Consider the following 441,249-nt stretch of genomic DNA (forward strand, 5'->3'; position numbering starts at 1 on the left):
CGATCGTCCGGGTTCCGCAGCCAACGAAGCACGTTCATAGTCCGCGCTGGTCGCGTCCCGGTATTTCAAATCCCGCCCCGCGACCGGCGGACGATCACGGTCGGCGCGCCGTTGCGCCGTTCGAGCGTCATCCGCAGCCGGTGGACGCCGGGTTCGCGCAGGCTGATGGCCCCTCCGGGCGTCCGGAGGGCGACTCCGTCTACCCGCCTCCGCTCGACAGATCCGCCGGAGAGCCTGTAGGTCACGGTCGCGCTTCGACACCGCGGTCGGGGGCAGCCGATCCGCACCGCTTCGACCGGTTCCGCGGTCCACGATCGGCCCGGCAGTCTGATCTCGACGGTCCGACGCGCACCCGGCGTCCCCGGCTCGACGGGATCCTCTCGGGCCGCGAGGTCGCGGGCGGTGCGCTCGAAGCGGTCGAGATCGGCGTCGAGCCGCGCCGCGGTCCGATCGGCCCGGGCGTCGTCGACCGCGGGAAGCGAGGCGGCGAAAAGCGCGACGGTCAGCGCGGCCGCCAGCACGATCCGTATCACAGCACCGCGCGCAGACGATCGGCGAGGTTCGTCGGGCGCCCGTCCCCGTCGGCGTCGGTCGCCGCCTCGACCGAGTCGGCGTCGGTCGACGCGTCCCCGCCCTCGGTCGCATGCGATCGGTCGACGTCCAGGGAGGCGTCCGAACCGGCCGATCCCTCGGCCGAAGCACCACTCGATCCCCGGATCCCCGCGACGACCTCGTCGAACTCGTCGACCTCGTCCCCGCGCGTCGGGCCTCGACGCGCCGCTTCGAGCGCTTCGACTCCGGCGAGCGCCGCGTCCGCGCGTCGTTCGACGTCGCGGTTGACCGCGCGGACGTTTCCGACGTAGCCGCGGAGCGCCATCGTCGCCGCCTCGAGCTCGGCGACGCGGTCGTCGAGGCGTTCGACCGCTTCCGTCAGCTCTTCGAGCCGTGCGTCCCGCTCCGCGGCGTCGGCGATCCCGTCGACGCTCCTCTCGTCGCCGATCAGCGCGCGCTCTACGGCCGCAAGCCGCTCTGCGAGTGCCGTCTCGTCCATAGGTGCGGGTTCTCCGGTCTTCGTATTTGAAATTGTCAGGGTAGCGTTGAGTAGCGGAAGAGACACGTGTTCGGTATGAGGGTCGTGCTGATCGGGGTGGGTCAGGCGGGGGAAAGTGCGCGACCGCGTTGGCGGAGTTTCTGGAGCGCGCGGCGCGGGCGCAGGAGAGCGCGACGGAAGAGCGACCGGATTCGGCGAGCGTCCTCGAAGACGACCGGCTCGACCCGCTGCTCTGACCGTCCCGTCGGTTCGTCGGCGCGCCGTTCGCGGCACCCCGACCGCTCTCCACCCCGGTTCCCCGTCCGCGCGGACGGGTGAGGGAGTTATCTCTACCTGACACCTACTCAACACGTGCGTCTGGTTCAGATCATGATCCCGTCGGGGCGACGCGAGGCCGCTCTGACGGTTCTCGACGGCGAGGGCATCGACTACGCGGTCTGGGAGGAGACGGGGCGCGGCGACTTCGAGGCGGTCGTCTCGTTTCCGGTACCGCCGGCCGGCGTCGAGTCCGCGCTCGAACGCCTCCGAAACGTGGGAATCAGGGACGACTCGTACGCGATCGTCCTGCCGACGGAGACGGTCGTCTCGGCCCGAATCGACGCGCTTCGGGGTCGGTACCGCGGGAACCGCATCTCCCGCGAGGAGTTGCTCGCGCGGACGGAAGACCTCGCCCCCGAGACGTCGACCTACGTCGCCTTTCTCCTCTTGAGCACGCTCATCGCGGCCGCGGGGCTGCTCTCGGACTCCGAGGCGACGATCGTCGGCGCGATGGTCATCGCCCCGTTGATGGGGCCGGCGCTCTCGGCGAGCATCGGGACGGTTCTCGGCGATCGCGACCTCGCCTCCCGCGGCGTCGCGCTCCAGACGGCCGGGTTACTGCTCGTCGTCGCGACCGCGGCGCTCCTGGGGTGGGCCCTCAGGGAGACCATGATCGTTCCGCCGGCCACCGACCTCGAAGCCATCCCGCAGGTCCGGGAACGGCTCACGCCGAACTTCCTGTCGCTCTTTCTCGCGCTGGGGTCGGGAACGGCCGGCGCCCTAAGCCTCGTTCGGAACGCGGGGACGACTCTCGTCGGCGTGGCCATCGCCGTCGCGCTCGTTCCGCCGGCCGCGACGGCGGGACTCGCGGTCGCGTGGGGGCTTCCGCTCGCCGCGGCGGAGGCGAGCGTGCTCGTGCTCGTGAACCTCCTCGCCATCAACCTCTCGGCGCTGGTCCTGCTGTGGGCCGCCGGGTACCGTCCGGAGCGCTCCTCGGAAACCGCGGCGGTCAGGCGGACGCTGCTGTCGCGGCTCGCGACCATCGCGGCGGTTCTCGCCGTGCTCTCCGTGGTCCTCGCCGGCGTGACCTACGCGTCGTTCGGGACCCCCGCCGAGGTGACCGTCGTCGTCGGCCACCCCGACGGCGCATCGGTGCCGGGATTGGCAGATCGGATCGACGAGCGCCTGACGGGCGAGACGGGCAGGGACACCTCCGTCGAGGTCGTCTACGTCACCTCGCAGGAGTCGGCGTGAGAAGCGGTCGGCGGATCGAGCGCGCTCAGACGAGGCTCGCGCCGTCGAACTCGGTCCGCGAGTAGTCGACCTCCATCAGGTCGAGGATGGTCGGCGCGATGTCGAACAGGTCGGCCTCGCCGATGGTCGCCTCGGGGTCGTCGACGTACAGCGTCGCGTTCTCGAAGCTGTGCATCCCGTTGCGCGGCCCGCTTCCGAACACGTCGTCGTGACCCTTGAAGCCGGCCTTCAGGTCGAAGCCGTGGTTCGGGATGGCGACGAGGTCGGGCGCGATGTCGTCGTGGTCGCCGCGGAACGCCTCCTCCTTCTCGACGACGCGGGCGCACACCTTCTTCCCGTCGGGGCCTTCGAGCGATTCGAGCGCCTCCTTGAGTTCGGCGCGCGTCGACTCGTACTCGCTCTGCGGGACGGTCCCGCGCGGTTCGCGCCCTTCGAGGTTGATGTAGAACCGGCCGGGGATGAGCGAGTAGGCGACGGCGTCGTCGCTGATGTCGTCGAGTTCCGAGTGGTCGTCCGTCCGGTAGCTGAGCCAGCCTTCCTGTTCGAGCCAGGTGTTGAAGTGAACCTCGTAGTCGAGCGAGGTGAACCCGTGGTCGCTGGCGACGACGAGCGTCACGTCGTCGGGGAGCATGGCGCGGATGCGCCCGATGTAGTCGTCCAGCTTCCGGTAGAAGTCCATGAACGCGTCCTTGTTCTCGCCGTCGCGCTCGTAGTCCTTGAAGAGAAAGTGGTTCACGCGGTCGGTGGTCATGAAGACGCCGAAAAAGAGGTCCCAGTCGTCCTGTTCGATGTAGTGTTCGAACGCCTCGAACCGCCTGTCGAGCGTCTCGTGGGCGTCCTCCATGAACTCGCTCTTGTCCTCTTTGTGCCCGAGCTTGGCGTTCACGTCGATCTTGTAGCCGATCGACTGGAGGTAGTCGCGCAGTTCGTCGGGGCGGGCGGCCTTGTCGATGCCGGGCGAGAGAAAGCCCGACACCATCCGCTGGACGTTCCGCTGCGGGGGGAACGTGACGGGAACGTTCAGGACGGTCGCGTCCCTCCCGGTCTCGGAGACGCGGTCCCAGAGGCGGGTCGCCTGCACGTCGCGGCCCATGGGGACGTAGGTGTCGTACGAGCCGACTTCTCGGTCCTGAAACCCGTAGACGCCGGTTTCACCGGGATTGACGCCGGTCGTGAGCGCCGGCCAGCAGGCGCTGGACTCGGGGGGGACGATGCTGTCGATCGCGCCGGCGCTCCCCTCGTCGGCGAAAGCGGCGAAGTTGGGAAACTCGTCGCGGTGCTCTTCGAGCAGGCTGAACGGCACACCGTCGATACCGATGAAAGCGACGCGCGGGTCGTCGTTGCCGCGCAATCGATCGAACAGTCCCATATCTTTCGCATAGCCCGGAGGAGCATAAAGAACCTTCCCTTACCGCGATACGGGCCGAGCCACTCGTTCGCACGCCGTGGCCGGTCGAGATGGTCGATCGAGCGTCGCGACGCGGGATCGTCGCCGAAGGAGCAAAGTGCGAACCGCGGCAACTACCACCAGTGACCGAGTCGTGAAAGAGTTCGAGCGAAAGCAACTGCTGGAGCGCGTCAACCGGGAGGGCGCGACCGTCGGGGCGGACATCCCGGAGACGATCACCGTCCAGGGCGAGGAGATCAACCTGCGCCGGTTCGTCTTCGAGATCAAGCGCCGTGACACCATCCCGTCCGGCGAGCGCGAGCGCGTCGATCGAGCGAAGAAGAACCTGCGCAGAGAGCGCCTCCAGCGCCTCCGGCGCATCGAGAACAACGAGGTGAGTTACGAGGAGGGGCGCGCGCTCGTCGAGAGCATCATCGGCATCGACCGGGCGCTGAACGCCCTCGATCAGCTTCGCCCCGTCGACCTCGAACAGGAGGCTAAGGTGCAGCAGGCGGCCGATCAGAAGCGCTGGATGAAGTTTCTCAAGCAGGCGCTCGGCAACGAGAGCGACAACAAGGGTATCCGCCGATGAGCCGGAACGAGGAGGTCGCCGCGCTGCTCGACGAGTACGCGGACCTGCTCGACGCGAAGGGCGTCGAGTACAAGCCGCGGAGCTACCGCCGGGCGGCCGACAACGTCCGCGAGTACCCACGCCCGATCGAGGAACTCGCCGCCGAGGGCACGGACGCGGTTCGACGCGTCGACGGCGTCGGCGACGCCATCGCGGACAAGATCGTCGAGTACTTCGACGACGGGCGGATCGAGGAGCTGGAGGAGCTCCGCGAGGAACTCCCCGTGGACATGCGGGCGCTGACGAGCGTCGAGGGCGTCGGACCGCGGACCGTCGGCGACCTCTACGAGGCGCTCGGGATCACGAACCTCGACGAGCTGGAGCGGGCCGCCGAGGAGGGGGAGATCCGAGCGGTCGAGGGGTTCGGCGAGAAGACGGAGCGGAACATCCTCGACAACATCCCGTTCGCCCGGCAGGCCCAGGAGCGCCAGCTGCTCGGCAGGGCGCGCCCGCTCGCGGACGGCGTGCTCGACTACCTCAGGGAGGCCGAGGGCGTCGAGCGCGCGGAGGTCGCGGGGTCGATCCGGCGCTGGCGCGAGACCATCGGCGACGTGGACGTGCTCGTCGCGAGCACCGCGGGCGAAGACGTGGTCGACGCCTTCACCGACTGGCCCGTGGCCGAGACGGTCATCGAGGCGGGTCCGAGCAAGGCGAGCGTCCGCGCCAACGGCATCCGCGTCGACCTCCGGGTGGCGACGCCCGCGGAGTTCGGCAGCGCGCTCCAGTATTTCACCGGCAGCCGCGAGCACAACATCCACCTCCGGAACGTCGCCATCGCGCGCGACCTGAAGATAAACGAGTACGGGATCTTCGACGTCTCCGAGGTTGACGACCCCGACACGGGCCAGCGGGTCGGCACCCGGATCGGCGGGGAGACGGAGGAGGAGATCTACGACGCGCTGGACATGCCGACGATGCCGCCCGAACTCCGCGAGGACGCGGGCGAGATCGAGGCCGCGCTGGAGGGCTCGCTCCCGGACCTCGTCGGGGAGGAGGAGATCCGCGGCGACCTCCACACCCACACCGACTGGTCCGACGGAAACCGCACCATCGAGGAGATGGTCGAGGCGGCCGCGGACCGCGGCTACGAGTACCACTGCGTCTCCGATCACGCTGCCGGCCCCGGCATCGTCGCGGGCGTCGGCCTCTCCGAGGAGGAGGTCGAAGAGCAGGCGGCGGCCGTCGCGGCCGTCGCGGACGACGCGCCCGTCGAAGTGCTCCACGGCATCGAGACGAACATCGACGCCGAGGGCGGTCTCTCGCTCGACGACGACGTCCTCTCCGGACTGGACGTCGTGATCGCTTCCCCGCACACCGCCCTCGACCAGGGCCGCGAGGCCGCCACCGAACGGCTGTTGCGGGCGATCGAGCACCCCTCGGTCGACATTATCGGTCACCCCACCGGCCGACTCCTGAATCAGCGACCGGGCCTCGACCTCGACCTGGAGCGGATCGCCGAGGCGGCGGCCGAACACGGCACCGCGCTCGAACTCAACGCCAACCCGCACCGGCTGGACCTCCGCGCCGAGGCGATCCGCATCGCCGTCGAGGCGGGGGCCGCGATCGCGATTGACACCGACGCCCACGGCCCCGCGGAACTCGACAACGTCCGGTACGGCGTCTACACCGCCCGCCGGGGGTGGGCCGAAACCGCGGACGTGCTCAACGCGCGCGACGTCGACGGGCTCCGGGAGTTCCTCCACTGAGCGATGGACGCAAACGAGGACGGGGTCGCGAACGAGGACGGGGTCGCGAACGAGGACGGGGTCGCGAACAAGGGCGGAGACGCGAACGAGAACGACGGGCGGGCGCGGGGCCGCGATCGGCTCCTCCTCGACGTGATGCTCGGGAAGCTCTCGACGTACCTCCGGATGTGCGGCTACGACGCGGCGTACGCACTGGATCGCGGTCTGGAGGACGACGACCGCCTCCTCGAACTGGCCGCCGCGGAGGATCGCCGGCTGGTCACCCGAGACGCCGGCCTCGCCGCCCGCGCGGCGGACGCCGTCCTCCTCGAATCGAGGGGGACCGAGGACCAACTCCGGGAACTGCGCGAAGCCGGGTACAGCCTCGAACTGGACGATCGCCCCTCGCGGTGCGGCCGGTGCAACGGCCCCGTGGTCCGGGCGGACGGCGACGCGCGCCCGGACTACGTGCCCGACGGGGTTCGGGCGTGGCGCTGCCGCCGCTGCGGCCAGTGGTTCTGGAAGGGGACGCACTGGGCGGACGTGGCGGAGCGGCTGGGTGAACTCTGACGCGCCGACCGCGTCGTCTCACCGTGGATCACCTCTCGCCGCAAGCTCCGCCTCACCGCAGGTCCCGCGGCGTCCACTCCTCGCAGGCGTCCATGTCCGACATGAGCTCCCTGTGGCGCTCGCAGTACGGCTTCATCCCTTCCTCGGTCCGAACGTAGCGGAAGCGAGCGCAGCTCCCGCAGTAGCTGTCGCCGGCCGTCGCCCGCGGCGCGTCGTCCAGTATCTCCGCGTCGCCCGCCGATCCGGACGCGGACGGTCGCAGGGTGCCGTCGCCCGGGGTTCGGACGTCGTTCGCGGCCGCGCCGCCGTCGCTGACGGTCGCCCCCGGTGCTCCCGCCCGCGGTCCCGTCGCCGTCGTCCGGGAACCCGTCCCCCGCGACCCGGTCGACCGGTTCGTCTGCGTTTCGACCTCGCCGTCGGGCGCTTCTCCGAGAAGTCCGACGCCGCCGAGGCCGCCCCGCCGGGAGCGGTCGACCTCGACGATCCTCGTTTCGCCCCGACGGGTCACTTCCATCTTGACCGTCCCGACCGGGTCGTTTCGCGTCTTGAAGTTCGCGACGCCGACGAGCAGGCACCACAGGACGGCGATGAGGCCGAAAAAGTAGACGCCGACGGTCGGGAGGGTGAGATCGATCGCCCCTTCCGGGATCGTCGCGCCGGTCCACCGGTACGGGTAGGCGTGCGAGAACAGGGCGACACCCATCATCGAGACGCTCGCGCCGATCACCGACGCCGCGCGCGTCGTCCGCCCGGCCGGCAACGCGGTGACGACGCCGAGGAGGACCGCCGGAACGCCGACGCCGGCGAGCAGACCGCCGTACTTCCTGGCGACGAATAGATCCCCGCTGGTCAGCCCCGCCGGTACCGTCGTCGCGACGACGATTCCGGCGACGACGAGAAGCGACCCGAGGGCGAACAGTCCCACGCCGAAGTACAGCCGTCGGAGGTCCGGTCCCACCCCCGATCCGCCGCCGTAAACCTCCCCCAGACTGGTCATGTCCGCACTTACACGACAGGTACACAAAACGATACGTCAGACACTCGCCAGACTGTCGGCGGGCCGACGACGCGGAGGGTCGGAGGCGGCGGAACCGTTCCGAAGGGATTAATGTCGGCCGTGGCGAACCGGGGAGCATGGCTGACGACGAAGCGGAAGACGAGGGCCCCGCGGTCGAACTCGGCGAGGGGAAGCCGGTCGAGGGCGCCCCGATCGCGCGAGTCGCCTCCCGGCTCACGTGGCCACAGGAAAAGAGCAGCATCCTTCGCAAGGAGGGCGACGCCGTCATCCGGACGCCGAGCGGCCCGCAGACGCTCTCGGACGTGCTCGACCGTGTCGACGAAACCTACTTCGACTCGCGGCAGACGTTCGTGACCTCGGTTCACGACGTCATCGGCACCGGGCCGGTTCGAACGAGCGAGTGAGTCGGGGCCCGCGCGTCCGCGTCGCCCCAATTGCTTTTTCGGCCTCGAAATCCAAGCGGCGAGCATGGCGCTCCCAATCGATCCGACGGCGCTCGGAGCGGCGGACATCGGCGAGGAACGAGCGACGCTGCGGATGCCCCACGAGGAGGCGATCGAGCACGTCCGCGAGACGTTTCTCGACGCCGGCTTCGGCGTCGCGACCGAGTTCTCCCCGTCGGACCTGCTCAACGAGAAGATCGACGCCGACCGCGAGCCGTACTACGTTCTCGGCGCGTGTAACCCGCGGATGGCGGACCGGGTGCTCACGTCCTCCGACAACCGTCTCGGGGCGCTGTTTCCCTGTAACGTGGTGATCTGGGAGGAAGAGCCGGGCGTCCAGACGGTCTACCACGTCAGCATCATGCGGATCGGTCGGCTCGGCGGCCTCGCGCCGAACGACGAGGAGATGCGCGACATCATCGCGGAGACGGGGGAGATGGTCGACGAGGCGTTCTCGAACCTCGACGCGGCCTGAGCCCGAACCGCGACCCGCGTTTTCCCGCCGACGCCTACCGGTTGACGGTTCCGCCGGCGTTCGTGAAGTCCGCGAGGCTCGTCTGGAGGCCGGCGACCATCTCGGACTTTCGCCGGAGGTCCGACGTCGAGACGGGAAGCCGGTCTGCGACCTCCCGGACGGCCGTTCCGAACGTTTCGGCCTCGCCGTGTGCGCCCTCGAAGGCGTGGCGAACGGCTTCGCGGACCTGCCAGACGCCGACGGGGCCCCAGTAGTCGTCGGAGACGTGCCGGAGGACGAGACACTTCGCCTGCCGTCCGACCTCCGAGAGGTGCTCTAACACGGCCAGGCGGGACGCGTAGTACGCGCCGGCCGTCTCCTCGACGTACCCCGTCCTCCCCTCGTACCCCTCGCGGTCGCTCGCGATCCACATCCCCGCGGCGGGGTCGGGATTCCAGATGCTCCCCGGCGCCTTCATCTCGACGAGTTCGAACTCCCACCGGCCGGGCGCGAGTATCACCCAGAAGGCGTTCCCGAGGTACTCGTTGCGCCACACCTGTACCGCGTCGACGCTCGGCGCGTCGCGGAGCGTTCCGCGGAGGAACTGCCCGACGGTGTCGTCGACGGCGGTGATCGACCAGCGCGTCGGGACGAGGCGTCGGTTTCGCCCCTGTCCGAGCGCGCCGGCGGAGAGAATGCGCGTGATGTCGTACACGTCGAAGCCCCGCCGGTAGAGGTAGTTCATCGCGCCCTGCGCCTGCCAGTCGTCGTCTTCGAGCGTCTTCTTCACCGGCCGCGGCACGTGCGGATTCTCGGCCAGGTCGGCCGACCGGGCGCGGGCGCGCGGTCCGGTCGGCGTCGCGATGTCGTCGCGCGTCACGTCGAAATCGAGCTTCGGTCGCCCGTCGAGGCCGATCTCGACGCTCACCGGACGATCGGCGATGGCGACCTCGCGCTGCGCGCCGAGAAATCCGTCCCAGGCGTCGTGGACGTTGAGGCCGTCGCCCCGCCGGGCGCCGACCCTGACGTCGACCGGCCGGTTCGAGTTGAGCAGGCTCGTCCGGCGCTCGAACACGTCCCCGATACTGACCCCCTCGTCGTACCACGACGCGCTCGTCTCGAACTTGTCGGCGTCGCCCTCGTGGCCGACGGGCGAGAGGATGCCGGTCGAGACGTTCGGGTAGTTCGAGCGACCGACGAAGATGGAGGGGGAGACGCTCCCGAAGAGCGAATCGCCCTGCACCGCGTCGTCGAACCGGTGCCGGAAGTCTTCCAGGTGGTCGACGATCGCGTAGGACTTCTCCATCGCCAGGCGGCGTCGCTCGGCGCGTTCGTTCACCTCCATCTCGATGTAGTCGTCCAGCCGCATTCGAACGAGGTAGGGGTCGGACGGGTATGAAGGTTCGGCGAGCGACGCTCGACACGAATCATCGCGCCGGTAGTGGCGAACAGGCGACACTGCGGACGGTCCCGAAACGACGTGTCGCGCTCCCGCGGCCCGTTCCGGGGCGTGATTCAGCTCACGGCCGTCGCTGGTTCCGTCATCCGACTTGAACCTTCGGCCCCGGAGGACCTCAATCCCGGTGATCGAGGCGGCGGCGTTCGACGGCGTGGGCGGTGCTGTTCGGCGGCGCGTGCGACGCGATTCGGCGGCGGTCAGCCGTGAATGCCCATCGCTTCGATCTGTTCTTGATACCTGTTGCGGATGGTGACTTCGGTGACTTGCGCGACGTCGGCGACCTCTCGCTGGGTCTTTTTTTCGTTGCAGAGGAGCGACGCCGCGTAGATCGCCGCGGCCGCGAACCCCGTCGGCGACTTCCCCGATAACAACCCCTTCTCGGCGGTCGTTTCGATGATGTCGTTCGCCTTGCTCTGTACCTCCCCGCTCAGCTCCAGTTCGGAGCAGAAGCGCGGGACGTACTTCTTCGGGTCGACGGGCTTGAGTTCGAGGCCGAGCTCCTGGGAGATGTACCGGTACGTCCGTCCGATCTCCTTGCGGTCGACGCGCGAAACCTCGGAAATCTCTTCGAGGCTGCGCGGGATGCCCTCCTGGCGGCAGGCGGCATAGAGGGCGCTCGTGGCGACGCCCTCGATCGAGCGCCCGCGGATCAGGTCCTCGTTGAGCGCGCGGCGGTAGATCACGGACGCGACCTCCCGAACCGATCGCGGCACGCCGAGCGCGGAGGCCATGCGGTCGACCTCGGAGAGCGCGAACTGGAGGTTGCGCTCGCCCGCGTCCTTCGTGCGGATGCGCTCCTGCCACTTGCGGAGGCGGTGCATCTGGCTGCGCTTTTCCGAGGAGAGCGACCGTCCGTAGGCGTCCTTGTCCTTCCAGTCGATCGTCGTCGTGAGCCCCTTGTCGTGCATCGTCTGAGTGGTCGGCGCGCCGACGCGGGACTTCTTTTGCCGTTCGGAGTGGTTGAACGCGCGCCACTCCGGGCCGGGGTCGATCTGCTCCTCCTCGATGATGAGACCGGTTTCCTCGTGAATGAGTTCCCCGTCCGCGGTCCTGACGAGATCCTCCTCGTCGATGTCGTCGAGGTCGATCTCGTCGCCGTCGACCTGCTCGTCCGCGCCCTGCCACGTTCGCTCCGATGCGGTATCGCGCTCCCGCTGGCGGGTGGGCCGTGTCATCGCATTTTTATAATAGAAAGCGCGCGCAACTTAAATCCCCGTGATGTTTCACCGAGAAAATGAGCGAAATCAGCCGGCGCGATCCTTCTCGCACGCTCGGAACGAACGCCCTTTATCCGACGGCGCGGATGGTCGACCCATGCCGACGATCGAATGCGACCCCGACGACGCCCGAGACGTCCTCCGGGAGGCCGGCGCGGAGATTCGGCCGGGGAACACGGAACACGAACGCTGGCGCGCCGAGCGGGGCGACGCCCTCGCCGTGGCGTACGACGGCAAGGTCGTCGTGCAGGGGTCGAACCCGAACGACATCGTGCTCCCGCTTCGCCGCGCGGGCGACGGAACGGCCCGGCGGGGTCACGTCTACTTCGACGGCGCGAGCCGCGGGAACCCTGGCCCGGCGGCGATCGGGTGGGCTATCGTCACGAGCGACGGCATCGTCGCGGAGGGCTCCGAGCGCATCGGCCGCACGACGAACAACCGGGCGGAGTACGAGGCGCTGATCCGGGCGCTGGAGGCCGCCTGGGACTACGGCCTTCGGGAGATAGACGTCCGCGGCGATTCGGAACTGGTGGTAAAACAGGTGCGCGGCGAGTGGCGGACGAACGATCCGGGCCTGCGCGAGCGACGCGTGCGCGTGCGAGAACTCCTGGAACCGTTCGATCGCTGGTCGCTGGCGCACGTACCGCGAGAGATAAACGAACGCGCCGACACCCTAGCAAACGAGGCGCTCGACGATGGCTGAACTCCCCCCCGACGTCATCGAGGAAGCGGAACGGCTGACGCGGCTCGCTCGCTCCGCGGTCGACGGGAACGAGCGCGACGCGTACGAGTCGCGCCGGTCCGATCTCCTCGAAGAACACGGGTACGCGGCGCGGATCCGGCCCGAAGACGACGTGCTCGTCCTCCACCCGTCGGAGTGGGTCGTCGACGGGACGATCCGGGTGGATCGCATCGACGACACCGACCGGGCGGTCGAACGGCCGCTGTCGGCTTCCGGGGACGAAGACGACTGGGAGGCGGTCGAGGCGCACAACGCGGCGATCGTCGCGGAGATCGCGGCGGCGCACGGCGACGTCCACGGCGCCAACGCCCGCGCGTTCGCCGACTTCATGGGCAACCACTACGTGCGGCGGGTGGAGGACGCGACCGCGGAGGAGATCGCGGTGTTCCTCGAAGAGTACTACCCGCGGAACGCGTGGCCGACGGCCGAAGAAAAATCGGTGATCGCGGAGTCGCTCGAACTCCTGTTCGCCGCCGCCGACGCGGACGTGCCCGGGTTCGCCGCGCGGCGGTAGTTCCGACCGCGCTACAGCTGCGAGTCGACGAGGTCGCGCACCTCGTCCGCGCGCTCGTCGCCGGTGACGAACTTCGAGAGCATCCAGTTGAGCCGATCGACGACGGCGTCGTGGCCCTTCTCGGTCAGTTCGTACTGGTTCGTCCGCTTGTCGAGCTCGCTCTTCTCGACGAGACCCAGGTCGACGAGATCGTCGAGGTTCGGGTAGAGCCGCCCGTGGTTGACCTCCGTCCCGTAGTAGTCCTCGAGGCTCCGCTTGATTGCGAGCCCGTACATCGGTTCCTCGGCCAGGATGACGAGGATGTTCTGCTGGAACGCCGTGAGGTCCCGTGCGATGCTTGCAACGTCGTTGATTGTTTGTGCCTCTGACATGCGTGTTGAAATGTCACCGTGCTATTTAACGTTTCTCAACTCCCTTCGCGTTTCGGTCTTCCCCGCCGGAATTCGGTGTTTCCGGCCGCAAACCCGGTGCGAACGCCTGCGAGTGCGATCGCCCGGATGCACCGGGCCGTGTCAGACCGTTATGAGATCCGTTCTTCTCTATGTACCCGAGTGGGATGGTGTAGGGATTCCCACAGGAATATTGGAACCGCGAGTGAAAGTACTTTATGGCGTCCGGTCGATCCGACGCGCCGCGATGCCGAAAGGACTTTCCCGAGTTTCGCGGAAGTACGAACGCATGCCGAACCTCTGGGAAGACCTGGAAACGGGCCCGAACGCGCCCGAGACGATCTACGCCGTCGTCGAGTGTTTGAAAGGCGAGCGGAACAAGTACGAGTACGACAAGGACGTCCCCGGCGTCGTTCTCGACCGCGTCCTCCACAGCAACGTTCACTACCCCAGCGACTACGGCTTCATCCCGCGGTCGTACTACGACGACGAGGACCCCTTCGACGTCCTCGTGCTCGTCGAGGACGCGACGTTCCCCGGCTGCGTCATCGAGGCGCGCCCCGTCGCGCTCATGCGGATGGACGACGACGGCGAGCAGGACGACAAGGTGATCGCCGTCCCGACCGAGGATCCCCGCTTCGACCACATCCAGGATCTCGAAGACATCCCCCAGCAGACGCAGGACGAGATCGACGAGTTCTTCTCGACCTACAAGAACCTCGAAGCCGGCAAGGAGGTCGAGACGCTCGGCTGGGAGGACAAGCGGGCGGCCCACGACGCGATCGAGCACGCGCAGGACCTCTACGAGGAGCACTTCGGCTGACCGCGCGGTCGCCGGGTTTCTTTCTCGCGCCCGAGAGGACGCACAGCAGCGACGCCTTCGGCCACTCTCTCGCGCTACGAACCCCGCCCGTTCCTCGAATCCCATCCGTTTCTCGGCCCGACCTCGTTCCCTCGCGAACCGATCTCATGTCCGCCGGTCATGAGAGCCCTCCCCGGAATGAATTATGCGCATGGGTAATTTTTTGTGCCGGAAGGCGCTATCTCCTCCCGTCATGGCAGTCAAGCAACCCAGACTCGGGCTGAACCACGTCACGGTCGTCCCGACGAACTTCGAGCCCGACCGTCCGATCCCGTCCGAAGCCGACCGTCGCCCGGACGCGGATCGGACCGACGACGGGTCGGACGCCCGGTAATCCGAGTCGCCTCCGCCGCCCCGCTCCGCTCCGGTCCGTCTCGATCGGCTTTGCACCGGTCCGTTCGAATCCGGTCCCTTTCCCCGCGGCAGCGCGAACCGCGCGCGCGATAGCCAAACCCCTTTTAGTACCAAGCATCTATCGTGTGGTAATGGCCGAATGTGACGCGTGCGGCAAGTACGAGAACTTGCCGTACCAGTGCCGGCGCTGCGGGCGGACGTTTTGCGCCGAACATCGGTTGCCGGAGAACCACGACTGTCCGGGCCTCCAGAACTGGGACGATCCGAGCGGGGTTTTCGACAGCGGCTTCGACGACAGCGTGAACGATCGGGGTCGGACCGGAAGCGCCGTCGATCGACTGACGAGCACCGGCGGACCGCTGGGGTACTTCCGGGGGAACCTCGCGTACACGTTTCTCGCGATCATCTGGGTGGTGTTTCTCTTGGAGTACGTCGTCGGGCTCCTCGTCGCCGGCACGCTCGACCCCGGCGTGTTCGTCGCCAACGAGGCGTGGCAGTCCATCTTCACGCTGTCGACGGCGCACCCGCTGTACGTGTGGACGTGGATCACGTCGATCTTCTCCCACAGCCCCGGCTTCTTCTTCCACATCGCCGGCAACAGCATCGCGCTGTACTTCTTCGGCCCCCTCGTCGAGCGGCAGATCGGCTCCCGGAAGTTCGCCCTCCTGTTCCTGGCGAGCGGCGTCGCCGCGGGCCTCGCGCAGGTCGGGACCGCGCTGGCGTTCGGCAATCCGACGGTCGTCCTCGGGGCCAGCGGCGCGATCATGGCGATCCTGGGCGTGATCACGATCCTCAACCCCGACCTCCGCGTCATGCTCATCATCCCGCCGATCCCGCTGCCGATCTGGGTGCTCACCGCGTTCTACGCCGGCGCGTCCGTGCTCGGTATCCTCGCGCCGGTTTCGGGCGGCATCGCACACTGGGCGCACCTCGTCGGGCTCGTCATCGGCCTCGCGTACGGGCAGCGCGTGAAAGCGAGCCGCAGCATTCCGAACCGGATCACACTCGGCCGCGGGGGTCCGGGCGGTCCGGGCGGCCGGGGTCCGTTCTGATGCGGCCCGCTCGCCCGGACCTCGTGCCGGACTCCGCGCTCTCCCGCGAGGAGATGGAGGGGCTTCAGCGCGAGGTCGCCGACGCCGCCGTCTTCGCCGACGGACTCGGCTTCGATCCCGCGGCCGTCTCCCTCGCCGGGTCGACGCTCCTCGACGACGGGGAGCGCCCGACCGTCGCCGGCGTCGACCAGGCGTTCCTCGACGACCGGGCGGTGAGCGCGATCGTCGTGCTCCGCGGCGGCGAGGTGATAGAGCGCGCGCACGCCGTCTCGGAGCTTTCGATCCCGTACGTACCGGGGCTGCTCTCGTTCCGCGAGGGCGGCCCGATCCTCGACGCGTTCGAGTCGCTCTCGGCGACGCCCGACCTCGTCGTCTTCGACGGGAGCGGCCGCATCCACTTCCGGGAGGCCGGGATCGCGACGCACATGGGGGTCGTGCTCGACGTGCCGAGCGTCGGCGTGGCGAAGAGCCTGCTCTGCGGGCGACCGCGGGAATCGGTCGACGGCCGTCCGGAGGGCTGGCGGACGCCGATCGAGGCGACCGATCGCGTCTCGGCCCCGAACGGCACCGTCATCGGCTACGCCTACCAGTCGCGGCAGTACGACTCGAACCGGACGATCAACCCGCTGTACGTCAGCCCCGGTCACCGCGTCTCGGCCGAGACGGCCGTCGACGTGATCGCCCGCCTCGGCGGCGGGTACAAGCTGCCGGAGCCGACCCGGCTGGCGGACGCGTACGCCGCCGAGGTCAAACGGTCCGCGGGCAACTGAACTGTTAACTGGCCCCGCTCCGACGTGGGGATGTGAAACCCGAGACTGTCCTGATCACTGGCTGTTCTTCCGGCATCGGTCGGGCGACCGCGCGCGCCTTTCTCGACGAGGACTGGATCGTCTACGCCACCGCGCGCAACCCCGCGGACGTCGAGACGCTCGGCGAGGAGGGCTGTGCGATCGCGACGCTCGACGTGACCGACGACGGGGACGTAGAGCGCGTCGTCTCGCGGATGATCGACGAGGAGGGCAAGATCGACTGTCTCGTGAACAACGCCGGGTACGGCCAGCTCGGCCCGATCGAGGACGTGCCCGTCGATCAGGTCCACCGGCAGTTCGACGTGAACGTGTACGGTCCGCACCGACTCACCAGGGCCGTCCTCCCCCATATGCGGGAACGGGAGTCCGGGACGATTGTCAACGTCTCCAGCGTCGCGGGGCGGGTCTCCTTCCCCTTCGGCGGCGTCTACAGCGGATCGAAGTTCGCCCTCGAAGCGATGACGGACGCGCTGCGGGCCGAGGTCGCGGAGTACGGCATCGACGCGGTTCTGATCGAACCGGGGCCGGTCGAGACGAGCTTCGCCGAACGGACGGCCGCCGAAGTCACGGACGAGGGCGACGTTCCGGGCGTCGAGCGGTCGGGCGCGTACGAGAAGTTCTACGAGCTGTTCGAGGACCGACGCGCGATCGGCGGGGGCGGTCCCGGGGCCGTCCCGCCCGAGCGGGTCGCCGAAGACGTACTGAACGCCGCCAGCGCGACGAAGCCGGCGTCCCGGTACCCCGTGGGGATCGTCGGACGGGCGGGTGTGCTCGGCCGGCTGCTCCCCGACTCGGTGCGCGACGACCTCTTCAGACTCGCGCGGAAACTGACCTAGTCGAGGCAGGCGGCGACGACGCGGAGCGCCTTCTCGCCCTGCACTTCGTCCGCGAGCAGCGGGACGCGTTTGACGGACCGACCCCGGAAAAGTTCCGTCGCCCGCCCGAGCGCCTTCTGCTGGACCTGCCACCGCCGCTGGCAGAACTCGCAGGACTCCAGGTCCGGCGCGACGATCCACTCCGGATCCACGTCGGCGACGGCCGAGACGTCCTCCATGACCCGATTCACCACGACCGTCTGCACCGGAATCCCGAACTCCCCGAGCCGCCGGACGAGCCGCTCGGACTCCACGACGCTCATCTCCTCCGGGATCATCACCACCCGGAAGTCCGTCTTCTCGGGGTCTCTGAGCACGGCCCGGAGCCGCTCGATCCGATCGCTCAGTTCGTCGAGATCCGGCACTCCGGCGTCCGCGGAACCGGCCGCGCCGAACATCCCCTTGATTCCCTCCATCATTCCGCCGAACCGCTGCCGGAGTTTGACGAGCCGTCCGACCATCGAATCCAGCATCTCCGGTAGCTGGAGCAGCCTGAGCGTGTGTCCCGTCGGGGCGGTGTCGACGATCACCCGCTCGAACCGCGGATCGTCGAGGTGTTCGAGGAGCTGTCGCATCGCCGCGGCCTCGTCCGCGCCCGGCATCGTCCCGCCGAGCAGCGGTCCGAACTCCTCGTCTTCGAACACCCCGCCGATTCCGCCGATTCCGCCCACCTCGCCCGTGGCTCCCGTTTCGCCCAGTTCGCCTATCCCGCCGAGGGGTTCGTCGCCCTCGCCGAACAGGCCCTCCTCCATCGCGGCGTCGGGGTCGATCTCGGCCGCGTACAGGGGCACGTCCTCGCGGATCTGCGTCGGCGTCGGCGGGATGTCGGTCTCGAGCGTGTCGGACAGCGAGTGGGCGGGATCGGTCGAGACGACGAGCGTCGAGGTTCCGCCGGCGGCGCTCGCGAGCGCCGTCGCCGCCGCGCACGTCGTCTTCCCGACGCCGCCCTTTCCGCCGTAGAGCACGTACTCCGGGGCGTCGACGCCGCTCGGCAGGCCGTCCCGGTCGTCCACCGCCTGCACCGGGATCTCCGCGGGACCCTCCCGTCCGTCGTCCGCCGGCCGCTCGTCGTCCTCGACGGCGTCGACGGGTTCGACATCGAGTTCTGCCATACGTGTCGTCTCTCCCGCGGGCTTGTGTACTCGTCGGTCCGAGAGTTCAAATACTTGAACGGAGCCATCTCCGGACGGACGCACAGGGTCGCGCTCCGAACCCCCCGCAGGAACGCGGACGGACCCGCAGTCCGACTACTCCGGACAGGTCGGAGACGGATCAGAAGAACGCGGCCAGCCGCGCCGCCGCCTCCTCGACCTCGGGCGTGACGAGCGCGAAGCGGATCCAGTCGGCGCGGGACTCGCCGAACGCCTCGCCCGGCATGCCGGCGACGCCGGCCTCGTCGATGAGCCGCTCGACGTTCGAGAGGGTTCCCGGGAACCCCTCGAACCGCGCGAGCACGTAGAACGCCCCGTCCGGACGAGTGTACTCGGCCCCCGCCTCGTCGAGCGCGTCGGTGAACGTGGCGATGCGGTCCGCGAGCGCGTCGCGGGCCTCCTCGTAGTACTCCGGTCCCGTCGCCCGGAGCGCATCCAGCACGGCCTGCTGAGCCGGACGGCTGCCCGCGACGTTCACGAGCATGTGTCGCGTTTTCGCCGCGTCGACGAGTTGGCGCGGGAACACCGCGTACCCGACGCGGAATCCGGTTATCGCCATCGACTTCGAGAAGCCGCTGGTGACGATCCTGCGATCCGATTCGAGCGTCAGCGCGCTCTCGAACCGACCGGAGAAGTCGAAGTGGTCGTACACCTCGTCGCTCACGAGCAGCGCGTCGTTCTCCTCCGCGATCTCGGCGAGTTCGCGCATCGTCTCGCGCTCGTAAACGGCCCCCGTCGGGTTGTTCGGCGTGTTGACGAGGATTAGCGCCGTCTCCTGCCCCGCGGCCTCCCGGACGCGGTCGGGGTCGAGCGATCCGTCGCGGTCGACCGGAACGTACCTCGCCTCCCCGCCGAGCATCGTCGTCTTCCCGGGGTAGTAGGGGTAGACCGGATCCGTGAGGATCACCTCGCTCCCGGCGTCTCGTTCGAGCGCCCGCGCCATCGCGAGGTAGTTCGCCTCGCCGGTCCCGTTCGTGACGACGACCCGCTCCTCGTCGACGTTCCGGCGGTCGGCGATCTCCGCTCTGAGCCCGCGCAGTCCCTCGCTCGGCGGGTACTGGAACTCGCTGGAATCGGCGTCGGCGTACTCGCGGAGGCCGGCGCGGATCGCCGCCGGCGGCTCCCAGTCGGGGTTGCCGCTCACCATGTCGATCACGTCGCGGTCGGCTCGCGCCGCGTACCGCATGACGCGGAAGAAAAGCGGCGTCTCGTACTCCATATCCGAGCGTCGGCGGGCGGGGTGTTCGCTCTTTCGCCATCGGACGCACCGCTTTTCGGGGCCCGCCGCGTAGCGACGGCCATGCGCGAATTCGCCGCCGACCCCCCGGTCGAAGAACGCCTCGGGGAGGCGCTCCGCCGGACCCACGCGACGCTCGCGGTCGCCGAATCGTGTACGGGCGGGCTCATCGGCTCGCTGCTCACGGACGTCCCCGGCGCGAGCGACTACTTCGACCGCTCGCTCGTCGCGTACTCTTACGACTCGAAGCGGACGGTCCTGGCGGTCAGCCGCGAGGCGCTCGACGAGCACGGCGCGGTCTCCGGAGCCGTCGCGACGGAGATGGCGCGGGGGGCGCGGGACACGGCCGACGCCACGTGGGGCCTCGCCACCACGGGGGTCGCCGGCCCCGGCGGCGGCACGGAGGACAAGCCGGTCGGAACCGTGTACGTCGGCGTCGCGTACGCCGGCGAGTGGGGAACCGGGGACTCGTACGCGCGGGCGACACGCTACGAGTTCGACGGCACCCGCCGGCAGATCAAAGAACGGATCGCCAGGCGGGCGCTTTCCGACCTCCTCGAAGCCGTCGAATCCTGACCGTCGACGTGTCGCCGCCGACCCTCGTCGGATCGTCGGCCCGCCTTCGCTCGAACCGTTCGTTCGTCCGCCGCCCGCCCACCGTCCGATCGCTGCCCCCGATCACCGCCCTCGAACGCCGTCCGTCAGCCGCGCGTCGGACGACGGTGAGAAACGTTTGTACCGCCGGCGGCAAAACAGCGCCGCGAATGAACAAGAAAGGGCACGTGTTGAACGCGGTGCTTCTGAGCGTCGGGCTGGGATACGTCCTCGAACCGTCGGGCGACGTCCCGACGTTCGTCAAGATCGCGCAGCTGTCCGTTCCGATCACGCTCGGGGCGCTCTTTCCCGACGTGGACACGGCGTTCGGAAGGCACCGGAAGACGCTGCACAACCTTCCCGTTCTCGCGGTGTTTCTCGCGTATCCCTACTACTTCAACAACCTCCACTACGTCTGGGTGGGCGTCCTCACCCACTACGTCCTCGACTACTTCGGGAGCAAACGCGGCCTCGCGCTGTTTTACCCGTGGTCCCGGGAGTTCAGCTTCCCGTCGGGCGTCGCGACCAGCAGCCGGTGGGCGGGCGTCGTGATGGTGATGATCACCGCCGTCGAGCTCGCGCTCTTCGCGAGCGTTCACTACTACGTGCGGTCGCTCGATGTCGATCTCGGGACGGCCGCCGCGTTCCTCCTCCCCTGAGCGGCGCTTCCGGTCAGTACACGCTCACGTCGTCGAATCGACCCTCGTACGCGACGTGGTGCGGGTGCGTCGGCTCCATCCCCGACAGGAACAGCCGATCGACCTTCCCCCAGGTGTTCTCGTACCCCAGGTGAGCGAACTCCGCGAGGCTCCTGAGTCGGTGTTCCAGACCCGAACGGCGGAAGACGCGGCGCGGCTCCCCCTCGACGAGCGCCGACGCGAGGTCGGCCTCCGAGTCTATGACGCGGTCGAACCGCGTCCACGCCTCTCCCACCGTCGATCGGAGGTGGGCGTAGGACGAGCCGAACCCGGGGAGGCCGAGATCGCGCGCGACCCGCCGACAGCGGCGGTTCTGCGGCGGCAGGCACTTCGCGTTGTACGTCTCCACCCCGTGGATCCGGTCGGCGTAGGATGCGACGTCCTCCCGGCCCATGCTGACGTTCAGGAGCGACGGATGCGGCACGAGCACCGCGGCCCCCTGGCGCTCGAACTCCGCCATCGCGCCTTCGAGCGTGATGAAGTCGGGGACGGGATCCGTCAGTCCGACGGCGAGCAGGTGCCGCCGATCGCGCCACGACCCGGTGAACACCTCCCGGGCGGGGACGACGAGGAGTTCGTCGTCAGAAAAGCGCTCCGCCGCCGCCCGGATCCGGGGGAGGCGCGTGAAGTGCGGCGCGTACACCACCGCGTCGAGTCCGCGCGCCTTCGCCCGTTCGACCACGCGTTCGTCGAGTACCTTCACGTGCATGTCGACCCGAGTCGTCGCGGACGCGCTCACGACGAACCGTGCTCACAGCCGTCAGTTAGTGGTTACTATTCCGCCGCTTCGGGAGGGAAAACGGTTTTGTCCCCCGCACGTCTGAGGGGGGACATGTCCCTCTGGACGTGCGGTATCGACGGCTGCGACGCGCGGTTCGGCGACGTCGAGTCCGCAATCCTCCACCAGACGACGGAGCACGAGCGCCACGAGTGCCGGGTCTGCGGCGCGGTCGTCCCGGAGGGGTACTTCGCGATCCGCCACGCCTTCGACGAACACACCCGCGCGGAGTACGTCCGCGCCTACGAGGCCGACTCGTCGGCGGTCCGCGAGCGCGAGCGGATCAAAGCCGAGATCGAGGCGAAGGCGGACGTCGAGCGGATCGTCGCGCGGCTGAACGAAGACGGAGACGACTGAGCGACCCGTCCTCCGCCCCGGCGTCGCCGCCAAAATCGGGACCGCCCGTCCGGGCGAAAGAGAGCCGAATCGAAGAGAGCCGAAAAACCGCTACCGCTCTTCGCTGTCGAGCACGCGGATCTGGTCACCGCGGACGGTGACCGGGATCGGCACCGTCGCCTCGTACAGTTCGACCGTCACCTGGTCCTTGCCCTCGTCGATGCGCTGGACGCGGGCCTTCTCGCCCTTGAACGGGCCGGCGATGAGCTCGACGATGTCGCCCTCGGCGATCCCTTCGACGTCCGGCGTCGGCGAGAGGAAGTGCTCCACCTCGGCGAGGCTCGACGTGCCGGGGACGATACTCCGCGCGTGCGGAATCTCGTCGAGGACGCGCTCTATGACGGCGTCGTTGTCCGCCTCCACCATCACGTAGCTGGTCAGCGAGTCCGGCGCGAGCACCGCGTGGATCTCCGACTCCTCCTTGTTGGCGATCATGTCGGCGACGGTCCGCTCCTGGCTCGCGGTGGTCTTGACGGCGAATATCGGCATTTCACACGCCCCCGGGGAGCAGGCTCATGATCGCGAAGATGACGAACCCGAGCAGCCCGACGAGGAAAATCCCGGCGCCCGCGATCTTCGCGATCTGTGAGAACTCCTGCCACGACGGCGTGCTCGCCATCTTCAACACCCGCACGTAGCTCGTGAGATCGTATTTGACGTCCATCGTTACTCGGAGGTAGCACGCCCCTCCTTTTCTATCTATTGAATGGCATTCAAACGCGGTACGGCGCGTGCACCGATCGAAGAGGGCGTCCGTCGGCTGTTCGACGTGAGTCGACGTTCCTTCGTCTCTACTCGACGTAGTCGATGTCTTCGAGCCTACGGGCCGCCTGCGCCTGGGTCGCCTCGCTGCGGCCGTAGATCTGCGGCGACTCGACCCCCGTGACGACGATCATCGTCCGCATCATGCCGTCGAGCTCCTCGTCGATCGACGTCCCCCAGATGATGCGGGCGTCGGGGTCGATCCGGTCGTAGATCTCCTCGACGACGCCCTCGGCCTCTTCGATGCTCATGTCGCTGCCGCCGGTGACGTTGACGAGCGCGGAGTTCGCGCCGGAGATGTCCACGTCGAGAAGCGGCGAGCGGAGCGCCGACTTGACCGAGTCCTGCGCCTTGGACTCCGAATCGCTCTCGCCGAGACCGATCATGGCGACGCCGCCCTTCTCCATCACCGTGCGCACGTCGGCGAAGTCGAGGTTGACGAGGCCGGGCTTGGTGATCAGCTCGGTGATGCCCTTCACGGAGCGCATCAGCACTTCGTCGGACACCTTGAACGCCTGCCGGACGGGGAGCTTCCCGACGGCGTCGAGCAGCCGGTCGTTCGGGACGACGATGACCGTATCGGCGACGTCGCGGAGGCGTTCGAGGCCGGCCTCGGCGTTCGTCCGACGGACCTCGCCCTCGGCGGTGAACGGCGTCGTGACGATGGCGATGGTGAGCGCGCCGATGTCGCGGGCGGCCTTGGCGACGACGGGCGCGGACCCCGTGCCGGTTCCGCCGCCGAGGCCCGCCGTGACGAACACCATGTCGGACCCTTCGAGGGCGTCGTAGATCTCCTCCTGGCTCTCGAGGGCGGCCTCCTCGCCGACCTGCGGGAGCGATCCCGCGCCGCGGCCCTGCGTCTTCTGCTGGCCCATCAGGATCTTCGTGTCGGCCTCGATGTTGACGAGGTGCTGGACGTCCGTGTTCGCCGCGACGAGCGAGGCACCGTGGATGCCCTCCTCGGCCATCCGGTTGACGGTGTTCCCGCCGGCCCCGCCGCAGCCGACGACGGTGATGTCGGTCTGGAGGTCCTGGAGGATGTCGTGTAGTTCTTCGTCGGTCATCTTCCCCGACGATCGGGGGGTGGCCTCCGCCTCCGACGACCCGTCTCCGTTCCTGTCGAAGCCGTCGTCCGGGTTCTCGGCCTCTTCGATCGCGTCCTCGACGATAGAGTCCATTTATGGCCAACGCTTGCAGACCAAGCGTAATTATCTTTCCCCCTTCCGTCAGACGGATGTCTGACGATTGTCCCGGAGAAAAACATGCACGGATATCTGGATAGATATATGGAAAACCGCCTCACGCCGGGAATTTCCGCGTCCGCTCGCGCCGCACCGACTCCGGTTCGACGACCGCTCCGTCGACCTCGACGGACTCGCCGGCCGCGAGTCGCCCGAACGCCGGTCCCTCGGGAACGCCTAGCTCGCGCGCCGCGGCCGGGTCGAACGCCGTCTCCCGCGCGATCACGACCCCGTCCTCCCGATCGACGGCGTCGTATTTCCGCTCCAGGACGGCCGCGAGGTCGTCGACCAGCGCGTCCCGGTCGGCCGGCTCGGCGACGGCCGCGCGGCCGACGGCGCGCGTCCCGCCCTGTTCTGTCTCGAAGGCGACCGCGTTCGCCTCGACGGCCCCGCGCGCCGCGTCGGCGTCAACGCCCTGCGCCTCGGCGAGCAACTCGTCGGGAAGGGGGACGACCGCGAACGCCCCGTCGTCGGGAACGCGGTCGCCGAACCGCAGCCCCTCGTCGACCGTCGCGAGGTCGGCCTCCAGCCGGTCGACGAGATCGAGCGGTCGCTCGCCGACCTCGCGGACCCACGTCTCGCTCGCGACGCGGTAGCCGAGATCCTCGATCGTCGCTTCGAGCTCCGGGTAGTCGCCGTCGATCACGGCGTGCGCCGCGTCGCTCGCCTCGAACGCCCGGCGGATCACGTCGCGGCGCTCGCTCGGGTCCCCCATCGCCTCCAGCTGCCAGTCGGAGCCGACGTGACCCACGGCCCACGGCGTCTCGCGGAGGATCCGGTGGAAACGAGGGGCGTAGTGGCCGCCGCCGAAGCCGACGAGCTGCCGCTCGCGGTCCGGGCTCGTCCCGCGGAGATCCAGCACGGCCCGGGCGACCGCCCGTGCGCCCTCGGGGTCTTCCCACTCGGGCTCGGCGCTCCCGAGTTCGACGAACATCGACGGCACCTCGACCTCGCTCGGGCCGTGGTGGGTGCACTCGACGCCGACTTCGTATCTCCCGGGCGCGTAGTCCTCGAACGCGTCTACCAGGGCGGCGAGCGCGTTCGGGCACGCTCGGGCGAAGCGCCCGGGCTCGCCGCCGTACTCCGCGGGGCCGAAGTTCCCGGTGAAGTGCGCCGTCAGAAGCGGCCCCGTGTCGCCGGAGTGGCGGGAGACGAAGAGCAGGAGGTCGGGATCGGCCTCGAACGCGGGGACGGGATCGGCCGCGTAGATGTGGAGCTCGTCGAAGGTGCGCAGTTCGAAGCCCGCTGTCCGGTAGTACGTCCCGCCGCCGTCGGCGTCCGGCCGGGCGTCGTCCCCGTGTTCCTCCCAGTCGGCGAGGTCGAGCAGGTGCTCGCCGATGTGCTCCGATGCGCGGTCGGCGCGGCTGACGACTATCGCGATCACGCCCGACGGTAGGCGAGCGGGCGCAAAAACCGGTCGGTGTCTCCCGGCGCGTCGGCGCGATAGCGATAGCGCCTCGCCGCCGCACGCTGTGCCCGGTGCTCAGTCGGCGCGCTCCGGCTGCGTCGTCCCGGTGCCCATGGCGTCCTGCGCGGTCGTGGCGGTGAGGCCCACCAGCTTCCGGAAGTCCTCGCGCCGCTGGATGAACATCACGAGGCCGAGGACGATGTAGACGACGGTGTAGCCGATCAGGACGTCGTACGCGGTGAACGGGAGGACGACGAGCTCGCGGACGATGAGGAACTCGATGAACACCTGCGAGACGAACAGCACGAGCAGCGCGACGGCCTCGCGGATGCTGATGGAGAAGTTCACGAGCACCGCGATGGCGAAGAAGCTCTGGGCGGCGGTGATCCAGATCTCCGCCGACTGCTTCGAGTCGAACTGCAGCGTCCCGATCTGGCCCAGCGCGATGCTGTAGACGACTGCCAGCGTCCCGATGAGCAGCGTCCACTGGTTGAGCTTCGAGGAGATCAAGGCGTTGAACCCCGCGGTCGAGCGCGCCTTGTTCACCAGGTACGCGACGACGATGAGTTCGGGGCTCTCGCTCGCCAGCGGCGCGATCCACTGGATCATGAAGAAGGGGGGGACGCCGATGGACTCCCCGAGCACTTCGAGCCCGTGGGCGAACGGGTGGACCGCGGTGTAGATCATCGTACCGGAGTAGGCGAACAGGAACAGCACGACGGCGACGCGGGCGGGACGGGGGTAGCCGTGGAAGTACGCCGGCACGCCGACCTGCTCTTCGATCTCCTCGACGTCGCCCTGGATGATGATCGAGATGTAGAGGACGTAGAGGCCGACGAGCACGAGCGTGTCGAACATGCCGATGCCGCCGCTGAGCGGCACGAAGAAGGCGTAGGCCGTGGCGGCGAGCAGGAAGGCGATCTCCAGGGCGATGTCCCGGTCGAGGCGGACCGCGTCCGCGAGAAAGCCCGAGCGCCGCTGGACCGCGGGGTCGTGCGTCTGCTTCGCCCGGTAGATCGTGAACAGCGCGATCCCGGACCAGCCCAGGCCGATGAGAATCCGGTTCGCGCCGGTCATGTTGGCGACCGCGAGGTTCGCGGCTTCCGTGCCGCGCGGAGTTCCGAAGTTCGCCCCCGCGGTCCACGCGTACAGCGCGTCGACGGCGTACTCCGGTGCCACGGCGAGCACGGCGAGCACGGCGATGGCGAACGCCCGGGGCACGTCCTTCTCCGCCGTCTCCGCGCCCCACGCGAGCAGGAAGGACGAGCCGAGCACGGCGAACCCGCTGACGGCGACGACCGTCAACGTCGAGAGCGATTCGGCGGAGCCGGTCGCCCAGAAGAGCAGCCACGGAAACGTCATGAGGCTCGCGCCGCCGACGGCGGCGAGCGGATGACGAAGTAACGAGGGCATAATTATCTGGTGTGGGAGAGGAAAGGTAGCTTTTCTGTTTCTGTACGCCCGGGGAACTCGCCACTCGGAGGATCGTTCATGGCGTGCACACCGCCGTCGGACGTACTCGCTCGATCCGTTTCCGTCCGTCGGCCCATCGGGGCGAGTGTCTTCCCCCGCAGGTGGCGATTCCGCCGCGAGCGACGCCTTTTATTGACCTCCGACCGGTGTCCGAGTATGCACGTCTTCGGCCTCATCGGCAACCCCGTCGGCCACTCGCTCTCGCCGCCGATGCACGAGGCCGCCTACGAGGCGCTCGGGATGGACGCCCGGTACGTCACGTTCGAGCCGGATCCCGGCGACCTCGACGCGGCCCTCCGGGGCGCGGCGGCGCTCGGCATCGAGGGACTGAACGTCACGATCCCCTTCAAGCGCGACGCGCTCGACCTCGTCGAACCCGACGACCTCGCCGCCCGGATCGGGGCGGTGAACACGATCGACTTCTCCGGCGGTTCGGCGGGCGACCGCGGCGGCGACGCCCGGAGCGGACTGCCGGGCGCTTCCGAGACCGACGCCCGCGGCGGTTCGCCGCGGGGTTACAACACTGACGCCCGCGGTGACCGACCGCGGGGCTACAACACCGACGCCGCCGGGGTGCGGCGGGCCTTCGAGCGCCACGACGTTCCCCTCGACGACGCCGAGGCAGTCGTCGTCGGCGCGGGCGGCGCGGGGCGGGCGACCGCCTTCGCGCTGGCCGACGCCGGCGCGTCCGTCCACGTGGCGAACCGGACCGAGGAGACCGCCCGGGAACTGGCGTCGGCGGTGCCGGGCGCGACCGGCGGCGGCCTCGACTCGCTCGCGTCGACCGTCCCGGCGGCCGAGGTGCTCGTGAACGCGACGAGCGTCGGTATGGAAGAGGAACGAACCCCCGTCCCGGCCGATCTCCTGCACGCGGACCTCTCGGTGCTCGACGCGGTGTACGCGCCGCTCGACACGCGGCTCCTCCGCGACGCGAGGCGCGCGGGCGCGTCGACGATCGACGGCGCGTGGATGTTGTTGTATCAGGGCGTCGAAGCGTTCGAACGCTGGACGGGTGTCGACGCGCCGGTCGAGGAGATGAACGCGGCGTTGCGGTCCGAGCTGTGACGTGGCGGCGGTTTTTAAATATCGGGCACACATAGTGTCGATCAATGGCACTACTGGACAAGCTGAAATCGTTGCTCGGTCTAGACGGCTCGTCCGGCGACCGGGAGCGCCGCGAACCCGGCGTGACGGTCGAGCGCGACAGGCGAGCCCAGCCGAAGACGGACGCCGAGGCGGCCGTCAAAGGCACCGAGGAGCCCGAAGAGCCGGCCGCCGAGGAGACGGACGCCGCGGCGTCGACCGACTCGATGGTCGACGAGGACCGCGAGCCCGCGGAGGCGGCCGAGCCGGGGGAGGCGACCGAGGGTTCCACCGTCGAACCGGGGGAGCCGGAGGTCGACGCGGACGAGCAAGCGACCCCCGCCCGGGTGGAGGAGGCCGAATCCGACACCGGGGAGGTACCGGAGGTGGAGGACGCGGCCGCCGGGGAGACGGACGCCGCGGCGTCGACGGACGCGATCGTCGACGAGGAAGCGGAGGGAGCCGAGGCGGCCGAACCGGCCGAAGCGACGGGTCCCGAAACCGAGGACGTCGACGCCTCGATCGAGGAGGCCGAGCCCGAGCGGGCGGCGGACGAGGTCGAACCGGAGGACGAACCGGACGCGTCCGTGGACGAGATCCGGGGCATCGGCCCGGCGTACGCGGAGCGCCTCGCGGACGCGGGAGTCGAATCGGTGGACGACCTCGCGGACGCGGACGCGGAGGAGGTCGCGGATCAGATCGGCGTGTCGGAAAAGCGGGTCCGGCGCTGGATCGACCGCGCGAGGGACCGATAGGCGGAGTCGGCGGTCGCGTCCGTCTTTCCGCCGCTCCGGACGCGTCGCGAAACCGTTACCTCCGTCGACGATCACCGGGTACGCATGGTTGAACCGACCGTCGCCACCGACCCCGCGGATTTTCGCGCCACCGCGGCCGCCGCGCCGCGAGGAGCGCGGGTTCCGGTCGAGGTGCGCGCGACGGTCGCGGACCCGTTCGACGCGTACCGGCGGGCGCGCGACGGCCCGAGCGGCGTCTTCCTCGAAACCACCGGCGGACAGCGCGGCTGGGGGTACTTCGCGGTCGACCCGGTCGAGCGGTTGCGGGTCTCCGCCGCCGCCGTCCGCGTCGATCCCGGCTCCGATTCCGATCCCGCCTCGGACCGCGCGCTCGCGGACCGTTCGCCCACCCTCTCGGCGCTCGACGGACTTCTCGCCGGAGAGGCGCTCGTCCGCGGCGGCTGCGACGTGCCGTACCCGTGCGGCGCGTTCGGCTGGCTCTCCTACGACGTCGCCCGGGAGCTCGAATCGCTCCCCGGCGACGCGCGCGACGATCGGGGCCTTCCGCGGCTCCAGCTCGGCGTGTACGACCGCGTCGCCGCCTGGCGCGAGCCGCGGGAGGGGGAGACGACGCTCCGGATCACCGCCTGTCCGCGGGTCGACCCGGACGACCCCGGCGCGGCGTACGAGGCCGGCCTCGACCGCGCGCGGGAACTCGTCCGGGCGATCGAGACCGGCGACCCCTCGGTCGGACCGCCGCCGGTCGAGGCACCCGCCGCCAGGTTCGAGAGCGCCTGCGGGCGCGACCGGTTCGCCGAACGCGTCCGTCGGGTGAAAGCGCACGTCCGCGCCGGCGAGACGTTCCAGGCGAACGTCTCCCAGCGGCTGGTCGCGCCCGCCGCGGTCCACCCGGTCGAGGCGTACGCCGCGCTGCGGCGGGTGAACCCGGCCCCGTACTCCGGCCTCCTCGAACTGCCCGGCGTCGACCTCGTGAGCGCGAGCCCGGAGCTTTTGCTCCGCCGCGAGGGCGACCGACTCGTCACCGAGCCGATCGCCGGGACGCGACCCCGCGGGACGACGCCGGGGGAGGACACGGACCTGGAGGCGGATCTCCTGAGCGACGAGAAGGAGCGAGCCGAGCACGCGATGCTCGTCGACCTCGAACGGAACGACCTCGGGAAGGTCTGCGAGTACGGCACCGTCGAGGTGAGCGAGTACCGGCGGGTCGACCGCTACGCCGAGGTGATGCACCTCGTCTCGGTCGTCGAGGGCCGCCTCCGCGAGGGCGCGCGGCTGGTGGACGCGATCGCGGCGACGTTCCCCGGCGGCACCATCACCGGCGCGCCGAAGCCGCGGACCATGGAGATCATCGACGAGCTCGAATCGACCCGCCGGGGGCCGTACACCGGGAGCGTCGGCGTCTTCGGCTTCGACGGCCGGGCGACGCTGAACATCGTCATCCGGACGCTCGTCCGCTTCGGCGACGAGTACCACCTCCGCGTCGGCGCGGGGATCGTCCACGACTCCGTCCCGGACCGCGAGTACGAGGAGACGCTGGCGAAGGGCAGAGCGCTCGTGAACGCCGTCGACGAGGCGCTCGGCGAGCGGGCGGAACTGACCGTCGAGGGGTCGGAGACGTGATCCTCGTCGTCGACAACTACGACTCGTTCGCGTACAACCTCGTCCAGTACGTCGGCGAGTGCGCCCGGGAGATCGGCGGGACGAGGCGGCACGTCGCCGCAGAGATCGGCGGGACGAGGCGGTCCGACACCGCCGAGGTCGTCGTCCGCCGCAACGACGCGATCGACGCCGACGGGATCCGCGACCTCGACCCGGACGGGATCGTCGTCTCGCCCGGTCCCGGAACGCCGGCGGACGCCGGCGTCTCGATCCCGGTCTTCGCCGACCTCGACTATCCGACGCTCGGCGTCTGCCTCGGCCACCAGGCGCTCTGTGCGGCCCACGGCGCGCCGATCGGGCGCGCCCCCGAAGTCGTCCACGGGAAGCCCTCGCGGATCACCCACGACGGGCGCGGAATCTTCGCCGGCCTCCCCGAACGGCTGTCGGTCGGGCGGTACCACTCGCTGGCCGTCGAGCGCGCGGACCTGCCCGACGACCTCGTCGAGACGGCGTGGACCGACGACGAACGCCGCGTCGTCATGGGCGTCCGCCACCGGACGAAGCCGCACGCCGGCGTGCAGTTCCACCCGGAAAGCATACTGACCGAGGGCGGCAAACGGATGGTGCGAAACTTCGTCGCCGGTTGCTACGACCGCGATTCCGACTCCGCCCCCGACCGAACCTGATCTCCGTCACCAACGCGATCGCCACGTTTCCCGACCATGCCAGACTCCGACGCGCACCTGTACCACGTCGACGGCGAACTCGTCCCGGCCGAGGAGGCGACCGTGAACGTCCGCGACCGCGGGTTCCTGTACGGCGACGCCGCCTTCGAGACGATCCGCGCCTACGGCGGGACGCCGTTCGAGTGGCGGGCGCACGCGGACCGCCTCCGCGAGACCTGCGAGGCGCTCGCGCTCGACCACGGGCTCTCCGACGCCGACCTCCGCGAGCGCGTCGCCGAGACGCTCGACGCGAACGACCTCGAAGACGCCTACGTCCGCCTCTCGATCACCCGCGGCGTCCAGCCGGGGAAGCTCACGCCCGCGCCCGAGGTCGACCCGACGGTCGTCGTGATCGTCGACGATCTCCCCCGCGGCGGGCGCGCGGGGGCGCCGGTCTGGGACGGTCCGGCGTCGCTCCGGACGGCGAAGACGCGGCGCGTCCCCGACCAGTCGATGCCCGCGCGCGCGAAGACGCACAACTACCTGAACGGCATTCTGGCCAGGATCGAACTCCGGGACGCCGACGCGGACGAGGCGCTGCTCCTGGACGCCGACGGCCGGGTCACGGAGGGGGCGACGAGCAACGTCTTCTTCGTCGCCGACGACGCGCTCCGGACGCCGAGCCTCGACGGCCCCGTCCTCCCCGGCGTCACTCGGTCGGTGGTGCTCGACCTGGCGCGCGCCGAGGGGATCCCGGTCGAGGAGGGGTCGTACGCGCCGGCCGACCTGCGACGGGCGGACGAGGTGTTCCTCACGAACACGACGTGGGAGATCCGTCCGGTCGCGGCCGTCGACGGGGTCGAAGTCGGCCGAACCGGCGGCGACGGTGACCTCGCGGACGCCCCCGACGACGCGCCGGCCGGCGGGCCGGTGACGCGGCTGCTCGCGCGGCTGTTCGACGAACGGGTCGAGGCGCTCTACTGACTCGGGTCGGGCCCGCCCTCCGAGCGGCGGCGGTCCGGCGCGTACGTCGCCGCGAGGTACCCGTCGACGCTCTCGACGAGGTACGGCTTCAGCGTCCAGAACCCGTAGTACCCGTCCTCGCGCTCCTCGGCGACGAGCGCCGCCATCCGCGTCCGCCGTCCGCCGCCGTCGTAGACGACGAACCACGTCCGCGCGATCTCGTCGCTGTCCGCGCCGTGGATCGAAACCCCCGGCACGTCCGGGTAGGCGTCGGGGAGACCGTAGGCGTGGACCTCCACGCCGCGCTCGGCGGCGCGCTCGTACACCCCGCGCGTTTCGGGGTCGTCGTCCAGTCGGGACAGGCGCTGAAACCCGGCTCGAAGGACGCCGTCGCCGGTCCGGACGGCCAGCTCTTCGATGTCGCGGGCGATCCGCAGCAGGAGCGGCCTGTCCTCGCCGGCGACCGTGAACAGCGTGTCGTCGAGCTTCGAGAGCACCGCGGGAAAGCCGGCGTCGGTGGGGTAGTCGCGCTTTGCGACGGGGAGCCGGTCGCCCAGCCGGACGTGCTCGCGGAGTTCGTCGACCGTCGAGGTGGCGATGACGCCGTCGTCGTCGTACAGGACGACGAAGTTCCGGGGCTTGTCCGGATCCGTGTGTCCGTACTCGACTTCGACGTTGTGAAACGAGAAGAACCGATCCAGGCGCCGTCGGACCCGCTCCGACCCGTCGTAGTTGAACACCGTCAACCGCTTTTGCCGGGATGCGACACCGGCGATCGTCTCTCCGAGCACGGACCTTCCTGCGGTCCTTCTCGCGACCCCTTGAAAAGTGTACCGTCGGGGCGGATTCGGCCCCGAACCGCGAAATCGACCGCGAGCGGCCGTCCGCGAATGCCAAACGTTGATGCGCGCGCGGACGCGAAGCCCCGGTATGGACGACAGCCGCCGCATCGTCGCGGTCGAGGAGGTCCCGTCCGACGGGACCCTCCTGTTCACGGTCCGCTCGGGCTTCGACAAGGAGGAGGCGATCCTGACGCGGCTCGACGACGGGAGCGTCGTCGCGTTCAAGAACTACTGCCAGCACTGGACCGACGTCCGCCTCGACAAGGGCTCCGGCGCTCTGGTCCGGAACGACGAGATCGTCTGTCAGAAACACGGCGCGACGTTCGAACGGGACACCGGCTACTGCAACTTCGGCCCCTGCGAGGGGGCCGTGCTGGACGCCCTGGAAGTCGCCGTCGAGGGCGACGCCGTCTACCTCGCCGACGAGGAGTACGAGTTCGAACACCTCGGCCCTTCCGGCGAACACGACCTCTCTACGGGGAGCCGGATCGACTTCACCGGTTCGTAGCGGTCCGATGCCCCCTGTTCCGGCGGGAAGGCGATTACCGGATTCCGGACCGGCGTCGAGCCGAACCGCTACGATCGGCTCTTCGGTTCGTGTCCGTTCGCTTCGCTCACTCCGTTGAGGAAGGGGCCTCCGCCTCGCAATTTAGGCGAAGACGGCGCTCCCTACGGGAACCACGGCGGTTCCCGCAACGCGCGTTCGCCAGATTCCGCGGACCCCGGCGGGCTGTCGGACGCTTCGAGTCTGACAACGTCGCGGAGGCAGGAAGCCCCCCCTTCGAGGAACGAGCCGCGTCAGCGGCGAGTGAGTAGGTGAGGGTAGTTCACCGGGAACTGTTCCGTACCCACTCCAGAACCTCGCCCGCGTGTTCGTCCGGCGGGAAAATCGGGTAGAAGACGTGTTCGATGCGCCCATCTGAGACGACCAGCGTCAATCGCTTCAGATAATCGTCGCCCTCGATGGTGAACGTCGGCAAGTCGAGTTCGTTCGTCAACTCCCGCTCGGCATCGCTGAGCATCTCGAAGGGGAGGTGCAGACGATCGCGGGCCTCGCGTTGGTACTCGCTTGACTGGGTAGATAGTCCGAATACCTCCCCGACTCCCTCATCTCGGAGTTCGTCGTAATGGCTGCGAAAGCCGCGCGACTCGGGAGTACAACCGCGGGCACCCGGGACGTCTTCCCACCCTTCCGGGATCACGTCCTCGTCCGGCCGCCCCGTCAGCGGATAGACGTAGATAACCGTTCGAGGGGGGAGCTCTCGGAGGTTGATCGTCGCGCCGTCGGTCGCCGGGAGTGAGACGGCGGGCATCTCCGTCCCTCGGAGATGGTCGGCCGCTCCATCGTCTTCCGGTACTGGCAGGTCGTCTGGGAGTGGAAAGTCCTCGGACATGTACCGGAGAACCACCGATTGATAGATAAAATCTTCCGATATCAGAAATAGTCGGATGAGGTTCGATAATCACCCTTAAAACTAGATTCAACCTAAATAAACGGCTTCAGCCGAATCGAGGCGCTGTCTCCCCTCCCTACTCGTGCTTTTTCTTCGGTCGGCGCTCGCCGAGGAAGGGGGCGTAGCGCATCAATTCAGCTACCGATCGGAGCGTTTAGTCGAGGTTGTGAGCGGGATAACCCTTCCCTCCGCCGCTCACTCGCTCACGAAGGGCGCGGAGTGTTCTCTCCGCGCAATGTTCGCTCGAAAATAGCGGGAGGTAGATTTGAACTACCGATCTCCGGGTTATGAGCCCGGCGGAATCTCCTGGCTATCCCATCCCGCTACATCACTCAAATCGACACTGACTGTTAAGGGTTGTGATTCCGTCGCCGTATGTGTGTTTTCGTCCCGCACGCCGGGGTGAGAAACGCCGATCCGGCGGCGTCGCTTTCGAGAGGCAGTCATCCCCGCTTTCGAGAGACGCTCCACCGGACGGCGGAATCCGATGCGACCGACGGCGTCACTCGGCGGTCGCCGCGATCCGCCAGGTGAACAGGCTTTCGGCCACGTAGTTGACGAGCGTCCCGGAGGCGATGCCGACGCCGTTGGCGACGACCAGCCACAGCTCCTCGCCGCCGACGGGAAGGCGCACGTCGAGCCCGGAGACGTGGACGAAGACGACCGTCGCGACGAGCACGCCCCCCGCCCGGACGGCGTTCGACTTCGCGAACCGCCACAGGACGCTCCGCCGCCCGCCGTCGGCCTCGTCGGCGAACGTCCAGTTCTCGTTGAGCAGGAACATCAGCACGATGGCGAGCTCCGCGCCCGCGAGCTTCGCGCTGCCGCGGTAGACGCCCAGCCCCGCCGTGAGCGCGACGACGGTGGCGGTGTCGACCACCGCGCCGACGGCCCCGACGGAGACGAATCGCCCGATCCGCATCCCCGAAGCGAGTTCCCCGAGGCGGCTACTCGTCGACCGCCCCCGGCTACTCATCGACCGCCTCCCCCGCGAGCCGGTCGATGAGGGACGACCGGGTCCCCCGCCGAGCGTCGAGCGCGGCGTGTAGCCCGTCCTGACGGAGGAGCTTCGCCCGGTGACGCGCGGTCAACAGCCCGCGGCCGAGGCGGATCGACGCGCGGATCGGCGAGACGGTCGACCCCGGCTGGTCCTCCCACGTCACCGGCACCTCGACGAGGCGCGCGTCGAGCGCGGCCGCGACCGCGACGAGCTCGACGTCCCAGGCGAATCCCGGCTCGTACAGGTGCTCTCTCACCCGATTCCACGTCTCCCGCGCGAGCGCCTTCGCACCGCACTGGTAGTCGTACAGCTCCGCGTCGAGCAGCAGCCGACCGAGGCGCGCGAAGCAGTCTCCGAGGTGCCGCCGGGCGAACGTCTGGTGGGCCGCGACCCGCGCCGCCGGGTGCCGCCGGGAGCCGACGGACAGGTCCGCGTCCCCGGCGCGGACCGGCGCGAGCACGTCGGCGACCGAGTCGGGGGGCGTGCTGCCGTCGGCGTCGGCGAACGCGAGCACGTCCGTGTCGAGCGCCTCGAACCCGGCCGTGATCGCCGCGCCCTTCCCGCGGCGAACGGGACTGGTCGAAACGGTCGCGGGGAGGGCGGAGAGGTCGGCGACCGTCCCGCGCCTCGGGGCGTCGAGTTCGACGCGGATGGCGTCGGGAGCGAGCCGCTCGTCGAGCGTCCGCACGTACGCGCCGAGCGCGGCCGCGTCGGGGCGGTAGGCGGGAACGACGATCCCGACGGAGCGATCCATGTGTCGGCGTTTCACGCAGGGGATTAAAAAGCGTTTGACTCTCGATCGTTGATGTGTCCGAATCGCGTCACCTCTCCCGGGCGGTGCGCGCCGGCGCTTCCGTCCCGCGGAGGGCGCCGCCCGTCGACCGCCGAACCCAAAAAACGTATGCCAGCGGCGTCACGTTCCCCCGATAGATGGAATACGCCCTGGTCGTCGGCTGGCTGATCGCGTACGCGGCGCTAGCCGCCGCCGGCCTGCCCCTCGCACTCCGCCTGTTCCCCCGCCTCCCGGGGCGCGGGGCCGGCTTCGCGCTCCCGATCTCGCTCGTCGTGGTGACGACCGTCGTCTACTGGGTCGGCCGCGTCTCATTTGGCCCGGTCGCCGTCGGCGTCGGCGTCGCGGCGCTCCTCGTCGCCTCGCTCGCCGCGGGGCTGGACCTGTCTGCACTCCGGGATGGCCGGATCGAACTCGCCCGCGGTCTCCTCGAAGGCGAGAGCGGCCCGTCCACCCGGTTCGACGACGGGGACGGTCGATCCGCCCGACTGGACACCGACGGCGGGGCGCGCGCGGACGCGTCGACCGAGCGAGGGGCCCGGTCGCCGTCGGAGCGGGCCGGCTCCGGAGGCGACGCCGTCCGCCTCCGGATCGCCCTCGGCGAGGTGGCCGCCGTGTTCGTCCTCGGGTTCCTGTTCGTGCTCGCCTTCCGCGCGGTCGATCCCGCCGTCCACGCGGGCGGCGGCGAGAAGTTCCTCGACTTCGGGCTCCTGAAGTCGCTCTCCCGCGCGGACGCGCTCCCGCCGGAGGACGTGTGGTTCGCGGGCGAGCCGGTCCGGTACTACTACGGCGGTCACCTGATGGCGAGCGTCCTCTCGACGCTCACGGGCACCGCGCCCGCGTACGCGTACAACCTCGCCCTCGCGGGCTTCTACGGGATGCTCGTCGCGGCGGCCTACGACCTCGCCGGGGCGATCGCGGCCGCCCGCGGAGCGTCCCGGCGGCTGGCGGGCGGCCTCGCGGCGTTCTTCGTCGGCTTTGCGGGGAACCTCGTCACCGTCGGTTGGCTGGCGCTCTTTTTCCTGCCGCGGTCGCTCAGGCGGGCGGTCGCAGAGCGCATCGCCGGGCACACGTCGGAATACACCGCGGAGGCGGTGCTCGCCGAATTTGCCGATTTCAACTACTGGCACGCGAGCCGGGTCATCCCCGACACGATAAACGAGTTCCCCCTCTTCTCCTGGCTCAACGGCGACCTCCACGCGCACATGATGGGCACGCCCTTCCTCCTGCTCGGGGCGGCCCTCGCGTACAGCTACTACCGGACACCCGCGGCGGAGACGCGGCGCCGGTGGGCGGTGGTGTTCGTCGCCGGGCCCGTCCTCGCGGGGTTGCAGGTGGTCGTCGACACGTGGAGCTTCCCCTCCATCTTCGGGCTCCTCTGGCTGTCGCTCGTGTTCGCCCCCGCGAACCCGCTCACGCTCCTCCCGGGCCGGCTCGCCGATCGGTTCGCCCCGCTCGCCGGCGAATCGTGGCTCGCCGCCGAGGCGATCAGGGCCGCCGGCGCGCTCGTCGTCGCCGCGAGCGCCGGCGGCCTCGCGCTGCTGCTCGGGCTCCCGTTCCTCCTCGGCGCGGGGGCGGGCCGGGAGATCGCCGTCCTCGCGCCCGACGCGCGGAGCGCGTTCGGCCCGCTGGTGTTCGTCCACGGCGCGTTTCTCGTCGCCTTCTTCGTCTACCTGCTCGGCCGACTCCGCGTCGAGCGGCCGTGGCTGCTCGTCGGTTCGCTTCTCGCGCTCGGGGTCGTCGCCCTGCTCCAGAACGCGGCGGTCCTGCTCCTCGTGGCTCCGCTTCTCGTGTTCGGCTGGCTCGCGCTGCGGCTGGACCGGAACGTCGGCTACGAGACGGCGCTCGTCGTCGCCGGCGCCGGCCTGGTGCTCCTGGTCGAGTTCGTCTACGTCAAGGAGCAGGCCGGTCCGCTCCGGATGAACACCGTCTTCAAGACGTACATGCAGGTGTGGGTGCTCTGGGGGACCGCCGCGGGGGCGGCGCTCGCCCTCCTCGTTCGGGGTCGCGCGACCGAGACGGCGGCGACGGAGCGGACGGTCGGCGATCGAATCGCCCCGGCCGCCGGCGGACTCCGTCGGATGGCGGCGCCGGCCTTCGTCGCGCTCCTCGTCCTGTCCACGGTCCCGTACGGCGCGCTGGCGCTCTACGATCACTTCGACTCCCACGCCGGCGACGAGCCGACCCTGTCGGCGACCGCGTTCGTCGAGCGCGACCACCCGGAGGAGGCGCCGGCGATACGGTGGCTCGACGCGAGGGGGGGACAGCCGGCGATCCTCTCCGCGCCCGCGACGAGCGCCTATCCGGGGACTGAGCGCGGGAGCTACCCGTACCCGCCGGGGATGTACTCCTGGGATTCGAGTCCGGCCGCGAGCCTCACCGGCGTCCCGACCGTCGCCGGCTGGGCGCACGAAGTGGGGTACCGCGGGTCGGACGCGTACTACGGGCGCGTCGTCGATGTCGACGCGGCCTACACCGGGCCGACCGAGAAGCGGGTCGCGATCCTCAAGAAGTACGAGGTTCGGTATATCTGGGTCGGCCCGGCCGAGCGCGCCCGCTACGCGGAGATCACGGTCGACGAGACGCCGGGCGTCGAAGTCGCGTTCGAGAGCCCCGCGGTGACCGTGTACGAGGTCGATCGGGAGCGGCTTCCGGCGGGCGGTGCGGACGCGGAGCGAGAGAACTGACCCGGAGGTGGAGGTATCCCGCCGATCGTGCGGCGGGATCGACGGGATCGCGGGGCTCAGAGAGGGAGTATCGGAGCCCGCCGGCGGTTCCGAAGCCCGTCCCTGGGCGGTGTCTCTCGGTTCTTCGCCGGGAATCTATGAACTCCTCCGATACTCCCGATGAGCTCTCGGAGGGGTTGAACGCCGGAGAAATCGAAGAAACCCGAAAAGCGAGGGGAGACGGCGGTACGACTCGTCGCGGCGGCGCGGTCAGACCGCCATCTTGCCGCGCGCCTTGATCACGTCGAGTGCCTCGGCGTCGATGGCGTCCACGTCGAGGAAGTGGGGAACGTACTCGCGCTTCTCGTACGCTTCGCGCTCGTCCTCGGTGCCGATCGTGCACCACAGCTGGACCTCGTCGGGGCCGTGGTAGTCGCCCTGCCGCTGGATGGCGAAGCAGATCTGTTCCTCGCCGTCGTACTCGATGATGGCGCCCTTTCGGATGCCGGGGTCCCCACGAACGATGAGGTGCTGCATGGGCGGAGGTTTGCCCACTCCGGGCTTAACGGCTTCGGTCACTCTCTCCGCCGCTCCCGGCGTCGAATCGGACGGACGGGCCGGACGCCGCGGAGCGGCCCAACAGCCAAGCCGGTCGCGTCCGCAGTACCGCCCGTGAGACGGGTTCCCGAGCGGACGGTGATCGACCACTGGCTGGCGCACGAACCCCTCGCGGACGGGATCGATCCGACGGCGCTCGACGACGCGGCGGCGCTGGACAGCCTCCTCCGGGCGAAACCCGGCGCGGCGGCGTTCCTCTGGCGGGAGGCCCCGATCGACTGGTACCGCGTGCGGCCGACGCCGGGACAGCTGGGTCGGCTCCGCGTCGGGGAGGGGCCGCCCGACATGCTCTGGCGCGCGCTGTCGCCCGACGGCACCGTCGACGGGGCCGCCCGACGCGTCACCGCCGGGGACCCCGACCGACTGACGGAGCGGACCGGCGTCGACGTTCGTCGGGTGCTGCGGCTCGCTGCCGAAATCGAACGCCGGACGGAGACGGAGATGGCGACGAAAATCGAAGGCGGAAACGGGGTCCGGAACGGACTCCCCGCTCTCGTCTGCTTCGCCCGCCGGCCGTGGGCCCGGCCGTTCGTCGCCGACGGGAACCACCGCGCCGTCGCCGCCGCGGTCGCCCTCCGCGGGGGCGCGTCGGTTCGCCCGCCCGGCGCGTACCTGGGCGTCGGTCGGAACCGCCCACTGGCGGAGGCGAAAACGGCCCTCCGGTCGCTCCTGTGGTCGGTTCGCGCGCGTCTCGCGGGCCGTGACGAACCAAACGGGTTTTAACGGACGGGGGCCAAACCCGCACAAGGTAGATATCTATGCAGATGCCACGCCGATTCAACACGTACTGCCCGTTCTGCAGGGAACACCAGGAACACGAGGTCGAGAAGGTCCGAACCGGCCGCTCGACCGGGATGAAGAAGGTCCAGCACCGCCAGCGGCGGCGCCAGATGGCGCACATCGGGAACGCCGGCAAGTTCTCGAAGGTGCCCGGCGGCGACAAGCCGACCAAGAAGACGAACCTGAAGTACCGGTGCAGCGAGTGCGGCAAGGCGCACATGCGCGAGGGCTGGCGCGCCGGCCGGCTGGAGTTCCAGGAGTGAGATCATGGCCGGGAGCTTCCACAAGGTGACGTGCTCGGACTGCGGGAACGAACAGGTCGTCTTCGACCGCGTCGCGACCGTCGTCAACTGCGCGGTCTGCGGGACGACGCTCGCCCGACCGACGGGCGGGAAAGCGGCCTTCGAGGGCGAGGTAAGCGAAACCGTCGAGGCGCGGTAACCTCTCCGAGGTGACCTACGAATGAAGTACAGTGGTTGGCCCGACAAGGGCGATCTCGTGGTCGGAAAGGTCGACGAAATCGCCGACTTCGGCGTGTTCATCGACCTCGAGGAGTACGAGGACAAGCGCGGACTCGTCCACATCAGCGAGGTCGCGAGCGGCTGGATCAAGAACGTCCGCGACCACGTCCGCGAGGGGCAGACGGTGGTCGCGAAGGTGCTCGGAGTCGACGAGGGGTCACAGCAGATCGACCTCTCGCTGAAAGACGTCAACGAGCACCAGCGCAAGGAGAAGATCCAGGAGTGGAAGAACGAGCAGAAGGCCGACAAGTGGATGGGCCTCGCGTTCGGCGACGACGTCACCGACGAGCAGTACGGCGCGGTCGCCAACGCCCTGCTCGCCGAGTTCGGCAGCCTCTACGACGGGTTCGAGCAGGCGGCAATCCACGGCACCGAGGCGCTCTCCGACGTCGACCTCGACGAGGAGGAAAAGCGCGCAATCGTCGAGACGGCCCGCGAGAACGTGTCGGTCCCCTACGTCAACGTGACCGGCTACGTCGACCTGCGGTGCCCCTCGTCGGACGGCGTCGACGCCATCCGCGAGGCGCTCCGGGCCGCCGAGGGCGACGGCGACCTCCCCGACGAAGTCGAGCTGACGGTCTCGTACGTCGGCTCGCCGGAGTACCGGATCAAGGTCAAGGCCCCCGACTACAAGATGGCCGAGGCCCAGCTGGAGGCCAGCGCGGACCGCGCCCGCGAGGCGATCGAGGCCGCGGGCGGCACCGCGAGCTACCACCGCGAGCGCAACGAGGAAGACGAGTAGCGGATGAAATCGGACATCCGGGTGTGTTCCGCGTGGCGCGACCGCCACGACCGCCCGGTGTACACCCTGTCTACCACCTGCCCCGAGTGCGGCGCGGAGGCGGTGAACAGCGCCCCCGCGCCGTTCAATCCCGAGGATCCCCACGGCGAGTACCGACGCGCCCAGAAGCGCCGGGCGCGCGACTGAAGAGAGGGGCCCGCTTTTCGAGCGCGCGATCCGGTTCCGAGCGGCGGTCGGCGGGGCCGCTCGCCGCCGAGCGGCGACGCTTCCCCGGATGGTGACTTACTTAAGACGCGCCGCCCCGAGTATGGGCATGGACGACATCGAGGTCGACGCGCTCGCGGACCCGACGCTCGACGAGCCGGTGCTGATCGAGGGCCTGCCGGGCGTCGGTCACGTCGGGAAGTTGGCCGCCGAGCACCTGCTGGAGGAGTTCGAAAGCGAGCTCGTCCGGCGCGTCTACGCCGACGAGTTCCCCCCGCAGGTGAACATCGAAGACGGCGTCGCGTCGCTCACCTGCGCCGAGTTCCACGCCGTCGACGCGGACGGCGCGGACCTGCTCGTGCTCACCGGCGACCACCAGGCGCAGAGCAACGCGGGCCACTACCACCTCGCGGACGCCTTCCTCGACATCGCCGAGGAGTTCGGCGCGGCGCGGGCGTTCGCGCTCGGCGGCGTTCCGACCGGGGAACTCATCGAGGAGTACACCGTCCTCGGGGCGGTGACCGACTCCGACCTGATCGAACCGCTGGAGGAGGCGGGCGTCGAGTTCCGCGAGGACGAACCCGCCGGCGGCATCGTCGGCGTCAGCGGCCTGCTGCTCGGGCTCGGTTCCAGGCGCGGCCTCGAGGTCGCCTGCCTGATGGGCGAGACGAGCGGGTACCTCGTCGACCCGAAGAGCGCCAGGGCCGTGCTCGAAGTGCTCCAGGGGCTCCTCGACTTCGACGTCGACTACGCCTCCCTGGAGGAGCGCGCAGAGGAGATGGAGGAGGTCGTCGGCAAGATCCAGGAGATGCAGCAACAGCAGGCCGGCGGCATCTCCGGCGAGGATCTGCGGTACATCGGCTGACCGTCGCGGCCGTCGGCGCATCCCTCTGCGGCGGGTTCCCGCCCCCGCCTCGTCGGCGTTGCGGTATTCTTCCTTTCCTTTCTTTTCTTCCCATCTTTTCCTTTCCCTTCCCTTTCTCCTTCCGCGGGCGAGTATCAAACGCGGCGGAGCGACCGCTCTTCGGCGCGACGGTCTGGTTCGAACGTTCGAAAAGCGAGGTCGAGTTCGAAACGCGGGATCGGCGTCGAGTTCGATCGGATCCGACCGCGATCGGCGGTCAGTCCTGCTCGCTCGGCGAGTCGTCCAGCCCGGCGTTCGCCGCGTCGTTCCCGCGGGACTTCCTGTGCCACCGGAACTCCAGCCCGCCCCAGGCGAGGAGCGTGACGACGCCGAGCGCGAGCGCCATCACTTCGGCGAGCCCCATCCAGACCGGCGTGATGTACATCAGCCCGTTCAGGTACCGGCCGGGGAGGAGGTTCTTGACCGAGATCCAGAACCAGTCGCCGACGGAGCCGCTCCGGGAGGCGACGTCGGCGGAGGCCGCGCTCGGGCCGCCGGTGGACTCGTCGCCCGTGCCGAGCCGCTCGGCCTCGTAGGGGAACGCGATGTCGAGGCTCCAGACGATCTCGCCCTCGGGGTTCACCTCGAAGACGCGGTTGCCGTTCGAGTCGGCGATCAGGGTGTTGCCGTTCGGCAGGCGGTCGGCGTCGCGGGGCCACTGCATCCGGGCGTCCCGCCAGGTCCACGTCCGCTCCCAGTCGCCGTCGTCCGTGCGCTGGTACTCGACGACGCGGTTGTTCTCGCTGTCGGCGACGATGGCTGCCGGGCCGCCGTTGCTCTCGTTGATGAAGTCCGGGTTGTGCTGCTCGTAGATGATCTCGTAGTTGTCCTCCTCGCCCAGCGTCCAGTCCTTGTCGACGCCGCCGAGGTCGGGTTCGAGGAAGATCACGCGGTCGAGGTTCCGCGCGCTCACCATGATGCGCCCGTCCTCCAGCACCTCCACGTCGTTGATGTGCGACCAGTCCTTCGGGTGCTCGTCGCCGGTCCCGTCGACGGGGAACGAGTCGGAGGCGTTCCAGCGCTTTTCGACCTCGTCGGTCTCGGTGTTCACGACGAACACGCCGTCGAAGTAGATGTCCGCGACCGCGATGTGGGTCTCGTTGATGCGGTCGACGTCGTGGTACCGGCTGGCTTCCTTGCCTGGCGTCGGGTGGCCCCAGACGTGCTCGACCTCGCCGGTCGTGAGGTTCACCCGCTCGACGCCGTTGTACGTGCAGGCGTCGACGTCGCCGTGCTCCTCGTAGTAGGTGTCCCACGTCTCCCGGCTCACGCCGTACTCGCTCGCGTTCCACTCGTCGGCGGCGGGACACTCCGCGGCGTCGAGGTGGTCCGCGTAGGAGTACTCGACCGTGGTTTCCGTGCCGGGGACGGGATCGACGTCCCAGTACCGGGTGTGACTGTCGTTGTAGTAGAGGACCGTGCCGTCGGGGTTGAACGCGACTAGCTCGGAGAGCGCGCGCGGCCCCTCGCTGCGCTCGCCCCGCCAGGAGTTCGAATCCGTCGCGACGACGGTGATGCCGTCGGTCTCCGGCGCGATCTGCGCCTCGCGGTCGACGTCGCCGTTCCCGTCGAGGAACTGCTCGAACCGCGTGTCCGTCGCCGACATCGCGAACGCGAGGCCAACCGTCACGAGCGAGAGCGCGAGGAGGGCCGCGAGGACGATCCGAAGACGGCTCTTCGAGAGCGGTAACATTACTGCCCCAGTTACCCTCCGTGCGTTTAGCCATTCTGGTATCGAGGGGCGGTTCGCCCGGCGTACCAGTGCCGTCGGTCGACAAGTCCGAAAGCGCCGCGCGCGGACTCGTCGGTCGCGTCCGTCTCCGTCGATTCGGTCGGCCGTCCGGGAAACGTTCTTTGCGACGCCGGTCGTCCAATCACGTCGATGCACGCCGCCGCGTCCGGTTCGATCGAGGACGGTGGTCCCGGACTGAGACGGGGCGCTCCCCGGGTGCCGCGGAGGGGCCGCCGGTAATGGTCGAGGCGTCGACGGACGGGACGACGCGTGCGTACCGCGGAGACGCCACGTCGGCGAAGCTGGTCGAGGTCGCGCTGTTCTTCCTGAAGATCGGCGTCGTCGGATTCGGCGGTCCGCTCGTCCACATCGCGATGATGGAGGACGAACTCGTCGGCGAGGGGAGCGCGGAGTGGACCGACGAGGGCGTGTTCATGGAGGGCCTCGCCATCTGTAACACGCTCCCGGGGCCGGCCTCCACGCAGCTCGGGATCTTCATGGGGTGGGTCTACGCGGGCGTTCCGGGCGCGCTTGTCGCGGGCCTCTGTTTCATGCTCCCGACGTTCGTGATCGTCGTCGCGTTCTCGTACCTGTACTTCGCGTACCGGGCGCTGCCCTCGCTCGAAGCGTTCTTCTACGGGATCAACCCCGTCGTCATCGGACTCATCGTCGGCGCGTCGTACTCGATGGCGCAGAGCGCGCTGAAGGAGGAGAACGACGACCTCCGGTTCGAAATCGGCGGCGACGAGTGGGTCGTCGACTACAAGCTCCTCGCGCTGCTCATCGGCGCGCTCGGCGCGACCGTCGCGTTCAATCCCAATCCCGTCCTCGAGTTCGTCGTCGCGGGCGTCGTCGCGGTCGCGGTGTACCGTCCCGACTGGGTGCGGGCGAACGCCCTGAAGGCCTCCGCCGTCGGCGTCGCGGTCGCGGCGCTCGGCCTCGGTTCGCTGCTGTGGGACCGGCTCTCCGCCGCGCTCGGCGCGTCGTTCGTCGGCGGGATCGAGCGGAGCCCGTTCGCCGCGCCCGCGTTCGCGCTGTGGGCGAACCCGTGGGTCAAGCTCTTTTTGTTCATGGTGTACACGGGGTCGTTCATCTACGGCGGCGGACTGGTGCTCATCCCCTTCATCGAGAAGTACGTCGTCGGCGAGTTCGGGTGGATGAACGCGAAGGTGTTCGTCGACGGGATCGCCATCGGTCAGTTCACGCCCGGCCCGGTCGTGATGACGACGGCGTTCATCGGCTACGAGCTCATGCTCGACACCTACGGCAGCGTCCCGCTGGCCGTCCTCGGGGCGTTCGTCGCGGCCGTCGGCGCGTTCGGCCCGTCGTTCGTCTTCATCGTGGCCTTCTTCCCGTACTTCGCGCGCGTCAGGGAGAACGAGATCGTCCAGACCGCGCTCTCGGGGGTCAACGCCGCGGTCGTCGTCGCGATCCTCGGCGCGACCGCGACGCTCGCCCGGGAGGGGATCGTCGACCCGCTCACCGCCGGGCTGGCCGTCGCCACGTTCGCGCTCTTCGTGCGCGGCGCGGGGGCCGTCTACCTCATCCTGGGGGGCGGCGGGATCGGCGTGCTCGTCGGGCACTTCCTCGCGTGAGTCTCAGAGCGCGGGGACCGAGATCACCGCCTCGACGAACTCCCACTCGTAGACGTGGTTCAAAAGCAGGTACGTCACGACGCCGAGCGCGAGCGACAGGATCCACGACCCGGCGGCGATCCGGCCGATCCGCCTGTGCGGGGTGTCCCGGCGGAGTTCCTCTGGCGTGTGCGTCAACCCGAGGACGAGCGCGTACAGCACCACGGGCACGGCCACGATGGAGAGGACGATGTGGACCGCGAGCATCAGCAGGTAGGCGTAGTACACCGCCTCCGGGCCGACGAACTCCTTCGTCCCGCCGCCGCCGATCTTCGTCAGGTAGAGGACGAGAAACAGGAGGATCAGCGCGAACGACGAGGTCATCGCCGCGGCGTGCTTGCGCACCTCCCCCGTCCGGATCCAGTACCACCCGGCGACGAGCAGGACCGTCGTGACCGTGTTGACGACGGCGATGGCGTCCGCGAGGAGGTTCACCTGCGCGAGCGTGAGCTCCGGGAACACCGACTCGGGGACGAAGCCGAGGAACGTGCCGACGACGATGCCGTACCCCAGAACCGACAGGAGGGCGGTCACGGCCCGCGGGTGCTCCTTGACGGGGCCGCGGACGCTGGCGGTTGCCATGGCCGACCGTTGGAACAGGGAGGATATGCGCTTTCGGGTTTCCGACGGGCCTTCGAGCCCCGTACCACGCGGGGGCCGTACGTTCGAGGCGTCTCCGTCGGAACTCGCCGACGATCGCTCTCAGCCCTCGATGACGCCGGTCACCGTCGCGACCTCCCAGGCGGCGGCCTCGCTGACCCCGTTTCCGAGGATGGTGTACCGGTCGCGGATCTCGTGGGCGGTCGTCAGCGCCTCGATCACCTCCTCGTCGGTGACGCCGAGGTCGGCCGCCGTCGTCGGCGCGTCGATGCTGGCGAGCGCGTCGCGGATGTCGCGCCACTCGCCCTTCGCGCCGCTGTGGAGGTACTCGGTCATGATCGACCCCACGCCGACCTGGTGGCCGTGCAGCGCCTTCCCCGGCGCGATGCGGTCGAGCTGGTGCGAAAAGAGGTGCTCGGCCCCGCTGGCCGGCCGCGAGGTGCCCGCGATCGACATCGCCACGCCCGAGGAGACGAGCGCCTTCACGACGAGCCACGCCGACTCCTCCAGCCCCGGCCTGATCGAGTCCGCGCTTTCGACGAGCATCTCCGCGGTCATCTGCGAGAGCGCCCCGGCGTACTCCGAGTACTCGACGTTCTTCAGCCGGTGGGCCAGCTGCCAGTCCTTGACCGCGGTGTAGTTCGAGATGATGTCCGCGCAGCCGGCGGTCGTCAGCTCCCACGGGGCCCGCGCCAGGATCTCCGTGTCGGCGACGACCGCGAGCGGCGGGTCGGCGGCGACGCTGTGTCGGGTGTCCCCCTCGGGGATGGACGACCGGCCGGAGACGATGCCGTCGTGGCTCGCCGCCGTCGGCACCGAGACGAACCCGACGCCGAGGTCCTCGCTCGCCATCTTGGCGATGTCGACCGCTTTCCCGCCGCCGAGTCCGACGAGGAAGCCGATCTCCTCGCCGCGCGCGGCCTCGACGACCCGCTCCACGGACGCGAAGCTGGCCTCCTCGACGACGAGCGTCCTCGGCTCCGCGTCGAACTGCGCGGCGATCCGCTCGCCGGCGAGTTGGTGCGGCGTGGGGCTCGTGACGACGAACGGCGGCCCGGAGAGGTAGAGCTCGGCCACCGCCTCGCCCAGCTCGTCGAGGACGCCGTGACCGACGAGGACGTTCCGCGGCAGTTTGATCCACGTCGACTTGTCGAACATACGCGGAACTCACGCGCCCCGGATGAAACTGTTTTGTGTCCGATCGATCGGGACGCCGACGCCGTCCGCCACTGATCACCACCCCACCGCCTTCGTCCGCCCTGTACCGTTATTTACAATATATAAAACAAATTTATTATAGGATGGGGGACGCGTATAACCAGTCCGCGCGACTGTCGCGCGAAAGGACACGACACGCGCGCGCCAACCGACGACGGTTCATCAAGGTCGCGGGCGGAGTTACGGCGTAGACGGAGTTACGCCGCGAACGCGCTCGCGGCGTCGTAGAGGAACGCGACGCCGAACCCGGCCAGCACGGCGGCGCTGGTCCCCGCGACGACGGGGGCGAACGAGTCGACCCGCCGGCCGGCGGTGACGAGCGCCGCCGGAAAGCCGGTCACCCACAGGCCGATCCCGACGAAGAAGCCGAACAGGAGCGCCGGGCTCCCGGTCTCGACGATCAGCAGCCCGGCGAGCTCGGGGCCGACGTACGGCGCCTGCCCGAGCACGTCGACGCGGCCGGGCCTGAGCAGGCCGACGCCGATCGTCAGCCAGAAAAGGAGCTGGTAGGGGTTCGTCAGCGCGAGGACGAACGCCTTTCTGAACCCCGTCGAGACGCCCGCACGCTCGTCGGCGTCGGCCGCGGCGGGTTCCCCGTTTCCGAGGAACGCCCCCGTCTCCCGAACGGCTCCCCAGGCGAAGTACAGCATGAGCAGGCCGCCGCCGCCGACCATGACCGTCCGCACCGTGGGGAACCGCTCGACGAACCCGACGACGCCGAGGAAGGCGAGGACGAAGAAGGCGGCGTCGGCGCTCATCGCTCCCAGCCCGGCCCGGACGCCCGACGCCCAGCCGCGGACGACGCTCTCCTCGGCGATGACGGCGTTCATCGGCCCCGGAGGCGCCGCCAGCGCGAGGCCGAAGACGACGCCGGAGAGCAGTGATCCCGCGAATCCGACCATGGCTTCCAAAGGCACCGGAGCGGTGAAAAGTAGTGCGAGTTCCGAGCGGGCTTCAGGCCGCCTCTTCGACGGCCGCGCTGACGCGGATCGATCCCGCGACCGACTCGGGGAGGCTCTGCTCCCGCCCGTCGGCGAGCCGGACGGTCACCATGCCGAACGGGGCCACGTCGACGATTTCGAGCTCGGTTCCGGGCGTGATCCCCGCCGCTTCGAGGTACTCCAGCTCCTCCTCGTCGCGGTCGCTGACCCGGACGACGGCCACCCGCGTCCCCTCTCCGTGGTCGCTGAGGCGGGTCGAGTCGTCCTCCCCGAGCGGTTCGAGGTCCGCCCCCGGGATGGGATCGCCGTGGGGGTCGACCGTCGGGTTGCCGAGCGCGTCGGCCATCCGGCGCTCGAACTCCTCGCTGATGTGGTGTTCGAGCGCGTCGGCCTCGTCGTGGACCTCCGACCACGAGTAGTCGAGGTGCTCCGTCAGGTACGCCTCCAGGAGCCGGTGGTGGCGGAGCACCTCCAGCGCGACCGTCTCGCCCTCCTCGGTGAGTTCCGCGCCCTTGTACTTCTCGCGCGCCACGAGCCCGCGCTCTTCGAGCTTGCCGAGCATGCTCGTCACCGTCGGCGGGGTCTTGCCGAGGTAGTCGGCGATGGCGGAGGTGGAGACCGGCGGCCCGTCCTCCGCCTGGAGGACGTATATCGCCTTCAGGTAGTCCTCCATCACGTCGCTGAGCATACCCGATCTAGACGCGTCGAACGCAAATAGTTGATGGGACGAATCGACGGTTCGACGCCCGGAGCCGGGTCAGATTCCCTGTCCCATCAGGTGGCTGCGGAGGATGTCCGGGGTCTTGCCGCCGGCCTCCGTGTTGACGAGCGCGAGCGTGTCGTCCGGGCCGAACTCCTCGGCGAGTTCCCACGCGCCCGCGGCGGCCGCGCCGCCGGCGACGCCCATCTCGATCCCCTCGCGGCGGGCCGCGGCGACAGCGCTTTCGAGGATCGCGGGGTCGTCGACTGTCGCCGCGCCGCCGTCCGTCTCCGCGAGCGCCCGGATCGCCAGCTCCCCGCCGGCCGGGTCCGCCACCTCCAGCTCGCCGCAGATCGTGTCCGGCGTCGCCCACGGTTCGGGGTCGTCGAGCCCGCGCTCCCACGCGGCCGCGATCGGCGCGCAGCCGCTCGGCTGGACGGCGTACAGCGGCGGCACGCCGTCGACGAACCCCAGGTCGCGGAGCTCGCGCAGCCCCTTCGCGACGCCGACGAGCACCTCGCCGGTGCCGGTCGGCACGAACACGGCGTCGGGGACGTCCCAGTCGAGCCCCGCGAGGAGCTCGTAGGCGAGCGTCTTGATCCCCTCGTGGCGGTAGGGCGTGGCGAACTCCCGAACCGAGCGCCACTCCTCTTCCCCCTCGCGTTCCTCCTCGAACGCCTCGACGGCGTCGGGGTAGCGCCCGCCGACGACGTGCATGTCGCCGCCGTGGACGTTCACCATCGCCTTGTTCGAGAAGGCGGACCGGGCGGGCACGAACGCGTGGCACTCGATCCCCACGCGCCCGGCGTAGGCGGCGGCGGACTGCGCGCCGTTGCCGGGCGATGCGAGCGCGACGTGCGCCGCGCCGCTCGCCCGCGCCGCCGTCACCGCGACCGACAGCCCCCGGTCGAGGACGGTCCCCGTCGGATTCCTCCCCTCGTCCTTGATCGCCACGCGTCCGACGCCGAGTTCCCCGGCGATCGCCGGGGCGTCGACGAGCGGGGTCGCCCCCTCGGGGATCGAGACCGCGTCGTCGGCCGGAAACGGGAGCAGATCGGCGTATCCCCACAGCGACTCCCGGCCATCCCCTCCGAACGCCGATCGGTCCGCCGAAACCGCGTCGTAATCGTAGACTGGGTCGAGCGGGCCGCCGCACTCCGGGCAGCGACCGGGTTCGCTCCGGTCGAACGGCTCCCCGCACGCCGCGCACTCCAGCCCGCGGAACGCCTCCGTCGTCTCCATACGGCGAGGTTCGGCGCGACCGACTAAGGCCTTCCCGTCCGCCGTCGGGGGAACGCGGGTCGGGAGCGCGGGCCGGCGGATCGGCTACCCGGCTCGGACCGCACCCCCGCGGTGACCGGTGCGTGCCCTCGCGGTGGGACTTAATAGCCCCCGGAAGAAGTGTGCAACATGGACGAGGACGCTTCCGTCGCCGTCGTCGGCGCGGGTCTGGCCGGCCTCGTCGCGGCCCGCCGGCTCGCCGCCGCCGGCGCGGACGTGACGGTGTACGAGCGCCGCGAGGAAGTGGGCGGGCGGGTCCGGACCCGCCGGAAGGACGGATTCACGCTCGATCGGGGGTTTCAGGTGCTCTTCACCGCCTACCCGATGGTCCGCCGCGAGCTGGACCTCGACGCGCTCGACCTCCGGCACTTCGCGCCGGGGGCGTGCATCGCCCGACCCGGCGGGCGGTCGATCGTCGCGGACCCGCTCCGGGACCCCGCCGCGCTCTTCGAGACGCTCGCCTGCGGCGAAGTGACGACGACCGACAAGCTCCGGACGCTCGCGCTCCGCCAGCACGTGCGGAGCCGGGAGGAGCGCGAGTTCTTCCGCGGCCGGGACGCCTCGATCCGCGAGTACCTCCGCGACTGGGGGTTCTCTGAGAAGTACCTCAGGAACTTCGTCGCCCCCTTCTACGGCGGGATCACGCTCGACCGCTCGCTTTCGACCTCGAAGCACGTCTTCGAGTACACGTTCCGCGCGCTCAGCGAGGGCGCGACGGCCCTCCCGGCGGACGGGATGGGCGCGATCCCCGGACAGCTCGCCGAGAACGCCCGGGACGCGGGCGCCGAGATCCGGCTGGGCGAGGAAGTGACGGCGATCGACGACGACGGCTCGGCGGTCGAGGTGGAGACCGCCGGGGGGACCGTCCGGGCCGACGCGGCGGTCGTCGCCGCCGACCCGTCCAGCGCGCGAGAGCTGACGGGCGTCGACGCGATTCCGACCGACGCGCGGGGCTGCGTCACGCAGTACTACCGCCTCCCGCGGGGGACGCAGCTCGGCGCCGGCAAGCGGCTCATCCTCAACGCGACGGACGCCTCCCCCAACACCGTCGTCCCGCTCTCGGCGGTCGCCCCGGAGTACGCCCCGCCGGACTACGAGCTCCTCAACGCGACCTTCCTGGGGTCCGACGCGCAGGACGCGACCGAGGGGGAACTCGCGACCGAGACGAAGGCGGCGCTCGCGTCCTGGTTCCCCGAGCGGAGCTTCGAGTTGCTCGAACCCGTCCACACGGAGCGCGTTCCGTTCGCGCAGTTCGCCCAGCCGCCCGGCGTGTACGACCGGCTGCCCGACGCCCGCGCGGCCGGCGGCCGGACGTACCTCGCCGGCGAGTACACCAAGTGGTCCTCGATCCAGGGTGCGATGCAGAGCGCCCACGAGGCCGTCGACGCGATCGTCTCCGACCTCTGAGCGCGGTCCGTCGGACGACCCGGAGCGCCGCCGGCGCTCGGGCCGGGCGGGATCGAGACCGACGCGGCGGCGCTCCGACCCCGGCGCGGCCGACCGAGCGACCGGCTACGGGGTGGTGACCGATTACGGGGTGGTGATCGATTACGGGGTGATGACCGCCCGCCCCTCGATCTCGCCGTGTTCGAGCCGCTCGGCGACGGTGTTCACGTCGTCGAGGTCGTACCGCGAGGTCCGAAGCTCCACGTCGCCGCGCTCGACAAGCGCGACGAGCTCCTGAAGTTCGGTGTACTCGCCGACGAGCGTCCCCCGGTAGGCGAACTCGCCGTTGACGAGCGTCTGCGACGGCTGGTGGACGTGGCCGCCGTAACCGACGATGTGGTGGTCTCCCCCGGCGGCGGTGATGTCCGGCCCGTACGCGGTCGTCTCGTCCCGGCCGACGAAGTCGATCACCTGCTGGGCGCCGACGCCGTCCGTGATCTCGTCGATCGCGTCCGCCACGCTCTCCGACGTCGGATCGACCGTGTGGTGCGCGCCGAGTTCCTCGGCGAGCTCGCGGGCCTCCTCCTTGAGGTCGATCGCGGTGATCGTCACGGGGCTCATCGCCTCCAGGCACTGCAGGCCGATGTGGCCGAGGCCGCCGACGCCGATGACGACCGCGTGGTCGCCCGGGTTGAGCTCCCGGTCGGCCTTCTTGACCGCGTGGTACGCCGTGATCCCGGCGTCGGCGTGGGGCGCGATGTCCGTTGTGTCGACTCCCTCGGGGAGCGGGATGACCGACCGCTCCGAGGTGAACAGGTACTCCGCGAACCCGCCGTCGGTCGTCAGCCCGGGGAATTCGAGGTTCTCGCAGTACATGTCCTGGCCGAGCCGGCAGGGGCGGCACTTCCCGCAGGTCATCACCGGGTGGCAGATCACCTTGTCGCCCTCCCCGACGAGGTCGACCTCCTCGCCCACCTCGACGACCTCGCCCGCGTTCTCGTGGCCGAGCGTCATCGGCAGGTCCTGCTCGACGTAGTCGGTCCACATCCCCTCGATGATGTGGTTGTCCGTCTGGCACCACCCCGCCCCCTCCACCTCGATGACGACGCCGTCGGAGCGCGTGATCTCCGGGCGGTCGATCTCCTCGACGGTGAGCGCCTGGCTCATGTCCTCCGTGTACTCGTGCAGTCTCGCTGCTTGCATGACGGTATCCTATGCCACGCTGAGGGGCAAAGGTCTTGCGCGCGCTCTCCCCGACGAGGGGGTACTCGCCGCCCGATTCTCCTGTCGCGCGACGAGAACAAACTATAATGTTCTTTGATGTTCAACCGTGCCACGCTATGTACCGACACGAAGGGGAGGACGTGTTCGTCATCGACTCGCACGTCCACTTCTGGGACGCGAGCGAGGAGAACATCACGCACGACGGCGGAGAGCAGTTCATCCAGTGCTTCTACGACTACCACACCGGGTTCACCCCGGAGGACAGGCAGTGGACGCTGGAGGAGTACCGCAAGTACTCGCCGGAGCGGATGGTGCGCGACGTGTTCGGGAAGGGGTACGTCGACATGGCGATCTTCCAGCCGACGTACCTCTCGGACTTCTACGCCGACGGGTTCAACACCGTCGAGCGGAACGCCGAGCTCGCCGAGGAGTACCCCGAACGGTTCGTCCTGAACGGCCGGTTCGACCCCCGCGACGGCGAGGCGGGCCTGCGCGAGCTCGAACGGCAGAAGGAGGAGTACGACATCGACGGGGTGAAGCTCTACACCGCCGAGTGGAACGGCGATTCGAAGGGGTGGCGGCTCGACTCCGAGGAGTGCTTCGAGTACCTGGAGAAGTGCCGGGAGCTCGGCATCACGAACATCCACCCGCACAAGGGGCCGACGATCCGCCCGCTGAACCGCGACGCGTTCGACGTGAGCGATGTCGACGACGCGGCCACGTCGTTCCCCGAGCTGAACTTCGTCGTCGAGCACGTCGGCCTCCCGCGGCTGGACGACTTCTGCTGGATCGCCGCGCAGGAGCCGAACGTCTACGGCGGCCTCGCGGTCGCCGCGCCCTTTGCGGCGGTGCGGCCGAGGAAGTTCGGCGAGATACTTGGCGAACTCCTCTTCTGGCTGGGCGAGGACCGGATCCTCTTCGGCAGCGACTACGCCATCTGGGAGCCGGAGTGGCTGATCGAGGCCGTGATGGAGTTCGAGCTCGCGCCCGATCAGCGCGACGAGTACGGCGTCGAGTTCGACCTCGACGCGAAGCGGAAGATCATGGGGGAGAACGCCGCCGACCTCTACGACATCGACCTCGACGAGAAGAAGCAGGAGCTGCGCGACGACTCGGTCAGCGCCGAGTTCGGGCTCGGCGACGGGGAGGCCGCGGCCGACTGAACCATGGCCGGATCCAATCCCGCGGACGCCGGCGGGGACGCGACGCCGGCGGACGCGGACGAGACTGCGACGCCGGCGGACGCCGCGCCACCCACCCGCGAGGCGGTCCTGGGACGGCTCGATCGCGTGACCGACCCCGAACTCGATCGGTCGCTGGTCGAACTCGGGTACGTCGACGAGATCGAGATCGATCCGCCGCGCGTGTCGGTCGCGTTCAGACTTCCGACGGCCTGGTGTTCGCCCGCGTTCGCCTGGATGATGGCGACGGACGCCCGCGAGGAGATCGAGGCGCTCGACGGCGTCGCGTCCGCGACCGTCGAACTCCGCGATCACGTGCACGAGACGGAGATCAACGACGGCGTGAACCGGGGACTGCCGTTCGAGGAGGTCTTTCCGGACGCCGACGGCGGGGTCGAGGCGGTCCGCCGCGAACTCGACGAGAAGGCCCGCCTCGCCCGGCAGTACCGCGCGGTGTCGACGCTCCTGGAGGCGGGGCTCTCCCCCGAGCAGATCGTCCGGCTCGCGCCCGCGGACGTCGAGTTCGACGGCGCTCCCGACTCCCCGCCGCCGATCACGGGCGACGAGGCGGGAGTCGGACGCGACGACGGAGCGAGCACCGAACGCGACGGCGAGACGGAGGCCGGACGCGACGACGGAACGACGGACGACCGCGACGGCGGGACGGCGACGGTGTACGTCCGCGGCGGGACCGTCGGCGTCGCGTTCTCGGCGTCGTCGATCCGCGAGTACCTGGAGAAGGCCGAGGCGCTCGGGCTCGTCTCGGGGGCGGACGACGACCGCCCGCTGTTCAGGACGCCGGACGGGAATCCGATCCCCGCGGACGAGTTCGACATGGTCCGTCGGCGGGCGCGGCTGGCGCACGTGAACATGGACGGCCAGGGCGGCGTCTGCGCGTACCTGCACGAGGCCCGGTACGGCGACCGGGGAGTCGACGCCTCGAACGCGCCGGAGTCCGCCTGACCGGCGCGTCAGAGCATCCGCCGGAACGCTCCCAGGGGCGGGAACCAGAGCGTTTCGTGGCTCTCCCGGTCGTAGACGATCGGGCGCAGCGCGTCCGCGTCGGTCACGAGCGGGCACTGGAAGTCCGCGGTTCGCATGCCGTTTACCGTCGCGCCCGCCGCCAGCCGGTTGAACGCGGGGAGCATCAGCACGTCCGCGCCGCGGTACGTCCCCTCGCCGTAGAGGTAGCAGGGGCGCTTTCGCCCCTCGATGGCGATCGCGGGGTGGTCGTGGCCGACGACGTACAGGTCGGCCTCCCGGTCCGGCGCCTCGTGGCCGTGGCAGACGACGGTCCCGCCGTCCAGGGGGTACTCGTCGTGGACGGTCCCGTCCCAGACGCGTTCGAGCGCGGCGTCGTGGTTGCCGGCGACGAGCACCGGCCGCGCCCCCGCGGCGCGACACGCGTCCGCGACGGCGCGCAGGCCCTCCCTCGCGTCGGCGGACGGACCCGAAAAGCTGTGGAGGACGTCGCCCGCGACCACGACCTCCGCGGGGTCGAAGTGCGCGAGAAGCGCCGTCAGGCGGTCTTCGAGGTCCGACCGCTCGCCGAGCGGGAACTCGACGCTCGACGCCTCGTCGCGGCCGACGTGGAGATCGGCGAGCACCAGCGCCGCCGCGTCGGGGACGAACACCGCGCGGTCGCGGAACGCGAGGTCGCTCACGTTCCGAAGATGGGTGCAGACCCATAAATCGCTGCCGTCTACGGTCGCGCCGTCCGGACTGACCGGTTCGGCGGAGGTTCGCGTCAGCGGGACGCTCCCTCCGAGCGGTCGATCCTCCGGCCTCGGCCGCGCGTCCGACCGCCTCGGCCGTCCACATCGCTTTTAACGGACCCGCGCTACCTCGGAGTATGAACGGGGCCCTGGAGGACAAGCGCACCGCCACCCGGTTCCGCATTCTCGTCCAGATCGCGGACCGCCAACCCGCGGTGAGTCAGGGCGAGATCGCGGACGCCGTCGGCATCACCAGTCAGGCGGTCAGCGAGTACATCCGCGCACTCGTCGAGGACGGGCTCGTCGACAAGGAGGGTCGATCGCGGTACCGCGTGACGAAGGAGGGCGTGGACTGGCTGTTTCAGGAGGCGAAGTCCATCAGGCGGTACGCCGACCACGTCACCGAGGACGTGCTCGGCAGCGTCCAGGAGGACGCCGCCGTCGCGACCGAGGACGTCTCGGCGGGCGAAACCGTCACGCTGACGCTGCGGGAGGGGCTGCTCCACGCGACTCCGGGGGCTGACGGCCCGGCGACGGGGGTCGCGACGACCGACGCCGAGGCGGGGACCGACGTGAGCGTCACCGGCTTCGAGGGCGTCATCGAGATGGAACCGGGCAACGTGGCCGTCGTGCAGGTGCCGTCGATCCGAGCGGGCGGCAGCCGAGCGGTCGACCCGGACGTCCTCCGGGCGGCCTGCGAGGGCGCCGACGTGGTCGTCGCCGCCGGCGTCGAGGCCATCGTCGCGCTCCGGTCGACCGGGATCGAGCCGGCGGTGACGGTCGCCGCGGGATCGGTCGCGGCGGAGGCGGCCGCCCGCGGCCAGTCCGTCGCCGTGGTCGCGACGACGGACGTCGTCGGGCGGGTGACGGACGCCCTCCGCGACGGGGAGGTCACGTACGAGGTCGTCGAGGCGTAGCGCGGGCGAGCGCCGACCGCCCGGGCCGATCAGTCGGCGTGGTTCCTCGCGGTCGCGTACGCCTCGCGGAGCCGCCGGAACTCCTCCCTGTCGCCCCCGTGGTCGGGGTGCGCGTCCTTCACCCGCGACCGGTAGGCGGCCTTGACCTCGTCGGCGCTCGCGCTCGACGGGAGTCCGAGCCGTTCGAACGCCGCCCGGACCGGATCGGGGAGGTTCTCGATCCGGGATTCGACCTCGGGCACGTCGAAGGGGAGCCGCCGCCCGATCGCCGCGCCCGGCAGCTCGTGTTCGCAGAGGACGGCGTACGTGCCGTGGCGCTCGATGTGGAAGTACGCCATCGCGTCGAAGGTGATTGCCACGTCCCGGAGCGGCAGGTAGAAGGCGACCGTCCGGCCGTGGATCTGGTAGTCCTCGACGAAGCGCTCGTCGATCGCCGAGAGGTAGTCCCGAATCTCCGCGCGTCGACGGGCCGTCCCGTCGATCCGCTCGGACTCGCGGATCGGCGCGGTGGGGTAGAGGCGATCCCCGACGACGAAAATGCCGGCGAACAGGAGGGTGGCGACCGCGCCGAGGCCGAGGCCGGCGAGGAGCCACGTCGGGATGAGAGAGAGCCACTCCGGCAGCACACTCCGAATTGGGGGCGAGAGCTAAAGAATGGCTCGCCAGCGTTTATGCCCGCGGCGACCCGAGAACCGGTATGCGGCCGATCCGATTCGAGGCGGCGGACTCCCGCGAGCGAACCCAGATCGGCGAGGGGCTGACCCGACCGGCGGTGAAGGCCGGCCGGCTGGAGACCGGCCGAAAGGAGGGCAAATACTTCCTCAGGCACGACGACGGCTGCGCCGCCTGCGGCGCGCCGGTCGAACCGGGCGAGCCGTTCTACCTCGACCCCGAAACGGGCGAGATCCTTTGCGAGGAACACGGGCGCGAACGCCGCGGCGAGAGCGAGAGCGGGGAGAACGCGGAGGTCGGGGAGAACGCGGAGGGCGGGCCCGACTCCGGCGTCGCGGAGGGGACGGACGGATCCGACGAGGAGCCGAACGGGTCCGAACGCGGGTGACCGCGAGGGAACCGGCGATCTCCGCGACCGGAATCGACCGCGCCGCTCGCCGCGGGAGCGTTCGAAGCGAAGCCCGACGGAGTGACCGCGAGTAGGGGTTTCGAGCCGCCGCGCTCAGATCATCCCTTCTTCGCGGAGGCCGTCCATCACGTCGTCGACGAGCTCCTCCGCGGAGTCGTAGGGGAACTCCTGGTGGCTGCCGAGTTTGGCGGCCATCTCCATCGCCGTGAAGCTCACCTCGCCGTCGCCGGCCTTGAACCGGGTACCCGGTCCGTTCGGCAGGGCGGGGACGAGGTCCATCTGGTTTTGCACGGGGTAGTCGGCACCTTCGAACGCCGCGAGGAGCTGCTCGCGCAGTTCCGCTTCGACCGCTTCGTCAGCCATGGCTACCAGTGCTCACAACGGGCGCAAAAGCGTTCCGGAACCACGCAAAACCGGTTTGACGTTTACGCGCCGCTGACCGGTGGAATTTTCGCGGGCGGCGGCTAGCGCTCCGCATGGATTTCGACTTCGACCTCCTGCGGGAGCTGACGGAGGCGAGCGGCGTTCCGGGGTACGAGGACCGGGTCCGGGACGTCGTCCGCCGCGAGCTGACCGCCGCCGTCGACGACGTTCGCTCGGACGCGATGGGGAACGTCGTCGGGACGCTGCGCGGCGAGCGCGACTACGAGGTCGTCGTCGCCGCGCACATGGACGAGGTCGGCTTTATGATCAGACACGTCGACGACGACGGCTTCCTCCGGGTCGACGCCCTCGGCGGCTGGGACCCGGCAGTCCCGAAGGCCCAGCGCGTCCGCGTCCACGCGGCCGACGGCGACCTCACCGGCGTCGTCGGCGCAGCGCCGCCGCACGCGCTCGACGAGGGGGACGAGGGGGAGAAACCGACGGTCGAGAAGCTGTACGTCGACGTCGGGCTGCCCGCCGACGAGGTCGAGGCCCGGGTGTCGGTCGGCGATCTGATCACGCTGGACCAGACGACCGTCGAGATGGGCGATCTCGTCACGGGGAAGGCGCTCGACGACCGGGTCTGCCTCCTGGCGATGCTCGAAGCCGCCCGACGCGTCGAGGACCCCGAGGCGACGATCCACTTCGCCGCGACCGTCCAAGAGGAGGTCGGCCTGCGCGGCGCGAGCGCCCTCGGCGCGGATCTCGACCCCGACCTCGCCGTCGCGCTCGACGTGACCGTCGCCAACGACGTTCCGCACTTCGAGGACGACGAGCGCGTCACGCGGCTCGGCGACGGCGCGGCGATCAAGCTCAAGGATTCGAGCGTCATCACGAACCCGAAGGTCAATCGCCGCCTCCGGGCGGTCGCGGCGGACGAAGGCGTCCCCTACCAACTCGAAGTGCTGCCACGGGGCGGCACCGACACCGCGGGGTTCCAGAAGGCGCACGGCGCGAAGCCGGTCGGCGCGATCTCGATCCCGACGCGGTACCTCCACACGCCGGTCGAAAGCGCCCACCGGGACGACGTCGCGGCCGCGATCGACCTCCTGACGGCGCTCCTCGCCAGCGAAACCGGCCACCACGACTACACGCTGTAACTCCCGTCGCGCCGTCCTTCGACCTCCGCCGCGCCGCCCTCCGAGTCCCGCCGCGCCGCCGTCTCCGAGAAATCGCGTCATCCGGCGCGCGCACCGGCCCGCCGCCTCGCGGATCGCGGAAGGCGGAAACCAAAGTATTCACTACGGCGCGTCTCCAAGCGCCGTTCATGACCGACGGCAACGAGGGTCTCTCCCGGCGGGCGTTCCTCCGGTCTGCGACGGCGGGTACCGTCGCGGCGGGGGCGACGACGAACGCGGCCGCACAGGAGGGCAACGAATCGTCCGGCAACGAGTCGGGCGGCGGGAACGAATCGGCCGGCGGCAACCAGTCCGCTGGTGGCAACGAGTCGGGCGGCAACGAATCCGGCGGCAACCAGTCGGGGGGCGGCGGTGGCGGCGGCACCGAGGAGGTCATCGTCGGTCCCGGCGGCGAACTCGTCTTCGAACCGGTCGATCTCCAGATCACCCCGGGGACGACGGTGAAGTTCGTCTGGGAGTCGGACGGGCACAACGTCGTCCCGGACGAGGGCGACTGGGGTCACGAGCCCATCGAGGACACGGGGTTCGAGTTCTCGCACACGTTCGAGGAGGAGGCCTCCTACCACTACGTGTGCGAACCGCACGCGAGCGCCGGCATGGAGGGCAACATCGAGGTCACCCAGGACGCCGGCGGCGGTGGCGGCGGTGGAGGCGGCGGCTCGTCCGTCCCGACCGTCCCGGACAGCGCGAAGTCGCTCGGCGTGGCGACGACGTTCGCCATGATCACGACGCTCGGCCTGGCGTACTTCTTCATCAAGTACGGCGGCGATTACGACTACGAGGTCGAGTAGGCCGTAGCCGCGCTTCCTTCCTTCTTTTTCTCCGTAGCTTTTCCCCGCCGTATCACTCTCTGCGTCCTGAACGAACGATACCTCATTGAAAGATCGCTCGTTCTTGGCTACGCGAACGAACTCGGAAGAGATAATCACGCGCACTTCTGGCCTTTATACATGTATATCGTATTACTGTGTTCAGAGTGTAACAACAGATTTAACAAAAACCGTGCTGATCGAGGATTGTAGCGTACGACACGTGGCGGACAGGTGTCGACGCGTTCGGCGCGTCGCGCCGGAAGCCGCACTCGGCACGACGGACGATCAGCATTACCATGATTCACAGAGAGGCATCCCTCCGATACGATTCCGGGCACCGCGCGCATCGAACGGCTCATCTCCCGTCCGCTCCGACGGGATTCGACTCCGAGAGGAGGCGATCGGCGTGAGCAAAGCGTCGGCGGGAGGGCGGCGAGCCGCGCACGAACTGGCCGACGATGCGGACGACGTCCTGTCGGAGTTCGATCCCCAGCGAGCGATCGTCGAGGCGCTCCGGGAGAGCGGCGGCGAGCTGGAGGTGTCGGAGCTCGTAGACGAGGTCGTGCGACGGGAGCGGGACGCGCGACCGACTCCGCGAACGGTCGAGAAAGCGCGCGCCGCCGTCCCGGACTGGGTGTTCTGCCTCGTGAGCCTCGGCGGCCTCGTCAGCGTCGTCGGGTCGTACTTCGGCGTGCTCTTTTTCTCCCTGCTGTCGGTCCTGAGCTGGGCGACCCTCGCGTTCGGGACCCTCGCGCTCCTCCAGCTCGTCTCGCTGCGCCGCGAGTGAACGACCCCGAGCGGCCCCGATAGCCTTCGGCGGTTCAGAAGACGCCGTATCCATCGATCACGTCCCGGTAGCAGTCGAGATACCGCTCCAGCACGGGTCGTCGGTCGAACGCCGCGAACGCCTCGTTCTCCGTCGCGCGCTCGACGTCGGCCGCGGCGACGAGTTCGTCGGCGAGTTCCTGCGGGTTCGTCACGAGCCGTCCGCGGTCTCGCCCCTCGACGAGTTCGTGCGCGCTCGACCCCGCCTGGTACTCGACGATCCCGACGCAGCCGCATGCGAGCGCCCAGAGGAGGTTCGTCGCGAACGGCTCACGGGTCGCGGTCTGTGCGAACACGTGGGCGCCCTTCAGGATCGGCACGCGCTCTTCGAGGGGGAGGTCGCCGAGGAACTCCAGGCGGTCGTCGATCGGCAGGTCGCGGGCGGTCCGCTCGGCCCGTCCGCGCTCGGGGCCGTCGCCGATGACCGTCGCGCGCCACGCGCTGTCACGGAGTTCGGCCAACGCGAGGAGGAAGCTCTCGACGTTGGCGTCCCCGTCGAGGCGGCGGGCGTACACCACGTCGGCGCGGTCGTCGACCGCGCTCTCGCGGACGAGCGACAGGTCGACGCTCTCGGGGACGACGCGCACGTCCCCCTCGCGCGCGCCGTACTCTCTGACCCGCGTTCTGACGGTCTCGGAGGGGACGACGACCGCGTCCGCCCGGCGCGCGACCCGCCGGTAGCCGCGGCGGGAGTCGCCCGAGACGTCGTCCCACCAGTCGACGACGACGGGGGTCCTGAGGAGCCGCCCCGCCGTTTTCGCCGCTGCGACGTGCGACGGCGGGCTGTTGACCGCCTGAATCACGTCCGGACGGACCTTACGGAGCGCGAACGGGAGCTTCGAGGCGAACGACCGCTCCGCGGGGGCGTCCGTCACCGCGCGGTAGACGACCCCGTCCCGCTTGAAGCGCCGGGGCTCGCCGTCCCACCACCGCGAGCACAGCACCGTGACCTCGTGACCCCGCGCCGCCAGACCAGCGGCGACGCGTCCCGTCCGCCGAGTCGCCGGCGTCTCCCGCGAGCTCGCCGTGACCATCGTGACGAACGCGACGTGCATGCGGTTCGGGTCGGAGTCGTCCGATAAAAAACCCTCGTCTTTCGGACATGAACGCCGAACGCGGCCCGTCGAGACTGCCGGGGACGACCGGACGTGCTGCTCGCCGTAGTCGGTGCGGGTCGAGACCGCCGGAGACGACCGCCCCGACGCGAAACGTTTTGTCGCGGGCGCCGGAGTCCGAAGCATGGCGACCTACGACATCGAGCGCTACCTCAACATCCGCAGCGCCTACGGGGCCTCGTTCGCCCCCGGCGGCGAGCGGCTGTCGTTCCTCATGGACACGACCGGCACGCCGCAGGTGTGGACCGTCGACGGGCCGGGGCGCTGGCCCGAACAGCGCACCTTCTACGACGAGCGGGTCACTTTCGCCTCGTGGTCCCCGGAGCGGCCGGAACTCGTCTTCGGCATGGACGAGGGCGGCAACGAGCGGGCGCAGCTGTTCCGCCTCGACGCAGTCTCGGGCGGGATCACGAACCTGACGCGGGCGCCCGAGGCGAAGCACCGCTGGGGCGGGTGGAGCCACGACGGCGAGCGCTTCGCGTTCACGTCGAACCGCCGGGACAACGCCGTGTTCGACGTGTACGTCCAGGGCCGGGACGAAGTCGGCGACGACGCCCGACTCGTCCACGAGGGCGACGGCTGGCTCACGCTCGGGGGCTGGAGCCCCGACGACTCGCGGCTCGTCGTCAACGAGGCGTACTCCAACTTCGATCAGGACGTGTACGTCCTCGACGTCGAGTCGGGGGAGCTCGACCACGTCACGCCACACGAGGGGACCGTCCGCCACCTGAGCGCCGAGTGGGGGCCCGACGGCGAGAGCCTCTACCTCGCTACCGACCGCGACGGCGACACCCTCCGGCTGGTCAGGGTCGACCTCGACACCGGCGAGTTCACGACGGTCGAAGAGGGGGGCGACTGGGAGCTCGACGGCGTCGCGATCGACCAGGAGAGCCGGCGGATCGTCTACTCGCGGAACGTCGAGGGGTACACGGAGCTCTCGGCCGGTGAACTCGTCGAACCGGACCGCATCGACCCGCTCCCGGACCCCGAACTCCCCGATGGCGTCGCGGGCGGGGTGAGCTTCGGCCCGGACGGGAACCGCTTTGCGATCACCGTCACCGGGAGCGCCGACAACACGAACGTCTACGTCGTCGACGCGCGGACCGGCGAGGCCGAGCGCTGGACGCGCGCGGCCACCGCGGGCATCCCCCGCGAGACGTTCGTCGAGCCGGAGCTCGTGCACTATCCGACGTTCGACGGCCGGGAGATCCCCGCGTTCTTCACGCTCCCGGAGGAAACGGACGCCGGGGCGGCCGGAAGCGCCGACGGGGTGCCGGTCATCGTCGACATCCACGGCGGTCCCGAGTCCCAGCGCCGGCCCTCCTTCAGCCCCGTCAAGCAGTACCTCCTCCGGCACGGTTACGCGGTGTTCGAGCCAAACGTCCGCGGGTCGGCGGGCTACGGCAAGGCGTACGGCCACCTCGACGACGTGGAAAACCGGATGGACTCGGTCGCCGACGTCGAGGCCGGCGTCGAGTGGCTCCACGACCACCCCGTCGTCGACCCTGACCGAATCGTCGCCATGGGCGGCTCCTACGGCGGCTTCATGGTGCTCGCGTCGCTGACGGAGTACCCGGATCTCTGGGCCGCCGGGATCGACATCGTCGGCATCGCCAACTTCGTCACGTTCCTGGAGAACACCGGCGACTGGCGGCGCGAGCTCCGGGAGGCCGAGTACGGCTCGCTCTCGGAGGATCGGGAGTTCCTCGAATCGATCAGCCCGATCAACAACATCGAGAAGATACGCGCGCCGCTTTTCGTCCTCCACGGCGCGAACGACCCGCGCGTCCCCGTCGGCGAGGCCGAGCAGATCGTCGAGAAGGCGCGCGAGCGGGGCGTCCCGGTCAGGAAGCTGATCTTCGAGGACGAGGGCCACGGCTTCACGAAGCTCGAAAACAGGATCGAGGCGTACTCGGCGATCGTCGACTTCCTCGACGAGCACGTGTGACCGGCGATCGCCCGCACCGAACCCGCTCAGCGCTCTCTCGGCTTCGCTTCCCCCTCGACCTCCCGGATGACCCTCGCGGGGTTTCCGCCGACGACGACCCCGTCGGGAACGTCTCGGGTCACAACCGCCCCCGAGGCGACGACCGAGCCGTCGCCGATCGAGACGCCGGGGTTGATCACGGCCCTCCCGCCGAGCCACACGTCGTCGCCGACCGTGACGGGTTCGCCGTACTCCGGCCCCTCGATACGCCGTGCGGCGTCGACGGGGTGGGTGGCCGCGTAGATGTGCACGCCCGGTCCGAGGAGGCAGTTGTCGCCGATCTCCACCCGGCGCACGTCGAGGATCACGCAGTCGAAGTTCGCGTAGAAGCCGTCGCCGACGTGGACGTTGTACCCGTAGTCGCAGCGGAACGGCGGGTCGACGTAGGCGTCCTCCCCCGCCGACCCGAACAGCTCGCTCACCAGCGATCGGCGGGCCTCGTGCTCCGTCTCAGTCGTCCGGTTGAGCCGCCGGGTGAGCTCCCTCGCCGCCTCGCGCTCTCTCACGAGCGTCGGGTCGCTCGCGTCGTACAGGTCCCCGCTCAGCATCTTCTCTTTCTCCGATCTCACGGCTGGTCACTCCGTTCGGGGTCCGGACACAAGTAGGTGGGCCGCCCGACGACCGCCGATCCCTCAGGAACATCCGTTAGAGTCAAACCGGCGGACGGCGAACCAATGGCGTATGAGTGCAGACCAGGAGCAGAGAGCGATCCGGTGCCTCGTCGCGAAGGTCGGGCTGGACGGACACGACCGGGGGGCGCACGTCATCGCCCGCGCTTTTCGCGACGCGGGGTTCGAGGTCATCTACTCGGGGTTGCACCGCTCGCCCGACGAGATCGTCCAGGCGACGGTGCAGGAGGACGCCGACGTGCTCGGCATCTCCATCCTCTCGGGGGCGCACAACACGCTGGTTCCGAAGATCGTGGACGGACTGAAGGAGTACGACGCCTTCGACGACACGCTCATCATCGTCGGCGGGATCATCCCGGACGACGACCGGGAGAAGCTGAAGGAGATGGGCGTCGCCGAGGTGTTCGGCCCCGGGACGCCGATGAAGGAGACCATCGAGTTCGTCCGCGACAACGCCCCCGCGCGACGATGAGCCGGGCGGAAGAGACCGACCCGGAGCTCGTCGAGGAACTCCTCGGCGGGAAGCACCGCGCGCTCGCCCGCGCCATCACGAAGATCGAGAACCGGTCGCCGGGCTACCGCGAGATCGTCTCCGCGCTCCACCGCCACACCGGAAACGCGGAGGTGATCGGGATCACGGGCAGCCCCGGCGCGGGGAAGTCGACGCTCGTCGACAAGCTGGCGAGGGCGTACCGGGACGCCGGACACACCGTGGGCGTCATCGCGGTCGATCCCTCCTCACCGTTCACCGGCGGGGCGGTCCTGGGCGACCGCATCCGGATGGCCTCGAACATCGGCGACATGGACGTGTTCTTCCGGTCGATGAGCGCCCGGGGCACCCTCGGCGGGCTCTCGACCGCGACCGCCGACGCGGTGAAGGCGCTCGACGCGTTCGGCAAGGACAAGATCATCATCGAGACGGTCGGGGCCGGCCAGAACGAGGTGGACATCGTGCGCACGGCGGACACCGTGACGGTGCTCGTCCAGCCGGGGAGCGGCGACGACGTCCAGATGCTCAAGGCCGGCATCCTGGAGATCGGCGACGTGTTCGTCGTCAACAAGGCCGACATGGACGGCGCCGCGCGAACCGTGAGCGAGCTGGAGGAGATGATCCACATGCGCGAGGACCCGAGGGCGAACCTGAACGTCGGACACCACGGCGCCGACGCGTTCTCCGGGGACGACCGCGGGGGCGAACCGCACGGGTCGGTCGGCGATTCGGATTCGATCGGCGGTTCCGACGCGGACGACGAGGAACGCGGCGACGGCGGCTGGACCCCGAAGGTCGTCGAGACGGTCGCGACGTCGGGCGAGGGGATCGACGACCTCGTCGGCGTTCTCGCGGAACACCGGGCGTACCTGGAGCGCTCGGGGCGGCTCGAAGCGAAGGCGCGGACCCGGTACGCGGAGGAGATCCGCCAGCTCGTGCGGAGCGACGCGGCGGCGCTGTTGGAGCGCGAACTCGACCGCCGGGGCGGCGTCGAAGCGCTCGCGGAGGCCGTGCGCGAGCGCGAGACGGACCCCTACGCGGTCGCCGCGGAGATCGTCGGCCCGCTCGAAGCGTGCGTCGAAGGGGATCGGTAGGGCCGGGAACCCCCGGGTATCGGCCGGCGACCGATCGCCGGCTGCAAATCTTATAAGTCCGTGGCAGACGTGCTATTCGCCATGAGAGTTCGACGAGCCCTCGGCGCCGCCGTGGCCGGAATCGGGCTGACCGCGCTGGCGAACCGTACGCTCCGACAGCGGGCGGGCGCGCTCGAACCGGCCCTCGTCGGCGAGCAGAAGACGTTCCGGTGGCGCGGCATGGACGTCGCCTACACCGAAGCGGGCGACCCGGAGAACCCGACCCTGGTGCTGCTCCACGGCATCAACGCCGCCGGTTCGAGCGGCGAGTTCCGCGAGGTGTTCGACGGGCTCGCCGCGGAGTGCCACGTCGTCGCGCCCGACCTCCCCGGCTTCGGCCGCTCGGATCGTCCGCCGCTCCGCTACTCCGCCGCGCTGTACGAGGACTTCGTCGCGGACTTCCTCGGGGAGTTCGATTCGCCCGCGGTCGTCGCGTCGTCGCTGACGGGCGCCTACGTCGCCGCGGCCGTCCGGGGCGGCGGCGTCGACGTGTCGGGGCTCGTGCTCGTCTGCCCGACGACGAAGGCGGGCCCGCAGCCGAAGCGGTGGCTCCGCGAGCTGCTCCGCGCGCCGCTTGTCGGCCCCGCGGTCTTCAACGCCCTCACCTCGAAGCCGGCCATCCGGTACTTCAACGCCGACCACGGCTACTACGACACCGACAACGTCTCGGAGGAGTGGACGGTCTACGAGTGGCGGACGAGCCACCAGCCGAACGCCCGGTTCGCCCCCGCGTCGTTCGTCAGCGGCTACCTGAACTCCGACGTCGATCTCGGGGAGGCGCTCCGCGAGGCCGACGTTCCGATCACGCTGGTCTGGGGGCGGGAAGCCGACATCACGCCGCTTTCGGACGGCCGCGACCTCGCCGAGGAGGCGGACGCGCGGCTCGTCGTCTTCGACGACGCGATGTTGCTCCCACACGTCGAACACCCCGATCGGTTCCTCGACGCCATCCGCGAGGAACTGCCGCCGGCGCAGGAACAGCAGGGGTAGGGGAGCGCCCCTCGATCGGTCAGCGGGGCCGGAACGCGAGCAGCCGCTCGCCGGCCGTTTCGCTCTTTTCGACGCTCGCCTCGACCGGCATCCCCGCCTGGACCGCGTCCGGGTCGACGCCGCGGAGGACCCCGGTCAGGCGAACCGTCCCGAACGCGCACACGGCGGACACGTACGGCACGTCGTCGGCGAAGTTGGGGGCGGCGACGCGGATCACCGTGAACGTCTCGACCGTTCCGGACTCGGGCAGATTCGCCTCTCGGAGTTCCGCGGAGCCGCAGTGCGGGCACGTCCGCCGCGGCGGGAGCGATCCGTGACCCCGGTCGCATTCGAGGTAGTAGCCGCGGCCGTCGGCCAGGCCGTCGAGCCACTCGTCGTAGCCGGTGTCCGTCACGCCGCCACCTCCAGCACGTGGACGACGGCGCTCGCCACCGTCCCGCCCGCGTTGTGGGTGAGCCCCACCCGAGCGTCGGAGACGACGTCGCTGTTGGGATGGTCGCCCCGGAGCAGCCGCGTCATCTCGACGAGCTGGCTGCCGCCGGTCGCGCCGACGGGGTGACCCTTCGCCTTCAGCCCGCCGGAGAGGTTGATCGGGAGGTCGCCGCCGACGGTCGTCTCCCCCCGCCGAGCCGCGCCGATCCCCTCGCCCGGTTCGTAGAACCCGAGCGACTCGATCGCCATCACCTCCGCGACGGTGAAGCAGTCGTGCACCTCGGCGACCTCGATCTCGTCCGGCCCGCGGCCCGCGTCCGCGTACGCCTCCTCGGCCGCCTTCGTCGCCGCCGGGGTCCGCGCGAGGTACTCGCGGTCCTGCAGCGCCATCTTGTCCCCGCCCTGCCCCGTTCCGGTGATCGCGACCGGCGCGTCGAGGTCTCGCTCCTCGGCGTACTCGTCGCTCACGAGGACCAGCGCGCTCGCGCCGTCGGTGATGGGGCAGGCGTCGAACAGGTGCAGCGGGTCGGCGACGGGCGGGCTGTCGAGCGCCTCCTCGACGTCGATCTCCCGCTGGTACTGGGCGTACTCGTTGTCCACCGCGTGCCGGTGGTTCTTGGCGGCGACGTGCGCGAGGTCCTCGCGGGAGCCGCCGTACCGCTCGAAGTACGCCCGGGCCATGAGTGCGTACGCCCCGGGGAAGGTGATCCCGGCGCGCACCTCGTACAGTTCGTCGGCGGCGACGGCGAGCGCCTCGGTCGCGCCCGCGGTGTCGAGGTTCGTCATCCGCTCCATCCCGCCGACGAGCATCACGTCGCGCTCGCCCGACCGGATGGACTTCACCGCCTCGCGGGCGGCGACGCCCGACGACGCGCAGGCCTCCTCGTAGCGCGTCGCGGGGCAGGACAGCCCCGCCGCCTCGGCCATCAGCGGCCCCTGGTGCCCCTGTCGCTCGGCGAACGCGCCCATGAAGTTCCCGTAGTTGAGGTGCTCTATCTCCTCGCGCGGGACGCCCGCGTCCTCGCGGGCAGCCAGGGCGGCCTCGGCGAAGAGATCCCGCCCGGTGCGCCCGGGATAGCTGCCGAAGCGGGTCAGTCCGACCCCGGCCACTCGTACGCCGTTCATACACGAACGTAGATGAGGGACGGCGTAAAGTACTGCCGAAACCGGCTTTCGTCGGGCGATTTTTTTCGTACAACGATAGTAAAACGATAGAGCCAGTCGCCGCCGACTACCCCTCGCCGACCATCCGCCCCTCTTCCTCCCACTCTCGCTCTCTCAGCTCGTACTTCTGGATCTTCCCGGTCGCCGTCTTCGGCAGCTCGGCCACGAACTCGATCTCGCCGGGCACCTTGTACGTGGCGATGCGCTCGCGGCAGAACTGGACGAGGTCGTCGCTCGTCACGCCCGGGCTCTCCGGGTCGCCGCTCGTCGGCACGACGAACGCCTTCGGCGTCTCGCCCCACTTCTCGCTCGGCGCGGGGATCACGGCGACGTCGGCGACGGTCTCGTGGTCGAACAGCGTGTCCTCCAGCTCGATGCTGGAGATGTTCTCGCCGCCGGAGATGATGATGTCCTTCTTCCTGTCCTGGATGTTGATCATCCCGTTCTCGTCGACGGTGGCGAGATCGCCCGTGTGGTAGTACCCCTCGACGCGGTCGTTGAACGCCTCGTCCGTCTCCTCGGGCTTCTCCCAGTAGCCGTCCATCACCTGGTTGCCGCGGACGACGATCTCGCCGATCGTCTCGCCGTCGTGCGGCACGTCCTCGCCGTCCTCGTCGACGACCCGGACCTCGGTGCCGATGTAGCCGATGCCCTGGCGCTTCTTGACGGCGAAGCGCGCGGGGTCGTCCTGGTCGAAGAAGCGCCGGGCGTCGGATGTCGTGATGAGCGGCCCCGTCTCCGTCGCGCCGTAGACGTGCTTCAGGTACCACCCGAACTCGTCTTCGACGGTCCGGATCGTCGCCTCCGGCGGGGCGGCCCCGGCGGTCGCCACGCGAACCGGGTTGTCGCCGACCGTCTCCGGGTCGTGCTCGCGGTGGTAGTCGAGCAGCATGTTCAGCACCGTCGGCGCGGCGCAGAGGTAGGAGACGCCCTCCTCGCGGATCGCCTCGAAGATCGACGCGGCGTCGACGCCGCGGGTACAGACGTGGCGCGCTCCGGCGCCCGTGACCGCGAAGACGTGCCCCCAGCCGTTGACGTGGAACATCGGCAGCGTCCAGAGGTACACGTCGTCGTCGCGGATCTCCTGGTGCGCCGTGACGAGGTACGCGTGGAGCGTCTCCGTCCGGTGGGTCCGGCAGACGCCCTTCGGGTCGCCCGTCGTCCCGGAGGTGTAGTTGATGGTGATTATCTCGTCCTCGTCCATCTCGGGTCGGTCGTACTCGGTCGACTCGGCGATCACCTCGTCGAAGGACTCCCACTCGCCGTCGCTCTCGACGGCGTCCGGATCGTTCGTGACGAACGTCTCCGTCGGCACGTCGTCCCTGATCGCGTCGATCTTCTCCGCGTACTCGTAGTCGGCGTAGATCGCCTTCACGCCCGCGTCGTCGAGGATGTACTCGAAGTCCGACGGCACCAGCCGGTAGTTCAGCGGCGTGTGGATCGCGCCGATCTGCATCGCGCCGTACGCCGCTTCGAGGTGGTAGTGCGTGTTCGGGTCCAGCACCGCGACGCGGTCGCCCTTCTCCACGCCCCGCGCCCGCAGCGCCGCCGAGAAGCCGTCGGCCCGCTCGCCGAGTTCGTCGTACGTGTACCGTTCGCCCGTCGTCGCCAGCACGGCCTCCTTGTCGCCGTAGTGGCGCCGCGCCCTGTCCAGAAACTCCGTCGCGAGGAGCGGTTTCTTCATGCGCTTTCACGTTCAGGAACGTTCGTGATATACGTTGCGGGGGAACGGCGTCGTCCGGCCGCCCGGCCGGTGTGGGAACGATATCCCTCCGGAGGGCTCAGTACCGGTCTCTTGGAGGGATTGACACTATATTGCTACGTACAACTACCAACAGAAATATCATATTTTCCCGACCCGTACGGTCCCGCATGGCGCTCTCGGATTACGCCGGTCGGACGCCGCGGGGCTACGACGGGGACACGACCATCGGGCGGGTCGCCCGACACCACAGGTGGGGCATCGGTGGCGAGACGCGCGGCGACTGCGTCAACTGCGGGACGGAGCTTCGCCTGCACGAGCGGCACCTCCTCGTCACGCTCGTGACCGGCGCGTCGGGCGAGACCGACCCCGGAGATCGGCACCACCTCTGCGACGAGCGGTGTCTCCGCGAGTGGCTCGGCGAATCGGAGCCCGGATGAGACGAGGGCGAAAACCGGAGAATACCACAAGGTATTAACGCCGTCGTCGGCGAGTCGGTCACATGGATTCGAGAGCGAGAGGTGGGCGCGGATGGTGAGCGCGGCCGTCGCGCTGGGGCTGAGTGCGGTTCTCCTCGTCGGCTTCGGGGCCGTCGGCGCGTGGTACGCCCGCGGCCGACTCGGCTCCGTCGAGGACTTCATCACCGCCCGGAACTCCGTCGGCGGCGGGGCGCTGACCGCGACGATCGTCGCCTCCAGCATGGGCGCGTGGATCCTGTTCAGCCCCGCCGAGGCCGGTGCGGCCTTCGGCGGGATCACCGCCGTGTTCGGTTACGCCGCCGGATCCGCGCTCGCGCTTGCCGCGTACGCTCTCGTGGGCCCGCGGATCCGACGCCTCCTCCCCGAGGGTCACTCGCTCACCGAGTACGCGCACGCCCGGTACGGCGGCGCGATGTACGCCTACGTGCTCGTCGTCACCGTCTCGTACATGTTCGTCTTCCTCGCGGCGGAGTTCACCGGCGTCGCGCTCGCGCTGTCGCTTCTGGCCGGCGTGCCGCCGTGGCAGACGGCGGCGCTCGTCGGCGGGACCGTGTTCGCCTACACCGCCTACGGCGGCCTCCGGGCGAGCGTGACGACCGACGTGCTCCAGGCGCTTTTCATCCTCCCGCTCTTCGTCGTCGCCGTCGTCGCGACGTTCGTCGCCGTCGGCGGTCCGGTCGAGGCGCACGCCGCCGTGGCGGCGTCCCGACCCGATCTGCTCGCGCTCGGATCGCTCTCCGGGCTGCGGTTCGGCGTGTACGTCGTCGTGGCCATCGTGGGCGCGGAGATGCTCAACCAGGCGTGGTGGCAGCGCGTCTACGCCGCGCGGGACGAGCGGACGCTGCGGCGATCGTTCGGCCTCTCCGCGCTCGCCGTGCTCCCGGTGATCGTCCTCGTCGGGCTGTTCGGTCCCCTCGCGGCGGGACTCGGTCTCGTCTCCGCCCCGGCGGACGCGAGCGTCGCGCTCTTTCTCGTCGCAGAGGAGGCGCTCCCGTCGTGGGCCGTCCTCGCGTTCGTCCTGCTCGCGGTGCTCCTCGTCGCGAGCAGCGCCGACACGCTGTTCAACGCCATCGCCAGCGTGATCACGGCCGACGTGCCGCGCCTCCTCGACGTGGACGAACGCCGACTGACGGCCGTCGCCCGCCTCTTCACCGCCGTCGTGGCGCTGGCCGCGACGATCGTCGGCGCGCAGGGGTACAGCGTCCTCACGCTGTTCCTGCTTGCCGACCTCCTCGCGTCGGCGACGTTCGTCCCCCTGCTCCTCGGACTCTACGCGCCGAAAGCGTCGTCCGCGGGCGCGCTCGGCGGGAGCGCGCTCGGCCTGGCGGCGGGGCTCGCGTTCTTCCCGCCCGCCCGCGGCGTGCTCTCGATCCCGGCGCTCCCCGACCCGTCGTTCCTCGCGTCCTTCCTGGCGGCCGCGGGCGTCTCGGCGCTCGTCTCCCTCGCGGCCGCGCGGGCGAACGACGAGGAGTACGACCTCTCGCGGCTCGCGCGCGACGTCCGACGCTTCGACGACTCGGCGGACGGCGCGCTCGCCGACGGCGGTCCGTCTCGCTCCGCGGATTCCGAAAAATAGTTGGTCCGCTCGCCGTCCGCCCCCGCCTTAGTCGCCCTGGACCTTCGCCTGGATGTCCTCGACGACCTCGGGGTTCCGGAGGGTCGTCGTGTCGCCGAGCTCCTCGCCGTTGGCGATCTCCTCTAAGAGGCGGCGCATGATCTTCCCGGAGCGGGTCTTCGGCAGCTCGGGCGTGAAGACGACCTGCTCGGGGCGGGCGATCGGTCCGATGGCGTCCTCGACGCCCTCGACGATGCGCCCGCGCATCTCGTCGCTCTCGTCGTACCCCTCCTCGAGGATCACGTAGGCGTAGACCGCCTCGCCCTTCACGTCGTGCGTGCCGCCGACGACCGCCGCCTCCGCGACGCCCTCGACGCCGACGATGGCGCTCTCGATCTCCATCGTGCCGAGGCGGTGCCCGGAGACGTTGATCACGTCGTCGACGCGGCCCAGGATGGTGATGTAGCCGTCCTCGTCGATCTTCGCCCCGTCCTCGGGGAAGTACACCCACTCGTCGGCGTCGGGGTCGGAGTACTCCTGCCAGTACTCGTTGATGAACCGCTCGTCGTTGTTGTACAGCGTCCGGAGCATCCCCGGCCACGGCCTGTTGACGGTCAGGTAGCCGGCGTTACCGGCCTCGACCTCCTCGCCCGCGGCGTTCACGACGCGGGCGTCGATGCCGGGCAGCGGCGGGCCGGCGGAGCCGGGCTTCATCGTGTTGATCGCGGGCAGCGTCGTCACCATCATGCCGCCCGTCTCGGTCTGCCACCACGTGTCGACGATGGGGCACTCCTCGCCGCCGATGTACTTGTAGTACCACTTCCAGGCGCGGGGGTTGATCGGCTCGCCGACGGTGCCGAGCAGGCGGAGGCTGGAGAGGTCGCGCTTCTCCGGGAACTGGCTCCCCCACTTCATGAACGCCCTGATCGCCGTCGGGGCCGTGTAGAAGACGTCCACCCCGTAGTCCTCGACGATCTCCCAGAGGCGGTCGCGCTCGGGATAGTCGGGCGTGCCCTCGTACATGAGCGAGGTCGTGCCGAGCGCGAGCGGCCCGTAGACGATGTACGAATGGCCCGTGATCCACCCGATGTCGGCGGCGCACCAGTAGGTGTCCTCCGGCTTGACGTCGAGCACGGCGTGCGAGGTCCACGCCGTGTAGGCGAGATAGCCCGCCGTCGTGTGCTTCACGCCCTTCGGCTGACCGGTGGTGCCCGAGGTGTACATGAGAAACAGCATATCCTCGGCGTCCCGTTCGACCGGTTCGACCGTCGCGCCCTCCTGCTCGGAGACGAGTTCGGCGTAGTCGTGCTGGTTCTCGCCGAGGTCGTGGCCGAAGCCCTCCTCGCCGAGGCGGTCGACGACCACCGTCGTCACGTCGCGGTCGACGTCGTCCAGCCCCTCGTTGGCCTTCGAGAGGTGGTCGAGCGCGTCGCCGCGGCGGTAGTAGCCGTCGCAGGTGACGAGGTACGACGAGTCGGCGGACTTCATCCGCGTCGCCAGCGCCTCCGCGGAGAACCCGGCGAAGACGACGCTGTGGGGCGCGCCGATCCGCGCGCACGCCAGCATCGCGATCGGCAGCTCCGGGATCATGGGCAGGTACATCGTGACCACGTCGTCCTCCTCGACGCCGAGCTCCCTGAGCGCCGCGGCGAACTCGTTCACCTCGGTCCTGAGGTCCTCGAACGTGTACGTCCGCGTGTCGCCGAGTTCGCCGACCCACTCGATCGCCACCTCGTCGCCGCGACCGTCCTCGATGTGGCGGTCGACGCAGTTGTACGACGCGTTGAGCGTCCCGCCCGTGAACCACTCGTAGAACGGCGCGTCGCCGTCGTCCAGCACCTGATCGTACTCCTCGTACCAGTCCAGGAGGTCGGCCGCGCGCTCCCAGCAGTCGGGCCAGTTCTCCTCGAACTCCTCGTAGATGCCCTCGTCGGTGACGTTCGCCTGGGCGACGAACTCCTCGGGGGGCTCGAAGGCTTCCTGCTCTGCCAGCCGTGCTTCCAGTTCCGCGTCACCTTCTGACATAACTCGTGTTAACCATCCAAATCGTGCATGATAAACCTATTCCAACCGCCGACGAATTGTCTGCCGGGTAGCGTTTTTCCGGTTCGTCGGTCGAGGTCGGACGGCCCCCTCTAGAACTCGTCGACCACCGGGATCCCGACGGTTCCGAAGTCGTCCATCGCGGCGAGCCGATCGGGCACGTCGTCGAGCGACACCGTCTCGGACACCACCGCGCCGGGGTCGAGTTTCCCCCGCTCGACCATCCGGAAGATCTCGTCGTACCGGGTCGGCTGCATGCCGAACGAGCCGACGAACTCGATCTCCTGCATCACCATCGCGTCGGTGGGGAGCGCGACGGTTCCCTCCTCCTCCTGGGTCGTCAGCCCGATCTGGACGTGCTGGCCGCGGCGGCCGAGGCTCAGAATCGAGTTCCGGCACGTCTCCGCGATCCCGAGCGCGTCGACCGACACGTCCGCGCCGCCGTCGGCGAGCGCCCGAACCGCCCCCGGAACGTCGTCCGCTTCCGCCGCGTTGATCGTCTCGTCGGCCCCCAGCTCGACCGCCTCGTCGAGCTTCTCGTCGGTCAGGTCGACGGCGACGACGTTCGCCCCGAGCGCGTCGGCGATGTGGACGGCCGAGAGCCCCACCCCGCCGCAGCCGTGGACGGCGATCCAGTCGCCGGGGTCGAGGTCCGCCCGGTGCGCCAGCGCGTGGAAGGCGGTCATGAACCGACATCCCAGGCCGGCCATGTCGACCGAGTCCACGCCGTCGGGGAGCGCGACCGCGTTCTGGTCGGCGACGGGGACGTGGACCTCCCCGGCGAAGGCGCCGGGCGCGGCCTCGGCGAACCCCAGCGGAACGACGTTCTCGCACACGTTCGAGTGACCGGTGCGACACTCCGGACACGTTCCGTCGCTCAGGTTGAACGGGACGGCGACCCGGTCGCCCTCGCTCACGCGCGTCACCTCGTCGCCGACGGCGACCACTTTGCCGGCGGGCTCGTGGCCGAGGATCTGCCCGAGCGGGGGTTTCGCCCCGACCCAGTCCCAGTCGCCCCGCCACCCGTGCCAGTCGCTCCGACAGATGCCGCACGCCTCCACCTCGACGACGGCCCCGTCGGGACTCGGCTCCGGCGCGTCGACCTCTTCGATTTCGAGCGGTTCGCCGTACGCTTTCAGTATCGCGGCCCGCATGTTACGATAACTCATTCCACGGGCACATGATTCCACCGGGGTTTAACGAAGGTAGAGAACGAGCGAACTTATTTTACAGTGGAAAACAGAACTCGAACATGGGATTCCAGCTATCGGACGAACGGCGGGCGATCCGCGACGCGGTCCGCAAGTTCGGACGAAACGAGATCGAACCGGTCGCCCGCGAGCACGACGAGGCGAAGCGGTACCCCCACGACCTCGTTCGAAAGGCGGCGCGGTACGACCTGGTCGCGCCGACCATCCCCGAGGAGTACGGCGGCGCGGGGATGGATCTGCTGTCCGGCATCGTCGTCACGGAGGAGCTGTGGCGGGCCGACTCCGGCATCGGGAGCGCGATCGGGAGCCGCGGGTTCGGCACGAGCATGATCCGGAAGTTCGGCGACGAGTGGATGAAGGAGGAGTGGCTGCCGAAGGTCGCCTCGGGCGAGGCGGCGACGTGCTCGTGCATCTCCGAGCCGGCCCACGGGTCGAACGTCGCCGGCATCGAGACGCGCGCCGAACGCGACGGCGACGAGTGGATCCTGGACGGCACCAAGATGTGGATCACGAACGGCACCGTGGCCGACGTGGCGGTCGTGATGGCGAAGACCGACCCCGGGGCCGGCCACCGGGGGATCACCGCCTTCCTCGTCCCGACCGACGCCGAGGGGTTCGAAGCGACGAAGATCGACAACAAGCTCGGCATCCGCGCGTCGGACCTCGCCGAGATCGTCCTCGACGGCGTGCGCGTCGAGGACGAGAACGTCATCGGGGAGGTCGACAGGGGCTTCTACCAGCTGATGAACTTCTTCGCCGACGGGCGCGTCAGCGTGGCGGCGCAGGCGGTCGGCGCGGCGCAGGGCGCACTCGACGCCGCCGTCGAGTACGCGAACGAGCGCGAGCAGGGGGGACAGCTCATCAAGGAGTACCAGGCGATCGGCCACAAGATCGCCGAGATGGCGACGAACGTCGAGGCCGCGCGGTCTTTGACATACCGGGCGGCGACCCACGTCGAGGACGGCGACGAACGGGAGGCGGCGAAGTACGCCAGCATGGCGAAGCTGTTCGCCAGCGAGCGGTCGGTCGAGGTCGCCGACGAGGCGATCCAGGTCCACGGCGGCGCGGGGTACGTCACGGACCACCCCGTCGAGCGGTTTTTCCGCGACGCCCGCATCACGAAGATCTACGAGGGGACGAGCGAGATCCAGAAGAACATCATCGCCGACCGGGTCCTCTGAGGGTCCGTGCTTCGCCGTCCGTCTCGTCGGCCACGCGGGCTCCGTCGGTGCGGTCCGTTCCGGTCCTCCCGCACGCGGCCCTCCCGCCGCCCGCGGAGCCACCACCGCCGGTCCCGGAGCCGCCTCCCCCGCTCGCAGGTCGCCTCGCTTCCGGCCGCGGGAACCGGTTCCCCCGACCGAAAAGCACTCGGCTGCGGAGGGAGCAGCCACCGCCATGACGGGTGACGACGCGCCGGAGTGGTCGTTCAAGCAGCGCGACGCGATCATCCTCCGCGAGCTGGCGGCGAACCCCCAGGTCACCTCGCGGGAGCTGGCCTCGATCCTCGCCGAGAAGTACGACATCGACGTCTCCCACGTCACCGTCAGCGAGACGATCCGGAAGATGCGCGATCGGGGGGTCTTCCGCGAGGCGATCATCCCGAACGAGGAGTACTACATCTTCGGCCTGTTCGAGTTCAAGTTCAACCCCGAGCACTTCGAGGAGGGGTGGCGCGCGGCCATGGAGCACATCCGCGACGACGAGCACACCCTCTTTTACTTCCTCTCCTCGGGCGACTACCAGTGGAAGTCGGTGATGATGTTCCGCGACCGCGAGCAGGAGTCGCGGTGGATCCACGAGTTCTACAAGGAGCACGGGAGGGTCGTCTCGAACATCCGCAACTCGGTCATCCACAACGTGCTGAAGTTCCGGACGGACCCGGCGATGTTCGAGCGGCTGTACGAGGAGTCGTAGGCGCGCCCCGGAGGGGACCCCCCGTCACCCGTCCGGGCCGTCGGTTTCGGTTTCGAAGTACAGGTGGGCGTGCGCGTCGCACCCCGGGTTGAACGCCACCGAGCACCGGGGGCAGCGGTGATCCGCCGTCAGGTACTCCCGCACGCTGAGCGTCGCGCCGCACGCCCCGCACAGCACGGCCCGGCGGTCGCGCTCGTCGAGTCGCCACCGCTCGGGCTCGTGGTCCGCGAGCGCCTCGTGGCACTCGAAGCAGGGGTAGTAGACGCCGCAGCAGGGGAACCGGACGGCGACGACGTCCCGCTCCGTGCGGTAGTGGGCGCACCGAGTCCGGGGGTCGACGTCGACCCCGCGGAGGGGGACGTCGAATCGGGGATCGGTCGACATCGCGTCACCGGACGGTCGCGGGCGACCCACATACCGGTTGCGGGCGCGGCGTGGTGATCGACGGACGACGCTTCCGGGCGGCCGCCATTCCGATCGCTCACCGGAGGAGCGAGAGCAGTTCGCAGGAGCGGACGGCCGTCCCGTCCGCCCGCGTCAGCTCCGCCTCGTACCGAACGACGCCGCTCGCGGTCGGGTGGTCCCGCGGCGTCTTCTCGGTCGCGGTCAGCTCGGCCGGCAGCGTGTCGCCGACGAAGACCGGCGCGCGGAAGCGCAGGCGGTCGACGCCGTAGAACGCGACGACGTCGTCGCTGGTCCCCCGGGCCCGCCACGCGAGTCCCGTCAGGGTCGAGAACGCGAGCGCGCCGTGGGCGATCCGCCCGCCGGGCCGACGCTCGCCGGGAACCGCCGAACCCGCCCGATTCCCCGTTCGCCGGGGGCTCGACCGCGGACAGGTTTAATATCGGCGGCGCCGAGCCCCGAAGGGAATCACCAATGGACCCCACCTCGCGCCGACCGACCGGCCGCCCCGACCGTCGACCCACGACCGGTTCCCGGAGCCTCGATCGATGACCGGCGCCGCGACCGACGTCTCCCTCCCGGTGGCGGCCCAGTCGAGCGTCGAGACGCTCGTCGAGCAGGCGCGGCGCGCCGAGCGGCTCGGGTACGACCGCGCGTGGCTCCCCGAGACGTGGGGGCGGGACGCCGTGACGACGCTGTCGAGCATCGCCCGCGAGACCGACCGAATCGGGATCGGCGCGAGCATCCTCCCCGTCTACTCGCGATCGCCGGCGCTCCTCGGCCAGACGGCGGCGACGCTGCAGGAGGTCTCCGCCGGTCGGTTCCGGCTGGGGCTCGGGCCGAGCGGCCCGGCCGTTATCGAGCGCTGGCACGGCGCGTCGTTCGACCGACCGCTGCGGCGGACCCGGGAGACGGTCGAGATCGTGCGCCGGGTGCTGTCGGGCGAGGTCGTGGAGTACGACGGCGAGCTGTTCGACCTCTCGGGGTTCAGGCTCCGCTGCGACCCGCCGGCCGAGCGGCCGCCGATCGACGTCGCGGGCATGGGGCCGAAGGCGGTCGAACTCGCCGGCCGCTTCGCCGACGGCTGGCACGCGCTGCTCCTCGACCGCGACGGGCTGGGCGAGCGCCTCGGCGACCTCCGGCGCGGAGCCGAACTCGGCGGCCGCGATCCGGCGGAGCTGCGAACGACGCTCTCGGTGACGTGCTGTGCGCTCGACGACGGCGAGCGCGCCCGCGACCTCGTCCGGGGGCACCTCGCGTTCTACATCGGCGGGATGGGGACGTTCTACCGCGATTCGCTCGCCCGGCAGGGGCACGGGGACGCGGCCCGCGAGATCCACGACCGGTGGGCGGGCGGCGAGCGCGACGCCGCGACGGCCGCGGTCGACGACGCGCTCCTCGACGCGTTCGCGGCGGCCGGGACGCCCGAGGACGTCCGCGACGCGCTCGACCGGTTCGCCGCCGTCGACGGCGTCGACGCCGTCTCCGTGTCGTTTCCCCGGGCGGCGACGCCGGACGAGGTCGACGCGACCATTTCGGCACTCGCGCCCGGTACCCTCCCGTCCGGGTAGACTCGTCCGTCCGAGCGGATCCGTCGGCCGAGATGCTCTGACCAACGTTTCCAATTTGATCTGTAGAATTACCGGTGTTAGGGGGAAAGGTATTATTGCTACTGGCGGTAAACGACGATGCATGCGTGAGAACGACAGTCACGTTGGGCGACGCGCGCTCCTTCGGTCGACGGGCGCGGGGCTCGGCGCGCTGGCGGTGACAGGATGTCTCGGAGAGGGGACGGGCGGAAGCGGGTCGAACGGCTCCGGCGGCTCGACCGACGTGGTGATGAAGACGGCTTCGGAGACGACCGCCGCGTACGCCATGAGCCAGGGCATCGCCGCCGTGGTCAACGAGAACGCCGACGAGGTCCGCGTCGACGCGCGCCCGAGCGAGGGGACGAACGTCAACGTCGGCGAGCTCGACCGGGGTGAGATCCAGATCGCGTACATCCAGAACTGGACCGCGAACAAGCTCCGCGAGAAGGAGGCCCCCTTCGAGAACCTCTCGTTCGCGCCGAACCAGGTGTTCCACCTCTACGACCTCGGGTGGTTCCTCTGCACGGCGAACGAGGGGTGGGAGACCGTCACGGACATCGGCGGCGACAGCCGGGTCTCGCCGACGCCCCGCGGCTCGGGGACGGCCGAGATGCTGGAACACGCCCTCGGGTACGTCACCGAGGACTACCGGCGGATCAGCATCGACTACGGCGCGCAGGCCAGCGCGATGAACGAGGGCCGCCTGGACGTCGGGGCCGGCACCTTCGTCAACTTCTCCGTCGAGCCCGGCTGGCTCCAGGAGATGAAGGGGACCGTCGACCTGCGGCTCCTCGACTTCCCCGACGACGCCGTCGGAGAGCTGAGAGACGATCCGGCGCTCCTCATCACCGACGTCGACACGTCGGCGTTCGACGGGTACGCGTACGCGCCGGAGACGCTCCGGTCGCCCTCGCTCGCGTACAACTTCGTCGTCCGGAACGACCTCGACTACGACGCCGTCTACGCGCTCCTCTCGACGATGTACGAGCATCGCGAGGCGCTCGGCGAGAACCACGCGCTGTTGAAGAACCTCGCGGACGTCGAGTTCTGGCTGCAGAACGCCTACGAGGGGATCCCGTTCCACCCGGCCGCGGCCGACTTCTACGAGGAGCAGGGCGCGTGGTCGGACGAGTTCACGCGGGGGAAGGAGTAACCGGCGCGGAGCCCGCCATGAGCGACTCCCACCACCCGGGCGAGCGCCTCCTGCGCTGGACGATCTCCGCCGTCGCCGTCGCCCTCACCGCGTACACGCTCTACTACGCGTACGGCCGCCCGTTCGTCCGGCTCCGACACTCGAACCTCTTTCTCGGCGCGGGGCTCGCGCTGTTTTACCTCGTCGAGGCGTCGAACCTGCGGTACGGCGACGGTTTGGGGGGATCGACCGCGCCGCCCCCCGACACTGTCCAGGAACGGTTGGGGACGCGACTCGGATCGGCGTTCGGATCGGCGAACGCCGCGGTCTGCCTCCTGTCGGCCGCCGCGGCCGTCGGGGCGGCGGCCTACGTCGAGTTCGAATTCCAGCGGCTCCAGTACGACGCCCCGGTGATGGGGTTCACCGACCTCGACTTCCTCGTCGGCGCGGTCGTCGTCGCGCTGGTGACCGACGCGACCCGGCGGGCCTACGGCGCGTCGATCGCCGGCGTCGTGCTCCTCGCTGTCCTCTACGCCGTCGCCGGGCCGTGGCTCCCCGGCTTCCTCGGACACACGGGGATGGAGTGGACCGAGGTCGCCCGGTACGGCGCGATCGGCCTCACCGGGGCGTACGGCTTCATCCTCGGCGTGGGGACGACCTGGGTCGCCGTGTTCATCATGTTCGCCGGGATCGCGAAGACCTACGGCGCGCTGGATTACGTCCTCGACGTGGGCGGGGAGGTCGGCAACAAGCTCCGGTCGGGGGTGGTGCAGGTGGCGGTGATCGCCAGCATGGCCATGGGGTCGATCACCGGCAGCGCGGCCGCGAACACCGCCACCACCGGCAGCTTCACCATCCCGATGATGAAGCGGCAGGGCGTCCGCGACGACTTCGCGGCCGCCATCGAGTCGGTCGCCTCCAGCGGCGGGCAGATGATGCCCCCCGTCATGGGCGTCGCGGCGTTCCTCATGGCGGACATCCTGCAGGTCCCCTACGTGCGGATCATCCAGGCGGGGCTCCTCCCGGCCCTGCTGTTTTATTTCAGCGTCGGCCTCGCGGTGCAGTTCGTCGTGCTCAAGTTCGGCTGGACCTCGGAGCGGACGGGATCGTTCGACTCGTCGGTCCTGCTGGGCGGGATCCACTTCGCCGTCCCCCTCGCGGTCCTCGTGTACGCCCTCGTCGCGCTCCGGCTGACGCCGCTCAGCGCCGGCCTGTACGCGACGGCGACGATGGTGGCGACGGCGTACGTCAGGGACCTGTACGCCGAGGGCGCGTCCCCGTCGACGCTCCGGAACACCACGGAGCGGACGCTCGCCGGCTTCAGGGAGGGCGCGGTGGACATGGCCCCGCTCGTCGGCGTGCTGGCGGCGATGGGCGTCATCATCAGCATGCTCACCCAGACGGGGCTCGCACAGAAAGTCAGCTTCCGCATGGTGGGGCTCGCGGGCGGCGTCCTCCTCGCGGTGCTCCTCATGGCGATGCTCCTGAGCATCCTGTTCGGGCTCGGGATGCCGACCCCGGCGGCGTACATCCTCGTCGTCGTCCTCGTCGCGCCGGGCCTGATCGAGATCGGGGTGTCCGACCTCGTCGCGCACCTGTTCGTCTTCTACTTCGCGATGCTGTCGGCGATCACGCCGCCCGTCGCCGTCGCCGTGGCCGTCGGAGCCCGCATCGCCGACGCCGACTTCCTGCGGACGGGCAAGCAGGCGCTCCGGGTCGGCGCGCCCGGCTTCTTCATCCCCTTCGCGCTCGTCGCCAACCCCGCGCTCGTCACCTGGACGCTCCCCGGAACGCTCCTCTCGCTCGCCGTCGTCTCCGTCGGCGTCGTCGCGCTCGTCGTCGCCGCGACCGGCTACGACGGCCGGGCCGACGTCGCCGCGCCGCACCGTCTCGGATACCTGGCGCTCGCCCTGGCCGCGCTCTACGCGCCGGCGCTGGCGGTGCAGTTCGCCGCCGCGGCGCTCGCGCTGGCGGCGCTCGGCGTCGCCCACGCCTCACGCCTCCAGCGGGGAGTCAGCCCGACGAAGGGGCAGTAACCCGGGCCTGCCCGACCTTCACGGCGGCGGTATGCCGCTCAGACCAGTCCGACCTTCACGGCGGCGGGCCGTTCAGGCCAATCCGATCTTCTCCTGGTACGCCCCGTACTTCTCCTCGAACACGCGCATGATCTCGCCCATCGTCGCGTACACCTTCACGGCGTCGACGAGGTAGGGCATGACGTTCTCGCCCGCCTCGATCGCCCCCCGGAGGTCTTCGAGCGCCGCCTCGACGGCGTCGTCGTCGCGCTCTTCCTTGACCGATTCGAGCCGCGCGAGCTGGCGCTCCTGGACCTCGTCGTCGACGTGGAGGGTCTCGGGTCGGGTGTCCTCGTCCATCTCGTACTTGTTGACGCCGACGACGACCTCCTCGCCCTCCTCGACGCGCTCCTGGTACTCGTAGGAGGCCTCCTGGATCTCGCGGTGGAAGTAGCCCTCGTCGATGCCGCGGAGGACGCCGTCGCGGACCGAGCCGTCGCCCATCTCCCTGATCTCCTCGATGTAGGCCATCGTCTCCTCTTCGACCTCGTCCGTCAGCGCCTCGATCATGAAGCTCCCCGCGAGCGGGTCGATGCTGTCGGCCGCGCCGGACTCCTCGGCGATGATCTGCTGCGTCCGGAGGGCGACCCGGACCGCCTCCTCCGAGGGGAGCGCCAGCGCCTCGTCGAAGCTGTTCGTGTGGAGGCTCTGCGTCCCGCCGAGGACGCCCGCCAGCGCCTGGATCGTCACGCGGACGATGTTGTTGAGCGGCTGCTGGGCCGTGAGGGACTGACCGGCGGTCTGGGTGTGGAACTTCAGCTGCTTCGAGCGGTCGTCCTCCGCGCCGTACCAGTCGCGCATGACGCGGGCGTAGATCCGCCGGCCCGCCCGGAACTTCGCCACCTCCTCGAAGATGGAGTTGTGCGAGTTGAAGAAAAAGGACAGCTGGGGGGCGAACTCGTCAACGTCGAGTCCGCGCTCCACGGCGTCCTCGACGTAGGCGAAGCCGTCGGCGAGGGTGAACGCCAGCTCCTGCACCGCCGTCGAGCCGGCCTCGCGGATGTGGTACCCGGAGATCGAGATGGGTCGGAACCGCGGCGTCTCCTCGGCGGCGAACTCGACCGTGTCGGTGACGAGGTGCAGGGACGGCTCGGGCGGGATCACCCACTCCTTCTGCGCGATGAACTCCTTGAGCATGTCGTTCTGGAGGGTGCCGCCGATCCGCTCGCGCGGGACGCCGCGCCGGTCCGCGAGCGCGACGTACATCGCGTAGATCACGGGCGCGCTCGGGTTGATCGTGAAGCTCGTCGTCACCTCCCCGATGTCGATGCCGTCGAAGAGGATCTCCATGTCGCGCAGGGTGTCGACCGCGACGCCCTCCGTGCCGACCTCCCCGTCCGACAGCGGGTCGTCCGAGTCCTTGCCCATCAGGCTCGGCATGTCGAACGCCGTCGACAGGCCGGTCTGGCCGTTCTCGATGAGGTACTTGAAGCGCTCGTTCGTCTCCTCGGCCGTGCCGAAGCCCGCGAACTGCCGCATCGTCCACGTGCGCCCCCGGTACATCGTGGGGTACACCCCGCGCGTGTAGGGCTCCTCGCCGGGGAACCCGATGTCGGCCGCGTAATCGAGGTCCGCCACGTCCTCCGGGGTGTAGAGGTCCTTCACTTCGAGGTTCGAGACGGTGGCGAAGCGCTCCTTTCGCTCGCCGTAGCGGTCCCGTACGGGGTCGCGGGTCTCCGCCTCCCACTCCTCCCGGGCGCTCCGGATCTCGGCGAGATCGTCCTCGTCGTACATGTCCGGATTTTTGCCGGACTATTCATTAAGGATTCGGGTTCCGGGACGGGTGCTCGGAGCGCCCGTCCAACGACCGGTGGCGGTGCGCTCCGGTCCCGCGCTCACCGGTCGACGGATCCGAGCACGATGTCGAGACTTCCGAGCGCCGCGATGAGGTCCGGAACGTACTCGCCGTTGGCCATCTCTCCGAGCGAATGGAGGTTGTTGAAGCACGCCGCGCGGATCTTGAACCGCCGGGGGCTGGGCGACCCATCGGCGCGGATGTAGATCCCGAGTTCGCCCTTCGCCGACTCCACCGCCCGGTAGATCTCTTTGTCGTCGTCGGGCCGGAGCGTCCGGGGCACGTTCGACTGGATGGTGCGCTCGTCCTCGGGCCAGTCTTCGAGCAGGTCGACGCACTGGTCGATGATCTTCGCCGACTCCTCGACCTCGCGGAGGCGGACGAGCAGCCGCGCGAAGTTGTCGCAGCCGTCCTCGACGGCCACGTCCCAGTCGAGCTCGTCGTAGTACCCGTACGGATCGTCCCGCCGCAGGTCGTAGTCGATCCCCGACGCTCTCGCGACCGGGCCGGTGCAGCCGTACTGCTTGGCGACGTCCGGCGGGAGCACGCCCGTGTCGACGGTGCGCGCCTGGAGGATCTCGTTGCCGGTGATGAGGTCGTGGTACTCCTCGAGCGCCTCCGGCAGGTCGTCGAGGAAGCCGCGGACCTTCTCGAAGAACTCCTCCCTGGGTTCGGGGACGTCCCAGACGACGCCACCGAGCCGGAAGTAGTAGAACATCATCCGCTGACCGGTGAGATCCTCGAGGATGTTCTGGACCTTCTCGCGGTCGCGTATCGCGTACATGAAGATCGCGGTGAAGTCGCCGTACACGTCCAGCGCGAACGTCCCCACGGCGAGGAAGTGGCCGAGCATCCGGCCGAGTTCGACCGACATCGTCCGGAGGACGTCCGCGTACTCGGGCACGTCGATGTCCGTGAGGTCCTCGATGGCGCGGGCGACCGCCCACTCGTTCGGGAGGTTGGCCGTGTAGTCCCAGCGGTTGGAGTACGGGATGATCTGGTAGCGGTAGGTGCCCTGCTGGGCCATCTGCTCTTCGCACCGGTGCAGGTAGCCGATGTCGGGGTTGACGTTGACGACCTGCTCGCCGTCGAGCGTCACTTCCAGGTGGAGCACGCCGTGGGTCGCGGGGTGGTGCGGGCCGATGTTGATGAACATCGTGTCGGCGTCGGGGTCGCCGTATCCCTCCCGCGGCCCGGGAGCCATGTCCTCGACCGGGTTCTTGTGCTCCGTGAGCGTGACGACCTGGGGGCGGCCCTGATCGTAGTCGAGCGAGAGCGGATGGCCCTGCCAGGTTTCGGGCAGGAGGATCCGCCGGAGGTCCGGGTGGCCCTCGTATTTGATTCCCACCAGATCGTACGCCTCGCGCTCGTGCCAGTCGGCCGTGCGATACACGGGTTCGGCCGACTGGCTCACGGGGTTTTCCTTGTCGGTCGGGACGACGACGCTCACTTCCTGGGTCGGGTCGGCGTACTTCTTGAGGTGGTAGATCGACTCGTAGTGCGTCTCGTACTCCTGGGCGGTCACGCAGGAGAGGAAGTCGAAGCCGGCCTCGTCGCGCAGGCGGAACAGCGCGTCCTGGACGTCGCTGGGACGAATCACGAACCCCGGCGCGTTCACGTGCTCTTCGCGACCGATCACGAGATCGCCGAGCAGCGCCGCGATGCGATCGGCGTCGACGCCCGCTCGCCGCTGTTCGACCTCCGGCTGTTCCGCCGCTGGGTCCGTCCTCTGGGGTGTTTCGCTCATTGCATTCAGGTGGTTGGGTCGTGGGGGTCGGTTTCGCCTCGATCGGCTCGTTCGGCGCGAAGAACCGGCGACGCGGCCTGCGGTCTTTCGTCCGGAGTTGCGTTCGAGCGTGGAAAACGGTGTCGATACTCGTAATTAATTTAGAATTTAATAAACTAGAAACTATCTGGCGGACGCGCCGATCCTCAGCCGAAGTTCTCCACTTTCGCCTCGTCCGCGTCCGCGCCCGCCGCCTCCAGCGCGTCGGTCGCCTCGTCGACGAAGTCGGCGAACCCGTAGACGAACACCTGCTCTCCGTCCGCCCCGGTGAGCGCGTCCTCGACGGCCTCGGCGACGGGGCCGTCGGTGACGACGACCGTCGCGCCCGCCTCCGAGAGCGCGTCGAGCCTCCCCTCGTGAGCCGGCGCGTCGTCCTTGTAGACGACCGCGACCTCCCGGCCGTCGGCGACCGCCCGCTCGCCGATGCCGACCGCCGGCCCGATCCCCGGCCCGCCGGCGAGCACGACGACGCGCGCTTCGCCCTCGTAGTAGTCGGACCCGTACGGGCCGGCCATCGACAGCTCGTCCCCCGCCGAGAGGTTCACGAGGTGCTCGCTGAACGGCCCAGCCTCCTCGGGGTCGATCCCGACGGTGACTTCGAACGTCCCGGAGGCGTCGGGCGAAGAGATCGTGTAGAAGCGCGAGTACTCCTCGCCCTCCACGGTCGCGGAGAGCTTGACGAACTGTCCGGGCCGCGCGTCGAATCCCTCCGGCGACTCCAGGTCGATGGCGACGGTGTCCGGTCCGACGGACCGAACCGCGGTGACGGTGACGGTAGCTTCCATGTCGTTCGGCTCCGAGGGCCGGGACGACCCTTTCCTTTTCGGCTCGACGGCCGGGTCAGACGACGTCGACCGACCGATCCCCGCCGACGGATTCCTCGCGGTCGTCCGTCGGCGTTCCGGCTCCGCCGCCGCTCCGCTCCTCGCGGTCGTCCCCCGCGTCGACCCGGCGAAGCTCCCCGGCGTCGAGTTCGCCGGCGAGGTACGCCCGTCCCGCGTCGGTGATCTCGTAGTTACCGTCGGGTCGCCTGTCGAGCAGACCGTGGCCCGTCAGCCGCTCCAGCCGCGCTTCGAGGTAGACGCGCGGGTAGTCCATTTCGGTCGCCACCTCGGCGAGTTCCCGGTGGAGCGGAAAGAGCCGGCGCGGCCCCCGCAGGCAGAGGTACTCGAGGATCCGGTCGTCCGGGTGGGCCATCCACCGCGCGTGCTTTCTGACGTCGGCGAGCCGGGGCGGCCGCCCGGTCATACCGGGTCCTCCGCGGCCGCGCGGCGGCGGGCGTCCTCCGTCCCGGATCTGATCCGGTGGAGGTGCTCGTCGCACAGCGTCAGCGTCCTGTCGGTGATGTGGTACTCGACGGAGCCGACCACGTCGTCGCCGCGGTACGTCGCCGTCGCCTCCCACCGCGGCAGCGCGAAGTGACCGTCGCGGCCGCAGAGGGCGCACCCCTCGTTCAGCGACCAGTGCCCCCGTTCGAGGCTCCGTCCGAACTCGGCGATCTCACAGGAGCGGCAGAACCCTCCCAGTTCCACCCCGCTCGTGAGCTCGACGACGACGCGGTTGTACCCCGCCTCCAGCCCGCAGCTGATACATAACATGCACTTTCCCTCCCTGGTTCCCCTCTCCGGTGCTCCCCCCAATTCGAGAGTTCCACTTAAATCTATCTCCCGACATGTTTCGGGCCAGTCATTATCCGCGGTTCTACGCCGCGACTCGACCGGTTCCGGAGCCCCGCGACCGCGCCCCCGTCGGGCGGGCGATCGAGGGACGATCACTCCTTTCAGAAGGCTTTTGACCGGGCCACGGGTACCTCCAAGTCAGCATGCCTGCGGACTTCAACTGGGCCATCGGCGGCGAAGCCGGCGATGGTATCGACTCCACAGGGAAAATTTTCGCTCAGGCGCTTTCCAGGGCTGGACGCCACGTGTTTACCTCGAAGGACTTCGCGTCGCGCATCCGCGGCGGGTACACCGCGTACAAGGTCCGCACGTCAGTCGACCCCGTCCAAAGCGTCGTGGACCGCCTCGACGTTCTCATCGCGCTCACGCAGCGCACCATCGACGAGAACCTGGACGAACTGCACGAGGGCAGCGTCATCATCTACGACGGTGAGCGCACCACGATGCAGGACGTCGAGATCCCCGAGGGGATGATCGGGCTGGACGTTCCCCTCAAGAGCCTCGCCGAGGAGGCCGGCGGGGCCATCATGCGCAACGTCGTCGCGCTCGGGGCCGCCTGCGAAGTGTCGAACTTCCCCATCGAGAACCTCGACAGCGCGCTGGAGAAGCGCTTCGGCAGCAAGGGGCAGAAGCTCGTCGACAACAACAAGGAGGCGGCGCGAAAGGGCCGCGACTACGTCGCCGAGAACTACGACCACGACTACGACTACGACCTCGAAACCACCGACAACGACTACGTCCTCCTCAACGGCGACGAGGCGATCGGCATGGGTGCGCTCGCCGCGGGCTGCCGCTTCTACGCGGGCTATCCGATCACGCCCGCGACGAACGTCATGGAGTACCTGACCGGCCGCATCGAGCGGTACGGGGGCCACGTCGTCCAGGCCGAGGACGAACTCGCCGCGATCAACCTCGCGCTCGGAGCCGCCCGCGCGGGCGCGCGCTCGATGACGGCCACGTCGGGGCCGGGCATCGACCTCATGACCGAGACGTTCGGCCTGGTGGCGACGAGCGAGACGCCGCTCGTCATCGTCGACGTGATGCGCTCGGGTCCCTCCACGGGGATGCCGACCAAGCAGGAGCAGGGCGACCTGAACCAGCTGCTGTACGGCGGCCACGGCGAGGTGCCGCGGTTCGTCGTCGCGCCGACGACCGTCTCCGAGTGCTTCTGGAAGACGGTCGAGGCGTTCAACCTCGCAGAGAAGTACCAGCTGCCGGTGTACGTTGCTGCCGACCTCGCGCTCGCCGTCACGGAGCAGACGTTCCCGCCGGAGGCGTTCGACATGGAGCGGGTCGAGATCGACCGCGGGCTGGTCGTCGACGGCGACTCCATCGGCGAGTGGCAGAACGAGAAGGGGCAGTTCAAGCCGCACGCGCTGACCGAGGACGGCATCAGCCCCCGCGCGTTCCCCGGCGTCGACGGCGGCGCGCACATGTCCACCGGCCTCGAACACGACGAACTCGGCCGGCGGACGGAGGACACAGACATGCGCGTCGAGCAGGTCGACAAGCGCAACCGGAAGGTGCAGACCGCACAGGAGCGCGAGGACTGGGACTACCGCGAGTTCGGGAACTCCGAATCCGGGAACCTCGTCATCTCCTGGGGGTCCAACGAGGGCGCGATGGTCGAGGCGATGGAGTACCTCGACGAGGAGGGCGTCGACGTGCGGTTCATCTCCGTCCCGTACATCTTCCCGCGGCCGGACCTCTCCGAGGAGATCAACGACGCGGACCAGGTGATCGTCGTCGAGTGCAACAACACGGGGCAGTTCGCCGACCTGCTCGAACGCGACGCGCTGCGGCGCGTCAAGCGGGTGAACAAGTACGATGGCGTGCGGTTTAAGGCCGACGAACTCGCATCTCAGATCGAGAAAACCCTCCGCCAGGAGGAGGTCACAGCATGAGTTCTCAGGTTCGATTCACCGACTTCAAATCCGACAAGCAGCCGACGTGGTGCCCGGGGTGCGGCGACTTCGGCACGATGAACGGCATGATGAAAGCGCTCGCCGAGACGGGCAACGACCCGGACAACACGTTCGTCGTCGCCGGGATCGGCTGTTCCGGCAAGATCGGGACGTACATGCACTCGTACGCCCTGCACGGCGTCCACGGCCGCGCGCTCCCGGTCGGCGCGGGCGTGAAGATGGCCCGCCCCGACCTCGAAGTGATGGTCGCGGGCGGCGACGGCGACGGCTACTCGATCGGCGCGGGCCACTTCGTCCACGCCGTCCGCCGGAACGTCGACATGACGTACGTCGTCATGGACAACCGCATCTACGGCCTCACGAAGGGGCAGGCCTCGCCGACGAGCCGCGAGGACTTCCAGACCTCGACGACGCCCGAGGGGCCGAAGCAGCCGCCGGTCAACCCGATGGCGCTCGCGCTCGCGGCGGGCGCGACGTTCATCGCCCAGTCGTTCTCCTCGGACGCGCTGCGCCACCAGGAGATCGTCCAGCAGGCCATCGAGCACGACGGCTTCGGCTTCGTCAACGTGTTCAGCCCCTGCGTGACGTTCAACGACGTTGACACGTACGACTACTTCCGCGACAGCCTGGTCGACCTCGCGGACACCGACCACGACCCGACGGACTTCGACGCCGCCAAGGAGAAGATCCTCGACGCCTCGAAGGAGTACATGGGGGTCATCTACCAGGACGAGGAGTCCGTGTCGTACGAACAGCAGCACGGCCTCACGGAGAACATGGCCGAGATCCCCGACGGCGCGCCCGAGGACGCCATGGATCTCGTCCGCGAGTTCTACTGAACGACCGTTTTCCGCCTCGGGTGCGCTTCGCGCACCGCTCGGCGCAAAACGCTCGACCAAAAAGGCCGCTCGCTCGTCCCTGCGGGACTCGCTCGCGGTCGGAAACGAGCTGATTGCTTCCACCACCTTCGTAACGGTATCCCAGAATATCGACGCACCCGGTCGTGTTTGCGCTGGTCGTCGCGCCGGTTCGTCGACTCTGAATCTGTTCCGCGCCCGCGGACCTGATGGCTCGCAATCCGATCAGGCGTCTGGGTTCGAACTGCGTCAGTGTTTTAAAATGTGCTCGTAGTAACAGGTGGTACTGTGATCCGGCGCGTGTTTCTCACCGCGGGTATTGGTGGTTGCTTGTTACCCGGATGTTTGTCTCGGAACGGCGGTTCACGCGTCGGACGGATCGCGATAGCGAATTTCACCGCGGCGGTCTCGTTCGCCGTTACATTGCTGGAGAGCGAAACGGTCGTTTACGAGAAGGTGCACAGAATCGGGTGAGACGACCAGTTAAAAGAGCACGAACGGATATAAGACAAACGAACTGACGGGAGACTACTGTGACTCAGACGGGGAATTCCGAACGGGACGTCCCGCGACGGGCGGCGTTGAAACTCCTCGTTCCCGGGGTGGTAGCCTGTTCTGGCTGTACCCAGGTGTTCGGGGAAAAAGTCTCGTTGTGGGTGCTGAATAGGTCTGACAAAGATCACTCGGTCAGGGTCGTCGTTCGCGGAACTGATGATGCGGGAGCCTTCGAAAAGCGATACCGGCTTCGGTCGGGAGAGACCGCGTTGGAGACCCACGTTCTCGAACGGGGAACGTACGACGCGGAGCTTTTCATCGATGGGCGATCGAGCGGGCTGACAACCCACGAGTTCGAAACTCCTAGTTGTCGTGAACCGGTTTTTATTTTATCCGTCGAAGGGGCCGATCGGGCTGATTTCCATACACAGTGCGGCGGCGTCAAAGACGTTTGACGTTCGGTTTCCCCGCTGCGAGGGCACGCTCGCGCGGCGTCGAGTATTTCGGCGCTGAGTACGGCGTTTCCGGCGTCCGACCCTTCACACCTCCTCGACGTAGAGGTGGTACCGCGTCCCGCAGTCCGGACACCGCGCGTCCGGCGCTTCGATGAGATCCGTGAGGAGCACTTCCCCGTACTCGCAGTTCGGGCACTCGTACACGAGCGAGTCCCCGGCGACGCGGTGGGCGAGGGCGTTCGTGTTCTCGGGCGTGAGCAGCGCCATCGTGTCCTCCGCTCCCCGATACGGCATCGGCCGGTAAAACGCTGTCCGCCGGAGGATCTGTGCGCCGACGGATACAGTCCTTTTTTATGACGGCGATGACAATCTGGGATAACATGGCAGCGGATCCGTCCGACAGCGGTAGGCCGGGTGCAGGCGGCCGACGGACGCACTCGTACGACATCGTCGTCGTCGGCGGGGGGACGGCCGGCGCGTTCGCGGCCGCCACGGCGGCGCGGGAGGGCGCGGAGACGGTCCTCCTGGAGCGCAAGAGCCGCGACGAGGCCGGCCACATCGCCTGCGGCGACGCGATCAAGGGAAAGAGCACCTTCCCCGACGTGATCGACCTCGACTACCTGAAAGACGAGTCGTTCACGAACAGAAACATCCGCCGCGCGGTGTTCGAGAACCCGCGGGGCGAGACGCTCGAAATCCCCTTCGGCGGCGCCACGGGCGCGGTGATCGACCGCAAGCGCTACGGCGAGGTGATCCTCGAGGAGGCCGAGCGGCTGGGCGCGGAGATCCACTACGACACGGTGGTCCAGGACGTGACGCAGGACGACGACGGTCGGGTGACGGGCGTCCGCGGCAAGCGCAGGGGCGAGGTCGTCGAGTACGACGCCGCGGTCACCATCGACGGCGCGGGCGCGCTCTCCATCCTCCAGGACCGGATCGACTTCTCCGGATCGACGTTCGACACGAACGTCTCGTACTCGCAGTTCTGCTCCGCCTACCGCGAGATCGTCGAGGTGGACGATCCCGTCGAGTGGGACGACGCCATCGTGTTCAAGCCGACCGAGGAGCTCGGCTACCTGTGGTACTTCCCCCGCTCTCCGACCGAGATCAACGTGGGGCTCGGCTTCCAGATGAACAAGGAGCCGATGAAGCTCGTCGAGGTGCTCAAGCGCGACATCCGCGACCGCGCGGAGTTCGCGGGGGCGAAGGTGACGGACAAGCTGGGGGCGGCGCTGCCGACGCGGCGGCCGTACGATTCCGCGGTCGCGCCGGGCTTTCTGGCCGCGGGCGACGCCGCCGGCCACGTCAACCCCACCACCGGCGGCGGGATCCCCGGCGCCGCGAAGTCGGCCCACTGGGCGGCCAAGCGGGCGGTGGAGGCGATAAGCGACGGCGACGTGAGCGAGGAGTCGCTGTGGGAGTACAACCGGCGGGTGATGACCTCCTTCGGCAAGAGCTTCGCCGCGATCGACCTGTACAACATCTGGGGCGGCGCCCACGAGGTCGACGAACTCGTCGACATCGTCTCGTCGATCCCCGGCCAACAGCTCGTCGACGCGATCGGCCGGACCGGCACCTCCTCGATGAGCCTCGGGCTGAAGCTGAAGACGCTCGTGAAGACGTTCGGCCACTGGGACGAGCTGTACGAGCTCTATCGGGTCCAAAAGAAGGCGGGCGAGATCCGCGACCAGTACAACGCCTACCCCGCCTCGCCGAGGGGGTTCGACGCCTGGCGGGAGGGCCGCGACGCGATCATGGACGAGGTGTACGCCATCTCCGGCGCGGACCCGAAGTACTGAGAACCGCGGCCGGCCGGGGTCGACCGCCCTCCCCTCGCGCCTCCCGGCAGCCCGTTCCCCGGGCGCAACCCCTTTTCGTCTCCCGCCCGAACGTCCGTGCAATGTCTCAGCAGCAGCCGCCGACCAGCGACGACTGTCCGGTCGCGAACGGCATGCCGATGCTCGGCCTCGGCACGTGGCAGAACGACGACCCGGACGCGTGTTCGACGGCGGTGGCGACCGCCCTGGAGACCGGCTACCGACACGTCGACACGGCGCAGGCCTACGGCAACGAGGAGGCCGTGGGCGACGGCATCGAACGGGCCGACGTGCCCCGCGAGGACGTGTTCCTCGCGACGAAGGTCTGGATCGACAACCTGGCGCACGACGACGTGATCGAGACGACGAAAGCGAGCCTCGACAGGCTCGGCGTCGACTCCGTCGACCTGCTGTACGTCCACTGGCCGTCGCGGACGTACGACCCCGAGGGGACGCTCGCGGCGTTCGACGAGCTGTACGACGAGGGGCTGATAGAGCGCGTCGGCGTCAGCAACTTCCAACCGGAGCACGTCGAGGAGGCGGTCGAGATCGCCGACGCGCCGATCTTCGCCAACCAGGTCGAGCTCCACCCGCTGCTCCCGCAGGAGGGGATCCGGTCGGCCTGCGCCGAGCACGGCGTCGAGGTCGTCGCGTACTCGCCGCTCGCCCGCGGGGAGGTGTTCGACGTGCCCGAACTCTCCGAGGTGGCGGAGAAGCACGGCGCGAGCGAGGCGCAGGTGAGCCTCGCGTGGCTCCGCGAGAAGGGCGTCACGGCGATCCCGAAGGCCTCCGGCGAGGAGCACATCCGCGACAACTGGGAGTCGCTCGCGCTCGACCTCGACGAGGAGGACGTGGCGAAGATCGACGCGATCGGCCGGACCGACCGCCGCGTCGACCCGGGTTTCGCGCCGTGGTGAGGCCGTAACCCCGCACCGAACGGCGAGCCGACCGGTCGGCGACTCCCGGCGATCCTCGGGACGTCCCGTCAGCGAGCCGAGTGTACCGTCCGCGAACGGTCGGAACCGTCGGCGACGGTACGCATCCGGACGCTTTTCCCGCGAGAACCACACATTTACATCAGGTAACGTAACATTCACGTTAGATGGGAATACCGACTCGACCGGGATTTCTCGGCGCGATCAGGATCGATCTCGCGCGGTTACACGACGCGTGGATGGAACTCGCCTTCCCGCGGCAGCTCGACGCCGGGCGGATCCTCGGCAAGTGGCGGCCGACGACGGCGACTCAGCGGATCTCCTACGCGGGCTGGGCGGCGCTGGGCGTCCCGCTCGTGGCGGCGGGCTACCCGCTGCTTCTGTTCGGCTTCGCGGCGCGGTTTCACGCCCGGCGGCTCGGAACCGCCGGAGCGCGCCTCGGCGTCGCCGGCGCGGTCCTCCTGTCGCTCCTGCTCTGGGGCGCGCTCACCGCCGTCGCGCACCTGCGACTCTCCTTCGACGGGTTCGTCGCCGTGCTCGCCGCGAGCCTGGCGGCGACCGCCGCCGCGGCGCTGACCGTCTTTTTCGACCGCGTCGGCGGCCGCGCCACGAGCGTCCTCCTGGCGTACCCCGCCGGGGTCACGGCGCTGTTTCTCCCGCCGGTCGTCGCCGCGCTCTACTCGCCCGCCGTCGCGGCCGTCGTCCTCCCCGGAAGCTACACGCTCGCCGTCTGGCTGCTCGACAACGTGCTCGCCGTCGCCGGGGTGAGCGCGTTCCTGCGCGGGCGCTTCACGCTGGAGGGGGTCGCGTACGTCGCGATGTGGTTCGGCATCGCGGTCCCGTCGGGGTGGTTGCTCGGGACGGCGGTCGCGCTGGCCGACGTCGTCAGGCCGCGCCGCGGCGACTGAGAGCCGAGCGGCCGCGTTCCCGTTGAGTAAGGCTTAATCGGCGTCCGTCCTACGCTTCGGTATGGAGTTCGACCTCCCGAAGACGGCGCTGCTCTTCGCGATACCGCTTCTCGTCATCGTCGCCGGGACGGTGACGAGTCCGATGCCGCCGGCGCTGAGCATCGGAATCAGCGTCGGCATCGCGCTGTTCGGCGTGTTCACGCTCGTCGTCGGCATCAAGCACGGCGAGTACCGGGCGACGAACTGACGCCGCCGGCCGGGCCGGTCGGACGCGGCACCCGCGCCCCGGCGCTCGATCCCGTTCCGTCCTACGGCTCGATGACCTCCTCCAGCGTCTCGTCGCTCATGCTGGCGGCGACTTTGACGCCGACGGCGCTGACCACGATTCCGGTGATCACGAACAGCGCGAGCCGGTGGGCCGGCCGGAGCGCGTGATCGAACAGGACGAGGGGCCGGAGGTGGCCCTCCTGTTCGAGGATGTAACCGGAAAAGCCCCTGATCACGAGCCCGAGCGCGACGACGCCGAACGGGAGGTTCAGGTAGGGCCGCCTCGCGCCCTCGGCGCGGATGAGCTCGTCGAGCAGCCTGCCGGTGCTCGCGGTGAGCGCCGCCAGGGCGAGCCACGGGACGCTGCTGTACGCGAACTGCGTCGCGCGGACGAGCGCCGTTCCGCCGTCCGGCAGGTCGGACACCGCGAGCGCCCCCAGGAAGACGCCGACGAGCGCGAGCCCGGCCGCGACGACGTACGTGACGACCGACACCTGTCCCGAGTACAGCGCGTCGCGGACCCGATCCGAGGCGCGCGCGAGGCGCTCGCTGACGGCGAGCCCCTTGTAGAGGAGCACCGCGCCGAGCAGCGACGCGACCCCAGCGAGCGCGACCGCGGGGGAGAAGCGAAGCAGGAGGAGCGGCAGCAGGAGCAGGCCGATTCCGACGGGAACGAGCACGGTCGACCGGAGCTCCTCGTCGCCCAGGAACTGTTTCAGGAGGTAGTACGTCGACTCGATGTCGCGGGCCTGCCGGACGACGACCCGGTCGACGGCGTCGACGGGGAGTCTGCTCTCGATGATCGGGATCACGCGCTCGTCCTGCGCGCTGTCGATGACGACGACGGCCGAATCGGGTCCGTAGCGCTCGACCAGTTCGTCGAGCTGTTCTGCGACCGAGAGGTCCGCGCCGACGAGCGATTCGCCCGCCCCCGAGACGACGGCGACGACGGCGTCCTCGCGCTCGTCGCGGAGGGATCGTGCGATCCGGAGCGTTTCGAGCAGGCAGTTGACGCTCGAATCCTCGGGGTCGGAGAGCCCGACCTCGATCACGAGCGAGCGCACGGCCTCCCACCCCGAGACGGGCGTTTCCAGCCCCGTCTTCCGGCCGATGTCGTTCGAGCGATCGATACACAGCACCAGCGTCGTCACAAGAGGGGCGAGTACGCCCCGGGCTAAAAACCCCCCTGTCGCCCTCGTCGAGCGATTTACGCCCGCGTTAGGCCGTCGCCGGCTCGGTTCGAGGAGCGCTCGACGGCTCAAAAGCGGAAGTCGAACCCGTCGTCGGGCGCGAACCGTCCGGCGACTCCCGCGCCGAACGCGTACGCGACCGACTGCGACGCGCCGCGGAGCCGGGCGAGCGGTCCCCGCGAGGGCTCGAACTCCCGGACGGTCACGTCCGTTCCGACGAGTTCTTCGACGCGCGCCCGGGCGTCCTCGCGCGTTCCGAGCTCGTCGACCAGCCCCAGTTCGAGGGCGTTCTCGCCGAGGTAGACGCGGGCTTCGGTGTCTCGGACGACCGCCGGATCCATCCCCCGCCCCTCGGCGACGCGCTCGACGAAGTCCTCGTAGAAGTCGTCGATAATGCCCTGGAGGTAGGCCCGCTCGTCGTCCGAGATCTCCTTCAGCGCGAGCCCGGCGTCCTTGTACTTGCCGGCGGCGAACCGCTCGTAGGAAACCCCCAGCCGGTCCGCGAGCTCGGAGACGTTGACGGACGAGCCGATGACGCCGATGCTCCCGACGAGCGTCGCGTCGCGCGCCCACAGCTCGTCGCACCCGCTCGCGATCCAGTACCCGCCGCTCGCGCAGACGTCGGTCGCGTACGCGATCGTCGGCCCGTCGAACGCCGCCGCCGCCCGGCGGATGTCGTCGCTTGGAACGACCTGCCCGCCGGGGGTGTTGAGTTTCAACAGGAGCGCCTCGGCGTGCGGGTCTTCGTCGGCGGCCTCGATCTGGTCGACGATCTCGTCCGCGCTCGCGCCGACCGCCCTGGCCAGCGGGCCGCGACGCCCCCCGTCGCGCGTGATCGGCCCCTCGACGGCTACCTCCGCCGCGTTGTACTCGGGGAACTTCGCGGCCGCGACTCTGGCCGCCAGCCTGACGCCGAACAGGGTCACCCCGACCGCGAGAAGGACGCCGAGCAGGTCGGCGAGGTCGGCCGGCGCCTCGACGAACAGCACCCACCCGACGACGGCGGCCGCGGCCGCGCCGACCGCGACGACGATGAGACGAGCGACTCTCGCCATCGGCCCGTTCATTGCGTTTCACCCGACATGGATGTCACTCCGCGGGGAGCGCCCATAAAACTGCGACGAAAACGCGGAAGAAAACGCCGAACTCAGAGCAGCCCCGTCTTCTGGAGCTTCATCAGGTCCTCGGTGTCGAGGGTCTCGCCTTCCTTGAACTTCTGGTAGATCTCCTCGGCCTCCTTCTTGGCGGCCTCGCGCTGCTCGGCGCGGGAGTCCTTGCGCTGCTTTTCTTCTTTCTTGTCCAGCTCGCGCAGGCGCTTCTGGACGCGCACGAAGTCCTCGTGGTGCCGGTCTGCGGCCTCCTGCGCCTCGACGAACAGCTCGTGCATCTCGTCGGCGCGGTCGCGGATGTCGTCGGCCTCGCGGTAGGCCTCGATCATCTTGTTGTGGTGCTCCTGGGCCTTGTCGGCGAGTTCCGTCACCTTCTGGTGGTGCTTCGACGCCTCGGAGCGGACCGCCTCGGCCTCCTCGACGAGCTCCTCGAGTTCGCCGCTGTCCTCGACCTTCTCCTTCTTCTCGCGGTACTGCTCGCGCTTCTTCTCGATCTTCTCGATGAGTTCGCGCTCGTCCTCGGTCGAGAGGACCTCGGTCTGCTGGCGGAACTCGAGCTGCTCGATCTCCTCTTTGAGCTCCTCCAGGTCCTTCCCGTCGTCCAGCTCGAGGTCCTGCTTCATCTGTTCGACCTTGTCGAACAGCTCGTTGGCCTCGGCGTTGAGCTCGTTGCGCTTCTGCTTGTGCTCCTGGACCTGCTCGTTGAGCTCGTCGCGCTTCTCGCGGTGTTCCTGGGCCTCGTCGACCTTCTCCCGCGTTTTGGCGTTGAGCTCGTCGCGGCGCGACGCCCGCTCGGACGCCATCTGGTTCAGCTCGTTCCGTCGGTCGCGGAGCTGTCCGGCGAGCTTGATGAGCTGTCCCTTAGAACCGTTTTCGAGCTTGTCGTCCGTCAGTTCGACGTTCTTCGATACGTCGAGTTCCTTGATGTCGAATTTCTCTACTGCCATGCGTGATTAAACCTCGATACCATCACCGCTCCGGCCGTAGCGGCTGCTCGTCGGAATGCGACCGGCCGTGTATAAGAATTCCCGATCATTCTACGTGCGATGCCGCCGGAACGCCGGAGGCGTTCTGGTATCCTGTCCTACAGCCGTGCGACATATAAATACTTCGGTGGTAGGAGTGAGTGAAACTGGCTACCACACCGCTCAATCCGCTCCTGCGCGGACGCTCGCGAACTTTCGACGTGGGGTACATCGTACATAAGCGACTCCGCACTTTCACTTCCGCCCTGCCCTTGGCTCGATTTAATGACGGTACGGTTCCGATACCCGTCCATGCTCAACGACCTCGCGTGCGCCTGTGAAGCGCCCGAATGCGGCCGCCCGCTCTCGGAGGAGTCGCTCATGCTCGTGATGCGGAACGCCGCGGGCGAGCGCCGGGCGTACGAGTGCGACTGCGGCGCTGTCACGATCACCGTCGTCCGGGAGTGACCGCCGATCGAGTCGGCCTCGGCCGACCGCCGGGCGGCCGACCGTCGACCGGGACGATCTCGGGCGGGAAGCGCCAGCCATTTGCGCCGCCGCCGTCGCCGTTCCACCATGGAGGAGATCATCCGCGCCCGCGGCCACGAGCACGTCTCCGCGGCGCACGCGAGCACGTTCGAGGTGACGAGCGACGACTGGCTCACCCCCGCCGGCGATTGCATCCTCGCCGTCGAGGCGGATCGGACGCCCGCGGACTTCGATCGCGCGTTCGTCGAGGCGTGCCGCGACCCCGACGCCCGGATCGTCGCCGCCTTCGAGGCGGGGGAGCGGACCGAAACCGTCGTCGGCCGCGGACACCCGGAGCTCTCGTTCGAGGACGACCGGAGCATGGTCGGCCGGACGAGCGACTACGTCGACGACCGGACGATCATGGTCGCCGCGGAGAAGGCCGCGGCGGGGTTCGACCGCGAACTCGTCGCGGCGCTGTCGGACGGGGCCGAGGTGACGGTGACGCTCTCCGTGGAACCGGCGGACGGAAACGGGGAAAGGAACCGGTAGCGCCGTCTCGTCCCGTTCCGTCGCGTCTCTCCCCGTCGCATACCGCTCTGTCTCGTCTTCATCTCGGTTCGTCGGCGACGGCGCACCCGAGAACGCGGAATGTGCGTCGACCCGGCGCTGCGCTACTCGGCCTCGATCATCACGTCCGTCGCCTTCACGACGGCGTTCACCCCGTCGCCCTCGTCGATCCCGAGGCGGTCGACCGAGTCGCGGGTGATGACCGCCGCGACGGTCTCTCCCCCCTCCGTTTCCACGACGACCTCCGCGAGAGGGCCGTCCGCGTCGATCGATCGCACCGTTCCGGCGAGCCTGTTTCGCGCGCTGAGAGGCATGTGCGATCGTTGTCGCCGAGCGGGCATGAACGTGTCCGCCCTTCCCGGTGCGCTCTCCGCCGACGCACCCCCGACCGGAACGCCGAGCGAGGCGCGACGCGCTCTGCGGTCGGACGGAGACCGCCGATTCCGGGTCGCTTTTGTCGCCGGCGCACCTCCCGTCGCGCATGCCCGAAGAGCCGGCCGAGAACATAAGCGGCGGCAGCGCCGGCGGCGGCGTCGAGGTCGACTTCGACCCCGCGGACGCCGGGACGCGCGCGGAGGCCGTCGTCGACGAACTCGGAGAGCTGTACTGGCGGAAGGCCTACGGCGGCCAGGACGCCTTCACGTGTCTCGTCCGGACGATCCTCAGCCAGAACACGAGCGACGTGGCGAGCCAGCCGGCGCACGACAGCCTGATGGCGCGGTACGGCAGGGACGGCGGCGACGATCCGGGTGACGACCTCGCCGCCGCGCTCGCCGACGCCGAGCAGTCCGAACTCGCCGAGACGATCCAGTCCGCGGGGCTGTACAACCAGAAGTCGGAGATGATCATCGGCGCGGCCGAGGAGATCGTCGAGGAGTTCGGCGGCGCGGACGGGTTCGACGCGTTCGTCCGCGACGAGGGGCCGGAGGCGGTCCGCGACCGCCTGCTGGAGATCCGCGGCGTCGGGCCGAAGACCGCCGACTGCGTGCTGCTCTTCGCCGGCGGCCGCGGCGGCGTGTTCCCGGTCGACACTCACGTCCACCGGATCGCGCGCCGGATGGGGCTCGCCCCGCCGGACGCGGACCACGAGACGGTGCGCGAGCACCTGGAGCGGGACGTCCCGGCCGAAAAGTGCGGTTTCGGGCATACGGCCATGATTCAATTCGGACGCGAGTACTGCAAGGCGCGGAAGCCCGCCTGCCTCGACGGTCCCGAGGCGTGCCCGCTCTACGACCTCTGTGACCGCGTGGGCGTCGACGAGATCGACGAGACGGTGGTCGATCCGGCCGAGGCCGCCGGGACGGAGTAACAGTCCGCGGCCCCGACCGGCCCGACGACGGGGAGTTCGTCGAGTTCGTAGTGGAGGCCGGGGACCATCGGCACTCGGAACTCGTAGCGGAAGGCGATCGAAAAGCGGGCGAGGGGATCCCGGAGGAACCGCGCGGGGTCCCCGACGCCCGCGAACAGGACGCCCGCTTCGAGGGCGACGATCCGGTGCCGTCCCGTCGAACCGGCGGCCTCGACGCCGAACGCGCCCGGTCCGCCGAGGTTCGTGACCAGCGACGTGTGCACGAGGAGGTCGATTCGGGGCCCCTCCGTCCCGACGACGAACTCGTGGCCGTTCGGGGGGAAACACGGGGCCGGGATCGGCCCGCCCGCGGTCGAGTCGGTCGCGTCCCGATCGGCCCCGTCGGCCGGCCCGACGCTCGCGGCGCCGGCCGATCCGGGAGCGACGGCGACCGCCAGGAGACCCAGGAGGACGAGCGCGACCGCGGCGAGACGCATGCCGGCCGTAGGCGGGCCCGCGACATAACGTTCTCGGGCGCTGACCTATCTGAGTTCTTCCAGTCCGGCGAGCAGCGCGTCCGCCGTGGCGAGGTTCGTCGCCAGCGGCACGTCGTGCACGTCGCAGATACGCATCAGCGCGGAGATGTCGGGCTCGTGCGGTTGCGCCGTGAGCGGGTCCCGGAGGAAGATGATCCCGTCGCAGTCGTCGGAGGCCACCTCCGCGCCGATCATGAGATCGCCCCCGATCGGGCCGGACGCCTTCCGCTCGATGTCGAGGCCGGTCTCCTCGATGAGCCGCTTTCCGGTCGTGCCCGTGGCGATGAGTTCGCACGTTTCGAGCGTCTCCTTGTGCTCCCTGGCGAACTCGATGAGCGCCGGCTTCTTCTCGTCGTGGGCGATGAGCGCGAGTCTCATACCTCCTTTCGTTCCGACGGGCTATTCAATCCTACCGGGTCGCTTCGAGCCCACCGTCGGTCCGAGTCGGTTTCGGCTCCTCGGGTCCGGCTCTGCTCTGGCACCGCCCTGGCTCCGAGACCGCTCCGACCCGGGGTCGGCCCGCAGACTGAAACGCCAGTCGCCCGAACCGGCGAACGCATGCCGATGAAAACGTACACGGTCGAAATCGCCGAGCGATCGCGGAGCGGCGGCCCGCCGTCGCGCGACGACGCTGACGGCAACGCGGAGGCCGAGTCCCCCGAGGGGATCGCCGCCGACGTGTACAACGAGGACGGGACGATCGAGGCGTCGGCCCGGACGAGCTACGACGACTACGGCCTCGAAGCCGACAGCGACGGCGGGCGGCCCGACCCGATCAGGCGGGAGGTGACCGCCGACGTGACGACGCTCGACGTGCAGTTCGAGCGCGGCGACGGCGGGTTCGAGTTCCGGGTGCTCGGCGACCGCGAGGAGCTCCTGAGAGAGCGCGTCTCCGACGAGGAATGGGGCCTGGGCGCGCGAGCGGAGCGCGAGTGATCGTCCGGTTCGACTCGCCGATCGCCCGGACCGGCCGGTCGATCGTTCGCGTCGGTCAGTCGATCGTTCGGGCCGGCCGGTAGGGCGGCGGGCTCGGTCGGCGGTTCGGGCGACCGGCGGCCGTCACCTGCATCAGAACGCCTCGACCGTCACTTGAACCGGAACGTCTCGAGGTTCTTCGGCGCGAACGTCCGCATGTTGAATTCGTGGTACAGCGCCGACGAGAGGTCCTGCACGGAGCGCTCGTCGCCGTGGACGCAGAGCACCTTCTCCGGCCGGGGGTTCATCGTCCGGACGAAGTTCATCAGGCCGTTGCGGTCGGCGTGCCCGGAGAAGCCGTCGACCGTCTCGACGTCCATCTTCAGCTTGAGCGTGTTGCTCCGACCGGAGCCGTTGCGGTCGTTGATCGGGACCTCGTCCCACCCGTTCTGGATGCGGCGGCCGAGCGTCCCCTGCGCCTGGTACCCGACGAAGACGAGCGTCGAGTCCGGATCCGGACCGACGTGGCGGAGCCAGGACATGATGGGTCCGCCGGTGACCATGCCTGAGGTCGAGAGGATGATGGCCGGGCCGGAGTCGGCGACCTCCTGCCGCTCGTCCTCGCCGCCGTCGATGTGGTTGAACTCGTCGGCGAGGAACGGGTTCTCGTTCTCGTGGAAGATGCGGTCGCGCAGTTCGTCGCGGAGGTACTCGGGGTAGGTCGTGTGGATCGCCGTCGCCTCCCAGATCATCCCGTCGAGGTGGACGGGCATGCTCGGGATCTTCCCCTTGCGCATCGCCTCCTCCAGGACGAGCATGATCTCCTGGGACCGTCCGACGGCGAACGCCGGGATGAGCACCTTCCCGCCCTCGTCGTGGGTTCGGTTGATGACGTCGATGAGGTTCCGCTCGGAGTCCTCCTGGTCGGTCTGGTAGTCGTTGCGACCGCCGTAGGTCGACTCCATCACGAGCGTCTCGACGCGCGGGAAGTCGTTGACCGCGCCGTTGAAGAGGCGCGTGTCCTTGTAGTGGATGTCGCCGGAGAAGGCGACGTTGTAGAGCCCGTCGCCGATGTGGAAGTGGCTCACGGCGGAGCCGAGGATGTGGCCCGCGTTGTGGAAGGTGAGCTTCACGTCCGGCGCGATGTCGGTCACGTCGCCGTACTCCAGGGGGATGGTGTGCTTGATCGCCTCGCGGACCATCTCGGACTCGTAGGGCGGCGTCCGGCCCTCCTTGGCCGCCACGTCCAGGTAGTCGAGCGTGAGGAGGCCCATCAGGTCGCGGGTCGGCTCGGTGCAGTAGATCGGGCCGTCGTAGCCGTACTTGAACAGAAGCGGGATCAGCGCGCTGTGGTCGAGGTGCGCGTGCGTGAGCACGACCGCGTCGATGGAGTTCGCCCCGGATCCGAGCGCCTCGGGGACCTGGAGGTAGGGGACCTCGCCCTCCGCGCCCGGCTTGTCGCCGCAGTCGATGAGGATCCGCGTCTCGGCGGTCGAGAGGATGAAGCTCGCGCGGCCGACCTCCCGACAGCAGCCGAGCGTGGAGATGCGCACCCACTGTTCGCGGCCCATCTCCTCGCGGTGGATCTGCCGGCCGACCCGTTCGAGAATGTCGCGGCGCTCGTCGCGCTCCTGCTTGAGGAAGTTCCGGACGTTGGACACCGTCGACGACTCGATCGGCGGTGTCCGGACGACTTCGGGCGTCCAGCCGACCTCCTGGGTGATCTCGCGCAGCGTCGAGCCGTGCCGGCCGATGACCATTCCGGGCTTTTCGGCCTCGATGACGACCTCGCCGGTGTCGACGTGGAAGTCGAGGTCCGTCACGCCCGCCTCGTCGGGGATCACCTTCAGGATCCTGTCCTCCGCCTCCCGGGAGTCGGAGAGGACGTCCGGGTCCGGCCGGACGGTGATTCGCTTGCGGAGCTTCGACGCCAGCTTCCGAATCAGGTCGCCGTTCCGGGCGAACTGCTTCGGATGTCTGGTGTACACGACGAGTTCGGGGCCCTCGTACTTGACGTCGGACACCGTGATCCCGCTCGGAAGCTCGTTTTCGATCTCTGCTTTCAGTTCTTCCAGTTGCCTGTCTACTGAACTCATGTGTCGAAGATACCCGTCCGTTTTGCGTCGGTTCGGGCTTCGCGCACTGCCGTCTCGACACGCGTCGGGCCCTGCGCGGACCCGCCGCCGGTCGATGCCACCTCGTGACCGTTCGTGTCGGAGAGCATAGTCGATGGTAGTACTGTCTGCTCGTGCCAGGTGCTCAACTGCGGGAAGAGGCAGTGAAAACCCGCTTAATCGCCAGTATTATCCCCCGATTATAAAAGCCTTCGCAAAAACGAAGCGTCGGCGACCCGTCCAGTGGCCATGGAACTCACTCCGGACGCCGTCGCGGACGAGCACAGGTGGGTCAGAGAGCGCGCAGACGTCGTCGTTCCCCTCGTGAACGCCGTCCGCGCGGAGCTCGGCGAGCGGTTCGCGACCGACGTGCGACCGATCACCCGCGAGCAGTACCGCGCCGCCGTCGACGAGGCGTTCGCCGACGGAGATCTCGCGGTCAACGCGGCCGCGCTCGTCGGCCTGCTCCGCGAACTCGACGTCGAGGGTGACTACCCGGGCTTCGTCGTCGACGAACTCCTGGGGCGCGAACTCGCCGCGATGATCGCGGGCAACCAGCCGCTCCGCCTGCTCGCCGAGGCGACCTTCCACTACGCGGACGTGATGCACCACCTCGACGACGACGCGGCCGGCGTCGACGACCTCGACGCCGCGCTCGCCGCGGGGATCCAGACCCGCCTGCCGGGGTGGGGCTGGACGGAAGGCGAGAGCCCCTTCGCGGTCCGCGGTCCAGACTCCGACTGATCCGTCCGCGTCGCCCCGCCTCCCCCGCGCGACTGCGGCTCTCTCCGCCCCGTTTCGACCCGATACCGTCGCGGCCGGGCGACATACTCGCGGACGCGAATTTTGTTTCCAATGTCGTGTGAAGAATAATTAAATACGACGTAAGTCCATGCAGTACGGTGTGATAACGTATGTCCTCCGACGCGCTTAAAACTGCCCGCGGACAGTGGGGGAGCCGGTTCGGGTTCCTCATGGCCATGATCGGCGCGATGGTCGGCGTCGGCAACATCTGGCGGTTCCCGTACGTCGCGGGCGAGAACGGGGGCGGCGCGTTCATCCTGGCGTACCTCCTGATCCTGTTCGTGATCGCCGCGCCGGGGCTGATCGCCGAAGTCGCCCTCGGGCGGTACACGGAGAAGGGGGTGATCGGCGCGTTCCGCGACGTCGTCGGCCCCGGCGGACTCGTCGGCCTCGGCGTCGTCGTCCTCCTGGTCAACGTCGCGCTGATGTCGTACTACTCGCCGCTCGTCGGGTGGACGCTCTACTACGCGGCCCACTCGTTCCTCTTCACCTTCACGAGCGCCGCGTTCCGACCCGAGCCGTTCCTCGACGGGTTCCTCGCGAACCCCGCCCTCACGATCGCGATGCACACGATCGTGATGGCGCTCGTCGCGGGCGTCCTGCTCTTCGGCATCCGCGAAGGGGTCGAGCGCGTGGTCGTCGTCGCCGTCCCGGCGCTCGTCCTCTCGCTGGCCGCCATCACGGTGCGGGCGGTCACCCTCCCGGGGGCCGACGAGGGGCTCGCGTTCACCTTCGGCGTCCGGTGGGAGTTTCTCACGTTCAGCAGCACCTGGATCGCCGCGCTCGGGCAGGCGCTCTTCTCCACCGGCCTCGGCTGGGGGATCGCGCTCACGGTCGGCAGCTACCTCCGGAAGTACGACGACGTCCCGCTCGGCGGCGGCATCTTCACGGCGATCGGCGAGTCGAGCGTCGCCGTCCTCGCGGCCTTCGCGATCTTCCCGATCGTCTTCGCGTACGGCCTGGCCCCGGACACGGGGGCGACGCTGGCGTTCGTCACCCTCCCGCAGGTGTTCTCGGAGATGGCCGCCGGCTGGATCTGGGCGATCCTCTTTTTCGTCGGCTTCTTCCTCGCGGCGTTCACCTCGGCCATCGTGATCACCGAGGTCGCCGTCACGACGGTCAGCGAGGAGACGCGGTTGAGCCGCAGGCAAACCGTCCTGGCGGTCTGCGGGCTGATCTGGCTCCTCGGCCTGCCGAGCGCACTCTCCGCGGACGTCCTCGACTTCGCGGACTTCGTCTTCGGCAACTGGGGGCTGCCGCTGGCCACGCTCTGCATCATCGGCGTCATCGGCTGGAAGCTCGGCCCGGAGCGGCTCCGCGTGCTCTCGGTCAACCAGAACGCGGGCGTCTACGTCGGCCGGTGGTGGAACGGCGTCGTGAAGTACGTCGTCCCGGCGATCATGCTGTTCATCATGGCGTACTTCGCCTACGACAGCTTCGGCGACCCGCGGATGATCGCCGGCATGGTCGTGCTCGTCTCGTTCCCGCTCGCCGGCTACGCGGTCATGCGCTACCTGGAAGGCGGCGAGGAGCCGGGGCCGTCCGGCAAGGCGGCGGGGGGCGACGACTGATGCCGCTCTCGGCCGACGTCTGGGCGATGATGCTGTTCGTCGTCGTCTCCTTCTGGGGAGTGGCGGGCTGGGCGCTCGTCCGGACGATGCGGCAGGAGGATCGGAAGGTCGAACTGCTCGAATCGCAGCGCGAACTCGACACGTACTCGCCGAAGGCGCTCGACGACCTCCGCGAGTGGATCGAGGCGCACCCCGACGATCCCTACGCGGCGGACGCGCGCGAGAAGTACAACGAGTGCGTCGAGACGCTCCGGACGACTGACCGGCACTTCTACGGCTGGAGCGACGAGCGGATCGCCCGCCTGGAGAAACTGTAGGGGCGGCGCGTCCGCCGCTCGACGAACACACCGAGTTTAATACCCTCGTCGGCCAGTTCCAGGTATGAGCGACGCACAGGAGCTCGGCATCACCGAGTCCAAGGAGCACAGCACCGGCGAGTGGTACGCCGAGGTCGTCCAGAAGGCCGGCCTCGCGAACTACGCGCCCGAGGGGATGAGCGGATTCATCATCACCCGCCCCCGCGGCTACGCCCTCTGGGAGCGGATCCAGTCGGACCTGGACGCGAAGTTCAAGGCCACCGGCGTGCGGAACGCCTACTTCCCCCTCTTCATCCCCGAGAGCTACCTCGAACGCGAGAAGGACATCGTCGAGGGCTTCGATCCCGAGGTCGCCTGGGTCACCCACGGCGGCCGCGAGGAACTGGAAGAGCGCCTCGCCGTCCGCCCCACGAGCGAGAGCATCATCGCGCCCTACATGAGCCAGTGGGTCCGCAGCCACCGCGACCTGCCCCTCCGCGTCAACCAGTGGTGCAGCGTCGTCCGCTGGGAGGCGACCGACACCAAGCCGTTCTTCCGCACGAAGGAGTTCCTCTGGCAGGAGGGCCACACCGCCCACGAGACCCGCGAGGAGGCGTGGGACGAGACGATGACCCGCCTCGACCAGTACGAGTCGGTGTACGAGGACACCCTCGCCATCCCCGTCCTCCGAGGGCGAAAGCCCGAACACGACAAGTTCCCCGGCGCGGACACCACGACGACCGTCGAGGCGCTGATGCCGGACGGGAAGTCCGTCCAGGGCGCGACGAGCCACTACCTCGGGACGAGCTTCGCCGAGGCGTTCGACATCACGTTCTCCGACCCCGACGAGGAGGAGCGGGTGGCGCACACCACCTCGTGGGGGCTGTCGTGGCGCGCGCTCGGCGCGCTCATCATGACCCACAGCGACGATCAGGGGCTCGTCGTCCCCCCCGCGATCGCGCCCGAGCAGGTTGTCGTCGTCCCCATCTGGCAGGAGGACACGAGGGACGCCGTCCTCGAGTACGCCGAGGGGATCGCGGCGGACCTCCGGGAGGCCGGCGTCCGCGTCGAACTCGACGACCGCGACGAGCGCAACCCCGGGTTCAAGTTCAACGAGTGGGAGCTGAAGGGCGTCCCCGTCCGGTTCGAGATCGGCCCCAACGAGGTCGACGACGGCGAGGTGACGGTCGTCCACCGCCCCGACGGCGAGCAGGTCGTCGAGGCCCGCGACGGGATCGTCGACGCCGTCGAGGACCACTTCGACGAGGTGTACGGCAAGTTGTACGCGCGCGCGGAGGAGAACCTCGCCGAGAACGTCCGCGACGCCGACAGCCGGGAGGAGATCCTGGGCACGATCGGCCGCTACGGCGGCTACGTCCGCGCCCCCTGGTGCGGGGACGAGGCCTGCGAGGCCGAGATCAAAGAGCAGATCGCCGCCGAGATCGTGATGGTTCCCTTCGAGGACGACGCCGCGTCGGAGACGCGACGCGGAGACGACACGGCCTTCGCCGGTGAGGATCTGCGGCTCGACCTCGAAGGCCGCGACTGCGCGGTCTGCGGCGACGAAGCCGTCGAAACCGCGTACTTCGCCAAGTCGTACTGAACGGCGCTCCAGTCGACCGCCCCGTCTCCGCTCACGCTCGTTCGCCTCCGAGCCCGCGGCGGGCGCTCGCTCGTCCGAACCCGCCGCAGCCACTCGACCCGAGGGCGCACGCGGACGCGACCTCGCATCCGAGGGCGTCGGCAGGCGCGCCCTCGCTTCGAAGGCGCGCACAAGCACGCCCTTGCTTCGAATGCGTGCTTGTGCACGCCCTCGCTTTGCAGAACCGTGAACGACATGTATTCCTTATATTCCCTTATGTGGTGTTAGTACGCACTTATTCTTTCAGGGGTAGGCTGATAAGCCGGAAGTTCTTTTGAGGTCTCATGACCAAGCCACAGAGTGACGAACACCCCGTAGGGTTGGCCGATCCGACCGACGAACGGTCCAACTGCGGGGTCGGCGCCGTGATCGACCTCGACGGCGGCCGCTCCCACGAGACGGTCGCCGACAGCCTGGCGCTCCTCGAGAACCTCGAACACCGCGGCACCACCGGCGCGGAGGAGAACACCGGCGACGGCGCCGGCATCCTCGTCCAGCGCCCAGACGAGTTCTTCGAGGCGACGCTCGACGTCGCCCTGCCGGAGACGTACGCGGTCGGATCGCTCTTCATGCCCCGCGACGACGCGGCCCGCGAGGCCGTGACGGAACTGTTCGAGGAGGCGCTCGCCGGGTACGGTCTCGACGTGTTCCACTGGCGCGACGTGCCGACCGACAACGCGGACCTCGGCGAGACCGCGCTCGAATCCGAACCGGACGTGTGGCAGGCGTTCGTCCGGCCCGCCGAGAACGGGGTGACGGTCCGCGGCGACGACGCGGTATCGGCGTTCGACCGCGCGCTCTACGTCGGCCGACGCGCCGCCGAGAACGCGATCGAAGCGGCCGAAATCGACGGCTCCGGCCGCTTCTACGTCTGCTCGCTGCACCGCAAGACGCTCGTGTACAAGGGCCTCCTGAAGGCCGAACAGCTCCCGACGTACTACCCGGACCTCGCCGACGAGCGGATGCAGACGACGCTCGCGCTCGTCCACGCGCGCTTCTCGACGAACACCCTCGGGGCGTGGCACCTCGCGCACCCGTACCGGAACATCATCCACAACGGCGAGATCAACACCATCCGGGGCAACGTCAACTGGATGCGCGCCCGCGAGACGGACCTCGAACACCCGGACCTCGGCGACGAGATAGACACGCTCAAGCCGGTGACGGTCGCAGACCAGAGCGACACGGCGTGCGTCGACAACGTGGTCGAGCTCCTGCTCCAGTCGGGGCGGGAGCTCCCCCACGTCCTGCGGATGCTCATCCCCGAGGCGTACCGCAACGACGACGCCATGGACGCCGACCGGCGCGACTGGTACGACTTCCACGCCAGTCTCGTCGAGCCGTGGGACGGCCCGGCGCTCGTCGCGGCGACCGACGGCGACCGCGTCGCCGCCGTGCTCGACCGCAACGGGCTGCGCCCGTGCCGGTACGACGTCACCGCCGACAACCGCCTGATCATGGCCAGCGAGGTCGGCGCGCTCGACGCGGAACCGAGCGAGATCGTAGAGCGCGGCCGCCTCAAGCCCGGTCAGCTGTTCATGGCCGACCCCGAGGAGGGCCGCGTCATCCCCGACGAGGAGGTGTTCGAGTCGCTCACGGACCGCAAGTACGGCGAGTGGATCCGGGAGGAGCAGCGCCGCCTCGCTGACCTCGCCGACGACGGGGACCACGCGACCCGCGGGGAGGTGGACGCGCTCCGCGCCCACCAGGCGGCGTTCGGGTACACCCACGACCAGCTGAACCACCTCATCGAGCCGATGGCGAAGCAGGGGAAGGACCCGGTCGGCTCGATGGGCGACGACACCCCGCTTTCGGTCCTCTCGGAGATCAACCGGCCGCTTTTCACCTACTTCAAGCAGCTGTTCGCGCAGGTGTCGAACCCGCCGATCGACTACATCCGCGAGGAGCTGGTGACGAGCCTCGAGAGCCGGCTCGGCCCCCAGCGGAACCTCCTCGACGAGTCGCCCGAGCACGCCCGACAGCTCGTCCTCGACTCGCCCGTCCTGACCGACGCCCAGACGGAGGCGATCAAGGACCTCGGCGGCGACGGTGCCGCCTCGGCTTCCGACCTCGGCGGCGGCGACGCTTCGGACGGCCTCCGCTCGGCCGTCGTCGACATGACCTACGAGCGCGGCGACGGCGACGGGGGGGCGGCGCTGGAGGCGGCCGTCGAACGCCTCCGCGAGGACGCCCGCGAGGCGATCGAGGGCGGCGCGGACATCGTCGTGCTCTCCGACCGGAACGTTGGCCCCGACCGCGTGCCGATCCCGAGCCTGCTGGCGACGGGTGCGGTCCACCACTCGCTCGTCCGCAACGGCCTGCGCAACCACGTCGGCCTCGTCGTCGAGTCCGGCGACCCCCGCGAGGTTCACCACCTCGCCACGCTCGTCGGCTACGGCGCGGGCGCGGTCAACCCCTACCTCGCCTACCAGACGATCGAGGACATCGTCGCCGGTCCCGACGGGGCCGACGAGTCGGCCGCCATCGCGGCGTACAAGAAGGCGCTGGAGGACGGCCTCCTGAAGACGATGGCGAAGATGGGCATCTCGACGGTCGCCTCCTACCAGGGCGCGCAGATCTTCGAGGCGGTCGGGCTCGACTCCGACCTCGTCGGCGAGTACTTCGAGGGGACGGAGATCCGGACCGAGGGCATCGGGCTGCCCCAGATCGAGGAGGACCTGCTCACGCGCCACGTGGTCGCCTTCGGGAGCGAGGACGAGCCGAAGCTCGACCGCCAGGGCGAGTACGAGAACCGCTCGGGCGGTCTGCACCACCAGTGGAACCCGAAGACGGTCGGGACGCTCCAGCAGGCGGTCCGCTCGGGCAGCTACGAGAAGTACGGCGAGTTCGCCGAACTCGTCAACGACCAGTCCGAGGAGCTGCAGACGCTGCGCGGCCTCCTGGAGTTCGAGAGCGACCGCGACCCCGTCCCGATCGAGGAGGTCGAACCCGTCGAGGAGATCGTCACGCGCTTTTCCACGGCGGCGATGTCGCTCGGTTCCCTGTCGCCCGAGGCCCACGAGAACAACTCCATCGCGATGAACCGCATCGGCGGGAAGTCGAACTCCGGCGAGGGCGGCGAGCCGCCGGAGCGGTTCGGCACGGAGAAGGAGTGCAACGTCAAGCAGGTCGCCTCCGGCCGCTTCGGCGTGACGAGCCACTACCTGACCTCGGCCGACGAGCTCCAGATCAAGATGGCCCAGGGCTCGAAGCCCGGCGAGGGCGGCCACCTGCCCGGCAAGAAGGTCAACGAGATGATCGCCCACGTCCGCTACTCGACGCCCGGCGTCGGCCTCATCTCCCCGCCGCCGCTGCACGACATCTACTCCATCGAGGACTTAAAGCAGCTCATCCACGACCTGAAGGTGGCGAACCCGGAGGCCGACATCAACGTGAAGCTCGTCTCCGAGGCGGGCATCGGCACCATCGCCGCCGGCGTCGCCAAGGCCAACGCCGACGTGGTCCACATCTCGGGCCACTCCGGCGGCACCGGCGCGTCGCCGAAGACGTCGATCAAGAACGCGGGCCTCCCGTGGGAGCTCGGCCTCGCCGAGGCGAACCAGATGCTCCGCGCGACGGGCCTGCGAGACCGCATCCGCGTGTCGACCGACGGCGGGCTGATGACCGGCCGCGACGTGGCCGTCGCGGCGCTCCTCGGGGCCGAGGAGTACGTCTTCGGGACGGCGTCGCTCGTCACCTCCGGCTGCGTGATGGCCCGGCAGTGCCACGAGAACACCTGTCCGGTCGGCGTCGCCACCCAGGACGAGAACCTCAGACAGCGCTTCCCCGGCCAGCCAGACCACGTCATCAACTACATGTCGTTCATGGCCCAGGAGCTCCGCGAGATCATGGCGGAGCTCGGCTTCCGAACGCTCGACGAGATGATCGGCCGGCCGGAGCTCCTGCGCCAGCGCGAGACCGACCACCCCAAGGCGAAGCACCTGGACCTCTCGGCGGTCATCGCGAAGCCCGCGGGCGACCAGCGGATCAAGACGAGAGAGCAGAGCCACTCCGACCTCGACGCGCAGCTGGACCGCGAACTCATCGCCGAGGCCGAGCCGGCGCTTGCGTACGGCGAGTCCGTCCGCGTCGGAAAGCCGATCTCGAACGTCGACCGCGCCGTCGGCGCGATGCTGTCGAACCGCGTCTCGAAGCGCTACGGCGGCGAGGGGCTCGCGAGCGACACGATCACCTGCGAGTTCGACGGGATCGCGGGCCAGAGCTTCGGCGCGTTCCTCGCCCGCGGCGTGACGATGGGGCTCACGGGCGCGGCGAACGACTACGTCGGCAAGGGGCTCTCCGGCGGGAAGCTCGTCGTCCGCACCCCCGAGGACGCCGCCTACGAGGCCGACGAGAACGTCCTCGTCGGCAACGTCGCGCTCTACGGCGCGACCGAGGGAGAGGCGTACATCAACGGCGTCGCGGGCGAGCGCTTCGCCGTCCGCAACTCCGGGGTGAAGGCCGTCGTCGAGGGCGTCGGCGACCACGGCTGCGAGTACATGACGGGCGGCGTCGTCGCCGTGCTCGGCGAGACGGGCCGGAATTTCGCGGCCGGCATGTCCGGCGGCGTCGCGTACGTGTACGACCCCGACGAGGCGTTCGCGGAGCGCGTCAACTCCGGGATGGTGTCGCTCTCGCCCGACCTCGCGGAGCGCGACGAGGCGATGCTCCGCCGACTCGTGGAGAACCACGCCGAGTACGCGGACAGCGAGCGCGCGCGGGAGCTGCTCGACGACTGGGCGACCGCGGTCAAGAACTTCGTGAAGGTGATGCCCGATGCCTACGCCGAGGTCATAGAACGGGACGGCCGCGAGGACGTGCGCGACGCGCTCCCCCGGCCGGCGAGCGCGGCCGTCGAGGGCGCGCTCGACTCCGAAAGCGAGGCGGTGTCGAGCGGCGACTGAGGCGGGGCGGCGACGGGTCGCCGACGGGTCGCCGACGGTCGACAGCGGATCGGCGGCGGCCTCCCGCTCAGGCGTCCTCGCCCTTCAGCCCGCTCACTGATTCGGCGCGCAGCCCCCAGATCCTGAGCTTCTGCATCGGATCCGCCTCCGAGAACAGGCTCGGATACCATGCGTTGTCCTCGAACGCCTCCATCGCGGCCGGCCGATCGGACCGCTCGACCTCCGCGATCGGCCCTTCGACGATCACGCTCCGCCAGTCGTCGGGCGTGTTCGCCTCGTAGACGACGAAGCTCGCCCGCTCCGTGCGCTCGCTCAGCTCCGACTTTTTGCTCCGCTCGCCGAATCCGACGAAGGCGAAGTACAGGCGCGAATCGCCGTCGTACCCGAAGGAGATGGGAACCCCGTACGCCACGCCGTCGTCGGCGAGCGAGAGCACGCCCGTCCCCCGTTCTCGGAGGAACGCTTTCGCCTCCCGTTCGTTCATTCGATTCCCCGCTAATCGATCGACGTCGCTCGCTGTCATGGTGGTCGTCCTTCGGAGAACACAAGGCGTCCCAGCGACATATGTGTGCGCTCCGTTCGCACGTCGCTCGCATTGCGCCGCCGCCGCGTCTCGACGCTCGTGACGGACCGGGGGGCGTGAAGAGAGCTTCTGGCGGACGCGTAGCCGCGTTCGCGCCGTCCGAGACCGCCCGTACGAAGCTTTTTATCGGAAAGGGGGACCAGACCGGCCCATGAACCGACGTCGACTCCTCGCCGCCGCGGGAACGGCCTTCGCGTCGCTCGCCGGCTGCGCGTCCGTTCCCGGGACGCCCCCCGTCTTCGTCGACTGCCCCGATCTCTCCCCGGAGGGCGAGAGCGTCTGTGCGCACCGCGCGATCGACCCGCCAGTCGTCCTGAAGCCGTCGAAGTGGACGGTCGCGGCCGGGGAACCGGACGAGATCCGGTTCACGCTGCGAAACCGGAGCGAGCGGACGTACCGATTCCGGGTGGACGCGAGAGTGATGGAGCGGACGGACGAGGGGTGGGACTGGATCGCCCCGCCGCTGATCGTCGGCGGCCGCGGGCAGACGCTCGGCCCCGACGACAGCGCGGAGTGGCTCATGAACGTCGGCGAGGCGCGCCGGCCGGAATCCGACGACGTGTGGTGGATTCCGCCCCTCGACCTCGACCCCGGGCTGTACGGACTGCTCTCGTCGCCCGTCTCCGAGGGCGGAACGCGATACGACTGTCTCGCGCCGTTTCGGGTGGAGTCGCCGTGACGCCCCCGTCTCGGATCCGATCGTCCCTGGCGCTCCTTCCGGAAGGCGACCGCCCCTATCGAAATCGTTACCGTTCGGCCGGCACCAGGGAGTGTCATGACGGACACAAAGTGGATCGGCGAGGCGTTCACGAGCGACGTCGGCTGGCGTCACCTCGAAGCGCTCGTCGACATCGGAAACCGGATGACCGGGAGCCCCGGCGAGCGCGAGGCGATGGAACTGACGCGCGACGCGCTGTCCGACGTCGGCGCGCGAGACGCCCGGATCGACCAGTTCGAGGTGCAGGGCTGGACTCGCGGGTCCAGCGCGATCCGCGCCGGCGACGCCGAACAGGACTGCATCGCTCTCCCCCGAAGCCCGAGCGGGAGCGTCACCGGCGACCTCGTCGACCTCGGGTACGGCCTGCCGGAGGACTTCGACGGGGAGGTCGAGGGCAAGATCGTCATGGTCTCCTCGACCGTCCCGGACCACTACGACCGGTTCATCCACCGCCGCGAGAAGTACTACTACGCCGTCGAACGCGGCGCGGCGGGGTTCGTCTTCGCGAACCACGTCGAGGGCTGTCTCCCGCCGACCGGGAGCGTCGGAACCGGGGACGCGCCGATCGGCGAGATTCCGGCCGTCGGCGTGAGCAAGGAGGTCGGCGCGCGGCTCGCTCGACGGTGGGAGGGCGACGAGGTGACGATCGAGGTCGACTGCGACGTTCACGACGCGACCAGCGGCAACGTCCACGCCGAGCTGGGCCCGGAGACCGACGAGGAGGTGCTCGTGACGAGTCACCTCGACGCCCACGACATCGCCGAGGGGGCGATGGACAACGGCGCGGGCACGGCGACGGTCGTCGAGGTCGCCCGGGCGCTGGCGACGCGCGAGGACGAACTCGACACGCGCGTTCACTTCGTCTGCTACGGCGCGGAGGAAGTCGGCCTCGTCGGCTCCGAGCGCGAGGCGGCGAAGCGCCGCGGGTCCGACGGCGGCAGCCTCGACCGGATCAGGGCGATCGTCAACGTCGACAGCAACGTCCACGGCCGGACGCTGAAGCTGTACACTCACGGGTTCGGCGGCCTCCGGGACGCCGCGGAGGCCGTCGCGGATCGGTTCGATCACCCGATCAGCACGAACCCCGAACTCGTCCCGCACAGCGATCACTGGCCGTTCGTCAGGTGGGGCGTCCCGGGCTCCATGGTCGCCGCGGAGTCCGACACCCGCGGCCGCGGCTGGGGGCACACCTTCGCGGACACGCTCGACAAGCTCGAACCGCGAACGCTCCGCGAGCAGGCGATCCTCCTCGCGGAACTCGTCGCCGAACTCGCGGACGCCGACGCGGAGATCGAGCGCAAGGAGCCGGCGGAGATCGCCGCGGCGCTCGAAGCGGAGGATCTGGCCGCGGGGATGAAGATCACCGGGGACTGGCCCTACTGATCGCGCCGGGGGCGACGGCGACGCCTCGATCGAATCACGCAGCCTTTTACCCCCGGACCGGCAACGTCCGGGTGATGATCGACGCGTGGGCACGGGAGGAGTCCGGATGAGGGTCGCGCTCCGGGGCGACGGCGGCGGCGTCCGGCGGGCCCTCGCCGACGCCGCCCCCGACGTCGAGTTCGTCGCTCCCGACGGGGCCGACGCGGTCGTCGCGGTCGGCGAACGGGCGCTCGTCGACGCCGCGCTCGCCCGGCCGTCGGCGCCGATCGTCCCGATCGGCGTCGGCGGTCGTTACTCCCTCCCGGCGGAGGAGTTCGACCGCCGGGTCGACTCGTTTTTGGCCGGCGAGTGGTCGCCGTCGGAGCACCCCCTGCTGTCGGTCGAGGTCGACGGCGCGGCGGTGGCGGAGGCGTTCCTGGACGTGACGCTCATCACGAGCGAACCCGCCCGGATATCCGAGTACTCGGTCTCCGTCGACGACGAGCGCGTCGACGCGTTCCGCTCCGACGGCGTCGTGGTCGCGACGCCCGCGGGCAGCACGGGGTACGCCCGCGCGGCCCGCGGGCCGATCCTCCTGCCGGGGACGGGCCTGGTCGTCGTCCCGGTGTCGCCGTTCGCAACCCGGTCCGAGCGGTGGGTCGTCCCGGCCGAGGTGACGCTCTCCGTCGAGCGCGACGACGGCGCGGTTTCGCTCGTCGTGGACGGGCGCGAGCGCGGGGAAGTCGGTCCGCACGAACCGGTTCGGGTCGTCCGGTCCGACGCGGTTTCGTTGCTTCGGCCCCCCGCTCGTCCCTGATGGCGCGGGCGGATTGGAAAAACTCTAATGAGTTACGGTCCCAGGGTCGAGTATGCAACCGCTGCAGTTCCTGATCCCCATCGAGCAGGTCGAGGCGATCGGGCCGATCCTGCCGTTCGCGACGCTCGTGTTCGCGCTCGCGAACGTCGCGACCCGGTACCTCGGCCACCGGAAGAACCGCCGGCAGGCCGAGGAGGACGAGCCCATCACGCGGTACGCGCCGCACACGGTCACCACGCTGCTCTTGATCTTCACGTCGCTCGCGTACATTCTCGTCGAACCCCACGGCGGCATCGTCCTCTCGATGCTCGTGATCGGGATGTTCCTCGCGGACTTCTTCGAGTTCGAAGCGCGGCAGGTGGAGGCCCGAAACGCCCTCTCGTTCGAGGCCCCGAAGAGCGCCGTCGCGGCGTCCGTGCTGGTGATCCTGTACGCGGCGTACCAGAGCCTCTTCTTCCTCGTCGCGGACCTCTGGAACGCGGTGGTCTGAGAACCGCCGCGCGCCCGGTTTCCCTCGATCCGTTTTCGATCTCGATCCGGCTCGATTCGAGCGACGAGGACTGTTCTCATCGACTGTCCGACCCGTTTACGACGATCCGCTCCGAAGAGACGGTAAAGACATGGCCGCGACCGCTCCGCCGACGAGCGTCATCCTCCCTACCGTCACGTGGACCGCGGCGTGCGCGGAAGTCGCCGACCAACTCGGTCCGAGGGACGAACTGCTGATCGTCTGTGATTGCGAGGCGGATCCCGTCGCGAAGCGTTCGGACGACCTCCCCGAACGAGTTAGGATCGTCTACGCCGGCGAACCGAGGGGGTGTTCGGGGAAAGCGAACGCCGTCGCGGCCGGGATGGAGGCTGCTCGTCACGATCGGATCGCGTGGACGGACGACGATTTTTACCACCCGCCCGACTGGCTCGACCGACTCCGGGCTGATTACGTGAAGCGCGGTCCCGTTTCGGAGGTTCCGTTCTTCGTCGGACGGGATCCGCTGTCGCTGCTGCTCGAACCGATCTACGCCGTCGGCGGGACGCTCGGCGTCTACGCGGGGAACAAGGCGTGGGGCGGCGCGGTGATGTTCGAACGGGGCGACCTCCGCTGGGACGATTTTCTGCGGGACCTTCGCCGCACCGTGAGCGACGACGGGCTGCTGTCCGAGTACCTCGACGTGACGCCCGTTAGACGGACTCGGTTCGTGGAGGTCGGCGGGACGATCCGCGGAACGATCGAGCGGCACGTCCGGTTCTCGCAGATCGTCCGGCGGCACAAACCGCGGGACACCGCGATCGCGGGCGTCGTCGCCCTCCTGCTCTCCCTCGGCTGCATTCTGTTTCCGATTCCGGGGCTCGCGGCCGTGACGCTGCTTCACTTGGCTGTGTACGAGGCGTTCGGCGTCCGTCGGCGGACTGTCCTGCTCGCGTATCCGGCGACGCTGCTACAGGTGCCGCTGTTCGCGTACGGACTCGCCCGCCGGACGTTCGTCTGGGGCGACCGTCGGTACCGCTGGCGCTCGAAGTTCGACGTGACGGTCGTCGATCGACGCTCCCGGGAAGCGCGCGGCGCGAACTAGTCGGGGTTCGACGGAGACGACGAGGGGACGCGAAAAGGGGAAGGGGGTTCGAATCCGGATTAGCTCGACTCGCGCCGCTCGTTGTACGCCCGCCGCGCCTGCCGCCCGGCGGGGATGAGAACCCAGAAGGTGAGCGCGCCGAGTATCGCGAACCACGCGAACACGTCGATGAGGGCGATCGCGATCGTATCGAAGAGGTTCGCGGCCTCCGGCGCGGGGTCGAAGAACTGCGACGTACTCTCGAAGGATTCGGTCTGGTACCACCCGGCGAGCACCATCCACGCGAGACCGGCGCCCGTGAGTATACCGAGCCCTTTGATGAACTCGTCAGCCATTGTTTGATCCTTCGCCGGAGTCCTCTTGAGACTTTCCCATTCCCCGGGCGCGGAACCGGGTGCCGATCGTGTAGACGCCGGCGCCGAATCCGATCGTCGCGAGCCCGACGACGGCCAGCAGCGCGCTCAGGACGCCCCGGTCGACCGGGACGCCGACCGCGGTCAGAAGCGCCGTAACCAGGCTGCGGAGCGCGCTCACCTGCAGCGTCGCCGCGTCCAAGAGGACGAACCCGAACACGACGCAGACGACCGCGATGAGCGTCGAGAAGACGGTGATCGTCTTGTACAGGCGCATCGGGACGACGACGTCGCGCCGCCCGCCGTCGGACGCGGTCGAGTCCGCCCGCTCGCGATCGGCTGGTCGGCTGTCGGGATCGGTCATGGGAATGAAGAGAGCGGCGAGCCGCGTTACTTCGGCGGTCGGAGCCGGTAGTAGCGGCGGTTGAGGTCGTACATGTACCCCTCGCGCATCGTCTTCAGCACCGCGTAGGTGACGAAGCCGGCGACGACGGGCAGCAGGAACGTCAGGTCGAACAGCAGCGGGACCGCGATCGGAACGAGGTTCTGGACCGCCAGCACGCTGATCGTGAAGGCGAAGACGACCCCGCCGACGCCCACGGCCGCCCAGAACGGCTCCTCGACCGGCCGCCGCGCGCTCCCCTTGTTGAGGAACGGCACGATGGCGATGGCGCCGACGACGACGATGTTCGCCAGCACCCCGTAGGTCCGGTCCGCCATGATCTTCTGCCCGTCGAGGATCGCCAGTTCGGGGTTGATCGGGGTGAGCTTCAGGAGGCCGAAGGACCAGTACAGGTACCAGTCGGGCAGGATGATCGCCGGCGTCGAGCTCGGGTTCGCCGGCGGGCCGATGTGCGGAGGCATCGTCGCCGAGAGGAACAGGATCATCCCGACGAAGAAGCTCGCGATCGAGAGGTTTCTGATCGTCTCGTGCGGCCACGTCGGGAAGCCGAGCACGTCGCGCTCGACGTAGGTCGACTCCTGCCGGAGGTCCTGATCCTCGCGTCGGGCGCGCTCGAAGTACTCGTACGTCAGCCGCGAGAGGCCGGTCGTCCGCTCCTTGCGCTCGCGCCAGGTCGGCGTCTCGTCGTCGGGGGCGACGATGCCGGTGCCGTCGGCCCTGACCTCCTCGCCGCCGTCCGTTTCCGGGGTCTTGTCGTTGGTGTCGGTCATGGTCGTACCTCGATTAGTGGGGTTCGGCGATGCCCTGCACCCAGACGATGCCGATGTGGATGGCGATGAGCGTCGTCACCACGAACGGGAGCAGGAACACGTGGATGATGTACATTCGTTGCAGCGTCGCCTGCGAGAGGGTGAAGCCGCCGAACAGCAGCTGGGCGACCCACTCGCCGGCGAGCGGGATCGAGAGGCTCATCTCGACGCCGATCTGCCCGGCCCAGAACGCCAGCTGGTCCCACGGGAGCAGGTATCCGGTGTACCCGAACACCATCGTCAGGCTGATGAGGACGATGCCGATGAGCCAGTTGAGCTCGCGGGGCTCCTTGTACGCGCCAGTGAAGTACACGCGCAGCATGTGGAGGAACACCGCCGCGACCATCACCTGGGCGGACCACCGGTGGACGCTCCGGAGCATGAAGCCGAACTGGAGTTCGGTCATGATGAACTCGATCTGGCTGTACGCCGTCGTCGGGTCGCCGCTCGTCGCCGGCGAGTAGTAGAAGCCGAGCAACGCGCCGCTTATCGCCGCGACGATGTACGCCAGGGTCGAAAAGAGCCCGAGGGTGTACAGGGGGTACCAGTACCAGAACTTGTTGTCGAGGTTGTACTGCTCGGTGTGGCTCTTCGGCATCTGGAGATTGACCCGGTAGTAGAGCGTCTCGAGGATCTCCAGGTAGTCGACGATGCGGAGCCGCGTGTCGAGCCAGATGAGCGCCGTGAGGTACGTCGTCTCGACGGGCGTCAGATCCTTCTCCTTCATCCAGCCCTTGTGGTCGAATTCGTCTTTCTTTTCCAGGCTCATTTGTCACCTCTTGTAGTAGGGGTAGATCGCGCGCTTGACGTGGTCCCACGGGCTGCCGTCGCCGAGTCCGACGCCGTCGACCTCGTCTTCGCGGACGTAGAGGTCCTCCCACTTCCGGCGGCGCTTCTTCACGATCATCACGTCCGGGAGGAACTCCTTGCGGTACAGCGCGAGGATGAACGCCAGGTCGATGAACACGACGGCGAGGATGCCGCCGAGGAACATGTTCCCGATGTCGGTCAGTCCCCAGCCGGACATCAGCCCGTAGGCGAACAGGAACACGAAGACGACCTCGATCACCGTCAGGAGGACGATGGCGATCGCGGCCGCCGTGCTCTCCCGCGCCGGTTCGTACCGGTGGATGTCGCCGTAGGAACTTCCGGACGACGACATTACTTCTCACCCCCGGCGGTGTTCCCCGTGTTCGCGGACTCGCCGTACTTCAGAATGTAGAACGTGTAGATGATCGTCACGACGATCCCGAGGATGGTCGACACGCCGACCCAGTGGGCCTGGATCGGGACGCCCAGTTCCTCGAGTTCCTTCTCGCCCGCACCGCCGCCCTGCTGCGGGTTTTCGGTGACGATGATCGTCCCGACCATGCCGGCCGACTCGTGGGGCTCGCAGACGTACTCGTACTCCGCCACCTCCTCGAAGGTGTGTTCGAACTCGAATCCCGTGTCTTCGAGCGGCTGGTGGCCCCAGTCTCCTTGGTTCGGGACGACGTTGTGGCCGTCCGACTCCCAGACGAACTTCACCGTCGTCCCGGGCGCGATCTGGAGTTCCTCGGGCTCGAACACCAGCGAACCGCCGGGGCCGACGATGACCTCCTGGGTTCCGCCACCGCCGCCGCCACCGCCTTCCTGTGCGGCGGCTGTTCCGGCCGTCGCCGCGACAGCGGCAGACCCTCCGGCCGTCCGTAAAAAGTCCCGCCTATTCATACAGGTGACACTGAGGAAGGGACGCGCTTAAACCCACCGACTCCTCCGCGATCGGACGTCCGGCTCAGGGGCTCTCCGTCTCGCGTTCGGGGCCGTCGGGGCGGGCCGCGCCGGACGTCTCCGAGAGGGGGAGGAAGTCCGGACGCTCGCCGTCCTCGACGCCGACGGCGCGGAGTCGGTTGCGGTACTCCTCGGCCCGGAACCGGTCGGACAGCCGGGCGTTGGCGACGACGAGAAAGAGGAAAAAGCCGATCGCGACGAAGACGAGGCCGATCACCGGCGCCACGATGTCCAGGTTCGCGATCGGCCAGGCCACGAGGAGGCCGACGCCGGCCAGCAGCTGGATGGCGGCGACGATCTGCAGCATCGTGTTGCCGAGCTCGCCGCTCCCCTCCGCGATCTCGTCCGGCGACGGGAGCGCGGCGTCCGCGGGCGGTTCGGGCACCTCGTACTCCTCCATGGAACAGAGCGCGACCGTCGGTTTCACGTCGCGGAGCACCGTGCCGATCCCCTCGACGCTCCCGTCGGGGAACACCACGGCGTACCCCTCGTCCGAGTACGCGATGAGCCGCTGTTCGCCGCCCTCCTCGATCCGCTCGACCACGGCGAACACGTCCCGGTCGGCGATGCGCGCCGCGAGATCGCTCTCGACGCGGTCCAGGAGCTCCCCGCCGACGATCCAGGAGTCGGGATCGAACACCGCCTCCCACTCCTCCAGCGTCATCTCGGCCATGTCCTCCGGGCCGAAGTCGTCGAAGTCGTACTTCTCCTCGACCTGCCGGCGGAGTGCGTCGAGCTCCGCGTCCGCGTCGTCCGCCCTCGAGGACGCCCCGTCGGCCTCTTTCGGCCCGTCGTCCGGCGTCTCGGCCGGCGTCGATGACGGGTCTGTCATTACCCCGAATCTACTTGCCACACGCGTATACGCTTTCCGACCCGCGTCGCGGCCGATTCGGTCCCTTTACGCCGGCCGGCGACTTAGGCCGACCGATGGTAAGCGAGACGGTCGTCGCCACGCTCGCCGCGCTGATGGTCACCGCGAGTTTCCCCTTCTACCTCTACGGCGCGTGGATCATGATCGACGCCGAGACCGTGACCTGGGACGTGCTCACGTACCACCTCAAGTTCATCGTCGTCGGCTTGACGCTGAACACGATCCCCGTCGTCGCCTGGATGATCCCCCGGCTGTTCAAACAGTTCGGCGGGCTGGCGGCGCTGCACGCCATCCTGGGACTGCAGGCGTACGCGATGCTCGTGTTCGCGCTCACCGGGATCGTGCGGATCTTCCAGGCCAAACACCGGGCGAACCTCTACCGCGACCCGGATCAGGACGTCGACCTCGACGACCTCCACGAGAACATGAGCGCCTGGCGCGGACGCCTCCGGATCGGGGTCTTCGGCTACGTGCTGTTCTGGATCGGCGCGTACCTGCTCGGGATCTACCGGTACCTCACCGGGTACATCTTCTGAAAAGCGGCGGGGACGGCGGAGAACCGAACGCCTCAGCTCTGGTAGGGCTCTTCGTCCCGGTGACGGTCGGGGTTCTCCTGCTCTGCGGCCTCCTCCTCTCGGACCTCCGAGAGCTGTTCGACCTCGCGCTCGCGCTGTTCCTCCTCGGCCTCCGCTTCGGCCTCGCGCCGCTCCTTTTCCGCTTTCTCCTCTTTTTCCTCCTCCTCCTCGTTCTCCTCTTGAACGGGGAGCTCGGTATCCTCCTCCAGGTCGATCCCGTGTTCGTCTTTCGTCATGGGCGGCAGTTGGGTCGTCAGCCCGTTATGCGTTCCGGCCGGTCCGACCGCCCGACGGCGCCGCCGTGGAGGCCGGGTCCGGTCAATCCCAGGGTTCGCCGCTCGCCAGGTCGATCTCGTGGTCGAGTTTCGACGACGGGCAGAGGTCTTCCACGACGCAGTCCGAACACTCCGGGTTGATCGCCGTGCAGGTCGCCCGTCCGTGGCTGATCATGAGGTGGGTGTACTGCTGCCAGTCCTCCTCGGGGACGATCGACATGAGGTCGCGCTCGATGCGCTCCGGGTACTCCTCCTCCGTGATCCCCAGCCGCCGGGAGAGCCGGCGGACGTGCGTGTCGACGACGATCCCCTCGACCACGTCGTGGCCGTGCTGGAGGACGACGTTCGCGGTCTTCCGCCCGACGCCCTTCAGCTCCGTCAGCTCCTCCATCGTGTCCGGGACCTCGCCGCCGTGCTCCTCGACGATGGTGTTCGCGGCGCTCTTGATCCACTTCGTCTTGTTGTTGTGGTAGGTGATGGAGCTGATGTCCTCGTCCAGCTCGTCCACGTCGGCGTTCGCGTAGTCCTCGGGGGTCCGGTACTTCTCGAAGAGGTCCGCCGTGACCTCGTTCACGCGCTCGTCCGTGCACTGCGCGGAGAGCACGACGGCCACGAGGAGTTCGAGCCGGTTCGAGAAGTTCAGGGAGATCGTCGAGTCGGGGTAGGCGTCGTACAGGCGGTCGAGGACTTCGAGCACCTGCTCCTGGCGGGTTTCGAGTGGCGTGCCCATGGTCGGAAGTGTCGCCGCGTCGGTTTGAGTGGTTCGGAGTCGAGGTCGGCGGAGCCGGTCCTCGCTGCCCGCGCCGACGGCGAAGAGTTAAGCCCGCCCGTTTCGACCGACCCGGTATGAACCTCCCGGGTGAATTCGACCACGACGCGTGGCTCGCGGCGGCCGGAACCGGCGCCGGCTACGTCCTGATCCTGCTCGTCATGTTCGCGCTGCTGTTTTTCGTCCCGTACCTGGTGTTCGCGCTGCTCTGATCGCACGTCCGATTGCGCCGCTTCGCCGGCGAAGGAACTGCCGACCGTGCGAGCGCGCCGCTCTCGCTCTCGGCGAGCGACTGAAACTCCGCGATCCGATAGGAACGAGAGAAGAGCTTTGCGCCCGAGCGCGAACGCCGCGCGACTCTCAGGCGAACGCGCGGGAGACGTCCGCGTCCTCGTCGGACTCGGCCTGGATCTTCTCCCAGGCGTCGAGGAAGTCACGCATGTAGATCTCTGTCCGGTCGTCGCGGATGGCGAGCATGCCGGCTTCGGTGCAGATCGCCTTGATGTCGGCGCCGGAGGCGTCCTCGGCGAGCTCCGCCAGCTCGGCGAAGTCGACCTCGTCGTCGACGTTCATCTTCCGGGTGTGGATGCGGAAGATGATCTCGCGGCCCTCCTCGGTCGGCTTGGGCACCTCGATGAGGCGATCGAACCGACCCGGCCGGAGGATGGCGGGATCGAGCATGTCGAAGCGGTTCGTCGCGGCGATGATGCGGATCTCGCCGCGCTCCGAGAACCCGTCCATCTCCGAGAGCAGCTGCATCATCGTCCGCTGGACCTCGGCGTCCCCGGAGGTCTTCGAGTCCGTCCGCTTCGAGGCGATGGCGTCGATCTCGTCGATGAAGAGGACCGCCGGCTCGTTCTCGCGGGCGACCTCGAACAGGTCGCGGACGAGCTTCGCCCCCTCGCCGATGAACTTGTGGACGAGCTCGGAGCCGGCCATCTTGATGAACGTCGCGTCCGTCTGGTTCGCGACGGCCTTCGCCAGCATCGTCTTGCCGGTGCCCGGCGGCCCGTACAGGAGCACGCCCGACGGCGGCTCGATCCCGACCTTCTCGAACATGTCGGGGCGATCGAGCGGCATCTCGACGGTCTCGCGGACCTCCTGCATCTGTTCTTCGAGCCCGCCGATGTCCTCGTAGGTCACGTCGGGGCTGTGCTCGACCTGCATCACCCGGGCCCGGACGTCGGTCTCGTTGTCGAGGCGCTTGACGATCGAGAGGGAGTTGTTGACCGCGACGCGCGCGTCGGGTTCGAGTTCGCCGCGCATCTCGTTCGTGACCTCGGTGAGGGCCTCCTGGTTGTTCCCGTGCTGTTTGATGATGACGCCCTCGTCGGTCATCTCCTGGACCGTCGCGACGAAGAGCGGGGACTGCTTCAGCTTCTTGTTCTCGTGAGTCAGGCGCTCGAGTTTCTGCTGGTACTTGTTGTTCTCGGCGTTCGCGTCGAGGAGCTTGTCCCGCATCTCCTCGTTCTGTGACTCGAGTATCTCGAGGCGCTCCTGCAGGGCCTCAATCTTCTCGTGTTGCGACGTCGACTCCTCGTCGTACGGCAGATCGACGTCGTCCACAGTGTCGGTCATCACTCGCCTTAGGTCGGTCGCCAATAAGAGGCTTCGGGTAACGTAACCCTCCGTCGAACACTCACCGAAGAATAACCGAAGGTAATCATTACACATGGTAAATATTATTAACCTGTATTCCCCAGGTCGAGGTAGTATGAGCACCTCAGAGGCGGTCAGGGGAGACGCGGCGTCCGATCGCTGGGCGTCGGTCCGGGACCTCCCGCCGAGCGCGAAGCTAGTCGCCAAAGTCCTCGACTACAACGACACGCTGACGCAGAGCCAACTGGCAGAGGAAACGCTGTTGCCGCCGCGGACGGTCAGGTACGCCCTCGCCCGGCTGGAAGACGAGGGGGTCGTCACGTCGCGCTTTTCCTTCTCGGACGCCCGCAAGCGCCTCTACACGCTGAACATTTAAATACGATCGCGGCACCAGACGTCCCGTGGCGAATCCGAGAACGGTCAAGCGCGCGCTTCGTCGGCTCGCGCTGGGAGCCGAACCGCCGACCCCCGCCGACCACCGGCGGACGATCCGAGCGGGAGCGGACGCGCTCGCCAGCGTCGAGGACGCGGCGGCTTTCTTCGAGCGGTCGGGAGAGTCGGACCTCCGGGCCGCGGTCGCGACCGCGGAGCGTCGGGCCGACGACGACGCCGCGCGGGCCGGGCGACGCGTCCTCGCTCGCGTCGAGCGGTACCGGCGCGCCGCGGCCGACGCGGTTCTGAACCCCCCCGCGGACGCGGACGATCACTTCCGACCCGGTCGCACAACGCCTTTACCGAGCGGTTGCCAAGGAGGGAGCAGATGACGCGGGTGATCCACACCGGCGACACCCACATCGGGTACCAGCAGTACCACTCGCCGGAGCGACGACGGGACTTCCTCGAGGCCTTCGAACAGGTGGTGGACGACGCGGTCGACGCGCGGGTCGACGCCGTGGTCCACGCCGGAGATCTCTTTCACGACAGGCGACCCGACCTGGAGGATCTCCTCGGCGCGCTCTCCGCGCTGCGGAAGCTCGACGACGCCGGCATCCCCTTCCTCGCGATCGTCGGAAACCACGAGTCGGTCAGGGGGGACCAGTGGCTCGACCTGTTCGAGCGGCTCGACCTCGCGACCCGCCTCGGGCGCGAACCGCACGTGATCGGCGACACGGCGTTCTACGGGCTCGATCACGTCCCCCAGTCGCGGCGGAGCGAACTCGAGTACCGGTTCGAACCGCACGACGCCGCGCACGCCGCCCTCGTCGGCCACGGGTTGTTCACGCCGTTCGCCCACGCGAACTGGGAGACTGAGACGGTGCTGCGCGAGTCGAACGTCGACTTCGACGCCGTCCTGCTCGGCGACAACCACGCGGCCGACACGGCGACCGTCGACGGGACGTGGGTCACCTACTGCGGTTCGACCGAGCGCGCGAGCGCGAGCGAGAAACCCGGGAGGGGGTACAACCTCGTCGAGTTCGACGGGGACGTCGACATCCGCCGGCGGGCGCTCGACACCCGGCCGTTCGCGTTCGTCTCGGTCGAGCTGGCGGACGGCGAGGGCGTCGAGCGCGTCCGCGAGCAGATCGGTCAGCACGACCTCGACGGCGCGGTCGTCATCGTCGAGATCACCGGGGCGGGCGAGCCGCTGACGCCCGCGAGCGTCGAGGCGTTCGCGACCGAGAAGGGGGCGCTCGTCGCCCGCGTCACGGACAGGCGCGAGATCGACGCCGAGACGGAGCTGTCGGTGAGCTTCGCCGACCCCGACGACGCGGTCCGCGACCGGATCGTCGACCTCGGCCTCTCGGCGGCGGCCATCGACATCGACGAGACGGTCCGGGCGAGCAAGGTGGCCGATTCCAACGTCCGCGAGGAGGTGCGGACCCGCGTCGAGCGGCTCGCCGCCGACGATCCGGGCGCCTTCGAGCGCGCCCCGGACGCAGCGGACGACGCCGAACGCCCGGATGCCCCCGAGCGCCCGGACGCCGCGAACGGAACCGGCGGAGACGGAGTCAGCGACGACGGGGACGCGGCCGAGCGGCCGAGCGAAGGCGCGGCTTCGGACGCGGATCCGGAGACGGCCGACGCCGACGCCGACGCCGAAGCCGAGGCCGACGCCGAAGGCGATGGTACGGTCGCGTCCGCCGCGGACGCGTCGGGTCCCCCGGCCGAACCCGAGCGCGAACCGGAGCCGGACGGATCGGCTCGAAACGGCGACCAGGTGTCGATGGAGGACTACCTGTGAGATTCGACCGCGTCCGGCTCGCGAACTTCAAGCCGTACGAGGACACCGACCTCCTGCTGCGAGACGGGGTGACGGTCATCCACGGGCTGAACGGCAGCGGAAAGTCCTCGCTGCTCGAAGCGTGCTTCTTCGCCCTCTACGGGTCGAAGGCGCTCGACGGGACGCTCGACGACGTCATCACGACCGGGGAGGAGGACGCAGAAATCGAGCTGTGGTTCACGCACGACGACGACGAGTACCACCTCGAACGCCGGCTGCGACGGTCGGACGACCGAACGCTGACGGCGAAGTGCGTCCTCTCGGGCCCCGACGCGACGATCGAGGGGGCCCGCGACGTCCGGCAGTTCGTCACGGACACGCTCCGGATGGACGCCGAGGCGTTCGTCAACTGCGCGTACGTCCGCCAGGGCGAGGTGAACAAACTCATCAACGCCACGCCCGGCCAGCGCCAGGACATGATCGACGATCTCCTCCAGCTCGGAAAGCTGGAGGCGTACCGCGAGCGGGCGTCCGACGCCCGCCTCGGGGTGAACGACGTCCTCGCGGACAAGCGCGGGCGGCTCTCCGAACTCGACTCCCAGATCGAGGCGAAGGAGGACGCGGGCCTGCACGACCGCCTCAACGCCCTCCGGACCGACCTGAAGGAGGTCGACGCCGACATCGACCGCTACGAGGAGCAGCGGCGGAAGGCCGAGAACAGCCGAGACGCGGCCCGGGAGGTCCTCGACGGGCACGAGGAGAAGCGCGCGGAGCTCGCCGACCTCTCCGAGGAAATCGAGGCGCTCGAGGGCGACATCGCCGAGACGGAGCGGGAGCGGGAACGCCTCCGCGACGAGCTCCGCGACGTCCGCGAGCGCCTCGCTGACCTCGACGGCGCGATCGCCGAGCGGCTGTCGGAGACGCCGCTGGAAGCGGCCGAGGCGGCCGCCATCGAGACGCGACGCGAGACGCTGGACGAGCGGGAGTCGGATCTCGACGCCGGGCTGGCCGACCTGCGGACGCGGGTCACGATGCTCTCGAACCAGGCCGAGAAACTCGGCGAGCGGGCCGACGAGTTCGAAAAACGCGCGGCGAGCAAGCGCGACCGGGCGGCCGAACTCGCTGACGCCGTCGAAGCGGCCGAGGCCGAACTCGAACGGCGTCGGGAGGCGCTCGACGACCTCGACGCGGAGCTGGACGACCTCGAAGCGACGTTCGACGACGCGCCGGTCGACCTCGGCGGGGCGGCCGAGCGCGAGACCGAACTCCGGGAAACTCTGTCGACGGTCCGCGACGAGGAGACGGAGACGAAGGCGGCGCTCGAAAGCGCGCGCGACCGCGTCGAGGAGGCCGAGGCGCTGCTCGCCGAGGGCAAGTGCCCCGAGTGCGGCCAGCCCGTCGACGGCTCGCCGCACGTCGATTCCGTCGACGAGGACAGAGAACGGGTCGCCTCCCTCGAAGCCGACCTCGAAGCCGTCCGGGAGCGCCGGGCGGATCTGGAGGCGGCCATCGAGGAGACGGTCGCCCTCGTCGACGCCGAAGACCGGGTTCGCGAACTCCGGAACGGCCGCGAGATGTTCGAAGAACGCGTCGAGGAGAAGGCACGCGAGATCAGCGAAAAGCGGGAGCAGATCGACGAACTCCGCGAGGACGCCGAGGAGCTGACAGTCGAGGCCGAGTCGAAGCGGGAGGTCGCCGCCGAAAAGGCGGCGGAGGCCGAGGACGCGCGCGAGGAAGTCGCGGAGCTCGAAGCCGACCTGGAGGCGGTTTCCGACGCCCGCGACCGGCTCGACCGTCTCTCGGAGCTCCTCTCGGAGCGCGACGACGCCGAGGATCGCGCCGAGCGCCTCGGCGAGAGGCGCGAGAGCCTCGCCGACCTCAACGACGAGCGCCGCGAGCGACTCGCCGAGAAGCGCTCTCGTCGGGCGGAGCTCCGCGAGGCCGTCGACGAGGAGCAGATCCGACGGGCCCGCGAGCAGAAGGAAAAGGCCGAGGAGTACCTCGAACGGGTCGAAGACGAGCTGGATCGCCTGACCGAAACGCGGGACGAGCTTCAGAGCGCCGTCGGCGGGGTCAAACAGGACCTCGCGCAGCTGGAGGAACTGCGGGCGCAGCGCGAGGAGCTCTCGGAGCGCGTCGACGCGCTCGAATCGCTTCACGACGAGACGGAGGAGCTGGAGCGTATGTACGGCGACCTCCGCGCGGAGCTCCGGCGGCGGAACGTCGAGAGCCTCGAACGGATGCTGAACGAGACGTTCGATCTGGTCTACGGCAACGACGCCTACTCGCGCATCCGGCTCGACGGGGAGTACGAGCTCACCGTCTTCCAGAAGGACAGGACCGCGCTCGACCCCGAGCAGCTCTCGGGCGGCGAGCGCGCGCTGTTCAACCTCAGCCTCCGCTGTGCGATCTACCGGCTGCTCGCGGAGGGGATCGACGGGGCCGCGCCCATGCCCCCGCTGATCCTCGACGAGCCGACGGTCTTCCTCGACTCCGGGCACGTCTCCCGACTCGTCGGCCTGGTGGAGGAGATGCGCGGACTCGGCGTCCGACAGATCGTCATCGTCAGCCACGACGAGGAACTCGTCGGGGCCGCGGACGACCTCGTCACGGTCGAGAAGGACGCGACGACGAACCGCTCGTCCGTCCGACGCGAGGACGCCGCGGCGCTCGTCGGGCTCGAATCCCCCGCCGACGACTGAACTACCGCCGGATCGCCGCGACCGCGTCGGTCGCGAGAGCGGTCGCGTCGTACCCGCGCTCGCCGTACACCCGGGTCTCCTCGACCAGCCCGGCCGCGCGGAACTCCGCGATGACGCCGTGGAGGTCGCTCTCGCAGAGGTCGTACGCGTCGAGCAGTTCGACCGCCGACAGGGGACCGCGGTCCACGAGTTCGACGAGCAGCCCGAGCGCGCGGTCGTTCGGCGCCGCGGTGATCAGCCGTCTGACGGCCGCGGGCACTCCCGCGGCGGCGGTGGCGAGCGGCGATTCGCCGTCGACCGCTTCGAGGTCCTCGTTGCCGACGTACCGTTCGGCCCCCGTCTCGGGGTCGCGCACGAGACTCGACGAGCCGGACCGCTTGAGGAGGAGATACCGCTTCCCCGACGAATCCCGTACCGTTCGCATGTGGACGGACAGGCCCCGCGGGGGGTTAGGAGTTCCGCTCGTCCGCCGCCGATCGGTCGTCCGAAGCCGGCGCGTCGTCGGCCCGACGGGCGGCGTCCGAGACGCCCTCGTTCCCGTCCGGGTCGTCCCCATCCGCGTCTGTCCCGTCCGCGCCGTCCCGGCTCCGTCTGAACTCGCGGTAGATCTGATAGGTCCGTACCAGGGCGAGCGTCCCCCCGACCACCAGTCCGCCCCCGATGGTCCACTGGTCGCGGAAGTAGACGAGCATCAGTCCGAGGCAGAGCGCAAACAGCCCCAGGTTGACGAAGACGACGCTGGCCCAGAACGGTCCGGCGATCTCCCGGACGGCCTCCGGCCGCGGCTTCGGCTCGGAGACGCGGGGATCAGGTACCGACGGGACCGTCGGAAGCTCCCGCTCCGGATCGCTCCACCGGGCTTCGGGGTCGGGCTCGTCCGGCTCGTCCGGCCAGGGATCGTCCCCGTCCCCGGGCTCGTCGGACCACGGGTCGGCGGTCACGGTCGAACCGTCGATCGGCAGCGGGGAAAAGCGTTCGACTTCAGGCGCACTCCTTCAGCGGGACGGTTCGCGCCGCCTGCATCCACGCCAGCGGGTTGTCGGCGTCGTAGAACACCACGCCGCCGTCCGTCTCGTAGGACTCGATCGTCTCGACGCCGTCGGGCACCTTCGGCGGTTCGTCGGACGCGTCGATCCCCCTCTCCTCGTCTATCGCACGGTCGGACATTTCACAGATCCAACCTGATTCTTCGAATAAATGTTTTCTGGAAGATATCAATCGATAGTTTTGTACGCGTCGGCGTCGGATTGAACCGACGCGACCCCGTCCTCGAGTCCGTCCCGACGACCGGAATTCGGTCGAGCCGCCATCGTCCGCGACGGCACCGCCCGAGAGCGGCCGGGGCCGGCGGGTCGTCCGCCGGAAGGCCTCTCGCCGAGGTAGCCCCCGCTCGCGGCCGAGCGCTGCGGCCACACCGCGGGGGTTTTTATCGGCGGGGACGAACCATCGACAACATGAAACAGAGCGGATTCGACGACTTCGCCGGGGGAGGAGGTGGCGCCCGGCCGGACGAGGAGGCCGCGGCCGTCGCGGGCAACGGCGGCCAGGAGGTCGCGGAGGTCATCGACGCGTCGGAGCTTCGGTTCCCGGAGGCCGACGGAACGATCGAGATCGCCGTGACGCAGGTCGATTACACCGTCGAAGGGCAGGGTTCGAACGAGCATCCCGTCGTCCACGTCTTCGGTCGCACGGCGGACAACGAACCCCAGCACGTCCGCGTTCTCGGATTCCGCCCGTACTTCTACGCCCCGACCGACTCGCTGACCGACGGAGCGCTCGACCGCGACGCCATCACGGGCGCCGAGGAGGGGTACCGGAGCATCCGGGGGAAGGCGCTCACGAAGATCTTCGGCCGCACCCCGCGGGACGTCGGCCAGATGCGCGACGAGTTCGAGCACTACGAGGCCGACATCCTGTTTCCGAACCGGTTTCTCATCGACAAGGACATCGGCGGCGGCGTCCGAGTGCCGGCGCGTCGGCTCGACGACGGCACTATCCAGGTTCCGCACGACGAGGTCGAACCGGTCGAGGTCGACGCCGAACTCCGCGTCAACACGTTCGACATCGAGGTGGACGATCGGTCCGGCTTCCCCGAGGACGGCGAGGAGCCGATCGTCTGCCTGACGAGCCACGACTCCTACCGCGACGAGTACGTCGCCTGGCTGTACGAGGCCCCCGACGGCGACGGGGACGCGCCCGACGCGCTCGTCGGGTACGACCCGTACCAGGACAGCACCGACATCGAGGTCCGGTCGTTCGAGGCCGAGGACGAGATGCTCGACGCGTTCGTGTCGTACGTCGAGGAGACGGACCCGGACGTGCTCACCGGCTGGAACTTCGAGGACTTCGACGCGCCGTACTTCCTCGACCGGCTGGAGGTGCTCGACCCGACGAGCGAGTACGACCTCAGCGTCGAACGCCTCTCGCGCGTCGACGAGGTCTGGCGCAGCGGCTGGGGCGGCCCCGACATCAAGGGTCGGGTCGTCTTCGACCTGCTGTACGCCTACAAACGGACCCAGTTCTCCGAACTGGAGTCGTACCGCCTCGACGCCGTGGGCGAACTGGAACTCGACGTGGGCAAGGAGCGGTACTCCGGAGACATCGGCGACCTCTGGGAGCGGGACCCCGAGCGCCTCCTCGAGTACAACGTTCGCGACGTCGAGCTCTGCGTCGAGATCGACCGCAAGCAGGAGGTCATCGCCTTCTGGGACGAGGTGCGGACCTTCGTCGGCTGCCTCCTGGAGGACGCGCCGACGCCCGGCGACGCGGTGGACATCTACGTGCTCCACAAGGCGCACGGGCGGTTCGTGCTCCCGACGAAGGGACAGCAGGAGACCGAGGAGTTCGAAGGCGGCGCGGTCTTCGACCCGATCACGGGCATCAGGGAGAACGTGACCGTGCTCGACCTGAAGTCGCTGTACCCGATGTGCATGGTGACGATCAACGCCTCGCCGGAGACGAAGGTCGGTCCGGAGTACGAGGGGGAGACCTACCGCGCGCCGAACGGGACCCGCTTCCGGAAGGAACCGAACGGGATGATGCGCGACATGGTCGACGAACTCCTCACCGAGCGCGAGGAGAAGAAGGCGCTCCGCAACGAGCACGCGCCGGGGACGCCCGAGTACGAGCAGTTCGATCGGCAGCAGGCGGCGGTGAAGGTCATCATGAACTCGCTGTACGGCGTCTCGGGCTGGGACCGGTTCCGCCTCTACGACAAGGAGAACGCCGCCGCCATCACGGCCACCGGCCGCGAGGTCATCGCGTTCACCGAGACGGCGGCGAAGGAGATCGGCTACGAGGTGGCGTACGGCGACAGCGTGACCGGGGATCGTCCCGTGGTCGTACGCGACCCGACCGGTTCGGTTCGGCTCCTCCCGATCGAGGAGCTATTCGAGCAGGGCCGACCGGAGGCGACTTCGGAAGTACTCATCACCGCAGACGGCGGTCCGGTCGCCGCGACGTCCCTCGGCAAGGAGCGTCGAGCGGTCGACGGATGGGAAGCGCTCTCCGTGAACGAGAACGGCGAGCCGGAGTGGCAACCAATCAGACAGGCGATCAGGCACGAAACGGACAAACCGGTCGTCAAACTTCAGCACAAGTTCGGAGAGTCGACGACGACTTACGACCATTCGTACGTCGTCGAGGCGGACGGCGAACTGACGGAAGCCAGTCCGGACGACGTGGACGAACCGCTTCGGGTCGACGGATTCCCGGACGTCGACGCGGTCGAGACGATCGACGTGTACGAGATCCTCAGCGGGTACGAACGCGAATACGAGGACGGACGGAGCGTCGGTGGTGACAACTCCCGAACGAAGGTGAAACGCGTCCACGCCGACGACGAGTACGTCTGGTTCGGGCACGAACACCACCGTGACCAACCGAAGACCGTCCGCGTCCAGCGCTACATCGATGTCGACAGCGAGGACGGGTACGCGCTCGTCAGACTCCTCGCGGCGTACGTTGCCGAAGGAAGCTCTTCGACGGCCGAAACGACGGAGAGTCGCTACGGCGCGAGCATCGCGGAGTCGCGGCGGGAGTGGCTCGAACAACTCCAGCGTGACTACTACCGACTGTTCGACAATACGACCGCAAGCATCGTCGAGAGTGACGTGCGCGACGAACGTCGTCTGCCGTCCGAACCCGGCTCCGACGGAACGGTGCTGACGGACAACGATCGGACGCTCAAGCTCCAGATGATGAACGAACTTGCGGCGGTGTTCTTCCGGGAATTCGCGGGGCAAACGTGCCGGGGAAAGCGGGTTCCATCGTTCATCTTTCACCTCCCCGACGAACTCCAGACGCTGTTCATCCGGACTGCGGTCGAGGGTGACGGGTCGAAGGAGTTCCCGCGGTACTCCGACGCGTACGCCGACCGAAACTTCGACTTCGAGACGGTGAGCCGAGAGCTCGCCGCCGGGTTGTCGATGTTACTCACCCAGCGCGGGCAGAAACACGCGCTGAAATACCGAGCCTCGAAGGGCTCGTACACGATTCGCACCTGCGATTACTACCGCGAGGGTCGCAAGCCGGTTCTCACCGAAGTCGATTACGACGGCTACGTGTACGACCTCAGCGTCGAAAAGAACGAGAACTTCGTCGACGGCGTCGGCGGGATCGTTCTCCACAACACCGACAGCGTCATGCTCGAACTCGGCCCCGACGTCACGAAGGACGAGGCCGTAGAGCAGTCCTTTGAGATCGAGGCGCACATCAACAGCAGGTACGACGACTTCGCGCGCGAGGAACTCGGCGCGGAGGAGCACCGCTTCCAGATCGAGTTCGAGAAACTCTACCGCCGGTTCTTCCAGGCCGGCCGAAAGAAGCGGTACGCGGGCAACATCATCTGGAAGGAGGGCAAGGACGTCGACGACATCGACATCACGGGCTTCGAGTACAAGCGCTCCGACATCGCGCCGATCACCAAGGAAGTCCAGAAGAACGTCATCGAGATGATCGTCACCGGCGGCGACCTGGCGGCGGTGAAATCGTACGTCCACGAGGTCATCACCGACTTCCAGGCCGGGAACGTCGACCCGGACGAGGTAGGTATTCCCGGCGGCATCGGCAAGCGCCTCGACAGCTACGACACCGACACGGCGCAGGTCAGGGGGGCGAAGTACGCGAACCTGCTCCTCGGCACCAACTTCCAGCGCGGGAGCAAGCCGAAGCGGCTCTACCTCGATCGCGTCAAACCCGAGTTCTTCGAGCGCTTCGAGTCCCGCCACCCCGAGCTGTTCCCCGAGAAGAACGGCGGGACCCGCGGGGAACTCACGGCCGAACAGCGCCGAAAGCGCGACCTGTACGACGAGTTCCGGAAGAACCAGGACGTCATCTGCTTCGAGTACGCCGACCAGGTGCCCGAGGAGTTCGAGATCGACTGGGAGAAGATGCTCGACAAGACGCTGAAGGGCCCCATCGCCCGGGTCATCGAGGCGCTCGACGTCTCGTGGGACGAGGTCAAATCCGGCCAGCAGCAGACCGGCCTCGGGAGCTTCGTCTGATTACCCGGGAGGGGCCTTCGTCTGATCGCCCAGGAAAACCGATCGGCGCGCGCAGCGCGCTCTCACCGCGCTGATTACGGCCCGTCGCGCCCGTTGCGCCCGCCGCGACGCTTTCACAAACGGCAAATTAATTTTCCCAGGTCAAAAATCGCAGGGGGTAAATGCGTAAGCATTATGGGTCGGACTCGCCACCCTTCGAGTACGAGGAAACGAGATAACGATGGCAGTACTCGAAATCAAGAACCTCCACGCAGAGGTAGCGACCGAGGACGGTGAGAAGATCCTTCGGGGCGTCGATCTCGAGGTCAACTCGGGGGAGATCCACGCGCTGATGGGACCGAACGGGTCCGGAAAGTCGACGACCGCAAAGGTCATCGCCGGCCATCCCGCCTACGAAGTGACCGAGGGGGAGGTGCTGCTCCACCTCGACGAGGACGACTTCGGCGCGGATTTCGAGATCCCCGAGGACAAGCGCACGTGGGACCTCCTCGACCTCGAACCGAACGAGCGGGCCGCGCTCGGCGTCTTCCTCGGCTTCCAGTACCCCGCCGAGATCGAGGGCGTCACGATGACGAACTTCCTCCGGACGGCGCTCAACGCCAAGCTCGAAGAGCGCGAGGAGCTCTTCGAGGACGAGGACGAGGCCGAAGACGAGGAGGAGGACGTCGGCTACGACACCTCGCCGATGGAGGGCCCCGTCGACGAGGGCGAGGTCGGCGTCGCCGAGTTCCAGCAGCTGCTGAAGGAGAAGATGGAGCTCCTCGACATGGACGAGAAGTTCGCCCAGCGGTACCTCAACGCCGGCTTCTCCGGCGGCGAGAAGAAGCAGAACGAGGTGCTCCAGGCCGCGATCCTGGAGCCGTCGATCGCCGTGCTCGACGAGATCGACTCGGGGCTCGACATCGACCGCCTGCAGGACGTCTCGAAGGGCATCAACGCCCTCCGCGACGAGCAGGGCACCGGCATCCTCCAGATCACCCACTACCAGCGCATCCTCGACTACGTCGAGCCCGACATGGTCCACATCATGCTCGACGGCGAGGTCGTCATGGAGGGCGACGCCTCGCTCGCCCAGGAACTCGAAGCGAAGGGGTACGACTGGGTCCGCGAGGAAGTGTACGGCACGGCGTAACCGAATTCGCCTAGCAGAGGCTACATAAGTTAGCGAACGTAAACACGAGACAATGAGCTCCGAACAAGATCACCTCAAGGAAACAGACACCGAGGCCCGCTTCGAATTCAAGAAGGAGCAGAAGGCCGCGTTCAAGGCCGACAAGGGTCTCACCGAGGAGACGATCCGTCTCATCTCGGAGGACAAGGACGAACCGGAGTGGATGCTGCAGCGCCGCCTCCGCGCGCTGAAGCAGTTCCAGAAGATGCCGATGCCGACCGACTGGCCGGGGCAGCCGGACCTGTCGGAGGTCGACGTGAACGAGATCGTCCCGTACATCCGCCCGGACATCGAGACCCGCGGCGGCGCGGAGTCGTGGGACGACCTGCCCGAGGACATCAAGGACACGTTCGACAAGCTGGGGATTCCGGAGGCCGAGCGCAACGCCCTCTCGGGCGTCGGCGCCCAGTACGAGTCCGAGATCGTCTACCAGAACATGCAGGAACAGTGGCAGGAGAAGGGCGTCGTCTTCATGGACATGGACAAGGCTGTCCAGGAGCACCCCGACATCGTCAAGGAGTACTTCATGACGAAGTGCGTGCCGCCGTCGGACAACAAGTTCGCGGCGCTGCACGGCGCTATCTGGTCCGGCGGCTCCTTCGTCTACGTCCCCGAGGACGTGACGGTCGAGATGCCGGTGCAGGCGTACTTCCGGATGAATTCGGAGGGGATGGGCCAGTTCGAACACACGCTCATCGTCGCCGAGAAGGGCAGCGAGGTCCACTACATCGAGGGTTGCTCCGCGCCCAAGTACTCCGCCTTCAACCTGCACTCCGGCGGCGTCGAAGTGTTCGTGGGCGAGGACGCGCACGTGCAGTACTCGACGGTGCAGAACTGGTCGAAGAACACCTACAACCTCAACACCAAGCGCGCCATCGTCGAGAAGGGCGGCCGCATGGAGTGGATCTCCGGCTCCATGGGCTCGAAGGCCACCATGCTCTACCCGGCCTCGATTCTGAAGGGCCGCGGCGCGAGCGACAACCACATCACCATCGCGTTCGCGGGCGAGGGGCAGAACATCGACACTGGCGCGAAGGTGTACCACAACGCCCCCGAAACCAAGTCGACCATCGAGTCCAAGTCGATCTCGAAGGACGGCGGCCGCACCAACTACCGCGGCCTCGTCCACATCGCCGACGGCGCGGCGAACTCGTCGACCTCGGTGGAGTGCGACGCGCTGATGTTCGACAACGAGTCCACCTCGGACACCATGCCGTACATGGAGATCAACGAGTCGACGGTGGACGTGGCCCACGAGGCGACGGTGGGGAAGATCGGCGACGAGGACGTGTTCTACCTCCAGTCGCGCGGCCTCGACGACGACGACGCAAAGCAGATGATCGTCTCGGGATTCATCGAGCCGATCACGGAGGAACTGCCGATCGAGTACGCGGTCGAACTCAACCGCCTGGTCGAACTCGAAATGGAGGGTAGCCTCGGGTAACCGCCCGGGACGACACACGACACATGAGCACGCAACTGCCAGCCAACCTCTCCGAGGAGACGGTACGACAGATTTCGGAGGACCGCGACGAGCCGGAGTGGCTCCTGGAGACGCGCCTCGACGCGCTCTCGGCGCTCGAAGAACTGGAGCTGCCGGACGTCATCCAGACGCCCGGCCGCCGGTGGACGAACCTCGAACAGCTCGACTTCGAGGCGCTCGTCGATCCGCTCAACGCCGCCGACCGGACTGAGCGCGTCACTGCCGAGGGCGTCGAAGTGCTCCCGCTGGTCGAGGCGCTCGACGAGTACGAGTCGATCGTCCGCGAGCGCTTCGGCTCCGTGGTCGACTTCAAGACCAACTACCTGACGGCGCTCTCGGCCGCGCTGTTCACGACCGGGACGTTCATCTACGTCCCCGAGGACGTGAACGCCGAGGACGTGAAGATCCGCGCCGAGATGAACTCCCGGTCGCTGTTCAGTCACACCCTCGTCGTCACCGAGAAGTCCAGCTCGGTGACGATCTTAGAGCGCGTCTCGACCGGAGACGCGGTGGAGGGAGAGCGCTACTTCAGCAACCTCGTCGAGATCGACGCGGGCGAGAACAGCTACGTCCAGTACGGCTCGCTCCAGAACGTCGACGAGAACACCTACGCGTACACGCTGAAGCGCGCCGACGCCGGCACGTACGCGACGGTGAACTGGATCGAGGGCAACCTCGGATCCCGGCTCACCCGCAGCGACGTGGAGACTGAGCTCAACGGCGACGCGAGCGAGACGAAGATCGTCGGGGCCTTCTTCGGCCACGGCGACCAGCACTTCGACGTGAACGCCCGCGTGTGGCACAACGCCGAGCACACGACGGCGGACCTCGTCACCCGCGGCGTGCTCGACGACACCGCCCGATCCGTCTACGAGGGCGTCCAGCACGTCGGGCGCGAGGCGTGGGACACCAACTCCTACCAGCGCGAGAACACGCTGATGCTGTCGGACGAGAGCGAGGCCGACGCGTCCCCGAAGCTCATCATCAACAACCACGACACCGAGGCGAGCCACGCCGCGACGGTCGGGCAGGTCGACAAGGAGGACATGTTCTACATGACCTCACGGTCGATCCCCGATCAGGTCGCTCGCAACATGCTCGTGGAGGGCTTCTTCGTGCCGGTTCTCGAAGAGATCGACGTCGACGAGTTCCGCGAGGACCTCGCGGAGCTCATCTCGTCCCGCCTGCGCGCCTGAACGCGCTCCTCAGCACCCGATTCGGTTTTCTACGGTTTCGCTCGTTCCCGCAGGAAACACTGTCGAGGCACAAGCCGGGATTACGACGCCGTTCACGACGAGAACGATCGGACGCCTTCGCGCGCGTCGGCGGCTCTTCGACCTCCGTGTGAACTGGTATTTCCCGAACGCGCGTCACTTCCGGCAAGCGTCTATTAAATACTCTACTTTTCTTATCTCAAACACCAATGAAATTTACGGGTTCGAGGCCGTTCGTGAGAACGGGCTGTAGCCGGCACATAACAATGCCGACACGACACGCTACGTTCGTTCGCAATGCTTGCACAGCAACTCACATCCGGGCTCGCGCTCCAGGCGCAGAGCGTCCCCCAGTTCTTGCAGAACACGATTTCGAACATCGTCGCGTTCCTGCCGCGGCTGCTCGGCGCACTCGTCATCCTCCTCATCGGGTGGATCATCGGGCGCGTCCTCGGCGGGGTCGTCCGAAGCCTGGCCGATCGGATCGGAATCGACAGACGGCTCCGAGACACGCCGCTGGGCAGGCTCGGTCAGAGCGAAGACGCGATGGCGCGAGTGCTCGGCAAGATCACGGCGTACTACATCTACCTGCTGGCGATCCTCGCGGCCGCGAACGCGCTCGCGATCCCGGTGCTCTCGCAGTGGGTCCAGCGGGCGGTCGCGTACCTCCCCGCGCTCATCGCCGGCGTGCTCATCATCATCTTCGGCTTCGTCCTGGCCGACTTCGTCGCCGACGTGGTCAGGCGGACCGAAGCCGTCACGAGCTCGCGGATGACCACGATCTTCGCGGACGGGGTCCGGTTCTTCCTGTACTTCGCGGTGCTCGTCATCGGTCTCGACACCATGGGCGTGCAGGTGCAGATCCTGTACCTGTTCGCGCGCGCGCTGGCGTTCGGGCTGGCGATCGGCCTCGCGCTCGCGGTCGGCATCGCCTTCGGGCTCGGCGGCCGCGACTACGTCTCGCAGAACATGGACAACTGGGCGGGCCGCGCCCAGTCCGCGGCGGGCCAGGGGCAGAGCCAACCCGACGGCGGTACCCGATCGGACGACTGATCGCAGCGCGTCGACAGCGGTTCGCGGTGCGAACCGGGTGGCGGGGCGCGGCCGCGTCACCGCGCGTCGCGAACGCAGGTGGCCGAGACGCGCCGGTCGATCGGCGGCACGACCGGATCCGCCCCGCTTTCGATCGCGGCTCACCGTTTCCGAGGCTGTAACGGGACGTTTCCCCGTTCCGGGGGGTCGGGTTCGTCCGCGTCGAACGGGGAGGGAACCGCTTAAGTCCTCGACTCCCTCAACGTGAGGTATGAACGCGAACGGGGGAGTATCGCCTTCGGGCCGGAGGTGTCCGCGGTGAGCCTGGGACAGCGGGTCGCCTCGGACCACCAGCTCGCGCGGCTGCTCCAGATCGGCGTCGTGCTGGAGGAGGTCGTCGAGGCTCGCGCGTACCACCACTACCAGTCGCTGACCGGCGAGGAGCGCGAACTCGACGCCGAGATCGAAACCCTGCTCGAACACGCCGCCGAGGAGTCGGCCGAGCACCGCGAGCGGCTGGCGGACCTGATCGACGAGCTGGACGCCGAGAGCGTTCCGTTCGAGGAGATCGAGACGCTCGTCGAGGCGAAGTACGGCAAGACGAAGCCCGACGACTTCGACGGCATCCTCTACGATCAACTCTGCAACGAGGAGACGGCGTACAAGTTCTACGACGATCTCATCGCCGCCGTCGAGGCGAGCGACGAACAGTTCTCCGTCGACCGCGAGCGACTCCTCTCCACCCTCCGCGACATTCGAGAGGAGGAGGCCGCCGGCGTCGAGGAAGTGACCAGAGTCATGGAGACTCGAGATTGAGCGGGGCGAAGGAATGAACACGGCAGACCAATACGTCAAGGCGATCTACCTCCTCCAGCAGATGGAGGACGGACCGGCGGCGACGGGCGCGCTCGCGGACATGCTGGACGTGAGCCCGGCGAGCGCGAACGAGATGATCGGCAAGCTCGAACAGCGCGGCCTCGCCGAACACGAGAAGTACAAGGGCGTCCAGCTCACTGACGAGGGGATCGTCCGCGCGCGCGACGCCCTCCGGACGTACTGCATCATCGAGCGGTTCCTCGCGAACGTGCTCGACGTCGAGGAGTTTCGGGCGGAGGCCCGCGAACTCGAGAGCGTCATCGACGACACCGTCGCCGAGCGGCTGGACACCATCATCGACCGTCACGCCGAATGCCCGGACTGTTTCGACCCGGAAACGGACGCCTGCCGGTACCTCGAAGTCGAGAGCGAGAGCCCGGCGGACTGATCGGCGCGACCGCCTCGCCGCGACCGCGGATCGTGTACCTGTGTCGGTGGATCGTGCGTCACGAGCGACGCCCCGGCGTCGATCCGGAACGGCTTAGTGGATCTGCCCGGTAGGTGGAACCGGCAGTCCCGTGGTGTAGTGGCCAATCATAACGGCCTTTGGAGCCGTTGACGGCGGTTCGAATCCGCCCGGGACTATTCTGTGCGAACGACAGTGAGCGCGAATAGCCGACGGTGGATTCGAAGCAGGGAACGGAGCGCAGCGGAGTGACCGCGGTTCGAATCCGCCCGGGACTATTTTCGCGCGAACAATATCGTGAGCGTGAAATATCCTCGGCGGTTCGAATCCGTCCGTCCGAGTTCACCCGAAACTCGCCGAGAAGGGCAACCGCACCCCCGATCCGCGCTACGAGTCGCTCGCGATCAGCTCCAGCTGCTCCTGGTACCGGTTTCGAACGGTGACTTCGGTGATGTCCGCGGCGGCCGCGACCTCCGACTGCGTCCGCTTCGCGTTCAAAAGCAGGCCGGCGAGGTAGATCGACGCCGCGGCGACGCCCGTCGGGGCTTTGCCGCTGTGGAGGCCTGACTCGGTCACGTTTCGGAGGATCTCCGCCGCCCGCCGCTCGACGCGATCGTCGACGTCAAGTTCTGAGCAGAGCCGCGGAAGGAACTCCCGCGGATCGGCCGGCGGGAGGCCGAGGCTCAGCTCGCTCGCGACGTAGCGGTACGTGCGGGCGATCTCTTTGCGGTCGACGCGCGCGACCGCCGTGACCTCGTCGAGACTGCGTGGGACGCTCTCCTGGCGACAGGCGGCGTACAGCGCCGCGGAGGCGACGCCCTCGATCGAGCGCCCGCGGATCAGATCCTCGTTGAGCGCGCGGCGGTAGATCACGGACGCGACCTCCCGAACCGACCGCGGCACGCCGAGCGCGGAGGCCATGCGGTCGATCTCCGAGAGCGCGAACTGGAGGTTGCGCTCGCCCGCGTCCTGCGTGCGGATGCGCTGTTGCCACGTCCGCAGCCGGTGTAACTGGTTCCGCTTTTCGGCCGAGAGCGGGCGGCCCTTCGCGTCCCGGTTCCCCCACCCGATCTCGGTCGTCAGTCCCCGGTCGTGCATCGACTCGGTCAGCGGCGCGCCGGTCCGCGACTTCTCCTCGCGCTCCCGGGAGTCGAACGCCCGCCACTCCGGCCCGTAGTCGATGTTGTCCTCTTCGACGATCAACCCCGTCTCGGGATCGATGAGTTCGCCGTCCTCGGTCCGAACCAGCGACTCCCTGTCGATCGCCTCTTCGCTCGGTTCGTCGCGCATCTCGCCCGTCTCGCCCGTCTCGTCGCGCGAGTCCGCCGTCTCCGCCCGCTGCTGCCGGTGGGTGGTGAATCGAGTGCTCATCCGTCGTCGCCTCTCGATCGCCGGATCTCGGCCAGGCGGCGCTCGCACGTCACTCGACGACCCGCGCGCCCGAAGACGCTGCCCGCCCGTCGCTCCGCGTCGCCCCGCCGGTGCGTGTCGCATCCCGACATGGATTGATCATGCGACGGGATTCGGATAATCGCTCTCCCTAAAGAGATTGGATTTTCTGCGACCGCGTATCGATCCGGATTCCGTCGGGCGATCAGGCTACGGCGGCGATGCGTGCGACGTACAGCAGGCTGCGTCGGTGGTCGTCGGGGCCGAGCGCCGAGTCGGCGTCGGACTCCGCGGGGAAGTCCGTCAGGTAGTCCCGCAGGTCGGCTTCGACCTCCTCGGAGATCCACTCGACGCGCCGGTAGTATTCGAGCGCCTCGCGCACCCGCTCCGTACCGGCCTTCGCCACGAGAAATTCGAGCCAGTCGAAAACTACCCGCTCCGCCACCCTGCGCTCCGGCAGCGACCGAAGGAACGGCTTCGAGGGGCCGCCCTCGTCCATCGCCGCCTGGAGGAAGAACAGCCGGTCGAGTTCGTCTCCGGGGGAGTCGATCCTCGCTCGGGAGCGGTGCTCCGGCCGGGAGTCGCTCTCGGTCGCGTCGGCCGCTTCCCCCTCGCCCGGATCGTCCAGTCCGCCCGCCTCCTCGGTCTCGCTCGCGTTCCCCGCCTCGTCCGCGTTCCCGGCCTCGATCGCGTCGGTCGCTTCGATCGTTCCACCCGCCTCGTGCGCGCCGTCGGCATCGCGTTCCGGCCGCGACGCCTCCCGGTCGGCGGACGGCCACCGATCGGACGGGTCGTAGTCGCTCAGGTTCACACCGACAATCATAAACTACTATAGATAATAGTTTTGTCTAGTCGGGGCGGCGGCTCTCTGCGTTCGAGGCTCGGGCCGCGACGCCAACGCTAACACCCGGGCGGCCGAAGTGAGGGCATGTCGATCGCGTCCGCGGTCTCGCGGCTCCCCGTCGCCGCTTTCCGGGCGTACCGGTACGCGGCGTTTTCGCTCTACTACGCCGCGACCGACCTCAACCACCGCCACGAACTGTACGCGCCGGAAAAACGCGCCGGCCCCGCGACCTTCCGCAGCTACGAACTGGCGGACAAGCACTGCGGCGACGTGCTGCTGCACCGACTCCTCGCCGCCTGCGATCCCGGCGACGTCGTCGTCGACGCGGGCGCGAACACCGGCGTCTACTCGCTGGCGGTCGCGGCCGCGGAGCCTGCGGCGACGGTGATCGCCTTCGAGCCGAACCCGCGCGTGTGCGACCACCTCCTGACCAACGTCGAGCGGAACGGGTTCGGCGACCGCGTCGAGGTGCGAAACGAGGGACTCGGCGACGAGTCGGGAACGGCGACCTTCTACCGGTCGAACTACGGCGAACTCGGCTCCTTCAACGAGTACAACGCGGGCGCGTGGGAGGCGCGCGTCGAGGACGCCGTTCCCGTCGCGGTGCGCCGGCTGGACGAGCTTGTGGCGTCTGGAGCGGTCCCGCCGCCGGATCACCTGAAGATCGACGTCGAAGGGTTCGGCTACGAGGTGCTCTCGGGCGCGCGCGAGACGCTCCGGGAAGACCGCCCGGTCGTCTACTTCGAGCCCCACCGGATCGCCGAGGGCGTCGATCGCGACGACGCCCTCGCGGCGCTGTTCGACGAACTCGGCTATCGGGTCCGGGTGCGGGGCGACGCGTGGCTCTGCACCCCTCGGTAGCGCCGCGGGCGTCGGGGGAGCGCGGTCCGTCGCGGATCGCGGGGTTCCCGATCGAATCGCTACCGCTCGCCGTCGGCGCTGAGCCCGTAGAAGGCGTCGGGACCGTGATCGTCCTGCCAGGCGAAGGCGAACAGCCGGCGGGCGGGCAGCCGCGACAGCGCCCGGCCGTCGTCGCTTTCGCCCGTCGCGCCGTCCCAGAGCGCCCCGTCGGCCCGGAACAGCCCGCCGTCCGCCGGCTCGAACGAGAGACCGGGATTCTCGAACGCGTGGACGCCGTCGGCCACGAAGACGACGACGTCGGCGTCTCCGACGGTCGCCGCGACGACGCCCCCCGTTCGCTCCACCGCCGGCAAGGGGAATCCGACCGCGTCCCTGTCGCGCTCGATCCCGAGGACGACCGCTTTGGCCGCCACGTCCTCGCGGTCCCAGGTCCGGCCGCCGTCGACGCCGCGGTGGGCCGCCAGCCCGAAGCCGTCGCGCTCGAAGTACGCCTCGTACGGGTCGGCGTCGTAGTCGATCGGCTCGGGGTCGTCACCGGGGCCGCTCGCCTCGCTCTCGCCGCCGGGGGGCGCCTCGCGGAACCGCTGCCAGGTCGTCACCGCCGCGGGCAGGACCCGGAGCGTCCGCCCCTCGCACTCCCCGGCGAAGCAGACGCCGCTCGACTGCTTCCACTCCGACTCCGTCTCTCGGTCGTACATCACGAGATCGTCGTCGGCGAGCTTTCCCGAGACGCCGAAGGTCAGCCGCCGGGCGTCGGACTCGTCGGATTCGTCGGAGTTCCCCTCGACGCGCCCTCCCCCGACGCACCTGTCGTACGCGATCGCGCTCCCGCAGAGCGGACACCACGTCACGGCGATCGCCGTTTCGCCGATCCGGTCGTTGACGATCTCGTGGTAGTGGAGGTAGCGGACGGGGTACGCCCGCGCTTCCCCCTCCAGGTCGACCGCGACGACCTCGTCGTCCGCCGGCCCGTCGTACGCCGCCTCGAAGCGGGGATCGTCGACGCTCGGGATCGCGTCTCTCGGAACGACGCGGCGGACGTTCATTCGATGACGAAGTGGATCCGCTCGCGGTCGCTGCCCTGGGTCTGCCGTCCGGTCTCCTCGACGCTCCCGATCTCCTCGGTGTTCGAGACGTGGGTTCCGGCGCAGGCCGTCCGATCGTACGGCGCTTCCTCGGGAGCTACTTCGCCGGCGCCCAGACCGTCTCGCTCTCCGATCTCGCCGGCGTCCGCGTCGACTCGTCCTCCTACCTCGTCGGCGTCCGCGCCGACTCGTCCCCCTATCTCCACGATCCGGACGCGCGTGATCGAATTCGGGAGGAGGTGGATCCGCGTCCGCTCCGGGTCCAGCGTCGCCTCCGCCTCCTCGCGGTCGAGTTCGTACCACCGGACCGGGAGCGCGTCGGCGACGAGGTCGTTCAGCTGCGACTCGATGTCGTCGAGGTCGTCCGCCGAGAAGCGCGGGTACGCGCAGTCGAGGTGCGCGTGGTCGTGGTACAGCTGGTTGCCCGTGGTCTCCGCGTCGTACTCCTCGAGGAGCAGCGCCGAGAGGAGGTGCTGGGCGGTGTGATAGCGCATGTGGGCGTACCGCCGATCCCAGTCGAGGCGACCCGTGACGGCCGTCCCCGCGGTCGGCGGATCGCCGTCGACCGCGAGCGAGTGGTACACGGTGTCCTTCTTCCGAACGTCCGTCACGTCCCAGACGGCGCCGTCGGCTTCGAGGGTCCCGGTGTCGTGCGGCTGGCCGCCGCCGGTCGGGTAGAAGTGCGTCCGGTCGAGCACGACCCGGTCGCCGGCGACCCGCTCGACCGTCGCGTCGAACTCGCGGACGGTCGCGTCGTCGAGGTACCGTTCCTCCGTCATGGGCGTGGAGACCCGTTCGACCCACTTACCCCTTCGCCTTCCAGCGAGTTCACGCCGCAAACTGAGTCCGGAGAGCGGGAGGGCGAATTCCGAGACGGGACGGGGGAGTCGCCGCGAAACGGACGCGGGTCGTCCGGGGTAATCCCCCGTTACTCCGGAGCCGCCGGGCGATTCTACCCCGATCGGAGCGGACGGCGACTCACGCTGTCGTAACGCCTAAGAGCGGAACGGCCCTCTTTTTGAACAACAATGACAAACGAAGGGATCCTCCGGGGGGTGTACCGTGGGCGTTGAAATAAAGGAATCCACGGTCTCCGAGGAGGAGTTCGAGGCGATGAAGCGGTTCGTCTACGACTACCTCGCCGCGAGCGTCGAAAACGAGGACGACGGCGGACGGATGCGGTGGTACCCCTGGCACAGCGCCGAGTACCGGTACAACCACATCCTGAACGTCGTCGAGCTCGCGGCGCACATCGCGGAGCGCGAGGGGGCGGACGTGGACGTGGTCCGCGTCGCGGCGCTGTTTCACGACATCGCCAAGCTCGACGCGGACCAGGAGGTCCACGCCGAGGAGGGCGCCCGCGTCGCCCGCGAGTACCTCGCGTCCCACGGCGACTACCCGCGGTCGTTCGTCGAGCAGGTGTGCCAGTGCATCGAGGACCACTCCTATCAGGGGCCGCTCTCCGACGTCTCGCTCGAGACGCGGTGTCTCATCGAGGCCGACATCCTCGACAAGGTGGGCGCGAACGGAACCGCGCTGATGCTCCTGCGGATGGGGTACGAGGCCCGGACGCACATGGACGCCGCCGAGATGATAGAGCGGGTGCTCCAGCGCGGCAGGGACCACGCCCAGCGCATCGAGAGCGACACCGCAGAAAGCGTCGCCCACCGCCGGCTCAAGCGCGTCAAGTGGTTCCGCGAGTGGCTCGAAGAGGAAGTGTCGGACATGGACCACGACCGTCCGGACCGATGAGGCGGCTCGAACCGTCGTTCGCGCCTGACCGTTCGTTCCGTTCTCGCGGTTCACCCGGGTTCAGAGCGTGTCGAGCACGCCGAGCACGCGCTCTTCGGCCCCGCGGCCGGGATCGTGTTCGCTGCCGTCGCGGCCGCTCTCGCGGTGCTCGGCGACCGTCCGCGACATCGCCTCCTCGATCGGCGTCGACTCCCACCCGAGCGCGGAGAGCTTCTCGGTCGCGAGGACGTGCGGGTACTCCCGGTAGAAGACGAAGTCCGTCGGCTCCAGCCCGCCCGCGGAGAGCTCGCGCTCGCCCGCGTGGACGACCTCCACCTCGGCGTCCATCGCCTCGGCGACGAGGTCGACCATCTCCTCCAGGGTCACGAGTCGCCGGTCGCCGACGTTGTACGCCTCGCCGGGCGTCCCCTCCTCCGCGACGATCCGCAGGGCGCTCGCCACGTCCTCGACGTACGCCCGGTGCCAGATGTTCGTCCCGTCGCCGGGAACGACGATGCGGTCGTACTCCTCGACCCGGTTCAGCCAGTAGTCCATGCGCTCCGTGTAATCGTGCGGCCCGTAGACGATGCACGGGCGCACGCTCGCGGCGTTGACCCCGCGCTCCGCCGCCTCGGAGACGACGCGGTCGCCCTCCGCCTTCCGCGGCCCGTAGCTCTCCGGGGAGTCGTCGACGGCCTGCTCGGGCGTGCAGTCGCACAGCTCGGTTTCGCCCTCGCGCTTCGGGATCTCCTCAGCGCCGTAGGCGCTCCCGCTGGAGACGAAGACGTATGCGTCGGCGTCGGCGAAGACGTCGACGGCCGCCTCGACCTCGCCCGGTTCGTAGGCGACGCAGTCGATTACGACGTCGGGGTCGACCGACAGCGCGGCGGCTCGCAGGTCGGTGTCGTCGGTGCGGTCGCCGCGGACGTGCCTCACGCGGTCGTCTCCCGCGAACGGATTGTCGCGGTTCCCGCGGTTGAAGATGGCGACGTCGTAGCCGTGATCGAGGAACTCCTCGACCGCGTGGCGGCCGATGAAGCGCGTGCCGCCGATGATGAGGGCCGTACTCATGACTCGCCGGTGGGCTGCCGCGACAAAAAGTGTGGCAGTTGTCGTTCCGGGGCGGCGCACCTCCGAGCCGTCGGGGCGTCGGCGACGCGAACGGCGTTCGGCCGTCGGTTACAGGTACGCCGCGTCCCAGCGCGTCGCCTTCCGCCGGTTGCCGCACGCGTTGCACTCGACGCGGCCCATCGAATCCATCGCGGCGTCGAAGCTACCGCAGTTGCCGCAGAGGTAGCCGTACCGCTCGCCGCGGTCGGCGTCGAGATACGCCGCGTACATCGGCGCGAGCGAGGCGCGGTCGCTCTCGTCGTAGGCGACGTACACCGTCGTCCCGTCGTCCAGGCTCCGCTCGTCCACGAGATCCGCCTCCGGATCGACCTCTCCGCCGGGCCACTTCTCGAAGACGCGCTCGGTGAACGTCTCGCCGCCGATCTCGATCTCCCGCTCGCCCGCGTCCTCGTAGCCGTGCGACTCGTAGAAGGTCGCGCCCTCCTCGTTGGCCGCGAGCACCATTCCCCGGAGGTGCGTCGCGCCGCCGTCGACGAGTTCCTCCTCGGTCCGTTCGAGGAGTCGGACGCCGACCCCCCGCTCGCGGTGTTCGGGGTCGACGTGCAGCCAGTTGATCTCGCCGATCGACCCCTCTCGGCCGGTGATGTAACTCTGGGAGAACGCCACTATCTCGCCGCCGTCCTCGACGACGACGAACGCCGCGTCCTCGTCGTCGAGTTCGTCTGCGAGGCCGTCGCCGTACCACCTGTCGACCGCGTCGTCGATCACGCCCTCGTCCAGCGCGTGGCTGTACGATTCGAACAGGGATCCGCGCGCCACCCTTCTGATTCCCTCGATGTCCGACGCTGTTGCCTCACGAACGTCCATACCACGGATGGGTCGTGTTAACATAAAATTCCCTCGGCCCGGACGGCCGGCCCCGGGGTCCGACGCGCAGGTTCGGACCGCCGATGCGTCGTTCGAGCGAAACCGACGAATCCCGCGACGCCGGGACGGTTCGAAGGCTACTCGCGCGCGACCTTCTCGTCGTCGAACCGCCGGGAGACGTACACCACGAGCGCCAGCGGGACGCCGAGCACGATCGCGATGGTCAGCGCGCCGTAGGCGGCGAGGCCGAGCTGCGTCGGCGGAAACTCGACGAGAAAGAGGAACGCCGGCGGTCGCAGGTCGTCGACGACCGTCGCGATCAGAAAGCCGGCGGTCCCGGCGACGGCGACGAGCAGCGCGTACAGGAGCAGCACGAACCGCGGTCCCCGAAGTCCACTCTGGCTCACGAGTGCCCCTGCGGGTTGCGGACGATTAGGGTTTTCGAGACCGCCTCGAAAGGGGTGCCGCCGACCGCGACCTCCGCGGACCGCACACCGACGGACCTTTTTCGCTCGGGCACGTTGTCCGAGTATGGCCGACAAAGACCTCCTCGGGCTTGTCCTCGCCGGCATCGCGCTCATGATGTTCGCGACGGGCCTCATTCTCGCCGTCTGACGCCGTCGCCGTCTCGCGCCCCCGACGCGCGGACCGGTTCGTTCCGAGGGGCCCCGACCGCGTTCGCTCCGCCGAGTCGGCCGTCTCTTCCCCCCGCGAGAGCGCGGGCTCGACGCTCGGCGAGTATCCGGGTCGAACGGGAAACCCGCGGGTCAAGAACTGTCGAGGGGAGACAGAACCGATCGAAAGCGACGCGGCCGGGTCAGTTCTCGGCGGCGTCCGATTCCTCGCCGCCGGGCAGCGCTTCGCCGCCGTCGGCGACGGCGGTCTTGAGCTTGCGGTCGAACCACTCCCACTCGGTCGTGTAGAGGCTGTCCTCCTTGAGGTCCCACGGGTCGCCGTCCCGGACGACCGGTCCCTCGTACCACGAGACGACGAAGTTCCACAGGAAGATCAGCGCGCCGAGCGTCATGATGAACGCGCCGATGCTCGCGACCTGGTGGAGGTCAGTGAACTGCGGGAGGTAGGTGGCGTACCGGCGGGGCATGCCGCCGTACCCGAGCAGGATCATCGCGAAGAACGTCACGTTCGAGCCGATCATCCACAGCCAGAAGTGCCACTTCGCGAGGCTCCGCTGGTACATCCGGCCGGTGTAGATCGGGTACCAGTAGTACAGCCCCGCGAACCCGGCGAAGGCGATCGCGCCCATGACGATGTAGTGGAAGTGGCCGACCACGTAGTAGGTGTCGTGCAGCACGAGGTCGACCGGGATCGACGCGAGGAACACGCCGGTGACGCCGCCGACGATGAAGTTCGAGACGAAGCCGATGCAGAACAGCATCGGCGCGGTCAGCCGGATGCTCCCGTTCCACATCGTCGTGATCCAGTTGAACGTCTTGACGGCGCTCGGAATCGCGATGGCCATCGACACCGCCATGAAGCTGGCGCGGAGCCGCGGATCCATTCCGGTGGCGAACATGTGGTGAGCCCACACGCCGAACGAGAGCACGCCGATCGCGAGCGTCGAGTAGACGACGAACTTGAACCCGAACAGCCGCCGCCCCGAAAACCGCGGGAGGATGTAGCTGACCAGCCCCATCGGCGGCAGGACGAGAATGTACACCTCGGGGTGGCCGAAGAACCAGAACAGGTGCTGCCACAGCATCGGCCCGCCGCCGTCGACCGCGAAGAACGTCGTGCCGAGGTTGCGATCCGCGAGGAGCATCAGGAGCGCGCTGCCGAGGAGGGGGAACGAAAAGAGGATGAGCCCCGACTGGGTGAGGATCGTCCACGAGAAGATGTCGAGGTTGGCCCAGGTGACCTCCTCGGCGCGCTCCGTGAAGATGGTGACGATGAAGTTGATCGCGCCCATCGTCGCGCTGATCCCCGACAGGTGCAACCCCAGAAGCATCAGATCGACGCCGGCGTTGGCCTGATTACCCTGCCCGACGCCCGCCGAAAGCGGGGTGTACATCGTCCACGACGTCTGGGCGGGGATGACGTCCGGAACGGGGAAGAAGCCGGCCCAGATGAGCAGCGCGGCGGGCGGGAGGAGCCAGAAGGCGATGGCGTTGATCCGCGGGAACGCCATGTCGTCCGCGCCGATGACGAGCGGGATGAAGTAGTTGGAGAAGGCGGCGATGATGGGGGTGCCGAACAGGAACAGCATCGTGATCCCGTGGCTGGTCATCAGCGAGTTGTAGAACTGGTTCGAGATCAGCGTCATCTCGGGGACCGTCAGTTCCGCCCGCATCAGCATCACCATCGCGCCGCCGACGAGGAACGCGGTGACGCCGAAGGCGCCGTAGAGCATTCCGATGTCCTTGTGGTCGACCGTGGTCAGCCACCGGATGAATCCGGACGGCTTCTCCTGAGAGACGTATCCCGACTCCTGTCCGTATCCGCCGCCACCGCTCCCCAGCGGCGTGTACGAGCGCCAGTTCTCCACCCGGGCGAGCCAGGCGGCGACGGCGACGAGGAACAGCCCCATCAGGACCGTCAGCGCCAACTGTCCGTTTAACTCCATGCGAGTCCCTCCGGAGTGCAGGGTAAAGAAAGATTCGGGATGACCGTGATGTCGGCGCGGTCTCGCCGTTTCCGCGTGCGATCTGCCGACGGCGACCGCGCCGATACCAGGCCTCGAAGCGACGCGGGTGAAAGAACCCGACCGGACGCAAGAAGCGACCCCGCGGCGACCGGGGGTCGCAGCGCGCGGCCGTCGCGCGGGCCGCCGCGGCCGCGGGCTACTCGGCCGCGCGCGTCTCTTCGGTCCCGCTCTCTTCGTCCTCGTCCTCGTCGCCCGCTTCGGCGATCGCCGGTTCCGCCTCGGCTCCGCCGTGTTCCTTCTCGCTCGCGCCGGGGACCAGCGCCTGTCCCTGGTGGAAGACGTCTCCCGTCTTCTCGGACCCGGCGATGGCCTTGCCCGAGAGGTACGTCAGGAGCGCGAGCGTGACGAGCGGCACGACGTGCAGTCCGATCATGAGGACTGACGGAAGCGTGTCCCAGCCCCACGCCTGGTAGAGGAGAAACAGCCCGAGGAAGAAGCCGATGATGAAAAGCGGGATGATGTTCACCGTCAGGTCGAGGATGGTCTCCCTGTCGAAGATCTTGACTGCCATGTGTGGACGTTACGGACGCCGGTCAAATAGATTGTTGGTTCGCCTCTCGGTCGATGGTCTCGAACTCCGCCCCGACTCGTATCCCGGTCGGAGCGGTCCGTGTGATGAGAGCGAATGGCGGATCGGATCGATCAGACCGATCAGACCGGTTCTGGTTCGTCGACGAGCAGCGATCCGACGACGCTGCCGAACAGGAGGACGCCGCCGGCGACGACGATCGCCCACCCGCGCGCGACGAACCTGATCCCTTCCGCGCCGAACTGCGCGTCGGCGTAGAAGAACAGTCCGCCGAGGGCGAACAGGAGCACCGCGCAGGCCGCGAGCGCGCGCCACGGGGTCCGCGCGTACCCGGCCTCCTGCACCATTCCGGCGACGCTCCCGCAAAAGAGGATCAGACCGCCGATCGACAGCGCCGGAATGTCGAACAGAATCCCGATTTCGGCGATGGGCAGTCCGAGCGCGACGAACAGCGGCCACGGGCTGGCCATCCGGTACTGCTCGCTCAGTCCGGGGTTTTCGTCCATGCTCTCACTTTCCCCCGGAGACTAAGAAGCGCTTCGGATGGGACGCCGCGCCCGCCGACTCACGGTAAGCTGACGCCGTGGCGGGCGAGGTAATCGCTCACGGCTTTGATCTCGACCGGGCTCCCGATGATGCGACAGTACGCCTCCCCGGCGTCGAAAACGGTGATCGTGAACTCCGCCTCCAGTTCGTCGTGTAACCCGTCGAGGGCGTCGCAGGGGAGAACGATCTCCGTGCTGTCACGGAGTCTCGCGGGATCCGGCATGCTATATTTCCTTGCTAAGTTGCCTGACGTATAATCGTATCGAAGTGGCCGAACTACTGTCGTGTGCGCGCGTCGCGCACGTTTCACGGTGTTTCCGGGCTCGTTCGACGTGTCGTAATTTCCGGGTGTCGCCGGACTCGATCGCCGGTTCGGGCGGACGATTCGGGCGGGGGCGTTCGGCCCGAACGAAAGGGTTTTTCGAGATAGGCGGCCGAAAGGAGCACAATGGGACTGGAGGAGGAGATCGAAGAGATCCGCGAGGAGATCGCCGAGACGCCCTACAACAAGTCCACCGAGGCGCACATCGGGCGGCTGAAGGCGAAGCTCGCGGAGAAAAAGGAGAAACTCGAAAACCAGTCCTCCGCCGGCGGCGGCCAGGGGTACGCCGTCGAGAAGACCGGCGACGCCACCGTCGCCCTCGTCGGGTTCCCCAGCGTCGGCAAGTCGACGCTCATCAACGCGCTCACCAACGCGGAGAGCGAGACCGGCTCGTACGAGTTCACGACGCTGAACGTCAACCCCGGAATGCTGCGGTACAAGGGGGCGAACGTTCAGATCCTCGACGTGCCCGGATTGATCGAGGGCGCGGCGGGCGGCCGCGGCGGGGGCAAGGAGGTCCTATCGGTCGTCCGGACGGCGGACCTCGTCGTGTTCGTGCTCTCCGTGTTCGAGGTCGAACAGTACGAGCGCCTCCGCCGGGAGCTGTACGACAACAAGATCCGCCTCGACGCCGAACCGCCGAGTCTGACGATCAGCAAGAAGGCCAAGGGGGGGATCAGCGTCACGAAGAGCGACGACGTCGCCCTCGACGAGGGGACGATCAAGGACGTGCTCCGCGAGTACGGCTACGTCAACGCCGAGGTGACCGTCCGCGGCGACCCCTCCATCGACGAACTCATCGACGGCGTCATGGACAACCGGGTCTACCTCCCGTCGATCGTCACCGTGAACAAGGCCGACCTCATCGACCGCGACTACCTCCCGACCGTCTACGAGAACCTCCGCGAGATCGGCCTGGATCCCGAGGCGGTGACGTTCATCAGCGCCGAGAAGGAGAAGGGCCTGGAGGGGCTGAAAGAGCGCATCTGGGACGCGCTCGGGCTGATCCGGATCTACATGGACAAGCCGGGGCGCGGCGTCGACTACGAGGAGCCGCTCATCCTCACCGAGGGCGACACCGTCGGCGACGCCTGCGAGAAGCTGGGCGCGAAGCTCGACGAGCGGTTTCGATTCGCCCGCGTGTCGGGCCCGAGCGCGAAGCACGACGAACAGCAGGTCGGCAAGGACCACGTCCTCCGGGACGAGGACGTCCTGCGCATCGTCTCGCAGCGCTGACCCCCTCCCCTTCCCCTCCGAAACACCGCCACCGCCGCGAAGCGGCGGGTTGAAACCGGGGCAGGCCTCACGGTATCCCGATGAGCGCGACCACCGATAGCGAGTCGACGGCCCCCCACAGCGGACCGGCGGCGGTGCTCTCGATCCTCGCGCTCGCGCTCCTCCCCTGGACGGTCGTCGTCGAGAACGGGACCACGTTCGTGATGGCCTGGGGGCTCGTCACCCCCGCGCCGTTTCACGCCTTCTCGATCGTCGAGTACTTCGGCCAGCCGGGCGTCCGGTACGGGTCGCTCCCGCCGTCGCTGCGGGCGTGGCCGCTCGCGAGCGGCGTGTACGCACTCGCACTCGCGAGCGCGGGAGTCGGGTTCGCGACGGGCCGGGAGGATCGCCGCGTGACGGCCGGGCTGCTGGTGCTCGCAGGGGTCGCGTCGCTGTCGGTGACGGTCGGGTTCCTCCGCCGCGGCGTCCCGCTCGCCGTCCCGCTGGGCACGGGGGCGCTGTGGCTCACGGCGTGGTGGTTCTACCGCTCCGCGCTCCGCCGGGCGCTCCCCGCCTCGGGGTAGTCCCGCCGTAGCCCCGCGACCCCGCGTCGACCGACGACGGCTCCGTCTCCGGCGCTCCCGCCTTCAGCAGCGACTCCGTCTCCGGCGGCGGATCGGCCCGTTCGGCGGCGGTTCGCGCTTCCGCCTCCGGTACCCTTTTCGACGCGGCGGTCCATGCTTCGGCCATGTCCGGAACGCTCGACCACGTGATGATGCGCGTCGAAGACCTCGACGAGGCGCTCGACTGGTACCGGGGGCACCTCGACTACGAGGAGAAGGACCGCTGGGAGGCGGACACCTTCACGAACGTCTACCTCGGCCCCGAGGACATGCACGAGGACGGCGCCATGCTCGAACTCACGTACAACCACGGGGACAACACCTACGAGATGGGCGACGCGTGGGGTCACATCGCCGTCCGCGTCGAGGACGTGTACGACGCCTACGAGGAGCTGATGGACGCGAGCGTGGAGGACTACCGCGACCCCGACTCCTGCGGCGGGCGCTACGCGTTCGTGAAGGACCCCGACGGCCACGAGGTCGAGATCGTCCAGCGCGACCACGGCGCGCGGTGGAGCCTGGACCACACGATGATGCGCGTCGAGGACGCGGACCGCGCGCTCGGCTTCTGGACCCGGAAGTTCGAGTACGAGCACACCGGCCGCTGGGAGTCCGACACCTTCGCCAACTACTTCGTGAAGCCCGAGGGCGCGGCCGAGGAGGCGATGGCGGTCGAGCTCACGTACAACTACGACGGTCGGTCCTACGACCTCGGCGACGCGTGGGGTCACCTGGCCGTGCGCGCCGACGAGCTCGGCGAGTACTGGGGGACGCTGATGGAGCGCGAGGCCGAGGACTACCGAGATCCGGAGTCCTGCGACGACCTGTACGCGTTCACGAAGGACCCCGAGGGGCACGAGATCGAGGTGCTGGAGCGCGATTGGGACGCCGAGTCGCTGTTCCCGGCGTAGTCAGTTCCCATCGACTCGCTCGACGAGCCTCGCCCCGCTTCGGTTTGACGTTTTTGCGACCGAACGCGTCCGACTCGTCCGACGCGAGCGGAAGCGCTCTCCTCGGTTACACAAAGTACTTATCGACGTGATCCGGAACAGAGACATTCCCAATCGGGAATTTCTCCGTATCGGTAATTACCCGATTTAATTACTTACCACAAAACATTTATAACGGGCGTCTTAGGTATCGGTTGTACCCCTACCCAAGGTGGCATTGGCAAGTATCCCGGTTCGAGTCCGGCGCTGCGCCGGGCGGTCAGGACGGGGCGAACGGTAGTGTCGCCGTGCAGTACAATCAAAACCATGACAGCAAAAACGAACGACAAGATCCGCGGCCTGTTCCTGGCTGCGATGATGGTGCTCTCCGCGTTCGCGGGGGCCGTCGCATTCGCTGGTACCGCCGCAGCGGCGAATTCCAGCCAATACGACGCGGAACTGAGTCAATCGGGGACGACCACAATTTACCAGGGACAGATTGCAGTCGCTGGAAATTTACAGTCGGGAGAAACGTACGAAATTCGTGAGTATGATGGCGAAAATGTTGGTTCGCTAGAGGCTCAGGCTGATGCTGACACCGATGGCGACATCCTCATCGACACCACTAAACTCGAAAATGGGTTCTTCGCAGTCGAAGCCCCTGATGATTCGACTACTCACAAGTTCGAAGTCGTTGAGCAAGCCTTCTCTGCCGAGTTTGCAAATGAAGAAGTTGCAAACGACGAAAGCACGACGCTGACCATCGAATCTCGAAATCGTGCAGACGCCTTCGACGTGGTTGTCACGTCCGAGGACGCGAAATCGAGCTCGATTAAAAACATCTTCCCAGTCACCGAGACTGACATCGACGGAGATGGAGAGAACGAACTTGTTCTCGAAGATGTTGAAGACGGAGCCGAGTTCACCGCTAACTTTGATGGTCGAAATATCGGCAACTACACCTTCGACTTCGAAGTTGCGGACACCACGGCGTCTGACAGCGCTTCTGTCGAGGTTGTCAAGCCTGGTGATGAGAAGGTCAATCTTGTCGACCGCACGATACAGGTCGATCGCGGCGACTCTGTGACCTTCGAAGTTGAGCTTAAGAACACCCAAAGTGGTTACATCATCATCGGTGACGCTGAAGACGATGGCTTCGAGGTCAGGGCTGATCTCGTCGAAGGTGAGGAAGACGGTGTCGCCAACGTCACCCTGAACACGTACAAGTCGGGTGACACTGGGACCGCAGGACTCTCCGGCGACGTTGAGAACGTCAACGCCGTCGAAACAACCTCCGGCGTCCTCGCCGCGGGCAACTACGACATCGAAGTCCGTACGTCTGAGAGCACGAGCGCGGACGACGTCGGCACGCTGTCCGTCATGGAGCGGTCGACCACCGGTGCTGGTACGTGGGTCACCTACGCAGATGTTGCCGATGACCTCGAAGACAGCGACGATGTCATCGAGGCTATCGAAAACAACCAGCTGACGCAGACGAGTGACGTGGCTCAGAAGGATTACGCGGTCATCGCGGTTGAAGCCTCCGGGATCTACGGCTCGCTTGGCGACACGACTGGCGACAGCTACAATATCGACACCGCCAGCGATGACGTGAGCGTCACCATCGAACAGACCAATCCGGCGAAGAACCGCGAAGCCAAGGTGTACCAGAACGAAAACCTTGAAATCATCACGGACGACGAGCGTAACCTGCTCTTCTTCGTCATCGAGCTCGACGGTAACGTGCTTGACCGCAACGGTGCTGTCGGCTTCGAAGACGGCGACCGCTATGAGGTCAACTTCACGGTCCTCGGTGACGGCAAGCTCGCTGAGGAAGACGAAACGGTGAAGACGTCCTTCACGGTTGACGACCGCAGCGTCTCTCTCGATCTGAATGACGACGACAAGGTCGAGGTCGAGGCTTCCGAGAACGCGACCATCAGCGGAGACACCAACGTTGCGCCCGGCACGGACATCACGTTCCGTCTCCAGAGTGAGTCCGGCGCGGACAACCCGTTCTTCATGACGGAGACGATGAACGTCACCCAGGATGGTTCGTTCGAAGGCACCTTCGACTTCTCTGAAGTCGAGGCTGGTGCGTACTTCTCCGTGGCTGTCAGCGCGACTCCAGACCTGAGCGGTGAAACCTCGTTCGACGGCGTTGTCGTCGAGGCGCAGCCGGACGAGACGACCACGGAGGAGAACGAGACGACGACGGAGACGCCGACGCCGACGGAGACGACCACGGAGACTCCGGAGCCGACGGACACCGACACCGCGACGCCCGAGCCGACCGACAGCAACGAGGGCGGCAACGGTGGCGGTGAGGACACCACGACGCCCGAGGAAGGTCCCGGCTTCGGTGTCGTCGTCGCGCTCGTCGCGCTCGTCGCCGCCGCGCTCCTCGCGGTCCGCCGAGAGAACTAACGTTCTCTCGAACTCCCGTTCACTGCGTTCACGGGAACGCCGCGAAAACTAACGTTTTCGCGAGCCCCCACTTCCGTGGGGACGCCGCGAAAACTGAGCGCTGAACCACCGGCGTCACGCCGGCCCCTTGCGATCCATTCTTTCGACGCTCGATCGACGAGCGGGCGCTATTTCTCGCCGGTCGAGTACCGTTCGGTCCTCCGAGAGCGACGCGTTGACGGCGGAAACGCAGCCGCGGACGGCGAATCCCGGAGCTCCGCCGACCTACCAACGACAAGGCATTTATCGGCGCACGCCCACCTCGTCGGTATGCCCGGACCGCTCACCGACGCCTTCGCGTGGCTCGTGGTCGCCGCCTTCGGCGCGGGCGTCATCCTGGGGGGCCGGAACCGCGACGCCGGGCGGGTCGCGACCGCCGGGGCGTGGGGGCTGTTCGGGGCGTTCTGGCTGTCGCTGTTTCCGCACTTCGCGTTCGTCCAGAAGAGCTACGTCGAGGGAGTCCTCTCGCTCGCCGCGGTTCCGGCCTGCCTGTACGCCGGGGCGCTGCTCTACCGCGGCCGCGACACCCTGTTCGTCCTCTCGCGCGCCGTCGCCGTCATGGGGCTCGTCTACCTGCCGTTCGAGACGATCCCCGCGCTCGTCGTCGCCGGGGTTCACCTGCCCGCGCCGCGGCAGGTGCTCATCCAAACCGTCGCGGCGCAGACGGAGGCGCTGATGAACCTCCTCGGCTACCACCCGGAGACGATCCCCGGCCCGCAGACCGGGTACGAGGACACCACGTTCCTGTTCGTCACCGAGTCCGGCCACCGGCTGACCTTCGAGATCGTCCTCGCCTGCACCGGGCTCGGAAGCGTGGCGATATTCGCCGGGCTCATCGGGGCCGTGCGCGCCCCGTTGCGGCGCAAACTCCGCGCGCTCGCAATCGCCGTTCCGACGATCTGGGGACTCAACCTGCTCCGGACGACGTTCATCGGCGTCGTCTTCGGCAAGCAGTACCTCCACGTCTACCCGGAGCTGGTGCTGTTTCTCTTCGGGGCCGAAGATCCCTACCGCGTGTCCTTCTTCCTCTCCGATCGCGTGATCAGCCAGGTGCTCGCCGTCTTCGCCCTCGTGGGGATCACCTACGCGGTCGTTCGGGTCCTGCCGGAGCTCCTGACCGTCGTCGAGGACGTGCTCTACCTGCTGACCAGGGAGGAGTACGACCTCCGCGACGCGCTCGGCGTCTCGGTTCCGCGCGCGGACGGCGGCGAGCGAGCGGAGTAGCGCGGCTTCCGACGCCTCAGATCGGCTCCAGCAACTCCGGCGGCGCGCCCGCGAGCTCCCGGAGGGCGTCGGCCTCGATGTGGTGGAGGTCGCCCGGAATCACGAGTAGGTGGAGCGGATCGCCGAAGTCGCGCTCGGCCAGCGCGGAGAGCCGGTCGGCGGCGACGACAGGGTCCGGGCTGCCGGCGCGCGCGACGACGACGCCGAGCGCGTCGTTCCAGTCGGTCGCGAGCGTCGACGCGGCCGCGTCCGCGGTCATGTACTCGTCGCGCTCGGCTTTTATGTCCAGATACACGAGCGTGTGCAGGCCGCGCTCGCGGTTCGCCTCGACGCTCTCGGTGACGCTCTTCGGCACCCCGTCGGCCCCGTGCGCGTACGGAAACGGGAGCGTCACCGCCTTGCCGAACCGGTAGTTCTGCAGGCCGGTCAGCCCGCTCGCGGCGGACTCGGCCGTGACGCCGTGGATCACGCGCGCGTCGACGCCGCGCTCGATCGCCCGGAGCCGGAGGTCCGCGTGCGTCGTCGAGATCATCGTGTCCCCGGCGGTGAGAAAGACCACGTCCTCGGTCTCCGCGGCGTCGAGGATCGGGTCGGGGCGCTGTTCGACGCCCGCGCGGTCGCGGACCTCGATCTCGACGCCGTGGTGCGCTTCGAGGTCGGCGACGGTGGCCCCGAGGAGTTTGCTCGTGTAGAACTCGGCGAAAACGCGGTCCGCGCCGCGGAGAGCGTCGCGGCCCTCGACGGTGATCGACCGCTCGTCGTAGAGCCCGAGGCCGACGAACGTGAGCATGTCGAGCACTCTGCGACCCGCGGGCATAAGCGGCCCGTTCGCCGTCGACGCTCGGGAGGCGACCTCGGCGGCGGTGGCCTACGAGTCCGACCGGAGGCGTCAGAGGTGTTCGATCCCCTGCTTGGAGACGTTCGCCCTGGTGACGACGTCGGGCATCCAGTCGGGCGTGTCGTCGGGCGACTCCTCCTTCCAGGCCCAGCCGTGGTAGACGTGGACCTTGTCCGTCCCCTTCTCGCGCAGCCGGAGCACGGCGTGGTCGTCGACCTCCTCACGGCTCGGCGCGGGGTGGAGCCGACGGGCGGCTTTCAGCGCGGCCTGCCTCGGGGAGTTACCGCTGAAGACGCTCTCTTCGGTGCCGTCCTCCTCTCGGAGCGCGAAGTTTCGCTTGCCGTCTTCTCGTGGCATCTCTGTGGTCCTCGGCTGTTCCTCTCGCCCCTCCGTAATTAATTTACATGCGGACCGGAGTGTTCGAACCCCGCCGCGACGGAGTCGGCCACCGATTTCCTCCCCGCGCCGTTCGCCAGAGTCGAACAATCATCCGTCTCTCTCGAAACTATAAGCTCCCTGAGTGTGCCGGCAACAGTGTCATGTCGGCTCTCTTCTAAACTCGGTCGCCAGCAGGGGTGGGATCGCGTGCCCGAGTCCCGTTCGTACCCGAATTACTTCGTACCTCAAGGTGCCTCTGCTGGCGTTTCTTTGTGATGTGTTATCCTGGCCACTAACCCGGTGCTGCGTGCCGATGAGACTCGAACGTTCGTGTCCGGTCCGCCACGTCAATGATCTGCGTGAGACGACGTGGTAAAATCGGGGCGTCCCCCGACGAAGCGCTCTGAGAACGGAACACAGCTGCGGCGATGGTCGTTGGAATACGGTGGGAGGAAAGAGCCGGTGGAGGGATTTGAACCCTCGACCTAATCCTTACGAAGGATTCGCTCTGCCAGCTGAGCTACACCGGCGCCGGGGTCGGTCGGCGTCTCCGACGCACTATCACCTACCGCGATAACCTCAATAAGGGTTCCGAATTCGGCCGACGGCCCGCCCGCTCGGCGTGCGTCCGCGCCGAGCGAGCGAAGGTGGACGCTCGCGGAGGCGGCGGGCGCGTCCGCGCCGCTCACCGGCGGGAGAGCCGGACGTCCAGACAGACGTTCAGCTCGTGGGGGGCGTACGAGCGGACGACGCGTCGCGTGAGCACGTCGACCTCGTAGGTCGGCTCCGCCGCGGCTCCGATCGCCGCCTCACCCGGACCGAACGGGTCGTCCTCGTGCTGGATGTCGTAGTAGTGGACGACGCAGTCGTCGCCGGCGGCCTCGACCGCCGCGTCGAGGAACTCGTCGGCGCTGTGCGGGAGGTTCATCACGATGCGGTCGGCCCAGTCGGCGTAGTCGGACGCGACCTCGCGGGCGTCGCCGCGGATCGCCGTCACCCGCTCTTCGACGCCGTTCCGGCGCGCGTTCTCCCGCAGGTACTCGACGGCGGCCGCGTTCAGGTCCACCCCGACGACCTCCGCCCCGCGGGCGGCGAACGGGACGACGAACGGTCCGACCCCCGCGAACATGTCGAAGGCCCGCTCCCCGGCTTCGACCTGCTCGGCCACGCGGTGCCGTTCGGTCGCCAGACGGGGCGAGAAGTAGACCGTCGCGATGTCGAGCAGGTACTCGAAGCCGTACTCGCGGTGGACCGTCTCGGTTCCGTTCCCCGCCAGCACGTCCCACTCGCGCACCCGCAGTTCGCCCTTGACCTTCGACGCGCGGTTGACGACCGTCTCCGCGCGCAGGTCGGACGCCGCGATCGCGTCGGCGATCTCCCGCGCCCGCTCGGGGTCGTCCTCGTCGAGGATCACGACGTCGCCGAGCCGCTCGTACGTCGGCTCGAAGCCGAGGAGGTCCGCCGGCATCCGCTGCGGTTCGCGGGCCGGCACCTCGCGCCGGACGACCTCGAACCCGTCGGGGACGGCCGCCGGATCGACGACCGGGATGTAGAGTTCGCCCTCCGAGACGACGATTTCGAACTCGCGGTCGACGAGGTCGTCCTCGGCGAGCGCCCGACGGGCCGACTCGCCCTCCTCCCGGCGGACGTGCACGCAGGGCACTTCCATACCCGACCCACGCCCCTCCCGGGAGTAAGCCTGACGTTTCGCCTCAGCGCCCGCCGGGCCGCGCTCGACGCGCGTAGCGGCGGTGGACCGCCGCGGACGCGGCCAGGACGGCGGCCAGGAGAGCGGCGTACGCGAGGTCGGGAAGCAGCGTGAACGGGTGGACGTCCGCCCAGACGGCGGTGACGAGCGCGACGGAGACGCCGGCGAGTCCGAGGTAGTAGTCGCACCACGGGGGGTCGGTTCCGTCGACGACTTCGAGGTGCGCCTCGAAGTCGGGGGTGCGGTCGGTCGGCCTGATTCCGTCCCACGACCGCTCGCTCGTGATCGCGCCCGCCTCGGACAGCTTCGGGAGGTGCGTCTGGTGGAGCGACGTGTAGACGCGCTTTCGCTGCCTGTACGTCACCTCCTCGGGGGCGACGCCGTTCTCCCAGGCCGCGATCTGCTCGGTGAGTTCGCGGATGGTGAGCGGGGCCTCCCGTTCGTGCAAGATCTGGAGCACGTAGCGACGTCGCTCGTTGGCCAGCGTCGAAAACACCGCGTCGCGCGAGCACGCCACCCTCGGGTCCTCCCCCGCCGGCGCGTCCTGTATCGCCAGACTCATGCCGTCGTGTCAGTTCGGCCATCTATATTTATGAGCTGATTTATCAGTCGAACCGCCGATTAACCGCGGGCGTCGCCGGGGGTAACGTCTCCAGAGGCCGCCCGCTCCGACCGGGGCGGCCGCCGCGACGTCGGCGAAACGCGCGCTTTCGAAGCGGCGTTCGGCGGGAGCGTCACTTCCCCAGCGAGCGGCCGTCGGGGCCGTCGACGCCCGACCGGCGGTCGGCCGCCACCGCGTCGGCCACGGCGCCCACCACGCCGTTCGTCCGGACGACCGTCGCGCGGTCCCGCAGGCGCGCGTACGCCGTCTCCCCGGCGGTTCCGGCGTAGTTCCGCTCCGCGAACGGCCGCTCCTCGACGAGCACGAGCGCGTCGCTCGCGGCGGCCGCCTCGAGGTTCGCGAGGTTTCCGTCCCCGACTTCGACGTCGGCGACGAGCGTCACGTCCGCCGCGTCGACGCGCTCGCGAACCGCCGCTCGGGCCGTCGGATCGACCGGGGCGAACGGGGGTACGGTGACCGCGTCGATCCCCAGTTGGCGGGCCGTCTCGGTGTCGGAGTCGCCCTCGTTGAGCGCGCCGACGGACACGTCGTACCCGGCCGCGGAGAGCAGATACAGGTACCGCGCGGCGCTCCCGCCGCCGCCGATCACGTGGACGCGCCCCTCGGCCCCGCCGGTCCGCTCGGGGAGCGCGGTGACGTACACGGCCCCCGTCACCGGGTGGCGCGAGACGACGGCGTTCGCGTCGAATGCGCGCTTCAGCGCCGTCTCGGTGAGCACGTCCTCCGGCGGTCCGGATGCGAGCGCCGCCCCGTCGCTCAGGAGGAGGAGCTCGTCGCAGTAGTGCGCCGCCAGGTTCAGGTCGTGGATCGCCGCGAGCACCGTCTTCCCGTCGGCGACGAGCTCCCGGACCAGCTCGAACGTCCGGATCTGGTGGTTGATGTCGAGGCTGGCCGTCGGCTCGTCGAGCAGGAGCACCGGCGCGTCCTGCGCGAGCGCCCGCGCGAGGAGCACCCGCTGTCGCTCCCCGCCGCTGATCTCGGTGATGGCGCGGTCGGCGAGTTCGGCCACCTCCGTCCGCGCCATCGCCGCCTCGACGGCGGTCTCGTCCCCCTCGGTCCACCGACCGAACCGCGAGAGGTACGGCGTCCGCCCCATGGCGACCGTCTCGCGCACGTCGAACGCGAACGAGAGGTTCGTGTCCTGCGGCACCGTCGCCACCAGCCGACTCGCCTCCTTCGACGGGAGCGCGTATATCCGCTCGCCCGCGACCGTCACGGTCCCGCGGTCGGGCGTCAGCGCGCCGGTGATCGTCCTGAGCAGCGTGGTCTTGCCCGCCCCGTTCGGGCCGATGAGCCCGACGAACCAGCCGCGGTCGACGCTCGCGTTCACGTCGCGGAGCGCCTCGACGCCGCCGAGGTCGACGGTCACGCCGTCGACGACGAGCGTCGGGTCGTCCCCCGCGCCCTCCGCGCTCCCCGTCCGCCCCTCGGCCGACCCGACGGCGGGACGGCGTCCCGCCCCGATCCGCCGCCGGAACGCGCCTCGCCGTCCGGTCACAGGGCGTGCACCTCCCGCCGGCGGAGCAGGTACAGGAAGAAGGGCGCGCCGAGCGCGGCCGTGACGATGCCGACGGGGACCTCCGCGGCCCCCGACCGAGCGATCGTGTCCGTCGCCACGAGGAACGACGCGCCGGCGAGCGCGCTCGTCGGCAGGAGTACCCGGTGGTCCGGGCCGACGAGCAGGCGCATGATGTGGGGGACGACGAGGCCGACGAAGCCGATGACGCCCGAGACGGCGACCGCGGCCGCGGTGATGACGCTCGCGGTCGCGAGCAGGATCCGCTTGGTCCGCTCGACCTCGATGCCGAGGCTGTGGGCGTCCTCCTCGCCGAGCAGGAGGACGTTCAGGTCGCGGGCGTAAAACAGCAGCACGAAAAAGAGCGGCGGGACGAGAATGCCCGCCGTCGTCACCTCGTCCCACGACGCCGCGCTCAGGTGGCCCATCAGCCAGTGGACCACCGTCCGGATGCTCTCGCCGCTGCGCAGGAGCATGAACGAGATGACCGCGCCGAGGAACGTCTGCACCGCGACCCCCGCGAGAAGCAGCGTCGCCACGGGCGTCCGCCCGTTCTCGGTGGCGATTAGGTACACGCCGAAGGCGGCGACGAGCGCGCCGACGAACGCCGCCCCGTGGAGCCCGAGCCCGAACGGGATCGCGACGGGCGCGACGATGGCCGCGACGGCCCCGACGGCCGCGCCGGAGGAGACGCCGATGATCGAGGGGTCCGCCATCGGGTTCCTGAAGAAGCCCTGCATCACGACGCCCGCGGCGGCGAGCGAAAAGCCGACGATCGCCCCGAGGGCGATGCGCGGCAGCCGGATTCGCGCGACGATCGTCGCGTGGGTGTCCTCGACCGCGAAGGAGAACGGGTGAACGAAGCCCACGGTCGGGACGGGTACCCGGAGCCCGCCGGCCAGGGGGACGCCCCGGGGCGCGACGCCGACGGACGCGGGGACCGCGACGCCGTTCAGGAGCACCTTCGCGACCGTGTCGGGCGCGATGCTGACCGGGCCGACGCCGGCGCTCACGAGGACGACGAGCGCCAGCGCGCCCGTCAAGCCGACCGACCACGTCGCCGTCCGGGCGGCCGTTCGCATGGTGAGAAACCCGACTTGCATTAGGTAAATACTTATTGGGTTAGTGCGCTCTCCTCAAGCGATGCGAACGAAGTTCACCGTACTGACGGTGCTCCTGGTCGCGCTGTCCGCGGTCGCCGCGACCCCCCTCGCGGCGGGCGCGACACAGCAGAGCGGGGCGCAGTGTTCGTTCCCCGTCAGCGTCACCGACGCGACGGGGACCGAGGTGACGCTGGACGAAAAGCCCCAGCGGGTGACGACGCTCATGCCGAGCGCGACCCAGATCATGTGGGAGATCGGCGGAAAGGAGCAGGTCGTCGGCGTCGGCCTCCCCGAGTACAGCACCTACCTCGACGGCGTCGAGTCGCGGACGAACGTCTCCGCCGAGGGGATGGGCGTCAGCGTCGAGAAGATCGTCGGCACCGACCCCGACCTCGTGCTCGCGCCGAGCGGCACCCCCCAGGAAACCGTCGAGGCGCTCCGGGAGGCCGGCCTGACGGTCTACGTGTACAGCGACACGACCTCCGTCGAGGACGTGAAGCGCGACACGACCGTCACCGGGAAGCTCACGGGCAACTGTGAGGGGGCCGCGGAGGCGAACGCCTGGATGGTGGCGAACGTCGACGCCGCGGCGAACGCGACCGCCGACGCCGAGCGTCCGCGCGTGATCTACCCGCTCGGCGGCGGCTACGTCGCCGGCGGCGAGACGTTCATCGACAGCGTGATCTCGGCGTCCGGCGGCACCAACGTCGTCGCCGAGGCCGGCCTCACGGGCTACCCGCAGTTGAACGACGAGAAGGTGATCGAACTCGAACCCGAGGTGATCGTCGTCTCCGACTACCCCGGCCCGTCGGTCGTCCGGTCGGAACCGTACGCCAGCACGCCCGCGGGCGAGAACAACCGGACCGTGACGGTCGACAGGAACTGGATTAACCAGCCGGCCCCCCGGAGCGTCGTCTACGCCACGCGGAACCTGACCGCCGGGCTGCACCCCGAAGCGGCCGAGAGCGCCGACTTCGTCGCCAAGTCAGAGATCCGAGCCGAGGCGAACGCCTCGGCGGACGGCGGAACCGGGAGCGACGGCGGACAGTCGGCCACGGACGCCTCCGGCGACGCGAACGCCGACGCTGACGCCGACGCCGAGGGCGAGACAGGCGCACAGCTCCCCGGGTTCGGCGTTCCCGCCGCGGTCGCCGCGCTCCTCGCCAGCGCGCTCCTCGCCCGCCGCCGTCGGTAACGACGACCGGATCGAAGCGAGTCGAGCGGTTTCCGTTTTCCGCCGCTCCGCCGCCGGAGGATCACAACCGTATTACGGGCGGCCCGCGCCGTTTCGGACATGGTCGAGAACGTGATCTACCCCGCGTACATCGACGCGGCGAAGACCCGGTCGGAGGGGCGACGGGTGCCCATGAAGGACGCCGTCGAGGACCCGACGGTCGACGAGATCGCGCGGGCGGTCCAGCAGGTCGGCTACGACGCGGTCGTCGAGCGGGACAAGGCCTACTCCCGGGAGTGGGGGGCGCGCGGGCGCGTCCTCGTGCGGGGGGCGGACGACGCGAGCAAGAACGACCTCGTGCAGGCCGTGGCCGCCTACGTCCGGATCCTCCGCGACTGATGCGCCGCGTCGGAACGGTCTCGAAGACCGCCCAGGGGCTGGCCGTCGTCCGCGCCGCCGACGGTTCGCACCCCGACATCGGGACGCCCGTCGTCGACGAGTCGCTCTCCCGCGTCGGCCGCGTGGTCGACGTGTTCGGCCCGGTCGAGCGCCCGTACCTCGCCGTCTCCCCCGACGACGGCGTCCGACCGATCGACCTCCTCGGTTCGAAGCTGTACGCGCGGTAGCGCGATCGGTCAGTTTCGCTCGGTTCCCGTCCCACCCGATCCCCGTTTCGCTCGGGTCTCGTTTCGCTCGCACCCCGTCTCGCCGCGCCGAGCGCCGCACAACACAAGTGCAAAGCCGCCCCCGCCGGTACGGCCGGTATGGACGCTCGCGCGTACCGCGGCGGCGCGTTCGCCGCGTTGATCTTCCTTCTCGTGCAGCTGGGCGCGCTCGCGCTCGTGCCGACGTTCTTCGACCAGGGGTACCAGACGGTCGAGGACCCGTCGGACCCGACGAACAGCCTCCTCTACGTCGGCGCGATACTCGTCGCGACGGCGGTCATGCTCGCGGCGTTCAAATACGAACTCGACCGCGCGATCCGCGGGTTCATCGTCTTCACGAGCGGTCTGCTCTCGTGGTACGTCTTCGGCGCGATCGTCCCCGACCCCTTCCTCGCGCTGGCGCTGGCCGCAGGCGTCGCGCTCGCGCTCCTCGCGTACCCCGAGTGGTACGTCATCGACACCGCCGGGGTGCTCATGGGGGCGGGAGCGGCGGGGCTTTTCGGCATCAGCTTCGGGCTCCTCCCCGCGGTGCTCCTGCTCGCGGTGCTCGCCGCGTACGACGCGATCAGCGTCTACGGGACGAAACACATGCTCAGCCTCGCCTCCGGCGTGATGGACCTCCGGGTCCCGGTCGTGCTCGTCATCCCGCTTTCGCTCTCGTACTCGCTCCTCGACGACGACTTCTCCGCGGTCGGAGGCCTCGACGGGGGGAACGGGAAGGACGGGGAAGACGGAAACGGGGGGGAGAGCGAACCCGGACGGGGCGACCGCACGGAGGGGGCCGAGGCGCCTCCGGTCGAGCGCGACGCGTTCTTCATCGGCCTCGGGGACGCCGTGATGCCCGCCGTGATGGTGGCGAGCGCGGCCTTCTTCTCGCCGGCCGAGCCGCTCGGCGTCCCGGCGCTCGCGGCGCTTAACCTCCCGGCGCTGCTGTCGATGGTCGGCACGTTCGTCGGCCTCGCGGTCCTCCTCCGGATGGTGATGGAGGGGCGCGCCCACGCCGGCCTCCCGCTTTTGAACGGCGGCGCCATCGCCGGCTACCTCCTCGGCTCCGCGCTCGCCGGCGTGCCGATCGCGCGGGCGCTCGGCCTCGCGCCGTACCTCTAGTTCACGTCCCCGTTCCCGCGCCGCACCGCTAGTCCCCGCCCGCGCCCTCGCGGACCATCACGGCCATCCCCGCCTGAAAGTCGCACATGGCGTCGGCGGAGAGTTCGGCCCGGCCGACGCCGAGGAGGTCGCCGCGCTCGTGGACGACGGCCACCTCGTCGCCCGGGCGGATCTCGGGGTCGACGCCGCCGACGAACTTCGCGAAGACGTTCTTCCCGTCGCGGACGAACGGCTCGCTCTCGTCGCCGACGACGACCCGGTTCGCGGGCGCCGCGAGGGCGTCGACGAGCCGGCGCCCGCCCGCCAGCCCGAGGGTGAACCGCCCGTCGACGGCGTACGTGACGAGCCGGTCGTCGCCCGCGCGGACCTGCCGCGGTCGGCCGCTCGTCGATCGCGTCACCGTCAGGGAATCGGACTCCGTCGGCGGGAACAGCGCCGCCCCGGCGCCGGCGCCGAACTGGTAGTCAGCGACCGTCCGGAGGTCGCCGAGGGCTTCCGCGTCGCTCATACCGCGGCATCGCCGGCGGTGCGGGAAAGCGCTTCGATGGCGGCCGGCGCGCGAGGCCGCCTCCGTGAGGAGCTCCCACAGCGCCGGCCGGAACAACTCGGCGCGCGTCGCGTACCGTTTCGAAACCGCTTATCAGTGAGGCGTTCGACGTGTCGATATGTCCGCGATCGGGTCCCTGCGAACCGCCGTCGGAGCGCTCCTCGGAAGCCCCGTCCTGTTTCTCGCCGCGCTCGTCTACGGGCTGGTCGTGCTCCCGCAGAACGCCCTCTCGCTGGTCGGCGTCCCCCTCCTTCCGCAGCTGATCCAGGTCCTGACGTTCTTCGTCACGCCCTTCCTCCTGGCGGGGATCGTCGGCATGGCCGCTGAGGCGATCGAGGACGGCGACACCCGCCTCGGAACGCTCGTCGGCGTCGGGAAGTCGCGGTACCTCACGATGCTCCTGGGGAAGCTCGCGGAGACGGCTATCTTCGTGGTCTTCTTCATCCTGGCCTTCTTCGGCGTCCTCTTCGCCGTCATCGGCGCGGGCGTCGGAGGGGGCTTCGCCGCCGGTAACGCCGGCCCGGCGGCCCTGCTGCCGCTCCTGGCCGTCGTCGCGCTCGTCGTGATCCCGTTCCTCCTCGTGACGTTCTTCATCCAGTTTTTCCCGGTCGCCATCGTCGTCGAGGAGGCGGGCGCGGTCGAGAGCTTCAAGCGGAGCTACGCGGTCGTCCGGAACAACCTCCTGAGCGCGCTCGGCTACTCCGTCGTCTCCCTGGCCGTCTCGCTCCTGCTCGGCGCGCCGCTCGGCGGGTACGTCCTGTTCCGGTCGCTGGGAGCGTCCGGTCCGGGGATGGACGCGACCACCGGCGCGCCGGGCGCGGCACCGGTTCCGGATCCGACGTCCGTAGCGACGCCCTTCTCGCCGCCGGAGATCGCCGGCGTCGCGGCGCTCTCGCTGGCGCTGACGACGGTGCTGTTCGCGTTCCGGAACGCCTACGCGGTCGCCTTTTTCGCTGAGCACCGAACGGCGAGGGCGGCGACGCCGACGGAACCGGCGGCGGACGCCGACGCCGATCGGAGCGGCGTCGATCCGCGGTAGAACGGCCCTCCCGCGGTGGTGCCGCTTTCCCGGGGTCGAGCCGCCCTCCGTCCTAGAGGAGGAACGTGTCCTCCCGTTCGGACATGTCGACGAACGAGTCGGCCGCCTCGATGAGCTCCTCGGCGGTCGAGCTCCTGAACGCGACGACCTCGACCCTGACGCCCTCGTGGCGGAGGTGCGAGCACAGCCGGGAGAAGTCCCCGTCGCCCGTACAGAGGACGATCGTGTCCACGTGGTTCGCGAGGGTGACCGCGTCGAGGCTCATCCCGACGTCCCAGTCGGCCTTCTTCGAGCCGTCGTTGAACGTCTTTATGTCCTTTATCTTCGTCTCGAAGCCGATGTCGACGAGCGCCTCGAAGAAGCGCTCCTCGTCGGGCGCGTCCGCGCGGATGACGTAGGCGATGGCGCGGGTGAGTTCGCGGTTCTGGACGCTCTTTTCGAGGAGGGACGAGTAGTCGATGTTCCGCGAGTAGACGCTCTGTGCCGTGTGATAGAGGTTCTGCGCGTCGGCGAGCACCGCGACGCGCTGGTTCGGGTGAATATCGGTCATTCGCTTGTCTCTCCCAGACCGCCCGACACGTATAGATTCTTCGTCCGGGCGTCCGAATCCGATCGCCTTGGGTCCCGCCGAGACCGATCGGCGTCAGCTGGCAGAGGTGTGACCGGAAGGGGACGCACGCTCCGGGACCCGGCGGCTCACGAGAGCGAAGCTTCCCTAACACCACGAGAACAGGTCGCCGAAGCACTTCTCAGGAGTGCCGCTGGGGCGGGACATCCGCGATCGCCGTAATCCGAACGCCGTCCGCGAACGGGTAACTCTTTTACCGCCCGACCGAACCCGTCGCACATGGTTTCACTGGGACTCGTGGTGTCGCGCTTCAACGCGTCCGTCACGGAGGAGATGGAGGAGGCTGCCCGGGAGGCGGCCGCCGACCGGGGGGCGGAGATCGTCGAGGCGATCCGCGTCCCCGGGTCGTACGACGCGCCCCTCGCGGCGGACCGCCTCGCGCGCCGGCGCGACGTCGAGGCCGTCGCCGTCGTCGGCGCGATCGTCACCGGCGACACCGACCACGACCGCGTCATCGCCGACGCGGCGGCGCGGGCGCTCACGCGGGTCAGCCTGGAGCGCGACAAGCCCGTCACGTTCGGCGTGAGCGGGCCGGGGATGAGCGGCGCGGAGGCCCGAGAGCGCGTCGGCAAAGGAGCGGAAGCGGTAAACGCCGCGATCGAGATGGTGGAGGTACTGGCATGAGCGACGAGTTTGCGTTTGACTTCGCGGCGCGCGTCGGCCGGGTCGAGCCGAGCGCGACGCTGGCGATCAGCAACCTGGCGAGCGAACTGGAGGCCGAAGGCGAGGACGTCGTCGACCTCTCGGTCGGCGAACCGGACTTCCCGACGCCCGAGAACGTGATCGACGCGGCGAAGGCGTCGATGGACGCGGGCGACACCGGCTACGCGCCGTCGAACGGCGTCCCCGAACTCAGGGAGGCCATCGTCGAGAAGCTGGCGGCCGACGGCATCGACTGCGGGCCCGAGAACGTCATCGTCACGCCGGGCGCGAAGCAGGCGCTCTACGAGACGGTGCAGACCCTCATCGACGAGGGCGACGAGGTCGTCCTCCTCGACCCGGCGTGGGTCTCCTACGAGGCGATGGCGAAGCTCGCGGGCGGCAGCCTGAACCGGGTCGACCTCGCGCCGCGCGACTTCCAGCTGGAGCCCGCCCTCGACGACCTCGCCGAGGCGGTTTCGGACGAGACCGAGCTGCTGATCGTCAACTCCCCGAGTAACCCGACCGGCGCGGTCTACTCGGAGGCGGCGATGGAGGGCGTCCGCGACCTCGCGGTCGAGCACGACTTCACGGTCATCTCGGACGAGATCTACGACGAGATCACCTACGGGACCGAGCAGACCAGCCTCGCGTCGCTCGACGGCATGGGCGACAGGACCGTGACGATAAACGGGTTCTCGAAGGCGTACTCGATGACCGGCTGGCGGCTCGGCTACCTCTGCGCCCCGGAGGAGCTCGTCTCGCAGGCGGGCAAGCTCCACTCGCACTCGGTCTCCTGTGCGGTCAACTTCGTCCAGCACGCGGGCGTCGAGGCCCTCCGGAACACCGACACCGCGGTCGACCAGATGGTCGAGGCCTTCCGCGAGCGCCGCGACATGCTGGTCGACCGGCTCGGCGAGCGCGGCGTCGACGTGGCGGTCCCCGACGGCGCGTTCTACATGATGCTCCCCGTCGGCGAGGGCGGCGCGAGCGACGGCGGATCGCGGGGCGACGACCAGGCGTGGTGCGAGGGCGCGCTCCAGGACGCGAAGGTCGCGACCGTCCCCGGCAGCGCCTTCGGCGCGCCCGGCTACGCCCGCGTCTCCTACGCGGCGAGCAAGGAGCGCCTGGAGGAGGCCGTCGACCGCCTCGCCGAGCACGGCTACCTGTAGCCCTCGCCGCACCGTCCGCGTAGCTTTACGTCCACGGACCGAGTACGGCGTCGCATGCCGACCCGCGACGACGTGCGTTTTCTCGCCGACTCGCCCGACCGGTTCCGCCTGCTCGCCCGCCTCCGCGAGCGGCCGGGGTCGCCGCGGGACCTCGCCGAGGACCTGTCCGTCTCCCGGCGGACCGTCCAGCGAAACCTCTCGGAACTCGGCGAGCGCGGCTGGGCCGAGCGCGGCGACGGCGGGTACTCCCTCACGACGACCGGCCGGCTCGTCGCGGAGGAGCACGCGTCGTACGTCGAGGCGCTCGACCTCCTCGCCGAGTTCGACCCGCTCTACCGACACCTGCCCGACCGTGACCACGCGCCCGACCCGCAGTGGCTCCGCGACGCGACGCTCGTCGTCGCGGAGCCCGACAACCCGCAGGCGCCGGTCCACCACTACGTCACGGCGCTGCGGTCGTTCGAGACGCGGACGATCCGGATGATCTCCCCGGTGTTGAGCCGGCTGTTTCACGACGCCCACGCCGACCTGGCGCTGCGAGGGGTGCACACCGAACTCGTGATGTCAGCGACCACAATCGAGCGCGCCCGCTCTCTCAACCCGGCGGAGTTCGACGCGGTGGTGAGCGCGGGCGTGCTCGACCTGTACCGGTATCCCGACGGCGTCGACTTCGGGCTCACGCTCGGGGACCGACGGGCGCTCGTCGGCGCCTACGACCGCGACGGTCAGCTCCGGGCGTGTCTCGACGCGACGGCCGACGAGGTGCTGTCGTGGGCGGAAACGCTGTTCGAGCGGTACCGGTCCGGCGCCGCGCGGGTCGACCCGCCGATCCCGCTGCCGTTCGGGCGCAGCCGCGACTAATCGGCCGCCGCCTTTCGGCGCTCTCGGCTCCCCCGCCGACGCTTCTGAACTCCCTCGCCGACGCTCCCGAACGCCTTCCGACGCCCCCGGACGCTTTCCGACACCCCCGGACGCTTTCCGACACCCCCGGACAGTTCCCGTCGCCCGCGTCACGGCCTGTCGCGGCCGCCACGGGGTGGCGTAAAGCGCCCCGCCGACGTTTCTCCGTCCATGAACGTGCTGATCGTCGGCGGGACCGGTTTCGTCGGAACGGCGTTGACCGAGGCGCTGGTCGCCCGCGGCCACGACGCGGCCGTCCTCTCGCGCGATCCGGCCGACGCCGACCTGCCCGCTGACGTCGAGCGGGTCGCGGGCGACGTCACCGACTACGACTCGATCGCGGGCGCGTTCGACGGCCGGGACGCCGTCGTCAACCTCGTCGCGCTCTCGCCGCTTTTCACTCCCCCCGGCGGTGAGGCGACGCACCGCCGCGTCCACGTCGGCGGCACCGAGAACGTCGCGCGCGCGGCCGAGGCGCACGGCGTTCGGAAACTCGTTCAACTGAGCGCGCTCGGGGCCGACCCCGACGGCCCGACGGCGTACATTCGGGCCAAGGGCGAGGCCGAGCGGGTGGTGCGCGACTCCGACCTCGACTGGGTGGTCGTCAGGCCGTCGGTGGTCTTCGGCGACGGCGGCGAGTTCCTCTCGTTCGCGCGGACGCTCACCACGCCGTACTTGACGGCGTTGCCCGGCGGCGGGAAGACCCGCTTTCAACCGATCTGGATCGGCGACCTCGCGCCGATCCTGGCGGACGCGGCGGAGGACGACCGGCACGTCGGTCGGACGTACGAGATCGGCGGCCCGGAGGTGCTGACTCTCGCCGACGTCGCCCGCCAGATCTATCGGGCGGAGGGGAAACCCCTCGTCGTGCTCCCGGTTCCGATGGCCCTCGCCCGCGTCGGGCTGACAGTGGGCGGTTCCCTCCCCGGCTTCCCGATGGGACCCGACCAGTACCGCTCGCTCCGCTTCGACAACACCGTCGCGGACAACGGCGCGGAGGCGTTCGGCCGAGAGCCGGCCGACCTGCGAACGCTGTCGGCGTACCTCTCGGAGGTGCGAGAGCGGTGAGTCGCGGCGGGTCCGCGTCGGCCTGGACGTCGCGGTCGACGCTCGTCGCGTTCGGGTACCTCGCGCTCGCCTGGCGGCTCCCGGAGGTCGTCGACATCTACGCCTCGTTCGCGTACCGGCTCCTGTTCCTGCCGCCGTACCTGGTGGCGTCGCTGGTCTACGACAGCGCGTGGGGCCTGGAGAACGTCGCCTACGCGGTCGGCGGGCTCGTCCCGATCGACGGCGGGGTGCTGTGGGAGATCGGACTCCTCGCCGCGTACTACCTCTTCGCCGTGACCGCGACGTGGCTCGGTCGTCGCCTGGAGTCGGCGGTTCGCCCGCTGAAACGCCGGCCGAAGCGGATCGACCAGAGGTCCGAACGGTGACGCTCCGATACACGGTCGCCGCGGCGTTCCTGCTCGCGGGCGCGCTGCTCGCGCTCTCCGCCGCCGCGACGGAGCCGACCGTCACGACGGTCACCTGCGAGGACGGAGACGCGAAGGACCCGCGGGCCGCGCCCATCGCGTCCTCTTCGGGAGACTGTACGAGGACGGTGACGCCCGACGCCGAGCAGCGTCGGCACGTCGCCGGCCTCGGCGTCGGGTGCGCGCTGATCGGCGTCGCAATCGTTCTCCTTGACGCGTACCGGGGCCGAATGCGAGGCTAGAGTCGGGGCCGGCGGCGCTTCGATCCAGCAGTTATCCCGCTGGGCGACGTACGTCCCGGCGTGGACGGCAGCTCAGACCTCACCGAACTGGCGCTCGAGTACGTCCGCCGGTTCGGGTACCTCGCGATCTTCGTCTTCTCCTTCCTCGAAACGTCGATGCTGTTTCCGTTTCTGCCGAGCGAGGTCGTCGTCCCCTTCGCCGCCGCGGTGCTCGTCGACGGCCCCGCCTCGTTCGCCGCGTTCGTGCTCGCCGCGTCGCTCGGCGCGACCGCCGGCAGCCTGTTCGCGTACTACGTCGTCGGCCGGGGCGGATACCGGGCGATCGACGACTACGGGGGGGTGCTCCAGGTGTCGGCGCGGGACCTCGACAGGGGGCGTCGGTGGTTCCGGCGGTGGGGCGAAAGCTCGGTCCTCTGGGGTCGGCTGCTGCCCGTGCTCCGCTCCGTCATCTCCATCCCCGCGGGGTTCGCGGGGATGTCCCCCCGAAAGTTCGCTGCGTACTCGTTCGTCGGGAGCGCGCTGTTCAACGCGACCGTCGCCGCCGCCGTCTACTACGGCAAACGACAGCCCGCGTACGACGTCGCCGTCTCGTTGGCGGTCGACGCGCTCCGGCGGGGTGCGGACTACGCCGCGGCCCGCCCGCTGCTGATCGCGGCGGGGGTCGTCGCGGTCGCGGGGGTCGCCGCCCTCCTGATCGTCCGCCGCCGGAACGACCCGCGGGGCGAGACTGACTGATCCGCACGCGCGACCCACCGGGGCGCGGCCGCGTGGTGGCCCGCTCGTTCGACCACGCCGACCGTCACTCCCGGATCTCCCCGTCGACGATGTCGACTGTCCGGTCGGCGAACTCGCTCACCCGGGGGTCGTGCGTCACCGCGACGACCGCGACGTCGTCCTCGGCCCTGATTCGGGAAAACTCCTCCAGCACCCGCCGCCCCGTCTCCCGGTCGAGGTTCCCCGTCGGCTCGTCCGCGAGGAGGAGCCGGGGGGCGTTGATCAGCGCGCGCGCGACGGCGACCCGCTGTTTCTGCCCGCCGGAGAGCTGATCCGGGCGGTGGTCGAGGCGGTCCCCGAGCCCGACCCTGCGGAGGAGGGCGCAGGCGCGCTCGCCCGCGCCGGGGTCGTCGCCGAACAGCGTCGGCACCTCGACGTTCTCGACGGCGGTGAGCGTCGGGATGAGGGAGAAGTCCTGGAAGACGAAGCCGATGGAGCGCTTCCGCTCGCGGGTCTGCTCCGCGTCGGTGAGCCCGGTCACGTCCCGCCCGTCGAGGAGGACGGCCCCCTCGCTCGGGGCGTCGAGCAGGCCGAGGACGTGCAGCATCGTCGACTTGCCGCTCCCGCTCGGCCCCATGACGGCGACGAACTCACCGGGCTCGACGGCGAAGTCCACGCCCCGTAGGGCTTCGAGCACCTCGCTTCCGGTTTCGTAGCGCTTCGTCACCCCCCGGAGTTCGGCGATGGCCATTGCGACGCGCCGCGTAGGCGCCTCGCGGGAATATACCTGCCGTCGGGGCGGGTACGACGGTCGATCGTTCGGAAGATTCGCGGCGACGTTCAGGCTCGACCCACATTCGTCCCGCGGCGAGATTTTTTAACCGATGACGACGACAGAACGGGACAATGCACGTCCGGGACCTCCCGCTGTCCGGCGAGGTCGTCGCCCACTACGAGGCGAAAGGGATCGGGGAGCTGTACCCGCCGCAGGTCGCGGCCGTCGAGGCCGGCGTCGCCGACGGCGGCCGGCTCGTCGCGGCCGTCCCGACCGCCAGCGGGAAGACGTTCGTCGCCGAGCTCGCCATGCTCACCGCCGACGGACCCGGGCTGTACATCGTTCCGCTCCGCGCGCTCGCCCGCGAGAAGTACGAGACGTTCTCGGCGCTCCCGGGGGTGAGCGTCGGCATCTCGGCGGGCGATTACGACTCGCCCGCCGAGGAGCTGGGCGACCACGACATCGTCGTCGCCACGAGCGAGAAGGTCGACTCGGCGATCAGAAACGGTGCCGAGTGGGTGTCGGACCTCGCCTGCGTCGTCGTCGACGAGGTCCACCTCCTCGGCGCGGAGGGCCGCGGGCCGACGCTCGAAGTGACGCTCGCCAACCTCCAGCGGCGCGCGCCGGGCGTCCAGATCGTCGCGCTCTCGGCCACCGTCGACAACCCGGAGGACATCGCCGACTGGCTGGACGCAGAACTCGTGCGAACGCGGTGGCGCCCGGTCGACCTCCGGACCGGGGTCTACGCCGACGGGTCGGTCGAGTTCGACGACGGGACGACGCTGGCCGTCGACGTCGACGAGAGGGAGATCCCGCCGAGCGCCGACGCGGACACCGAGGCGACGGCCGCGCTCGTCGCCGGCGCGGTGGAGGCGGGCGGACAGTGCCTCGCGTTCGTCCGCTCGCGCCGCGAGGCGGAGTCGCTCGCCGAGCGACTCGCCCGGGACGACCTCGGATCCGCCGAGGCGGTCGCGGACGACATCGAGAGCGTGGACGGGACGGAGACCGGGCGGCGACTGGCCGACTGCGCCCGCTCCGGCGTGGCGTTCCACCACGCGGGCCTCCGGAGCGAGCACCGCGCGACCGTCGAGGCGGCGTTCCGCGGGCGCGGCCTCGCGGTCATCTGCGCGACGCCGACGCTCGCCGCGGGCGTGAACGTCCCGGCCCGCCGCGTCGTCATCCGCGACCAGAAGCGCTACACCGGATCGGAGATGGAGTTCCTCCCCGTCCTCGAGGTCCACCAGATGTGCGGCCGCGCCGGACGCCCGCACCTCGATCCGTACGGGGAGGCGGTGCTCGTGGGCGACGAACGGACGAGGGACGAACTCGTCGAACGCTACGTGCGCGCCGACCCGGAGGCGGTCGAGTCGAAACTCGCGGACGAGTCGGCGCTGCGGACGCACGTCCTCTCCATCGTCGCCACCGGCTTCGCCGACTCGTTCGAGGGCGTCCTCGACGTGCTCTCCGCGACGTTCTACGCCCACCAGACGCCCGAGGGGGACCTCTCGGGCATCGTCGACTCCGTCGTCGACGAGCTCGTCGACATGGGGATGATCACGACCGAACACAGCCTCGCGGCGACGGAGCTGGGCGCGCAGGTGTCGAAGCAGTACGTGACGCCCGAGTCGGGGGCGCACATCGTCGACGGGCTCCTGGCCGCCGACGCGATGGAGCGCGCGACGGAGCTCACGGTGCTCGAAGTCGTCTGCGGCGCCCCGGACATGCAGGACACGTACCTCGGAAACCGCGAGCGGGCGGCGATCTACCGCTTCGCACGGTCGCACGCCGGAGAGTTCACGACCGCGATGGGCGAAGCGGAGGACTTCGAGCGGTGGCTCGAGACGGTGAAGACGGCTCGCATCCTCCACGAGTGGTGCGAGGGGGCGGACATCGAGCGCATCGTGGAGCGGTACCGGATCGGCCCGGGCGATCTCGAATCGCGCGTCGAGCGGGCGGAGTGGCTGCTCGGGGCGGCGGACGCGCTCGCGGAGCTACTCGACCTGTCGCTCCCGGAGATCGGGTCGGTCCGGGCGCGGCTGTGATCTCATCTCTAATTCGTGAGAAAAAGATATTTTATCCAACAGTCTATTACTGAAAACGAAACGGGGGTGAACGCCGCCGGGTCGATCTCTCGGACCCGCGACCGGTACGCGTCGCACCGGCACCTACGTAGGACACGAACGATGGCACACCAACTGACGGACGCGATCGGCGAGACAGCGCACGTCGAACAGCCCTCCCTGGCGCCGGGAGACGCTTTCGACGCGTTGGGCAACGACAGGCGGCGGTGCGCGGTCTCCGTCCTGGCCGACGAGCGAGGAACGCTCGCCGTCTCCGAGCTGGCGACCGCCGTCGCGGCCGCGGAGGCCGACGCCGTGCCCCCGCCGAACCAGACGTACAAGAGCGTCTACGCGTCCCTCCGCCAGACGCACCTGCCGAAGCTCGAGAGCCTCTCCGTCATCGAGTACGACCCGGACGCCGGAACCGTCGCCCCCGGACCGCAGCTCGACGGTATCGCCTCGTACTTTCCGGACTCTGCCGACCGGTCGAGCGACCGGAACTGGTTTTCGCTCTTCGTCGCCGCGCTCTCTCTCGCCGCCATCACGAGCGGGTACCTGGGCCCCAGTTCGCTCCGCCTCGTCTCGGATCTCTTCGTCGCGATCGGACTGCTCTTCATCATCGGATACGCCGCCTCGGGCCGCCGCTGACGCCCGACCGACTCTCGCGGAGGGGGGACCGGAATTGGGATATCTCGGGCGACGAGCCGTCTGTTCACCCGTAGAGGTGAAAGGCGATGACCGCTACCGTCCTCGAAAGTAGAATCGGAGGTGTGACCGTCACCGGACGGGCGCACGACCTGAGCGCGTGGTTCGCCCTCGCGCTGCGGCTGATGTGATCTTCGGCGTGCTAACCCGCCTCGCGGCGTTCTGGGGCGCGTTCGTGATGCTCCTGTTCTACTTCGGAAACTGGAGCGTCGAACACGGGCCGATCAACGGCGATTTCGCCTACATGCTGGTGTTCCTCACGGTCGCCGCCCTGGGCGCGGGTCGCATCCTCGGCCTCGACGCGCTCGTAGGGCGGTACGAGATCGACGGCGAGCCGCTCGTCGAAAAGCACCCGCTCCTGGACTACGTTCTCGGTTGAGCCGAACCGGGGGGAGTCCGACTCCTCCCGGTCACTCGCTCCGGTAACGCTCGACGAGTTCCGCAAGTACGTGCTTTTCCCGCACGCCGACGATCCGCTCGACGGGGTCGCCGTCGGCGAACAGCACGAGCGTCGGCACGCTCCGCACCCCGTACTGCGCGGCCAGGTCTCGCCGCGCGTCGATGTTCACCTTCGCGACCGCCGCGGGGGTGTCCCGCGCGATCTCCGCGACGATCGGTTCGAGCATCTTGCACGGGCCGCACCAGTCGGCGTAGAAGTCCGCGAGCACGACATCGTGATCGTCGAGTAGTTCGGTCAGGTGATCGGCGCTCCGGACGGGGATCGGCTCGCGGGTCGCCTCGTGCTCGGTTCGCTCCCGCAGGCGAGCCTCCAGCTCCTCGCGCTTGCGACGTCGGATCTCATCCAGTTCGTCCGCGTCGGTCATGGGATCGGATACGGACGAGCGCCTCTTAGCCCCGCCGATTCGATCGATTCGGTCGATCAGTCCGCGTACAGCGAGTAGGTGATGACGGCGAAGCCGAGGAGCGTCAACACGGCGTCGACGAGGACGCTCGCGTCCAGCGGAATGTGCAACACCTGGTGGGTGAGGCCGCCGACGAACGCGCCGAGAGTGACGATGCCGAATCCGATCGCGAGCGCGCGCAGCGCCCTCGCGCCGGTTCGTCGGTAGGCCTTCCAGCTGAAGTACGTGATGAGCCCCCCGAGCACCAGGATGCCGGTCTTCACGGCGATGATGGCCGTGGTGACGAGGGTCGCGGACTCGTGGACCATCTACGTCTCCCTCCTGACTTCGGACCAGAGCTCGGCCAGCCGCTCGTCCGGGCCACGCTCGCGCGGTTCGACGGTCACTTCGAGGTCCCGCTCGTCCGTCAGCGCCACCACGACCGACTGGAAGCCGAGTTCGTACCGCGTCGTGTGGTGACCGTCGCTTCGGATCTCCGTCCGCTCGGCGAGCAGCGACGCGTCCGTCAGCAGGTCGAGTTTCCGGTAGGTCGTCGACAGAGGGATGTCGCATTGCTCCGAGAGTTCGCTTGCCGTCATTGGTTCCGAGAGGCTCTTTATTATCGTTCGGGCGGCCGGATCGTCGAGCGCACTGACGACGGTTTCCAGATCCACCCCGTCGCGTGCGTGCCGGTCGCGCACCATCATCCGATACCAGTCGGTCCCCCGATATAAGTTCACGCGATACGCCGCTCAGTCGCGGTCGTACGCGCCCCGCTTTCGGAGTTCGCCCGCCCGCCGGAGCACCGACGGCGTCCGACAGACCCCCGGCGCGCCCGTCACCTGCGGGACCGTGCAGTTGTTGCAGCTCTCGCAGACGGCGCTCGCCCCCGCCGACGACGCGGCGAGCAGGCGCGCGGGGAGCCGCGGCTCGGCGTAGAACGGACGGGCCATGCCGACCATGTCGCAGGCGGCGTCCGCCTCCCCGCCCGCGCCGAGCAGGCGGTCGATCCGGCGGCGCGTCCTGATGCCCCCCTCCGCGAGAACCGGTACGTCGACCGCTCGCCGGACCGCTCGGCAGAGGTCGGCGTTCCAGGCGGGTTCGAACCCGTACCGGAACGACTCGATCCAGTTGCCGAACGCGACGAGCCGCGCGCGCCACCGGCTTCCGAACGCCTCGGCGTACCCGGCGCGGAACCCCTCGTCGCGCCACGCCCGCGCCGGGTAGGCCCCGCGGACGACGCTCATGTCCCAGAACACCGACGTCCGCACGGGAACCAGCGCGTCGTAGCCGATCTCGTCGAGCCGCCGGCAGATCCGGACGGCGTCGGCCGCGGAGAGCCGCCGTCGGACGAACGGCGGGGCCTCCGTCTCGGCGGGCACCTTCGTCGTCAGCGGCGCGTCGCCGGCGCGGTCGTGGACCTCGTCGCGGACGACCTCCAGAAAGCGGACGCCGTCGGCGAACTCGTCCGTCCGGCGGTTGTAGAACGGCGAGAGGAACTGCTGGACGACGCCCATGTTCGCGCCGGCCAGGTGGACGACGTCGTACCCGGCGTCGACGGCGCGCGCCGCGGCGCGGCCGAAGTCGGCGGCGAGGCCGTACACCTCCTCGGTCGACAGGACGCGCGGGCGGTACGAGAGGAACCCCGCGCGGTCGAGGAGGCGAAGGAACGCGGGCGGCCGCGACACGGCGAGCTGTTCGAGCGCCGGGTGCGCGGCGCGGTAGCCCGCGTGCCACGTCTCCATGCTCCGGAGGCCGCCGTGCTCCAGCTGGACGGCGATGGTCGACCCGTGCTCGTGGATCCGGTCGGTCAGCCGCGAGAGCCGGGCCACGAAATCGGGGTCGTGGACGCGCGTCATGTTCGGCGCGGCGCAGCCCCCCTCGCCGCGGACGATCGTCGCCCCCTGGCAGACGAGCCCCGCGCCGGCCGCCGCGGCGGGTTCGAGGTCGGCGATCAGCGCGTCGACCGCGCCCTCGCCGTTGCCGGCGCACTCGAGCAGCGGCGCGCGGTAGAGCCGGTTCGGGATCCGCACCCCGCCGATCTCGATCGGGTCCGCGAGTCGCGTCATGGGCGACCATGGCGGCCGAGGGACAAAGGTTCTCGTGCGTCGACGGTCCGCTTGGGAGGGTGTGCGGGCGGTGGTGGACGAGCGCCATATTCGATGAACTACATTTTGATATACCGAATCTGAGTCGATCGAGAAACTCTCAAACTTCCTCTGCGCACAGTGAACGCCGCCCCGCGGCAGACAACGAGAGCGGACGCGTGTTCGAGTGCCGAAACGATATGTGGATTCGAATCCAACAGCGAGTCACGTGCGAAGTGACGCTACGACCTCCCGTGGCGGTTACGTGACCCGGCGGGTCCTGATAGAGAATATCGGTTTCGGGGCTCTCGGGTTGCTCTACGCCCGACTAGTTCTCAGCGGTACGTCCGCGTCTCTGGCCGCGGTCAGAGACGAACTATCGTCGGTCCTGCTCGGAGCTCTTTTCGCCGCCCTCCTTTTTTCGGTTCTCGAACTGTCCGAATTCGGTACGAACGTCCAGAATATCCTCCGGAACTCGGCGCTCGTCACCGCGTCAGTTATCGTAGGGTTGCTCGTCGTCGTTGTCGTCCCCCTCGTGACGCACCTCGCGGACGGTATCCACGTCGAGGCGGCAGTCGCGTGGTTGATCGGCTTCTCGTCGGCGATGCCCGTCGTCTCTACCCTCTTTTATTTACGGTAAAGGGGTACACGAATCCCCGTCGTCCGCTCACCGGAATCTCGCGCGCCGCATTCGAACCGCGCAGGAGCTGACCCTGTCCCGAACTCGGCGTTTCGCTCCTCTCGATACCGCACTGGGTCGGCTCACGCCGGTCCACTCGACGATCGAACCCGTTCGAGACCGTCGAACACCGTCCGCAGGCGCGATTCGAGCGGCCCGGCCTTGTCGAGCTGCGCGCGGATCGTCGCGGCGTTCTGCACGTACCGACCCTCCGAGAGGTCCTCGTCTGCGTTTCGGAGGAGCTCCTCGACGGTCTCGGGCGAGGATTCGAGGTGGAACTGGAGGCCGACGACCCGGTCGTCGAAGACGAACGCCTGGTTCGGACAGGCGTCGGTTCCGGCCGCGCGCGTCGCGCCCGCCGGCAGGTCGAACGTCTCGCCGTGCCAGTGGAACGCGTCGTACTCGTCGCCCAGGGGGGCAAACGGCGGCAGGTCGGCCGCTTCCGGCGTTGCCTCGACCGGGAGCCAGCCGATCTCGCGGCGCTCGGCCTCGTACACCTCGGCCCCGAGAACCTCGGCGATCAGCTGCGATCCGAGACAGATCCCCACGACCGTCTTCCCGGCGTCGATCGCGTCCCGCACGAGCGCCTTCTCGTCGGCGAGCCAGGGGTACTCGGCCTCGTCGCGGACGCTCATCGGCCCGCCCAGGACGATCAGCCAGTCGAAGTCGGCAACCGATGGGAGGGAGTCGCCGTCGAACAGGCGCGTCCGGGTCAGTTCGTGACCGCGGTCGACCGCCCAGCGCTCGATCGTCCCCGGCCCTTCGAACGAGACGTGCTGGACGCAGCGGACCCGGAGCGTCACCAGTCCCCCTCTTTCATGTAGGGATAGCTCCAGAGGGCGACCTGGAGCGTGACCGACTTGAACCACGCGTGGTACATCTCGTCGACCTCCCCGGGCGAGTGATCCCCCGCTTCGAGGAACTCGCGGATCGTCGCCGTGATCGGATAGACGAACGCGATCACGTACCGGAGGTCGATGTTCGGCACGGAGTCGACCCGGTCGGTTTGGTTCTTTTTCGTCCGGCGGTGCCTGCGGCCGATCTCGAACTGGTAGTTCAGCCAGTCCTGATCGTACGGGGCGTCACACGTGTCGCGGATCCACTGGCCGAAGCGCTCGCGCACCCGGTCGAGGTACTCCTCGTCGGGCTCGCCGGCGGGCCCGGCGAAGTAGCGGAGAAGGAATTCGTGGTCGGCGACGAAGCCGTACCAGAGGTCGAGGATCTCGTCGATCTGCGGTTCGAGGACTTCGCCCGCCCGCCGGAGCGCGCGCTCGTCGGCCTCCGTGAACATGACCGTCCGCTTCAGCCGCTCGAACTCGTCCGCGTCGATCGGCGCTTCGGGGACGGACTCGTCGCCGTACGTGTATCCCGGCAGTTGTTGGTCCGCCATGGCGTATCACCTACCTCACCGTACGCGGGTCGGCGCGGTAAAGCTGGTAGTAATGTTGAACTTAGTAGCTCCACTACGGTGAACCAACTACGCGCATGGGAACGACAGACGCGGAGTGGGGTGGGATCTGGGAGGTGCTCGGCTGTAAGTGGACGTTCCACATCCTGCGGTTCCTCTCGACGCGCCCCGCCCAGTTCAATCAGATCAAAAACGCGATCGAGGGGCTGCCGGCGAGCACGCTCTCGACCCGGCTGAAGAGCTTACGGGAGGAAAACCTCGTCTCGCGGTCGGTGGCGGACTCGACGCCGCCGACCGTCACCTACGCGCTCACCGAGAAGGGCGAAGAGCTTGCCGAGATAATCGCCCGGATCGAGGAGCTCGAACGGCGGTACGAGTGATCGACTACCGACGCGCCCGCTCGTGTTCGAGAAGCCGCCGCTTCAGCGCCACCCCCTCCTCGCCGCCCGCCGAGTACCCGCCGAGCGAGTTCGCCCCGACGATCCGGTGGCACGGGACGACGATCGGAACGGGGTTCCGCCCGCACGCCTGCCCCACCGCGACCGGCGCCGTGTCCAGTTCCGCGGCCACCTCGCCGTAGGTGCGAGTCTCACCGTACGGAATGCGGCGCATGCGCGCCATCACCCGTCCGGTCAGCCCGCCGGGGGCCGCGACGGCGAGATCGAAGTCCGTCCGTTCGCCCCGCTCGTACGCGGTAATCTGCCGACGGATCGCCTCCGGCGGTTCCTCGACGACCGATTCGTCGATCTCCACCTCGGTTCCGAGTATCTCGACGAGCATCGTATCACGCCGACTTTTTCGCGGAGTCGCGCGCCCGCGCGTCGTCGTACGCGTGCCAGACGTAGAGGCAGGCGACGCTCCGGTAGGGCCGCCACGCCTTCGCGCGTTCGACCATCTCCTCGCGGCTCATCCCCTCCCCGTAGAGGTGCCGCATCCCGTTCCGGATGCCGAGGTCCTCGACCGGGAACACGTCCTCACGGCCGAGTCCGAACATGAGGAACGTCTTCGCGGTCCACGCGCCCACGCCGCGGATCGCGGTCAGTTCGTCGACGACCTCCTCGTCGGTCATCCCTTCGAACGTCGCGCGCGTCAGCCCCCGATCGCGGAAGGCGCGGGCCGCGTTCCGCACGTACTCAATCTTCTGTCCGGACAGCCCGGCCTCCCGGAGCGATTCGTCGTCCGCCCGGATGAGGGACTCGGGGGTGATCTCGTGGCGGGCGAACAGCCGCTCGCGGATCGAGCTCGCGGCGGCGGTCGACAGCTGCTGGTTGACGATCGAGACGACGAGCCGTTCGAACGGCTCGTCGGCCGCCGAGAGTTCGAGCGGACCGTGAGCCTCGACGATCTCGGCGAGCACCGGATCGTTTCGGAGAGGTTGCATTGATCGGGGATAGAGAGGCCCGACGGCGTCAAAAACGTGCGCCAAGCGGGGCGGAAGTGAACTAGCGACGAACGTCGGAGGCCTCGTTCGTCCCACCCCTGACCGACGGTGACGGTGGGAAGGGAGTTCCCGACCAGCGCTGGGAATGGACAGTGCCGGGAATGGATGTCCCCGACCTCGACGGTTGGTTCAGGCGGTTTCCTCCGCAACTCGCCCGATAATCTCGTACTCCTCGCCGCTGTACGCGATGAACCGGACGTCTTCGAGCGAGCGCGGCTCGAAGTCGCGGATCTCCTCGCAGATGAGGCGCGCGCCCTCTTCCAGCGGGAACCCGGCGACCCCGCAGCCGAGCGCCGGGAGGACGAGCGACCGGCAGCCGCGCTCGTCGGCGGCCGCGAGCGCGCTGCGGGTCGCCTCGCGGATGCTCTCCTCGGTCGCCTGCCCGTCGCCGTAGTGCGGCATGGCCGCGGCGTGGACGACGTATTCCGCGTCGAGCTCGTAGGCGTCCGTGACGGCCGCCTCGCCGAGATCGACCGGACCCTTCTCCATCGCCTCCTCGTTTATCGGCCCGCCCGCCGCGCGGCGGAGCGCGCCCGCGACCCCCGAGCCCATCCGGAGGCTCGTTCCCGCGGCGTTGACGAGCGCGTCGGCCTCCTGTTCGGCGATGTCTCCCTGGATCACCGTGAATTTCATATCGCGGTATTCGCTTTCAAAGCAAAAAAGCGTGGATGATCGATACGCCGCGGCGGCGGAAAACGGTCGGCGAATCGGCTGTCGGGCTCAGGCGTCCGCGCGGCGCTTCACCGGGCGTCGTCGTCCTCGCTCGCCGGGTCGTGGCGCTCGTACCACGCCGTGATCTGTTCAAGCCGGTGGATCGCCCGCTCCGGCGTCCCGATGTCGTGGTGCTCGTCCGGGTAGACGACGAGCTTCGCGTCCACCCCCTGCTTTCTGGCGCTGACGTACAGCTGCTCGGACTGCGACGGCGGGCAGCGCCAGTCGCGCCCGCCGGCCATCACCAGAAGCGGCGTCCGGACGTTCCCGACGTCGGTGATGCTGGAGGACGCGTCGAACGCTCCCTGGTTCTCCCACGGCAGGCCGTACTCGTTTTCGGTCCAGACGTGGCTGTCGTCGGTGCCGAACGCCGAGCGGAGGTCGTAGATCCCGTGCTCCGGCGCGGCCGCCGCGAGCGCGTCCGTCTGCGTGACCAGATACCCCTGCGCGATGCCGCCGTAGGAGAAGCCGTAGCCGAACACCCGATCGGGATCGGCCCACCCGCGATCGACCGCGCTTTCGATCCCCGCGACGACGTCCTCGACCTCGACCGTCCCCCAGCGGCCGCGGAGCGTCTCCGCGAACTCGCGGCCGTACGACGAGCCGCCCCGGTAGTTCGGCCGAAAGATCACGTACCCCCGGCTGACCAGGGCGGCGTGCGAGAAGTCGAACACGGGCTCGTCGTAGGATATCGGCCCGCCGTGGATGGCGACGACGAGCGGACGGGGTACGGGATCGTCCGGGTCGAACTCCGGCGGGTGATAGAGGAGGCCGTCGATCTCCCAGCCCGAACTCTCGTAGCTGAACCGCCGGCACGCGGGCATCGCGCACTCGTTGGTAAAATCGTCGTTGACGGCCGTGAGCCGCCGGAGCGACGGCGGTTCCGCCTCGGCGTCGAGGTCCGCGGCGTCGACCGCGAAGGCGTCGTGGCCGTCGGTCGGGTGCGAGAACGTCGTCGCGGCCGTCCCGCCGCGGAGGTCGAACCCCTGCATCGCGCGGTCGTCCCCCTGCGCCTCGAAGACGCGGTCGACCGAGCCGTCGACCCCGACGCGGATCAGCCGCGTCCGACCCTCGTCGGCGGCGAGCGCGTACAGGGTCTCGTCGTCTTCCCACACCGGCCGCGCGCTCCAGGCGAGCGTCCGATCGAGGTCCGCCGTCAGCGACTCGTACCCGGCCCCGTCGTGGAGGTACACCTGCGCGGGGATGCACCAGTTCTCGGGGTCGCGCCCGACGAACGCGAGGCGGGTGCCGTCGGGCGACCACCGGGGGAAGCCGACGGCCAGGTCCGAATCGGTCAGCTTCGTCAGGTCGCTCCCGTCGGGGCGGATCGCGTACAGGTCCCGGACGAGCGTGTCGTCCGGATTCTCGGTCCGACAGGACGTGAAGGCGATCCGCCCGTCCGCTCCCCACGAGGGGTCCATCCCCGAGAGGGGTTCGAACGCGCCGCCGCCGTACGCGTCGTCGAGGCGCGTCTCCTCCCCGGAGTCGAGGTCGACGACGAACAGGTACGCCGTGACCGCGTCGAGCCACCCCGCGCCGTCGAGCTTGTGCTGCAGGCGCTCCGTCTCGATCGGGCCGCCGTCGCGGCGCTCCTTCAGGTACTCGCGCTCCTCGTCGGTCGGGTCGCGGGCCGCGATCGCGATCCGCTCGCCGTCCGGACCCCAGTCGAACTCGCTCACGCCCTCCTCGCGGTCCGTCACCTGGCGGGCGTCGCCGCCCAGATCGAGGTCGAACAGCCAGACCTGCGCCTTCGGCTCGTCGCCGTCGCCGCCGTCGCCTCCGTTTTCGCTCCCGTTCTCGTCCTCTTCACCGTTCCGGTCCTCGTCGCCGTTCTCGCCCTCCTTTCGGTCGCTTCGGTCCTCGTCGTCCCCCGCCTCCGCCTCGTCCGTCTCCCGACCGACCCGCCGCTCCGTGTCCTCCTCGCGGGCGGCGAGGAAGGCGAGGCGGTCCCCGTCGGGGCTCCACCTGGGGCTGCTCGCGCCCGGAAGCCGGGTCAGCCGGTGCGGCTCGCGCCCCCCGTCGGTCGGGACGACGAACAGCGACGGGACGAACTCGTCCTCGTCGGGGTCGGCCTCGGCGGCGCAGAAGGCGAGGCGCCCGCCGTCCGGCGAGAGGGCGATCTCGGTGATGCGAGTGAGGTCGCAGAGGGCGTCGAGCGGAATCGGCTCCGTCATGCGTCGTACCTGTCCACGCCGCGTGATATACGTTGTCGGTCCGAACGGCTCATGTGGTCGGACCGACTGGCGTCCGTATGGACGATCGGATCCCCGCGGGGCGGCTGGCCGACGTCGCCGTCGCGGCCGCCCGGACCGGGGGGACGTTCCTCGCCGGGGAGTTCAGAAACGGCGAGGTCGACGCCGAGTACGGCACCGACGACGTGAAGGCCGCGGTCGACCGGGAGGCGGAGCGGCGCGTCGTGGCGGCGATCCGCGACGCGTTCCCGGAGCACGCGTTTCACGGCGAGGAGTCCGGGCGAAACGGCGACCACGAGTACACCTGGGTCATCGACCCACTCGACGGGACGAACAACTTCGCCAGCGGGCTCCCCTCTTTCGCGACCGCCGTGGCCGCGCTCCGGGACGGCGAACCGGCGGCGAGCGCGATCTACGAGCCGCTGCCGGACACGACGTACCGCGCCGAGGCCGGCGGCGGCGCGACCGCGAACGGATCTCCGATCTCGGCGGCCAACGACCTGCCGCTCGACCGCGGGACGGTGTCGCTCGTCGTCGGCCTCCGGGCGGTGCGCGATCCCGACCGTCGAACCGAGGCGGAACGCATCGAGGCGGCGCTCTCGGCGCGGTGCAAGCGGGTGATCCAGACCTGGTCGCCCTGCGTCGACTGGGGGCTCGTCGCCCGCGGCTCGCTGGAGGGGATCGTCTGTTTCCACCCGGACGTCTACGAGCAGTACGCGGGCGAACTCCTCGCCGCCGAAGCGGGGATCGAATCCGAGTCGCGGGACGGGCTCTACGTCGGGGCCGGCAACCCCGAAACGCTCGCGGTGCTCCGGGACGCGGTCGATTCCGCCGCCGCGGGAGCGACCGAGTCGGCCGAACCGACCTGAGCGGCGCGTTCAGCGCCGCCGCCGCCAGAGCACGATCGCCCCGGCCGCCGGCAGCCCGAACGCCAGCGCGTAGGGCGCGGCGTAGGCCGCGGCGACGACCGCCGCCCGGAGGACGACGCCGACACCCTCGACGGACGCGAGGAACGCCTCGACGACGCCCGTGTCGTACCACCGCGCCCCCGCCGCGAACGTCTCGGGATCCGGGGCCGATTCGGCCAGACGGACCGTTATCGTCGAGTAGGCGACGCGATCCGCCAGCGACCGCCGTTGCGCCTCCAGCCGCTCGATCTCGGACTGCACGTCCGAGAGCTCGCGCCCCACCGCGAGCACGTCCTCGGTCTCGTTCGCCCGCTCGTACAGGTCCCGCAGGCGGTCGCGTTCGGCCCGCAGGTTCGAGAGCCTGGCCTCCAGGTCGACGACGCGATCGGTCACGTCCTCGGTCGCCGTCCGCGACGACTCGACCTCGCCCTCTGCGGCGACGCCCTCGACGGTCGCGGTGAAGTTCGCCTTCGGCACCCTGAGAACGATCGTCCCCGTGGTCCAGGTGGCGTTCTCGCGCTCGTGGACCCGGCGCGTCGAGTTGTTCACGTACCCCCCGCGATCGCGGACGAGGGCGGTCAGGTTCGCCCGGGACGACTCGTAGTTCTCGACCCGAAGCCGGATTTCGCCGGTTCGGATCCGCTCCTGTCGGGCGACCTGGGCGGCGAGGTTCCGGTCGCCGTCGGACGCGTCGCCGCTCTCGGCTCCGTCCGCGCCGGTCGCTGCGTCGCCGCTCTGCGTCGATCCGGACGATCCGAAGCCGCCCCCGTCGTCGACGCCGCCCATCCCCGAACACCCCGCCAGCACCGCGAGGAGCGAGAGCGCCAGGGCGGCCGCCGCGCTCGTTTTCGGACGCATGCCGTCGTATCCCGCGGGACCGGGATAACGGCTCGCTAATGTCAAAGAGCGATTTGAGCCTTCTCGGGGCACCCGCGGAAATGCTCAGGCCGACCGCCGGGAGCGGTCCGGGCAACAGCGGAAAGTGCGTCCCGCGCGTACCGGGGCGTATGCTCGACCGCCCCCTGCTGTCCGTGACCTGGCGGGACAACCTCTTCGCCCACTGGCGGGTCGATCCGGAGCGAGTCCGGCAGCGCCTCCCGGCCGGCCTCGACGCGGCGACGCACGACGGGAGCGCCTGGCTCAGCGTCGTGGCCCTCGTCATGGCCGACCTGCGCCCGTACGGCCTCCCGGCGTCCGTCGGCCGGTCGTTCGCGCAGGTCAACCTCCGGACGTACGTCGAACCGCGCGCCGGCGGCGAGCGGGGGCTGTACTTCTTCAGCCTCGACGCGAGCGATCCGATCGGCGTCCCCGCCGCCCGGGCGCTGCTCTCCCTCCCGTACCGCCGCGCGAAAACCCGCGCGGTCCGGCGCGGACAAACGGTTCGGTTCGAGAGCCGACGGACTCGGTCCGACCCGCCGCCGGCGCGCTTCGCCGCCGCCTACCGGCCGACGGGCGAGGCGTTCGAGGCCGACGCCGACCCGGACGAGGCGTTCCTCGCGGAGAACTACGCGTCGTACGTCGACCGCGGGGACCGACTGTACCGGTTTTCGGTCCGCCACGACCCCTGGCGGCTTCGGCCGGTGGAGCTCGACGTGCGCGCGAACACCCTCTTCGAGGCGAGCGGGTTCGAACCGCCGTCCGACGAACCGATCGCCCACTACGGCACTCGGAGAAGCGTGGACGCCGGATGGTTCGCCCGAGTCGACTGACCCGAGACTGACTTCGACCGACTCGGTACCGCTCCCGAGAGTACGGAGCGTTCCCCCCGCGGAACGTATATTACATCGGATATTTTTATCCGTGAACCCGTCGTACCGACGCCCGATGACAGCCGACGACCGCCCCGCCGACCGTCGACGCGGTGACGGATCGCGGCGGGACGCGCCGCTGACGATCGAACTCGGATTGGAATCCGGCCGCATCAGGATCCGCCGGACGACGCCGCTCGGGGCGTACACCGAATCGATCGATCGCTGATCGGATCGCGCCGCTCACCGGAGGGTTTCTTCCGCCGCAATCGCCCCAACCGACCGCGCTCCCCGCCCCCGATTTCGGGCGACCGCGGTTGCGGGATACTTATACCGCCGCGCGGAAACGGACACGTATGAATCGGTATCGGCGCGGGGCCGACGGTCGGCCGCGGCGGTTCCAGAGGGGCCGATGAACCGATTGCACCCGCGCATTCGGGTGCTCTGGGCGCTCAGGGCGGTTCTCACGGCGGCGATACTCGGCGGGGCCTCCTGGCTCGGCAGCCGGTTCGCCGTCGACGCGCCCCGGTGGATCCCCGCCGCGGTCTTCGCCGTCGCCCTCCTCGCGGGCGTCGCCCTGGCCCTCCTCCGGTACCGGCTGTGGGGGTACGAGGTGCGCGAAGACTCGCTCTACCTCGAACGGGGCGTGTTCACGCGCGTCCGGACCGTCGTCCCGTTCGTCCGCATCCAGCACGTCGACTCCGCCCGCGGCCCGGTCGAACGGCTCGTCGGCCTCGCGAGCACGGTCGTCTACACGGCCGGCTCCCGCGGCGCCGACGTGAAGATCCCGGGGCTGACCCCCGAGGGATCCGACGAGCTACAGGAGCGGCTGAAGCGACTGGCCATCCGAGCCGAGGGCGACGACGCCGTATGAGGCTCTCGCCGCTGTCGGTCCCGTACCGGGTCGTCGAGAAGGGCGCGAGCGTCGTCTTCACCGCCGCGTTCCTCCTCTTTTCCGGCGCGGCGTCGTTCACCGGGGGAATCGTCGGGCCGCTCGTCGTGGCCGGACTCCTCGGGGCGTTCCTGCTCGCGCTCGTCGGCTACGAGGTCGCCTACTACCGGCGGTACGAGTACGAACTCACGGCGGACAGCCTCGACATCCGCTCGGGCGTCCTCTCCCGTCGGAACCGCGAGATCCCGCTCCGGCGGATCCAGAACGTGGACATCGAGCGCAACGTCGTCCAGCGGGTCCTCGGGATCGCGGCCGTCAGCCTCGAAACGGCCGGGGGGAGCGAGACCGAGGCGGTCATCCGGTTCGTGCCGTTCGCCGAGGCGAAGCGACTCCAGCGGGAGATCAGCCGGCTGAAGCGGGGCGTCTCGGCGGAGGACGCGGACGAAGGGGGGCCGCCGGCGGAGGAGCTCTTCGCGCTCTCCCCCCGCGAACTCGCGCTGGTCGGGCTGCTGTCGTTCGACCTCCGGATCCCCGGGGCCCTGTTCTTCCTCGCGTCGGGGTCCGTTCCGGTCGTCTCGTCGTTCGTCGAGTTCGGCTCGCAGCTGGCGCTCGTCGCCGTCGGCGGGGTCGCGTTCCTCCTCGCCGTCGCCCTCGTCTCGTGGTTCGTCGGCGCGGCGGTCGCGGTCGCCAACTACTACGACTTCCGGCTGACGCGGACGTCCGACGAGCTGCAGTACGAGCGCGGCCTCCTCCGGCGGTACGACGGATCGATCCCGCTGGACAAGCTGCAGACGCTCGCGATCGAGGACAACCCGCTCAAGCGCCGGTTCGACTACGCGACGCTCGCGATCGAGACCGCGGGCTACGGGCCGGGGCAGGGCGGCGAGTACGGCTCGCAGGCGGCGGTTCCGCTCGCCCGGCGCGGGCGGGTCGTCCGCCTCGCGAACGCGCTCGAACCGTTCGGCGAGCCGTCGTTCGAGCGCCCGCCGAAGCGCGTCCGCCGGCGGTACGCCGTCCGCTACCTCATCGTTCTCGGAGTCGCGACCGGGGCGTTCTACGCGATCGACGCCGCGCTCGGCGCCGGCTTCCCCTGGTACCTCGTCGCGGTCGCCCTCCCGCTCGTCCCCGTCGCCGCCCACTACAAGTGGAAACACCGCGGCTACTGGCTCGGCGAGAACCACCTCGTCACGCGTAACGGCTTCTGGAGGCGCGAGACGAAGATCGTCCCGTACTACCGGATCCAGACGGTGATCGACGCCCGGACGCTCTTCCAGCGCCGCTGGCGCGTGGCGACCGTCACCGCTGACACGGCGGGGTCGCTCTCCCTCGGGGACAAAGACGCCGCGGCGGTCGACGTCGACGAGGCGCTGGCCGACGAACTGCGCGCGGAACTGGAACGGCGGCTGCACGCCGCGCTCGCCCGGAAGCGGCGCGGGGGTTTCGCCTTCGGGAACGTCGAGTCGGTCGAAAAATAGCGGTCGCCGCGGTCCTCGTTCGACGGTCGTCGGGCCGAGGACCCGCGATCCGCCACTACTCCCGCGCGCCCTCGACCGCTTCGGTGAACCGCCGCGCCGTCTCGGTGATCTCGTCGAACGCGCCGGACTCGGCCGCCTCGTCGTCGACGAGCGCGCTGCCCGCGCCGACGACGTCCGCGCCGGCCTCGATGAAGTCGGCGGCGTTGTCGAGGCCCACGCCGCCGGTCGGCATGATCGGCACCTGCGGGAGCGGCCCCTTGATGCTCTTGACGTGGCCCGGCCCGCCGGTCGACGCCGGGAACACTTTCACCATGTCCGCGCCGGCCTCGTACCCGCGGAGCGCCTCCGTCGGCGTGAACACGCCGGGGGCGACGACCGTCCCGTACCGGTTACACGTCTCGACGACGCCCTCGTCCAGCGTGGGCGAGACGACGAACTCGGCCCCGGCGAGGAGCGCGCTCCGCGCGGTCGCGCCGTCGAGGACGGTCCCCGCGCCGACGATCACCTCCTCGCCGAACGACCCCGCCACCTCCCCGATCATGTCCATCGCGCCCGGCGTGTCGGCGGTGATCTCGATGGCGGTGACGCCGCCGTCCCGCAGGGCCTCCGCGACCTCGATGACGAGGTCCGCGTCCGCGCCGCGGAGCACGGCGACGACGCCGCTGTCGACGATTCGCTGCACGTCCCGGTGTCTGTCTACCGCCGGCATTCTACCCGAACGTGCACGCGGGACGCTAATAAATGCCCGCGACCCGCCGCTCGAATCCGGCCGCGGCCGACGCGCGAGTCGCGCATCGGGTCGTGTGAACGTCCCGTACCGCACGGCGGCGTGCGCTTCGCACGGCGGCGCGCCGTGCGAACTGGGCCCGTGGTTCGGTGCGACAGGGTCAAATACGGTCCGGAACCTAACCTCGGGTAAGCGACCCTGGTAGCTATCCGGAAATCTATCTGGATATCTCTCTAGATGTCCGAGGGGTCCCGGAAGCGAGGGGCCGCGTGCCATGAACTCCGAACTCGATTACGAACGACTGTACGAAGACGTGAGCCCGTCCGTCGTCTCGATCTACGTCGGTCAGCGGGGCCCCGGCGTCGGCTCGGGGTCCGGGTTCGTCTACGACGCCGAGCACGTCGTGACGAACAGCCACGTGGTCGGTCCCGCGACGGAGGTGGAGATCCGCTTCAGCGACGGCCAGTGGCGGCTCGGAACCGTCGTCGGCACCGACGTGTACACGGACCTCGCGGCCGTCCGCGTCGACGACCTGCCGGCGGACGCGGCCCCGCTCCCCGTCGCGAGCGAGAGCCCGCGGCCCGGTCGCCGGGTCGCCGCGCTCGGCAACCCGCTCGGCCTCGACGGCTCTATCACCGCCGGCATCGTCTCCGGGTCGAACCGCTCGATGCCGACCTCGAACGGCTTCGCCATCCCGGACGTGGTCCAGACGGACGCGCCGATCAACCCGGGCAACAGCGGCGGGCCGCTCGTCGCGCTCCGAGAGCCGCCGGCGGCCCACGAGGCCCCGGAGACCCCGGAGGACGCGGACGGTGAACGACGGACCGACGAACGCCGGGACGGCGAGCGGGCTCCCGATCCGGACCCGGAGCACCCGGTTTACGAGGTCGTGGGCGTCAACCGCGCCCGCCAGGGCGACAACATCGGCTTCGCCGTCTCGCCGGCGATCGTCTCGCGGGTCGTCCCGGCGCTGATCTCCGAGGGTCGGTACCGCCACTCGTACCTCCGGGCGCGCACGCTCGACGTGACCCCCACGATCGCCGAAGCCAACGGTCTCGACGAGCCGCGGGGCGTGCTCGTCGTCGACGTGCGAGCGGGCCCGGCGGGGGGCGACGTCCTCCGCGGGTCGACCCACGCGCGGACGGTCCGCGGCCGGGAGATCCCGGTCGGCGGCGACGTGATCGTCGGCATCAACGGCCAGGAGCTGCACTCCCACGAGGAGCTGATGGGCTTTCTGATCACCGAGACGCGGCCCGGCGAGCCCGTCGAGATCGACGTGATCCGCGACTCGCGACCGCGGACGCTCCGGGTCGTCCTCGGCGAGCGGCCCGCCCCGGACGGTCAGCGCCCCGCCCCGGACGGTCGCGGCCGTCAGCCCGGCGGCCGGGGCGGCGGCGACCGCATCCCCATCGACTGAGCGGCGGCCGCGACGCCGGACGGCGAGGGCATCGATACCGTCTGAGCGTCACCGTCGGCAGCGTTCGGATGAGCGTGATTCGGTTGCGCGAGCCGCTGAGACGGTCTCGAAAGTCCTTCCCGCGGCTGGGCCGCTTGCAACCGCGTATCCGAACACTGCCGCCACCGTCGGGGCGAACGTTTTTAACCGAAGACGGGACCATCGCGTTCCGTGCCCGTCGCTCCCCCCGCGCTCCGGTTTGACCCACCCGCAGTCGTTCCGCTCGCCGTCGCCGCCGCTCTCTGCGCGGTCGCTCTCCTCGCCGTCGCTCGCGGAGTGCGGTTCGCGTTCGAACCGCGCCACCGGGGTCCCGCGGGGCGATGGGCCGCCGGCGGACGGCGTCGCCGGAAGCGGCTAGTCCGTCCGCGGGATCGCGAACGCCCCGGCGAGGAAGAGCAGCGCGGCGAGGGCGGCGAGGACGGCCAGGTTGAACGCGGCGGCATCGCCCCCGGCCGCCGGCGGGTACGTCACCGCCCGGACGCCCCGCGCGAAGTAAGTCAGGGGCGAGAGCGAAAGCGCCGGCCGGAACCACGCCGGCAGCAGGTCGGGCGTGACGAACGTCTCCGAGAGGAAGAGCAGCGGCAGCGCGATCGCGTTGCTCGCGGCGATCACCCCGTCCTGGGAGTCGGCGACGCGGCCGATCACCGCGCCGAGGCCGCAGAACAGCGCCACGGCCAGCGCGACGAAGGGGACGAGCAGCAGCAGGTCTGGGGACGCCGGTACCGACGCGCCGGTGACGAGGACGATGAGCCCGAGCAGCAGCAGGCCGGCCAGGCCGATGACGACCGCGTTGACGAGCGTCTGTCCGAGGAGCCACTCCCAGCGCCGCAGCGGCGTCGTCGCCAGCTTCTCGAAGCGGTTTCCGTCGCGGTGGCGGGCGATCTCGCTGCCCACGCGCGACAGCGGGGTGAAGAGCACCACGACCGCGAGGTAGCCGGCGATGTAGTACCCCGGCGGCTCGGCGAACAGCCCGCCGCCGGTCGGCTGTGTCTCGACGAGCACGCCGAAGATGACGACGAGAATCGCCGGGAAGAAGAACGTGAAGAAGACCGCGGTCCGCCGCCGGAGGAAGGAGAACCACGCGGCGCGGAACTCGGCCGCGATTCGGCGCGTCGCGGTCATCGGGCGCCCCCCGCCGGCGCGGCCCGGCGACGCGGCCCGTCTTCGAACGTTTCGCCCGTCAGGGAGAGGTAGACGTCCTCCAGGCTCGGCTGGGTCCACGCGAGCGAGTCGTACCCGACGCCCGCCGCGTCGAGCGCGGCCACCGCCTCGCCGATGTCGGTCGGGCTGACCCCGCGGAGCACGAGTTCGTCCGCGCTCGCTTCGGCCGCGAAGCCGGCGTCGACGGCCGCCCGGGCCGCCTCCTCCCCGGCCGGGGTCCGGACGACGAGCCTGCTCTTCCCGCCGTGCTCTGCGATCAATCCGTTCGGCGTCCCGACGGCGACGAGGCGGCCGTCGGCGAGGAGGCCGACCCGGTCGGAGAGCCGCTCGACCTCGTCCATCGAGTGGCTCGTCAGGAAGACGGTCGTCCCGCCCGCCGCGAGGTCGGAGAGCAGCGACCAGAGCGACCGCCGCCCCGCCGGGTCGATGCCGGTCGTCGGCTCGTCGAGGAAGAGCACCTCCGGGTCGTTCACGAGCGCGATCCCGACGCAGGTGCGGCGCTGTTGCCCGCCCGAGAGCTTCTCGTACCACGTGTCCGCCGCCCCCGCGAGGCCGACGTCGGCGAGCACCTCGTCGGGGTCGCGCGCCTCGTCGTACAATCCGGCGTAGTAGGAGACGAGTTCGCGGGCGGTGAGTCGCCCGGGCGGCGAAAACGACTGCGGGAGCAGCCCGATCCGCGCCGGGTCGACCGCGGTCGGCTCGCTCCCGAGCACGCGGACCGACCCCCCGTCGATCGTCGTCGTCCCGGTGAGCGCGCGGACGAGCGTCGTCTTGCCCGCGCCGTTCGGACCGATGAGCCCGAACACCTCCCCCGCGGCGACGGACAGCGAGACGCCGTCGAGCGCGACCGTGCCGCCGGAACGGGACGCGTCGTCCCCGGTGCGAGCGGCGCGCCGCGCCTTGCGACCCCCGTACGTCTTGCGGACCTCGTCGGCGACGAGTGCCTCGTCCATACTCGACCCTCGCCGCGTTCGGGAGGTAAGACTTCCCTTCCGCGCCGGCGATCGACGCCCGTCTCGCCTCGCATCCGCCGCCGCGGCGGCGACGTCCGGCGACGGCTCGAAAACCCTACGTCGGGGTCAAAAGCTCCCGCACGTTCACCGTGACGCCGCGCTCCGCGGCCTCGTAAGCCGCCTCGGTCAACGCCGTCACGCGGAGGCCGTCCTCCGCCGAGATTTCGAGTTCGGCCTCGCCCCGGACCGCGTCGACGAAGTTCGCGAGCTTCCGGCGGGTCAGCGCCTCGAAGCTGGGGATCTCGGGCGTCGAGGTGTAGGTGATCCCGTCCGACGCGACCTCGATCGTCTCGCCGTCGAAGCTCACGCTCCCTTCCGTTCCCCATATCTGGAAGCCCTCGCCCGGCTCGGGCGTGCTCTGCCCGTCGCCGCTCACGCCGACGCTCGCGGTGATTTTCGCCCCGCCGCCGGGGCCGCGCCCGTCGCCCTCGCGTTCGAGCGTCACGGCGAGCGCGCTGTTCACGTCCACCGCGTTCCCGAGGCGGTCGACGGTCGCCGCCACCGAGACCGGGACGCTCCGCGTCGTCCAGAGGAGCGAGTCGAGGAGGTGCGAGCCGGAGTCGTACAGCTGGCCGCCGCCGGAGAGGGCGGGGTCGGTGCGCCACCGCCCCCTCGTCACCTCGATCCAGGCCTGTTCGAGGAAACACGAGACCATGTGCGGCTCGCCGATGCGGCCCTCGTCCACGACGCGGCGTATCTCGCGGAACCGGGGGTCGAGGTGGCGCTGGTACCCCACGGCGAGAACGAGTTCGCGCGAGTCGGCCCGGTCGATCAGATCGTGCGCGTGATCGACGTCCGTCACCATCGGCTTTTCGAGGTGGACGTGTACCCCGCGGTCGAGACACTCGCGCGCCTGTTCGTAGTGGCGGGTGTGGGGCGTGACGACGCAGGCCGCGTCGACGGGCTCCGAGTCGAGGAGATCGCGGTAGTTCTCGTACGCGGGCACGTCGAGTTCGGCGGTGACGGCCTCGCGCGCCTCCGGGGAGGGATCCGCGGCGCCCACGACGTCGACGCCGTCCATCTCCGAGAGGAGCCGGAGTTCGAACCGCCCGAGGGCGCCGACGCCGACGCCCGCTACGTTGAGCATGAGAAACGACAGGGCGGGGAGAGTATAAGATCTGCGAACCTGTCCCACGATCCGGGATCGGGGGGCTCGGTTTCCGCGACTGCCACGCTTTTGCCCCGGGCGCCCGAGAGAGCGGACATGGACTACAGACGACTCGGTTCCACGGGCACGAAGGTCTCGGAGCTGTGTTTCGGAACGTGGCGGTTCGGGCGGAAGACGGCGGGAGACGAGTACGAGACGACCCGAGGCGAGGCCCACGATCTCCTCGACGCGTTCGCTGAGCGCGGCGGCAACTTCGTCGACACGGCGAACGTCTACGGCGACCCCAACGGCACGAGCGAGGAGTGGATCGGCGACTGGCTCGCGGGGCGCGACCGCGAGGACTTCGTGCTCGCCTCGAAGGTGTACTTCCCGTTCGACGAGGACAACCCGAACGGGCGCGGCCTCTCGCGAACGCACATCCGGAATCAGATCGACGGCACCCTCGAACGCCTCGGCACGGACTACCTCGACCTCTACTACATCCACCGCTGGGACGAGGAAACCCCGATCGAGGAGACGCTGTCGGCGCTGAACGGGCTGGTCGAGGAGGGGAAGGTGAACTACCTCGGCGCGAGCACGATGGCCGCCTGGCAGCTGACGAAGGCGCTCTGGAAGAGCGAGGTTCACGACTGGGCCCGGTTCGACGTGACCCAGCCGCTGTTTCACGCCGGCTACTACGAGGACGTGAGAGACTACCTCGACGTGTGCGCCGACCAGGAGCTCGCGGTCTGCCCGTACTCGCCGCTCGCGGGCGGGTTCCTGACGGGTAAGTACGAGCGCGCCGACCCGGACGATCCACAGAAGGTGGAAGCGCCGGACGGCTCGCGGGCGAGCTTCGACGAGCGCTTCGGCGACTACTACGTCTCCGAGCGCGGCTGGCGCGTCCTCGACGCGATCCGCGAGGTGGCGGACGAGGTCGACGCCTCGCCGGCGCAGGTCGCGCTCCGCTGGCTCGTGGACCAGCCGGAGTTCACCTGCGTCCCCATCGTCGGCGCGCGGACGGTCGACCAGCTCGACGAGAACGTCGCCGCCTGCGACGTGGACCTCTCCGGGGAGCAGTTCGAGCGCATCCTGAACGCGCGGTACGACGAGGAGGGGAACGTCGTCGGTCACTGACCGCCCGAGCGACCGCAGCGCGTGACCGCCGCGGGATTTTACCGTCCGGGCGCGGTAGTGATACGCGATGGCCCGCTCCGCTCCCGAAGACGACCCGTGTCCCGTCTGCGGCGAACCCTACGACCGACGCGTCCGCATCGAACGCGGCGCCCGGTGGAACGACCTGTACCCCGGCTCGCCGCTCGACTACTTCGAGGAGTACCCGCGTCGGTGCGCGGCCGACTACGACGTCGAAGCCGACGCGGAACTCCCCGGCCGGGAGCGCGCGATCTACCTCCACGCCGGTCGGCGGGGCGCGTCCTTCTTCTGAGCCCCCGGCGGTTCCTCGGTACCTCGGCCGCACAGGCCCGGAACACGTTTCACGCGGTCGTCCCTCGACCCGGTGTGACCCGCCAGCGACGCCGCGTCCGCCGGGCGTACGACTCGATGGCCGCCCGCTACCGGGACGCCCGCTCGGAGAACTTCCGGGAGGTCGACCTGCTGGACGACCTCGGCGTCCGGCTTCGGCCGGGCGCTCGAATCCTCGACGCGGGGTGCGGCTCCGGAACCCCCGGTCTGCGCCGAGCCGACGGCGGGCGCGGGGTCGTCGGCCTCGACTTCTCGCGCGAACAGCTTCGGCTCGCGCGGGACGCCGCGCCCGGGGCGGCGCTCGCGCAGGGCGACGTGACCGCGCTACCCTTCGGTGACGGCGCGTTCGACGCGGTCTGCGCCTTTCACTCGGTCATCCACGTCCCGACCGACGAGCACCCGGCCGTCCTCCGGGAGTTCGCCCGCGCGCTCCGATCCGGCGGCTGGCTCCTCTTTTCGACCGGCGAGGGCGCGTGGGAGGGGTCGAACCCCGACTGGCTCGGAGGCGGCGTCGAGATGCGGTGGAGCTTTCCGGGGCTCGACGCGACGCTCGACGCCCTGTCGGAGGCCGGATTCGCGGTCGAAACGCGGCGGATCGTCGAAGACGAACTCGGGGACGACGGCGGGGCGTTCACGTTCGTGCTCGCGCGACCGGAGTGACCCGCGCGCCGCTATTCCTTCCGACCGCGACGGCCGAACCGGAACGGTCGCCAGTACAGCAGCGCGACCGTGAGGAGGAACACCGCGGTCGAGAGGTCGTACGAGAGCGCCGTCGCGGACGCCGCAAGCGCCGTCCCGCCCCCGAAGACGCCGGTTGCGATCGAGGCGACGATCGGCCACGAACAGGAGACGCAGGAGAGGAGGCCGAGGATCCCCGACACCGCGGCGCCGGCCGCGTCCACGACCGTCGCGTACACGAGGTACGTCAGCGCGGCGTAGCCGATCACCCGCGCCGGCATGAGCACGACGTTCGCCGCGTCGCCCGCGTAGACGAGCGCCGGCCCCCAGCCCGGCGGCAGCCACGCGATCCGAAAGCCCGCCGTTCCGGGCGTCGGTCCGGTCACCAGGCCGCCGGCGACCGCGAGCGCGACGAAGTACAGCGCGGCGACCGCCGCGGCCTTCCGCCGGGTCGACCGACCGGCGGGCGCGACCTCCGTGCGAACGACCGCCCAGATCCCGACCACGATCCACAGCAGGCCGTAGACGGAGTACCGTATCGGGAGCAGCGTCCCCGCCGTGAACAGCACGTACGCGAGCGCGGAGAGGAGCACGGAGTTCAAGAGCAGCCCCCCGTAGAGGAGCGTTTCGCGCGCGGGTCGGAGCCGGCTGGAACTGACGGTACTCATGGTTTCGGATTCCGCGTCGGTCAGATCGCGAGCGCGTCGACGACGATGGCGAGCAGCAGGAAGCCGAGGTAGGCGTTCGAGGCGTGGAACGACCGGAACGCCGCGGCCTCCGTCTGCTCGTAGTGGAGCCGGATGACGGTCCAGAGGAAGACGCCGCCGAACGCGACGCCCGTGACGACGTACAGCGGGCCGAGCGATTCGGCGGCCGCGAGCGCGCCCGCGGCGACGAGCGTCGCGCCGAGGTACCAGAGGATGTGCCGCCTGGTCGCCGTCTCGCCGCGGACGACCGGCATCATGGGGAAGCCGCCGCGCGCGTAGTCGTCCTTGTACGCCAGCGCGAGGTTGTAGAAGTGGGCCGGCGTCCACAGGAAGATGACGACCGCGAGCGCGATCCCCCCGAGGCCGATCTCGCCCGTCACCGCAGCCCAGCCGATCACGGCCGGGAGCGCCCCCGCCAACCCGCCGATGACGGTGTTCTGGACGGTGTTCGGCTTCAGGATCAGCGTGTAGACGACGCTGTAGAACAGGATCGCCGCGAGCCCCAGCGCCGCCGTGAGCGCGTTCACGCTGGCGAACAGCGCGAGCGAGGCTGCCGTCAGCGCCAGGCCGAACGCGACCGCGTTCCGCACCGGCACCAGGTCCGTCGCCAGCGGGCGGTCGCTCGTCCGCGCCATCCGGCGGTCCACGTCGCGTTCGAGAACGTGGTTGAACGTCCCGCTCGCGCCGATGGCGAGCGCCCCGCCCCCGAGCGTCGCGAGGACGGTGGCCGGCGAGAGCCCCGGGCCGCCCGCGAGCGCCATGCCCGCCGAGGCGACGAGACAGAGCAGCCACATCAGCCGGGGCTTCGTCAGCCTGACGTACGCCGCGGCGGTCGCCTTCGCCCGGGCGACCGGGTCGGTCGGGAGGTCCGGGGAGCGATTCGACGCCGGCGGGAGGTCCCGCGCGGGCGGCCGCCCCGGCGCGTCGTCCGGATCGCCCGTCTGCGCTTCCAGGGTCCACGCGAGCGCGGCGACGAGGCCGCCGAAGATTATCATCGCGACGACCAGGTGCACCGCCGACAGGGCGACGCCGCCGCCGGTCGTCGCCACGAGCGCGCCGAGGCCGGCCTGGACGGGGTACAGCGCGAGCGACACGCCGAGGGCGGCGCGGACGCGCGTCGAGGCGCCGCGCCGCCAGCCGGCGACCGTCGTCGCGAGCACGAGCAGGCCGACGAGCGCCGCGACGACTCGGTGTCCGAGCGCGACGTAGCCGTCGGCCGTCGAGGGAAGGGACCAGCCGTCGCCGCACGCCGGCCACGCGGTGCAGGCCGCGCTCGCATCGGTGATGGCCGTCGCCGCCCCGACGGCGAGCAGGAGATAGACGCCCATCGCCGCGGCGCCGAGGAGGCCGGGGAATCGATCTCGTCTCTCTGTTGCTACCACGACTGGGTCACTTGTCGTCGGTTGGAAACGGCGGTACTTAGGCGCGCCGTTTTCCTCGACGGCGTTCGAGAATCGCTCGCGGGGAGGGGTCCGAAACCGCACGCGAGCGGGAAAGTCAGCAGCTATTTACGTCGGGTATCCTAACCCCCGAGTAGCATGAAGCGTACGCGTTTCGCGCTCGTCTCGTTGCTCTCGGCGGTGGCGCTGGCGCTCGCCGTCGAGTCGGTGGCGGCGCAGCCATCGACCACGGCGGAGCTCATAAACGAGCTGAATCTGAAGCTCCTGTACGTCGCGGTGCCGATCACGCTCCTGGTCGAGGTCATCCTTCTCTACACGGTACTGAAGTTCAGAAACAACGACTCCCCGAAGCCGACGCGGGAGAACCGGCGGCTGGAGATCACGTGGACGATCGCGACGGCCATCATCCTCCTCTTCGTCGGCGTCGCCTCCTACGGCGTGCTGGCTAACCCCGACGTCACGTACCTGGAAGAGCCCGGCGCCGAGGCCGGCCCGAGCGAGGGCGACGTGGTCGTCCGGGCGGAGGCGTTCCAGTGGGGCTGGGAGATGAGCTACCCCCGGGAGAACGTGACCAGCGGCACCAACATCGTGCTGCCGCAGGGACAGGACGTGTACATTCAGGTCACCTCCAGGGACGTGATCCACGCGTTCCACGTCCCCGAGATGGGGTTGAAGATGGACGCGTTCCCGGGTAAGGTCCAGACGATCAAGACCACGCCGCTCGAAACCGGCGAGTACCAGGGCTACTGCGCCGAGTACTGCGGCGTCGCCCACTCGCAGATGTACTTCACGGTCGAGGTGGTCCCGCAGGACCAGTACCAGCAGTGGCTGCAGGAGCAGCGACAGTCCCAGCAGGGCGGCGGTGACGGCGGCAACGAGTCCGCCGGCGGCAATGGCAACCAGAGCGCGGACGGCAACGAGTCGGGCGGTAACGCCTCGGCCAGCGTGAACGCGCCGCCCGCGCTGCTCGCGCTCGCGAACTGATCGCCGGTCGCGCTTCTTCTACTCGATCCGACCGACGGTAGACGATACGCCGCCGAGGGCCACGGCTCCGATCCGTTTCTCTCAGTCGCGGTCCTCGCACTCGCGAGACGACGGCCGCGCTCCGCTCCGGGCGTTCCGCCGCCGTCGGCCGACTGGGCCGACCTCAGCCGCGCTCTTCGAGGATGCGCCGGATGATCCGTCCGGTGGACAGCAGCTCGCCGTCGTACCGCGGTTCGCGCGCGGACGCCCGGCGGACCTCGCAGGCGATGCCGCGCTCTTCGAGCGCCGCCTCGATGGCCGCCTCGTCGTGGTGCTGATCGTACCCGAGCGCGATGACGTCGGGGTCGATCCGCTCGATGGGGACGAAGATGTCCTCGGGGTGGCCGAGGTGCGCCTCGTCGACGACTTCGAGCGCGGCGACCATGTCCCGACGCTGGCGGTCGGGGAGGATCGGCTTCCGCTTGTGCGTGACGTTCGAGCGGCGGGCGATGATGACGTGGAGTTCGTCGCCCATCGCCGCCGCGTCTTCGAGGTAGTGGAGATGTCCGGGGTGGAGGATGTCGAACGTCCCCTGTGCGATAACGGTCGTCATAGGTCGTCTGCGAGTTCCTCGTCGATGTCCGCCTGGTCGAAGTCGAAGAACGATTCGGCGTCCGGGAGCTCTACGTCGAGCACGTCGAGCGTTCGCGGCTCGCCCTCCCGGTCGAACGCGCGCCAGTCGGACCGCCGGTAGGGCGCGCCGATGATGACGTGAACCTGCCCCCGCGTGAACGTCGCCAGGTCGGCGTCGCTCGGCCGCAAGACGCCGTTCGGGTGCGAGTGGACGGACCCGACGGCGCGCACGTCGTTCGGGACGAGGCTCGTCCGAACGGTCGCGCTCACCGGGTTGGATTCCGTCGCCGGGATGACCAGCACGTCGGTGATCACCGTCCCGTCGCGGTCCAGGCCCAACCGCCGGGCGTCCTCGCCGCGCAGGAGCCCCATGTACTCGTTCGGGTGAGACTCCTCCGACGCTTCGAGCGCGAACTCGAGCGTCTCCTCGGCGATGCCGAGGAGATCGCCCGACCGGAAGAGGCGCATGTCCTATCTCGGGTGCGTCGCCTTCTAAGGGTTCCGAAAGGTCGCGCGGCGATGATGTAAAGCTTAACTCCCGGCCCCCACTTACCTCGCCCATGACCGATGTGACCGCCGGGGATTCCGGCACCGGGTCGAATTCGCGGCCCGTCGTTTACGATCTCGCACCCGCCTGCACGGTCTCCGACGTGGAGATCGGCGCCTTCTATCACGCCGTGGTCAACGGCGTCGTCGACTACGGCGTCTTCGTCGACGTTTCGGACGCGGTCTCCGGGCTCGTCCACGAGTCGAACCTCGACCGGAAGTACGGCGTCGGCGACCGGCTCATCGTCGAACTGACGGAGATCAAGGAGAACGGCGACATCGCGTTCGACGTCGCCGACCCCGAGAACTACCGCACCGTCGCCGTCGACTGCGCGCCCGAGACGACCGCCGTCGACTCGCTCGTCGCGGGCGAGGAGGCGATCGTCGAGGGGACGGTCGTGCAGATCAAACAGACGGGCGGCCCCACGATCTTCCACGTCAACGACGGAACGGGTATCGTCGCGTGCGCCGCCTTCGAGGAGGCGGGCGTCCGCGCGCACCCGGACGTCGAGGTCGACGACGCGGTTCGGGTCCGAGGGGACGTCGAGCGGCACGACGGAGCGAAGCAGGTCGAGGCCGAGTCGCTCGAACGGCTCGACGGCGAGACGGCCGAGTCCGTCCGGGAGGACATCGACGCCGCGCTGACAGAGCGGGCTGAGCCGCACGACGTCGACCCGCTCGTGGAGTGGCCCGAGTTCGAGAAGCTGCGCGACGATCTCGAAGGGGTCGCGCGCCTGCTCCGGCGCACGGTGCTCGAAGGCCGGCCGATCCGCGTCCGACACCACGCCGACGGCGACGGGATGTGCGCGTCGATCCCCGTCCAGCTCGCGCTGGAGCGGTTCATCGCCGAGGTCCACGAGGACCCCTCGGCCCCCCAGCACCTCTTCAAGCGGCTGCCGAGCAAGGCCCCCTTCTACGAGATGGAGGACGTGACCCGCGACCTGAACTTCGCGCTCGAAGGGCGGGCCCGCCACGGGCAGAAGCTCCCGTTCCTCCTGATGCTCGACAACGGGAGCACCGAGGAGGACGTCCCGGCTTACGAGAACCTCGCGCACTACGACATCCCGATCGCGGTCATCGACCACCACCACCCGGACCCGGATGCGGTGAACCCGCTCCTGAGCGCGCACGTGAATCCCTACCTCTACGACGAGGACTACCGCATCACGACGGGGATGATGTGCGTCGAACTCGCGCGGATGATCGACCCCGATCTGACGGCCGGCCTCCGGCACGTGCCCGCCGTCGCCGGGCTCTCGGACCGCTCGAAGGCCGAGGCCATGGGCGAGTACGTCGCCCTCGCCGAGTCGGAGGGGTACAGCCGCGAGGACCTCGAAAACATCGGCGAGGCGCTCGACTACGCGGCTCACTGGCTCCGCTACGACGCCGGCGAGACGCTCGTCAACGACGTGCTCAACGTCGGCTGCGAGGACGAGGCGCGCCACCGCGAGCTCGTCGCGTTCCTCTCCGAGCGCGCGGAGCGCGACGTCGAGCGCCAGCTCGAAGCCGTCGAACCGCACGTCGACCACGAGCGGCTTTCGAGCGGCGCGCACCTCTACACCGTCGACCTCGACCGCTTCGCCCACCGCTTCACGTACCCCGCGCCCGGCAAGACGACGGGGCAGCTCCACGACCGGAAGGTGACAGAGACGGGCGAGTCGGTCATCACGGTCGGCTACGGCCCCGACTTCGCCGTCCTCCGATCCGACGGCGTCCGGCTCGACATCCCGCAGATGGTCGCCGAACTGAACGAGGAGGTCACCGGGGGCGGCGTCAACGGCGGCGGCCACCTCGTCGTCGGCTCCATCAAGTTCGTCAAGGGCATGCGGGAGGCGGTCATCGACAGCCTGGTCGACAAGATGGCCGACGCCGACCTCGACGAGAACCTCTCGAGCACCGCGACGATCGACACCTGAGCGCCGCCCGCGGTCAGCTTCTTCCCTCCCGTGTCCGACCGACGTCGACCGTGAGCCTCCGGCGGGCGAACGCGAGCGCGACCGCCGCCGCGACGGCGACGGCGGCGAGGAGACCGACGGGCAGCCGGGGCGTCCCGGCGTTCCAGTCCGACTCGAACACGCCCCGGTAGTACGCCGCCGCGTCCCGGCTTTCGAGCACCAGCGCGACCTCGCGGTTCTCGCGCACCGAGTGGTTGTTCCAGTTCGCGCTGCCGACCACGACCGTCCGGTCGTCGACGACGACGCCCTTCGCGTGGATCTTCTCGTACCGCCCCCGGGGCTCGGCGACGCGCGCGGACAGCGGCAGGTCGCGCCGCTCCGCGTGGGCGTTCAGGCCGTCGACGAGCGCGCGGTTCTCCTCGGCGACGTACCACGCCCCCGAGAGGAGGATCCGAACGCGGACGCCCCGCTCAGCGGCCCGAACGCACGCCCGGAGGAAGGGGTGCGTGGGACTTCCGACGGTCGGCTGGATCACGTCGATCCGGTCGGTCGCCCCGTCGAGTTCGCGGACGATCCCCGCCTCCGCGTTTCCGGGCGCCGTCAGGATTCGCACGCGATCCACGCCCACGGGCTCGGGGTCGACCCGCGCGGGGTAACTCCCGTCGGCCGGCTCCGACGGGTGAAACGTTCGCCCCCGCCTGAACCCCTCCCACGGCGTCGAATCCCGCCACCCGGTGTCGGTTTCGAACACGCGAGCGAGTTCGGCGGCGACCTCGGGCGATCGGACGACTACGCCCCACCCGCGACTGCCGTTGCCGCCGGTGCCGGACGGCTTCCAGTTCTCGGTCAGCACGATCGCCCGGTCGTCGACGACCGCGTACTTCGCGTGGTGGAAGGCGTACCGCGCCCGCTCGCCCCCGACGACCTCGACCTCGACGCCAGCCGCGACGAGCCGGTCGAGCGCCGCCGCTTCCCGATCCGTCATCCCGCCGACGGGGGCGTCGTCGACGAGCACCCGGACGGCGACGCCGCGCCCCGCGGCCGCGGCGAGCTCGTCGGCGATCCGACGCGAGGTGAAGGTGTAGCCCGCGAGCAGGATCCGCCGGTCGGCGCGCCGAAGCGCCGTCGCCGGGACCGAAGGGGCGTCCGGGAGGACGAACGCGCGGGCGGTCGCGGGGCCGGCGTCGAACACCGGCCGCGGACGGTACCCCAGCGGCCGCCACCGCGGCTCGCCGCCCCTGATCCATCGTTCGCCCTCCGGCGCGCGGGCGTAGGACACCGCGTCGACGACCTCCCCGTCGCGCAGGAGGCGCAGGTCGTCCCCGTCGTTCGCGAGGGCGACGCCGCCCGAAACTTCCACGACGCGGTGCGGCCCGGTGGCCGACGCCGCGTCCGGGTCCGGGCTGAGCGCGACGCGGCCCGCGGTCCCGTTCGGGATCCGCGCGGTCGTCCCGTCGTCGACGAGCGACCAGTTTCCGGCCGTCGGAAGGTCGACGACGACGAACTCGCCGCGGTCGCCGTCCGCGACGGGATTCGGGTAGAGCGCGACGATACGTCCCCCCCGCGGATCGGCCGGATCGGTCTCGTTTCCGACGGGATCGGCCGAAACCGTCGCCGTCAGCACGAGCAGGCAGGCGACGCAGGCGACGATGCGGGACACGGGACGCGTTGGTCCCCTTCTCGGGGATAAACGTTCGGCTCGAAAATCACAACGATACGCCAACTCTCGAACAGGTGCGGTAAGTATAGGAGTGTCCGGGTGCCAGTGAGGTTGATGAACGTTGCCCTCTTCGGTCCGTGCGGTCGGACGGGCCGCCGGGTTCTCTCGGAGCTCCTCGACGGCGGCCACGAGGTCACGGCGCTCACCCGGTCCCCGTCCGACTTGCCGGATCGCTCGCGCCTTCGAACGGTGCGCGGAGACGTTCGCGACGCGGCGCTGGTACGGGAGGCGGTTCGGGGTAATCAGGCCGTCGTGAGTGCCCTCGACGACTCGCAGGCGGAATCCGACGGCGTTTCGGTTCTCTCGACCGGGACGGCGAACGTCGTCGACGGGATGCGGGCGACCGCCGTCGGCCGGCTCGTCGTCGTCGCCGGCGCGGAGATCCTCCAGTCGACCCCGGACGCCCTCCGAATCGACGATCCATACGCGCGGAGCTTTCACCCGGAGCTCGCGGACGAGTACCGCGCCATCTACCACACGCTCCGCCAGTCGGGGCTCGCCTGGACCGCGGTCTGCGTCCCGTCGGTCACCGACGAGGACGCGAGAGGCGGCTACAGAACGGCGGTCGAGACGCTCCCCGCCGACGGGGCGCGCATCTCGACGGGCGATCTCGCGGCGTTCGTCGCCGACATCCTGGACGACGGGTACGTCGGAAAACGGGTCGGAATTTCGTACTGAACGGGCGCTTCGGGCGCTCCGTGGCGGATCCGTCGCTTTTCCCCGCCTCTCCCGTCACGCGGTCTGTTCGACGCGCAGCGCCTCGGCGGCCTTCTCCGCCTCGGTCTGCACGAGGAACGTCCGGTCGTCGGCGTGCTCTGCGGCGGCCTCCAGCGCCTCCCTCGTGCCGATCTGCCGGAGCGCCCACGCAGCGCTGGCGCGGACGTTGGCGTTCTCGTCGTCCGAGAGCGCGTCCGAGAGGGGTTCGATCGCCCGCGTGTCGCCGATGAGTCCGAGCGCGCGGGCCGCGTGCGGGCGGACGTTGTCGTTCTCCATCACCAGCTTGTTCGCGAGCGCCTGGGTCGCCTCCTCGCTGCCGATCTCGCCGAGCGCCTTGAACGTCACCTTCTGGAGCGCGGGGTCCTTGTCGGTGTCCACGTATCCGAGGAGCGTTTCGACGGCGTCCTCGGCGGCCATCTTGCCGAGCGCCGTGATGGCAGCCTTGTCGCGCTTCTGCGCGCGCTGGTGCATCGCGTCGAACGCCCGCTGGTCGTTCATCCGGGTGATCGCTTCGAGGCAGTGTTCCTCCATGAACTCGGAGCCGAGCAGGTCGAGCGCGAGGAGGATCATCTCCACGTTCCCGCGCTTTTCGTGCTCCTTGAGCGCGCTCCACTCCGGCGGGAAGTCCTTGTAGTGGCCGAGCACGTCGTAGAAGCCCTCCGCCGCCAGCTTCTCCCGCACTTCGAGGTCGTCCCACTCCTGGGCGTCTTCGAGGTCGGCTTCGAGCCCCTCCGCGGCTTCGAGCAGTTCGGCGATCGTCTCGTCGTCCTCGTCGGGGTCGAGCGAGCTGTTCTCGACGGCCGCGGCGGCGTCGTCGAGAGTGTCCGTCAGCTCCTCTTCGTCGCGACCGTCGACGGAGAGGCTCGACCCGAGAATCCCGTTGACCGAGTCGGCGAACGCCTCGACGGCTTCGGCGATCTCCGTTTCGCCCCGCTCGGTCCAGCGCGTGTCTTCGATCTTCGACCGCGCGCCCTCGATCTTCTCGACCACGTCCGACGCGTACGGGCCGCGCTGTTCCTCCAGTCGGTCGCGGAGGTCCGAGAGCCGCGATTCGAGCTCCTCGCGCGGGTCCTCGGCGTCCTCCTCCTCGTCCTCGTCCGGTTCGGGGAGGTCGGCGGCTTCGAGGTCAGCCTCGACGAGATCCAGGCCCGCTTCGACCTCGTCGAGGTCGGCCTCGGTCTCGGCGGCTTCGAGGTCGGACTCGGCCTCGTCGAGCCGTTCGTCGAGGCTCTCGGCCGTGATCTCGGTCTCCGCTTCGGCCTCGGACTCAGACTCGGACTCCTCCGCCTCGGCGGCCGACTCCTCGCTCTCGCCTTCGACGTCCGACTCCTCTGTCGTCTCCTCGGGCTCCCCCGCGGGCGCGTCGTCGTCCCCGTTGCTCATGTGGCGGAACTCCGTCCGTGAGCGAAAAGAGCGTTTCCATTCACCCTCTCGGGGCGAGCAACGCGCGCGGGGCTCCGCGGTCCTCCGGCGACCCCGCCGCGCACCGACTCGACGCGCCCGGACGGGCGTTCGTCGACGCCTCCGGCGCGTCCGCCACCGGGCGTCGCTCCCCGTTGTAGCACCGTCCGCGTACACTCCGGGCCGTCCCCAGTTCGTCCCGCAGGTTAGTCGTGCTGGACCCGCCGCTGGCGGGTTTCGGACCCGCACGCGAGACAGACGGTGATCCGACTCGGCGAGCGGGCGTACTTCTCGTTCTGCGGGGCGACGTCCTCCCCGTCGGTCGTTCGCTCTATCGAGATCCGAACCTCGTGTCTGGTCTCCGTTTCGCACCTCTCACAGCGGCGCACTACCTCGTTCCTGCTCAGATCACGCTCCGACGTCATGGTGGATCGTTCTGCGTGGTCGCTTCCCGTTGTCGGCTCGGCCCCGGCGGATCGCCGAAGAAACCCGCTCCGGCGTCCCTCGGGGGCCGTGCGTTACGCATTCGAAGGTCCCTTCGGCGGATGAAGATACGGACTTGATGGGACAAGCTATTCATGTGCGATCCAGCTCGTTTCCAGAGAGACTAACGCCGCCGATCGCGATAAGCGCGCTACGAGTGCGGGAGGAACACCACGCGTTTTCGGCGGGTTTTCGTCACCGACCGGACCGCCCGTCGCCGCACGGCGGAAGGTGAACACTTTTGCCGGCGCCGTGAAAGTTCAGCCCATGACGACGGTCGCCGTTCCGCAGCTTTCGGTCCGAGACCTGGAGCCGGAGGCGAACCTCGCGGCCATCGCCGACCGGACGAACGCCCTCCCCGGCCGGGTCGACGTCGCCCTGTTTCCCGAGTACGCCTTCACGGGATTCGTCGCCGACGAGCGCGTCGAGAACGCGGCGCTGGACCGCGACGGTCCGGAGGTGGAGCGGCTGCGGGAGATCGCGGCGAGGAACGGCCTGGACGTGCTCGCCGGGTACGTCGAGCGGGGACGGGACGGCCTCTACAACGCCGCCGCGTACGTCCGCTCCGACGGGGCCGCGACGGTGTACCGGAAGCGCCACCTCTGGGGCGGCGAGCGCGAGGTGCTCCAACCGGGCGACGAGCGGGTGACGATCGAGACGCCGGTCGGCCGGACGGGGCTTCTCACCTGTTACGATCTGAACTTCGTCGGCGACAGCGCGTCGTTCGCCCGCGAGCGGATCGACGCGCTGTTCGTCCTCGGCGCGTGGCCCGCGACCCACGCGGAGAACTGGCGGCTGTTGCTCCGCGCGCGGGCCCTCGACGGCGTGCGCTGGGTCGTCGGCGCGGGTCGAACCGGACGGCGGACCGTTCCCGACGCGCCCCGGACGGAGTACGCTGGTCGCTCGGCGGTCGTCCGGCCCGACGGGACGGTGTACGCGGCGCTGAACCGCGGCGAGCGGGACCTCGTCGTCGACGTCGATCGCGCGACGCTCGCCGAACACCGGTCCTTCATTCCCGTTCTCGACGGCTGACTCCCCGTCGGCGGTTCGCGACCGCGCTCTCCGCACCGATCCGCTTCCCGCACGCACCGACCGCGGCCCCTCGTCCGACGGTCCGGATAAACTTCGGCTGGGGTTATTATTCTCTGCGCGGTGTGTTAACACCCCGTAACCGGCCGAACGGATCCGGGCGGCCGATGAGGAAAGAAATTTTTAGGAAAACCAAAAAAGGGTTTTTGTCGTGTGAATCTTTAAGTGGGTGGCGCGCGTACGTGTAGCCGTCATGAGCACGCAGAAGACCGTCCGGCAGCCGGCCGACGAGATCGAAGAGAACTCCCTCCGGATCGGCAAGGACAAGGCGGAGCAGATCATCGACGCGCTGAACACGGACCTGGCGAACTCGTACGTCCTGTACCACCAGCTCAAGAAGCACCACTGGACCGTCGAGGGCTCCGAGTTCCTCGACCTCCACGAGTTCCTCGAGGAGGCGTACGAGCACGCCGAGGAGGGCGCCGACGTGATCGCCGAGCGCGCTCAGGCGCTCGGCGGCGTCCCGGTTTCGGGCCCGTCGAACCTCGAAGAGCGCGCCACGGTCGAGTTCGAGGGCGAGGACGTCTACGACATCCGCACGGCGTTCGAGAACGACCTCGAGATGTACGGCGAGATCATCGAGGGGATGCGCGAGCACATCCAGCTCGCCAACAACCTCGGCGACTACGCCACCGAGGAGATCCTGCGCGAGATCCTCGTTCACGTCGAAGAGGACGCCCACCACATCGAGCACTACCTCGAGGACGACACCCTCGTGCTCGAATCGGCGACGAAGTAAGCCGGACCCGCTCCGCTTTTCGCTTTTTTCGGACGCGCCCGCGCCGCGATACCCCGGGGAGCCGACGCCGTTCCGCGAGCGACCGGGGCGAGAAACTGATCGGCAACGGGGCCCCGTGAGACCCCTCTCGACGACGGCGGACCGGCCGGTCGCGCGTCCTCGGCGGAAGGGGGAGAGCGCGGAGAACTGTCCGTTACTGCACGAGGTCTACCGTGAGGTCGGTCGCGATCCACCCGTCGCTGTTCCCTTCTTCGGTGAAAACGGTCCGGTTCGGAGAGGTGCGACACGCTGAAACGCAGAATTCGGGTTCTCCCGGTTCGTCCGCGGAGTCCGCGTCGCGGGCGTCGGTGACTGCCATGGACGGAGTTAGGCGAGCCTAAAGGTAAATATGTTTTGGTTGGCCTAAATCTCCGATCGCCGAACGGTTCGATCCGGGGGCGCCGTCACAGCGGCAGCCACCCGCTGCCGCAGTCGCGCTCCGGCAGGTACCACCGCTGCACCGGCGCGCCGTCCCGGACGCGGAGCTCGATGAGGGCGTCGAACGCCCGGCCGAGTCGGACGACGGCGGGATCGTCCGCCCTCGCGGGGAGGTGGTAGTGCGCCATGCCCGAGACGGCCTTGACGCGGTTCGTCACGGCGGCGACGAGCCGGCGAACCGCCGGCTCCTCGTAGGTCGAAAGCAGCGGCGAGAGCGAGTCCAGACAGAGGCGGAGTTCGCCGGGACGCAGCGCTCCGGCTTCGGACTCGAAGCTCCCTATCTCGTCGGAGACGATCGAGGCGAGGCGGCTGAGGCGCTCCGAGCGGACGGTTCGTCGGGGAACGGGTTCCGGGGCGCTCGGCGCGCTCGCGGCGTCCGGTCGGCGGGTCGCGGTCGCTCTCGACACCACGCGGACGGTCGAGGGCCCGATCGGTCCGTTACCGAGCCGCTCGTCGGTGGCCGCGTCGCCGGTGAACACGAACAGCCGCCGCCGCGGTCCGACCGTCGCGTCGCCGAGCAGCCGTCGCGCCGCCGCGCGCCGCGCCTCCGACGACGGCGTGCCCACGACCAGGATGCCGCAGCCCCGGCGCTTCAGTTCGGCGAGCGACCGGGCGAACTCGTCCTCTTCGCTGCGCCTCATTTCCCTTCGTTCAAAGTATTCGAAGCATTACATAATAAGTTTACCGGGCGGAATTCAGGGTGGGTAGAGGCAAGGGACGGCCCGAGTCAACAGCGGTTTCACGGGCGCTTTCGTATCGACGCCGATGACAGACTCGCTGTTCAGTCGCTTCTCGCTCCGCGGAACGACGATCGCGAACCGGGTGATGGTCTCGCCGATGTGTCAGTACTCGGCGCCCGACGGCGTCGCCACCGACTGGCACCTGGTCCACCTCGGGAGCCGCGCGGTCGGGGGCGCGGGGATCGTCATGACCGAGGCGACGGCGGTCGAACCCCGCGGACGGATTTCGCCGCAGGACCTCGGGATCTGGAACCACGAGCTGGCCGACGCGCTCGCGCCGATCGCGGCGTTCATCCGTTCGCAGGGGAGCGTCCCGGCGATCCAACTCGCCCACGCCGGTCGAAAGGCCAGCAAGTCGCGGCCCTGGGAGGGGAGCCGTCCGGTGTCCCCCGACGACGGCGGCTGGGACGTGATCGCCCCGAGCGACGATCCCTGGCCCTACGAGGGCGAGCCGCCCCGAACGAGCGCGATGACGGCGGACGACGTCGACGACGTGATCGACGCGTTCGCGCGGGCGGCGGAGCGGGCGCTCGAAGCCGGATTCGAGATCGCGGAGGTCCACGCCGCCCACGGCTACCTCCTGCACGAGTTCCTCTCCCCGGTCACGAACCGCCGGGATGACGCGTACGGCGGGAGCTTCGAGAACCGGACGCGCCTCACGCGCGAGGTGACGGCCGCGGTCCGCGCCGTCTGGCCGGACGACAGGCCCGTGTTCGTCCGCATCTCCGCGACCGACTGGCTGCCAGACCGCGACTCGTGGGACCTCGACCAGTCGATCCGCCTCGCGCCGCTGCTCGCGGAAGCGGGCGCAGACCTGATCGACGTGAGCGCGGGCGGCGTTCACCCCGATCAGCGGGTCCCCGACCCCGGACCCGGCTATCAGATCCCCTACGCCGAGGCGATCAGGGAGGAGACGGACCTCGCCGTCGGCGCGGTCGGCGGCATCACGACGCCCCGGCAGGCGGATCAGCTGATCCGGAACGGCCGGGCCGACCTCGCGATCGTCGGCCGCGAGCACCTCCGCGACCCGTACTTCGCGCTGCACGCCGCCGGGGAACTCGGCGCGGACGCCGAGTGGCCGGTGCAGTACCGGCGCGCGGTCGACTGATCGGGTCAGCGCCGGTCCGTGCGGAGCCGCGCCCGTCCGCGCCACGCCCGTCCGCGCCACGCCCGTCGCGCCACGCCCATCCGCGCCGGTCCAACGCTTAAGCGGCGGCGACGCCAACGGCACGTATGAGCAGCCGCCGCGACGACCGGGACATGGGGGACCGAAACCGGGACGAGGAGCTCGCGGACCTCCTCGACGAGCTCGGGACGACGCTCGACCGCCTCCGGGAATCGCCGGAGTACCGCAGCCGCCGGTTCAGGCCGCCGACGCCCCGCGAGATCCTCCGGTTCACCGAGGAGTACACCATCCCGACGGTCATCGCCGTCCTGGAGGCGAACATCCGGGCGCTCGAACTCCTCGGGCGGCTCCTCCGCCTCGCCGACCCGGAGCGCGCGCTCCGGGAGGAGTCCGACGCCGCCCGCGGCCGGATGGATTCGGTCCGGCGGGACGCGGTCGACGGGCTCGAACGGGCGATGTCGGACCTCCGGACCGCGCTCTCGGAGGCGGACCTCCCGGAGAATCCGGAGTCGCGCTCGATCATCGAGGACGCGCGCGAGCTGACCGCCGAGATCGAATCGCGGATCGGCGAGAGCCGCCGCGCGGCCGAATCACGGGACGGGGACCGACGACGCGGATCGACGGGGGAGCGCGGCGTCTCCATCGCCGTCGACGACGAGGTCGGCGCGGACGACGGCGACGAGGAACGCGGCGCGAGCGGCGGAGACGGCGACGGTGGCGCGAACGGGAACAGAAGAGGCTCGACGGACGACGGAGACGGAGCGTTCGCGACGGGCGACGATCCGGGGGAGGCGGAGGAGCGATCGCGGGTCGACATCGACGCGGAGCTCCGATCGATCAAGGACGAGATGCGGGGAGTCGACGAAGGGGAGGGCCAGCGGTCGGACGAAGACGCCGCCGGTGAGGACGGCGACGGCGGCGACGGGACGGATCGATCGTAGACAGGCCGCGGAGGGCCGTCGGGTCGTCCGCACGCGGAACGCTCAAGACGCAGGCCGGCGACGTCCAGGCGACGATCAGACCGGCTCGAACCGGAACCCGTCCCACTCCTGGCTCGCCGGCTCTCTGATCCCCGCGCCCGGCTCTCGCAGCTCCTCGGCGTACACCGGCCGAACCTCGTCGCCGATCTCCACGTCGATTTCCTCCGGGTTATCGTCGGTCGCCAGCTGGCCGATCGCTCGCACCGGCTCGCCGTCCACGTCGAACTCGACGACCGCGAGGGCGTTCGGCTCCCGGACGCCCGGCGGGGTCGCGGTGCTCGTCGTCCAGGTGACGATCTCCGCGGTGTGCTCGCTCAGGTCGACCGTCCCGACCGGCTCTTCGCCGTCGGGGCCGATCGGGTGACCGGGGTAGGTGATGCTCCCGTCGGGGTAGCGGTACGCCTCCATGGTCGGTTCTCCGCCGTCGCTGTCGCTCATTCGCTCGCCTCCATGATCGTGGTGGTGACGCAGTTGCCGAACCCGCCGACGTTGCACGCGAGGCCGACGTCGGCCTCGACCTGCCGCGCCCCCGCGTCGCCGGTCAGCTGCTCGTAGATCTCGTACACCTGCGCGACGCCGCTCGCCCCGAGGGGGTGGCCCTTCGACTTCAGCCCCCCGGAGGTGTTGATGGGGAGCTCGCCGTCGCGGTCGGTGATCCCCTCTTCGACGGCCTTCCAGCCCTCGCCCTTCTCGAAGAAGCCGAGGTCCTCGCTCTGGAGGAATTCGAGGATGGTGAACATGTCGTGCAGCTCCGCGACGTCGACGTCCTCCGGCTCCAGGTCGGCCATCTCGTAGGCGATCTCGCTCGATTCGACCACGCCCCGCATCGTCGTCGGGTCGGCGCGCTCGTGGACGACGTGGGTGTCCGTCGCGCCGCCGATGCCGGCGATCACGGCGTACTCGTCGGCGTACTCGCGGGCGACCGACTCCGGGCAGAGCATGAGCGCCGCGCTCCCGTCCGTGATCGGACAGAAGTCGTAGAGCCGGAGCGGGTCGGCGATGATCGGCGATTCGAGGACGGTCTCCAGGTCGACCTCCTTGCGGAACTGGGCGTGGGGGTTGTCGACGCCGTTTCTGTGGTTCTTCACGGCGACCTTTCCGAGGCTCTCCCGCGGCGCGTCGTACTCGTGGAGGTACAGCCGCGCGGTGAGCCCGGCGAAGCTCGGGAGCGTGACGCCGTGTTTGTACTCGACCGGGTGCGTCAGCGAGGCGATCACGTCCGTCGCCTCCGCGGTCGACCGGTGGGTCATCTTCTCGCCGCCGACGAGCAGCGTCATGTCGCTCGCCCCGGAGGCGACCGACTGCCAGGCGGCGTACACGCCCGCGCCGCCGCTCGAACTCGTCTGGTCGATCCGGGCCGTGTAGGCGGGCACCGCGGCGAGGTCGTGGGCCAGGGCGTTCGGCACCCCGGTCTGCCCCTCGAACTCCCCGCTCGCCATGTTCGAGACGTAGAGGTGCTCGACTTCGTCGGGCGTGACGCCGGCGTCGTCGAGACACGCCCGCCCGGCCTCCGCGAGGAGGTCGCGGATCCACTCCCCCTCGCGCTTGCCGAACCGGGTCATCGACGCGCCGACGATGGCTACGCGCTCCATAGCCGCATGGGTGCGGGCCATCTGCTTACCGTTTTTCCTTCTCGGCAGGACACTCGCTCCCGAAACCAACTCGGCGAGCGCCCGACAGACCGCTCGACGCGGCCCCGAGAGACGCCCCGAGACGACGCGACACAGCCCCGGGGTATCCCGATTCGAACGCGATAGCTCAACGCAGCACCCGGTAGACGAGTTCGCAGGCGGCCCCCCGGGAGATCGGTTCGTCCCCGTCGACGCCGTCCGGCAGGGAGACGGTCACGCCGTCGGAGCCGTCGACGCCGTCGAAGACGACTCCGCCGGCGGCTCCGTCCACCTCGACCCCGTCCGCGAGCGCCGCCTCGAGTTCGTCGCGGAACGCCGCCGCCGCGATCGTCGTCCCGTTCGGCTCCGGGAGCCGCCGCGCCCGATCGCTCGGGTCCCCGCCGCGCTCGGCGAGTACTTCGGCCGCGAACCCGGCCCACGCCCGAGCGACGGGCTTCGAGAGCGGATCGCCGGGGCGGGCGTCGTACGAGTCGAAGAACCCCTTCGCGCCGAGGAACTGTACCGCGGGGACCCAGTCGGCGTCCGTCCCCATGTCGCACTCGTTGAAGAACGAGCACATGACGCCCCCCTCGACCAGGGCCTGCTGGAGGTTCGAGACGGGGAGGTTCGCCGGGACTGCGTCCTCCTCGTCGGCCAGCGCCGCGGCGACCCCCGCGGCCTCGCCGACGTGCATCCACGTCGGTTCGAGCCGGATCGTCCCGTACCCGACGTGGGTGGCGGACAGGGCGACCGGCACGAGGAGGTTGTTCACGCCCTTCGGCAGGAGCGCGCCGTACGGGATCTGCGACGGGCGAGTCACCTGCGAGGCGTAGAAGAACCCCTCGGGACGGCACCCCGCTCGCCGCTCGTCGCGGCACGCGTGGGAGTCGAGCGGGTACTCCGCGATCGCCACCGCGTCGTCGTGGACGGGCGTTCGATCGAGGTCGGGGGCGTGACGGGCGTCGTTCTCCGTGAACGTCTTTCGACCCTCCAGCCGCCGGGCCTCCCGGACGTACAGCTGCCACGGGAAGTTGTCGTCGTCCTCGAACTCGTCGGCCGCGAGACCCCACTCGCGGGCCTCCTCGCGCACCCCTGCCGGCACCGCGTCGTCGTTCTGCAGGAAGTACAACAGCCCGAGCGCGTGTTCGCGGTGCCGGTCGGCGATCTCGCGGCGGCGCTCCCAGTCGGCCTCCGGGTAGTCGTGGTTCTCGCCGGGCAGGTCCGCGGCGTTCATGTCCGCCTTGTCGTTCGGCAGGTACCGCAGGAGCAGGTACGACCGGAGCCCCGACTCCTCGATCTCGGGCAGTTCGCCGAGGTACGCCTCCCGGTCGTAGTTCGGCGGTCGCTCCGGGCGGCGGCGGTTCCCCGGCTCGCGGCTGAGACAGAGCCGGTAGTTGTACGCCTGGATCGCGTCGTCGCCGACGCCGGTGCTCCCGGGGAAGATCTCGGTGAGCCCCGCCGGGTGCGGGACGAGATCCAGGTCGCCCCGGCACTTCTCGGGCGGAACGTCCAGCGGTCCGCGCCGGTCCGGCGGCGCGCTGTCGTCGCCGTCGCCGACCGCCTCCCGCGGGTAGTAGCGGTCGCCGCGGACGTCCGTGAACAGGCGGCCGGCGAACTGCTCGCCGAACTCGGAGCGCGACTCACGGCCGACCCGGTAGGGGACGCCGACGGTCGCGTAGAGGTCGCCCTCGTAGGTGGCGTCGACGAACGTCTCGGCCGCGACGCGCAGCCGCGCTCCGTCCTCGTCACCCGCGCCTCTTTCGTCATCCTCGACGCTGTCGCTCCCCTCGTCACCTTCGTCTTCCTCACCCGCCCCGAACGGCTCGAACGCGACGCTCCGGACGAGCGAGTTCGAACGCTCGGCTGCGACCGGGCGGTACCCGCGGACCACGTCGAGGTTCGGTTCGGCGTCGACGAGGCGCTCGAACGCCCCCTCCGCCACGTGCGGTTCGAAGACGTAGCCGCCCTCGCAGTACTCGTACTGCTCGGAGCCGCCCCCGTTCGCCGACTCGTAGTGATCGCGGACGGCGGCGACGAACTCCTCTACGATCGGCGCTCGCTCCTTCGTGGTCAGCGTGTCGGTGTAGCTCAGCCCCCCCGCCATCATCCCGCCGAGGCGGTCGTTGTACGTCACGAGCAGCGCGTCGCACCCCTCGCGCGCGGCGCGGACCGCGGCGGCGACCCCGCCCGGCGTGCCGCCGAGGACGGCGACGGTGTAGCGTTCTGACTCCATGATTCGGGCGTCCGTTTTCACGGCGTCCCGCTATTTCAAATCGCGGTCGGGGGCGGCGACGGGGCGTCCGGATCGATCTCAAACCATTTATCCCCCGACGCTCCCGAAATCCGCGCATGGACACGGAGGACGTCGCCCCGGCCGTCGGCGCAGTCGCCTGTCTCGTCCTGCTCGCCGCGCTCGCCGCCCCGTACGCGTTCCTCAGCGCCCCGGAGGTCGGGCTCGCGGAGTACTACGCCTCCGGACCGATCGGCGCGGCCGCCCTGGCGTTCTTCGCGCTCGTCGGCGTCGTCGTGTTCCTCGCCGGCCGGAACGGGAGCGCGGACCCGGACGTCGCGGCGGGCATCGCGCTCGTGCTCGGCGTCTCCGCGCTCGGTCTCTCGCTCCTGTGGGCGCTCTCGATCAACCAGACGCTCCTCTTCAGTTTCCCGCCCGAGGACGCCTGGCTCGAGTACCACCGCTGGGCGGTCGTCGCCGCGGCGGGGCTCGTCGCGCTCAGCGCGGTCGCCTACACCCGGGCGGCGCTGGGCGTCTGAGACGCGACGACGGTCTGCGGCGACGGCGGCCGAGGCTATCGAGGCCATCAAGGCCATCGAGGCTATCGAGGCTTCGGGACGAGGCTGTCGGGCGGTCGTCGAACGCCCGTCGCTTCGCGTCAAGGTCGGCGGTCGTGGACGTTCGGGGAGTTCGATCGAACGTCCCCGCGGCGTCGGGGGCTTTCCGGAACGAGTCGAAAGGCCCTTAAGAGGCAAGCGGGTATGAAGTGATGGACTAGGTCGGGCAGTTAGGCCCTGCTCCCTCGCCCGCAATAGAGTCTTCAGCGGGGACCGAACGCCGGGCGCGTCCGGTCAGACCGGCGCGGGCCCCGGGAGCCAACGTAGAAACCTCGTCCTACGGGGACAGCGGTCCGCGGCATCCGTCCGCAGGGACGGTGCGCCGCGGTTCGCCGGCGGCACCCCGTCAGGCGCGGAAGCGAGCAGCGGATCGTCGGACGTGCGTCGCTCGTAGGGTCGCGGGGTGGAGGAGGCAACCGGGATTACCCGCGCCGGAACGCCGGGCAACCCCGGTCAGTCCGTCCATTCATACTCGATTCTCACTGTTCGACAGCCACGGCGATCCTTCGGAATCGCAGCGCCGGACACGAACTGTCGCGGCGAATCGCTCGAAATCCTCGGCGAGGCCCTCGACGTCGCCGCTCTCACTCGAACCGGAACCGTGCTCGATCCGCCGGTCGCAACCGGTAGCTTCGACTGACCCCCGTTCGAACGGTCGGCCATGAGCGAAGCCACGGCGGGCGGCGTCACCGCCAGGTACTACGAGACGGACGCGGAGCGCGTTCTGACGTTCTCCCGCGACGGGCGGACCGCAGCGATCGCGCAGAACAGAGAGGGGTACGCGATGCTCAAGGTCCGACCGACCCCCGACGGCAACGAGCTGGAGCGGTACTACGGGTTCGACATGGCGCTCGACCACGCGGCCGAACTGCTCGGCGTCTCCCCGCGCGACCTGCCGATCCCCGACGGGGCGTCGGACATGGGGATGTGACCGCCGCGGCGGCGCTCATCGACCGCCGGAGACCGCTCACTTTCGCCAGTAAAACCGCGGCCCGAGGAACAGGTACGCGAGGGCCACGAACAGCAGGCCGAAGGCGAACACCTCGCCGGGAAAGCCCGTGAGGAGGACGGCGAGCGCCTGCACGACGCCCATCACCAGCGCGTCCTGCCAGTGGAGGTCCGGGTAGTTCACCGTCGTCACCATCAGCGCCGCGAGGAGCGCGGTCAGCCCGACGAGCGCCGCCGGCCCCACGAACCACCCGGCGAGCACGCCCGCGGCGAGGATGGTCGCCGCGAGCGTGGTCTGGACGCCCTCGGTCGACTCGGCGTCGCCGTCGTAGGCGGTGTAGAGGCCGAGCCGCACGACCGCCATCGCCACGAACAGGGCGGGACAGGCGATGCCGGCGGCGAAGAGCAGCGGTTCCGACTCGAGCGACCACGCCCCCCTGACGACGGACGCGACGAGGATCGCGGGGGCGACGCCGAAGGAGGCCACGTCCGCGAGCGAGTCGAGGTACTCGCCGGCGGGCGTCCCTCCGACCTTCCGGGCGATGACGCCGTCCAGCCCGTCCGCCATCGCCGCGAGGAGGATGAGCCGGGCCGCCAGGTTCGGCTCGACCGTGGCCGCGACGGCCGCGAGAAAGCCGAGCGCGGCGTTGCTCACCGTCACGGCGTCAGCGAGCCCCAACCGGCCGGCGAACCGGACGAACCGCGGCTGCATACGACGGGAGTTGCGGACCGGGGGTTTACGTTTTTACATCTCCGGCGTTCGCGCGGTCGAGATTCGGCGCGAAAACCACGCCGCCTTTATCGGCTGGGCTCCGAGGATCCGGCATGAACAGGCGGACGTTCCTCGCGAGCGTCGGGGCCGCGGGGCTCGCCGGGGTCGCGGGCTGCACGGCGCTCCAGTTCGGGCCGAAGAACTACGACGTCGGCATGCGGGCCGTCGCGTTCGATCCGTCCGAGTACACGGTCTCCGTCGGCGACGAGGTAGTCTGGACGAACACCAGCTCCCGCGCCCACACCGTGACCGCGTACGAGAACTCGATCCCCGAGGGGGCCGACTACTTCGCCAGCGGCGGGTACGACGGCGAGGCCGCCGCCCGCGAAGCGTGGCGGGAGGACATGGGCGGCGCGCTCACGAGCGGCCAGAGCTACCGGCACACCTTCGACGTGCCCGGCCGGTACGACTACGTCTGCATCCCGCACGAACAGGGCGGGATGATCGGCACGATCGTCGTCGAAAAGTAGCGGGTTCGCGGCGCGGACCGACGTCGACGAACGCTCGCCCGCGAGCGTCGCCGCGCGTTACTCCTGCTCGACTTCTTCGACCGCCACGTCCGACTCGTCGACTTCGACGGCCGTCTCCGCCTCCTCTTCGACCTCGTCGGGGCGCGCTTCGAGCGTCAGCTTCTGGATCTCCACCCGGCGCAGCGGGTAGATCGTCTTTGCCTCGCCGTAGATGGCCGACGAGAGCCGGCCGTTGACGACGCTGTCGACGAGCTGCTCGAACGTCCGGTCCTCGGCCGCGTTCTCGACGATATCGACCATGACCCGTCGGATGGCCATCTCCTGGCTCCTGTCGGCCTTCTTCGTCGTGAAGGCGACCGGCTGGATCTGCACCCGGTAGTCGTCCTTCGTCAGGAGCGTGACGTTCGCCCCGATCTTCGACGCGCCGCGGCGCACGAGGCTGCGCAGGTAATCGCGCGTCAGCTCGTGCTTCACGAACTCGGTGTACGCGGCGTCGCTGCCGACGTCGGTCACCTTGAACGTGAGCTTGGTGTTGTTCGACCCGGCGTCGTCGTTGAGTTCGCCGAGCGTGACCTCGATGGTCCTGTCCTGTACCTTCTCCGGTTCGTCGGCGACGGTCTCGCCGAGCTCGGCCCGGTCGAACTGCTCGGGCGCGAGCACGGTGTACCATCGCTTACCTCGCTTCTGCTTGGATACTGATCGTTCGCTCATGGTTGATTTCGGTGTGTGTTCGCTGTCTGTGCGACGGTCTCCGCGACCGTCAGGTTCACCACGTAATCGTCGACTGTCGACTGCAGGCCGCCGGTCGTCTCCCGTTCGATCTCGGTGACGACCGCGTCGCCGTCGACCGTCGTCCGCATCGAGTCCGTGTTGTCCGGGGACACGGCCGCGGCGACGAGGACCGCGTTCTCGTGCCGCGTTTCGATCCGCGCGCGCCTCACGGCAGCGCCCCCCGGAACGCCGAGACGAACGCCTCCGCCGTTCCGTCGAATCGGGCCCCGCCGCGCGTCGCCGTTCCGTACCCCGCGCCCGCACCGCCGCGGGGCGGTCCGTCGGTCGCGTCGGCCTCGCCGCCCGATCCGTCGAGGGCCGCGACCGCCGCCGTCATAACCGAGCCGAGATCGATCGGCTCGACGCTCGCGGCGGCGGCGAACCCGTCGGCGACGACGAGCGCGACCGGCTCCGGCGATCGGAAGTCGCGGAGGAGTCGCGCGACCGTCGGGAGCGCGCCGGGGGGCGTCTCGGACCCGGGGCGGGCGACGAACACGCCGTCGTACCGGCCGGTCGTCGCCTCGGCGAGCGCCGCGTGGGCGTTCCGGGCGTGCTCGCGCCACGCGTCCAGCGCGGCGGTCCGCAGGCGCGTCCTCGCGTCGACGGCGGCCGCGCCGCTGGGAGCGCCGCAGTCACCGTGGCCGAGCGCCAGCGCGACTCCCGTTCCGGGTCGCTCGCGCGCGACCGCGTCGAGGACGTCGGCGTAGCCGCCGACGGTCTCGAACGGCCCGCCGGGGGTCGCGTACGGGCGCAGCGCGCGGCCGACCGCCTCGGCGGCGCGCGGCGTCGCGTCCTCCACGGCCGTCGCCTCGATGGCGACGAGCGAGGCGACCCGTCGGTGCGCGGCTTCGCCGAGGTCCGCGGGCAGCTCCAGCTCGGCCAGCGCCGCGCGGACTCGCTCCACGTCGCCCGACAGGGGCGTGTGGACGAGGGTCGTGTGGGCGACGCCGTCGGCGAGATCCGCCGTCGGCACGGCGACGCCGGGCCTGCGCGAGACGCGGTCGCGGACCTCGGCGGCGTCGAGGAGCGGCGCGCTCCCGTCGGCCTCGACGGTCGACTCGGCCGCGACGACGCCGGCCAGGCCGAGCACCGGATCCGGATCGTCGCCGAGTTCCCGCGCGATCTCGAACCCGGCGAGCGTCGCCGGGCCGGACGCGGCGGAGACGACGAAGTCCGCGTCGCCGCCGGGAACGGCTCCCCCGTCGGGCGCGACGAGCCCGCCGTGGCCGACTCGCACGTCGATCCCGTCGCCGTCGGGGGCGACGGGGATCGAGGCGAGGTCCGGCGACGCCCGGACGTGGAACGGGACGCCGACCGAGCGGAGCGCCCGCGCGAGGATGCCGCTCGCCGCGAGCGAGTCGCCGTCGGCGCGGGCGACGATCCGAACGAACGGGGCGTCGCGGAGCGCCGCGGCGACCTCGGCGGCGGTGGCGTTCTCGTCGGCGGAGCGCGCGGTCGACATCGGGGTACGCGGTTATTCGAGGAGGTCCCTCGCCGTCCGGTAGTTGTAGGTGAAGTCCGCGTCGAGCTTGTCGCCGCGGTAGTAGTTGACGAGGCGGCGGATCTTCGACTCGGTGTTCTGCAGGGCGCGTCGGTTCTGGTGGTCCTGGGGGTTGCGCTCGACGTGCTCGCGCAGGCGGACGGCGCGCTCCATCAGCTTCCGGAGGTCCTCGGGAAGCCCGGGCGCGGCGTCGTTGTCCTCCAGGATCTCAGTGATCTTCTTGCCGGTCGCCAGCTTGACGTTCGGGACCGGCGTGCCCTTCACGCCCTCGTCGCGGAGCTTCAGGCCGATGACGCTCGGGTCGTGGCCCTGCTCCGCGAGCTCGACGACGCGCTCTTCGATCTCCGCCGCGTCTACGTCGCTCCACTCCGGTGGTTCGTCTGCCGCCGGGCGGTCCGAGCCGGACTGCCCGCGACGGCGGGTGTGCATTCGTGCCATAGTTGCGGATTGGAACGCACTGACCGCAGGATAGCGTACCCGACGGCGACGGCTGTCGCCCCGGGGCACTATCGCAATCCCGAGCCCGGTCGAAGCCGACCGGACGAGTCAGATTTGCGATCGTGCTGTTCCCGCGTGAGTATCCCCCCGTGGCGGACTAAACCGTTTCGACTTCGTCGGCTCCGATCCGGAGGTACATCCCCTTCGAGGCCGGCGCGGTGGGCTCGAAGCCGAACCGCTCGTAGAAGCCGTCCACGTCGGCCATCAGGTTCACGTACGCCGATTCCGGGGCACTCTCCCGGAGGTACCTCACCAGCGCGGCGACGATCTCCGTCCCGAGTCCGCGCCCCTGGTGGTCGGGATGCACCGCGACGTCGACGAGCTGGTAGACGGTGCCCCCGTCGCCGACGATCCGCCCCATGCCGACCACCTCGTCTTCGCCCTCGGGGACGACGGCCACGCCGTAGACGCTGTTCGGCAGGCCGCGCTCCGCCGCTTCGAGGGTCCGCGGGGCCATCCCCGCCGCCTCGCGGAGGGCGACGAACTCCTCCGGTGTCGGGAGTTCCTCGCGGAGTTCGTAGCTCATGTTGCTGCGGTGGCGTTCCGGTCTGATAGGCGTATCTACTCGCGACGGAGCGCGCTTTTCGCGCCCGATTCGGCCCGCCCCCGAAAGTCGAAGGCCTTATTAGCTATACCGGGGTACGATGAGGTGCGTTCGAGGGCTCGTAGATCAGAGGTAGATCACTCCCTTGGCATGGGAGAGGCCCCGGGTTCAAATCCCGGCGAGTCCATCGGAGCGACCGAGGTTTTCCGAGGGAGCGAGAATGGGCGAGCTGAGCGTGAGCGAAGCGAACGCGTGGATTTGAAGCCCTGGAAGTCGCAGCCCGCGCAGCGAAGCGAGCAGGACCGTCTTCCTCTGGGTTCAAATCCCGGCGAGGCCACTTTCTACCCTCACTTCGTTCGGTCAGTCGTAGCCTCGCCGACCTTCGCGAACGCTCCGCGTTCGCTCAGTCCCGGCGAGTCCATACGGCTTCTGCTTTCGTTCCGATCGAACAGACGGAGTCGAGGCCTATTTAAGATGGCACCGTATGATCACGGAAGCAGGCAACTCAAGATGGCGGTCTGGCGAACTCTCCTGCGACTCTCCGCTGATCTTCACGATACCGGAGACGTGCAGGCTATCGATGCTATCGAGTGATTAAGACGATACTGAGACCTGCGAACGCGATTCCAATAAATTTCGTTATCGTAACCTCGTCTCCGAGAACGACCATACCGATGATGGCCGCTACGACGAAGTACATCGCACCGAGAGTAGAGACCGTTGTCGTTGACCCTTGGGAGAATCCGATGTACATCGAAATGAGGCCGGTTCCAGTGAACAATCCAGCCGCGCCAGCAAGCAGCCCTCCTCTCGCAGTAACGGCGAGCGATGCATCTGAAACGACGATAAATCCAAGTGCGAGAAGACCCGCTACGAGATACGAGATCGCGGCGGCAGTCCTCGGATCGATGGACTCCGACGCAGCGTTGCCCAAGATTATCCAAATCCCCCACGACGTCATTGTAATCAAGCCGAACAAAATTCCTGAATCCATTTCAGCAAATCCCATCAGTGAGGACCTCGTATCGCTATTTAAAGAAGATCCGTGCTCATTATAACTGGTGTTCAAATACTCGCTGTCAAAGTATGAGTGTGCTTTGGGTAAGTTATACACCGGGTATGTTGACATGTATGCGGAAGCTGAACAACTCTTGTCGGTTAGTTTTCGTCCCGGTCTGACACAGGTTCAGGAATACCGTCGGACCCCGATAGGTGTTGTCTCGCTACAGTGGCACTTTAACTGAGCAGCTGATTCGCTGCGTCACATTAACGACCCCAGCACTGTCGCCAAGAGCGCCGTCCGGACGCTGCTCACCTGGGTGGGGGGTGAGCCCAGCGAGGGGTACTGTTCCGGTTCCATCACACTAGAACGAAGAACTGCTTGGATTAATTATTGGGAGAATTGTATTTCTCCACGGCTTCGTATAGAAGTCGCTCGACTGTATTGCGGGTTCAGTAACGACGCCCGTCAGACGGTTTTCACGAGTTCCGACCTGTTGATCGTCCCCCCACTGATCGGCGGTAACCGGATAATCCCAAAATCGCACGCGCTCAAATAGCGCGGTCACATGCACGCCTACGTACCAACCCGTTCGCGAGTCACCGTCCACGACGGACGATACGAAACTACCGCATGAAATCAGCGTGCTACAACTCGATCAATCGACCTCGCTTCTTCCGGTATCGGTTTCCTACCGGAGCATCGATGACCTCACAGGATCGCGGATCAGACCCTCACCGTTCCTACGACGCGACGCTCTAACCTTGCTGGTCGTCACTGTCACGGACAGCCAGGTGGACAACTCGTCAGGTGAATCGTGATCGAAGCGAACTATTGATCGAAAAACACGCCATCTTCTGTTACGACGAGGCTCTCTATGACTCGTCTTCCTTGTTCGCTCAACGTGTACTGTCCGTTTTCGTTGACGATATACCTATTTAGTTGACGAAGATGATAATTGAGCTTCCCGTTGTCGTCGATCGATGTCGCGGCTCGGAGATCGGTGTACGAAATCGGGCTCTCACGCTCGTATATGGCGTTGAGAATTTCGAGGCGAATCGGATTCGAAAGGACCCCGAACGCTTCCGAAACGTCCCCAATTTTCGTCTGATCGAACGGCCGTCCTGAAGCGGTTGCGCTACCGGGCCAGACCCAAGTCGGGATTGCCATCGGTTGTCTCGTATGTCCTTTGTGGACCTCGTCCGTAATTCTATCTCTTCAGGGTTCACCCGTCTCCTCAGCGCTTTCTATAGATCTCTGTCGAGTCGAAATTGACGATGGCGTAGCGCAGCTCGATCGGGAGAACTCCGATACCCCCTCTGTAGTTGGACAGTTCGGGAACTGTCCGTTCTCGGGCATAAAGTCGGTCAACGAGAATTTTCGAACTCCTCTCTCAGTAGCCCGAATACGAACGCATCGACGTATTCTCCGTTAACGTAGTAGTGACTGCGCAATCGGCCTTCTCGCTGAAAGCCGACTTTTTCCAACACGCGCATTGATGCCTTATTCTGTTCAAACACCCGAGCCATAAGTTTGTGAAGCCGCCTATCGTCGAAGCCGTACTCGACCGCGAGTTGTAGCGCCTCGGTCGCGTAGCCGCTTCCGCGATGCTCTTCACAGATCCAGTAGCCGATCTCCCCATAGCCGGAAACGTCGTCGATTTGTGGGAACCAGATGAACCCTACTGGTTCGCCGTTCCGACACGGGATGAAATGTGCTCTCGGATCATCGTTTTCCGCTATATACGAGGCGATTTGCCCGTCGGACAGCGGTTTACGCCGATTCGTCATCCGTCGGTTGGAGGGTCGATTCCAATGGTTCCGGATGAACTCGTAGTCCTCGGGTTCAACCGTCCATAGCGCGAGGCGGTCACCCGCTAGGAAAACAGACCCTGGCATCGTCCTACTCTCGATTATAACTTTTTCTCGATAACGTAACCCCACTTCTCGAAATCGAGACTACCGTAGAAGTCGTGGACGTTCTCCTTCTCGAGGGGCGTTGCCAGGGCGAGGTACTCGCAGTTTCTTTCGGAGGCCCACTCCTCGACGTGATTTACTAGTTCTGCTCCATACCCTCGCCCCCGAACGGGCTCGTCAACGACCAGATCGTAGAGCCAGGCGTGTTTCGTGTGGTGGAGAAACTCACGAACAAGGACACCTGCTACGCCTACCAACTCGTCGTCTGCGAACTTCCCGAAGAGATGATACTCATCAGCCCCTGTCCACCTCATTACCTCGTCCGGGGTTGAGTCGCTCCATAACTGCCTGAGGATCGGAACCGCGGATCGTCGTTCCGTCTCGGATCCTAATTTCCGTATTGTCATGTATTGCGTATCGGGTGCTTCAAGCGGGCGGAAGGCCTCCTCGATCCCTCACCGAACTGGTCACAAGTATGAATGATATCACTTTCCATTTTTGTAAATACGGAACTTATTTGTCGGAGAAATAAATTTCTCCGAAAATTCATGCGGCGCACGGACAATAGAGACTGGTGCTGAACGATCTGAGAGAGGGTGCTTATGGAAAAAGAAGAGAACGCGCTGCCTCGTTTCGAGGAGAGCAGTTCGTCTGAGACGAACGAGGTTGTATTTTCGCTAACCGGTATCCGTGATGGCTATCTGCAATGTCTCCCGGTCGCCCTCGGTGTCGGGGGCTATGGGATCGTATTCGGAGTACTCGCCCGCCAAGCCGGACTGAGCACGGGAGAGGCGGTTCTGATGAGCGCAACTGTTCTCGCCGGCGCAGCCCAGCTCATCGCGATGGAGATGTGGACAGATCCGATACCGGCAGTTGCTCTCGTCGGGACAACGTTCGTGGTGAACCTCCGGTACCTGCTAATGGGTGCTGCGCTCCGCCCCTGGTTTACGCACCTCACTGCCGCTCAAGCCTACGCGAGTATCTTTTTCACCGCGGACGAAAACTGGGCGCTCACAATAAGCGAATTCCGGACGGGTAGTCGCCATGGATCGTTCTTGTTAGGGAGCGGCTTGGCAATCTGGTCGTTTTGGGTCACTGCGACCGTCGTCGGAGCGGTAGTCGGTGGAGCTATCGAGGATCCAGCTCGATTCGGCCTGGATTTCGTTTTAACGGCAATCTTCCTCGCGATCGCTGTCGATCTCTGGGAGGGACGATCCGATTTCTTGCCGTGGGCTGGAGCTGCCGGAGTCGCCGTGATCACGGCACAAATCCTCCCTGGATACTGGTACATCGTATCCGGCGGGCTTTGCGGATTTTTTGTCGGGGTGGTTCGCTACGATGAGTGATCTCGATTCGAACGTCGTACTTGTCATTCTTGGCATGAGCGTCGCCACATACGTCACGAAGGCAGGGGGGTTCTGGGTCCTCGGTCGGGTCGACATTTCATCCCGGATTCAATCCGGGATAGAGAGGCTCCCCGGTGCGATCGTTGTCGCGGTCGTACTTCCATCGCTCACAAGCGTTGGCCCGCCTGCATGGATTGCGGCCGTTGTTGTGATCGTTGGGGCCTGGCGGACCGATAGCGTAGTGCTGACGTTGATGCTGGGAATCGGGTGTATCGTCATTCTACGGCAGGTGTTCTGACGTACGGACAACCACAAACGGTGTGCAAAATGGACGAAGACACGAAATACGACGTAGCGACCGAGGCGATTCACAGCGGTGAAAACGACGCGGGTACCGAGACGGGTGACGTGGTTTCCCCGATTCACCTCGCAACGCATCACGAGATGCGGTCTCCGGGCAGACCGGGACACGATTACAAGTACTCTCGGTTCGGAAATCCGACCCGAGACGCTCTCGAAATCCGTCTCGCTCGGCTATCGGGGGCAGAGTACGCGACTGCGTTCAGTTCAGGCACAGCAGCGATTGCCACCGCGGGACTGACGCTCACAGGACCAAGTGAGCATATCGTCGCATTCGACGGGATTTACGGCGGGACCCGGCTTTTATTCGATGATCTCTTCGGAGGGCAACTCGGCGTCGAAATCGATTATGTAGACGCTACCAGCCCGGACAGTGTGGCCGCCGCGATTCGGCCGGAGACGAGTCTCATCTGGATGGAGACACCGACAAACCCGCTCTTGAAGCTCTGCGATCTCGACGCAATCTCGGAAATAGCTGACGAACGCGAAATACCGCTGGGGGTCGATAATACCTTTGCCACGCCGTTTTTCCAGCGACCACTCGAACACGGAGCAGATCTCGTCGTCCACAGCACGACCAAATATCTGAACGGTCACAGCGATTCGACGGGGGGCGTCGTCGTGACGAACGACTCCGCCGTCGCAGATCGTGTCTCCGAACTACAACAGTACGATCTCGGCAATCTCCTCGCCCCATTTGACGCGTATCTGGTACTTAGGGGGACGAAGACCCTCCCGTTGAGGATGGAGAAACACGCAGCGAACGCCGAACGTGTCGCAGAATTTCTCAGTAACCACCCGGCGGTACTCAGCGTGAACTACCCAGGCATGGAGTCCCACCCGCAACATGAGTTAGCTGAGCGCCAGATGGACGGATTCGGAGGCGTCGTCTCGTTCGAATTAGACGCTACGGAAGCTGAAACTAGAGCGGTACTGGAAAGATTGGACTTGTTTAAGATCGCGGTGAGTCTCGGTGGCGTAGAATCGCTCATCGACCATCCGTGGTCGATGTCCGCCTCGTTTATTTCACCGGAAGAACGGCGGGCAGCGGGCATTTCGGAATCGCTCGTCCGTTCTCCGGTCGGCATCGAGTGCAGCGATGATCTGATTAGCGATCTCGAGCGAGCTCTTTCACACCTCCGACAGTAGGTGACGACGTTCAAACGGCGCACGGGAATTAAGACCGGGTCGTATTGTAGACCGATCCCAGTCACGTCTCTGTCGGTGGACGTCCGCGGGACAAAAACCAGGTTCTCCAGTTCGCAAGGCGATCTATGGGTCGCGTAAACGAGGGCGACCTCGAATGGGCGGAAGCGGATCAAGGAAAGGTGAATTACCGTCCGGCCACGAGTCGTGGACGTACCAGTACCGCACCGCGAACGAAGAGGCGCTCTACGTGCTTGCTGGAACCGGGACGCTTCGGTTCGCCGGCGACACACGTACGCTCAGCGAAGGAGATTACGTATCTTTCCCCTCTGATGAGACTGGCGGACACAAAGTGATCAACGCTCCCGACTCGCCGCTTCGATATCTCGTCGTCTCGACGACGAATGAGCCCGACGTGACGGTGTATCCGGATTCGGACAACCCGGGGATATTCGTCGGCTCCGCGCCCGGTGGACGTGACGAACGGTCCATCCACGGGTACTATCACCGCGGGGATGACGTCGACTACCGGGAAGACGCTTAACCCGTATCCGCGTTCCAACTACCCTCCGGTGGAAACGCACGCCTACCGAACAGGTATTCCAGCTCCCGTAGTCCAAAGCTTTTCAAAGAGAGATCGTACGACGAAAAATCCACGCCGCGTTTCACACGCGTCCATCGAGGACAGCGTCCGCACAAACCTCGGTCGCAACTACTGATCCCCCGCGACCGCTCCGATCGGAGCGGTTCCAGACCCTTCTTTTCGATACGCTAACTGATTGAGCCACGCGAAAAAACGGGGACCTCAGAGGACGCGTACGCGTTCGTGCGCCCCCGAATAACCGACGACCACGCCCATCGATTCGGGAGTGACTCTCGCGAGTGCCGTCTCGCCACTCACGCGTTACAGTAGCGATAGACCGTGCTCCGATCGACATCCACTCCGTGAACCTCGCGCAGTAACGTCCGTATCTCGCCGTAACTCAGCCCCTTCTCGCGCCACTCCCGAACGTCTTCGAGCTGATCGTCGTCGACCTTCCTGGGACGACCGACGTGCTTTCCCTGCCGGCGGCGGCGTTGAACCGTCTCGTACGCTCGCTCCCGGGCGAGATCGGCCCAGAACTGATTCAGCGCGCCGACGACGTCCAAAAACAGCTCTCCCCGGGCGGTTGTGAGGTCGATGTTCTCTTCGAGGCTGATGAAATCGACGCCGCGCTCGTGGAGACCCTCGATGTCGTAGAGGACACGCTGGAGCGACCGACCGAATCGCGAGAGTTCGCGCACGACGACCGCGTCGAACTCTTCGACTCGTTCGAGAAGCCGGGCGTACGCTTCGCGTTCTTCGGCCCCGCCGGAGATCGAGACGTCTTCGAAGAGCTCGATGTCGTGCCCGTTCCGGTCCGCCCACCGTTCGAGCCGCTGGCGCTGGTTTTCGTGCGAGCCGTCCTCCAGCTGCTGTTCAGTCGAGACCCGGACGTATCCGGCTACCTTCATCTTTTGCGGAACGTGCTGCTTTCCGCAACGTATACGTTTCGATCTATTTATGTATGCGGTCCCGTTGTGAATTCATCCCCTTCTACAACGGTCTGACTCGTTTAAGTAATATAATTTTACTATTAATCCCTACGTAATATATACTCCGCACCGGTCCCATGGAAGAGTATGCGACGACCACTTCTCGCGCTGAGCGTGGCGCTGCTCGTCGTGTTCGCCGGCTGTGGGAGCCTCGGCGGCGAACAGCGATCGCCGACGTCGCCCGACGCGTCAGAAACACCGACGCCAGAGCCGCAGTCGCCAACACATACGTCGACGAATACGCCGGTAGAGTCGACAGACCGACCGCCCTCTCGCGGAGAGGCCGACGGCGCGCTCGAAGTCCACGCGATCAACGTCGGCCAAGCGGATGCGACGCTCATCGTCGGGCCGACCGGCGAGACGATGCTGATCGATTCGGGCGACTGGCGGAACGACGGCCGAGACGTCATCGCCTACCTCGAAACGTACGGCGTCGAGCGAATCGACTACCTCGTGACGACGCACCCCGACGCCGACCACATCGGCGGTCACGAGGCGGTGATCGATTACTACGAGGAACAGAAGGGCGGCGTCGGGCAGATTTGGGATCCCGGCGTCACCAGCACGTCGAACGCATACGAGCGGTATCTCGATGCCGTCGAACGGCACGATGTCGACCTCATTCGAGCCCGGGCGGGCGACGAAATCCCGTTCGAAGGTGCCAGCGTGCGCGTCTACAATCCGCCGGCGGACAGCGAGTTGGACGAGGCCAACGCCAACAGCATCGTTCTTCGGGTGACGTTCGGCGAGAGTAGCTTCCTGTTCACGGGCGACGCCGAACAGGAGGCCGAAGAACGGATGGTCGACGGCTACGGAGCCGAACTCCGATCTGACGTCTATCTCGGAGGGCATCACGGGAGCGAGACGAGTTCGAGCGAGCGGTTCCTCGACGCCGTCGAGCCGAAGGTGGCCGTTATTTCGAGCGCCTACGATTCCCAGTACGGCCATCCCAGCGAGCAGACGCTCGACCGCCTCGCGGAGCGGTCGATCGCGACGTACTGGACGGCCGTCCACGGCACAACTGTCTTCGTGAGCGACGGCGATACGATAACCGTGCGAACGCAGGCGGATGCGACGACGAATCCACTCGAACTCAGGAGTGAACCGGAAGTGACGATGGAACCGACCGCCGACACCGAGGAACGGACGACGTTCGAGGCCGACTCGACAGATCAGAACGCGCTTACCGCGTTTCCGCTCCTGGCGGTTGACGCCCAGGCGGGTGTCGCGTGATGGTTGACGACGGGGCGTACGTTGCGACCGTCGATCGTCTCGAAGAGGGGCGCGCCGTCGTGCTCGTCGAAGCGGACGACGGGATCGCCGACGAGTTCCTGCTCGACGAAGACCGGCTTCCGGCGGCCGCTGGCGAGGGCGCTGTCCTCGAGGTGGTTGTCGAAGGCGGTGAGGTGGTCGACCTGAAATACGATCCGGAGACGACCGCCCAGCGCGAGCAAGCCGCTCGGGAGCGGTTCGACCGCCTCTCCAGGAGGCCCGACGAACCGAGGGACTGAAGCGGAGCGACAGAGGGGCGAGCTAGTGATACCGCTGTTCGACCTCGAGCGTCCTGTGCACGGCCTCGTCGAAGCGTTCCCGCAACGCTCCGCTAAAGTTCTGGACGCTCTCGTCCTGCTGTACCAGTTCTAACGAGTCCCAGTCGCCGGCCTCGGTTGCGGCGTACAGGCTCGTGAACTTCTCTCCGTTGTTTCCGTACGCGATGGCGATCACGTACGGCTTCACCTCGTCGATCTCTTCGACCGAGTGCCTCTCGCGCCACTCGTCGATCTCGGTCACACTCACCCGGTCGAACGTCGTTAGTTCGGCGCTGAATTCGCCGGCGCCGAGGCGCTGAACCAGCCAGTCTCTCTCCCATTCCCGCGTCTCACCCGTGTTGGCGTTCGTTCCCGTGACGGTCTCGGTTGAGATCGACTCGATGCGCCACTTCGTGAGCCGCGGACCGCTCATCTCCGCAGGCGTCCTCGTGCGGACGTCACCTTCCTGAATGTGGTCGCCCTCTCGGACGCGAATGTAGCGCGGATTCGACGCCGGTAGGTCGATGAAGACCTCTCCCGGGTCCGTATTGACCAGCGCGTCGACTCCATCGATCGTCTGAACGACTACCGTCTGATTGAAATTTTCTCGATTCATCGTGATCTCCGTGTGGCATCGGGATCCGAGATCAGCAACGCGGTGGTTACGCTGTCACCTGCACCTCCGATCGATACAAGTCGACTCACACTTCGGCCACGCGCACTGGTTTCGCCGCTGGTCTCGGCCGTGTTTTTCCGGGTCATCATACGCAGGCCGGACGTTTCCCTCTGTCGTCTAGTCGTACAACGAGGGCGGTTCGCCACCGCAACGATACTGAATTACCGTTCTGTGGGTTGGAAGCCGGGACGTTCGCGGTGAAACCCGTACACCGGAGATCGCCGGCAGAAGGCTCGTATAGCTGTGAACATCGTTCGCCTCACCCGTCCCGAATTTCTCTTCGGGATTACCGTAGCCGGTCGGAGAGAGCAAGCCTCTCGACCGGTCGGGGTGTTCGGTTTTCCCGAGAGAGGATCTGTGAACTACTACGATAATCCCTATCAGAGGTACCGTCCGTACCCGCAACCGGTACACTGTAACGTATCGCCGGAATGGATGAGAACGCCCGCGTCACAGAGCGCGCAGCGCCCCTCGAACCGCCCCGTCGACACTATTCTCAGCGTCGCTTCTAAGCGCCTGGTTTGCCCTTCGAGCGCTTCAATGCGCCTCGAATCCTGTTCTCCCCGCGTTTGTAGTTCGCCGATCCGTTTCAGTAACAGCGCTCGCTCGGACGGAGGTCCCTTTTCAGTGACCTCGTTTGTTCGCGGCGGTTTTTGGACGTTCATGTACTGAATATAAGTAGGACTCCTGGCTACTTGAACTAGCCATCCTTATTTATTGAGGCGTTTTTAAGCCGCTCGCCGGAGCCGATGGATAAACCCCGTCACCGGCAGGGAACGAGACGGTGGTCCCTGATCGCTTCTCGGCCTGGTCGCGTTCGGGGTGTGTAGGGGCGTCCGGTCGACGATGAAGCACCGTGGTACCGCGACCCTCGGAACTGTTATCCGCGGTCGGGGACTACGTTTGTTCGTAATGGCAAACGGTACGGTTGATTTCTTCAATCACACTGGCGGCTACGGTTTCATCTCCACCGAGGATTCGGACGACGACGTGTTCTTCCACATGGAGGATGTCGGCGGCGCTGACCTCGAAGAAGGGACGGACATCGAATTCGACATCGAACAGGCCCCCAAGGGCCCCCGCGCGACGAACGTCGTTCGCGCCTAAGACGCCCAGAACTACTCCTCACGGAGAGGCGACTCGGGCTCATTTTTCGGAGAAACTCGTTCACGGAGCGACGTCCACACTTCGAGAGGGGAGCGTCGCCTCAAGCCGTCTCTGTTCCCTGTGACCGCGTCTGGACGGTGAAACTGACTGATCCGCACTTCGCAGCTGAGTGAGACGAGCTACTCGCTCACGGCGTCGTTCGTGCGGCGAAGGGCTGTTTGCGCCGGTTTCCGATTCACCGCTTGCGCCGCGTTTTTCGTTCGGGACGGGCAGCCCACGTTACGCACGGACGCCCCAGAAGAAGGCGATCCCGAGGACGGTGACGATCGACAGCAGCAACTGCAACGGCGCACCCACGCGGAGGAAATCCGAGAACGTGTATCCCCCGGGGCCGTAGACGAACAGATTCGTCTGATACCCGACCGGGGTCATGAACGCGGTCGAGGCGGCGAACGTCACGGCGAGGACGAACGCGAACGCGTTCGCGCCGATCGACTGGGCGGTACTGGCGGCGACCGGGATCATCAACACGACGCTCGCGTTGTTACTGATGACGCTCGTCAACAGGCCAGTCGCGAGGTAGAACACCCACAGGACGCCGAGTACCGGGAGGACCGTCGCCGTCGAAGCGACGGCGCTTCCGAGGAGCGCGGCGGCCCCGGTCTGCTGGAGGGAGATGCCGAGCGGGATAACTCCCGCGAGGAGGAAGATCACGTTCCACTCGACGGACTTGTAGAGCTCGTTCGGTTTGAGGACGCCGGTGAGTATCATCGCCACCACCCCCGCGAGCGCTGAGACGACGATCGGGAGGACGTTCAGTGCCGGAAGCGCGACGACTCCGGCGAGGATGCCGACCGCGAACGGGATTTTCTCGCCCCGGTAGTCCGCGTCGTCGAACTCGTGGGCGACGATGAAGTCCTCGTTCCGGACGAGACGAGTGAGGCTGTCGGGCGGCGCCTGCACGAGGAGCGTGTCCCCGACGCGAATTCGGATGTCCTCAAATCGGTCGCGGACGACCTCTCCGCGGGTCCGAAAGGCGAGGACGTTCGCGTCGTAGCGCTGCCGGAACGTCGAACTGGCGAGCGTTTCTCCGACGAGAAACGACCCCGACGGAACGACCACCTCGACGAGGACCGGCTCGTCTTCCCCCGGATGGAGATCGTCTTCCGTCCGAGGCCCTCCGACGAACGTGAGCCCTTCGGCGTCCAGAATCTGCTCGAGCGTCCCTCGGTTCGTTCGAAGTCGGAGCGTGTCGCTCTCGTGGATTTCCCTGTGAGCGAGCGGTTCGGAGAAGCGCTCGCCGTCTCGAATCAGCTGTAACACGTCGATATCGAGCTCATCGTCTCCAAGCGCCTCATCGACAGTCTGGCCGACCAACGGCGAGTTCGCCGTAACGACGACGTCTGCGAGGTACTCCTGGAGGGCGTACTCCTCGACGAGGTCCTCCTCGGCCGGGACCCGTTCGGGGAGCAATCGAACGCCGACCGTCATGAGATAGACTGCACCCACCGCGAAGACGACGACGCCGAGCTTGGTGAACTCGAACATCTCGAACGCGTGCAGGCCGAGTTCGGGCGACTCCGCGCCGAGCTGCGCCGCGATATCGCTCGCGAGAATGTTCGTCGACGTTCCGATGAGCGTTAGCGTCCCCCCGAGCATCGAGGCGAACGACAGCGGGATGAGCAGCTTCGACGGTGACGTCTTGCCGTTGTGCGCGAGGTCGGCGATGACCGGCACCAGAATGGCGACGACTGGCGTGTTGTTGACGAACCCGGATACCGGCCCGGTGACGCCGATCGTCGCGGCGAGTTGCTTGCGCTTGTCGACGCCGGCGAACGCGGCCATCTTCCGACCGAGCGTCTGTACGATGCCGGTTCGGTTGATCCCCGTGCTCAGAATGAGCATCGCGAGCACGGTGATGGTGGCGGGGCTGGCAAAGCCCGAGATGCCCTCCTGCGGCGAGATCTGCGTCCACGGTTCGAGGACCATCAGCAGGACCATCACGAGGATGGCGGTGACGTCGATCGGCAGCCATTCGGTCGTGAACAGAACGAGCGCGAGGAGAATGATCGCGAAGGTGACGAGCATGTCGCCCGTCACCGGGGCCAGGGCCGTACCCCGGATTAGCGGGGGGACTACAAAGAGAGACACACCGAAAGGAGGCGGTAGCGAGGGAAAAGGACTGGTATCTCTATCGACCGACCTGCGAGGCCTCGTTCGACGCGCAGGGGCCGGGGTGCGCGAACGACCGACGCCGTCATTCGAGCACCTTCTCCCGGCGCTCCGAAGCCTCGAGTTGCCCGACTCGTCGGCGCGAAGCGACGCTCGCACACCGCCGAACTCTTATCCGGCTGGCGGACCTTTTCAGACCGGTAATGAACCTGTTTAGAAAGCTCGGCCGTCAGGTCGAGCAGTTCAAAACGAAAGCGAAGGCTGCGAGCCGGGACCGCGCGAGCTATCGGTGCACAGAGTGCGGCGCGCGCTTCAGCGAGCAGCGCGAGCGGTGTCCCGAGTGCGGGTCCGGCGACGTCGTCTCGGTCACACAGCAGGAATAATCGCCGACCGCTGAAAACCGGTGCACCGCTTTCGACTCCCGTGCGGTCGTTCCAGTACTGACAGCTGGAAGCGGGTACGATGAGCCCGCGGTTAGCGATCGGATCGGGGTTCGGATCGCACTCGCGTCGCGAAACGGCACCGCACTCGGCGCGTTCGCGGCCACAAATTCCCTGAGCGCCCCTCCCGAGAAGATAACGGAAGTATCGGAAACCGCCCGGTCTCGGTTATGGCGGTCGGTCCGCCTACATTCGACCGTGATGTATCAGAAGTCCAGCGCGCAACCGGTCCTCCCGACGCTCGAAGACGGGATGACGCTGCTCCGGGCGGACCGCGGAGCGACCGGCGCGCTCCACTCGCTCGTTCTCGACCACCTCCTCCTGGAGGGCGGGGACGCCGCCTGGGTCGACGCCAACGGCAACGGAACGACGCAGCGACTCTGCCGACTCGCGCCGAACGCGCGAATACTCGACCGCGTCCGCATCGCCCGGGGCTTCACCCCCTGGCAGCACTACGGCATCCTCGCCGACCTCCCGGAGCAGGTCACGGACGGGACGTCGCTCGTCGTTTTGCCGGCGTTCGACTGGTTCTACCGGGCGAGCGACCTGCGACGCGGCGAGGGTGAGCGGATGCTCTCCGAGGCGGTCGAGCGAATCGCGCGGCTGCTCGACGAGGTCGCCGTTCCGGTCCTCGTCACGCTATCGGAAACGGACGGACTCGCGCGGCCCGTCGTCGACGCCGCGTCGGAGACCCTGGAGTGCGAACTGACCGAGTACGGGCCGCGGTTCTCGGGGGAGTCGTTCGAGACCCTCGTGTACCCCGCCGGGGACGGCGCGGTTCAGACGACGATCTCCTACTGGAACCGCGTTCTCGCCGCGCGCCACCCGACCCCCGCTTCCGCAGGCCGGTCGCCGGAGGTGATCCCCATTGGGACGAACTAATCCGACGTACCGGGACGCGGTTCGAGCGACGGAGGACCGGTGGGCGGACTACCGACGGGCGCTCAGGCGTCGGGATCGACCGCACTTCGACCGCCTCTTCGAACACGCCCGCGCGCACGCCGACGCCGGCGGGTATCTCAATCACCAGTTCGCCGAGATTCTGATTCTCGTCTCCGTCGCGCTCGAACAGGAACGGCGGATCGCGTCGCTGGAAGAACGGCTCGAAGCCCGCGGAGACGGGGAGTGACCGATGCCGTTCACGTTCGACTACCTCGACGGCGACGTCCTCGAATGGTCGCTGACGGCCGACGGAGCAGAGTGCTCGCGGAATCCGTCGTACGAGCCGACGATCTACGTCTCGGCCCACGGGGGCGGCGACCTCGCCGAAGTCTCGGAAGTACTCCGGGGACACCCGCAGGTCGCCCGCGTCCGCGTCGTCGAAGAGCGAACCGGGTTCAGACGCGACCCGGAACCGGTGCTCCGCGTCGACGTCGTCGACCTCGACGCCGTCACCGGGGTCGCGCGCGAGATCCGCGGGTGGCGCAAGCCCGGCGAGTACCGGTGTTACAACGTCGACTTCGACAGGGAGTTCAGGTACTGCCTCGAAGCGGGCGTCTCTCCGGTTCCGGCCGGCGAACTGACGGTCCTTCCGATCTCCGTTCCGGAGCCGCAGCTCGTCGGCGGCCGGGTCACGACGGTCGAGCTCGGGGGCGAGACGGTGGACGGAACGCGGGAGGACGTCCTCGAAGCGGTCGCCGGCCGCCTCGACGACGACGATCCGGACGTGCTGCTGTTGAACGCGAGCGAGATCGTCCCGACGCTGTACGAGCAGGCCGAACGGCTCGGCGACCGGGAGTTCCGGCTGGGACGACTTCCGGGGTGGCAGCAACTCGCCGGGGAGTCGACGTACGCGAACGACGGTCGCGTCGGGCACTCGCCGGCGCGGTACAACCTCCCGGGGCGGGCGATCGTGGACCGCTCGAACACGTGCATGTGGAACCGGACGAACCTCGACGGTTGTCTCTACCTCGTCGAACGGTCGGGCAAGCCGCTACAGGAGGTAGCCCGGTCGTCCATCGGAAACGTCCTCACGGCGATACAGATCCGGGAGGCTCGAAGGCGAGGCGTGCTGGTGCCGTGGAACTCGTGGCGACACGAACGGTTCAAGACGATGCGCCAGCTGCGCGAGGCCGATCGAGGCGGGTTCACGTTCGCGCCGAAGGTCGGCCTCCACGAGGAGGTTCACGAACTCGACTTCGCCTCGCTGTACCCGACCATCATCGTCACGCGGAACGTGAGCCCCGAGCGGATCCGCTGCGAGTGCCACGCCGACCGCGAGGACGTCCCCGGAGTCGGGTACAGCATCTGCGACGAGCCGGGCTACCTCCCCGACGTGCTCGAGCCGCTCATCGAGGACCGCGATCGGATCAAAGCCGAGTTGGCCGAGACGGACGATCCAGAGCGCGGGAAGGCGCTGGAGGGGCGGTCGAACGCCATCAAGTGGATTCTCGTCTCCTGCTTCGGGTACCAGGGCTTTTCGAACGCGAAGTTCGGACGCATCGAGTGCCACGAGGCGATCAACGCCTTCGCCCGGGAGATTCTGCTCCGTGCGAAGGAGGCGTTCGAGGCGAACGGGTGGGAGATCGTCCACGGCATCGTCGACAGCGTCTGGGTTCGGCGGATCGAAGGCGAAGCGCAGACGCCGCTCTGTGATCTCGCGGAACGGATCTCCCGCGAGGTCGGAATCCGCCTCGAATACGAAGCGGCGTACGACTGGATCGCGTTCGTCCCGCTGCGCGACAGCGATGCCGGCGCGCTGACGAAGTACTTCGGGAAGGTCGCCGGCGAGGACGAGTACACGTACCGGGGGATCGAGTGCCGCCAGCGCAGCACGCCGGCGTTCGTCGAGCGGGCGCAGAAGGACCTGATCCGGGTGCTGGATGCGCACCGCGAGCCCGAGCCGGTCTGCGATCGGCTGAAGCTGTGGGTGGAGCGCCTGCGAGGGGGCACGGTCGATCCGGCGGACCTCCTCATCGACAACCGCGTCTCGAAGCGCGCCGACGAGTACTCCCGGTACACGCGGACCGCGGCGGCGCTCGAGCGCGCCGCCGGACGGGGGCTCGATCGGAGCCCGGGCGAGAACGTCTCGTACCTGGTCGTCGACGACGAGAGGCGGTCGAGAGACCGCGTCGCGTTGGCCCACGAGGCGATCTCCGAGTACGACGTCGACTTCTACGAGACGCTGCTGCTTCGGGCGGCGACGAGCGTCCTCTCGCCGCTGGGGTGGCGACAGTCCGCGATCGAAATCGCGCTCGCGGGGTCGCGGAACTCGACGTTATCGGCCTTTCGGAACTGGGGTTGAGCAGAGTCGTGCCCCCACTCCGCTTTGAGAGCGCCTCGAACAGGCAGTTCGACCTGAGCGTCCGCGTTTCGGTGCATACGAGTTTATGCCGTGACAGGTCGTACCGACGAGCCGAGTCGCTGGCTCAGATTTCGAGGGAGTCGTCATGGGATCATACGAACCGGTAGAGGCGGAAGAGCCGACAGACCGCGAGCAGCCGAGCGCGCCCTCGCGGTGGCGGACGGCGCGGGGGCTGCGCCGGCGGTCGTGGATCACGGAGGAAAACCGGAGGTGGTGGGTCGTCGCGGCGACGGGCCTGGCGATCGTTCTCATCACCGTCGATTTCAACGGGATCACGGTCGCCCTGCCGACGATCGGCCGGGATCTCGGCACCTCGACGACGGGCCTGCAGTGGACGGTCAACGCCTACCTGCTCGCCTTCGCGGCGTCGATGGTCGCCTTCGGGCGTCTGGCCGACATCTTCGGCCGGCGTCGGGTGTTGCTCGTCGGTATCGGCATCTTCGTCGGCGCTTCCGCGCTGTGCGGCCTCGCACAGACCGATTGGTGGCTCATCTCCGCCCGCGTCGTCCAGGGCGTCGGTGCGGCGGCGTTCTTCGCGGCCTCCCTGCCGATCGTCAGCGACGCCTTCCCGCCCGAGGAGCGCGGCAAGGGCATCGCGATGTGGGCCGCGGTCAGCGGGACGGGCCTGGCGCTCGGCCCGCTCGTCGGCGGCTTTCTCACCGAGGCCCTCTCGTGGCGCTGGTTCTTCTACTTCAACATCCCGATCGCCGCGGTCACGGTCGTTCTGACGCTGGCGGCCGTGCGGGAATCGCGTGACGAGACCGTGGAGCGCCACGTCGATCTCGTCGGCCTGTTCACCGTCACCGCCGGCCTGGCGGCGCTGGTGTTGGGTATCCAGCAGAGCGATACGGCGGGCTGGGGATCCCCGCTCGTGATCGGGCTGCTGGTCGGCGCCGCAGTCCTGCTCGCGCTGTTTTTCCTCGTCGAGCCGCGCCTGCGCGATCCGCTGATCGAACTCGACCTGTTCCGCGACCGCAGCTACCTCGGGGCGAACGCGGTCGGCTTCGCGTCCAATTTCGGCACCGGCGCCCTCCTGTTCTTCCTCACGCTCTACTACCAGAACGTGCTCGATTACTCCCCGCTGAACACCGGCATCGTGTTCCTCGCGTTCACCGTCCCGTTAGTGGTCTTCGAGACGAAATCGAGCGAGATCGCGAACGAGATCGGAACGCGGTGGTCGATGGCGGGCGGCATGGCGCTGATGGCGGCGGCGTTTCTGCTGTTCGCCCTGGTTTCGCCGACGAGCGGACTGGCCGCCATGCTCGTCCCGCTCGTCCTCATGGGCGTCGGGCTGGGGGTAGCCTACTCCGTTTCGAGCACGGCGGGCATGGCGGCGGTCCCGGACGCGAAGGCCGGCGCGGCCTCGGGGATACTGGGGATGCTCCGGATACTGGGCGTCGTCTTCGGCGTCGCGATCGGCGGGGCGCTGTTCAAGGCGCTCGAAAACGAGAGACTGACCGCGCTGCTCGCCGCCGCCGGAGCCGATCTCGACGCGGCGGATCGGGCCGAGATCCGCGGGCTGCTGTCGGGGTCAGAAGCCGCCGAGGCGGAGCTGAGCCGCCTCGCCCCGGAGGTGGCAGGGCAGATCGATCAGGTGGTGCGCGAGGCGTTCGTCTTCGCGTTCGACGGCGCGATGCTGCTGTGCGCGCTCGTGTCGGTGATCGGCGTTCTGGGGGCGCTGCTGGTGGCCGAAAGCGCCGCCCAGTCGGACCAGACTGACTGACCCCTGATCCCCGAACTACCTGCGGCGGAGTCGCGAGAGCGCCGCGCCGACGCCGATCGCACCGATGGCCGAGAGCACGCCGAAGCCCGGTCCGGTCGTCTCGGTTTCTACCTCCGACGTCGAGGGGCTCGCGGAGGAAGAATCGGTCGAGGACGCCGTCGCGGCGGTGGTGGACGTTCCAGTCGTCGGCGCGGACGTGGACGACGGCGCTCGCGTCGTCGCGGGCGAATCCGTCGTCGTGGGCGAATCCGTCGCCGTCGTCGTTTCGGGCGCGGGAGTTTCGCTCGTCGGCGACCGCGTCGTCGCGGGCGCGTCTTCCGGCGTCCCCTCCTCGGGGGTCGCAGTCGGCGTATCGGTTGGCGTGTCGGTCGGCGGCTCGTCGGTTTCGGGCGTCGCGCCGGTCAGCGCGACGACGCTGCCGCTCGTGAGGTAGACCCGCCCGCCGACGACGGCGCTGAGTTCCCAGCCGTAGGCGGACACGGGCATCGCGTGCGTCCAGACGATCGACCCGTCGGTCGGATCGAGGGCGGCGGCTCCGACGTACAGGAGATCGCCGACCAGCGCGAAGCCGTCCGTCGGGACGTCTCGTTCGTCGACGCTCGCGCGCCAGCGCTCGCTCCCGTCGGCGCAGTCCAGCGCGAGCACGTCCGCGTCCGATTCGTCGACGCGAACGTAGACCCTCTCGGGGCCCACCGCGCCGATCGCCAGCGACGGATACGCGGTCCGCCAGCGTTCGTCGCCGGTCGCCGCGTCGAGGGCGAAGAGCGTCACGCCCGAGCCGGTCTTCCCGGCGACGAACAGCGTCCCGCCCGCGACAACCGCGGACGGCACGTACTCGAACGTTACCTCCGGGAGCGCAGTCCAACCGTCCTCGCCGGTCTCCGCGTCGAGCACCTCCACGCCCGTCTTGGTGGGGAGATAGACGCGCCCGCCGGCGACGGGCAGGGCGCGGTTGAACGCGGTATCGAGCTGGTTCGTCCAGCGCACCGTCCCGTCGGGTTCGAACGCGTGGATCGTCCGGCCGCCGTCCCCGTTCGGAATACTCGTGAACGCGGCGCCGTCGTCGACCGTGACCGGCGCGATTCTCTCGCTCGACTCGCCGTCGGTGTCGACCCGCCAGCGGCGCTTCCCGGTCTCCGCGTCGACCGCCACGAGGGCGGTGTCCTCCGTGCCGCCGTCGTACGGGCCGAACCACACGTTCGCGTACACCGTTCCGTCCGCGACGGCGGGGGTCCCGACGTCGGGGATGAGTGGACTCTCCGGGTCGTCGATCTCGGGGGCTTCGGGCTCGAACGTCCATCGTTCGCCTCCGTCGGCGGCGTCCACCGCGGCGAGGGCCTTCCCCCCGACGTAGACGGTTTCGCCGACGACCGCCACCCCGTCGTGGATGCGGTCGTAACTGACGGACCAGCCCTCCTCGACGGCGCCGCTCGGTCCGACGCCGTCAGGAACGTGGGCGGTGTTGCCCGCGTCGGCTTTGTACTGCGTCCAGTCGGCGCGCGGCGCGTCCTGCCGGTTCGCGGCCGCGCGGGTCGATGTCGAAGCGTGACCGAGGAGGCCTACCAGCCCGGCCGCCGTACCTGAGAGGACCGTTCGACGCGTCAGCGGGGATATCGATCGGGGCATTCCGTTTGCCCCGACCGGTGAGTCCACCAAGTATTTTCTGGTTAAGTGTACACTCAATCTATCTAATCAGTACTGTGAAATGAAATGTCCGAAATCAAACCTGATCGGATCGGGGAAGATGGCCGGTCGGAATTCCAAACCGTCGAAAAACGGACAGATAGGGATGGCCGTGAATTAAGCGGTTGGTGGCGCGAAGCGGGAGGATCGTCGATCGGTTCCGATTTTCCGACGGGACGTCGAAGCGCCCACTCCGACCTCGTTCCGATGTTCGTCGCTTCAGACGAACATATCCGCAGACATATGATTTGTTATAGGTACGTGTCCTTTCGGGAACAATGACCGATCCGAGGTCGCTCGCGCCGCGTCTCGCGCGGTTCGCGGGGGGAGAGCGGGCGCAGACGGAGACGCTCGGGGTGGTGCTCATCCTCGCCCTGACGGTGCTCGGAACGACCGCGATCGTCGCTCTCAGCGCGAACGCGTTCGACGCGACGCGGCAGTCGGCGGACGTCCAGCAGGCGGCCCACGAGATGGCGCTCTTCGACTCGCGCAGCGCGCAGGTCGCGCTCGGGGAGTCGAGCGCCCAGACCGTCACCTTCGGGAGGGGGGAGGGCGGCACCTACGAGGTGCGGGAGGACGCCGGGTGGATCCGGATCGAACACCTCGACTACGCGGCGTCGGATCCGCCCCGGAACGAGACGGTGTACAACGCCTCGCTCGGCGCGGTCGCGTACGAAACCGGCGACGAGCGGATCGCGTACCAGGGCGGCGGCGTGTGGCGGCACGCGTCGAACGGGACGACGATGGTCTCCCCGCCGGAGTTCCACTACCGCGGTTCGACCCTCACGCTCCCGATCATCCGGGTGAAGGGGGCCGACGCGGCCTCGGGGTCGGTCGCGGCAACCCTCGAAAAGTCGAATCCGACGAGGCGCGTGTATCCCGACGACACCGACACCGGCGCGCCGAACGTCGGAGCCCCGTACGACGAGACCGGCGAGCCGTACTCGAATCCGATCGAAAACGGGACGGTCCGGATCACCGTGAAGAGCGAGTACTACCGCGGGTGGGCCAGCTACTTCGAGACGCGAACCGAGGGGGTCGTGACCGTCGATCACGCCGCGGAGACGGCTTCGGTCGAACTGATTACGTTCGGCGACGGCGGCGACATCGAGGGCTTCCCCTCCCCCGGAGCGGACGGCATCAAGTTTCAGGGAGTCGCCGACCACAACGTGGAGAACTTCACCGTCACGGTCAGAGAGGAGGGCACCGGGGCCAGTTTCAACTCGATGAAGTGGAAGCTCTACGCGGACAACGGCGATCAGTACCTCGAAATCTGGTTCGGGAGCAACGCGCCGCCCGGGAGTTGCGGCGATCCGGTCGACCTCCGCATCCACTACGACGCGGACACGTCCGACGGGTACCACCAGGCCTGGCGAAACAGCACCGCCTTCGAGATCCGCTGCGACGGAAGCGGCCGGTACTTCACCGCGAACCTCACGGGCGACACGAACGTGACCTACACGACCCTCCCGGGCGACAACTACAACCAGGACCCGATCGGCTCGCTGAAGGATCCGGTGACGCACGACCAGCACCCCTCGGCCCCGGAGGAACCGGCGACGTTCGTCGCCGGCAACCGGACCACCGTCGGACACCTGGTCAACCACTACCTGGCGGAGATGGGACCCAACGTCGAGCTGAAGGTCGCGGACAAGAGCGGTCAGGGCGCCGGTGCCTCGAGGAGCGTCGACGAGGGGGCCTCCTTCGGCACTCTCGAATACGACGGCGGCACCGGTCAGTTCGTCAAGTTCCTGCACGTCACCGAGAACGGGGTCGAGGTCAGGCTCGACTGAACTACCTGAGCTGACCGAACTAACTGAACTCGACGTGGATCTCGACCACCGTGAGGTGCACTTCCTCGGTTTCGAACTCGCAGCGCACCGTCCCCCCGGCGGTGGCGCACGGGTCCGCCTCCCAGGCGAGCTCCGATTCGAGATACCGCTCCCACGCCTCCGCGCGCGGCGTCGTCACTTCGAGCGTCACGTCGTACGGCCCGGTCGCGTTCGACAGGGGCGAGTACAGGCGCGTTCGCTCCGCCCGGACCAGCGTCGTTCGGGACCCCCCCACGCCCGCCGGTCCCCGCGGCATCGTCCGAACGTAGAAGAGCACCGTCCGGTCCCGCGAGAAGACGAACGCGGGCTCGACGAGCATCCGTTCGCCCGCCCGCTGGTCGCGGACGACGGCCCCGTTCGAGTACACGATTCGCGCGCCCGTCCCCGCGTCGTAGCTGATCGGCGCGATCGCCGAACTGTTCGAGAACGCGACGGTCGACCCGCTGCTCCCGACGGTCGTGTTCACGTAGATCGGGTCCGCGTGGGTCAACCGCGCGTCGGCGAGCTTGATCTCCGTCGCTCGGCTCGGAGCCCCGTCCGCGTACACGTCGACCATGTTGTCCGCGAGCACGTCGAACGCCCGCTCGGCGTTGTTCACGCGCTCGCCGTCGCGCGTTTCCTGCAGGCCGCCGAACCCGACGACGTACACGATCCCCACCGCCGAGACGACGAGCGAGAACGCGAGGACGAATCCGAGAACCTCGCTCACGGCGCGGTCGTCCCGCCCGTTCGGACGCGGAAGCGAGGGCCGCCGCATCACGCGGCCTCCACCTTGATCCCCCCGCCGTCGTAGCTGATCCTGACGTCGCCGCCGGGGATCGATCCGCCGGCGTCGATCGCCGTTCGAGAGCGGAATTCGACGCGGACGGTCACGCCCGAGTCGGCGAGCCGCAGCGCGATCTCGTACGCCGGCGGCGACCCCGACACCTCGACGGAGTAGGGCGCTCCGCCCGCCGCGTCGGGGAGCCGGAGGACGCGCTCGAGTTCCGTCGAACTCCCGGATCGGTCGACGAGCCGGTCGACGCCCGCGAGGTCCGCCGCCATCCGCTGGCCGATCACTTCGAGTTCCGACCGCGCGACGCGATCGCGCTCGTCCTCGACGAACGCTCCCGCGGCCAGCAACAGCCCCGAGACGAGGATCGCGGAGATCGTGAGCGACAGCACGTACCCGAGGACCGTCGAGACGGCGCGGCGGTCGGACCGGACGGCTCCGGAACCGATCGATCGCCTCATACGGCGATCCCCCCCGTGGCGGGATCGCTCGCCCCGCCGGCCTTGTCGCGGGCGACGACCTCCACCTCGTAGTTCCCGTCGTCCAGGTTGCCGAAGGTCGTCTCGACCGCGGCGGACCCGCCGGCGGAGGACAGGTCGACGACTTTCTCGTCGAGCAGCGACGCCGTGTCGGCGTCGTACAGCCGCACCGTCGCGTTCCGGAGGCGTCCCTCGGGGTCGTCCGCCGTCCAGTCCGCGGTCACCTGGTGTTTCGACCCCGGCGGCCCCGGACACGCGGGGGGGTTGCAACTCGACGCCGAGAGGCTCTCGATCGAGGCGCTCGGAGGGGCGTCGCCGCCACCGCCGCCTCCCCCGCCGATCCCGATGCCCCGCGTGCGCCGCGGGACGACCTCCATCTCGGTCGCGTACGTCAGATCGACGCTCTCGTACGCGACGCCGACCGTGACCGAGTACACCGCCGTCGTCTTGTACGGGGACGCGCCGGATCCGTCGCCGTACACGCCGGTTACCTGGTCGTACTCGTCGCTCACGATCAGTTCGTACGCCCCGTACGCGTTCGCGGTCCCGCTCGGGTCGTCTTGCCCGTAGGCGATCGTGTACGGTTTCCCCCGTCGAAGAAGGCGAGCGCGCGGCAGTCCTCGCCGCCGACCAGGCCGCCGGTGAAGTCGATCTCCGCCCGCGGCCCCGGCGCGCTGCAGGTGCTCACCGCCCCGCCCGGGCCGGTCACCGTGACGTTCACGTCGCCCGAACTCTCGTAGAGGGACACCGTCCAGGCGTCCCCCGCCTCGGAGAACGTCACGTTGAACGCGCCGTTCAGCGACGTCGGCGCGCCGTCCTCCAGGTCCGCGGCGGTGACGTTCGCCCGGAAGCTCCGAACGCGCGTCGCGTCCGCCACGGTCCAGTTCACGTCGCCGTCTCTGTTCGCGAACTTCCGGTCTTCGTACTGGACGATCCGCGTCCCGTTGTCCGACCCCGCGAACGACACCGCCGCGCCGTGACCACGCCGGGCTTCCAGGAGCGCGACGTTCGCGCCCCAGTCGCGGACGCCGCCGCGGACGGCGCCGTCGAGTTCCGCGTACGTCGTGGAGTTGTTGTGGTAGTTCGCGTACTCGACGAGGCCGGCGACGCCGCGGTGCGCCTCGCCGCGGAGTTCCCCGGCGTCGCGCAGCTCGGCCCCGTTGCTCCGCGTGGCGACGTTCTCGGCGTAGATCGCCGCGTTCAAAAGCAGCGCGAGGGCGACGAACACCACCGCGAGCGTCAGCCCGGCGACGAGGAACAGCTGGCCGCGGTCCCTCGCGTCCCCCGCGCCACCCCGGCCTCTGGGATCCGCTGCGCGGCTCTTCCCGCCGCTCACATCCGCCACACGACCACCTCCACCGCCACCACGTTGAACACGGGGCTGTTCGGCGCGGTGTCCGACGCCGCGTAGAACCCGTCCATCGCCGCCAGCGTCGTCGTCGTCGGCCGCTCGCTCTCGTCGTACCGAACGTCGTCGTCGTAGAGGGTGACCGTCCGCGTGGCAGAGACCGCGTGGTCGCTCGGCTGTCCGAAGTAGACCATCCGCCGCGTTTCGACCGTCCCGCCGGCGTCCTCCAGGTAGTGGACGTTCACGTTGAACGCGACGCCCGCGTCGCCGAACGTGCCGTTCAGCGCGCGGCCGAAGTCGGTCGGCGGACCGCCGTGCGTGTACGCGCCCCGGTAGTTGGTCCCGTGATACGTGCCGGCGCTGGAGCCGTACAGGAGCGTCGGTTTCAGCGTGCCGTTTTCCTCGGCCGCCAGGAGGACCCCCTCGGCGAGCGCGCCGTGCTGGTTCTCGATGTGCTGGCTCGACGTGCTCGCCGTCAGCGGCGTCACCGCCGTGACCTGCAGCGCGAACACGACGCTCGCGAGCAGCAGCGCCGCGGCGGTGATCGCCTCCAGCGTGTGCGCCTGCGCCCGGCTCATCTCACCACACCCTCACGTAGAGCCTGACGACCCCCTCGTCGTACAGGACCGCCCGCTGGCCGACCGTCACGCGCGCGGAGCCGCCGGGCGCGGGGTCGCCGGCTTCGAGCGACACGCCCCCGGCGGAGACGATCCCGGACGCGTCCTCTACGGTCACGTTGAGGCGGTACCGCGAGGAGACGCCGAGCGCGTCGTTCAGCGCGGTCGCGTCCCCGTCGAAGCGACACGACGCCGACGCCGGCGGTCCGGACGGATCCCCGAACCGCTCGAAGAACTCGCCCGTGCACGTGGCGTTCAGCACGTAGGGGGACTCGAACTCGGCGAGGGCGTCCTCCGCGAGTTGACTCGCCAGCCGATCGGCGACGATCGTCGCCTCCTGTTCTCCGGTGAACGGATCGAACATCCCCGGTACGAAGGCGACGACCGCGGTGACGGTGAGCAGGAACACGCCCGCGCCGACCGCGAAGTCCAGGGTCGTCTGCGCCTTCGTCCGACCGCGGTCGACCGGGCACCGTTTCGGCGGTCCCCCGCCGCGTCGATTCGGGGTCGTCGCCCCGTCGTCGATCGAGTTCGGCCTCATCCGACCACCACCCAGGTGCCGAGCGCAACCGTCAGCAGCGCGACCGCGAACTTCACCCCGGAGACGATGTCGGCGTCGCGGATGTACCCGGAGATGAACCCCGACAGGATCGCCTGCAGCGTCACCGCGTGGAAGAAAAGCACCGACAGGAGGTTGGTGTCGACGCCGCCGCCGAACTCCGACCCGCCGCCTCCGCCCCCGCCGGAGGACCCCGTCTGCTCCGTCAGCCCGGCCATCACGTCGAGGAACTGCGTCTTCAGGATGGCCATCACGGCGAGCAGCGTCAGGTAGGTCATGACGATGATGACGACCTGCATCCGCGTGCGCGACTTGCGCTCGCGGTCGATGTCGTCCTGGTTCTCGCTGGCCTGCGCCGCCGTCGTCAGCACGTCGGTGATCTGGCTCGACGCCTCCTGCGCCTCGGTGATGAGCTTCACCGTCCGGGCGAGCCGCGGGACGTGGTACTCGTTGTTGAACTCCACCAGCGCCTCCTTGAGGCCCATCCCGTAGTTCACCTTGCCGTAGATGACCTCGAACTCGTCTGCGAGCTTCCCCGAGGAGGTGTCGGCGACCGTCCGAATCGACTCCAGGAGCGTGAGCCCGGTGTCGTTCGCGCTGGATAGCTTCCGGAGGTTTTCCGAGAGCTTCCCCACCACGGCCCCCCTGGAGCGGACGTTCCAGGTGTGGAACGCGGCGAGGGGCACGCCGACGACGTACGCCGGGACGTACACCCAGAGGAACGTCCCCCAGACCGGCTGCGCGACCATCCCGGCCCACGAGAGCGGTGCCGATCCGCTCGCCGCCGCGACGGCGAGGAGGGCGACGGCCGCCGGAACCGACAGCGCGAGCGTGTACAGCGGGTTGTCGCGGAAGAAGACGTGCGGGCGACGGAGGAGCGCCGCGGTCTCGTGGGTCCCCTCCCGGCTCCTGATCCGGTCGAAGACGCGGAACTCGCCGACGAAGCGCTCGACGAACCCGAGGTGAAACAGCCCCTCCTTTCGCGCCTCGTCGAGTCGGTCGCTCGAACCGGACGGCGAGAGGAACCCGTCGCCGGGCTCGTCCTGTTTGACGGTCGAGACGAGCACGAGGAAGCCGACGCCCGTGAGCGGGATCAGCCCGTACACCGTCGCGTACAGGAGCAGTTCGTCGGCGTTGCCGAGCATGCTCATGATGACGAGGATGATGATGAGAAGCAGCGGGAACAGAGAGAGCGTCATGTACATCTCGCCGAACAGCTCCAGCGTCTCCAGGGTCAGCTCCTGCTGCTGTTTCGACGTCCGCATGTGCTTTTCCTTCTTGTCGTCGAGAAAGCGCTCCACGTCCCCGCCGGAGTTGACGATCGAGAGCATGTCCGTCAGGAACTGCGAGAGCTCGTCGCTGGGCGTCTCCATCGCCTGGTTCCGGATGGCCGTCCGGTAGTCCACCCCGAAGTACTCCGTCTCCTGGACGATGCTCTGAAACTCCTTTGCCACCTCGCCGTAGGTGTCCTCCGCCTTCGCCATCGCCTCCAGGATCTCGAGCTGGTTCAGCCCGCCGACCGAGAGCGCGTACATGAACGACACCGCGTCGGACAGGAGCATGTCGATCTCCCGCTTGCGCGAGGACGCCCGCGAGTAGGGGACGGCGACGACCGCCCCGAACCCGGCGGCGAACCCGACCGTCCCGAACACGACGCCCGTCAGCCCGATCGCCGCCGGCACCTTCGCCGCCAGGACGAGATCGAGCAGCGCCTCGTTCGGGATGCGCGCGCCCAGGGACAGCGACTCGGCCGAGACGAGGCCGAGCGCGAACAGCCCGTACCCGAGGAGCGTCCCGAGCAGCCACAGCGCGACCCCGACGAGCGCGCCGACGGCCAGCGCGCGAGAGAGGTACAGTTCGACGGTGACGGGCATCCGCGCCTGCGCGAGCTTCTCCTCCACGTCGGCGACGAAGTCGCCGTCCGGATCGAAGAGCCGCCGAAAGAGGGGGTAGAAGGCGTCTGCGAACCCGCCGTCGCCGCCGCGGATCCCGCCCGTTCCGGCGTCCAGGCTCATCTACGCCTCCCCGTCGGGATCTTCGAACTGGCCGAAGCCCCACTCGTCGATGCCGGCCGTCGGGTCGTCCCCCTCCCGGCTCCGATCCCCGTCTCCCTTCTCGCTCCGTTCTCCGTTTTTCCCCTCGCCGCCTTCCCCGTTCCGCTCTCCGTCCTTCTCCCCGCGTCGCTCTTCGCCGCTCTCCCCGGTCCGCTCCCCGTCGATCTCCCCGGTCCGCTCTCCGTCGTCCTCCCCGGTCCGCTCTCCGTCGTCCTCCCCGATCCCGTGCACGTCCGCTTCCTTCGACCACCTCGCCTGGGTCTCTCGCCCGGGTGCTCGATCCGCCGCTTCGTCACCCGCGTCCAGGGCCGGCGGCGCGTCGTCGCCGAGCGCGCTCGGTTCGTCCCCGCCCCCGGCTTCGGGGGGCGAGAACGACCCCGACCCCGACTCGTCGCCCGGCGCCGGCGCGTCGTTCGACCCGATCGTCACGTCGTCCGCCTCGCGCATGGCGCCCAGGGCGGTCGCGACGCTCCCCGCGCTGTCGCCCCGGTACCGTTCGAACAGCTCCTCCTCCGCCCGTTCGAGGATGGTCTCGGCCTCGGCCAACCGCTCCGCGTCGGGGTCGGGTCGGGGGACCATCTCCTCCTTCTCCGGGTCGATGTCGATGAGCACCGACTCCATCTCGCGGAGGTCCTCCAGGCTCCGCTCCAGCCGGTCGTTCGCCATGAGCGTCAGGATCGTCTCGGGGTCGTTGATGAACGCCTGGAAGGTCGCGGCGACCTGCGTGTACGTGTTCAGCCCGTTTCTGATCAGGTACGCGAGCACGACCCGCCGCTTGAAGAGCTCCTCGTCGAGCGTCTCCCGCGACCAGCCGCGGTCGAACATGATCTCCGAGAGCGTGTTGGAATCGCCCGTCTCCAGGAACTCGTCCGTCTCGGCCTGCCACTGGTAGACGTCCTGCACGTTGATCTCGTCGTTCTCGGCGTCGTAGTGGTTGATCTCCGTGAGCGACTTGTTCCGGCGGACCTTGGTCCCCTGCACCCGGGTCGATGTCTGGATCGACACGAGGTCGAGCGCCGTGAACATCGTCTTCGAGACGTTGATCGGCTCCGTCGTGAAGCGCTTCAGCACCTCGCCGACGCTGTCGGCGTGGAACGTCGTGTAGGTCGTGTGCCCGGTGGACATGACCTGAAACAGGGTGCGGCCCTCCTCGCCGCGGATCTCGCCCATCACGATGTAGTCGGGCCGCTGCCGGAGCGCCGCCTCCAGCAGGTCGAACTCGTCCACGTCGCCCCTGTCGTCGTCAGAGAAGGACGGCCGCGTGACCGATGCGATCCAGTTTCGCTGCGGGAGTTCGACCTCGCGGGTGTCCTCGATGGAGACGATCTTGGTGTTCGAGGGGATGAAGAGCGAGACGGCGTTCAGGCTCATCGTCTTCCCGGACGCCGTGCCCCCGGCGAAGATGAGCGACTTGTTGTTCTCGATGCAGAGCCAGAGGAATCCCATCTCGTCCAGCGAGAACGTCCGCCAGTTGATGAGGTCGATTGGGGTGAAGGGGACGTCCTTGAACTGCCGGATGGTGTAGTTCGTCCCGTGGTCCGACACCTCCCGACCGAGCGTGAGCTGCGCGCGGGATCCGTCCGGCAGCGTCGCGTCGACCTGCGGCTTGCGCTTGCTGATCCCTTTGTCCGAGCGCTGGGCGAGTTTGACGACGAAGTCGTCGAGCTCCGACTCGCCGTGGTACACGTTCGAGATGATCTGCTCGTAGTCGCCGTGGTAGACGAACACGGGGGAGTTGTACCCGTCGCAGGAGACGTCCTCGACGTTGATGTCGTGTTTGATCCCGTCGATGCGCTCGTAGCCGATGAAGTCGCGCGTGAGGTAGTACAGGAGCTTCTCGACCTGATACTCGCTCAGGTCGGCGGCGTCGTCGGCCAGCACGGCGGGCTCCGGTCGGGCCGCGATGCCGTCGAGATCCCCGGATTCCAGGCGATCCTCCTCCGTGCCGAAAAGCCGGAGCAGGCGGCCGCCGATCCCGCCGACCCAACCGTCGCCGCCGACTCCGCCGCCCCCGCCGTCGACGCCGAGTCGTTCGCCGAGCGCCTTCGCGAACCCGTCCTCCGTTTCGTGGCTGTAGAGGTCGTACCGGTCGAGGAGGCGGTACGTCTCCCGCTCTATGACCTCGCGCCGGCCCTCGTCGCCGGAGACGACGACCTCGTCGTCGGAGTACTTGATCGAGGTGCGGAGCTTTCCGGTCAGATACTCCGCCAGGTTCTCCTCGATCCGGTTGAGGTGCGGTTCGACGAGGTAGTACTTCCGCTCGTTTTCCCTCTCGGAGTGAAAGATGACGACGAACGCGTAGGGTTTGTTCACCCAGTAGCGCTCTACCTCCCGGAAGTGCGCCTTCTTCGCGAGCGGAACCGCCTTTTCCAGGTCGTAGCGGTTCGCCACGGTCGTCGTCCCACGCTCCGTCGAGAAGAACGCGTCCTCGTCGAGATCCTCGTTGACGTTCACCGACCGCTCTTCCACGAGGTCGGCCGTCTCCTTCGCGCGCCGTCCGAGGTGCGAGATGACGCCCTCGATTTCGTCCGGATCGAACCCGAGCGCCTCCGCGGGGTCGAACGGTCGCTTCTCCCCGTCCCCGTCTCTCGGCGGGTCGCCGTTCTCGTCGTAGTAGTACTCCCGTTTGTAGTGCTCCCACAGCCACGCGTCTTTGACCACGGGCGTGGTCTCCGGATCGCAGAACGCCTCGAAGCGGTCGTGCAGTCGGCCGGCCTCGGCGCCCGCGTCGCCGATCCGGTCTTCCAGTTCGTCCGGCGGAAAGCCCAGATGCTCGGCCGGATCGACGCCGGCGCGCTCCCAGTCCGCCGCGCCCGGCGTCCAGGACGCATCGTCCTCCGCCCAGCGGTCGCTTCCCGGCGCTCGCGGCCGGCCGTCGTACAGCGCGTCCGCCGACCCGGGCGGGCCGTACTCGTCCAGGTAGTCCGCCCAGGTGTACGCTCCGACGACCGCCCGTCGCCCCTCCTCGGACTCCCCTGAGCCCGTGCCTCCCTCCAGCTGCCCGGCGTCGGCGTCGTCAACAGCCATTGCAAACAGAATGTCGGTATGATTAAAAAAGTCTTCTGCTGCTTTAACGGCGCGTTAAATCCGTGAGACTGCGAGCGTGGGCGACCGAATCACCCGTCGAACGTGTCTCTATTCGTACGATTGGGGCAGCGATCGAGCAGGCGCCCGCGGCGGTGACGCTCCCGAACGGAATCACCCGTCTCCCGCGGTCTGACCGCCGTCTTCAACACGTCTATATCGCTGGCGGCTAGTTTTGCCAGTATGGAAACTACCGTCGGAGCCCGCCGGTTCGCCCTCGGCCCTTCGAGCGACTCGCCGCCCGTTCGTCTCGGCGTTCGGTCATGATCCTCGCCGAATTCTACGCCGATCAGCCGATCCTCCGCGAGACGATCGAGCGCGTCCCGGGGACGCGGATCAGCTGGGAGCAGTCAGACGCCCTCGACGAGGGGCGCGTTCGGGTTCTCGTGTGGGTCGAGAGCGGCGATTTCGGGGCGTTCGACGCGGCGCTCGCGGCCGATCCGACGGTCGCCTCGCCACGGCACGTCATGGATTTCGGAGAACGGCGACTGTACCGACTCGACCTGATCGACGAGGGGTTACGGACCAGTCTCTATCCCCTCATCACCGAGGAGGGCGGTCTCATCCGCGAACTGGCCTCGTCTTCCGAGGGGTGGCGGTTTCGGGTGGCGTTCCCGGACCGCCGGACGCTCACCCGCGTCCACCGCTTCTGCGTCGAACGGGGCGTCGACTTCGACCTCCGCCGGCTCTGCATCGAGACGCCCGAGACGGAGCCGGCGGCGTACGGTCTCTCGCCGAAGCAACGCGACGTTCTGTTGGCGGCGTTCGAGGCCGGTTACTTCGAGGTGCCCCGGCGGGTCACGCTCTCGGAGCTGGCGGGGGAGTTTCGCGTTTCGAGCCAGGCGCTCTCCGAGCGCCTCCGCCAGGGGGTGAACGCGCTCATCGAACAGACGATCGCGCGTCCGGACGAGACCGTCTCGGAGGAGTGAGACCCCGCCGAGAGGGGATTTCGTCCCTCTCTTTCGGCGGTTCGAGATCCGCTTTCGGCGACAGCAAGGAACTGCCGACGGACGTCGGCCTATCGAATGCGTAGCCAGGCGTGGTGGCTGTTCCGTAATCCGCCCTCGACGCTCAGCCGCTGGGCCCTCTCCTCGGCGAACCCCCGATACCGCCATTCGAGGCGGTCGTCGAGGCCCGATCGCTGCCGGCATTCGAAGTAGTGGTAGCCCGTTTCGTCCCCCAGCAGGATGTCGGTCGTCTCGGACGCGTCGAGCGCCTTCACGATCCACACGCGGGACCCGGACCCGACAATCCGCTCGACGGTCCGGCTGAACTCGATCACGCGCTCCTTCGCGACCGTGCCTTCGGTGAGGTTCCGCGCCGCTTCGCGGAGGGCGTCGTCTTCGTCGTGAGTGTGCGTGAACCAGCCGACGTTCATCGGACCAGTAGAGAGAGGTATAGAACTCATAACAGTATGTATGACTCAGGAGTTCGCAAAAGGCTTGGGCTTGCATACTCCGGCACCGTTCGGCGGTCGATCGGTTTCGAGCGGAACGAGCGTTCCGGCGGGCGCCGGTTCCCGCGCCCCGTCGATCGAACGGCGCGCCGCCTCGATCGAATCCGCCCGCGGAAGTATTGTGTCGAAGTGGTGGCCTCTCGGGACTCCCGAGGTAGTTCCGAACGGGCGTGTTCACCGGGCACACGCGTGTTCTCGCGAGATGCGCGCCGGGCGCTCCGGCCTGGGCCGGCGACAGATAGCGTCTCGTTACTCCGGTAACGAATGCTTGGACGGCGCGTAATTCGCGCTTTCCTGATTGAACGGTCTGCGACCATTATTACGCTCACCGCGCTCCACGGAGACGGGGTCAGAGCTGTGTGGTGTGTCAAAGTGCGCGGGTCCGACCCCGATTTCGGTCTTCTCGACGCTCCGAGCCGGCGGTTCGCGGGATTCTCGCTCACCGATCGCCGGGCTCGCCTCGTCACCGAACCTGTTCTACGAACGCGTCGATCCGCTCTCCCGGCGTTTCGATCCCGATCACCGCGCCGATGACCGCGTCGCTCTCGTCGGTCACGTACTCGACGCGCCGTACTCCGCCGCCTCGTCGAGCGAACGAGAGCTTCGGCGCGCGCGCGTACGGTTTGTCGAACGCCACCGCCACCCGCCCGTCGCCGTCCTCGTCGCGCACGCCCCGGTGCACGTCGAACGCGGGGACGTTATCGCGCACGACGGACGACGGGCTGTCGATCTCCCACGCGTTGCCCTCCTCGGCGCGGTTGTTCTCGTAGACGTTCCGGTCGACGCCGTCCGCCTCTCTGAGTGCCGGCGACGCCGGCGTCCGCGCGATCGCGTTCCCCCGGACCCCGGTTTTCGAACTGTCGACTCGGATCGCGGCCGTCCCGTCCTCGCTCGCCCCGTTGAACTGACTGACGTAGTTCCCGGCCAGCTCGTGGTACGTTTCTCCGGGGCTCCGGAGCGAAATTCCGGAGCGGGCGACGTCCCGAACGTGGTTGTTCGAGACGGTGATCGACTCCGTGCCGTCGAGCACGAGGCCGTGCTTTCCGGTCCGGGCGACGGTGTTGTCCACGATCGTCCCCTCGGAGGCGTTTTTCACCCGGATGCCCGTCTCGGCCGAATCAAGGACGGTGTTGTTCGAGATCTTGAGATCCGTGACCGGCGTCCGGACGTTGATCCCGTGACGGCTGTAGCCGGACAGTTCGTTCCCGCTGATGGTGATGCTCGATCCGCCGGCGGGATCGACCGCGATCCCCGCGAACTTCGTCGTCTTGTTCGTCCACAGCCCCTCGGTCGTCTGGGTGCTGATATTCCCCCTGATGGAGACGTGGTGGACGTCGGTGGGGCCGCGAACGTGGCAGAACGACTTGTGGAAGCCGAAGCCGACGTTGTCGGTGATGATGCTGTGCGATCCCCCCGCCGCTTCCCCCTTCGGACCGCTCGCGATGCCGGTGAGACTCCCCTCTCGGCAGTTCCCGAGGACGTTCCCGGAGATGACGACCGTGCTCGCGACGTCGTTTCTCCCGTCGGGGGCCCAGAGGTCGCACGCGATCGCGCGGTCGATGCCGTCCGTCACGACGTTCTCCGAGACGACGATGTTCTTCCCGCCCAGTTGGACGCCCCGGTCGCCGAAGTGGTGGACGCGGTTGTTGACGATCCGGACGTTCTCGCCGTTCCGCCCGACGCTGATGCCGCTTCCGCCGCTCCCGTGTTCGTGGTACGGGTGGGTTCGCGCGATCGTGTTCCCCGACAGGACCACGTTGGTCGCGTCCCGCACGACGATCCCGTGGAGCTTCTTCGCGCTCCCGTCCTGGTTCTCCGGGTTGCCGTCGTACCCGACGTTCCGGATCGTGACGTTCCGGCAGTGGCCTCCGTTTCCGATCCTGATTCCGCCGACGTTCGCGCCGTCGGCCGGCTTGATCGCGGTGTTGACTCCCGGACCGACGACGGTCACGCCGTTCGCGTCGACGTCGAGCCACTGCGTCGTTCTGTACGGCGCGTTCCGCTCGTCGATCCAGACCGTGTCGCCGTCGGAGAGGTCGTCGAACGCCGCCTCGAGTTCGGCGGCCGTCGAGACGACGTGGTCGGCGACGCCCCGGACGTCCCGCGCGGCGACGGACGGCAGCGAGAGGCCGCACCGCTTCCACCCGTCGTCGGACGAGACGAACGGCGTCACCTCGTCGTCCGACCGGATTGCGAGGTAGACGTCCCAGTGGTCGGGGTTCACGGGCGGACTCCCCCCCTTCAGCGGACCTCCGGTCACGTCGAGCGAGTCCCCCGGATACGATCCGTCGTACTCCGCCTCCCGCGCGAAATCGCCGCGGGTGAAGGGCGTCGCCGAAGCCGCGAGCAGCGCCAGTGCCTGCCGACGCGACGCGTTCATCGTTCTCCGAAATGAAAGGGTGAACGTTCAGTCACGGTTTTATGACTGTACGGTCCGTGAGGCGCGGGGCTCACTAAAGGGTACTCGCCGTCGTTCGACACGAGAGCGGGCGTGGCGGGAGTGAGCGAACGCTTCGCGTTTGCGAACTACGCCACGCGAGCGAACGAAGTGAGCGAGCGTGGCGGGATTCGAACCCGCGATCGAGAGGTTAGGAACCTCTCGCCCTATCCGCTAGGCCACACGCCCCGGTCGACGTACGAAAGCGCGAATAAAAAGCGTGCGCTTCTTCGGCGAGGAAAGCGGCCCGACCGGATCGGGCAGAAGCGCTCAGTTGCTGCTCTTTTCGGTCGCGTCTTCGGTGGCGGTCGTCTCGGTGGTCGCCGTCTCGGTAGCCGTGGTCGGCTCGTTGACGTCCGACTCGCTTTCGCCCTCGCCCACGGACGACCCGCTGCCGTCGCGCATCTGTTTCAGTTCCTCTTCGACCTCCTCGCGTCCTTTCTGGAACTCGCCCATCGCCTGCCCCGTCGAGCGCGCGAGCTTGGGAATCTTGTTCGCACCGAACAGCAGCACCAGCACGAGCAAGATGATGAGGAGCTCCGGCCCGGCCGGGATTCCGCCGAACAGTGGGATCACGGTATCGACCATCTCTATCCCTGCTTAACTCGGTGGCGATTATAGGCTTTTTGCTCGTCTCTGCCGTTCGTTCGCGTTGATACGTTTCGTTCGGACGCGCAGTGACGACGGCGGCTCGGTCCGCGCCCGCTCTCGCGCCGGATCGCTCTTCCGAACCGAAGCCTACATTCGCAGCGCGGCGCAAGCGCGGGTATGGTCGACGTCGAAGACGACGCGCCCGACTTCACCGTACCGCTCGCCGACGGCGACGTGGGCTCGTTCTCCCTGTCCGAGCGGCTCGACGAAGCGCCGATCGTCCTTGCGTTCTTCCCCGCGGCGTTCACGAGCACCTGTACGACGGAGATGTGCACCTTCCGCGATAGGCTCGCGGACTTCGAGGAGATCGACGCCGCGGTGTACGGCGTCAGCGTCGATCTCCCCTTCGCGCTCAACGAGTTCCGCCGGCAGCACGACCTGAGCTTTCCGCTCCTGAGCGACTGCGACCGGGAAGTCGTCGATCGATACGACGTGCGGATGGACTTCGAATCGCTCGGCGTGCGCGACGTCGCGAAACGCGCGGTGTTCGTCGTCGACGGCGACGGCGAGATCGCCTACCGCTGGGTCGCCGACGATCCCGGGCAGGAGCCCGATTACGAGGCGGTCTCCGAGGCCGCCGAGGCCGCCGCGTAGCCGAAGACCCGCGGCGGATCGAGACCGAGTGTACTTTTTTCTCGGCCGGCCGTGATATCCGTGGTATGGCCAGCGAAACCGAAGGTGGCCGCCGGGAGTACGAGCCGGAGGCGGAGCACTCGTTCCCCGACGGGAAGCTGAACGAGATTCTCCCCGCGATCATCGAGGATCCCGAGATCTCGACGTACCTCGAGGCGCAGAACGTCAACGCGGTGACGCGCAAGGGGTACAACGATCACGGGCCGATGCACATCGAGATCGTCCGAAACCGGGCGCTCAGGCTGTACGACCTGCTCAAGCGCGGCGGCGTCGAGTTCAACGGCGCGCGGGACCAGGGCCTCGAAGAGGCCGACGAACCCGTCATCGTCGCGCTGGCCGCGACGATCCACGACATCGGACACGTCGTCCACCGGGACAACCACGCCTACTACTCGATTCCGCTCGCCGCCGATCTGCTCGATCGCTTCCTCCCGCGCTTCTACGACACCGAAGGGGTGGTCAGGATGAAGGCCGAGGTCCTCCACGCGATCCTCTGTCACCACACCGAGGAGGACCCGCTCACGCGTGAGGCGGGCGTGATCCGCGTCGCCGACGCCCTCGACATGGAGCGCGGGCGCTCCCGCATCCCCTACGAGAAGGGCGGCCGCGGTATCAACACGCTCTCCAGCCAGGCGATAAACAGCGTCACGCTCAAGGAGGGCGACGACGTGCCGGTGCTCGTCGAGATCGAGATGGTCAACGCCGCGGGCGTCTACCAGGTCGACAACCTGCTCAAGGCGAAACTCCACCGCTCGCGGCTGGAGGACCTCATCCGCATCGTCGCCGTCAACACGAAGGCCGAAGATCAGCTCGTCGAGCGGATCGAGCTGTAAAAAGGCCGACCGAACCGGCGCGGCCGCCGAACACGTTTTTGTCCATCGCGGGCGAGTGCCCACTCATGGATTCGGAAGGCGACCTCCGCGACACCTACGCCGCCGCGATCCAGCACGGGCTGGTCGACGTGGCGGACGCCGACCGCGTGCTCGGGGTCGTCCGGAGGCCGACGCGGTGGTTCTCCGCCGTCGTCGACGAGAACGAACCCGCCGTCGCGCCGCCGACCGACCTGCTCGACGAGTTCGCCGAGCGCCGCGAGGACCTGAAGATGCGGGGGATGTGCGACGAAGGGGCCCACAACGCCGCCTGGGAGGAAATCGGGTTCAAGCGGCGCTACCTGGACTACCTCGACGGCAGCCCCGAGGCGACGGCTGCCGCGCGGCGCATCAGATCGCTCGTCGACGACGGCGAAGCGGTGGTGCTCGTCTGCTACGAGAACACCTCGAAGAAGCGGTGCCACCGGACGCACCTGCGCGAGTGGCTCGCCGACGACGGATCGGCGGCCGACGGGTCAACGGCCGACGGATCGGCGATCGACGAGACCGACGCGTGAGCCGGGCGGAGACGATCCGAGCGCCGGTTCACCACCACGGGTGGAGGAACCGAAGCGATCCCGCGAGGAGTCGAGACGCCGGGAGGGCGAACTGGTCCGTCCGCGCGAGGAGCCCGAGGCCGGACACGAGGAGGTACGCCGTCGTCGCCGCCCCCGCGACGCCGAGACAGATCGCGCCCGCCCGTTCGAACCCCCCGGCGAGGGTCGAACTGACTGCCCACGCGCCGAGACAGAGCGCCGCCGCGAGCGCCCAGAGCGCGTACAGCTGGACTGCCTCTCCCTGCACGGCGCTCATCGATTCGAGCACAGCGACGTAGGCGGGCAGTCCGACCGTCAGCCCGACGAGATACGACCGCGCGAGGAGTCTCGGCCGCCCGTCGATCGCGCGGCGAACCGGCCCGAACCGCGCGAGGAGATACAGACAGAGCGGGTACGCGGGGTGGAGATACCGCATCGTCAGCATGTGGTGGAGTGGCAGTTTGGGCAGGTAGAACGCGACGTGCAGGAGGACGTAACTCGCGGCCAGAACGTCGGTTGCACGTTCGGGGCGGATCGATCCCGCTCCGCGCCGCCGCGTCGGTCGCCTCGCGGTCCGCGTTCGCGCCCGTCGCCACAGCGCGACCGGGGCCGCGACCAGCGCGCCGAGGAGCGGCATCGATTCGAGCACGGTGAGGTTGACCGGCGCGTCGTCGGAGACCGCGAGCCGCTCGACGTAGCCGCTTCGGACGAGTACCCGCCAGACGCGTTCGGGATCCGTCCGCAGGATCTCCAGCCCCCGAACCAGCGGGTCGACGAACCGGTCGAACACCGCGACGAGCAGCGCGGCGGATTCGCCCAGCGCGTCCGAGAACGGGATGCGATCGGCCGGCCGGCCCTCGGATCCGACGCCGACCGGATCGGTCGAGGACTCCCCGGATCCGACGGCCGACGATCCGTCGACAGCGACCCCACCCTCGAAGAGCCCGCCCCGATACCGCGGGAGCATCCGCGGCGGTTCGAGCGGATTGCCCGCGATCAGCGCGTTCGTCAGGAAGAACGGGGCGAGCGAGACGAGAAACGCGCCGGCGACGACCGCGAGCGAACGCGGCCGGTTGGTTCGCGCGGTGAGCAGATCGACGGGGACGAGGACGGCGAGGAGGACGAGCGCGTTCGCGGAGACCACCCAGGCGGTCAGCCCCACCCAGACGTACGACAGCGCCCGAAACGCGGTGGCCCCCCGCTCGTCCGTCGCCTCGCGGCTCCGGTAGAAGCAGTACAGCGTGAGCACGGCGAGAAGCGCCACGAGGCTGTGGCGCTTGGGCAGGGTTGCCCAGAATCCGACGGGGGTCGCGAGGAACGCACCGGCTCCCGCCGCGACGCCGACCCGGCGGCCGTGGACCCGCGAGAGCAGTCGGTAGACGAACGCCGCGGTGAACGCCGCCGCCGTCGCGCTCACGGTCTGTACGGCGACGAGCGGGAACCAGTACGCGGAGACCGGGCGGGCGACGGCGACGTTACAGACGAACAGGCCGAGCGCGACGATCGAGCCGACGGCGAGCCCCTCGCGCTCGCGGCCGACGCGGTCGCCGAGAAGCGCCGCCAGTCCCAGCGCGCCGAGACACCAGACGCCGACGACGAGGACCCGGACGTCCGCGACGAGGCTGACCGCCCGCAGCGTCCAGAGGATCGGAACCGACGCGGCGAGCAGTCCGTAGCTCCGCGCGTACACGTGATCCCCGGTAGTCACCGTGCCCGGCGTCGTCCCGGTTGGCGGTCCGTAGACGATCCGCTCTATCGCGAGGTGCCCGTCCGCGAGCGCCACGAGGCCGTTCACCAGCGCGTAGTTGTCGGTCGACGAGAAGCCGATCCGCCAGTAGAGGCCGAAGAACGTCGCGGCGGCGAGGAAGACCGCGAGACCGACGCGATCCCCGAAGGCCGCCCCGAGAAGGCGGCGTCCGAGCGATTCGGCGTCGATCCGACGAAGCCGCGACCGGTCGGCGGAGGGCGGGCGGGCGCTCATCTCTCGACCTCGATCGTCACCGTCTCCTCGTAGAGCAGCGCGTACTCGCCGCCCTCTTCGAGGAGCCAGATCGACACGGTCGCCTCGTACCGCCGCTCGGCGATCAGTTTCGGGCTGATCTCCTCGGGTCGGAACGCCATGCGCACTTCCCCGTCCGCGGCCCCTCGCAACTCGCGGCGGCTGGCGATCGTGACCCAGAGGTCGGGGATGTCGACGGCGTACGTGAGCTGCGGGTTCCCGCGCACGTCGTCGACCGCGACGACCGCGTCGGGCCCCGAGAGGTGGAACGTCTCCGCCCCGAACCGGCTCCGTTCGAGGACGATCTCCGCGGGGACGGACCGCACCTCGACGTCCGCCGTGCCGCTGCCGGGCGGCGGTGCCGCCGGCTGCGCGATCCCGACCGAACCGAATAGCGGTCCTGCGACGACCGAGACGACGGCGATGAACGCCGCGGCGAAGACCGCAGACGCCCTCCCGTAATCCAGCATATCTCGGGTATCCGATATGAGAACCATATACTTTCCGACGGGAACGTCACCGTCTCTGACGGACCGGGCCGAAAACGTCCGAAACGGCTCCGGAACGACGCCGGTATCGTACACCCCGGTCGGCCGCGTCGCCATCACCCGTATCGCCGCCGAGTGTGGCGCTCGTCGGCCGCGGACTGCGTCCGATCGGCGGGCGCGTCGAAGGTGTAGGTATCGCCGTGCTCGACGTGCGCGATCCGGTCTCCGAGCCCCGCCTCGGCAATCGCCTTTTGGAACACTAGCGGATGATCACCGTGGCGGTTCCGACGAAGAAGATCGAACCGCTTTCGGACCGCGGCTCCGTCGGGTGCCGGGCGAGGCGAGCTCGACCGTCGCGGGGACGAAGCGTGCGAGGGGACCGACGCCGCGAGCGTTCCTCTCCGTGTCGTGTGTGCGGGAACCCGGGGCAAAACGGGTGGTAGTCCACCGAGGCGCACACTGTCTCGCGTAGGTGGAAGTGAGAACCGGCGGAGCGTTTCCGTCGAAAACACGTCGACGGGCGGGCGTCGCGGACCGTCGCGACATCGAGTCTGTTTTGTAGGCGGGCGCACTACGATACGGTATGGGTTTTGGTAGCTACGACGAGTCCGAGCAGCAGCGCCGGAATTCGAACCCCGACGGAGAAGAAGCCGAGGGCGTCAACGTCCACGCGAACGACCACCAGGGGACGGTCTCGTTCGAATCCGACGCGTCGACCGCCGATCTGGTCGACCAGCTGGGCGCGATCAAGCGGTCGAAGGCGGACGAGTAAGTCCCGTTCGGGGCCGCCTCGCCGCTGAGGAGGGCGGTCGGCTCGCGTTGGCGACCCCGCCGAAACCGTCGCTCGTCCGATTCGGTCCCGTTACACGTCTTTTTCGCCGCTGTACTCGATGTAGAGCCTGGTTCCGTCGGCGGACATGCCCTCGATCGTCACCGACCCCGGAACGAACCCCATGTCGGCCGCGACGTCGGCGAAGATCTCGTCCATCTCGATGCAGGTCCGCTCGCAGACGCGTCCGGCACCGGAATCGACGTCCAGCGCCGCGTCGGGGCTTGCGTCGCCCGTCATCGGACGATCACCCCGCCGTTCGCGATACGCGCCCCGCGCGGCGCGGCCGGCGCGCGCGCCGCGGTCGGCTGGCCGCTCTCACCGGGTGACCGCGCGCGGAAGACGTCTTCGAGATCGTCCGTCGATTCGGAACGTGTCTGAACCATTCAACTACGCCTAGCGAAGGGATCATACCAATGTTTCTGTTCTTCCGAGAAATGGTGATGAAGGTGACACGTGGTGTTCTGCGCAGGTTATAATTCTTCGGAGTCCAGAACTCTCGCCGATGAGCCTCACCCAGTTCCACGTCCAGTACGTTGGCCGGCAATATATCCTCCCTCGTCCTGAGTTTAAAACTCAGATCCTGGACAGAAGAGTACGACCGGATTTCCGTCATTGGGGGGGTCCTTCCGGGTTTCCTCTCTTCGAACTTCGTCAATTCCGTCGACTTGTTCGAGTTTCTCGACGAGAGTTCCGGCTGCGTTTTGAACAGTACTATTGCAGACCTCGGGAACCGATACCGCGACCGATTCAACGTTGAGACCGAACCTGGACGATTTGGGCATTTGAGCCACGAGAAACTGGCTCAACGAGTATTGAGTCTCGAAGGAGAGGTAGCGGAACTCTCGAAGACCATCGAGGTCTTCACCCATCAGATCCAGAACTACACGACTTCAGTCTAAATAACGCGCGTGCTACTGGAGGCGTGTTTGGTTGGTGTCTCTGGATAACACCTGTTGCCCTCTCTGTCTCCGTTTTCAGTCTTCAAGTGGCCTTCACTCAACTCACTCAGTGCTATCCCAGTCTTCAAACTAAGCCTCCGAACAGTCTACAATCGCTGACCGACTATACACCGTTTCTCGATTTGTATCGAAGCCGAGTAGGGGCCCAGTAGAGGACACGAGTCTTTATCAATTTGTACGTACAATGTACTACAGAGGTGGCGACGAAGATGGGAACGACCAAAGTGAATTTTCGACTTCCCGACGATCTCGTCGAAAAGGCGGACGTCGCGGCCAAAGTAACTCATAAAAACCGGACCGACATCGTCAAAGAAGCTCTCCAGGAATACTTCGACGAGGTCGAGGACGACGAGGCATTCAAAGAGGCAGTCGTCGAACTCTACCTTGACGATCAAATAGGGTTTGAGGCGTTGAAAGAGTTCCTCGGACGCCAGGACGCCGAGTCGATACGCGCGTCGAAAACCATCCTCAATCAGGGCGAAGCACTCGCCGACAAACTCGCCGATCTCTAACCGAGTCGAACTGTGAATGATCGTCGCCGACACCAGTGCCCTGATCTCTCTCGCAACTGCCGACGTTCTCCGACTGGTTCTCGAAGAGTTTGATGTCCATACGACGGAGACAGTAGTCACCGAACTCGAAGACACCGCAGAGCACACCGACGTTCATGGAGAGGCCGCAGAAACGGTATTGGAATTGCTTGACCAGATCACTATTCACGGGAGTCAGGAACAGAGTTTTGAGTCGTCCAGGATCGATAGGGGAGAGGGCAGCTGTAGCCGTCTCTCTCAGGGCCTCGACGCCGAGTTCCTGTTGACGGACGATCTACGGGCGCTTCCCGAACTCCAGATCCTGACCGACGCTCGTGTCGCGATCTCGCCGATTGTTCTTCGAGCACTGGTGAAACGAGGCGTTTTCACGAACGAGGACGCTGTGGCGATCCTGGAGCGGGTCGCCGAACGACGTGACTGGCACGACGCACCGATATACCGCCGTGCCCTCGACCTATTCGAGTGAACTGTGGCCATCGCTTCTGTATTCTCCATCTTGCGCGTTCGTATTCAGGAGGAACTGAAGCCGAATATCAACACACGGTACCCGGCTTGAGTTCCTGATCGATAGACGGGAATGGTGTCCTGAGCTTTCGACCCGACTCCTGAGCTTAGTCCGAGGAACATGCGTGACTCTCGGAACGGGCGATTTCACGGGGGAGACGGTCTGTGTAGTGCGCCGACCGGGATTCGAACCGAAACCAGACGTGCTCGCTCCCCGCCTGTCGCTGTGCGCGACTGGTAGGGTTACAAAGCCTTTTCCGCGATTATATCTCTCACGTCCGTTCGAGACAATAATGCGCCGGCCGGGATTCGAACCAAAGCAAGACGGTCGCGCTCGCTTCGCTCGCGCGCTGCGACTTGCAGGATTCGAATCCCTCGGAACCGCATTTCCTCACGCGGTATACGAGCGACACGCAAAGCGGTCGCTCCGAGCGGAGCGTTCGGAAAATGCGCCGGCCGGGATTCGAACCAAAGCAAGACATTCCTGCTCGCTTCGCTACGCTCAGCTGCGCGGGCTGTGACTTGCAGGATTCGAATCCCTCAAGGCGAGAACCGCGCGCCGCGTGAGTGCGGCGCGCTCGTTATGCGCCGGCCGGGATTCGAACCCGGGCCATGAGCTTGGAAGGCTCAGGTCCTGCCACTAGACCACCGGCGCTCACTTCAGTCGCCCCGAGGCTCGGAATCCGCTGGAGTCCTCACCACCGGCGCTCACTTCGGTCGCCTCGGCCGCGTCACGCGAACCGAAGCTTCACCCGCCCGTTCACGACACGGCAATAAGGGTGTTACTCTTTCGATCTAATCGTCGCCGAGTCCGAACGCCCGCGCGGCCTCCCGGAGCGCCGGCGAGACGCTCGGGACGTCCTCGATCCCGATCGGCCCCTCGGCCTCGATCTCTTCGAGCGACTTGGGGAACTCCCGGAGGTCCATGTGGATCGCGATGCCGGCGTCCGCCCCCTCGCCCATCGCAACCGGAATCTGGTTGTGTCCGGGGGTGAGATCGCCCACGGCGAACACGCCGTCGACCGTCGTCCGGCCGTCCTCGTCGACGACGACCGTCCCGTCGTCGTTGAGCTCGCACCCGAGCCCCTCCGCGAGACCGGTGTTGTAGTCCGAGCCGTACATCGGGAACCCGCCGCGGTACTCCCGGACGGTCCCGTCCTCGAACTCGAAGCTCTCCAGCCAGCCGTCCTCGCCCTTGTTCATCCCCGAGATCTCCGCTTCGATCACGTCGATCGGGTGCGCGCGCAGGAGCTCGTCCGTCTCGTCGCTCCACTCCGGCTCGCGCCCGCGGAGGAGCAGATCGACCTCGTCGGTGAAGTTGAGCATGATCATCGCGACGTACGCGGCGCTGTCGCCGTGACCCATCACGTACACCGGCTCGTCGATGAACATGTACGCGTCGCAGTGCAGACAGTAGTGGAGGCCCCGGCCGGTCCGCGGCAGCGGCGGCTCCGGCCGCTCGTCGGCGAAGCCGACCGCGAGAACGACCCGCTCCGCGAGGTACTCGTCCCCGTCCGAGGTTTCGAGGCGGAAGCGACCGTCGGGGAGCGATTCGACGCCCGTGACGTACCCCGATCGGAGATCCGCGCCGTAGGAGGCGACCTGTTCGCGGGCCGTCCGCAGGAACTCGTTCCCCGAGACCTCCTCCGTGACGCCGATGACGTTGTGGGTGTCCAGCATCATCGCCGCCCGCCCGCCGCCGCGGTCGATCACGGCCGTGTCGTGACCGAGCCGCGTCGTGTAGAGGGCCGCGGTCAGTCCCGCCGGGCCGCCCCCGACGACGACGACCTCGTACTCGACAGTGTCCTCAGACATGTTCGCTCGTCCCTTGTCACTCCCCCCGTATAAGTACACAGCAGGTGTGCGTGCGCCCCGTCAGACGGTGTCCCCCTCCTCATCCGCGGCCGATGTCGCGGAACGCCGCGCGGTAGTCGGCCGGACCGAAGTTCCGCGCGAGGGCGTCGATCTCGTCCTGCAGCCCCTCGATCCGCCGGGTCAGGTCGGCGCGCGCCTCGTCCCGGGCTGGTCCGCGTTCCCCCCTCCGAGCTTCGAGGAGCGCGCGCTCCCGAACCAGCGCGGCCGATTCGCGGAGCTTGGAGTCGAACGCGCCGCGGTCGAGCAGTCGCTCGACGACGCGGCGGAGGTCCGCTCGCGCCACCGGTCTCACGACGTGGCCGTCGAAGCCCATCGGGACGAGGTCGCGGTCGGGCGCGTCGACGGTGACTACCGCGACGCGGCAGCCGAGGCGGCGCGTCCGGATCGCTTCGAGCACCTTCGCTCCTGATCCGTGCGACGGCCGGCGGCCGAGCAGGACGACGTCGACGCCGCGGTCGATCGTCTCTATCGCCCGCTCGACGGTGCTGACGGTTCTGACCGCGTGCCCGTCGAGGAACCGAGCGTACCGCGCTGCGACCTCCCGCTCGCCCTCGACGAGTAAGACGGTTGCGTCTCCCTTCATGTCTCCCTCCCGGGCGGCTCGGACGGTCCCGCGCGGTGGCGTTGCCTGCGCCCCGCCGTCCGACCACCTCACGCCGACGAGTATCAGTTATCGGATAATAAAAGTAACCGAACCGATTTCCCCTCCGATACCTCACGGGCCGGTATCGGCAGCGACGCCGAACCGGGGCGTGATAGGCCGTCTCGCGACGGAGTGATCGGCCAACCCGCGACGGAGTGATCGACCGGTTTCGCGCCGAGCGGACGCGACTGGCGCAAACAACGCAATTTTCATCACGGCTGGCAACGGGGACTTCAGCGGGGGTTGGACACGCATGCAGGAGCAGGTCAAAACCGGGGTCGAGGGGCTCGATTCGATACTGAACGGGGGGATCGCGGCCGACGCGTCCGTGCTCGTCAGCGGGAATCCGGGAACCGGAAAGAGCATCTTCGGACTCCAGTTCCTCTACGAGGGCGTCCGTCGGTACGACGAGAAGGGGATCTACGTCTCCTTCGAGGAGACCGACGACGACATCCGGGGGGCGGCGGAGTCCGTCGGGTTCTCCGAGTGGGCCGCCTTCGTCGAGGAGGGGGACGTGCGCGTGTACGACAAGCGGGGGATGCTCGGCGAGGAAACCTTCACCGCGGTGATCGACGCGCTGCTCGACGACCTCGACGGCGGCGGGTACCGCCGGATCGTCGTCGACTCGCTGACGATGTTTCAGCTCTTTTTCGACGACGAGCGCGAGAAGCGGACGTACCTGCTGAAGTTCGTCGACATCCTGAAGGAAAACGGGCTGACCTCGCTTCTCATCAACGAACAGGGGGCGGTCTTCCCGGAGACCGAGATCGGCCTGGAGAACTTCCTCACCGACGGCAACGTCTACTTCATTCAGACGCCGACGGACTCGGGCGTGAACCGGTACGTCTGGGTCGCCAAGATGCGAAAGCAGGACATCGACACCGACATCTTCCCGATGGAGATCGGCGAAGGCGGGATCACGGTGTACGAGCGCGCCGGCGGGTTCTCGATGATGGGTCGAAACGGTTCGGTGTTCTGAACGCCCGCGCCGTCGGCGTTCACCGGTCGGCGATCGTCCGCCAGACCTCGTCGAGCTTGTTTTTGACCTCGGTTCGCACCTCCAGTTCGACCGAGAGTCCCCGCTCGAACGAGATGTGCACGGCGTCGACGCTCCGGCGGTACACCTTCACCCGGCGGTGCTCCTCGGAGAGCGGCTGGTCGTGCAGTTCGAGGAGCTCCGTCTCGGTGAGCTCGTTGATCCGGCGGTAACAGGTCGCGATCGGAACGCCGAGCCTGTCGCTGAGTTCCTGAGCCGACAGCGGCTCGGACGCCGCACGGAGTATCTCGGCGTTGTATTTGTTTCCGAGGACTTCGATGATCTCGTCCGACGCCATTCGATACCAGATCTGATTCGTCCGGTTATTAGTTTTATCGGATATGATATATGTTCGAGGAGGCGATTATCAGTCGAGATATTTTGGACCATAGGTTTAACCGGTCACCCTTTTCAGTGGAGGCGAAGGAGATGCAACTCGTCGAAGGGCTCTACCTCGCGTCGAGCGCCGCGCTGATCGCGGTCGGGCTGTTGATGGTGGCGCTCGCGACCCACGCCTACATGCAGACGGAGCGACGGGCGATGGTGTACCTCGCCCTCGGATTCGCGTTCGTAGTCGCCGCGGCGGCGGCGACGACGATCAGCGCCTTCCTCACCGGCTTCGAGGGCGCTCGATCGTTGCTCCTCGTGAACAGCGGCTTCACCACGGTCGGGTACGCGTTCGTCGTCTACAGCCTCGTTTCCTACGAGTGAGACCGACTCGGTTCCGCTCGGCGACCGTACGAAACTCCGGTTCGAGTATCATCGTTGAGAGTCGGAGACCCCGCGCGGCGGACGGCCGACCGAGGACTGAAAACGCGAATCCGCCGAAAACGGGGGCTAACGCCCCGAACAGACCGTTATTACTTGTGATATTTTGGGGCGTAGGTTTAATAGGGGAATCTGAAACTCTGAGAGCAGAGTCTGCGGGCGATGACGTGCGAACCGAGTCGCAGACGGTGAACCAGCCATGTTCGAAATCGAATCACAGTCCGAGGACCGGGGTCAGGTCGGGATCGGGACGCTCATCGTGTTCATCGCGATGGTTCTCGTCGCCGCAATCGCGGCGGGCGTTCTCATCAACACCGCCGGGTTCCTTCAGACGAAATCAGAGCAGACCGGCGAACAGAGCAGCGCGCAGGTGACGGACCGGCTCGAACCGGTCACGAAGACCGGAAACGTCACCAACGAGGAGATCGACGAGGTCGAGTTCGTCCTGCAGAAGTCGCCGGGCGCGAGCGACATCAACATGAGCGCGGCGACGCTCGAATACATCGGGCCGGACGGTGTCGACCGCATCGCGCTCGACGGGAGCTCGATCGTGTCGTCCTACGCCGTGCTGAAGGACGACGACGGATCACTCGACAGCAGCGCGGGCACGTACATCCTGAACAGCCGGCAGGACCGCGTCGTTCTGTCGCTCGATCTCTCCGCGTTCACGGAGAACGGGAACCTCCAGGCCGCCGAGAAGACCACCGTGCGGCTGAACACCGAGAGCGGATCGACGACGATCATCCGCATCCAGGCGCCGCAGTCGCTCTCCGGCCAGAAGGCCGTCGAAGTCTGAATCGACCCCGTTTAGCTTTTTTGCGCGACCGAGTACCGCCCGCGCAGCGGACGCCCTCAAAGTTCATATAGGTCGACTCGTTCTATCGTATCGGACATCGTTACATGTCTCCCGAACGAACCGACGACGCCCCCGGACGAAAGCGGGAGAGGAAGGGGTCCGTCCTCTCGCCCGAGGATCTCGAACTCGGCGAGCGCGACGGCGTCGTCGAACTCGCCGACGGTCGCTACCTCATCTCGACGGGCGACGGCGCGCCGACCGCGCCACCGCCGACGGACGGCTCGGGAGGCGCGGACGAGAGCGACGGCGGCGACGATCCCGGCGCGACGGACGCAGCGGACACCGACGATCCCGACGCGGCGGTCGGCTCCCGGGCCGAACCGAACGTCGACGCCGCGGCGGTCGGTCGGTGGCTCGCCCGCTCGCTGTCCGAAAGCGACCTCGAGTACGGGATCGACGCGACGATCAAGTCCGGCGACTCCGTGAGCCGACATCGGGTGTTCTCGGACGACGTGGTCGTCGCCTTCGAGACGCTCTTGCTCTGGTACGCCGGGCAGATCGGCGGCGAGACCCCGCCGGAGGAGACGCTCGGCATCCTGTTCGCCGAGTCGGATCTCCCGATCCGGTACCCCGCCCGGGCCCTGGTCGGCGCGCTGAAGCGCAACGATCTGGGACCGGAGGACGCGATCGCGGACCTCCTCGCGGCGGCCGACGACGAGGGGTTGGACCTCTCTCCGCCCCGCTGATCGGTATCCGACCGTCGACGACCAGATCGAGCGGTCGAGCGTCCCCACTCCGGTATCAGAATCTGATATTCGGGGGCGAGAGTTAAAGTCGGTCCGATCGCACTGTCCCCATCAATGGGTTCTGTGACTCCTCCCCCCCTCGCGCCGATGGCCGACGCGATGGTGGACGTTTCGGTCTCGTTTCCCGGCTGGTGGTCGCTGGAATCGTTCGGCGCCGACCTCGGCTTTCACGCGTCGCTCCTCTTGTCCGCCGGACTCGTCGCCAGCGCCCTTCTCGATCGATTCCTCGACGGGGACGGCGGCGACGACGGGGAAGACGCCGATCCGCTCGGCGGCGACGCGGCGTTCGGCGACGCCCTCGACGATTCGCTGGGCGACCTGGACGGGATGGACGACTGGGACGACGCCGCCTTCGGCGACGGGGAGGACGAAGGGGAGTCGATCGACGAGCTCGAACGCCGGATCGAGGAGCTCGAAAGCGAACTCGGCGGCCTCTCGTCGACGGTCGGAACCGTGCGAAGCGAGAACGAGGAGATAAGCGAGACCGTCGAAGACACCGAGGAGAACGTCAGGAAGCTGCTCGAGATCTACGAGATGGTGACCCGCGGGATCAACCCGTTCGTCGACGAAGCGACGGCCGGCGGGTTCGGCGGGGCGTCCGAGGGTGGCTCTCTCGGGCTGTTCGACGGTGACGACGGGAACGGGCGGGAGGAGGAGGGGCTCGACGACGACATCGCGAACGCCGACCCCGAAGGGTTCTTTGACGAGGAGCTGCTCGAACCGGCGGCCGACGAGGACGCGGTCGACGCCGGCGACGCCCTCTCGGCGGCCGAGGTCGACGACGGGTCCGGCAAGTCGTTCAGCGATCTGAAGGAGGAGTACGACTCCGTCGAGGCAGACTGGTCGGACGATCTCGCGTCGGACGAGGGATCCGACGGACCGCCGCCGGAGGATCAGGAGGGTGCCGGCGAGGGCGCGACGGCCGACGAACGAGGCGGAGACGCCGACGGGGAGTTCCGCTTCGTCGATCCGCGGACGCTCGTCTCCCCCTCGAAGCCGTACCTCGACGCGCTCCCCGACGAGTACGTGGGCGACCTCCTCGTCATGGAGTGGCTCGAGTACCTCGTCGACCACTCCGATCCGACCGACGCCGTCCGCGCCGTCCGGTACTACGAGGCGGTCGAGTGGATCGACGGCGGCGTCGCCGACCGCCTGGAGGCGTTTCTGGCGGGGTTCGGGGAGATCGACAGGAACAAGACCGACCTCGGCGGAACCGAGCGGCTCACGCTCGCCCACCACACCAGGAGTCTGAAGTACATCACGCAACTCGGCGGCGCGACGGCCGAGACCGTCGTGCTCGACCGGTGGTCGGACCTCTCGGGGGTCGAGGATGGGCTTTAGCGTCAGCGGCTCCGCGGCGATCGTCTTCGCCGGGATGTTCATCGCCTTCGGGATCCTGTACCCGACCGTCTCGAACGGGTTCGAGCGGGTCAACGACGCGCGGTCGGACGCCGCCGAGAGCGACCTCGACCGCCGGAACACCGACTTCGAGATCGCGACCGCCGAGTACAACGCGACGGACGGCGCTCTCGCGATCACCGCCGAGAACACGGGGAGCACCGCGCTCTCCGTCTCCCGGACCGACGTGCTCGTCGACGGCGAGTACCAGACGTTGTACGACGCCGCCGTCGAGGGCGACGGGGAGACCGACCTGTGGCTCCCGGGCGAGTCGCTGAACGTGTCTGTTCCGCTGGGATCCGAACCGGACCGGGTCGCGGTGGTCACCTCCCACGGCGTCAGCCGCTCGGAGGTGGTCTGAGTGGCGAGCGTCTCGGTCTCGCACCTCGTGCTGTTCATCGCGAGCCTCGTCGTGGCCGCGAGCGTGGCCGGGACGGTCACGAACGGCGTCGATCGACTGAACGGCGCGCTGAGCGACCAGAGCCTCGACGTGAGCACGCAGGTCCGCACCGACGTCGAGGTGATAAGCGACCCGGGGAGCCCCGTGTACAACCGATCGGGGGAGGAGAACGTCACGCTCCTCGTCAAGAACACCGGATCGCGCTCGCTCCCGACCGACGGGACGGGGCTCGACGTGCTCGTCGACGGCGAGTACCAGACGGCGGTGACGGTCGAGCCGATCGACGGGAGGTGGCGCGTCGGCGACGTGGCCCGCCTCCACGTCGACGCGGGGATCCTCTCTGCGGGCGACCACCGCGTCAAGCTCGTCGTGGCCGGCGACGAGGAGGTGTTCCGCTTCCGCGTATGAGCGCCACGAACCTCCTCTCCCTGGGCCTCGACGACCACGACCGGCTGAATCAGGAGCTGGGCGGCGGTATCCCGCGGGGCAGCATCGTGCTCGTCGAGGGCGACTACGGCGCCGGCAAGAGCGCCCTCTCCCAGCGGTTCAGCTACGGGTTCTGTCGGACCGGGACGACGGTCACGTACCTCTCGACGGAGCTCACCGTCCGCGGGTTCATCGACCAGATGCACTCGCTGTCGTACGACGTGGTCGACCCGCTCCTCGACGAGACGCTCCTGTTCCTGCACGCCAACCTCGACGCCGGCGGGTCGCTGCGGGGAGGGGACGACCGGACGCAGCGAAAGCAGCTTCTCACGCGGCTGATGGAGGCGGAGGCGATGTGGCGGCCGGACGTGATCGTGATCGACACCTTCGACGCGATTCTCCGCAACGACCCGATGTTCGAGGCGCTCGTCCGGCAGAACGAGGAGCGACAGGCCGCCCTGGAGATCATCTCCTTCTTCCGGGACGTCGTCTCGCGCGGCAAGGTCATCGTCCTCACCGTCGATCCCTCGGCCGTGGACGACGAGGCTATCGGCCCCTTCCGCGCCATCGCGGACGTGTTCCTCCAGCTGGAGATGATCGAAGTGGGAAACGACGTCCGCCGCCAGATCGCCGTCAAGCGCTTTGCCGGCATGGGCGAGCAGGTCGGCGACGTGGTGGGGTACTCCGTCCGCTCCGGCATCGGTATCGTGATCGAGAGTCGCAGCGTCGCCTGATACGCAACCGAATGACGGACCACGGAACCGCGAAACCGTCCGCCGAACTCCGCCGCCTGGCGGCGAAGCGACCGCACCTCCTCGCGCACCTGAAGAAGTTCAAGCAGATCACGGGCGAGTTCCCCCTCCTGATCGAGGAGGCGTCGGACGAGTACGAGTCGAACCGACCGAACGTCATCTACTCGGTGGGCGGTCCGATCTTCTGTCACGTCTACGGCGACCTCGGGCAGTCGACGAAGTACTACGCCGTCGAACCGACGCTGTCGAGGGCGGAGACCGTCGTCCTCGAGAGGGTGAAGGGGAAGCTCCTCTCGAAGAGCGGGCACAGGCGCGCGCCGGCGAAGGAGTCCGAGTACGACGACCTCATCGAGGAGCTGCTGGAGGAGAGCACCCGAATCAAAACCGGCGGCGGGGGACTGTTCGACCGGCTCTCGCGGCTGTGGAACTTCGGGAAGATCGACGTGACGAAGCGGACGTACGAAAGCATCCGCTACCGGTTGAACCGCGACATCATCGGCTTCGGCCCGCTCGAACCCGTGATGCGCGATCCGGCGAACGAGGACGTCCACGTCATCGGCCCCCACGAGTGCCACGTCGACCACTCGATCTACGGCATGCTGGAGACGACTGTCGAGTTCGGGACGGCGAAGCAGTTCGACAACTGGCTGCGGAACATGGGCGAGCGCATCGGCGACCCCGTGAGCGACTCACAGCCCATCGTCGACTCGACGCTCCCCGACGGGTCGCGAATCAACATCATCTACTCCGACGACGTGAGCGTCAAGGGCTCCAGCCTCACCATCCGGCAGGGCGTCGAGACGCCGCTGTCGGTCAACCAGATCACGAACTGGGGGACGCTCAGCCCCGAGCTCGCGGCGTACCTCTGGCTCTGTCTCGAGAACGAACAGACGGTGTTCGTGGTCGGGGAGACGGCGTCCGGGAAGACGACGACGCTCAACGCGATCCTCTCGTACATCCCGCGGGACTCGAAGATCTACACCGCGGAGGACACCGCGGAGGTGCTCCCCCCGCACAGCACCTGGCAGCAGCTTCTGACCCGCGAGGGGCGGGGCGAGAGCAGCACCGACGTGGACATGTTCGACCTCGTCGCGGCGGCGCTGCGCTCGCGGCCCGACTACATCATCGTGGGCGAGGTCCGCGGCGCCGAGGGGCGCGTGGCGTTCCAGGCGGCGCAGACCGGCCACCCGGTGATGCTCACGTTCCACGCGAGCGACATCGTCTCGATGATCCAGCGGTTCACCGGCGACCCGATCAACGTCCCCGAGACGTTCATGGACAACGCGGACGTGGCGCTGTTTCAGAACCGCGTCAAGCGGGGCGACGAGGTGCTGCGCCGCGTGACGAGCGTCCAGGAGATCGAGGGTTACTCGAAGGAGATGGACGGCGTCGTGACCCGCGAGGCGTTCCGCTGGGACCCCGTCGACGACGAGATCGTCTTCCAGGGGATGAACAACTCCTACGTTCTCGAAGAGCAGATCGCGACGCTGCTCGGCTACGCCGACACGCGCGAGATCTACGACGACCTCCGGTTCCGCGCGGACCTCACGGAGCGGATGATCCAGGAGGGCGTCGTCGGGTACCACGACGTGAACGAGACCATCGACGCGTTCCAGCGCGACGGCGTCGAGGGGCTGCCGTTCGACGTGCACCGGTGACCATGGCGGCGACGCAATCGTTCGGCGGGATGATCGCGACCTCGACGCGCTTTCTCGCGTCCGTCGTCGAGTCGTACGGTCGGCTTCGGGTCTCGAAGCGTCGGTACGTCCTGACGATCCTGCTCCCGGCGGCGGCGTTCTTCCTCGCGACGGTCGGCGGCGCGCTCGCGGCGCCGCTGCCGGCGGCGATCAGGCTGCCGCTCCCGCTCCTCGGCGGACTCGCGCTCGTCGCCGCCGTGCTCTACCCGAAGCTCTACCTCAGCCAGCGGAAAGTCGCCATCGAGCGGCAGATGCACCTGGTGACGACTCACATGACGGTGCTGTCGACGACGAACATCGACCGAATGGAGGTGTTCCGGACGCTGGCCGCCGAGGAGGAGTACGGCGTGCTCGCGGAGGAGATCGGACACGTGGTGCACATCGTCGACACCTGGAACCAGAGTCTCGACGACGCCTGTCGCCGCCGGGCGAAGGCGGTCCCGAGCCCGGCGCTGTCGGACTTCTTCGACCGGCTCGGGTACACGCTGGGCGCCGGACAGGACCTCGCCGACTTCCTGCTGTCGGAACAGCACGTGATGCTCGAAAACTACGTGACCGTCTACGAGGGGGCGCTCGACAACCTCGAGGTGATGAAGGACCTCTACATGTCGATGATCCTCTCGATGACGTTCGCGCTCGTGTTCGCCATCGTGCTGCCGATCCTCACCGGCAACGACCCGACGACGACGGTCGCGGCGGTCATCGTCATGTTCGCGTTCGTGCAGTCCGGGTTTTATCTCGCCATCAGGGCGCTCACCCCGTACGATCCCCTCTGGTACCACCCGGAGGAGGAAGCGGCCCCGACGGATCTGCGGCTCCGCGTCAGCCTCTGGGCGAGCGCGGCGCTCGTCGCGGCGCTCCTGTGTCTCACCGCGGGCGGCCTTCTCGGGGTTCTGCCGTACGGACTCGACGACCTCCTCCCGTTCGTCGACCCCGTCCCGCTCCCGCTGTACGTCGCGGTACCGGTGACGCCGCTCGCCGTCGTCGGCCTCGTCCTCCGCGCCGAGGAGCGGACGATCGCCGCGCGAGACGGCGAGTTCCCGAACTTCATCCGCGCGCTCGGCGCGACCGAGAGCGCGAAGCAGAGCACGACGACCGCCGTCCTCCGGACGCTCCGGGAGAAGGATTTCGGGCCGCTCTCGCCCGACATCGACCGCCTGTACCGTCGACTCAACGTCCGCGTCGAACCGGTCGCGGCCTGGCGGCTCTTCGCGGTCGACACCCGATCGTACCTCGTCCAGAAGTTCAGCGAGATGTACGTCGCCGGCCGGGCGATGGGCGGCGACCCGAAGCGGCTCGGCGAGCTCATAAGCGCGAACATGAACACGGTGAACCAGCTGCGCGAACGGCGCAGACAGGCGACGATCACGCTCATCGGGCTCCTGTACGGGATCACCGCGGCGTCGTCGTTCGCCTTCTTCATCGGGTTGCAGGTCGTCGCCATCCTCGCGGACATCTCCGAGGACCTCACCGTCGAGCAGTTCGACTTCGGACAGCTGATCTACGCCGGCGTGTACGACATCCCGCTCATCGAGTACCTCCTCCTCCTCGTCATCCTGTTCAACGCCGCCCTCTCGTCGGTGATGATCCGGACCATCGACGGCGGCAACAAGGCCAACGCCTACCTCCACTTCGTCCTCCTGACGTGGCTCGGCTGTCTCACCGCGATCGGGACGAAGCTGCTCGTCTCCTCGCTCCTCACGATCTGAGCGGCTCTTCTCGGCTAGCGTTGGTCCTGTCGGGAACGCTAGCCGTCACCGGTGAGGGCACACGTGCGACGCAACTCGTCTCCAGCGGGTGACGGGCGGACGGTGACGGGCGACCCCCGCCGGACGGACCGGGACCGGCCGATTCTCGGATCTGACACCCCGCGCGAAACGCTCAAGCCGCCGTGCCGCCCTGTCCCGACATCGGTCGATCCCAATGGGCGAATCAATCGTCGCGGACTTCGTCGCGCGGTTCCACGCGGCGGACCTCGATCGGGTCGCCGTCTTCGATCGCCGCCGCGGCCGAGCGCGTGGTCACGTCCGCGGCCGGCTGGACGACCCCCGGACGCTACGCGCGGCCACCCCCACCTCCGCCGCCCCCGAACGCGCCGACTGCTGCCCGCCGAACGCACCAACGTTTAGTACGGCCGGCGCGGTAGATCCGCCATGCCCGAAGCGCCCGCGCTTCCGCTCGGCGACCTCCCCCGCGGTTCGAACGTGCTCGTCTCGGGGCCGCCGATGACGGGCACGTACGAGCTTGCGCTCCGGCTCGTCGCGGCCGTCTCGGAGCGGGCCATCGTCGTCTCCACCGACGACCCGGCCGAGACGGTCCGGGCGGACTACGCGGCCGCGGCCGGCGAGGCGCGGGCGGACGACCTCGGGATCGTCGACTGCGCGACCGGCGAGCGCACGGGCGGCGCGGCCGACTCCGAGACGGTGAAGTACGTCTCCTCGCCCGAGAACCTCACGCAGATCGGCGTCAAGTTCACAGAGCTCGCGGAGCGGTTCCTCGCCGACCCGGACGTTCCGACCGGCGTCGGCTTTCACTCGTTCTCCCCGCTCCTCATGTACTGGGACGCCGCCCGCGTCTACCGGTTCGTCCGCGTGCTCGTCAGTCAGATCCGCCACCCGGCGTGGACCTGCGTCGGCGTCGTCAACTCGACCATGCACGACGAGCAGACGCTGCACACGCTGTACGACCCGTTCGACGCGATCGTCGACACGCGCGAGACCGACTCGGGCCGGGAGCTCAGGCTGCGCGACCGGAGCGCGACGACGGTCGACTGGACGGCCTTCTGAGCCGGGAGAACTCACCCGCCGCCGACGACCGCGTAGCAGTTGCCGCTGGAGACGAACGTCTCGACGACCGAGAGGTCGCTCGCGTCGAGGTCGGCGCGGAACTCCTCGGGGTCGTAGATGTGGTAGTACCGCGGGACCGTCTCGCCGCCGGGGAGCGTCCAGTCGATCGTCGTGTCGAACCCCTCGTCGGCCTCGAACCGGCCGTGTTCGGTGCTCCAGGCGCTGACGAGGCCGCGACCGCCGGGCGCGAGCACGCGCGCGAGCTCGTCGAGGCTCGAAACGCGGGCCGAGCGCGGCCGCAGGTGGTGCAGCGTCGCGACGTACACCGCGAGGTCGAACGCGTCGGCGGCGAAGGGGAGCCGGGCCGCGTCGCCGTGGACGGGTTCGAACGCGAACCCCCGTTCGTCGGCCCTTCGGCGCGCCTCTTCGAGCAGCTCGCGGCTCACGTCCAGGCCGACGGTTCGCTCCGCGCACCCCGCGAGCACCTCGGCGTGCCGGCCGTTGCCGCAGCCGACGTCCAGCCCCCGGTCGCCCCGCCGCCCGTCGAGGAACGCCTCCACCTCGGGCCACGCGTACTCCCGCGTCGCGGAGAAGTGGGCGGCGATGCGGTCGTACGTCGTCCGCGGATCGCGGGCGGGTGGGGTCTCGCGGGCGGGCTTCGGATCGCAGCCGGGCGGTCCGTCCCGTCCGCGGCGTCCGTCGCGGTCCATGCGCGGGGATGGCTCCGGGGCGACAAATCAGTCCCGGCTCACAGGAGGGAAAACGCGACCGACGCGGCGACGAGGAGGACCGCCGCGTGCTTCGCGCCGTCCGCGACGCTCCCCTCGCCGAGCTGGCCCGCGATGAGCCCCGAGCAGACCGCCTGAACGAGGCAGGCGTGGTGGAGCGCGAGCGCGTACGCCCCGGCGTCCGCACCGTCGGCGCCCCCGATCAGTGGCGAGCCGACCGCCGAGGGCGCTTCTTCGACGGCGGACGCCTGCGCCGCCTCGATCGCGGGGACGAACGAGACCGTGAGCGCCGCGACGATGCCGAGAAAGACGAGGAACGCGAGGTAGATAACGAGCAGGTAGGTGACCATCTCCCGGCGCCGGGCGTCGGCGAGCCGGCGGTCCGCCCGCGCCTCGTCCGCCGCGATGCGGAGCACCGGGGCCACGTCGCCGCTCACGCGCGTCGCGTGGACGACGAGCGTCAGCGCCCGCCGCACCGCCCGCGAGCCGATCCGCCGATCCATCCGACGCAGCGCCGTCCCGACCTCCGCGCCCCAGGCGACGTCGCGCCGCGCGCGCCGGAGCTCCGGGGTCAGCGCGCCGAGGTCGCTCCGCGCGACCCGCTCCACGCTCGCGACGACCGTGAGGCCCGCCTCGTTGACGCTGGCGAGCCGGTCCAGAAAATCGGGGATCGCCGCCTCGACGGCCCGGAGCCGGCGCTTTTCGAGCTCGTAGACGACCGCGAACGCGCCGAGGGCGACCGCTCCCGCTGCCGCCGCCGGCCCGTCGATCGCCGCGAGCGCGTCGACCGGCTCCGTCGCCCCGACGAGATCCGCCCGCAGGGCGACCCAGAGCGCGCCGAGCGGGACCGTCGCGGCGAACGTCGCCGCGGGGCGACGGCGGATCGACCCGAGGGGATCCGACGCCCACCGCCGGACCGTTCGGGTGCGATCGTACGCGGCCAGGCGTTTTCGGTCCGCCCGGCGTCCCGGGTCCGCCCGGCGGTCGTCGAGCGCGACGCCGCCGTCGGTCGCGCTCGCCACGGTTCGTCCCGCCCGGTTCGAGTCGGTTGCGGAGGCCCCCTCCGCGTTCCCGGGACCGCGGAGCGATCCGGTCACGCTGTCGACGTAGACGAGAAAGCCCGCGCTGGCGAGCGGCAGGCCGACGTAGGCGACGAACCGGACGAGGTCGAGCGTGCTCGACAGCACGAGGCCGACGATCACGAGGACGGTGACGAGGAACAGCGGCCCGGCGACGAGGAGGGTCACGTACATCTCGGCGAACGCCGCGAGGAGTTCGAGATACTGCTCCTGCTGGGATTCGGCCTCCTCTCGGTACTGGTCGTACTGCGAGCGGAGGAAGGCGGAAACGCTCCGGCCGCTTTCGAGGACGCTCGCCAGGTTCTCGGCGAACTCCTCGAGGTCGTCGCTCGGCGTCCGGCGGGCCGTCCGGCGGAGTGCAGTCAGCACGTCCGCGCCGAGGAGGTCCGTCTCACGGACCCCGACGGCGAACTCCTCGGCGGCCTCGCCGTAGGCGCGCCGGTTCGCCGCCAGCGTGTCGAGGACCGCCGACAGCGGCACGCCGCTGCGAGACAGCGCGTAGACGAACGCGACCGTGCGCGGCAGCGTCGACTCGATCCGCCCGCGCCGGGCGGCGGCGCGCTGTCGGAGGGACGCCCAGTGCGCGCGGTAGGCGCCGAGCGCGAGCGCGACGGCGAGCGCCGCCCCGCCGCACGAGAGCAGGACGAACCGCGCCGCGCTCTCGCCGACGACGTCGGAGACGACGCTCCAGACCGCGGCCAGGGGCGCGACGAGACCCCGAACCGGCTCTCCCGCCGCTGACGCGGCGTCCGGCCCGGCGACGACCAGCCACGCGGCGAGAGACGCGCCGAGCGCGCCGCCCGCGAGGCCGAACGCCGCGCCGAAGAGGAGGGCGCGGGCGGCAAAGCGCCGGTACGTCGACGGGACGGCGGCTGCGCGGAGCCGTCGCCGCCCGCGCTCGACCCGCGTCTCGTCGGCGGCGACGTGCTCGCCGAAGAGCCAGAGGGCGAGGCGCGTCGTCGCGAGGCGGACCCGCGGGTCGCGGCGATCGGCGAGAACCAGCAGGCAGAGGGCGACCGCGGTCGCGATCGGGGCGAAGGCGACGGGCGAGAGCATCAGTCGCCCTCGCCGCGACTGTCGTCTCCGTCCCGCACCGCGTCTCCGTCGCGCTCGTTGCGCTCTTCGGACTCGTCGGGTTCGTCGGATTCGTCGGGCTCGACCTCGCGTTCGAGCCGCTCCGTCGCGCGCTCCGGATCCGCGTAGTACGCGTTGACGCGCGCCGTGAAGCGGCGGTAATCGTCGACGCCGCGCTCGCACAGGAGCTCGAGGAACCGCTCGCGGGCCCGGAGTTCGCCGAGGAGCTCCGACCGGTTTCACCCGCGCTCGGCCGCGATCTCGGAGAGGAGGTCGCTGTCGCTCCTGGCGAACGAGTCCGTCTCGGGGTCCCACGAGAACGACGACGTGTAGTCGAGTTCGCCGGTCCGCGCGTCGACGCCGCGGATCTCGCCCACGACCTTCGACCGCCTGACGCGTTCGCCGCCGACGCGGGCGAGCGTCTGGACGGACAGCAGATCGAGCGACTGCACCATCGCCCGCGGGACGCCGATCGGCTCGTTTTCGAGCCGGTTGACGACGGTCTCGACGCTGTCGGCGTGCATCGTCGAGAACGTCGTGTGGCCCGTGTTCATCGCCTGAAACAGCGTGACCGCCTCCCGGCCGCGGACTTCCCCCACGATGATGTACTCGGGGCGGTGCCGGAGCGCCGACCGCAGGAGGGCGTACATGTCTATCTCCTCGCCGTCGTGGAGGCGCTCGCGCGTGACGTTGGCGAGCCAGTTGTCGTGGTGTAGCGCGAGTTCGCGGGTGTCCTCGATGGTGAGCACCTTCGCCCGCGGCGGGATGAACGTCGACACCGCGTTCATCGACGTGGTCTTGCCGGAGGCGGTCCCGCCGGCGAAGATGAGCGACTTGTTGTGCTCGATGCAGAGCCACAGGTACGCCATCGTCGCGGCGTCGAACGTGCCGTACTCGATCAGGTCGACCGGCGTGAAGGGCTCCTCCGCGTACTGGCGGATGGTGAACGCGGAGCCGCGGGGGGTCACCTCCTCGCCGAGGACGAGCTCCGCGCGCGACCCGTCAGGGAGCGTCGTCTCGACGATCGGGTCGCCGACGCTGATGTGTCGCCCCGACCGCTGGGCGAGGCGGACGACGTAGCTGTCCAGTTCCTCCCGGTCGAACGTCACGTCGGTTTCGACGTCGGTGTACTCCGCGTGGTAGACGAAGAGCGGGAGGTCGTACCCGTCGCAGGAGACGTCCTCGACGCGAGGGTCGCACAGGAGCAGGTCGACCTTCCCGTAGCCGCGGAAGTCGCGGGCGAGGTAGTACAGCAGGGCGTGAAACGTCTCCGCGCCGACGCGGACGCCGTACTCTTCGAGCAGGGCCGCGAGTTCCTCGGCGAGCGCTCCGATCGCCGCCGACTCCGTCGGACCCCTCCGGTCGACGTCGGTCCCGTCGTCGCGGTACAGAAGCGAGTCGCGGACGTCGACTTTCACCCGCGCCAGCAGGTCGGCCTCGAACGGGCCGACGTCGGGTTCGACGGCGTGGTAGGCGTGTTCGCTCGCCTCCGGGTCGTAGGTGACGACGACGAAGGCGTACGGCGCGTTCACCCAGTACCGATCGACCTCCTCGTGGCCGTCGGGGACCCGAAACGTCGACAGCGGTCGGTCCTCGCCCGGGCGATACGGCCGGGCGTCGACGGTCGATCCCCGAAGCGCCCCGGCGATAGACTCCCGAAGCGCCTCGACGGTTCGAACGACCCTGCCCCTCGCGTCCGCGAGTGCGCCCTCTCCACGTCCCGTCGGCTCCGAACGCGCTCCCCTGCGGCCGTGTGCGTCACCTGCCATGATTCCGGTAGTTTCGAACGGGCGGCACTTTCGAGTGCGGTGACTTAAAACCGGCCCCCCGCGCGCTCGGCGGTCAGCAGCACCGCGCCGAACGCGAGGAGGAAGGCGACGCCGACCGGCACGGGCACCCCGCCGAACCCGCGGGTGAGCAGTGCCGTCGCGGCGGCAAGGACGGTTCCGGCGAGACAGAGCAGCGCGCCCAGCGCCGCGACGGGATCGACGGGACCCGCTTCGACGCGCTCCTCGCGGAGGTAGTAGGCGGCGGCGAACAGCGCGGCGACCGCGAGAACCGCCCCGCCGACGGCCCAGACCCGATAGGCGAGCGCGAGCCCCGTTCCCGACTGGAAACCGATCGCCGTGAGCGGGTCGGAGATCGCGACGCCGCGCGCGAACGGAACCCCGTAAGCGTACCGGACCTGGAAGAAGGGGAACCGGACGAACAGGACGCTCCCGCCCGCCACGTTCGGCGAGTACGTGACGTTCCACGGGAGGAGCGCGGACAGCCACGTGAGCGACACGGCCAGTTCGCCCGCGTACTCGGAGCGCACCCAGACCATGACGCGGGAGCGAAGCGGGGACAGTAATACCTATCGGTTTTCGTATTAGTGACAACGAACATGTTTTCCGGTGGACAAACGTTCGGTCGACGGGGACGGCACGTCCGGAAAAGAGACTGCGGGGCTGTCGGGGCGTTACGTTCATACGCGGGCACACCCAACACCGGAACAGGGAATGAGGCGCGACTACTTTGCACTGGACGTTCAAAACATCGACTGGGTCGACGGCGGCGGCGATCCCCGGAAGCCGCTCGTCCGGATCGACTTCCACGGCCCCCCGGAACTGCTCCGCGAGCGCATCACGGGGACGGACGGCGAACTCCTCGACGCGAAGGAGACGGACGTGGCGTTCCGCCTCCAGGGGCCGATCGACCGCGCGGACGCGACCGGCGTCGTGGGGGTGACGAACCGCCTCACGGGCGACTTCGTCCTCGAACTGAACGAGGACGCCGACGACGTGCTGCGGTTCATCCGCGCGGCCCGCGAGTACGGCCAGGTATCGGACGAACGGGACGGCCGCTACCGCGTCGAGATCACCATCGAGGACGAACCGCTCGTCACCTACGAGAAGAGCACCTTTCTCGTCTACGACACCGAGGGGAGTCTCCTCCGGAGCAAGAGTCTGATCCCCTCCGGCGTCGAACTGTGACCGCACCCGCCCGCGTCGCGGAAGCGGCGGCGTTTCCTCCCGAATCGATCGACGAGAGGCGATGGGCGATGGGCGAGAGGCCGCTCTCGCGGTCGGCGTCCTCGCGTTCGCACCGCGCCCCCCGGATCCGTCGACGTCGGGGCGAACCACACGACCTTTAACGGCGGCACGCCGTACCGAGGAGCGTGAGAAACGTCACCGACCGCACGAGCAACCCCTTCGGCATGCGCCCGCCGTGCGACCGGTTCGTGCCGGGGTACGGCGACGCCAACGCCGACTTCCACGTCGTCGGCGACCACCCGGGCGTCCACGGCGGTGCCGACACCGGCGTTCCGTTCACGAACGGGGCCGGCCGGCGCCTGCAGGCGGCGCTCCGCGACGCCGGGCTCCTCGAAACCGTCGGTGACGCCCCGGAGGTGAACCGCACCTTCCTCTCGTACCTCCACATGTGCGTCTCGGAGGGGGAACCGACGGCCGACGAGTACGGCGACATGGAGCGCTTCTTCGACGCCGAACTCCGCGCCATCGCCGCGCACGTCCTCCTCCCCGTCGGGGCCCGCGCGACGGCGCACGTCCTCGAAAACTACACCGCGCTGGCGTGGAAGACCGACGTCGACATGCCGCGGCTGCACGCGACGGAGCTCCGGGGGAGCGGCTGGCTCGTCGTCCCCGTCCTCGACCCCGCCGAGTGGACCGACGCCGACGCCGACCGGCTCGTGGAGAGCCTCCGGGAGCTCCGGTCGACGGACTACCGACGCGAGGTCGACCTCGGTCGGTTCATCGCGGGCGAGGACCCGTACTTCGTCCGGTGAATCCTCCCCCGCGGTCGGCGACGCTCTCTTTCTTTTATCGCTCTCTCCTGTGCAACTGTCCAGGAACGACCATGAACGATTCCATGATTTGAGATTATTCGCCCCGTTTCGCCGTATTCCATGCGAAAACGAGTAAAAACTCCCGTTCAGGTGGTCGGTATTGGCGCGAACAAAGGACTTTTTACAGCATCCGTCAAAGGTGTATCCGGCGCGCGTGGTGCGGACGTCGCAGGCAGACCGCCAGGCGCGCCGAGCATCTGCGGGTCTGGTGCTCCCCGCAGTGGCTTGGTCAGTCACGGACTCGCGGCGTTCTCGCGGGTCCGCTCCGCTTTTCTCCGGCGAGCCGGAGCCGTCAGGCCGCCGTGTCCTCGGTGCGGTCGCGCAGTTCCGTCCGTCGGATCTTCCCGGTCACGGTCTTGGGGAGGTCGTCGACGAACTCGATCTCCCGCGGGTACTCGTGGGCCGACAGCTCGTCTCTGACGTGGGTTTTGATCTCCTCCTTCAGCGATTCGCTCGGCTCGGCCGACGCGTCGAGGACGACGTACGCCTTGACGATGTTCCCCCGCTCGGGGTGCGGCTTCGGCACGACGGCCGCCTCCGCGACCGCCGGGTGCTCGCCAAGCGACGATTCGACCTCGAACGGGCCGATGCGGTAGCCCGCCGAGATGATCACGTCGTCGGCGCGCCCCTCGAACCAGAAGTAGCCGTCCTCGTCCTTGCGCGCCAGGTCGCCCGAGAGGTACCAGTCGTTCTCGAAACACTCCGCGGTCTTCTCCGGGCGCTCCCAGTACCCGGCGAAGAAGCACGGGAAGTCGCCGCGGTGGGCGATTTCGCCGGTCTCGCCCGGCGGCAGCGGTTCGGCGGTCTCCGGGTCGACGATCTCCGACGTGACGCCGGGCAGCGGCTTCCCCATGCTCCCCGGCCGCACCTCCATCGTCGGGTAGTTGTTGATGACCATGTTGCCCGTCTCGGTCTGCCCGTAGGTGTCGTGGATGGTCACGCCCAGGCGCTCTCTCCCCCAGTCGACGACGCCGGCGCTGAGCGGTTCGCCGATCGACAGCGCGTGCCGGAGGTCGAGGTCGACGCCGTCGAGCACCTCCTCGTTCGCCCGCAGCATCCGGTAGGCCGTCGGGACGCTGAACAGGACGGTGATCGGGTACTCGTCGAGCAGGTCCGCCCACGTCTCGGGATCGAACTCCCCCTCGTAGGTGAAAAGCTCCGCGCCCCAGAACCACGCGCCGAGGGTGTTGATCGGCCCCGTGAGCCAGCCGAGGTCGGCGGTGCTCCAGTAGAGATCGCCCGGCCGGAGGTCGACCGCGAACCGCTGGGTGGCCGCGACGCCCGCGATCCACCTGTGCTTGTGGAGGACGCCCTTCGCCAGGCCGGTCGTCCCGCTCGTGTAGTACAGCAGCGCGTCGTCCTCGCCGCCCGTCTCGGCGGGCTCGTACTCGGCGCTCGCCTCGGCCGTCGCCGCGCGGAAGTCGACGTCCGTCTCCCGGACGCCCTCCCCGTCGCCGTCCCTGTCGAGGACGATCACCGTCTCGACCGACGGGGCGTCGCCGAGCGCCGCCTCGATCGTGTCGCGGTTCCCGGCGGTCGTGACGACGGCCCGCGCGTCGCAGTCGTCGAGTCGGTAGGCGATCCCGTCGGGGCCGAACCGCTCGTTGACGCTCCCCCAGACCGCGCCGGTTTTCAGCGTCCCGACGAGCGCGACGTAGTGCTCGGGGACCCGCGGCATGTAGGAGAAGACGCGGTCGCCGCGCTCCACCCCGGCGGCTTCGAGCGCGTTCGCGAACGCGTTCGACCGCTCCGCGAGGTCCCGGAACGTCAGCGTCTCTCGCTCCCCGTCCTTCCCGGCGTACCGAAGCGCGACGGCGTCGGGATCGTCGGCGTGGCGGTCGCACACCTCGTGGGCGACGTTGAGCCGATCGGGCGCGTCCCAGTCGGCCTCGGCGTAGATCTCGTCCCACGCGAACGACTCTCGGTACCCCTCGTAGGAGGTGAGGTTGTGGTCCGTCATCATCTATCGTGTCCGTCGATCCGGTAATAGTTTTACCGCCGAAAGGGCCGACCGGAGAGCGTCCGGCGGCGGCAGGTCTCCCGATCGCCGGGGGGACCACCTGACCGTCCACGGAAGACCGTTCGATCGTCGACGGGGAGTGGTCCGATCGTCGTGGGAGGACGGGAGACGGAGACGCCGCTCTCAGAGGGAGTCGGCGAGGCGGCGGAGGGCGTCGCTGCCGTTCTCGCGGATCGGGTCCCCGTGACCCGGCGCGATCACGTCGATCCCCGAGGTGCGTTCGGCGAGCGCCCTGACGCTCTCCTCGTTCGCCGCCGTGTCGTAGGTGAAGGGCCAGGGCGACGCGGCGAGTTCCCCGTCGAGCCCCCGGACGAGGTCGCCGACGAAGGCGACGCCGTAGTCGTCGTGGACGTAGACGGTGTGGCCGGGGGTGTGGCCGGGGAGGCGGTGGGCGACGAAGCGGCCGATCCGCTCGCCGTCCTCGACCGTCTCGATGTCGAGGTCAGGGCGGGTCAGGAAGACGTCCACCGCGCGCTGGAAGAGTCCCTTTCGGTTCGAGAGCGGGGGTCGGTCCGTCCCCGCGAGAAACGACGCGTCGGGGTCGCCGAGGTAGACCCGGGCGTCGAGGTTCAGCGCGGCGAGCGTGCCGACGTGGTCGAGGTCGAAGTGCGTGACGAGCACGCGGTCTATCTCCTCGGGATCGAATCCGGCGTCGGAGATCCGCTTTCGGATTCGCTCCGTGTCCCACGGGAGACCGGCGTCTATCAGCGTCAGGCCGTCGTCGTCGGAGACGAGGTACGCGTTGACCCCTCGCAGACGGAGGCGGAACACGCGGTTGGGCGGAACGCGCATGTCGTACATTCAGGACCCACTGACAAAAAGCGAGACGGCCGATCACCCCGCGGCGCGGAGGTACCGACCCAGGTCGCCGAGGAAGACGAGCGCCGCGCCGACCGGGAGGGCGACGAACAGGAGCAGGTCGACGCCGAGCGGACGGGCGGGGAACGCGGCGCCCAGGGTCAGCGCCGCGGCCGGCGCGAACGCGCAGACGGCGTAGAGCCAGGCGGTCCCGCGACCGTAGCCCAGGACCGTGACCCCCAGGACGAGCGGCAGCGCGAGCGCCCCCGCGGGGAACAGGATGGCGACCGACGGCTCTCCGACCGCCGCCCCTCCGACCGCCGCTCGCGCGAACGCCGTCGGCGGGACGGTCGCGTACCCGCCGCCGAGCGCCGCGACGGGCTCGGTCGCCAGCCGTCCCGCGGCCGCGTCGAGCCCCGCGCGGTTGGCGAGCGCGAACCGGCCGACGCCGACGAGGTACGCGAGCGCCGCGAGCGCCACGGCGACCCACCGCGCGCGGAGCGTCGCCCTGCGGGTTCGTCCGTCGGTCCGCGTTCCGCGCGCCCCGGCGGGCGCGGTCCGGGTCGAGGCCGAGGCGTCGACCCGCCGCCGATCGGCGGACCGGGCCCCGCTTCGGTTCCGTCCGGCCGTCGTCCCCTCGTTCGGTCTCCCCCGGTCCGTCCGCGTCCCGCCGTTCGGCGACGGATCGGGACTCCCGGTCGACCCGTCGCCGGGCGACGACCCCCGCCCCGCCGCAGAGCCGGCCGCGGCGTTCGCGGACGCGCCCGCGCGAGCGTTCGACCGCGACCCGTTCGACCCGTTCGATCCCCCCGGGCGGCGTTCCCACCGCCCCCTCGATCCCGTTCGATCCGATTGCGATCCGTCGGCGTCCGACGACGCCCGCCGCGCCGCGACCGACGGCAGACCGTTCATGTGCTGTGCGACGTAGGTTCGGTGCCCGAGGCGGTCGTAGCGGGCGCGCTCCGCGTCGTCCCGGAGCACGTCGTACGCCCGCCGGACGATCGTGAACTGCGCGCCCGCCCGCTCGTCGTCGTTCACGTCGGGGTGGTACTCCTGGGCCTTCGCCCGGTAGGCCGCCTTGAGTTCGTCGGCGGTGGCGTCCCGACCGACGCCGAGCAGGTCGTAGAAGTCCTCGGGCATGCCTGTCGCTTCCGCGCTACGGCGACGCCGAACGTCAATGTATCGGAAGTTGAGACGAACGGTCCGGGTGGCGTCCGAAACGCGCGATTCGTCGCTCCCGAGGGCTCGAAAAACCTCCGTCAGTCGTGATCGGGACCGGACATTTCCTCGTCGGGCGACTCGTCGGGGGCGTCACCGCCGTCCGGATCGGCCTGGCCGTCCTCCTCGCCTTCCTCGTCCTCCGGAGCGTCGGCCGCCGGGCGGGCGCTCGACGGGGACTCGGTCTCCGGTCGCGCCGGGGGCGTCCCGTCGGCCGGGCGATCCGACACCGGGCGCTCGCGGCCCTCGGGCCGAACTCCGGGACCGTCCGAACTTTCCGGGCGGCCCTCGGTCGGCGCGCCGAGCCGGGGCGAGCGGTCCCGCCGACGCCTCCGTTTCTCGACGTCCCACCCCTCGAAGATCCCGTACTCGGTCATGGTCGTCATGCCGGCGAGGGCCGCGCGGAGTTTGAGGCCCACGAGGGGGACGTCCGCGACCGTGATGATCACGTCCGCCTCGACCACGGCCCCCTTCTCCAGGAGCACGTCCAGCAGGTCGACGAGCGCGTCGTCCGGATCACGCGTTGGTTCCACGCGCGTCCTCCCCCAGATCGGGCGTGAAGGTGTACGGCGGCCACGGCCCGGTGAACCTGACCTCGACCCCCGGCTCCGCCGCGATCGATTCCAGCACGTCGCCGAGCGCGTCGGCCCCCTCGTCGGTCGCGAGCGCGGCGAAGCGCGCGAACGGCTCCGCGTCCGACGCCTCGCCGACGTCGAGCCCGGTCGACCGCCGCTCCCCGAGGTCGTGCAGTTCGCGCACGTGCGGCCGGAGGCGGTCCGCGAGCGACCCCGCCTGCGCCTCGCGCCGCGCGCGCAGCTCCCGCCGGAGCTGCCGCTCGTACTGCTTTTCGAGGAGAAACCGCGTCCCCTCGGACGCCTCGTCGACGCGGTCCCGAAGCTCGCGGAGCTCCGCGTCCCCCTCGACGACGGCCTCGGCGGCGGCCTCCTCGTCGCGCGCGACCTCGATTCGGTACTCCCAGTGGCCGGCCAGGGCGTCGAGGTGCGTCCGGAACGTTTCCGACTCTTCGCGGAGCCACTCGCGGACCCGGTCGTCGCCGCCCTTGAGGATCGTGTCGAACTGGAACGGCAGCGGCGTGCCGAACGCCTCGCCGGCCTCGTCGACGACTTCCTGGTGTCGCAGCAACCACCGCTTGATCTCCGCGGGGGCGTCCGAGTCGTAGAGCGCCTCGCAGGGGTGGACGACCGCGCCGAGTCCGTCGGCGGCGACGACCGACACCGGTTCGCCGTCCACCCCGGTCGCCGAGAACTCCGGCTCCGCGCCCTCGTCCAGGCGCACGACGCAGTACAGGTACCGCCCCTCGTCCAAGTCGGTCATCGTTCGGTTCCGCTCGCGCGGTCGCCTTCGGTTTCGCCCGATTCGCCGATCACGCCGTACTCGACGCCCGGCCGGCCCTCGACCCGTCGGAGCGCGTCGTCGACCAGCGACGAGAGGTCGCCCCGGAGCCGGTCGACGCCGTCCTCGATCCCCTGGTCAGCTTTCAGCCGGTCGACCTCGTCCTCCAGGGCGGCGAGCTGCGCGCCGAGGCGCTCGATCTCCTCGTCCGTGAGCGACCCGGACTCCATGCGCCGAACCGCCTCCCGCTCCAGCGCCTCGACTAAGAGTTCGACCACCGCGACGACGAGCGTCAGCAGCCCGTCAGACGCCTCCTCGCCGTCGAGATCAATCGTCGTCATCGTCGCCCTCCTCGCTCACCTCGCCCTCCTCGCTCGCCTCGCTCGTCTCGTCCGCCGAGTCGCTTCCGCCGCCCTCTCCGGAGTCCGACTCGGCGTCTTCGACCCCCGAACCGTCCCCGTCGGCCGCTTCGCTCCCGTCGTCCTCGTCGACTTCCGGGTCGGCGTCCTCGTCGACTTCCGGGTCGGTCACGGTCGGCCCGTCGACCGGGGCAGCGACGGCGATCTCCGCCCTGTCGCGGTCGTCCTCGCCTTCGCCCTCGTCCCCGTCTTCGTCCCCGCCGGACGCCGCGTCGAGCGGTTCGAGGTGGGCCGATCGGCCGGACACCTCCCTGACGCGCTCCATGTCGGTCCCCTCGGGGAACTCCAGGCCGTACTGCGCCGCGGTCTCGAACGAGGCGATGGCCGCCCTGAGCTGGATCCCCAGGAGCTCCGTCTCGCCGATCGTGACGGCGATGTCGGCGTTGATCACGACGCCCTTGTCGAGCAGCATCTCGACCACGTCGGCGAGGCTGTCCGACCGGCGCGTGGGTCCGCCGCTACCCATCGTCCTCACCTCGCTCTTTCCGGAAGCGGGACCCGTAGATCCGCTCGTGGTTCGGGGCGTTCGAGTAGCGCGTGTCCCGCGGCACCGTCGAGAAGCGCGCCGCGCCGGACACCGCGGTCCGACGCCGCGGCACCGTCGAGTAGGCCGTCGGGTTCCGCGACGAGGGCTGGTCGAGCGACCCGACGCGCGCTTCGTTCTCCGCCCGGAGCGCGTCGAGCCGCTCGTGGGTCTCGACGATCTTCTCTCTGAACACCTCGACGGAGTCGCTCAGCTGCGACTGGATGGCGACCTCGTACTCGCTCAGGTCGTCCAGCTCGTCCAGGTCCGCGTCGGCTTCGAGGGCGTCGCCCGCGTCCACGTCGAGGTCCGCGTCCGAGAGCATCCCGTCGTCCCCATCGCCCTCGCCGCCGCCCGTCACGTCCTCGACCGCGTCGTCCAGCTCCCGCTTGTTCTGCCAGAAGTCGCGGACGTCGACGCTGTCGAGGAGTTCGCCGAGCTCGATCAGGCGCAGGAGCTTCCCGCCGTCGACGGCCTCGCCCGGATCGGCGTTCGCGACGGCGTCGGGGATCGCGTCCGCGTCGATCGCCTCCGGAAGCTCCTCCACGTCGACCGCGTCGGGCAGGTTCTCGAAGTCGATCGTCTCGAGCAGCTCCCGGACCTCCTCGACGAGCCTCTCGACGTCGTCGAGGCTCGACAGCGGGCCGTCCGCCGCGCCGTCGCCCCCGTCCTCGTCGACGCCCTCCTCGGTTTCGTCGCCACCGCCGTCGAGGCCGTCGAGAGCGCCCTTCAGCCGGGTAGTGAGGTCTTCCAGGTCCACCTCGCCCGCGCCGTCGTCGGACGCGGATCGGTCGTCGGTCACGGCTCCTCCCCCTCCCGCCCGTCGGTCGCGTCCCGGAGCCGGAGTTCGAGGACGCCGTTGTTGTAGGTGGCTTCGCCGACGACCAGTCCCGCCCGCGACAGGTCGACCCGAACGACGGTGTCGCCGTCGGCCGCGACGGTCAGCCTCCGCCCGTCGACGCCCGCGGCCAGCGTCTCCGGGTCGACGTCCGGCAGGTCCGCGACGACGATCGCGCCGTCGGCGACCTCTCTGACGCTGACGGGGCGGTCGGTCGCCGGGGGTTCGTCGGTCCGCGAGGGCCGCGAGCGCTCCCCCTCGTCGCGGAGGCTCCCGACCCGGATCGAGTAGCCGTACTCGGCCTTCCGTCCGCCGGATCGGGCCACCCCGCGCCGGGTCTCGACCCGGGAGCCTTCGGCGTCCAGTTCGTGCAGCGTTTCGAGGACGCGCCGCAGCGCGCCGACGAGCCCGGCCGGCTCCCCGCGGTCGGGGGCTCGGTCGTCGTCGGTCATCCCATCACCTCGACTTTGCCGCTGACGCGTTCGTGCGCCTCCTCGGCCGCGTCGAGTTCGGCTTCGAGCTCCGCCTTTCGCCGCTCGTACTCGGCCTCCGAGCGCTCGCCGAGTTCGTACAGCAGTTGGTTCTCCTTGATGTCGTCCATGATCGCCTCCCTGTCGTACATTTCGTCGATCGCCATCGCGTGGATGACGTCGAGGATCGACACGAACGGTTTGACGAGGAGATCGTCTACGAGGAACATGCGTTCTGCGTCACCGTCCCTGCGCTCCGATCTCGATGTCCACGAAGTTGTACGGCGCCCAGGGGCCGTTGTACTGGACGCGAAGCGTCTCCCCGTAGTCCTCGCGGATCGCCTCGACCGCGTCGCCGAACGCCTCCTCGCCGTCCCGCTCGACGAGGTACGCGCGGTTCAGCACGAGCCGGTCGCTGTACAGGTCGTCGTCGGTCTCGCGGGCGCTCACCTCGGCCAGCCGACCCCCGACGTCCTCGCGGATCGCCTCCCGGTCCAGGTCCGCGCCCTCGTCGGCGACGAGCTTCACGCCGAGTTCGATCATCCCGTCGACGTCGTTGAGCGCCTGCCTGAAGGCGCGGCGGCCGCCGCGCAGGACGCTCTTCAGCGTCCGGCCGCTCTTGAACGTCATCCCGAACTGCATCGGCACGATCGTGCGGCCGCCGTCGTACAGGAGCACCTCGCGGAGGACCTCGTCGTGCGCGCGGGCGTTCTCGTCGGTCCGCTCCGGTTCCATCGTGTCGATGTCGCTCACGACGGCCGACAGCGTCCGATAATCGACCGTCCGGATCGGCGTTCCGCCGTCGACGCCGCGCTCGTCCAGCTCGATCGACTCCTTTTCGATCACGCCGTAGGTGTACAGGTTCGAACTCATGACGGGCCATCCCCGTTGACTGTTCCGCGCGCCGGGGCGTCGCGCGGTGGTTCCGTCGCCATTTCTGTCCCTAGGTACGAGTGGTCGTCGTCGGGGTAAACAATGACGGCCGTCGAGCCGTCCGATCGGGGGCTCCGCCGCCCGTTCTATTCGGACGATTGTCATCTATGACGGTTCGGCCAGTGCCGTTAAGGTCGACACGGGTGTTTCATGAACCGATGGCATCCGAACGTCCCGGTTCATCCAGCCTGGCAGACGTCCTTGATCGCATCCTGGACAAGGGCATCGTCATCGACATCTGGGCGCGGATCTCCGTCGTCGGGATCGAGATCCTCACGGTCGAGGCGCGCGTCGTGGCGGCGTCGGTCGACACGTTCCTCCACTACGCGGCCGAGATATCGAAGATCGAGCAGGCGACGCAGTCGGGCGACTTCGAGGACCTGCAGGACCTCGAAATCAAACAGTCCCCGGCGATGCGCGCCCAGTCGCAGTAGCGCCCCCGACCACCGACCGATCCCCCATTTCACGAGGAATCACACGTGTCCGAAGCCGAATCGGAGACAGCCGACGACCGCTGCCGAGCGCTGACGGAGGACGGCACGCGGTGTGCGCGCCCGGCGCAGGAGGACGGATTTTGCTACCAGCACGACGAGAGCGATCCGACCGCGGACGAGTCGGACGCCGATGCGTCGGCTGCGGGGGACGGGGACGCGTCGGGTGACGACGAGGGCGCGTCGGCCGACGACGATGAGGGCGCGTCGGCCGGCGGGGACGAAGACGACAAGGCCGCGGAGGGCGAATCGTCCGAGGGGCGAGACGGCGTGAGCGACGAAGCCGAGTCAACTACGGATATGAGCGAAGAATCGACCGAGGAAGGCGAGTCAGACGCCGAAAGCGAGTCCGAGGCCGAAAACGAGTCGTCCGCCGAAAGCGGCGCGAACCCCGATCTCATGACGGTCCGGGACACGGTGTTCGACCTGGCGGCGGACGTCATCGGCCGCGATCTCGACGGGATCACCGAAGTGACGAAGGACGACGACGGCTGGCGGGCCGTCGTCGAGGTGGTCGAGCGCCGATCGGTCCCGGACACCCAGGACATCCTGGGCCGATACGAGATCGAACTCGACGAGGGCGGCGACATCCACGGTTACCGCCGCCTCGACCGCTACCGGCGGAGCGACACCGCGGCCGACGAGTTCTAACCTCGCCGACGGACCCGAAACGGGGCGTCGGCCGATCGTCGCGGCGAGTGGGAACGCTCTTTTGCTCTCGAACTGACCGCTCGGGCGTGAAGCGAATCCAGCTCGGTAACACCGTATTCGAGGGCCGAAACAACGTCTACGTGCTGGACGGCGAGACGACCGCGCTCGTCGACGCGGGGGTGGCGACCCCGAACGCCCGGGACCAGCTCCGGGCCGGGCTGGCCGACTACGGGCTGTCCTTCGCCGACGTGGACGAGATCTTCGTCACCCACTGGCACTACGACCACGCCGGCCTCGCGGGCGAGATTCAGTCCGAGAGCGGGGCGACCGTCCGGGCGCACGAGGCCGACGCGCCGCTCGTCGCGGGCGAGGAGTCCGCCGTCGCGGCCGAGAACGAGCGCCTCGCCGCTCGCCTCCGCGAGTGGAACCTCCCGGACGACGCCCGCGAGGGGCTTCTCGACTACCTCGAACGGCACGCCGATCTCGCGGGGGAGCCCGCGGACGTGACGCCGTTCGCCGATGGTGACGCCTTCGAGGTGAACGGTCGCACCTACGAGGCGGTCCACCTCCCCGGCCACGCCGCCGGGCTCTGCGCGTTCGCGTTCGAGGCCGACGAGGCACCCGGCGAACAGGCGGCGGACGCCGGGGGAGCGCCCGCGGGGGAGGACGACGAGATCGCGCCCGCGGAGAAGGGCGGCGAGGAGGCGTTCGTGGGGGACGCGATCCTCCCGAAGTACACGCCGAACGTCGGGGGCGCCGACGTCCGGGTCGACGCGCCCCTCGCGACGTACGCCGACAGCCTCGTCCGGCTGGCCGAGCGGGACCCCGATCGGGCCTGGCCCGGCCACCGCGACCGGATCGACGACCCCGCCGGTCGCGCGGCGACGATCCTCGAACACCACCGCGAGCGCACGCGGAACGTGATCGGCGTGCTCGCCGAGCGCGGGCCCTGCGACGCCTGGACCGTGAGCGCGCACCTGTTCGGCGAACTGCGCGACATCCACGTCCTCCACGGGCCGGGCGAGGCGTACGCCCACCTCGACCACCTGCGGGCGACCGGCGTCGTCGAGCGCGACGGGCGCGACTACGAACTCGTCGACCACGATCCGGACGTCGACGCGCTGTTCCCTCGCATCGACGGCTGAGGCGCGCCCCCGAGACGTCCCTCTGAGACGTCCCTTCCGGTGGTCTTGCGGTCGCACGCCCGACCAGCATTTAAATCCGAACCCGACCTAGGGAACCTCGTGTGCACGCTCACCCTCGCGTGGCGGACGTTCCCGGACGCGCCGGTCGTCGTCGCGGCCAACCGGGACGAGGCGTTCGGCCGCCCGTCGGCGCCGCCGTCGCGCATCGAAGACGATCCGATCGTCGTCGCCCCCCGCGACCTCGAAGCCGGCGGCACGTGGCTCGGCTACAACGAGCACGGCCTGCTCGTCGGGATCACGAACCGCTGGGTGTCGGGACTGGCCGGCGAACGCTCCCGCGGGCTGCTCGTCCGCGACGCGCTCCGCCGACGGAGCGCCGAGGAAGCGTCGAGGGACGTCGAGCGCGCGGTCGGGGCGGACGAGTACGAGGGGTTCAACCTCGTGCTCGCCGACGCGGACGCCGCGCTCCTCCTGGAGTGGGACGGCTACCTCCGCGTCCGACAGTACGACCCCGGCGTGCACGTCGTGGTGAACGTCGGCACCGACGACTCCTTTTTCGTCCCCGATCGCCGCCCGGAGGTCGGCCGTCGCCAGGCCGAGAACGCGCGGAAGGTGCGCGAGGCGCTCGGGCCGGAGCCCGGGGAGTCGGCCGACGAGTGGCTCGACCGGGCCGGGGAGGTGCTCGGCGACCACGAGTACGGGGTCTGCGTCCACGGCGACGGGTACGGCACCAGGTCGTCGTCGCTCGTCGCGCTCTACGAGGACGGCCCCGAGACGCACCTGTTCGCCGACGGCCCGCCCTGCGAGACCGCCTTCCGCCCCGTCGAAAGCCAGCTTTAAGCGGGTCGCCCGACGACTCCCTCGTATGATCGACAACCCACTTCCGGGGTGGTTCGCGTGAGCGCGTCCGACGCGGAGGCCGACCTCTCGGCGGACGAGCGCGCCGGGCTCGAACTCGTCCGCCGGAGCGGCGGCATCCACCAGAGCGACTTCTGGAAGGAGCTCGACGTCTCCTCGCGCAAGGGGAGCCGGATCGCGGAGGCACTCGAAGAGCGCGATCTGATCCAGCGCGAGGAGACGGTGTACAACGGGCACAACACGTACTACCTCCAGCCGGCCACGAGGGACCTCGACTTCTCGCTGCTCATGGCCGGCGACATGCTCTCGCCGTTCATCGGCGAGGAGGAGATAAACGCCCGGAGCGACGCGTTCTCGCAGTGGCTGATGAACCTCGCGTACGAAGAGTACTGACGCCGGCTCCGCGGACCCCGTTTCGAGCCGGACGCGGTGTTCGACGACGAGTCGCCGCCGCGTTCGGGCGGCCGGAATCGCCCGCCGAGCCGCGCGAACCGACCGGCACGGGAACCGCCGCTTTCGGTTCGTCGCACGCTCCCGGTTCGAAAAGTCGATCCGCCGTACGCGGGGACCGCGAACTCCGGTCGGGTTACTCGCCGACCTCGTCGCCGTCCCCGTCGGAGGCGAGCAGGTCGTGTTCGCTCAGGTACCCTTCGAGTTCGTCCGTCGGCAGCTCGCGGAACTGCTCGCTCTCGGCGTCGACGGTGGCGACGCCGATGCCCTCGGGCGTCAGGTTCTCGTCGCTGACCTCGGCGAGCGCGCGGAGCGCGAGCCCGACGCCCGCGTCGAGGTCCACGTCCTCGCGGTAGTTCTCTTCGAGGAAGTCGCGGATCTCGCCGCGGTCGGACCCGATCGAGACGGCCTTCCACTCGTAGGGCGTCCCCGAGGGGTCCGTCTCGTAGAGGCGCGGGCGGCCGTTCTCGACGCCGCCGATCAGCAGCGCGACGCCGAAGGGGCGGGCGCCGCCCACCTGCGTGTACTGCTGGATGTGGTCCGTGACCTCCTTCGTCAGCGTCTCGATGCCGATCGGCTCGCCGTAGCGCAGGCGGTTGACCTGCGACTGGCGGCGGGCGAAGTCGATCAGCTGCCGGGCGTCGGCGACGTGGCCCGCGCTGGCGATGCCGATGTGGTCGTCGGCCTTGTGGATCTTCTCGACGCTCGACGGCTCCATGAGCGGCGACCGGCTGCGCTTGTCCGCCGCGAGGACGACCCCGTCTGCCGTCCGGATGCCGATGCTCGCGGTTCCTCGCTTGACTGCTTCGCGCGCGTACTCGACCTGGTAGAGGCGGCCGTCGGGCGAGAAGATGGTGATCCCGCGGTCGTACGCCTGCTGTTGCGCTTGTCCCTGCATAGTATCACTCTATGGCTCGAAATCGAGTTGCGTCGCACCCGCGAACCCCGACGGGAGGCGCACGTCGAGCGCCCCGTCCCGCGAGTAAGCGGTCCTGTCGGCGTCCTCGAACGCGACGTTTCTCTTCCCCGAATGTCCGGCCCGGCCTCCTAAATACCTTTCTTCACAGGCGCGCACCGTCCCCGAGACGCCGCGGACGCGAACCCCGATCGGGTCGCCCCCCACGTCGTCGACGCACGCCAGGGCGGCCCGGGCCTCGTCGGCGTGCCCGCGCCGGGCGCGGACGACGGTCTCGCCGACGCCGCCGCCGAACCGGAACCCGAGCACCGTCAGGTCGGCGTCGGCGCTCCCGACGTCCCCGAGGAGGTTCTGCGCCGCGAACCAGAGCTCGCGCTGGAACGCTCCGCGCGTGAGGTCGGCGTCGGGCCAGGCTTCGATGCCGACGCCGAGGTAGCGCCAGCGCGGCTGGAGGTGCTTCGGAAGGTGCTTCATTCGCGCGCGGGCGAGTCGTCGTCGCCCTCCGGGTCGCCGCCGACAGCCTCCGCGTCCGCGGCGGTTCCGGCGATCGGCGCGCGCTCGGCGACGAGGACGCCGACCTGATCGTGCACGCGCTCGACCGCCGTGAGCGCGAAGCCCGCGTCGGTCAGCGCGTCCACCAGCGTCCCGACCGTCGCCGGATCGTCCACCTCGGGGCTGTAGAACGGCTCGTCGGGGTTCGGCTCGCCGAAGAACATCACGTCGCCGAGGACGAACTTGCGCGGGCCGAGGCCGGCGATGACCTCGATCGCCTCCCGCTTTTCGTCGTCGGACAGGTGGTGCATCGCGAAGTTCGAGACGACGACGTCCGGGCCGGCGGATCGGGTCGACTCCGAACCGCCGTACTCGGGTTCGCGGAACGTCCCGTACCCGAACTCGACGTTCTCGATCCCCGCCGCCGCGGCCTTCTCGCGCGCCCGCTCAAGCATCCCCTCGCTGATGTCGCGGCCGACGACGCGCTTCGCGCGCGGGGCCAGCGCGAGGGCGATCGCGCCGGTGCCCGCGCCGAGGTCGAGGACGACGTCGTCCGGCCCGGGCGCGGCGTGCTCCACGACGAGGCTCGCGCAGGCCCTGTACTCCTCGCTGTTCTGCGAGTCGTCGTAGTCGGCGGCCATCTCCGAGAAGTGGGCGGCGTGTTCCTCAATCGTCTTCTTCATACCTACCACGTTTTACCCCCGGCGCTATGAACGACTCGGAGCGCCGTTCGCGGTTGCGGGCGGCGAGGCGACCCCACTCCGCGAGCCCCGCCTCGATCTGTTCCCCGGTGAACCCGGCCGCCTCGCCGACGGCGACGAGCTCCCGGGGGGCGCGGAGCTGGAGGTGCGAGGCCGGGTTCGCGCTCACCACGTACGGGGCGTCGTACTTCTCGACGAGCTCGCGGAGCTTTCTGAGCCCCTGAAGCGCCCGCACGCGGTGGCCGCCGTCCCGCCTGAGCACGGGGCCGAAGTCGAACTCGATCCGGACGCCGTTCTCCCGAGCGACGCGGGCGAGGACGTGGTTCACGTCGCCGTCGCCGGCCATCGGGCGCGCGAGCACGTCGACGCGCTCCTGTTCGACGGCGAAGCGGTTGAGACCGTCCGTCCCGCCGCGGACGAGAAGGAGGGTGCACTTGGGCCGGTAGTTGCCGATCCCGCCGCTCGCCCGCTGGGGGTTCTCGGCGACGACCTCGATCCCGTCGACCACGTCGACGCCGTACTCGTCCCGGACGCGCTCGTAGCTCGCCGGACCCGCCTCGCCCGCGGAGCGCACGCGGACCACGACTCCGTCGAATCCGTAGCGCGCGGCGGTGAGCGCGAACCGCGCCGCGGTGCTGTCGCCGTCGGGGTACGCGTGGACCGCCTCGTACATGCGAATTCGAAGTCGCGGACGCGGCTTTGGGGTTACGGTTCGGTCCGAGAGTTCACGATTTGATCCGGGCAGTTACGGTTCGCTCCGAGAAGCGGCGTCCGATCGGCTACGGCTCGAAACGTCGTCGAACCGCAGAAAGGAGAGGCACGGAAAGAGGCACCGAAAGTGGCACGGGTGCGGCGAGTGCCGACGTGGCTGGAGTTGCTGGCTGGACAGGCATCCGCTGGCGCGTAACGGACGCGTCGTGGGCTGGGATCGACGCGCCCGGGCACCCGCCGACGTATGTACTCTTTACTCGATGTAGAATAAATCTTTTGGTGGAGGGGGTACTGGTACCGAGTATGAAGGCGATCGCAGTCCGGGAGGGAGAGGGAGCGCCGTCGCTCGTCGAGAAACCGCGGCCGGAGCCCGACGCGGGCGAAGCGCTCGTCCGCACGCTCCGCGTCGGGGTCGACGGGACCGACCACGAGGTGATACGCGGCGGCCACGGCGGGGTCCCCGAGGGCGAGGACCACCTCGTACTCGGCCACGAGGCGGTCGGCGTCGTCGAGGACCCGAACGGCACCGAGTTGGCGGTCGGGGACGTGGTCGTCCCGACGGTCCGCCGGCCGCCGAACGGGGCGAACGAGTACTTCGAGCGCGGCGAAGCGGACATGGCCCCCGAGGGGATGTACCACGAGCGGGGCATCGTGGGCGCGCACGGGTTCATGGCGGAGTACTTTACCAGCCCCGCGGAGTACCTGGTGCGGATCCCCGAATCCCTGGCCGAGATCGGCTTTCTCGTCGAGCCGGCGTCCATCTCCGAGAAGGCGTTCGAACTCGCCGAGGCGTCCCGGTCGACGTTCGAGTGGAGCCCCGAGTCGGCGCTCGTGCTCGGCAACGGGAGTCTGGGTCTCCTGACGCTCGCGATGCTTCGGGGCGACTACGAACGGCTGTACTGTCTCGGCCGCCGGGACCGGCCCGACCCGACGATCGACATCATCGAGGAGCTCGGCGCGACGTACGTCGACTCCCGGAAGACGCCCGCGGACGCCGTCCCGGAGGTCTACGAGCCGGTGGACTTCGTCTACGAGGCGACCGGCTACGCGAAGCACGCGTTCGAGTCGGTCCACGCGCTCGCGCCGAACGGCGTGGCCGCCCTGCTCGGCGTCCCGGGCGAGTGGGAGTTCGAGATCGACGGCGGCGCGTTCCACGAGGAGCTGGTCCTCCACAACAAGGCGATGGTCGGCAGCGTCAACTCGGGCGTCAGACACTTCGAGGCCGCGGCCGAAGCGATCTCGGCCCTCCCCGAGTGGTTCGTCGACGACCTGGTCACCGGCGTGTACGGGCTGGACGAGTTCGACCGGGCGTTCGCCGAGGGGGACACGGTTATAAAAACCGCCGTCCAATTCGACACACATGAAGAACGTTGACGACCTCATCTCCAGCGCCGCCGAACTGGCGGAGCGGGGACTGTCGAAGGGCGAGATCGCCGACGAACTGAACGTCTCCCGGGAGACGGCGAGCTGGCTCGTCGAGCGCAGCGGCGCGACGAGCGAGCCGATCTCGCGGACGGGCGACGACGACCGGGACGGCCCCCACGACATCCACGTCGACTGGAGCGCGATCGGCCGGGACAGCGCCAGGCTCACCCACGTCGCGCGCGCGATGGCCGATCTCCTCTCGAAGGAGGGCCAGGAGGTCGATCTCACGATCGGCATCGAGAAGGCGGGCGTCCCGCTCGCGACGGCGGTCGCGAGCGAACTCGACACGGATCTCGGCGCGTACGCCCCGCGCAAGCACCAGTGGGAGGAGGGCGACATCGAGGACTACGGCGGGAGCTTCTCGCGCAACTTCGCGCAGATCCGCGGGCGGGACTGTTACATCGTCGACGACACGATCACGAGCGGCACGACGATGAGCGAGACGATCGAGGCCGTCCGCGAGGAGGGGGGCAACCCCGTCGGCTGCGTCGTCGTCGTCGACAAGCAGGGGGTCGAGGCGGTCGACGACGTGCCCGTCCACGCGCTGATCAACGTCGTCCGCGTCGGCAGCGAAGACCGCCAGTAGCGGTCGTTTCGTCCGCGGGTAGACCGCCGCCACCGGACGCCGCCGGTCGGACCGCGTCGCAATCCCTTTGAGGCCGCTTCCCCTAGGAACGACGATGACGTTCCAACCCGGAGGCGACCTGAGCCAGGAGGAAGTGCGACGGCGAGTCGACGACGCCATCGAGAACAACGACGTGGTCCTCTTCATGAAGGGCAACCGGCTGATGCCGCAGTGCGGCTACTCCAACCGAGCGCTCGAACTCATCGGCCAGTACGTCGAGGAGTTCGAGACGGTGGACGTGCTCCCCGCCCTCGATCAGTACCGGGCCGCGCTCGAATCTCACAGCGGGTGGGAGACGATCCCGCAGACGTACGTGAACGGCGACTTCGTCGGCGGCAGCGACATCCTCGCGGAGCTGGACGAGCGGGGCGAGCTAGAGCAAACACTTAGAGGGGAGTAGTTCGTCTTTCGACCCGAAGACGAGAATGAAAGAGTAGCCGATATAAGGCTACGTCTCGTAGGTTCCGCAGAGAGTGTCGGATTTGCGCCGCGGGCGTCGCACCACTTGACCCACACGCACCACCCAGTATACATATGACAGGCCGCGTATATCGACTCCATTCGACGTTGGAACTGCCACTTGAGGACGTCAAAGAGTACTTCGAGGACGATCCCGACCTTCCCCCGGAGATCGCGGACGTCGACATCACGAGGCGCAACAACACGCTCATCCTCAAGGCCGTCGCGGCGGACGAGAGCCTCAGCAAGTACACGCCGACGGCACAGCTGAAGGCGAGCGTCACGGAGACGCGCGTCTACGAGGAGGAGCCGCCGCGCGCGGGCGGCCCCCGCTGGGGGCGCGAGGAGGAAGAGGAGATCCCCTCGGAGCTCGTCGAGTTCGCCTGCTTCAAGGGCGACCGCGAGACCGTCCTCCAGAACACCGCGCTCCAGTACCCGATGTTCCTCGTCCTCCGCGACATCGCGCGCCTCGCCGAAAAGGGGACGCTGACCGCGATCACCGAGGTCGACGGCGAACTCGAGGCGACGCGCATCGTCGAGGGCGACGACCGGCCGGCGAAGGTCGAGGTCGTCGAGAACCCGACGCAGAAGCAGTCGGGGGGCAACGGGGTCAACTGGCGGGACAACAAGTTCATTAGTTAATCCTGATTCAGAAGATTCCTGTACAACACCACAAAATCGGGCAGGAAATCGAGAACGCGACCCCCGCAGGCGAAGACGCCCCTCACCTCCAACGTCCGCGATTACTGAAACTCTCCAGGCAGCCGCAATCCGAAGAGGGGTGCCTCTGGTTGCTCTGCCGAGGTCACCCTCCAGACTCGCGCGCACCCATCGCCTGCGTAATGTGGGTGAGCGTAACCAAGCCGAGCCCTCCAGCAAGGTTGCCAGCTGTGACAACCGCGATCATCACTGCGAGCGTTCCGAAGCCGACGTTTGCCCCAAACAGGATGCCGAAGAAGACGTGCAACGTAGTGACGACGACGTGATTAAACGGTCCGAGCGCGAGGAGGAACCCTACGACGTACGCGAGGGTGACCCGGGTCCGTACGCCGTTGACGGCCACGAGGAGGAATGACAGCAGACTCACGAGCGCACCCCCCGCGATGGCACTCGCAAACCACGCTCCGGCTCCTTGGCGCGCGGTTTCTTCTGCGAACGCGGTCAGTGCCTCCGCCGTTCCCGCGGGGAGTGCGCCGCGAACGGAGAAGATAAGGGCGAAGAGGCCCCCACCGAGCAGATTAAACACGAGCGTAACGGCCCAGAGACGAAAGAGGGACGAAAGCATCCACGACTCGGATCGGTCGGCCGCCGCCGCGACCGGGTCGAAGAAGTTCTCGTTGAACAGTTCCGTCCGTCCCACGACGAGGAAAACGAGGCCAACCCCGAAGGCGAGCGCGCCCGTGATTTTGGCGATTTCGCCGAAGCGCGGCTCGACGAGCGCTTCGACGATGCCGAGTGCGACGATGCCGAAGACAATCGTGAACCCAGCGATGAAGCTGGTCGAGACTAATTCGAGCAACGACTGATCGAGCCGGCGTTCACCTTCCTCGACGGCTCGATTGAATATCTCACCCGGCGGAGGGGCAGGAGTGTCTGGCACATAGTGAGTACCGGTATGAAGAGCAAAAAACCCAGGTAGTGCCCGGTTGCGGCGTCTGGTCAGCCGCGCCTCGTAGTTACGGCCAAATCTGTCGCTTCCAGAGAACGCAGAATCCGGGAGTCAAAACCGCGTAATCGGTTAACGGCGGGCCGGTCTCTCCGTTCGCGCGCGGTATCCGACGAAATGGCGGTTCGGAGTTCACGTCGTCTGCGTGCCCGTCGGAACCGTCTCCACGCCCCCGGTAGCGCAGGAAGCCACTCGAAGCACTCGTTCAACTAGTAGAACAAGATTCGCCGGAAGACGTGTCGATGCCGAGTAACGCGTACCCGCCGCAGTGTTGGGTCGCGAAATTCAACAGCAATCCAGTCCCCGCTATCCCGGTCGTGGCAGCGACGACGCGTCTTCCGTCGAGCATCGCCCCGACGGACATGACGATAAGCCAGATGCCGAGTACGCCCCGTATGACGCGGTCCACCTCGGACATATTCTTTTCCAGGCCCATATTGTCAACCTACTAATTTCCTTGCCAAAAAACTACGTACCGACGACTCCTCCCGGCCGGGGCTGGGTGACGAAGCGCCCATCCGTTCGACAAGGGTTACCGCACAGCAATGTCTCGGGCAAAAAGCATTTTAGTCGCCTAATTATATGTTATTACACCATGCCGGAAGGCTTCCCCGACTACCTGAACGTCGACTACACCGACGGCGAAGGTGAGACCCCCGAGGACTACCCGAGCATCCAGCACAAGATCGAGAAGGCCATCGAGGTCACGAAGCAGGGGCTCGAAGAGTACGAGAACCCCGCGGTGATGTGGACCGGCGGGAAGGACTCGACGCTCACGCTCTACTTCGTGAAGGAGGTCGCGGACCGGTACGACCTCGAACTGCCGCCGACGGTGTTCATCGACCACTACCAGCACTTCGACGAGCTGATGGACTTCGTCGAGCACTGGGCCGACGAGTGGGACCTGGAGGTCGTCTACGCGCGCAACACCGACGTCGGCGAGTACGTCGAGGAGAACGGCCTCACCCCCGGCGACGAGATCCCGATCTCCGCGCTCTCGGAGCACAACCAGCACCACGTCCGCAACATCCTCGAGTACGAGGAGGACACGTTCCCGTTCCTGCTCGACACCTACGTCGGCAACCACCTCCTGAAGACCGTCGCGCTCAACGACGCGCTGGAGGAGTACGACATCGACGGCATCGTCTCCGGCATCCGCTGGGACGAACAGGACGCGCGCGCCGACGAGACGTTCTTCAGCCCCCGCCACGACCCGGACATCTACCCGCCGCACGACCGCGTCCAGCCGATCCTCCAGTTCACCGAGGCGGACGTCTGGGAGGCGTTCTGGCACTTCGTCGTGCCCGAGACGGTCGAGGAGTTCCCGGACGAGGGGTACGTCCCGCAGGACTACGACGACCTGCCGAACGGCCTCACTCACGAGGACATCCCGGTCTCGCCGAAGTACTTCGAGGGCTTCCGCTCGCTCGGCAGCGAGGTGTCGACCGACAGGGCCGACTCCGAGCCCGCGTGGCTGCAGGACCTCGACAACACGACCGAGCGCGCCGGCCGCGCCCAGGACAAGGAGGACCTGATGGAGCGCCTGCGCGACCTCGGCTACATGTAACTCGGGTCCTGATCGAACTCGACGTCCCGCCGATCCGCGGATCGCCGACCCGAAGATCGCGCTACCGTTCTTTTTCGCGTCGACGCACCCGACGCAGACGCCCGCCGAGCGGCCGCGGGGTTATCAGCCGGTGATAACGGAAGCAGAGATTATCCCCGACGACGGAGAGAGTCGACTGTGACCGACGATTTCCCCTCCTACCTCGACCTGGATTACGAAGACGGCGCGGACCGGACCGCCGAGGACTACCCGACGCTCGCGGACAAACTGGAGAAGGCCGCCGAGGTGACGCGGACCGCGCTGGAACAGTATCGATCCCCCGCGGTGATGTGGACCGGCGGGAAGGACTCGACGCTGGTGCTCTACGTCGTCAGGGAGGTCGCCCGCGAGAGCGGCTTCGACGTGCCGCCGGTCGTGTTCATCGACCACTTCGAGCACTTCCCGGAGACGGTCGAGTTCGTCGAGCGGTGGGTCGACCGGTGGGACCTCGACCTCGTCTACTCGCGGAACACGGACCTCGCCGAACGCGGCGTCGAACCCGGGGACACCCTCCCGGTGTCCGAGCTGGGCGAGACGAACCGACGCGAGCTCGACCGCCTGGAGTACGACGACGACGCGCTGACGGTCGACGCCGACACGTTCGTCGGCAACCACCTCCTGAAGACCGTCGCGCTCAACGAGACGCTGAGCGAGCGCGGCTTCGACGGCGTGTTCTCGGGCGTCAGGTGGGACGAACAGGACGCGCGCGCCGACGAGACGTTCTTCAGCCCCCGCCACGACTCCGAGAAGTACCCGCCGCACGACCGCGTCCACCCCATCCTCCAGTTCGCCGAGGCGGACGTGTGGGAGGCGTTTTGGCGCTTCGTCGTGCCCGACACCGTCGAGGGATACCCGGCGGGCCACGTCCCGGAGAACTCCACCGACCTGCCCGACGACCTGACGCCGGAGGACCTGCCGGTCAGCCCCAAGTACTTCGAGGGGTTCCGCTCGCTCGGCACCGAATCGGGATCGGCCAAGTCCGCCGACGACCCCGCGTGGATGCAGGACATGGAGGGAACGACCGAGCGGGAGGGCCGCGCGCAGGACAAGGAGAACATCATGGAGCGCCTGCGCGACCTCGGCTACATGTGACGGCGGGCGCGACTCGTTCGCGGCGTCGCCGACGGCGTCCCCCCGCCTGAGCGACCGCGAACGACCGACGCGATGGAATCGGCTAATGCCGCGGCGGACCCACTAGCCGGAGAGGTCAGTCGGACCGAAATCCGATCCGGCGCGGGCCGCGGAAAGCAGTCGCAGGAGAATCAGACCATGACGGACGTACAGAAACTCGACGCGTCGCCGAACGGAACGGTCAAACTGAACGACGGGACCGCACACGACGGCGTCCCGGTCTCGGTGTTCGCCGGCTGGGTGAAGGTGAAGGTTCGCGGTCGGACGGTGTACTACCCGCGCGAGCGCGTGCGAGAAGTGGAGCTCTAGCCGTATCGGAACCGGAGTCGCAACCGCGAGGTCGACCCACGCCGCGATCACAATCGATCGCGGTCGGCCCGCGACCGCGCCGGCGAGACCCGGCGGGGCCGACCCCGCGCCGCGCGGCCGAACCGCAGGGCGTTTACGTCCATTCGCCGTACACCGCCCGATGACCGACGACTGGGTGTGTCTCTTTTCCGGCGGGAAGGACTCCTCGTGGGCGCTGTACCGGGCACTCGAATCGGGACTGGACGTGGCGCGGCTCCTGACCGTCCACCCCGCCGGCGACTCGTACATGTACCACGTCCCCGCGACCCGCCTCGCGCGCCTCGCGGCCGAGAGCATCGGAATCGAACTCGTCGAGGTGGAACCGGCCGACTTCGGCGCCGAGGCGGCGACCGACTCCGGCGAGCAGGGCGACGCCGAACTCGAACCTATGGAGGCCGCGTTGCTCGATCTGCGGGAGGATATCGACCTCGCGGGCGTCGTCGCGGGCGCGGTCGAGAGCGAGTTCCAGACGGACCGCATCCGGGGAATGTGCGACCGACTCGGCGTCGAGCTGTTCGCGCCGCTGTGGCGGGAGGACCCCCGAGAGCTCGCCGACGCGATGCTCGACGCGGGATTCGAAATCAGGATCATCCAGGTCGCCGCGGCCGGCCTCGACGAATCGTGGCTCGGCCGGAGACTCGACGCCGACGCCATCGCGGACCTGGAGGAGCTGCACGAGCGGTACGGCGTCCACCTCCTCGGCGAGGGTGGGGAGTTCGAGACGCTGGTGACGGACGGGCCGCACATGTCCCGGCCGATCGAGTTGGCGTACGAGACGGAGTGGGACGGGACGCGGGGGCGAGTGCGGATCACCGACGCTCGACTGGGGTGAGTCACGTGCCGTTGGAGGGGTTCGGAACCGTGAGCGCCGGTCGGCCCGAACGGGACGAGGATCCCCCGGAGTGCGCGTGAGCGCGGCGAACGAGCACGCGAGACGGCGACGCCGTCTCGGAGGGGGTGACGACGGCTTTTGATGCAGCTTTTGCCAGCGAGTGAGCGCCGGTTCACCCGCGCGAACGAGCGCGGCAAAAGGTGCTACGAGACGGAGTGGGACGGGACGCGGGGGCGAGTGCGGATCACCGACGCGCGGCTCGGGGAGCGATAAGACGGGCGGAGCGGAGAAGCGATCGGCCTGCGGGCGCCGCGTTCAGGACAGCTGTTCGGGCTGGTCTTCCTGGGTGATCCTCGTGTGCGCGCCGATGAGCGCCCCGGCGAAGTCGAGGCCCTCGATTCGGGTCTCGCGGTCGATGATCGACCGGCGGATGTCCGAGTCGCGGATGGACGTGTCGGGGAAGACCACGGTCTGTTCGAGGTGCGAGTTGACCACCTCCGCGCCGGCCATCACGTGGACGTTGTCGCCGAGCTCGGAGTTCTCGACGGTCGCCGTCTCGTGGACGTAGTTCTCGCCGTCGAGCTTCCAGCTGATCGCGTCGAGGTAGCTCTCCGGCGTCCCGATGTCGAACCAGGCGCCGTCGAAGGTGTAGGCGTGGACCGCCTCGCGCCCCTGGAGCCACTGGATGAACCAGCCCGGCTCGTCGGGGTTGTTGTCGGCGGCGAGGTACTCGTCGAACAGGGGGAGCGTGTCGGCCGGGAAGGCGTAGCAGGCGATGGAGACGAGCGTGCTCTTCGGGTTGTCCGGCTTCTCCTGGAAGTCGACCACGCGCTCGCCGTCGAGTTCGACGAGCCCGTAGGACTTCGCCCGCTGGTACGATCCGACGTCGTACGCCGCCAGCGTCGGGGTCCCCTTGTCCTTGAAGTAGTCGACGAAGTCGGACATCGGGAAGCTGAGGAGGTTGTCCCCGGCGACGACGAGGAGGTCCTCCTCCACATCCTCGCGGTCTATGAGCTGCGCGAGCGCGCCGACGACGCCGAATTTCTCCTCCTCCTCGGTGGTCTCCTCGACCGACAGCGTCGGCTTCTCGAAGCCCGACTCCGAGAGGTAGCGCTCGAAGTCCTCCGCGAAGGCCTCGTTCGTGCTGACGTACACCTCGGAGATCCGCTCGTCCGACTCCAGCTCGTCGAAGATGATGTCGATGACCGTGTCCTCTCCCACGGGGAGGAGCATCTTCGGGCGGTTTTTCGTGATCGGCCACAGCCTGGTCGCGTAGCCTCCTGCGAGGACAACCGCTTTCATACCTCCACACTCCCGCCCCGACGGTAAGGTTTTTTCCCCTCCTGTCTTCCTTTCAGTCAGATAAGCGAAACTCGTTTTTCGACCCCCGACGAACGGGCGACCATGACGACTACCGACGCGACGACTCGTCAGCGCCTCGCCGACGCGCTCCGCGAGGGACCGGCGACCGCGAGCGCGCTCTCGCGGTCGGTCGGCGTCCCCCGCTCCGTCGTCTACGACCACCTGCGGCACGTCGCCAGGTCGCTCGACGGGACCGACGAACGGTTCCTCGTCGCGCCGCCGGAGTGCGCCGACTGTGGGTTCAACGACTACGAAGACCCGGTCAACTACCCCTCGCGCTGCCCGGAGTGCCGGAGCGAGAACGTCGAGGAGGCCGCGTTCAAAATCGAGTAGCTGCGGATCGAGGTCAGTCGCGGTGCGCCTCCGCCTCGGACCGCGGTGGCGTCGCCCTACTTGGCGGGCGCTTCGATCCCCAACTCTTCGAGCAGCGTCTCCGCGGCCGCCCGCGACGACTCCGGACCGCGACCCGTGATGAGGTCGCCGTCGACGGTGACGCTCGTGTCCGAATCGAGTTCGGCGTCCCAGTTGCCGCCGGCGGCCTTCACCTCGTCTTCGACCCAGTAGGGGAGCTTCCGACCGTCGGGCATCCGGTCGTTCTCGTCGACGATCTCCTCCTCCCACTCGTTCGGGAAGCCCGTGACGTCCCGCTCGGAGACCACGTACTTGCCCTCCTCAGTGTGGGTGAACCCGAGGATCCCGACGGCGTGACAGAGGATCAGCGCCTTCCCCTCGTCGCCGGAGACGGCGTCCGCGACCAGCTTCCGCGCGTGGCGGTCCTGGTTGACGTCCCACTCGGTGCCGTGGCCGCCGGGGAGGACGACCGCGTCGTAGTCGGCGGCGTCGACCGTGGCGATCGGAACCGGGTCGTTCAGCCGCTCGTCGTTCTCGTGCACCTCCCGAACGCGCTCGGCGGTCTCCTCGCCGACGGTGTCGGGATCTATCGAGCGCTCGTCGACGACCGGCGGCGACCCGCTCGGGGTGGCGACCGTGATGTCGAACCCGGCCTCGTCGAGCGTCGTGAGCGGCTCGACGCACTCTTCCCCCCAGTACCCCTCCTCGCTGACGACGAACAGTGCTGACGGCATACCCGTACGTTCACGCCGGCCGCCGAAAAGGCTCACGCCCGCGGAAGGTGACGCGGGGCGGGTCGGACGCGGATCGGCGACAGGCAGGCGGCAGCGCGGCGGATCGCCGGTCGCGCGGGCGAAGAGCGGTCCGCGCGGGACGACCGACACCGCGATGCTCGCGCGACCCGCTCAGCTCTCAATCTTCGCGTCCGGGCAGCGGCTCGACGCCCTCGGATCGCCGCGAGCCGTCCAGGAGGTGGCAGGTCGCGGACCAGCCGTCGTCGACGGCCGCGGCCCGCGGTCGGCGGCGCTCGCAGGGCGTCGAGAACTCCTTGGCCAGGAGCGCCGCGGCCCTGTCGGAGTCGCCGTCGACGACGAGCCCGAGCGCCTCGGAGAGGACCGCCTCGGCGCGCTCGTCGGTCAGCGCCTCCGGGAGGTCGAACGCCCGTCGGATCGCCGCGCGCGCCTCGTCGGGCGGCGTCCCGGTCGCGCGCGCTCCGTCGGTAGCCCCCGCCGTCGCGGTCGACTGCGCGGCCGCGAGGTCGAGCGCGGATTCGCGGCCGACCTCGCCGCGGTCGAGCTTCGCTCTCAGGTCCATCACGCGCCGCCAGTGGACCTGCTCGAACTCGTAGCCGTCGGGCTGTACGATCTCCGGACAGCGGGTGTGGAACCGACAGCCCGACGGGGGGTCCGAGGGGCTCGGCACGTCGCCGGTCAGCTCGATCCCCCGACCGCGCTCCCGCGGGTCGGGGGTCGGGATCGACGACAGGAGCGCCCGCGTGTACGGGTGCTGCGGGTCGGCGAACAGCCGCTCCGTCGGGCCGACCTCGACGATCTCGCCGAGGTACATCACGGCGACGCGGTCGCACACCTCGCGGACGACGCTGAGGTTGTGGCTGATGAACACGACCGCGAGGTCGAACTCCTCCTGGAGCCGGCGCATCAGCGCCAGGATCTCGGCCTGGATCGACACGTCGAGCGCCGACACGGGCTCGTCGGCGACGATCAGGTCCGGGTTGAGCACGAGCGCCCGCGCCAGCCCGATCCGCTGTTTCTGCCCGCCGGAGAACTCGTGGGGGTACCGGTCGACGTCGTCCGCGGAGAGGCCGACCCGCTCCAGGAGGTCCTGCGCGATCCGCCGCCGCCGGTCCCGATCGCGCATCCCGTGGATCCGGAGCGGCTCCGCGACGGACTCGCCGACGCTCATCCGCGGGTCGAAGCTGGAGGTCGGATCCTGGAAGATCATCTGCGCGCGGCGGCGGAACCGCTTGAGCTCCGCCTTCGACGCGGCGCTCACGTCCGCGCCGTCGAACAGGACCTCCCCGTCGGTCGGCTCTTCGAGCCGCAGCAGCGTCGTCGCGGCGGTCGACTTCCCGCAGCCGGACTCGCCGACGATGCCGAACGTCTCGCCGGGGTACACGTCGAAGCTGATCCCGTCGACCGCCCGGACGCGGCCGACCTCGCGCCGCAGCACCCCCTCGGTGATCGGGTAGTGCTTTTTGAGACCGCGGACGCGCAACAGCGGTTCGCCGGATCGGTCCGCCGCCGGCGGTTCGTCGGGTCGGCCCGTCACCGCCCGTCACCCCCGTCCGCTCGGCCGACGCCCTCGTTCGAGTCCGCGGCCCGCCGCTCGCGGATCGCGGACTCGTCGTAGCCGTCGTGGTAGTAGACGCACGAGACCTCGTGTCCTGGCGATCCAGCGGTCCCCATCGCCGGCTGGTCGCCGGCTCCGCACTCGTCGACCGCGTGTGGGCACCGGGGGTGGAACCGGCAGCCCGACGGCGGGTCCCGCGGATCCGGGAGCGCCCCCCCGAGCGGTCGCATCGCGCCGCCCCTGCCGGGGAGGCAGTCGAGCAGCGCCAGCGTGTAGGGGTGCGATGGGTTTTCGAGCACCTCGTACACCGTCCCCCGCTCCATCACCTTGCCGGCGTACATGACGACGACCCTGTCGGCGATCTCGGCGACGACGCCGAGGTCGTGGGTGATGAGGAGCACGCTCATCCCGAACTCCTCCTGGAGGTCGCACAGGAGCCGGAGGATCTGCGCCTGGATCGTCACGTCGAGCGCGGTCGTCGGCTCGTCGGCGATCAGGAGGTCCGGGTCGCAGGCGAGCGCCACGGCGATGACGACCCGCTGTTTCATCCCGCCGGAGAACTCGTGGGGGTAGTCGTCGAACCGCGCGGCGGCGTCGGGGATGCCGACCCGGTCGAGCAGGTCGATCGCCCGCTCGCGGGCCTCGCGCTTCCCCGCGTCGCGGTGCAGCCGGATCGCCTCGACGATCTGCCTGCCCACCGTGTGCATCGGGTGCAGCGCGCCCTGGGGGTTCTGGAAGACGTGGCCGATCCGGCCGCCGCGGTACTCCCGGAGCTCGCGGTCCGAAAGCGACAGGAGGTCGACGCCGTCGAAGACGACCTCGCCCCCGACGATCTCCCCCGGCGGCATCGGGATCAGCCGCGTGATCGACTCGCTGGCGACGGTCTTGCCCGACCCCGATTCGCCGACGACGCAGACGGTCTCGCCGCGGCGGACGTCGAAGCTCACGCCGTCGACCGCGCGGATCGTTCCGGCGTCCGTGCGGAAGTACGTTCGGAGATCCCTGACCGACAGGAGCGGTTCGTCCCCCATCGTCACACCTCCGACCGCGGATCGAGCGCGTCGCGGAGCGCGTCGCCGAGGAAGTTGAACGCCAGCACCGTGAAGAACAGGAACACGCCCGGCACCGTCGAGATCCACCACGCGCCGGCGAGTTCGCCCCGGCCGTCGGCGATCGTCTGCCCCCACGAGAACGTCGTGGGGTCGCCGAGGCCGAGGAACGACAGCCCCGCCTCCGCGAGGATGAGGAAGGGGATGGTGAGCGTCGCGGCCGTGATCACGGTGTTCGACACGTTCGGGATGACGTGCCGGCGGAGGATCCACGCCTTGCTCGCGCCGGCGTTCTCCGCGGCCCTGATGTACTCCTCCTCGCTGCGCTGGAGCGCCTCGCTCCTGACGAGCCGCGCGACGCCGCCCCAGCTCAGGAGGCCGAACACGAGGATCATCAGGAACAGGCTCCCGCCGTACAGGTAGACGATCAGGATGAAGAGGAAGAACGTCGGCACCGTGAGCAGCAGGTCGACGAAGCGCATCGACACCTCGTCCACCAGGCCGCCGAACAGCGCGGCGCTCGTGCCGACCGCGGTCCCGACGACGACGATGATCGCCGTCGCGATGAGCCCCACCTGCATGCTCACCTCCATGCCGAAGACGAGCAGGTGCAGCATGTCGTGGCCCTGCGCGTTGGTGCCGAGCGGGTACTGCCACGTGCCGTGGCACATCCCGTTCACGACTTCGCCGGCGCAGGTCGTCGGCACGTCAGCGGCGACGCTCGTGAACACCGGCGGCTGTCTCCGCGCCAGCAGGTCCAGTTCGGGTCGCGGCAGGAACGTCGGGCCGACCGTCCCGACCGCGAAGACGACGGCCAGGTAGCCGAGGCTGATCACCGCGGCTGTGTTCCGCTTGAACTGCCGCCAGTAGTGTCTCGTCATCCGCGGATCGTCGTACAGCGGCAGGACGACGTAGAAGGTCCCGAGGAGCAGCGTCAGCCGGAACAGCCAGTCCAGCGGGGCCGGATCGCCGAGGAGCGGGAGCGGACCGCCGACCGCGACGTCGGCGGCGACGCCGAGGGCGAACGCGGCCATCGCCCCCAGGAACGCCGTCTGTCGCCGGGAGAGGCCGCCGAACTCCGATTCGAGCGCGTCCCAGTCGACGCGCTCGAACGAGGCGTCGTCCGAGGGTTTCGCGTCCGTCGCCATCAGCGATCACCGTAGTCGATCCGCGGGTCGAGCACCGTGTAGGCGATGTCCTGGACGAGGTTGCCGACGATCGCCACGAACACGGGGATCAGGGTCGTCGCGAGCACGAGCGCGGTGTCGTTCTGGGTGATGGCGCGGTAGCTCAACAGCCCGAGCCCGGGGATCTGGAACACGACCTCCGTCAGGTACGACGCGACGAACAGCAGCCCGAGGATGTCCGCGACGAGGATCGTCGAGATCGGCACCGACGCCGCGCGGAAGATGTGGCGGATGACGCGCCACTCGCTCGCGCCCTTCGCGCGGGCCGTCTTGACGAAGTCCGCGTGGACGTACTCCAGCGACTCCGCCCGGGCGTACCGCATCTGGCTCGCGATCGCGGCGGTGCTGAGCACGATCACGGGCAGCACGAGCTGCTTCGCGTTCGCCAGCGTCCACACCCCGTGGCTCGTGTCGTAGTACGACGGAAACCACCCGAGGTGGACGGCGAAGAGCAGGATGAGCATGATGCCGAACCAGAAGTTCGGGATGCTCACGCCGAAGAAGGCGAGGAACGTCCCGGCGTAGTCCGCCTTCGTGTACTGGTGGGTCGCCGAGTACAGGCCGATGCCGATGCCCGCGACGACCGAGAGGACCGTGGCCGGAATCCCGTACATCAGCGAGTAGGGGTAGGCGTCGGCGACCGCCTCGATCGCGGGCTGCGAGCGCGTGTGCGACCAGCCCCAGTCGCCGGTGACCATCCCGATCATGTACTCCTTGTAGCGGTCGAACAGCGGCCCGTCCTTTCCGGTGACCCGCTGGTACGTCTCCCGCGCCTCGTCCGCGCTGGCCCCCTCCTGGGCCTGCTGGAACGCGAACTGCGCCTGCTGGGCGTCCGGTGTGACGGCGAGGAGGCCGAACGTCAGCGACAGCATGACGAACGTCGCCACGAGGGCCCACGCGACCCGCTGTGCGACGTACAATCCCATGCCCATTGTGTCTCACTGATCGACGTACTCGTAGTCGTCCAGCGCCTCGTCGATCAGCTGCTTCGCCCTGGCGTAGCTGTGGCTGTCGCCGACGCCGGTCCGCGTGACCTTCGAGTTGTCGAACCAGTCGGACCACTCGGGCTGGTAGGTGTGCGCGGGCGTCACGTAGCCGCGGTTGATCTGCTCGGCGATGGCCTTCTTGTTGATGGCGTAGGCGAACGCCCGTCGGACCTCGGGCTCCCGGAACGGCTCCCAGCCGTTCGCGCGCTGGTTGTACGCGAGGACGGAGATGTACGGCGTGGGCGACAGCGTGACGTTCACGTTATTCATGTCCTTGAACTTGTCCGCCTTCTCCGACGGCAGCTCCGCCTGGGTGATCTCGCCGGTTTCGAGCGCCGAGAGCTGCGTGCTCTCCTCGCTGAACACCTGGTAGGCGTAGCGCTCGAACAGCGGCGCGTTCTCGTACCCTTCGACCTCGCGGAGGTAGTAGTCGTCGTTGCGGACGGCGCGGAAGCGCGACTCGCGCTCCCACGACTCGTATTTGTACGGCCCGAGGTTGCCGGTGTACGCGAGCGTCCGCACCTCCTCGTCCTTGTTCAGCCCTTCCCCGTCCTGTTCTTCGACGTAGGGCTCGATCAGCTCCTTCGGCATGCAGTACGCGCCCCACATGATCGGCTTCCGGGGGAAGTCCGGGTCCACCTCGGGCAGGCGCACCTCGAAGGTGAACTCGCCGGTCTGTTCGACCGGGATGGGTTCCTCCCCGGCGAACCAGTCGCCGCGGTTCGTGTCGCCGGCCCAGTTCTCCTCGGCCTGGCGGACCTCCGTGATGAAGTACACCCAGTCCTCGGCGGTCATCTGGCCGTAGGGATCGCTCCACCGGAGGTTCTCGCGGAGCTTGAACTCGTACGTCTGTTTGTCCTCGGTGTTGATCGCCTCGACCCACCGCGGCTCGACCTCCATGTTCGAGTTGACGGTGTACGCCCCGTCCATCGTCAGTCCGACGCGGAGACTGGAGGGTTCGTCGCTGATCTGGACGAAGTTGAGCGTCGAGGCGTCGGTCGTCTCGCCGTGGATGTACTCGCCCCGCGGCGAGGAGGCGCTCCCCTCGAAGTGCCACTTCTGGTAGTCCCACCCGAAGTTGAAGCCGGTTTCCGTGTGCTTCACGTCGGAGCGGAACCCCCAGATGTCGTCGCCGAAGCCGATCATCCCGAACGGCTGGTCCTCGCTGATGAAGCCGAACAGGTCGGCGAACCCCGCCTGTCGCTTCTGCGCGTCCGTCTCCTGGGCCAGTTCGTCGATCTCGGCCGCGACGTCGCGGTCGCCGCTCGGGCGGTAGCCGTAGAAGTTGATGGTCGCGCGGTCGGTCTTCCGCTCGTCGATGAAGAAGGGCGCGATGGAGGTCGGGGTCATCGGGTAGGTGTTGAAGCCGATCCCCCAGAGCAGGTCCCACGGCTCGGCGCTGACCGACTCGTCGCGGTCGCCGCCGTTGAACGTCGCCTCGCCCCCCTCGGGTTTGTTCGACGCGTAGCGGTCGAGGAGCGTGTTGAACGGGGCGGAGTCGAACTCGACGCCGATCCCGATCTTGCCCAGCTCCTGTTTCATGAACTGGGCGGTCGTCTTGCCGGTCTCGGTCCCCGTCCGGTAGACGAACTTCAGCGTGACCGGCTCGCCGTCGGGGCCGACGAGCGTGTTTCCGAGGTCGTCGTCCTCCCCGTCGCCGCCCCCGTCGTTGCCCGCACAGCCCGCGAGACCCGCGACCCCGCCCGCCGCGACGATCTTCATCATCCCGCGCCTATCAGTCATCCAAGCATTGTCGCCAAATGGCATGTTACCTGTGATCGACTACCTAAGTAAATAATCTTCGATCGGTGAAACCCTGATTTCACCGTTCGTCGGGGCTTGGTTACGGGGACGACGTGAGAGAAAGCGTAAACGTCGAGCCGAATCGCGCCGTGGGCGGCGCGATTCGGCGAGAAGGGACGCGGGTCTTCGTCGGCGGGAGACGGGGGAGCGGGGGACCGGGGAAGAGCGATCCTATCCGTCGCCGTGCTCGTCGACGATGATCACTTCGCCGTCCTCGACGGTGACGTTGATGAGCGTCTTCACGTCGTAGTCGGTGTCGTCGAGTTCGTTCGGCCCGGCCTTCTTGATGACGGCGACCACGTCGACGATGTCCGCGCCGATCTCCGACAGCGCGTCGAGCACCGCCTTCATCGTGCCGCCGGTGCTGAGCACGTCGTCGAGCACGAGCACCCGGTCGCCCTCGCCCACGTCGTTGATGTACATCTCGCCCTCGGAGTAGCCGGTCTGCTGCGAGAGGGCGACCTCGCCGTCGAGGCCGTACTGCCGCTTGCGGATGACGACGAGCGGGATGTCCGTCATGAGCGAGACGGCCGTCGAGATGTGGATCCCCATCGCCGCGGGGGTGACGATCTTGTCGACGTTCTCCAGCTCCGCCTTCCGGATGATCTTGATGACGATCTCGCGGAGGAGGCCGGGTTCCAGCATCGGGACCCCGTCGCTGATCGGGTGGACGAAGTACTCGTACTCGCCTTTCTCGATGATCGGGGCCTCGAGCAGCGATCGCTGCAACTGGTCCATGTCGCCCCTACCGTGGGTCCCCCATAAAAGATGGCGGTTCGGCCCACCCGCGCGGGTGGATCCCACGGGGCGCGGCGGCGATCGACGGCCGGTCGGGGCCGGCGCTCAGACGAACACCAGCACCGCCACCGCGATCGTCACGACGACGGTGAGGATGAGCACGCTCGTTCCGATGCCGGCGCTGAGGTTCGACGGACCGGCGGGGCCGTCGGTCGTCGGCGCGTCGGGTTCGACGCCCGCGCGGCGGAGCGCGGCCTCCGGGTTCCCGGCCGCCCGGACCGCGGCGGCGCTCAGCCGGCCGACCCCGCGGTCGACGGCGGCGTACGAGTCGGTGACGCCCCGGACGAGCGCGCGCGTGCCGTAGAACACCGCCGGGTTGTACACCGCGTCCACGTCGGGGACGCGCCCGACCTTTCCGAGCGGTTTCTTCAGGAGGACGAAGCCGATCGCGCCCGCGGCGGCGAGCGCCAGGCCCTCGGCGACGTGGTCGAACGTGTACGTCACGTAGTCCAGGTCCGCCGCGTCGGGCAGGATCGCGAAGAGCGCGTCCGGGAACAGCCCGTACAGGACGCACAGCGCGGCGACGGTGACCATCGCGACCTGCTGGCCGCGGTTGGCGTCCGAGACCGACCCGTCGTACTCGCCGTGGAAGAACGCGTAGTAGCCCAGCTTGATGAACGAGAGGAACGTCCCGACGCCCCCGATCATGAGCAGCCACCAGAGCGCGTCGATGTGCTTCTTGTGGGCGGCCGCGATGACCATCCCCTTGCTCACGAAGCCGTTGAAGCCGGGGAAGCCGGCGATCGAGAGCGCGGCGACGACGAACGCGGCGGCGGTGATCGGCATCGCGCGGGCGAGGCCGCCGACGTACTTCAGGTTCTCCTCGCCGGTCCGGAAGATGATCACGCCCACCGTCATGAACAGCAGGCTCTTGTAGAGGATGTGGTTGAACACGTGGCCGAACGCGCCGGCCGTCGCCAGCGCCGTGCCGATGCCGACCCCCGCGATCATGTAGCCGACCTGTGACTGGATGTGGTACGAGAGCAGGCGGCGCATGTCGTTCTGGAGCAGCGCCATGCTCGCGCCGAAGACGGCCATCGCGCCGCCCATGTAGGCGATCCAGAGGTGTCCCTCCGGGAACGCCCGGTACATCGCGTACACGCCGGTCTTCGTCGTGTAGACGCAGAGGAAGACGCTCGCGGCGACGTGCGGGCGCGGGTACGTGTCCGGCAGCCACGCGTGCAGGCCGATGAAGCCGACGTTGACGCCGATGCCGATCGCCGCGAGCACGGCGGCGATCTCGCCGCCGGCGGCGAGCCCCTCCGGCGCGGCGCTGAACAGGAACGACCCCGCGTCGACGTAGTACCAGACGATCGCCGCGAGCACGAGGCTCCCACCGACGCCGTGGAGGAGCGCGTAGCGGAAGCCCGCCCGGACCGCGCGCCCGCCGTAGTGCCAGACCAGGGCGGTGCTCGTCACGGCCATGAGCTCCCAGAAGAACACGAGGGTGAGCCAGTCGCCGGCGAACACCGCGCCGACGCTGGTGCCGACGTACGACAGCGCGTAGGCGGTCTGGACGTTGTCGGCCCGGCTCGCGTAGGAGTACAGCACCGCCGCCGCCCCGATGAAGCCGAAGATGAGGCCCATCAGCCGGGCGAACGCGTCGACGTTGAACAGGACGGTCTCGAAGCCGAACAGGCCGACCTGGACGTACGCCCCGGCCGGCGCGAGCGCGGAGACGGCGACGACGGCCAGCGTCGCCACCATCCCGAGCGCGTGGCCGACCCTGCGCGAGACGAGCGGCACCGCGAGCGCCGCCGCGAGGACGTAGACGAACGGCGGGACGGCCGCGAGCGCGTCGACGGCCATCAGCCGACCACCCCCGTCGCGACGGCGGCGGAGACGATCCGCTCTACGAGCCCCAGGAACGCCACGGCGGACGGGACGAGCCCGATGACCACCGACCCGGCCACGGCCGTCAGGATCGGCGCGAGCATGAACCAGGTGCTCTCCTCGCCGAGCCAACCGCGGCGCTCCCAGCCGCCGGCCGGCGGGCCGCCGTGGTGGACTTCGTCCGCGTCCTCGTCGTGGGCCGGCTCCTCGGCGGCGTGCTCGGCCGATTCGACCTCGCCGTCGCGCCGAGCCACAGTCTCGCCGGGGCGGGTGTGGTCGCTCGGGTAGCGGTCGACCGCGTACTCGCCGTCGGCGTCGGCGCGCTCCTCGGACTCCTCGGCCGGGTCCGACGTGCGGGCTCGGACGTCCGAGACGGACGCGTCGCCGCGCCCGTTCGCCGCGCCGTGGCCGCCGCCGTCGGCGGCGACGGCGTACCGGCCGCCGAGCGGGTTCTCGATGAGCGGCTTGCGGTCGTGGCCGTCGGCCGCCTCGCCCTCGAAGAACGCCTGGTAGACGATGGGCCAGAAGTACGCGATGTTGAGCACCCCGGAGACGAGCAGCGCGGCGGTGAAGACGAGCTGTCCCGCGTTCACCGTCCCGATGAGGAGGTAGAACTTGCTGACGAACCCGGCCACGAGGGGAATGCCGGCCATCCCGGCGGCGGCGACCGCGAACGCCGCCATCGTGAGCGGCATCCGCTTGCCGATGCCGGCCATGTCGCTGATGTCGTCCGTGTGGGTCTCGACGTGGATGACGCCCGCGCAGAAGAACAGCGTGAGCTTCATGAACGCGTGGGCGGGGATGTGCAGCAGCCCGCCGAGCAGCGCGGCCTGCGCGCCGCCGAACGCCCCGACGCCCAGTCCCAGGACGATGTACGAGAGCTGGCTCACGGTCGAGTAGGCGAGCCGGCGCTTGAGGTTGTCCTGCCTGAGCGCGATGACGCTCGCGGCGAGCAGCGTGAACGCCGCGACGGCGGCCAGCGGCAGGCCGACCCCGAGGTCGGCGACGGTCGCCGGCCCGTACACGTCGAGCACGACGCGCGCGATGCCGAACACGCCGCTCTTCACGACGGCCACCGCGTGGAGCAGCCCGGAGACGGGCGTCGGGGCGACCATCGCGTCGGGGAGCCACGAGTGGACCGGCATGAGTGCGGCCTTCACGCCGAAGCCCCCGGCGAGCAGCGCGAACCCGGCGCGGGCGGCCGTCGGGTCGGACGACGAGAGCGCCTCGATGCCGCCGGGCGCGAACGTGACCGTCCCGGTCAGCCAGTAGACGAGCACCGTCCCGGCGAGGACGGCGACGCCGCCGCCGAAGGTGTACGCGAGGTACTTGCGGCCCGCGGCGCGCGCCTCCGCGGTCTCGTCGTGGGTGACGAGCGGGTACGTCGCCACGGTCAGGAGCTCGTAGAACACGAACAGCACGAGCAGGTTCGAGGCGAACGCGACGCCGACGGCGGCGCTGACGCTCGCGGCGAACGAGGCGAAGTAGCGCGTCTGCGCGTGCTCCGCCAGTCCGCGCATGTACCCGATGCTGTAGAAGCTGGTGATGACCCACAGGAAGCTCGCGAGCAGGCCGAACAGCATGCCGAGCGCGTCCGCGCGGAGCGCGAACTCGACGCCCGGGACGAACGCGCCGAGGTCCGTCACGTAGGCGTCGCCGGCGAAGGTCGCGGGGACCATGCTCGCGACGAGCGCGAACGTGGTCACCGCGGCGAGGATCGTCCAGCCCTCGCGGACGTTCGGTCGGCGATGCGACGCGACGATGGCGACGATCGCGAGCGCCGGCACCAGTACCGCCGCGAGCGGTCGGAGAGAGGCGATGTCCGTCATAGCTGAAGGAGGGTGTCGAGGGTCGGTTGCATGAGCTGTTCGAACTCGGCGACGAGCGACCCCAGCGCGACGGCGAGGATCGCCACGACGACGACGACCGCGACCATCCCGACGGAGAGCCCGGCCGGCCGGTCGCTCCCGCCGTCGGCCACCGCCGCCCCGGCCGGAGCCGTCCCGGCCGCCGGGCGGCGGAAGTACATCCGCTCGACGAGGCGGGCGAAGTACGCGAGCGTGAGCAGCGTGCTCGCCAGGATCACGACGGCGATGGGCCACGCCCGCGCCTCGAACGCGCCGAGGGCGATGTACCACTTGCCGACGAAGCCGACGGCGGGCGGGACGCCCACCATCGCGAGCGCCAGCACCGCGAAGGCGCCGCTGAGCACCGGCGCGCGGGCCGCGAGGCCGTCGTACTCGTCGACGGTCCGCGCCCCCGCGACGGCCGCGAGCGCCCCGGCCGCCAGGAACAGCCCGCCTTTCATCAGCCCGTGGCCGACCAGGTGGACCGTGCCGCCAACCACGCCCGCCTGGTTCGCGAGCGCGAACCCGGCGACGACGAGGCCGAACTGCGAGACCGACGAGTACGCGAGCATGCGCTTGACCTCGGTCTGCATCACGGCGAGGGCGCTTCCGGCGATGATGCTGACGCCCGCGAGCGTCAGCACCGCGGTCCGCGCCGCGGGCACGGCCGCGAAGAAGTCGACCGTGAACACGCTGAAGATCACCCGCGCGATCGCGTAGGCGGAGACGGTCGAGACGAGCGCGGAGATGAACGCGCTGACGCTGTCGGGGGCGCTCGCGTACGCCTCCGGCTGCCACGTGTGCAGCGGGAACAGCGCGGTCTTCACCGCGAGCCCCGCGACGACGAGCGCGAACGAGGCGCGGACGAGCGTCGCGTCGTAGCCGACCTCGGCGAGGCGCACCGACAGGTCGGCCATGTTGAGCGTCCCCGTGGCGACGAACGCGTAGCCGATCCCGAGGAGGAACAGCGACGCGCCGACCGTCCCGATGATGAGGTACTTCAGCGCGCCGACCGCGGCGCGCCCCGAGTCGCCCGAGGCCACGAGGGCGTAGGCGGCGAGCCCGGTGATCTCGAGGAACACGTACAGGTTGAACATGTCCCCGGTGATGCTCATGCCGGACAGCCCGGCGACGAGCAGCAGGTACTGGGTGTAGAACGCGATCGACCGCGGTCCCGCCCGGCGGGCGTACGCGAGCACGCCGAGCGCGACGACGGCGACGAGCGCCGCGACCGCCGCCGACAGGCCGTCGACGACGAGTTCGATGCCGAACGGCGGCCTGAACCCGCCGAGTTCGTACGTGACGGTGCGCCCGGAGCCGTACACCCGCGCCGCGACCGTTCCGGCGAGGCCCACCTGCACGAGGCTGGCGAGCGCCGCGATCGGCCACCCGACGCGCTCGAACTTGTAACCGAGCGCCAGCACGGCGACGGCCGCCAGGATCGGCGAGGCGACGAGGAGGGGCAGGAGATCACTCATTCGCACGCACCTCCCGGAGCACGTCCTCGTCGAGCGTCCCGTACTCGGCGTGGATTCGGACGATGAGCGCCAGCGCGACCGCGGTGAGGCTCACCCCGACGACGATCGCCGTGAGGATGAGCACGTGGGGCAGCGGGCTGACGTACGGTCCCTCGTTCGTGAGCACCGGCGGCGACCCGCCGACTCGGTACGCGGACGTGATGAAGAACAGGAAGATCCCGGTCTGGAAGATGTTGAGTCCGACCACCTTCTTCACGAGATTCGTGCTCTCGATGATCATGTACGCGCCGATGCCCAGGAGCAACACGACGGCGACGTAGTTGTAGCGCGTGAGCAGTAGGTCGATCATGATTCGTCCTCCACGGTGTCCTCGATCGGTTCGGCCGCCTCGAACCCGCCCGCGATGAGGAAGAACAGGCCGGTGATGACGCCGGCGACGACCGCGCCGATGCCGAGCTCGATCAGCTCGATGCTGTACTTGGTCCCGTGGTAGATCGGGTAAACGTCGTACTGGAGGAACTCGCCCCCGAGGGCGATCGCACCGAGGCCGATCAGGACGAAGTTCGCGACCCCGGCGGCCATGAGGATCAGGACCGTCCCCGGATCGATCCAGTCGCGGACCGGCTCGATGCCGAAGGCGAACGCGAGCATGAGCAGGACGGTCGCGGCGATGGCCCCGCCCTGGAAGCCCCCGCCGGCCGAGTCGGCGCCGTGGAACATCACGAACAGGCCGAGCGTCAGGATGAACGGCGAGACGACGCGGACCGTCGTCATGATGATCGTGCTCTCGACGTAGGGGCCGCGCTCCCACTCGCGCGCGGTGTTCCCCTCGGGTCCCCGCTCGGGCCCCGTACCGTCGGCGCTCACACGAACACCTCCCGCTTCAGCACGAGCAGGACGGCGACGCCGGCCGCGAACACCACGACCGCCTCGCCGAGCGTGTCGAACCCGCGGTAGGCGGCGAGCACCGCGGTCACGACGTTCTTCACCTCGGTCTGCTCGTAGGCGTTTTCGAGGTAGTACTCGGTGACGCGCGAGTCGACGACGGGCGCGTCGGGGCTCCCGATCGCGGGCATCGCCGGGACGGTCGCCGCGAGCACGGCGACGAACGCGAGGACGACCACCGCGGTTCGCGGACTCGGCAGTTCGAGCCGCCGCTCGTCGGACGGCCGGACCGTCTTCGCGATCGTCAGCAGGAACAGGAGCGTGGTCACGCCCGCGCCGACGGCGGCCTCGGTCAGCGCCACGTCGGGCGCGCGGAGGATCACCCAGAGCACCGCGATTCCGAGGCTGTACGCCGCGGACGCGATGATCACGCCGAGCACGTCCCGGAGGACGGCGGCGACGAGCGCGCAGCCCAGCACGAACGCCAGGATTGCCGCCTGCAGGGGCGTCAGCGTCATTCCCGCCTGGAGCGGCGTCAGCACTGCTCCTCCGTCGATCGGAATCGGAATCGGGCTCACTCCGGCTCACCCCCCGAATCGTCGGCTGTCCACGGTTCGATCCCCTGGTCGTACGCCGCCCGGGCGATCGCGTGGGCCGCGGTCGGGTTCGTCACGAACATGAACAGGAGGAGGAACACCGTCTTCACGGCGGTGATCTCGCCGCCGAAGGTGATCGCGACGGCTCCGAGCGTCAGCACCGCGCCGAGCGTGTCGCTCTTCGAGGCGGCGTGCGTGCGCGTGTACAGGTCCGGCAGCCGGATCACGCCCACCGCCGCGACGACGGCGAAGAACGTGCCGGCCGCGACGAGCAGCACGACGGCGATCTCCGCCGGCGTCATATGACGCCACCCCGCTCGACCGTGAACTTCGAGATCGCGATGCTCATGAGGAAGTTGAGGAGCGCGTACACGAGCGCCACGTCGAGGTACATCGGCTCGCCGAGCGCCGCGGCGACGAGCGCCAGGATGACGACGGTGTTCGACCCGATGACGTTCACCGCGATGACGCGGTCCTGCATCGTCGGCCCCCTGAGCACGCGGTAGAGGACGACCACCGCGAGCGCCGCGAAGGCGCTCGCCGCGCCCAGCAGGACGCCCGAGACGAGCGGCGACGGGGCGCTCACTGCTCACCACGCTCCCGGCTCGCGAGCCGCTCCTCGGGGCTCGGGATCCGCGCGGCGCGGCGGCCGTAGAAGACGAACCGGACCGCGCGCTCCAGCGCGCCGTCGAACAGGTCCTCCCGCGAGGAGCGCGTGAGGGCGTGGATGTAGAACTCCCGCTCGCTCACGTCGACCGTCAGCGTCCCCGGCGTGAGCGTGATGCTGTTCGCCAGCGTGGTCGCGGGCATGTCGCCCCAGACGGCCGCCTCGAAGCGTTCGAGGGACGGGTCGATCGGCAGCCGCGGGTGGAGGACGACGTACGCGATCGCGACGTTCGCCTTCGCGATCTCCCAGAGGAGGTACGGCACGTAGAGGGCCATCCGGGCCGCCTGCCCCGGCAACCGCCCGAGATCGGGCGGTCCTTTCAGCGAGATCTTCGCGAGGACGACCGTCACGATCCCGGCGCTCACCGCCCCGGTGAACAGTTCGAAGGCGTCGACGCTGAACCCGCCGAGCACCAGGTAGAACAGGTACGACGCGCCGAAGACGACGAGGTACTGCGAGAGGCTCTCGCGCCCGACGAGCGCCGCCCGCCTGGCGGGGCGCTCGACCGGGGCCTCCTCGACGTCGAGTCCCGTCTGCGACAGTTCGAACTCGAGGGGCCGGAGCATCGGGGCGTTCCCGCCCGGCTGGTACTCGGGATCGACGACGACGCGGTCGAGCCCGTGTTCCCTGGCGTAGTCGAAGAGGACGCGCGCGAAGTCGCTCGGACTGAACAGGTACTCCTCCGCGCCGACGATGGCGGTTTCGACCGCCACGTCCGCCTCGTCCGGTTCGACGTCCTCGCGCGCCCAGACCTCGACGCGTTCGAGGAGGTCGCCCGCCCGCTCGAACTTCTCCGCGCGAGTCGGTTCGACGCTCCGCCAGACGGCCGGGTACACGAAGTGGACCGTCGCAGAGACGCCGCGCTCGGTCGCGTCGTCCTGCGCCACCCTGACGGCGTAGGCGACGGTGTTGCGGAGCGTGGTGGACTCGCCGACCGGAACCAGGATCCTCGTGTGGTCCTCAGCCGCCATGGTCTCTCCACTCCGTTCGGCGGCCCGTCGTCGACACCGGATCGCTGATCGTTCGAAGTCCTTGCGTCATGCTGGCTAATCGTGTGAAACCAGTATCCGTCCACGCAAAACTATTTTTATATCAGGCGCGCCGTCGACGACCCCTCCGGACGGCGCGCCGACTCGGCCGGCGGAGGCGGAGTCGGCCGCCCGGCGCGGGGTTCAGACGCGACGCGCCTGCTCGCCTATTCGTCCACGTCGGCCGTTTCGTCCGCGTCCAGCGGTTCGTCCCTGTCGACCGGCTCGCCCGTCCTGACCGGCTCTGCCACGTCGAGTTCGCCCGTCAGCTCCAGGTACTCGGGCGACATCTCGAACCCCTCCCGTTCGAAGCGCTCCTTGACCGCCTGGAAGTACGCCGACCGGACGGACAGGTACTTCCGCCGGGTCGGGTTCTCGATCCAGAAACGGGAGGTGAGCCCGATGCCGGCCGCGGTGACGTCGTCCACCGTCACTTCGGGTTGCGGATCGGTGAGAATCCGGGGATTCCGCTCCGCCTCCTCGACGAGGACGCGCCGCATGGCGTCGATGTCGCCGCCGTACTCGACGCTGAACGCGTAGTCGATGCGGAGTGTGTCCTTGATCGCGTGGTTCGTGACGACGGTGTTGGCGAGCACCGAGTTCGGCACCGTGATGAGCTCGTTCCTGAACGTCCGAACGCGGGTCGCCCGGAAGCTGATGTCCTCGATGATGCCCTCGTTGTCCTCCCACTCGATCCAGTCGCCGAGGTTGAACATCGGGTCGGTGATGATGAACACGCCGCCGACGAGGTTGCCGATGATGTTCCGCGAGGCGAAGCCGACCGCGAGCGTCAGGGCGGCCGCGAGCCCGCCGGTCACGGACAGGAGCGTCTCCAGCCGGGCGAAGAAGAGCCCGGCGAAGAACGCGACGACGACGACGGCCACGCGGACGGTTTTCATCGTCGGCCGCCGGACCGTCGGCGTGATCCGCCGGCTCCGGAGCACGCGGTCGGCGAGGGGGACGGCGACGAGCCGACCGATCCCGTAGGTCACCGCGAACGTCGCGGCGAAGATCCCGAGCTGGACCAGGAATTCGGCGTAGTCGATCCGGCCGAGGGGATCGCTCAGCGGCGGCGACGGTTGCATCGGACGGACGCGTCCGAACTGACGACAATCCGGTTCCTGGGCGAGTCAGCGACGGTAGCGTCGATCACGGATCGGACTGCGGTCGGCGGGATGGTAGGCCTACCGGCCGACGCGCCGATTCAGTTCAGCTCGTCGGACAGTTCGGCGGCGACGCGGTCGCCGAGGGCGGCCTTGTCCCCGGTGAACTCGTCGACGCCGTCGGCGCGGACGACGAGCGCGCGCGTCTCGTCCGCGCCCATCACCGACGCGTCGTTGGCGACGACGAAGGAGAGGTCGGCGCGGTCCATGATGCGGCGCGCCTCCGACGCCATCGCGTCGTCGTCGCCGGAGGTCTCGGCCTTGAACCCGACGATCGGGAGGTCCGGGTGCGCCGCGCGGATCTCGTCTACGAGCTTCGGCGTCGGTTCGAGTTCGAGTGTCAGCGGCTCGCCGGAGCGGATCTTCGTCGCGGCGGGTTCGACGGTGAAATCGGAGATGGCGGCGGCGGAGACGAGCGCGTCGGCGTCCTCGCAGGCGTCCTCGCAGGCCGCGAGCATCTCCGCCGCGCTCTCGACGCGCTCGACCTCGGCGTAGTGAACGTCGGGCCCGTCGTGGACGAGCGTCACGTCCGCCCCGCGAACGTGACACGCGCGCGCGACGGCGCGCCCGGTCTTCCCGGACGCGCGGTTCGTCAGCGTCCGCACGGGGTCGATCCGCTCGCTCGTGGCCCCGGACGTGACGACGACGCGCTTTCCGGCGAGGGTCTGGTCGGCCGTCGCCCGGGCGACGGCCGTGACGACGGCCTCCTCGGAGGCGATCTTCGCCTTCCCCTCCTCGATCCGCGGCGGGACGAACTCGACGCCCCAGGATTCGACCCGCTCCACGGCGTCGAGGACGCCCGGGTGGTCGTACATGGGCTCGTGCATCGCGGGGGCGACGACGACCGGCAGGCCGGCCCCGAGGGCGGTCGTCGCGCAGGTCGTCACGGGCGTGTCGTCGACGGCGGCCGCGATCTTCCCCACCGTGTTCGCCGTCGCGGGGGCGACGAGCAGCACGTCGGCCCACCCCTCGCGGCCGCAGAGCTCGACGTGCTCCACGCGCCCGGTGAGCTCCGTGACGACCGGGTTCCCGGTGGCGAACTCGACGGCCCACGGGTGGACGATCCCCCGCGCGCTGCCGGTCATCACGCCGCGGACCGCCGCGCCCCGGCGGCGGAGCTCGTGGGCCAGTTCGACCACCTTCACGGCCGCGATGCTGCCCGACACCCCCAGCGCGACGTTCACTCCTTCGAGCATCAGTTCGGAGTGGGCGCGGCATCGGTTAAAAACTCGCGCCTCGATCGCGCCCGCCCGCCGAACCGCCGGACGCCTCCGAGAGGAACGCGCGGACGGCGTCGTCGAACGCGTCGGGGTTCTCCATGTTGGAGACGTGGCCCGCGCCGGGGATCACCGCCGTCGAGGCGTCGGGGACGAGACGCCGGATCACCTCCGCGTGTCGAAACGCGGCGTCGTCCTCGAACTCCCCGTTCACGACCAGCGTCGGAACCTCGATCGCGGTCAGGTCGACCGCGCGGAAGTCGTACACCGCCCCGAACACCTTGTTGTACTCGCGGGCGTCGAACCCCGACATCGTCTCCCTGACGTACGCGCGGACGCGCTCGTCGCGGCCGAACCAGTCCGCGCCGCGGGTCAGCGACGCGATCCCGAACGCGACGTCGACCCACCGCTCCGGGCCGAGCAGGCGGACCGCCGCGGCGGTCGCCCACTTCGGGAGGAGGAGCGACAGGACCGCATCGCGGCGCGTGAGCCGGGTCGAGACGGCCGTGTCCGCGAGGACGAGCGCGCCGATCCGATCGGCGTATCGGACCGCGTAGGTCTGCGCGATCATCCCGCCGAGCGAGAGCCCGCAGACGTACGGCCGGTCGAGATTCAGCGCGTCGACGAGCGCCTTCAGGTCGGCGGCGAGCAGCTCGACGGAGTACCGCTGGTCGGCCGAGCCGCCGGTCCTCCCGTGGCCCCGCACGTCGTAGGCGACGACGTCGTACTCGTCGGCGAGCGTCTCGACCTGCCGGGCCCACATCCGGTGGTCCGTCCAGGCCCCGTGGACGAGGACGAGCGGGTGCCCCCTCCCTCGGCGCTCGTAGTAGGTTTCGACGTCGTTGGTCCGGACTGTCGGCATTGAGCGGATCATTCGTCGGGGCGCGGCAAAGGCGCTTCTCTCGACGGCCCGCGGCTGTTCCCGACGACCTGCGGCCGATTTCCGACGGTCCGCGGCCGATCCTCCCAACGGTGCCACGCAAAAACGTATCAGGCAGGTATCGCACTCGGCGCAAGGTATAAGCCGAAGAGTCACACTCTCCCAAGTGTGAACTCCGCCGCCGCCGTCGCGGGAGCGCTCCGGACGACAGCGACGGCCACGACTTTTCCCAAAAAACGTCCGTGAACACCGCTCTGGGCGGGAGTGGCGACCCCGTTCCGGGCGACCGCCGACCGCGGAACCGCGGACGAACATCCACCGACGACGCAGACACCACGACACGGACGGCAGACTATGACGACAACAGGCACGACATTCGAAGGGGTGTACCCGGCGATGACCACGCCGTTCACCCCCGAGGGCGACATCGACTTCGAACAGCTGCGAACTGACGCGAGGCGGCTCGAGGCCGCGGGCGTCGACGGGCTCGTCCCCGTCGGCTCGACCGGCGAGAGCGCGACCCTGACCCACGACGAGCACGTCGAGGTCGTGGAGGCGGTCGCCGGCGCGGTCGAGGACGTCCCGGTCATCGCGGGCTCCGGGTCGAACTCCACCCGCGAGGCGCTGGAGCTCTCGCGGCGCTCCGCAGACGCGGGCGCCGACGGCCTCCTGCTCATCTCGCCGTACTACAACAAGCCCGAGCCGGCGGGGATGCTCGAACACTACCGGACGATCGCCGACGGGGTCGACCTCCCGCAGATCGTCTACAACGTCCCCTCGCGGACGGGGCGCAACATGGCGGTCGACACCGTCGTCGAGCTCGCGGAACACGAGAACGTCGCCGGGTACAAGGCCGCGAGCGGCGACCTCGGCCAGATCTCCGAGATCGTCGAGCGCACCCGAGAGCTCGAGTTCGACGTGCTCTCTGGTGACGACGGGTTGACGCTGCCCGTCCTCGCGGTGGGCGGCGTCGGGACGATCAGCGTCGTCGCCAACGTCGAGCCCGAGCGGGTGTGCGCGCTGGTCGGCGCGGCGCTGGAGGACGACTACGCGTTCGCCCGGCGGATCCACCACGAGCTCGGGCCGCTGACCCGCCACCTGTTCGTCGAGACGAACCCCATCCCGGTGAAGGAGGCCATGGAGATCCGGGGCTACGGCCCGGCGCGCCTCCGCCCGCCGCTGACCCGGCTGTCCGACGGGCACGTCGACCGCCTCCGGGAGCTTCTGGCCGAACTGGACGGCGAGGTCGAGACGGAACCGGACGAAGACGCCGACGAGACCGAACCGGACGGCGAGGACGGGGTCGAAGCGGCGGAAGTCGGGGCGGAGGTCGACCCGTGAGTTCGGCCCCGTCGTCGGCCGCATCCGGGACGATTCGGATCGCGGTCACGGGAGCCGGCGGGCGGATGGGCCGCGAGGTGATCCGCGCGGCGGGCGGCCGCGACGGCGTGACGGTCGCCCTCGCGGTCAACCGGAGCGACGTCGGCGCGGTCGAGGGCGTCGAGGTCGAGGACGCGACCGACCTGCCCGGCCTCCTCGCGGCGCGCGAGCCCGACGTCCTCGTGGACTTCACGGGTCCCGAGTCCAGCGTCGAGTACGTCGCCGCCTGCGCCGAGGCGGGCGTCCCGGTCGTCGTCGGGACCACCGGCTTCGACGACGCCGGGGCGGCGGCGCTGCGCGACGCGAGCGAGGACATCCCGGTGCTCGTGGCGGCGAACTTCGCCCGCGGCGTGGCGGCGCTCCGCCGGGCGGTCCGCGAGGCCGTGGCGGCGCTGCCGGGGTACGACATCGAACTGACGGAGACGCACCACAACGGCAAGCGCGACGCGCCCAGCGGGACCGCGAAGTCCATCCTCGACGACGTGGTCGAGGCGCGCGAGAGCGCGGCGGCCCGCGAGCGGGCGGGAGACCGCGACGACGACGCCGCGGGCGTCGTCCACGGCCGGGAGGGCGAACAGCCGCGACGGCGGGGCGAGATCGGCGTTCACGCCCGGCGGGCGGGCGACGTCACCGGCGAGCACGAGGTGCTCCTCGCCGGCAACCACGAGCTGCTCTCGCTCACGCACCGCGCGGAGTCGCGGGGCGTCTTCGCGGAGGGGGCGCTCGACGCGGCGGCGTGGGTGGCCGGCCGCGAGGCCGGTCGGTACGACTTCTTCGACGTGATCGGTGATTCGACATGAGCTTGCGATCGGACGTAGACGACCTGTGGCAACGGCGCGAAAACGGCGAGATCGACGCGGAGACGGCCGGATCGGACGCGCTCTCGACGCTCGAAGAGTTCCTCACCGCGCTCGAAACGGGCGAGGTCCGGGCCGCCGAGAACGTCGGCGGCACCGGCCCGGGCGCGTGGACGGTCAACGAGTGGGTGAAGCGGGGCATCCTGCTCAACTTCAGCCTCCGGGAGATCCGGCCGCGGACCTACGGCGGCGTCGCCTACCACGACGTGCTCGCGCTCCGCGACACGTCGGACCTCCCCGCCCGCGGCACGCGCAACACGCCCGACGGGACCACCATCCGCCGGGGGGCGTACCTCGGCGAGAACTGCATCATGATGAGCCCCTCGTTCGTCAACATCGGCGCGCACGTCGGCGACGGGACGCTCGTCGACTCCTGCGACACCGTCGGCTCCTGCGCGCAGATCGGCCGGAACGTCAAGCTCGGCGCGAACACGCTGATCGGCGGCGTGCTCGAACCCGTCGAGAGCAACCCGGTCGTCGTCGAGGACGGCGTCTCCCTCGGCGCGGGGTGTCGGGTCACGTCCGGGTTCGTCGTCGGCGAGAACTCCATCGTCGGGGAGAACACGCTCCTGACCCCGCGGATCCCCGTCTACGACCTCGTCGAGGACGAGGTGATCTACGGTCACCTCCCCGCGGAGCGCCGAGCGTTCACCCGGTTCGTCGAGTCGTCGCTCGGCGACCACGAGCTGTTCGCCGGCGGCGCGTACAAGCCCGCCGTCGTCGCGCTCGACGTGGAGGAGGACACCATCGACGCCACCCGCAGGGAGGAGGCCCTGCGCGAGTGACCGGCGCGCGGCGCGAAAACGGGAACGAGAACACGAGATGACCGACGACAACCCGCCGATCCGACGGCTGGCCGACTGGGACGCCGAGACGCTTCTCGGCCTCGCCGACGAGTACGACACCCCCCTCTACGCGATCGACCTCGACCGGGTCCGCGAGAACTGCGAGCGCCTGCGGGCGGCGTTCCCCGACGCCGAGGTCCGGTACGCCGCGAAGGCCCACACCGGCCGGGCGGTGCTCGAAACCGTCCGCGACGCGGGCGTCGACGTCGAGTGCGCCTCGGCCGGCGAGGTGATGCGCGCGCTCGACGCCGGCTTCCCCGGGGACCGGATCCAGTACACCGCCGTGAATCCGCCGGCGCGCGACCTCGATTACGTCGTCGATCGCTGGCGCGAGCACCCCGACCTGACGGTGACGGCGGGGGCGACGGACACGATCGACCGCCTCCGCGAGCGCGGCTTCGACGGGCGGCTCTGCGTCCGCGTGAACCCGGGCGTCGGCGCGGGCCACCACGAGAAGGTGCGGACCGGCGCGAACGCGAAGTTCGGCGTCCCCTACGACCGCGCGGCGGAGACGGTCGAGAGCGCCCGCGCCGACTTCGACCTGGTCGGCATCCACGCCCACGCGGGCAGCGGCATCTCCGGCGACGACCTGGCGAACCACCGCGAACTCGTCAGGCGGATGGGCGACCTGGCCCGCGCGGTCGAACCGCTGGAGTTCGTCGACGTGGGCGGGGGCTTCGGCGTCCCGTACCGCGAGGACGAGCCGCCGCTGGACCTCGATGCGGTCGCGGCGGCCACGAGGAACGCGCTGGGCGACGTCGACGCGACGCTCGCCGTCGAACCCGGCCGGTACGTCGTCGCGGACGCGGGCGTCCTCCTGACGCGGGTGAACACGGTCAAGGAGGCCGGCGGCGCGACCGTCGTCGGCGTCGACGCGGGCATGACGACGCTGCTGCGGCCCGCGATGTACGACGCGTATCACGCGATCAGGAACGTCACGGATCCTAACGGACCGGCAATTCCTGTCACCGTCGCGGGGCCTATTTGTGAAAGCGCGGATGTGTTATGCGAAGACAGACCACTGCCCCGCCCCGCGCGCGGCCACGTCCTCGCCGTGGGGAACGCCGGCGCGTACGGGTACGAGATGGCGAGCACCTACAACTCCAGACCGCGGCCGGCCGAGGTCGCGATCGCCGGCGGGACCGCCGAACTCGTCCGGGGGCGCGAACGACTGACCGACCTGACCGCGCTCGAAACCGAGCACCACCGAACCGAACCGACCGACGAAAACGGAACCGAACCATGAGCCTACGACACGACAGCCACGTACCGTTCGAAAAGTACCACGGAACCGGAAACGACTTCATCGTCGTCGACGCCGACGCCTACGTCCCGACCCGGAGCGCGTTCGCGACGACCTACTGCGACCGCACCACCGGCGTCGGGGCGGCGGACGCCCCCGGCGTCGAACTGGACGCCGCCCCCGGGGAGGACGCGCGCGTCGGGGCCGACGGCACCCTCTTTCTGGCGCTGGAGGGGCAGTACTCCCCGCCGCGCGTCATCATGACCCTCGTCCAGCCCGACGGCTCGACCGCCGCGATGTGCGGCAACGGGGCCCGCTGCGCGGCCGCCTGGGCCGCGGGGCGAACCAACCGCCGCGAGGTGATGGTGGACACGCAGGCCGGCACCCGGTACGCGCGCGTCCACGACGACGGCGACGTCACCATCGAGATGGGCGTCCCCTCGTTCGACCCGCGCGACGTGCCCCTCGCGCGCGACGAGCCGCTCGTCGAGGAGACCGTCGAGGGCGTCGAGGTGACGGCCGTCGACACCGGCGTCCCCCACGCCGTCGCCTTCGTGGACGACGTGGACGCGGTCGACCTGGAGGCCGTCGCCCCCGCCGTTCGCGGCGCCGACGCCTTCCCCCGCGGCGCGAACGTGACGTTCGCCTCCCCCGACGGCGACGGCGGGTTCGACCAGCGGACCTTCGAACGCGGCGTCGAGGGCGAGACGCTCTCGTGCGGCACCGGCGCGGTCGCCGTCGTCGCGGCCGCAAAGCGCCTCGGTCGCCACGAGGGCGACGGCCCGGTCACGGTCAGCCCGCCCGGCGGCGACCTCGAAATCACCGTCCCCGACCGCGGGGCCGCGACGCTCCGCGGTCCGGTAGTACGCGAGTACGCCGGCGAGCTCCGCCGTCGCCCGCCGAAGCGGGCGTAACCTCGGACACCTCCCGTGTCCTTCGATCCGATCGCGTTCCTGGAGTCCGCCGTCCGGATCGCCTCCCACGAGGAGGTCGGGCAGATGCGCGACTTCCTCGTCGGCACCCTCGCGGACCACGGCGTCGAGGCCGACGTCGACCGCGCCGGAAACGTCGTCGCGAGCAGGGGCTCCGGGTCGCCGCACCTCGTTTTGAACACCCACATCGACACCGTCCCCCCGCACGTCCCCTACGAGCGCGAACCGGGCGTGATCCGCGGCCGCGGCTCCTGCGACGCGAAGGGACCGCTCGCGGCGCTGCTCGCGGCGTTCCTCGCTGTCGATCCGAGGGAGGACGGGGAGGGCGGACGGATCTCCCTCGCCGTCACGCCCGACGAGGAGCGCCTCTCGACCGGCGCCGCCGCCCTCACCGGGAGCGCCGGCGACTCCCCGTTCGCGTCCCTCGTCCGGGGCGGCGACGCCTTCGTCGTCGGCGAGCCCACCGGCCTCGACGTGTGTAACGCCGCCAAGGGGCGGTTCGAGGGGACGATCCGCCTCTCGGGGTCGAACGCGCACGCGGCGGAGCCGGACTCCGGCGCGAACGCCGTCGCCGCCGCCGAGCGCGCGCTCTCGGCGCTGCGAACGTTCGACGCGGACCGCGAGCCCCACCCGTCGCTCGGCCCGGCCACGCTCACCCCGACCGTGATCGAGGGGGGCGAGGCGACGAATCAGGTGCCGGCCGAGTGCCGCATCGTCGTCGACCGTCGGAGCGTCCCGCCCGAGACGGCCGAGGGATTCCGGGAGGCGCTGGGGGGGCACCTCCGCGAGGCCGTCCCCGCCGAAATCGGCGTCGAGTTCCGCCTCGCGGAGCGCGAGACGCCCTTCCTGGAGGCGTTCACCACGCCCGAGGGCGACCCGCTGGTCCGGACGCTGGCCGACGCCGCGGCGCGGGCGAGCGACGGCGCGGGCGGCGGCGTGCGCCCCTTCACCGCCGCGACCGAGGCGTCGTACTTCGCCCCCGCGCCGACCGTCGTCTTCGGGCCCGGAGCGCTCGCGGACGACGCGGGCGCGGTGGCCCACTCGGACCGCGAGTACGTGAACACGGACGAGGTTCGGGCGGCGGCCGAGGCGGTCGAGACGACGCTCCGGGCGACGCTCGCCGACGGCTGAAACAGCCGGAATCGGCCTCTCGGACTGTCTGCGCCGGCCATATCGCCGGCGACCGGCCGACGCATGATTTATAGTTTCGAAGGATTCTCTAACGATCATGCATATCGATTCCACGGTCGCGCTCCAGGCGATGCCGTCCGGCGGGCGGGACGGGGCGGCCGACGGAGTCGTTCTCGTCCCGGTCTTCGGCGAGGGGGCGATGACGAACGGCAGGGAGCTCTCGTACGCGCTGGCGACGGAAGGCGACGCCGAGTTGCTGTTCCTGCACCCGGTGACCGTTCCGGCCCCCGTCGAGCCGTCGGGCGACGTGCAGGCCGACCACGGAGAGGTCGCGGAGCTCGCCTGGCGCGCCCGGAACGACGCCGGGATCGACGCGTCCGGGACGGTTCGCGTCGGCCGCGACCCCGTTCGCACGGTGCTCGACGAGGTCGATCGGGCCGGGATCGAGACCCTCGTGCTCCAGGAGTCGATCGACCGGGGGCTGCTCGAGGGCGTCCGCCTGACCACCGTCGAGCAGATCACCGTCCACGCCGACGCGGACGTCGTCGTGACGAACGGGCAGGGGAGCCTCGGCGCCGTGTCGTCGGTCCTCGTTCCGGTGGCGGGGGGGCCGCACTCGGGGTTCGCCGTCGAGGTCGCCGGCGCCCTCGCGCGGTACAAGCGGGCCTGGATCGACCTCCTCCACGTCGTTCCGCCCGAGGCGGACGACGAGTGCCGACGCGAGGCGGAGGCGCGTTTCGACGCCGCCCGCGAGCGCCTCGGCGACTTCGAGCGGGTCGACTCCTGGACGCTCGAAGCCGACGACGTCGCGGAGGCGATCATCGAACAGTCCGAGTACTACGACGCGACGGTGCTCGGAGCGCCGACGAAGAGCCGCCTCCGGCAGCTCGTGTTCGGCTCGACGACTGACGCGGTCAGGCGCGACGCGACCACGCCGGTCGTCGTCGCCCGGCGGAACACCGACGAGTCCCTTCTCGACCGCTGGCTGCTCGCCGAAGGGTAACCGCCGCAGAGCGGGGTACGGACCCGCTCTCGGGATTCCGTCCGGGACGACTACCAGTCAACTACTTAACCTTTCGGCCGCGAGGGGGAGGTGATGTCCGACGACTCCTCCGAGGCGAACGGGTGCCCGAAGTGCGGCCACGACGAAGTCGACGTGGGGCAGATTTCGACCACGGGCGGCGGCCTGAGCAAGATGTTCGACATCCAGACGAACAACTTCCAGGTGGTCTCGTGTACGAACTGCGGCTACTCCGAACTGTACCGCGACGTGCGGGACCGCGGCGCGGACCTGGCCGATATCTTCTTCGGGTAGTCCGTCCCGCACGCCGCGTGTCTCCGGTCGGAGCGGGCGACGTTACCCCGTCCGAGAACGATCGGCAGTCGTCCCGCCGGTCGGCTTACCGCCGCGCGTGCGCCGTCCCGGCTTCGTCCGCCGAGGGCCTCCGCTCGGGTTCGTCGCCGGTGCCGCGCAGCAGCAGCACGAGCCCGAACGCGAGCGGCGAGAGGAGCGCGGCGACGAACCCGCCGCCGACCAGCTCCGCGCCGGAGACGCCCGCGAGTCCGCCGCCCCCGCCGTCGCCGCCGGCCGCCGCGGGCGCGTCGCCGACGAGCACCGCGCCTTTCATCACCATCGCCTCGTGCGGCGCGCAGGCGTACTTGAAGACCCCCGACGCGTCGAACCGGTGCTCGAACGTGAACCCGGCCTCGCCGACGAGCTCGCTCCCGAACGACCCGTCCTCGGCGGCGACGTTGTGGACGCCGCCCTCGCCGGTCCACTCCCAGACGACCGTCGTTCCGGGGTCGACCTGAACGGCCGCGGGGCCGAAGCCGAACGCCCCGCCGTTGCCCTGCGCGCCGACCTCGACGGTGACCGACTCCTCCCCTCGCTTGTCGACGACGCCGTCGTAGTTGTCGACGTCGTCGAACCAGCCGCCGAAATCCGGTTCGGACTGCGCGGCGACCGTTCCGACGCCGCCGCCCGACGCGCCGACGGCGCTGGCGGCCAGCGCGCCGCCCGTCGCCCGCAGGACCGACCGCCGGGAGAGTGCGCGTTCGGCGGTCATCCCTCGTACCCCGCGTAGTCCATCAGGCTCCGGAAGATGTCGGTGTCCATCGCGTCGGTGTAGACGATGCCGGTCAGCATGCCGCCGGGGTAGGAGTTCCCGTTCCGGACGTGGTCCACCTTGTGACAGTGCATGAGGTAGATGCCGGGGTCGGCGTCGGCCTCGAGCTCGACGGTGTACCGCTCTGCCGGCGCGATGTTGAGCACGTCCCGTTCGAACCGCAGCGCCTCGGACATCCGGCTGCCGTCCTTCTCGACGACGCGGAAACGGTGGTTGTGGGTGTGCATGGGGTGGGCCATGAACCCGCCGTTGACGAAGTGGATCCGGACGGTGTCCCCGCGGTCGACGACGATGGGCGAGCCGTCCTCGGGGTGGAGCGTCCGCGGCGCGCTCTTGCCGTTGATGGTGAACGCGTCGGGCCGGCGGTTCGTGATGTCGTAGCTCACGTCCTCCCCGCCGTACTGCCGCGACAGGCGGCTGTCCCACTCCTTGATCGTCATGAAGTACTCCTTGTCGGCGGGCTCGTACCCCTCGGGGTCGACCCGGAGGATCCCGTACATCCCCATCTCCATGTGCATGGGTGTCTGGTAGTGGCAGTGGTACAGGTGGGTCCCCGGGACGTTCGCCGGGATGGTGTAGGTGTGCTTCTCGCCGGGGTTCACGGTGATCCCCGTCGTCGTGGGCACGCCGTCGTTCTCCCACGTCTTGCGCACGCCGTGGAAGTGCAGCGTGTGGGGGTGGGCGCTGTCGGTGTTGTCGAGGGTGATCTTCAGGTCGCTCCCCTCGGTGGTCCGCAGAACGGGTCCGGGGACGCTCGCCGGCCCGTCGTCGGCCTGGAACGCCCAGACCTGCGGAAACGCGACCGGGCCGCCCATCTCCTTCCCGGGGTGGACCTCGTGGCGCGCGGGCACGGAGCGGAGCGTCACCTCGTGTCCGCGCTCGTCCAGATCGACGACCTCCGGCGGCGACGTCAGCGGGAGCTTCTCCTCCGCCTTCTGCTTCGCCGCCGCGCCGGGAGCCGAACCCACGTCGGCCGTGGGGGCCTGCGCGCAGCCTGCGACCGCGACTGCGCCGGTCGCGCCGGTCGCCGCCAGAAATTCGCGCCGCGAGATGCCGGTGCCGGGTGCGCCGATTCGATCACGGGTCATATCTGCAGGTGGGGACGGAAATCCGATATAACGGTGGAGTGGTTCTCTAACGGCGGGAACCGGGCGCTCCGTCCTTTCGGCTTCTCCCGCCGGCGGCATATACCGATTAGCCGATTCCCAGTCGGTGGGAATCGGGGACGCGACGGGGACGGAGAGGACGACGGAGGCGGAAACGGTGACGGGGACGGAGAGGACGGCGGTGACGGAGACGACGGGAAGAAGACGGGCGGCGATGGATCGAACTCGACCGCGCCCCGTCGCGCCGCCCGTCCCGTGTACTCCGCGCCGTCCCGGTCGCTCGGCGGTCCCGTTCGTCTATGCCCCGTTCGGTTCGTCGGTCTCGTCGGCCCCGCCGGTCTTCGCACCCCCGTCGCCCTCGTCGGCGGCCTCCCCGTCCAGTTCGTCGACCAGTTCCGAGGCGAGGCCGGTGTACCCCGCGGGGGTCAGGGCCCGAAGCTCCGCGCGGACGCCCTCGTCGACGTCGAGGTCGGAAAAGAGGTCGCGGAAGTCCTCGATCGTCACCCGCCGGCCCCGCGTCAGCTCCTTCACGCGCTCGTACGCGTCGGCGTCCCCCTCGCGGCGGAGGATCGTCTGGACGGCCTCGCCGACGATCTCGGGCGTCGCCTCCAGTTCCTCGCGCATCACCCGCTCGTTCGGAACGACCTTCCCCAGCCCGGCTTCGGTCTTGCCGTACCCGATGAGGCAGTGACCCAGCGCCGTCCCGATGTTGCGCTTCACGGTCGAATCGGAGAGGTCGCGCTGGAGCCGCGAGGTGGTGACGTAGTCGGCGAGGAAGGTCAGGTCCGCGTTCGCCTTCGAGAGGTTCCCCTCGCTGTTCTCGAAGTCGATGGGGTTGACCTTGTGCGGCATGGTCGACGAGCCGGTTTCGCCCTCGACCGCCCGCTGGCGGAGGTACCGATCCGAAACGTAGAGCCACGCGTCCCGGTCGAGGTCGAGCAGGACGTTGTTCACCCCGCGAAGCGCGTCGAAGAGCTCGGCGAGGTCGTCGCAGGGGTTCACCTGCGTCGCCAGCGGGGCGTGTTCCAGCCCGAGGCTCTCCACGAACTGTCGGGAGAACGCGCGCCAGTCCACGTCCGGGTAGGCCGCGACGTGGGCGGCGTAGGTTCCGGACGCCCCCGCGAGCTTCCCGGCGAGGCCGGCGGTGGCCCTCCGGACCCGTCCCTCGGCCCGGGCGAGCCGGGCGGCGTAGACGGCCATCTCCTTGCCGAACGTCGTCGGGGTCGCGGGCTGGCCGTGCGTCCGCGCGAGCATCGGCGTATCGCGGTGCTCCCGGGCGAGCCCCGCGAGTTCGTCGCGAACGTCGGCCAGCGCGGGCAGCAGCACCTCCTCGACGGCCGGCTTGACGAGCAGCCGCCACGCGAGGTTGTTCACGTCCTCGCTCGTCAGCCCGAAGTGGATCCACGGGTGGACCGACTCGGGCGTCTCCGTCCGGACGAAGTACTCGACGGCCTTCACGTCGTGGTTCGTCGCCGAGTAGCCCGCCGCGCCCTCCGTCTCCAGGCGCTTTATCAGCCGGGCGTCGTCCGCGTCGAACTCCTCGTACAGCGCGCGGAGCTCGGCGCGCTCCCCTTCGCCGAACGACAGTGGCGTCGCGTCCAGGTCCGCGAGCGCGAGCAGGTACTCGGCCTCGACGCGGACGCGGGCGCGCATGAGCGCCGACTCGCTGACGTAAGGCGAAAGCGGGGCGGTCCGCCGCGCGTACCGCCCGTCGAGCGGCGACACCGCGGCGAGCGGGTCGCTCCGGGACAGGTCTGACATGGTTCACCCTGCCCGCGGCGTCCGCAAAAGCGTGTCGGTGCGGTGTGCCACTTCCGTGTATATGTCCGCGGACGAGATCGCCGAATACGCCAGAAATAATGCACGCATCTGCACATCCGCGTCGCGGTAACCGCAACTGTTTTTCCCCCGGCGGGGGCTGTATCGACCATGCTCAAGATCGCCGGCCTGGCGAGCAACCGCGGACGGAACCTGCTGCACATCGCAGATCGCGCCCCCGGCGGGGCCGAACTGGCCGTCGTCCTCTCGAACCGGGAGGGCGCGCCGGTGCTCGACGCCGCCTCCGAGCGCGGCATCCCGACGGAGGTCGTGACGCTCGGCGACGACGAGTCGCGGGAGTCCCACGAGCGCCGGATCCTCGACCGCCTCGACGGCTACGACTTCGACCTCGTCTGCCTCGACGGCTACATGCGGATCCTCACGGCGGAGTTCGTCGAGAACGCGCCGACGACGCTGAACGTCCACCCGTCGCTCCTGCCCGCGTTCCCCGGGACGGACGCCCACGAGCAGGTGCTCGACGCCGGCGTCCGAACGACCGGCTGTACCGTCCACGTCGTGACCGAGGAGGTCGACGCCGGCCCGATCGTCACGCAGGAGGCCGTGCCCGTCTACGAGGACGACGACGCCGAGAGCCTCAAGCGCCGCGTCCTCCACGAGGCCGAGTTCGCGGCGTACCCGCGGGCCGTTCGCTGGTTCGCCGAGGACCGGGTCGCTGTCGAGGACGGACGCGCGACCGTCGAGGGCGACGAGGGCGGCGACTTCCCCGAACGGCGGCTGCTCTCGGACGAGCGCCGGGCGACGCTGCGCTACGGCGAGAACCCGCACCAGGACGCCGCGCTCTACGTCGACGACGGCTGCGAGGAGGCGAGCGTCGTCCACGCGGACCAGCTCAACGAGGGCGCGAAGGCGCTGTCGTACAACAACTACAACGACGCCGACGGCGCGCTCGACCTGATAAAGGAGTTCGACGAGCCCGCGGCGGCGGTGATAAAGCACGCGAACCCGGCGGGCTGCGCCGCGGCGGACGCGCTCGCGGAGGCGTACGAGCGCGCGCTCGCCACGGATCCGATGAGCGCCTTCGGCGGCATCGTGGCGCTGAACCGCGAGTGCGACGCCGAGACGGCGGAGCGGATCGTCGACTCGTTCAAGGAGGTCGTGGTCGCGCCCGGCTACACGGACGCGGCGCTGGACGTGCTTCGGGAGAAGAAGAACCTGCGCGTGCTCGACGTGGGCGAGTTCGGCGGCTCGACCGAGCGGTTCACCGAGAAGCCGCTCGTCGGCGGCCGGCTCGTCCAGGAGCGCGACCGCTGGACGCCGACCCGCGACGATCTAGAGGTCGTCACTGAGCGCGCCCCGACCGACGAGGAGGTCGAGACGATGCTGTTCGCGTGGAAGGTCCTGAAGCACGTCAAGTCGAACGGCATCCTCTTCGCGAAGGGAACGGAGACGGTCGGCGTCGGCATGGGGCAGGTCAGCCGCGTCGACGCCGTTCGCCTGGCGGCGATGAAGGCCGACGAGCACGCGGAGGGAAAGTCGGCCGAGGGCGCCGTGATGGCCTCGGACGCCTTCTTCCCGTTCCCGGACGGCATCGAGGAGGCGGCGACGGCAGGGATCTCGGCCGTCGTCCAGCCCGGCGGCTCTGTCAACGACGAGGACGTGATCGAGGCCGCCGACGAGCGCGGAATGTCGATGGCGTTCACCGGACGGCGGTGCTTTAGACACGACTGAAAGGATGTCTAACGCTCGCGGCTGAGCGGAGCGAAGTCGCGGCGCGTCAGGTACTCCCTCGCTAGCGCTCAGTCGTGCCTGACGCCCGAAAGAGGAGCGTCAGCGAGTCCTTCGGCGTTTCCGCCGCGGTCAGTGGCGGTCGTTCACACGCTCGCGAGCACCGTCACTAGCACGACGTGGACGGCCACGTCGGCGCCGAAGTGGGCGACCATGGCGGCCTCGATTCCCTGTTGCCAGTAGAGCCAGCCGAACACGATCCCGGTGACGCCGTTGAGGACGACCGTCCGGGAGACGACGAGCGGCGTGAGTTCCGTCACCTCCGCCATCAGGGGGAGGTGGGCGAACCCGAAGGCGATCGCCGCGAGGACGATGCACGCGCCGACCGCCTCCGGTCGGGGGTCGCCTTCGGGCGTCCTGACGATCTTCCACGACGCCCAGACGAGCAGCGTCAGAAAGCCGAACCGGAGCAGGAGCTCCTCGAACAGTCCGCCGTAGAGCGTCGCGAAGGCCCGCTGCCACAGCGGCGGAAAGACCCTCGTCGCGCCGTCGCCGATCAGTTCGGCGAACAGGCTGTCGACGAGAAAGATCCCCGCGCCGACGGTGACGCCGGTCGCGAACGAGTTCCGCAGCCGACCGACCGCCGACGCCGGACGCTCGGTGGTGAGGAGCGCTGACACCACCGGCGCTCCGAGACCGACTTTCGGACCGAGGGCGACGCCGATCAGGACCGCGACGGCGAGAACGACCCCCGCCTGGACGGTCACGACGACGACCGTCCCGCTCGTTCCCACCACCGACACCGGCGCGGCCGACAGCGCGTACGGAAGCCCGGCGAGGAACCCGACGATACCGGCGAACCACAGGACGACGAACAGCCTCCACGTTCCCGAGTCCATCCTCCGAAAAGACGATTCTACGATACATCAAATCGAGGGTGAGTTTCTCCCCGATGAGCGTGAATCAAGCCGCGTCTCACGCGGTGCAAAGTCGTCGCGGACAGCGCCGTCGAGGGGGTGAGCGCGCGACCGATCGCTCACCGCCGGTGGCGCACCGAAGCGCCGAAGGCCGCGGTTCGAAAACGGCCAGTTCGTTACCCTAAAGCGGCGGCGCTCTGACTGTCGATGCATGGAGTATCACGAGGCGGCGGACTTCCTGTTCGATCTTCGTCGGTTCCGGGTGAAACCCGGGACGGAGTCCGTCCGCGATCTGCTCGCACACCTCGGCGACCCGCACGAGGGCGTGCAGTTCGTCCAGATCGCGGGCTCGAACGGGAAGGGGAGCACCGCCAAGATGGTCGAATCTATCCTCCGCGAGGACGGTTACCGGGTCGGTCTCTACACCTCACCGCACCTGGACGACGTCCGCGAGCGGATCCGCGTCGACGGACGGAAGATAACCCGATCCGCGCTCTGTCGGTTCGTCGAGGAGGCGAAGCCCTTCCTGATCGAGCGCGCGGCCGCGGGCGATCCGCTCACCTTCTTCGAGGTCGTGACCGCGATGGGCCTGTGGCGGTTCGGCCGTTCCGGGGTCGACGTGGGCGTCCTCGAAGTCGGCCTCGGCGGGGAGTTCGACGCGACGAGCGTCGTCGATCCGGCCGCGGCCGCGGTCACGAACGTCACGCTCGAACACACCGCGGTGCTCGGCGACACGATCGAGGAGATCGCGACGACGAAGGCGCGGATCGCTCCCCCGGACGCGCCGCTCGTCACCGCCGCGACCGGGGACGCCCTCGCGACGATCGGGAACGTCGCCGACGAGGTCGTCACCGTCGGCCGGGACGAGGACGACCCCGACGTGACCGTCGCGTACGGCGGCCGGGAGAACCACACCGAGTCGCGGGTCACCGTTTCCGGTCCCGACTGGTCCGTCGAGACGCGAATTCCGTTGCTCGGAGCGTACCAGGCGCAGAACGCCGGTATCGCGTGCGTGCTCGCCCGCCAAGTGGCTGACGCGTCGGAGGGGACGCTCGCCCGCGGGCTTCGAAACGCTCACTGGCCCGGTCGCTTCGAGGTGATGGAGCGCGAGCCGCTCGTCGTCCTCGACGGGGCACACAACCCCAGCGCGTGCGCCGAGCTCGCGGCGGTGCTCTCCGAGTTCGACTACGGCGACCTCCACCTCGTGTTCGGCGCGATGCACGACAAGGATCACCGGGGGATGGTCGAGTCGCTCCCGACGCCCGATTCCGTGGTGACGTGCAGGCCGAACCTCGATCGGGCCGAGGATCCCGAAGTGCTGGCGCGCGTCTTCAGAAACGCCGGCGTCGACCGCGCGACTGACGCCCGCGCCGTAGCCGACGCGCTCTCGACGGCGTGGAACCGGGCCGCACCCGGCGACTGCGTGCTCGTCACCGGATCGCTCTTCTGCGTCGCCGAGGCGCGGACGACGTGGACGCGCGCGGCGATACCGAAGCGAATTCGCGGCTTAGACGGGGCTCGGGAGGCGTTGGAGGGCGCCAGCGTCCCTCCCGCCGGCGTCAGGGAGGCGAGGGGGGAGGCCGTCCACCGGGTGATCAAGACGCGGGTCGAACGTCGACAGGCGAGGCGCCTGAAGGAGGCGCTTCTCGACCTCGGCGGCGAGTGCGCCGTCGGCGGTCCGAGGAGCGGCGGCGAACTCGCCGACGTCGTGCTGATGGGGACGGACGCCCAGTTCGAACAGCTGGTCGACGCGCTCGACGATCGACCGACCGGCCTCGATGGCCTGGCCGACGACCTCCGTCGCCGGCCGGACGTGGAACCGTCGTCCGAACCCGGCGGGTATCCCTGGGAGGACGGCACCGCCGTGATGGGGATCCTCAACGTCACGCCGGACAGCTTCCACGACGGGGGCGAGTACCTCGACCTCGACGCCGCCGTCGCGCGCGCGGAGGCGATGGTCGACGCAGGCGTCGACATCATCGACGTGGGGGGTGAGAGCACTCGACCGGGCGCGGAGGCGGTCCCCGTCGACGAGGAGATCGAGCGCGTCGTTCCGGTCGTCGAGGCGCTCGCGGACCTCGACGCGCTGCTCTCGGTCGACACGCGGAAGGCGGACGTCGGCCGCGCGGCTCTCGATGCCGGCGCGGACATCCTCAACGACGTGACCGGCCTCGAAGACCCGGAGATGCGCTTTCTCGCGGCGGAGCGCGAGGTCCCCGTCATCGTCATGCACAGCATTGACGCGCCGGTGGTGCCCGAGAAGGACGTCGAGTACGACGACGTCGTCGAGGACGTGATCGCCGAACTCGGCGAGCGGGTTCTGCTCGCGGAGAAGGCGGGGATCCCCCGCGAGCGCGTCATCGTCGACCCCGGACTCGGGTTCGGTAAGTCGAAGGCGGAGAACTTCGAGATCCTCGGCCGTCTCGGCGAGTTCGACGCCCTCGGCTGTCAGGTGCTCGTCGGCCACTCCCACAAGTCGATGTTCGAACTCGTCGGCGCGGAGGCGGGCGACGGCCTCCCGGCGACGATCGCGGGGACCGCCCTCACGGTCGAACGGGGCGCGGACATCGTCAGGGTGCACGACGTGGCCGAGAACGTCGCCGCCGTCCGCGTCGTCGAGGCGGCCGACTCGCCCGAGCGGTTCGAAGAGGCGAACTGATCGGTCCCCCTCGGCCGCATTGCGTACTGACGGCACCTCGGTCCGACGCGCCGCGGCGTGCCGTGCTTCCGCGGACCGCGGCGCGGTCGTCGTCAGGTCACACGGATTCTGGCCGCCTTTTCCGGGATAAATCTCCGCCGGGGTGCCGTCGAGCGGGGCGGACGGTTCCGTCCTCCGCGGATACGAAACGTTGAAACGGGCGACGACTGAAGGAGGAGCCATGGAACTGCGGGTCATCGAGAAGACCGACGAGGAACTCCGCATGGAGATCGCCGGCGAGGACCACACCTTCATGAACGTCCTCAAGGGGGCGCTGCTCGAAACCGAAGGCGTCGCCGCCGCCACCTACGACATGAACCCGGAACAGTCCGGGGGGCAGGTCGATCCGATCCTCTCGGTGAAGACCGAGGGCGGGATGGATCCGCTCGACGCCGTCGCCGCCGCGTCGAGCCGCATTCGGGACACGACCGCCGACCTCCGGGACGCCTACAGCGCGGCGATCTGAATCCGCGACGCAGAAGGCGGCTCGTTCGCGGTTCGAACTGAGGGCCGAACGAACCGGAGCGTACCGGATTGGCCGAGAAACCGTTCCCTCGACGCCGAAATCCGAGATCCGCGGGAGCTACGGCCGCGACTCACCCGGCTCGTAGCTCTCCGAGGTGCGGTACGTCTTCTCGCCGGCCTCGATCCGCACGTCGAGCCAGTTCTCCATCGGCACGAGCGGGCACTCGTAGCGCTCGGAGTACGCGCAGAACGGATTGTACGCGAGGTTGAAATCCAGGACCCACGCGCCGTCGTCTCCCCTGTCGTCGCTCGTGTCGAGGTCGAGGTACCGGCCCGCGCCGTAGGTCTCCTCGCCGCTCGTCGCGTCCCGGAACGGGACCCAGAGGCCCCCTTCGTCCGGATCGGACTTGTACGCGTGGAGGACGCACTCCGCGCCGTCGCCGGACTCGTCGTTCTGCCCTCCGGGGACCTCGAAGTGGAACTCGCCCCAGTCGACGTACTCTCTCTCCCCCTCCGTGGTCGTCGCTATCGCGATCGTCTCCTTGTCCTCGTCGTCGTGCTCGTGAAGCGGTATCTCGAACCGGAAGGCGGGATCGGGCGGGAAGTACTCGAGCCCCGTGAACGACTCGCGCTCGTCGGGGGGCAACGGCGAGTGCGGGTGGTCGCGGAAGTACTCGTCCTTCTCGCGACGGCGGCGTTCGACGGACTCGTACCATTCGTCGGGAGCGCTCATGACAGTTGAGTGGTGAGCGGCGGAGGAGTATCAACGTTCGCCGGCCGTGCGCGGTCCGCGACAGTCGCGTCGAACCGATCGTCGAGTCGATCCGGTCGGTGCGTCGACCGCCGCGTCCTGACGCCGGATGCGTGCGGCGGTGTCGGCGGCGACGACGCGGAGGCTCAGAGCCGAACCGGCACGTCACGGTCGGCGAGGTACTCCTTGACCTCGCGGATCGTGTACTCCTCGAAGTGGAAGATCGAGGCGGCGAGGGCGGCGTCGGCGCCGGCGTCGGCGAACACCTCGTAGGCGTCCTCCGGGCCGCCGCAGCCCGAGGAGGCGATGACGGGCGTCGAGACGCTGTCGCAGACCGCCTTCGTCAGCGGCACGTCGTAGCCGTCCTTCGTGCCGTCGGCGTCGATCGAGTTGACGAACAGCTCGCCAGCGCCGCGCTCCTCGGCCTCCTTCGCCCACGCGACGACGTCGACGTCGGTCCCTTCGCGGCCGCCCTTGACGGTGCACTCGAACCAGCAGGACTCGCCGTCGACCTGCGCGTAGTACTCGCCGTCTTCGTCGAACCGCCGCTGCGCGTCGACGCTGATGACGATGCACTGGCTGCCGAACGCGGTCGCGCCTTCGGTGACCAGTTCGGGGCGGGAGAGCGCCGCCGTGTTGATCGAGACCTTGTCGGCCCCGGCGCGCAGCGTCTCCTTTATGTCCTCGCGGGTCCGGATGCCGCCCCCGACGGTCAGGGGGATGAACACCTCGTCGGCCACCTTCGAGACGGTGTCGAGCATCGTCTCGCGGCCGTCGGAACTCGCGGTGATGTCGAGGAAGACGAACTCGTCGGCCCCGGCCTCGTTGTACCGCTTCGCCATCTCGACCGGGTCGCCGGTGTACTTCAGATCCTCGAAGTGGACCCCGGTGTAGACGGCGGCGTTCCCGTCCTCGTCGAGGTCGACGTCGATACAGGGGATAATTCGCTTCGTCAGCATTCGCTACCGGGAGTTCGCGGGTGCCGGGTTTGACGGTTTCGACTACGGCGACAGTTCCGTTCCCGCGCCGCGTCACCCGGTCAGGCGGTACACCCGCGCCTCCCACGGGCGGAGTTCGACCGGCTCGACCGCGCTCGCGGCCGCCTCGTAGTTACAGATCAGGAGCTCGGCGTCCTCGCCGTCGAACTCGGCGGGCGGGTCGAATCGGGGCCGGCCGTCGCCGAAGTTGAGGACGACGAGCGCCCGCTCGTCGCCGCGCGTCCGCGCGTACGCCCACACCTCCTCGTGTTCGGCGAGCAGGAGGTCGTAGTCGCCGTAGACGAGGACGTCGTGCTCCTCCCGGAGTTCGACGAGCCGCCTGTAGTAGTGCCACACGGAGTCCTCGTCCGCGCGGGCGCGCTCGGCGTTGATCCGCCCGCGGTTCGGATTGACGGGGATCCACGGCTCGTCGTCCGTGAACCCGGCGCGCTCCCCGGACGACCACTGCATCGGCGTCCGGGCGTTGTCCCGGCTGCGGTAACGGACGAGGTCGAGCGCCTCCTCCCGCGTCTCAATCCGGCCGTCGAGCTTCGCCGTCGCCACGTTCTGCAGCGTGTCCACGTCCCGGACCTCGTCGAGGCTCTCGAACGGGTAGTTCGTCATCCCGAGTTCCTCGCCCTGGTAGACGTACGGCGTCCCCCGAAGGGTGTGGGTGAGCGTCCCGAGCAGCTTCGCGGACTCGCGGCGGTACTCGCCGTCGTCGCCGAACCGGGACACCATCCGGGGCTGATCGTGGTTGTTCAGGTGGACGCTGTTCCACCCGTCCTCCGCCAGGCCGCGCTGCCAGTGGGTGATCGTCCCCTTCAGCTCGCGGACCGTCCACTCGCCGCGGTCCCAGCGGCCGTGGGGGCCGAAGTCGAGGCGCAGGTGGTCGAAGTTGAACGCCATGCTCATCCCGTCGCCGTCCTCGCCGACGTACTCCCTCGCCTCCTCGACGGAGAGGTCGACCATCTCGCCGACGGTCATCACGTCGCGCCCGGCGAGGACGCGGTCGTACATCTCGCGGAGGAACTCGTGGATCCGCGGCCCGTTGACGAACTGTTCCGCCCCGCGGACGACGGCACCGTCGTCCTCGCCGTCCGGCAGCCCCTCGGGCTTGGAGATGATGTTGATCACGTCCATGCGGAACCCGTCGATCCCCTTCCCCAGCCACCACTCCATCATCTCGTAGATCTCCTCGCGGACCGCCGGATTCTCCCAGTTGAGATCCGGCTGCTTCTCGTCGAAGATGTGGAGGTACCACTCGCCCGTCGCCTCGTCGTAGGACCACGCCGGGCCGCCGAAGAACGACTCCCAGTTGTTCGGCGGGGCCTCGCCGTCCGGCCCCCTGGGGCCGCCGTCGCAGTCGACCTCGCGCCCCTCCCGCCAGATGTAGTAGTCGCGGTAGTCGCTGTCCGTCGACTGGCGCGACTCGCGGAACCACTCGTGCTCGTCGGAGGTGTGGTTGACCACGAGGTCCATGACGAGCTTGATGTCGCGCTCGTGGAGGCCCGCGAGCAGCTCCTCCCAGTCGTCCATCGTCCCGAACTCCGCGGCGACGCTGCGGTAGTCGGCGATGTCGTAGCCGTTGTCGGCGTTGGGCGACTCGTAGACGGGGTTGAGCCAGACGACGTCGATTCCCAGCTCGTCGAGGTAGTCGAGCTTCTCGACGATGCCCGGAATGTCGCCGATCCCGTCGCCGTCCGAGTCGTTGAAGCTGCGCGGGTAGATCTGGTAGACGATAGATTCCTTCCACCAGGACCGTTCTGAACTCGGACCAGTCATTACGATCGCTAGCCCGCAGACCGATCTTGATTCCGTCGATTTTGAAATTCGCAATCGAGTTAAAAATTCGTCGAAGACTCCGCCTCCGCTCCGACGGATCGATCGGGCCGGAACAGCTCCTCCCGACGCCACCGACCCCGCGGGAGCGGCGACGGGCACTCGACGAACGACGAACGCGCCCGAGGAAGGATATCGGGGCGCGACGCGACGAAAAACGAGCGGTCGGCGACGGGCGCGACGACGGGCCGGCGAGGAGCCCCCGTCCTCAGGCCGCCTGCGCTTCCGTCGTCCTCAGGCAGCGTGCCCTTCCGTCAGGTAGTACACCCGCGCCTCCCAGGGGCGGAGGGTGAACGATTCGACGTCGGTCCCGGCGTCGCCGTAGTTTCCGATGAGCAGTTCGGCGGCGTCGCGGTCCGCGTCGACGCGGTCGGGCAGGTCGAACGCCGCCTCCTCGGACGAGAAGTTGAGCGCCACGAGCAGGCGTTCGTCGCCGAGCGTCCGGGTGTACGCCCAGATCTTCTCGTGGTCGGAAAGGAGCAGGTCGTAGTCGCCGTAGACGATCACGTCGTACTCCTTCCGGAGCCGGATCAGATCGCGGTAGTAGTGCCACACGGAGTCCGCGTCCGCGCGGGCGGCCTCGACGTTGACCTCGCGGCAGTTCGGGTTCACCTTGATCCACGGCTCGCCGTCGGTGAAGCCGGCGTTCTCGCCGCCGGTCCACTGCATCGGCGTCCGGGCGTTGTCCCGGCTGTTCGCCCACAGCCCCTCTTTGACCTCCTCGAAGCTGTCGATCTCGCCGCCGTCGAGCGCGCTCCGCACCGGGTTGAGCGTCTCCACGTCGCGGAACTCGTCGAGGCTCTCGAACGGGCAGTTCGTTATCCCGAGCTCCTCGCCCTGGTAGACGTACGGCGTCCCCTGGAGGGTGTGCAGGAGCGTCCCGAGCAGTTTCGCGGACTCGCGTCGGTACTCGCCGTCGTCGCCGAACCGCGAGACGATCCGCGGCTGGTCGTGGTTGCCGAGGTAGAGGCTGTTCCACCCGTCCTCCGCGAGGCCGTACTGCCACTTCGAGAAGACGCCCTTCAGGTCGGTGAGATCCCACTCCGCCGTCTCCCAGATCCGTCCCGCGCGGTCCAGGAGGACGTGCTCGAAGTGAAACAGCATGCTCAGTCCGTCGCCGTCCTCGCCGACGTACGTCCGCGCCTCGTCGATCGGCATCCCGTCGCCGATCATCTCCCCGACCGTCAGGAGGTCGCGCCCGGCGAGCACGCGGTCGTTCATCTCCCGCATGTACTCGTGGATCCGGGGGCCGTCGATCGTTCCCCCGAGGTCCGAGTCGTTCGTCGGCGGGTCGTGCGCGGTGACGCTCTCGGGTTTCGAGACGAGGTTGATCACGTCCATGCGGAACCCGTCGATCCCCTTCTCCAGCCACCACTCCATCATGTCGAACACCTCGTCGCGTACCTCGGGGTTCTCCCAGTTCAGGTCCGGCTGTTTCACGTCGAAGAGGTGGAGGTACCACTCGCCCGTCGCCTCGTCGTACTCCCAGGCGGGACCGCCGAAGAACGACTCCCACTCGTTCGGCGGGGCTTCGCCCTCGGGGCCCTTGTGGCCGGTCCACCCGTCGACGTCGGTCCGGCCCCGCCGCCAGATGTAGTAGTCGCGGTAGTCGCTGTCCGTCGACTCGCGGGATTTGCGGAACCACTCGTGCTCGTCGGAGGTGTGGTTGACCACGAGGTCCATGATGAGCCTGATGTCGCGCTCGTGGAGGCCCGCGAGCAGCTCCTCCCAGTCGTCCATCGTCCCGAACTCGTCCATGATGGCCCGGTAATCGGCGATGTCGTAGCCGTTGTCGGCGTTGGGCGACTCGTAGACGGGGTTGAGCCAGACGACGTCGATTCCCAGCTCGTCGAGGTAGTCGAGCTTCTCGACGATGCCCGGAATGTCGCCGATCCCGTCGCCGTCCGAATCGTTGAAGCTGCGCGGGTAGATCTGGTAGACGACCGCCTCCTTCCACCACGCGCGGTTGACGTCTTCCGCCGTGTGACTGCTCATTCGTCTCGATGCTCACGCCCCTCGCATTTAGCAATTGTTGGCGACGGGCGACGACGGGGGCGACGGGGGCGACGAGGGGCCGCGACGGGGCGAGGCGGACGTCGGTCTCGCGTGCAACGTCGGCGGGAACCCGCGGGCGCGACGATTCGCCTGTGTTTTTGTAGGGCGCGCCCGTAGCCAATCGCATGAGCGATCCGCACGACTCCCGGCCGACGAGCGAAGGAGGAGACCAGAGCGTTCCGAGCGAACGCCGCGAGGAGGCGGAGACGGACTTCGAACACCAGGAGGCCGAGGACACGACGGCCGGCCCGCGGTCGACCGCGCCGCAGAGCCCGTACTCCATGCGCCAGGTCGGAATCGGGTTCGCCGTGCTGCTCGTCGGCCTCGCGATCACGTTCGGTATCCCGCTCGCCCTGACGTAGGTTCCGTTCGTCCCCGGGCGGGTTTCGTTCGTTCCGACGCGAGTTCGACTCGCACACGGAACCCCGCTCGCCCTCGGGGGAGACGGCCGCTCCCGGCCGCGGCATCCGCGGTTCGGACGCCCGCCGTTTTCGGCCAACCTAAAAATTCAAGTTCCCGCTCGGATACCGGGAGGTAATGAGCCACACTCTCGACCGCGAATCGCCCGCCGAATACACCTTCGACGACGTGAGCGTCGTCATGGGAACCTACGACGAGGAGGCGGCGATCGGGACCGTGTTGGACGATATCGAGCGGGCCACGGACGGCCGGGCCGAGGTCGTCTGCGTCGACGGATCCTCGGACCGGACGCCGGAGATCGCCCGGGGCCGCGGCGCGCGCGTCGTTCGCCAGCGCCCCAGGGGGTACGGCGTGGCCGTCCGCGCGGCGCTTTCGAACGCGAGTCGACCCGTGATCGTCACCACCGACTGCGACGACACGTATCCGATGGACCGGCTCCCCGACTTCCTCGACGCGATCAACGACGGCTACGACGTGGTGAGCGGCGACCGCCTCTACTACGGCGCGGAGGCGATGCCGGCGCTCAACCGGCTCGGCAACCGCGCGTTCGCGGCGCTCGCCAGCGTCCTGACGGGTCGGCGCGTCCACGACACGACGACCGGCATGCGCGCCTACAGGCGCGAGGTGATCGAGCGGATCGAGTGGACGGAGAACACGGGACTGTCGGCCGAGCTGCTCATCCGGCCGATCGCCCGGGGGTACGCCGTCCGCGAGCTCCCCATCGACTACCGCGAGCGCGCGGGCGAGACGAAGCTCGACCCGATCTCCGGCGGCGCGGCCATCGCCAAGTCGATCGCGAAGGTCTGTCTCGAAGAGCGCGCCCGGAAGCGATAGCCGGCCGCCGTCCCGTTTCCGCCGCTCAGAGCGTCGCGTCCACGCGCTCGGCCGCCCGCAGCGCGAGCGCCGCGATCGTCAGCGTCGGGTTCATCGCGCCGCCCGTCACGAAGACGCTGCTGGAGGCGATCCAGAGGTTGTCCAGGTCGTGCGTCCGGAGCTCGGGGTCCACGACGCTCTCTTCGGGGTCGGTCCCCATCCGGGTCGTCCCCATGTGGTGGAAGGCCGGCCCCGTGTTCTCCGGGCCGACCGTCCAGGTGATCTCGACGCCCAGCTCGTTCAGAATCGCCCGCTGGATCTCGTTGGCGCGCTCGATGGTGCGCCTCGTCCGGCCGTCGATGCGCCAGCGGATCGCCGGGACCGGGTTGCCGCGGTCGTCGGTCCGGGACGGGTCGAGGGTGATCCTGTTTTCTGCCCGCGGGAGCTGGCCGACGAGCGCGCCCATCCCGATCTCGTTGCCGTACGCCTCGCGGAGCGACGCGAGCAGGTCGTCGCCCCACTCGTCGGCGGAGAGCGCCATCTCGACCGGCGACGGGCCGGCGTAGTTCAGAAACTCCAGTTTGAGGGGGGCGAAGTCGGCGTCCGCGCCCGGGATGCCCGCGGTCGCCCTCCCGGGATCGTCGTAGAACTGGTGGCACTCGCTCGTGATGAACCCGACGTGGTTCTGCCGCGTCGGCTCGTCCAGGCGGCCGCCCATCCCGGCGAACAGGTGGTCCATGAAGTACCGGCCGACCAGGCCGCTCGAATTGGCGAGCCCGTCGGGGTGCTTCTCCGACTTCGAGAGGAGGAGCAGGCGAGGCGTCTCGACGCCGCCGCAGGCGACGACGAACCGCCTCGCCTCCTGTCTGTACGTCCTGCCGTCCGGCGTCGCGTAGACGGCCGCCTCGACCGTCTCGCCGGCCCGGTCGTGTTCGAGGCGCTGGACCGGCGCCCGGTCGACGACGCGCGCCCCCGCCTCCTCCGCCCTGGCGACGTGCACCTCGGCGGTGTACTTCGCCCCCGACGGACAGACGGGCTTGCAGGTGCCGTACCCGACGCAGCCGCCCCTGCCGTCGTACGGCTCCGAGTTGCGCGCGTTCGGCACCGAGTGCGTGACCACGCCGAGTCGCCCGCACGCCTCCGCGAACAGCGAGTCGGCGTAGGAGGGGCGGAAGCCGGGCATCGGAAACGGCTCCTCGCGCGGCGGGGCGAAGGGGTTGTCGTCCGCGCCGGCGACGCCCAGTTCGGCCTCGGCCCGCGCGTAGTACGGCCGGAGGTCGCGGTAGCCGATGGGCCAGTCGTCCGCCACGCCGTCGCGGCTCCGGCGTTCGAAATCCGACTCGTGCAGGCGCATCACCATCCCCTGCCAGTGGAGCGTCGATCCGCCGACGCCCTTCACGCGGGCGGCGTTCAGCGGGTAGCGCCGCTCCCCGGTCGACGTGAACGCGTCGCGCTCGCCGCCCATCTCCCAGACGGCCCCGCCGCCCGGGCGGATGCTCCGCTCCATCTGTTCGAGCCGCTCGTCGGGGTCGAACCGGCGGCCGGCCTCCAGAACCACCACGTCCCGGCCGCGTTCGGCGAGCGCGGCCGCGATCAGCGCCCCCGCGGGGCCGGAACCGACGACGCACACGTCGACGCGGTCCGACGGCCTCCGATCCGCTCCCGGATTCATCTCTCGGGTCCCCGCCTGTAGCTCTCGGTTCCGCCCGGGTACCCCTGCGGGTTCTCGATGCCGACGAGCCTCCCGCCGGCGGGCGACGCGTAGAAGGCGTAGAGGAGTTCGTTCACGAGGTAGTACCGCAGGCGCTCGGGGTCGAGCCCGTCCGGGTTCGGCTCGGCGGTGGCGACGCCGACCTCGCGGAGCAGGCCGTCCCTCGCGCCGCCGTCGAGCGCGGCGTACCGCCCGCCGTACCAGCTCTCCGCGTACGAATCGAGCGTCGAGAGGGCGCTCTTCACCCCTTCGGCGTACGCCCGGCGGTCGCGGATCCGGCCGACGACGTACGTCTCGACGAACGCCGGGACGCCCGTCGCTTCGGAGGGGTAGAGGGCGGTCGCGACGGCGGCGAGCGTCTCGACCTCCCGGTCGTCGAGGGCGGCACCGTCGCGGTTCCCGCCCTCCTCCGCGCGGAGTTCCTCCCAGGTGAGCGCCGCTCCGCCGCCGAGCACCACCCCGCCGGCCGCGAGCGCGGCCAGCGCGTCGCGTCGCGTCAGCTCCATCGGAGCCGGATTAGGCGAGCCTAAACTTATGAGTTGCCATGTTCCGACGGTTCGGGGGCGTTGGGATCCGCGCGCTCTCCGCCGGACTCTCGACGAATCCGTCACCCCGACGCCGATCCGCCGTCGGCCCGGGCGGAGGTCTCGACGGAGACGCCGTCGACGTAGTCGCCCCCGGGGCCGACGTACGTCCCCTCCGTGCCGCAGTCGGTCGTCAGCGCGCAGACGCGGGTTTCCGGCGGCCAGATCGCCCGGACGCGATCGTCGCGGACGTCGACGGTGAGCTCCTGCCGGTAGGTCACCGTCCCCCCGGCACCGTCGACGAACGTCACGGCGAGATCGATCTCGCTCGCGCCGTCCGGCACCGCGACCGGGGGCGAGGGCGGTTCGTCGTTCTCGGCCGGGCCGCCGTCGCCGGCGAGCCCGTCCCCCGCGGCGAACGCGCGGTTCGTGACCCGCGCGCCCCCCGGGCCGACCGTCCAGTCGACCGTCATCGCGTCGCCGACGTCGTCGACCCGGTAGCGCGCGTAGCCCGCCGCCGTCTCGATCCGGACCGAGGCGGTCCGCGATCCCGCGGGCGCGCCGACGGTCGTGGTCGCCTCGACGCGCTCGCCCCGGAGCACCGTCAGGCGCCGCAGTACCGGCTCGACCGGCTCGACCGCGCCCGTCCACTCGCCCCGGTAGGCGTACCGGTAGAGCGCGCGGTCCCCGACGGCGTCGACCGTCTTCACGTCGCGCTCCGGCCCGCGGTCCTGGGCGTATATCACCGGGCCGTCGAACCCGGGGTCGTTGCGGAGGTGCTGGAACGGGTGCGCGCTCCAGTTCCCGTACGGTGTCGGGACGAACACGAGCGCGCGGTCGAACTCGGTCCGCTCGACGGGCTCGTACGCCCTCGCGAAGTTCTCGGTTCGGAGGCGGTTTTCCGACGCCGGATCGTCCAGCGCCCGCTCCTCGGCGACGGCGACGACCGGCGCGGCGACGAGGAGCGCGACGAGCACCGCGGCCCGCGCGGCCGACGGGGAGAGGTGACGGCCCGCGGCGGCGCGCAGGCCCCGCACGAGCGTCACCGCCCCGGCGGCGGCGAACGCCGACAGCGGGACGACGAGGTCGAAGTGGTAAAACGGCCCGAGAAGGTCGAAAAGCCCGTTCAGGAGGCCGTTGTGCGTCCCCCAGAAGAAGAAGTTGCCGACGACGACGGAGACGAAGAGGCCCGCTAGCGCGAGCGCCACCTCGTCGCCCGTCATGCCGGTCGGCGACGGGCGCGGGAGGCCGCCGCGGAGATCGGAGAGCAGTCCGCCGACGCCGAGCGCCGCGAGGAGGGTGCCGATCGGGGCGGCGACGGTCCACTCCGAGAGCAGCACCTCGACGACGCTGACGGTCGTCGCGAGCGCCAGCCCGGCCGTGTAGTCCACCTCGTACCCGAGGATCTCCCGCCGTCCGAGCCCCAGCCCGTCGTTCGGGGCGAACGCCTCGTAGGGGAACAGGAAGGGATCGCCGGTCACGAGCGCGTTGTAGCCGAGCGTCACGCCGACGAACGCGAACCCCGGGCCGGCGATGGCCGCGTACCGGCGGAGCGCCGGGCGGAGGTCGCCGATTCGCCGCGCCGCCGCGAGCGTCGCCGCCGCGTGCGCCGCGAACGGGAGCGCGAACAGGAGCGCGGTGTAGGGTCGCGAGAAGAACGCGACGCCGATCGCCGTCCCGGCGAGCGCCGCGTCGCCGACGCGCCCCGTTCGGGCGGCCCGGACGTAGCAGACGGCGAACGCCAGGTTGAACAGCGTCGTCGGCGCGTACGCGAGAAACACCGACGACGTCATGAGAAACAGCGGCGACCCGGCGAGCGCGACGACGGCGACGACCCCCGTCCGGCGGTCGAACGCCGTCGCGGTTAGCGCGTACGCGAGGGCCGCGTTGCCCGCCGCGACGAGGCCGAGCGCGACCCTGTAGTCGCCGGCGAGCGCCCTCCCGAGCGCGAAGACGGCGGCCGCGACGGGCGTGTACTTGGGGTACAGCCGCAGCCCGCCGGAGGGGTCCGCGTCGGCGACGAAGAACCACGGCCGGACCGCGTCTCCGAGATCGCCGGGGGAGAGGAACAGCCGCCCGTCGAGCAGCATGGCGGCCTGGTTGAGGTAGACGGCCTCGTCGTCGTTGACCGAGTGATACGGGAAGAGATCGACGGCGAGGACGTACACGAGCGCGCCGGTCGCGAGCGCGGCCGCCGCGGCGAGGAGCCGCTCCCGGTTCCCGGCGCGGACCGCCTCGGCCGCGCGCCGGCGCGCGGCGAGCGCGACTCGGCGCGCCAGTTGACGCGCGGCCCGGCGCACGCGACGTGTCAACCGACGCGCGGCTCGACGCACGCGTCGCATCAGCCGTCGACGGTGCCGGCGCGTTCGGAGCCCCGGGGGAACCACGAGAGCTCGTGGTCGGCTTCGAGCCCCACTCGCACGCGCTCGTCGACGGCGATCCGGTCGTCGTGGTTGTGCATGCAGCCGATCCGCTCGCCCGTGTCGAGTTCGACCTCGTACAGGACGGTCGGCCCGAGGTAGCGCCGCGAGGCGACGGTTCCGTGGCCGGCCGCCTCCGTCGGGACCGCCCGTACGTCGTCGGGGCGGACGAGCACCTCGACCGCGGACCCCTCGTACTCGGGCGCGAGACCGTGGATTCGCTCGCGGTCGATCGCGCCGATGCCGGTGTCGACCGCGTCAGCGCCGACCGTCCCCGAGAGGAAGCTCGCGTGGCCGAGGAAGCCGGCGACGAAGCGCGACTCGGGGTGCTGGAACACCCGTTCCGGTCGGCCGATCTGTTCGATCCGCCCGTCGTTGACCACGGCGACGCGGTCGCTGATCGACATGGCCTCCTCCTGGTCGTGCGTGACGGAGACGGCCGTCACGCCCGCTCGCTTTATGATTCGGCGGACCTCCTCGCGCATCTCGACCCGGAGGTCGACGTCGAGGTTGGAGAAGGGCTCGTCGAGCAGCAGGATCTCCGGTTCGGGCGCGAGCGAGCGGGCGAGCGCCACGCGCTGCTGCTGGCCGCCCGAGAGTTCGCTCGGGTAGCGTTCGCCCCGCGTTTCGAGGTTCACGAGGTCGAGCAGTTCGTCGACGCGGCGCTCGCGGTCGGCGGCGTCCCGGCCCTTCAGCCCGAAGGCGACGTTCTCTCGGGCGGTCAGGTGGGGAAACAGCGCGAACTCCTGGAAGACGACGCCGATTCCCCGCTTCTCGGGCGGGACGAATGCCTCCGCGCCGGAGACGACCTCGCCGTCCAACCGGACCTCGCCGCCGTCGGGGCGTTCGAGCCCCGCGATCAGCCGGAGCGTCGTCGTCTTCCCGCACCCCGAGGGACCGAGGAGCGTCAGAATCTCTCCCCTCTGAACCGAGAGCGAGAGGTCGCTTATGACCGTTTCCGCGCCGTACCGCTTCGACACGCCGGCGAGTTCGAGCACCGTCTCGCTCTCGCGGGCGTCGCCGCCCGGCGCGTCCGCGGCGTCTTCCGTCCGTAGCGTGCTATTTGACATCGTATCCCTCCTGGGAGATGATGACGAGCATCGACAGCGCCGACACGCCGAGCAGGATGAGCGCCGGCACCGCCGCGTAGCCGAAGTACCCCTCGCCGTAGGCCGCCCAGATACGCGTGACGAGCGTGTCGAACCCCGTCGGCGCGAGGAGCAGCGTCGCGGGCAGCTCCTTCATCGTCGTCAGGAACACGAGCGCCGCGCCGCCGAGCAGCCCTGGCGCGACGAGCGGCAGCGTCACCGCCCGGAACGCGCCGGCGGGCGTGCGCCCGAGCGTCCGCGCGGCCTCGGGCAGCGCGGGGTTGACCCGGAGGAAGGACGCCCGCATCGACCCGACCGCCTGCGGGAGAAAGCGCACCACGTACGCGAACACCAGGAGGTACAGCGTCTGGTACAGCGGCGCGGCGTACGACGTGCCGAGGTAGACGAGCGCGAGGCCGATCACCACCCCCGGGACCGCGTAGCCGACGTAGGTCGCCCGCTCGAACGCCTGCGCGAGGCGCGAACGGGACCGCGCCGCCAGGTAGGCGACGGGGAGGCCGGCGGCGGTGGCCACGAGGGCCGCCGCCGCGGAGACGCCGACCGAGTTGAAGACGTGCGCGAGCTCGAACCCGAGCGTCGCGCCGCCGACGCCGCTCGTCCCCCGGAGGAGCCACGTCCCGAGGATGCCGAGCGGCACGGCGAGCGCCAGCGCCGGGACGATCGCACAGAAGAGCAGCGCCGGGGCGGTCCACCGGCCGAGCCGGACCACGTCGCCGTAGCGTCCGCCGGATTCGACGTACAGCGGCCCGTCCCCGCGGATGCGCGATTCGAGCGCGAGGATCGCCAGCGTGACGGCGACGAGCTGGAGCGACAGCAGCGCCGCGAGGTCGCGGCCGAAAGTGGTGAACTCGACGTAGATGACCCGCGTGAAGGCGTCGAAGCGCATGATCGCGGGCGTACCGAAGTCCGAGAGCGCGTACAGCGCGACGAGCAGCGAGCCTGCGGCGACCGCCGGCCGGATCTGCGGGACGGTCACGCGCCTGAACGCCTCCCACCGCGTGTGCCGCAGCGTCCGCGCGGCGTCGACCAGCCGGGTGTCGAGCGACTTGAGCGCGGCGCGGGTCGTGATGTACACGTACGGGTACGTGTACAGCGTGAGCACGAGGGTCGCGCCGCCGAAGCCGTAGATGCGCGGGAGCGATTCGACGCCGAGCGGCGCGAGCGCCCGCTGGAACGCCCCTCTCGGGCCGAACGCGGAGACGAAGGCGAACGCGCCGATGTAGCTCGGGACGACGAGCGGCAGCGACACCGCGACAGTCCAGAAGCGCCGGAGGGGGAGGTCGGTTCGGACGGTGAGGTACGCGAGCGGCACGCCGAGCAGTATCGACGCGCCCGTGACCGCCGCGACGAGCGCCGCGCTGTTCGCGAACACTTCGACCGTCGCGGGGCGGGTGAGAAGCGCGACCGCCTCGGCCGGCCCGACGGCGACGGCCGTCCGGACGAGCCACACGAGCGGGAGTAGCACGGCGGCGGCGACGGCGGCGCTCGCCACCGTGAGCGGGAACGCCGCCTCCCCGCCACCTCGGGCGTTTCGAGCGGTCGCCGTCTCTCGCTCGGGCGTCATCGTCCGGTCCCGCTCACAGCACGCCGACCTCCCGCATCAGCTCGATCGTCCCCTCGAAGTCCGACAGCTGGGTGAGGTCGAGCCCCTTCGGCGGGTTGAGTTCGTCGATGGTCGGGAGGTCTCCGATCGGCTCGACGCCGGGGATGAGCGGGTACTCGAACGTCTCGCGGGCGAAGTAGTCCTGCGCCTCGGCCGAGAGGAGGTGGCGGACGAAGTTCGACGCCAGCGTTCGGTTCTCCGCGGTCTTCAGCACGCAGGCGCCGGCGACGTTGAAGATCGCCCCCGCGTCGCCCTCCGTGAACGCCGTGTCGATCGGCGCCTCGCCGCCGCGGCCCGCCAGCACCCGCTGGATGTAGTAGTGGTTCGCGAACCCGGCGCCGATCTCGCCGTCTGCGACCGCCTGCGAGACGAGGAACTCGTCGCCGTACTCCCGGACGCCGAGGTCCATCATCCCGCGGAGCCACCGCTTCGTTTTCGCGTCGCCTTCGAGCACGCGCATCGCCGTGACGAACGACTGGAAGGAGCTGTACGTCGGCGCCCACCCGACGTTGTCCGCGAACTCGTTCGCGTCGGGGAACGCCATGATGTCGGTCGGGACGTCGGACTTCGAGAACTGCTTCGTGTTGTAGGGGATCGTCCGCGCCCGTCCCGACGTCCCGATCCACTGGCCGTCGGGGTCGCGGAACTCCTCGCGGACGAGTCCGAGCACGTTCTTCGGGAGACTCACCGTCCGTCCGTCGTTCTTCAGTTCCCCCATCGAACCCGCGTCGACGGTGAAGAACACGTCCGCGGGGCTGTTGTCGCCCTCCGTCTCGATCTGGTTGACGAGCTCCGCGGCGGAGTTGTACCGGACCTTGATCGTGAGATCGGCGTAGAGGTCCTGAATGAACGCGATCAGTTCGCCGACGAGCGCCTCGCCGCGGGCCGAGTAAACGGTGAGCTCGCCGCTCATGTTCGGCATGTCCGCCATCGACGTGCCGCCGGTGATCTCCCGGTCGCCGAACGGGGACCGGCCGGAACCGATCTGGCCGACCGCCTTCCGGCCGCCCGGCGCTTTCTGTTCGTCCTGCGTCTGTCCGAGAAGTCCGTTACAGCCGGCGAGCGCCGCGGCTCCGACGGTCGCACCCGCCCCGAGAAGCCGCCGTCGGGTGACCCTGCGACGCGAAGACTCGTCCGTCGTCATATAACCTTTTAGGCTTGCCTAAACAGTATATAGCTACCGATTCGGACGACCGACCGGCCGGACGGAATCGGCGGAGCGCGGTTCAGTCGTCGGCCGTCACGGGCGGCGTCCGCGCGGTCGCGAGGCGGTCGAGGCAGTCGAGCCAGTCCCGCATGTGTTCGCCGACGTAGTTGAAGAACGCGCCGTTGCCGTACGCCGACCAGTCGCCCTCGGCGAGGGCGTCGGCCATCGCGCCGAACGCCTCGGCGTACGAATCGGCCCCGTCCCCGACGCCGTCTACGACCTCCCAGAGGTGCTCGTTCAGTTCGAGCCCCGGCACCTCGTTGTTCAGGTCGTCGAAGGTGGACCGCGGGGCCTTGTTGTGCTCACAGAGCGGGTAGCCGTTCACGATGTCCTTGCCCAGGAGGTCCGCCGCGCGCTTGAGGAACACGCCGCTCCAGATGTCGTCGAACCGGCCGACGCTCCACTCGTTGTCGTCCATCGGAAGCTGGTAAAACGCGGGGATCACTTCGCGCTTGAAGGCCAGGTTCATCGAACAAACCGTGAGGTAGTGCCCCCGCTCGGCGACGAAGTTCCCGGCGTAGTCGTCCGCGGCGGTCCGCGTCCGCGCCTGCCCCCGAAGGTCGCCGTCCGTCAGGATGCGCACGGCGTCGAGATCCGGCACGTTCGTCCACAGCCCCTGGGAGGCGATGACGTCGTCGACGACCGTCGTCGCCGTCTCGACCGCCTCGTCCATCGCCGAGTACGGGTAGCCGCGGGGGTACAGCCCGTGTTCGTCCGCGTTCTGGTAGAGCACGTTGACCCACCGCTCGTCGGATCGAACCGACTCGATCGGCCCCTCGTGGGCGAGGTTCTCGAAGTGCGTCCCGAAGAAGTCGAAGTCCGGGTGCGGCAGCGTGTCGTCGTCGATGAAAAACCCGTAGTCGAACCGCTCGTCCGCCCACATGTAGAGGAGGCCGAAGCTCGTCTCGGCGTGGCTCGCCGCCGGGATCAGGTGGGCGTACTCTTCGACCCCGTGGTCGGCGAACCACTCCCGCCTGCGGGTCCCGTCGAACACGTCGCCCGAGACGCCCTCCTCGCGGAGCATCGCGCGCATCTCGTCCGCCTCGCAGAAGTCCTCCGTGACGAGCAGGACATGGAGCCGGTCGAGGTCGAACCCGTGCTCGCGGGCGTTCTCGAAGTACGCCCGCATGCAGTCGAATTCGCGGATCGTGGGGACGATTACGCACGTGTCTGCGGCCATCGGTTAGCACCGATTTTTTAGGAGCCCCTAAAAACGTGTCGCTCCGTCCGGGACGCCGGTCGTTCGCTCCGCCGAGGAGCCGCGGCGACGACGGGCGCCTACTCCAGTTCCCGGGAGATGACGCTCCGCAGGTCGGCGACGGCTTCGGCGTCGTACGAGAGCGTTTCCCCCGCCACGTCGATCGTCAGCGTCCCGGTCGCCGTCGCCTCCCCGAGCGCGACGACCGGCGCGATCCCGTCGAAGCGCTCGCGAACCGCGTCGGGATCTGTCGTCTCGATCACCGCCCGGCCCGGCGTCTCGTCGAACAGCGCGACGGCGTCCTCGGTCTCGACAGTCGCGCCGGCGGCCTCAGTCACCATCTCGGCCAGCGTCACCGCCAGGCCCCCGCGGCTCACGTCGTGGACCGCGAGCGTCGCGTCCTGGTTCGCCGCGTCCGCCAGCGCGGCGACGACCTCGCCCGGGTTCTCCGGCAACGTCGGGAACCGATCGCTGCCGCCCACCTGCGCGAGGTACTCGGAGCCGCCGAGCGCGCCGCCCGCACCGCCCACGAGGAGCAGCGTCCCCTCGCCCGACAGCGCCGCCGGCGGCGCGTCGTACCCCGCTTTCGTTCCGACCATCGCGAGCGTCGGCGTCGGCGGGATCGGACCGGACGCGGAGTCGTTGTACAGCGACACGTTCCCGCCGACGACGGGCGTCTCCAGGCTCCGGCACATGTCCGCCAGGCCGTCGACGATCGCCTCGAACGCGCCGTACACCTCCGGCTTCTCGGGGTTGCCGCCGTTGAGGCAGTCGACCGCGGCGAGGGGGGTCGCGCCCTTGGCCGCGAGGTTCGTCGCGTTCTCCAGCGCGACGGCCCGCGCGCCCTCGTACGGATCGGCGCTCGTCCAGTCGGGGTTCGAGCCCGAGGTGATGGCGAGTCCGATCCCACTTCCGCGACCCTCGCCGCCCGCCTCCCTGACTGCCATCACGGCCGCGTCGTCGCCCGGCGGGACGGCGGTCCGCAGGCCGACCTCGTGGTCGTACTGCCGGTAGACCCAGCGCTTGCTCGCGGCGTTCGGGCTGCCGACGACCGCCTCGAACGCCTCCGCGAGGTCGACGTCCGGCAGATCGCGGTCCGGCCGCCCCGGTTCGACGGCGTCGAGGTCGTTCGTCGGCGCGCCGTCGGCGAGGAACTCCGGGGGCACGTCGACGACCGTCTCGCCGTCGAAAGTGCAGACGTAGTTCCCCTCGGTCACCTCGCCGACGACCGAACAGCCGAGGTCGAAGCGCTCCGCGATCTCCGCGACGCGATCGACGTCCCCCGGCCGAACCTCGTAGCACATCCGCTCCTGGGACTCGGCGAGCAGGATCTCCACCGCGTTCATGTTCGGCTCGCGCTGGTGGACGCGATCCAGTTCGATCCGCGCTCCGAGGCCGCCTTTGGCCACCAGTTCGCTCGACGCGCCGCCGAGGCCCGCCGCCCCGAGGTCGCGCGCCGCGAGGATCAGCCCCTCGTCGAGCAGGGCCTCGTTGGCCTCGATGAGCAGCTTTTCGGCGTAGGGGTCGCCGACCTGCACGGCCGGGCGGTCCTCGGTTTCGGCGTCCTCGGCGAGGTCCTCGCTGGCGAAGCTCGCGCCGCCGAGGCCGTCGCGCCCGGTCGCGTTGCCGACGAGCACCAGTTTGTTTCCGGCCCCCTGCGCCTCGGCGGTGACGAGCCGATCCGCCGTGACGAGGCCGACGCAGGCGACGTTCACGAGCGGGTTGCCCGCGTAGCCCTCGTGGAAGTCGACGCTGCCGGCGACCGTGGGGACGCCGATGCAGTTGCCGTAGTGGCTGATCCCCTCGACCACGCCCTCGAAGAGGTAGCGGGAGTGCTCGCGGTCGAACGGTCCGAAGTACAGCGAGTCGGCGAGGGCGATCGGGTACGCGCCCATCGACAGCGTGTCGCGGACGATGCCGCCGACGCCCGTGGCGGCCCCGTCGAACGGGTCGACGTACGAGGGGTGGTTGTGGCTCTCGATGCCCAGGGTGACGTATGTCTCGTCGGACGCGCGCGCGCCGTCGCTCTCACGATCGCCGTCGATCGCCGGAAGCGCAACGACCGCCGCGTCGTCGCCCGGACCGACGACGACCTGCTCGCCGTCGGAGTCGAATGCGGACAGAAGCGGTCGGGACGATCGGTACGCGCAGTGTTCGCTCCAGAGGTTCTCGAACAGCGCGGTTTCGGCGGGCGTCGGCTCCCGCCCGAGTTCCGCGGCGACGAGATCGTGGTCCGCGTCGGGGAGGCTCATCCATTCTCTTGTTCAGATGGGCGGATCTAATGTCTTTCCATGTGCACGAACGTGTATTCGAGACGGGGAGCAATTCTTCCGTTCCGGTAATTCTATAGACGCCGGTCGTCTCACTCTCGATCGATGGACGAAGCACACATCTGGGGGATCATCGGCGTTCTGCTCGCCGTCGGCGGACTGGCAGTGATCGCGCCGGAGTTCATCGCGGAGCTACAGCACAGCGGCGTCGGGGAACCGATCGTCCTCTACGGCGTCGGCGTCGTCGTCGCCGTCGCTCTCACGGCGCTCATCATCCTCCCCAGCCTGGTGACGGGCGAATAGCGGCCGAAGCGAACGGCATCCACTCGAACGCGCCGGCGACTCGGAACGGATCGAGTGGCTTTTTTAGGATTCCGGACAACCACCAGCCGTGCTATCGGTCGAGCTGCACGCGCATTCGGCGCTGTCGTACGACGGACGGGATCCGGTCGAACTGCTCCTGGAGCAGGCGGCGGCCGTCGGCCTCGACGCCATCGCGATCACCGACCACGACGAGATCGACGCGAGCCTCGAAGCGGCGGACCTCGCGCCGGAGTACGGACTCGTCGGCGTGCCGGGCACGGAGATCACGAGCGCCGCCGGTCACGTCCTCGCGCTCGGCGTCGAGGAGCTGATCCCCGCGGGGCTGTCGTTCGACGAAACGCTCGACCGTATCCGGGGACAGGGGGGCATCGCGGTCGTCCCTCACCCCTTTCAGACGTCCCGCCACGGCGTCGCGCCGCACGTCTCGCGCGAGCAACTCGCGAGCGCCGACGCGATCGAGGTGTACAACTCGCGGCTCCTGACCGGGCGGGCGAATCGGCGGGCCGAACGGTTCGCCGCGGCCCGGGGGCTGCCGATGACCGCCGGCAGCGACGCCCACATCAGCGAAATGGTCGGTCAGGCGGTGACCGAGGTCGTCGCTGACGAGCGGTCACTCGACGCCGTCCTCGACGCGATAGCCGCCGGGCGCACGAGCGTCGTCGGCTCCCGAACGCCGTGGCACATCAGCTTCCGGCAGGCCGCCGGCGGGGCGAAGCGACGCCTCAGGCGCGGGTTCGCCGACTTTCTCTGACCGTGTCCCGCGACGCACGCACCCTCCGTGGTGCGTCCCCCGCTCTCGTCCGCGAGGCGATCGACGATCGGGATCCCCTCCCGGGGTCGGCGGGGTTCGCGGGCGAGGTGGACGGCCGGCTCGTCAGGGACGTGCTCGGTCGCCAACCCCTGTTCTCGGAGGCGGACGACCGATTCGCCTGGAGCTTCGATCCGGCGGATCTCGACGACCCCGTCCGCGTCCCCGCCGGAGTCGTCCGGGGTCGGTGCGGCGACGAGCGCGTCTGGACGCTCCTGAATCCGCCGGCCGCCTCGGCGGCCGACGCGCTCGACGCCGTTCGCGCCGCCGTTCGAACGAGCGTCCGAGAACTCGACCCGAACGGCCTCGCCGTCGCGTTCTCCGGCGGCGTCGACTCGGCGCTCGTCGCCGCGGGCGCCCCCGACGCGCCGTGTTACGTCGCCGGATTTCCCGACGCGCACGACGTGGCGGCCGCCAGGGCCGCCGCCGAGGCGATGGGACGCGACCTGCGGGTCGTCGAACTCGCCCACGCGGATCTCGAACGCGCGATCCCGGCGGTCGTCCGGGCGACGGGGCGGACGAACGCGATGGACGTGGGGATCGCTCTTCCCCTCTATCTCGTCGCGGAGCGGGCGGTCGCCGACGGTTTCGATCGGGTGGCCGTCGGCCAGGGGGCCGACGAGCTGTTCGGCGGCTACGCGAAGGTCGCGAACGCCCCGGACGATCACCGCGTCGAGGCGGAGACGGTCCGGGGCGCGACGCGGGAGGTGATCGCGACGCTCCCGAACCAACTGGAACGCGACGTGCTGGCGCTGCGCGCGGCGGGCGCGGAGCCGGTCGCGCCGCTCCTGCACGATCGAGTCGTCGAAGCGGCGCTCTCTCTTCCGGGACCGCTTCTCGTCTCGGAGGGAGAACGGAAGGTCGCGCTTCGGCGGGCGGGCGAGGGGTTGATTCCGGAGTCGGTCGCGACGGCGGACAAGAAGGCGGTCCAGTACGGGAGCCTCGTCTCGCGGGAACTGGACCGGTTGGCGCGGCGAGCGGGGTTCAAGCGCCGGATGGACGATCACGTCGGCCGGTACGTCCGCTCGCTGATCGAGACGGACGGCGTTTGAGGCGAGCGGGCGACGCGTGCGGGTGTTGGCGAACAGACGACGGGAGCTGGGCCGCGAAACGGTTCGTCGTGCTCTCGCGGGCCGTTTCGCGGCGACTCGTCAGCTCATGGCGATACTGGTCGCGCTTTCGTATATGAACTTCCGGCGCACCGCTGGTTTCGTCCCGTTTCACCTCCGAAGCGACGGGGGTCGACCGTGACCTGCGCGCAGTAGATTGGTCATCCGGATATCTATCTAGAAATATTTCGCGAAATATGGTCGTCGGTCGGTGGCAGGCCGTCGTTGCGCCACTTGCTCCGCGGCGTCCCGTTCGCGACCTCGGTCCGGAACGATCGACGGCCGTATCGGACGCGCTGCCGTCCGCGGCCGCCTACTCGCGTTGCGCGGCGACGCGGATCGCTTCGATCCCCAGTTCGGCAACGTCCGGATCGAGATCGGCGTCTCGGAGGTCTCCGGCGGTGTACCAGTCCCACGCCTCCGGGCCCTCCTCGCCGTCGTCCGGGGCGATCCGCCGGTCATCGACGGTCGCGTAGAAGATGTGGTCGACGTGCTGGTGGCCGACTTCGTCGCCGTAGACGTTGACGTCTTCGAGCAGCAGGTGCCGCGGCCGCGGGATCGTCCGCGCGGTCGGCGAACTGATCTCGGGCTGATCGACGAGCAGCGTCGGCTCCAGCCCAGTCTCCTCGCGGGCTTCGCGGAGCGCGGCCTCGTGCGGCAGTTCGTCGCGGTCGACGTGCCCGCCCGGCGGCAGGCGGATGCCGAGGCGCCGGTGTTCGTGGAGGGCCGTCGCACTGTCGTGTACGATGTACGCGGTCGCCGTGAAGTGGCGCGTCGTCTCCATGCCCGGCTGGTTACGGCGCCGCGGCTTCGACGTTCCGACTTCCGACCGGGTCGGTCGCGTCGCTTCGACGTCGGGTGGAAAAAACTCGTCGCAAACGCGAGGCGAGAGCGCCCACGAAGGGCGAAAGACGGAGCGAGAGCGGCGGTGAACGGGCGCTACGGAAGCTGCACCCGCTCTTCCGCTTCGAGCAGTTCGTGGTACCGGTTGCGGATGGTGACCTCGCTGATGTTGGCGACGTCGGAGACCTCGCTCTGGGTCACCTTCTCGTTGGTGAGCAGCGACGCCGCGTACACCGCGGCCGCCGCCAGTCCCACCGGGCTCTTCCCGCTGTGGATTCCCGCCTCCTTCGCCGTCTTCAGCAGCTGCCGCGCCCGCCGCTCGGCCTCGTCCGAGAGATCGAGCGACGAGGCGAACCGCGGGACGTACTGCTCGGGGTCCGCCGGCTGGATCTCCAGGCCGAGTTCACGGACGATGTAGCGGTACGTCCGGGCGATCTCGTCCTTCTCGACGCGGGAGACGCTGGTGATCTCGTCGAGGCTACGGGGAGCGCCCGCCTGCCGGGCCGCCGCGTACAGCGACGCGGTGGCGACGCCCTCGATCGACCGACCCGGGAGGAGGTCCTCGCTCAGCGCGCGGCGGTAGATCACCGAGGCGGTCTCGCGGACGTTGTCGGGGAGGCCGAGCGCGGAGGCCATGCGGTCGATCTCGCCGAGCGCCTGCTTGAGGTTGCGCTCCTTGGAGTCGCGCGTGCGGAACCGCTCGTTCCACGTGCGCAGTCGCTGCATCTTCTGGCGCTGCCGCGAGTTGAGCGCCTTGCCGTAGGCGTCTCTGTCCTGCCAGCCGATGTTGGTCGACAGCCCCTTGTCGTGCATCATGTTCGTCGTGGGCGCGCCGACCCGGGACTTTTCGTCCTTCTCGGCGGCGTCGAACGCGCGCCACTCGGGACCGCGGTCGACCGAATCCTCCTCGACGACGAGTCCGCAGTCCTGGCAGATCGTCTCGCCGTGCTCCGTGTCCGTCGCGAGTGCCCCGCCGCACTCCGGACAGCGGAGTTCGCGCTCCTCCGATTCGGTCTCTTCTGCGCCTGACTCGGCCTTCTCCTCCGCGCGACCCTCTTTTCGCGTGTGCGTGCGTTCGCTCTCGCTCGTGTAACTTCGGACGCTCTCTGTCATTTTTTTGGTGGGGGGAGAGAAGGGTCTCTAACGGGCCTATGCGAATCTGAATACCGGCCCCACGGACTTAAGTCTGGTGCCCGTTCGAACGGCTCTCTCGGCCGAAAACGGGGATTTCCTCCGGCAGCGCTCGCCGGTCTTCGGCGCGAGAACTCCGGGGCGGTGACGGCGTCGGGGGGTCGGGCGACAAGCGAGTCGCCCGACGTCGCACCGAAACCCTTACTCCCGGCCCGGAGTACGCTCGAAGTATGAGTGATTCGCCCGTAGACGCCGATGAGGTGCGGCACGTCGCCGAACTCGCGCGGATCGACCTCGACAGGGAGGAAGTCGAGGCGTTCGCGTCGCAGTTCGCCGACATCCTCGCGTACTTCGACGCGCTGGACGAGGTGCCCGAGGTCGAACAGGAGGCGGACCTCGTGAACGTCATGCGCCCCGACGAGGTCCGCGAGTGCCTCTCTCAGGAAGAGGCGCTCGCGAACGCGCCGGAGACGGAGGACGGGTACTTCAAGGGGCCGCGGGTGTCCTGACATGGCGGAGCTGAACGCGTTCATCACCGAAGAGACGGTCGAGAGCGACGCCGACGGTCCGCTCTCGGGGAAGACGATCGCCGTGAAGGACAACATCAGCACCGAGGGGCTGCGGACGACCTGCGGATCGGCGATGCTCGAGGAGTACGTGCCGCCGTACGACGCGACCGTCGTGACGCGGCTCAAGGAGTCCGGCGCGACCATCGTCGGCAAGACCAACATGGACGAGTTCGGGATGGGCGGCACCACCGAGACGTCCGCCTACGGCCCCACGAAGAACCCGGTCGACCACTCGCGCGTCCCCGGCGGTTCGTCCGGCGGGAGCGCCGCGGCCGTCGCGGCCGGCGACGCGGATCTCGCGCTCGGCACCGACACCGGCGGCTCGGTTCGCAACCCCGCCGCCTTCTGCGGGGTCGTCGGTATCAAACCCACCTACGGCCTCGTCTCGCGGTACGGCCTGGTCGCCTACGCGAACAGCCTCGAACAGATCGGCCCGCTCGCCCCGACCGTGCGGGAGGCCGCCGAACTGCTCGACGTCATCGCCGGTCCCGACGACAGCGACTCGACGACGCGCGAGGAGGGGGCCGACTCGAACTACGCGGCCGCGGCCGACGGCGACGTGGACGGGCTGACGGTCGGCGTGGTCACGGATCTCGTCGAGGGGGCGGACGACCGCGTCGTCGAGGTGTTCGAGGACGCCGTGGCCGACCTCGAATCGGAGGGCGCGACCGTCCGCGAGGTGAGCCTCGACTCGCTCGAACACGCGGTGCAGGCGTACTACGTCATCGCGATGTCGGAGGCGTCGTCGAACCTCGCGCGGTACGACGGCGTCCGGTACGGCGTCTCCGCGAGCAGCGCGAGCGGTGGCTCGGAGGACGGGCGGAGCGAGTCCTCCGGCGTCTCCGGCGGCTTCGAGGGCAACTGGAACGACTCGTTCGCGCGGTCGCGCGAGGCGGGGTTCGGCCCCGAGGTCAAGCGGCGCGTCCTGCTCGGCACCTACGCGCTCTCGGCGGGGTACCACGAGAAGTACTACAAGAAGGCCCAGGACGCCCGCGCGTGGATCAAGCGGGACTTCGACGAGGCGCTCTCGGAGGCCGACGTGCTCGCCTCGCCAACGATGCCCGTCCTCCCGCCGAAGCTCGGCGAGAGCCTCTCGGACCCGCTGCAGCTGTACCTCATCGACGCGAACACCGTCCCCGTGAACCTCGCGAACCTCCCCGCGATCTCCGTCCCGGCGGGCGAGGCTGACGGCCTCCCTGTCGGCCTCCAGCTCGTCGGGTCCAAGTTCGGCGAGGCGGAGATCGTCCGGGCGGCGAGCGCCGCGGAATCGTAGTCTCGACGCCGCGCTCGGGCTCCGCGTTCGGGGTTCGCGCCCGGATCCCGCGCTCGGACGCGCCGTTCGAATTCCGCGCTCGGACCCGCGCCTCGTGAACGATACGCGCGCCCAGGGCACGGATTGAAAACGTTTTGACCCCGCCGGTCACACCTCCGGTGAGATGTACATCGTCATCGTCGGCGCCGGCAACATCGGCGAGCCTCTCATCGAGATCGCCACCGCCGGCGGCAACGAGGTCGTCGTCATCGAACGCGACGAGCGGAAGGCCGAACGGGCGGCCGCGGAGTACGACTGCCTCGTCCTCAACGACGACGCGACGGTGAGGGACACGCTCATCGACGCCGGGGCCGACCGCGCCGACGCCCTCATCTCGACGACGGACCAGGACGCCACGAACATCATGGTCTGTCTGCTCGGCAGCGAACTCGAGATCCCCCACATCGTGTCCGTCGTCCACAACCCCGACCACATGGACCTGTTCCGCCGGATCGGGGTGAACACGATGGAGAACCCCCAGCGGCTCATCGCCGAGTACCTCTACCGGGCGGTCAAGCGCCCCTCCATCGTCGACTACATGCGCATCGGCGAGAAGGCCGAGGTGTTCGAGATCCGCGTCGGCGACGACGCGCCCGTCGTCGGCATGACGATCCAGGAGGCGGCGCACGAGGGGCTCTTTCGGGACAGGATCCTCATCGTCGCGGTCGAGCGCGCGGGCGAGACCGAACCGATCATGCCGCGCGGCGACACCGAGATCCGCGCCGGCGACCTGCTCACCGTCTACTCCGAGGAGGGCGCGACGCCGGCCGTGACCGACATCTTCGGTCACTTCGAGGACCACAGCCAGGCACAGGAACCGCGCTGAGATGTCTCGCCACGTCTCGCGTCGCCGCGGTCGGCGCAGCACCGTCGCGGGGGTCCCGGCGGACCTGGCGACGATCGCGCGCGACGTCGGGTCCCTGCTCGCCATGCAGGCGGCGCTCATGACCGTCACGGTCGGCGTCGCCGCGGTCTTCGGCGAATGGTACGCGGCGCTCGCGTTCCTCGTCGCGGGCGGCCTGACGGCCGGGGTCGGGCTCGGCGCGCGGCGGCTGTTCGCCGAAGCTCCCAATCCGCGGGCCAAACACGGCATGATCATCGCCGCCGCCGGGTGGCTGTCGACGGCCGCCTTCGGGGCGCTGCCGTTCCTGTTCGCGGCGCACTTCGTGCCCACCGAGGCGATGCAGTCGTACGTCCCCGCGGGGGCGGACTACGCGCAGTCGAGCCTGATCTACTTCCGGAACCCGCTCCACGCCCTGTTCGAGAGCATGAGCGGGTGGACCGGCAGCGGCCTCACCATGGCGGTCCACGAGCCGTCGCTCCCGCGGTCGATCCAGTGGTGGCGCTCTCTCATCCAGTGGGTGGGCGGCGTCGGCGTGATCGTCCTCACGGTGTCGATACTCGCGCGCCCGGGGAGCGGGAGCTACGCGCTCTACCGGGGCGAGGCCCGCGAGGAGAAGATCCACCCGAGCGTCATCTCCACGGTTCGCACCGTCTGGAAGATCTTCGTGCTCTACACGGTTATCTCGGTGGTGGCGCTCTTCGCGGCGATCCGCGCGAGCGACTACGGGTCGCAGCTCCCGCTCCGGGAGGCGGGGTGGCAGGCGCTCAACCACGCGATGACCGGGCTCGCGACCGGCGGGTTCAGCGTCACCGACAACTCCATCGCGACGTACAACTCGCCGCTCGTCGAGGGCGTCCTCCTGCCGATCATGACCCTCGGGGCGATCGCGTTCCCCATCCACTACGTCGTTCTCGAGGACAGGAACCTCCGGCTGCTCGCGTCCGACCTCCAGACGCGGTGGCTGTTCATCCTGTTCGCGGTGGGCTCGTTCCTCCTCGCGACGCAGAACGTCGTCGCGCTTCCCGCGACCGAGGCGGCGTTCACCGGCGGGGCCGACTGGCTCGGACTCCCCTCGCTCGGGCTGGTGACCGTCGCGCAGGCCGACGCGCTGCGCGACTCCGTCTTTCAGTTCGTCAGCGCGCTCACCTGCACCGGCTTTCAGTCCTCGCCCATCGGGGAGTGGAGCGCGGGCGGGAAGCTCATCGTCTCCGGCGCGATGGTGCTCGGCGGCGCGGCCGGGAGCACCGTCGGCGGGATCAAGATCATCCGCGGGTACACGATCGGGCGGGGGATCGCGTGGCAGTTCTCGCGCGTGTTCCTCCCGCCGAGCGCCGTCGTCGCGGCGAAGATCGACGGGCGCGTCCTCAACCGCGAGGAGATGGAACGGGAGTTCAGCGAGGCCGCGATCGTGAGCCTCCTGTGGCTGCTCGTCCTCGTCGCGAGCAGCGTCGTCCTCGTCAACCTCGCCGGCCCGGAGTTCGGCTACGCCGACGCCGTGTTCGAGGTGGCGAGCGCCCAGGGCAACGTCGGTCTGTCGACCGGCATCACGGGGCCGACGATGAACCCGCTCGCCGAGGGGATGTTCGTCCTGAACATGTGGATCGGGCGCCTGGAGATCATTCCCGTGCTCGTGTTCCTCCGATCGGCGCTGTACGGCCTCGAACCGTGATGCACCGGCTCTCTCCCGCTCTCTCCGGGTCGAAGGCGGTCGCACTCTCGCTCCCGTCCGTCGGCCGCGGGGTGCTTATCGCCGCCAGTACTCCGGCGTGAGGAGGATCAGCACGGGGATGATCTCCAGCCGTCCGACCCACATCAGGGCGATCATGAACGCCTTCCCGAGATTCGAAAAGCCGAGGTAGCTCCCCATGGGCCCGACCGACCCGAACCCGGGCCCCACGTTGCCGAGCGTCGCGGCCACGGCGCTCATCGACTCCAGCATGGTGAGCCGCTGTCCGACCCGGTCAGCGTCGACGAGCAGGACGGCCGTCGCGACGAAGAATATCACGAAGTACAGGAGCGTGAAAGCGTAGATGCCGCGGATCGCGCGCTCGTCCAGCGCGCGCCCGCCGAGCCGGACCGGCCGGACGGCCGCGGGGTGGGCGGTCGTGTACAGCTCGCGCCTGACGGACTTGACGATGACGTACCACCGGACGACCTTGATCGCGCCGCCGGTCGAGCCGGCCGAGCCGCCGATGAACATCGCAAAGAGCAGGAGGTACTGGGGTGCCGGCCCCCAGGCGTTGAAATCCAGGCTCGCGTACCCCGTCGTCGTCATGATGGAGACGATCTGGAACGCCGCGTGGCGGACCGCCGGTTCGAGGTTCGCGACGATCGCCCCGCGGGCGTCGGAGAGGTACTGGGCATCGTACGTCCCGCCCGCCGGCACCTCCGCGACGAAGCCGACGCCCGTGAAAAGCAGCGCGCTCACGACGGCCGTGAGCGCCGCGAGGACGCCGAGGTAAAAGCGGAACTCCGAGTCGTCGGTCAGGCGCTCGGGATTGCCGGTGACCGCGCGCCAGATGAGCGCGAAGTTCGTGCCCGCGACGATCATGAAGGGGATGATGATCCACTGGGCGGCCGCCGAGAGGGCTTCGATGCTCCGCGCCTCGGGGGAGAATCCGCCGGTCGGCATCGTCGTGAGGGCGTGCGCGACCGCGTTGTACAGGTAGAGGTTCTGATCGACGCCGGCCAGGTACAACCCGTACAGCAGCGCGATTTCGAGCGCGGTGAACCCCAGGTAGGCGACCCAGAGCGCCCGCGCCGTCTCGGCGATGCGCGGCGTGAGTTTTTCGATTCCGGGGCCGGGAGCCTCCGCGTCCATCAGCTGTGCGCCCCCGACGGACAGCTCGGGGAGGATTGCGACAGCGAGGACGACGATTCCCATCCCGCCGAGCCACTGGGTGAGCTGTCGCCACATCATGACGCTGTACCCGTGTTTGTCGACGCTGATCTCGCCGAGCACCGTCGCCCCCGTCGTCGTGAAACCGCTCATGCTCTCGAACAGGGCGTTGAACGGGTTCCCGAGCGTCGACGTGGGCGCGACCGGCTCCATGAGTAGCGGCACGCCGTGGGCCGCGACGAGGTACGGGATCGCGCCGACGACCGCCACGGCCAGCCACGTCAGCCCGACCATCAGGAACCCCTCCCGTGGACCGAGGTCGGGTTCCGGGCGGAGCCGTTCGAGCGCGACGCCGGAGGCGAGCGTGAGAAGCATCGTGACCGCGAACGGGACGACCGGCTCCCCGTAGACGAGAGCGACGACCACCGGGAGGAAGAGCGGCACGACCAGGTACTTCAGGACCGTCCCGACGAGGCTGAGGCTGTCGCGGTAATCGACGCGAAGCTTCGGAAACCCGAGGCTGATCGGCGACTCGACGCCCGACCTCACGGTTCGACACGCTCCTGGCGGTACACATCCGGGTGTCTTCCGTCGCCGGCTTTAAGCTACTGAATCGGAACGTCCGGCCGGCCGTCCGGTGCTCAGAGTCTCTCGGCGACCTCGTCGACGACGGACGCGTCGGCGAACACGACGACGTGGTCCCCGACCCGAACGACCGTGTCGCCGCGAGGCGTGATGAGCTCCCGATCGCGGGTGATCGCCCCGATGACGACGCCGGCCGGGAGCGTTCCCACGGATTCCTGAATCGGGCGGTCGACGAGGGCGCTGTCGCGGTCGACTTCGATCTCCAGCACCTCCGCCTTGTCCGTCTCGATGAGCGCGACGTTCTCCGCGCCCCCGGCGTGGGTGAAGCGGGTGATCTCCTCGGCGACGACCTCCCGGGGGCTGATGCCGACGTTGACGCCGACGGCCTCGAACAACTCGACGTAGGCGGTGGTGTCGATGACGGCCACCGTGCGCTCGACGCCGAGCCGCTGGGCGAGAAGCGAGACGAGGAGGTTCTTCTCGTCGGAGTCGAGCGCGGCGACGAGCATGTCCGCCTCGCCGACGTGCTCGCGCTCCAGGAAGGCGATGTCGGTGGCGTCGCTCTCCATGACGATCGTCCCGGGGAGGTCTTCGGCGAGTTCGCGGGCCCGGTCGTGATCCTGTTCGATGAGCCGCGGGTGGAAGTCCCGCTCTTCGAGGAGCCTGGCGACGTGGTAGCCGATCTCGCTGCCGCCGACGACGACCACCTCCTCGGCGGTCCCGGGCGACTCGTCGGGGGCGACGCTGCGCGCGAACTCCTGAACGCTCGTCGGGCTCCCGATGACGACGACGCGGTCGCCCGGCTGGATGACCGTCTCGCCGCGCGGGATCTCGACGCTCCCGTTCCGCAGGACGGCCGCGAAGGTGAGCGAGTCGAACCGGTCGGCCTCGCGGACCGTCTGATCCGCCACGGGGCTCTCCGCCGAGATCTCGAACTCCGCCATCTGGACCTTCCCGCCGGCGAACGGGTCCACGTCGCGCGCGGCGGGGAGACCGACCACCCGGACGATGGCCTCCGCGGTCAGGAGGTTCGTACAGACCATGAAGTCGATGCCGAACGCCTTCTCGGAGCGCTCCCAGGTCCGGAGGTACTCGGTGTTCTTGATGCGGGCGATGGTGAACGCGTCGCTGATCGCCTTGGCGGTCGAGCAGGCGACGATGTTCGTCTCGTCGTCGTCCGTGCTCGCGATGACCATGTCCGCGCGTTCGATGCCGGCGTTTTCGAGCGTCGAGACGGACGTTCCGTCGCCTTCGACGGCCAGCACGTCGAGCGAGTAGGTCAGATCCTCGACGCGGTTCGCGTCGCGTTCGACGACGACCACCTCGTGGTCCTCGTCAAGATCGCCAGCGATGCTCTCGCCGACCTGCCCCGCGCCGATGATGATCACGCGCATTGGACGACGCACCATCCGTGCATACCCCGCCGTACTAGCGGCGACTGTATCACTATTTCCCTTCGACGGTCGAGGAGCGGGAACGGCCGCCGAGAGCGACGGTGTGGCGAGATGGGAGCGACGGTGTGGCGAGACGGTGACGAGACGATCAGGATCGACGGGCGGCGAGAGTTTATCAGCGAGGACGGGACCAACTGCGGCCGTGCCCTGAGAAATCGGCGCGAGGGGGCACGCGGTCGCACGGCGCACCCCCTCGCGCGCGGTCGGCGCGCCGTCTGTTCGCCTCCGCTTCGCCCCGTCAGATCTCGCTCGGGCGCTTGCGGACCGTCAGTTCCACGTCCCGATTTCTGCCTTCGAGATCCGCGACGATCCGCGCGACGATGCGCTCGGCCTCCTCGAGCACCTTCGGCCTGATCCGGGCGAGCACCCAGTCGAACGAGACGAACGCGGGCAGGTCGACCGCGCCGTCCCGCGCCGAGTCGGCATCGAACACGATCTCGAAGTACACCCGGCAGCCGGTCTCCGCGTCGGGGGGCGCGTCGGGCGGCAGTTCGGCGAGCGGTTCGATCCGCCAGCGACCGTGCGCGTGGATGTCCTTGACGACCCGCCAGTCGATGCAGGCCGGGGGTTCGACGTCTGTCACCTCGGAGTGGGCGGTGTAGGTGAGTTTCCACCACGAAAACCGGAGCGCGTACCTGGTCCCCGGGGAGCCGTCGCCGTCGCTCCTGACCTCTTCGAGGTACTTCGAGTAGTCCGCGTAGCGCGGAAAGTCGATGAGAAAGTCGTACACCTCGTCGGGGGGGAGGTACACGACGGTCGAAACTACGATCTCGTCCACGCGCTCTGATTCGGGGGCGGCCCACTAAGCCTTGCGGGCGATCCGTTCCGACGGATTCGGCACGCCTAAAGATCGACGGTTTTATGTCTTTTAGGCCTGCCTAAACGGATAATGCAGCGACGCGAACTACTCGGCATCGGTGCGGGAGCCCTGACGACGGCGCTCGCCGGCTGTGCCGGCGGCGACGGCGAGTCCGACGGATCGACAGGCGACGGGAACGAGAGCGGCGGAACCGGAACGACCCAGCAGGACGGCTCCGGCGACGGAGGGGGGTCCTACACCGTCTCCATGGAGCCCGTCGGCGACGTCACGTTCGACGCGGTGCCGGAGAAGTGGCTCGTGTACGAGTCCGGCTACGCGGACATGGGTGTGGCCCTCGGGCAGGCCGACGGGCTCCTCGCCGTCGGCAACAAGCCGCGGTACTACACCCGCTATTACGACGAACTCGACGGCGTGAACGTCGACCTCGGTTCGGTGAACCAGCTGCTCGGCGACAGCTACCAGATCGACAAGGAGCTGTTCTACGAACTCGACGCCGACGTGCACCTCGTCGACCCGAACTGGCTCGTCAAGGGATCGTCGTTCGGCCTCGAACAGAAAGACGTCGACGAGATCCGCGAGAACGTCGCCCCGTTCATCGGCAACACGATCTTCCGCCGGACGGACTCGTCGTGGCACACCTACCGCTACTACACGATGTACGAGGCGTTCGGGAAGGTCGCCGAGGTGTTCCAGGAGACGGAGCGCTACGAGGCGTTCAAGTCGTTCCACGACGACTACGTCTCGCGCGTCCAGTCGGAGCTCCCGAACGAGCGCCCGAACGCGCTTCTCACCTTCGCCGACGGCGACCAGCCCGAGGAGTTCTCCCCGTACCGCCTGACGGACAAGGGGACCAACAAGAAGCAGTTCCGCGACCTGGGCATCGAGGACGCCCTCACCGGCACGGGCGTGAAGGGTCTGTCGACGAGCGACCGCGGCACCATCGACTACGAGACCATGCTGGAAGTGGATCCCGACGTGCTGCTGGTGCGCGGCCACGAGACCAAGACGGCGGAGGAGTTCGAGAACACCGTCCTCTCGTTCATGAAGAACCACGACGTGGCGAGCGAGCTCACCGCCGTCAAGAACGACATGGTGTTCCGCGGCGGCCCGATCTACCAGGGCCCCATCCAGCACCTCTTCACGCTCGAACGCGCCGCGACCGATCTCTTCCCCGACACCTTCTCCGGCGAACTGTTCGACCGAAACGAGGTCGCGAAGATCGTCGCCGGCGACGCCTGACCGCCCGGCCGACGAACTGCGGACGGCGGACTCTCTCGCGCCGTCCGGCGAAGAGGGAGCCTAGGCGAGGGCGAACGTGTCCGCCGACGCACGGTCGCTCCGACTTTCAGGAACCGAAGCCCTTTTGCGGAGTTAGGTGAACCTAAAACCCATGCAAACGGAACGGCTCCGGGAACCGACGTGCCGCCGGGAGGGCCGGTAACCGTGTCGAGCGACACGCGGACGGGGACGGCCGTCGGAACGCGCGCCGGGGGGCGGTTCGGATGGCTGGATCGGTCGCTCGTCTCGCTCGTCGTCGGAAGCGCTCTCATCGTCCTGGGGGGCGCGCTGGTGCAGGTGAGCTTCGGCGCGTACTCGATGACCATCGGTCAGGCGTGGAACGCGGTGTTCGACCCCGCCGTGTGGACGAACCCGCAGGTGCTCCTCGGGTTCTTCGTCGGCGAGGAGGCCACGACGGCGTTCCTGTCGGCGGTCGGCCTGTCGACCGCCTCCGTGGACCTGTCGAAGGAATCGCTCATCGTCTGGAACATCCGGCTGCCGCGGGTCGTCGTCGGCGTCCTCGTCGGGATGAACCTCGCCGTCTCCGGCGCGATCTTCCAGGCGGTCACGCGCAACGAACTGGCGAGTCCGTACATCCTCGGCGTGAGTTCGGGCGCGGGGCTGGTGATCCTCCTCACGCTGGTCGTGTTCAGCGGCATGACGGCGTTCCTCCCGCTCTTTGCGGCGCTCGGCGGCACCGTCGCCTTCCTCATCGTCTACGGCATCGCCTGGAAGAACGGGACCAGCCCCGTCCGACTCGTCCTCGCGGGCGTCATCGTCTCGACCGTGTTCGGCTCGCTCCAGACGGGGCTGTACCTGCTCGCGGACGACATCAGCGTCGTCCAGAGCGCCATCGCGTGGACGACCGGCTCGCTCACGGGCACGGACTGGGAGCAGGTTCGGATGGCGCTGCCGTGGACGGTCCTGTCGATGCTCCTCTCGCTCGTCGCCTCGCGCCAGCTGAACGTGCTGCTCCTCGGCGAGAAGACGGCGAAGTCGCTCGGCATGTCCGTCGAGCGCGTCCGCTTCGCGCTGTCGGGGATCGCGATCCTCGCCGCCAGCGCCGCCATCGCGGTCGCCGGGATCGTCGGCTTCGTCGGCCTCATCGTCCCGCACATGGTGCGAAACATCGTCGGCAGCGACTACAAGCGGCTCGTGATCGGCTGTATCTTCGCCGGTCCCGCCTTGCTCGTCGCCGCCGACGTCGGGGCGCGGCTCGCGCTCAGCCCGGCGCAGATCCCGGTCGGCATCGTCACCGGGCTCGTCGGCGGCCCGTACTTCCTGTACCTGATGCGGAAGAAAGAGCGGCTGGGGGAGATCTGATGACTGGCGTCGAACCACCCGAGGGAACGGGGATGGACGAACCGGCGGGCGACGGGACGGAAGCGACGAAGGCGGGAGCGGAGCGGACGGACGCGGAGACCGAACCGGCGGAATCCGGGGACGAACAGGCCGGTTCCGAGGTCGAGGTGGCGGCCGCGGCCCGCAACGGCCGCGGGACGACCGCCTGCGAGCTCTGCGGCGAGGACCTCGCCGTCGGCTACCCGAGCACCGACGAGCCCGTCGTCGAGTGCGAGTCCGTCGTCGTTCCCGCCGGGGAGATCACGGCGCTCGTCGGGCCGAACGGCTCCGGCAAGAGCACCCTCCTGCGGGCGCTGTCGAACCAGCTCGAACCCGAGCGCGGGAGCGTCGTCCTCGACGGTCAGGACGTTCAGGGGCTCGGGACGAAAGAGCTCGCCCGAAAGCTCGGCCTGCTCTCTCAGGAGAACGAGGCACCGGGGAGCCTCACCGTCGAAGACCTCGTCTACCACGGGCGGTACCCGCACCGCGGCTTCTTCGAATCCGTCGACGAGGACGACGCCGCCGCGGTCGAGAACGCGCTGAACCTGGCGGGCGTGACGCACCTGCGCGACGCCGACGTGGGGAACCTGAGCGGCGGGCAGAAGCAGCTCGCGTGGATCGCCATGGTGCTCGCCCAGGAGACCGACGTGCTGCTCCTCGACGAGCCGACGACGTTCCTCGATCTGCACCACCAGCTCCGCGTCATGGAGGTCGTCCGGACGCTGAAGGAAGAGCGCGACGTGACCGTCGCGGTGGTGCTCCACGACATCGGGCAGGCCGCCCGGTTCGCCGACAACCTCATCGCCATGAAGGACGGCGAACTCTACGACTGGGGGCCGCCGCGGAAGGTCGTGACGGAGGAGCTGCTCCGGGACGTGTTCCGCGTCGACGCGAGCGTCGACTCCGAGAGCCCCACCGGTCCGCACATCTCGCCGCACCGCGCGATAGATGAGTAGCGACGGGAGGGGCGGATCGGCGATCGATACGCCCCGGTGGAGGGCGGCCGGTGGCTGACGGTTTCCGGGAGGAGAACCCGTTCGACGCGTACCGCGAGCGCGTCGACCGACCGCTCGTCAGGCTGTTCCGCGAGTACGGGTCGGCCGAGTGGCCGTGGTTCGTCGCGGGCGTGCTGTCGAACCTGTTCGGACGCGCGGCGAGCCTCGTGCCGCCCGTCGTCCTCGGCGCGGCCATCGACGGGGTGTTCGGCGGCGGCGACTACGACCTGCTTTTCCTCCCCGACGCGTGGGTGCCGGCCGGGGACGCGGAGCGGTTCTGGTTCTCCGCGGCGCTCATCGCCGGGGCGTTCGTCGCAGCCGCGCTCTTCACCTGGATCTGGGGCGTGACGATGAACTTCTTCGCGCACAACGTCATGCACGCCGTTCGGGTCGACACCTTCGAGAAGATGCAGTCGCTCGATATGACGTTCTTCGACGACAAACAGACCGGCGAGGTGATGAGCGTCCTCAACAACGACGCGTCGAACCTCGAAGTGTTCCTCGACAACGCGCTGAGCGACGCGATCCGCATCGCGTGACCGTCGTCGGCGTCGCCGTCATCCTCTTTTCGCTCAACGCCGGCCTCGCGGTCGTCGCGCTCGTCGCGGTGCCGCTCCTCGTCGCCTTCACGCTCTGGTTCATGCGCGCGGTCGAACCGCGGTACGCGGCGGTCCGGTCGAGCGTCGGCCGGCTCAACACCCGCCTCGAAAACAGCCTGAGCGGCATCGAACTCGTCAAGACGACGAACGCCGAGGAGTACGAGAACCGGCGCGTCCGCGCGGCGTCGGAGGAGTACCACCGCACGAACATGGACGTGCTGAAGCTCAGCTACTTCTACCGCCCGGGGATGGAACTCCTCGCGGGACTTTCGTTCGCCGCGACGTTCGTCGCGGGCGGGTTGTGGCTGTTCACCGGCGCGCCGCCCGGTCCGCTCGCGGGAACGGGGGCTGAAGGCCTCGAAGTCGGCGTTTTCGTGACCTTCGTCCTGCTCACCCAGCGGTTCGTCGCGCCGCTGGCGCAGGTGAGCAACATCGTCGACTGGTACGAGAACGCGAAGGCGTCGGGCGAGCGCGTCTTCGGCCTGATGGACGTCCCCGCCCGGATATCGGACGATCCCGACGCGGCCGAGTTGACCGAGGTCCGCGGCGACGTGGCGTACGACGGCGTCTCCTTCGCTTACGAGGAGGACGGCGAGCGCGTGCTCTCCGATCTCACCTTCTCGGCGGCAGCGGGCGACACGGTCGCGCTCGTCGGACCGACCGGTGCGGGAAAGTCGACCGCGCTGAAGCTCCTGCTCCGGCTGTACGACGTGACCGAGGGGGAGATCCGCGTCGACGGCCGCGACGTGCGCGACGTGCGCCTGGCGAGCCTCAGGGACGCCGTCGGCTACGTCGGGCAGGAGACGTTCCTCTTCGACGGGACGATCGCCGAGAACGTCCGCTACGGACGGTTCGACGCGTCCGACGAGGAGGTGGTCCGTGCGGCGACGGCGGCCGAGGCGCACGACTTCATCACAACTCTTCCCGACGGCTACGACACGCGCGTCGGCGAGCGGGGGGTGAAGCTCTCCGGCGGCCAGCGCCAGCGCATCAGCATCGCCCGGACCGTGCTGCAGGACCCGGCGATCCTCGTGCTCGACGAGGCGACCTCGGCGGTCGACACCGAGACCGAACTGCTCATCCAGCGGAGCCTCGACCGGCTGGCCGCCGACCGGACGACGTTCGTGATCGCCCACCGCCTCTCGACGGTCAGGGACGCCGACCTGATCCTCGTTCTCGACCGGGGCCGCATCGTCGAGCGGGGCACCCACGAGGAGCTGCTCGCGCGGGACGGCCTCTACGCGAAACTCTGGGGCGTCCAGGCCGGAACCATCGAGGAGCTGCCTCGGGCGTTCGTCGAGCGCGCGAAGCGGCGGGGGGCGAACGGGGGCGCAGCCGACGGCGGGTGAACCCCGGCGACGACCGCCCAACGCGGTCGAGAATCCGAAGCGGTTATATGTTTTTAGGCTAGCCTAAAAACATGGTCGAGAGGAACACAGATCCGACGCGCAGAGGATTTCTGGAGGGAGGTGCCGCCGTCGCGGGCGGGCTGGCGTTCGCCGGGTGCCTCGGCGGCGACGGATCGACGCCGGACGGATCCGGCTCGGACGGGGGTTCGGACCACGGGTCCGGGAACGGGGACGGATCCGGAGGTTCCTACACGGTCTCGATGGAGCCGATGGGGGAGGTGACGTTCGACGCCGTGCCCGAGACGTGGGTGTCGTACAAGACCGGGTACGGCGACGTCGGAATCGCCCTCGGACTGGCCGACGGCCTCGTCGGCATGGACACCGCGTACGACGAGCTGGAGTTCATGAAGCGGCGCTTTTACGACCAGCTCCCGGGCTTCGAGCTGGACGCCTCGGGGATCACGAACATCCGCGCCGACGGCGAGAACATCGACAAGGAGGTGTTCTACGAGATGGACGCCGACGTCCACCTGATGGACCCGAACCTCCCGCTCGTCTACTTCGAGTGGGACGAGGCCGACGTGCGGGAGATCGCGGAGAACGTCGGCCCCTTCTTCGGGAACTTCAACCGCCGCGAGCGCGACGACTCGTGGGGCGAGCCGTACAAGTTCTACACGCTGTACGAGGCGTTCGAGAAGGTCGCGCGTGTGTTCAAGCGCGAGGACCGGTACGAGGCGTTCGCCGAGATCCACGACGAGGTCCAGTCGGAGATCGAAGCGGCCCTCCCGCCGGAGGGCGAGCGGCCGAGCATCGGGCTGCTCAACGGCGGTTCCGACCCGGCGAAGGGGGAGTTCTACGCGATGGACCCGACCGCGAAGGGCTACGAGATGAAGCAGTACCGCGACCTCGGGATCGAGAACGCCTTCGAGGGCGTCGAGACGGGCCAGTACGGCCTGATCGACTACGAGACGCTGCTCGAAGTAGATCCGGAGATCGTCATCTTCCACTGGGGCGTCACGTACGGGCGGAAGGAGTTCAACCAGCGGTTCATCGATCCGCTGGTGAACCACGAGGTCGGAAAGGAGCTGACCGCGGTGAAGGAGGACAACCTCTACCCCGGGGGCACCGCCGAGCAGGGGCCGGTCATCAACCTCTTCCAGACCGAGATGCTCGCCCAGCAGCAGTACCCGGAGCAGTTCGGCGAGTTCCCCGGGCTCGGCGAGACGCCCGAGGAGACGCTGTTCGACCGCGAGCGCGTCGCGAACGTCGTCGCGGGCGAGTTCTGACCGCCCGGCGACGTCGCCCTCCGCGACGCGAAACCGCGAAGTAAAACGTCCCCCGCGTTCGATTCACGAACCATGACTCCGAACCCCGCGGACGATCCGTCGGACGCCGAAGCCGGAGACGCCGATATCGACGCCGACTCCGGAAGGACCGAGACCGAATCGGCTGAAGCCGAACCGGTGGAAGACGAATCGGTCGACGCCGACCGGGCCGACGCCGAACGGATCGACGCCGATCCGACCGGCTACGACGCCGGGGGCCGTCGGGACGTGCTCGTCGTCGGCGGCGGCGTCGCGGGACTCACCGCGGGCGTCTTCACCGCCCGGGCGGGCCTGGACACGCTCGTCGTCAACGCCGGCGAGTCGATCCTCCGGCGGAACGCCCACCTGGAGAACTTCCCCGGCTTCCCGGCCGGCGTCAACGCCCGGCTCTTCGCCGACATGCTCGAAGCGCAGGCGACCGGAAACGGCTGCGATCTGCTCCGCGGGGAGGTCACGTCCGTCCGTCGCGAGGAGGTGAAAGGGGAGGCAGCGAGAGACGGGTTCGTCGCCGAGGTCGAACTCGACGGGGACGCCGCGGACGGCGGGGAGCGGACGACCGTCGCCGCGAGGTACGTCGTCGCCGCCTCGTGGTCCGACGCGTCGTACCTCGACGGGCTCGGCGTCGACGTCCGCGACGCGGGGAGCAAGCGGTACGTCGGCGAGGACGGCCTCGGCCGGACGAACGTCGAGGGGCTGTACGTCGCCGGCCGGCTCGCCGAGCGGTACCACCAGGCCGTGATCGCGGCGGGCCACGGCGCGCAGACGGCGATCACGCTCGTCCACGACTCCGACGTGCCGTTCTACAACGACTGGGTGACGCCCGAGGGCTACTTCACGGGCCGCGGGCGGGAGGTTCCGCCGGGCTGCGAGGAGATCGACGACCGGGAGCGGCGCGCCCGCGAGCGGGCGTCGATGGCGGCGATGCGGGAGTACTTCTCCGAGCCGCACCCCGACAGACAGCGGACGCACCCCAGCCTGGTCGACGACGAACTCGGCCGGGTGCCCGAAGAGTGAAGTGAGACGGGTCGAGGGGGCGGCCGCGTCCAGGATCGAACTGTCGCCGAGCCCCGGACCGAGCAGCGAACACAAGAGTTGTAATCCATGACGCGCGAGAGGTGGCCATGAGCACGGACGACGGGGTCGGTCCCCTCCCGCGGTCCGCGAACGCGACGCTCCTCGCCGTGGTCGGCGTCACCCTCCTCGCCCTCCTCGCCCGCGTCGTCGGCCTCGGCTCCCGGATCATGCACTGGGACGAGGGCCGCGTCGGATACTGGATCCTCCGGTACCACGAGACGGGCGAGTTCTACTACCGGCCGATCATCCACGGCCCGTTCCTCCCGATCGTCAACGACTACGTCTTCGCCGTCCTGCCCCCCACGGACTTCTCCGCCCGGCTCGTCGTCGCGGTCGTGGGCGGGCTCCTGCCGCTTTCGGCGTGGCTGTTCCGCGACCGGCTCCGCGACGCCGAGGTCGTCGCGCTGGCGCTGTTTCTGGCCGCCGATCCACTGCTCGTCTACTACTCTCGGTTCATGCGAAACGACGTCCTCGTCGCCGCCTTCTCGTTCGCGGCGCTCGCGTTCTTCGTCCGGGGCGTCGACGCCCGCAATCCGTGGTATCTCGCGCCCGCGGGCGCGTCCCTGGGTCTCGCGTTCACGACGAAGGAGAACGCGATCCTCTACGTGCTGTGTTACCTCGGGGCCGCCGCGCTGCTCTTCGACCACCGACTGCTCCGGGCCGCGAGCGACGGACGATCGCCCCGGAGCGCGCTGGACGGCTACTACCGCGACGCCCGGCGGGGGCTCTGCCGGTGGAGCGGGGATCTGCGGACCGCGCTGTTCCGCCTCGGCGGCCACGTCCTCGGCGCGTTCGCGGCGTTCCTCGCGGTGGTCGTCTTCTTCTACGCCCCGCGCCCCGACCTCTGGGGCGTCTTCTCGGATCCGAGCGCCGCGCCGGCCGTGTTCGGCTCGGCCACGTTCGGCGCGTGGGGGGAGTTCTACGACCTGTGGGCCGCAGGCGGCCACCAGTCGCACGACTACCTGCCGTACCTGTTCGATCTGCTGGAGACGATCGCCTACGGCGCGGGCGTCCTCGTCGTGTTCGCCGTCCTCGGCTTCGTCGTCGACGGGTACGCCTCGGACGGGGGGTCGCGCGACCTCGTCGCGTTCGCCGGGTACTGGGGGGCCGCGAGCGTCGTCGGGTACCCCGTCGCCACCGACATCCAGGCGCCCTGGGCCGCGGTGCACGTGGTCGTCCCCCTGACGATCCCGGCGGCGGTCGGCGCGGCCTACGTCTACCGGACGGCTCGCGCGTCGCTCGCCGTCGAAGACGCCGTCGGAGCCGGCCTGGCGGCGGTCGTCCTGCTCGCCGCGGGCGCGGGCGTCGTCGGCGCGAACGCGGCGTACATGGACAGCGCGTCGGTGGGCGACAAGGAGGTCCTCCAGTGGGCGCAGCCCGGAAACGACCTGAAGGACACCGTCGGGACGGTCTGCGCCGTCTCCCGGGAGAACCGCGGAACGGACGTGCTCTTTTACGGGACGCGGAGCCTCCACAACGCCGACGAGGTCCTGTTCTACGTCGAGAACGAGTCGAGCACGCGCGACCCGCCGCCGGGCGGACCGGACTGGCACAGCCGGCTTCCGCTCCCGTGGTACCTGGAGGCCTGCGACGCCGAGGTGATGAGCACGCCCCCGGACGCCGACCCGCGGGCGGTCGCGGCGGACGCCCCGCCGGTCGTCTTCGCCTACGAGTGGGACCGAGCGGACCTCGAACCGCACCTCGACGGCTACGCCGTCTACGAGCACGACTTCAAACTCTGGAGCGAGCGCGTCGTGGTCTTCGTGGACGAGTCGGCGCTGGACGACGGCGCTCGCCGCGGGAACTCCCCGGGCGACGGTCGCGACGGCCGAGTCGGTGATTCGACTGGGAACTCGACCGACGAGTCGACGGGCGACTCGGCAGACGACTCGACCCGCGATTCGACCGCCGACCCCTCCGGCAACTCGACCGGCGGCTGACCCCGGAATACACGTCTGTGCCTATCGGTTCGGAGGGAGTGGCAAATTTTATGCAGGCACGTCCAGTACCGGTCGACCGTGACAGTCACCGTACCCGGTCCGACGCTCGGCGTCGTCGGCGGCGGCCAGCTCGGCCGCATGCTCGCGGAGGCGGCCGCGCCGCTCGGCGTCGAGGTCGTCGTACTCGACCCCACGCCGGACTGTCCGGCCGCGCCGGTCGCCCGCGCGCAGGTCGAGGGGGACTTCGACGACCCGGCGGCCGTCCGCGAGCTCGCCGACCGCGCCGACGTGCTGACGTTCGAAATCGAACTCGCCGACCCGGACCTCCTCGCGGCGGCGAGCGCCGAGGCCGGCGTGCCGGTCCACCCCTCGCCGGACACCCTGCGGACTATCCAGGACAAGCTCGTCCAGAAGGAGGCGCTCGCCGACGCCGGCGTCCCGGTGCCGCCGCTCCGCCGCGTCGACGACGCGGACGACCTCCGCGACGCCCTGGCCGAGTTCGGGAGCGTGATGCTGAAGGCCCGAACCGGCGGCTACGACGGCCGCGGGAACGTGCCCGTCCGATCGGAGGCCGACGTCGAGGACGCGCTCCGCGCGGTCGGCGGAGGCGGGGCGGCGAGCGGCGGCGCGGACGCGATGGCCGAAGCGTTCGTCGACTTCGACCGCGAGCTCTCCGTCATCGGGGTCAAGGGCCGCGACGAGGTCCGGACGTTCCCCGTCGGCGAGAACGTCCACGAGGAGGAGATCCTCCGCGAGACGGTCGTTCCGGCGCGGACGACCCCCGAGATCGCGGAGCGCGCCGACGAGGTCGCCCGCCGGGTGCTCGACCGCCTCGACGGTCGGGGCGTCTACGGGATCGAGCTGTTCGAAGCGAGCGGCGAGATCCTCGTCAACGAGATCGCGCCCAGGCCGCACAACTCGGGCCACTGGACCATCGAGGGCGCGCTGACCTCGCAGTTCGAACAGCACGCGAGGGCCGTCCTCGGGTGGCCGCTCGGCGCGACGGCGCTGCGCGCGCCGACCGTCAGCGCGAACGTCCTGGGAACGGTGGACGAGCCGACGACCGCCGAGCTCCGGGGCGTCGAGCCGGTCCTCGAAGCCGAGGGCGTCGCGCTGCACTGGTACGGCAAGCGCGAGGTGCGGCCGCTGCGGAAGATGGGACACCTCACCGGCGTGGCGACCGGCGCGGACGGCGACGGCTCCGAGGCCGCGGAGGCGCTCCTCTCCCGACTGCGCGACCTGCGGGACGGACTCGCGTTCGCCGAGTGAGCGGCGGGAACCGGGGGAAAGAGGGCCGACCGACGGGACGCGAGAGACGGAAACGGCACCGACGAGCGAAAAGCGGACGAGAGATCGACGACGAACGAGAGACCACATGACCGACACAGACACCGACACCATCGACGGGCTCATCGACCGACTCGAAGCGGAGGCGGCGCAGGACAGGGACCCCGAGACGACACCCGAGGTCGGGATCATCATGGGGTCCGACTCGGACCTCGACGTGATGGCCGGCGCGTACGAGGCGCTCTCCGAACTGGGGTTCGACGAGCAGACCGACTTCGGGAACCCGCCGGAGGCGCGGTTCACCTTCGAGAGCTACGTCGTCTCCGCCCACCGGACGCCGGAGCTGATGTACGCGTACGGGGAGACGGCCGCGGACCGCGGGCTGGACGTGATCATCGCGGGCGCGGGCGGCAAGTCGGCCGACCTGCCGAACGTGACCGCCTCGATCGCCTACCCGCTCCCCGTCATCGGGGTGCCGGTGCAGGAGAAGTCCGTCGACTCGGTCATCGGGATGCCGACGGGCGCGCCGATCGTCGCGGTCGACGCCGGCAAGTCGTTCAACGCCGCGCTGTCCGCCGTCCAGATCCTCGCCCGCCGCCACGACGAACTGACGGAGCGATTACTCGCGTACCACGAGGGCCTGAAAGCGGACGTCGGCTCCGCGTCGCGCGACCTCCACGACCTGGGAATCGACGGGTTCCGGCGCCGGTCCGAGTGACGGCTTCCGGGACCGATCTGTCGGACGAGCTGCTGGGCGAGACGGTGTCCGATCGGTCCGGACCGGTGGCTCCGAAAGCGCTTGAGGGCGTCGTTTTCGCCCGAGCGAGCAACAATCAACGCTTATAGGGGAGCGCCTCTAACCGGCGCACGTTACGGAGACCAGGGTATGAATCCATGGATAGCTATCGGGGCACTGGCAGTCGTCGGCGTCGGCATTCCGCTGGGGATGATGGCGGCGTCGGCGATTCTACGGCCGAGTGTTCCGGAACAAGGGAAAAGCGCCATCTACGAGAGCGGCGAGATCCCGACGGGAACGGCGCGCATCCAGTTCAACATCCAGTACTACATGGTTGCGCTGCTGTTCGTCGTCTTCGACATCGAGACGGTCCTCATCTTCCCGTGGACGGTCATCTATCGCTCCGCGCTGGAGCAGGGCGTCAGCCTCGGAGCGGTGCTGGCGCCGATGCTCGTCTTCATCGGAATCCTCGTCGTCGGTCTCGTCTGGGCATGGCGGAACGGTGCGGTCAAGTGGGTGAAGAGCCCGCGCGCCTCGCGCCGTAAGACGGAGAGACAATCATGAGTAGCGACCAACCATTCGTCACTGACGACACGCAAGTACTGACCGAGACGCGCGACGCTCGGATGACCGGCGAAGCGCCGGGCGCGACGGACGATCGGTTCAACTCTAAGCTTCGCGAAGCGTTCGGCTCCTCGCCGTTCATCCTCACGAAGTTCGACAAGTTCATGAACTGGGTCCGCGGCTCGTCGATGTTCATGCTGCAGTTCGGGATCGCCTGCTGCAGCATCGAGATGATGCACACGTACGCGGTCAAACACGACCTCGACCGCTTCGGCGCGGGCGTGCCGCGCGCGTCGCCGCGGCAGGCGGACGTGATCATCGTCCCCGGGACGATCGTCTCGAAGTTCGCCCCGCGGATGAAGCGCGTCTACGACCAGATGCCCGAGCCCAAGTTCGTCGTCGGCATGGGCAACTGCACCATCTCCGGCGGGCCGTTCCAACAGGGGTACAACGTGATCAAGGGGGCCGAGGAGGTCATCCCCGTCGACATCCACATCCCCGGCTGCCCACCCCGCCCCGAGGCGCTCATCTACGGCGTCGCCAAGCTCCAGGAGCGGATCGCCAACGGGGAGAGCGCGCCGGTCGTCGTCAAGCCCTACGAACTCGAACAGTTCGGTGACCTCGACCGCGACGAGATCGTCGACCAGCTCGCGGCGCAGATCGACGAGGACGACCTCGTGATGCGGTACAACTGGGCTGATTCGCCATGAGTCTGGAGCAACCACGGGACGCCGCGGCCGTCGAGCGGACCCTCGGCGACGAGCTCGAGACGCTGCTCGGCGACCGCGTCCTCGGTCGCGAGGAGCACGTGAACGCGCCGGGGTTCGTGATCCGCCCCGGCGACGTCCAGGACGTGCTGTTCCGCCTGCGCGACGAGGCCGGCTTCGACCACCTCTCCTGCGTGACCGCCCAGGAGTACGAGGACCGCTACGAGTCGATCTACCACCTCAAGAAGTACGCCGACCCGACTCAGGAAGTGAGCGTCGTCGTCCCGACCGACAAGGAAAACCCCGTGAGCCAGTCGGCCGAACCCGTGTATCGCACGGCCGACTGGCACGAGCGCGAGGCGTACGATCTGGTGGGAATCAAATACGAGGGCCACCCGGACCTCCGGCGGATCCTCCTGCCCGAAACCTGGCAGGGCCATCCGCTCTCGCTCGACTACGACCAGGACCGCCCCCAGGTCGTCCCCCTGCGCGAGCACGCCAACCCCCTCCACGAGGACCACGCCGACGAGCAGGACGCGGACACGATGTACATCAACGTCGGCCCGCACCACCCCGCGACCCACGGCGTGCTCCACCTCAAGTGCATCCTCGACGGCGAGCAGGTCGTCGACGTCGAGTCGGACATCGGCTACCTGCACCGGTGCGAGGAGCAGATGGCCCAGCAGGGCACCTACCGCTACCAGATCATGCCCTACCCCGACCGCTGGGATTACATCTCGGCGGGGCTGCTGAACGAGTGGGCGTACGCGCGCGCCGCCGAGGACCTCGCGGACATCGACGTGCCCGAGTACGCGCAGGTCGTCCGCACGATGGGGGCCGAACTGTGCCGCATCGCCGCGCACATGCTGGCCGTGGGGACGTTCGCGCTGGACGTGTACGGCGACTTCACCGCGATCTTCATGTACGCGATACGCGACCGCGAGAAGGCCCAGAACATCCTCGAGGATCTCACCGGCCAGCGGCTGATGTTCAACTACTTCCGGCTCGGCGGCGTCGTCTGGGATCTCCCAGAACCCAGAGAAGAGTTCTTCGAGAAGATCCGCGACTTCCTCGACGACCTGCCGGAGGCGCTCGAGGAGTACCACGACCTCATCACCGGCAACGAGATCCTCCAGGCGCGCACCATCGACACGGGCGTGCTCCCGCCGGACGTCGCGAAGAGCTACGGCGCGACTGGCCCCGTCGCGCGCGGGTCCGGAATCGACTACGACCTGCGGCGGGACGATCCGTACGGGTACTACGACGAGCTCGACTGGGACGTGGCCGTCGAGGACGGCTGCGACAACTTCGCGCGGCTGCTCGTCCGCCTCCGCGAGGTCGAGGAGTCGGCGAAGATCATCGACCAGTGCGTCGACCTGCTCGAAGACTGGCCCGAGGACGAGCGCACCATCCAGTCGAACGTGCCCCGGACGCTCCGGCCCGACGACGACAAAGAGATCTACCGGGCGGTGGAGTCGGCGAAGGGCGAACTCGGGATCTACATCCGCGCCGACGGCACCGACAAGCCCGCGCGGTTCAAGATCCGCAGCCCGTGCTTCTCGAACCTCCAGACGCTGCCGGAGATGTCCAACGGCGAGTACGTGCCTGACCTGATCGCGAGCCTCGGGAGCCTCGACATCGTGCTCGGGGAGGTCGATCGGTGATGGTCCCGCTGCAGGCGCAAGGACAGGGGCAGGCGCAAGCGCAGCCGCAGCTGCTGCCCGAGACGCTCGTCGATCTGCTCGGCCTCGGCGGGTTCGGCGTCCTCGGGGAGATCGTCGCCGCGCTCATCGCCGCGTTCATCGTGGGCAACATCATGCTCACGATGACCGCGGTGGCCGGGCCGTGGGCCAAGCGGAAGATCACCGCGGCGTTCACGGACCGCATCGCGGTCAACCGCGTGGGGCCGTTCGGCCTGCTCATCATCGTGGCCGACGCGGTGCGGCTCCTCTCGAAGGAGCTCATCGTCCCGGAGGGCGTCGACCGCCCCGCGTGGGACCTCGCGCCGATCGTCCTGCCGTTCTCGGCGCTGCTCGGCTTCGCGGTCATCCCGATGGGCAACGGCATCCAGCTGGCCGACCCCGAAACCGGCCTCGTGTTCGCCTTCGCGGTCGCCTCCATCGCGTCGCTCGGCGTCGTGATGGGCGGGTACGCGTCGAACAACAAGTACTCGCTCCTCGGCGGCCTGCGGGCGGTCGCACAGAACATCGCCTACGAGATCCCGCTCATCGTGACGGCGGCGTCCGTCGTCATCTTCACCGGCACGCTCCGGATGAGCGAGATCGTCGCCGCGCAGTCGGCGCCGCTGTTCTCGGTCGCGGGCGTGACGATCCCCTCGTGGTTCGCGTTCGTCAACCCGTTCGCGTTCGCGCTGTTCCTGCTCGCGAACCTGGCCGAGATCGGCCGGAACCCGTTCGACATCCCGGAGGCGCCGACCGAGATCGTCGCGGGGTACCAGACGGAGTACTCCAGCGTCTACTTCGTCCTGTTCTACCTCGGGGAGTTCCTGCACATCTTCCTGGGCGGGGCGCTCATCGCGACGCTGTTCCTCGGCGGTCCGGCCGGACCGGTGCTGCCGGGCTTCGTCTGGTTCGTGATCAAGATCTGGGCCGTCTTCCTGTTCACCCAGTGGGCGCGCTCCGCCGTTCCGCGGTTCCGGATCGACCAGCTCATCGAGATCGGCTGGAAGGGGATGCTCGTGCTCTCCTTCGCGAACCTGGTTCTCACGGCCATCATCGTGGGAGTGATCGCAGCATGATCGGAGTACTCAAATCGATGGCGACGACGATGAAGCACGCCCTGGACGGGACGACGTTCACGGTCGAGTACCCGGACGTCGCGCCCGAGGTGAGCCCGCGGTTCCGCGGGGTCCACAAGTTCAGCCAGGAGCGCTGCATCTGGTGCCGCCAGTGCGAGAACGTCTGTCCGAACGACACGATCCAGATCGTGATGGACGACAAGCGCAACGGCGAGCAGTACAACCTCCACATCGGCCAGTGCATCTACTGCCGCCTGTGCGAGGAGGTCTGCCCGGTGGACGCGATTTTGCTCACGCAGAACTTCGAGTTCACCGCCGATACGAAACACGAGTTCGTGTACAACAAAGAACAGCTGAAGAACGTCCCCTGGTACAAGGACATCGACCCGCTCAACTCCCGCAACCCCGACCGCGGCGCGTGGATCGGAGAAGGAGAGGGCGAGGTCGACTACCAGTAACAGTAACGCCGCGGCCGGGTCGACGCCCGGGTCGGCCCGCGCGGGGCGTCCCGCGATCGACCCCGACGCCGTAACACGATTCACATGTCCGAGGACACGAACCGCGCAGACGGTCCGACCGTCGACCCGGAGACGGCGGCGGCGTTCGGCCGCTGGCTGCTCCGCGCGACCGAGTACGACGACCCGTCGAGACTCGACGCTCGCGTCCGCCTCCGGGAGCGGTTCGGCACTCGGACGAGGGGCTGGTACGAGTGGGTGTTCGATCGGTTCGACCTCCCCGAGCGCGCCCGCGTCCTCGAAATCGGCTGCGGTCCGGGCCACCTGTGGCGGACGAACCGCGATCGGATCCCACCGGGCTGGGCGTGCGTTCTGACCGACTTTTCGACGCCCATGGTCGCGGCGGCCCGGGACGCGCTCGGCGGCTCTCGGACGTTCGACTTCGGCGTCGCCGACGCGGAGGCGGTGCCGTGCGACGACGGGCTGTTCGACGCGGTCGTGGCCAACCACGTGCTCTACCACGTACCGGACCTCGACGCCGCGCTGGCCGAGTTCCGGCGCGTGCTGCGCCCCGGCGGCAGGCTGTACGCCTCGACCGCCGGGGCCGACGACCTACGGGAGCTGTACGACCTCCTCTCTCCGTTCGCCGACGCCGCGCTCGAAGCGCCGTCGGGGTTCACGCTCGAAGGCGGTGCCGAGCGCCTCCGGGCCCGGTTCGACGCGGTGGCGACCTACCGTCACACGGAGACGCTCCGCATCTCGGCGGCCGACCCGCTCGTCGACTACGTCGACTCCCGCCCGGAGTTCGGCGACGCGTCGCGGGAGGCGGTGGCGGCGTTCGTCGGCGAGCACCTCGCGGACGAGGGCCCCATCGAGGCGACGAAGCGCGCCGGACTGTTCGTCGCGGAGGTGGCCGCAGAATGACCGGTTTCGGCGGTCGGTCGGCGCGGCGTCGCGGGAGCGAAGATCCCGAAAGCACAGACGCGAGAGGGGCCGCATGGGCCTATCTCGAAACCTTCAAACCGATTCCTCGTGGAGAAGAAAACAATGGTTTATGAGACCATCGCGTTCGCGCTGTTCGCCCTCATCACCGTGGGCTGCAGCCTCGGCGTCGTCCTCGCGCGGGACGTGTGGCACTCCGCACTCCTGCTCGGGGGCGCGCTGTTGAGCGTCGCGGTGCACTACGTGATGCTGCAGGCCGAGTTCCTCGCAGCGATGCAGATCCTCGTCTACGTGGGCGGGGTCCTCATTCTCATCACGTTCGCCGTGATGCTCACGCGCACGAATCCGGAGGTGAATAGCACATGACCGACGGACCGGACGCCGGTTCGAACCTGCTGCCCGGCCTCGCAGCCGTCGGGTTGTTCCTCGTGATGGTGCTCGCGTTCGCGGGGGCGTCGTTCCCCGCGCCGCAGGGCTTCGGCGGCGACGCCAACGTCACCGCGAGCATCGGGTACGCGATGTTCGACATCGGGAACCTCGGCGACGTCGGCGCGGAGGGCTTCCTCGCGGCGTTCCTCATCGTCGCCATCGTCCTCGACGTGGCGATCGACGGCGCGGTGTTCCTCGCGAAGCGCGAGGAGGGCGGCAGCGTCGTCACCGCGCTGACCGACGGCGGCCGCGACCTGCTCGACCGGTCGCGCGAGGGCCCGAACGCTCCGCGCTCCGAGCGCGGACGGGACGCGCCCCGCCGCGAGGGGGGTGACGAGTGATGGTGCCGGCGCAGTGGTACCTCATGCTCTCGGCGGCGATCTTCTGCATCGGGCTGTTCGGCATCCTGACCCGGCGCAACGCGCTCCTGTTTCTGATGTCGGTCGAGTTGATGCTCAACGCGGCGAACGTCAACTTCATCGCCTTCTCCCTGCAGTGGGGGAACGTCACCGGCCAGACGTTCGCGCTCTTCACGATGGCGCTCGCGGCCGCCGAGGTCGCGATCGGGATCGGCATCATCCTCGTGCTGTACCGCAACTTCAGGGACACCGACGTGACCAAGGCGACGACGATGAGGTGGTAAGATATGGCAGGCGCATTCGACTACACACCGGCGATCGTTCTCTTGCCGTTCCTGTCGTTCCTGCTCGCGCTCGGCGTGGGCAGGAGCATGCCGAAGGGCGGGGCGCTCGCCGGCATCGCGGCGACCGGCGGCTCGCTTCTGCTCTCGGTGTGGGCGATGCTGGCGGTCGCCAACGGCGGGACGTACAACCAGACGATCTACACGTGGGCCGCGGGCACCGGTAACTCGTTCGAGCTGACGTTCGGGCTGCTCGTCGACCCGCTGGCGGCGATGATGCTCGTCATCGTATCGCTGATCGCGTTCCTCGTCCACGTGTTCAGCCTGGGATACATGAACGACGAGGGCGAAACCGGGCTGCCGCGGTACTACGCGGGCCTCGGGCTGTTCACGGCGAGCATGCTCGGCTTCGTCGTGGCGAACAACCTGCTCATGGCGTTCATGTTCTTCGAGCTGGTCGGCCTCTGCTCGTGGCTGCTCATCGGCTTCTGGTTCCGCGAGGAGGCCCCGCCGAGCGCGGCGAAGAAGGCGTTCCTCGTCACCCGCTTCGGCGACTACTTCTTCCTCGTCGGCGTGGTCGCGGTGTTCGCCACCTTCGGCACCGCCGCGTTCGCGGGCGAGGGATCGTTCCCCGCGCTCGCGGAGGCCGCGCTCGCGGGCGAGGCCGCGACCGAGATCAACACGTTCGGCTTCGCGCCGCAGACGTGGTTCACCGTCGTCGGCCTGCTCGTCCTCGGCGGCGTGGTCGGCAAGTCCGCGCAGTTCCCGCTGCACACCTGGCTGCCCGACGCCATGGAGGGCCCGACCCCCGTCTCCGCGCTCATCCACGCGGCGACGATGGTCGCGGCCGGCGTCTACCTCGTCGCCCGGATGTACGGGTTCTACGCGCTGTCGCCGACCGCGCTCGGCATCATCGCGTTCGTCGGCGGTTTCACCGCGCTGTTCGCGGCGACGATGGGCGTCGTCAAGCGCGAGATCAAGCAGGTGCTGGCGTACTCGACCATCTCCCAGTACGGGTACATGATGCTCGCGCTGGGCGCGGGCGGCTACATCGCCGCGACCTTCCACCTGATGACCCACGCGTTCTTCAAGGCGCTCCTCTTCCTGGGCGCGGGGTCGGTCATCATCGCCATGCACCACAACGAGAACATGTGGGACATGGGCGGCCTGAAGGAGCGCATGCCCGTGACCTACTGGACGTTCCTCGCGGGCTCGCTCGCGCTCGCGGGCATCTTCCCGTTCTCCGGCTTCTGGTCGAAGGACGAGGTGCTCTACGAGGCGCTCGCGCACGGCCTCGGCGGGACGCCCCTGCTCCTCGCCGCCTGGGCGATGGGCCTCCTCGCCGTGTTCTTCACCGGCTTTTACACGTTCCGGATGGTGTTTCTCACCTTCCACGGCGAGCCGCGGACGGACGTCGCGCGCGACCCGCACGGCGTCGGCTGGAACGTGAAGGCGCCGCTGACGGTGCTCGGCGTCCTCGCCGTCGTGGCCGGCTTCGTCAACATGGTGCCGGTCGCGAAGCTGACCGGCGCGCACATCGAGTTCCTCCACGACTGGCTCGCCCACGGCCTCGGCGGCCTGACGAGCGAGCACTACGGGGAACTCACTGGCCAGTTCGCGGGCTACGAGACCGGGTACGTCGGCTCGGAGCTGACGACGGTGCTCCTCTCGGGCGCGCTCTCGCTCGGGCTCGCGCTCGCCGGCGCCGGACTCGCGTACAAGCTGTACAACGTCCCCGCGCCGGTCGAGCACACAGACCGCCTCGGGAGCGTCAAGACGCTTCTGTTCAACAACTACTATCAGGACGAATACCAGGTGTGGCTCGCCGACACGGCCGCGCGGAACGTCGCGCGCGGCGCCGATAAGTTCGACCAGGGGGTCATCGACGGCGTCGTCAACGGGATCTCCAGTGTGAGCCTGTTCTCCGGGAGCCGCGTCAGGCGGATCCAGACCGGCGTGGTCAGCAACTACGCCGCGCTGCTCACGCTCGGGCTGGTCGCGCTGCTGCTCGGTATCGGCCTGATGGGAGGTTGGTTCCTATGATCATCGAAGCACTCATCGCGTACACGTTCGTCGCCGCGCTGGCGACGTTCCTCGCCCCCGACGAGCGGGCCGGACAGGTGGCGTTCCTGCTCAGCCTGGTTCCGGTCGTCGGGAGCCTCTACATGTGGGGACAGTACGACGCGACGGGCAACGCCCTGCTCGGGGGCGACCTCGCGTTCGAGACGACGATCGAGTGGCTGCGCGTCGCCGGGTACACGCTGTCGTGGCACGTCGGCGTCGACGGCATCAGCATGCCGCTCATCGTGCTGACGACGGTTCTCACGACGCTGTCCATCGTCAGCGCGTGGACGCCCATCACCGACCGCGCCTCGCAGTTCTACGGCCTCATGCTGTTCATGGAGGCGAACCTCCTCGGCGTGTTCACCGCGCTCGACTTCTTCCTGTGGTTCGTCTTCTGGGAGGCCGTGCTCGTCCCGATGTACTTCCTCATCGGGGTCTGGGGCGGCCCGCGGCGCAAGTACGCCGCGATCAAGTTCTTCGTCTACACGAACGTCGCGTCGCTCGTGATGTTCATCGGCTTCATCGCGCTCGTGTTCGGCCTGGGCGATTCGGTCTCGTCGCTCAGCTTGCCCGAGATCGCGCAGGCGCTCCGCCAGGAGGGCACCCTCGGGCAGTTCGGCGCGCTCACGCCCGAGGCGCTGCGCGCCGTCGCCTTCGCGGCGATGTTCTTCGGGTTCGGCGTGAAGGTGCCGATCGTCCCAGTCCACACGTGGCTGCCGGACGCCCACGTCGAGGCCCCGACCCCGGTGTCCGTGATGCTGGCCGGCGTCCTCCTGAAGATGGGGACGTACGCGCTGCTCCGGTTCAACTTCACGATGCTGCCGGACGTGGCGCAGACGTACGCGGTCCCCATCGCGGCCATCGCGGTGATAAGCGTCATCTACGGCGCGTTCCTCGCGATGGCCCAGCAGGACCTGAAACGCATCGTCGCGTACTCCTCCGTGTCGTCGATGGGGTACGTGATCCTCGGCCTCATCGCATACACCGAGTACGGCGTCGGCGGCGCGACCTTCCAGATGGTCGCCCACGGCCTCATCTCGGGGCTGCTGTTCATGACGGTCGGCGTCATCTACAACGCCACGCACACCCGGATGGTCGGCGACATGTCCGGCCTCGCCGACCGGATGCCGATCACGTCGGGGATCCTCGTCGCCGGCGCGTTCGGCTACATGGGCCTGCCGCTCATGGCCGGCTTCGCCGCGGAGTTCTTCATCTTCGTCGGCTCGTTCGAGTCGGCGGTGCTCCCGTTCGCGCCCGTCTTCACGGCGGCCGCGATGTTCGGCATCGTCATCGTGGCGGGGTACTTCCTCTTCGCGATGCAGCGGACGCTGTTCGGCCCGTTCCGGCTCGAAACGGACTACGAGATCACGTCCGCGCCGGTACACGACACGCTGCCGCTCGCGGTGCTGCTCCTCTGTATCATCGCGCTCGGCGTCGCGCCGGAGCTGTTCTTCGGCATGATCACCGACGCGGTCACTCCGATCCTTAACGCGGGAGGTGGATTCTGATGTTGCTCCAGACGCAGCTTCCGCAGTGGACGGCGCTCGGACCCGCCCTCATCCTGGCGATCACGGCGCTCGTCCTCTTCGTCATCGACAGCGTCGACCCCGATTCGACCGACAGCGCCCTGCTCGCCGGCGTCTCCGTCGTCGGCACGCTCGCCGCGCTCGGCGTGGCCGCCTGGTTCCTCGCGGCCGGGACCGGGCAGGTCGGCACCGGCGGCGAGATCACCCTGTTCCGCGACGCGCTCGTCGTCGACGGGATGAGCCTGTTCTTCACGGCCATCTTCACGAGCGTCGCGGCGATGGTGTTCGTCGCCAGCTACGACTACCTCAAGGACCGGCCCGACCAGGCGGAGTTCTACTCGCTCGTGCTCCTCGCCACGACGGGCATGGCGCTGCTCGCGAGCTCGAACAGCCTCGCGACGGCGTTCATCAGCCTCGAACTCACCTCGTTGCCCTCGTACGCGCTCGTCGCGTACCTCAAGCGCAACCGCGGCAGCGTCGAGGCGGGGCTGAAGTACTTCCTCATCGGCGCGCTCTCGTCGTCGGTGTTCGTCTTCGGCATCAGCCTCGTGTACGCGGTCACCGGCTCGCTGCTCTTCTCGGACGTCGCGTCCGCGCTGGGCGACCTCGATCAGAGCTTCCGGGGCGTCGCCGGCATCGGCGTGCTGATGATCGCCGGCGGCTTCGCGTTCAAGACCGCCTCCGTCCCGTTCCACTTCTGGGCGCCGGAGGCGTACGAGGGCGCGCCCGCGCCCGTGAGCGCCTTCCTGTCGTCGGCGTCGAAGGCCGCCGGGTTCGCCGTGGCGTTCCGCGTGTTCGTCGAGGCGTTCCCCATCGCCACCGCCGTCGACCTCGGCATCGACTGGGTGCTCGCCTTCGGGATCCTCGCGGTCGTGACGATGACGCTCGGCAACTTCGCCGCGGCGACCCAGGAGAACGTAAAGCGGATGCTGGCGTACTCCAGCATCGGCCACGCCGGCTACGTGCTCATCGGCCTCGCGGCGCTGTCGGCCGGCGCGGCGACGAACGGCGACGTGCTCGGCGCGAGCATGGCGCACCTGCTCGTCTACGGATTCATGAACACCGGCGCGTTCCTGTTCGTCGCGCTCGTCGAACACTGGGGCGTCGGGCGGACCTTCGAGGACTACAACGGCCTCGCCGAGCGGGCCCCGATGGCCTGCGCGGCCATGACGGTGTTCATGTTCAGCCTCGCGGGCCTGCCGCCGTTCGGCGGGTTCTTCTCGAAGTACTTCCTGTTCGCCAGCGCCATCGGCGCGGGCTTCTGGTGGCTCGCCGCGTTCGGCGCGCTCAACAGCGCCCTGTCGCTGTTCTACTACTCCCGCGTCGTCAAGGCGATGTGGATCGAGGAGTCGGACGGGTCGTTCGAGCTCACGAGCCGGCCGATCGGCCTGTACGCGGCCATCATGGTCGCCGCGGTCGGGACGCTCGTGCTCCTGCCGGGCTTCGGTCCGGTGATCGAGACGGCCCAGACCGTCGCCGCCGCGCTGTTCGGCTGAACCGCCGGTTCTCCTCCTCGTTTCCGCTCGGACGGACGCTCAGTCGATCATCTCGACGAGCGCCGACGCCACCTCGTCGGAGCGGCGCATCGTCAGCCCGTCGGTCGTGACGAACACCCCGGCGTCGTCGCTGGTGATCCGCGTGACGTACCCGTTCTCGAACGACCGTACGGTGTGTTCGTACTCGCCCAGTTCCGACCCCCGGTAGGCGGTCTGCGCGCGGAAGCCCAGCGTCTCGTGCTCGACGAAGCCCGCGAGGTCCGCGTCCGCCTCCAGATCGGATCGGAGGTAGACCTGCTCGTACGCTTCGGGGGTGAAGTACGTGATGCTCCGGAGGCTGTCGCCGACGATCGTCCGACACGCCCGCTGGAGGCTGTCGGCGAACTCGTCGCTAACGAGGTCGTCCCGTTCGTCCATAGATGACACACGACACGAACCACGTCGGCATAATTCCATCGGCCCGCATCGGTCAAATCGGACGCCGACACGGTCACGCGGACGTGACGGTAGGGTTTTCCGTCGCGGGGGCCACGATTACCGTATGGTAAACCGGCTGGTGCTCGGCTGCGGGCCAGTTGGGCGCGACATCGTCGAGCACGCCGTCGAGCAACCCGGCGACGTGCGCGTGCTCACGCGGGAACGAAGCTGGGTTACCGCCCTTCGGGAGGAGGGGATCAACGCGATCGAGGGCGACCCGACCGACCCCGGAAACTACCCCGAATCGGCGGAGGTGATCGTCCTGGCGAGCGAACGTCCGGACCGGAACCTCGCGGCGGGGCGAGTCGCTCGCGAGCACTTCCCCCGCGCCCTCGTCGTCGCCTACACCGGCGTCGGCGCGGACGAGGAGGCGAAGGCCGGCCTCGCGGGCATCGCGGACCGCATCGTCGACCCCGAGGCGGCGCTCGTCGACGCGTTTCTCGGAGCCGTCGTTCGGAGCCCGGCCGTCGAGTTGCGCCGACTGTTCGGCGTGCTGCGCGACCTCGACGGTCCCCTCGCCGTCGTCACGCACGACAACCCGGACCCGGACGCCATCGCCAGCGCGCTCGCGCTCGCCCGCCTCGCGGGATCGGTCGGCGTCGACGCCGACGTCTGTTACTTCGGCGAGATCTCCCACCAGCAGAACCGCGCGCTCGTCAACCTCCTCGATCTGGACCTCAGGAACCTCGAACGCGGCGACGCGCTCGACGAGTACGGCGGGATCGCGCTCGTCGACCACTCGCGGCCCGGGGTGAACGACGGACTGTCCGGCGACACGCTCGTGGACGTGGTGATCGACCACCACCCGCCGCGCGCGCCGGTGGAGGCGCGGTTCGTCGACCTCCGGAGCGACGTGGGCGCGACGAGCACGCTCCTCACCGACTACTACGAGCGGCTCGGGATCGATCCGGACCCGACGGTCGCGACGGCGCTCCTGTACGGCATCCGCGTCGACACGAAGGACTTCGCCCGCGAGGTCTCGGCGACCGACTTCGAAGCCGCCGCGTTCCTGCTCCCGCACGCGGACGTCGGCGTGCTCGAACGGGTCGAAACCCCCAGCGTCGGTGCGGAGGTGTTCGAGACGATGGCGCGGGCCATCCGCAACCGCGAGATGCAGGGGTCGGCGCTCGCCACCTGCGTCGGCCGGATACGGGACCGCGACGCGCTCGCCCAGGCGGCCGACATGCTGCTCGACATGGAGGGCGTGAAGACCGCGCTCGTCTACGGGTTCATGGAGGGGATGGTGTACGTCTCCGCGCGCGCACGCGGGACGACGATCGACCTCGGCGAGGCCCTGCGGGACGCGTTCGACCAGATCGGCAGCGCCGGCGGCCACGCCGACATGGCGGGGGCGCAGATCCCGCTCGGTATCCTGGGCGACGTCGAGGACGACTCCGCGGAGTCGCTCGCGGAGATCGTCCGGGACATCATCACCGGTCGGTTCTTCGAGACCATCCGGACCGCCCCGAGCGCCCCCGACCGGGAGACGAGCGAGGAGCTCGCCTTCGAGTACCCCATCGACGGCGAGTGAATCGAGTTCGACGCCTTCCTTCCGGCGGTTCGCCTGGCGGAGCGACGATCGTCCGCCCGAACGAACAGTCAGCACGCTTTTAGCCGCCGTCGACGTACCGCCCGCCATGAGCGGGAAGGCCACCGTGAAAGAGTACATGACCAAGGACGTGGCGACCGTCTCCCCCGACGACACCGTCGCCACCGTGGCCCGGCGCATCGCCGAGAGCGACGGTCACAACGGCTTTCCCGTCTGTCAGGGCCGCAAGGTCGAGGGGTTCGTCACCGCGCGGGACCTGCTTCTCGCCGACGACGACGCGCCCATCTTCACCGTGATGACCGACGACATCATCGTCGCCCACCCGGAGATGAAAGTGACGGACGCGGCGCGGGTCATCCTCCGGTCCGGCATCCAGAAGCTCCCGGTCGTCGACGACGCCGGCAACCTCGTCGGGATCATCAGCAACACCGACGTGGTCCGGAGCCAGATCGAGCGCGTCACGCCCGAGAAGGTGGGGAAGCTCATGCGGACGCTCGAACAGATCCACGACACCCGGGTGACCCAGGAGCGCCGGAAGGTCGATCTCGACCGGCTGATCCCCACGCAGGGGCGCGTCTACGCCGACGAACTGGAGGGCCGACGGTACGAACTCGAACGGGGGCTGGCGGAGCCGCTCGTCGTCATCGACAACGCCGGGACGCTGCTGCTCGCCGACGGCCACCACCGCGTGATGGCGGCGCACAGCCTCGGCGTCGAGGAAATGGACGCCTACGTCATCGTCGTCGAGGAGGGCGTCGAGCTCGGCATGCAGCGCACCGCCGAAAAGGAGGGGCTGAACTCCATCGGGGACATCGCCGTGGTCGACTACGCCCGCCACCCGCTCGTGGAGACGATCGAGCGGTTGCAGTAGCCGAGTCGCCGCCGGCTTCGGTCCGCGGCGCGCGGAGGCGGGCCGGGCGTCGAATCGGCGCGCCGGATCGGAGCGTCGGATCGACGGGTCGCCGGCTCACGGCTCCGCATCGTACGCTTCGCGCCAGGCGGCCGCCAGCGCCGACGCCTCCTCGCGGGTCGCCGCGGTCTCGCGCCTGTACAGCGCCCCCTCCGGGGCCTGAAACAGCCTGTCGAGGCGGACGACCCACGTCCCGCCTGGCAGTTCGCGCAGCCGAATCGTCGCGTTGCCGTCGGACCGTTCCCACTCCGCGCGAGCGCCGCGGACGTCCCGCTCCGTCCAGCTCACGCCGCCGCGTTGGGCGGCCGTCGTCAAGGAGCTGTCCGCTCGGGGCTCGTTCCGGCGGTCGGCGAATCGCCCGTCCCCGGATCGACGCGGTCGTCTCGCCGACGAGCGACGTGGAGGGGCCACGCTGCCGAGCGACGCCGACGGAGCGTCGTCAAAACCGGGCCGGCCTCACGCCCCCGAGAGCGGACCGGTCGTCGTCCCGCAGGACGGGCACACCGGGTAGCCGAGACGGTCGTAGTCGATCGCCGTCGCCTTGTCCGTCGCGCCGCAGGCGGAACACCTGAAGTACGACTCCCCTTCGAGTTCCATGCGCCGACGGTCGCGGCGTCGGACCTTAGTTAATAACCGACAAAGGAGCCGTCCGGCGTCAGTTAACGACTGTCAAAATCGATCGAACCGGGCGCGAAACCGGGGAACGGAGGCGCGGCGAGCGGCGGGGCTCTCACCGCCCGCCGTTTCGAGGCGGCGGACGGGGTCTCAGTCGCGGAGTTCGAGCAGCCGCGCGCCGCAGCCGTCGCAGTCGTAGACGATCACCTCGGCGACGTGGCAGCAGGATTCGACCGTCTCGCGCTCGAACGTCGGCGTCCCGTCGCAGGTCGGACAGAAGGGCAGGAACACGCGGAGCCCGGCGAGGAGCCGTCCCTGCGTCGCCCTGCCGAGCGAGTCCCACTCGGGGATCCGCTCTCGGAGCAGCGGCGCGGCACCGAGATCGGCGAGCAGGGCCTCCCGCGAGCGCCACCGGGCCGCCTCGCTGCCCCCGTCGGTGACCGCACAGCCGTCCGACCGGATCTCGATGCCCGGTTTGGTGAGCCCGAGAAGCTCCCCCGCCCGCCGCTCGGGGGCCTCGAGCGCGTCGTCGACGGCCCGCCGCCACTCGCGCTCGAACGCCGGCGCGACGCGCAGATCGTCCCCCGCCGGTTCCACCGCCCCGACGGCGGTGAGCCGCTCCTCCACGTCGATCTCCGACGGATCGACCGCGTCGACGTCGGCGGCGGAGGCGGCCGGGTCCTTGCCGAACCACCGCAGGACGCGCGCGGGGAAGTACCGCTTCGTCAGCGCCGGCGTTCCGGGGACGAGATACCCCCGCAGGTAGATCGCGACCGCGGCGACGAGGGCGAAGGCGACGCCCGCGGCCGGCGAAACGAGTCCGAGCGCGACCGCCCCGACGGCCGTCAGCCCGAGGTTGACGATCGTACACGGCAGGCAGCGGTTCTCGCCGGTGTACTCCGGCCGTCGAAGCCGTCCGACCTCGCTTCGGATTGTTTCGATCATTCGTTCGTTCAAATCGGTACATCCGTAATAAATTCTCGCGTCGGCGCGGTCCTCCGGTACCTCGTCGGGGAGGCCGTCCGGAACCGGCCGGTTCCTGACGGCTCCGGACGGCTCCGGCCGCACCCCGCCACCCGCCGCTCGCCGACAGCGACGCTCTCAGTCTCGCACGGCGGCGAGGGGGTCGACGAACCCGGAGCCGTAGTACGCCTTGTCGTAGCCCGCGGGAACCTCGGCCGCGCGTTCGAGCGCCGATTCGACCTGGTTCGCGTTGTAGCCGGGGTTGACCGACTTCACGAGCGCGGCGGCGCCGGCGACCTGCGGCGCGGCCATGCTCGTTCCGGCGGCCCAGCTGTAGTCGTACGCCACCCTCGCGACGGTTCCGTCGTCGTCGAATTCGGCCTCGGCGACGGTGCTGAGCACGAGGTCGAGGTACCACGGGAGTTCGGACCCGATCGCGTCCAGGTACGCGTCGCCGCCGGGGGCCGCGAGGTCTATGGCGTTCGTCCCGTAGTTCGTGTAGAAGGCGGGGCTGTGGGCGGGTTCCTCGTCAGCCCCGGCGGCCGCGGCGTCCCACTCGAAGCCGATCGGGCCGGTCGCGCTGACGCTCAGCGCCTGCGCGGCCTCGTTCGGCAGGCTGACGAGGTTCTTGTCGTGCTGGAGATCGGCGGCGTCGTTGCCGGCGGCGACGACGAGCAGCGTCCCCTCGCGGTTCGCGTAGGTAGTCGTCCGGTTGAGCGCCTTGCCGTAGAACGAGCCGAGCTCCCGCCGCGGGAGCGGGTACGCGCCCAGGCTCATGTTGGCGACGTCGCAGTCGATCTCGGCGCTGTAGACGATCGCCGCGAGCACGTCGCCGAAGGTCGCGCCGCCCTCGCGGGAGAACACCCGGCAGTCGACGATCTCCGCCCCCGGCGCGGTTCCGACGACGCCGGCCCCGTTGCGGTCGTCGGCCGCGACGATCCCGGCGACGTGCGTGCCGTGGTACCCGGCGAACGGGCCGCCCGCGTCGTAGCCGTCGCCGGTGAAGTCCCGCGAGAGGTCGAGGTTCACCGCGCGTTCGAGGTCCGGGTGACCGGCCGCGACGCCCGAGTCGATGATCGACACGCGCGTTCCCTCGCCCCGGGTGATCTCGTGGACCTCGGGAATGCGCTGGACCTGTTTGTCCCACTGGAGGTCGTAGAGGGGTTCGTCGGTCGCGCCCCCGGCGGGAACGGCGTCGTTCGCGTCGGGGTCGTCGAGCCGCAGTTCGAGGTCGGGTTCGAACGACCGGAAGTCCCTCTTCACCGCGCTCGCCCGACCCTCGACGACGGCGAGGTCGACCGCCGAGAGGTCGTGGATCACCTCGTAGTCGCCGCGCCCCCCGTTCCGGCGGGACGCGCCGCTGGTGTCGACGACGAACCGGTCGGTGCGCTCCGCGGCGGCGACCGTCGATCCCGCCGCGATTCCCCCGATCACTCCGCCGCTCACCCTGAGAAACGTTCGCCTGGTCTGTCGAGGCATACGATACGACAGCGCGTTCACAGTATAATCTTTGCGGAGTGTGTTCTTCTCTGAAACTATTATTTCGGTAACTGTAGTTTATCGGCTTCTGCTTCGGAGGGAAGCGTCGCCCGTCGGGAGGCGTCACGAACGAGCTGTCCGCCGGCGGACGTCGCGAGGTCGACGTCCGCTAGCTATTTCCCCCGCGGGGAGAAATCGGCGCGCATGACTCCGTTCGAGCGCCGAACGCGCGAGTGCCAGGCTCGGATGGCGGACCTCGGCGGCGAGGGTGCCGCCTCGTCCGCCGCACATCCCGGCGACGATCGCCCCGCGGCGTCGGATCGGGACGGCGCGGCCGACCTGCTCGTGCTGTTTCCGAGTCCGAACCTGTTTTACCTGACGGGCTTCAGCGAGTCGCCCGGCGAGCGACACCTCCTGCTCTTCGTCCCGCCGGCGGGCGACCCGACGTTCCTCGTGCCGGAACTGTACGGCGAGCAGGTGAGAGAGGAGTCGTGGGTCGAGGACGTCCGGACGTGGGGCGACGACGGGGATCCGATCGACCACGTGCGGGAGGCGGTCCGCGACCTGGGGATCGACGACGGCCGCGTTCTCGTCGACGACACGCTGTGGGCGCGCTTCACGCAGGACCTCCGGCGGACGTTCCCGGAGGCGACGTTCGGGCTCGCGAGCGAGGTGCTCGCGCCGCTGCGCCGCCGGAAGGACGAGGCGGAACTCGACGCAATCCGGCGCGCCGGCCGGATCGCGGACCAGGTCGTCACGGAGATCCGGGCGCTCGGCGGTGGGGCGATCGGGATGACCGAGGCCGAACTCGCGGCGGAGATCGAGCGCCGCCTCGCCGACGCGGGCGGCGAGGCCGTCCCCTTCGAGGTGATCGTCGGCTCCGGGCCGAACGGCGCGAAACCCCACCACACCCACGGCGACCGCGTCGTCCGGTCGGGCGACCCCGTCGTCCTCGACTTCGGGACGCGGGTGGACGAGTACCCGAGCGACCAGACCCGGACGGTCGTCTTCGAGGGCGATCCCCCGGCGGAGTTCCGGCGGGCGCACGACGCGGTCCGGGAGGCGCAGGACGCCGCCGTGGCGGCCGTCGAACCGGGCGCGACCGCCGGCGAGGTCGACGCCGCCGCCCGGGAGGTCATCGAGGCGGCGGGGTACGGCGACCGCTTCATCCACCGGACCGGCCACGGCGTCGGCCTCGACGTGCACGAGGAGCCGTACGTCGTCGCCGGGAGCGACGTCGAACTCGAGCCGGGGATGGTGTTCAGCGTCGAACCCGGGGTGTACCTCCCCGGCGAGTTCGGCGTCCGCATCGAGGACCTCGTCGCCGTCACCGAAGACGGGTGCGAGCGGCTGAACGGCAGCGACCGCGGGTGGACGTAGCGCCTCCGCTCTCGACGCGGCCGGGGTTCCGCGCCTACCCGGGGAACCCGGTCAGCGACCAGTCCGTCTCCCCCGTGTCGGCGAACTCGGGGGCGCTCACGAGGACGAACGCGCTTTCTGTGTCCCCGTTTCGGATCTGGCGGGTGGCGTCCGAGGAGATCCAGACCGCGTCGCCCGCGTTCATCGGCACGTCCTCGCCGTCCACGGTCACCGTGGCCTCGCCCTCGATGAGGATGTACACCTCCTCGTGCTTGTTGTCGCTGTGGTCGTGCTTCCGCCCGATCCAACCCGGCTTACAGCGCGCGATGGTGACGCCGACCTGCTCGGTGTCGAGCGGCTCCCTGAGGAAGTGCATCGCGTCCCCCACGCGCTCGACCTCCTGATAGTTGACTTTCGAATACGTCATGTGGACCGCTTCGTCCGGTGGCGATAATAAGATTTGTTGAGTTTTACCAAGGTATCCGTCGGCGCGAGCGCCGACATCGTCCGGGACGACCCGCGGACGCTCAGTCGGTCCGCAGCGCGCGTCCGAGGCCCGCGGCGGCGGCGAACGTGAGCCCCGTCCCGACGATCCCGGCGAGAAGCGTGCCGAGGTACGGGCCGACGCCGGAGACGGAGTACTCGGGGAACGCGCCGGGGTTGATCGTCGTCTCAGCGGCCGTCGCGCCGGTCGCCTCCGCCGCGTTGTCGAGCGGTTCCGCGTACCCGACCGCGTCCGCCCCCCAGGCGAACGCGGGCGAGAGCGCGACGAGTACGAGAACGCCGAGCAGCGCCCTCCGGGACCACCCGCGCCGGGCGAACGAGACGCCGGTCATGCGCGGACGCCCTCGACCGCGTCGACCCGATCGTCCCCGCCGGCCGTCGAGAGGAAGCGGACGGCGGCCAGCGTGCCCAGCCCCTCGCCGATGCCCAGCAGGAGGTGTCCGCCGGCCATGACGGACGCGACGGTCAGGAGTTCGTAGCCGAACGCCGGCGAGAGCCCGAGTTGCAGTCCGGCCGAGAGCGCCGCGGCGGTGACGCCGATCCACCCGGCCGCGACGACGGCGAGCGGTTCGCTCCGGTCGGCGAGCGCCCGGTACACCGCGTATCCGACGTACGCCTCGACGACCGCCATGTTCCAGACGTTCGCGCCGAGCGCGAACAGCCCCCCGTCCCCGAACGCGAGCGCCTGCACGACGACGACGACCGCGACGCTCAGCGCGCCCAGGTGGGGGCCGAGAACGATCGCCGCGAACGCCCCGCCGACGAAGTGGGCGCTCGTCCCGCCGGGGATCGGCCAGTTCAGAAGCTGCGCGGCGAACACTCCCGCCGAGACGACGCTGAAGAGGCGGAGGCGCGATTCGGTCAGCGTCCCGCGCGCTCGTCGGACCGCGAACGCGGCCCACGCCGCAGCGAGTGCGAGGAACAGCGCTGCCATCCACGGGTGCAGGAATCCGTCCGGTGTGTGCATGTGCGAACCACGTCTCGCCGTCCCACGATAGTTTTACCGACTCCGTCACTCCGCGCTCCGCCTGAAGGACGCCAGGGGCGACCAAACGCGGGCGCGACGGGAACCGACTCGGCGAACGACGCCGAGCTCGCTCCGGCCGGATTAACAACACTGATGTTCCTGGTATGAGTGATTACTAAAATAGTAGGGGAAAATAATAACTTATGTAGGAGCGTTCCATAGCGGACGGCATGGAACGAACGCGGAGAGACGCGCTGAAGCTCGGTGCGGGGACGATCGCGGCGGGGCTCGCCGGCTGTCTGGGATCGAGCGGTGAGATCCCCGGGGGCGGGGGATCCCGCGAAACCCCGGAAGCGCAGGCGTCGTTTTTCGTGCTGTACGACCTCGCCCGCCACGTGGCGGGCGGCGCGGCGACCGTCGAGAGCATCGTCCCGTTCGGGCAGCACAGCCACGGGTGGGAGCCGCCCGCGGACGTCCAGCGGACGGTGTTCGAGTCGGACGCGTTCGTTTACATGGGCGAGGGGTTCCAGCCGTGGGCCGACGACGTCGTCGAGAACCTCGAACGCGACGCGCCCGACGTGACCGTCGTCGAAGCGCGTCGCGGCATCGACCTCATCGAGGTCGCGGGGGAGGGCCACGACCACGGTCACGACCACTCCGGCGCGAGTGACCACGGCGACGAGGGCGGAAACGGGACCGACGACAAACACGACGAGCACGGTCACGAAGCGAACGGAGGCGGCGGCGATCACGGTGGTCACGACGATCACGAAGACCACGGCAATCATGGCGACGAGCACGGCGACGATCACGGCGCTGAGGATCCGCACTTCTGGCTGGACCCGCGGCGGACGAAGCGCGCCGTGGCGAACGTCCGCGACGGATTCGTCGAGGCGGACGGCGACCGCGAGGAGACGTACGCGGACAACGCGGACGCCTACCGGGAGAAGCTCGACGACCTCGATGCGACCTTCGAGTCGGTGCTGTCGGACCGGAGCCGCGACGTGGTGCTCGTCGCCGGGCACAACGCGTTCCAGTACCTCGGCCACCGGTACGGATTCGAGGTGCACGCGCTGACGGGGCTCGCTCCGGACTCGGAACCGAGCCCGAAGGACGTCAGGATGGCCCAGGGGGTCATCGAGGAACACGGCATCGAGCACGTCCTCGCCCCGGCGCTGGAGTCGGACCGGGCGGCGAAGCAGCTGGTCGCGGAGACCGACGCGAAGGAGGTACTGCCGATCACGCCGCTCGCCGGGCTGACCGAGGAGTGGCGGCGGAAGGACTGGGGGGTATCTGGAGATCATGGGGGAGGTCAACCTCCCGTCGCTCCGGAAGGCGCTGGGGGCGGCGTGACGGCGAACGAGTCCGACTCGGCGGCGGCCGAAGACCCGCCCGGCGCGAACGCGGGCGACGCGGTCGGAACTGGCACGGCCGAGACCGACGCCGAGACCCTCGACGTGGCGGTGGTCGGCGCGGGCGCGGGGGTCGTCCTCCGCGACCTCGGGATCGACCGGTTCGCCCTGCTCGAACGCGACGAGGTCGGCGCGTCGTTCCGGCGGTGGCCCGGCGAGATGCGGTTCATCACGCCGTCGTTCCCGAGCAACAGCTTCGGGGCGCGCGACCTCAACGCGGTCACGCTCGACACCTCGCCTGCGTTCGCGCTCAACCGCGAGCACCCGACGGGCGACGAGTACGCCGAGTACCTCGAAGCGGTCGTCGAGTTCCGCGACGTGCCCGCGCGGACGGGGATCGACGTGCGCGACGTGGTGCCCGACGGCGACGGGTTCGCGCTCGAAACCTCCGCGGGGACGATCCGGAGCCGCTTCGTGATCTGGGCCGCGGGCCAGTTCCGGTACCCGAGGCGGTCGCCGTTTCCCGGGGCGGCCGCCTGCGTCCACAACGTCGATGTCGACTCGTGGCGGGCGTACGCGGACGCCTGCGACGACGAGCGCGCGGTTGTGATCGGCGGGGCCGAGAGCGGAATCGACGCGGCGCTGGCGCTGTCCGAGCGCGGCCTGCGCGTCGCCGTGATCGACGAGACCGGCCCCTGGCGGCTCCGGTCGCCCGATCCGAGCGAGGTCCTCTCTCCGTACACGGCGGAGCGGCTGAACCGGGCGCTCGACGACGGCGCGGCGATCGACCTCGTCGCGGGGAAGCGTGCGACGCGGGTCGAGCGGACGGGGGAGGGGTACGCGGTCCACACGGACGACGACGGGCGGTTCGTCACCGGGAATCGCCCCGTTCTGGCGACCGGTTTCGAGGGGAGCGTCGGACTCGTCGAGCGCCTGTTCGAGATCGAAGGCGGCTACCCGGCGCTCACGGACAGGGACGAGTCGACCGAGACGCGGGGGCTCTTTCTCGTCGGCCCCCACGTCCGTCACGACGGCCAGCAGTTCTGCTTCATCTACAAGTTCAGACAGCGGTTCGCCGTCGTGGCCGACGCGATCGCGGAACGACTCGGCGTCGACCGATCGCCGCTCTCGGAGTACCGGGAGAAGGGTATGTTCCTCGACGATCTGTCCTGTTGCGACCCGGAGCTCTGCGACTGCTGAGCATGGACGGTCGACGCGACGTAGTCGTGATCGGCGAGGAGGGCGTCGGGAAGTCCTCGCTCGTGGCCTCGCTCGCCGGCGGCGGTCCGACGAGCGGGAACTTCCGGGGAACAACCGTCCGGAGCGAGGCGTACCCTGCGGGCAAGTACAGGTTCGTCGACACGCCGGGAATCGCGCTCGGGGCCGACACCGCGACGACTCGGGAGGCAGTTCGCCGGCTCGACGGGACGGACCTCGCGCTCCTCGTCGTTCCGGCAACCGACGTCGACCGCCACCTGCGCGAGCTGCTCCCGCTCGTCGAGGGGAAGACGGGCGCGGTCGTCGTAACCTTCTGGGACAGGGTCGACGACGGCGCGGACGCCCGCGAGGCGATCGACAGACTGCGCGACGATCTCGGGGTGCCGATCGCGCCGGTCGACGCCCGTTCGGTCGACCGGATCGACGGCGGACTCGGCCGCGTCGATGGCGGCGCGGAAGTCGTCGGTGTCGGCCGCGGCCGTCAACGAGACCGCCGCGGCGGTCGAGGAAGCGCCGACCGCGTCGTCCGCGCCCTCGAACGCGCCGAGCCGTTTCCGGGTCGCGTCGGGGCGCACGTCGGGTGGCGGATCGAACCCCCGGAGACGGCGCTCGAACGCCCGTACCTCGGTCCGCCGCTCTGCGCCTCGGTTCTCCTGCTCCCGGCCGTCGCGGCCGTTCTCTTCGCGAACGACGTCGCCGCGGGCCTCGATACGGTAGTCGGGAACGCGCTCCGACCGGCGGTCGAGAGCGCGTCGGGACTCCCGAATCCGCTGAGCGCGGTGCTGGCCGGCGACTACGGCCTCCTCGCCATGGGGCCGTTCCTGTTCGTCTGGGCGGGCCCGACGATGCTCGTCTTCGCCGCGTTTATGGGGGCGTACAAGGCGAGCGGGTTGCTCGCGCGGCTCACCGCCGTCCTCGATCCCTACACCCGTCTCGTCGGTCTGACCGGACACGATCTCGTCCGCGTCGTCACGGGCTTCGGGTGCAACGTGCCCGCGGTCGTCGGCACCCGGAGCTGCTCGGACTGCACGCGGTGTACGACCGTCTCCGCGATCGCCTTCGGATCGGCGTGCTCTTATCAGTTTCCGGCAACCCTCGCGGTGTTCGCCGCCGTCGGGGAGCCGTGGCTCGTCGTCCCCTACCTGCTCGTGCTCGCCGTCACGACGCTGATCTACCTCCGGCTGATCGCCCCGGCGGAGGCGCGACGCGCGCCGTCGGCCGCCGGGAGGCGGGCGTTCCTGACGCGACCGAGCGCCCGGGCGCTCGGCCGCGAAGCGTGGGATTCGATCCGGAGCTTCTTCTGCACCGCGCTCCCCGTCTTCGCCTGCATCTGCGTCGTCGCGGCGCTCCTCGACTGGATCGGCGCCATCGACGCGCTCGGCGGCGCGCTCGCCCCCGCCGCGGGGGCCTTCGGCCTCCCGCCGGAGGTGGCGCTCGTCGTCGTGCTGGCGTCCGTCAGAAAGGACGGCATCGCGCTGCTCGCCGCCGACGGCGGCGGCACGCTCGCGGGGGTCTCGCCTCTCGGCGTGCTCGTCGCCGTCTACCTCGCGGGCACCTTCCTCCCGTGTCTCGTCACGGCGTTCGCCGTGGCGAAGGAGGTGTCGCCGCGGTACGCCGCGACGCTCCTGTGCCGTCAGGCGCTCGCGGCGCTCGCCTTCTCGTTCGTCATCGCCCGCGGCGGAGAGGCGCTGTCCGCGGCCGCCGGGGCGGTTCCGTGACGCCGAGTGGGTCTCTGTCGTCGGTAGCCACCGGACGCGGGTTTGGCGGCGGCGGCGCGACGCCTACTCGAACAGCCCGGTCGCGTCCCGTTTCGAATCGCGCTTTTCGGCGTACGCGAGGGTGTAGTAGTCCCTGTCAGCGAGGGCATCGGGGTCGTCGGTGACGACCGTCTCGCCCTGCCGCATGAACAGCCGACGGCCGAACGTCACGTCGTAGCCCGCGTCCGCCAGCTTCTCGCCCGTCGCGGGCGCGTCCGTCACTTTGAACAGGAGCATCCGTTCCGGTCCGATCGGGGCCTTGCCGCCCGCCGCCTCCCGGAGCGTCAGTTCGCTCCCGGCCTCGATTTCGACGCCGAGCGCGGTCGCGAACGCCGTCACGGCGCTGACGCCGGGGACGACTTCCACCTCGACGTCCGGGTGGAACGCCGAGAGCGTCCGCCGGAGGTGTCCGAACGTCGAGTACACGTTCGGATCGCCGAGGGTGACGAACGCGACCTCCCCCTCGCGGGCCTCGGGTGCGACGACCTCGGCCGCCTCCTTCCACGCGCTGCGGAGCTCGTCCGGGTCGCGCGTCATCGGGAAGTCGAGGTCGCCGATCTTCTCCTCGGGGACGTGTTCGAGCGCCACCGACCGCGACAGCCGACCCGGCGAGTACACCACGTCGGCCGCGCGGAGCACCTCTCGACCGTGCAGCGTGAGCAAGTCGGCCTCGCCGGGACCGAGTCCGACGCCGTACAGGGTCATCGCTTCCGTCTCCGCGGCGAACGAACGTCAATCACGCGCTCTCCCCTCCCCGTCCGCGTCTTCGTGGAGGTGCCTCGTCGCGAGTCCGGCGAGGTGGGGCGCCTCCTCGACGATGATCGCCTCCGTCGCCAGGCGGACCGCGTTCGCGCTGCCCGGGAGGACGAACACCGGCGCGCCCCGGGCGATTCCCGCGACGGCGCGCGTCGCGACGGCGCGCGTGCCGATCTCGTCGTACGAGAGCCGCCTGAACAGCTCGCCGAAGCCGGGGAGCGTCCTCTCGAAGAGCCCCGAGACGGCCTCGACGGTCACGTCGTCGGCCGTGACGCCGGTTCCCCCGGTCGTGATGACCGCGTCGACGTCAGGGCGGGCTATCGCCCGCTGGACGGCCGTCCGGACGCGCGCGTAGTCGTCGGGGACGAGCTTCCGGACGGCCGCCGCGTGGCCGCGCTCGCGCAGGATCGCCTCGATGGCGTCCCCGCTCTCGTCCGCGGGACCGTCGTCCGCGCCGTCTCGGCTGCGCGAGGACGAGACGGTGACGACCGCCGCGTAGAGCGGGTCGATCACGTCGTGCCCGTGGTCGTCGAGCGAGCGCCGGTCCTCGATCGGGACGGCGGGCGTCGGTCGCTCCGTCATCGGTTCGCGGCCTCCGGCGCGAGTCCCGAGGAGATCGAAACCAGTTCCTCGGCCGGCGACGCCGGGAACGGATTCTCGAACTGATCCCAGTCGGCGCTCATTTCCTCGTCGGTCAGGAGGCACTCGTCGAGCGTAGCGACGAGCGCGTCCGCGTCCAGGTCCCGTCCGATGAACACGAGCTTGATCTCGCGGTCGCCCCACGTCTCGTCCCAGTGCACGTCGGGCTGGGCCCGGCGGTAGGCGTCGCGCTGGCGTTCGGGCAGGCTCGCCACCCAGCGGCCGTTGACGTCGACGCGCACCTGCGCGCCCGCCTGACCCAGGTTCAGCGCCTGCCGCTCGCGGCCGGCGACCCACACGAGCCCCTTCGAGCGGAGCGGGCCCGTTGGGAAGCCGGACAGCCACTCGACGAACCGCTCCGGGTGGAAGGGCCGGTGCCGCTCGTACACGAACGAGTCGACGCCGTACTCCTCTGGCGGATGGAGGTGGTCGTGGTCGTGATCGTGACCGTGTTCATATCCGTCGCTGAGGCCGTGACCCGTGTCCCCCTCCGCGCCGCGTTCCTCGTCGGCCTCGTGCCGTTCGAGCGCCCGCTTCCAGCCGGCCGACTTGCGCGCGATCTCGGCGTCGAACCGACCCGTGTCGATGATCAGCTCGGGGTCGACCTCCCCGAACGTCGTCCACGCGAGGCGGGCGTTCGGCTGGAGCGACCGCAGGAGCCGCCCGACCTCCGCCGCGTCCTCGTCCCCGACGAGGTCGCGCTTATTGACGAGGAGTACGTCACAGAACTCCACCTGTTCGACCAGCAGGTCGGACAGCGGGCGCGTCCCGTCACCGTCGGGACCGACCCGCTCGGGGTCGCGGGAGGCGAACGCCCGGAGGAACCGCGGCGCGTCCACCACCGTCACGGTCGTGTCGAGGCGGTACCGGTCCGCCGCCGGACCGCGGCCGGCGAACACCTGCGCGATCGGCGCGGGCTCGCCGATTCCGGACGCCTCGACGAGGAGGTAGTCGAACTCGTACTCCCGGGCGAGCCGGACGACTTCGTTCCGGAGCTCGCCCCGCAGGCCGCAGCAGATGCACCCGTTCGAGAGCGCGGCCACGGCGCTCTCCCCGCCCGAGAGCGTCGTCCGCCGCTCGACGAGGTCGGCGTCGACGTTCACCTCGCCCATGTCGTTCACCGCGACCGCGACGTCGCGGCCGTCGTCCGCCGAGAGGAGGCGGTTGAGCGTCGTCGTCTTCCCCACGCCGAGGCTCCCGCTCAGTATCGTCACCGGAATGCGTTCGCCGGTCATAGTTCGATCGAACCCGTCCGGTCGTCCGCGTCCGCGAGCGCCATCTCCCGCTGACCCTCCGGTGAAAATGGATCGGGGAACGCCCCCCAGTCGGCGTCCATCTCCTCGTCGGTCAGGAGACAGTCGTCGAGCGCGGACGCGAGCCCCTTTTCGTCCACGTCCCGGCCGATGAACACGAGTTGGACGCCCCTGTCGCCCCACTCGTCGTCCCAGTCCTCCTCGATACCCGGCCGCGCGGCGAAGTACCGCTTTTGTTCTTCCGGGGGGAGCGTGGCGAGCCAGGTGCCGGCGGGACCCGCTCGGACCGACTGCCCGGCCTTGTCGAGCCCCATGGCGACGTCCTCGCGGCCCGCCGCCCAGAAGAACCCCTTCGCGCGAATCACGCCGTCCGGCAGGTCGCGGAGGAGGTCGGCGATCCGCTCCGGGTGGAACGGTCGGTCGCGGTCGTAGACGAAGGAGACGACGCCGTGCTCCGCCGCGGCGTCCTCGTGGTGGTGACCCTCCTGGAGCTCGCGCTTCCAGCCGGCCGACTGGCTCGCGCGGGCGAAGTCGAACCGCCCCGTGCCGAGGATCTCGTCCGGGTCGACCGCGCCGTGCTCCGCGCGGAGGATCTTCGCGCGCGACTGCAGCGCCCGGAGGGTCGCCTCGATCGTCTCCAGCTCCTCGTCGGGGACGAGATCGCACTTGTTGAGCACGAGCACGTCGCAGAACTCGATCTGGTCCACGAAAACCTCCTCCGGGACGCGCGCGTCGTCTGGGGCCACCGCCGCGTCAGTCAGCGCCCGCCCCGAGTCGAATCCGCGCCAGAAGCTGTGAGCGTCGACGACGCTCACCATCGTGTCCAGTTCGTAGACGCCGGTCGGGTCGAACTCGGCGTCCTCGAACCCGCGCGCGAACGTCTGTGCGACCGGGATCGGCTCGCTGATGCCCGACGACTCGACGAGGAGGTAATCGAAGTCGCGCCGCTCCGCCAGCCGGCCGACTTCGTCGAGCATGTCGCCGCGGAGTCGACAGCAGATGCACCCGTTCGAGAGCTCGATGATCTCCTCGTCCTCCTGGGAGAGCTCCGACTCGCGCTCGACGAGGTCGGCGTCGACGTTCACCTCGCCCATGTCGTTGACGACGACGGCCGCGTCGAGCCGACGCTCCGCGTTCAGCACGTGGTTCAGGAGGGTCGTTTTACCGGCTCCGAGAGCGCCGCTCAGGACCGTAACCGGGGTCGGATCGGTGCTGGATCGCATGCTCATTGTTATAGATGAAGAAATATTTAATAATAATTATTATCCAGTTGGCCCTTCAGGACATTTTTCTGGTGTGATATATGTGATAATCATTATTTATCCTTCGAATCGCGCGTCGCCGAGAAATATCGGGAGAAAATCATTTCGGCGCGCCCTCCGAGAGTCGTCCGCCCGAATCGCGGTTGTGATCGAGGGCCGGCGTCGGGATACCGTGGCGAGGTCGTCGTGAATTTCTCGAACCGGAGATAGTGCCGACGCCGGACATAGTGTCAATTAACCAAGTGTTTTTGGTCGTGGAGTTCCTTCTCTTCTCCGCGTCGTGTCTAACCATGAACAAGAGTAACGATAGTCGAGACGGTCGCGGTACGGAAGGAACCGGAACGGTCGACGAGCCCGTCGACTTCGGCCTCTCGCGGCGGGGGTTCCTCTCCGCGTCGGCGGTCGGCGTCGGCGCGCTCGGGCTGTCAGCCGTCGCTTCCCCCGCGGCGGCGCAGGGGGGTGACGGCAACGGCGAATCGGAGCCGTTCTCCGTCGTCGAGTTCACGAACCAACCGCTCGACGGACGATCCGTCGTCGTGGACGCCGCCCTGCTCTCCGAGGGCGGCTTCGTCACGATCCACGACGCCGGCCTGTTCGAGGGCGACGCGATCGGGAGCGTCGTCGGCGTCTCGGAGTTCCTCGACCCCGGCGTCCACTACCTCGTGGAGGTGGAACTGACCGACGGCGCCGACCTGAGCGAGGGCCAGCCGCTCGTCGCGATGCCGCACCTCGACACCAACGGGAACGAGCGGTACGACTTCGTCGAGACGGAGGGTCAGGAGGACGGCCCGTACGTCGAAGCCGGCCAGGCCGTCGTCGACCTCGCGCTGGTCGGCGCCGACGAGGACGGGACGGACCAGTTTGCGACGCTGGAGTTCTCGAACCAGCCCACGAACGGGTCGTCCGTCGTCGTGGACGCGGTCGCCCTGTCGGACGGCGGGTTCGTCGCCGTCCACGACGCGAGCCTCCTCGAAGGGGACGTGATCGGGAGCGTCGTCGGCGTCTCGGAGTTCCTCGAACCGGGAATCCACTCCGGGGTGCAGGTGCCGCTGTTCGACGTGCCGGGCGCGAACTTCGGGACGCAGACGCTCGAAGGGACGCAGCCGCTCATCCCCATGCCGCACCTCGACACCAACGGGAACGAGCGGTACGACTTCGTCGAGACGGAGGGCCAGGAGGACGGTCCATACGTCGAGGCCGGCCAGGCCGTCGTCGACCTCGGATTCGCGACGGTCGCCGGCGGCGACGGCGGAAACGGCGGTTCCTGAACGCCGATCGCTCGCGCTCGCGTTTCGCTCGGGTCGAGGGGTCCCCGGTCGACGACGCCCGGCACGTCGCTCGGCGGCACTCGCGGCGCGCCGGTCGTCGGGAACCTATTCGTTCCCGTGCTCCCGAATTCTCCCGACGAGCCGGCGCGCCGCGTTTCTGAACCGGTACAGCGCGCCGCCGGTACCGGCGATCCCGACCGCGCCGAGCGCCCCGGAGTTGGCGCCGAGGACGACGTTCTCCTCGGTCGTCTCGGGCGCGGGCGTCCAGGTCTCGCCGCCGTCGAGGCTGTACTCGACCGGTCCGAAGGTGTACCGCCTCGAGGCGTCGAACCCGGAGGGTGCCTCGGCGAAGTACGTCAGCGTGTCGCCGCGGACGGGGCGGTCGAACTCGACGCGCGTCGTTCCGCCCGCGGTTTCGGTGCTCACGCCCCCGCCGACGACCGTCCACTCGCTCGGCAGCCGATCGCGGACGCGGACGGGACGATCCGCCGCGACCGCGACGTCGACGCGGTTCGTCTGCCCGGCGACGAACGCCGACCCGTCGTCCTCGCGCTCCGCGATCACGTCCGCGCGCCGCCCGGTTTCGAACGGGACGTGCTCGTGGCGGATCGCGTAGACGCCCGAGTTGATGTCCGAGGCGAACGTGACGCCGCCGCGCTCGACGGCCGCCCACGTGAACGGCGCGGCGGTGTTCAGCCCCTCCATCTTCGACTCCTCCGGGACGTCCCGGTGCGGCAGGTAGTAGCCCTCCTCGTCGAGTTCCCAGCGGTCCCCCGTGCGGTCGATCCGGAGGTAGCGCACGCCGCCGTGGTAGTGGGCGAGGTGGACCCACCCGCCCGCGGCCACGTCGAAGTTGTGCGGGCTGAGCGTGAAGTCGTCGAACGTCGCCTCCGACCGCCACTCCCAGACGTCGAGTTCGGCGAGGTTCGGCGACCCGTCGTAGCCGTCGTCGAGGCCGTCGGCGTCGAGGAGGTGGATCGTCCCGGTCGTCCCGTCGGCCCGACTCGGCGTCTCCTGGCCCGCCACGACGATCCGCTTGTCGCGGGTGAGCGCCGGTGCCGGTTCGGCGTAGTGGGCCGCGCCCATTTCGAACCGACCGATCTCCTCGACGTCCGTCGGATCCGAGAGGTCCAGCACGCGCAGACCCGCGTCCCAGTACGACAGGTAGCCGTACGGCCTCCCCGTCCGCGGGTCGTCCTGGACGACGATGTCGTGGACGTACGCGAGGCCGCCGTCGAGGTCCCCGTCGGCCAGATTCCCGTCCGGCGTCCACTTGTTGACGGGGACCAACGCGCCCGTCGTCCGGTCGAACTCCAGCACGTACAACCCCGCGGTTCCGTCGTTCAGGTCCTTCACCGCGAAGACGTACTCGCCGCCGTCGATCCGGTGGTAGCAGGCGTTGTGCACGCCGGTCGTCCAGCCGTCGTACGAGCCGACGACGCGGGGGGCGTCGGGGTCCGAAACGTCGACGGCGACGACGGCCCCGGCGCTCGGGCTCGCGGACTCGCCCTCGACCCCCGGCGTCGGGTCCGTCTCCTCGAACAGCGCCGTGTAGGGCTGTTTCGACAGGAAGACGTAGTCGCCGTCGTCGCTGACTTTGACGTCCATCACCGCCGACGCGGGGTTGTCGTTTCGGACGAACGAGCGAACCCGGAGCTCGGCGTCCCTGAGCTCAGAAAGCGTCCGCGCGCCGTTGAACTCGCTCACGTCGAGGATCGCCATCCCGCGGTCGTTCGTCGGGTCGTCCGACGAGAAGATCCCGACGTAGGCGTAGTCGCCGACCGCCCGGATCTCCGTGATCGCCCCGTAGTGCGGTTCGTCGGGGCGCCCCGACTCGCTCGACGGGCCCGCGCCGCCGAGGCTGTGGTAGTCGAGGAGCTCCGTTCCCTCGGCGCGCCGGTGCTGGTTCGGGTCCGAGTGGTCGTGGTCGCCTCCGCCGGCCGATGCGTCGCCGTCGTCGCCGAACCGGTGCGCGCTCGCCGTCCCCGCCCCGAGGGTCGCAGCGCCGCCGGCGACGGCGGCCGCGCGGACGAACCCGCGCCTGCTCACCCGCCGTCGAGCCCCCGCCCCGGATCGGCGGTCGGCGCTCACGTGCTCACCCCGGCGACCGCGTTCTCGTCCTCCGTCCCGTCGACGGGTGTCCACCGGTCGCCGTCGACGGAGACCTCGACCGGGCCGAACTCGTACACGTTCGTCTCGGTCAGCCCCTCCGGGGTCTCGACGAGATACGAGTACCGCGCCGTCTCGTCGGCCGCCGCCGTCCCGAAGTAGACGTACTGGACGTCGCCCGCGTCCTCGATGCGCGTCACGTCGTCGGAGTGCTCGGTCAGGACGGTCCACTCCGCCGGCACGGCGTCGCGGACGGCCGCGTCCAGCGACGGCGTCACGGCCAGCTCGACGCGGTTCGTCTGTCCGCCGGTGAACGTCGAGCCGTCGTCCTCGCGGGAGCCGTCGACCGTGAACGGCGGCTCTTCGCCCTCGACTTCGAACGGGCCGCCGCCGAACGCGCGCTCGCCGTCCGCGGTCCGGCGCACCTGCCGGAACCCGAGCGCGTTCGTCAGCGCCAGGTAGCCGAGGAACGACGTCGTGTAGTCGAGCAGGCCGAACGGGTGGAGGTTCGCCTGCGACGCGGGCGGCAGGAGGCCCCCGATCACGTGAATGCCGGTGCCGTCGCTCTCGCTCCGGGTGAGGGATCCGGCGGAGACCGCCCCGCCCGTCGTGGCGGCGATCGACGGCACCGCGTCGCCGGACGCCGCCGCGAGCCTGAACGCCTCCTCGTCGACGACCGACATCGGGGCCTCGTTGCCCGTCGAGTAGCCGAGGGGCGCGATCTTCCAGAGCGCCTTCTGGACCGGCCGGGCGTCTTCGAGCAGCGGGTGGTCCAGGTCCTTCTCCCCGAGGTGGGCGACGTAGAACCGCTCTTCGGTCACGTCCCCGGGTGAGACCGCGTTCGCGAGGTCGTTCTCCATCGCCCCGAGGAGCCGGACGCCGGCGTCCGTCAGCACGAGGTTCCCGCCGTCCCCGACGAAGGCGTCGAGGGCCGCGACGTACTCGCCGTCGTGCGCGGCGTCGTCGTGGATCAGGACCGCGTTGTCGTAGTCGGAGAGCGCGCCCGCCTTCACCTCGTCGACGGTGACTGGATCGACCGCCCCGCCGTCGGCCACGGCGTCGGCGTAGTCCTCGAAGAAGCGCAGCGGCGTCACCTCGTAGGGCCGCTGTTCGTACCCGAGCGCCTCCTCGGGGTCGGGGTGGGGTCCGGAGGACGCGAGCGTGGCGACCCGCACGTCGACCTGTTCGGCGGCGTCGATCAGGTTCTCGACGCGGACGGTCCACGTCCCGGCCTCGGGCTCGCGGACGGTCCACTCGGGACCGCTGCAGCACCGCCCTCCGGCGGCGTGCTCCCCCGCGTCGGGGTCGAACGCTCTCGCCACGTCGCCGCTCGGCGCGACGAGTTCCGTCCGCAGGAGCGCCTCGTGGGCGTGGACGTGGACCGAGAGGGTGTGGAGCCCCCCGGCGACCTCGAACGCCGTCGAGAGCGCTCCGAGGGCCTCGACGCGCTCGGACTGCACCGACGCGCTCGTCGTCGTCTCGGTCTCCGCGCCGGGGAACGTCGCCTCGATCTCGTACTCCGAGGCCGCGTTCGCCCAGGTCTCGACGACGAACGCGTACTCGCCCTCCGCGTCGAGGCTCGTCGCGATCGTCTCGGGGTTGTTCGCCGTCTCGGCCGCCGCGATCCGGTCGCCCGCGGGGTCCTCCAGGTAGAATTCGAGGTCCTGCCCGTCGGGCGTCCACGACAGCGACGCCTCGACGCGGGTCGGCGGCTCGGCGAACTGATCCGTGTGGAACGTGTGCTCCGCTCGCTCCTCGGCCCCCGTGACGCCGGGGCCGATGAGCCCGCCGTAGGTGAACGTCGGCCCGTCGCTCGACGCGAACGAGAGGTCCTCCGAGGAGCGGGTGAGCGAGTCGGTGACGACGTAGGCGGTCGATTCGCCGCCCGTCTCGACGGCGGCCTCGAACTCGTCGTCGGTGTTCGGCGTGTCGCTGTTCCGCACCGCGAAGTCGGCGATGGTCCGGACGGCCGTCACGTAGCCCGTCACCTGCATCTCGACGAGTTCGGGGTTGAAGGCGTTCGACCCCGTCATGTGCGAGTAGGCCATCTCGAAGTCCATCGTCGTCATCCCGAGCCCGCCGAGCTCCTCGGGGTGGGCCATCCAGTCGCCCATCGCCCCCGAGACGGTGTAGCCGATGGTGTCCCAGATGGTGCTGTAGTCGTACGCCTGCTCCGGGAGCGTGCCGAAGCCGAGCGGTGCGGGGTTGAATCCGCCGGTGATCTCCTCCTGGAAGTCCGCGGCGGTCACCCACGTCGAGAGCGCCTCCTCCAGCGTCTCGTCGATGACGCGGTTCATCCCGTACAGCTCGTGGAGCGCGCGGACGTCGAACTGGTCCTGGCTTATGAGCCCCAGCACGAACTCCTTCGAGTTGAGCATCCCGTGGAGGTCCGCGCCGTAGTTCAGGTTCTCGTAGCCGCGGAAGTGCTCGACGATCGCCAGCGCGTCCGTCACTCGTTCGAGGGATCGGTCGGCGGGGTCGTCCGGCTCGCCCGGGTAGTGGGCGGGGGAGATCCAGCCCACGGTCGGGTACTGCCGGTTGGTGTCGTACACCCCCGCGTTCCCCCGCTCGTAGAAGGGGACGACGGGGACGCCCTCGTCCGGGCCGAGCAGCTGCCACCCGCTCTCGTACTGGGGGTGCTTTGCGACCCAGCCGTCGGGGTTCGTGTAGCAGAAGATCAGCACGACGTCGTCGAGCAGCCGCTCGATCTCGGGATCCTCGCCCCGGAGCAGGCGCTCGACGTACCGCGAGCCGGCCTCCGCGCCGGCGCGTTCGAGCCCGTGCAGCGAGAGGCTGTAGAACACCTTCTCCTTCTCGCGGAAGGCGTCGGCGTCGTCGACGTCGTTCGTCACCTCGGCGACGTAGACGCCCTTCGGATCGGGCCGCGCGGAGAGCTCGTTGTAGTGCCCGGGGCTCCTCCCGATGGAGTACACCCGGAGGCGGTCGCCGTGCTCCGATTCGAGGCGCTTCAGCCCGTCGATCAGCTGCTCGTAGTCGACGAAGTCGACGCTCCGCTCCGGTTCGGGGAACACCCCGAAGGGGTAGTAGCCGAGCCGCCAGAACGGGTTCGAACCGGGCGAGTGCGACAGCTCCTCCGCGGTCGGGATGTCGGCGGCCGCCTCCGCTTCGGTCGCCGTCAACCGGGCGTACCCGGCCGGGCGGGGCTCGGTCGTCGTCACCGCGTTCGGAACCAGGGCTTCGAACTCCGAGAGCCCCGACTCGTCGGCGAAGGTGACGAGCGTCGGCACGGCGAAGTCCGCGGGCGTGTGGTTGACGACATACTCGTACTCCGCCGTCATCCGCTCTGAGGACACGTCCGCCGCGGCGTTTCCGGGGAGCGCGAGCGCCCCGGCGGTCGCCGCCGCGAGGCGGACGAAGTCGCGCCTGTCAATGTCTACCTCGGAGAACCGGTCTGTGCGTCCGTCTGTGTCGTTCGGTCCGTGTGTCATCCTTCCGAAATGGGTGTCGGGTGTGGTCGCGTTCGCGCGTCGTTCGTGCGGGCGGGTTCAGTCCGCGAGCGTCACGTCGTCGAAGCCGGCGAGGTTCCCCGCCTCCGCGCGCTCGACGGCGCCGACGGCGTCCACGAAGCCGGCGCCGACGCTGGCGGGCTCGTACTCGTCGCGGGCGTCGTACGCCTCGGCCTCGACCGTGTTGAGCACGTCGAGGGGGTCGGGGAACGATCCGTGCGACTGCCGGTAGGCGTCGACGACGAGCGTCGCGATTCCGCTCGCGTGCGGGCAGGCCATGCTCGTTCCGCTTATCGTCGCGTAGTAGAGGCGGCCGTCGTCGGCGCTCTGCGCCTGCAGCGGGTCGTCCGGCGACATCGTGCTCACGATGTCGCTGCCCGGCGCGCCGACGCCCGGCCGGTAGACCCCGAGGGGATCGCTCCGCTCGCCGGTCGCGTAATACTCCTCCAGGTTGCGGTAGGCGGTCTCGCGGTCGTGGTTGCTCCCGTCGTTCCGGCCGCGCGAGGAGAAGTCGGTGACGGACTTGTCGTCCCGCGTCGCCGCGACGCCGAGGACGTGCGGGGCCTTCGCGTAGTCGTTGAGGGTCCCGTAGTCGGGACCGGAGTTGCCGGCGGCGAACACCGGGAGGATGCCCGCCTCCATCGCGTGCCACGTCGCGACGTTGAGCGCGCCGTCGGGGTCGAAGTCCTCGCCGCTCGACGCGCCGTAGGAGTTCGAGACGACCTGGTACGTCCCCCCGTCGCCGTTCGCGAGCACGTGGTCGTACGCCGCGACGGCCTTCAGGATCGTGATCGTCAGGCCGGTCGAGTAGCTCGTGAGCGTCGCGTCGGGGGCCATCCCCCGGAACCGCCCGTCGCTCGCGCTCCCGTCGCCGCCGATCGTGCCGGAGCAGTGGGTCCCGTGGCCGATGTCGTCGGTGTCGAGCGGGCCGGCCTCGACCCACAGCGTCGGATCGCCGAGGGGGTTGCCCGCCCACTGGTAGTTCGCGTCGATCGCCTCTGCGAGGTCCGGGTGGTCGCCGTCGACGCCGCTGTCGATGACGACCGCGTGCGCCGACTCGCCGGTGTAGCCGTAGTCCGACTGGACCGTCTCGACGCCGGTCACCTCGCGGCCGTCGTCGTTGAAGTACTCCAGTTCGTCGTTTGCCTGCACCCGGCGGACCTCGGGCCACCCGGCGACGGTTTCGATCTGCGGGCCGGTGAGCTTCGCGTAGCCGATCGGCAGCACCTCGAACGCGAGGTACCCCTCGTCGAGGTCGAGCTCGCCGAGCCTGTCCACGTCGTCGTTGGACGCGAAGACGACGAGCGCCTCCTGGAGCGCGTCGCTCGCGGTGTCGAGGGTGTCGTCGACTACGCCGGAGAGCGTCGCGGCGCTCGCGGGGCCGGCCAGGGGGACGAGCGAGGCCGCGCCGGTCGCTTTGAGTACGGTTCGTCTCGTGAACTGCGTGCGGTCTGTCATTCGTGTGGTGTGTGGGTTTTCGGTTGCGCGTCGGTGCGATCCGCGGTGCGGTTCGCGGTGCGACGCGGTTCGATTCGCCGCGCGGGCCGGCCCGCGCGGTCGGGTCGTGCGGTCGAGTCGCCGGTGGCGGAGCGCCGTCGGGGGCGGAGCGCATCGGTCGATCCGTTCCCCGCCCGATCTGCCGACTCGTCATCGCCGACGACGGCCGGCGGCGTGGCCGCGACTACGTGCTCTGGCCGAGCACGACGTTCGCGTCGCTCGTGCCGTCGAGCTGGACCCAGGTCTCGCCGCCGTCGGCCGAGGCCGCGAGCGGGCCGAAGACGTACTCGCCGCTCTCCTCGATCGAGTCCGGAGCCTCGGCGAAGTAGGTCGCCGAAAGCGCGTCGGCGGGTCCCGCCTCGAAGTAGACGTACTGGACGTCGCCCGCGTCCTCGACGCGCGAGACGTCGTCTGAGTGCTCGGTCAGGACGGTCCACTCCGCCGGCACGACGTCGCGGACCTCGACGGCCTCGGTCGCCTCGACGGAGACGTCGATCCGGTTCGTCTGCCCGCCGGTGAAGACGGAGGCGTCGTCCTCGCGGGTCCCGGACGCCAGGAATCCCCGCGTCTCCTCGACGGTCAGGTCGAGGTGGACCTGCACGTCGTAGCCGTTGACCACGCCGGGCACGTCGACCAGCTTCGCGACGACGGCGTACGCGCCGCCCTCGGTCGCGAAGGAGAGCGAGCCCTCCCCGGCGAGCGCCCGGGTCCGCGCGACGACGTTCGGCTCGCCGTGTTCCGCCGGCGCTTCGAGGTCGTAGACGAACAGGTCGACGTGCGGGTCGCCCTCGGCGGCCCCTTTGTTCGCGCCGGAGAGGTGGCTGACCGAGACGTCGACGCCGTAGACGCCGGCGTCGGCCTCGACGTAGCCCGCGACGGCCCGCTCGTCCTCGGGGACGTTCAGGCCGACGACGCCGCGGGTCGCCTCGCCGATCGGAAGCGCCCGCGAGACGGCGTCGACCGCCGCGCCGGGGTTCACCCGACCGTACCCCTCGTAGGGGTCGCGGGCGCCGAAGTCGTACGTCGGGGCGTGGGCGCGGTGGTACGGCGCGGCGGTGAACGCCGTCTCCGTCGCCGTGGCGAGGAGCACCTGCTTGAACCGGAGCGCGTCCTCGAGGCCGGCCTCGGCGGGCTCGGGCAGCGCGACGCTCGCCGGCGCGTCCTCCTCCATCGCCTGCGCGAGGAGGTTCGCCGCGCCCGCGACGTAGGGCGCGGCCATGCTCGTGCCGGCCTTGCCCGTGTAGTCGCGGATCGGCGGCTGCTCGCCCTCGGGCGCGTCCGGGTCGCCGTTCTCGGCGGCGCGCGCGAGGTCCGTCACCGTGCCGCCCGGCGCGGTCACGTCGGGCTTCCTGTACGCCGTCTCCGTGTCCTCGTCGTACGCCGCGAGGCCGCCGCTGGAGTAGGAGGCGATCCCGTCGAGCGGGCCGGTGGCGACGACCGACACGGCCTCGTCGGCGAGCGCCGGGCCGCCGGAGTTGGCCGGGGTCGCGCTGTTGCCCGCCGACGCCGACAACAGAATGCCCGCCGAGGCGATGTCCTTCACGAGCGAGGGGTCGGAGGCGAGCAGGCCGCCCGCCGCGCCGAGCGGCGCGCCGCCGACGTAGCCCCACGACATGTTGACCGTCCGGAGGTTGAACCGCGAGGCGAACTCGTCGGCGTAATCCGCGAGGTCCTGCGTCGCGCCGCTGAGCCCCTGGAGGCCGACGATCCCGGCGTTCGGAGCCAGCCCCGCGTGGACGCTCGCGTCGCCGTCCGCGGTTCGGTCGCCGACGGTCTCGTCCTCGCGGTAGAACGCGCCGACGCTCACGGTCTCGACGCGGGCGGCGGTCAGGATCTCCCCGTCGTACGGCGTGACGTGGACGGCGTACGTCGCCTCGCCCGACTCGTGGACGGTCGGCGCGTCGACGACGTTGTTGTCCCACTCGCTCGTGTCGTCGACCCCGACGGTGGAGGCCGCCAGCTCCTCGCCGTCGGGGCCCTCGATGCTGATCTCGATGAAGTCGCCGTACGCCGAGGCGTAGACGCCCGTGTCGGCCCGCGCGGTCACCTCGTAGGTCAGCGCGTCGCCGAGCGCGAGCGTCGTCCGCGGGTCGTCCTCCGTCACGGTCGACGGGTCGATCGCGCTCGCCCGGCCGCTGCCGGCCATGATCGACGAGACGTGCGTCCCGTGGCCGTTGCCGTCCCTGGGCTCGTCGTACCCGCCGTAACGGTCGCTCTCGCTGTACCAGCCGACGGTCTTGACCGCGTCCGGTCGGACCGTCCCGCCGGTTCCGTCGAACACGTCGCCCGAGAACTCGGTCACGGAGCCCTCGTACCGGTAGTAGCTCGCGGCGATCTCGTAGCCCGTCGCCAGCGAGGCGTACGTCTCGACGACGAACGCGTACGTCTCGCCGCCTTCGACGTCGACCTGCAGGGTCTCCGGCATCTCGGCGGTGGCGGACGTGGCGACCCGCTCGCCCGTGTCGTCCTCGACGTAGAACTCCAGGTCGTTCACGTCGCCGACCGACCACGACAGCTCCGCCCGCACCTCGTCGGCGGACGCGGGGGCGGTGAACTCGTGGCGGCGCACGTCCGGCGTCGCGAACGTCCCCGGGCCGATCGTCCCGGAGAACGACTCGGACTCGTCGAGTTCGGTCCGGTCGACGGCGTCCGCCGTATCCCTCGTCAGCACCAGTTCGCCCCCGCGGGTGACGGCGCGGACCCCGTTCCACGGCCCGAGGTCGGGGTGCCGCGAATCGACCCCGGTGTCGGTGAGCGCGACCGTCCGATCGATTCGGCCGCGGTAGCCGCGATCCCACGCGTGTCGCGCCTCCCGGACGCGCCAGTTCAGGAACGCCTCGTCCGTCGTCGCCGCACCCTGTGCCCCGCCCGGCACGCCGACGCCGAGGAGCCCCGCCCCGGCGACGGCTCCGGTCGCCCGAAGGAACGTCCGACGGGAGGTCCCGTCGGGCGCGTCTCTGTCATCCTTTCGCATTGCGTCCTACAAAATTGAATCACCGTAGAAAAGTCGATTACCTAACCGGTTAGGTTCGGAGAACGTATCGATCGAGGACTAGTCCGCGCGGCGAACGGGGCCTTTGGCCCCGGGACACCCGGGTTCCCGTCGCACCCGCCGCTGTCCGAGTCAGGCTCCGGGCCGTCCGCGGCGCGACCGGGGTGCGCTACTCCTCGGGTTCGGCGTCGCCCTCGAAGAACGCGCGCAGCAGCTTGTTCTGGACGCGGCGGATGTGCTCGTGGAACGTCGGCGCGGAGATGTCGAGCGAGTCGGCGATCTCCTCGGCGGTGCTGCCCCGCGGCCACTCGAAGTAGCCGGCGAGGTACGCCGTCTCGAGCACCTCCCGCTGGCGCTCCGTGAGGGCGTCGTCGAGCGCGTTCCGGAACTCCAACCCGCGGGCGCTCGTGCGCTCGCGCTCGCGCTGGGCGAGAAGCTCCGCGCTCGGGTACCGCCCCCGGACGGCCTCGATGACCGTCCGGACGTCCGCCCGCTGGGGGAGTTCGATGCGGGTTTCGCCCGCGCCGCCCTCGGCGGAGGCGCGGCGGAGGACGCCCCCGTGGTCGGCCACCAGCGAGGCGATAGACGCGTCGGGCGTCGTCACTCTGACGACGCTCGCCCCGTCGTACTCGGCGACGAGCGCCGCCTCGCCGCCCCGCTCGCGCGCGAGATCGATCACCGCCTCTGCCGGGCCGCCCTCCACGGAGAGGAACTCGGCCAGCGAGCCGTCGGCCCGCTCGACGGCGCCCTCCAGCGACACGGCGCAGTTGGCCGCAGCCGAGGCCTCGACGAAGAACGGGCCGACGTCCGGGAAGCCCACGCTCAGCTCGATGACGGCGTCGCTCACGAGCGCGCGTCGCTGTTCGACCGCGCTGATCGCGTAGGCGATCGTCTCGCCGAGCTCCGCCAGCACCGCCCGTTCGGTCTCGTCGAAGGCGTTCGGCCGCGGCGCGTACACGCAGAGGACGCCGTACGTCGCGTCGCGGTACTCGAGGGGGATCGCGGCCGCCGATCGGTAGCCGCGTTCGAGCGCCGCCTCGCGCCACGGTTCGGACGCCGGGTCGTCCGCGATGTTCTGCGCGACGAGGACGGCCCTCTTCTCGATCGCGGTCGCGGCCGTCACGCTGCCGTTCCCGACGGGTTCGACGACCGACCGCTCGTCGAGGTATCCCTCCTCGACGCCCGCCCACGCGCGCGGGTCGACCCGCTCGCCGGTGAAGTCGAGTTCGCCGATCCACGCGAACCGGTACAGCCCCTCGTCGGCGAGGTGCTCGCAGACCGCCCGTTCGATCTCCTCGCGCGTGGACGCTCGGACGAGCGCCTCGTTCACGTCGCGGATGACCGCGTTGATGTGGTTCAGCGTCTCCAGCCGCTCGGCCTGCCGTTCGAGCGCGCGCTCGCGGCGCTTGCGCTCCGTGATGTCGCGGCCGATCCCGCAGATGGCGATCGGTTCGCCGGCCTCGTCCCTGAGGAGCGACCCCGTGAACTCGTAGGGGATGCGCTCGCCGTCCGTGGTGAGTATGTCGGCCTGCGTCTGCGCCTGCCCCTCCGACACGGCCCGGGCGATCGCCGCCGTGATCGGTTCCGCGTCCTCCCGCGCGACGAAGTCCGTCGGCGACATCCCGGCGATGGCGTCGTCGCCGTACCCCGTGACCGCCGTCAGGCGCTCGTTCCAGCGGAGGAAGTTCCCCTCCAGGTCGAACACGAAGAAGATGTCCGTCAGCGTGTCCAGGGCAGACCCCACGAGGTCGGTCTCGCCGGGGAGGGTGCGCTCCGACGCGTAGGAGTCGACGGTGTGGCGGAGCACCGCGGCGAGTTCGAGCGCGACGTCGTCGGCGTCGCTCCCGCCCCGACGGACGCAGCGGTCTGCGCCGGCGTCGAGCGCCCTCGCGGCCTCATCGCCCGTGCGGTGAAGCACCGCGACTGTCAGCGACGACCGGCGGTCGCGGAGCGATTCGACGGTCGCGAGCCCGGCGGCGTCCAGCAGTTCGTCGCCGACGACGACGGCGTCCGTCCCGGAATTCAACCGCTCGACCGCCTCCGTCGCCGTCCCGACGGACGTCACGTCGAGCCCGTGATCGCGCGCGAGAGACGCACCGAGCCGGTCGAGCCACTCGTCCTCGCCGACGACCAACACGTCGAGGGGCTCCTGCATCACCTCCGCATTCGTCCGGAAGGCCTTAAGCGCGTTTCTCTCCCGATCGCCGTTCGGGGCCGCGACTCGAACCGGACCGGAGCCGAGGTCGGACCGGAATACAAGCGAAAGTACAAGCGAAACTGGGCCGAAACCGGAACTCGACGCGCACCGGAACCGGAACCGACGCCGGGACGCCCGTCCGCCCGCAGTCCATCCCGCGGCGGTTCCCGTCCCCGTCAGTCCTCCGCCGCGTCCGCCGCGCCGATCAGCGCGTCGACGTCGGCGTGCTCGAACAGCAGGTCGCGCAGCAGGGTGACGGTGTGCTCGTCGCGGGTCCGACCGCCGCGGACGACCCCCTCGGCGCGCTCGATGGTGGTGAGGGTGTCCGCGTTGACGAGCAGGACGGGGACGCCCTTCTCCTCGGCGCGGCCGAGCACCGCGCTCGGCGGGCGGAGGCCGCCCGTGAGAATGAGACACTTCACGCCGGGCGCTTCGAGCGCGGCCGTGTGGATCTCCGAGCGGTCGCCGCCGGTGATGACCGCGGCGTCCTTGGTGCGCCGGAAGTACCGGAGCGCCGAGTCGCCGCTCATCGCGCCGACGAGGAAGCGCTCGACGAACGCGTCCGTCGGCGCGTCGGTCGCCACCTCCGCGCCGAGTTCGTCCGCGAGCCCCTCGATCGTGACGCCCGCGAGCTCCCGCTTGCGCGGCAGGACGCCGAGGACGGTGACGCCGCGGTTTTCGAGGAACGGGACCACGTCCGTCTCGAGCTCGTCGAACGCCGCGTCCGCGACGCGGTTGAACATGACGCCGGCGAGCCGGTCGCCGAAGTCGTCGGCCGCTGCGAGCACCTCGTCGACGTCCGCGGGCTTCCCGTAGTCGGCGACGAGCAGCACGTCGGCGTCGAGCAGTTCGGCGACCGCGGGGTCGTCGAGGTCGATGATGCCGCCGGTTGTGTAGCGCCCCGCGCCCTCGACGAGCATGAGGTCGCTGTCGTCTGCGAGCTGGTCGTAGTACTCGCGGACGATCTCGGCGAGCTCCTGGCCGTCCTCCTGGCCGCGGATCGCGCCGTCGACGAACGTCGGCGAGTAGACGATGGGCTCCATCTGGTGCATCTCGGCGTCGAGCCCGAGCAGCTCCCGCGCGAGCATCGGGTCCCGGTCGAGCGTCTTGCCGACGTTGCTCTGCAGGCGCGTCCCCTTCGGCTTCATGTAGCCGACGTCGAGGCCGCGCTCCTGCGCGAGCAGGCCGAGCGCGATCGTGACGGCGGTCTTTCCGGTGCTGTCCTGGATCGATGTGACGAGTAGCGTGTTCATGGCTTGTCGGGGGGGTGTGTTCAGAGTTCGTCGGGGTCGACGGTCAGTCTGACGTCGACGGCCTTCACGCCGTCGGACGTCGCGACGAGCGGGTTGACGTCCAGTTCGAGGATCGCCGGGAAGTCCGTGACGAGCTGCGACAGGCGTTGGATCGTCTCGACGATGCCGCCGCGGTCGACCGGGTCGCGGCCGCGCGCGCCCCTGAGGAGCGGCGCCGTCTTGATCTCCTCCGTCATCTCCGTCGCCTCGCGTTCGGAGACGGGCGCGACCCTGAACGTGGTGTCCTCGAGGATCTCGACGAAGATGCCGCCGAGACCGAACATGAGGAGCGGCCCGAACTGCGGGTCGCGGTTCACGCCGACGATGGTCTCGACGCCCGAGTCGAGGTCGACCATCTCCTGCACCTGCACGCCGAGGATGGTCGCGTCCGGCTGGTAGTTGCG

At 69.2% G+C, this 441,249-nt stretch carries 445 protein-coding genes, 6 tRNA genes, 1 other RNA gene and 7 pseudogenes (2 of these 459 cut by a window edge); 225 read left to right on the forward strand and 234 right to left on the reverse strand.

The window, feature by feature from the left end; translation table 11 throughout:
* The 3 genes in view from CNO20_RS11420 to CNO20_RS11430 are tightly spaced (at most 27 nt apart) and all read right to left on the reverse strand, a layout consistent with a single transcriptional unit that may run on beyond the window.
* Positions 1–38, reverse strand: partial view of an ATPase, T2SS/T4P/T4SS family gene (locus tag CNO20_RS11420; protein WP_101296261.1) — the 5' portion only. 1,867 nt of this gene lie to the left of the window's left edge; the window shows 38 of its 1,905 coding nt (coding positions 1–38); it begins with the start codon at positions 36–38; its stop codon lies beyond the left edge, outside the window.
* Positions 39–65: 27 nt separating this feature from the next.
* Positions 66–533, reverse strand: a complete 468-nt coding sequence (locus CNO20_RS11425) for a DUF7311 family protein (protein ID WP_101296262.1) — start codon at positions 531–533, stop codon at positions 66–68.
* On the reverse strand, positions 530–1,051 hold the full coding sequence (locus CNO20_RS11430; protein ID WP_101296263.1) for a DUF7310 family coiled-coil domain-containing protein: 522 nt from the start codon (positions 1,049–1,051) through the stop codon (positions 530–532). The genes CNO20_RS11425 and CNO20_RS11430 overlap by 4 nt, the downstream gene beginning before the upstream one ends.
* Positions 1,052–1,402: 351 nt before the next feature.
* On the opposite strand from CNO20_RS11430, the gene CNO20_RS11435 reads away from it, so the two are divergent.
* Entirely contained in the window at positions 1,403–2,563 is a 1,161-nt protein-coding gene (locus CNO20_RS11435) for a TIGR00341 family protein (protein ID WP_101296264.1), read from the forward strand.
* A gap of 25 nt (positions 2,564–2,588) precedes the next feature.
* On the opposite strand, the gene CNO20_RS11440 is transcribed toward CNO20_RS11435, so the two are convergent.
* Positions 2,589–3,932, reverse strand: coding sequence for an alkaline phosphatase family protein (locus CNO20_RS11440; protein WP_101296265.1), 1,344 nt, complete (start codon positions 3,930–3,932; stop codon positions 2,589–2,591).
* A gap of 172 nt (positions 3,933–4,104) precedes the next feature.
* Here CNO20_RS11440 and CNO20_RS11445 point away from each other — a divergent pair, with 172 nt between their 5' ends.
* From CNO20_RS11445 to CNO20_RS11455, 3 genes are read left to right on the forward strand one after another with little or no spacing between them, the layout of a single operon-like run.
* The gene (locus tag CNO20_RS11445) at positions 4,105–4,542 is read left to right on the forward strand and encodes a DUF5788 family protein (RefSeq protein WP_101296266.1); all 438 of its coding nucleotides are present in this window, start codon (positions 4,105–4,107) and stop codon (positions 4,540–4,542) included.
* Positions 4,539–6,287, forward strand: coding sequence for a DNA polymerase/3'-5' exonuclease PolX (gene polX / locus CNO20_RS11450; RefSeq protein WP_101296267.1), 1,749 nt, complete (start codon positions 4,539–4,541; stop codon positions 6,285–6,287). The genes CNO20_RS11445 and polX overlap by 4 nt, the downstream gene beginning before the upstream one ends.
* Positions 6,288–6,290: 3 nt before the next feature.
* Positions 6,291–6,836 carry a Mut7-C RNAse domain-containing protein gene (locus CNO20_RS11455; RefSeq protein WP_101296268.1) on the forward strand — a complete coding sequence of 182 codons (546 nt, stop codon included), beginning with the start codon at positions 6,291–6,293 and terminating at the stop codon, positions 6,834–6,836.
* 52 nt (positions 6,837–6,888) lie between these two features.
* On the opposite strand, the gene CNO20_RS11460 is transcribed toward CNO20_RS11455, so the two are convergent.
* A complete protein-coding gene (locus CNO20_RS11460; RefSeq protein ID WP_101296269.1) occupies positions 6,889–7,833 on the reverse strand; it encodes a cell division protein CdpA domain-containing protein in 945 nt (314 codons plus the stop codon).
* A 137-nt stretch (positions 7,834–7,970) separates the two neighbouring features.
* On the opposite strand from CNO20_RS11460, the gene CNO20_RS11465 reads away from it, so the two are divergent.
* Together CNO20_RS11465 and CNO20_RS11470 are read left to right on the forward strand one after the other, a co-directional pair.
* Positions 7,971–8,258 carry a DUF5789 family protein gene (locus tag CNO20_RS11465; protein ID WP_101296270.1) on the forward strand — a complete coding sequence of 96 codons (288 nt, stop codon included), beginning with the start codon at positions 7,971–7,973 and terminating at the stop codon, positions 8,256–8,258.
* 64 nt (positions 8,259–8,322) lie between these two features.
* Positions 8,323–8,772, forward strand: a complete 450-nt coding sequence (locus tag CNO20_RS11470; protein ID WP_101296271.1) for a DUF302 domain-containing protein — start codon at positions 8,323–8,325, stop codon at positions 8,770–8,772.
* Between the two features lie 34 nt (positions 8,773–8,806).
* Here the strand turns inward: CNO20_RS11470 and nreA are convergent, their stop codons facing one another.
* Positions 8,807–10,120, reverse strand: a complete 1,314-nt coding sequence (nreA, locus tag CNO20_RS11475; RefSeq protein ID WP_101296272.1) for a DNA repair protein NreA — start codon at positions 10,118–10,120, stop codon at positions 8,807–8,809.
* 287 nt (positions 10,121–10,407) lie between these two features.
* Positions 10,408–11,385, reverse strand: a complete 978-nt coding sequence (locus tag CNO20_RS11480) for a transcription initiation factor IIB (RefSeq protein ID WP_101296273.1) — start codon at positions 11,383–11,385, stop codon at positions 10,408–10,410.
* A gap of 139 nt (positions 11,386–11,524) precedes the next feature.
* Between CNO20_RS11480 and rnhA the strand changes: the two genes are divergently transcribed.
* Together rnhA and CNO20_RS11490 are read left to right on the forward strand one after the other, a co-directional pair.
* On the forward strand, positions 11,525–12,130 hold the full coding sequence (gene rnhA / locus CNO20_RS11485; protein WP_101296274.1) for a ribonuclease HI: 606 nt from the start codon (positions 11,525–11,527) through the stop codon (positions 12,128–12,130).
* Entirely contained in the window at positions 12,123–12,683 is a 561-nt protein-coding gene (locus tag CNO20_RS11490) for a DUF7108 family protein (protein WP_101296275.1), read from the forward strand. Before rnhA ends, CNO20_RS11490 begins: the two co-directional genes overlap by 8 nt.
* An 11-nt stretch (positions 12,684–12,694) precedes the next feature.
* Here the strand turns inward: CNO20_RS11490 and CNO20_RS11495 are convergent, their stop codons facing one another.
* Positions 12,695–13,054, reverse strand: coding sequence for a PadR family transcriptional regulator (locus CNO20_RS11495; RefSeq protein ID WP_101296276.1), 360 nt, complete (start codon positions 13,052–13,054; stop codon positions 12,695–12,697).
* A 307-nt stretch (positions 13,055–13,361) separates the two neighbouring features.
* Here CNO20_RS11495 and CNO20_RS11500 point away from each other — a divergent pair, with 307 nt between their 5' ends.
* The 5 genes from CNO20_RS11500 to CNO20_RS11515 all read left to right on the forward strand — a co-directional run bounded on the left by CNO20_RS11500 (position 13,362) and on the right by CNO20_RS11515 (position 16,985).
* On the forward strand, positions 13,362–13,895 hold the full coding sequence (locus CNO20_RS11500; protein WP_101296277.1) for an inorganic diphosphatase: 534 nt from the start codon (positions 13,362–13,364) through the stop codon (positions 13,893–13,895).
* Between the two features lie 232 nt (positions 13,896–14,127).
* Positions 14,128–14,268: a hypothetical protein gene (locus tag CNO20_RS23385; protein WP_199174833.1), complete on the forward strand. Its 141-nt coding sequence runs from the start codon at positions 14,128–14,130 to the stop codon at positions 14,266–14,268.
* Positions 14,269–14,419: 151 nt separating this feature from the next.
* Positions 14,420–15,340 carry a rhomboid family intramembrane serine protease gene (locus CNO20_RS11505; RefSeq protein ID WP_101296278.1) on the forward strand — a complete coding sequence of 307 codons (921 nt, stop codon included), beginning with the start codon at positions 14,420–14,422 and terminating at the stop codon, positions 15,338–15,340.
* A complete protein-coding gene (locus tag CNO20_RS11510) occupies positions 15,340–16,110 on the forward strand; it encodes an endonuclease V (protein WP_101296279.1) in 771 nt (256 codons plus the stop codon). The genes CNO20_RS11505 and CNO20_RS11510 overlap by 1 nt, the downstream gene beginning before the upstream one ends.
* A 32-nt stretch (positions 16,111–16,142) precedes the next feature.
* Positions 16,143–16,985 carry an SDR family oxidoreductase gene (locus tag CNO20_RS11515; protein WP_101296280.1) on the forward strand — a complete coding sequence of 281 codons (843 nt, stop codon included), beginning with the start codon at positions 16,143–16,145 and terminating at the stop codon, positions 16,983–16,985.
* Here CNO20_RS11515 and CNO20_RS11520 read toward each other — a convergent pair.
* Together CNO20_RS11520 and CNO20_RS11525 are read right to left on the reverse strand one after the other, a co-directional pair.
* Positions 16,982–18,136, reverse strand: coding sequence for an ArsA family ATPase (locus CNO20_RS11520; protein ID WP_101296281.1), 1,155 nt, complete (start codon positions 18,134–18,136; stop codon positions 16,982–16,984). The genes CNO20_RS11515 and CNO20_RS11520 overlap by 4 nt on opposite strands.
* Before the next feature lie 160 nt (positions 18,137–18,296).
* Complete coding sequence (locus CNO20_RS11525; protein WP_101296726.1) at positions 18,297–19,394, reverse strand: pyridoxal phosphate-dependent aminotransferase; 1,098 nt, start codon at positions 19,392–19,394, stop codon at positions 18,297–18,299.
* Positions 19,395–19,475: 81 nt separating this feature from the next.
* Between CNO20_RS11525 and CNO20_RS11530 the strand changes: the two genes are divergently transcribed.
* Together CNO20_RS11530 and CNO20_RS11535 are read left to right on the forward strand one after the other, a co-directional pair.
* On the forward strand, positions 19,476–19,988 hold the full coding sequence (locus tag CNO20_RS11530) for a CinA family protein (protein WP_101296282.1): 513 nt from the start codon (positions 19,476–19,478) through the stop codon (positions 19,986–19,988).
* Positions 19,989–20,176: 188 nt separating this feature from the next.
* Positions 20,177–20,665, forward strand: coding sequence for a metal-dependent hydrolase (locus CNO20_RS11535; RefSeq protein ID WP_101296283.1), 489 nt, complete (start codon positions 20,177–20,179; stop codon positions 20,663–20,665).
* 13 nt (positions 20,666–20,678) lie between these two features.
* On the opposite strand, the gene CNO20_RS11540 is transcribed toward CNO20_RS11535, so the two are convergent.
* Positions 20,679–21,413 (reverse strand): PHP-associated domain-containing protein, encoded by a 735-nt coding sequence (locus CNO20_RS11540; RefSeq protein WP_101296727.1) that lies wholly within the window; start codon positions 21,411–21,413, stop codon positions 20,679–20,681.
* A 123-nt stretch (positions 21,414–21,536) separates the two neighbouring features.
* Between CNO20_RS11540 and CNO20_RS11545 the strand changes: the two genes are divergently transcribed.
* On the forward strand, positions 21,537–21,839 hold the full coding sequence (locus CNO20_RS11545) for a DUF7565 family protein (protein ID WP_101296284.1): 303 nt from the start codon (positions 21,537–21,539) through the stop codon (positions 21,837–21,839).
* A 90-nt stretch (positions 21,840–21,929) separates the two neighbouring features.
* Here CNO20_RS11545 and CNO20_RS11550 read toward each other — a convergent pair whose 3' ends face one another.
* The 5 genes from CNO20_RS11550 to CNO20_RS11570 all read right to left on the reverse strand — a co-directional run bounded on the left by CNO20_RS11550 (position 21,930) and on the right by CNO20_RS11570 (position 26,702).
* A complete protein-coding gene (locus tag CNO20_RS11550) occupies positions 21,930–22,367 on the reverse strand; it encodes a transcription elongation factor Spt5 (RefSeq protein WP_101296285.1) in 438 nt (145 codons plus the stop codon).
* A gap of 1 nt (position 22,368) precedes the next feature.
* Positions 22,369–22,542 (reverse strand): protein translocase SEC61 complex subunit gamma, encoded by a 174-nt coding sequence (locus tag CNO20_RS11555; protein WP_101296286.1) that lies wholly within the window; start codon positions 22,540–22,542, stop codon positions 22,369–22,371.
* 127 nt (positions 22,543–22,669) lie between these two features.
* Positions 22,670–23,818, reverse strand: a complete 1,149-nt coding sequence (gene ftsZ, locus CNO20_RS11560) for a cell division protein FtsZ (RefSeq protein ID WP_101296287.1) — start codon at positions 23,816–23,818, stop codon at positions 22,670–22,672.
* A 121-nt stretch (positions 23,819–23,939) separates the two neighbouring features.
* Complete coding sequence (locus CNO20_RS11565) at positions 23,940–25,265, reverse strand: D-aminoacyl-tRNA deacylase (RefSeq protein WP_101296288.1); 1,326 nt, start codon at positions 25,263–25,265, stop codon at positions 23,940–23,942.
* A gap of 99 nt (positions 25,266–25,364) precedes the next feature.
* Entirely contained in the window at positions 25,365–26,702 is a 1,338-nt protein-coding gene (locus CNO20_RS11570; RefSeq protein ID WP_101296289.1) for a sodium:calcium antiporter, read from the reverse strand.
* A 216-nt stretch (positions 26,703–26,918) separates the two neighbouring features.
* Between CNO20_RS11570 and CNO20_RS11575 the strand changes: the two genes are divergently transcribed.
* From CNO20_RS11575 to CNO20_RS11595, 5 genes are all read left to right on the forward strand, one after another.
* On the forward strand, positions 26,919–27,827 hold the full coding sequence (locus CNO20_RS11575; RefSeq protein ID WP_101296290.1) for a shikimate dehydrogenase family protein: 909 nt from the start codon (positions 26,919–26,921) through the stop codon (positions 27,825–27,827).
* 44 nt (positions 27,828–27,871) lie between these two features.
* Positions 27,872–28,600 carry a helix-hairpin-helix domain-containing protein gene (locus tag CNO20_RS11580; RefSeq protein WP_101296291.1) on the forward strand — a complete coding sequence of 243 codons (729 nt, stop codon included), beginning with the start codon at positions 27,872–27,874 and terminating at the stop codon, positions 28,598–28,600.
* Between the two features lie 84 nt (positions 28,601–28,684).
* Positions 28,685–30,220 carry an aminodeoxychorismate synthase, component I gene (gene pabB, locus CNO20_RS11585; RefSeq protein ID WP_101296292.1) on the forward strand — a complete coding sequence of 512 codons (1,536 nt, stop codon included), beginning with the start codon at positions 28,685–28,687 and terminating at the stop codon, positions 30,218–30,220.
* The gene (locus tag CNO20_RS11590) at positions 30,217–30,885 is read left to right on the forward strand and encodes an anthranilate synthase component II (RefSeq protein WP_101296293.1); all 669 of its coding nucleotides are present in this window, start codon (positions 30,217–30,219) and stop codon (positions 30,883–30,885) included. Before pabB ends, CNO20_RS11590 begins: the two co-directional genes overlap by 4 nt.
* 36 nt (positions 30,886–30,921) lie before the next feature.
* Entirely contained in the window at positions 30,922–31,848 is a 927-nt protein-coding gene (locus CNO20_RS11595) for an aminotransferase class IV (protein WP_101296294.1), read from the forward strand.
* On the opposite strand, the gene CNO20_RS11600 is transcribed toward CNO20_RS11595, so the two are convergent.
* Complete coding sequence (locus tag CNO20_RS11600) at positions 31,842–32,618, reverse strand: DICT sensory domain-containing protein (RefSeq protein WP_101296295.1); 777 nt, start codon at positions 32,616–32,618, stop codon at positions 31,842–31,844. The two genes, CNO20_RS11595 and CNO20_RS11600, sit on opposite strands and share 7 nt — an antisense overlap.
* A 139-nt stretch (positions 32,619–32,757) precedes the next feature.
* On the opposite strand from CNO20_RS11600, the gene CNO20_RS11605 reads away from it, so the two are divergent.
* Positions 32,758–33,177 carry a Rieske (2Fe-2S) protein gene (locus CNO20_RS11605; RefSeq protein ID WP_101296296.1) on the forward strand — a complete coding sequence of 140 codons (420 nt, stop codon included), beginning with the start codon at positions 32,758–32,760 and terminating at the stop codon, positions 33,175–33,177.
* 319 nt (positions 33,178–33,496) lie between these two features.
* Here CNO20_RS11605 and CNO20_RS11610 read toward each other — a convergent pair whose 3' ends face one another.
* From CNO20_RS11610 to CNO20_RS11625, 4 genes are all read right to left on the reverse strand, one after another.
* Complete coding sequence (locus CNO20_RS11610; RefSeq protein WP_101296297.1) at positions 33,497–34,063, reverse strand: peroxiredoxin; 567 nt, start codon at positions 34,061–34,063, stop codon at positions 33,497–33,499.
* 310 nt (positions 34,064–34,373) lie between these two features.
* Positions 34,374–34,448, reverse strand: a tRNA-Met gene (locus CNO20_RS11615).
* A 177-nt stretch (positions 34,449–34,625) separates the two neighbouring features.
* Positions 34,626–35,099 (reverse strand): GtrA family protein, encoded by a 474-nt coding sequence (locus CNO20_RS11620; protein ID WP_101296298.1) that lies wholly within the window; start codon positions 35,097–35,099, stop codon positions 34,626–34,628.
* Positions 35,092–35,877 (reverse strand): glycosyltransferase, encoded by a 786-nt coding sequence (locus tag CNO20_RS11625; RefSeq protein ID WP_101296299.1) that lies wholly within the window; start codon positions 35,875–35,877, stop codon positions 35,092–35,094. The genes CNO20_RS11620 and CNO20_RS11625 overlap by 8 nt, the downstream gene beginning before the upstream one ends.
* Positions 35,878–36,053: 176 nt before the next feature.
* Between CNO20_RS11625 and CNO20_RS11630 the strand changes: the two genes are divergently transcribed.
* Positions 36,054–38,600, forward strand: coding sequence for a DUF2298 domain-containing protein (locus CNO20_RS11630; RefSeq protein ID WP_101296300.1), 2,547 nt, complete (start codon positions 36,054–36,056; stop codon positions 38,598–38,600).
* Positions 38,601–38,849: 249 nt separating this feature from the next.
* On the opposite strand, the gene CNO20_RS11635 is transcribed toward CNO20_RS11630, so the two are convergent.
* A complete protein-coding gene (locus CNO20_RS11635) occupies positions 38,850–39,116 on the reverse strand; it encodes an HAH_0734 family protein (RefSeq protein WP_101296301.1) in 267 nt (88 codons plus the stop codon).
* 135 nt (positions 39,117–39,251) lie between these two features.
* On the opposite strand from CNO20_RS11635, the gene CNO20_RS11640 reads away from it, so the two are divergent.
* The 6 genes from CNO20_RS11640 (at position 39,252) to CNO20_RS11665 (ending at position 42,309) form a co-directional block, all read left to right on the forward strand.
* Entirely contained in the window at positions 39,252–39,920 is a 669-nt protein-coding gene (locus tag CNO20_RS11640) for a hypothetical protein (protein WP_101296302.1), read from the forward strand.
* 35 nt (positions 39,921–39,955) lie between these two features.
* On the forward strand, positions 39,956–40,240 hold the full coding sequence (locus CNO20_RS11645; RefSeq protein WP_101296303.1) for a 50S ribosomal protein L44e: 285 nt from the start codon (positions 39,956–39,958) through the stop codon (positions 40,238–40,240).
* 4 nt (positions 40,241–40,244) lie between these two features.
* A complete protein-coding gene (locus CNO20_RS11650) occupies positions 40,245–40,418 on the forward strand; it encodes a 30S ribosomal protein S27e (RefSeq protein WP_101296304.1) in 174 nt (57 codons plus the stop codon).
* Positions 40,419–40,439: 21 nt separating this feature from the next.
* Positions 40,440–41,240, forward strand: coding sequence for a translation initiation factor IF-2 subunit alpha (locus CNO20_RS11655; protein ID WP_101296305.1), 801 nt, complete (start codon positions 40,440–40,442; stop codon positions 41,238–41,240).
* 3 nt (positions 41,241–41,243) lie between these two features.
* Positions 41,244–41,426, forward strand: coding sequence for an RNA-protein complex protein Nop10 (locus tag CNO20_RS11660; protein WP_101296306.1), 183 nt, complete (start codon positions 41,244–41,246; stop codon positions 41,424–41,426).
* Between the two features lie 127 nt (positions 41,427–41,553).
* On the forward strand, positions 41,554–42,309 hold the full coding sequence (locus tag CNO20_RS11665) for a proteasome assembly chaperone family protein (protein WP_101296307.1): 756 nt from the start codon (positions 41,554–41,556) through the stop codon (positions 42,307–42,309).
* Between the two features lie 256 nt (positions 42,310–42,565).
* Here CNO20_RS11665 and CNO20_RS11670 read toward each other — a convergent pair whose 3' ends face one another.
* Positions 42,566–44,041, reverse strand: coding sequence for an arylsulfotransferase family protein (locus CNO20_RS11670; protein WP_101296308.1), 1,476 nt, complete (start codon positions 44,039–44,041; stop codon positions 42,566–42,568).
* A 278-nt stretch (positions 44,042–44,319) separates the two neighbouring features.
* Here CNO20_RS11670 and chrA point away from each other — a divergent pair, with 278 nt between their 5' ends.
* Positions 44,320–45,675: a chromate efflux transporter gene (gene chrA / locus CNO20_RS11675; RefSeq protein WP_101296309.1), complete on the forward strand. Its 1,356-nt coding sequence runs from the start codon at positions 44,320–44,322 to the stop codon at positions 45,673–45,675.
* Positions 45,676–45,678: 3 nt separating this feature from the next.
* On the opposite strand, the gene CNO20_RS11680 is transcribed toward chrA, so the two are convergent.
* The 5 genes from CNO20_RS11680 to CNO20_RS11700 all read right to left on the reverse strand — a co-directional run bounded on the left by CNO20_RS11680 (position 45,679) and on the right by CNO20_RS11700 (position 50,415).
* Positions 45,679–46,296: a DUF420 domain-containing protein gene (locus tag CNO20_RS11680; protein ID WP_101296310.1), complete on the reverse strand. Its 618-nt coding sequence runs from the start codon at positions 46,294–46,296 to the stop codon at positions 45,679–45,681.
* Positions 46,297–46,416: 120 nt separating this feature from the next.
* Entirely contained in the window at positions 46,417–47,472 is a 1,056-nt protein-coding gene (locus CNO20_RS11685) for an NAD(P)-dependent glycerol-1-phosphate dehydrogenase (RefSeq protein ID WP_101296311.1), read from the reverse strand.
* A gap of 257 nt (positions 47,473–47,729) precedes the next feature.
* Positions 47,730–48,434: a LysE family translocator gene (locus CNO20_RS11690; RefSeq protein WP_101296312.1), complete on the reverse strand. Its 705-nt coding sequence runs from the start codon at positions 48,432–48,434 to the stop codon at positions 47,730–47,732.
* A gap of 52 nt (positions 48,435–48,486) precedes the next feature.
* Entirely contained in the window at positions 48,487–49,161 is a 675-nt protein-coding gene (locus tag CNO20_RS11695; RefSeq protein ID WP_101296313.1) for a metal-dependent transcriptional regulator, read from the reverse strand.
* A gap of 69 nt (positions 49,162–49,230) precedes the next feature.
* The gene (locus CNO20_RS11700; RefSeq protein ID WP_101296314.1) at positions 49,231–50,415 is read right to left on the reverse strand and encodes a threonine synthase; all 1,185 of its coding nucleotides are present in this window, start codon (positions 50,413–50,415) and stop codon (positions 49,231–49,233) included.
* Positions 50,416–50,583: 168 nt separating this feature from the next.
* On the opposite strand from CNO20_RS11700, the gene CNO20_RS11705 reads away from it, so the two are divergent.
* Positions 50,584–51,861: an NAD(P)/FAD-dependent oxidoreductase gene (locus CNO20_RS11705; protein ID WP_101296315.1), complete on the forward strand. Its 1,278-nt coding sequence runs from the start codon at positions 50,584–50,586 to the stop codon at positions 51,859–51,861.
* Positions 51,862–52,002: 141 nt separating this feature from the next.
* On the opposite strand, the gene CNO20_RS11710 is transcribed toward CNO20_RS11705, so the two are convergent.
* Positions 52,003–53,043 (reverse strand): NAD(P)-dependent alcohol dehydrogenase, encoded by a 1,041-nt coding sequence (locus CNO20_RS11710; protein ID WP_101296316.1) that lies wholly within the window; start codon positions 53,041–53,043, stop codon positions 52,003–52,005.
* A 137-nt stretch (positions 53,044–53,180) separates the two neighbouring features.
* On the opposite strand from CNO20_RS11710, the gene CNO20_RS11715 reads away from it, so the two are divergent.
* Positions 53,181–54,227, forward strand: a complete 1,047-nt coding sequence (locus CNO20_RS11715; protein ID WP_101296317.1) for an amidohydrolase family protein — start codon at positions 53,181–53,183, stop codon at positions 54,225–54,227.
* Between the two features lie 3 nt (positions 54,228–54,230).
* Positions 54,231–55,208 (forward strand): iron-sulfur cluster assembly protein, encoded by a 978-nt coding sequence (locus CNO20_RS11720; protein WP_101296318.1) that lies wholly within the window; start codon positions 54,231–54,233, stop codon positions 55,206–55,208.
* A gap of 8 nt (positions 55,209–55,216) precedes the next feature.
* Here the strand turns inward: CNO20_RS11720 and CNO20_RS11725 are convergent, their stop codons facing one another.
* Positions 55,217–55,909 (reverse strand): metallophosphoesterase, encoded by a 693-nt coding sequence (locus tag CNO20_RS11725; protein WP_101296319.1) that lies wholly within the window; start codon positions 55,907–55,909, stop codon positions 55,217–55,219.
* A 188-nt stretch (positions 55,910–56,097) separates the two neighbouring features.
* Between CNO20_RS11725 and CNO20_RS11730 the strand changes: the two genes are divergently transcribed.
* Entirely contained in the window at positions 56,098–56,877 is a 780-nt protein-coding gene (locus tag CNO20_RS11730; RefSeq protein ID WP_101296320.1) for a DUF7839 domain-containing protein, read from the forward strand.
* Between the two features lie 29 nt (positions 56,878–56,906).
* On the opposite strand, the gene CNO20_RS11735 is transcribed toward CNO20_RS11730, so the two are convergent.
* Positions 56,907–57,503, reverse strand: coding sequence for a J domain-containing protein (locus CNO20_RS11735; protein ID WP_101296321.1), 597 nt, complete (start codon positions 57,501–57,503; stop codon positions 56,907–56,909).
* Between the two features lie 71 nt (positions 57,504–57,574).
* Between CNO20_RS11735 and CNO20_RS11740 the strand changes: the two are divergent.
* Positions 57,575–57,814: pseudogene (locus CNO20_RS11740) on the forward strand (hypothetical protein); the annotation flags it as partial.
* 237 nt (positions 57,815–58,051) lie between these two features.
* Here the strand turns inward: CNO20_RS11740 and CNO20_RS11745 are convergent.
* Positions 58,052–58,321 carry an MTH865 family protein gene (locus CNO20_RS11745; RefSeq protein ID WP_101296322.1) on the reverse strand — a complete coding sequence of 90 codons (270 nt, stop codon included), beginning with the start codon at positions 58,319–58,321 and terminating at the stop codon, positions 58,052–58,054.
* Positions 58,322–58,434: 113 nt separating this feature from the next.
* Between CNO20_RS11745 and CNO20_RS11750 the strand changes: the two genes are divergently transcribed.
* From CNO20_RS11750 to CNO20_RS11760, 3 genes are all read left to right on the forward strand, one after another.
* Entirely contained in the window at positions 58,435–59,481 is a 1,047-nt protein-coding gene (locus CNO20_RS11750; RefSeq protein WP_101296323.1) for a M42 family metallopeptidase, read from the forward strand.
* Between the two features lie 167 nt (positions 59,482–59,648).
* Complete coding sequence (locus tag CNO20_RS11755) at positions 59,649–60,311, forward strand: plastocyanin/azurin family copper-binding protein (protein ID WP_101296324.1); 663 nt, start codon at positions 59,649–59,651, stop codon at positions 60,309–60,311.
* Between the two features lie 427 nt (positions 60,312–60,738).
* On the forward strand, positions 60,739–61,119 hold the full coding sequence (locus tag CNO20_RS11760; protein WP_101296325.1) for a hypothetical protein: 381 nt from the start codon (positions 60,739–60,741) through the stop codon (positions 61,117–61,119).
* A gap of 34 nt (positions 61,120–61,153) precedes the next feature.
* Here CNO20_RS11760 and CNO20_RS11765 read toward each other — a convergent pair whose 3' ends face one another.
* Entirely contained in the window at positions 61,154–62,212 is a 1,059-nt protein-coding gene (locus CNO20_RS11765) for a glycosyltransferase family 4 protein (RefSeq protein WP_101296326.1), read from the reverse strand.
* Between the two features lie 184 nt (positions 62,213–62,396).
* Between CNO20_RS11765 and CNO20_RS11770 the strand changes: the two genes are divergently transcribed.
* Positions 62,397–64,220, forward strand: a complete 1,824-nt coding sequence (locus CNO20_RS11770) for a S9 family peptidase (RefSeq protein ID WP_101296327.1) — start codon at positions 62,397–62,399, stop codon at positions 64,218–64,220.
* 26 nt (positions 64,221–64,246) lie between these two features.
* On the opposite strand, the gene CNO20_RS11775 is transcribed toward CNO20_RS11770, so the two are convergent.
* A complete protein-coding gene (locus tag CNO20_RS11775) occupies positions 64,247–64,828 on the reverse strand; it encodes a sugar O-acetyltransferase (RefSeq protein WP_101296328.1) in 582 nt (193 codons plus the stop codon).
* A 112-nt stretch (positions 64,829–64,940) separates the two neighbouring features.
* On the opposite strand from CNO20_RS11775, the gene CNO20_RS11780 reads away from it, so the two are divergent.
* The 3 genes from CNO20_RS11780 (at position 64,941) to CNO20_RS11790 (ending at position 67,501) form a co-directional block, all read left to right on the forward strand.
* A complete protein-coding gene (locus CNO20_RS11780; protein WP_101296329.1) occupies positions 64,941–65,360 on the forward strand; it encodes a cobalamin B12-binding domain-containing protein in 420 nt (139 codons plus the stop codon).
* Positions 65,357–66,472, forward strand: coding sequence for a methylmalonyl Co-A mutase-associated GTPase MeaB (meaB, locus tag CNO20_RS11785; protein WP_101296330.1), 1,116 nt, complete (start codon positions 65,357–65,359; stop codon positions 66,470–66,472). Before CNO20_RS11780 ends, meaB begins: the two co-directional genes overlap by 4 nt.
* 81 nt (positions 66,473–66,553) lie before the next feature.
* On the forward strand, positions 66,554–67,501 hold the full coding sequence (locus tag CNO20_RS11790) for an alpha/beta fold hydrolase (protein WP_101296331.1): 948 nt from the start codon (positions 66,554–66,556) through the stop codon (positions 67,499–67,501).
* Between the two features lie 19 nt (positions 67,502–67,520).
* On the opposite strand, the gene CNO20_RS11795 is transcribed toward CNO20_RS11790, so the two are convergent.
* The 3 genes from CNO20_RS11795 to CNO20_RS11805 form a co-directional block, all read right to left on the reverse strand.
* On the reverse strand, positions 67,521–67,895 hold the full coding sequence (locus tag CNO20_RS11795) for a Zn-ribbon domain-containing OB-fold protein (protein ID WP_101296332.1): 375 nt from the start codon (positions 67,893–67,895) through the stop codon (positions 67,521–67,523).
* Entirely contained in the window at positions 67,892–69,058 is a 1,167-nt protein-coding gene (locus CNO20_RS11800) for a thiolase domain-containing protein (RefSeq protein ID WP_101296333.1), read from the reverse strand. Before CNO20_RS11800 ends, CNO20_RS11795 begins: the two co-directional genes overlap by 4 nt.
* A 106-nt stretch (positions 69,059–69,164) precedes the next feature.
* Positions 69,165–70,781 carry a long-chain-fatty-acid--CoA ligase gene (locus CNO20_RS11805; protein WP_101296334.1) on the reverse strand — a complete coding sequence of 539 codons (1,617 nt, stop codon included), beginning with the start codon at positions 70,779–70,781 and terminating at the stop codon, positions 69,165–69,167.
* A gap of 188 nt (positions 70,782–70,969) precedes the next feature.
* Here CNO20_RS11805 and CNO20_RS11810 point away from each other — a divergent pair, with 188 nt between their 5' ends.
* Together CNO20_RS11810 and CNO20_RS11815 are read left to right on the forward strand one after the other, a co-directional pair.
* Entirely contained in the window at positions 70,970–71,239 is a 270-nt protein-coding gene (locus CNO20_RS11810) for a DUF7576 family protein (protein WP_101296335.1), read from the forward strand.
* A gap of 91 nt (positions 71,240–71,330) precedes the next feature.
* Complete coding sequence (locus tag CNO20_RS11815) at positions 71,331–72,854, forward strand: sodium:solute symporter family transporter (RefSeq protein WP_101296336.1); 1,524 nt, start codon at positions 71,331–71,333, stop codon at positions 72,852–72,854.
* 27 nt (positions 72,855–72,881) lie between these two features.
* Here CNO20_RS11815 and acs read toward each other — a convergent pair whose 3' ends face one another.
* Together acs and CNO20_RS11825 are read right to left on the reverse strand one after the other, a co-directional pair.
* A complete protein-coding gene (gene acs / locus CNO20_RS11820) occupies positions 72,882–74,858 on the reverse strand; it encodes an acetate--CoA ligase (protein ID WP_101296337.1) in 1,977 nt (658 codons plus the stop codon).
* A 110-nt stretch (positions 74,859–74,968) separates the two neighbouring features.
* The gene (locus tag CNO20_RS11825) at positions 74,969–76,030 is read right to left on the reverse strand and encodes a zinc-dependent alcohol dehydrogenase family protein (RefSeq protein ID WP_101296338.1); all 1,062 of its coding nucleotides are present in this window, start codon (positions 76,028–76,030) and stop codon (positions 74,969–74,971) included.
* A 98-nt stretch (positions 76,031–76,128) separates the two neighbouring features.
* On the opposite strand from CNO20_RS11825, the gene CNO20_RS11830 reads away from it, so the two are divergent.
* Together CNO20_RS11830 and CNO20_RS11835 are read left to right on the forward strand one after the other, a co-directional pair.
* Entirely contained in the window at positions 76,129–77,268 is a 1,140-nt protein-coding gene (locus tag CNO20_RS11830) for an acyl-CoA dehydrogenase family protein (RefSeq protein ID WP_101296339.1), read from the forward strand.
* A gap of 214 nt (positions 77,269–77,482) precedes the next feature.
* Complete coding sequence (locus tag CNO20_RS11835) at positions 77,483–78,001, forward strand: Lrp/AsnC family transcriptional regulator (RefSeq protein ID WP_101296340.1); 519 nt, start codon at positions 77,483–77,485, stop codon at positions 77,999–78,001.
* 24 nt (positions 78,002–78,025) lie between these two features.
* On the opposite strand, the gene CNO20_RS11840 is transcribed toward CNO20_RS11835, so the two are convergent.
* The gene (locus tag CNO20_RS11840) at positions 78,026–78,385 is read right to left on the reverse strand and encodes a CHY zinc finger protein (protein ID WP_101296728.1); all 360 of its coding nucleotides are present in this window, start codon (positions 78,383–78,385) and stop codon (positions 78,026–78,028) included.
* Positions 78,386–78,482: 97 nt separating this feature from the next.
* Complete coding sequence (locus CNO20_RS24365) at positions 78,483–78,758, reverse strand: MaoC/PaaZ C-terminal domain-containing protein (protein ID WP_101296729.1); 276 nt, start codon at positions 78,756–78,758, stop codon at positions 78,483–78,485.
* A gap of 193 nt (positions 78,759–78,951) precedes the next feature.
* On the opposite strand from CNO20_RS24365, the gene CNO20_RS11850 reads away from it, so the two are divergent.
* From CNO20_RS11850 to CNO20_RS11860, 3 genes are all read left to right on the forward strand, one after another.
* Positions 78,952–79,974, forward strand: a complete 1,023-nt coding sequence (locus CNO20_RS11850; protein ID WP_101296341.1) for a TIGR04024 family LLM class F420-dependent oxidoreductase — start codon at positions 78,952–78,954, stop codon at positions 79,972–79,974.
* A gap of 121 nt (positions 79,975–80,095) precedes the next feature.
* Positions 80,096–81,145, forward strand: coding sequence for a TAXI family TRAP transporter solute-binding subunit (locus CNO20_RS11855; protein WP_101296342.1), 1,050 nt, complete (start codon positions 80,096–80,098; stop codon positions 81,143–81,145).
* A 17-nt stretch (positions 81,146–81,162) separates the two neighbouring features.
* The gene (locus CNO20_RS11860; RefSeq protein ID WP_101296343.1) at positions 81,163–83,160 is read left to right on the forward strand and encodes a TRAP transporter permease; all 1,998 of its coding nucleotides are present in this window, start codon (positions 81,163–81,165) and stop codon (positions 83,158–83,160) included.
* A 72-nt stretch (positions 83,161–83,232) separates the two neighbouring features.
* Here CNO20_RS11860 and CNO20_RS11865 read toward each other — a convergent pair whose 3' ends face one another.
* The 5 genes from CNO20_RS11865 to CNO20_RS11885 all read right to left on the reverse strand — a co-directional run bounded on the left by CNO20_RS11865 (position 83,233) and on the right by CNO20_RS11885 (position 88,378).
* The gene (locus tag CNO20_RS11865; protein ID WP_101296344.1) at positions 83,233–84,933 is read right to left on the reverse strand and encodes an acyl-CoA mutase large subunit family protein; all 1,701 of its coding nucleotides are present in this window, start codon (positions 84,931–84,933) and stop codon (positions 83,233–83,235) included.
* A 101-nt stretch (positions 84,934–85,034) separates the two neighbouring features.
* Positions 85,035–86,741 (reverse strand): NADH-quinone oxidoreductase subunit D, encoded by a 1,707-nt coding sequence (locus CNO20_RS11870; RefSeq protein ID WP_101296345.1) that lies wholly within the window; start codon positions 86,739–86,741, stop codon positions 85,035–85,037.
* Positions 86,742–86,926: 185 nt separating this feature from the next.
* Entirely contained in the window at positions 86,927–87,565 is a 639-nt protein-coding gene (locus tag CNO20_RS11875; RefSeq protein ID WP_101296346.1) for an FAD-dependent oxidoreductase, read from the reverse strand.
* Positions 87,566–87,620: 55 nt separating this feature from the next.
* Positions 87,621–88,028: a hypothetical protein gene (locus tag CNO20_RS23390; protein WP_199174834.1), complete on the reverse strand. Its 408-nt coding sequence runs from the start codon at positions 88,026–88,028 to the stop codon at positions 87,621–87,623.
* Entirely contained in the window at positions 88,025–88,378 is a 354-nt protein-coding gene (locus CNO20_RS11885) for a hypothetical protein (protein ID WP_101296347.1), read from the reverse strand. Before CNO20_RS11885 ends, CNO20_RS23390 begins: the two co-directional genes overlap by 4 nt.
* Positions 88,379–88,602: 224 nt before the next feature.
* Here CNO20_RS11885 and CNO20_RS11890 point away from each other — a divergent pair, with 224 nt between their 5' ends.
* The 3 genes from CNO20_RS11890 (at position 88,603) to CNO20_RS22625 (ending at position 92,191) form a co-directional block, all read left to right on the forward strand.
* Positions 88,603–90,363 (forward strand): 2-oxoacid:acceptor oxidoreductase subunit alpha, encoded by a 1,761-nt coding sequence (locus CNO20_RS11890; RefSeq protein ID WP_101296348.1) that lies wholly within the window; start codon positions 88,603–88,605, stop codon positions 90,361–90,363.
* Positions 90,360–91,223, forward strand: coding sequence for a 2-oxoacid:ferredoxin oxidoreductase subunit beta (locus tag CNO20_RS11895; protein ID WP_101296349.1), 864 nt, complete (start codon positions 90,360–90,362; stop codon positions 91,221–91,223). The genes CNO20_RS11890 and CNO20_RS11895 overlap by 4 nt, the downstream gene beginning before the upstream one ends.
* Positions 91,224–91,774: 551 nt before the next feature.
* Positions 91,775–92,191, forward strand: a complete 417-nt coding sequence (locus tag CNO20_RS22625) for an Ig-like domain-containing protein (protein WP_143423204.1) — start codon at positions 91,775–91,777, stop codon at positions 92,189–92,191.
* A gap of 84 nt (positions 92,192–92,275) precedes the next feature.
* On the opposite strand, the gene CNO20_RS11900 is transcribed toward CNO20_RS22625, so the two are convergent.
* Entirely contained in the window at positions 92,276–92,458 is a 183-nt protein-coding gene (locus CNO20_RS11900; protein ID WP_101296730.1) for a hypothetical protein, read from the reverse strand.
* A 113-nt stretch (positions 92,459–92,571) separates the two neighbouring features.
* Between CNO20_RS11900 and CNO20_RS11905 the strand changes: the two genes are divergently transcribed.
* The 4 genes from CNO20_RS11905 to CNO20_RS11920 all read left to right on the forward strand — a co-directional run bounded on the left by CNO20_RS11905 (position 92,572) and on the right by CNO20_RS11920 (position 96,098).
* On the forward strand, positions 92,572–93,990 hold the full coding sequence (locus CNO20_RS11905; protein ID WP_101296350.1) for a geranylgeranyl reductase family protein: 1,419 nt from the start codon (positions 92,572–92,574) through the stop codon (positions 93,988–93,990).
* A gap of 101 nt (positions 93,991–94,091) precedes the next feature.
* The gene (locus CNO20_RS11910; RefSeq protein WP_101296351.1) at positions 94,092–94,925 is read left to right on the forward strand and encodes an aldo/keto reductase; all 834 of its coding nucleotides are present in this window, start codon (positions 94,092–94,094) and stop codon (positions 94,923–94,925) included.
* A gap of 185 nt (positions 94,926–95,110) precedes the next feature.
* Entirely contained in the window at positions 95,111–95,851 is a 741-nt protein-coding gene (locus CNO20_RS11915) for a hypothetical protein (RefSeq protein WP_101296352.1), read from the forward strand.
* 61 nt (positions 95,852–95,912) lie between these two features.
* Complete coding sequence (locus tag CNO20_RS11920) at positions 95,913–96,098, forward strand: DUF7333 family protein (RefSeq protein ID WP_101296353.1); 186 nt, start codon at positions 95,913–95,915, stop codon at positions 96,096–96,098.
* Between the two features lie 61 nt (positions 96,099–96,159).
* Here the strand turns inward: CNO20_RS11920 and CNO20_RS11925 are convergent, their stop codons facing one another.
* The 3 genes from CNO20_RS11925 to CNO20_RS11935 all read right to left on the reverse strand — a co-directional run bounded on the left by CNO20_RS11925 (position 96,160) and on the right by CNO20_RS11935 (position 99,364).
* On the reverse strand, positions 96,160–97,269 hold the full coding sequence (locus CNO20_RS11925) for a DUF373 family protein (RefSeq protein ID WP_101296354.1): 1,110 nt from the start codon (positions 97,267–97,269) through the stop codon (positions 96,160–96,162).
* Positions 97,270–97,376: 107 nt separating this feature from the next.
* Complete coding sequence (sppA, locus tag CNO20_RS11930; protein ID WP_101296355.1) at positions 97,377–98,375, reverse strand: signal peptide peptidase SppA; 999 nt, start codon at positions 98,373–98,375, stop codon at positions 97,377–97,379.
* An 80-nt stretch (positions 98,376–98,455) separates the two neighbouring features.
* Positions 98,456–99,364 (reverse strand): coiled-coil protein, encoded by a 909-nt coding sequence (locus CNO20_RS11935; protein WP_101296356.1) that lies wholly within the window; start codon positions 99,362–99,364, stop codon positions 98,456–98,458.
* Between the two features lie 330 nt (positions 99,365–99,694).
* On the opposite strand from CNO20_RS11935, the gene CNO20_RS23395 reads away from it, so the two are divergent.
* Complete coding sequence (locus CNO20_RS23395) at positions 99,695–99,850, forward strand: hypothetical protein (protein ID WP_199174835.1); 156 nt, start codon at positions 99,695–99,697, stop codon at positions 99,848–99,850.
* A 108-nt stretch (positions 99,851–99,958) separates the two neighbouring features.
* Positions 99,959–100,402, forward strand: a complete 444-nt coding sequence (locus CNO20_RS11945; protein ID WP_101296358.1) for a DUF371 domain-containing protein — start codon at positions 99,959–99,961, stop codon at positions 100,400–100,402.
* Positions 100,403–100,524: 122 nt separating this feature from the next.
* On the opposite strand, the gene CNO20_RS11950 is transcribed toward CNO20_RS11945, so the two are convergent.
* Positions 100,525–100,734, reverse strand: coding sequence for a TOBE domain-containing protein (locus tag CNO20_RS11950; RefSeq protein WP_101296359.1), 210 nt, complete (start codon positions 100,732–100,734; stop codon positions 100,525–100,527).
* Between the two features lie 167 nt (positions 100,735–100,901).
* Here CNO20_RS11950 and CNO20_RS11955 point away from each other — a divergent pair, with 167 nt between their 5' ends.
* The gene (locus CNO20_RS11955) at positions 100,902–101,729 is read left to right on the forward strand and encodes an endonuclease III domain-containing protein (protein ID WP_101296360.1); all 828 of its coding nucleotides are present in this window, start codon (positions 100,902–100,904) and stop codon (positions 101,727–101,729) included.
* Here CNO20_RS11955 and CNO20_RS11960 read toward each other — a convergent pair.
* Both CNO20_RS11960 and CNO20_RS11965 read right to left on the reverse strand, forming a co-directional pair.
* On the reverse strand, positions 101,648–102,205 hold the full coding sequence (locus CNO20_RS11960; RefSeq protein WP_199174836.1) for a DUF7332 family protein: 558 nt from the start codon (positions 102,203–102,205) through the stop codon (positions 101,648–101,650). The two genes, CNO20_RS11955 and CNO20_RS11960, sit on opposite strands and share 82 nt — an antisense overlap.
* A gap of 45 nt (positions 102,206–102,250) precedes the next feature.
* Positions 102,251–102,622, reverse strand: a complete 372-nt coding sequence (locus CNO20_RS11965; RefSeq protein WP_101296361.1) for a methylglyoxal synthase — start codon at positions 102,620–102,622, stop codon at positions 102,251–102,253.
* A gap of 180 nt (positions 102,623–102,802) precedes the next feature.
* Between CNO20_RS11965 and CNO20_RS11970 the strand changes: the two genes are divergently transcribed.
* Positions 102,803–103,180 (forward strand): hypothetical protein, encoded by a 378-nt coding sequence (locus tag CNO20_RS11970; protein WP_199174837.1) that lies wholly within the window; start codon positions 102,803–102,805, stop codon positions 103,178–103,180.
* A 149-nt stretch (positions 103,181–103,329) separates the two neighbouring features.
* On the opposite strand, the gene CNO20_RS11975 is transcribed toward CNO20_RS11970, so the two are convergent.
* A complete protein-coding gene (locus CNO20_RS11975) occupies positions 103,330–105,255 on the reverse strand; it encodes a beta-CASP ribonuclease aCPSF1 (RefSeq protein WP_101296362.1) in 1,926 nt (641 codons plus the stop codon).
* A 267-nt stretch (positions 105,256–105,522) separates the two neighbouring features.
* Here CNO20_RS11975 and CNO20_RS11980 point away from each other — a divergent pair, with 267 nt between their 5' ends.
* The 5 genes from CNO20_RS11980 (at position 105,523) to gltB (ending at position 114,490) form a co-directional block, all read left to right on the forward strand.
* Positions 105,523–106,017 (forward strand): DUF7984 family protein, encoded by a 495-nt coding sequence (locus tag CNO20_RS11980; RefSeq protein WP_101296363.1) that lies wholly within the window; start codon positions 105,523–105,525, stop codon positions 106,015–106,017.
* 170 nt (positions 106,018–106,187) lie between these two features.
* Positions 106,188–107,648 carry a sodium-dependent transporter gene (locus tag CNO20_RS11985; RefSeq protein ID WP_101296364.1) on the forward strand — a complete coding sequence of 487 codons (1,461 nt, stop codon included), beginning with the start codon at positions 106,188–106,190 and terminating at the stop codon, positions 107,646–107,648.
* Positions 107,648–107,965, forward strand: a complete 318-nt coding sequence (locus CNO20_RS11990; RefSeq protein WP_101296365.1) for a DUF8026 family protein — start codon at positions 107,648–107,650, stop codon at positions 107,963–107,965. Before CNO20_RS11985 ends, CNO20_RS11990 begins: the two co-directional genes overlap by 1 nt.
* Before the next feature lie 64 nt (positions 107,966–108,029).
* On the forward strand, positions 108,030–109,547 hold the full coding sequence (proS, locus tag CNO20_RS11995) for a proline--tRNA ligase (RefSeq protein WP_101296366.1): 1,518 nt from the start codon (positions 108,030–108,032) through the stop codon (positions 109,545–109,547).
* Positions 109,548–109,870: 323 nt separating this feature from the next.
* On the forward strand, positions 109,871–114,490 hold the full coding sequence (gene gltB, locus CNO20_RS12000) for a glutamate synthase large subunit (protein ID WP_101296367.1): 4,620 nt from the start codon (positions 109,871–109,873) through the stop codon (positions 114,488–114,490).
* A gap of 67 nt (positions 114,491–114,557) precedes the next feature.
* Here the strand turns inward: gltB and CNO20_RS12005 are convergent, their stop codons facing one another.
* Positions 114,558–115,013 (reverse strand): pyridoxamine 5'-phosphate oxidase family protein, encoded by a 456-nt coding sequence (locus CNO20_RS12005; RefSeq protein WP_101296368.1) that lies wholly within the window; start codon positions 115,011–115,013, stop codon positions 114,558–114,560.
* Positions 115,014–115,224: 211 nt separating this feature from the next.
* On the opposite strand from CNO20_RS12005, the gene CNO20_RS12010 reads away from it, so the two are divergent.
* The 5 genes from CNO20_RS12010 (at position 115,225) to CNO20_RS12030 (ending at position 119,541) form a co-directional block, all read left to right on the forward strand.
* Positions 115,225–115,752: a hypothetical protein gene (locus CNO20_RS12010; RefSeq protein WP_101296369.1), complete on the forward strand. Its 528-nt coding sequence runs from the start codon at positions 115,225–115,227 to the stop codon at positions 115,750–115,752.
* Positions 115,753–115,848: 96 nt separating this feature from the next.
* A complete protein-coding gene (locus tag CNO20_RS12015) occupies positions 115,849–117,174 on the forward strand; it encodes a M28 family peptidase (RefSeq protein ID WP_101296370.1) in 1,326 nt (441 codons plus the stop codon).
* 106 nt (positions 117,175–117,280) lie between these two features.
* Positions 117,281–117,970 carry an NAD(+)/NADH kinase gene (locus tag CNO20_RS12020; protein WP_101296371.1) on the forward strand — a complete coding sequence of 230 codons (690 nt, stop codon included), beginning with the start codon at positions 117,281–117,283 and terminating at the stop codon, positions 117,968–117,970.
* A gap of 52 nt (positions 117,971–118,022) precedes the next feature.
* Positions 118,023–118,460 (forward strand): DUF7313 family protein, encoded by a 438-nt coding sequence (locus CNO20_RS12025; RefSeq protein WP_101296372.1) that lies wholly within the window; start codon positions 118,023–118,025, stop codon positions 118,458–118,460.
* 130 nt (positions 118,461–118,590) lie between these two features.
* On the forward strand, positions 118,591–119,541 hold the full coding sequence (locus tag CNO20_RS12030) for a glycosyltransferase family 2 protein (protein ID WP_101296373.1): 951 nt from the start codon (positions 118,591–118,593) through the stop codon (positions 119,539–119,541).
* Between the two features lie 59 nt (positions 119,542–119,600).
* Here the strand turns inward: CNO20_RS12030 and CNO20_RS12035 are convergent, their stop codons facing one another.
* From CNO20_RS12035 to CNO20_RS12065, 7 genes are all read right to left on the reverse strand, one after another.
* Positions 119,601–119,876: a DUF7314 family protein gene (locus CNO20_RS12035; protein ID WP_101296374.1), complete on the reverse strand. Its 276-nt coding sequence runs from the start codon at positions 119,874–119,876 to the stop codon at positions 119,601–119,603.
* Positions 119,869–120,258 (reverse strand): DUF7315 family membrane protein, encoded by a 390-nt coding sequence (locus CNO20_RS12040; RefSeq protein ID WP_101296375.1) that lies wholly within the window; start codon positions 120,256–120,258, stop codon positions 119,869–119,871. The genes CNO20_RS12035 and CNO20_RS12040 overlap by 8 nt, the downstream gene beginning before the upstream one ends.
* Positions 120,259–120,284: 26 nt before the next feature.
* A complete protein-coding gene (locus tag CNO20_RS12045) occupies positions 120,285–121,067 on the reverse strand; it encodes a cytochrome b family protein (RefSeq protein ID WP_101296376.1) in 783 nt (260 codons plus the stop codon).
* A 13-nt stretch (positions 121,068–121,080) separates the two neighbouring features.
* Positions 121,081–121,875, reverse strand: a complete 795-nt coding sequence (locus CNO20_RS12050) for a cytochrome b (protein ID WP_101296377.1) — start codon at positions 121,873–121,875, stop codon at positions 121,081–121,083.
* A 3-nt stretch (positions 121,876–121,878) separates the two neighbouring features.
* A complete protein-coding gene (locus tag CNO20_RS12055) occupies positions 121,879–122,268 on the reverse strand; it encodes a DUF7318 family protein (protein WP_101296378.1) in 390 nt (129 codons plus the stop codon).
* On the reverse strand, positions 122,268–122,816 hold the full coding sequence (locus tag CNO20_RS12060) for a plastocyanin/azurin family copper-binding protein (protein WP_101296379.1): 549 nt from the start codon (positions 122,814–122,816) through the stop codon (positions 122,268–122,270). Before CNO20_RS12060 ends, CNO20_RS12055 begins: the two co-directional genes overlap by 1 nt.
* 64 nt (positions 122,817–122,880) lie before the next feature.
* Entirely contained in the window at positions 122,881–123,708 is an 828-nt protein-coding gene (locus CNO20_RS12065; protein WP_101296380.1) for a DUF7319 domain-containing protein, read from the reverse strand.
* A gap of 95 nt (positions 123,709–123,803) precedes the next feature.
* Between CNO20_RS12065 and CNO20_RS12070 the strand changes: the two genes are divergently transcribed.
* On the forward strand, positions 123,804–124,283 hold the full coding sequence (locus tag CNO20_RS12070; protein WP_101296381.1) for a DUF7321 family protein: 480 nt from the start codon (positions 123,804–123,806) through the stop codon (positions 124,281–124,283).
* Positions 124,284–124,315: 32 nt separating this feature from the next.
* On the opposite strand, the gene CNO20_RS12075 is transcribed toward CNO20_RS12070, so the two are convergent.
* Positions 124,316–124,558 (reverse strand): hypothetical protein, encoded by a 243-nt coding sequence (locus CNO20_RS12075; RefSeq protein ID WP_101296382.1) that lies wholly within the window; start codon positions 124,556–124,558, stop codon positions 124,316–124,318.
* 82 nt (positions 124,559–124,640) lie between these two features.
* Positions 124,641–125,327, reverse strand: a complete 687-nt coding sequence (nth, locus tag CNO20_RS12080; RefSeq protein ID WP_101296383.1) for an endonuclease III — start codon at positions 125,325–125,327, stop codon at positions 124,641–124,643.
* Positions 125,328–125,443: 116 nt separating this feature from the next.
* On the opposite strand from nth, the gene CNO20_RS24095 reads away from it, so the two are divergent.
* Positions 125,444–125,578, forward strand: a complete 135-nt coding sequence (locus CNO20_RS24095; protein WP_269844141.1) for a hypothetical protein — start codon at positions 125,444–125,446, stop codon at positions 125,576–125,578.
* 148 nt (positions 125,579–125,726) lie between these two features.
* Here CNO20_RS24095 and pan1 read toward each other — a convergent pair whose 3' ends face one another.
* Entirely contained in the window at positions 125,727–126,944 is a 1,218-nt protein-coding gene (pan1, locus tag CNO20_RS12085; RefSeq protein WP_101296384.1) for a proteasome-activating nucleotidase Pan1, read from the reverse strand.
* Between the two features lie 136 nt (positions 126,945–127,080).
* Here pan1 and CNO20_RS12090 point away from each other — a divergent pair, with 136 nt between their 5' ends.
* Genes CNO20_RS12090 through rad50 form a run of 4 tightly spaced genes read left to right on the forward strand, consistent with a single transcriptional unit; the run spans position 127,081 to position 131,828 of the window.
* A complete protein-coding gene (locus CNO20_RS12090) occupies positions 127,081–127,341 on the forward strand; it encodes a MarR family transcriptional regulator (RefSeq protein WP_101296385.1) in 261 nt (86 codons plus the stop codon).
* Positions 127,342–127,366: 25 nt separating this feature from the next.
* Entirely contained in the window at positions 127,367–127,729 is a 363-nt protein-coding gene (locus tag CNO20_RS23020) for a DUF7966 family protein (protein ID WP_158237410.1), read from the forward strand.
* On the forward strand, positions 127,726–129,147 hold the full coding sequence (gene mre11, locus CNO20_RS12100; RefSeq protein ID WP_101296387.1) for a DNA double-strand break repair protein Mre11: 1,422 nt from the start codon (positions 127,726–127,728) through the stop codon (positions 129,145–129,147). Before CNO20_RS23020 ends, mre11 begins: the two co-directional genes overlap by 4 nt.
* Positions 129,144–131,828 carry a DNA double-strand break repair ATPase Rad50 gene (rad50, locus tag CNO20_RS12105; RefSeq protein ID WP_101296388.1) on the forward strand — a complete coding sequence of 895 codons (2,685 nt, stop codon included), beginning with the start codon at positions 129,144–129,146 and terminating at the stop codon, positions 131,826–131,828. The genes mre11 and rad50 overlap by 4 nt, the downstream gene beginning before the upstream one ends.
* 1 nt (position 131,829) lies before the next feature.
* On the opposite strand, the gene CNO20_RS12110 is transcribed toward rad50, so the two are convergent.
* The 3 genes from CNO20_RS12110 to CNO20_RS12125 are packed head-to-tail and all read right to left on the reverse strand — an operon-like array spanning position 131,830 to position 132,995.
* Positions 131,830–132,252: a DUF7346 family protein gene (locus CNO20_RS12110; protein WP_101296389.1), complete on the reverse strand. Its 423-nt coding sequence runs from the start codon at positions 132,250–132,252 to the stop codon at positions 131,830–131,832.
* A 25-nt stretch (positions 132,253–132,277) separates the two neighbouring features.
* The gene (locus tag CNO20_RS12120; protein WP_199174838.1) at positions 132,278–132,769 is read right to left on the reverse strand and encodes a DUF7322 domain-containing protein; all 492 of its coding nucleotides are present in this window, start codon (positions 132,767–132,769) and stop codon (positions 132,278–132,280) included.
* Positions 132,770–132,809: 40 nt separating this feature from the next.
* Complete coding sequence (locus tag CNO20_RS12125) at positions 132,810–132,995, reverse strand: DUF7331 family protein (RefSeq protein WP_199174848.1); 186 nt, start codon at positions 132,993–132,995, stop codon at positions 132,810–132,812.
* Positions 132,996–133,282: 287 nt separating this feature from the next.
* Here CNO20_RS12125 and CNO20_RS12130 point away from each other — a divergent pair, with 287 nt between their 5' ends.
* From CNO20_RS12130 to CNO20_RS12165, 8 genes are all read left to right on the forward strand, one after another.
* Positions 133,283–137,332 (forward strand): DNA polymerase domain-containing protein, encoded by a 4,050-nt coding sequence (locus tag CNO20_RS12130; protein ID WP_101296390.1) that lies wholly within the window; start codon positions 133,283–133,285, stop codon positions 137,330–137,332.
* Positions 137,333–137,552: 220 nt separating this feature from the next.
* A complete protein-coding gene (locus CNO20_RS12135) occupies positions 137,553–138,464 on the forward strand; it encodes an ABC transporter ATP-binding protein (protein WP_101296391.1) in 912 nt (303 codons plus the stop codon).
* A gap of 52 nt (positions 138,465–138,516) precedes the next feature.
* Positions 138,517–139,947: a Fe-S cluster assembly protein SufB gene (gene sufB / locus CNO20_RS12140; RefSeq protein ID WP_101296392.1), complete on the forward strand. Its 1,431-nt coding sequence runs from the start codon at positions 138,517–138,519 to the stop codon at positions 139,945–139,947.
* A gap of 23 nt (positions 139,948–139,970) precedes the next feature.
* On the forward strand, positions 139,971–141,182 hold the full coding sequence (gene sufD / locus CNO20_RS12145; RefSeq protein WP_101296393.1) for a Fe-S cluster assembly protein SufD: 1,212 nt from the start codon (positions 139,971–139,973) through the stop codon (positions 141,180–141,182).
* 315 nt (positions 141,183–141,497) lie between these two features.
* On the forward strand, positions 141,498–142,253 hold the full coding sequence (locus CNO20_RS12150; protein ID WP_101296394.1) for a mechanosensitive ion channel family protein: 756 nt from the start codon (positions 141,498–141,500) through the stop codon (positions 142,251–142,253).
* A 297-nt stretch (positions 142,254–142,550) separates the two neighbouring features.
* Positions 142,551–143,048, forward strand: a complete 498-nt coding sequence (locus CNO20_RS12155; protein ID WP_101296733.1) for a ferritin family protein — start codon at positions 142,551–142,553, stop codon at positions 143,046–143,048.
* A gap of 13 nt (positions 143,049–143,061) precedes the next feature.
* The gene (locus CNO20_RS12160) at positions 143,062–143,496 is read left to right on the forward strand and encodes a metal-dependent transcriptional regulator (RefSeq protein ID WP_101296395.1); all 435 of its coding nucleotides are present in this window, start codon (positions 143,062–143,064) and stop codon (positions 143,494–143,496) included.
* 124 nt (positions 143,497–143,620) lie between these two features.
* A tRNA-Gln gene (locus tag CNO20_RS12165) sits at positions 143,621–143,693 on the forward strand.
* Positions 143,694–143,901: 208 nt separating this feature from the next.
* Here the strand turns inward: CNO20_RS12165 and CNO20_RS12170 are convergent.
* The 3 genes from CNO20_RS12170 to CNO20_RS12175 form a co-directional block, all read right to left on the reverse strand.
* The gene (locus CNO20_RS12170) at positions 143,902–144,885 is read right to left on the reverse strand and encodes a transcription initiation factor IIB (RefSeq protein ID WP_101296396.1); all 984 of its coding nucleotides are present in this window, start codon (positions 144,883–144,885) and stop codon (positions 143,902–143,904) included.
* Positions 144,882–145,016, reverse strand: coding sequence for a hypothetical protein (locus tag CNO20_RS24100; RefSeq protein WP_269844142.1), 135 nt, complete (start codon positions 145,014–145,016; stop codon positions 144,882–144,884). The genes CNO20_RS12170 and CNO20_RS24100 overlap by 4 nt, the downstream gene beginning before the upstream one ends.
* Positions 145,017–145,108: 92 nt before the next feature.
* The gene (locus CNO20_RS12175; protein ID WP_101296397.1) at positions 145,109–145,714 is read right to left on the reverse strand and encodes a FlaD/FlaE family flagellar protein; all 606 of its coding nucleotides are present in this window, start codon (positions 145,712–145,714) and stop codon (positions 145,109–145,111) included.
* A gap of 117 nt (positions 145,715–145,831) precedes the next feature.
* Here CNO20_RS12175 and CNO20_RS12180 point away from each other — a divergent pair, with 117 nt between their 5' ends.
* On the forward strand, positions 145,832–146,608 hold the full coding sequence (locus tag CNO20_RS12180; RefSeq protein ID WP_101296398.1) for an FkbM family methyltransferase: 777 nt from the start codon (positions 145,832–145,834) through the stop codon (positions 146,606–146,608).
* A 59-nt stretch (positions 146,609–146,667) separates the two neighbouring features.
* Here CNO20_RS12180 and CNO20_RS12185 read toward each other — a convergent pair whose 3' ends face one another.
* Both CNO20_RS12185 and CNO20_RS12190 read right to left on the reverse strand, forming a co-directional pair.
* Positions 146,668–147,654 carry a DUF3179 domain-containing protein gene (locus CNO20_RS12185; RefSeq protein WP_101296399.1) on the reverse strand — a complete coding sequence of 329 codons (987 nt, stop codon included), beginning with the start codon at positions 147,652–147,654 and terminating at the stop codon, positions 146,668–146,670.
* Positions 147,651–148,472: an alanyl-tRNA editing protein gene (locus CNO20_RS12190; RefSeq protein ID WP_101296400.1), complete on the reverse strand. Its 822-nt coding sequence runs from the start codon at positions 148,470–148,472 to the stop codon at positions 147,651–147,653. The genes CNO20_RS12185 and CNO20_RS12190 overlap by 4 nt, the downstream gene beginning before the upstream one ends.
* Before the next feature lie 283 nt (positions 148,473–148,755).
* On the opposite strand from CNO20_RS12190, the gene CNO20_RS12195 reads away from it, so the two are divergent.
* Positions 148,756–149,445, forward strand: a complete 690-nt coding sequence (locus CNO20_RS12195) for an HD domain-containing protein (RefSeq protein WP_101296401.1) — start codon at positions 148,756–148,758, stop codon at positions 149,443–149,445.
* Between the two features lie 60 nt (positions 149,446–149,505).
* Here CNO20_RS12195 and CNO20_RS12200 read toward each other — a convergent pair whose 3' ends face one another.
* From CNO20_RS12200 to CNO20_RS12230, 7 genes are all read right to left on the reverse strand, one after another.
* Positions 149,506–150,495 carry an NAD-dependent epimerase/dehydratase family protein gene (locus CNO20_RS12200; RefSeq protein WP_101296402.1) on the reverse strand — a complete coding sequence of 330 codons (990 nt, stop codon included), beginning with the start codon at positions 150,493–150,495 and terminating at the stop codon, positions 149,506–149,508.
* Between the two features lie 108 nt (positions 150,496–150,603).
* Positions 150,604–151,362, reverse strand: coding sequence for a GNAT family N-acetyltransferase (locus CNO20_RS12205; protein ID WP_101296403.1), 759 nt, complete (start codon positions 151,360–151,362; stop codon positions 150,604–150,606).
* A gap of 137 nt (positions 151,363–151,499) precedes the next feature.
* Entirely contained in the window at positions 151,500–151,769 is a 270-nt protein-coding gene (locus CNO20_RS12210) for a DUF7520 family protein (RefSeq protein ID WP_101296404.1), read from the reverse strand.
* A 410-nt stretch (positions 151,770–152,179) separates the two neighbouring features.
* A complete protein-coding gene (ctaD, locus tag CNO20_RS12215) occupies positions 152,180–153,907 on the reverse strand; it encodes a cytochrome c oxidase subunit I (RefSeq protein ID WP_101296734.1) in 1,728 nt (575 codons plus the stop codon).
* Between the two features lie 253 nt (positions 153,908–154,160).
* Positions 154,161–154,535 (reverse strand): DUF6684 family protein, encoded by a 375-nt coding sequence (locus CNO20_RS12220; protein WP_101296405.1) that lies wholly within the window; start codon positions 154,533–154,535, stop codon positions 154,161–154,163.
* Positions 154,536–154,675: 140 nt separating this feature from the next.
* Entirely contained in the window at positions 154,676–155,059 is a 384-nt protein-coding gene (locus CNO20_RS12225) for a DUF7541 family protein (protein ID WP_101296406.1), read from the reverse strand.
* Between the two features lie 59 nt (positions 155,060–155,118).
* Positions 155,119–155,322 (reverse strand): VNG_1110C family protein, encoded by a 204-nt coding sequence (locus tag CNO20_RS12230; protein ID WP_101296407.1) that lies wholly within the window; start codon positions 155,320–155,322, stop codon positions 155,119–155,121.
* Positions 155,323–155,547: 225 nt separating this feature from the next.
* On the opposite strand from CNO20_RS12230, the gene CNO20_RS12235 reads away from it, so the two are divergent.
* The 5 genes from CNO20_RS12235 (at position 155,548) to artA (ending at position 161,878) form a co-directional block, all read left to right on the forward strand.
* Positions 155,548–156,657, forward strand: a complete 1,110-nt coding sequence (locus CNO20_RS12235) for an OBG GTPase family GTP-binding protein (RefSeq protein WP_101296408.1) — start codon at positions 155,548–155,550, stop codon at positions 156,655–156,657.
* A gap of 80 nt (positions 156,658–156,737) precedes the next feature.
* Entirely contained in the window at positions 156,738–157,220 is a 483-nt protein-coding gene (locus CNO20_RS12240; RefSeq protein ID WP_101296409.1) for a TIGR04206 family protein, read from the forward strand.
* A gap of 164 nt (positions 157,221–157,384) precedes the next feature.
* A complete protein-coding gene (locus tag CNO20_RS12250) occupies positions 157,385–158,170 on the forward strand; it encodes a VOC family protein (RefSeq protein ID WP_101296411.1) in 786 nt (261 codons plus the stop codon).
* Positions 158,171–158,515: 345 nt separating this feature from the next.
* Positions 158,516–160,615 carry a BGTF surface domain-containing protein gene (locus CNO20_RS12255; RefSeq protein ID WP_101296412.1) on the forward strand — a complete coding sequence of 700 codons (2,100 nt, stop codon included), beginning with the start codon at positions 158,516–158,518 and terminating at the stop codon, positions 160,613–160,615.
* Positions 160,616–160,924: 309 nt separating this feature from the next.
* Positions 160,925–161,878 carry an archaeosortase A gene (artA, locus tag CNO20_RS12260; protein WP_101296413.1) on the forward strand — a complete coding sequence of 318 codons (954 nt, stop codon included), beginning with the start codon at positions 160,925–160,927 and terminating at the stop codon, positions 161,876–161,878.
* 16 nt (positions 161,879–161,894) lie between these two features.
* On the opposite strand, the gene dph5 is transcribed toward artA, so the two are convergent.
* The 7 genes from dph5 to btuC form a co-directional block, all read right to left on the reverse strand.
* Positions 161,895–162,668 (reverse strand): diphthine synthase, encoded by a 774-nt coding sequence (dph5, locus tag CNO20_RS12265; RefSeq protein ID WP_101296414.1) that lies wholly within the window; start codon positions 162,666–162,668, stop codon positions 161,895–161,897.
* Between the two features lie 99 nt (positions 162,669–162,767).
* The gene (locus CNO20_RS12270; protein ID WP_101296415.1) at positions 162,768–163,073 is read right to left on the reverse strand and encodes a non-histone chromosomal MC1 family protein; all 306 of its coding nucleotides are present in this window, start codon (positions 163,071–163,073) and stop codon (positions 162,768–162,770) included.
* Between the two features lie 478 nt (positions 163,074–163,551).
* Positions 163,552–163,624: transfer RNA gene (locus tag CNO20_RS12275), tRNA-Thr, on the reverse strand.
* Positions 163,625–163,779: 155 nt separating this feature from the next.
* The gene (locus CNO20_RS12280) at positions 163,780–164,763 is read right to left on the reverse strand and encodes a class I SAM-dependent methyltransferase (RefSeq protein WP_101296416.1); all 984 of its coding nucleotides are present in this window, start codon (positions 164,761–164,763) and stop codon (positions 163,780–163,782) included.
* A gap of 43 nt (positions 164,764–164,806) precedes the next feature.
* Positions 164,807–165,364, reverse strand: coding sequence for a DUF7344 domain-containing protein (locus CNO20_RS12285; RefSeq protein WP_101296417.1), 558 nt, complete (start codon positions 165,362–165,364; stop codon positions 164,807–164,809).
* Positions 165,365–165,536: 172 nt separating this feature from the next.
* On the reverse strand, positions 165,537–166,889 hold the full coding sequence (locus CNO20_RS12290) for an ATP-binding cassette domain-containing protein (RefSeq protein WP_101296735.1): 1,353 nt from the start codon (positions 166,887–166,889) through the stop codon (positions 165,537–165,539).
* A gap of 29 nt (positions 166,890–166,918) precedes the next feature.
* Complete coding sequence (gene btuC, locus CNO20_RS12295; RefSeq protein WP_101296418.1) at positions 166,919–168,022, reverse strand: vitamin B12 ABC transporter permease BtuC; 1,104 nt, start codon at positions 168,020–168,022, stop codon at positions 166,919–166,921.
* 61 nt (positions 168,023–168,083) lie between these two features.
* Between btuC and CNO20_RS12300 the strand changes: the two genes are divergently transcribed.
* From CNO20_RS12300 to CNO20_RS12315, 4 genes are all read left to right on the forward strand, one after another.
* Positions 168,084–169,238 (forward strand): PGF-CTERM-anchored ABC transporter substrate-binding protein, encoded by a 1,155-nt coding sequence (locus CNO20_RS12300; protein WP_101296419.1) that lies wholly within the window; start codon positions 168,084–168,086, stop codon positions 169,236–169,238.
* Between the two features lie 99 nt (positions 169,239–169,337).
* Entirely contained in the window at positions 169,338–169,616 is a 279-nt protein-coding gene (srp19, locus tag CNO20_RS12305) for a signal recognition particle subunit SRP19 (protein ID WP_101296420.1), read from the forward strand.
* On the forward strand, positions 169,616–169,843 hold the full coding sequence (locus tag CNO20_RS12310; RefSeq protein ID WP_101296421.1) for an H/ACA ribonucleoprotein complex subunit GAR1: 228 nt from the start codon (positions 169,616–169,618) through the stop codon (positions 169,841–169,843). Before srp19 ends, CNO20_RS12310 begins: the two co-directional genes overlap by 1 nt.
* Positions 169,844–169,981: 138 nt before the next feature.
* The gene (locus CNO20_RS12315) at positions 169,982–170,989 is read left to right on the forward strand and encodes a presenilin family intramembrane aspartyl protease PSH (RefSeq protein WP_101296422.1); all 1,008 of its coding nucleotides are present in this window, start codon (positions 169,982–169,984) and stop codon (positions 170,987–170,989) included.
* 28 nt (positions 170,990–171,017) lie between these two features.
* On the opposite strand, the gene CNO20_RS12320 is transcribed toward CNO20_RS12315, so the two are convergent.
* Entirely contained in the window at positions 171,018–171,497 is a 480-nt protein-coding gene (locus CNO20_RS12320; RefSeq protein ID WP_101296423.1) for a PUA domain-containing protein, read from the reverse strand.
* 157 nt (positions 171,498–171,654) lie between these two features.
* Between CNO20_RS12320 and CNO20_RS12325 the strand changes: the two genes are divergently transcribed.
* Complete coding sequence (locus CNO20_RS12325; protein WP_101296424.1) at positions 171,655–172,575, forward strand: DUF7847 domain-containing protein; 921 nt, start codon at positions 171,655–171,657, stop codon at positions 172,573–172,575.
* 52 nt (positions 172,576–172,627) lie between these two features.
* On the opposite strand, the gene CNO20_RS12330 is transcribed toward CNO20_RS12325, so the two are convergent.
* Complete coding sequence (locus CNO20_RS12330) at positions 172,628–173,125, reverse strand: LabA-like NYN domain-containing protein (protein ID WP_101296425.1); 498 nt, start codon at positions 173,123–173,125, stop codon at positions 172,628–172,630.
* A gap of 297 nt (positions 173,126–173,422) precedes the next feature.
* Here CNO20_RS12330 and ribH point away from each other — a divergent pair, with 297 nt between their 5' ends.
* The 7 genes from ribH to CNO20_RS12365 all read left to right on the forward strand — a co-directional run bounded on the left by ribH (position 173,423) and on the right by CNO20_RS12365 (position 178,363).
* Positions 173,423–173,827 (forward strand): 6,7-dimethyl-8-ribityllumazine synthase, encoded by a 405-nt coding sequence (ribH, locus tag CNO20_RS12335; protein WP_101296426.1) that lies wholly within the window; start codon positions 173,423–173,425, stop codon positions 173,825–173,827.
* Positions 173,824–175,014, forward strand: a complete 1,191-nt coding sequence (locus CNO20_RS12340; protein WP_101296427.1) for a pyridoxal phosphate-dependent aminotransferase — start codon at positions 173,824–173,826, stop codon at positions 175,012–175,014. Before ribH ends, CNO20_RS12340 begins: the two co-directional genes overlap by 4 nt.
* 54 nt (positions 175,015–175,068) lie before the next feature.
* Positions 175,069–175,875 (forward strand): helix-turn-helix transcriptional regulator, encoded by an 807-nt coding sequence (locus CNO20_RS12345; RefSeq protein ID WP_101296428.1) that lies wholly within the window; start codon positions 175,069–175,071, stop codon positions 175,873–175,875.
* A gap of 210 nt (positions 175,876–176,085) precedes the next feature.
* On the forward strand, positions 176,086–176,982 hold the full coding sequence (locus tag CNO20_RS12350; RefSeq protein ID WP_101296429.1) for a complex I NDUFA9 subunit family protein: 897 nt from the start codon (positions 176,086–176,088) through the stop codon (positions 176,980–176,982).
* The gene (locus CNO20_RS12355; RefSeq protein WP_101296430.1) at positions 176,979–177,347 is read left to right on the forward strand and encodes a hypothetical protein; all 369 of its coding nucleotides are present in this window, start codon (positions 176,979–176,981) and stop codon (positions 177,345–177,347) included. The genes CNO20_RS12350 and CNO20_RS12355 overlap by 4 nt, the downstream gene beginning before the upstream one ends.
* Positions 177,344–177,628 (forward strand): hypothetical protein, encoded by a 285-nt coding sequence (locus tag CNO20_RS12360; RefSeq protein WP_101296431.1) that lies wholly within the window; start codon positions 177,344–177,346, stop codon positions 177,626–177,628. The genes CNO20_RS12355 and CNO20_RS12360 overlap by 4 nt, the downstream gene beginning before the upstream one ends.
* A 60-nt stretch (positions 177,629–177,688) precedes the next feature.
* On the forward strand, positions 177,689–178,363 hold the full coding sequence (locus CNO20_RS12365; RefSeq protein WP_199174839.1) for a DedA family protein: 675 nt from the start codon (positions 177,689–177,691) through the stop codon (positions 178,361–178,363).
* A gap of 64 nt (positions 178,364–178,427) precedes the next feature.
* Here the strand turns inward: CNO20_RS12365 and CNO20_RS12370 are convergent, their stop codons facing one another.
* On the reverse strand, positions 178,428–179,093 hold the full coding sequence (locus CNO20_RS12370; RefSeq protein ID WP_101296433.1) for an ABC transporter ATP-binding protein: 666 nt from the start codon (positions 179,091–179,093) through the stop codon (positions 178,428–178,430).
* A gap of 155 nt (positions 179,094–179,248) precedes the next feature.
* Here CNO20_RS12370 and CNO20_RS12375 point away from each other — a divergent pair, with 155 nt between their 5' ends.
* From CNO20_RS12375 to CNO20_RS12385, 3 genes and pseudogenes are all read left to right on the forward strand, one after another.
* Positions 179,249–181,159 (forward strand): DEAD/DEAH box helicase, encoded by a 1,911-nt coding sequence (locus tag CNO20_RS12375; RefSeq protein ID WP_101296434.1) that lies wholly within the window; start codon positions 179,249–179,251, stop codon positions 181,157–181,159.
* Positions 181,160–181,300: 141 nt separating this feature from the next.
* Positions 181,301–181,825 (forward strand): DUF7344 domain-containing protein, encoded by a 525-nt coding sequence (locus CNO20_RS12380; RefSeq protein WP_101296435.1) that lies wholly within the window; start codon positions 181,301–181,303, stop codon positions 181,823–181,825.
* Between the two features lie 86 nt (positions 181,826–181,911).
* Positions 181,912–182,261 (forward strand): annotated as a pseudogene (locus tag CNO20_RS12385) (hypothetical protein).
* Positions 182,262–182,292: 31 nt separating this feature from the next.
* Here the strand turns inward: CNO20_RS12385 and trxA are convergent.
* From trxA to CNO20_RS12405, 4 genes are read right to left on the reverse strand one after another with little or no spacing between them, the layout of a single operon-like run.
* Positions 182,293–182,706 (reverse strand): thioredoxin, encoded by a 414-nt coding sequence (gene trxA / locus CNO20_RS12390; protein ID WP_101296436.1) that lies wholly within the window; start codon positions 182,704–182,706, stop codon positions 182,293–182,295.
* Between the two features lie 56 nt (positions 182,707–182,762).
* Positions 182,763–183,053, reverse strand: coding sequence for a DUF7521 family protein (locus tag CNO20_RS12395; RefSeq protein WP_101296437.1), 291 nt, complete (start codon positions 183,051–183,053; stop codon positions 182,763–182,765).
* The gene (locus CNO20_RS12400; protein WP_101296438.1) at positions 183,054–183,428 is read right to left on the reverse strand and encodes a transcriptional regulator; all 375 of its coding nucleotides are present in this window, start codon (positions 183,426–183,428) and stop codon (positions 183,054–183,056) included.
* A gap of 48 nt (positions 183,429–183,476) precedes the next feature.
* Positions 183,477–184,793, reverse strand: a complete 1,317-nt coding sequence (locus CNO20_RS12405) for an oxidoreductase (protein WP_101296439.1) — start codon at positions 184,791–184,793, stop codon at positions 183,477–183,479.
* Between the two features lie 283 nt (positions 184,794–185,076).
* Between CNO20_RS12405 and CNO20_RS12410 the strand changes: the two genes are divergently transcribed.
* On the forward strand, positions 185,077–185,451 hold the full coding sequence (locus CNO20_RS12410; RefSeq protein ID WP_143423205.1) for a hypothetical protein: 375 nt from the start codon (positions 185,077–185,079) through the stop codon (positions 185,449–185,451).
* 122 nt (positions 185,452–185,573) lie between these two features.
* Here the strand turns inward: CNO20_RS12410 and CNO20_RS12415 are convergent, their stop codons facing one another.
* Positions 185,574–186,293 carry a type 1 glutamine amidotransferase gene (locus CNO20_RS12415; protein ID WP_101296441.1) on the reverse strand — a complete coding sequence of 240 codons (720 nt, stop codon included), beginning with the start codon at positions 186,291–186,293 and terminating at the stop codon, positions 185,574–185,576.
* A complete protein-coding gene (locus CNO20_RS12420) occupies positions 186,290–186,880 on the reverse strand; it encodes a protoglobin domain-containing protein (RefSeq protein WP_101296442.1) in 591 nt (196 codons plus the stop codon). The genes CNO20_RS12415 and CNO20_RS12420 overlap by 4 nt, the downstream gene beginning before the upstream one ends.
* Before the next feature lie 95 nt (positions 186,881–186,975).
* On the opposite strand from CNO20_RS12420, the gene CNO20_RS12425 reads away from it, so the two are divergent.
* Complete coding sequence (locus CNO20_RS12425) at positions 186,976–187,278, forward strand: winged helix-turn-helix transcriptional regulator (protein WP_101296443.1); 303 nt, start codon at positions 186,976–186,978, stop codon at positions 187,276–187,278.
* Positions 187,279–187,282: 4 nt separating this feature from the next.
* On the opposite strand, the gene CNO20_RS12430 is transcribed toward CNO20_RS12425, so the two are convergent.
* The 4 genes from CNO20_RS12430 to CNO20_RS12445 form a co-directional block, all read right to left on the reverse strand.
* On the reverse strand, positions 187,283–187,678 hold the full coding sequence (locus tag CNO20_RS12430) for a methylated-DNA--[protein]-cysteine S-methyltransferase (RefSeq protein ID WP_101296444.1): 396 nt from the start codon (positions 187,676–187,678) through the stop codon (positions 187,283–187,285).
* A gap of 4 nt (positions 187,679–187,682) precedes the next feature.
* A complete protein-coding gene (locus CNO20_RS12435) occupies positions 187,683–188,279 on the reverse strand; it encodes a DNA-3-methyladenine glycosylase family protein (RefSeq protein ID WP_101296445.1) in 597 nt (198 codons plus the stop codon).
* A gap of 189 nt (positions 188,280–188,468) precedes the next feature.
* Positions 188,469–188,972: a macro domain-containing protein gene (locus CNO20_RS12440; RefSeq protein WP_101296446.1), complete on the reverse strand. Its 504-nt coding sequence runs from the start codon at positions 188,970–188,972 to the stop codon at positions 188,469–188,471.
* Positions 188,973–189,079: 107 nt separating this feature from the next.
* Complete coding sequence (locus CNO20_RS12445; RefSeq protein WP_101296447.1) at positions 189,080–191,224, reverse strand: S9 family peptidase; 2,145 nt, start codon at positions 191,222–191,224, stop codon at positions 189,080–189,082.
* Between the two features lie 77 nt (positions 191,225–191,301).
* On the opposite strand from CNO20_RS12445, the gene CNO20_RS12450 reads away from it, so the two are divergent.
* The gene (locus tag CNO20_RS12450) at positions 191,302–192,111 is read left to right on the forward strand and encodes an inositol monophosphatase family protein (RefSeq protein ID WP_101296448.1); all 810 of its coding nucleotides are present in this window, start codon (positions 191,302–191,304) and stop codon (positions 192,109–192,111) included.
* Positions 192,112–192,120: 9 nt separating this feature from the next.
* On the opposite strand, the gene CNO20_RS12455 is transcribed toward CNO20_RS12450, so the two are convergent.
* On the reverse strand, positions 192,121–193,008 hold the full coding sequence (locus CNO20_RS12455; RefSeq protein WP_101296449.1) for a DUF4349 domain-containing protein: 888 nt from the start codon (positions 193,006–193,008) through the stop codon (positions 192,121–192,123).
* Between the two features lie 149 nt (positions 193,009–193,157).
* Between CNO20_RS12455 and CNO20_RS12460 the strand changes: the two genes are divergently transcribed.
* The 4 genes from CNO20_RS12460 to CNO20_RS12470 all read left to right on the forward strand — a co-directional run bounded on the left by CNO20_RS12460 (position 193,158) and on the right by CNO20_RS12470 (position 196,265).
* On the forward strand, positions 193,158–193,859 hold the full coding sequence (locus tag CNO20_RS12460; protein ID WP_101296450.1) for a YqjF family protein: 702 nt from the start codon (positions 193,158–193,160) through the stop codon (positions 193,857–193,859).
* A gap of 115 nt (positions 193,860–193,974) precedes the next feature.
* Positions 193,975–194,127: a hypothetical protein gene (locus tag CNO20_RS23400; RefSeq protein ID WP_199174840.1), complete on the forward strand. Its 153-nt coding sequence runs from the start codon at positions 193,975–193,977 to the stop codon at positions 194,125–194,127.
* Positions 194,128–194,310: 183 nt separating this feature from the next.
* A complete protein-coding gene (locus CNO20_RS12465; protein ID WP_101296451.1) occupies positions 194,311–194,772 on the forward strand; it encodes a PH domain-containing protein in 462 nt (153 codons plus the stop codon).
* Positions 194,769–196,265, forward strand: coding sequence for a PH domain-containing protein (locus CNO20_RS12470; protein WP_101296452.1), 1,497 nt, complete (start codon positions 194,769–194,771; stop codon positions 196,263–196,265). The genes CNO20_RS12465 and CNO20_RS12470 overlap by 4 nt, the downstream gene beginning before the upstream one ends.
* 55 nt (positions 196,266–196,320) lie before the next feature.
* Here the strand turns inward: CNO20_RS12470 and CNO20_RS12475 are convergent, their stop codons facing one another.
* The gene (locus CNO20_RS12475; RefSeq protein WP_101296453.1) at positions 196,321–196,974 is read right to left on the reverse strand and encodes a bifunctional 4-hydroxy-2-oxoglutarate aldolase/2-dehydro-3-deoxy-phosphogluconate aldolase; all 654 of its coding nucleotides are present in this window, start codon (positions 196,972–196,974) and stop codon (positions 196,321–196,323) included.
* 292 nt (positions 196,975–197,266) lie between these two features.
* Between CNO20_RS12475 and CNO20_RS12480 the strand changes: the two genes are divergently transcribed.
* Positions 197,267–198,409, forward strand: coding sequence for a S1C family serine protease (locus tag CNO20_RS12480; RefSeq protein ID WP_101296454.1), 1,143 nt, complete (start codon positions 197,267–197,269; stop codon positions 198,407–198,409).
* 393 nt (positions 198,410–198,802) lie between these two features.
* Here CNO20_RS12480 and CNO20_RS12485 read toward each other — a convergent pair whose 3' ends face one another.
* The 3 genes from CNO20_RS12485 to CNO20_RS12495 form a co-directional block, all read right to left on the reverse strand.
* Entirely contained in the window at positions 198,803–199,570 is a 768-nt protein-coding gene (locus tag CNO20_RS12485) for an ABC transporter permease (protein ID WP_101296455.1), read from the reverse strand.
* A complete protein-coding gene (locus tag CNO20_RS12490) occupies positions 199,567–200,562 on the reverse strand; it encodes an ABC transporter ATP-binding protein (protein ID WP_101296456.1) in 996 nt (331 codons plus the stop codon). Before CNO20_RS12490 ends, CNO20_RS12485 begins: the two co-directional genes overlap by 4 nt.
* Positions 200,563–200,677: 115 nt before the next feature.
* Entirely contained in the window at positions 200,678–201,709 is a 1,032-nt protein-coding gene (locus tag CNO20_RS12495) for a Gfo/Idh/MocA family protein (protein ID WP_101296457.1), read from the reverse strand.
* A 117-nt stretch (positions 201,710–201,826) separates the two neighbouring features.
* On the opposite strand from CNO20_RS12495, the gene CNO20_RS12500 reads away from it, so the two are divergent.
* The 3 genes from CNO20_RS12500 to CNO20_RS12510 all read left to right on the forward strand — a co-directional run bounded on the left by CNO20_RS12500 (position 201,827) and on the right by CNO20_RS12510 (position 203,854).
* Entirely contained in the window at positions 201,827–202,846 is a 1,020-nt protein-coding gene (locus CNO20_RS12500) for an aldo/keto reductase (protein ID WP_101296458.1), read from the forward strand.
* A gap of 67 nt (positions 202,847–202,913) precedes the next feature.
* Complete coding sequence (locus tag CNO20_RS12505; RefSeq protein WP_101296459.1) at positions 202,914–203,156, forward strand: hypothetical protein; 243 nt, start codon at positions 202,914–202,916, stop codon at positions 203,154–203,156.
* A 74-nt stretch (positions 203,157–203,230) separates the two neighbouring features.
* Positions 203,231–203,854, forward strand: coding sequence for a class I SAM-dependent methyltransferase (locus CNO20_RS12510; protein ID WP_101296460.1), 624 nt, complete (start codon positions 203,231–203,233; stop codon positions 203,852–203,854).
* 11 nt (positions 203,855–203,865) lie between these two features.
* On the opposite strand, the gene CNO20_RS12515 is transcribed toward CNO20_RS12510, so the two are convergent.
* Both CNO20_RS12515 and CNO20_RS12520 read right to left on the reverse strand, forming a co-directional pair.
* Positions 203,866–204,540 (reverse strand): DUF7546 family protein, encoded by a 675-nt coding sequence (locus tag CNO20_RS12515; protein WP_101296461.1) that lies wholly within the window; start codon positions 204,538–204,540, stop codon positions 203,866–203,868.
* A gap of 20 nt (positions 204,541–204,560) precedes the next feature.
* The gene (locus tag CNO20_RS12520) at positions 204,561–205,907 is read right to left on the reverse strand and encodes a heme o synthase (RefSeq protein WP_101296462.1); all 1,347 of its coding nucleotides are present in this window, start codon (positions 205,905–205,907) and stop codon (positions 204,561–204,563) included.
* A gap of 210 nt (positions 205,908–206,117) precedes the next feature.
* Here CNO20_RS12520 and coxB point away from each other — a divergent pair, with 210 nt between their 5' ends.
* Positions 206,118–206,963 (forward strand): cytochrome c oxidase subunit II, encoded by an 846-nt coding sequence (gene coxB, locus CNO20_RS12525; protein WP_101296463.1) that lies wholly within the window; start codon positions 206,118–206,120, stop codon positions 206,961–206,963.
* Positions 206,964–207,126: 163 nt separating this feature from the next.
* On the opposite strand, the gene CNO20_RS12530 is transcribed toward coxB, so the two are convergent.
* Together CNO20_RS12530 and CNO20_RS12535 are read right to left on the reverse strand one after the other, a co-directional pair.
* A complete protein-coding gene (locus tag CNO20_RS12530) occupies positions 207,127–207,555 on the reverse strand; it encodes an FAD synthase family protein (RefSeq protein ID WP_101296464.1) in 429 nt (142 codons plus the stop codon).
* Positions 207,552–208,043 (reverse strand): Mov34/MPN/PAD-1 family protein, encoded by a 492-nt coding sequence (locus tag CNO20_RS12535; protein WP_101296465.1) that lies wholly within the window; start codon positions 208,041–208,043, stop codon positions 207,552–207,554. Before CNO20_RS12535 ends, CNO20_RS12530 begins: the two co-directional genes overlap by 4 nt.
* Positions 208,044–208,135: 92 nt before the next feature.
* Here CNO20_RS12535 and CNO20_RS12540 point away from each other — a divergent pair, with 92 nt between their 5' ends.
* On the forward strand, positions 208,136–210,037 hold the full coding sequence (locus tag CNO20_RS12540; protein ID WP_101296466.1) for a Hef-associated nuclease: 1,902 nt from the start codon (positions 208,136–208,138) through the stop codon (positions 210,035–210,037).
* Positions 210,038–210,050: 13 nt separating this feature from the next.
* Here the strand turns inward: CNO20_RS12540 and CNO20_RS12545 are convergent, their stop codons facing one another.
* A complete protein-coding gene (locus tag CNO20_RS12545; RefSeq protein WP_101296467.1) occupies positions 210,051–211,676 on the reverse strand; it encodes a phospholipase D-like domain-containing protein in 1,626 nt (541 codons plus the stop codon).
* 114 nt (positions 211,677–211,790) lie between these two features.
* Here CNO20_RS12545 and CNO20_RS12550 point away from each other — a divergent pair, with 114 nt between their 5' ends.
* Positions 211,791–212,414, forward strand: a complete 624-nt coding sequence (locus CNO20_RS12550) for an NAD(P)-dependent oxidoreductase (protein WP_101296468.1) — start codon at positions 211,791–211,793, stop codon at positions 212,412–212,414.
* A gap of 54 nt (positions 212,415–212,468) precedes the next feature.
* Here the strand turns inward: CNO20_RS12550 and CNO20_RS12555 are convergent, their stop codons facing one another.
* Together CNO20_RS12555 and CNO20_RS12560 are read right to left on the reverse strand one after the other, a co-directional pair.
* Positions 212,469–213,836: a HEAT repeat domain-containing protein gene (locus CNO20_RS12555; protein ID WP_101296469.1), complete on the reverse strand. Its 1,368-nt coding sequence runs from the start codon at positions 213,834–213,836 to the stop codon at positions 212,469–212,471.
* A 224-nt stretch (positions 213,837–214,060) separates the two neighbouring features.
* Positions 214,061–214,279 (reverse strand): DUF7835 family putative zinc beta-ribbon protein, encoded by a 219-nt coding sequence (locus tag CNO20_RS12560; protein ID WP_101296470.1) that lies wholly within the window; start codon positions 214,277–214,279, stop codon positions 214,061–214,063.
* Between the two features lie 325 nt (positions 214,280–214,604).
* Between CNO20_RS12560 and CNO20_RS12565 the strand changes: the two genes are divergently transcribed.
* Positions 214,605–215,369 (forward strand): carbon-nitrogen hydrolase family protein, encoded by a 765-nt coding sequence (locus tag CNO20_RS12565; RefSeq protein ID WP_101296471.1) that lies wholly within the window; start codon positions 214,605–214,607, stop codon positions 215,367–215,369.
* A 250-nt stretch (positions 215,370–215,619) separates the two neighbouring features.
* On the forward strand, positions 215,620–216,165 hold the full coding sequence (dpsA, locus tag CNO20_RS12570) for a DNA starvation/stationary phase protection protein DpsA (RefSeq protein ID WP_101296472.1): 546 nt from the start codon (positions 215,620–215,622) through the stop codon (positions 216,163–216,165).
* A 193-nt stretch (positions 216,166–216,358) separates the two neighbouring features.
* Here the strand turns inward: dpsA and CNO20_RS23405 are convergent, their stop codons facing one another.
* Both CNO20_RS23405 and CNO20_RS12575 read right to left on the reverse strand, forming a co-directional pair.
* Positions 216,359–216,523, reverse strand: coding sequence for a hypothetical protein (locus CNO20_RS23405; protein WP_199174841.1), 165 nt, complete (start codon positions 216,521–216,523; stop codon positions 216,359–216,361).
* A gap of 85 nt (positions 216,524–216,608) precedes the next feature.
* On the reverse strand, positions 216,609–217,283 hold the full coding sequence (locus CNO20_RS12575) for a DUF7504 family protein (RefSeq protein WP_101296473.1): 675 nt from the start codon (positions 217,281–217,283) through the stop codon (positions 216,609–216,611).
* 124 nt (positions 217,284–217,407) lie between these two features.
* Between CNO20_RS12575 and CNO20_RS12580 the strand changes: the two genes are divergently transcribed.
* A complete protein-coding gene (locus CNO20_RS12580) occupies positions 217,408–218,490 on the forward strand; it encodes an NADH:flavin oxidoreductase/NADH oxidase (RefSeq protein WP_101296474.1) in 1,083 nt (360 codons plus the stop codon).
* A 125-nt stretch (positions 218,491–218,615) separates the two neighbouring features.
* Complete coding sequence (locus CNO20_RS12585) at positions 218,616–219,449, forward strand: DUF7547 family protein (RefSeq protein ID WP_233204174.1); 834 nt, start codon at positions 218,616–218,618, stop codon at positions 219,447–219,449.
* 75 nt (positions 219,450–219,524) lie between these two features.
* Here CNO20_RS12585 and CNO20_RS12590 read toward each other — a convergent pair whose 3' ends face one another.
* The 3 genes from CNO20_RS12590 to CNO20_RS12600 all read right to left on the reverse strand — a co-directional run bounded on the left by CNO20_RS12590 (position 219,525) and on the right by CNO20_RS12600 (position 223,331).
* A complete protein-coding gene (locus CNO20_RS12590; protein ID WP_101296475.1) occupies positions 219,525–219,926 on the reverse strand; it encodes an OB-fold domain-containing protein in 402 nt (133 codons plus the stop codon).
* Positions 219,923–221,080, reverse strand: a complete 1,158-nt coding sequence (locus tag CNO20_RS12595; RefSeq protein WP_101296476.1) for a thiolase family protein — start codon at positions 221,078–221,080, stop codon at positions 219,923–219,925. The genes CNO20_RS12590 and CNO20_RS12595 overlap by 4 nt, the downstream gene beginning before the upstream one ends.
* A 166-nt stretch (positions 221,081–221,246) precedes the next feature.
* Complete coding sequence (locus CNO20_RS12600; RefSeq protein WP_233204176.1) at positions 221,247–223,331, reverse strand: FAD-dependent oxidoreductase; 2,085 nt, start codon at positions 223,329–223,331, stop codon at positions 221,247–221,249.
* A gap of 116 nt (positions 223,332–223,447) precedes the next feature.
* Between CNO20_RS12600 and CNO20_RS12605 the strand changes: the two genes are divergently transcribed.
* From CNO20_RS12605 to CNO20_RS12615, 3 genes are all read left to right on the forward strand, one after another.
* Positions 223,448–223,867: a DUF7548 family protein gene (locus tag CNO20_RS12605; protein WP_101296477.1), complete on the forward strand. Its 420-nt coding sequence runs from the start codon at positions 223,448–223,450 to the stop codon at positions 223,865–223,867.
* Positions 223,868–224,095: 228 nt separating this feature from the next.
* Positions 224,096–224,409, forward strand: an RNA gene (gene ffs, locus CNO20_RS12610) — signal recognition particle sRNA.
* Positions 224,410–224,606: 197 nt separating this feature from the next.
* Positions 224,607–224,876 (forward strand): DUF7111 family protein, encoded by a 270-nt coding sequence (locus CNO20_RS12615; RefSeq protein WP_101296478.1) that lies wholly within the window; start codon positions 224,607–224,609, stop codon positions 224,874–224,876.
* 36 nt (positions 224,877–224,912) lie between these two features.
* On the opposite strand, the gene CNO20_RS12620 is transcribed toward CNO20_RS12615, so the two are convergent.
* Positions 224,913–225,605, reverse strand: a complete 693-nt coding sequence (locus CNO20_RS12620) for a protein sorting system archaetidylserine synthase (RefSeq protein ID WP_101296479.1) — start codon at positions 225,603–225,605, stop codon at positions 224,913–224,915.
* Between the two features lie 113 nt (positions 225,606–225,718).
* On the opposite strand from CNO20_RS12620, the gene CNO20_RS12625 reads away from it, so the two are divergent.
* Positions 225,719–226,135, forward strand: coding sequence for a cupredoxin domain-containing protein (locus CNO20_RS12625; protein ID WP_101296480.1), 417 nt, complete (start codon positions 225,719–225,721; stop codon positions 226,133–226,135).
* A 57-nt stretch (positions 226,136–226,192) separates the two neighbouring features.
* On the opposite strand, the gene CNO20_RS12630 is transcribed toward CNO20_RS12625, so the two are convergent.
* From CNO20_RS12630 to CNO20_RS12650, 5 genes are all read right to left on the reverse strand, one after another.
* Entirely contained in the window at positions 226,193–226,846 is a 654-nt protein-coding gene (locus tag CNO20_RS12630) for a 30S ribosomal protein S3ae (protein ID WP_101296481.1), read from the reverse strand.
* Complete coding sequence (locus CNO20_RS12635; protein ID WP_101296482.1) at positions 226,843–227,076, reverse strand: KEOPS complex subunit Pcc1; 234 nt, start codon at positions 227,074–227,076, stop codon at positions 226,843–226,845. Before CNO20_RS12635 ends, CNO20_RS12630 begins: the two co-directional genes overlap by 4 nt.
* A complete protein-coding gene (locus tag CNO20_RS12640; protein ID WP_101296483.1) occupies positions 227,073–228,368 on the reverse strand; it encodes an exonuclease RecJ in 1,296 nt (431 codons plus the stop codon). The genes CNO20_RS12635 and CNO20_RS12640 overlap by 4 nt, the downstream gene beginning before the upstream one ends.
* A gap of 12 nt (positions 228,369–228,380) precedes the next feature.
* The gene (locus tag CNO20_RS12645; protein WP_101296484.1) at positions 228,381–228,845 is read right to left on the reverse strand and encodes a 30S ribosomal protein S15; all 465 of its coding nucleotides are present in this window, start codon (positions 228,843–228,845) and stop codon (positions 228,381–228,383) included.
* 157 nt (positions 228,846–229,002) lie between these two features.
* Entirely contained in the window at positions 229,003–229,431 is a 429-nt protein-coding gene (locus CNO20_RS12650; RefSeq protein WP_101296485.1) for a GNAT family N-acetyltransferase, read from the reverse strand.
* Positions 229,432–229,564: 133 nt separating this feature from the next.
* Between CNO20_RS12650 and CNO20_RS12655 the strand changes: the two genes are divergently transcribed.
* Positions 229,565–229,636: transfer RNA gene (locus tag CNO20_RS12655), tRNA-Ala, on the forward strand.
* 396 nt (positions 229,637–230,032) lie between these two features.
* On the opposite strand, the gene CNO20_RS12665 is transcribed toward CNO20_RS12655, so the two are convergent.
* From CNO20_RS12665 to CNO20_RS12675, 4 genes are all read right to left on the reverse strand, one after another.
* Positions 230,033–230,458: an EamA family transporter gene (locus CNO20_RS12665; RefSeq protein WP_101296486.1), complete on the reverse strand. Its 426-nt coding sequence runs from the start codon at positions 230,456–230,458 to the stop codon at positions 230,033–230,035.
* Between the two features lie 822 nt (positions 230,459–231,280).
* Positions 231,281–231,619 (reverse strand): winged helix-turn-helix domain-containing protein, encoded by a 339-nt coding sequence (locus tag CNO20_RS23025; protein ID WP_158237411.1) that lies wholly within the window; start codon positions 231,617–231,619, stop codon positions 231,281–231,283.
* Positions 231,620–231,816: 197 nt separating this feature from the next.
* On the reverse strand, positions 231,817–232,347 hold the full coding sequence (locus CNO20_RS12670; protein WP_101296487.1) for a GNAT family N-acetyltransferase: 531 nt from the start codon (positions 232,345–232,347) through the stop codon (positions 231,817–231,819).
* A 14-nt stretch (positions 232,348–232,361) separates the two neighbouring features.
* Positions 232,362–232,772 carry a GNAT family N-acetyltransferase gene (locus CNO20_RS12675; RefSeq protein ID WP_101296488.1) on the reverse strand — a complete coding sequence of 137 codons (411 nt, stop codon included), beginning with the start codon at positions 232,770–232,772 and terminating at the stop codon, positions 232,362–232,364.
* Between the two features lie 195 nt (positions 232,773–232,967).
* Between CNO20_RS12675 and CNO20_RS12680 the strand changes: the two genes are divergently transcribed.
* From CNO20_RS12680 to CNO20_RS12695, 4 genes are all read left to right on the forward strand, one after another.
* Positions 232,968–233,711 carry an AzlC family ABC transporter permease gene (locus CNO20_RS12680; protein WP_101296489.1) on the forward strand — a complete coding sequence of 248 codons (744 nt, stop codon included), beginning with the start codon at positions 232,968–232,970 and terminating at the stop codon, positions 233,709–233,711.
* Entirely contained in the window at positions 233,704–234,009 is a 306-nt protein-coding gene (locus CNO20_RS12685) for an AzlD family protein (protein ID WP_101296490.1), read from the forward strand. The genes CNO20_RS12680 and CNO20_RS12685 overlap by 8 nt, the downstream gene beginning before the upstream one ends.
* Before the next feature lie 29 nt (positions 234,010–234,038).
* Positions 234,039–235,220, forward strand: coding sequence for a trans-sulfuration enzyme family protein (locus tag CNO20_RS12690; RefSeq protein ID WP_101296491.1), 1,182 nt, complete (start codon positions 234,039–234,041; stop codon positions 235,218–235,220).
* Between the two features lie 154 nt (positions 235,221–235,374).
* Positions 235,375–235,761, forward strand: a complete 387-nt coding sequence (locus tag CNO20_RS12695; RefSeq protein ID WP_101296492.1) for a cupin domain-containing protein — start codon at positions 235,375–235,377, stop codon at positions 235,759–235,761.
* A 353-nt stretch (positions 235,762–236,114) separates the two neighbouring features.
* On the opposite strand, the gene CNO20_RS12700 is transcribed toward CNO20_RS12695, so the two are convergent.
* Complete coding sequence (locus CNO20_RS12700; RefSeq protein WP_101296493.1) at positions 236,115–236,711, reverse strand: recombinase family protein; 597 nt, start codon at positions 236,709–236,711, stop codon at positions 236,115–236,117.
* 168 nt (positions 236,712–236,879) lie between these two features.
* Between CNO20_RS12700 and CNO20_RS12705 the strand changes: the two genes are divergently transcribed.
* Both CNO20_RS12705 and CNO20_RS12710 read left to right on the forward strand, forming a co-directional pair.
* Positions 236,880–238,025, forward strand: a complete 1,146-nt coding sequence (locus CNO20_RS12705) for a ComEC/Rec2 family competence protein (protein WP_101296494.1) — start codon at positions 236,880–236,882, stop codon at positions 238,023–238,025.
* Positions 238,025–238,303 (forward strand): DUF3006 family protein, encoded by a 279-nt coding sequence (locus tag CNO20_RS12710; RefSeq protein WP_101296495.1) that lies wholly within the window; start codon positions 238,025–238,027, stop codon positions 238,301–238,303. The genes CNO20_RS12705 and CNO20_RS12710 overlap by 1 nt, the downstream gene beginning before the upstream one ends.
* Before the next feature lie 22 nt (positions 238,304–238,325).
* Here the strand turns inward: CNO20_RS12710 and CNO20_RS12715 are convergent, their stop codons facing one another.
* Complete coding sequence (locus CNO20_RS12715) at positions 238,326–238,754, reverse strand: hypothetical protein (RefSeq protein ID WP_143423206.1); 429 nt, start codon at positions 238,752–238,754, stop codon at positions 238,326–238,328.
* A gap of 1,155 nt (positions 238,755–239,909) precedes the next feature.
* On the opposite strand from CNO20_RS12715, the gene CNO20_RS12720 reads away from it, so the two are divergent.
* Entirely contained in the window at positions 239,910–240,104 is a 195-nt protein-coding gene (locus CNO20_RS12720) for a cold-shock protein (protein ID WP_101296497.1), read from the forward strand.
* A gap of 279 nt (positions 240,105–240,383) precedes the next feature.
* Here CNO20_RS12720 and CNO20_RS12725 read toward each other — a convergent pair whose 3' ends face one another.
* Positions 240,384–242,192, reverse strand: coding sequence for an SLC13 family permease (locus CNO20_RS12725; protein ID WP_101296738.1), 1,809 nt, complete (start codon positions 242,190–242,192; stop codon positions 240,384–240,386).
* A 287-nt stretch (positions 242,193–242,479) separates the two neighbouring features.
* Here CNO20_RS12725 and CNO20_RS12730 point away from each other — a divergent pair, with 287 nt between their 5' ends.
* From CNO20_RS12730 to CNO20_RS12750, 5 genes are all read left to right on the forward strand, one after another.
* Positions 242,480–242,659 carry a hypothetical protein gene (locus CNO20_RS12730; RefSeq protein WP_101296498.1) on the forward strand — a complete coding sequence of 60 codons (180 nt, stop codon included), beginning with the start codon at positions 242,480–242,482 and terminating at the stop codon, positions 242,657–242,659.
* Positions 242,660–242,917: 258 nt separating this feature from the next.
* Positions 242,918–243,598, forward strand: coding sequence for a hypothetical protein (locus tag CNO20_RS12735; protein ID WP_101296499.1), 681 nt, complete (start codon positions 242,918–242,920; stop codon positions 243,596–243,598).
* Positions 243,585–243,845, forward strand: a complete 261-nt coding sequence (locus CNO20_RS12740) for a DUF8156 family protein (RefSeq protein ID WP_101296500.1) — start codon at positions 243,585–243,587, stop codon at positions 243,843–243,845. Before CNO20_RS12735 ends, CNO20_RS12740 begins: the two co-directional genes overlap by 14 nt.
* Positions 243,846–243,848: 3 nt before the next feature.
* Positions 243,849–245,960, forward strand: coding sequence for a type B DNA-directed DNA polymerase (locus tag CNO20_RS12745; RefSeq protein ID WP_101296501.1), 2,112 nt, complete (start codon positions 243,849–243,851; stop codon positions 245,958–245,960).
* A gap of 145 nt (positions 245,961–246,105) precedes the next feature.
* Entirely contained in the window at positions 246,106–247,743 is a 1,638-nt protein-coding gene (locus CNO20_RS12750) for an MFS transporter (RefSeq protein WP_101296502.1), read from the forward strand.
* A 15-nt stretch (positions 247,744–247,758) separates the two neighbouring features.
* Here the strand turns inward: CNO20_RS12750 and CNO20_RS12755 are convergent, their stop codons facing one another.
* Positions 247,759–249,369 (reverse strand): outer membrane protein assembly factor BamB family protein, encoded by a 1,611-nt coding sequence (locus tag CNO20_RS12755; protein WP_101296503.1) that lies wholly within the window; start codon positions 249,367–249,369, stop codon positions 247,759–247,761.
* A 335-nt stretch (positions 249,370–249,704) separates the two neighbouring features.
* Between CNO20_RS12755 and CNO20_RS12760 the strand changes: the two genes are divergently transcribed.
* Complete coding sequence (locus CNO20_RS12760) at positions 249,705–251,219, forward strand: DUF7289 family protein (protein WP_101296504.1); 1,515 nt, start codon at positions 249,705–249,707, stop codon at positions 251,217–251,219.
* A gap of 19 nt (positions 251,220–251,238) precedes the next feature.
* Here CNO20_RS12760 and CNO20_RS12765 read toward each other — a convergent pair whose 3' ends face one another.
* The 8 genes from CNO20_RS12765 to CNO20_RS12800 are packed head-to-tail and all read right to left on the reverse strand — an operon-like array spanning position 251,239 to position 260,114.
* Positions 251,239–251,967 (reverse strand): DUF7289 family protein, encoded by a 729-nt coding sequence (locus CNO20_RS12765; RefSeq protein WP_143423207.1) that lies wholly within the window; start codon positions 251,965–251,967, stop codon positions 251,239–251,241.
* Between the two features lie 47 nt (positions 251,968–252,014).
* Positions 252,015–252,491: a DUF7266 family protein gene (locus CNO20_RS12770; RefSeq protein ID WP_101296506.1), complete on the reverse strand. Its 477-nt coding sequence runs from the start codon at positions 252,489–252,491 to the stop codon at positions 252,015–252,017.
* A complete protein-coding gene (locus CNO20_RS12775; protein ID WP_101296507.1) occupies positions 252,488–253,021 on the reverse strand; it encodes a hypothetical protein in 534 nt (177 codons plus the stop codon). The genes CNO20_RS12770 and CNO20_RS12775 overlap by 4 nt, the downstream gene beginning before the upstream one ends.
* Positions 253,022–253,023: 2 nt before the next feature.
* Positions 253,024–253,854: a DUF7261 family protein gene (locus CNO20_RS12780; protein WP_101296508.1), complete on the reverse strand. Its 831-nt coding sequence runs from the start codon at positions 253,852–253,854 to the stop codon at positions 253,024–253,026.
* A complete protein-coding gene (locus tag CNO20_RS12785; RefSeq protein ID WP_101296509.1) occupies positions 253,842–254,435 on the reverse strand; it encodes a DUF7288 family protein in 594 nt (197 codons plus the stop codon). The genes CNO20_RS12780 and CNO20_RS12785 overlap by 13 nt, the downstream gene beginning before the upstream one ends.
* Before the next feature lies 1 nt (position 254,436).
* Positions 254,437–255,015 (reverse strand): DUF7287 family protein, encoded by a 579-nt coding sequence (locus CNO20_RS12790; protein WP_101296510.1) that lies wholly within the window; start codon positions 255,013–255,015, stop codon positions 254,437–254,439.
* Positions 255,012–257,048, reverse strand: coding sequence for a type II secretion system F family protein (locus tag CNO20_RS12795; protein ID WP_101296511.1), 2,037 nt, complete (start codon positions 257,046–257,048; stop codon positions 255,012–255,014). Before CNO20_RS12795 ends, CNO20_RS12790 begins: the two co-directional genes overlap by 4 nt.
* Positions 257,049–260,114: an ATPase, T2SS/T4P/T4SS family gene (locus CNO20_RS12800; protein WP_101296512.1), complete on the reverse strand. Its 3,066-nt coding sequence runs from the start codon at positions 260,112–260,114 to the stop codon at positions 257,049–257,051.
* A 320-nt stretch (positions 260,115–260,434) separates the two neighbouring features.
* On the opposite strand from CNO20_RS12800, the gene CNO20_RS12805 reads away from it, so the two are divergent.
* A complete protein-coding gene (locus CNO20_RS12805; protein ID WP_101296513.1) occupies positions 260,435–261,100 on the forward strand; it encodes a helix-turn-helix domain-containing protein in 666 nt (221 codons plus the stop codon).
* A gap of 89 nt (positions 261,101–261,189) precedes the next feature.
* Here CNO20_RS12805 and CNO20_RS12810 read toward each other — a convergent pair whose 3' ends face one another.
* The 4 genes from CNO20_RS12810 to CNO20_RS12825 form a co-directional block, all read right to left on the reverse strand.
* On the reverse strand, positions 261,190–261,579 hold the full coding sequence (locus CNO20_RS12810) for a hypothetical protein (protein WP_143423208.1): 390 nt from the start codon (positions 261,577–261,579) through the stop codon (positions 261,190–261,192).
* A gap of 511 nt (positions 261,580–262,090) precedes the next feature.
* Positions 262,091–264,007, reverse strand: coding sequence for a right-handed parallel beta-helix repeat-containing protein (locus tag CNO20_RS12815; RefSeq protein ID WP_101296515.1), 1,917 nt, complete (start codon positions 264,005–264,007; stop codon positions 262,091–262,093).
* A 173-nt stretch (positions 264,008–264,180) separates the two neighbouring features.
* Positions 264,181–264,253: transfer RNA gene (locus CNO20_RS12820), tRNA-Arg, on the reverse strand.
* An 81-nt stretch (positions 264,254–264,334) separates the two neighbouring features.
* Entirely contained in the window at positions 264,335–264,652 is a 318-nt protein-coding gene (locus tag CNO20_RS12825) for a Sec-independent protein translocase subunit TatA/TatB (RefSeq protein WP_101296516.1), read from the reverse strand.
* A gap of 180 nt (positions 264,653–264,832) precedes the next feature.
* Between CNO20_RS12825 and CNO20_RS12830 the strand changes: the two genes are divergently transcribed.
* The 3 genes from CNO20_RS12830 to CNO20_RS12840 all read left to right on the forward strand — a co-directional run bounded on the left by CNO20_RS12830 (position 264,833) and on the right by CNO20_RS12840 (position 266,735).
* Positions 264,833–265,309, forward strand: a complete 477-nt coding sequence (locus CNO20_RS12830) for a redoxin domain-containing protein (protein ID WP_101296517.1) — start codon at positions 264,833–264,835, stop codon at positions 265,307–265,309.
* A 65-nt stretch (positions 265,310–265,374) separates the two neighbouring features.
* Positions 265,375–266,181 carry an HD domain-containing protein gene (locus CNO20_RS12835; protein WP_101296518.1) on the forward strand — a complete coding sequence of 269 codons (807 nt, stop codon included), beginning with the start codon at positions 265,375–265,377 and terminating at the stop codon, positions 266,179–266,181.
* Between the two features lie 65 nt (positions 266,182–266,246).
* Complete coding sequence (locus CNO20_RS12840) at positions 266,247–266,735, forward strand: DUF488 domain-containing protein (RefSeq protein ID WP_101296519.1); 489 nt, start codon at positions 266,247–266,249, stop codon at positions 266,733–266,735.
* 28 nt (positions 266,736–266,763) lie between these two features.
* Here the strand turns inward: CNO20_RS12840 and CNO20_RS12845 are convergent, their stop codons facing one another.
* The 3 genes from CNO20_RS12845 to CNO20_RS23030 all read right to left on the reverse strand — a co-directional run bounded on the left by CNO20_RS12845 (position 266,764) and on the right by CNO20_RS23030 (position 269,500).
* Entirely contained in the window at positions 266,764–268,734 is a 1,971-nt protein-coding gene (locus CNO20_RS12845; RefSeq protein WP_101296520.1) for a hypothetical protein, read from the reverse strand.
* A complete protein-coding gene (locus CNO20_RS12850; protein ID WP_143423209.1) occupies positions 268,731–269,222 on the reverse strand; it encodes a hypothetical protein in 492 nt (163 codons plus the stop codon). The genes CNO20_RS12845 and CNO20_RS12850 overlap by 4 nt, the downstream gene beginning before the upstream one ends.
* Before the next feature lie 134 nt (positions 269,223–269,356).
* Entirely contained in the window at positions 269,357–269,500 is a 144-nt protein-coding gene (locus tag CNO20_RS23030) for a hypothetical protein (RefSeq protein ID WP_158237412.1), read from the reverse strand.
* 323 nt (positions 269,501–269,823) lie between these two features.
* Between CNO20_RS23030 and CNO20_RS12855 the strand changes: the two genes are divergently transcribed.
* Positions 269,824–270,012, forward strand: a complete 189-nt coding sequence (locus CNO20_RS12855) for a DUF5786 family protein (RefSeq protein WP_101296522.1) — start codon at positions 269,824–269,826, stop codon at positions 270,010–270,012.
* A 90-nt stretch (positions 270,013–270,102) separates the two neighbouring features.
* Here CNO20_RS12855 and CNO20_RS12860 read toward each other — a convergent pair whose 3' ends face one another.
* The 3 genes from CNO20_RS12860 to CNO20_RS22630 form a co-directional block, all read right to left on the reverse strand.
* Positions 270,103–270,309: a hypothetical protein gene (locus CNO20_RS12860; RefSeq protein WP_101296523.1), complete on the reverse strand. Its 207-nt coding sequence runs from the start codon at positions 270,307–270,309 to the stop codon at positions 270,103–270,105.
* Positions 270,306–270,455: a hypothetical protein gene (locus CNO20_RS23035; protein WP_158237413.1), complete on the reverse strand. Its 150-nt coding sequence runs from the start codon at positions 270,453–270,455 to the stop codon at positions 270,306–270,308. The genes CNO20_RS12860 and CNO20_RS23035 overlap by 4 nt, the downstream gene beginning before the upstream one ends.
* 183 nt (positions 270,456–270,638) lie before the next feature.
* The gene (locus CNO20_RS22630) at positions 270,639–270,941 is read right to left on the reverse strand and encodes a hypothetical protein (RefSeq protein ID WP_143423210.1); all 303 of its coding nucleotides are present in this window, start codon (positions 270,939–270,941) and stop codon (positions 270,639–270,641) included.
* Positions 270,942–271,240: 299 nt separating this feature from the next.
* On the opposite strand from CNO20_RS22630, the gene CNO20_RS12870 reads away from it, so the two are divergent.
* Together CNO20_RS12870 and CNO20_RS12875 are read left to right on the forward strand one after the other, a co-directional pair.
* Positions 271,241–271,543 (forward strand): ribbon-helix-helix protein, CopG family, encoded by a 303-nt coding sequence (locus tag CNO20_RS12870; RefSeq protein ID WP_101296739.1) that lies wholly within the window; start codon positions 271,241–271,243, stop codon positions 271,541–271,543.
* 16 nt (positions 271,544–271,559) lie between these two features.
* Positions 271,560–272,048 carry a PIN domain-containing protein gene (locus CNO20_RS12875; protein ID WP_101296525.1) on the forward strand — a complete coding sequence of 163 codons (489 nt, stop codon included), beginning with the start codon at positions 271,560–271,562 and terminating at the stop codon, positions 272,046–272,048.
* A 622-nt stretch (positions 272,049–272,670) separates the two neighbouring features.
* Here the strand turns inward: CNO20_RS12875 and CNO20_RS12880 are convergent.
* The 3 genes from CNO20_RS12880 to CNO20_RS12890 all read right to left on the reverse strand — a co-directional run bounded on the left by CNO20_RS12880 (position 272,671) and on the right by CNO20_RS12890 (position 274,544).
* Positions 272,671–272,741 (reverse strand) — tRNA-Gly (locus CNO20_RS12880).
* Between the two features lie 140 nt (positions 272,742–272,881).
* Complete coding sequence (locus tag CNO20_RS12885) at positions 272,882–273,901, reverse strand: NAD(P)/FAD-dependent oxidoreductase (protein ID WP_101296526.1); 1,020 nt, start codon at positions 273,899–273,901, stop codon at positions 272,882–272,884.
* Positions 273,902–273,980: 79 nt separating this feature from the next.
* Positions 273,981–274,544, reverse strand: coding sequence for a HalX domain-containing protein (locus tag CNO20_RS12890; protein WP_143423211.1), 564 nt, complete (start codon positions 274,542–274,544; stop codon positions 273,981–273,983).
* A 313-nt stretch (positions 274,545–274,857) separates the two neighbouring features.
* On the opposite strand from CNO20_RS12890, the gene CNO20_RS12895 reads away from it, so the two are divergent.
* Positions 274,858–275,583, forward strand: coding sequence for an RAD55 family ATPase (locus tag CNO20_RS12895; protein WP_101296528.1), 726 nt, complete (start codon positions 274,858–274,860; stop codon positions 275,581–275,583).
* A gap of 19 nt (positions 275,584–275,602) precedes the next feature.
* Here CNO20_RS12895 and CNO20_RS12900 read toward each other — a convergent pair whose 3' ends face one another.
* Positions 275,603–275,938, reverse strand: a complete 336-nt coding sequence (locus CNO20_RS12900) for a winged helix-turn-helix domain-containing protein (RefSeq protein ID WP_101296529.1) — start codon at positions 275,936–275,938, stop codon at positions 275,603–275,605.
* Positions 275,939–276,069: 131 nt separating this feature from the next.
* On the opposite strand from CNO20_RS12900, the gene CNO20_RS12905 reads away from it, so the two are divergent.
* From CNO20_RS12905 to CNO20_RS12950, 10 genes are all read left to right on the forward strand, one after another.
* Complete coding sequence (locus tag CNO20_RS12905) at positions 276,070–276,351, forward strand: DUF7521 family protein (RefSeq protein ID WP_101296740.1); 282 nt, start codon at positions 276,070–276,072, stop codon at positions 276,349–276,351.
* A 256-nt stretch (positions 276,352–276,607) separates the two neighbouring features.
* Positions 276,608–277,204 (forward strand): archaellin/type IV pilin N-terminal domain-containing protein, encoded by a 597-nt coding sequence (locus CNO20_RS12910; RefSeq protein ID WP_101296530.1) that lies wholly within the window; start codon positions 276,608–276,610, stop codon positions 277,202–277,204.
* A gap of 104 nt (positions 277,205–277,308) precedes the next feature.
* Positions 277,309–277,950, forward strand: a complete 642-nt coding sequence (locus CNO20_RS12915) for a DUF7500 family protein (RefSeq protein WP_101296531.1) — start codon at positions 277,309–277,311, stop codon at positions 277,948–277,950.
* Between the two features lie 114 nt (positions 277,951–278,064).
* Positions 278,065–279,351, forward strand: coding sequence for a FlaD/FlaE family flagellar protein (locus CNO20_RS12920; RefSeq protein ID WP_143423212.1), 1,287 nt, complete (start codon positions 278,065–278,067; stop codon positions 279,349–279,351).
* The gene (locus tag CNO20_RS12925; protein ID WP_101296533.1) at positions 279,341–279,769 is read left to right on the forward strand and encodes an archaellum stator protein ArlF; all 429 of its coding nucleotides are present in this window, start codon (positions 279,341–279,343) and stop codon (positions 279,767–279,769) included. The genes CNO20_RS12920 and CNO20_RS12925 overlap by 11 nt, the downstream gene beginning before the upstream one ends.
* Entirely contained in the window at positions 279,770–280,216 is a 447-nt protein-coding gene (locus tag CNO20_RS12930; protein ID WP_101296534.1) for an archaellum stator protein ArlG, read from the forward strand. It abuts the gene before it with no gap.
* On the forward strand, positions 280,213–280,968 hold the full coding sequence (locus tag CNO20_RS12935) for an archaellum protein ArlH (RefSeq protein ID WP_101296535.1): 756 nt from the start codon (positions 280,213–280,215) through the stop codon (positions 280,966–280,968). The genes CNO20_RS12930 and CNO20_RS12935 overlap by 4 nt, the downstream gene beginning before the upstream one ends.
* An 11-nt stretch (positions 280,969–280,979) precedes the next feature.
* On the forward strand, positions 280,980–282,644 hold the full coding sequence (locus CNO20_RS12940) for a type II/IV secretion system ATPase subunit (protein ID WP_101296536.1): 1,665 nt from the start codon (positions 280,980–280,982) through the stop codon (positions 282,642–282,644).
* A 2-nt stretch (positions 282,645–282,646) separates the two neighbouring features.
* Positions 282,647–284,392: an archaellar assembly protein FlaJ gene (gene flaJ, locus CNO20_RS12945; RefSeq protein WP_101296537.1), complete on the forward strand. Its 1,746-nt coding sequence runs from the start codon at positions 282,647–282,649 to the stop codon at positions 284,390–284,392.
* Positions 284,393–284,836: 444 nt separating this feature from the next.
* On the forward strand, positions 284,837–285,469 hold the full coding sequence (locus CNO20_RS12950; RefSeq protein ID WP_101296538.1) for a DUF7504 family protein: 633 nt from the start codon (positions 284,837–284,839) through the stop codon (positions 285,467–285,469).
* A gap of 11 nt (positions 285,470–285,480) precedes the next feature.
* Here the strand turns inward: CNO20_RS12950 and CNO20_RS12955 are convergent, their stop codons facing one another.
* From CNO20_RS12955 to CNO20_RS12970, 4 genes and pseudogenes are all read right to left on the reverse strand, one after another.
* A complete protein-coding gene (locus CNO20_RS12955) occupies positions 285,481–286,179 on the reverse strand; it encodes a class I SAM-dependent methyltransferase (protein WP_101296539.1) in 699 nt (232 codons plus the stop codon).
* Positions 286,180–286,217: 38 nt separating this feature from the next.
* Positions 286,218–288,332 (reverse strand): type II secretion system F family protein, encoded by a 2,115-nt coding sequence (locus CNO20_RS12960; RefSeq protein WP_101296540.1) that lies wholly within the window; start codon positions 288,330–288,332, stop codon positions 286,218–286,220.
* Positions 288,332–290,119: pseudogene (locus CNO20_RS12965) on the reverse strand (type II/IV secretion system ATPase subunit). Before CNO20_RS12965 ends, CNO20_RS12960 begins: the two are co-directional and overlap by 1 nt.
* Positions 290,120–290,163: 44 nt before the next feature.
* Complete coding sequence (locus tag CNO20_RS12970) at positions 290,164–290,676, reverse strand: DUF7549 family protein (RefSeq protein ID WP_101296541.1); 513 nt, start codon at positions 290,674–290,676, stop codon at positions 290,164–290,166.
* Positions 290,677–290,851: 175 nt separating this feature from the next.
* Here CNO20_RS12970 and CNO20_RS12975 point away from each other — a divergent pair, with 175 nt between their 5' ends.
* A complete protein-coding gene (locus CNO20_RS12975; protein WP_101296542.1) occupies positions 290,852–291,325 on the forward strand; it encodes a DUF5793 family protein in 474 nt (157 codons plus the stop codon).
* A gap of 185 nt (positions 291,326–291,510) precedes the next feature.
* A complete protein-coding gene (locus CNO20_RS12980) occupies positions 291,511–292,137 on the forward strand; it encodes a uracil-DNA glycosylase family protein (protein WP_101296543.1) in 627 nt (208 codons plus the stop codon).
* A gap of 352 nt (positions 292,138–292,489) precedes the next feature.
* Here CNO20_RS12980 and CNO20_RS12985 read toward each other — a convergent pair whose 3' ends face one another.
* The 11 genes and pseudogenes from CNO20_RS12985 to CNO20_RS13035 form a co-directional block, all read right to left on the reverse strand.
* Positions 292,490–294,157 carry an acetate--CoA ligase gene (locus CNO20_RS12985; protein WP_101296544.1) on the reverse strand — a complete coding sequence of 556 codons (1,668 nt, stop codon included), beginning with the start codon at positions 294,155–294,157 and terminating at the stop codon, positions 292,490–292,492.
* 183 nt (positions 294,158–294,340) lie between these two features.
* On the reverse strand, positions 294,341–295,009 hold the full coding sequence (locus tag CNO20_RS12990; protein WP_101296741.1) for an MBL fold metallo-hydrolase: 669 nt from the start codon (positions 295,007–295,009) through the stop codon (positions 294,341–294,343).
* A gap of 42 nt (positions 295,010–295,051) precedes the next feature.
* Positions 295,052–296,155, reverse strand: coding sequence for a DnaJ domain-containing protein (locus CNO20_RS12995; protein ID WP_101296545.1), 1,104 nt, complete (start codon positions 296,153–296,155; stop codon positions 295,052–295,054).
* Between the two features lie 395 nt (positions 296,156–296,550).
* Positions 296,551–296,766, reverse strand: a pseudogene (gvpM, locus tag CNO20_RS23845) (gas vesicle protein GvpM); the annotation flags it as partial.
* On the reverse strand, positions 296,750–297,568 hold the full coding sequence (gene gvpL / locus CNO20_RS13005) for a gas vesicle protein GvpL (RefSeq protein WP_101296547.1): 819 nt from the start codon (positions 297,566–297,568) through the stop codon (positions 296,750–296,752). The gene gvpL and the pseudogene gvpM, both read right to left, overlap by 17 nt.
* Complete coding sequence (gene gvpK, locus CNO20_RS13010) at positions 297,565–297,927, reverse strand: gas vesicle protein GvpK (protein ID WP_101296548.1); 363 nt, start codon at positions 297,925–297,927, stop codon at positions 297,565–297,567. Before gvpK ends, gvpL begins: the two co-directional genes overlap by 4 nt.
* A complete protein-coding gene (gvpJ, locus tag CNO20_RS24370; RefSeq protein ID WP_101296549.1) occupies positions 297,914–298,471 on the reverse strand; it encodes a gas vesicle protein GvpJ in 558 nt (185 codons plus the stop codon). The genes gvpK and gvpJ overlap by 14 nt, the downstream gene beginning before the upstream one ends.
* Entirely contained in the window at positions 298,464–299,330 is an 867-nt protein-coding gene (locus CNO20_RS13020) for a hypothetical protein (protein WP_199174843.1), read from the reverse strand. Before CNO20_RS13020 ends, gvpJ begins: the two co-directional genes overlap by 8 nt.
* The gene (gene gvpH / locus CNO20_RS13025) at positions 299,327–299,818 is read right to left on the reverse strand and encodes a gas vesicle protein GvpH (protein WP_101296550.1); all 492 of its coding nucleotides are present in this window, start codon (positions 299,816–299,818) and stop codon (positions 299,327–299,329) included. Before gvpH ends, CNO20_RS13020 begins: the two co-directional genes overlap by 4 nt.
* On the reverse strand, positions 299,815–300,066 hold the full coding sequence (gvpG, locus tag CNO20_RS13030; protein WP_101296551.1) for a gas vesicle protein GvpG: 252 nt from the start codon (positions 300,064–300,066) through the stop codon (positions 299,815–299,817). The genes gvpH and gvpG overlap by 4 nt, the downstream gene beginning before the upstream one ends.
* A 10-nt stretch (positions 300,067–300,076) precedes the next feature.
* Positions 300,077–300,709 carry a GvpL/GvpF family gas vesicle protein gene (locus CNO20_RS13035; protein WP_101296552.1) on the reverse strand — a complete coding sequence of 211 codons (633 nt, stop codon included), beginning with the start codon at positions 300,707–300,709 and terminating at the stop codon, positions 300,077–300,079.
* Positions 300,710–300,927: 218 nt separating this feature from the next.
* Here CNO20_RS13035 and gvpA point away from each other — a divergent pair, with 218 nt between their 5' ends.
* The 5 genes from gvpA (at position 300,928) to CNO20_RS13060 (ending at position 304,307) form a co-directional block, all read left to right on the forward strand.
* Positions 300,928–301,203, forward strand: a complete 276-nt coding sequence (gene gvpA / locus CNO20_RS13040; RefSeq protein WP_101296553.1) for a gas vesicle protein GvpA — start codon at positions 300,928–300,930, stop codon at positions 301,201–301,203.
* 45 nt (positions 301,204–301,248) lie between these two features.
* Positions 301,249–301,911: a gas vesicle protein GvpO, halophile-type gene (gene gvpO / locus CNO20_RS24105; RefSeq protein WP_101296554.1), complete on the forward strand. Its 663-nt coding sequence runs from the start codon at positions 301,249–301,251 to the stop codon at positions 301,909–301,911.
* Positions 301,912–301,997: 86 nt separating this feature from the next.
* Positions 301,998–303,056, forward strand: coding sequence for an MBL fold metallo-hydrolase (locus tag CNO20_RS13050; RefSeq protein ID WP_101296555.1), 1,059 nt, complete (start codon positions 301,998–302,000; stop codon positions 303,054–303,056).
* A 99-nt stretch (positions 303,057–303,155) separates the two neighbouring features.
* Positions 303,156–303,896 (forward strand): NRDE family protein, encoded by a 741-nt coding sequence (locus CNO20_RS13055; RefSeq protein ID WP_101296556.1) that lies wholly within the window; start codon positions 303,156–303,158, stop codon positions 303,894–303,896.
* A 57-nt stretch (positions 303,897–303,953) separates the two neighbouring features.
* Positions 303,954–304,307 (forward strand): helix-turn-helix transcriptional regulator, encoded by a 354-nt coding sequence (locus tag CNO20_RS13060; RefSeq protein ID WP_101296743.1) that lies wholly within the window; start codon positions 303,954–303,956, stop codon positions 304,305–304,307.
* Between the two features lie 193 nt (positions 304,308–304,500).
* On the opposite strand, the gene psmA is transcribed toward CNO20_RS13060, so the two are convergent.
* From psmA to CNO20_RS13080, 4 genes are read right to left on the reverse strand one after another with little or no spacing between them, the layout of a single operon-like run.
* The gene (gene psmA / locus CNO20_RS13065) at positions 304,501–305,262 is read right to left on the reverse strand and encodes an archaeal proteasome endopeptidase complex subunit alpha (protein ID WP_101296557.1); all 762 of its coding nucleotides are present in this window, start codon (positions 305,260–305,262) and stop codon (positions 304,501–304,503) included.
* Between the two features lie 9 nt (positions 305,263–305,271).
* Positions 305,272–305,754: an Rpp14/Pop5 family protein gene (locus CNO20_RS13070; protein ID WP_101296558.1), complete on the reverse strand. Its 483-nt coding sequence runs from the start codon at positions 305,752–305,754 to the stop codon at positions 305,272–305,274.
* The gene (locus CNO20_RS13075; protein ID WP_101296559.1) at positions 305,751–306,455 is read right to left on the reverse strand and encodes a class I SAM-dependent methyltransferase; all 705 of its coding nucleotides are present in this window, start codon (positions 306,453–306,455) and stop codon (positions 305,751–305,753) included. Before CNO20_RS13075 ends, CNO20_RS13070 begins: the two co-directional genes overlap by 4 nt.
* The gene (locus CNO20_RS13080; RefSeq protein ID WP_101296560.1) at positions 306,439–307,146 is read right to left on the reverse strand and encodes an RNase P subunit p30 family protein; all 708 of its coding nucleotides are present in this window, start codon (positions 307,144–307,146) and stop codon (positions 306,439–306,441) included. Before CNO20_RS13080 ends, CNO20_RS13075 begins: the two co-directional genes overlap by 17 nt.
* Positions 307,147–307,487: 341 nt before the next feature.
* On the opposite strand from CNO20_RS13080, the gene CNO20_RS13085 reads away from it, so the two are divergent.
* From CNO20_RS13085 to CNO20_RS13100, 4 genes are all read left to right on the forward strand, one after another.
* On the forward strand, positions 307,488–308,558 hold the full coding sequence (locus tag CNO20_RS13085; protein ID WP_101296561.1) for a glucose 1-dehydrogenase: 1,071 nt from the start codon (positions 307,488–307,490) through the stop codon (positions 308,556–308,558).
* Positions 308,545–309,195, forward strand: a complete 651-nt coding sequence (gene gfcR, locus CNO20_RS13090; protein ID WP_101296562.1) for a transcriptional regulator GfcR — start codon at positions 308,545–308,547, stop codon at positions 309,193–309,195. The genes CNO20_RS13085 and gfcR overlap by 14 nt, the downstream gene beginning before the upstream one ends.
* Before the next feature lie 94 nt (positions 309,196–309,289).
* The gene (locus tag CNO20_RS13095; RefSeq protein WP_101296563.1) at positions 309,290–309,634 is read left to right on the forward strand and encodes a glutaredoxin family protein; all 345 of its coding nucleotides are present in this window, start codon (positions 309,290–309,292) and stop codon (positions 309,632–309,634) included.
* A gap of 134 nt (positions 309,635–309,768) precedes the next feature.
* Complete coding sequence (locus CNO20_RS13100) at positions 309,769–310,335, forward strand: DUF7110 family protein (protein WP_101296564.1); 567 nt, start codon at positions 309,769–309,771, stop codon at positions 310,333–310,335.
* A 163-nt stretch (positions 310,336–310,498) separates the two neighbouring features.
* Here CNO20_RS13100 and CNO20_RS13105 read toward each other — a convergent pair whose 3' ends face one another.
* Positions 310,499–311,293, reverse strand: a complete 795-nt coding sequence (locus CNO20_RS13105) for a formate/nitrite transporter family protein (RefSeq protein ID WP_101296565.1) — start codon at positions 311,291–311,293, stop codon at positions 310,499–310,501.
* A 271-nt stretch (positions 311,294–311,564) separates the two neighbouring features.
* A complete protein-coding gene (locus CNO20_RS13110; protein WP_199174844.1) occupies positions 311,565–311,795 on the reverse strand; it encodes a YgaP family membrane protein in 231 nt (76 codons plus the stop codon).
* A gap of 159 nt (positions 311,796–311,954) precedes the next feature.
* Between CNO20_RS13110 and CNO20_RS13115 the strand changes: the two genes are divergently transcribed.
* From CNO20_RS13115 to CNO20_RS24110, 5 genes are all read left to right on the forward strand, one after another.
* The gene (locus CNO20_RS13115) at positions 311,955–312,926 is read left to right on the forward strand and encodes a phosphoadenosine phosphosulfate reductase family protein (protein ID WP_101296566.1); all 972 of its coding nucleotides are present in this window, start codon (positions 311,955–311,957) and stop codon (positions 312,924–312,926) included.
* Positions 312,927–313,103: 177 nt separating this feature from the next.
* Complete coding sequence (locus tag CNO20_RS13120; protein ID WP_101296567.1) at positions 313,104–314,057, forward strand: phosphoadenosine phosphosulfate reductase family protein; 954 nt, start codon at positions 313,104–313,106, stop codon at positions 314,055–314,057.
* A gap of 177 nt (positions 314,058–314,234) precedes the next feature.
* Positions 314,235–314,405, forward strand: a complete 171-nt coding sequence (locus CNO20_RS23045) for a hypothetical protein (RefSeq protein WP_158237414.1) — start codon at positions 314,235–314,237, stop codon at positions 314,403–314,405.
* A 160-nt stretch (positions 314,406–314,565) separates the two neighbouring features.
* Positions 314,566–315,276, forward strand: coding sequence for a diphthine--ammonia ligase (locus CNO20_RS13130; protein WP_101296569.1), 711 nt, complete (start codon positions 314,566–314,568; stop codon positions 315,274–315,276).
* Between the two features lie 141 nt (positions 315,277–315,417).
* Positions 315,418–315,549 carry a hypothetical protein gene (locus tag CNO20_RS24110; RefSeq protein ID WP_269844143.1) on the forward strand — a complete coding sequence of 44 codons (132 nt, stop codon included), beginning with the start codon at positions 315,418–315,420 and terminating at the stop codon, positions 315,547–315,549.
* A 42-nt stretch (positions 315,550–315,591) separates the two neighbouring features.
* Here the strand turns inward: CNO20_RS24110 and CNO20_RS13135 are convergent, their stop codons facing one another.
* Complete coding sequence (locus CNO20_RS13135; RefSeq protein ID WP_101296570.1) at positions 315,592–316,578, reverse strand: nucleotidyltransferase family protein; 987 nt, start codon at positions 316,576–316,578, stop codon at positions 315,592–315,594.
* A gap of 102 nt (positions 316,579–316,680) precedes the next feature.
* On the opposite strand from CNO20_RS13135, the gene CNO20_RS13140 reads away from it, so the two are divergent.
* Positions 316,681–316,971, forward strand: a complete 291-nt coding sequence (locus CNO20_RS13140) for a transcriptional regulator (RefSeq protein WP_101296571.1) — start codon at positions 316,681–316,683, stop codon at positions 316,969–316,971.
* A gap of 56 nt (positions 316,972–317,027) precedes the next feature.
* Here CNO20_RS13140 and CNO20_RS13145 read toward each other — a convergent pair whose 3' ends face one another.
* The 19 genes from CNO20_RS13145 to CNO20_RS13235 form a co-directional block, all read right to left on the reverse strand.
* The gene (locus CNO20_RS13145; RefSeq protein ID WP_101296572.1) at positions 317,028–317,723 is read right to left on the reverse strand and encodes a type 1 glutamine amidotransferase domain-containing protein; all 696 of its coding nucleotides are present in this window, start codon (positions 317,721–317,723) and stop codon (positions 317,028–317,030) included.
* Positions 317,724–317,901: 178 nt separating this feature from the next.
* Positions 317,902–319,278: an ABC transporter ATP-binding protein gene (locus CNO20_RS13150; protein WP_101296573.1), complete on the reverse strand. Its 1,377-nt coding sequence runs from the start codon at positions 319,276–319,278 to the stop codon at positions 317,902–317,904.
* Positions 319,275–320,330: an ABC transporter ATP-binding protein gene (locus CNO20_RS13155; protein WP_101296574.1), complete on the reverse strand. Its 1,056-nt coding sequence runs from the start codon at positions 320,328–320,330 to the stop codon at positions 319,275–319,277. The genes CNO20_RS13150 and CNO20_RS13155 overlap by 4 nt, the downstream gene beginning before the upstream one ends.
* Positions 320,331–320,332: 2 nt before the next feature.
* Positions 320,333–321,496 (reverse strand): ABC transporter permease, encoded by a 1,164-nt coding sequence (locus tag CNO20_RS13160; protein ID WP_101296575.1) that lies wholly within the window; start codon positions 321,494–321,496, stop codon positions 320,333–320,335.
* Positions 321,496–322,467, reverse strand: a complete 972-nt coding sequence (locus CNO20_RS13165) for an ABC transporter permease (RefSeq protein ID WP_101296576.1) — start codon at positions 322,465–322,467, stop codon at positions 321,496–321,498. The genes CNO20_RS13160 and CNO20_RS13165 overlap by 1 nt, the downstream gene beginning before the upstream one ends.
* 6 nt (positions 322,468–322,473) lie before the next feature.
* A complete protein-coding gene (locus CNO20_RS13170) occupies positions 322,474–324,264 on the reverse strand; it encodes an ABC transporter substrate-binding protein (protein WP_233204178.1) in 1,791 nt (596 codons plus the stop codon).
* A gap of 231 nt (positions 324,265–324,495) precedes the next feature.
* Entirely contained in the window at positions 324,496–325,062 is a 567-nt protein-coding gene (hpt, locus tag CNO20_RS13175; protein WP_101296578.1) for a hypoxanthine/guanine phosphoribosyltransferase, read from the reverse strand.
* Positions 325,063–325,167: 105 nt separating this feature from the next.
* Positions 325,168–326,931: a Na(+)/H(+) antiporter subunit D gene (locus CNO20_RS13180; RefSeq protein ID WP_101296579.1), complete on the reverse strand. Its 1,764-nt coding sequence runs from the start codon at positions 326,929–326,931 to the stop codon at positions 325,168–325,170.
* Positions 326,931–328,784, reverse strand: coding sequence for a cation:proton antiporter (locus tag CNO20_RS13185; protein WP_101296580.1), 1,854 nt, complete (start codon positions 328,782–328,784; stop codon positions 326,931–326,933). Before CNO20_RS13185 ends, CNO20_RS13180 begins: the two co-directional genes overlap by 1 nt.
* Complete coding sequence (locus tag CNO20_RS13190; protein WP_101296581.1) at positions 328,781–330,280, reverse strand: monovalent cation/H+ antiporter subunit D family protein; 1,500 nt, start codon at positions 330,278–330,280, stop codon at positions 328,781–328,783. Before CNO20_RS13190 ends, CNO20_RS13185 begins: the two co-directional genes overlap by 4 nt.
* The gene (locus tag CNO20_RS13195) at positions 330,273–330,629 is read right to left on the reverse strand and encodes a cation:proton antiporter subunit C (protein ID WP_101296582.1); all 357 of its coding nucleotides are present in this window, start codon (positions 330,627–330,629) and stop codon (positions 330,273–330,275) included. Before CNO20_RS13195 ends, CNO20_RS13190 begins: the two co-directional genes overlap by 8 nt.
* The gene (locus CNO20_RS13200) at positions 330,626–331,147 is read right to left on the reverse strand and encodes an MnhB domain-containing protein (RefSeq protein WP_101296583.1); all 522 of its coding nucleotides are present in this window, start codon (positions 331,145–331,147) and stop codon (positions 330,626–330,628) included. The genes CNO20_RS13195 and CNO20_RS13200 overlap by 4 nt, the downstream gene beginning before the upstream one ends.
* Positions 331,144–331,683 carry a DUF4040 domain-containing protein gene (locus tag CNO20_RS13205; RefSeq protein WP_101296745.1) on the reverse strand — a complete coding sequence of 180 codons (540 nt, stop codon included), beginning with the start codon at positions 331,681–331,683 and terminating at the stop codon, positions 331,144–331,146. The genes CNO20_RS13200 and CNO20_RS13205 overlap by 4 nt, the downstream gene beginning before the upstream one ends.
* Positions 331,684–331,739: 56 nt before the next feature.
* Positions 331,740–332,063, reverse strand: coding sequence for a monovalent cation/H(+) antiporter subunit G (gene mnhG, locus CNO20_RS13210; RefSeq protein ID WP_101296584.1), 324 nt, complete (start codon positions 332,061–332,063; stop codon positions 331,740–331,742).
* Positions 332,060–332,347: a cation:proton antiporter gene (locus CNO20_RS13215; RefSeq protein ID WP_101296585.1), complete on the reverse strand. Its 288-nt coding sequence runs from the start codon at positions 332,345–332,347 to the stop codon at positions 332,060–332,062. The genes mnhG and CNO20_RS13215 overlap by 4 nt, the downstream gene beginning before the upstream one ends.
* Complete coding sequence (locus CNO20_RS13220; RefSeq protein ID WP_101296586.1) at positions 332,344–333,399, reverse strand: monovalent cation/H+ antiporter subunit E; 1,056 nt, start codon at positions 333,397–333,399, stop codon at positions 332,344–332,346. The genes CNO20_RS13215 and CNO20_RS13220 overlap by 4 nt, the downstream gene beginning before the upstream one ends.
* Before the next feature lie 224 nt (positions 333,400–333,623).
* Positions 333,624–334,541 carry a mechanosensitive ion channel family protein gene (locus tag CNO20_RS13225; RefSeq protein WP_101296587.1) on the reverse strand — a complete coding sequence of 306 codons (918 nt, stop codon included), beginning with the start codon at positions 334,539–334,541 and terminating at the stop codon, positions 333,624–333,626.
* A 119-nt stretch (positions 334,542–334,660) separates the two neighbouring features.
* Positions 334,661–335,815, reverse strand: a complete 1,155-nt coding sequence (coaBC, locus tag CNO20_RS13230; protein ID WP_101296588.1) for a bifunctional phosphopantothenoylcysteine decarboxylase/phosphopantothenate--cysteine ligase CoaBC — start codon at positions 335,813–335,815, stop codon at positions 334,661–334,663.
* Between the two features lie 25 nt (positions 335,816–335,840).
* Positions 335,841–336,698: an alpha/beta fold hydrolase gene (locus CNO20_RS13235; RefSeq protein ID WP_101296589.1), complete on the reverse strand. Its 858-nt coding sequence runs from the start codon at positions 336,696–336,698 to the stop codon at positions 335,841–335,843.
* Positions 336,699–337,070: 372 nt separating this feature from the next.
* Between CNO20_RS13235 and dapA the strand changes: the two genes are divergently transcribed.
* The 8 genes from dapA (at position 337,071) to CNO20_RS13275 (ending at position 344,419) form a co-directional block, all read left to right on the forward strand.
* Positions 337,071–338,057 carry a 4-hydroxy-tetrahydrodipicolinate synthase gene (dapA, locus tag CNO20_RS13240; RefSeq protein ID WP_101296590.1) on the forward strand — a complete coding sequence of 329 codons (987 nt, stop codon included), beginning with the start codon at positions 337,071–337,073 and terminating at the stop codon, positions 338,055–338,057.
* A gap of 65 nt (positions 338,058–338,122) precedes the next feature.
* A complete protein-coding gene (dapB, locus tag CNO20_RS13245) occupies positions 338,123–338,896 on the forward strand; it encodes a 4-hydroxy-tetrahydrodipicolinate reductase (protein ID WP_101296591.1) in 774 nt (257 codons plus the stop codon).
* Positions 338,893–339,738 (forward strand): 2,3,4,5-tetrahydropyridine-2,6-dicarboxylate N-succinyltransferase, encoded by an 846-nt coding sequence (locus CNO20_RS13250; RefSeq protein ID WP_101296592.1) that lies wholly within the window; start codon positions 338,893–338,895, stop codon positions 339,736–339,738. The genes dapB and CNO20_RS13250 overlap by 4 nt, the downstream gene beginning before the upstream one ends.
* Before the next feature lie 37 nt (positions 339,739–339,775).
* Entirely contained in the window at positions 339,776–341,044 is a 1,269-nt protein-coding gene (gene lysA, locus CNO20_RS13255) for a diaminopimelate decarboxylase (protein ID WP_101296593.1), read from the forward strand.
* Complete coding sequence (dapF, locus tag CNO20_RS13260; protein WP_101296594.1) at positions 341,041–341,955, forward strand: diaminopimelate epimerase; 915 nt, start codon at positions 341,041–341,043, stop codon at positions 341,953–341,955. Before lysA ends, dapF begins: the two co-directional genes overlap by 4 nt.
* A gap of 15 nt (positions 341,956–341,970) precedes the next feature.
* Positions 341,971–343,104, forward strand: a complete 1,134-nt coding sequence (locus tag CNO20_RS13265) for a M20/M25/M40 family metallo-hydrolase (protein WP_101296595.1) — start codon at positions 341,971–341,973, stop codon at positions 343,102–343,104.
* 97 nt (positions 343,105–343,201) lie between these two features.
* Positions 343,202–344,107 carry a universal stress protein gene (locus tag CNO20_RS13270; protein ID WP_101296596.1) on the forward strand — a complete coding sequence of 302 codons (906 nt, stop codon included), beginning with the start codon at positions 343,202–343,204 and terminating at the stop codon, positions 344,105–344,107.
* 93 nt (positions 344,108–344,200) lie between these two features.
* Positions 344,201–344,419 (forward strand): zinc ribbon domain-containing protein, encoded by a 219-nt coding sequence (locus CNO20_RS13275; protein WP_101296597.1) that lies wholly within the window; start codon positions 344,201–344,203, stop codon positions 344,417–344,419.
* An 85-nt stretch (positions 344,420–344,504) separates the two neighbouring features.
* Here the strand turns inward: CNO20_RS13275 and CNO20_RS13280 are convergent, their stop codons facing one another.
* From CNO20_RS13280 to purB, 3 genes and pseudogenes are all read right to left on the reverse strand, one after another.
* Positions 344,505–345,170 carry a halocyanin domain-containing protein gene (locus tag CNO20_RS13280; protein ID WP_101296598.1) on the reverse strand — a complete coding sequence of 222 codons (666 nt, stop codon included), beginning with the start codon at positions 345,168–345,170 and terminating at the stop codon, positions 344,505–344,507.
* Positions 345,167–346,318 (reverse strand): multicopper oxidase domain-containing protein, encoded by a 1,152-nt coding sequence (locus tag CNO20_RS13285; protein WP_101296599.1) that lies wholly within the window; start codon positions 346,316–346,318, stop codon positions 345,167–345,169. The genes CNO20_RS13280 and CNO20_RS13285 overlap by 4 nt, the downstream gene beginning before the upstream one ends.
* A 393-nt stretch (positions 346,319–346,711) precedes the next feature.
* A pseudogene (purB, locus tag CNO20_RS13290) lies at positions 346,712–348,097 on the reverse strand (adenylosuccinate lyase); the annotation flags it as partial.
* Positions 348,098–348,265: 168 nt separating this feature from the next.
* On the opposite strand from purB, the gene purH reads away from it, so the two are divergent.
* Entirely contained in the window at positions 348,266–349,843 is a 1,578-nt protein-coding gene (gene purH, locus CNO20_RS13295; protein WP_101296601.1) for a bifunctional phosphoribosylaminoimidazolecarboxamide formyltransferase/IMP cyclohydrolase, read from the forward strand.
* 143 nt (positions 349,844–349,986) lie between these two features.
* On the opposite strand, the gene CNO20_RS13300 is transcribed toward purH, so the two are convergent.
* Positions 349,987–350,739, reverse strand: a complete 753-nt coding sequence (locus CNO20_RS13300) for a CPBP family intramembrane glutamic endopeptidase (RefSeq protein WP_101296602.1) — start codon at positions 350,737–350,739, stop codon at positions 349,987–349,989.
* A gap of 229 nt (positions 350,740–350,968) precedes the next feature.
* Between CNO20_RS13300 and folP the strand changes: the two genes are divergently transcribed.
* Together folP and CNO20_RS13310 are read left to right on the forward strand one after the other, a co-directional pair.
* Positions 350,969–353,416, forward strand: a complete 2,448-nt coding sequence (folP, locus tag CNO20_RS13305; protein WP_101296603.1) for a dihydropteroate synthase — start codon at positions 350,969–350,971, stop codon at positions 353,414–353,416.
* Positions 353,417–353,636: 220 nt separating this feature from the next.
* Positions 353,637–353,921 (forward strand): DNA-directed RNA polymerase subunit L, encoded by a 285-nt coding sequence (locus CNO20_RS13310; protein ID WP_101296604.1) that lies wholly within the window; start codon positions 353,637–353,639, stop codon positions 353,919–353,921.
* Positions 353,922–354,038: 117 nt separating this feature from the next.
* Here CNO20_RS13310 and CNO20_RS13315 read toward each other — a convergent pair whose 3' ends face one another.
* The 4 genes from CNO20_RS13315 to CNO20_RS13330 form a co-directional block, all read right to left on the reverse strand.
* Positions 354,039–354,653, reverse strand: a complete 615-nt coding sequence (locus CNO20_RS13315) for a DUF1684 domain-containing protein (protein WP_101296605.1) — start codon at positions 354,651–354,653, stop codon at positions 354,039–354,041.
* A 164-nt stretch (positions 354,654–354,817) separates the two neighbouring features.
* Positions 354,818–355,630 (reverse strand): imidazole glycerol phosphate synthase subunit HisF, encoded by an 813-nt coding sequence (hisF, locus tag CNO20_RS13320; RefSeq protein ID WP_101296606.1) that lies wholly within the window; start codon positions 355,628–355,630, stop codon positions 354,818–354,820.
* Between the two features lie 72 nt (positions 355,631–355,702).
* The gene (locus CNO20_RS13325; RefSeq protein ID WP_101296607.1) at positions 355,703–357,433 is read right to left on the reverse strand and encodes a glycoside hydrolase family 13 protein; all 1,731 of its coding nucleotides are present in this window, start codon (positions 357,431–357,433) and stop codon (positions 355,703–355,705) included.
* 291 nt (positions 357,434–357,724) lie between these two features.
* A complete protein-coding gene (locus CNO20_RS13330; RefSeq protein WP_101296608.1) occupies positions 357,725–359,485 on the reverse strand; it encodes a glycoside hydrolase family 13 protein in 1,761 nt (586 codons plus the stop codon).
* Between the two features lie 185 nt (positions 359,486–359,670).
* On the opposite strand from CNO20_RS13330, the gene CNO20_RS13335 reads away from it, so the two are divergent.
* Both CNO20_RS13335 and CNO20_RS13340 read left to right on the forward strand, forming a co-directional pair.
* Positions 359,671–359,907, forward strand: a complete 237-nt coding sequence (locus tag CNO20_RS13335; protein WP_101296609.1) for a DUF7550 family protein — start codon at positions 359,671–359,673, stop codon at positions 359,905–359,907.
* Between the two features lie 175 nt (positions 359,908–360,082).
* The gene (locus tag CNO20_RS13340) at positions 360,083–360,799 is read left to right on the forward strand and encodes a dolichyl-phosphate hexose transferase (RefSeq protein WP_101296610.1); all 717 of its coding nucleotides are present in this window, start codon (positions 360,083–360,085) and stop codon (positions 360,797–360,799) included.
* Between the two features lie 25 nt (positions 360,800–360,824).
* Here the strand turns inward: CNO20_RS13340 and CNO20_RS13345 are convergent, their stop codons facing one another.
* From CNO20_RS13345 to purL, 8 genes are all read right to left on the reverse strand, one after another.
* Positions 360,825–362,450, reverse strand: a complete 1,626-nt coding sequence (locus CNO20_RS13345) for a GMC family oxidoreductase (RefSeq protein ID WP_101296611.1) — start codon at positions 362,448–362,450, stop codon at positions 360,825–360,827.
* The gene (locus tag CNO20_RS13350) at positions 362,447–362,995 is read right to left on the reverse strand and encodes a gluconate 2-dehydrogenase subunit 3 family protein (RefSeq protein ID WP_101296612.1); all 549 of its coding nucleotides are present in this window, start codon (positions 362,993–362,995) and stop codon (positions 362,447–362,449) included. Before CNO20_RS13350 ends, CNO20_RS13345 begins: the two co-directional genes overlap by 4 nt.
* A gap of 101 nt (positions 362,996–363,096) precedes the next feature.
* Positions 363,097–365,355: a DUF7846 domain-containing protein gene (locus CNO20_RS13355; protein ID WP_101296613.1), complete on the reverse strand. Its 2,259-nt coding sequence runs from the start codon at positions 365,353–365,355 to the stop codon at positions 363,097–363,099.
* A complete protein-coding gene (locus CNO20_RS13360; RefSeq protein WP_101296614.1) occupies positions 365,355–366,503 on the reverse strand; it encodes an ABC transporter ATP-binding protein in 1,149 nt (382 codons plus the stop codon). Before CNO20_RS13360 ends, CNO20_RS13355 begins: the two co-directional genes overlap by 1 nt.
* Positions 366,493–368,106 (reverse strand): ABC transporter permease, encoded by a 1,614-nt coding sequence (locus CNO20_RS13365; RefSeq protein ID WP_101296615.1) that lies wholly within the window; start codon positions 368,104–368,106, stop codon positions 366,493–366,495. The genes CNO20_RS13360 and CNO20_RS13365 overlap by 11 nt, the downstream gene beginning before the upstream one ends.
* 13 nt (positions 368,107–368,119) lie before the next feature.
* On the reverse strand, positions 368,120–369,289 hold the full coding sequence (locus tag CNO20_RS13370) for an iron ABC transporter substrate-binding protein (RefSeq protein ID WP_101296616.1): 1,170 nt from the start codon (positions 369,287–369,289) through the stop codon (positions 368,120–368,122).
* A gap of 82 nt (positions 369,290–369,371) precedes the next feature.
* Positions 369,372–370,532, reverse strand: a complete 1,161-nt coding sequence (locus CNO20_RS13375; protein WP_101296617.1) for an alpha-1 4-glucan-protein synthase — start codon at positions 370,530–370,532, stop codon at positions 369,372–369,374.
* Between the two features lie 98 nt (positions 370,533–370,630).
* Entirely contained in the window at positions 370,631–372,802 is a 2,172-nt protein-coding gene (gene purL / locus CNO20_RS13380) for a phosphoribosylformylglycinamidine synthase subunit PurL (protein ID WP_101296618.1), read from the reverse strand.
* Positions 372,803–372,925: 123 nt separating this feature from the next.
* On the opposite strand from purL, the gene CNO20_RS13385 reads away from it, so the two are divergent.
* The 3 genes from CNO20_RS13385 (at position 372,926) to CNO20_RS13395 (ending at position 375,004) form a co-directional block, all read left to right on the forward strand.
* Positions 372,926–373,123, forward strand: coding sequence for a hypothetical protein (locus CNO20_RS13385; protein WP_101296619.1), 198 nt, complete (start codon positions 372,926–372,928; stop codon positions 373,121–373,123).
* Positions 373,124–373,211: 88 nt separating this feature from the next.
* The gene (locus CNO20_RS13390; protein WP_101296620.1) at positions 373,212–373,895 is read left to right on the forward strand and encodes a CehA/McbA family metallohydrolase; all 684 of its coding nucleotides are present in this window, start codon (positions 373,212–373,214) and stop codon (positions 373,893–373,895) included.
* 2 nt (positions 373,896–373,897) lie between these two features.
* On the forward strand, positions 373,898–375,004 hold the full coding sequence (locus CNO20_RS13395) for an asparagine synthase C-terminal domain-containing protein (protein ID WP_101296621.1): 1,107 nt from the start codon (positions 373,898–373,900) through the stop codon (positions 375,002–375,004).
* A gap of 370 nt (positions 375,005–375,374) precedes the next feature.
* Here CNO20_RS13395 and CNO20_RS13400 read toward each other — a convergent pair whose 3' ends face one another.
* A complete protein-coding gene (locus CNO20_RS13400; RefSeq protein ID WP_101296622.1) occupies positions 375,375–375,845 on the reverse strand; it encodes an NUDIX hydrolase in 471 nt (156 codons plus the stop codon).
* Positions 375,846–376,000: 155 nt separating this feature from the next.
* Entirely contained in the window at positions 376,001–377,017 is a 1,017-nt protein-coding gene (locus CNO20_RS13405) for a transcription initiation factor IIB (RefSeq protein ID WP_101296623.1), read from the reverse strand.
* A gap of 248 nt (positions 377,018–377,265) precedes the next feature.
* On the opposite strand from CNO20_RS13405, the gene gatC reads away from it, so the two are divergent.
* The 4 genes from gatC to CNO20_RS13425 all read left to right on the forward strand — a co-directional run bounded on the left by gatC (position 377,266) and on the right by CNO20_RS13425 (position 381,429).
* A complete protein-coding gene (gene gatC, locus CNO20_RS13410) occupies positions 377,266–377,544 on the forward strand; it encodes an Asp-tRNA(Asn)/Glu-tRNA(Gln) amidotransferase subunit GatC (RefSeq protein WP_101296624.1) in 279 nt (92 codons plus the stop codon).
* A gap of 1 nt (position 377,545) precedes the next feature.
* Positions 377,546–378,877: an Asp-tRNA(Asn)/Glu-tRNA(Gln) amidotransferase subunit GatA gene (gene gatA, locus CNO20_RS13415; protein WP_101296625.1), complete on the forward strand. Its 1,332-nt coding sequence runs from the start codon at positions 377,546–377,548 to the stop codon at positions 378,875–378,877.
* A 163-nt stretch (positions 378,878–379,040) separates the two neighbouring features.
* Positions 379,041–379,742 carry a potassium channel family protein gene (locus CNO20_RS13420; protein WP_101296626.1) on the forward strand — a complete coding sequence of 234 codons (702 nt, stop codon included), beginning with the start codon at positions 379,041–379,043 and terminating at the stop codon, positions 379,740–379,742.
* Between the two features lies 1 nt (position 379,743).
* Positions 379,744–381,429 carry a TrkH family potassium uptake protein gene (locus tag CNO20_RS13425; protein ID WP_101296627.1) on the forward strand — a complete coding sequence of 562 codons (1,686 nt, stop codon included), beginning with the start codon at positions 379,744–379,746 and terminating at the stop codon, positions 381,427–381,429.
* Positions 381,430–381,504: 75 nt separating this feature from the next.
* Here the strand turns inward: CNO20_RS13425 and CNO20_RS13430 are convergent, their stop codons facing one another.
* The 3 genes from CNO20_RS13430 to CNO20_RS13440 form a co-directional block, all read right to left on the reverse strand.
* Entirely contained in the window at positions 381,505–382,974 is a 1,470-nt protein-coding gene (locus CNO20_RS13430) for a TrkH family potassium uptake protein (RefSeq protein WP_233204199.1), read from the reverse strand.
* A gap of 266 nt (positions 382,975–383,240) precedes the next feature.
* Complete coding sequence (trkA, locus tag CNO20_RS13435; RefSeq protein ID WP_101296628.1) at positions 383,241–384,578, reverse strand: Trk system potassium transporter TrkA; 1,338 nt, start codon at positions 384,576–384,578, stop codon at positions 383,241–383,243.
* A 298-nt stretch (positions 384,579–384,876) separates the two neighbouring features.
* Positions 384,877–385,416 carry an SRPBCC family protein gene (locus CNO20_RS13440; RefSeq protein ID WP_101296629.1) on the reverse strand — a complete coding sequence of 180 codons (540 nt, stop codon included), beginning with the start codon at positions 385,414–385,416 and terminating at the stop codon, positions 384,877–384,879.
* A gap of 111 nt (positions 385,417–385,527) precedes the next feature.
* Between CNO20_RS13440 and CNO20_RS13445 the strand changes: the two genes are divergently transcribed.
* From CNO20_RS13445 to CNO20_RS13545, 21 genes and pseudogenes are all read left to right on the forward strand, one after another.
* Positions 385,528–386,697 (forward strand): ABC transporter substrate-binding protein, encoded by a 1,170-nt coding sequence (locus CNO20_RS13445; protein ID WP_101296630.1) that lies wholly within the window; start codon positions 385,528–385,530, stop codon positions 386,695–386,697.
* 204 nt (positions 386,698–386,901) lie between these two features.
* The gene (locus CNO20_RS13450) at positions 386,902–388,059 is read left to right on the forward strand and encodes a FecCD family ABC transporter permease (protein WP_101296631.1); all 1,158 of its coding nucleotides are present in this window, start codon (positions 386,902–386,904) and stop codon (positions 388,057–388,059) included.
* Positions 388,059–389,033 carry an ABC transporter ATP-binding protein gene (locus CNO20_RS13455; RefSeq protein ID WP_233204181.1) on the forward strand — a complete coding sequence of 325 codons (975 nt, stop codon included), beginning with the start codon at positions 388,059–388,061 and terminating at the stop codon, positions 389,031–389,033. Before CNO20_RS13450 ends, CNO20_RS13455 begins: the two co-directional genes overlap by 1 nt.
* Positions 389,034–389,083: 50 nt before the next feature.
* Positions 389,084–391,020, forward strand: a pseudogene (locus CNO20_RS13460) (ABC transporter ATP-binding protein).
* Between the two features lie 71 nt (positions 391,021–391,091).
* Positions 391,092–392,306 (forward strand): ABC transporter substrate-binding protein, encoded by a 1,215-nt coding sequence (locus CNO20_RS13465; RefSeq protein WP_101296633.1) that lies wholly within the window; start codon positions 391,092–391,094, stop codon positions 392,304–392,306.
* A 72-nt stretch (positions 392,307–392,378) separates the two neighbouring features.
* Entirely contained in the window at positions 392,379–393,359 is a 981-nt protein-coding gene (locus CNO20_RS13470) for an FAD-binding protein (RefSeq protein WP_143423213.1), read from the forward strand.
* 107 nt (positions 393,360–393,466) lie between these two features.
* Positions 393,467–395,359: a flippase activity-associated protein Agl23 gene (locus CNO20_RS13475; protein ID WP_101296634.1), complete on the forward strand. Its 1,893-nt coding sequence runs from the start codon at positions 393,467–393,469 to the stop codon at positions 395,357–395,359.
* A 78-nt stretch (positions 395,360–395,437) separates the two neighbouring features.
* Complete coding sequence (locus CNO20_RS13480) at positions 395,438–396,628, forward strand: 5-(carboxyamino)imidazole ribonucleotide synthase (RefSeq protein WP_101296635.1); 1,191 nt, start codon at positions 395,438–395,440, stop codon at positions 396,626–396,628.
* A 106-nt stretch (positions 396,629–396,734) separates the two neighbouring features.
* A complete protein-coding gene (gene purE, locus CNO20_RS13485; RefSeq protein ID WP_101296636.1) occupies positions 396,735–397,364 on the forward strand; it encodes a 5-(carboxyamino)imidazole ribonucleotide mutase in 630 nt (209 codons plus the stop codon).
* A 168-nt stretch (positions 397,365–397,532) separates the two neighbouring features.
* Entirely contained in the window at positions 397,533–397,946 is a 414-nt protein-coding gene (locus CNO20_RS13490) for an NADH-quinone oxidoreductase subunit A (RefSeq protein ID WP_101296637.1), read from the forward strand.
* Positions 397,943–398,656 (forward strand): NADH-quinone oxidoreductase subunit B, encoded by a 714-nt coding sequence (locus CNO20_RS13495; protein WP_101296638.1) that lies wholly within the window; start codon positions 397,943–397,945, stop codon positions 398,654–398,656. The genes CNO20_RS13490 and CNO20_RS13495 overlap by 4 nt, the downstream gene beginning before the upstream one ends.
* Positions 398,653–400,317: an NADH-quinone oxidoreductase subunit D gene (locus CNO20_RS13500; RefSeq protein ID WP_101296639.1), complete on the forward strand. Its 1,665-nt coding sequence runs from the start codon at positions 398,653–398,655 to the stop codon at positions 400,315–400,317. The genes CNO20_RS13495 and CNO20_RS13500 overlap by 4 nt, the downstream gene beginning before the upstream one ends.
* Positions 400,317–401,411 (forward strand): complex I subunit 1/NuoH family protein, encoded by a 1,095-nt coding sequence (locus CNO20_RS13505; RefSeq protein ID WP_101296640.1) that lies wholly within the window; start codon positions 400,317–400,319, stop codon positions 401,409–401,411. Before CNO20_RS13500 ends, CNO20_RS13505 begins: the two co-directional genes overlap by 1 nt.
* On the forward strand, positions 401,408–401,869 hold the full coding sequence (locus CNO20_RS13510) for a NuoI/complex I 23 kDa subunit family protein (protein WP_101296641.1): 462 nt from the start codon (positions 401,408–401,410) through the stop codon (positions 401,867–401,869). The genes CNO20_RS13505 and CNO20_RS13510 overlap by 4 nt, the downstream gene beginning before the upstream one ends.
* A gap of 84 nt (positions 401,870–401,953) precedes the next feature.
* Positions 401,954–402,790 (forward strand): class I SAM-dependent methyltransferase, encoded by an 837-nt coding sequence (locus CNO20_RS13515; protein WP_101296642.1) that lies wholly within the window; start codon positions 401,954–401,956, stop codon positions 402,788–402,790.
* Between the two features lie 123 nt (positions 402,791–402,913).
* The gene (locus CNO20_RS13520) at positions 402,914–403,174 is read left to right on the forward strand and encodes an NADH-quinone oxidoreductase subunit J (RefSeq protein ID WP_101296748.1); all 261 of its coding nucleotides are present in this window, start codon (positions 402,914–402,916) and stop codon (positions 403,172–403,174) included.
* The gene (locus CNO20_RS13525; RefSeq protein ID WP_233204183.1) at positions 403,171–403,578 is read left to right on the forward strand and encodes a proton-conducting membrane transporter; all 408 of its coding nucleotides are present in this window, start codon (positions 403,171–403,173) and stop codon (positions 403,576–403,578) included. Before CNO20_RS13520 ends, CNO20_RS13525 begins: the two co-directional genes overlap by 4 nt.
* Entirely contained in the window at positions 403,578–403,880 is a 303-nt protein-coding gene (gene nuoK, locus CNO20_RS13530; protein ID WP_101296643.1) for an NADH-quinone oxidoreductase subunit NuoK, read from the forward strand. Before CNO20_RS13525 ends, nuoK begins: the two co-directional genes overlap by 1 nt.
* Positions 403,881–403,883: 3 nt before the next feature.
* Positions 403,884–405,920, forward strand: a complete 2,037-nt coding sequence (nuoL, locus tag CNO20_RS13535) for an NADH-quinone oxidoreductase subunit L (protein WP_101296644.1) — start codon at positions 403,884–403,886, stop codon at positions 405,918–405,920.
* Complete coding sequence (locus tag CNO20_RS13540) at positions 405,917–407,449, forward strand: complex I subunit 4 family protein (protein WP_101296645.1); 1,533 nt, start codon at positions 405,917–405,919, stop codon at positions 407,447–407,449. The genes nuoL and CNO20_RS13540 overlap by 4 nt, the downstream gene beginning before the upstream one ends.
* Positions 407,449–408,963, forward strand: a complete 1,515-nt coding sequence (locus CNO20_RS13545; RefSeq protein WP_101296646.1) for an NADH-quinone oxidoreductase subunit N — start codon at positions 407,449–407,451, stop codon at positions 408,961–408,963. Before CNO20_RS13540 ends, CNO20_RS13545 begins: the two co-directional genes overlap by 1 nt.
* A 39-nt stretch (positions 408,964–409,002) precedes the next feature.
* Here CNO20_RS13545 and CNO20_RS13550 read toward each other — a convergent pair whose 3' ends face one another.
* Positions 409,003–409,380 carry a DUF7522 family protein gene (locus tag CNO20_RS13550; RefSeq protein WP_101296647.1) on the reverse strand — a complete coding sequence of 126 codons (378 nt, stop codon included), beginning with the start codon at positions 409,378–409,380 and terminating at the stop codon, positions 409,003–409,005.
* Between the two features lie 124 nt (positions 409,381–409,504).
* Between CNO20_RS13550 and CNO20_RS13555 the strand changes: the two genes are divergently transcribed.
* Together CNO20_RS13555 and CNO20_RS13560 are read left to right on the forward strand one after the other, a co-directional pair.
* The gene (locus CNO20_RS13555) at positions 409,505–410,971 is read left to right on the forward strand and encodes a DHH family phosphoesterase (protein ID WP_101296648.1); all 1,467 of its coding nucleotides are present in this window, start codon (positions 409,505–409,507) and stop codon (positions 410,969–410,971) included.
* A 106-nt stretch (positions 410,972–411,077) separates the two neighbouring features.
* Positions 411,078–411,860, forward strand: a complete 783-nt coding sequence (locus CNO20_RS13560; RefSeq protein WP_101296649.1) for a CBS pair associated ParBc domain-containing protein — start codon at positions 411,078–411,080, stop codon at positions 411,858–411,860.
* A 96-nt stretch (positions 411,861–411,956) separates the two neighbouring features.
* On the opposite strand, the gene CNO20_RS13565 is transcribed toward CNO20_RS13560, so the two are convergent.
* The 4 genes from CNO20_RS13565 to CNO20_RS13575 form a co-directional block, all read right to left on the reverse strand.
* Positions 411,957–412,187: a DUF7543 family protein gene (locus tag CNO20_RS13565; RefSeq protein ID WP_101296749.1), complete on the reverse strand. Its 231-nt coding sequence runs from the start codon at positions 412,185–412,187 to the stop codon at positions 411,957–411,959.
* Between the two features lie 168 nt (positions 412,188–412,355).
* Positions 412,356–412,496: a hypothetical protein gene (locus CNO20_RS23410; protein ID WP_199174845.1), complete on the reverse strand. Its 141-nt coding sequence runs from the start codon at positions 412,494–412,496 to the stop codon at positions 412,356–412,358.
* 168 nt (positions 412,497–412,664) lie between these two features.
* Complete coding sequence (locus CNO20_RS13570) at positions 412,665–413,459, reverse strand: DUF8054 domain-containing protein (RefSeq protein WP_101296650.1); 795 nt, start codon at positions 413,457–413,459, stop codon at positions 412,665–412,667.
* Positions 413,460–413,615: 156 nt separating this feature from the next.
* Positions 413,616–414,956: a S8 family serine peptidase gene (locus CNO20_RS13575; protein ID WP_101296651.1), complete on the reverse strand. Its 1,341-nt coding sequence runs from the start codon at positions 414,954–414,956 to the stop codon at positions 413,616–413,618.
* Positions 414,957–415,160: 204 nt separating this feature from the next.
* Between CNO20_RS13575 and CNO20_RS13580 the strand changes: the two genes are divergently transcribed.
* Positions 415,161–416,336 carry a M24 family metallopeptidase gene (locus CNO20_RS13580; protein WP_101296652.1) on the forward strand — a complete coding sequence of 392 codons (1,176 nt, stop codon included), beginning with the start codon at positions 415,161–415,163 and terminating at the stop codon, positions 416,334–416,336.
* A 34-nt stretch (positions 416,337–416,370) separates the two neighbouring features.
* Here CNO20_RS13580 and CNO20_RS13585 read toward each other — a convergent pair whose 3' ends face one another.
* The 3 genes from CNO20_RS13585 to CNO20_RS13595 form a co-directional block, all read right to left on the reverse strand.
* Complete coding sequence (locus tag CNO20_RS13585) at positions 416,371–416,742, reverse strand: cupin domain-containing protein (RefSeq protein WP_101296653.1); 372 nt, start codon at positions 416,740–416,742, stop codon at positions 416,371–416,373.
* Between the two features lie 100 nt (positions 416,743–416,842).
* Positions 416,843–417,151: a PDGLE domain-containing protein gene (locus tag CNO20_RS13590; protein ID WP_101296654.1), complete on the reverse strand. Its 309-nt coding sequence runs from the start codon at positions 417,149–417,151 to the stop codon at positions 416,843–416,845.
* Positions 417,148–417,786 carry an energy-coupling factor ABC transporter permease gene (locus tag CNO20_RS13595; protein ID WP_101296655.1) on the reverse strand — a complete coding sequence of 213 codons (639 nt, stop codon included), beginning with the start codon at positions 417,784–417,786 and terminating at the stop codon, positions 417,148–417,150. Before CNO20_RS13595 ends, CNO20_RS13590 begins: the two co-directional genes overlap by 4 nt.
* A gap of 230 nt (positions 417,787–418,016) precedes the next feature.
* Here CNO20_RS13595 and CNO20_RS24375 point away from each other — a divergent pair.
* The 3 genes and pseudogenes from CNO20_RS24375 to CNO20_RS13610 all read left to right on the forward strand — a co-directional run.
* A pseudogene (locus tag CNO20_RS24375) lies at positions 418,017–418,994 on the forward strand (metal ABC transporter substrate-binding protein); the annotation flags it as partial.
* 249 nt (positions 418,995–419,243) lie between these two features.
* The gene (locus CNO20_RS24380; RefSeq protein ID WP_394337266.1) at positions 419,244–420,338 is read left to right on the forward strand and encodes an NAD(P)/FAD-dependent oxidoreductase; all 1,095 of its coding nucleotides are present in this window, start codon (positions 419,244–419,246) and stop codon (positions 420,336–420,338) included.
* A 2-nt stretch (positions 420,339–420,340) separates the two neighbouring features.
* Positions 420,341–422,074 (forward strand): nucleoside recognition domain-containing protein, encoded by a 1,734-nt coding sequence (locus CNO20_RS13610; protein ID WP_101296657.1) that lies wholly within the window; start codon positions 420,341–420,343, stop codon positions 422,072–422,074.
* A gap of 63 nt (positions 422,075–422,137) precedes the next feature.
* Here CNO20_RS13610 and CNO20_RS13615 read toward each other — a convergent pair whose 3' ends face one another.
* From CNO20_RS13615 to CNO20_RS13630, 4 genes are read right to left on the reverse strand one after another with little or no spacing between them, the layout of a single operon-like run.
* Complete coding sequence (locus CNO20_RS13615) at positions 422,138–422,818, reverse strand: cobalt-factor II C(20)-methyltransferase (protein ID WP_101296658.1); 681 nt, start codon at positions 422,816–422,818, stop codon at positions 422,138–422,140.
* 27 nt (positions 422,819–422,845) lie between these two features.
* On the reverse strand, positions 422,846–423,451 hold the full coding sequence (locus CNO20_RS13620) for a MogA/MoaB family molybdenum cofactor biosynthesis protein (RefSeq protein WP_101296659.1): 606 nt from the start codon (positions 423,449–423,451) through the stop codon (positions 422,846–422,848).
* A complete protein-coding gene (locus tag CNO20_RS13625; protein ID WP_101296660.1) occupies positions 423,448–424,743 on the reverse strand; it encodes a GTP-binding protein in 1,296 nt (431 codons plus the stop codon). The genes CNO20_RS13620 and CNO20_RS13625 overlap by 4 nt, the downstream gene beginning before the upstream one ends.
* Complete coding sequence (locus tag CNO20_RS13630; RefSeq protein ID WP_101296750.1) at positions 424,740–425,984, reverse strand: GTP-binding protein; 1,245 nt, start codon at positions 425,982–425,984, stop codon at positions 424,740–424,742. Before CNO20_RS13630 ends, CNO20_RS13625 begins: the two co-directional genes overlap by 4 nt.
* A 329-nt stretch (positions 425,985–426,313) precedes the next feature.
* Here CNO20_RS13630 and CNO20_RS13635 point away from each other — a divergent pair, with 329 nt between their 5' ends.
* Complete coding sequence (locus CNO20_RS13635) at positions 426,314–427,291, forward strand: DUF7282 domain-containing protein (RefSeq protein ID WP_101296661.1); 978 nt, start codon at positions 426,314–426,316, stop codon at positions 427,289–427,291.
* A 105-nt stretch (positions 427,292–427,396) separates the two neighbouring features.
* On the opposite strand, the gene CNO20_RS13640 is transcribed toward CNO20_RS13635, so the two are convergent.
* The 7 genes from CNO20_RS13640 to CNO20_RS13670 all read right to left on the reverse strand — a co-directional run.
* Positions 427,397–429,382, reverse strand: a complete 1,986-nt coding sequence (locus tag CNO20_RS13640) for an LVIVD repeat-containing protein (RefSeq protein WP_143423214.1) — start codon at positions 429,380–429,382, stop codon at positions 427,397–427,399.
* Positions 429,379–432,849, reverse strand: a complete 3,471-nt coding sequence (locus tag CNO20_RS13645) for a M14 family zinc carboxypeptidase (RefSeq protein WP_101296663.1) — start codon at positions 432,847–432,849, stop codon at positions 429,379–429,381. The genes CNO20_RS13640 and CNO20_RS13645 overlap by 4 nt, the downstream gene beginning before the upstream one ends.
* Positions 432,850–432,906: 57 nt before the next feature.
* A complete protein-coding gene (locus CNO20_RS13650) occupies positions 432,907–434,325 on the reverse strand; it encodes a S8 family serine peptidase (protein ID WP_101296664.1) in 1,419 nt (472 codons plus the stop codon).
* A gap of 223 nt (positions 434,326–434,548) precedes the next feature.
* Complete coding sequence (locus CNO20_RS13655) at positions 434,549–437,338, reverse strand: S8 family serine peptidase (RefSeq protein ID WP_101296665.1); 2,790 nt, start codon at positions 437,336–437,338, stop codon at positions 434,549–434,551.
* Between the two features lie 187 nt (positions 437,339–437,525).
* Positions 437,526–439,511 carry a bacterio-opsin activator domain-containing protein gene (locus tag CNO20_RS13660; RefSeq protein ID WP_101296666.1) on the reverse strand — a complete coding sequence of 662 codons (1,986 nt, stop codon included), beginning with the start codon at positions 439,509–439,511 and terminating at the stop codon, positions 437,526–437,528.
* Positions 439,512–439,729: 218 nt separating this feature from the next.
* Positions 439,730–440,806, reverse strand: coding sequence for a phosphotransacetylase family protein (locus tag CNO20_RS13665; protein ID WP_101296667.1), 1,077 nt, complete (start codon positions 440,804–440,806; stop codon positions 439,730–439,732).
* Positions 440,807–440,826: 20 nt separating this feature from the next.
* Positions 440,827–441,249, reverse strand: partial view of an acetate--CoA ligase family protein gene (locus tag CNO20_RS13670; protein ID WP_101296668.1) — the 3' end only. 1,671 nt of this gene lie beyond the right edge of the window; the window shows 423 of its 2,094 coding nt (coding positions 1,672–2,094); its start codon lies off the right edge, out of view — the gene reads right to left on this strand; its stop codon occupies positions 440,827–440,829.

This window comes from Halegenticoccus soli (assembly GCF_002844195.1).
GTDB classification, from domain to species: domain Archaea; phylum Halobacteriota; class Halobacteria; order Halobacteriales; family Haloferacaceae; genus Halegenticoccus; species Halegenticoccus soli.

Coding starts and splice junctions, on each gene's coding strand:
- CNO20_RS11430 (WP_101296263.1), bottom strand. CDS start 1,051: ATGGACGAGACGGCACTCGCAGAGCGGCTTGCGGCCGTAGAGCGCGCG.
- CNO20_RS11440 (WP_101296265.1), bottom strand. CDS start 3,932: ATGGGACTGTTCGATCGATTGCGCGGCAACGACGACCCGCGCGTCGCT.
- polX (WP_101296267.1), top strand. CDS start 4,539: ATGAGCCGGAACGAGGAGGTCGCCGCGCTGCTCGACGAGTACGCGGAC.
- CNO20_RS11455 (WP_101296268.1), top strand. CDS start 6,291: ATGGACGCAAACGAGGACGGGGTCGCGAACGAGGACGGGGTCGCGAAC.
- CNO20_RS11460 (WP_101296269.1), bottom strand. CDS start 7,833: ATGACCAGTCTGGGGGAGGTTTACGGCGGCGGATCGGGGGTGGGACCG.
- CNO20_RS11465 (WP_101296270.1), top strand. CDS start 7,971: ATGGCTGACGACGAAGCGGAAGACGAGGGCCCCGCGGTCGAACTCGGC.
- CNO20_RS11470 (WP_101296271.1), top strand. CDS start 8,323: ATGGCGCTCCCAATCGATCCGACGGCGCTCGGAGCGGCGGACATCGGC.
- nreA (WP_101296272.1), bottom strand. CDS start 10,120: ATGCGGCTGGACGACTACATCGAGATGGAGGTGAACGAACGCGCCGAG.
- CNO20_RS11480 (WP_101296273.1), bottom strand. CDS start 11,385: ATGACACGGCCCACCCGCCAGCGGGAGCGCGATACCGCATCGGAGCGA.
- rnhA (WP_101296274.1), top strand. CDS start 11,525: ATGCCGACGATCGAATGCGACCCCGACGACGCCCGAGACGTCCTCCGG.
- CNO20_RS11490 (WP_101296275.1), top strand. CDS start 12,123: ATGGCTGAACTCCCCCCCGACGTCATCGAGGAAGCGGAACGGCTGACG.
- CNO20_RS11495 (WP_101296276.1), bottom strand. CDS start 13,054: ATGTCAGAGGCACAAACAATCAACGACGTTGCAAGCATCGCACGGGAC.
- CNO20_RS11500 (WP_101296277.1), top strand. CDS start 13,362: ATGCCGAACCTCTGGGAAGACCTGGAAACGGGCCCGAACGCGCCCGAG.
- CNO20_RS23385 (WP_199174833.1), top strand. CDS start 14,128: ATGGCAGTCAAGCAACCCAGACTCGGGCTGAACCACGTCACGGTCGTC.
- CNO20_RS11505 (WP_101296278.1), top strand. CDS start 14,420: ATGGCCGAATGTGACGCGTGCGGCAAGTACGAGAACTTGCCGTACCAG.
- CNO20_RS11510 (WP_101296279.1), top strand. CDS start 15,340: ATGCGGCCCGCTCGCCCGGACCTCGTGCCGGACTCCGCGCTCTCCCGC.
- CNO20_RS11520 (WP_101296281.1), bottom strand. CDS start 18,136: ATGGCAGAACTCGATGTCGAACCCGTCGACGCCGTCGAGGACGACGAG.
- CNO20_RS11525 (WP_101296726.1), bottom strand. CDS start 19,394: ATGGAGTACGAGACGCCGCTTTTCTTCCGCGTCATGCGGTACGCGGCG.
- CNO20_RS11530 (WP_101296282.1), top strand. CDS start 19,476: ATGCGCGAATTCGCCGCCGACCCCCCGGTCGAAGAACGCCTCGGGGAG.
- CNO20_RS11535 (WP_101296283.1), top strand. CDS start 20,177: ATGAACAAGAAAGGGCACGTGTTGAACGCGGTGCTTCTGAGCGTCGGG.
- CNO20_RS11540 (WP_101296727.1), bottom strand. CDS start 21,413: ATGCACGTGAAGGTACTCGACGAACGCGTGGTCGAACGGGCGAAGGCG.
- CNO20_RS11545 (WP_101296284.1), top strand. CDS start 21,537: ATGTCCCTCTGGACGTGCGGTATCGACGGCTGCGACGCGCGGTTCGGC.
- CNO20_RS11550 (WP_101296285.1), bottom strand. CDS start 22,367: ATGCCGATATTCGCCGTCAAGACCACCGCGAGCCAGGAGCGGACCGTC.
- CNO20_RS11555 (WP_101296286.1), bottom strand. CDS start 22,542: ATGGACGTCAAATACGATCTCACGAGCTACGTGCGGGTGTTGAAGATG.
- ftsZ (WP_101296287.1), bottom strand. CDS start 23,818: ATGGACTCTATCGTCGAGGACGCGATCGAAGAGGCCGAGAACCCGGAC.
- CNO20_RS11570 (WP_101296289.1), bottom strand. CDS start 26,702: ATGCCCTCGTTACTTCGTCATCCGCTCGCCGCCGTCGGCGGCGCGAGC.
- CNO20_RS11575 (WP_101296290.1), top strand. CDS start 26,919: ATGCACGTCTTCGGCCTCATCGGCAACCCCGTCGGCCACTCGCTCTCG.
- CNO20_RS11580 (WP_101296291.1), top strand. CDS start 27,872: ATGGCACTACTGGACAAGCTGAAATCGTTGCTCGGTCTAGACGGCTCG.
- pabB (WP_101296292.1), top strand. CDS start 28,685: ATGGTTGAACCGACCGTCGCCACCGACCCCGCGGATTTTCGCGCCACC.
- CNO20_RS11595 (WP_101296294.1), top strand. CDS start 30,922: ATGCCAGACTCCGACGCGCACCTGTACCACGTCGACGGCGAACTCGTC.
- CNO20_RS11605 (WP_101296296.1), top strand. CDS start 32,758: ATGGACGACAGCCGCCGCATCGTCGCGGTCGAGGAGGTCCCGTCCGAC.
- CNO20_RS11610 (WP_101296297.1), bottom strand. CDS start 34,063: ATGTCCGAGGACTTTCCACTCCCAGACGACCTGCCAGTACCGGAAGAC.
- CNO20_RS11620 (WP_101296298.1), bottom strand. CDS start 35,099: ATGAGTAGCCGGGGGCGGTCGACGAGTAGCCGCCTCGGGGAACTCGCT.
- CNO20_RS11625 (WP_101296299.1), bottom strand. CDS start 35,877: ATGGATCGCTCCGTCGGGATCGTCGTTCCCGCCTACCGCCCCGACGCG.
- CNO20_RS11630 (WP_101296300.1), top strand. CDS start 36,054: ATGGAATACGCCCTGGTCGTCGGCTGGCTGATCGCGTACGCGGCGCTA.
- CNO20_RS11635 (WP_101296301.1), bottom strand. CDS start 39,116: ATGCAGCACCTCATCGTTCGTGGGGACCCCGGCATCCGAAAGGGCGCC.
- CNO20_RS11645 (WP_101296303.1), top strand. CDS start 39,956: ATGCAGATGCCACGCCGATTCAACACGTACTGCCCGTTCTGCAGGGAA.
- CNO20_RS11650 (WP_101296304.1), top strand. CDS start 40,245: ATGGCCGGGAGCTTCCACAAGGTGACGTGCTCGGACTGCGGGAACGAA.
- CNO20_RS11655 (WP_101296305.1), top strand. CDS start 40,440: ATGAAGTACAGTGGTTGGCCCGACAAGGGCGATCTCGTGGTCGGAAAG.
- CNO20_RS11660 (WP_101296306.1), top strand. CDS start 41,244: ATGAAATCGGACATCCGGGTGTGTTCCGCGTGGCGCGACCGCCACGAC.
- CNO20_RS11665 (WP_101296307.1), top strand. CDS start 41,554: ATGGACGACATCGAGGTCGACGCGCTCGCGGACCCGACGCTCGACGAG.
- CNO20_RS11670 (WP_101296308.1), bottom strand. CDS start 44,041: ATGTTACCGCTCTCGAAGAGCCGTCTTCGGATCGTCCTCGCGGCCCTC.
- chrA (WP_101296309.1), top strand. CDS start 44,320: ATGGTCGAGGCGTCGACGGACGGGACGACGCGTGCGTACCGCGGAGAC.
- CNO20_RS11680 (WP_101296310.1), bottom strand. CDS start 46,296: ATGGCAACCGCCAGCGTCCGCGGCCCCGTCAAGGAGCACCCGCGGGCC.
- CNO20_RS11685 (WP_101296311.1), bottom strand. CDS start 47,472: ATGTTCGACAAGTCGACGTGGATCAAACTGCCGCGGAACGTCCTCGTC.
- CNO20_RS11690 (WP_101296312.1), bottom strand. CDS start 48,434: ATGGTCGGATTCGCGGGATCACTGCTCTCCGGCGTCGTCTTCGGCCTC.
- CNO20_RS11695 (WP_101296313.1), bottom strand. CDS start 49,161: ATGCTCAGCGACGTGATGGAGGACTACCTGAAGGCGATATACGTCCTC.
- CNO20_RS11700 (WP_101296314.1), bottom strand. CDS start 50,415: ATGGAGACGACGGAGGCGTTCCGCGGGCTGGAGTGCGCGGCGTGCGGG.
- CNO20_RS11705 (WP_101296315.1), top strand. CDS start 50,584: ATGGACGAGGACGCTTCCGTCGCCGTCGTCGGCGCGGGTCTGGCCGGC.
- CNO20_RS11710 (WP_101296316.1), bottom strand. CDS start 53,043: ATGCAAGCAGCGAGACTGCACGAGTACACGGAGGACATGAGCCAGGCG.
- CNO20_RS11715 (WP_101296317.1), top strand. CDS start 53,181: ATGTACCGACACGAAGGGGAGGACGTGTTCGTCATCGACTCGCACGTC.
- CNO20_RS11720 (WP_101296318.1), top strand. CDS start 54,231: ATGGCCGGATCCAATCCCGCGGACGCCGGCGGGGACGCGACGCCGGCG.
- CNO20_RS11730 (WP_101296320.1), top strand. CDS start 56,098: ATGAACGGGGCCCTGGAGGACAAGCGCACCGCCACCCGGTTCCGCATT.
- CNO20_RS11745 (WP_101296322.1), bottom strand. CDS start 58,321: ATGGCTGACGAAGCGGTCGAAGCGGAACTGCGCGAGCAGCTCCTCGCG.
- CNO20_RS11750 (WP_101296323.1), top strand. CDS start 58,435: ATGGATTTCGACTTCGACCTCCTGCGGGAGCTGACGGAGGCGAGCGGC.
- CNO20_RS11755 (WP_101296324.1), top strand. CDS start 59,649: ATGACCGACGGCAACGAGGGTCTCTCCCGGCGGGCGTTCCTCCGGTCT.
- CNO20_RS11765 (WP_101296326.1), bottom strand. CDS start 62,212: ATGCACGTCGCGTTCGTCACGATGGTCACGGCGAGCTCGCGGGAGACG.
- CNO20_RS11770 (WP_101296327.1), top strand. CDS start 62,397: ATGGCGACCTACGACATCGAGCGCTACCTCAACATCCGCAGCGCCTAC.
- CNO20_RS11780 (WP_101296329.1), top strand. CDS start 64,941: ATGAGTGCAGACCAGGAGCAGAGAGCGATCCGGTGCCTCGTCGCGAAG.
- meaB (WP_101296330.1), top strand. CDS start 65,357: ATGAGCCGGGCGGAAGAGACCGACCCGGAGCTCGTCGAGGAACTCCTC.
- CNO20_RS11790 (WP_101296331.1), top strand. CDS start 66,554: ATGAGAGTTCGACGAGCCCTCGGCGCCGCCGTGGCCGGAATCGGGCTG.
- CNO20_RS11800 (WP_101296333.1), bottom strand. CDS start 69,058: ATGAACGGCGTACGAGTGGCCGGGGTCGGACTGACCCGCTTCGGCAGC.
- CNO20_RS11805 (WP_101296334.1), bottom strand. CDS start 70,781: ATGAAGAAACCGCTCCTCGCGACGGAGTTTCTGGACAGGGCGCGGCGC.
- CNO20_RS11810 (WP_101296335.1), top strand. CDS start 70,970: ATGGCGCTCTCGGATTACGCCGGTCGGACGCCGCGGGGCTACGACGGG.
- CNO20_RS11815 (WP_101296336.1), top strand. CDS start 71,331: ATGGTGAGCGCGGCCGTCGCGCTGGGGCTGAGTGCGGTTCTCCTCGTC.
- acs (WP_101296337.1), bottom strand. CDS start 74,858: ATGTCAGAAGGTGACGCGGAACTGGAAGCACGGCTGGCAGAGCAGGAA.
- CNO20_RS11825 (WP_101296338.1), bottom strand. CDS start 76,030: ATGCGGGCCGCGATACTGAAAGCGTACGGCGAACCGCTCGAAATCGAA.
- CNO20_RS11830 (WP_101296339.1), top strand. CDS start 76,129: ATGGGATTCCAGCTATCGGACGAACGGCGGGCGATCCGCGACGCGGTC.
- CNO20_RS11835 (WP_101296340.1), top strand. CDS start 77,483: ATGACGGGTGACGACGCGCCGGAGTGGTCGTTCAAGCAGCGCGACGCG.
- CNO20_RS11840 (WP_101296728.1), bottom strand. CDS start 78,385: ATGTCGACCGATCCCCGATTCGACGTCCCCCTCCGCGGGGTCGACGTC.
- CNO20_RS11850 (WP_101296341.1), top strand. CDS start 78,952: ATGACCGGCGCCGCGACCGACGTCTCCCTCCCGGTGGCGGCCCAGTCG.
- CNO20_RS11855 (WP_101296342.1), top strand. CDS start 80,096: ATGCGTGAGAACGACAGTCACGTTGGGCGACGCGCGCTCCTTCGGTCG.
- CNO20_RS11860 (WP_101296343.1), top strand. CDS start 81,163: ATGAGCGACTCCCACCACCCGGGCGAGCGCCTCCTGCGCTGGACGATC.
- CNO20_RS11865 (WP_101296344.1), bottom strand. CDS start 84,933: ATGTACGACGAGGACGATCTCGCCGAGATCCGGAGCGCCCGGGAGGAG.
- CNO20_RS11870 (WP_101296345.1), bottom strand. CDS start 86,741: ATGAGCGAAACACCCCAGAGGACGGACCCAGCGGCGGAACAGCCGGAG.
- CNO20_RS11875 (WP_101296346.1), bottom strand. CDS start 87,565: ATGGAAGCTACCGTCACCGTCACCGCGGTTCGGTCCGTCGGACCGGAC.
- CNO20_RS23390 (WP_199174834.1), bottom strand. CDS start 88,028: ATGACCGGGCGGCCGCCCCGGCTCGCCGACGTCAGAAAGCACGCGCGG.
- CNO20_RS11885 (WP_101296347.1), bottom strand. CDS start 88,378: ATGTTATGTATCAGCTGCGGGCTGGAGGCGGGGTACAACCGCGTCGTC.
- CNO20_RS11890 (WP_101296348.1), top strand. CDS start 88,603: ATGCCTGCGGACTTCAACTGGGCCATCGGCGGCGAAGCCGGCGATGGT.
- CNO20_RS11895 (WP_101296349.1), top strand. CDS start 90,360: ATGAGTTCTCAGGTTCGATTCACCGACTTCAAATCCGACAAGCAGCCG.
- CNO20_RS11900 (WP_101296730.1), bottom strand. CDS start 92,458: ATGGCGCTGCTCACGCCCGAGAACACGAACGCCCTCGCCCACCGCGTC.
- CNO20_RS11905 (WP_101296350.1), top strand. CDS start 92,572: ATGGCAGCGGATCCGTCCGACAGCGGTAGGCCGGGTGCAGGCGGCCGA.
- CNO20_RS11910 (WP_101296351.1), top strand. CDS start 94,092: ATGTCTCAGCAGCAGCCGCCGACCAGCGACGACTGTCCGGTCGCGAAC.
- CNO20_RS11915 (WP_101296352.1), top strand. CDS start 95,111: ATGGGAATACCGACTCGACCGGGATTTCTCGGCGCGATCAGGATCGAT.
- CNO20_RS11920 (WP_101296353.1), top strand. CDS start 95,913: ATGGAGTTCGACCTCCCGAAGACGGCGCTGCTCTTCGCGATACCGCTT.
- sppA (WP_101296355.1), bottom strand. CDS start 98,375: ATGAACGGGCCGATGGCGAGAGTCGCTCGTCTCATCGTCGTCGCGGTC.
- CNO20_RS11935 (WP_101296356.1), bottom strand. CDS start 99,364: ATGGCAGTAGAGAAATTCGACATCAAGGAACTCGACGTATCGAAGAAC.
- CNO20_RS23395 (WP_199174835.1), top strand. CDS start 99,695: ATGCTCAACGACCTCGCGTGCGCCTGTGAAGCGCCCGAATGCGGCCGC.
- CNO20_RS11945 (WP_101296358.1), top strand. CDS start 99,959: ATGGAGGAGATCATCCGCGCCCGCGGCCACGAGCACGTCTCCGCGGCG.
- CNO20_RS11950 (WP_101296359.1), bottom strand. CDS start 100,734: ATGCCTCTCAGCGCGCGAAACAGGCTCGCCGGAACGGTGCGATCGATC.
- CNO20_RS11955 (WP_101296360.1), top strand. CDS start 100,902: ATGCCCGAAGAGCCGGCCGAGAACATAAGCGGCGGCAGCGCCGGCGGC.
- CNO20_RS11960 (WP_199174836.1), bottom strand. CDS start 102,205: ATGCGTCTCGCCGCGGTCGCGCTCGTCCTCCTGGGTCTCCTGGCGGTC.
- CNO20_RS11965 (WP_101296361.1), bottom strand. CDS start 102,622: ATGAGACTCGCGCTCATCGCCCACGACGAGAAGAAGCCGGCGCTCATC.
- CNO20_RS11970 (WP_199174837.1), top strand. CDS start 102,803: ATGCCGATGAAAACGTACACGGTCGAAATCGCCGAGCGATCGCGGAGC.
- CNO20_RS11975 (WP_101296362.1), bottom strand. CDS start 105,255: ATGAGTTCAGTAGACAGGCAACTGGAAGAACTGAAAGCAGAGATCGAA.
- CNO20_RS11980 (WP_101296363.1), top strand. CDS start 105,523: ATGGAACTCACTCCGGACGCCGTCGCGGACGAGCACAGGTGGGTCAGA.
- CNO20_RS11985 (WP_101296364.1), top strand. CDS start 106,188: ATGTCCTCCGACGCGCTTAAAACTGCCCGCGGACAGTGGGGGAGCCGG.
- CNO20_RS11990 (WP_101296365.1), top strand. CDS start 107,648: ATGCCGCTCTCGGCCGACGTCTGGGCGATGATGCTGTTCGTCGTCGTC.
- proS (WP_101296366.1), top strand. CDS start 108,030: ATGAGCGACGCACAGGAGCTCGGCATCACCGAGTCCAAGGAGCACAGC.
- gltB (WP_101296367.1), top strand. CDS start 109,871: ATGACCAAGCCACAGAGTGACGAACACCCCGTAGGGTTGGCCGATCCG.
- CNO20_RS12005 (WP_101296368.1), bottom strand. CDS start 115,013: ATGACAGCGAGCGACGTCGATCGATTAGCGGGGAATCGAATGAACGAA.
- CNO20_RS12010 (WP_101296369.1), top strand. CDS start 115,225: ATGAACCGACGTCGACTCCTCGCCGCCGCGGGAACGGCCTTCGCGTCG.
- CNO20_RS12015 (WP_101296370.1), top strand. CDS start 115,849: ATGACGGACACAAAGTGGATCGGCGAGGCGTTCACGAGCGACGTCGGC.
- CNO20_RS12020 (WP_101296371.1), top strand. CDS start 117,281: ATGAGGGTCGCGCTCCGGGGCGACGGCGGCGGCGTCCGGCGGGCCCTC.
- CNO20_RS12025 (WP_101296372.1), top strand. CDS start 118,023: ATGCAACCGCTGCAGTTCCTGATCCCCATCGAGCAGGTCGAGGCGATC.
- CNO20_RS12030 (WP_101296373.1), top strand. CDS start 118,591: ATGGCCGCGACCGCTCCGCCGACGAGCGTCATCCTCCCTACCGTCACG.
- CNO20_RS12035 (WP_101296374.1), bottom strand. CDS start 119,876: ATGGCTGACGAGTTCATCAAAGGGCTCGGTATACTCACGGGCGCCGGT.
- CNO20_RS12040 (WP_101296375.1), bottom strand. CDS start 120,258: ATGACCGATCCCGACAGCCGACCAGCCGATCGCGAGCGGGCGGACTCG.
- CNO20_RS12045 (WP_101296376.1), bottom strand. CDS start 121,067: ATGACCGACACCAACGACAAGACCCCGGAAACGGACGGCGGCGAGGAG.
- CNO20_RS12050 (WP_101296377.1), bottom strand. CDS start 121,875: ATGAGCCTGGAAAAGAAAGACGAATTCGACCACAAGGGCTGGATGAAG.
- CNO20_RS12055 (WP_101296378.1), bottom strand. CDS start 122,268: ATGTCGTCGTCCGGAAGTTCCTACGGCGACATCCACCGGTACGAACCG.
- CNO20_RS12060 (WP_101296379.1), bottom strand. CDS start 122,816: ATGAATAGGCGGGACTTTTTACGGACGGCCGGAGGGTCTGCCGCTGTC.
- CNO20_RS12065 (WP_101296380.1), bottom strand. CDS start 123,708: ATGACAGACCCGTCATCGACGCCGGCCGAGACGCCGGACGACGGGCCG.
- CNO20_RS12070 (WP_101296381.1), top strand. CDS start 123,804: ATGGTAAGCGAGACGGTCGTCGCCACGCTCGCCGCGCTGATGGTCACC.
- CNO20_RS12075 (WP_101296382.1), bottom strand. CDS start 124,558: ATGACGAAAGACGAACACGGGATCGACCTGGAGGAGGATACCGAGCTC.
- nth (WP_101296383.1), bottom strand. CDS start 125,327: ATGGGCACGCCACTCGAAACCCGCCAGGAGCAGGTGCTCGAAGTCCTC.
- CNO20_RS24095 (WP_269844141.1), top strand. CDS start 125,444: ATGAACCTCCCGGGTGAATTCGACCACGACGCGTGGCTCGCGGCGGCC.
- pan1 (WP_101296384.1), bottom strand. CDS start 126,944: ATGACCGACACTGTGGACGACGTCGATCTGCCGTACGACGAGGAGTCG.
- CNO20_RS12090 (WP_101296385.1), top strand. CDS start 127,081: ATGAGCACCTCAGAGGCGGTCAGGGGAGACGCGGCGTCCGATCGCTGG.
- mre11 (WP_101296387.1), top strand. CDS start 127,726: ATGACGCGGGTGATCCACACCGGCGACACCCACATCGGGTACCAGCAG.
- CNO20_RS12110 (WP_101296389.1), bottom strand. CDS start 132,252: ATGCGAACGGTACGGGATTCGTCGGGGAAGCGGTATCTCCTCCTCAAG.
- CNO20_RS12125 (WP_199174848.1), bottom strand. CDS start 132,995: ATGTCCGACCGTGCGATAGACGAGGAGAGGGGGATCGACGCGTCCGAC.
- CNO20_RS12130 (WP_101296390.1), top strand. CDS start 133,283: ATGAAACAGAGCGGATTCGACGACTTCGCCGGGGGAGGAGGTGGCGCC.
- CNO20_RS12135 (WP_101296391.1), top strand. CDS start 137,553: ATGGCAGTACTCGAAATCAAGAACCTCCACGCAGAGGTAGCGACCGAG.
- sufB (WP_101296392.1), top strand. CDS start 138,517: ATGAGCTCCGAACAAGATCACCTCAAGGAAACAGACACCGAGGCCCGC.
- sufD (WP_101296393.1), top strand. CDS start 139,971: ATGAGCACGCAACTGCCAGCCAACCTCTCCGAGGAGACGGTACGACAG.
- CNO20_RS12150 (WP_101296394.1), top strand. CDS start 141,498: ATGCTTGCACAGCAACTCACATCCGGGCTCGCGCTCCAGGCGCAGAGC.
- CNO20_RS12160 (WP_101296395.1), top strand. CDS start 143,062: ATGAACACGGCAGACCAATACGTCAAGGCGATCTACCTCCTCCAGCAG.
- CNO20_RS12170 (WP_101296396.1), bottom strand. CDS start 144,885: ATGAGCACTCGATTCACCACCCACCGGCAGCAGCGGGCGGAGACGGCG.
- CNO20_RS24100 (WP_269844142.1), bottom strand. CDS start 145,016: ATGTCGGGATGCGACACGCACCGGCGGGGCGACGCGGAGCGACGGGCG.
- CNO20_RS12180 (WP_101296398.1), top strand. CDS start 145,832: ATGTCGATCGCGTCCGCGGTCTCGCGGCTCCCCGTCGCCGCTTTCCGG.
- CNO20_RS12185 (WP_101296399.1), bottom strand. CDS start 147,654: ATGAACGTCCGCCGCGTCGTTCCGAGAGACGCGATCCCGAGCGTCGAC.
- CNO20_RS12190 (WP_101296400.1), bottom strand. CDS start 148,472: ATGACGGAGGAACGGTACCTCGACGACGCGACCGTCCGCGAGTTCGAC.
- CNO20_RS12200 (WP_101296402.1), bottom strand. CDS start 150,495: ATGAGTACGGCCCTCATCATCGGCGGCACGCGCTTCATCGGCCGCCAC.
- CNO20_RS12205 (WP_101296403.1), bottom strand. CDS start 151,362: ATGGACGTTCGTGAGGCAACAGCGTCGGACATCGAGGGAATCAGAAGG.
- ctaD (WP_101296734.1), bottom strand. CDS start 153,907: ATGGGGCTGTTCCTCGTCGCCGTCGCCGCCTGGCTCGCCCGGGTGGAG.
- CNO20_RS12220 (WP_101296405.1), bottom strand. CDS start 154,535: ATGGCAGTCAAGATCTTCGACAGGGAGACCATCCTCGACCTGACGGTG.
- CNO20_RS12225 (WP_101296406.1), bottom strand. CDS start 155,059: ATGGACGAAAACCCCGGACTGAGCGAGCAGTACCGGATGGCCAGCCCG.
- CNO20_RS12230 (WP_101296407.1), bottom strand. CDS start 155,322: ATGCCGGATCCCGCGAGACTCCGTGACAGCACGGAGATCGTTCTCCCC.
- CNO20_RS12235 (WP_101296408.1), top strand. CDS start 155,548: ATGGGACTGGAGGAGGAGATCGAAGAGATCCGCGAGGAGATCGCCGAG.
- CNO20_RS12240 (WP_101296409.1), top strand. CDS start 156,738: ATGAGCGCGACCACCGATAGCGAGTCGACGGCCCCCCACAGCGGACCG.
- CNO20_RS12250 (WP_101296411.1), top strand. CDS start 157,385: ATGTCCGGAACGCTCGACCACGTGATGATGCGCGTCGAAGACCTCGAC.
- CNO20_RS12255 (WP_101296412.1), top strand. CDS start 158,516: ATGACAGCAAAAACGAACGACAAGATCCGCGGCCTGTTCCTGGCTGCG.
- artA (WP_101296413.1), top strand. CDS start 160,925: ATGCCCGGACCGCTCACCGACGCCTTCGCGTGGCTCGTGGTCGCCGCC.
- dph5 (WP_101296414.1), bottom strand. CDS start 162,668: ATGCTCACGTTCGTCGGCCTCGGGCTCTACGACGAGCGGTCGATCACC.
- CNO20_RS12270 (WP_101296415.1), bottom strand. CDS start 163,073: ATGCCACGAGAAGACGGCAAGCGAAACTTCGCGCTCCGAGAGGAGGAC.
- CNO20_RS12280 (WP_101296416.1), bottom strand. CDS start 164,763: ATGGAAGTGCCCTGCGTGCACGTCCGCCGGGAGGAGGGCGAGTCGGCC.
- CNO20_RS12285 (WP_101296417.1), bottom strand. CDS start 165,364: ATGAGTCTGGCGATACAGGACGCGCCGGCGGGGGAGGACCCGAGGGTG.
- btuC (WP_101296418.1), bottom strand. CDS start 168,022: ATGCGAACGGCCGCCCGGACGGCGACGTGGTCGGTCGGCTTGACGGGC.
- CNO20_RS12300 (WP_101296419.1), top strand. CDS start 168,084: ATGCGAACGAAGTTCACCGTACTGACGGTGCTCCTGGTCGCGCTGTCC.
- srp19 (WP_101296420.1), top strand. CDS start 169,338: ATGGTCGAGAACGTGATCTACCCCGCGTACATCGACGCGGCGAAGACC.
- CNO20_RS12310 (WP_101296421.1), top strand. CDS start 169,616: ATGCGCCGCGTCGGAACGGTCTCGAAGACCGCCCAGGGGCTGGCCGTC.
- CNO20_RS12315 (WP_101296422.1), top strand. CDS start 169,982: ATGGACGCTCGCGCGTACCGCGGCGGCGCGTTCGCCGCGTTGATCTTC.
- CNO20_RS12320 (WP_101296423.1), bottom strand. CDS start 171,497: ATGAGCGACGCGGAAGCCCTCGGCGACCTCCGGACGGTCGCTGACTAC.
- CNO20_RS12325 (WP_101296424.1), top strand. CDS start 171,655: ATGTCCGCGATCGGGTCCCTGCGAACCGCCGTCGGAGCGCTCCTCGGA.
- CNO20_RS12330 (WP_101296425.1), bottom strand. CDS start 173,125: ATGACCGATATTCACCCGAACCAGCGCGTCGCGGTGCTCGCCGACGCG.
- ribH (WP_101296426.1), top strand. CDS start 173,423: ATGGTTTCACTGGGACTCGTGGTGTCGCGCTTCAACGCGTCCGTCACG.
- CNO20_RS12340 (WP_101296427.1), top strand. CDS start 173,824: ATGAGCGACGAGTTTGCGTTTGACTTCGCGGCGCGCGTCGGCCGGGTC.
- CNO20_RS12345 (WP_101296428.1), top strand. CDS start 175,069: ATGCCGACCCGCGACGACGTGCGTTTTCTCGCCGACTCGCCCGACCGG.
- CNO20_RS12350 (WP_101296429.1), top strand. CDS start 176,086: ATGAACGTGCTGATCGTCGGCGGGACCGGTTTCGTCGGAACGGCGTTG.
- CNO20_RS12370 (WP_101296433.1), bottom strand. CDS start 179,093: ATGGCCATCGCCGAACTCCGGGGGGTGACGAAGCGCTACGAAACCGGA.
- CNO20_RS12375 (WP_101296434.1), top strand. CDS start 179,249: ATGCACGTCCGGGACCTCCCGCTGTCCGGCGAGGTCGTCGCCCACTAC.
- CNO20_RS12380 (WP_101296435.1), top strand. CDS start 181,301: ATGGCACACCAACTGACGGACGCGATCGGCGAGACAGCGCACGTCGAA.
- trxA (WP_101296436.1), bottom strand. CDS start 182,706: ATGACCGACGCGGACGAACTGGATGAGATCCGACGTCGCAAGCGCGAG.
- CNO20_RS12395 (WP_101296437.1), bottom strand. CDS start 183,053: ATGGTCCACGAGTCCGCGACCCTCGTCACCACGGCCATCATCGCCGTG.
- CNO20_RS12400 (WP_101296438.1), bottom strand. CDS start 183,428: ATGGTGCGCGACCGGCACGCACGCGACGGGGTGGATCTGGAAACCGTC.
- CNO20_RS12405 (WP_101296439.1), bottom strand. CDS start 184,793: ATGACGCGACTCGCGGACCCGATCGAGATCGGCGGGGTGCGGATCCCG.
- CNO20_RS12420 (WP_101296442.1), bottom strand. CDS start 186,880: ATGGCGGACCAACAACTGCCGGGATACACGTACGGCGACGAGTCCGTC.
- CNO20_RS12425 (WP_101296443.1), top strand. CDS start 186,976: ATGGGAACGACAGACGCGGAGTGGGGTGGGATCTGGGAGGTGCTCGGC.
- CNO20_RS12430 (WP_101296444.1), bottom strand. CDS start 187,678: ATGCTCGTCGAGATACTCGGAACCGAGGTGGAGATCGACGAATCGGTC.
- CNO20_RS12435 (WP_101296445.1), bottom strand. CDS start 188,279: ATGCAACCTCTCCGAAACGATCCGGTGCTCGCCGAGATCGTCGAGGCT.
- CNO20_RS12440 (WP_101296446.1), bottom strand. CDS start 188,972: ATGAAATTCACGGTGATCCAGGGAGACATCGCCGAACAGGAGGCCGAC.
- CNO20_RS12445 (WP_101296447.1), bottom strand. CDS start 191,224: ATGACGGAGCCGATTCCGCTCGACGCCCTCTGCGACCTCACTCGCATC.
- CNO20_RS12450 (WP_101296448.1), top strand. CDS start 191,302: ATGGACGATCGGATCCCCGCGGGGCGGCTGGCCGACGTCGCCGTCGCG.
- CNO20_RS12455 (WP_101296449.1), bottom strand. CDS start 193,008: ATGCGTCCGAAAACGAGCGCGGCGGCCGCCCTGGCGCTCTCGCTCCTC.
- CNO20_RS12460 (WP_101296450.1), top strand. CDS start 193,158: ATGCTCGACCGCCCCCTGCTGTCCGTGACCTGGCGGGACAACCTCTTC.
- CNO20_RS23400 (WP_199174840.1), top strand. CDS start 193,975: ATGACAGCCGACGACCGCCCCGCCGACCGTCGACGCGGTGACGGATCG.
- CNO20_RS12465 (WP_101296451.1), top strand. CDS start 194,311: ATGAACCGATTGCACCCGCGCATTCGGGTGCTCTGGGCGCTCAGGGCG.
- CNO20_RS12470 (WP_101296452.1), top strand. CDS start 194,769: ATGAGGCTCTCGCCGCTGTCGGTCCCGTACCGGGTCGTCGAGAAGGGC.
- CNO20_RS12475 (WP_101296453.1), bottom strand. CDS start 196,974: ATGCCGGCGGTAGACAGACACCGGGACGTGCAGCGAATCGTCGACAGC.
- CNO20_RS12480 (WP_101296454.1), top strand. CDS start 197,267: ATGAACTCCGAACTCGATTACGAACGACTGTACGAAGACGTGAGCCCG.
- CNO20_RS12485 (WP_101296455.1), bottom strand. CDS start 199,570: ATGACCGCGACGCGCCGAATCGCGGCCGAGTTCCGCGCCGCGTGGTTC.
- CNO20_RS12490 (WP_101296456.1), bottom strand. CDS start 200,562: ATGGACGAGGCACTCGTCGCCGACGAGGTCCGCAAGACGTACGGGGGT.
- CNO20_RS12495 (WP_101296457.1), bottom strand. CDS start 201,709: ATGCTCAACGTAGCGGGCGTCGGCGTCGGCGCCCTCGGGCGGTTCGAA.
- CNO20_RS12500 (WP_101296458.1), top strand. CDS start 201,827: ATGGACTACAGACGACTCGGTTCCACGGGCACGAAGGTCTCGGAGCTG.
- CNO20_RS12505 (WP_101296459.1), top strand. CDS start 202,914: ATGGCCCGCTCCGCTCCCGAAGACGACCCGTGTCCCGTCTGCGGCGAA.
- CNO20_RS12515 (WP_101296461.1), bottom strand. CDS start 204,540: ATGAGTACCGTCAGTTCCAGCCGGCTCCGACCCGCGCGCGAAACGCTC.
- CNO20_RS12520 (WP_101296462.1), bottom strand. CDS start 205,907: ATGGGCGTCTATCTCCTGCTCGCCGTCGGGGCGGCGACGGCCATCACC.
- coxB (WP_101296463.1), top strand. CDS start 206,118: ATGAAGCGTACGCGTTTCGCGCTCGTCTCGTTGCTCTCGGCGGTGGCG.
- CNO20_RS12530 (WP_101296464.1), bottom strand. CDS start 207,555: ATGACGACCGTTATCGCACAGGGGACGTTCGACATCCTCCACCCCGGA.
- CNO20_RS12535 (WP_101296465.1), bottom strand. CDS start 208,043: ATGCGCCTCTTCCGGTCGGGCGATCTCCTCGGCATCGCCGAGGAGACG.
- CNO20_RS12540 (WP_101296466.1), top strand. CDS start 208,136: ATGACCGATGTGACCGCCGGGGATTCCGGCACCGGGTCGAATTCGCGG.
- CNO20_RS12550 (WP_101296468.1), top strand. CDS start 211,791: ATGAACGTTGCCCTCTTCGGTCCGTGCGGTCGGACGGGCCGCCGGGTT.
- CNO20_RS12555 (WP_101296469.1), bottom strand. CDS start 213,836: ATGAGCAACGGGGACGACGACGCGCCCGCGGGGGAGCCCGAGGAGACG.
- CNO20_RS12560 (WP_101296470.1), bottom strand. CDS start 214,279: ATGACGTCGGAGCGTGATCTGAGCAGGAACGAGGTAGTGCGCCGCTGT.
- CNO20_RS12565 (WP_101296471.1), top strand. CDS start 214,605: ATGACGACGGTCGCCGTTCCGCAGCTTTCGGTCCGAGACCTGGAGCCG.
- dpsA (WP_101296472.1), top strand. CDS start 215,620: ATGAGCACGCAGAAGACCGTCCGGCAGCCGGCCGACGAGATCGAAGAG.
- CNO20_RS23405 (WP_199174841.1), bottom strand. CDS start 216,523: ATGGCAGTCACCGACGCCCGCGACGCGGACTCCGCGGACGAACCGGGA.
- CNO20_RS12575 (WP_101296473.1), bottom strand. CDS start 217,283: ATGAGGCGCAGCGAAGAGGACGAGTTCGCCCGGTCGCTCGCCGAACTG.
- CNO20_RS12580 (WP_101296474.1), top strand. CDS start 217,408: ATGACAGACTCGCTGTTCAGTCGCTTCTCGCTCCGCGGAACGACGATC.
- CNO20_RS12585 (WP_233204174.1), top strand. CDS start 218,616: ATGAGCAGCCGCCGCGACGACCGGGACATGGGGGACCGAAACCGGGAC.
- CNO20_RS12590 (WP_101296475.1), bottom strand. CDS start 219,926: ATGAGCGACAGCGACGGCGGAGAACCGACCATGGAGGCGTACCGCTAC.
- CNO20_RS12595 (WP_101296476.1), bottom strand. CDS start 221,080: ATGGAGCGCGTAGCCATCGTCGGCGCGTCGATGACCCGGTTCGGCAAG.
- CNO20_RS12600 (WP_233204176.1), bottom strand. CDS start 223,331: ATGGAGTCAGAACGCTACACCGTCGCCGTCCTCGGCGGCACGCCGGGC.
- CNO20_RS12605 (WP_101296477.1), top strand. CDS start 223,448: ATGGACACGGAGGACGTCGCCCCGGCCGTCGGCGCAGTCGCCTGTCTC.
- CNO20_RS12615 (WP_101296478.1), top strand. CDS start 224,607: ATGAGCGAAGCCACGGCGGGCGGCGTCACCGCCAGGTACTACGAGACG.
- CNO20_RS12620 (WP_101296479.1), bottom strand. CDS start 225,605: ATGCAGCCGCGGTTCGTCCGGTTCGCCGGCCGGTTGGGGCTCGCTGAC.
- CNO20_RS12625 (WP_101296480.1), top strand. CDS start 225,719: ATGAACAGGCGGACGTTCCTCGCGAGCGTCGGGGCCGCGGGGCTCGCC.
- CNO20_RS12630 (WP_101296481.1), bottom strand. CDS start 226,846: ATGAGCGAACGATCAGTATCCAAGCAGAAGCGAGGTAAGCGATGGTAC.
- CNO20_RS12640 (WP_101296483.1), bottom strand. CDS start 228,368: ATGTCGACCGCGCGCTCCGCCGACGAGAACGCCACCGCCGCCGAGGTC.
- CNO20_RS12645 (WP_101296484.1), bottom strand. CDS start 228,845: ATGGCACGAATGCACACCCGCCGTCGCGGGCAGTCCGGCTCGGACCGC.
- CNO20_RS12650 (WP_101296485.1), bottom strand. CDS start 229,431: ATGAGCTACGAACTCCGCGAGGAACTCCCGACACCGGAGGAGTTCGTC.
- CNO20_RS12665 (WP_101296486.1), bottom strand. CDS start 230,458: ATGGGATTTGCTGAAATGGATTCAGGAATTTTGTTCGGCTTGATTACA.
- CNO20_RS23025 (WP_158237411.1), bottom strand. CDS start 231,619: ATGGCAATCCCGACTTGGGTCTGGCCCGGTAGCGCAACCGCTTCAGGA.
- CNO20_RS12670 (WP_101296487.1), bottom strand. CDS start 232,347: ATGCCAGGGTCTGTTTTCCTAGCGGGTGACCGCCTCGCGCTATGGACG.
- CNO20_RS12675 (WP_101296488.1), bottom strand. CDS start 232,772: ATGACAATACGGAAATTAGGATCCGAGACGGAACGACGATCCGCGGTT.
- CNO20_RS12680 (WP_101296489.1), top strand. CDS start 232,968: ATGGAAAAAGAAGAGAACGCGCTGCCTCGTTTCGAGGAGAGCAGTTCG.
- CNO20_RS12685 (WP_101296490.1), top strand. CDS start 233,704: ATGAGTGATCTCGATTCGAACGTCGTACTTGTCATTCTTGGCATGAGC.
- CNO20_RS12690 (WP_101296491.1), top strand. CDS start 234,039: ATGGACGAAGACACGAAATACGACGTAGCGACCGAGGCGATTCACAGC.
- CNO20_RS12695 (WP_101296492.1), top strand. CDS start 235,375: ATGGGCGGAAGCGGATCAAGGAAAGGTGAATTACCGTCCGGCCACGAG.
- CNO20_RS12700 (WP_101296493.1), bottom strand. CDS start 236,711: ATGAAGGTAGCCGGATACGTCCGGGTCTCGACTGAACAGCAGCTGGAG.
- CNO20_RS12705 (WP_101296494.1), top strand. CDS start 236,880: ATGCGACGACCACTTCTCGCGCTGAGCGTGGCGCTGCTCGTCGTGTTC.
- CNO20_RS12710 (WP_101296495.1), top strand. CDS start 238,025: ATGGTTGACGACGGGGCGTACGTTGCGACCGTCGATCGTCTCGAAGAG.
- CNO20_RS12715 (WP_143423206.1), bottom strand. CDS start 238,754: ATGAGCGGTCCGCGGCTCACGAAGTGGCGCATCGAGTCGATCTCAACC.
- CNO20_RS12720 (WP_101296497.1), top strand. CDS start 239,910: ATGGCAAACGGTACGGTTGATTTCTTCAATCACACTGGCGGCTACGGT.
- CNO20_RS12725 (WP_101296738.1), bottom strand. CDS start 242,192: ATGCTCGTCACCTTCGCGATCATTCTCCTCGCGCTCGTTCTGTTCACG.
- CNO20_RS12730 (WP_101296498.1), top strand. CDS start 242,480: ATGAACCTGTTTAGAAAGCTCGGCCGTCAGGTCGAGCAGTTCAAAACG.
- CNO20_RS12735 (WP_101296499.1), top strand. CDS start 242,918: ATGTATCAGAAGTCCAGCGCGCAACCGGTCCTCCCGACGCTCGAAGAC.
- CNO20_RS12745 (WP_101296501.1), top strand. CDS start 243,849: ATGCCGTTCACGTTCGACTACCTCGACGGCGACGTCCTCGAATGGTCG.
- CNO20_RS12750 (WP_101296502.1), top strand. CDS start 246,106: ATGGGATCATACGAACCGGTAGAGGCGGAAGAGCCGACAGACCGCGAG.
- CNO20_RS12755 (WP_101296503.1), bottom strand. CDS start 249,369: ATGCCCCGATCGATATCCCCGCTGACGCGTCGAACGGTCCTCTCAGGT.
- CNO20_RS12760 (WP_101296504.1), top strand. CDS start 249,705: ATGACCGATCCGAGGTCGCTCGCGCCGCGTCTCGCGCGGTTCGCGGGG.
- CNO20_RS12770 (WP_101296506.1), bottom strand. CDS start 252,491: ATGAGGCGATCGATCGGTTCCGGAGCCGTCCGGTCCGACCGCCGCGCC.
- CNO20_RS12785 (WP_101296509.1), bottom strand. CDS start 254,435: ATGAGCCGGGCGCAGGCGCACACGCTGGAGGCGATCACCGCCGCGGCG.
- CNO20_RS12790 (WP_101296510.1), bottom strand. CDS start 255,015: ATGAGGCCGAACTCGATCGACGACGGGGCGACGACCCCGAATCGACGC.
- CNO20_RS12795 (WP_101296511.1), bottom strand. CDS start 257,048: ATGAGCCTGGACGCCGGAACGGGCGGGATCCGCGGCGGCGACGGCGGG.
- CNO20_RS12800 (WP_101296512.1), bottom strand. CDS start 260,114: ATGGCTGTTGACGACGCCGACGCCGGGCAGCTGGAGGGAGGCACGGGC.
- CNO20_RS12805 (WP_101296513.1), top strand. CDS start 260,435: ATGATCCTCGCCGAATTCTACGCCGATCAGCCGATCCTCCGCGAGACG.
- CNO20_RS12810 (WP_143423208.1), bottom strand. CDS start 261,579: ATGAGTTCTATACCTCTCTCTACTGGTCCGATGAACGTCGGCTGGTTC.
- CNO20_RS12815 (WP_101296515.1), bottom strand. CDS start 264,007: ATGAACGCGTCGCGTCGGCAGGCACTGGCGCTGCTCGCGGCTTCGGCG.
- CNO20_RS12825 (WP_101296516.1), bottom strand. CDS start 264,652: ATGGTCGATACCGTGATCCCACTGTTCGGCGGAATCCCGGCCGGGCCG.
- CNO20_RS12830 (WP_101296517.1), top strand. CDS start 264,833: ATGGTCGACGTCGAAGACGACGCGCCCGACTTCACCGTACCGCTCGCC.
- CNO20_RS12835 (WP_101296518.1), top strand. CDS start 265,375: ATGGCCAGCGAAACCGAAGGTGGCCGCCGGGAGTACGAGCCGGAGGCG.
- CNO20_RS12840 (WP_101296519.1), top strand. CDS start 266,247: ATGGATTCGGAAGGCGACCTCCGCGACACCTACGCCGCCGCGATCCAG.
- CNO20_RS12845 (WP_101296520.1), bottom strand. CDS start 268,734: ATGAGCGCCCGCCCGCCCTCCGCCGACCGGTCGCGGCTTCGTCGGATC.
- CNO20_RS12850 (WP_143423209.1), bottom strand. CDS start 269,222: ATGCTGGATTACGGGAGGGCGTCTGCGGTCTTCGCCGCGGCGTTCATC.
- CNO20_RS12855 (WP_101296522.1), top strand. CDS start 269,824: ATGGGTTTTGGTAGCTACGACGAGTCCGAGCAGCAGCGCCGGAATTCG.
- CNO20_RS12860 (WP_101296523.1), bottom strand. CDS start 270,309: ATGACGGGCGACGCAAGCCCCGACGCGGCGCTGGACGTCGATTCCGGT.
- CNO20_RS23035 (WP_158237413.1), bottom strand. CDS start 270,455: ATGGTTCAGACACGTTCCGAATCGACGGACGATCTCGAAGACGTCTTC.
- CNO20_RS22630 (WP_143423210.1), bottom strand. CDS start 270,941: ATGGGTGAAGACCTCGATGGTCTTCGAGAGTTCCGCTACCTCTCCTTC.
- CNO20_RS12870 (WP_101296739.1), top strand. CDS start 271,241: ATGGGAACGACCAAAGTGAATTTTCGACTTCCCGACGATCTCGTCGAA.
- CNO20_RS12875 (WP_101296525.1), top strand. CDS start 271,560: ATGATCGTCGCCGACACCAGTGCCCTGATCTCTCTCGCAACTGCCGAC.
- CNO20_RS12885 (WP_101296526.1), bottom strand. CDS start 273,901: ATGTCTGAGGACACTGTCGAGTACGAGGTCGTCGTCGTCGGGGGCGGC.
- CNO20_RS12890 (WP_143423211.1), bottom strand. CDS start 274,544: ATGAAGGGAGACGCAACCGTCTTACTCGTCGAGGGCGAGCGGGAGGTC.
- CNO20_RS12895 (WP_101296528.1), top strand. CDS start 274,858: ATGCAGGAGCAGGTCAAAACCGGGGTCGAGGGGCTCGATTCGATACTG.
- CNO20_RS12900 (WP_101296529.1), bottom strand. CDS start 275,938: ATGGCGTCGGACGAGATCATCGAAGTCCTCGGAAACAAATACAACGCC.
- CNO20_RS12905 (WP_101296740.1), top strand. CDS start 276,070: ATGCAACTCGTCGAAGGGCTCTACCTCGCGTCGAGCGCCGCGCTGATC.
- CNO20_RS12910 (WP_101296530.1), top strand. CDS start 276,608: ATGTTCGAAATCGAATCACAGTCCGAGGACCGGGGTCAGGTCGGGATC.
- CNO20_RS12915 (WP_101296531.1), top strand. CDS start 277,309: ATGTCTCCCGAACGAACCGACGACGCCCCCGGACGAAAGCGGGAGAGG.
- CNO20_RS12920 (WP_143423212.1), top strand. CDS start 278,065: ATGGGTTCTGTGACTCCTCCCCCCCTCGCGCCGATGGCCGACGCGATG.
- CNO20_RS12925 (WP_101296533.1), top strand. CDS start 279,341: ATGGGCTTTAGCGTCAGCGGCTCCGCGGCGATCGTCTTCGCCGGGATG.
- CNO20_RS12935 (WP_101296535.1), top strand. CDS start 280,213: ATGAGCGCCACGAACCTCCTCTCCCTGGGCCTCGACGACCACGACCGG.
- CNO20_RS12940 (WP_101296536.1), top strand. CDS start 280,980: ATGACGGACCACGGAACCGCGAAACCGTCCGCCGAACTCCGCCGCCTG.
- flaJ (WP_101296537.1), top strand. CDS start 282,647: ATGGCGGCGACGCAATCGTTCGGCGGGATGATCGCGACCTCGACGCGC.
- CNO20_RS12950 (WP_101296538.1), top strand. CDS start 284,837: ATGCCCGAAGCGCCCGCGCTTCCGCTCGGCGACCTCCCCCGCGGTTCG.
- CNO20_RS12955 (WP_101296539.1), bottom strand. CDS start 286,179: ATGGACCGCGACGGACGCCGCGGACGGGACGGACCGCCCGGCTGCGAT.
- CNO20_RS12960 (WP_101296540.1), bottom strand. CDS start 288,332: ATGCTCTCGCCCGTCGCCTTCGCCCCGATCGCGACCGCGGTCGCCCTC.
- CNO20_RS12970 (WP_101296541.1), bottom strand. CDS start 290,676: ATGGTCTGGGTGCGCTCCGAGTACGCGGGCGAACTGGCCGTGTCGCTC.
- CNO20_RS12975 (WP_101296542.1), top strand. CDS start 290,852: ATGAGGCGCGACTACTTTGCACTGGACGTTCAAAACATCGACTGGGTC.
- CNO20_RS12985 (WP_101296544.1), bottom strand. CDS start 294,157: ATGACGGACCACAACCTCACCTCCTACGAGGGGTACCGAGAGTCGTTC.
- CNO20_RS12990 (WP_101296741.1), bottom strand. CDS start 295,009: ATGCGCGTTCCGCCCAACCGCGTGTTCCGCCTCCGTCTGCGAGGGGTC.
- CNO20_RS12995 (WP_101296545.1), bottom strand. CDS start 296,155: ATGCCCGAGGACTTCTACGACCTGCTCGGCGTCGGTCGGGACGCCACC.
- gvpL (WP_101296547.1), bottom strand. CDS start 297,568: ATGACCGACTTGGACGAGGGGCGGTACCTGTACTGCGTCGTGCGCCTG.
- gvpK (WP_101296548.1), bottom strand. CDS start 297,927: ATGACGACGATTGATCTCGACGGCGAGGAGGCGTCTGACGGGCTGCTG.
- gvpJ (WP_101296549.1), bottom strand. CDS start 298,471: ATGGGTAGCGGCGGACCCACGCGCCGGTCGGACAGCCTCGCCGACGTG.
- gvpH (WP_101296550.1), bottom strand. CDS start 299,818: ATGACCGACGACGACCGAGCCCCCGACCGCGGGGAGCCGGCCGGGCTC.
- gvpG (WP_101296551.1), bottom strand. CDS start 300,066: ATGTTCCTCGTAGACGATCTCCTCGTCAAACCGTTCGTGTCGATCCTC.
- CNO20_RS13035 (WP_101296552.1), bottom strand. CDS start 300,709: ATGAGTTCGAACCTGTACACCTACGGCGTGATCGAAAAGGAGTCGATC.
- gvpA (WP_101296553.1), top strand. CDS start 300,928: ATGGCATCCGAACGTCCCGGTTCATCCAGCCTGGCAGACGTCCTTGAT.
- psmA (WP_101296557.1), bottom strand. CDS start 305,262: ATGCAGGGACAAGCGCAACAGCAGGCGTACGACCGCGGGATCACCATC.
- CNO20_RS13070 (WP_101296558.1), bottom strand. CDS start 305,754: ATGAAGCACCTTCCGAAGCACCTCCAGCCGCGCTGGCGCTACCTCGGC.
- CNO20_RS13075 (WP_101296559.1), bottom strand. CDS start 306,455: ATGAAGAAGACGATTGAGGAACACGCCGCCCACTTCTCGGAGATGGCC.
- CNO20_RS13080 (WP_101296560.1), bottom strand. CDS start 307,146: ATGTACGAGGCGGTCCACGCGTACCCCGACGGCGACAGCACCGCGGCG.
- CNO20_RS13085 (WP_101296561.1), top strand. CDS start 307,488: ATGAAGGCGATCGCAGTCCGGGAGGGAGAGGGAGCGCCGTCGCTCGTC.
- gfcR (WP_101296562.1), top strand. CDS start 308,545: ATGAAGAACGTTGACGACCTCATCTCCAGCGCCGCCGAACTGGCGGAG.
- CNO20_RS13095 (WP_101296563.1), top strand. CDS start 309,290: ATGACGTTCCAACCCGGAGGCGACCTGAGCCAGGAGGAAGTGCGACGG.
- CNO20_RS13100 (WP_101296564.1), top strand. CDS start 309,769: ATGACAGGCCGCGTATATCGACTCCATTCGACGTTGGAACTGCCACTT.
- CNO20_RS13110 (WP_199174844.1), bottom strand. CDS start 311,795: ATGGGCCTGGAAAAGAATATGTCCGAGGTGGACCGCGTCATACGGGGC.
- CNO20_RS13115 (WP_101296566.1), top strand. CDS start 311,955: ATGCCGGAAGGCTTCCCCGACTACCTGAACGTCGACTACACCGACGGC.
- CNO20_RS23045 (WP_158237414.1), top strand. CDS start 314,235: ATGACGGACGTACAGAAACTCGACGCGTCGCCGAACGGAACGGTCAAA.
- CNO20_RS13130 (WP_101296569.1), top strand. CDS start 314,566: ATGACCGACGACTGGGTGTGTCTCTTTTCCGGCGGGAAGGACTCCTCG.
- CNO20_RS24110 (WP_269844143.1), top strand. CDS start 315,418: ATGCAGCTTTTGCCAGCGAGTGAGCGCCGGTTCACCCGCGCGAACGAG.
- CNO20_RS13135 (WP_101296570.1), bottom strand. CDS start 316,578: ATGAAAGCGGTTGTCCTCGCAGGAGGCTACGCGACCAGGCTGTGGCCG.
- CNO20_RS13140 (WP_101296571.1), top strand. CDS start 316,681: ATGACGACTACCGACGCGACGACTCGTCAGCGCCTCGCCGACGCGCTC.
- CNO20_RS13145 (WP_101296572.1), bottom strand. CDS start 317,723: ATGCCGTCAGCACTGTTCGTCGTCAGCGAGGAGGGGTACTGGGGGGAA.
- CNO20_RS13155 (WP_101296574.1), bottom strand. CDS start 320,330: ATGGGGGACGAACCGCTCCTGTCGGTCAGGGATCTCCGAACGTACTTC.
- CNO20_RS13160 (WP_101296575.1), bottom strand. CDS start 321,496: ATGGCGACGGACGCGAAACCCTCGGACGACGCCTCGTTCGAGCGCGTC.
- CNO20_RS13165 (WP_101296576.1), bottom strand. CDS start 322,467: ATGGGCATGGGATTGTACGTCGCACAGCGGGTCGCGTGGGCCCTCGTG.
- CNO20_RS13170 (WP_233204178.1), bottom strand. CDS start 324,264: ATGACTGATAGGCGCGGGATGATGAAGATCGTCGCGGCGGGCGGGGTC.
- hpt (WP_101296578.1), bottom strand. CDS start 325,062: ATGGACCAGTTGCAGCGATCGCTGCTCGAGGCCCCGATCATCGAGAAA.
- CNO20_RS13180 (WP_101296579.1), bottom strand. CDS start 326,931: ATGGCCGTCGACGCGCTCGCGGCCGTCCCGCCGTTCGTCTACGTCCTC.
- CNO20_RS13185 (WP_101296580.1), bottom strand. CDS start 328,784: ATGACGGACATCGCCTCTCTCCGACCGCTCGCGGCGGTACTGGTGCCG.
- CNO20_RS13190 (WP_101296581.1), bottom strand. CDS start 330,280: ATGAGTGATCTCCTGCCCCTCCTCGTCGCCTCGCCGATCCTGGCGGCC.
- CNO20_RS13195 (WP_101296582.1), bottom strand. CDS start 330,629: ATGATCGACCTACTGCTCACGCGCTACAACTACGTCGCCGTCGTGTTG.
- CNO20_RS13205 (WP_101296745.1), bottom strand. CDS start 331,683: ATGACGCTGACGCCCCTGCAGGCGGCAATCCTGGCGTTCGTGCTGGGC.
- mnhG (WP_101296584.1), bottom strand. CDS start 332,063: ATGACGCCGGCGGAGATCGCCGTCGTGCTGCTCGTCGCGGCCGGCACG.
- CNO20_RS13220 (WP_101296586.1), bottom strand. CDS start 333,399: ATGGCGGCTGAGGACCACACGAGGATCCTGGTTCCGGTCGGCGAGTCC.
- CNO20_RS13225 (WP_101296587.1), bottom strand. CDS start 334,541: ATGCAACCGTCGCCGCCGCTGAGCGATCCCCTCGGCCGGATCGACTAC.
- coaBC (WP_101296588.1), bottom strand. CDS start 335,815: ATGCTCGAAGGAGTGAACGTCGCGCTGGGGGTGTCGGGCAGCATCGCG.
- CNO20_RS13235 (WP_101296589.1), bottom strand. CDS start 336,698: ATGCCGACAGTCCGGACCAACGACGTCGAAACCTACTACGAGCGCCGA.
- dapA (WP_101296590.1), top strand. CDS start 337,071: ATGACGACAACAGGCACGACATTCGAAGGGGTGTACCCGGCGATGACC.
- dapB (WP_101296591.1), top strand. CDS start 338,123: ATGGGCCGCGAGGTGATCCGCGCGGCGGGCGGCCGCGACGGCGTGACG.
- CNO20_RS13250 (WP_101296592.1), top strand. CDS start 338,893: ATGAGCTTGCGATCGGACGTAGACGACCTGTGGCAACGGCGCGAAAAC.
- lysA (WP_101296593.1), top strand. CDS start 339,776: ATGACCGACGACAACCCGCCGATCCGACGGCTGGCCGACTGGGACGCC.
- dapF (WP_101296594.1), top strand. CDS start 341,041: ATGAGCCTACGACACGACAGCCACGTACCGTTCGAAAAGTACCACGGA.
- CNO20_RS13270 (WP_101296596.1), top strand. CDS start 343,202: ATGCATATCGATTCCACGGTCGCGCTCCAGGCGATGCCGTCCGGCGGG.
- CNO20_RS13275 (WP_101296597.1), top strand. CDS start 344,201: ATGTCCGACGACTCCTCCGAGGCGAACGGGTGCCCGAAGTGCGGCCAC.
- CNO20_RS13280 (WP_101296598.1), bottom strand. CDS start 345,170: ATGACCGCCGAACGCGCACTCTCCCGGCGGTCGGTCCTGCGGGCGACG.
- CNO20_RS13285 (WP_101296599.1), bottom strand. CDS start 346,318: ATGACCCGTGATCGAATCGGCGCACCCGGCACCGGCATCTCGCGGCGC.
- purH (WP_101296601.1), top strand. CDS start 348,266: ATGCTCAAGATCGCCGGCCTGGCGAGCAACCGCGGACGGAACCTGCTG.
- CNO20_RS13300 (WP_101296602.1), bottom strand. CDS start 350,739: ATGGACTCGGGAACGTGGAGGCTGTTCGTCGTCCTGTGGTTCGCCGGT.
- folP (WP_101296603.1), top strand. CDS start 350,969: ATGGAGTATCACGAGGCGGCGGACTTCCTGTTCGATCTTCGTCGGTTC.
- CNO20_RS13310 (WP_101296604.1), top strand. CDS start 353,637: ATGGAACTGCGGGTCATCGAGAAGACCGACGAGGAACTCCGCATGGAG.
- CNO20_RS13315 (WP_101296605.1), bottom strand. CDS start 354,653: ATGAGCGCTCCCGACGAATGGTACGAGTCCGTCGAACGCCGCCGTCGC.
- hisF (WP_101296606.1), bottom strand. CDS start 355,630: ATGCTGACGAAGCGAATTATCCCCTGTATCGACGTCGACCTCGACGAG.
- CNO20_RS13325 (WP_101296607.1), bottom strand. CDS start 357,433: ATGACTGGTCCGAGTTCAGAACGGTCCTGGTGGAAGGAATCTATCGTC.
- CNO20_RS13330 (WP_101296608.1), bottom strand. CDS start 359,485: ATGAGCAGTCACACGGCGGAAGACGTCAACCGCGCGTGGTGGAAGGAG.
- CNO20_RS13335 (WP_101296609.1), top strand. CDS start 359,671: ATGAGCGATCCGCACGACTCCCGGCCGACGAGCGAAGGAGGAGACCAG.
- CNO20_RS13340 (WP_101296610.1), top strand. CDS start 360,083: ATGAGCCACACTCTCGACCGCGAATCGCCCGCCGAATACACCTTCGAC.
- CNO20_RS13345 (WP_101296611.1), bottom strand. CDS start 362,450: ATGAATCCGGGAGCGGATCGGAGGCCGTCGGACCGCGTCGACGTGTGC.
- CNO20_RS13350 (WP_101296612.1), bottom strand. CDS start 362,995: ATGGAGCTGACGCGACGCGACGCGCTGGCCGCGCTCGCGGCCGGCGGG.
- CNO20_RS13355 (WP_101296613.1), bottom strand. CDS start 365,355: ATGCGACGCGTGCGTCGAGCCGCGCGTCGGTTGACACGTCGCGTGCGC.
- CNO20_RS13360 (WP_101296614.1), bottom strand. CDS start 366,503: ATGTCAAATAGCACGCTACGGACGGAAGACGCCGCGGACGCGCCGGGC.
- CNO20_RS13365 (WP_101296615.1), bottom strand. CDS start 368,106: ATGACGCCCGAGCGAGAGACGGCGACCGCTCGAAACGCCCGAGGTGGC.
- CNO20_RS13370 (WP_101296616.1), bottom strand. CDS start 369,289: ATGACGACGGACGAGTCTTCGCGTCGCAGGGTCACCCGACGGCGGCTT.
- CNO20_RS13375 (WP_101296617.1), bottom strand. CDS start 370,532: ATGGCCGCAGACACGTGCGTAATCGTCCCCACGATCCGCGAATTCGAC.
- purL (WP_101296618.1), bottom strand. CDS start 372,802: ATGAGCCTCCCCGACGCGGACCACGATCTCGTCGCCGCGGAACTCGGG.
- CNO20_RS13385 (WP_101296619.1), top strand. CDS start 372,926: ATGGACGAAGCACACATCTGGGGGATCATCGGCGTTCTGCTCGCCGTC.
- CNO20_RS13400 (WP_101296622.1), bottom strand. CDS start 375,845: ATGGAGACGACGCGCCACTTCACGGCGACCGCGTACATCGTACACGAC.
- CNO20_RS13405 (WP_101296623.1), bottom strand. CDS start 377,017: ATGACAGAGAGCGTCCGAAGTTACACGAGCGAGAGCGAACGCACGCAC.
- gatC (WP_101296624.1), top strand. CDS start 377,266: ATGAGTGATTCGCCCGTAGACGCCGATGAGGTGCGGCACGTCGCCGAA.
- gatA (WP_101296625.1), top strand. CDS start 377,546: ATGGCGGAGCTGAACGCGTTCATCACCGAAGAGACGGTCGAGAGCGAC.
- CNO20_RS13420 (WP_101296626.1), top strand. CDS start 379,041: ATGTACATCGTCATCGTCGGCGCCGGCAACATCGGCGAGCCTCTCATC.
- CNO20_RS13425 (WP_101296627.1), top strand. CDS start 379,744: ATGTCTCGCCACGTCTCGCGTCGCCGCGGTCGGCGCAGCACCGTCGCG.
- CNO20_RS13430 (WP_233204199.1), bottom strand. CDS start 382,974: ATGCTTCTCACGCTCGCCTCCGGCGTCGCGCTCGAACGGCTCCGCCCG.
- trkA (WP_101296628.1), bottom strand. CDS start 384,578: ATGCGCGTGATCATCATCGGCGCGGGGCAGGTCGGCGAGAGCATCGCT.
- CNO20_RS13445 (WP_101296630.1), top strand. CDS start 385,528: ATGCAGCGACGCGAACTACTCGGCATCGGTGCGGGAGCCCTGACGACG.
- CNO20_RS13455 (WP_233204181.1), top strand. CDS start 388,059: ATGACTGGCGTCGAACCACCCGAGGGAACGGGGATGGACGAACCGGCG.
- CNO20_RS13465 (WP_101296633.1), top strand. CDS start 391,092: ATGGTCGAGAGGAACACAGATCCGACGCGCAGAGGATTTCTGGAGGGA.
- CNO20_RS13470 (WP_143423213.1), top strand. CDS start 392,379: ATGACTCCGAACCCCGCGGACGATCCGTCGGACGCCGAAGCCGGAGAC.
- CNO20_RS13475 (WP_101296634.1), top strand. CDS start 393,467: ATGAGCACGGACGACGGGGTCGGTCCCCTCCCGCGGTCCGCGAACGCG.
- purE (WP_101296636.1), top strand. CDS start 396,735: ATGACCGACACAGACACCGACACCATCGACGGGCTCATCGACCGACTC.
- CNO20_RS13490 (WP_101296637.1), top strand. CDS start 397,533: ATGAATCCATGGATAGCTATCGGGGCACTGGCAGTCGTCGGCGTCGGC.
- CNO20_RS13495 (WP_101296638.1), top strand. CDS start 397,943: ATGAGTAGCGACCAACCATTCGTCACTGACGACACGCAAGTACTGACC.
- CNO20_RS13500 (WP_101296639.1), top strand. CDS start 398,653: ATGAGTCTGGAGCAACCACGGGACGCCGCGGCCGTCGAGCGGACCCTC.
- CNO20_RS13505 (WP_101296640.1), top strand. CDS start 400,317: ATGGTCCCGCTGCAGGCGCAAGGACAGGGGCAGGCGCAAGCGCAGCCG.
- CNO20_RS13510 (WP_101296641.1), top strand. CDS start 401,408: ATGATCGGAGTACTCAAATCGATGGCGACGACGATGAAGCACGCCCTG.
- CNO20_RS13515 (WP_101296642.1), top strand. CDS start 401,954: ATGTCCGAGGACACGAACCGCGCAGACGGTCCGACCGTCGACCCGGAG.
- CNO20_RS13520 (WP_101296748.1), top strand. CDS start 402,914: ATGGTTTATGAGACCATCGCGTTCGCGCTGTTCGCCCTCATCACCGTG.
- CNO20_RS13525 (WP_233204183.1), top strand. CDS start 403,171: ATGACCGACGGACCGGACGCCGGTTCGAACCTGCTGCCCGGCCTCGCA.
- nuoK (WP_101296643.1), top strand. CDS start 403,578: ATGGTGCCGGCGCAGTGGTACCTCATGCTCTCGGCGGCGATCTTCTGC.
- nuoL (WP_101296644.1), top strand. CDS start 403,884: ATGGCAGGCGCATTCGACTACACACCGGCGATCGTTCTCTTGCCGTTC.
- CNO20_RS13540 (WP_101296645.1), top strand. CDS start 405,917: ATGATCATCGAAGCACTCATCGCGTACACGTTCGTCGCCGCGCTGGCG.
- CNO20_RS13545 (WP_101296646.1), top strand. CDS start 407,449: ATGTTGCTCCAGACGCAGCTTCCGCAGTGGACGGCGCTCGGACCCGCC.
- CNO20_RS13550 (WP_101296647.1), bottom strand. CDS start 409,380: ATGGACGAACGGGACGACCTCGTTAGCGACGAGTTCGCCGACAGCCTC.
- CNO20_RS13555 (WP_101296648.1), top strand. CDS start 409,505: ATGGTAAACCGGCTGGTGCTCGGCTGCGGGCCAGTTGGGCGCGACATC.
- CNO20_RS13560 (WP_101296649.1), top strand. CDS start 411,078: ATGAGCGGGAAGGCCACCGTGAAAGAGTACATGACCAAGGACGTGGCG.
- CNO20_RS23410 (WP_199174845.1), bottom strand. CDS start 412,496: ATGGAACTCGAAGGGGAGTCGTACTTCAGGTGTTCCGCCTGCGGCGCG.
- CNO20_RS13570 (WP_101296650.1), bottom strand. CDS start 413,459: ATGATCGAAACAATCCGAAGCGAGGTCGGACGGCTTCGACGGCCGGAG.
- CNO20_RS13575 (WP_101296651.1), bottom strand. CDS start 414,956: ATGCCTCGACAGACCAGGCGAACGTTTCTCAGGGTGAGCGGCGGAGTG.
- CNO20_RS13580 (WP_101296652.1), top strand. CDS start 415,161: ATGACTCCGTTCGAGCGCCGAACGCGCGAGTGCCAGGCTCGGATGGCG.
- CNO20_RS13585 (WP_101296653.1), bottom strand. CDS start 416,742: ATGACGTATTCGAAAGTCAACTATCAGGAGGTCGAGCGCGTGGGGGAC.
- CNO20_RS13590 (WP_101296654.1), bottom strand. CDS start 417,151: ATGACCGGCGTCTCGTTCGCCCGGCGCGGGTGGTCCCGGAGGGCGCTG.
- CNO20_RS13595 (WP_101296655.1), bottom strand. CDS start 417,786: ATGCACACACCGGACGGATTCCTGCACCCGTGGATGGCAGCGCTGTTC.
- CNO20_RS13610 (WP_101296657.1), top strand. CDS start 420,341: ATGGACGGTCGACGCGACGTAGTCGTGATCGGCGAGGAGGGCGTCGGG.
- CNO20_RS13615 (WP_101296658.1), bottom strand. CDS start 422,818: ATGACCCTGTACGGCGTCGGACTCGGTCCCGGCGAGGCCGACTTGCTC.
- CNO20_RS13620 (WP_101296659.1), bottom strand. CDS start 423,451: ATGACGGAGCGACCGACGCCCGCCGTCCCGATCGAGGACCGGCGCTCG.
- CNO20_RS13625 (WP_101296660.1), bottom strand. CDS start 424,743: ATGACCGGCGAACGCATTCCGGTGACGATACTGAGCGGGAGCCTCGGC.
- CNO20_RS13630 (WP_101296750.1), bottom strand. CDS start 425,984: ATGCGATCCAGCACCGATCCGACCCCGGTTACGGTCCTGAGCGGCGCT.
- CNO20_RS13635 (WP_101296661.1), top strand. CDS start 426,314: ATGAACAAGAGTAACGATAGTCGAGACGGTCGCGGTACGGAAGGAACC.
- CNO20_RS13645 (WP_101296663.1), bottom strand. CDS start 432,849: ATGACACACGGACCGAACGACACAGACGGACGCACAGACCGGTTCTCC.
- CNO20_RS13650 (WP_101296664.1), bottom strand. CDS start 434,325: ATGACAGACCGCACGCAGTTCACGAGACGAACCGTACTCAAAGCGACC.
- CNO20_RS13655 (WP_101296665.1), bottom strand. CDS start 437,338: ATGCGAAAGGATGACAGAGACGCGCCCGACGGGACCTCCCGTCGGACG.
- CNO20_RS13660 (WP_101296666.1), bottom strand. CDS start 439,511: ATGCAGGAGCCCCTCGACGTGTTGGTCGTCGGCGAGGACGAGTGGCTC.
- CNO20_RS13665 (WP_101296667.1), bottom strand. CDS start 440,806: ATGAACACGCTACTCGTCACATCGATCCAGGACAGCACCGGAAAGACC.